Source organism: Paenibacillus sp. CB74, assembly GCF_055687625.1.
Window position 1 is genome coordinate 173015 of record NZ_CM146009.1, and the last position, 461373, is coordinate 634387.

The window sequence follows — 461373 nt, forward strand, 5'->3', positions numbered from 1 at the left end:
AGGATCTGAAATGATGAAATCAATAACACAGGAAATTACGGAAGAATTATTAATGGCAATGGATATGTACAAGAGAATTGCGCGGCAATTGATCGACCAACTGATATTGGAAACCGATCAGCCTGATCGCGAGGAAATCCTCGCAGGGGCGTATCATCTGCTGTCCAATGCGGATGTAATCCATGGTGAAGAAGAATTAACAGGAAATTGGTATTTTGATGTCCACGGCGAGCACTGTATGTTCAAGAATACCGAAACAGGCCAGACATTGGAGGTTTTCCTTGGTAGTCCAGCGGATGTGGGTAACATGGACCCCTACTTCTTTTACAATTTTATCAAAACAACGCCAGAGCTTGCCCACCTGACTTCGTATTTCGAGAATGCGTTTAAGGACATGTTGGATTTATTCGAACGTTTGGAAGCGGAGCATTTGTTAATTCATGTTCACGGGGTGGCATATAGAAAGGTTCTTTAATTGCTGTACATGTAATTAGAATTGAGGAGGAATGACATATGAGTTTAACGGAATGGTCCATAGATATACTTCAATATGATCTGTCAGATGAATATTCGATTCGCAGAGCTGATTTTGCCGAATGGGGATTATTTTGCACGGTTTATTATGATATGCGTTATGTCGGATTTTTCAGAGAAGAGGAGTTTAGTTCTTCCAAGATCAGTGCGTACTGGATTTACAAGGGGGAAAGCAAAATAGGTGGCGTGAGAATGGAGCCTAACCGGATGTATCATTTGTTTTTTATCCCGCCATTCCAGCAGTGCTTTGAGGTATTGAAACTGCTGAAGCATACATTAGTACAGTGGTCGGATCGCACGAAACGAATTCTGACCTTTGAGATTCTTCCAGACCAAGTCGATCTATACGCAAGAGCCGGATTCTGGCCAGTGGAGTTCAGATGTCGCTGGATGCAGCGGCCTACAGATCATTTTGACATCGAATGGGACAGCAGGGTAACGGTGAAGAGTCCAGAAATTATTGAAAGTGAAACCGGCACTAGAACATATGTGAATGAAGATGAAATTGCCCAATGTGACCTGGAGAGTTTTGCAGGAAGTCTTGAAGCTACACGAAGAAAACATACCACTCTTGCAGATTTTATCCCAAGCGATGACCCTAATTATACGAATGAGATCCTAACTCAGGCCTCTACACTTGTATACGATAAGGAGACGGGGCAGCTTATTGCCAACTGTCGTCTTTGTTTGCAGGATAATCAGGCTGCCGTATATAGTATAGGGGTTCGACCGGCGTATAGAGGCAGAGGGCTTGCTACACTGATGTTACAGAGAGCTTTGAATGAGCTTAAGGGTAAATATCCCGTGCTGCGATTGTATGTGATGCAAGGAAATGATGCGGAGTCCGTGTATCTGAATCTGGGGTTTATTCCTGGAGTACAGGAGATTCAGACGATGTACATTCCAGAGGAGGCATCACAATGAAGGTTGCCATCTTAACCGATATACATGGCAATGTTCCTGCGCTTCAAGCGGTATTGGCTGATATGGATTCTAGAGGAGGCATAGAGCATACATTTTGTTTGGGAGATATGATCGGCATTGGCCCTTACTCTAATGAAGTGATTGAGATGTTGTACAGCCGCAAAAATATGATAGCGATTTCAGGGGATCACGAAGAGGCCGTATTGAGTTTGCTCCAAAATAAGGGACCATTAGAAGAGCATAAAGGTATAGCCGAGCATCATCAATGGGTTGGTCAACATCTAAGTGAGGAATCGATCGAGAGAATACAAGCTCTACCCAAATTTGTTGAAAAAGAGGTCGAAGGACGTCAGTTCCTTTTGGCTCACTATCATATGAGCAATGACAAGCTGGATGCCATCGATAAAGAATCATCTGGAACCAAATTGGACGCGAAGTATCAGGGGACGGCCCATGATTTGGTTTGTTTTGGTCATCATCACATTCTTCATTATTACAAGACAGATCAACGAATCTATATGAACCCGGGAGCTTTAGGCTGTAATGATCTTGCCATTGCCAGATACGGAGTCGTGGATCTCCAAGAGGGGAAGATTGATGTGAAATTCATTGGCGTTCCATATGACAACAGGGAGTACCTGCGATCGTATGAACGGTTGAACGTTCCGGATCGAGCTTTTATTTTGAAGGCATTTCACGGGAATCAGTTGGAAAGAGAAAATATAGACGGTAGTCATCGTTCATAGCAATGTGCTGCTACTTTGGGAAGGAGAAATGCACATGGGAATGATCATTATGTTGGTAGTTTATCTGTTCCTCGGTATTTATGTTGTGAAAGTTGGAATGGATAATTCAAAAAATAGTCAGCACACAAAAGAAATATTATCAGAATTAAGAGAAATAAAGGACTTATTGAAAGAGCGAAGGTAAAGGAGGGGGATGTGTATGATTTATGATTTACAAGGGGAAGCCAATATGGCACCTGTTGTGGGGATGTTATTATCCGCTGTAACAGAAAATAGCCAACGACTTAAATCAATTACAGAAGGTATGTCGCAAGAAGAGGTAGATTATAGAGGGGAACACAACCAGTTTAATAGTACAGCTCAATTAATCCGACATATTACGTTCGTTGATATAAATTGGGTTTATAGAATAAAGGGAGCAGTCCTTCCTCAGCGTTTAATAGAGCAATATGGCCCTATGATCGATGCGAATAATAGACTCCCGCTGGTTCAAGGTGTGGCACGTGACACACTTATCTCTCAACATGAGAGTGTACTAACCCTTCTAAAAGAGACATGCGCACATTTAGCGGATGCTGATCTAGACCGAGTCGTTACTTTTGGACATCAGAACGAAAAGCAAGCTACGATCCGTTGGGGATTATGGCACATGGCTGACCATAACCGTTATCATCAAGCTCATATTAATCAATTGAGAAGGTGGTTCCAAACATAAACTGATACTAGTACGTTCTTTACCCATCCTCATCGACAGGTCATTCTTCTAATGTATTTGTGCAGAACCAAAGATCATCAAGTGAATCTTTCAGAAGAACATAGTGAATACAAGTGGGCAACCAGATCTGAATTATATCATTACCTGCCTTATGCAATTACTTCAGATCTGGAGAAATATAATGTTTTTGAGAAAATCAAGTTAATCGATTAGGTGAAAAAAATCAACCCAATACACGAATAACAATATCTTGATCGTGATTACCAAAACCGGCACCATAGATCGTTAATCCCCCAACGTTGGGGCTCTTCTCGTCAACTGTAAATCGAAGCGTCCAGAACGGCTCGTCCAGCTTAATATCTGCAAGTGTAATGTCAGACATCCGCTCTCCATCCATGTAAGTACCGGAGGTATCAATGCGGATGGTCTTCAATAATCCATACTGATTCACATTGCGATGCCACCATTCTGGCGTATACTTGCCGCGCGCTGCCCTGCCGAAGTCGGCAGGGCTCGTCCACGTTCCAAGCGCAACACCGTTAAAGGTGAATTGAATATCTGACAGCCAATGATCCCGTAATCCCGGGGCTTCAGATGCCAGTTCCATCGAGATCTCTATCGCATCTGTATTCTCGTCCGGAAGAACAAAATTAGATGTTTTATATTCAACATAACCTTTCCCAAACCACAAAATTGCAGCGTGTACCCGCTCAGGATCCAGGAAGTAGCGGGGATCGTCCCACACGCCAATCTCTTTCTCAAGTGTCCCTAGCCCACAAGTAGGCTGGATATCAAAAGCAGTATAGTGCCCGACGGATATCGTCTGCTCTCTGGTTCGTGAAGTCCGACTAGCGGATGGCAGCTCGATCTCAATCTGATTTTGCTTGAGGTAACATAACTTGTGTGTCCCTCCGTTGATCCGAACGCGTCTGCTCCCAATGAGCCCCGCATCCTCCAATTTACGAATGTGCATCGTGACAATGGAGGGGCTAAGCTCTAATGCTGCGGCAATATCCTTCACATTCATTTCACGATCTGCAATCATATCCATGATTCTCCATCTGACTTCGCTTGCCAGCGCCTCATATAAAGGAATGAACCGAGGCTCTCCATTTGCTTTGATCATCTGTACAACAACTCCCTACGCTCAATCTACTAAAATCACATATATATTAATTTAATGAAATTAGTCCGAAGATGCAATACAGATTCATTGCAAGTTAATCGCCAATAGTGTTTAATTTTTTTAGTTGCTACGAAGTTGAATTCTTATATTTGTGAATTTTAAATAAGAGATGGAGTGGAGTAATGAGATACAATAACCCTGTTGTAAAAGGTTTCTATCCAGACCCTAGTGTGATTAAGGTGCACGACACGTACTACATGGTGTGCAGTTCTTTTCAATACTTTCCGGGCGTACCGCTCTTTGAAAGCAAGGATTTGCTGAATTGGAAGCAGATTGGTCATTGCCTCACTCGTAAAAGCCAAATTCAGTTGGACACCGTGAACAGTTCCGGCGGGGTATTTGCCCCCACCATTAGGTACAATAACGGACGATTTTATATGGTGACAACTAACGATACGACGCATCAGAATTTTTATGTATGGACAGACGATATCTACGGAGAGTGGTCTGAACCTATCTATGTGGATCAAGGTGGAATTGATCCGGATTTGTATTTTGAAGATGAAAAGACCTTGTTTATGAGTAACGGGGTTGATGATCAAGGCGTTGGAGGAATTGTCCAGTGTGAGATTGAAATTGAAACTGGCCGGCAATTGACGCCAGGTCGGACCATCTGGAACGGAACAGGTGGACGATATCTGGAAAGTCCGCATCTGTATAAAATGAACGGCTACTATTATCTGCTTGCAGCCGAAGGTGGCACCGAATATGGGCATATGGTTACTTACGCTCGGGGCATTTCTTCTTCAGGTCCATTCGAGGCTTATGAGCACAATCCGGTTCTAACCAATCGCAATCTGGGCGGTTATGAGCTCCAGGGTGTGGGGCATGGTGATCTGGTTCAGGATGATCGGGGGAACTGGTGGCTCTTTCACCTGGGATTCCGACAGATTGGCAGATGGGCTACGTACCATCATCTGGGCCGAGAAGTATTTCTGACTCCAATTACGTTTGGTGAAGACGGATGGTTTACAGCCGGGAATGAAGGTACAACACTGACGAGTTTTGAGACTAAACGTATCCCGGACACAGTGATCCAGCAGGATAAGAAGCATTATACGTTTGAAAATACCGACTGGAATCTCGATTGGTGTTACCTTCGTCATCCGAATACAGAGCATTATCAGCTTGAATGTGACAAGCTTACGCTAACAGGAACCGATGTAACGCTGGACATTCCGGCATCTCCGACGTTCATCGGGTTACGCCAGAAAGACTTTAATGCCACGATTTCAGTCGATGTTAGTCTAACCAGTGGAGAAGCAGGTATCACCATTTATATGGATGAGAATCATCATTATGAAGTAGCAATTCGTGATGAGCAGGACGGCTATAAGGTGATCGAGCGTCTGAATATCGGGGATATCAAATCGATAGCACATGAAGTGGATCTGGAAAATAAACAGCATGCAACGCTGGTCATTCGCTCAAGCCATGACCGATATAGCTTCCTGTTTCAAGTAGAGGATGAAGAGATTCTGCTAGGCACGGCACAGACGAGATACCTATCCTCGGAAGTGGCTGGAGGTTTTACAGGCGTACTTATTGGATTGTACGCGACAGGTGAAGATGCTTCGGCTGAGTTTACCAATTTCAAGTGTGAATACCATTAAGAAGTGAAGAGGAGGGCCCTAGGGTCCTTCTCTTTTTTTTAATTTGTGTAAAAATCATATTATCTATATGGCATCACTAAATAATCTAACTGTAACAAAAAGTTGAAAGAACGTGTTATTTAATTATATAGCTTGATTGGATAACGAAGGAGGCGTTGTATGGAGGATCAATGGAGAATTGCAAAGTATGATCCGGCATGGCGTGATTTGTTTCTGGAAACGGGTTCGATATTAAGAGCAGCGTTAGGCGAAAAGGCTGTGCGGATTGATCATGTAGGGTCCACTTCAATTGTCGGGATAGACGCTAAACCCATTATCGATATACAGATATCTGTTTCCAATGTTGAAAATCTGTTGGACTACAAGCGTGAGATCGAAAGCGTCGGATTTGTATTCAGAGCAGAAAATTCGGATCAGACTAAACGTTACTTTCGTGAAGAACCTGGAAGCAGAAGGATACATGTACACGTTAGACAGGCAGGCAGTTTCTCCGAGCAAATGACCTTGCTGTTCAGAGACTATTTAAGGGAGCATCCAGAAGATTGTCTGGAATATGCGGAAGAAAAGCACAGACTCATGTCATTGTATAAAGATCAGCGTCCCAAGTATGTTGAAGGAAAAGCACCAACGGTGTGGAGCATATTACAGAGAGCGCATAATTGGTCTCAAGAAATTGGATGGCAACCGGCAAAATCTGATGCATAATGATATCCAATGAGCACATCCAATGAATCGAGATAACCCTATTGGAGTGATGAGATGAACATGGGAAGAAAGCTGTTAACAACCGTTCTAACCATCATTTGTTTTACTTTGGCTGCAAGCCTCATATCAATGAATGAATCCTACAGTTTTGATTTTTACATTATTATGTATCTGGTATACGCAACTCCACTGATCGTATTGATTGGGCTGCCTTTATCGATATTGCTGGACGATCTGCTCCGTCGAATACAATTCGTTAATCATATGTTGTATCTAAGTACGAGGATATTGGGTTATGCATGTGCTGGAGTTCTAGGGATGTATATCTATTATGTGCTCATGGGAGCAGGAGAAGAAATACTGAATTTCAAAGAGACATTAGTTCTGACCTTATTGGGTGTTTTTGCTGCTATTTTATTTGTAATGATTGATATGGGGTTGGAAGTTTGGTTACAGACGCGAAGCAGAAAGAGTTGAATTAAACTGATTCGTCAGGAGGAGAGATATTGACAATTAACAAAAGAATAATGAATCTATCAGCCTGGCTTGCTGTATTAGCCATCATATGTATTCCTGGAACTTTATATACAGATAATGGACCGCTCCGAACGGAGTATGGTTTTCCGATCCGATTCTTTACGGATTATCATGATGCTAACTCGGACGGAACAATCTGGTTTATATCTGGCATCTCTTTAAATGTACTTCTATATTTGTTCAATGTCCTGTTTATTTATGCAGGTATTCATGTAATCTTGTATATTAAAAAGAGATTAACTAGAACGTAAAGATGGGGTGATGACGATGAAACAACTTCCAGTAGAATGGAACTCAGACAGGCTCTTAATTTCAGATGTGAAAGAGTCCGACATTCCTGAACTTCAGTCGATTTATGATACCAGTCGATACATGCATCAATGGGATGGACGAGAGCATGATCTGGATTATGTGAAAAAATGTGTTCAAGAAGGCCACCTTCCTCCAGAAGGGAGAATGGAGAACTATCGAATTCAATCCATTCGTACGGCTGAGGATGATCGCAACATTGGTTTGTTAAGTGTGTACCACGGTTATCCTTCTGACGATTCGCTATATCTTGAGTTTCTGTATATTCAGAGTGAAATCCAGAAGCAGGGATATGGACAAGAATTAATTCAGGCACTGACTTTCCATTGTTCCGAGCTAAGTTACAAGGAAATTCGAATTAACGTCGCGCTCAAAAATTGGCCTGCTTTACGCTTCTGGATCAAATCCGGATTCAATCAGATCAGCGGAATTTATGGAGATTTTGAACATTCTAATGATACCTTTGCCAATACAGAATTGATCAAATCTCTCTGAAAACATAGCCGATAAAGGGGAATATACCAATGGAAACTTTCTTTCGTTACAACTGGATCGTGCGTGAGCAATGGTATGCCTGGTGTGAAGATGTACCGCTTGAAGAATTGCTTCGGCCTCGTACGGGCGGAGTAGGTAACATATTACAAACGTTGTTTCATATCATTGATGTAGAGTGGAGCTGGCTTCAGTTGCTTCAGGGTAAACCGGATGATGCCGAAAATTTTGCAAATTACCAGAACCTTGAGGCGGTAAGACAATTGGATCGCAGATTACGTCCGGATGTGGAGGCATTTGTTACAGCATGGGAGCCGAGTATGGAAAAAAGAGCTTATATTGATCATCGCTCAGGTGGCAATGTCGCTACAGATTCATGGGGAGAAGTCATGCGACATGTGATCGCCCATGAGATCCACCATATGGGACAGCTATCGGTATGGGCCCGAGAATTGGGCAAGCAGCCGGTATCCGCCAATGTCATTGGCAAAGGACTTATTCTACCTGACTAAATGAGAGATCGGAAGGACATGGCAGGGCATGGAAGGATGGAGGGTAACGATGATTACCGGACTCAGCCAGATAGATTGGATACAACTGCATGATCGTGTCCAGCAGGTGATTGAACAGGAAGTTCAGATCATTCCCTTGTCACCTGGACTGGAAGCGAGTGTAATGAGAATTGAAATGGGTGGTCAGCGGTACGTATTGAAGGTCTGGGACAAGGATTCCAAGCCGGATATCGCCAAACAATATCAATTATTATCCAAGCTTTATCATAGTGGAGTTGGTGTTTCCAAACCCTGCGGTTGGGGAGTAGAAGACCAACAGAATCAGGTGCTGTTAACAAGCTATGATGGAGAGCCTATTACCCAATTAACCCAAACCAAACTGACACGGTTGGCTGAGCGATTAATGGAGGTTCATCGTTATCCGGTGAATAGAGTGGGTGCTGGAGAAGATGAAGAATACATATCAAAGTATGATTTTGTTGAATACTTTTTTCCTCAGATTGAGTCGCATGGAGATATACAAGCTCTTCTAGCAAACCTGATTCAGCATGTCCAGATCAAACAGGAATGTCTGATTCATGGCGATTATAATCTGGGAAACATTCTTGAAATGGACGGTCATTACACCATCATCGATTGGACCAATGGGCAGTATGGTGATCCAAGGTACGATATGGCATGGTCTGTTTTTCTCATCACCATCTATAATGGGGGAAGTTACGGCGAGATGTATCGGGCTGCATTTGCATGTTCTGCAAGCTACAACACGTATACGCAGGAAGAGGGGCAGGTCTTTGAAGCCATGGCATGCCTGCGCTGGATTCTGTTAAAACGTGTTGGGGATGTACCCATGGGGCCGGATGTCATGCAAAGGGTTCACAGCATAGCTGTACATAATCCATATTTGAATGAACACCTGCTGTAATCCTAGTCACGGAATATCAACGACGACAGGATACGATTGAATGAGAGTAAGACCACATGTGTGTAAATAAAATAAACAGCCTGTCCTAAATTAGCGATCCTCGCATACCTATGTTAATAGAGGAGCGTGATCGATATGGAGCAGAAAGTTCAATCCTATTTTGAATTGAAGCAGCAGCAAAAAGATATTGAGCAACAGTTGTCTGTGCTACGAGACGAGATTGTTGCGTATTGTGCAGAACAAGGAGTCTATGAGACGCAGGTTGGTGGTTACACCGTGAAAACAGTGCTTCAGAACCGCAAAGAATATGATGATCAGAAGCTGTATGCTTCTCTTCCGGACCCTGACATCTGGCGATTGTTGTCCAAGGTAGACAGCCATAAGCTGAAAAGTCTCATCAAGCTGAACATTCTGTCCGAGGAGCAAATTAACCCGGCATGCACAGTGAAACAGGTGACCTTATTACAGGTGGACAAGCTGTAACATTTCATCCCCTCTTCGTACTGGAGTTGAATTAAACGGAACATCACGATCACATGGCACCTTCCACGAAATAGTTTTGTTGCTATAAGCAGCGGAACGAATGTGGAGGTGTTTTTGTTTTGCGAACAGGGCGCAAGATTCATAAATAGTTAAATATGAGGGGGAAGAAGTATAATTTGTTCATTGTAAGCGTATTCAAAAAAAGATATGATGGATAAAAATGGGTAGGGGGAATTGTAAATGTCGACGGAAATTCCATCATTACATGCTGCTTATGCCAACAAGTTCAAAATAGGTGCTGCTGTACATACAGGCATGTTGCAGTCCGAAGGGGAATTTATCGCGAAACACTTCAATAGCATCACGGCAGAGAATCAGATGAAATTCGGAGAAATTCACCCGGAAGAAAATCGTTATGTGTTCGATGCGGCAGATGCAATTGTTGATTTTGCTGTTGCTCAAGGAATGGGGGTTCGCGGACATACCCTTGTCTGGCACAATCAGACATCGAAATGGGTTTTCGAGGATAGCTCAGGTGCTCCCGTGTCCAGAGAACTATTATTATCTCGCTTGAAGCAACATATTGATACAGTGGTAGGACGGTATAAGGGGCAAATATATGCATGGGATGTCGTCAATGAAGCGATTGAAGATAAGACCGATCTCTTCATGCGGGACACAAAGTGGCTGCAACTCGTGGGAGAAGACTATCTGCAGCAAGCATTCAGCATGGCTCATGAAGCAGATCCCAATGCCCTTCTTTTCTATAATGACTACAATGAGACCGATCCGGTCAAACGGGAGAAAATATACAATTTGGTTCGGTCTTTGCTGGATAAGGGAGCGCCTGTACATGGAATCGGTATGCAGGGGCACTGGAATATTCATGGTCCTTCAATTGAGGAGATCCGAATGGCGATTGAGCGTTATGCTTCACTGGATGTACAGTTGCATGTTACGGAGCTGGATATGTCGGTGTTTCGTCATGAGGATCGTCGAACCGATCTTACTGCGCCCACTCCGGAAATGGCCGAGTTGCAGGAGCGTCGATATGAAGAAATCTTCGATCTGTTCCGAGAATATAAATCATCCATTACCTCAGTGACTTTCTGGGGAGTAGCGGACAATTACACCTGGTTGGATCATTTCCCGGTACGTGGACGTAAGAATTGGCCTTTTGTATTTGATCAACAGTTGCAGCCAAAGGAATCATTTTGGCGTATAATTAAAGATAACGAGAGTTAAAAAAATCAGAGTATGATTCAAATTTCTGATCGAAATGAGATGAGTGTATGGATTCCATCCGTAACTACCTGATGACATTTGCAGGGAACTTGGTGGTAGCCTATTATATTTTTGAAGAGGGCACACTGGCCAAGCCAATGATGTTTGCCACACTCATGATGTTACTGATCATGTTTATCGATTACGTGAAAAGCAGGAACACATATTCACTGGAGTAGCATATTCGATGAGCTTAAGCGATTCTGTGACACAGGGTCGTTTTTTTTTATGAAAAGAAAAATGAATGTTAGGCTGATAACAGGGAGGCCGTGATTTGTTACGGAAACAATTCAAACAATGGGTTGAACAACAGGCAGATGGCCTGAAGTCTCTTCACATATCCACGGAACAGAGAGAGCATTCCGTTCATGATGACCACATCATTCCCGATCCTTCTACCGGATTCGTACATGAATCGGGGTGTGCCATCGGTCAGGTAACGGTTTGGGAGTCCGGACAAATGGAATATGAGGTCATTCACATTGAGACGGAAATGCTGATATTGTGGAAGTACATTGAACGGATCGATGAGAAAGAACCTGATTTTGCTGAACTTCTTACAACTTATTTTCAAGTGGTACAGTCTGGACAAAAGCCTTGACCGGGTTTGGCTAGGTTCTCCCTGCAATGATTCGGACAACAGCTTCCATTTACATCAGGACCATTGTTCATTACACTTGATGAGTAAGACCTCATTAACTCAATTGAGATCATCAGGAGGATACCATTATGCATCAATCCGCACATATTCAGGAAGCAAGAGATTACATATTAAACCGAATCCATTCCAAACCTGCCATAGGCATGATTCTTGGTTCGGGGCTGGGAGCGCTCGCCGACGAGATTGAAAATGCGACGGTTATTCCCTACACAGAAATTCCTTACTTTGCGCAATCAGAGGCAATCGGTCATGCCAATGAATTGGTTATTGGGGAGCTGATGGGCAAAACGGTTGTAGCGATGAAAGGCCGCCTTCATTACTATGAAGGGTTTACATTGGACGAAGTGACATTCCCTGTTCGCATTATGAAAGCGCTGGGTGTCGAGCAGTTGCTTATCACCAATGCCTGCGGAGCCATCAACACAAGCTTTGAGCCGGGACAACTGATGCTGATTACAGATCATATTAACCTGGTGGGCAACAACCCGTTGATGGGACCGAATAATGCTGAACTGGGTGTGCGCTTCCCGGACGTATCACAGGTATATAATCGCGAACTGCGCAGCATTGCGCTTAAGGTTGCAGAAGAGCAAAACGTTGGCCTGCAGCAAGGTGTCTATGCATGGTGGAGTGGTCCGGCATATGAGACACCAGCAGAGATTCGCATGATTCGTACGATGGGTGCGGATGCGGTGGGTATGTCTACGGTACCTGAAGCTATTGTTGCCATCCATGGCGGTATGAAGGTACTGGGCATTTCCTGTCTGACCAATATGGCCTGTGGCATTTTGGATCAGCCGTTAAGTCATGACGAAGTGATTGAAGTGGCTGCCCAAGTGAAAACAACCTTTATTGGTTTGGTAAAAGGCATCTTGAAAGAAATCTAATCGCCAGATGATTTCTATTCTAGGCAGCGCTGGATAGGATAAAGTTCCCATACAGCCAGCCAAGTCGAAAACACAAAAAACGTATGCTTCACGAGTTGTTACTCGTGAGACATACGTTTTTTTATTTTGCCGAACCATGAACCATCTGAGAATGATCGGCCATGATTGCTGGCGTAGACTCCCTGATGATGGGTTTGGTCACAATATGTGAGACTTGATACGGCTGTGTCGGGCTATTAATCCGGGATAACAGCATCTCCGCAGCCTTAATCCCCATCTCATTGCTGTAAATATGAACGGTCGTTAATGCTGGCTCAATAATTCGGGATTGGGGTGCATTATCGAATCCGCATATCACAACATCCTGCGGAACGGAAACACCTCTGGCTTTCAAGGCACGGATCAGATCGACGGCAAGAAAATCATTAGCGCATACGTAAGCGGAAGGTAAGGAAGTCAGCTCTGCCACCCGCTGGTTCAACCATCCTGGCTTGGAGAAGCATAGGCGATCATTATCTAGAATGCAATGAGATAGGTCTACCTGCAACCCTGATTCAAGCATAGCCCGGTGATATCCAACCCATCGTTCATTAAAGCTCTTACAGTGATTGTAGTCTCCAACAAATCCGATACTTGTGTAGCCGCTCTCAATTAATTTGGTGGTGATCTGATAGATGCTGTGTTCATTCTCCATAAGGAGCAAATCTGCATGGAATTCGGGATAACATATGTCGGAAGCGCAATCGATAAAGATCGTAGGGATGCCCAGATCGGTAATCAGCTGAGTGTATTCCAGATCAAATAATTCAATGCAAATGATGCCGTCTACTTTGGCGATATCAAAATTGTTGGGAAGTGTAAGCGCGTCTTGATCTTCTTCACGCACGATATGAATCGAGAGATTGTATCCCTCCGCACTGATTCTTTTCTCCAAACCGCTGATTAACAACGAACCAAAGTGAGATGTATTAGGCAGGTTTTCAGTTAACAAGGCGATATTGCCCGGGGCCTTGGTTAAAACATGTTCATTTTCCATATAGGCAAACTGTTTATATTTAAGTTCAATTGCTTTTTTAATTACACGGTTTCTAGTCTCATCCGGGATGTTTCCGCTATCATTCAATGCTTTGGAAGCCGTATTCCTGGAGATCCCCAAAGCATCAGCGATGTCTTGTATCGTGACTTTTTCCTTTGCCATCTAATGCTTCACCTCTACTCATCAATAGTCATCCATATTCTTCTCTAAGTCAAATGTATAATAGAACGGCACAAATAGCAATCTTTACTTTACAAATGCACAATTCTGTTTACAATTAGGAACACAAATTTAATTTTCATAATTGTTCCAAAATTTTGGTTACAAGTGTAATGTGATTGGATGAATATCAGCGGTGACAAAGAAATATCTATGTTGATATCACCGTATTGGTGCTAATTATATGCAATTTCAGTGTGATTTATTTACATTTAGGCAAAGAAGAAATGATCAAATGCACAAATATTTTTTACAAAATGTATTGACTAAATTCATTGAAACCTGATAAATTGTAAATTATTAAATAGGCAATTGTAAATATTGAAAGCCCTTACCGAAAACAATTGTCAACTTCAAGAATGGAACGGGGGTATCGTGTTGGATAACATAGCCGACAGCAAAAAGGGCGAAGGAAGGGTACTGAAAGTGAGGACGACAAGCGGTCAGAGGTTGCAGCAGCTCAAAAAAAATTACTTTTTATATATGTTGCTCGCACCAGCCTTAATTTTGACTCTTATTTTCAAGTACATTCCGATGTACGGAGCCATCATTGCGTTTAAGGATTTCAGTCCGATCAAAGGCATTATGGGCAGTGATTGGGTAGGACTGAAGCATTTTGAGAAATTTATAGCTTCTCCCAATTTCGATATCATTTTAATGAATACGCTTAAACTCAGCTTTTTGGGATTGATATTCAGTTTCCCGGTGCCTATTTTACTTGCACTTATGCTGAATCAGGTACGTAAAGCTGGCGTGAAGAAAAATATCCAACTGTTTCTGTATGCACCCAATTTTATCTCGGTTGTTGTGGTGGTGGGTATGCTGTTCATCTTCCTCTCACCGACAGGGCCAATTAATCAATTAGCAACCTGGATTACAGGTCAGCCAATTATGTTCATGTCTGAACCGGAATATTTCCGATGGATCTACATTTTGTCCGATATCTGGACCGGAGCGGGGTGGGCTTCCATCATATACGTTGCGGCTTTGGCCAATGTTGATCCGGAGCTTCACAATGCGGCTAATCTGGATGGAGCCAATCTCCTTCAGCGTATTCGCCACATTGATCTTCCAACGATTCGTCCGATTATGGCCATCGTCTTTATTCTTGCAGCTGGTGGCATTATGTCCATTGGATTTGAGAAGGCCTATCTGATGCAGACGTCCATGAACCTGCCTTCCTCTGAGATTATTGCCACATATGTCTACAAGGTGGGGTTACAGTCTGGAGATTACGCTTATTCTGCGGCAGTGGGATTGTTTAACTCGGTTATCAATGTGATTTTGCTGGTGACAGTGAATCTGATTGTGAAGAAATTGAACGAAGGCGAAGGCCTCTATTAGGAAAGGAGTATGTTCCATGGTTGTTAAACACACGGGAATGGATCGATTGATCCTCACACTCAATGCCATCTTTCTCACCTGTGCTGTACTGGTTGTGGTCGTTCCCCTGATTTATATTGTTATCGCCTCATTTATGGACCCCACTGTGCTACTGAATCGTGGACTGTCCTTCAATGTATCGGATTGGAGTCTGGACGGTTATCAGATGATTCTGTCCAATCCAGCCATGATCCGAGGTTTTGCAAATGCGGTACTGTACTCGGTCTCCTTTGCACTGATCACCGTGACCGTATCCATATTTGCAGGTTATGCATTGTCGGATGAAAGGCTCGCGGGACGTGGATTTTTCATGATTATCTTTATCATTACGATGTTCTTCGGCGGGGGATTAATCCCGACCTATCTACTTATACGTAATCTCGGCATGCTGGATACGGTGTGGGCAATCATCATTCCTGGAGCCGTTAACGTCTGGAACATCATCCTGTCCAGAACCTTTTTCAAAGGAGTCCCTCGGGAACTGAAAGAAGCAGCGAATGTGGATGGCGCTTCCGAGATGAAGATTTTCTTCCAGATCGTCATTCCATTGTCGAAGCCCATCATATTTGTACTCGCCCTTTATGCGTTCGTTGGGCAATGGAATTCCTATTTTGATGCGATGATCTATCTGGACAATCCGAATCTCCATCCGTTACAGCTCGTCCTGCGCTCCATTCTGATTCAGAATCAGGCTGCACCAGGTATGATCAGTGACCAACTCGCGATGGCGGAACTGAAAAGGCTCTCCGAGATGATTAAATATTCAGCCATTGTCATTTCGAGTCTGCCACTGATCATCATGTACCCGTTCTTCCAGAAGTATTTCGAAAAAGGTGTCATGGTTGGTTCCCTCAAATAGTGAACAGCCTGCGATACTGTAAGTTGATCCAATCCAACTCATGGAGGTCATTATCATGAAAAAAGTGAACAAGAAGTCCAGAAAAGCCGTTACAACGGCATCCATTTCCATGTTATCTGCAATGCTCTTTCTAACCGCCTGTGGCGGGGGTGGAGGAGGCGCAGCAAGTGAGGCGCAATCACCTGATGGCAAGGTGACATTGAATTTTATCACACAGAGCTCTCCGCTGGCTCCCGCTGATCCGAACGACAAGCTGATTAACAAGCGACTTGAAGAGAAAACCAATGTTCATATCAACTGGAAGAACTATACGAGTGATGTGTTTGCGGAGAAAAGAAATCTGGCGGTAGCCAGCGGTGATTTGCCGGATGCCATATTTGATGCAGGTTATGGAGATTATGATCTCCTGAAACTGGCGAAGGACGGGGCGATCATTCCACTTGAGGACATGATTGAACAATATATGCCCAATCTGCAAAAGGTGCTGGAGGAAGCTCCTGAATACAAGAGCATGATCACGGCTCCGGACGGACATATCTATTCATTCCCATGGATTGAAGAACTCGGAAGTGGCAAACAACGGATTCAGGCAGTGGATAACTTGCCCTGGATTAATGTGGAATGGCTGAACAAGCTCGGACTGAAGATGCCAACGACAACCGAAGAGTTGAAAGAAGTGCTGATCGCGTTCAAAACCCAAGATCCCAACGGCAACGGCAAGGCCGACGAAATTCCATTGTCTTTTATTAACAAGCCAGGCGGAGAAGATCTGACATTTCTCTTTGCTGCATTTGGACTCGGGGAGAACTGGGATCATACCGTAGTAACGAATGAAGGGAAAGTCGTCTTCACAGCAGCCGATGCAGGTTACAAGGAAGCAGTTAAGTACATTCATGAACTGGTTCAGGAAGGTCTCATCGATGTTGAATCGTATCAGCAGGATTGGAACACGTATCTGGCAAAAGGCAAAGACAACAAGTACGGTATGTACTTCACATGGGATAAAGCCAACATTACAGGCATGAATGATACGTATGATGTTTTGCCTCCAATTGCCGGACCTGATGGAGAGATTAATGTCACAAGAACAAATGGCATCGGTCTTGATCGTGGTCGCATGGTCATTACCAGCAGCAATAAAAACCTCGAATCCACAGCAAAGTGGGTAGACCAATTGTACGATCCGCTCCAATCTGTGCAGAACAACTGGGGTACGTATGGAGACGAGAGTCAGCAAAATATATTTGAATTCGATGAAGCCAAGGGCATGTTGAAGCATCTTCCGCTGGAAGGCTCTGCACCTGTAGAACTCAGACAAAAGACAAGTATCGCGGGACCACTGGCCATTCTCGACAGTTATTATGACAAATACACCACCAAACCGGAAGATGCTGCATGGCGTATGGAACTGCTCGATAAATATATGGTTCCACACATGAAAGCAGATAACGTCTATCCAAGCGTGTTCTTCTCAATCGATGAGCTCGACCGCCTTTCCACCATTGAGACGGATCTGTTCGCCTATGTGCTGCGTCTGCGTACAGAATGGTATCAGAACGGGAAAGTAGATCAGGAATGGGATGCTTATCTGAAAGAGCTGGATCGCCTTGGATTGCAAGAATGGCTGCAGATTAAACAAGCAGGATATGACCGTAATAACCAATAAAGAAAAGTACGGAGGAGAAACCATAATGTCGACGATTCTACAACAAGATTACCGAAATAAATACCATTTTTCACCGAAAGAGAAGTGGATGAACGACCCGAACGGCATGGTGTTTTTCAATGGAGAGTATCACTTGTTCTATCAGTATCATCCGTTTGGTACGACATGGGGGCCGATGCATTGGGGGCACGCCGTAACCCGAGATCTCGTCACTTGGGAGGAGCTTCCTGTAGCTCTGGCACCGGATGAACATGGCATGATCTTCTCCGGCAGCGCGGTGGTGGACTGGAACAATACTTCCGGATTCTTCGAAGATGAGCCGGGGTTGGTTGCCATTTTCACACATCATCTGGAAGTGCCGAATGAGCATCCTGTTCAGCGTCAGAGTCTGGCGTATAGCAAAGACAGTGGCAGAACCTGGACCAAGTATGAGGGTAATCCGGTATTAAAGCATGAGTCCTTTGTTGATTTCCGTGATCCCAAAGTGTTCTGGCATGAGCAGACCAAGGAATGGATTATGATAATCGCATGTGGTCAAACGGTATGTCTGTATCGTTCTCCCAATCTGAAGGATTGGAAACTTGGAAGTGAATTTGGCGAAGGGATCGGTTCACACGATGGTGTGTGGGAATGTCCGGACCTGTTCCCACTTGCAGTGGATGGAGAAATTGGGCAGGAGAAGTGGGTAATGCTCGTCAGCATTGGTGCAGATCCTGCTTGTATAGAAGGCTCCAGAACGCAATATTTCACCGGGGATTTTGATGGAAGTACATTTGTCCCAGATGAGGCATCCCACATGATTCGTTGGATTGACCATGGCCGGGATAACTACGCGGGCGTGAGTTGGTCCGACATTCCGGCTGAAGATGGCAGACGCTTGTTCATGGGTTGGATGAGCAACTGGATGTATGCCAACCAGACGCCAACCGAAGATTACCGTGGAGCCATGACCATTGCCCGGGAGTTAACACTGGAGACAAGAGCGGGAGAAGTTATATTGATTCAACGTCCTGCACGTGAATTTGAGCAAGCCCGTACGCCAGTATTGTCCCTACAGGATGTTTCGATTGCGCAAGTGAGTGAGCAGTTGAATGCTTTGCAACTTGTGAATTATGAGATCGACGTGGAGTGGGCTTTGGATCAGTCGTTCCATTTTGCGCTAAGAAGCGGCGCAGATCACGAGACCGTCGTTGGTGTAGACTCCATCCGAGGTGAAGTATATGTTGACCGTAGTCGATCGGGCAGCGGCGAGTTTCATGAACATTTCCTGGGCCGCCATACAGCTGAGTTAAAAGCGGTGAGCGGGAATCACTGTTTACATATCTTTGTAGATCATTCATCTGTGGAGGTATTTGCAAATGATGGTCAGGCGGTTATTACGGATCTGATCTATCCCGATGTGGATTCCAAGGGCATCTCTGCTCATGCCGAAAATACGGAGCTGGTATTCTCTTCACTTCAACTCTATGAGATCTCACCGACCAAAGTTAAAGGTTAATTGTAATGAAAGAAAGGAGCCCAGAACGATGCGTATCGGAGCCATAGAAGCAGGTGGAACGAAGTTCATATGTGGTGTAGGGAATGAGCATGGACACATAGAAGATCGGATCAGCTTTCCAACAGAACACCCGGAGACAACTCTGGCCAAGGTAATCGACTATTTCAGGGATAAAGGTGTGGAAGCCATGGGGATTGGCTCCTTTGGTCCGATTGATATGCAACCGGATAGTCCCACCTATGGTTATATTACAACAACACCTAAGCCAGGGTGGGAGAACTGTAATGTGGTTGGAACCTTGAAGCATGAATTTCCGGTTCCTATCGGATGGGATACGGATGTGAATGCTGCCGCGCTGGGTGAAGTGACGTGGGGGGCGGCGCAAGGACTGGACAACTGTGTATATTACACGATTGGCACAGGCGTTGGTGTCGGAATTGTGGCAGGGGGCCAACGAGTACACGGATTGTTACACCCCGAGGGTGGACATATTCGCACAAGACGCCATCCGGACGATCACTTTGCCGGATTATGCCCGTATCATGGCGATTGCCTGGAGGGAATGGCGGCAGGGCCGGCCATTGAGGCACGCTGGCAGATCCCTGGCAGTGAACTGCCGGCAAATCATCCGGCGTGGGAGATCGAATCCTTTTACATTGCGGAGTCGATCACCACGGCCATCCTGCTTCATTCGCCGCAGAAGATCATCTTGGGTGGTGGTGTGATGCAGCAAGATCATCTGTTTCCACTGATCCGGGAGAGGGTTATCCGGAATCTCAATGGTTATGTGAATGCAGCCCAAATCACACAACATATGGACCAATATATCGTCCAGCCCGGATTAGGCCAACATGCAGGTCTATGTGGTGCGCTCGCATTGGGTCTGGAAGCAGGGCAACATGCGGCACAAGCTTCACATGTTTCGTAGTTTTATTAAATAATGTACATCCCGAAAGGGACGGTTGTTGATTTGCTTATTTTGTTAAGTTATACAAGTTGAACTAAAGATTATTTACACGGACACTACGATGACAGAATAACCTTCCAATCGCTGTTATCCCCAGATTTTTTGATCCCCTTTTCTTAAGGGGAAATCCGGTGATAAAGGCGAACGCTTCGCTTTTTCAGGTTTTTTCTGTCCTCTCCGTTATCGTGTAAATGATTAGTTCAACTTATATAGCCTTTACTGTCCTTTTACTTTTTGGATGAAGGATCTAGCTGGAAAAATATAATACATTCTAAAATCCGTTGTTGCTCAAGTCAGCTGCCAAAGGTATGATTTTGAGTGTCTATCCCTATCGTGCGATAGGACATTCAAAATTTAGCGTGTCTTCAATGGAAAGGAATCCAATCAATGAACCCAATAACGATACGTCAAGCTGTACAGGCAGACCAAGAGCAACTCGCTGATTTACGGGCGTTGGTATTATACGATGATCTAACCAGGTTGGGAAGGTACGATGATGTGAAAGTGCGTGAACGTTTCCGAAATACATTTGATCCTGTCCATACGCGGATTATTGAAGTGGAGGGATCAATGGTAGGTTGCGTAGCATTGAAGCCCAAGGATGAGGTATACCTATTGGAACATTTCTACATACATCCTGATTATCAAGGTCAGAGAATAGGAACTCAGGTGCTGAATATGTTGCTGGAACAGGATGAAGTTCAGGGGAAACGGATTACTTTAAATGTATTGCAGGGAAGCCCTGCTCGTCGATTGTATGAACGATTTGGATTTATGCTGGAAAGTGAAGATGAGGTTGATCTATTCATGTCGGTTCAAGTGCAGTAATAATATGATTACCATGCTTAATCAAGTTCACTTCATATGTACGCAATAATGGAGAGTATAGAAAAAAATCTTAAGAAGCGAAGAGTGGGCTTTTATCTCATAATTATCTATGTCAGGATACCGATCCCGCATGTTTGGAATGTGGAGGACAGATGTTGTATCATGGCATGTTTGAGGTAACTGCTATCGTTGTCACACATCAAAAGCGTCGTTCCAATAAAAAGGGACGGCGCTTTTAGTGTTATTAACTGCTTGTAGTATGAACTTTATTGGATGGCTTATGTAGTAGAGTATCGAGATCGCCATTCAAATCTTTCAGGTTCGGGAGAAATGAGGCAGCTATCGAACAGATGAAAGGAAGAAGACCTAAAGACAGAAATAGGAAGGGAAGACCATAGACTTCTGCAACCGCTGCACCTGCAAAAGCGCCTACGGGCTGTAATCCTCCACTAATCAGGAATCGTATTGAATTAACCCGGCCTTGTAGAGAACTAGGCACAAGCGTACCATGTAACGAAGAGCTTAGAGAACTGAAGAAAGGCCCTGCTGCTCCTGCGGCACATAAGGCAATAAGTGCAAATGGGTAACTCGGAAATAGCCCCAACAAAGCGTTAAACAGCCCAATCGCAGCTAAGCTGCACAGCATGACCATGCGTCGTCTCTTGATTTCACCCATCCAAGAGATAATAGCTAGTCCTGCTAGTGTACCAAATGCAGAAGCGGTGGTCAGAGTGCCCATGGCTGCGGCATCCCGGTTCAACACTTCGCGGACAAAAGGAATCATCATGGTCCAGATGGCTATAGAGGACATATTGCTGATCGAAACCATTACCATAATCGAGAACATGGCTGGGAATCGCCGATAAAAAGAGAAGCCCTCTCCAATATCTCGGATATAAGCTTTGCGAGAAAAAGATGCTTGAGCTGCTGGTTTCTGCATTGTGGGCAGATAGAGCAGTGCGGTGATGGCTGCAATGTAGCAAATAGCATTGATGCCAAGTGTCGGTAACGCTCCGGATGCAGCCGTTAGAGCTCCCGCAAAGGCTGGTCCCAGCAAAGCAGCGGCATTTCGACAGCCGTCGATCACTGCGAATGCCCGCAGCAGTTTGTGTTTACCAGCTACGCCAGGTACAACAGCCATGGCCGTTGGCATAAATAGGGAGGAGCAAGTTCCGCTAAGTGATGCAGCGAGAAATAGATGCCAAAGTTGTAATTGGCCCGCAATACCCATACTTAGTGGCAACAAAAGAGCCAGCAATCGTACTGTAGCCAGTCCAGCCATGAACCGTCCACGATGCAGTCGGTCGGACAGCGGTGATCCGAGTAGCCGGAAAGCTACCTCGGGAATGCTGAAGCTTATTGCCATAGCACCCATGGCTAGCTTAGAGGCAGTTAATTCATAAACAAGCCATTCCATGGCCAAAAGACCAAATACATCACCGAGAGAACTAAGAGTAACAGTAGCCAATAAACCGTAGTAACTTCGCTTCAGCATTATGATTCCTCCGTATGATAGAATAGTGCAATTTGTGGTGAAGGAAATGCATGAATTCAACCTTCAATATAAGCTCCAATCTGCAGTGGAAGGTTGTTCAGAGCTTCCAAGCGCAGGCTATATTCGGTGTTTTTGAAATCATAATGCACGATAATCAGTCCGGCTGCTCGCAAGGCTATTAGATGGTAATGCACCGTGCTCTTGGACAGTCCAACCTCACGGACAATTTCAGTGAAGGTCAGCTGTTTACCAGCCAGTAGTCGTAAGATGAACAGTCTGGTTTCATCGGACAGGGCCCGCGTTAGACGCAGTAACCCAGGGTCTGGTCGTCCCGGTTCTGTTGGCAGAATATCGCAAGAATAATTAGTAAAGATCATCTCGTCAAAGATCACTGAGGTGACAAATGGACGAGCATGATATTGAGGGATGAGGATTATTTGTTTTAGCATATCGTTGGGATATATCCTCATGCCCTGTGTAGCTTGTTCGTATACTTCTTGGTTATTCGTCCCGTTCAGACCGGAACGTCTCGATTCAGCTTCCAAAAAGAGTCCCTCCATAATTGCCGGATCAATCTGCCCAAAATACTGAGCATCCCATTCTCGTAGCACTTCGGATGTCCGACTGCGCAATTCGGGCAGATTGGAGGGGACAGATAACTTAAAGCGAGCGGCGATGTCATACAATTGGCCTGAGGACAAATCTTCAAGCCAATTCAAAAAGTGATTCACCGAACGTTCCCCTGAACAGCTCCATATATATGGCGCAAGGCTGAAATTGTCTGTTGCTTTCATCGTATCTCGCATTTGTTGAAGTTTGGCTGGTGAGAATTGATCCTGTACATCACGAACCCATCGCTTCCCGGCATCCAGGTTAGTATGATTTTGTTTACTTATAAAAGCGCTCAGGGTGCTTACGCATTCATAAATTGGTGCAAAATCAACTTCTACTGTGTAGTTCATAAGAGTTTAGTTCCTTCCTGTATTTAGTTCTATATTTATAGAACTAGTTATTTATTTTATATTATACGAACTGACTTGTTGTTTCAACATAAATTTCCCATGTTCGTACGAACTACCTTCATTCCACAAAAACGTTTCACCAGAAGGGGAAGTGAAAAACATACCACTTAACGAGAGGATTTTGTTTACGCCGATGATGTGAAAGTCCATGGGTGTTCCCGAAAATCCATACGAAACAAAGGAAGAGCCCATTCATTTAATTCTTGAATGGGTCTATTGAACTTTTCTATTATACTTTCCGATGACGTTACCCTAATATGGATAATAACCTACTTTTTATATAGGAATTATATAGTATGGAGAATGCCATGATGCCACAATGGAAGCGAAATCTGTATATTCTGTGGTTCGGCCTGTTTTTCAATCATATGGCGTACTCGCTGTCCGTTCCGTTCTTTCCTATATTCCTGCAAAATGATCTCGGTATCCAGAGCGGCCTGGAGGCTTGGTCCGGTATTTCGATCTCTATCAGCTTTCTGATCAGTGGATTATGCGCACCCTTTTGGGGATCACTGGCTGATAAATATGGTAGCAAACTGATGCTCGTCCGTTCAGGGGTTGGGCTAGGCATTGCACATCTGGCTAACTTCTTTGTTTACGATCCATATACGTTTATCGCGGTGAGGGTCTTTCAGGGACTCATGGCTGGTTTTCATCCCGCCTCGATTACACTGATCGGCACCAATACTCCGGAGAAACATGTGGGTTACGCACTTGGCGTGATTTCCACGGCCAGCGCTGCGGGCGGGATTCTTGGTCCTCTTGCCGGTGGTGTGTTGAGTCACTGGATCGGACTGCGAGGATGCTTCATTGCATCGGCTGTGATTACATTGATCGCGGCTCTAATGGTCCTGGGTGTTAAGGAGTCACGACAAGCTCGTACAATCGTTCCGACGAAGATCATAGGGGACTTGAAAAGAGCAGCTTCCACACCCGGGCTGATGCGGATCTACGGTTTGATTCTGCTGGTTTCAACGTCTGTACTCATCATTGAACCGGTGCTGACACTCTATGTCGTCCAGATTGGAGGAGATATCGGCAGTGCAACACTTAGTGCGGGCATTGTCTTCTCGGCGATTGGTGTAGCAACCGTCATTATGGGACCCCGTTGGGGCAAGATTGGTGGCAGGATCGGATACGAGAAAACACTGTTTATCGGTCTGATCGGCGGCGGAATTGGCAGTCTGCTGCAGATGACAGCTACGAATCTGATTTATTTTGGCAGCCTGCGATTTGTGTATGGTCTGTTCTTTGCCGCGGTCTATCCGGCGCTTAATGCGCTGATTATCAAGTATGCTGACCATGATTTTCGTGGGAGGGCTGTCAGCCTGAGTCAGACGGCGAGTCAATTCGGTATCGTGCTTGGACCGTTAATTGGTGGTTTCCTTGGTGGATGGATCGGCATTCCGTTTATTTTTCTATTTACTGGGATTGTATTGCTGGGAGCGGCTTGGACAGTCAGGGTTAGTGATGTGAAACAGGCGAGTAAACCCGGATTAAGCATGACAACAGCAGAAGCGGGCGGAAACAGCATAAAGAAATGACCAAACGACGAAACAACGAAACAACTCTATGAGATAAAAGGATATTCGAACGGAATGGTCATCACTACAACTTAGGGAGGAATATATATGTCGCAACGACAATTGAAATTGGGAGCTAATCTGAACGGAGTGGGTAACAGTATCTCCTTTTGGCGTCATCCGGATATTCCCATTAATGCGAGCGTTAGTCTGGAATTCTACAAGAAGCAGGTGCGTATCGCGGAAAAAGGGAAGTTCGATCTGCTCTTTATTGCAGATGGCCTCTTCATCAACGAGAAGTCCAATCCTCATTTTCTCAATCGCTTTGAACCTATGACACTTCTGTCCGCACTCGCCGGGGCCACTTCCCATATTGGGCTGGTTGCTACATTGTCTACTTCCTATAGTGAACCGTTCACGGTTGCGCGGCAATTTGCTTCGCTGGATCAATTGAGCGGCGGGAGGGCTGGATGGAACGTGGTTACTTCACCTCTGGAAGGATCGGCACAGAACTTTGGCAAAGGCGAACATCCAAACCATGCGCTGCGCTACGAAATTGCGGAAGAACATCTGAATGTGGTCAAAGGTCTCTGGGATTCCTGGGAGGACGATGCCTTTGTTGGGGACAAGGAACAGGGCGTATTCTTCGATCCTGCCAAGCTGCATACGCTGAATCACAAAGGAAAGCACTTCACCGTACAGGGCCCCCTGAATGTGGGGCGTTCGAAGCAGGGTCATCCGGTGATTTTCCAGGCGGGCTCATCCGAATCTGGTAAAGATCTGGCTGCCCGCTCGGCAGATGCCGTCTATACAGGACATGAGACGCTGGAGGAGGCAAGGGAGTTCTACCGGGATGTGAAGGCAAGAGCAGTGGCGTATGGACGTCAGGCAACGGATATCCTGATCTTCCCGGGCATCGGTCCCATTGTGGGTAGAACAGAGGAAGAAGCTGAGCAGAAGTATCAGGAAATTGCCGAACTGGTGAGTATGGATCAGGCGCTGAATTATCTGGGGCGTTACTTCGATCATTACGACTTCTCCCAGTTTCCGTTGGACGAACCTTTCCCCGAGATTGGGGAGATCGGCAGCAACAGCTTCCGCAGTACAACAGAAAAGATTAAGCAGCAGGCACGCGAACAGGAGCTGACCTTGCGTCAAGTAGCATTGCTGGCGTCTACCCCGCGTACATCGTTCATTGGTACACCGGATCAGATCGCAGATCAGATTCAGGAATGGTTTGAAGGCGAAGCGGCAGACGGATTCAATGTTCGTACCGTGGTGCCCAATGGCTTGGAAGATTTCGTGGAGCTAGTTGTTCCGGTTCTGCAAAAACGAGGGCTGTTCCGCACGGAGTATGAGCATGAGACGCTAAGGGAGAATCTGGGACTTGAGATTCCGCGTAACCGGTATACGTTAGAAAGTGTAAGATAGAAAAGATAGAGCGGTAATGACGTTAATTTAACGTGTTGCCGCTCTTTTTGATGGTTTCTTTTTGAGAGAGTACTGTTATTATAAAATGATAAACAAGCTGTAATTCCAGACGAGTCACAGGAGGAGATTGGCATGATTAGAGGGTTAACGAATGCGGGACTGGGCAACATCGAGTCTGATGAACAATATATCATAGAGGCGGCCAAGTATGGTTTCGGATCTGTCGATTTGAATCCGCTCTCATTGATTGAAACGTATGGTAAGGAGCGGGCGCAACAACTACTGGATAGCAATCAGGTCATTATCGGTTCATCGGGTCTAACGGTGGAGTGGCGGACAACAGATGAGCAATTTCGTGAGGGATTGCAATCTTTGGTTGCCATGGCTGAAGCTTCTGCTTCGCTGAATTGTTACAGCTGTTGTACGTATATTTTACCCTCAACGGATCAGCCAGCAGCGCAATTTATGGCGGCAGCTACGAAACGCTTGAGACTCTGCGCAGATATTCTGGACGCTTACGGGATTAAGTTAGGGCTAGAGTTTGTTGGTTGCCATCACTTGCGGACGCAATGGAAGAATCCGTTTATCTGGCGTGTGGAAGATACGCTGGATTGGATTGAAACCATTCATGCGCCTAACGTAGGTTTGCTCGTAGATTCCTATCACTGGCATACGAATGGTCTACCCATGGAAGATCTGTTGAAGCTGAAGAAAGAGCAGATTGTTCATGTGCATATCAACGATGCCTATGATTTGCCGATCGAGCAATTGAAGGATGGAGAACGCTTGTATCCTGGGGAAGGTGTAATAGATCTGAAAGGTTTTCTGAGAAATCTGAAGGTTATTGGCTACAACGGTGTCGTGGCTCAGGAGGTGTTGGCACCTGCATCGCATCTTGGTACGAATGAACTATTTGCCAAGTCGAAGGCTGGGTTCGATAAGGTGTTTGCAGATTTCTAATTCATGCTGAGGGAAAAGGAATGAAAGAGAACGACTGGATTAAACGGGCATCCGTTTGGTCTGGTCGTTTTTTGGTATGCCTGTATTCGATATCCAAACATGTTTCTGTTCAGTGATTGTTAAGAGCTACTTGTTATATTGATAATGAACATAATCAGAAGTTTTAAGGAGGAGACGGTTTGAGTCTACACACTAAAAGGGGTGCAAGAGTCAACAGAAAACGATGGAGTGTGCTTGCTCTTGTCATTACATTACTCATAAGCGTGGGTTTCCCATCTTCATCGGCCATGGCTGCAACAGAGCCCCTTTCTTTAAATCGACCTACAGATATTAAGTTGTACAAGACGGCTGATGGCGAAACAGAAATGTTGATCGCAGATAGCGGTAACAATCGGGTTATTCGCGCTACACCGGAAGGCGAAGTGCTGTCGACGATAGAGGTCAATCAGGTGACGGCCGTTACGATGGGGAACGATGGATTAATCTATGCAGCCGAATCAGGTGCAGCCTTACAGATCCATGTTTTTAACCCGGATGGTACAGAAAACGCGCCACCGATTGAATTAAAAAATAAACAATGGATGAGTTTGGGTCAAGTTGAAGGTCAGCAATGGTATATTCGCAATGTCATCAGATTTAAACAGTTCAACAAAGAAGCTATAGCTGTAATTTATAACCAGATCAGCGTGGCGAATGATGCTACACAGAAAAACACTAAATTTGCCTATGGTTACCTGGAAAACTCGGTAGGTGGAAATGTTGGTGCTTTAAATGAATATTCCAGTGCAATCTCCGGTATTAACGAGGCTGGACAAAATTATGGGTATACCCATAGTCATGGTATATTTATGCCCCCTTTACTTAGTATACAGAATACAACTGACAAGCTTGCAAATCTGACACTGGATTTGGTAAACAAACGTTTGTACGTTGTGAGCGAGAATAAAATTATGCGGACTGATTATGAAGGCCCTAATACTCCTATCCTGGGTAACTGGTTTAGCGGAACGGAGATGTACCCGATTGACATTAAAAACCAGATCAGTGTTGATCCGGAAGGCGAAGTGTATATGGCAGATACTGCGAGAGACCGGATTGTCGTATTCAGTGCAGACGGTACTTCTGCTCGTCCTCTAGTTCTGAGTCAGGATAATACCCCTAAACCGGTTGTAGGTACATTTGCCAAAACGGTTGTAAATGGGCTCCCAATCACTTTTACATCCACAGATTTTGACAGTAATTATGCAGATCCAGGGAACCTGCTTATAACGGATATTCGTATCACATCTCTGCCTGACAGCGGTAAATTACAGTTGAATGGCGTTGATGTGGTGGCTAATCAGATTATTCCTGTAGCTGAATTAAGTACGTTGAGTTTTATTCCACCTTCTACTTTTACTGGTTTTAAGACTTCATTTGGTTGGCAGGCCAAGAATGGAGTTGTTTTTTCTGATAGCGCGGATGTAACGATCATGCTTCGAATCAAAGGGGATGCCAATGGAGATGGCGTAATTACACCAGCCGATGCGTTATTGGTCAATAAATATATTAAAGGCTTAATTACATTAACACCTGGTCAGATTGAAGCGTTGGACATGAATGATGATGGTGTACTCGATGCGAAGGATTCAGCGCTGATTATGGGCGTTTACTTGGGAATTAATTCATAATATTAGAAGGGAGTGACTATCTTGCCAAACCAAAAGGGGTATTTAATTTCTGTAAAATCCAAACGATCCATGAAGGCGCTTCTGACTATGCTGCTCACGGTTTCCATGATCTTTTCGTGGCTTCCTCAGGCACAGGCCAGTGTAGATCCTGTCATTCATATCGGAGAAGTATCTGGCAAACCAGGAGATATCGTCGAAGTGCCTGTGTCTTATGATTCGAAAGGCTCAGCATTTGCTTTTTATCACTCTGAGCTGTCCTTTGCCTACGATTCAGCTGTGCTTGAACTCGTGGAAGGGGACGAGGTTGTAAACCAGCAGGCTTATGAAAAATATCAGGGATTAAATTTAACCAAAGATACCTCTGCTTCCGGTTACATTGAAGTGTCTATGATGACTCAACAATTCATCGATGAATCTACGGAGTTGTATTCCCTTCATTTTAAGATTAAGGAAAATGCGGTTATCGGTCCAAGCTTAGTAACCCTGCAAACGGGCGTATGGACAGGGGATATTGATCCGGTTCAAGTGACCGGGCAAGTTGGACAAGTCATTGTGCTTGAAGATGTAAAGCCAGTCGGGAATGGAACTGTTGGCATTGGATCAGCACAAGGAAAAGCAGGTGAAAAGGTAACGCTATCGGTCGATACGGTGTCACTTGATCAACCAATCGGCTCTTACGGGGTACGATTGAAGTTCACTCCCGCAGCCATGCAGGTTACTGATGTTACAGGCAACAGAACGGGAATACAGTATAACGTGAATAATGAAACAGGATCACTCATCGTAGGCTGGAGTGATGAGGATGGCGGGCTCAGTCCCATTCCGGCATCCGAGAGCCCGCAGGAGTTGTTTGACATCGAATTCACGATGGCTTCCGATGTTATTGCAGGAGAGTATCCGGTCCAGGTTGTCGACACGGCCCTGCCTGAACACTTTACGGTGACGGATGCTGATGCAATTGAGATGAACAAGCAGATTGTACCGGGCAAAATCACAGTCGTGGGCTCACCGGTTACGCCAACAACACCAACAACACCATCCAATCCGGGTTCGTCCGGTTCAGGAAGTTCATCCGGTGGTTCGGCAACATCATCACCGTCTGCAAGCACTTCCGAGAAGATCACCGTAAATGTGACCAATGAACGGAACACGAAAGCTGTTGTTTCAGAAACGATTATTGAAAGAACAACAGGGGCAGATGGACGCAAAAAGGACGAGGTGAATCTGACGGCCAAGCAGACTGCTCGTGCAATTGAAAGCCTGAAGAAGGCAGGTTCGACTATTGCCCGGATCATGATTCCGGATGAGAAGGACGAGGTATCTGAACTGAACGTGAAGCTGCCTGCCAAGTCTACTGCACTAATGGCAGACGAGAAGATGAATCTGTATATTGAAACGGATAACGCCTCTCTGCAACTTCCGGCGAAATCTTTGCAAGGACTGGAATCGGACGTGTTTTTCCACCTTGTTCCAATCAAGGATGCCGCTGGGCGTGAGGTAGTAGAGCAGCGTATTCAGAAGGATCCATTAATTGTAGAACAGCCAATCAATACCTCCGACTTCCGTTTAATAGGTCGTCCAATGACCATTGAGACAAATATGAGCAGTCGTCCGGTGACAGTAGTGCTACCGATCAGGGATACGAACCTGACACAGAAGGAACTGGACAAGCTGCAAGTATTTATTGAACATAGCGATGGGACCAAGGAACTCGTTAAGGGTAAACTTGTTAAGTTTAATGGAACAGACCAACCGGGAATTGAGTTTGAAGTCACCAAGTTCAGCACATTTTCCATTATTCTCATGAATGGCAGCCAATCCTCAGCGTACATTCAAGGTTATGCCGACGGTACATTCAGACCGAATCAGGCGGTTCAACGTGCTGAAATGGCTGCATTGCTATCTCGCGTATTACCGTCGGACAGCGATGAAGCAAGCACGGCATCCTATCGGGATATGCCAGTCGCCGAGTGGGCACGAGAAGCGATTACAACGGCGACAGCAGCAGGTTATATGCATGGTAATGCTGCCGGCGATTTCATGCCAGGGCGCTCTATCACACGTGCCGAGATGGCTGTCATCATCGAGCGAATTTTGACAATTCAAGAGTCAGCTACCGATGTCAATACAGAAACAACTGAAGCAACAGCAGCTTTGTCAAGCGAAGCCACGGATGTTACACTGCACTGGGCCCGAGAGGCGGTTCACCATGTATTGGCAACGGGAGTCATGCGTGTGTCGCAAGACGGAGCATTTCGTCCGAACGATGCTGTAACACGAGCAGAGGCCGTTACCTTGCTGAATCGTTTGGTGAAGATTGAGCCTGATCTGTCCGGTGCATCCAGATGGAAGGATGTATCTGCAGATCACTGGGCTTATGGCGCGATCCAGGCTGCATCCCAGAATTAAAAAGTAGATTGCTGATACTGCTCTTCCCTGTCTTCAGTTGGGGAAGAGCAGCATCAGATGAAATCCAGGAGGCATCTGCGGATGCCTTTTTTTCATCGTTATATGGTAGTTATCAAAAAGGATGGACAGCTTCAGGTGCGAGTGGGAAAATAACGCTATGTTGCAAGATAGACGTTACTGGAGAAAGAGAGATGACAGTCATCAGAACGGATCGATTTATGTTAGGGATCGGACTCATGACCCTGCTGATTGCGCTAGTGGTAACATGGCAGATCTCAGGTGGACACGAAAAGCCCGTGGCCAGACAGGGCACTCTGGACTTGGCAGGTATGAAGTGGACGAGCCAATCCGTCATTCCACTGGATGGAGAGTGGGAGTTCTATCCGGAACAGTTGCTCTCCCCACAGCAGATTCATAGTATGCATAATAAACCTGTCATGATGCAAGTGCCAGGTAATTGGGACGACGAGAGAAACAACCAGGGCTATCCGATGAAAGGCAAAAGTTATGGAACCTACCGCTTGATTGTGCAAAACGTGCCGCAAGGTGAACTGCTGGCCATTGCCAAACGTTATGTTCGTTTTGCAGATGCAATGTATGTGGATGGTAAGTTGATGAGTCGTTCCGGTCAGCCGGGAACCTCTGCCACATCGTACGTCCCGCGCAATGAACCTTATACGATCTATTTTCACCCTGAACGTACAGAGATTGAAGTTGTGCTGCAAGTAGCCAATTTTGATTTCCGCAGTGGTGGCATCTATAACTCAATGGATCTGGGACCAGGCAGTTACATGGAAACAAGAACGATCATTCAATCCGGACTTGAGCTATTGATTATAGGGATTGTGGTGATTTTTGGATTGTTGTTTCTGTATCTGTATGTCCGCCTGCATCGGGATGGAAATCAGCTGTTGTATGCGCTGTTCTTCATCGGTTTTGCATTGACGGTTGTGACCAACGGGGAGCGTTTGCTGTTACAGTTGCTGCCGGACATTCCTTTTGAGTTGGCGTATAAATTGAAATACATGTCGGTATACGGAGTGTCTGTGATTGTCAGCATGATTACCTGGAGACTTACTCCTGCTCTCGCGCCCGTGTTAAAAAGGTGGCTTCAGGTACCCAGCATGGTACTGACTGTCTATCTGGCATTTATTGCGCTGGCACCATTTCGTGTCTATTCCTATATTCAGGAGAGTATGTACGCTATTAATCTGTGTGCCTATGCATTGGCATTCATGGTTATTATACATCAGTATGTTCGGGCAAGGTACGGTAACCGGAGTCGCTCCCAGGCGCAATTGCTTATCATCTGCATCTGGCTTATGCTGATCAACTATGTGCTTGGAATCATTGTGACATGGTACCCGATCAGTCAGGTGCTGCTGAACTGTACAACGCTTGTGATTTTGTGTGCCTTTGCCATGTTACTGATCTATCAATACACGCAGGCATATGATTCGATGCAGCAACTTACCCATCAACTTCAACTGTCGGACAAAGCCAAGGATGAGTTCTTGCTTCTGACTTCGCATGAGTTAAATTCGCCGCTCCATAGCATTATTCATCTGTCCCGCTCCCTTCTCACAACGTCACTGAGACGCACTAATGAATTGGAAATTCAGGGCAAGCTTCAGCTTATTCGCAATACGGCGTACCGAATGTCCAATCTGGTCAATGATCTGATTGATATATCACGATTCAGGGATGGCAGCATAAAACTCTCCATGGGAAGCGTTGATCTGGTATCCTGCCTTTCACTGGTTACGGAAGTGCTGGGATTTTTGGCTTCTGGCAAAGGAATTGTTATGATTCGCAGACTGGAGCCTGAAGCACGCTATGTCATGGCGGATGAGAGTCGGCTGCTTCAAGTGCTGTATAACCTGGTCTACCACATGATGGGACAACATCATAATGGGAAGCTGGTACTGGCGTGCGAAAGGCATCTGGATCATGTGCGAATTACTCTTTATCTGGAAGCTGATTCGGATTGGAGTACTCTGCAAGGTCAGGGTGCAGACCCTGGTCTACAGCAAGGGGATGAGATTGCTGCGGGGGTTGCTGTTGCAGCGGAAATGGTCAGTGCAATGAGAGGGAAACTCGTGGTGAACGATGAAGCAGCATCAATCATGATTGAGCTTCCTCACGCAGTTAGCACCAACAAGCCCGATTTGGCCGAGGTAGCCGCAACGCAGGAGACTGATGTGAAGGAGGAGAAAAAGGTGGGAAGCGTGATTTCAGCCCACGTATTAATTGCGACATCTGATCTTGTGGATATGGAACAATTGAATACATTGCTTGCTACAGAAGGCTTTCATCTGAGCTTCGCTGACTCTGATGTCAAGGTTCGGACTGCTCTGGCTGGTGGGAAGTTGCCCGATCTTGTGATTGTCGACGCGATGTTGCCTGAGGTGACCGGGTATGAGCTGTGCAAGCAGGTACGGATGGAGTTCAGTCAGGTAGATTTACCAATTCTGTTTATTAACATGCGCAGTACACCAGCAGATATTGAGGCATGCATTCAGGCCGGCGGTAATGATTTTATAACCCGTCCACTGGATGCTGGCGAAATTCTTGTGCGGATACATACATTACTTGGCATGAAGCAACTCGTAAAAGAAGCAGCCAATAACGAGATGGCCTTTTTGCGTTCACAGATCAAGCCGCATTTTCTGTATAATGCGTTAGGCACCATTATGTCGTTATGTTTTACGGATGGGCCGAGAGCCGGAGAATTGCTAGGCAGTTTCAGTCGTTATCTGCGTATACTCTTCCATCTGGATAACACGGAGGAGTTGATTCCGCTTAGTAAAGAGATGGAGTTAATTCGAGCCTATGTGGAGATAGAGCAGGAGCGATTCGGTTCACGGCTTCAGGTTAAACTGGACGTGGACAGCTCGTTATATTCCTGTAAAGTCATGCCGCTCCTGATTGAACCGCTGGTGGAAAACGCCATTCGGCATGGCGTATCCAAGAAGATTGACGGCGGAACCGTTCGCTTGACCATTCGAAGATATGAGGATAGCGTTCAAGTGGTGGTTGAGGATGATGGTGTGGGCATGTCTGGTAAGCAGGTTGCCTTTATTATGAATAGAAGTCATACAGAACAAGGTATTGGCCTGCAAAATGTACAGAGACGATTGAAACATATGAACGGACAAGCACCTGTGATTCAGAGTGAACAAGGTCTGGGCACCAAGGTTACCATTAAATTTCCATATCAATAATACAGAGGGGGAGAGACCGTGTTGCAGGCCTATTTGGTGGACGATGAGCCGCATGCGCTGAATATGCTGGAGATGTTTCTAACTCGAACGGGAGAAGTCGCCATTGCTGGGCGTTCGGTGAATGGATTCGAGGCACTGGAGGCACTTCAGCATACACGACCGGATATCTGGTTCCTCGATATTGAGATGCCGGGCATGAGCGGATTGGAGCTTGCAGCGAATATCCATGAAGTCGAACCGGATGCCGTCATTGTATTTACAACGGCTTATGATCATTATGCTGTCTCTGCTTTTGAACATGAGGCTCTGGATTACCTGCTCAAACCGATTGAGATGGGCCGATTGTCCAAAACCATTGACAGACTGCTGAAGGATAAGGGAAATGCGGCTAAGTCAACTGCAGCGGAACCAGCACGGCAATCTTCGGGGAACAGCAATGAGTCAAATCAATTATTTGTACAAATGTTGGGGAATTTTCGTGTCACGCCTACGAATGGTGAAATGGTCATGTGGCGTACAGCGAAGGAGAAGGAACTGTTTGCATATTTGCTATTGCATGACCCGATCACCGGTGTTGTTCACCGGGATCGCATTATTGACCATCTGTGGCCTGATGAGCGTTACGAAAAGGCCAAAATCTATATGCATACCTGTGTGAGTCTGCTGAGGAAAAACCTGAAGAAGTTGGGAATGGAGCAGATGGTCAGCTACAGGAATGAACATTACATGCTGGACAAAAAGCGAATCCGTGCTGATGTATATGATGTACTGGAACTTGTACTTCGGATGCAACGCGAGGAGGATGTTCCACTGGCTCAAATGGAGCGGACTTTACATATGTATCAGGATGAACTGCTTCCGCAGGAAGATTATTTCTGGATGTCTGAACTTAGCCAGAAGATCGAGCGCGGTGCATTGGAACTGATGCTGAAGCTGTCCGAGAAGTACCTGGAACTGCATAACGACAAGAAGGCAGCAGAAGCAGCGGAACGTGCCATGCGGCATTCCCCTTATGAAGAAGAAGCGTATCGTTGTGCCATGCAAGCATATTTGTCCATGGGCAATCATGACCATGTCTTACGTATCTATCGCGATCTTGAAGAACGTTTAAGTGAGTTGCATATTCGTCCTTCTTCAGTGAGCACACGATTATATGAGCAGATTAAAGCTTGAAGTGTTAAGGAGTAGCTGCAATGATTCGACTCCTATAATTACAACGTAATAAGTCATTTTTACTATGAACGTGGAAGTTAAGGGGGATGAGGCAGACAAGCTCTCATATGGATGATACATGCAGCATATTAGACAACAGGCACGGCATGAATGACCGGATACCCGACACACGGATTGAGGGTAAAGTTGCCGTAGGAGGATCCGATATCTACAGTGGTGAAGTTCATGTGGAGACCCTTGGTAAGAAGATCGGCATGGTCTTCCAGCAACCGAACCTTTTTCCCAAATCCATCTATGATCACGTGACCTTTGGCCCCAAACAGCATGGATCCCCTCTCTACCTTCAAGATTGAGGAGCTGACGCACGAATTGAAGGAGCGCGTTATACCATTGCAGCAAGGCGCTCGATTATCCCAGCAGACCGTGTTCTTCCTAAATGGCGAAGTGGTGGAGTGTTCCGCTTCCCAAAGCATGTTCGCTGAGCCAGCGGATGTACGTACACAGGATTATATTAGTGGCCGGTTTGGTTGAATGTTTTATCGTTGAGAAGTGTGAAAGTCTTTCAGATCTGATCTGAAAGACTTTTTACTGTTTTTACAGACGTATGTATCCGGTTGAAACACGGAAAATGAACTAAGAATGATTTTTGTTATACTGTGATTCAATTGTTAGAATTCCATATTTTTGATATTATCAGTTACATTGGTCAACAGCATAATACGAAGTTTTTAGTAGATAAGGAGTACATAAGATGAAATTTTTATTTGAATTAATGTTATCCATGCTTCTGTTAACGAATGGCGCAAGTGGTGAACCGATTACCAAAGAAGAAATTCATAGTTATCTCAAAATGCATCATCTGAAATACGCAGAAATCAAAATCGTGAATGATCAATCGGCACTTTTGGTTAGTGTAAAAGGGGAAGAGGCCAAAGCGTCCGTACTTACCAAATCACCCAAGAACAAGCTTGTCATGCAACCAAATCAGTATGTATGGAAAGAAGATGAGGAAGGGATTTCAGTCCAGAAATTAGGGGATTATCTCTGTGTTGTTATTCACGATAGAGCAGTGCCTCATGATATGGATTTTGTGAATATTATATACACGGACGAAAATTGGATCGAGAGGAAGGACCGTTATTATTTTAATGGAAAGCAAGCGCTTGTTATTCCAATACCCATTCAACAAAAATACCTTGTTGTAGCCATCTATGGTAATGATGGTTTTATCCATGATATGAGCAAACACTTACCGTAGGCAATTTAATAATGGAAGTAGGTTCATCAATCACATCTTAAATCTTACAAATAACTTGCACCCAGTTCACAAAAGTAAAGATGTAAAGGCTGCAACAAAATCCCGCTCACCCAAAGTACCTGCGGCTTCAGGACATATCATGCCTGTGGTTCGTGGGTGCTTTTTCTATACTCGGCGTATGCGTAACCCTGATCTTTTTACAAAAACCACTATGTTCTCCGCTTGATGATTCCGCCTATGTCAATTCTCCTCCTAATGATGCACAGCAGTGGTGGAACTTTCCTGAATCGTGAACAATCTATGAATTGTTGTATCATCCTCTAATTGCCGCATTCTCCCCAGATTCACTCCCCCTATATGGAGCAGCGCAGAGCATGACTCTGTTAGAAAAAGCTTGAGAAACCTTTAACGGAATATGAAGGAATGCAGGTATATGTAAAATTTTAAATACATGCTTCTAGGCCGTTGACCCTGCCCCCATAAGTCTCTTATATTTACTCCCGACACAACAACTCAGAACGGGTGGTGGGACGATTTTGTTCACTAATAAAGGCAAGAAAATGCTCGCTATGCTTACACTTATACCCTTGGCGACTGGGATGGTCATGGGTGCTTTTCCTGCGGCTGTATCCTATGCAGATGCGGGTGATGGCTCGCCAGTCAACAACTCGGCAACAGGTTCTTGGCAAACGGGAGATTTGCACGTACATACATTTGAGTCCGATGATGCACAGGTTTCACTGGAGGACGTGCTTGATGCGGGTTTAACCAAATATGGGCTGGACTGGATCGCGCTTACGGATCACTTGCGGTTATCCAAGCGAGATCACAATGGGAACGACATTTCGGATGGACCAATACCCATGTCCCAAGGAATGAATGAATATCAGGTACCACAGATCAAGGCACTTCAGGATGCAGGCAAATACACAGGTAAAACGATCTTTTCCGGTTTCGAATGGGACATGCCTACACATGAACACGTTGGAGTGGGGATTCTTACGGATGAGCCGAACTCAACCGAAGCGCTGAACGCTGCCAAGGAATTCGAGTATCGTTTCACGAATCGCGCAGCGAACCTGTTTAATGCGGCAGACGTAGCGAATTGGGATCAGAACGGGGGGCGTGCCTACACGACTCATCAGGATGCCTTAACCGCCATCAATTGGCTCGCGACCAACTATCCAATGACAAGTTATGCGATGATCAACCACCCTTCACGGGGCAAAAACAAATATACCATCGCGGACTTCCGTGATTTCAACGATTTGGCTCCACAAGTGGTATTCGGTATCGAAGGCATGCTCGGCAATCAGATGGAACCGGATCGTGGTGGGTACAACACAAGCTACAATGTAGCTAATCCGACCGCTGATGATGGATACAAATACCGTACATACGGCGGCGTAGACTACATGGTCGCCAAGGTTGGCGGATTATGGGATGCATTGCTTGGAGAAGGACGTCATTTCTGGAACTATGGCAATTCGGACTACCATTTCAAGACGATTGGCACGAATTCCAGTGGTTATTTTCCGGGCGAATATGCCAAGACGTATTCCTGGGTTGAGGGTACAGGGATGCAGGCTGTTCTGGATGGACTGCGTTCGGGGAAATCATTTTCCGTATTCGGTGACCTGATCAATGCACTGGACTTCACGGCATCCGGAGCGGGTAATCAGGTTGAGATGGGCGGAGACCTTAATGTTACCCAAGGTGATGAAGTAGAGCTGAAGATTCGCTTCAAAAGTCCCGCGACGAGTAACAACTATGAAAATCCAATCAACAGTGGTGCGTCCGCCGGACAAGTACCCATTGTGGATCACGTTGATCTCATCGCCGGAGATGTTACAGCCAAGGCCGAGAAGGGTACAGCCGCATATACCAAAGACACCAATGACTCTACCAGAGTACTGGCTACTTTCACGTCCAACGATTGGACGACAGATGCCGAAGGCTATAATGTCATCACGTACAAGATCCAAGCTACAGACCAGGACAAGTATTTCCGCCTGCGCGGGACGAATCTGGGCATGAACGTGACAGGTGAGACTGTCAATGGCGAACCGCAGCTTGATCCGAAAAATACGACTGCGGATGCAACCACCCGTTTTAATCAAATTAATGATAGCAACTACCGCGACCTGTGGTTCTACTCCAACCCAATTTTCATGAGTGCCACACCTTATAGTGATGCACAGGCGGTAACCGATACAATTCAAGCAATCGATTTGGGTGATCTGAGCGCGGTCACTTCCGACCTTACCCTTCCTGATGAAGGAAAGCATGGTGCAACCATTAGTTGGTCCAGCTCCAACCCGGAACGAATGAATAACGAAGGCAAGCTGCTAACACAACCTGACAATAATGAGCGATTGGAACTGACGGCAACTGTGCAGCGTGGAACGGAATCTCAAAACAAAACGTTCACTGTCATTGTGGAAGGTACGAATAATCAGGCGCTGGTGTTGAAAAGCAACATGACTACCGCTGACGGTCAGCCATATTACACGGATACATGGACGAACCAGTCCGTAACCGTTAGTGTAACCGGCGCAGTATACGCACCTGCTACTTCTGCGATCATCGAGTTGTCTCGTGACGGAGGGCAGACATACGAACCATATGAAGAGAATACGCCTTTGGAGGTAACGGAGCCGGGAGAGCACAACCTTTTATTCCGGGCAACCGATGATCTGGAACAAACGTATACTTTACCTCAGGTCATTAAAATGGACCGTGAGATTCCCGTCATCAGCTTGCAAGGTAGCAGCCAGATGACGGTGAATGTGGGAGACACGTACAATGAGCCTGGAGCACAGGCTTCTGATAATGTCGGCATCCGTGGTTCCGTGCATGTGGATGGCACGGTGAACACACAAGCAGCAGGAATCTACACCCTTCGGTATAACGTGAAGGATATCGCTGGTAATGCAGCACAGGAAGTTATCCGTACCGTGACTGTACAAGCCCGCTCAGGCAATAGTGGCGGGGGTTCAGGTGGGGGAAATGGAGGCAACTCTGGTGGGAATTCAGGAGGAAGCATACCAAGTGTGCCAACAACGCCAACCGTTCCAACCACACCAACGAGCCCGGAAACGGGGGCAGATTCATCCACTGAAGTGAAGGTTGAGGTGGAAGCGAATCAGCCGGTCCAAACGGGTCTGAAAGACATCGTACAATTCAACGCTCCGGCGGGAGCCATCGGTTCCAAGGATACGTTGCAAGTGTCTGTGGTTGCCAAGAACAAGTTACAGAATACAGCTTCCCTGAATGTACTTGGACAAGCTGTACAGATTAGCCGCAGTGGCGGAAGAACATTGAACGATCAGGCCGTATTGAGCTTGAAAGTGGATTCGACAGAACTGCCGAATGGCACCCAACCTGCAATCTACTATTATAATGAAGCTCGTCAGAGCTGGGTATTCATCGGTGGCAAGACGAATGCAGCAGGAAGCATAACGGCCAATGTGAATCATCTGGGCACATTCGTTGTGTCAAGCTATGCACCCTTGAATCTGTCTGACCTGAGTGGACACTGGGCTGCCGACTACGCAGACCGTTTGCTGGGCATGAACGTGATTCAAGGTTACACAGATGGAACATTCCAACCTTCGAAGAAGATTACCCGGGCAGAGTTTGTTACGTTGCTCAGTAAGGCGCTGGCATTGAAGTCTGTCGAGTCGGATACAACGTTTGCAGATCAAGGTAATCTGCCCGACTGGGCGAAAAGAGACATAGCCGCAGCCATGCAAGCTGGAATCGTGAAAGGTTACGGCGATAATACATTCAAGCCCGATCGGACGATTACCCGTGCTGAGATGGCAGTCATGATGGCGAATGCACTAACAGCAAGTTCGGAGGCACAAGCCGGAATGTCTGGCAATACATCCGTTAAACCAAGTTTTAATGATGCATCGCAGACGCCGTCTTGGGCACAGGAAGCACTGGATGCAGCGGTGCAGGCGAAGATTGTTAGCGGATATACGGACCATACGGTTCGTGCAGGCAGTGAAACGACTCGAGCGGAAGCTGTGACGATGATCTACAAACTGCTTTTGGCGCTTCACGTGTAACTGCAAAGTATTTAATGAAAATAAACGAAGGTCATCCTGACAAGGATGGCCTTTGTTTATTTTGCATGTGGACAGGTTATGAAAAGTCTGCTCTCAGCGCAGCTTATTCTTCCTGTTCTATAATCTCCACATCGGTTTTATTGGAGGCTAGGAAAGAAGGAAGCAGACTGCCATCGGGCAGTGCAATGTTAAAATGTAATAACGCCTGATTAAGCAATCGACAGTGTTCAGGTATGCTGTGCACCAGCACATTAAATTGAATGTCTACCGTCCCTCCTGGGGCGATTGTCCCCAGTGAAAGTCCCTTCACAACGTCTCCATCGGGTAGAAGCTGTCCGTTAACCACCACGCTGCCAGCAATAAAGGTGGACTCCGCTTGGAGTACATCTTTCAGAATGACATCTATCGCTGGCAATGAGCTTGCGTTATGAATCAAAATTTTGTAACGGAGATGAGAATGGACTTCGACCTCAGATTTGTTTGCACTTTTGACAATGGTGAGCTGTGGCAAACGACTCGGAATAACCACTGTTTCGGATTGGAGTGACCCAACTGTTGCTTGACCCTGAGCTTGAAATTTGGCTGTAAACTGATTAAGGATACTTCCGTTTACGGGCTGGTTAATGACGATAACCTCAAACGTAATACTTGCGCTATGCGCCGGCTGAAGGGATGCAATGAAAATGCCCGCGGCTGGATGAGCTCCAGCAACCAGTTGTCCGTCCAATCTTACACTACCCTCAACGAATCGGGTTCCAGTCGGAATTGGGTCGGTAATCGTAACCTGAACGATTGGTTTTCCCGTATTGGTAACGACGATCTGGTATGTGATGGTGTCGCCCACAACAACTGAAGTTTTATCAGCTGTTTTTTGAAGGGTAATCTGTGTTGGCGAAGTGGAAGTTACGAGTACGTTGACGGGATTGGATTGGAGTGTGAAAATCGTCTGTCCCAACGTATAGCGAAGGTTCGCCTGATTTGTAATTAGTGAAAGCGTAGTGTTTGCGTTTACTCTGACTTGGAAGGACAACACGGCGGTGCCTCCTGGCGGAATAATGCCGAGATTGATTCCGGTCGCAGGGTTTCCCAACGGTGCCGCTACTCCGTTAACGACTACACTGCCCGTTACCAATGATGTTCCTTGAGGAACAGGATCGGTTAATACAACCGAACTTATGAGTGATCGGTTATTATTGCGTATAAGAATGCTATAGGTAATGATATCACCAGGTAAGGCATCAGGTCTGTCCGCCGTTTTGTTAATAGATACATTGGGATTGTTTACATAAAGGATAATGGAATTCGATTGTGAGTTGTCCGTTAGTGTTCGTCCGTCTGCGGTAAGGAAAGTAAAGCTTGCAGTCGCTTGATTTATAATCTCCAAACTTGGAGGTATGGAGGTAAGGGTCACCGAGAATGCGACTTCCATTTGCTGCCCCGGAGCAATCGTTCCCAATGGAATGCCAGTAACAGGGTTGGCTGAGGGTAAAGGGTTGCCATTGGATACGACACTTCCCTGCACAAAGGTCGTATTGGCTGACAATATATCGAACAAGGTCACTTGGGCTGGAACTGGACCTGAATTACGGACAGTAAACAGGTACTGAACCGTATCACCAATCTGTACATTTTGAGTGCTTGCCGCTTTGACTATGGTGATGATCGGGAGATCTACAGGTGTTGTCACTGCATTGGACTCCACGGTATCTGTGAAATCTCCTGTGGTGAATACGACTTGCGCCTGATTGGTTACAAGGACAGGCATAGGCTCGTTAATAACACTGTCATTAACTATGACTTGAAAAGTGACGGCTACTGAATCATTTTGCATGATCGAACTGATCGTTATGCCTGTAGACGGATTGGCGTCAGGGGTAACGTTGCCATCTACAGTAACACTTCCTGGAACAAATGTGGTACCGACCGGGATCGGATCCGTAAGCAAAACATCGGTAATGGGCGTCGATACATTATTTTCGATCAAAATCGTATAAGTGATTGTTTCCCCTATCTGAACATGCTGGGCAGGTGTTGATTTCAATACGGATATAATATTCTCAGCCGTAACCGGGATGGAGACGATATTGGATAATACGCTATCACTGAGAATGCGACCATCTGGCAGAATGGCAATATAGTCAGCTCTGGTTTGATTGTTCAGTACAGGCGGATCAGGAAGCGAAGTGACTGCAGCCTGAAATGTGACATTTACAGGGAATTCACGAGATATCGTGCCCAGAATAACGCCTGTCACTGGATTGGTCCCGCTCCATCGATTCCCGTTAATGAATATACTGTTCTGCACAAACGTCTCTCCCGGCGGGAGTGGGTCAAACAATATGACATCTGCATTCAGATTCCCCGTATTGGTGATGAGTAGAGAGTACGTAATGGTGTCTCCCACAACCGCAATTGATTCGGAGGCGGATTTCTCAATATTTATTATTGGACTATATACGGGGATGGTCACTATATTGGACAAGTTCTCAATAGTGGTTGTTCCAACAATAAATTGGATGGTTGCTTGGTCTGTCAAGTAAAAAGGATTGGGCAGAGGTACGGGTAGATCGGTAACGCTGACCTGGAAGGTAATGATAACCTGACTATTGCCAGGAATGCTGCCGACATTAATACCAGCAGAAGGATCGGCTCCCGGAATGACCGTCCCATTCAAGGTTACACTATCTGGAACAAGCTCGGAGCCGGCCGAGATCGAGTCCGTAAGGAGGATGTCATTAACCGTGAAGCTTTCAATATTATCGATAACGATGGTGTAAGTGATCACATCTCCGTCCACAGCATCAATAACATCAGCGCTTTTAGTTACAATCGGGTCAACAGTGGATATTGGTATGATGATTTCATTGGAAGGGGAACTTCCCGAAATGACACGTCCATCCGGTGGATTAAATGTATAGTCCGTCGTTGCCTGATTCGATAGTTGCTGATTGGCAGGCAGTGTATTCACGACAATCTGAAATGTAATAAACAGGGATTCCCCTGGAGCCAGCGTTCCTAAAGGAATACCTACATTTGGATCAGCCGCAGGCAATGGAATGCCATTGGATATCACGGTCCCCGGTACAAAGGCGGCATCTGGCGGGATTATATCCGTCAGTGTCGCGTCTGCAACGATATTGCCGGAATTCGTGACATTGAATTGGAACGTTAACGTTTGACCAACGGCTGCAAAGGTAGGATCGGAGCTTTTGGTTGTTGTAATGATAGGCTGATATACGGGTATGATTAAAGGATCCGAGAAAGATGCTTGCTCGAACGGGCCGCTCGTAAACGTAACCTGTGCCTGATCAGCAAGCTCGGGCGGATCGGGTAAAAAAATAACATTAGTGCTGAATGTGACGGTCACAGACACGCCGGGACCAATGGTTCCAAGGCTTACCCCTGTAACCGGATCTGCTGTGGGCTGAACGATTCCATCAATGGTTACACTGCCAGGAATAAATGCCGATCCGATTGGAATGGCATCTGCAAATACAACGTTGTCAATTGGATCAGTATCTGAATTGGTGATAACTACGGTGTAGGTTAGTGTATCTCCTATAACAGCATCAGTGGCACTGGCTGTTTTGGTGACACTGACCAGCGGAGTGGATACAGTCACGGTTACGATGTTGGAAACAGATGTGTCTGTGATCACACGCCCATCAGGCAGTTGGGAGGTATAGTTCACAGTCCCCTGATTCGTTAAGTCAAATCCCCGAAACAGCCCAGACACCAGTACCTGAAATGTGACAGTTACCGTATCACCAATGGCTACATTTCCAACGTTGATACCAGAAACGGGATCATCTGTCGGCTGTACAGTGCCATTAACCGTAACGCTCCCTGGTACAAAGGTGGAACCTTCCGGAATCGGGTCCGTTACGGTGCTGATGGCATCAATATTTCCGACATTTGTTACGACCAGTGTATATGTCACCGTGCTGCCAACTAGTGCATTGGCTGTATCTGCGCTTTTCTCAATCGTAATGTCCGGTTGAAAGACAGGGACAGTGACCGCATTGGACGGAGCCTCATTGGAGATGATGGGGCCATCCGGAACAGTAGGTGCTGTATAACCGACTTTTGCTTGGTCAAACAGACGAGGTGGTGTAGGCAATGAGGTTACCTGCACCTGAAATGTAATGATAACCGAGCTGCCGGCCGGAAGTGAGCCGACAAAAATTCCGGTTAGGGGCTCCGTTCCCGGCTGTGATACCTCATTAATGGTAACTGTGTCGGGTATAAAGGAGCTTCCCGCAGGAATGTTGTCGAACACCACCACATCCGTAGCGTCCGAAACGGAAGTATTTTCCACAAGCACCGAATACGTAATCGTATCTCCGACAATTGCATTCTGTTCACTCGCGGTCTTCGTGGCAGTAATCACAGGGGTATTAATATTGATCTGCAGGGCAAAGGAATCAACCAAGTATCCGTCGCCCGAAGTTGTTAAACGCAGTAAAGCGGAAGTTTGGGTGTTCACAAGTGTAGTACTGACATCCACGTTAGTAATGTCCCATCCTTGTCGTCCGCCCACAATATTCGTCCCAGGCGTCCCGTTGATCTGATTCCGGTTGCCGAAGGTGCCTGTGGTGTCCAATGCGCCGGTATCTCCGTTAATCTGGGAGGCGAAGAAATTCGTTGCGAAATTGTTCGGACCGGATAATGCCCTTAGATTGGATACGGTGGGACCAAACAAAGCCTGATCTCCCGTTTTGTTCGCATCTCCCTCTTGAGCTCCGAGTAAGGCTCTGCCAGCCAGAGGGCCAGAAAATGGTGTTGCAAAGCCCTCAATCGGTGTAGTAACCGGACCTGATGTCGAAAGAATAACCTCGGCACCTACCCGAATCGAAAGGTTCCGCAGGGGCAAGGCTGGATTGCGGTAAACCACGCCAAGTGTCCAGCCTGCATGATTCGACGTCGGATCAGGAATGGACAACGTCCCGACTACGCCACCTGTCACATATGTACCTGCCCCACTAGCTCGAATTAAATCCGTTACGTCCGATGATCTTACGTAAGCGAAGGTTCTTGGAAATCCAGATGCCGTCGAAAGTAGAACTTCTCTAGCTGTGGATGGATCGGGAGAGACGGTGGTTACACCGACGGGTGTGGTCAGAATGACGTCTTTGTTAATAAAAGCCGAATTGTTCTCCTGATTATCAATGAATGTTCCACCCCAGATTAGTTCCGCATAGAGAACAGTACTTCCCACAGGCAGATTGAGAACAGCAGCTGAGCTGTTGTTCTGAAATACGTTGGTGGTTCCAGGTGGATAGGAGCCGAACTGTACGTTGGTATCCGTGATGATGTACCCTCCAATACTGTCCACCGTACCGGGAACACCCACCGTATTGGACCGGCTTAGCCCCAGCGTATTTCCTGTAAAAGTTATAGCCCCGGTATCATTGATTACGTATCTTTCAATGAAAGCCACTGCATTTCACATCCTTTATCATAAATTCACTCTAATCAATATATTGGGGTCGAAAAAAATTATGAGGAAGTACGGGCTTAATGTTGAGCAGGAACGGAAATTTGTGATTTTTTGTGTTTTCGCTATCTTTAATTCTGCCAGTTCTCAGCAGAAGTCAAGAGGACAAGTTATTGTGATAGAATAAGTTATCTGGATGATGAAACCGTGGGGGCTTGGAACATGAACAAAACGGAGCGGCAGCTTGCAATTACGCTTGAATTGCAGCGAAGAAAGATGTTAAGAGCAGAAGATTTAGCGGCTCAATTCGAGACAAGTGTACGTACGATATATCGAGATATCCAGGCATTAAGTGAAGCTGGCGTTCCGATCATGGGAGCTCCGGGTCATGGGTATTCCTTGATGGAAGGATATTTTCTGCCCCCGGTAAGCTTCAGCGCAGAAGAAGCGGTATCCCTGCTTATGGGAGCTGATTTTATTGAACAGAGATTGGATACGGAATACGCGATGCAGGCTAAATCGGCTCAACGGAAAATTGAAGCCATCTTACCTGAATCCGTTCGTAACGAGTCCACACGTGTCCGGGAAACGATGCGAACGCTTCATACGCTTGAACCCTTAACTCGAGTGAGGGTGAAGACATACCTTAACCAGATTCGTAATGCCATTTTGGAGCAACGGAAGATCAGCTTTATGTACCTGAAGAAAATGCCGGGAGCGGATGGCACTCGCTATAACATGCGTGAGGTTTCCCCCTATGGACTCTCACTTGTCCAGGAGAATTGGGTATTGATCGCACGTTGTGATCTGCGGCAAGACATTCGTCATTTTCGTTTGTCGCGCATGACTGAACTTTCCGTGCTGGAGGATCAATTCCTTTTGCCGCCAGATTTTGATCTAAACAGTTATCGACCTCCTGACGACCGTAACGAACACGTATTCATTCGGGCTAAACCTGAGATTGCTGACAAAATTATGGAGGCCCTTCATTTCTATATGGATGCATTTGAGGAGGAAGAGGATGGTGTGAATTTTCATTTTCGTGTCCGCCATCCGGAGGAAATATTACATTATTTGCTTGGCTGGGGTGGGGATATCGAGGTCTTGGAGCCGGAGTCTTTACGCTTTCGAATGCAGGAAGTCGCCAAAAACATCTTAAAACACTACTGACATACACCTGTCAGTAGTGTTTTTTTATACTTTGATATATCACAGATCAAGAGGAATTGGAGTTGGTTGCGGGTGAGAAGCACTACGGAAGTATTGAAATCATTGGAAACGAGTGTAGAGAGATATTTGGCAGAACTGAACAACTTGGATATGGGTAGTTTACTTAAAAAACAGAGTGAGGAGGAATGGTCCATTGGACAGATGTATGTACATTTGATTCAATCAGCGCTTTTCATGCATCTTCATAATGTTGAGCAGTGTTTGAGCAGCAAGGATTCGGCGTTAAACTCGGATGAGGAAAAAACAGAACTGGGTAGGCAAGTGTTTGAATCTGGACACTTCCCTCCCGTTCCCGTTAAAGTACCTGCTTCCCCGCAGTACACCCCGCAACCACCCGAGAGTATGGATTCGTTGATCGATGGTCTTCACATGGTCGTGGAACGGATGAGGAGTATAGAACCTCTTGTAAACCAAGTATCGGTAAACAACAAAACACGCCATCCAAGGCTTGGCGCTCTAAACGCTAAGGAGTGGTTTTTATTAATAGAAATGCACTACAGACATCATTTTTTACAATTGGATCGATTGATATCGAATCTGTAAATGTAAACGAGAGAAGGGGATGGGATGTATCTATGAAACCAAATCAGGACAGTAGATATTGGATTGGTGTTGTATCTGCTTCTCATGTGAATGTAGCCGTAGAGGGAGGGTTTGCGCAGCTGTGCCATGGCAAGTCAGCGATGTTGCGGCAGATGTCCGCGGGTGATTGGATGATATACTATTCTCCTCGCACAGACATTTCAACAGGCAAGCCACTTCAAGCTTTTACCGCTATTGGTCAGATTATCGACGACAGGGTTTACCAATATCAGATGTCGGAATCCTTTGTACCCTTTCGCCGAGATCTCCGTTATCTTCCATGTCGAGAAGTCAAGATCGCAACCTTGTTAGACCAACTCAGTTTTACGCGCGGCAATCGCAATTGGGGGTTCCCATTTCGTAAAGGTCACTTTGAGATTGGGGCTGAAGACTTCATGATGATAGCTTCCTTCATGTTGGAAGGTGAGACACAATCACTACTGTATATTAGCTCAAGCCAGAAATGTTAACCAAACCAAAAGGCCCATAGATTGCCTATGGACCTTTTTGCTTTATGGATAATCATATCCCCCACTGTTGATATTACATTTACAAAGACGCTGGCCTTTGTTGTTATTAAGGTTTAAATTCAAGTGGAAAGGTCAATAAAAGCTCTGTAAGCAACGCTGTACAATCCACTGAAAACCAGTACAATTGAACCTATAAGAACATGAGATAAAGAGAGGTATTTCTCCATGACGGATACAAGTGGGAATCGCAAAGTTGACGGCTATCTAAAGAAACTCAAAACGTGGAAGGAAGAGTCCGCGAAGCTGAGAGAGATTATTCGAGATTTTGACCTGACAGAGGATATGAAATGGATGCATCCTTGTTATATGCTTGATGGAAAAAACATCGTTCTCATCCATGGATTCAAAGAGTACGTCGCCATTCTGTTCTTCAAAGGTGCTCTGCTGAAGGATACACACGGCATTTTGGTTCAGCAAACGGAGAATGTACAGGCAGAGCGCCAGCTTCGCTTCACCAGTCTGGAGCAGATTGTGGAGCAGGAGGCTATGATCAAAGCCTATATTCAGCAAGCGATTGAAGTGGAACAGGCCGGACTGCAAGTGGAGATGAAAAAGACTGCCGAATATAGCGTTCCTGAGGAACTTCAGCAGCAGTTCGATGAAAATCCTGCTTTCCGAGATGCATTTGAAGCACTCACACCCGGACGGCAGCGGGCCTATCTCTATTATTTCTCACAACCGAAGCAATCCAAAACAAAAGTGTCACGAATTGAGAAGTACATGCAGCCGATCCTGGAGGGCAAAGGATTGAATGATTAAGGTCTTTGCTTGATAAAGGTATCTACCATCCAATCAAAGAATCTTTGTTTCTCTTCATAATGTGGGTAATGAGCCGAGTTTTTATAGGCAATGAATTCCTTTTGATTTCCTTCAATCTGGTCAAAAAACATCTTGGCGGCATGGGATGAAGTCATTAAGTCGTAATCTCCCATGACAAAATAAAAGGGCAGGTTCAGCTTCGTGATCAAGGATGGCAAAGGACGGCTCAGGGCTTCACTTATCAGTATTTCTTGCGAATAATTGATCCCTTTATTAAAACGAATGGCATCCAGCATATTATATTCTTGGCTGAACGTCATTCCCAGAAAGCTGGTGTCAGGGCTGTCCATCAACCTTGATGTGCCTCCATAACGTTTAACAATATCTCGCGGCGTGAATGCCTGTCCTTGTTGGATCGGTTCATAGATCTGCTCCAACTGGTTTATGTCTTCATAATTATCAGCCAGTTGAGCTTGCTCCATAACGTAATTCCATCCGTCCATCTCGCTCTGTTGTGTATCTGCCATCTGACCGATCCCAATGTAGGCTTCATATTTATCGGGTGCTCGATGCGCAGCAAGAGTCCCTATGTATGTTCCGAACGAATGGCCCATCAGGATTCCCTTTTTCTTCCCCAGACGTTGAGTAATATAATCCGTGACAGCCAGTGCATCTTCAACTAGCACATCAGCTGAGAGATTGGAATAGTCCTCGAAAAAATGATAGGATTTGCCGCTTGCTCTCTGATCATAGTTCACAATCGTAAACTGAGATTCTAACAAATCTTGGACCTTTTTCGCGTACGGAAGTTCAGATGCCCCCGGTCCACCGTGTAAATACAGGATAACGGGGTTGTCCAGATCCTGTCCTCTGATCATGATTTCATGTCCGGTACCATTGATTTTAACTTGTTCCAATACATGAATAGGGTTTGTTGCTTTTATTTTTGGTGTCCATGTTGGAAAGTAAAGAACTGCGAGTGATAGGGTTAGAGTCGTGACACCAAGCCACAAACCTGTTTTCTTCATTTTGTTCATAGGTCATGTCTCCTCTGGTTCAATGTCTTGAAGTGATTATTTTTCATAAACTCATAACTCTATCTTACGTGATTCGTCATGGATTCAAATCGTACGCCAGATTGAATCTGTTCTCCGTCTCAGGTTGGACATAAAAGGCCCTCAGTCCTGATGAACAGGACCAAGGCCGCCAAGGGTACTTCCGCATAAAATGGAAAAACAATTGATCAGTATACCAAGCATGATTTCACTCCTGAATTCGCCAAACTGAGTTTAGAACATCGTCGACTTCTTGGATTCTTGTGACAGATGGTGTTTGAATTAGATTTCCTCTGACCATAACCATCGAGATGTCTGACAAGGCCTCAATATGTTCCAGCGGATTTTGCTCCATGATGATCAGATCGGCATGTTTCCCGATATCCACTGTCCCTGTAACATCATCAACACCCAGGATCTTTGCATTGGTTCGAGTCACCATGTCGATGACCTGTTTGTTGTTCAGGTTGGTCTGTCTCATGTAGTGGTCCATCTCCCTCCACATATCATAGTGAGTCACGTAAGGCATGGCGGCATCATTACCGATCCCGATGATGATGTCGTTTTCGATCGCTTGTTTTACACCTTTGAGCATGGAATCGTAGACGAGTCTGGAATTTTCTTTTACCGTTGCACTTACCTTCGTTACGCTAGTATCCAGTGAAGCGGATGGATAGGCGGCTTGCAGGGTGGGGATGAGTGCGGTGTAGCCATTCAGGGCATTGGGATTATTTTTGAACAAACCAATGATTTCGTCGTCCATCTCCGAACCGTGCTCGATCGTATCGACGCCACCTTGTAACGCAACACGTACACCTTCCATGCTTTCCACATGGGCTGCTACCCGCAGGCCAATCTTATGCGCTTCGTCACAGATCGCCGCAACTTCGTCCACTGTCATCTGTAAACGTCCAGCTTCGCCAACCATCTTTGCATCCGTCACGCCACCCGTCACACAGATTTTGATCAGATCTACACCGTGTTTTACATTGATGCGCACATTTTTTCTGGCTTCCCACGGAGAGTCTCCCACAAGAGCCAGGAATGGAGCGCCACGTCCGTCTGAGACACTTAGGAAAAACCCAGAGACAAGCAGATTAGGACCGACAAAGTCGCCGTTATTAATCTCATCCCGCAGCTGAACGTCGGTATAAAAGAATTCTCCCACACTACGCATCGTTGTCACACCCGCATGTAGAGCGGTCAGCGTGTTGCGTTTCATGCGTCTTTTCAAAACGTTCCGGCCAAACTTCGTGTTCAATATCCGATCATAGGCAAACTGCAACAATCCTTCACTGACCGAGAGACTGAACGGTTTATCATCTGCAAAGAGGTGCGCGTGAGCATTAATCAGGCCAGGCATACCATAGGAAACAATTCCTTAATAGTTAATGGCTGGTTCGTTATTAAAACAGCCCTTTTTGGAGGGGGCGTCAAGGGGGATTTCTTGATGAACTTCGACCTTATAGCGTTATTAGCTTTACCGAGATGACTTTGATAAAGGCTAACGCGATTTGAGTTGAAGGATATTACAAAAAGTGAGTAAATATATATATATTATTGATAGTAAGAATTGCAGCATGAAAAAATACCTAATTATAATATGAAAAATAATCTAATAAAAATGGTATTTTTTCATTTTACAAAAAGGTAATATGTTAAAAAGAATGGTGGAAATTGTAATAAATTGAGTTGTGTAACATTAACTGAAGTGGACGAGGTGTGATTTATGAGCATCATTGATGTAAACGGTATCACAAAGGTTTATCGGCAATACAAAAGATTTTCGGGATTGGTTGGCTCTCTGAGAAGTCTAGTTACTAGGCAGTATACGGAGGAAGTAGCGGTACGTGATATCACTTTTTCGATAAAGGAAGGAGAAGCAGTAGGTTATCTAGGTCCAAACGGTGCGGGCAAATCCACCATGATTAAGATGATGACGGGGATATTGGTTCCGACTTCTGGCCAGCTAAGGGTTCTTGGTTCGATCCCACATGAAGCAAGGCAGAGCAATTCTCAAAATATTGGCGTTGTGTTTGGACAAAGAAGTAATTTATGGTGGGATCTTCCGGTTCGTGATTCTTTTGATCTTCATAAATACATATATAAGCTCTCAGACTCCACATATCAAAAAAATCTGAACTACTATTCCGACCTCCTAGCGTTATCCTCATTTATTGAAAAGCCTGTTAGACAATTAAGTTTGGGTCAAAGAATGCGAGTGGAAATCGCAATGGCTTTACTGCATGATCCCAAAATTTTATTTCTAGACGAACCAACGATTGGTCTGGATGTCATTGCCAAAGAACAGATTAGGGAATTTCTAAGGATGATTAATCGTGAGAAGAAAGTCTCCATTGTTTTGACGACTCATGACATGAAGGATATTGAGGAAATTTGCCAACGAATGATTGTTGTGAACAAAGGCAATATGGTTTATGACGGATCTGTCGAACAACTTCGAACAACGTTGGGTGATCAGCGCCAGGTTATCATTTACTTCCGGGAAGAGCCAGGCGTGATTGATATACCCGGGATTAAACTAATAAAGGACGAAGGGTTAAGAAAAACGTACTTATTTGAAAAAAGCGACAGGACCGTATTTGATTGTGTGAATCAGATCGCTAGTGAACATGCAGTTGAAGATGCTTCTATTGAAAGCGCAGACATAGATTCGGTCATTCGGAAACTCTATAGAAAATTGGACGAAGAAGATAGAGCAAATGAGTTGTGAAAGGAGGGCCTGGGTTGAAAACGTATATTATGTTTGGTGTAAAAACATTCTCGAATCAACTTTCATATCGTTCTGAAGTTTGGCTAAGATTGCTCGGGAATTTTGTGGCTATTTTGATTCTGACTGAGATCTGGAGAGCAGTTCTAGGGAATGGAGAGATTGAAGGCATAGGTGTAGAGCAAATGATTACATATAGCATTATCAACACGTTGCTTGCTGCCCTGCTACTTACCGGAATTAGTGCAAAAGTGGATAACAGTCTAAAAACAGGTTCAATCGCTTCGGAACTTATTAAACCTCTTTCTTATCCTCTACATCTATTATCTGAGGGACTAGGGAATTCATTCTATCAGTTGGTGTTTACTTCTATTCCTTCTTTATTCATCGCATGGTTTTTCTTTGGTTTTCTTCCTCCAGCTTCGGCAATTCATTTTCTGTTTTTTTTGATTGCTTTAATCCTGGCATTGGCCATTTCGTTTTTGTTGGGGTACCTTATATCTTTATTGGCTTTTTGGCTCATGAATCACTTTGCATTAAATTGGATGTTGGGCGGATTCATCACGATTTTTTCAGGTTCCTTTTTACCCTTATGGTTTTTTCCGGATTCGTGGGTGACCATAACCAAAATGCTTCCTTTCCTGTACCTGGGATATCTTCCTGCTGCAATCTATTTGGGAGCGGTCACGATTCAGGAGATAGGAACTTTTATTATTACAGGTCTAGTATGGACTGCGGGGCTGACTCTTCTTGTGTGCTGGTTATGGAATAGGGCGATCAAGCGTCTGGTGGTCCAAGGTGGATAATGTAGCTGTAGAGAGGCTGATCTAAATGACATTGAAACTTTTTGGGAAATTAGTCTTTTTGTTAACTAAAGAAAGAATGGAATATCGCGGGGACTTCTTCCTTGCAGTTATTGCTCAAATCATTAATTATACCGGAGATTATATTATTATTTGGCTGTTTCTAAGAAAGTTTGATACTCTGGCCGGTTGGTCCTGGCCTGAAATTGCGTTGTTGTACAGTCTGGGGCTGTTCACTTACGCACTAGGAGCCTCTTTTTCATTTGTGCAAATGCGGGACCTTGAGAATCAAGTGAAGAATGGGACATTTGATTCAATATTGATCAAACCCGTGAATCCATACCTATACTTGGTATGCAGGGGATTCAACTTGGGATACCTTGCACATGTGGCGATATCAGGGTCTGTGCTGCTCTGGGCACTCTTTAAGTTAAACCTGAATTTATCCGGGGCTGAAGTGCTGTACCTTATTCTCTGTATCATTGGCGGGGCCATGATTCAGGCTGGATTCATGTCGGTAATCGGAGCCGTATCCTTTGTTTGGATTAGAACGAATTTTTTGTTCACCTTATTTTTCAAATTTAAGGAATTCATATCGTATCCACTCCCTGTATTCGGTACATTCATACAAGTACTTTTAACGTTTGTCATTCCATTTGCGTTCATCAATTTCTATCCTGCTGCATTCTTGCTTACCAAAGGCACCGCGCTGTTGTCATCATGGACGATGTGGATTGTACCTGTGATAGGTCCTCTGGTTTATTTGCTTGGTTACCGTCTGTGGATGCTCAGCGTGAATAAATATCAAGGTGCAGGAGGTTAAGTCTGTGGAACAAATAAAGGAAGCTATCTCGAATCTTTTACCTCAAACGGACAAAATGGGAGTCATCCAATTTGTCAGGCAACATCGATTAGAGAGTTTCGTTAGTGCTCGATTTGAGGGTGTTTATACAAAAGAGTTAGAGATTGATCTATATAACATCAAGAAGTTGAATGAGGATAAATTAGCTTTTTTGAATGGGCTTGGCCATTGTATAACAACCTATGCGACAAATGGAGACCCCATCCTTCCTTGAGGGCGAGCCGTTTATAGTCAGTGTCTTTGACGATATCAACGAAACTCTTGATTTTTATTGGAATACCTTAAATAGGGAAACCAAAGTAGCTGTTTTAGCCAAATATATTCATGTTGAGAACGGGAAAGTCACCATTAACTGCATTAATAAGCGTTCATACAATGGAATTACCCAATCAAATTATCGTAAAAAGTCGACAATTAAGTGTTGTCGACTTTTTATATGTTTCTGTGATAGTTTGTCTTAAGCTATAGACACGAATGAGTTAATTTTGTTCTTACATCTCATTCTCAACCCGAACTTAAGCATAAGAGATCGGGACAAATAAGGCAGGCAGTTGATTCAATACCTTGATCTTCGTAATCTTCAAAATATTTAACCTTGTACAAAGCGCCAAGATGCCGCCAATCATAGTAATATCATTCATGATGTTGGACAAGATGTTCTCAAAATTAATCAGTTGCCCAATGATACCGCCTATGGTGAGGAAAATGATAAACATAATCTGATATTGACTGTTGGATATGCTGTTCATGGTTGTACTCGTGCCTATGATGAGCGCGCTGATTCCAATCACTTGATTGAGTATGGACTTGTATCCGTCATTCATGAACTCTTGGAGAGGACCCCACGGGTACTTCCGCATATAATGAAAAACAATTGAAAATATACCATGCATGATTTCATTCCTGATCCTATTTTTAATTCTGAATTCACCAAACTGAGTTTAGAACATCGTCGACTTCTTTGATTCTTGTGAAAGATGGTGTTTGAATTAGATTTCCTTTGACCATGACCATAGAGATGTCTGACAAGGCTTCGATATGTTCCAGCGGATTTTGCTCCATGATAATCAGATCAGCATGTTTCCCGATATCCACCGTCCCTGTTACATCATCAACACCCAGGATCTTTGCATTGGTTCGAGTCACCATGTCGATGACCTGTTTGTTGTTCAGGTTGGCCTGTCTCATGTAGTGGTCCATCTCTCTCCACATATCATAGTGAGTTACGTAAGGCATGGCGGCATCGGTGCCAATCCCGATGGTAATGTCGTTTTCGATCGCTTGCTTCACGCCTTTGAGCATGGAATCGTAGACGAGTCTGGAATTCTCTTTTACCGTTGCACTTACCTTCGTTACGCTGGTATCCAGTGAAGCGGAGGGATAAGCGGCTTGCAGGGTGGGGATGAGTGCGGTGTAGCCATTTAGGGCATTGGGATTATTTTTGTACAAATGAATGATTTCGTCGTCCATCTCCGAACCGTGCTCGATGGTATCGACGCCACCTTGTAATGCAACCCGTACGCCTTCCGTGCTTTCCACATGGGCTGCTACCCGCAGGCCAATCTTATGCGCTTCGTCACAGATCGCCGCAACTTCGTCCACTGTCATCTGTAAACGTCCAGCTTCGCCAACCATCTTTGCATCCGTCACGCCACCCGTCACACAGATTTTGATCAGATCTACACCGTGTTTTACATTGATGCGCACATTTTTTCTGGCTTCCCACGGAGAGTCGCCCACAAGAGCCAGGAATGGAGCACCATGTCCGCCTGTGACACTTAGGAAAAACCCAGAGACAAGCAGATTAGGACCGACAAAGTCGCCGTTATTAATCTCATCCCGCAGCTGAACGTCGGTATAAAAGAATTCTCCCACACTACGCATCGTTGTCACACCCGCATGTAGAGCGGTCAGCGCGTTGCGTTTCATGCGTCTTTTCAAAACGTTCCGGCCAAACTTCGTGTTCAGGATTCGATCATAGGCAAACTGCAACAATCCTTCACTGACCGAGAGACTAAACGGTTTACCATCTGCAAATAGGTGCACGTGGGCGTTGATTAGTCCAGGCATTACGTATTTCCCTGAGAGTTCGATTGTTGTGTAGTGATTCGGGATAAGCAGCTCATGATCTCGGCCGATATCCTGAATGAGACCTTGCTCATTGACGAGAATCGTCATGTTTTTTTGCAGATTGCGGCTTGAGTCGCCGTGGATCAGATTGACGTTTTTCAAAGCATAAGCGGTGTTCATATTGTGTTCCTCCTTAGAATGGTGAGTGAAGCTATGTAAGTTGAATGATTGGGATGTACACTTATCACTCCGATGACAGAACAACCTTCGGATCGCTGTTATCCCCAGATTTTTTTATACCCTCTTATTAGGGGAAATCCGGTGATAAATGCGAGCGCTTCGCTTCCTCTAGTTATTTCTGTCCTCTCCGTTATCGTGTAAATGTAGGTTCAACTTAAATAGTTTGGTAAATGGTAAATATCCAACTTAAAAATGAATTATAAATTCATTTTTGGATCAAAAAAATAGAGCGACTTAATGTTAGATATTTTTTGTGTGCAAACCAAGTGAAAATGAACTGATCTGCACGCTTTGTCTACCCGGTAAAAGTGATGAGAAGAAGCGTTATTCGTTGAGGCTCTTCATGCCGTATAGTCTGTATACATACAACGCTTCGAATATTTGCTTCCGGCTGTCCTCACTCATATCTCGCTTCAATAGATCCAGGTTCATGTCGATCACATTGTGCGCGAGGATGTTCAGCAAGATCATGTTCTCCTCGGTGCCAATCTCATACCGTTTATATTGGTTCTTCAGATAGGCCTTCTTGGTTTCGATCATCAGCTCAACAAGTTCATTTTTGGCGTTGGTGTAGATGGTGCCTTTATTCTTTTCAAAGATGATGACAATCTGATTCCGGTATTTACGTAGCACATCCACCTGTTCCTGCAACAGCGCCGACTTTCGCTCGCTATCCGTTTCATCGAACAGGGTCTGATTATCAAAGTGAATCGTCTCCACCAGCACATTTTTCAGATAATCCACCAGATCCGGCGGCACGACAGCGTAGAATAGTTCTTTCTTGTTTTTAAAATAAGTATAGATATTGCCCACGGAAATATGGATCTCATCCGCGATATCGCTCATCTTGGCATCCACATAGCCTTTTTCAAAAAAGACCTTGAGCGCCGCGTATTCAATCTCTTTCCTGACTTCGTCTTTCTTGGCTTGCACCATCGGGAACGACTCCTTAATAGTGAATGATTGGTTCGTTATTAGGATAGACCTTTTTGAGGGGGGTGTCAAATCGGGGAGGAAATTCCAACAGTAATGTAACAAATATGCTACCTAAGTTGTAGCTAAGTGGATATTTTTTATATTGTCGGACTTGAATACAAGAAAAATTAAGCAGCCTTAGTTCAGTCGAATATTGAACCAAGGCTACTTAGGGAACTGTTTCAAAACATCTACTTTGTATAGAAGGGGATTGTTTAGATTGAATTATGAGATTCATTTATAAGTTATCAGAGCAAAATTAAAATACGACTAACTTCCGTTGATTGCTTCGGTTGCCCCAGCAATATCTCTACTGGTTGGAAAAGATGCTGTTGAAGTCGAATATCCATACATTAGCTTTCCTTGATTATTATCACTATAAAGATCATTTAATCCAATAGCATGACCGAGTTCATGTGTTAAGGCATGTGAATTTTGGGCAGCTGTTCTAGAAGACATAATTGATGTGTTCATTCCTAAAGTCCAAGCATATAAATGTCCGTTAACGTCAGAATAATAATTACCAAAGTAAGCAATGGTACTCGTGTTAGGATCAGTGTATTTAATAACTCTTCCGTTAGTAGACTCAGTATTAGTTTTTGTAATATTAACTACACCAGTAGTATTCCACCTTGAGGCTCCGTTACTGACATATCCAGCGTATGTTGAGTCAACATTTTGGAGATTATAAGTGAAACTTGAAGAACCTTGATGATTGTTACAATCAACAGAGTATCCAGAAGATTCTCCATTCGGGTGACAAGTATTAGGAGACTTATGTGCATATGCATTTATAGGAACAAGAGTTGATAAAAGAAGAGAAGTTATTGACAATTTTACTAGGAATTTTCTCATAATCTATACCCCATTTCTTTCTCTTTGTTAAATTATTTAGTTACTGATTCTATTTTCTTAATGAATTCTTCTTCGTTGAGCACTTGAGTGTTAGGCGTTTCATTGAGATTTAAAGTATGGTTGTTCTCAACATCATAAAGTTCTTTGTCAATATACCCTAATTTTTCAACAGTGTTATTTCTAATATTTTTATACATATTAGTCTCTTCACCCAGTATCCAATAAAGGTTTGGATATTCTTCTGCCACGGAACCAACAGCTTTTTTCAAGAATAGAATATATTCTTCATTTTCTTGGAATAACGGATTATCATTAAACAAGACTTCACTATTACCTTGTTGCATATACTAATAGTTTCTGATACTAGTGTAGGGTCACTTTTTTGTGTACTTAGAATTTGAGCATTAAATATACTTTTAGGCACGGGTTCGGTAAGTTCACCAAGGTTTTCACGTAATACTACTTTGACAATTAAATCTGCTTGTTTAACCCCATCCTCGAAGGGAAATACCTCTAGTTGACCTTTGAAGGTTTTCTTTTCATCCGTTTCTTGATTATTAATAGGTCCTGAAGTCTGAGCATCCCCATTAACGACTGACCCTGAATTCCTTTGATCAAGTGTACCTGAGTAAATCATTCCTCCTGCCATTAAAGAGAGTATGACTGTTGAAAAAACTAATTTTTTATTCATAAAGCTAACCTCCAATCTAAATTTATGTTCTTTCCAATAATTAGACGGTGGAACTTCTAGAAATGTTTAACATATTTATATAAAAAATTGAATTAATGATTTTTATGTTGGAAATCTATAATAATAATACTTCATAAAGCCGCATGTGTAGCAGGCAAAACTTAAAGATTACTATAAATTCATTCAGTCAAATAGATGATTACTGTTAATAAACAATGATGCGAATAGGAATACAATGGTACGTTCTCACGTACCACATCTTTACTAGTGATATGTTACCCTGTCCTTAACAAAGGAGTGGTGACATGCCAAGTACCAACAGCGAAGACTTCGCTTCGCACTACGCACAACTCGTAAAGCAAGAAGACGATTACATCGATCAACTGGTCACATGCAACAAACTCATCCTAGACGCTATGGACATCATCGCAAAGCAGGCAGGTGTGCTAGACATGGGTACCGTGAAACAAGCAGCATATCACCTTCATTCCATGGAACAGGATCTAAACCGAAAGTTATTTGAAGTCCGACTGGAGAAGAGCATCTTGGCAAATCAAATAAGCTAGTCTACATAAAGTCACCTTAACTAAAGGACAGTACAGGATCAGACAAGATGATCTTGAACTGTCTTTTTGCCTTCTTATCCAAACTTTTTTCGCTCTCAATTAAGCATTGACTTTCCTCCCAAATCCCCCTACACTTCAATTATTAAAATACTTTTAAAAACTTTCATTGAATAGTTCGAAATGATCGAAAGGAGGCATATAACTAACGATGTTACCCACATCACACAACACCCAACAGGTTAAGCGCATTAACGTTGAATTGGTAAAGAACACACTCAGATCCATGGGAGTTGGCACGAAAGCTTCCATTGCGAATTTGACGAAACTCAGCGTTGCGACATGCGGCACAATCCTGAATGAATTACTCCAAACAGGTGAAATTATCGATCTAGGTCCAGACGAATCGAGTGGGGGGAGACCTGCCAGTCGGTATCAATTCAATGCGGACTACGCCAGTGTGCTGTGTCTGATTATTCGGACAGAGGGCGGCATTCACTCGATTACACATACATATGCCAATCTGAACGGAGAGATGGCGGACGAACAGACGCTCATTTTGGAAGAGATTAATGTAACGGTGGTAGAGGATCTGATTGCAAACCTGATCGAACAACACCACAATGTGCAGGCGATTGGTATCGGGATACCTGGTGTGGCACACAACGGTGTGATTGGGATTTGCGATGTACCGGAGCTGATGTATCAGCCGCTTGGGCCAAGGCTTAAGGAACAATATGAAGATGTAGAAGTGGTCATTGGCAATGACATGAACCTGACGGTCTACGGACTATACAACCAGCAGCAGTTTGAGGAAGAGAAGAATTTCGCGGTGGTGACTTTTCCGGAGAATCATTTTCCGGGTGCAGGTTTTATCATTGATGGTCGTCCGCTGACCGGGAATACCCAATTTGGAGGCGAGGTGTCCTTTTTACCTTTTGGCGTGTCACGGGAAGAGCAGTTGCGAATGTTGAAAACGACGGAAGGGTTGCAGGAACTCGTCACAAAGACGCTGATCTCCATCATTGCGATTATTAACCCGGCAGCGATTGTTGTTACGGGCGATACAATGGACCCGGCTATGCGGGATGACCTGTTACAAGGCTGTCGGGATCACCGGATCCCACAGGAGCATATGCCTGAATTGATCATCCAGAGAGACACTAGGCGCGAATATGTGACGGGGCTAGTCGCTGTTACACTGGAGAGCCTGACCTACCGCATTCAGGTGGTTGAGAAGCAGTGGTAAAGGAACTGAACGTCGATTAGAAGGATGATTTCCTATCTGATCGAATAAAATTGTAGTAATCCTTTATATAAAATGAACTATTTCATTAAACAGGTAACGGAGAGGACAGAAAAAACCTGAAAAAGCGAAGCGGTCGCCTTTATCACCGGATTTTCCCTTTGAGAATAAGAAATCGAAAAAATATGGGGATAACAGCGATTGGAAGGTTAGTCTGTCATCGGAGTGTCCAAGTTAATGACCCTTGTTTCAACTTATATAGACACAATGGAGGAACTTATTTTGAATCAGCAAGCAGATACACAAGGCAACAAACGAAAGTTCAACAAGCTGTACGCCATGCAGCTGGCAACGATCTTTTTGGGATTTATCGTATTTGGGATATCGGAAAATATTAAGGGGCCGGCCATTCCGCGTATTCAATTCGACTTCAATCTGGATGAGAAACAGCTCGGCACGTTACTGTCCCTGAATGCACTGGGCTATCTGATCGCCTGCTCGTTCACGGCTATACTGGTTCGCAAATGGGGCATCAAGGCGGTTAGCATCATATCGTTTGCATCGATGATCCTCTCGGGTGTGTTCATTTACATGTCTCATAACTATCCGCTCTTTGCTTCATCATACTTCTTCATGTACATCGGTAACGGCATGCTGGAGATTGCTTTGGCGATTCTGGGTGCACGGATCTTTGTGAAAAATACAGGTACGATGATGAACCTGTCCCACTTTTTCTATGGGCTTAGTTCAACGGTAGCGCCATTGCTGGCGACAGGGGTGATGTCGTTGAGCGTGTTCGGACATGTACTGGACTGGCGCGGCATGTATCTGGTGATGTTATCACTCTGTCTGCTGCCGATCATTGCGGCGCTGCGCAGTAAATTTCCGGGGGATGATCTTCCTCATGAAGATCGGACCTCGCTCAAGACGTTAACACGTGATCCAGCCATCTGGCTGATGGTGCTCATTCTTTCTTTTGGCGTGGTATCGGAACTGGCGGTTGGGGGTTGGCTCGTTAACTTTCTGGAGAAAGCCTATACGTGGGACACGGTGAAAGCTTCGGGGTTACTGTCAGCATTCTTCCTTACGTTCTCGCTTGGACGTTTGCTGCTGGGTCCTCTAACGGACCGGATCGGATTTGTACTGTCGCTTATAATCTTCTCTGCGTTCTCGGCCATTTGTACGTTTATTGCGCTTGCCGGAGGAGAGGGTCTCGCCATCTTCTTTGCCATCTCGGGTGCGGGTATAGCGATGATCTATCCAACAGTCATGGCGTTTATCGCACGCAGATATCCAAACGGCAGTGACACGGCGATTACGTTCACAGTTACCCTGATGGGGGTCGGCAGTGTCATCGGTAACTATGTGATTGGCTGGGTCATTGAAGGTGTGAAGAATATATACGGTTCAACGACTCAGTTGGGACTGCTGCGCGGGCTTCAGGCGGGATATGGATTCATTGGATTATGTGCGGTGATCTGTGCGGCATCTGGTGTAGTGTTATATGTGTATTTGAGAAGAAGGCAGGAATTGATTTAGAAATCAATTGCAAAGATAAAAGCCCCACTGATCTCCATGATCGGTGGGGCTTTGCATATGAATATATGAGTAGATTAGTAACTCCTATGACTTGTTCAAAGCCGCTCTTCTTTTCCAACGTTTCAGAAGCACGTACAATCCAAAAGCGCCCAAGAAAACCACCGCTGCCGGAACGATATAAGGTTTAACAATCTCATCCACGTGCTCCCATTGAGAGCCTAATTTGAAGCCTAAGTAGATGTATAATGAGGTGATCGGAAGCATGGCCAGGAATGTAAAGAGACTGAATTTGAACACATTCATCTTCGCCATACCGCAAGGGATGGAGATCACGGTCCGAATGCCGGGAACAAAACGGCCATAGAAAGCGACCCCGCTGCCATATTTCTCGAAGAACGTATCGGAGGCGTCCAGATGATGAGGTTTAATCAAGAAATACTTGCCGTATTTTTCGACCATAGGTCTGCCGCCGTACCGTCCCAGGGCATATAACGTCAGAGGGCCAAACGTTCCACCTACGGTACCCGCCAGTATAGCCAGCCACAGTTTCATATCTCCAAGGTACACCCAATATCCCGCCATGGGCAGCACGAGTTCAGCAGGTACGAATTCAAACGACAAGGCAATAACGAGACCTGCGTACGACAAATCTTTGAAAAAAAGTATAAATTGCGTGATCCACTCCGTCATGCTTTCCCTCCACAAATCTATCTATTTTTTATAGTTTAGAGACACTCCTATACCAAGAGTAACAATAGCGAATAGAGCTTGTCAAAACTCACACGCATATCCGATTAAGCCCGTCACGGCGGGATATGTTAGGTCATACATAAGCGATATCTCATTCGACATGCGTTGAGCAGGCGGTCGGTCTTCGAACAAGATGAACTCCATATCACCCTGCCCCTAACACCAATATAACACTCTGAAAATGTTTCCAAATATAGCGTGATAAAACTATCACTAGCTTCTTCACCATCCTGTACATAAAGAGAAGGAGATCAGAACATGACCGAAACTTCGATTATCGACCAGATCTATATTATGGTTGAATACAATGTATCCTTTTATTGTTTCATGTATATCATATAGATATACAACTGTAGGGAGGTGAGGTATAATTGGAGCATCAATCAAACGAAAGGCGTGGGATTGCCATGACTACAGCCACACTTAGCAAATGGGGAAATAGCAGTGCAATTCGTATTCCTAATCAATTGCTTAAGCGTCTTAATCTGGAAGAAGGCTCGGAAATCGAGATTTTGGTGACAGAAGATAATGAATTGTTGTTGCGTCCAAAAACCAAGCCTGTAGAGTCCAATGAGGAACTACGTAACCATCTAAAGACTTTGCTCTCTAAAGTGAAACAGGATACAAGACATGAAGAAATAGACTTTGGCACTGAAGGGAACGAGTTACTTTGATTATTCCCAAGCGAGGCGATCTGATATGGCTTGACTTTGATCCTCAAGCGGGTCACGAGCAAGCCGGGAGACGACCGGCTATTGTTCTATCGGAACTTGAATTCAATGAAATAACGGGTTTTGCCGTTGTAAGTCCCATAACGAGCCAAGCCAAGGATTATCCTTTTGAAGTTACACTACCAGAAGACCTGCCATTTTCAGGTGTTGTTTTGACAGATCAGTTGAAGAGTCTTGATGTGCGGCAACGACGTATCCAAATTGCGGGACATGCCGAACCAACCTCTGAATTTATGAAATCAGTTCTACGCAATGTCCGTTCTATATTGGCATAATTGAAAATTAGTAGCTGATCATATTCCTAAATCCACGTCTAACTAAAAGACGTGGATTTTTTCTTTCATATCTAAGTAGCTTCATCCATCCTTGACGCTTCGAATAAGAGCTTCCGAAAGGCACTTATAAGTTGATAAGAAAGATTTTTAATCCTCTGAAAATGCTTCCAAATATAGTATGATAAGACTATCACTAGCTTCTTCACCATCCTGTACATAAAGAGAAGGAGATCCGAACATGACCGTAACTTCGATTATTGATCAAATTCACATTATTGAATACGATCCCTCTTACGCTGCCGCACTCGCGGATATGTGGAACCGCAGTAATGAGAGCTGGGGAGGTGGCACCAACCTTAGAACAGAGGAAACGGTTCGCCGCGAGATGGAGAGTTCGTCCAATCTTCACGCATTTCTAGCCGTTCATGGGAAAGAGGTGGTGGGCTTCTGCAGTTTTGCTCACTACCGCTATGACGAGAGAGCGTTATATGTACCGCTGCTTAACGTACGCCCCGACTATCACGGGTATAAGGTCGGACGCAACCTGATCCTGAATGCTGTGCGCAAGACCGTAGAGGCCGGATGGCCCCGTCTGGATCTGTTCACATGGGCAGGCAATACGAAGGCTGTACCAATGTACAAGAAATGCGGATTCTTCTGGGAGAAAAAAGATGAAAATGTGCATCTGATGAATTTCATTCCCACCATCTTGCAGACCGAAGCACTCGCTCCATATTTCGAGGAGCTGGATTGGTATGCAGACAGCACGCGTGAACTCGTCGTCGAGCCGGATGGCCGACGGGAGCGTGGGTTTGATTTCTTTGACTATACGTGGAAAAAGGGAGAGGTCTCCCTGCGGGCTGAATTTGAAAAGTCGGGTCGCGGGCTGACGGCCCTCGAAACACCGGATTACGAGATCGCTACAGAGGTCGATGATCATGATCTGGTTTTCGGTTCCAGCTACAAGGTTCGCTATCGCATCAAGAACACTTCTGCGTCCGATCTGGCGGTTGAGATCAAGGGTGAGGATAACAAAAATATTCGATTTGCGCTAGACGTTGCACGAACAGTGGCTCCGGGAGAAACCATTACCGTGGAAGGTGAGTTTCACCTTGATCCGATTACAGAGGAACAGAATAACAATAAGACCCATCCCGTTGTTGCCAGCACATGGCTGATCGGTGGTAAGAAAGCGGAGTTCAGGTTAGGTATTGCCCCGAAATTTCCGGCCAAGATCAAGACCGTTTTGCCCGTGAAGGAGCTCTATCCAGGTATCCCGGCGGAGTTAATTCTGAATGTGGAAAATAATGTGGATGCAGAAACAGAGTTCAGCCTGAACCTGCCTGAGGATGAATTCCTTGAATGGGCGGAGCGTTCGATACGCTTTACGGTGCCTGCCAAAGGCAAAGTGTCTGTGCCAGTACGCTTCACCTTGCGTTCATATGGTCTATATTTCCAAGAAGTAGAAGTGAAGGCTGTCCCCGTGGGGAACCATGCGATCTCTTTTACAAGCAAAATTTCTGTCCTGATGAAGGGAATCGAGGGCAAATATGGCGGGCAAATTGAGGATCAATGGGTGGCCGTCAATGGCGCATTCTCGCTCCATATGAACAAGCATGATAACGTCATGTGGATTGAATATCCCGGTTCCCGTCATTCATTCTGGTGGACTTATCCGAAGCTGGGTAAGCCGTTTGCTGAAGAGTTATCCAAGAAACAAGCCAAAGAAGTGAATATTTATCCCGAAGGGGAACGTCAGGTTCTCGAAGCACGGTATGACTCGGAGGACTTCCCGGGCTTACAGATTAAGTCCGTGGTCAAGCTGTCTGCGAATGGAATCGCCGAATTCCACCACGAAGTTGAAAATACACGAGATACTGCCTGGGAAGAGGATCTGTATCTAATGAATAACTTCGGGTTCTATGGTAACAGGTTGATCCTTCCTTATCAGGGGCGCTTCGTGGATATGGGCGATGATTATGCGGGTGATCCGAACCATTGGAATAGCTCACAGATTACGGAGAACTGGCTGTTCTGCAAAGAAGAGTATGGCGCGTGCGGCATCTATTGGGACCCTTCCCTGAAGCTTCTTCGTCCGGAATACACGCTGGGGTTGCAGCATGAACTGGGACGTTTGGAGGCAGGGGCTGTAGCACGAACCAAGGAAACGGTGTTTGCTCTGAACACGTTTGCCAAATGGCATGATTTCCGTGCATTTGCCAGGAAGCAGCGTAACCCGGTCATTCCTTTGCTAGACAGTCATCTGGATCTGACACTCAGTGAGGGGAATCCATTTGCCCCGGATGTGCTGCAAGCAACCTTGACTGAACATAAACTGGTTCCGCTTGCGGGCAACCTGGAGCTGTATGTACAGCAGGGTAGCGAACCGGAGGTTATGGTAAAAGCGAAGGAATTCAATCCGGAGCAGAATCTAAACTCCGCCAAACTGACATTTTCACCGGACGAAGTGGATCGCCAACAGCACGTGAGTGGTTGGAAAGTTCGTGGGCTATACCGGGGCGAAGATCGGATTCAGGTGCGAACGGCGCTTTGGTTCCCGCAGACCGGAACAGAGGTGAAGCAGAAGATTGAAGAAGGTTCTTCGGGACCTGTATACACTGTAGACAATGGCGTATTGTCGATCGCCGTTGCTCCAGAATTCGGCAGTGTCGTACACTCACTGAAAGTTGCAGGCGAAGAATGGCTGGACAGCTCGTACCCTGAACCGGCTCCACGCTCATGGTGGAATCCGTGGTACGGCGGGTTGGGAGTGGCGATCCCGGGCATGAATGGTTTCAGCCGCCAGTTGGAACAGAGAGTCGCTTCCTGGACAGAGCAGAAGGATCAATACGGCAACGTCTGGAAGGGCATTAAACTGACCACCCGGATTGAGAAGCATGAAGCGAATCGGGGAATCACAATTCACCAGCATTATCTGATGCTGCCGGGTGTTCCTGTGCTCTGCACGCTGCTTGCGGTGACAAACGAAAGTGGCCTGACGCTGACGGATTACTCGCTTGCGGAGGAACGTTTCCTCCAGCCTTCATCTGTATTTGCGGAAGGATGGATAGAGCAACCGGGCAAAGATCGATTCCCATTAGGCAAAGTAGATGTGGGCCTGCCACTGGAAGACCTTTTGCGAGTCGGATCGGTTTCGCGTAAAAACATGTTGCATGCGGTCCATCGTTACCCGAATCAGAGTGCATGGGCTTTTGCCAACAATCAGGTGACGGGTCTGCACGTGAATCATCATCTGACACTTCATCACGGGGAGACGGTCTGGACGGAGCCGACATATCTTGTCCTGGGACCCATCCCGCTGAGTTCAGCGGATGTGCATGACCTTCTGAAACTGAATTTTGCAACTTCTACCGATAAAAAGGAGGCTTCACATGCCGATCATTGATATTCATATTCATCTGTCGGACATCGAGAGCTTTCACCGAACAGCAATCGATCTGTCCAAAGTGGATTACTCAGCCGCAGGTCTTAAAGCGGAGTTTGATAAAAACGACGTCATTCTGGGCATTGGAATGGGGGTTACGGAGCAGACGAAGGGAGCATTCCCGGATTCCAGTTCCCCCAACCCGATGAGGCTTGATTTGGAGAAAAAGGTTCCGTCATTCCTCATGGAGTGCGTGGGCATTAATCCTAATGCGCTGGATGGAAAAAATGCTCAGGATGAGCTTGACCGGATTGAAGCTAGACTGCAATCCCCTGAGGTAGCCGGAATCAAACTCTATGCCGGTTACTATCATCACTATGTGTATGACAAAATCTATACCCCTGTCTATGAACTCGCAGCCAAGTACAACTTGCCTGTTGTGATTCATACAGGAGACACATACTCCATGAACGGGTTACTCAAGTATTCGCATCCACTGACGGTGGATGAATTAGCACTTCAGCAGCGCGGTGTGAACTTCATGATTTGTCATCTGGGCGATCCCTGGGTGATGGATGCGGCTGAAGTGGTGGCGAAGAATCCGAATGTGTATGCGGATCTGTCCGGTCTTGTGGTGGGGGATCGACCTCATTTTGAACGCTTCATGAACGAGCCTTTGTTCATGGATCATTTCCGTCGGGCCTTGGTCTATTCGGATCATTACGAGAAGATGCTGTTTGGCACGGACTGGCCGCTTGCCCCTATCGACCTGTATGCCGAGTTTGTCCGCCGACTTGTACCGGAACAGCATCATGATAAGGTGTTCTACGAGAATGCCTTTGGGTTGTTTCCACGTATTGGACAGCGGATTGCAGATCTGGGTTAAAAGGGAAGTAATGAAACTTTAATATTTGAGGGGATATCATCCGTGTATGTCATTCATGGAAGATGCGAGGTTCACGCTAAATCCCTGCCATGTAAGCTCCTGCCACTTTGCTGGCAGGAGCTTTTTGGGTTCAGGAAAACTGAATTTATTTCTGAGAGGCTCCATGTTCATCTGTTATCTCCTTTTTGGCTGTATTTGTTTTTACGAATAAAGAGAACTATAATGGTGGATGCACAAAATTTAAGACTTTTTTGGAGGAACATACGTAATGAGATCTTTTCAGTTTTATAATCTGACCCGGCTGATTTTTGGCAAAGGGCAGCTTCAAGCACTGCAAACCGAAGTTCCAAAATACGGAAAGCGTATTTTGCTTGTATATGGTGGTGGAAGTATCAAGCGCAGCGGCCTGTACGACCAGGTGATCGGCCAGTTGAAAGAGATTGGAGCAGAGGTGACGGAACTCGCTGGTGTAGAACCGAACCCCCGTCTATCTACAGTTCATAAGGGCGTAGAACTATGCAGAACACATCACATTGATCTGGTTCTTGCGGTTGGCGGCGGCAGTGTACTTGATTGCGCTAAGGCCATCGCCGTAGGGGCCAAATACGATGGAGACATGTGGGATGTTGTTGTGCGCGAAGCAACTCCGCAGGGCGGACTTCCACTGGGTACAATTCTGACGATGGCAGCGACAGGTTCCGAGATGAATAACGGTTCAGTGATTACGAATCAAGATACACAGGAGAAATGGGCATGGTTCAGCGAGTATTCATTCCCGGCATTCTCCATTCTTGATCCGGAGTACACATACACTGTACCGCTGGATCAGACTGTATACGGCATGGTGGACATGATGTCTCATGTGTTTGAACATTATTTCCATCTGGATACGAATACACCGGTTCAGCTTGGATTCTGTGAGACGATTCTTCGTACCGTTATTGATACGGCCCCTCGTCTGATTAAAGATCCAGAAAACTATGAACTGCGTGAAACCATTCTCTACTGCGGAACAATGGCGCTGAATGATGTACTGAATATGGGTCTTGCCGGAGACTGGGCATCTCACAATATTGAACATGCCGTGTCGGCTGTCTATGACATTCCGCATGGGGGAGGCCTTGCGATCCTCTTCCCGCACTGGATGAAGCATAATCTGGATGTGGATGTAGAGCGATTCAAACGTATGGCCGTTAATGTATTTAATATTAATCCTACTGGAAAGTCGGACAAACAAGTGGCTGAAGAAGGCATTGAAGCGCTGCGTACATTCTGGACTTCGATTGGTGCTCCTAGCCGTCTGGCTGACTATGACATCGACGACAGTCAGATTGACGCGATGGCTGATAAAGCAATGCGATTCGGCCCGTTCGGATTCTTCCAGAAATTGCAGCGTGAAGATGTCGTGCAAATCTATCAAGCCGCACTGTAATTGGAAATTCACTTATATAGTGAATGTAATAAACAAGGACCTTCCTGTACGACTGAGGAAAGTCCTTGTTTTTATTTTAACATCATCTATTGTACGTTCAACGGCATATTCCAGATCATATCTTGCGAGCACTTTAAGCTTGTTCAACCGTTTCATCATTCCCACCAGTATACATCCGTTTCAGATACAACTTGCTTGGACGGTGCAAGAGCACGATGAGCAGGGCGAAGAGATGAATCAGGATAAACAGGTTACTTTCATTGGGAATAGCAACAAGCAGCGCCAAACTTAGAAATGTCACGGTGAGCTTGAACTTTCTCTTGGTGATGAATATAACGGCGAGCAGGCTTGGTCCAATCATAAACAACATTCTGCCTACGATTACGCCAGAGGCGTAAGCCAGATTATCCCCTTTGCGTGAGAAAGCAAGATAAGCCTCCATGTTCTGGTTAAAATCGATGAGGAACACAATAAAGGACACCATCACGTAGATCAATTTTACACTTAATAAAATGCGCACGACATTTAAAAGTGTGGGTAAAGCTGTTTTTACCATATCACTTCTCCTCTTCTACTTCGAACCCATATGATGGATTGTACTCCTATTCCTATTCCCCTTCAATGAATCGTCCTTTTCTTTCACGATATGTATTTCATACATTAACCGATGATGGGGATGTCATATTTTGTATTAACCCAAAGTCTACATTTTCCAATCGTCAACACCGATCCTGTACCTACAGTTATCCGCTTCCAAAGAATAAGGAAAATATTTTTAAAAGCGTTTTCTATACTGGACGTTTATTTAATAACAACCGATATAAAGTTAACCCATATTATATGGGGCACAACAAGAATGAGGATGGATGGTGAATGTATTCATGTTATTTGCAAAAGCGAGGCAACGCTTGACCAGCATGTCTTTTCGGTTCAAATTGCCAATGATGATCAGTATTCTGGTCTGCATCGTACTGGCCGTGACGGCAGTACTGTGTTACAAAGTGGCAGAGGAGATCACACTGGACAAAAGCAAAGATGAGATCCAGTCGACTTCTGAACGGATTGGAGCAGGTTTATTTACTTCACTAAGTCTGCAGGAGCAGTCCACGTTTCTAATCACAACACATCGGACATTCCAAGACTTGCTGGAGATTCGAGATACAGCAGAACAGAGTGATGACGCGTTTTTTTCGGAAAATAGCGAACTGGTGAACAAGGCCAATGGCATATTGGCAGACAGCCTGACAGGAATGGAGGGCAGTAGCGTTCTAATTCTCCTGGATCGGGAAGGCGTTGTGGTTGCAGCAAACAATCCCGAAGTGGTCGGCGGGGAACGTGCCACACGCACGTATTTTCAGCAGGCACTTCAAGGGAAAAACTATGTCAGCGAAGGTGTGATCTCCGAATCTCTGGGAACGCTGGGGACCGTCTTTGCAATGCCGATCTACGGTGATAACAAGGAAGTGAAAGGCGTGCTTGCGACGACTGCCTCGACCTCATTTTTCGTCAACCAGTTACAGAACGTCAAGATTAACGAAGAAGGAAAAGTTATTATACTGGATCGTTTAGGTCTGGTTATTTTTAATTCAGCAGATGAGAAAATGATTGGTCAGAAGATGGATTCCTCTGAGTATCAGTCGCTGATTGATCTGCCTGCCAATGAGCAGTTGCAACAAGGGGAGGCGAGCACGGAGGAAAAAGTGGTGTTCTACTCCAAAATTCCGAAGTCTGATTGGACTGTCATTGTGGAGGATACGTATGAAGATGTGAAGAAGCCGCTGACAGGTATGGCGAATCAAATGTACATTGTTCTGTTCAGTGCTATTGTGGTGTCGATCATTGCAGGCATCCTGATCTCGCAACTGGTAACCAGACCGATTAGCCGAATTACACTGTTGTTCAAACAGTTGGCCGGCGGAGACCTGACTGTTCAGGCACAAGGCAAATATACCGGAGAGTTCAAAGAACTGGCAGACAGCTTTAACACGATGGCCGAAGGGAACAAACAGCTGATCTCCAGCATGAACCATTCCATCGGCATCCTGAATACAAGTACGACGGAGCTAGAAAATTCCACTCAGCAAACCTCGACCACGATTGCTGAAACAACAACAACAGCATTTGAGATTTCACGAGCTATGGAGTCCCAGGCGAACGATACGGAAGCCATAGTGGACAAATTCATGAATGTTGGTAACAAGATTGAGAACGTAAATGAGATGTCGCAGTCCGTTATGCTCAAGGCAGATGAAATTACGGATGCATTCAAAAATAATCATGAAGTTATCGATGCGCTCATTGCGGTGAACGGACAGAACGAGATTGAAGTTGGCAACATCTCCAAAATTACAGTGCAACTCGCTGAAAGCTCCTCGGGCATTCACCAGATCACAGGTACCATTACCGAAATTGCGAATCAGACGAAATTACTTGCGCTGAATGCTTCCATTGAGGCTGCAAGAGCGGGTGAGCAAGGGCGTGGCTTCGCCGTGGTTGCTTCCGAGATTCGCAAGCTGGCAGAGCAGACGACAGCGCAATCGGAGGATATCAATCGAATTGTCATGCAGACCATTAATCACGTGGAACAGAATAACCGAAGTGTTCAGGCCATTGAGGAGATTGCGGAACAGCATAAGAGCAGTGTAAGCCAGACCAAGGAGACATTCAATTTCGTCACCCAGAATATGAATGAGATGATGAGCCAGGTCCAGGCCATTGCCACGGAGATCCAATCCATTGAACGTGATAAGGATGACGTCATTGGAGCTGCACAGAATCTGTCCGCTTCCGGGGAAGAAGTATCCGCGTCTGTGGAAGAAGTCACTGCGACGATGCAGGAGCAGTCCGGTATGACAGAACATCTGGCAGAGATGGTGCAGAGAATTGATGGACTGACCAAACAACTTGCCGAAGAATCATCCCGCTTTAAAATAAAGTAGCATAGTAGCCTGCGTAGTGAGAAGCAGTATAGCTAGTCTGTGAGACACAGCGTAGAATTTCTTCAGTTTACACAGTTAAATGAATACGAAAGAAACCCGTTTCTCATAAGAGAACTGGGTTTCTCCGACAATGTGAGCATCTGTACCTATCGTAGGGTACAGGTGCTTTTGTGTGTGATGCGCTACTCTCCTCGAACGGATGGTGCATATGCTAGCACTTCCATCTCAATTAAATAAGGGCCTAACCCACTGAATACGGTCATGCGGGCGGGATAGGGCTGCTTAATCATTCGTGCATAGACTTCGTTGTATGCGGGCTGATCCTCCACTCGTGCCAGATGAGTCGTTACCTTCACGATATGATCCAGTGTAAGTCCGGCTTCTTGCAGGATCACTTCAATATTACGAATACATTGCTCAGTCTGCTCCTTAATACCGCCGATAGGCTCAAGGGTCTGTAGATCAACGCCTACCTGACCTGCAACGTAGACCATATCTCCTGCACGGACAGCGTGGGAGAAAGGAAGTGGGAACTTGGGTGCTGTACTCGCATGTATGATGGTAGACATAGAAGTTATCATTCCTTTCTTAGTGAGGGTGTATATTGGTTGTTAACTGATGCCAGTTTGTAGCCTGTTGATATTGATGGGCGATGCACAACAAGCGGTCTTCTCGCATGAGTGGACCAGCAAGCTGCATGCCGATTGGTAGTTGCTTCCCTAAGGAAGTATCAAATCCGATGGGAACGGTAATGGAAGGTAGTCCTGTATTAGTAAAAGGCCCGTTGAAAATCGGACTACCGGTCTTGTAGCCATAGGGGGCCACATACGGCGTTGATGGAGTCAATAACACATCTACTTCATCGAAAAGCATCATCATCTCGCTGCGGAATATCGTTCGAATGCGCTGTGCCTGCAAATAATCAACAGCACTCGTTTGGAAGCCGAGTTCAAGTTGCTCCCGCATCGTGTGACCGTAGCGATCGGAGGCTTCCGCGAAGCGTTCCTGATGGAAGGCAGCAGCTTCTGCCCGCATAACCGTACGATGAGCAGCAATGGTCTCTTCCATATACGAAGGCAGATCAACTTTCTTCCATTGCATGCCCAGCTTCTCAAGTACAGCGAGTGCCGACTCTACCGCTAACAAGATCGCCGGTTCATCGGTCTGGAAGAAGTTGCTTGGTAGGCCGATCACCATTCCTGAAACAGGATGCTCAAGAGCGCTTGTTAAGTCTGGCTTGCCGTGAGGCAGTGTGAAGGAGTCCATCTCATCCTGCCCGGCCATCGCTTCCAGAACGATTGCGTTATCTTGTGCGGATCGAGTGAAGGCGCCAATATGATCCAGGCTCCAACTTGCTGTGATGACACCGTTACGGCTAACCCTGCCGTAAGTCGGCTTCATACAGGTTAAGCCGTTGTATGCTGCGGGTCTGAGCAGAGATCCAAAGGTCTGCGTTCCGAGTGTGAAGGAGGCCATGCCAGCCGCTACAGCAGCGGCAGAGCCTGAACTGGAACCGCCTGGGGTGTGCGCCAGATTCCACGGGTTGCGTGTTGGGGGTTCTCCTCCCTGAAAGGCGTATTCCGTGGTTGTTGTCTTGCCGAGCAGGATAGCGCCCGCAGCCTGCAACTTATCAATGACAGTAGCATTCGTCTCTGGTATGAAGTCAGGGTAGGTACTAGATCCGGCCGAGGTGCGTATGCCAGCGGTATGGATAATGTCTTTCGCTCCGTAGGGAATGCCATGCAGAGGGCCGAGATATTCGCCATTCATCAGCTTGCGCTCAGACTCTCTTGCGGCCTGCAAAGCCTGTTCGGCGGTGACCGTAACGAAGGCTTGCACAGCAGGCTCTACGTGCTCAATGCGAGTCAAATAGGACTCTGTAAGCTCAACAGGAGATATCGTCTTGTTTTTAATCCATGTTGCAGCTTCCATAATCGTCAGCTCGTTCAGTGGTTTCGTAATCATCGCAGAGGCACCCTCCTATGCGGCGCATTGGGGCCGACTTCTTCTGACAACTTGAAACCTCGAATCAGCTCCAAGTCGGCTGTAAATAGAGCAAGCTCCTCGCTAGTAATAACTCCGTTTGCGTATTTCGCACTTTCCGTGCGGCGGTGTGTGAGATAGTCGTCTTGGTTCAGAGTAATCACCCTTTCTCTCTCTATTTGGTGAAGCTTGAATCGATAATGTCCTCGTAAGCGAGGTCTTCCTTCAGATTGCCGATGAAGCGCTGCATATCGATTGCGGTGTTAAAAGCTGATTCGTTGATGAGCCCCTCAGCAGGGTATACCTTGCTGTCAATCATACGTTGTACGGCTTGTTCCACGACTTCTTTGTCCAGATTGGGGAACTCTTTTACAGCGACTGCTTTGGCACCATCAGGATTGGTTTGAATATAGTCCAGGGCTTGCTCGATAGAGGTGACGAAGCGCTGGGTGAGATCAGGATTCTCCTCAATGAAGCTTGCGGTTGTATTCATCGTTGCAAAGGCGAAGTCAGGATAATCTTTCGTGAAATCATGGACAATGTGCAGCCCCTCAGCAACGCCTTGATCCAGTTGGGGTTCGTAAACGATAGCAATATCGGCTTTGCCGGCTAATACAGCACCAAGTTCGGAGCCATTCTGAACCTCGGTGATCGTCACATCTTTGTCGATATCGATGTTATTGTCGGCGAAAAGCTTCCGCAGTAAGCTGTTGGAGCTTGTAGGTGCCAAACCTACAACAATGGTTTTACCTTTGAAATCCGCTGTTGTGTCCACCGTTACTCCTTCTCGTGCAACCGCCCACACAGGAGCACTGCCGGACAGAAGGACCAATGAGCGAGCATCTCCACCCTTGGCATTAGCGAATGCGACATGCTCAGGACCGTGGAAGGAGAACGCTGACTCGCCTGAGATGACCGATGACAATGCTGTTGGTCCACTTCCTGCAGCACGGATGGAGGATAGCTCAATGCGATTCTCCTCTAAGAATCCTTGGTTATTCGCTACATAGAGCGCAAGGTAGAGCAAATTGTGATACACCTCGGACACCATGATTTTATCCACCTTCGCAGTATCTTGCCCCTCATTACTGGATGTACCTCCGCTACTCGCAGGTGTTGTAGCATTGGTTCCGCATGCGCTGAGCAGTGTGGTCAATATCATCGTCATCGTTGCCAGAATAGCTATCTTTTTGAATGTACGCATTAGTCACCAGGCCCCTTTAATGGTTGTAGTTAAGTTAGTCGTTGCGGGTCAGTTTAGACAGATGTGGTTTTGCTGCTGGTCTTGTTGTCGTTCCATGGAAGAAGTCGGGATTCGATATAACCGACACAGGTGTAGAGTAGCATGGCGACCAGCATAAGCATGAACACGCCAACCCATACAGCCGGAAGGTTGAATAGGTTACCTTCGACGAACACCATATGTCCGAGTCCTTTGTCAGAAGAGATGAATTCTCCACCTACGACAGACACCAATGCCAAACCGATATTGATCCGGAAGGCTGAGATAATCCATGGCAGAGAGGAGGGAACAATAATTTTGCGGAAAATCTGTGATTTCTTTGCACCGAAGGATTTCATCAGATTAATCTGGGATTCGTCGATTTGATGCGTCGCTTGGTAGGCGGATAATAGCGCTACGATAAACGTTGCGACAGAGGCAAGAGCAATCTTGGAGAAGATGCCTGAACCGAACCAGATGATAATCATGGGGGCGAGTGCGATCTTCGGAATACCGTTCATCGCTACAATGAACGGATCGAGCACACGGGCAACGGACTTGGAATACCACATGAGTAATCCTGCCAACGAGCCGATTAAGCTCCCTGCTACGAAGCCGATAACAGTGGCATTCACCGTTGCAAAAGCGTCTGTAAGCAGTTGCCCTGAGCTGGCCATCGTGATGGCGGCATCAAGAATGGCGCTTGGTGATCCCATGAGGAATCCGTTAACCAGTTTCAGACGAACGGCGGATTCCCAGATCACCAGGATGACCGCTACAATAATGAACCGCCACAGCATCGTTATGAGCCATTCTTTGGAGAAGGTGGACTGTCTGCGTTTGCTCTTCACAACTCCAGCAGGTTTTCCGGCAAGGGTAATTTCAGGTGATGTGCTCTTCATTAGCTGATCCTCCCCATTTGGATATCAAGCTCTGCCCAGATCGATTCAAAATACTGTTTAAACTTCTGGTCGGAGCGGGCTTTCAGTGCTGAACCGTATTGCGAGGCGAGACCAATCTCATACACCTGCTTCACGGTCGTTGGTCGTTTGCTCATGACAGCAATGCGGTCGGAGATGGCGATGGCTTCCTCAATGTCATGCGTGATAAGCACGCCTGTCTTGCCCTCGGATTTCAGGATAGACAAGATCTCATCTTCCAGAATGAGTCGGGTCTGATAATCAAGTGCGGAGAAGGGTTCGTCCAGTAATATAATATCGGGCTGGGTAACGAGGGTACGTATGAGGGCTACACGTTGGCGCATACCGCCTGATAGTGTGGAGGGATAGGCTTCTGCGAATGAAGCTAGGCCATAACGATCCAGATAATCCATGGCAATATCGCCGCGATCTTTTTTGGACATGCCCTTCACTTCCAAACCTAGCGTGACATTGTCCAAGATGCTTCTCCAAGGCAGCAGCAGATCCTTTTGCATCATATAGCCGACATGCCCGGTGGTCTGATCAATCTCTTCGCCACAGACGATAACCTTGCCATTCGTTGGTTTAAGCAGACCCGCGATAATATTGAAGATCGTACTCTTGCCACATCCGCTCGGTCCCACGATACTGAAGAACTCCTGCTTCTTGATTTGCATCGAAACCTCAGCGAGTACTTGAATATCTTCGCCGGTTGCACTGACAAATGACTTGGATACGCCTTGTATCTGTATAGCCATGATAGGTAGCCCCTTTCCTACAGCCTGATGGTTGTTCGGTTCTTGATGTGAATTGATGTTAATTAACGTGACATTCATGAATATATTCCTAATCATATAGACTGTGGGTTCTGTTGTCATTAGTTACTTTGAACATAAAAATACAATTAAATCAGTTAAAATGAACAATTGAAGATTGGATATGAAAAGAAAAACAAAAGAACGTGTCATTATATATGACACGTTCTGGGTTCAAGACGTATGATTAACTTCACTGGGAGGTGGATTAAGCTTCAGAAGGGACTCAAGTGCAAAGGCAAGTCGAAAGCGCAGGCTCTCCATCGGGTCCTTGATGTTTCGGCCGGTTAGTTTCTCGCATTTTTCCAACCGATAGATCACTGTATTGCGATGTACAAACAGTTCTTTCGCTGTATCGACGATCTGGCAATGATTCTCATAGAAAGAGGATAAGGTCTTCATAAGTTCGCTGCGCTCGTTTGGATCTCGGCCTTCGAAGGGTTTAAAGGTTTCTTGATGGAACTGCAACATTTCATCGTGGGGAATCATACGCAGCAGGCGACTTATATCCATCGTCTGATAGGAATGGGCGAAGCGGGTCTTTCGCATCTGATAGCCGGATTGAAGCGCCTTGACTGCTTCCTTATAGGAGAGTCCGATATCCAATACATTCGTATAGGGATTGCCTATTCCGAAGGATAAGCTGAGCTGCGACTCCGTATACAGATTGCTTGCGATTCGCTCAAGTTGCTGAGTAACGGTGTGTTCGTCCCAAGACGATTCGTTCAAAAAGACGAGTATACCAAACTGGTCGTTCTTGGTGAACATGACAAAAGAAAGATCCAGTTTGGTGAACTCCTGCTTAATCAGCTCGTAATTAGCATCTCGTTCCGAGATGAAACGCTCTTCTCCTGAGGGAGTGAGAATGCGATTAGGATTGTTCGGTAAAGGTTCATCCATCTTGGCGATGATGAGAACGGAACTTCCTTTTGCCTGCAGCCCGTATTTCTTGCCGCGGTGCAGTGCTTCTTGTTCCGAACGAATGAAGCCTTGAATGAGATCGGAGAAATATTCATTTTTGTAACGACGGGAACGCTCTTTGACCGCTTGCTTCTTGGTTAACTCCAGACCGATTACATTGACGGCTTGCTCCAGTGCCAGAGTGGAGAGTTTAGAACTTGCGGAACTATCGTATCGTGCGATCAAATAGCCCTCGTGCCGATCCGTGAAGATGGGATGAAGCTCGGCGTGTCGATATGTATCAGCAGTAAGCAGGCAGATCGAGATTGCGGTATGGAAGGAAGGGTGCTCATCTATAAATGACAGTAAGGGCCCTGCGAGAGACTGGTCATCCATCTGTTGTGCATAATGGGAGCTTGCCGTAATCTGTTTCTTGGAACCAAGCAGAAGAACGGGTGAAGAGAGTAACTGAGACAACGTATCTACGATGTTGGGTATACCTTTTCCTTGCATAATCATCGTGGAAAATTGTTTGTGAATAGATAAGGCGTAGTGAAGCTCATGGGTTTTGTTCTGAAGGATGGCGCTAATCGATTGTTGAAATATTTCACCGAGTGTATTGTCGATCTCCGACAGCTCGATGATTGGGAAGCCCAGCCTGTCGGCTGTCTCAAGCAGTTGCGGAGATAATTCAAGAGAGAAGCGCTGTGTCTTGACCGCAAGCGCTGCACAACCAATCGCATGCATGTCGGTAATGAATCCAAGATGAGCATCGGGGCGGTCTTTCAGAATATAACCGTTGGTCAGCAGCATATCTCCGGGTTTCAGGAATTGTACAATATCTGGGGCATCCATAATATTAATCGATTGCACCAAACGATCTAGTCCGCGATGTCCGGCAATTACCTTTGCTTTGGATAGAATGGGGATAGTCAATAACTGTTGCAGATCCATCTTCAACCCACTCGCTTTCGTTATTATATGTTATAAAATCTAACATTAAGTGAGGTGGGCGTAAAGAAAAGTTTGGATAAAGAGGCTAAATGATATTGATTTTTTAAGCAGATTGTACAAAATGCTGAGGTGGATTAGGTGTGTTTCTATTAAAATGCGTGAGGTAAAGTTATATAAGATAAGGAGGATCAGCAGTTGCCTGATTCGGTGATCATCGAATGATGTCGATAGCTTTCGGAAATCCAATGCAAACAAATTTCTCATAAATATAAAAACTTTCCAATAATTCAATGCGTTATACTAAATAGATATAAAGAAAATTTGATAACTATTAACAATTCTATCACTAAAAAGGAGTTCTCGATCCATGAAAGGAAAAGGATTAGTATCGCTTCTACTTGCCAGTGTTGTTGCTAGTTCTATTTTAGTTGCATCGACTACAACTGCGGAAAGAGTCATAGCCCAAACTCCGATGGAAGCCGCAACTGAGTACTTTGATGCTTACATTGCTAAGGATGTAGAGGGGATGATGTTCTATGCTAAAGATACAAATTATTTGGATGAGAAGAGTCGTGAAGAAGGATATGTAAAGGACTTGAAGACCAATCCAACTACAGGGTATGAGATTGTGGAGAGCAAACAAATCAATACGGATGAAGTTCAACTTTATGTCGTTCAAAAGTATGCAGGACAAGACTATGAACAGTCACCGCCACTCCCATATAAAATTTTCAAAAGCGGAAATGGATGGAAGGTTTTAGTAGAGCCACTAGAAATCAATACATGGACAGGTGAAGTCACGAAAGGTACACCGATTCACGCTATGCAGTATACAGATCATTAGTTGTTGTACCTGTCTTCTACCAAACATAGGCCCACTTGAACTAGAAGGCAATGGATATATGAATGCATACTATAGAAACGATTGAGGAGTGAGTGACATCCAATGAAAAAATTATTGGTTAGTACGGCATCGATAATGACTGTTTCGGCAGTGACTGCTTTAAGTATTTATGCGAGTAATTTTTATGATGATGCTACAGCGGATAACCCAAACTATCCAGATTTTGGTCCAGCAGTAACATTATCAGAAGAGGAAATAAATAGAGCTTTAGAAAATGTCAGTGGTATAACGACTTCTTTTGGAACATTTGAAAGGGTAACCGAGAAAGATCCCTACATTACCGAGAAGGAGACGGTTGATAACTTAGATCATTTAACGGCCGATACCAAACAAATTTTTTCTCATGGTAATTATTTTGTGAAAAGCGAATCAGAGGAATAAATTTGTCATAAAAGGAAGTTAGGAAAGGCGGTGTAAAAATGCCAGCTACTTGGACATTTAGTGCAAATAGGACAAGAGACATTCTCTCTTATAAGAAAATAATCTTATACTAGGAGATGTTCATACTATGAAAATTTCAGACCGACTATTAAGACAATATTTAGATCATGTTTATTGGATATGTGGAGGCCCTTGCGGCGGAAAAAGCACGATGACTAATTTGCTTTCTTCAAAATGGAATATGAATTATTATTCTTCAGATGACCACACGTTTGATTATCAAAAAAAGGCTAATCCGCAGGATCATCCCGCCATATTACGACATTTTATTGATTGGGAATGGTTCTTTTTAGGACGAGGGAATGATAGAAGTCACTGGTTAAATTCCGTGTTTGACGAGAGTGTGGAATTTATCATCTTGGATTTGTTACAGATGGGGAAAGAGAAGCCAATCGTAGTAGATACTTTTATGGAACCTGCTTATCTAAGGGAGATTGCTGACCCCAACCGAGTTATTTATATGTTTGCAGAAGATGACCTCATTCGTGCGGATTATTTAGATCGAGATCATCTGAGGGGCATGGAGGGTTTGTTTCCTAATTTATCAGATCCACAACGTGCACGGGACGAAACATTAAACACAGTGGTTAGAGCATCGAATCATTATCTGCAACAAGCAGAGCAGTATCAATTAAAATGGTTTATAAGAACATCTCAGTCCAATAAAGAGCAGATGTTATTAGAAGTTGAAAGGCATTTCGGTTTCAAATGATACTGAATTGTTAATGATATCAGTCCCAGTCGTCATTTGTTACACTAAGGGAATACGATAGCTCAATAAACCACAGAAAACAGCCGATTAACCTAATCGGCTGCTTTTGTTCAGGTGACGGGCAGGTTAACTCAATGTCATCTTGCGAATTACAAGTGTAACTTTTTGACTAATTAATAGCGTTGTTAGTCACAAGTGATTTTTTACAGGTTCAAGAATAACTAAATAAAAGAATATGAGGGATGAAGTATTGAAGAAAAAGAGACTATTTTATATTGTTGTAACATTAGCCTTAACAACAGTGGCCCTAACTGCCTGTGATTCAACAAGTCCAACTCAAGAGAATTTAGATACTCAAACATCTAGTGTGTTATCAAGTCAGTCCCAAAGTGCAACCCTTTCTAATTCTTTAAGCGAACAAGAGAGCAAACCCTCCCACTTTATTGCTTCTGGAGGCGCTACGGTGCAGCAACCCTTTTCCATTAATCCGGAATTTGTGCATATAAAACTGCTTATGAAGAACAATAGTAGCCATGAAGTCAATGTTAGTTTGACGCACTTTGATACAAGTAAAGTGTATTTCGCTAGAACGATTGCTCCCGGGGAATCTTTAGAGTGGATAAATGTTAAAGAAGGTTTCACACAGGGAATGAGTACTGGAGGCTACTTGCTTCAATGGAATGGTGGCGGTTATCGTGTTGATGGGGAAGTATGGGGATCATCCGAACGAAGTTGAAAGGTAATACATAAATCAATTAAGAATTGCTTGGACACTAATTGACTAAACCCTTTCTTATCTGATGAACTAGTAAAAATGCTACAGAAAGTGGGAACAACATCTATGATTCCATTAGTATATGACCAGATTAACCATTGGGGAAAAGACGACGAGTTTTTCCTTGCCTTATTAAATAAATTAAAAGTAGAGTCTATCGTTGACTTAGGCTGCGGAACAGGAAGATGGACGACTCATCTTGTTCAGTACGGTTATAAAATTACAGCTATTGATCCCCATGAAGAAGCAATTGAAGTAGCGAGAATTAAAGATAATGCAGGCAAAGTGAATTGGATTGTAGGAGATAGTTCAAATTTACAAACCAATACCAATGACGCGGTTATTATGACTGCCAATGTGGCACAGGTATTTCTAACTGATGATAGTTGGAAGAAAGTAATCTCAGACGTATTTCGATCCCTAAAAGTTGGCGGCCACTTTATTTTTGATATTAGAAACCCTTTGGTTAAAGTGTGGGAAGAGTGGGAGAAGGACGGGACGCCGGACTTAGCTAAAGATATGCGAAGTGGAGACCCTCTTGAAATCTCTACAGAATATGAAGGGTTTGAGGGAGATATCTATACTTTTTATGAAACTGTGAAAAATACAAAAACAGACGAAGTCCTAGTTCATGAAAAAATGCAGATCAGATTTCGAAATCAAGAAGAATTGGAAGAGTCGCTGAAACAAACAGGGTTTTCGAAAATTGAAACATATGGCGATTGGGAATTTAAACACGCAAATTCTAAAAGTCGATCCTTTATTTTTCACTGTGTAAAATAGAGACATTAGAATACAACATATTAGCACTCCTTAAATGTCAGAAAGCAGCTGATCCATGTGATCAGCTGTTTATTTTTATTTTTTTCAAATAAAGGGCGGGTTAATTCATATGGAATGCAAAGTTAACTTGACACAAAATGCAAAGTTAACTATGCTAAAAATGCAAAGTAAACATTGCAAGGACGTGATTACATGAAGACAAGAATTGCAGAACTGCGTAAGCAGCATAAACTGTCACAGGAAGAGTTGGGACAAATTGTAGGTGTTACCCGGCAAACCATCACTTCTCTAGAAAGGGGAAAATATACGGCTTCCCTCATTCTTGCTTACAAAATTTCTAATTTTTTTGGACTCGCTATTGAAGAAGTTTTTGATTTCAGCGAAGTGGAGGAGATATAAGTGGACAAGTTCAAGATTAAAGTAGAAACTCGCAAAAACGCACTGTCACTGGTAGCTGCTGCTACGATATTGATCTATGTAGGACTTATATTTTACAGAGGTGGACTGCCCGCTCTGCCTAGTTTTATAAAGGGATTTCATACAGGAGCTTTTATCGGGGTTGAAGTGGCCGTCACTTATTTTCTCGTCAGGTATATAAAAGCCAGCAAAAATGAAGCCGAGCTGAAGAAGCAGTTTATTGAGGAGAATGACGAGCGGAGTGTTACAATACTCCAGAATGCAGGCACACTTAGCGTAGCAATTATTCTTATTAGTCTGGGCATAGCCTCCATGATTGCCGGTTTCTTTAATCCCATGGTATTTTACACCTTACTAACTTGTTTATTATTTGTTTTAATCGTATTTTTGGCACTATGGATGTATTACACGAGAAAAATCTAAGAGGTAGGTTCGTGATAAAATAGAGTATTTTACTAAATTTGGGGGTGGTGGCGAGATGGCTGAAATTCTTGACAAAGGTCCTTTTTATCATGGGACACGAGCAGATTTGCAGATTGGTGACTTGCTCACAGCTGGCTTTCGCTCAAATTACAATCCGGATGTTGTGATGAATCACATTTATTTTACAGCTTTGCGTGATGGGGCTGGGTTAGCTGCGGAGTTGGCAAAAGGCGGTGGTGAACCGCGCGTGTATCTTGTTGAACCAACAGGGGAATGGGAGAATGACCCAAATGTGACGGATAAGAAATTCCCAGGTAATCCGACGCGATCATATCGCAGCAAAGCCCCACTAAAAGTTGTTGGCGAAGTGAAAGATTGGGTGCGACAAACGCCTGAACAACTCGCAGTTTGGCATAAACGCCTGGCGAAAATAGACAAAGGTGAGATTCTAAATTAGTCTAACTATTGAATGATCGGTAGACTTCTATTAAGTACTATATATGCTGATGTCCGGCATTGAACTAACGGGAAACGATAGCTAAGTAACACAAAAAAAGTAGCTCCGAGTAGGTAGCTAAAGGGTTACATGAAAAAAACGTATTCTAGTAATTCATCCCGTTTATGAGACAAGTACCTGTAACTTTGAACCGGGATGTTGTTAAGCCTAGGTTTATCGAAAGTCGCTTTTTTTGAATTTTCGCTAAACGATGTGATTATCCAAGAGTTACGATATAGGTACATGAGCAAAATTATATACTTGACTCTAAAGTGTAATAGTGGGTATTATTCCCATATATCGATGATTAAGAGAATGGTCTAACGCTATTCGCGCTTCCCATCCTGTGTTATGAACGCGCAGGACTTAGGTCTAGCGCGTTTTTTTATTTTTGTTCACAAGAAATGGAGGAATGTAAATGGCAATCATGACAGATTCAAGAGGTAACATTTTTTTGGAATTTTTTCGTATCGAGTACGATAAGGTCATTACAAGTAAACTGGATGCTCCACTAACACATGCTCTAATTGTGGTAAAGTGCCAAGGAAAGTATCTATTCATGCATAATAAGTGGAGAAAAAACTGGGAACTTCCAGGGGGATTATTGAAGCTGGAGAGCATGCGGAGCTATGTGTAATTAGAGAATTGTATGAGGAAACCAATCAAATTCTGGATACAGCTGAGTTCAAAGGGCTAATGAAGTTTAGACTCCAGCCAAGTTTTCATGGACCGGAAAGGACAGAGTATGGAGCTCTGTTCATGGGTGAACTGTGCCGACTTGATGATTTTGTTGAAAACGATGAAGCTTCTTCAATAATTCTTTGGGATGGCACATCCGAGATTGGTGATATCGCAGAAATAGATAGGAAATTAATCGAATTCGTGTGATACATGATTGAACTAAGAGTAAGCAATATTGCAGGGAAATCAATGAACGTATTGAGCAACCCTCTCCATATATCATTCGTTAGAGTATGAGAGGGGTGATTACTATTAATAAAATGAGTAATAGCATCTTAATGTTGGTCTCAGTGGTATTCATGATGTTATCCGGTTGTTCATCAACAGAGAAACTTGAAGATACAGTTACTAAACGTGTAGTCGCATCTGATTTTGTTCTCGAAGTCACAACACCAACTGTTATAGGCACGGGTGAGACAATGAAAGTAAAAGGGACTTTAGAATATACAGGTATCAAACCCGTTGAAGTTACCCATGGAAAACCAATCATTCGTTTTTTCTTTTCCGGTAGTGAGGAGGAACGCAGCTATGCGGATGTGGGGTACTATACTGAGTTTAAGACAGGTCAAGTGATTGAGGTCGAAGATGAATTCATGGTGAGCAAAAAAGGGAAACAAAATCTCTATGTGGATATGACCGGGGATATCTCTTTGAGCATGAATCCAATTGAAATTCTTGTGAAGTAATCGGCTTTATTTCAGACGAATCATCAACGTGTTTTGGTTTTGGGGATATCATGCTTATGATCTGCATGTTTGGAGCCAGGATGAATCTTAAACGACAAAAATTAATGACTGAATGAAGAGTTATAATATAAATGGGTTAATATACCTATTTTTTTAGATTGTGAAGTGGTAGAATGTTCTTATTATTTACAAGTTTGATGGGTATTTAGGATCTGTAGATCAATGCATAATAGAAAATTGCGATATGAATTTCATAATCAAAGTTAATTTCAAACATACATAGCTGAGGTATTTCAATACACGTGTAGAATTTGAATCATTTTTGGCCAGAGTGACCAAAGAAACAACGGAAACGAAGTAAGTTTATGTGTTTAAGGATTGCACCGGTAACTGGGGTCGGATATCGTTATCTTTTAGATTTATTAACGTAAATAACGATTTATATATCCTTATTTGTTAATTAGGATTTTAGAGATTGACATAAAGGGAGAAACTGGATTCCTGCTTTATGTGAACTTCTAACTAGAAGTTTTTAGGTTTACGCAAAACCATAAATGCGAAAATAGAAAAAAGGGGATACCAGCACTATGAGGAAAGCGAAATTCAGTAAGTTATTACCATTAGTTTTATCAGCAAGCATGTTAGTAGCAAGTGTACCATTCGGGGAAGGGAAGGTTAGCGCTGCGGACACGAATACTGTCACTTCTGAAGGGGTGCTGTTATCGAGCCCAGCTAACTTACAAGTAGCAACAACAGATCATGAGATCAATGCCACCTGGGATGCAGTAGAAGGGGCGGAACAATATATTATGACCATAGACGGAAACCGTGTTTATGAAGGTCAAGAAACCAGCTTCATTACATATATGCCTCCGAATAATTCCTATGAAATTGCAGTTTGGGCCATCGATCATGCCGGTACAGCAAGTGAAAAATCAATAGTGATTGCGAAAACTAAAGAGAAGTTAACACCTGAAGCTCCAAAGTTTAATGTCACTACAGATGAAACTTCCCTTACTGTAAGCTGGGAAGCTGCTGAAAGAGCAACCAGTTACGTAGTTCTCGTAGACAGAAGCGAAGTTTATCGTGGAACTGATCTATCATACACCCTTACAGGATTAATACCAAAAAAGAGTTATGTTGTAGATATATGGTCTGAAAATGAGCATGGAACTAGTGGTAAACAACATGATACTGTAACAACAAAAGATCCAGACAAACTACCCGCTCCCAAAGGGTTGAAGGTGGAGTCAACTTGGAATACAATCACACTTTCATGGGACCCTGTTGATGGTGCGAATACATACAGAGTAATTAAAAACAATACCTTCCTGTATGAAGGACCGAACACAACCTACACGATAACTGGTTTGGACCCGGATCACCCTTATTCCCTTTATGTGTACGGGTTAAAGAGATCCCCATCAAGTGTAACTATAGAGGGAGAGCAAGGCAGGATTATGGGGGTAACAAAGAAATTACCAGAACCGAATAATTTTGTAGCCATTCCTAAATCAACTTCAGTTAATCTATCTTGGGATGCTGTTGAAAAAGCAGACGTATACAAGGTCACGCGTGGAAAATTAATCATTTATGAAGGTCCTCTAACTACATTCGTAGATACGGGTTTAAATGAAGGTGAAACCTATAATTACTCTGTTTTAGCAATGGATTACTTTACCTCTGGTTTACCTGCTTATACAAGTGTAAAAACATTGGTCACACCTCAACTTCCGTATCCTGAAAACTTTCGAGTGACGGAATTACAATATAATAAAATTCGTGTGGAATGGGACGCTGTTGATGGAGCGGATGAATATGAGATCTCTCGTGACGGGATGACAATTGTTATTCCGATGGGTACATGGTGGACAGAGGATCTTGAAGACATCTGGTCTGGCTCAACTTACACCTACAGAGTCGCTGCTCTTAGAAAGGGTGTTAAAGGTAAAGTTGCGATAAAGGTCGTTACCATTCCGAATGAGCCAGTGCAAGGTCAAGCACCGAGTGGTGATCTGGATCTGAAAGCGAACAGAGTCTATCACGATCAGGTTGGATTGAGTTGGGCTACCGTTACAGGCGCGACGTATTACGATGTATTTCAAGATGACACAAACAAAGTATGGACCGGTTCAATAAACTCAATGACAGTGGGGAATGTGGGTCCGAAAGAAAGCCACACCTATAAAGTAGTTGCTGGAAATGATGATGGCACATTAGAATCCAACGTCATCGAAGTAACCACTCCAGCAGCACCGCAGCCTATTGTCATCACGCCTTCGCAACCGATGGAAGGAACGATTACTTTTAACTTTAATGCCATCGAGGGGGCTGTAACATATGTGGAGCGAAATCCACAAACCACGTACACACCACTAGGTGATGGGACCTATCACAAAACATTTTTTAACTCCGCTACTGGCGAAAGTCATGACGATGGAGTTGTTTTCCCAGTCAATGGAAAACTTAATTTCAGCGAGACAGGCATATATCCTGAAAAGTCATACAACTATGATATCGTTGCTGTTGTGAAGAATGCTGATGGAACAGAAACAGTTGTAGCTAAAGAAGAAATCTCTGTCATCGCACCGGCTGATGGTGGTGGGGCGACTGTTCCTGGAACGATTGTTGATCCGGGTACTGGCGGCGGTACAACACCAACCAACCCAGGTACTGGTAATGGCGGTGGCACCGCGCCAACTACTCCGACACCAGGAACTGGTGGAACGGTTTCGAACCCATCGTCCGGGGGGAGTACATCAAGTGATACCTCCATCAATGGAGGAGCAGAAGTTGATGGAACAGTTCCAGGACCCAAAGGTGAAAATGAAGTTGAAGAAGAAACAGAATCTAAAACCTATTCTGATATAGATGGCAGTTATGCAAAGGAAGCAATTCTTTCTCTAGCTTCAAAAGGAATTGTTAAAGGATACGCCGACGGAACTTTTGGGCTCAAGAAGCAAGTAACTAGAGCTGAATTTGCAATCATTTTAAATCGTGCTATGGGGTACACATCATCATCACCTTATGCTGGAACGTTTAAAGATATCGAACCAGAAGCTTGGTATGTATCAGAGCTTAATTCGGCCATTGAACATAAGATAACTAAAGGGTTCAATGACAATACCTATCGCCCGAATGAGGCTATTTCAAGAGAGCAAGCAGCCAGCATGCTTTCAAACGTGTTGTTGAAAAATGGGTCATCACTATCGACTGCTGCTCTATACAAAGATCAAGCGGACATTGCAAATTGGGCCAAGGAGAGTGTAGAACTTGTGACCCAAGAGTCTGTGATGAGCGGGTACCCTGGTAACAAATTCATGCCGAAACGTTCCTTGAGCCGAGAAGAAGCGGCACAAATGATCTATAATTTGATTAGAATCATGAACTAATAAAAAACCTCCCGTCCCACGGAGTATATGGGATTGGGAGGTTTTGATTATAGCGCTAATTCAACGTTTATCGTACAAACCATCCAGTGGGTTGAGGGGTTACGTCTGCGGTATCTCGTAAATCATGGACTTTGACGTTGCTGCCGTAGATCATGGAATCACTGCTCAGTCGGAACGAAGGGAAACTATGCTCGGATTGCAGACGCAGACAGGGTTCGAAGTAAATCTGCTGCTGTTTGTTGATGACAAATGGAAGCGAACCCGCTTCAACAGTAACATCATCGCTATCCGGTTCGTTTAAGATCAGAAGTACCGCAATTCCGTCACAACCGCATCCATCGGTATCATAAAACAATTTGAAATAGCCTGGTCGATCTCCCAGCCTTTCAGTAAGTCTTGCTTCTGCCAGCGGACTGACTTGAATGATCATGACGTCGTTCACACTCCTCTAATCCCCATTGAATTCGCTTACATTTTAATATATGGGCCATAAAAGCAGATTAGAAGGTGAATTAAAGAAAAGCAAACATGTCCTGTAAAAATAATGACGCTAAAGCGTAACGCATTCAACAACTCACACATAATGTCATATCCCGAACTGCTAATGGTCCAGTATAAAATCATTCGCCCCTCAATGGAACCCATTTCATCGCCATTCCTTATCTGGTATGATAAGCAGGGAAAATAGGGAAAATTAGAGAAAAAGGAAGGTTCCGCTATGACACCGATCACCATATACGACATCGCCAAGGAAGCAAACGTATCTGTAGCGACAGTCTCCCGAGTGCTGAATGATACGGCACCTGTGCGTGCAAGCACCCGAGAGAAGATTATGTCCATCATCGAAAAACACCAGTTTCAGCCCAATGCGCAAGCGCGCAGTCTGATCAAGAAAGAGACGGGTACCATCGCCATCATCCTGCCGGACATTACGAATCCCTTTTTCCCGGAAGTCTTCTGGGGCGCGGAGAATGAAGCTCGCGGGTTAGGGTACACGTTCTTTCTCTGCAATACCGCAGGCGACTACAACAGGGAATCTGAATATTTGTCCATCTTGCGAGAAAAGCGGGTAGACGGGATTATTTTTCTCGGCGGGCGAATCAACATGCAAGTCTGTCCGGATGACATGGCGCAGGAATTGATTGATATGGGCAAACGCATGCCGATCGTGCTGGTCAATGGCAATATTGCCAAAGGCGGGTTCCACCGGGTGTATACCGATGAAGGAGCAGGGGCGGCCCTTGCAGCTGAGCATTTGCTTGAACTGGGGCATCGTGATATCGCCTTTGTCGGCGGGCTGAAAGAGTTATCCACCACCATGGTCAAGGTCAGAGCGGTGCAGAAGAAACTTCGGGAGCATGGGCTCGAAATACCGAAAGAACGGCAGCTGCTCGGAAGTTTCTCCATCGACGATGGCAAAAGGGAAATGTCCAAACTGCTGGATCGAGACAATCCGCCAACTGCAGTCATATGTGTGAATGACAACACAGCCATTGGTGCGATCAAGTCGACGATTGAGCACGGGCTCTCCATTCCGAAGGATATATCCATTGTGGGTTTTGATGATACACCTCTCGCCAGTGCGGTTATACCGGAACTGACGACCGTATCCCAGAACACATATCAGCTTGGCAAACAGGCTGTGGACGTGCTGCATGAGCTGATTAACCAAGGCAAACCGAAGAAGCAGATTATTCTGCGACCGGAGCTAATAGTGCGTCAAAGTACAGGACCTGCTGCAAGATAAAGGGCCTGTAATTGGAAAAGAAAGCGTTGACATTTCCTCGAAGGGTGAAATATAATGAGTGCGTGAATGAAACCCCTTTCATAAAGTGGAACGGGTTTTATGTTTCAGCTTAATGAAACCCATTTCATGAAACGGGTTTCAGTGTGGTCATCCATTCATTAGTTCAAGGGGGCGTAACGTATGAGAAGAAGTCTAAAGGTCATTTCGTTATTGATGTTGGTCATGGTAATGGGTCTGACAGCCTGTAGCAGTAAAAGTGGTTCCTCCGGCGAGTCCGGTGGCAAGGTAGATTTGAGTATGACGATCTGGGGTTCGGAGGATGAGAAGAAAATTTATCAGGAACGACTCGATATTGTGAAGCAGACGTATCCCGATATTAATGTGAAACTCAACGTGGTTGCAGGAGATTATGACCAGAAGGTACAGACCATGATCGCCGGAGGAACGGCACCTGACATTATGATGATTGCCGAGAACTATCAGGCCTACGCCTCCAAGAATCAGATTATACCGCTGGATGACATGATCAAGGCGAACAATGTGAACATGTCAGAGCGTTATTCCGATGATATTGCGAACCTGATGAAGTATGATGGCAAGCAATTCGGTTTGCCGGATCGTGCAGGCGCGATGGTCCTCTTTTATAACAAAGATCTGTTTGACAAAGCCGGGGTGGAATACCCAACCAAAGATTGGACGCAGGACGATCTGATGGCAGCGGCTCAGAAGCTGACGGTGAAAGAGAATGGCAAAACAGTTCAGTGGGGCTACTATCCAGGTAGCTGGTGGCCACAATGGATGCAGCTCATCTACCAGAATGGTGGTTCGTTGTTTGATGAGAGTGGCAAACCAACTTTCGATACGGAGCCAGTGCGTAAAGCACTGCAATTCATGAATGATCTGACCTTCACCCACGGTGCAGGACCAACGCCAACTGAGATTGCCGACATGGGGAATATCGGAGCCGATCCGCTGTTTGCACAAGGCAAGATCGCCATGGAAACAACCGGTTTCTGGAACATTGGTTCACTCGCTAAGGTCGAAGGCATCAACTGGGATATCTCACCGGTATGGGGCGAAACGAACGCATTCTTCAACGGTTTAACGATTACCAACGCTTCCAAACACAAGGAAGAGGCATTCAAAGTCATTGAAGCACTGACGACACCAGAAGCACAGATGCCAATGGTCAAAGCCGGTCAGGATGCTCCCGCAACCAAAGCCGGTCTGTCCAGTGATGAATTCCTGAATGCTGAATATGGCGGCAAGAAAATCAACATGGCTGCGTTCAGTGAATCAACGATCTATGCAGAACCGTTCAATCCGCAATGGAACGAAATGATGAAGCTGATTAACGACAAGCTGGGTGTGTACTTCAACAACAAAGCTTCACTTGATGATACCGTTACTGAAATCCAAAGTGGACTGGAAAGACTCTACAAATAGAGGTTGTTCAAATAGCATCGACAGGAGGACAGGTGGAATTCGGCATGATTGCGGGTTCCATCTGCTCTCTGCGTCATGGGAGGGCTTAACGTGAGAAAAAAGGACGGGAAATGGTTCTACATCTTCATCTCGCCTTGGCTGATCGGGTTCCTGGGGCTGACCCTGGGTCCGATCCTGTTTTCCATCTATATGAGCTTCACAAATTGGGATCTGTTCCAGTCCCCTGAATTCATCGGTATCGACAATTACAAAACGTTGCTGACCGATGATCCGATCTTCTGGAAATCCGTCGGCAATACATTCTTCTATGCGCTGATATCCATTCCACTGGGCATGTCGATCTCGCTCTGGATTGCATATTACCTGAACAAGAAGATCAAAGGGATTACTTTCTTCCGGATTCTATTCTACCTGCCTTCCGTCGTTCCGGTGGTTGCAAGTTCATTACTCTTCATTCACTTGCTTGCACCGACGGAAGGATTGATCAACCAGGCACTCGCGATCTTTGGTATTGAGGGTCCTGCCTGGCTTCTTGATCCCAACTGGGTTAAGCCTGCATTGATTCTCATGTCCTTATGGGGTGTAGGGGGCGGCGTGGTATTGCTGCTTGCAGGGATGAAAGGCATTCCGCAGGAACTGTACGAGGCCGCAGCCATCGATGGTGCGAAAAGTACACAATCGTTCTTCCATATTACATTCCCCATGCTGACTCCCGTTATTTTCTTCAATCTCGTGACCGGCATGATCGGGGCGCTCCAGACCTTCGCGCAGGTCTTCATCGTCACTGCCGGGGGACCTGATAATTCAAGTCAGATGGTCGTTCCTTACCTGTTCCAGAATGCATTCCAGTTCTACAAAATGGGATATGCATCGGCTATTGCCTGGGTACTATTCATCATCATCATGGCGTTGACACTGGTTGTATTCCGTTCATCGGCGCTATGGGTGCACTACGAGGAGGGAAAAGCCAATGAGTAATCCATCGACTGTGGAGAAGACGATATCCTATATTTTTCTGATTCTGGTCGGGGTGCTGCTTGCTTCACCTTTCCTGTACATGATCTCCATTGCACTGGCAAGTGACGCAACAACCGTCAAATCAGCTTTTACCTTTGTTCCAATGGAGTTCCAGTGGTCGAACTTTTATACGATTTTCACGAATAACAATCTCGGAACGTATCTCAAAAACTCAGTCATTATTACCATCTTTACGATTGTTGGATCGGTATTGTCAGCTTCCATCGTGTCTTACGGCTTTGCCCGAATCAAAGCGAAAGGCAGCCGTTTCCTGTTTATCGTGTTGCTCAGTACGATGATGATTCCGGGTGAGGTGACGATGGTACCGCAGTTCATCATCTTCCGTCATCTGGACTGGATTAATACATTCTACCCGCTGATCGTACCGAGCTTCTTCGCCGGAGCGTTCAACGTATTCCTGATTCGGCAGTTTGTCATGAGTATCCCCAAATCACTGGATGAAGCCGCCATGATTGACGGCATGGGACATCCGGGGATCTATTGGAAGATTATTATGCCACTGACTTATCCGATTCTAGCGGCCATTGCGATCTTCTCATTCTCCTATAACTGGGGGAACTTCATGGGGCCGCTCATCTATATCAATGACCCGGAGAAAATGCCGCTTGCACTCGGTGTGCAGCTGTTGACTACAGTAGGTGGCGGACAGATGCCGCCATGGAACCTCGTGATGATTGCCTCCCTGTTCCTCACCATTCCGATGGTACTGGTGTATCTGTTCGGACAGCGTTATGTCTATGAAGCGAACATTAGCGGCGGAAGCAGCGGAATCAAGTAACAGAAGGTGTGTAGTGTGTATGCATTGAACCTGTTGTTCAAGGCGAATGAAATCATTAACGTACATGGAGAAAGGATTGTTTAGCCCATGGCGCATAAAGAACAACGCAGCAGGAGCAAACGGAGTTACATCCTCATGGGTGTGGCCCTGGTTGCCCTGCTGGCAGGAGGAGGAATTGTTATCAATCATTTTGCCAATGAATCATCCAAAACACTTGTATTCCAAGAGGAACCGGTACGTCTGAAGCTGGATCAGTCCTACGATCATTTTGAAGGCTGGGGCACATCACTTGCCTGGTGGGCCAACGATCTTGGCGGATGGAAGGATCAGGCGAAGGTTAGTGAAGTGATGGATCTGGTCTTTGACCCGGAGAAAGGATTAGGTCTGAACATCGTTCGTTACAATATTGGCGGTGAGGAAAATCCGGAGATGAAAGCCCTTCGTCCCGGTGGGGACGTACCCGGCTTCCAGCCTGAACCTGGAGAGTGGGACTGGGAGGCCGATGCAGGCCAGCGTGCTGTATTACAAGGCTCGATGGAGCGCGGGGTCAACATTGCCGAAGCATTCTCCAATTCACCACCCTACTGGATGACGATTAGTGGAACGGTCACTGGAGCCGTGGATGGCGGCAATAATCTGCGTGACGACCAGTATGATGCGTTTGCCGATTATCTGACCGAAGTTGTGAAGCATTATCGGGATGAGTGGGGGATTACTTTCCGCACCCTGAATCCGCTCAATGAACCTTCCTCCGACTGGTGGAAGAAAGGCAATATGCAGGAAGGCAGTCATTTTACCAATGAGAAGCAGGCCGAGATTATCAAGAAAGTCGCTGCATCGCTGAAGAGCAAAGGGTTGGATGGAACCGTCATTAGTGCCGCAGACGATAACAGCATTGATGAGACGGTGTTCAATTTCAATCTCTATGACCAGGACACACTGGACGTAATCCAGCAGATCAATACCCATTCTTATAATGGTAGCAAAATGGAAGAGCTGCGTACGCTGGCAGAAGGCCATGGCAAGAAGCTGTGGATGTCCGAGTACGGAACAGGCGGCAGCGAGCCGCACAGTCATGAGGACATGACCTCAGTGCAGGAACTCGCAGAGCGGATCATGTTCGATTTGAAAATCATGCAGCCATCCGCCTGGGTATACTGGCAGGCCGTTGAAGATGAAGGCGCCAATAATAACTGGGGCTTCATTCACGCCAATTTTAACGGAGAAGAGCAGTATGAGATGACGAAACAGTACTATGGCATGGCCCAGTTTACGAAGTTCATTCGTCCTGGCGCGACGATTATTCCAACGGATGGTGGGCGTACGCTGGCTGCCTTTGACGCAGAACGTCAACGACTGGTGCTGGTGATTCGTAATGAATTGTCGGCTGGAACAACGGCGTTTGAACTGGAAGGGTATGCGTATGGAAAATCATCCACCGCGCAGGTGTATCAGACTTCACCGGATCGGAACATGGAACAGCTTGAAGACATTCCGGTGTATGCCAACGGACTTGAAGTGCCTACGGCAGACAATTCCATTACAACCGTAGTACTGGAAGGCGTAACGTTGCAGGCGAAGTAATAACAGCGATCAGAAGGTTATTCTGTCATCGTAGTCCCAGTGTAAATGGTCATTTAGTTCAACGGATTTGTTTTGCCTTATATTTTTAAAAAAGTCATGGGACATATGAAACTATATAAATTGAATTAAACATTTACACCAAACGGAGAGGACAGAAAAAACCTGAAGAAGCGAAGCGCTCGCCTAGAAGCTTTCTGCAAGAAAGCTACATCGGAAGCATACGCTTTCCCCTGATTTTCCCCTTTGAGAAAAGAAAATCAAAAAATCTGGGGATAACAGCGATCGGAAGGTTATTCTGTCATCGAAGGGCGCAGTGTAAATAAGCTTTAGTTCAATTTATATAAATACAGAGAAGGAGGGGATATCTTTGACAGAGAACACATCCCTTTTGCTTGAGGAACAGGAGAAGAACATCGCCAGGGCTGAGAATGGTGTTCAATCCGAATTAACATATGATGCACGCAGTTTTTTCCTGAACGGAGAGCGTGTATTTCTGAACAGTGCCACGATCCATTATTTCCGCATGCCGAAGGAGGAATGGCGTGAGGTTCTGCTGAAGGCGAAGCTGGCAGGCATGAACTGTATCGACACCTATTTTGCGTGGAACGTGCATGAACCGGAAGAAGGACAGTGGTCCTTTGAAGGGGACAACGATTGTGGGGCTTTTCTGGATCTGTGCGCAGAACTGGGCATGTGGGTCATCGCGCGTCCGGGTCCGTTTATCTGTGCGGAATGGGATTTTGGCGGTTTTCCATACTGGCTGGGTACGAAGGACGGTGTGAAGTTCCGGGAGAATAATGAGACGTATCTGCACTATGTGAATTTGTATTTTGACCGGATTGTGCCGATCATTCGGGAGCGCCAGTTATCTGCCGGGGGCACGGTCATTCTCGTCCAAGTGGAGAATGAGTATGAGTACCTGATGGATGACGCCGCCGCAAGTGAACATATGATTACGCTGAGGGATGGATTGTTGCAACGTGGCATTGACGCTACGCTGATTACATGCGTTGGCGGGGCGGAAGGCACGATTGAAGGGGCTAATTTCTGGTCGGGTGCTGACGGGCATTATGAGAAACTTCGAGCCAAACAGCCGGACACCCCGAAGATGGTCACGGAATTCTGGACCGGATGGTTCGAGAATTGGGGAGGGCCTTCGGCTATTCAGAAGACGGCGCCTTTGCTGGAGCGACGCATCATGGAGATTCTGCGTGCCGGGTATACCGGAATCAGCTATTACATGTTCTACGGCGGCACGAACTTTGGTGGATATGGCGGAAGAACGATGGGTAGCAGTGACATTTTCATGATTACGTCTTATGACTATGATGCACCGCTAAACGAATATGGTCGGGTGACACCGAAATATGCGGTAACCAAAAATCTGTCTTACTTCGTCCATGCTTTCGGGGCCTTTCTGATGGAAACAGAGGAAATTCCAGAAGAACAGATCGTTGTACGTCATCCTGAAGGCTTATCTGTACGAGGCAGACAGGCGGACAACCAGAAGATTTGGTTCTTGGAGAGTCACAAGGATGAACGCGAGACGATGCACATTACGCTTGAAGAAGGGCGTACTCTTCCCGTATCGCTGAATCCGGGACAGATTGTTCCATTGCTGGATCGAGTACAGATTGCGGACCAGGTATACCTGACTGCGGGCACGATGATTACAGGCAATGAAATGATCAACGGAGAATTGAACCTGTTCATCGTGGCCCCAGCAGGGCAGCGTTCCATAGTTGAATTGGAAGCGGTGGACTTGAACGTCATGGACAGTTCGGTGCAAGTGCTGGTCGAGCATGATTCAGCAAGGAACGTACACCGCTTCGACCTGTTCCATTTCCAGGAGCCGGGAATGATCCAACTGGAAGCAAACGGCACACCGATCCGTTTCGTCATTCTGGATCAAGAGATGATGAATCGAACATGGCGATTGGAAGCAACCAATCAGAAGGGACTACGTTATGCAATCGGGTTCGATGACGTGGACGTGTTACCATCGGGTCAGGTGAAGGGCATGATCACGGATCCGGATCGCACGATTACGCTGCTTGGTGACTGGACAGATGGAGAACGGACATTAACAGGTCACGAATTCTTTGCCAGCGAGGAGTCTATTGCAGATATACAGCAGCAGCTTGCGTGGAGATCACCGAGTGCGCCGACGTTATCTGCTTCGCCTGAGCTGTCTCGTATTACGTTAACGGCGAAGCAACGCTCGGCGAGTGGACAACCGGAAGACTTTTCCCGGTATGGACAAGATTTTGGTTATCTATTGTACGAATGCGATTTCGAGAGTGCAACCGAAGGGATGACCAGTCTCATTTTGCCGGATATCCAGGATACTGCCAGAATCATCGTTAATGGTGTTCAGCAGACGTTAGTACGTCAGGTAGGGGCAGCGGGTGTGCCAATACAGATGGGCCAAGGGAAGAACACACTTCAGATTCTGGTGCAGCATATGGGCAGATTGAACTTCTCTCCGTATTTGGGTGAGAGCAAAGGTCTAGCTGGTGCTGTGTATCTGGATGGCCAGGTTCAGGATATTCGTCGGGATTGGCATACGGAGAGTAGACTTGTGCATCTCGATGAGGTGAACGCTATACATGGGGCGCCACTTCTGAGCAGAAGCTTTACGCTGGATGGTAGGGATCGGGCGATACTGGTGGGTGCCTTGAGTAAAGGCCTTCGTATCAATGGCATTGAAGTTCCGATGGAGGGATATCAGGATTGGTTTGCCTTCCAGACACTAGACATTTCCTTGTATATCAAGCCCGGAGAGACGAATACACTGGAAATGCCGTATAGCCGTTCCTCACTGAACCGACTGGAACTGATCACGTATCCAAGTCAGGGAGAACTGAAGGATTGGCGTATGGCAGGAACGGATGCTTTACTTCCGGAACAATGGGAGCGCACTGAAACAGGGCAAGAACTGGCTCAACGTAGCGTACAGGGGTCCATCCTGCGTACGGCACAGTCTGGTGTCGCCAAAAGTGGCAATGGGAATGCCAACCCGGTGACCTATACCTCAGACGGTGGAGGCTCAAGTGCTGCGGTGAGCGAGAAATCTCAGCCCACATCTAATGCTCCTCAAGCACAAGGCTTGCATGGTCAGCCTGTCTGGTACCGCTGGCATTTCACCAAGCCTGTAGTATCCGAGCATCATAAGGTGAACTTGATGCTTCGTCTGACCGGAATGAGCAAAGGAACCATTCACCTGAATGGACATCATCTGGGCCGTTACTGGCAGATTGGTCCACAAGAGGATTACAAGATCCCGGTAGCTTGGTTACAGGAAGAGAATGAATTGCTTTTGTTCGATGAAGAAGGCAGAACACCAACACATGTACGTTTCCTGCTAGATGCATTATCCCGTTATCCGTGGGTTGTCGTGAACTAGCTCATGTATTAGTCGGTAGATGTCTTACCCATATCCAACTATGGCGGGGAACGATAATTGAACCGGGAGAGTTCAAGTTGGAGCATTTTTTAGAGAAGTAAATTAGGTCGAGAAAGCAGCATCACATACCGCATAAGTTTACCTTTTTATCGCAACCATACCACCTCATTTTCTTAGCCCAATTTACCTGAGTTTGTGAGTCATCTGATTCAGTCCTCTGAGTGAATTAGGCTAAGGGAATCGGGGAACTATGTTTATCAGATTTTTACAATAAGCGAGATAAACATTGCAACTTTAATTTTGTAACCGTTTACATATAAAATGATTGTTCATCCATGATCTGTGAAGGGAGTGATGCTTCATGTAATTGGAATTTGAACAGTAGTCCGTAAGGTTGTTAAGTCTAATTCATTATTTCATTCGATCATGGATAAGGAGATGACCTGATGTTAACGAAGAGGAAAGACAGAGCAAGAGGACCTAGCGTTTTCAAGGCTGGAATGATCCTTCTGCTTGGAACATTACTTCTATTAACGATGTTATTCCCCAATACAGCGAGAGCGGCGACAAGTGTCTATACGATATCCGCCTTCACGAACACAAGTGAGTCCAATATGTATATCTACGAATCCTATAATGCAACACATTATGGTTTGCTAAAAGGGCCAGCCTATACACCTCCGGCCAATCTGATTCGCGATCCCAGCATCATGAAACACACCGATGGTCTGTATTACGTCGTCTACACCACGAATTGGTCGGGTAACACCATAGGCATCGCTTCCAGCCCCGACAAAGTGAACTGGACATTTGTTCGTAACATTACTTTATCCACACCTGCCACAATCGCACACACCTGGGCACCGGAATGGTTCAAAGACAGCAACGGCAGTCTGAACGTTATCGTGTCCCTCTCACCAGGCAACTATGAGAATTTCAAACCTTATGTCATTACCGCTTCAGGCAGCAATTTAGCATCTACCTCATGGTCTGCACCTACTGAACTGGCAGGCATTGCTCCTAATTATATCGACACTTTTATTGTGAAGACAGGTTCTACCTATCATGCTTTTACCAAAAATGAGACCACTAAATACATCGAATATGCGACTTCCACTTCGCTAAAGGGTCCTTATACTTTCAAAGGTACAGGAGATTGGGCAGGTTGGGGATCTTGGGTTGAAGGCCCCGCGCTTGTTCAGCTGGATAATGGCTCCTGGCGAATCTACTTTGACGGCTATGCGACACAAAAATATTACTACAGCGACTCTGCTGACAATTTCCAGACATGGAGTACCAAGCAAGAGATTGCGGGTCTTACCGGACTGGTCCGGCATATGACCGTATTGAAAGAGTCCGGACAGCCGGGTGATATCCGCAAGTTGGAGTCATTCAATGTACCGGGAAGCTTCATTCGTCATTACAACTATCAGGCGCGAATCGACGCCAATGTGAGTCCGGCGGAAGATGCACAATTCCGTATTGTTCCCGGGCTGGCGAATGCAACAGGCATTTCGTTTGAGTCCATGAATTATCCGGGTTATTTCCTGCGCAATACTAATGGCAACATTACACTCGTGAAAAATGACGGCAGCGCTACCTTCCGAAATGACGCCACGTTCAAACGTGTCAATGGACTTGCGAACACCAGTTGGACATCGTATGCCTCGTTTAGTAACCCGAACCTGTATCTGAGACATTACAACAATGTGCTGAAATTGGAAGCTGTCGTTACTGCCCTCGACAAGTCAGATGCGACCTTCCGAGAGGTTGCACCATAATGGGTGTTTGTTTTCTAAACAATCATAAGGAGTGAAGCGGATGAAGTGGTTAAAACGAATGAGCTCGCTGCTGCTGGCAGGAAGTCTACTAACAAGTAGTCTGGGACTGGGTTCAGAAGTGTCTGCTGCTGGAGCATACACGGCTGTTGCCGATCCATCGAAGCAATATCAGACGATGGAAGGATGGGGAACATCCCTCGCGTGGTGGGGCAAAGTGGTTGGAGAATATTCCAATCGGGATGAGTATGTAGAGAAAATGTTCAACGCGAATACCGGACTGGGGCTGAACATTCTGCGGTATAACATTGGAGGCGGGGATAATCCATCATCCAATGTCCTTGAATATCGCAAAGCCGTTCCTGGTTATCAGCCTTCTCCCGGCGTGTATGACTGGAATGCAGATGCAAACCAACGATATATGCTGCAGGCTGCCAAAGCGCAAGGCGTAAATATCATCGAAGCTTTTGCCAATTCCGCACCTTACTGGATGACGATCAGTGGCAATGTATCCGGTTCGGCGAATGGTGGGAACAACCTCAAGCCCGATTACTATGATGATTTTGCCGATTACTTAACCGAGGTTGTGAAGCATTTTCGGGATAACTGGGGGATCACATTTGATAGTGTAACTCCACTGAATGAACCGATCTCGACGTGGTGGAAGCAGGGCAACGACCAGGAGGGCATGCACTTTGACCGGGCGGATCAGAACACCATTCTGAGTCAGCTACAAGCTTCTTTGAATGCGAAGGGCCTGTCCACGAAGCTGAGCGCACCGGAAGAATACAGTATCGATGATACCAATGTGTCGTTCAACAGCTACAGCAATGCGGTTAAATCAGCGATTACTCAAATCAATACCCATACGTATGGTGGAAGCAATCGTACGGCTTTGCGCAACACAGCGACTTCTGCGGGCAAACATCTGTGGACCTCGGAATATGGCGATGGGGATGCAAGTGGACTTACGATGTCACGTACCATTCTCAAGGATATTCGCAATATGGGCGCAAGTGGATGGGTATATTGGCAAGCCGTGGATAGTGCCGACGGATGGGGATTCTTCAAGAACATGTTGAACAATACGCAAACGACCAGCTACACCGTGAACCAAAAATATTATGTCATGGGCAACTACAGCAAATTTATTCGTCCCGGATACAAGATTATCGGCATGAGTGATGCCAACACCCTTGCGGCTTATGATGCAGCTTCCGGCAAAGTCGTGTTGGTCACGACCAATTCGGAATCGACGGATACAACGGTAACCTATGATCTCAGTCGTTTTACGAACACAGGCACGTCTGCTCAGGTATATCGGACCTCTTCGACTGAGAAGTTGCAGCAACTGACCAATATTTCGGTGCAAAACAAAACCTTTACGGCTACGGCCAAGGCTAACTCGGTCACAACTTACGTCATTTCCAATGCATCTTATAATGGGGGTACAGGATATGAAGCCGGCGCCATCTACAAATTAATCAACCGCAACAGCGGACTTGCACTTGATGTAAACGGTGCTTCTACTACGGGTGGGGCAACGATCATTCAGTGGAATGATAACGGAGCAGTCAACCAACAATGGAAGCTGGAGTCAGCTGGTAATGGATATTACAACATCCGTAATGTAGGCAGCGGGCTCTTGTTAGACGTGAATTCGAGTTCCACACAAGGTGGAGCCGCTCTGATTCAGTGGCAGGATAACGGGGGCAACAATCAGCAATGGCTGCCCATTGATGTGGGAGGATATGTGGTGCTTGCGAATCGTAACAGCGGCCTGACGGTGGATATCAATCAAGGGTCTCTGACCGCAGGTGCCTCTACCATTCAGTGGGCCGACAATGGCGGAGCCAATCAGCAATGGAGACTCGTCAAAGTGAATTAGACTTGTGGTCATGAAATAACGTTCTTATGTATCCTTCTTTCTTGGAGGTGCAGTGTCCTAAGTAACACTGTATCCTCCAGGAAAGTAGCTAGTTTATACATATATATGTTCATTCACCTGACTTGTATTTAACGAAAGCGGGATAGGGCGAACCTGCTGATATCCTGATCCGTGTGCCCCGTTTGCACCAAATCGGATAATATTTGCCCAATGGCACTTGCGAACTTGAAGCCATGACCGGAGAAACCGCCGGCCAGCCACACATGTTCATGGGCAGGGTGTCGGTCGATTATAAAATCTTCATCCGAAGTGAATTCATACTTGCATACACTGCCACGCTTCAACTCCCCAGCTGCTTGCGGCATATGAAGCTCAAGCAATCTTCGAAGATCACCCTCATCCGTTTCTTCCGTACCAAAAGGTGCCATTGTACTTCCAGGTGTCCACACCTGACCCGTATCATGACGCCCCATCTTCAGTCCTGATCCGCCAATGCTTGGGAATCCATAATATATACCTTCTTTTCCTGCCAGTGTAAAACTGGGGAAGTGTGCTTCGCCATACAAGGCTTCAGGTGCATCAAACCATCCAACCGTTTTACGTACAGCCTGAATCGGGAGATCCACGAAGGGCTTCAACGTCTGGAACCAGGCACCAGCGCTTAGGATGATGTGATTTGCATGGTATGTCTCACCACTCGAAGTTTGAACTGCAACGGAATGTGGTCCGCATTCAATATGTTCTACGCGAGTATGAGTTAACAAGGTTGCACCATGAGCCTCGGCTGCCTTGCGAAAGGCACGAATACAAGATTCACTATACAGATAACCCGCATCAGGCTCATACATGCCCTCGTAATGTTCAGGTACGGTAATTCCTGGCCAGCGTTTCATCACCTCGGCTGCATGCAACGTTTCATACCGAATCCCAGCATCATCTGCATGGCTCAATCGGTTTTGAAAGGAATGAATCTCCGGATCAACCACATTCAGTACACCAGAAGGAACAAACAGTTGGTCGCCAGTCGTTTCCTCCAGCTCATGCCATAACTTCTGCGCAAGCAATGCCATAGCGATATAGTCAGGCCCACCACTATACACATGGCGCATCAGTCTTGTATCTCCGTGATGACTTCCTTCCGTATGCGGAGGATCAAAGGCATCTATTAATAGGGTTTTGCATCCACTGCGCGATAGATAGTATCCTGCACTCATGCCCATGGAACCGGCTCCAACGCTACAGTAATGCCTTAATAGAATATATTAATCGTAAAAGCTAGATGGTGGCAAGTGTAGTAAAATGGACTTCTACAATGGATGTTGCAAAGGAGACCAAGTATGAGTGAGCAATTCAGTTTTGATCTATTTCCATTAATTCAGACAGAACGATTCATCCTCCGGTCGGCAGAGGCTAGGGACAACCATGATCTGCTCGCGTTATATTCGGATGAAGCTGTGGTTCAATATATGCCATTTACTCCTTTTGAATCCTTGGAGGATGCACAGGGTGAGATGAAATGGTATATGAAGATTTTTAAGGAACACACGGGCTTACGTTGGATGATTGAAGACCGTGAAACTCGTAAAGTGATCGGAACCTGTTGGTTCCTGAACTATGAAGATGTACATAATCGTGCAGAGATCGGATACGACTTGTGTTCTTCTTTCTGGGGCCGGGGTGTGATGACAGAAGTAGCCCATGCCGTGTTACATTTTGGATTCACGCATATGCAACTCAATAAGATCGAAGCTAAGGTTGAACCGGAGAACGAGGCATCAATTCGCTTGCTACACAAGCTTGGTTTTCAGAAGGAAGGTTTGCTTCGGCAGCATGAGTTCGAGAAAGGCAGATATATTGACCTTGCGGTGTTCTCCAAGTTACGAAGCGAAATATAGGCAAGATAGCCCACAAGGATTCCAATGACACCATCTCATTCCAGATCCGTAAGGCTTGTCCCTCTGAATGAGCCCGTGCTATATTGGAGAGATGTGAGGAGATGAGGATATGAAGCTGGTGTCCTGGAATGTGAATGGTTTAAGGGCATGTGTGACCAAAGGATTTATGGATTATTATCAGGAGAGTCAGGCGGATATTTTCTGCCTTCAGGAGACCAAATTACAAGCCGGACAGATTGAGATGGACCTGGGGGAAGACGTTTATCAATATTGGAATTATGCGATCAAAAAAGGTTATTCCGGTACGGCCGTATTTAGCCGAATCAAGCCGATATCCGTTCGTTACGGGATGGAGGAGGACAGCGAGCCAGAAGGCCGGATGATTACGCTGGAGTACGATGAGTTTTATCTGGTGAACGTGTATACACCAAATGCCAAGCGGGATCTCACCCGGCTGCCCTACCGTCTGGAATGGGAGGACCGATTCCGGGGGTATATTCTGCAACTGGAGCAGATCAAACCGGTTATCGTCTGCGGTGACCTGAATGTGGCTCATCAGGAGATCGATCTGAAGAATCCGAAGCCCAATCTGGGCAATTCCGGCTTTACCCTTGAAGAGCGTGGCAAGATGACCGATTTGCTTGCTTCCGGGTATGTGGACAGCTTCCGGCATCTGTATCCGGAGCGTACGGATGTGTACAGTTGGTGGTCTTATATGCCGAAAGTCAGAGAACGGAACGTGGGCTGGCGCATTGATTATTTTCTCGTATCCAATCAATTGGCACCCAAGGTGGCGGATGCACATATCGACTGCCATGTGATGGGCAGTGATCATTGCCCCGTGGGTCTTACATTGCAACTATAGGTAAGAATTAGCGTGAGATGGATGAGGTATGAATTTTAGAATACAAGGTTAGATGACTGCAAGTTTCCTAGATGGGAGATTTGCAGTTTTTTTGGCGTTACGGGTAGGGGATTGAAACTGGACTTTGGTTGGGGAAAGGACTGGACTCTGGATTGTTTCAATCCTGCTATTTCTTGGGTACGATTGAAGCATACATATATAGATGAACCTTGGGAATAAGGGGTAGAGAAGATGAAGAAGGGGTTACGGAGAGGGTTAAAGGTGCTGGGAGGCATGATGTTTGCCACAGGACTTATACTGCTGGCAGGTACAGCGTATGAAGCGTATCAATCCACGCAGGATATGAAGTCTTATCCCCCGCCAGGCAAGTATTATGAAGTGAGTGGTCGCAACATGCATCTCTACACCGCTGGCAGAGGAGAAGTTACGGTGGTTTTTGCCTCAGGCTGGGGTACACCCAATCCGTACGTGGATTTCAGTCCGTTGTATGACAAGTTGAAATCCAAGGTGAAAATTGCGGTATACGATCGGTTTGGGTACGGATACAGCGACTATACGAATGAACCTCGTGATGTCGATACGATCTCGGAAGAGATCCACCAATTGCTGCGAACATCCGGACAACGTCCACCTTACATCATGGTAGGTCACTCTCTGGGTTCCTTGGAGACACTCCGGTTTGCGCAAAGATACCCTGATGAGGTGGCTGGCATGGTCATGATCGATGGAGGCAGTCCTGAATATTACAGTACGGTGGAGATGGATACGCCCGAATGGTATTTTGCTTCAGCTCGATTCCTGGTGAAAACAGGCGTAGCGCGTACACTGCTTCATTCGGATCGGATGATGGCAACGCTGGTCATTGACCCGAAGTTGGTTTCTACCCCAATGAAAAAAGCCGCCACCATTTCTACACTGAAGCATGCTTACAATGATAACGTCATGGATGAGATGCGTCACTCCAAGATCAATGCATCACGTGTCTTGGAGAACAAAAAGCAGTTTTCTTTTCCTCTGACAATCCTGACGGCCGGATCAGATCAACCAAGTAAGGGGAGCCGGGCATGGCAAGCAGATCAAGCAAAATTTGCTTCATGGTCCAAACAAGGAAACCAGCGGCTTGTTCCTGACGCCGAGCATTATATTCATAACAGTCAGCCGGATCTTGTCGCTGCCGAAATCATGAAATTAGTGACAACGTCCAGTGACCTATGAGTAACATGATTCCACAAATACATGAAGAACAGGATGAGGAGGAGGGCTGGATGAAAAAGTTTAAAGTGATCACCCGATTCCTGTCCATTCTCATAGCCAGTTGTCTGTTGTCTTTAAGTGTATTATCTGTATCTGTGATATGGGTCAAGAATAACGTTCATGCGGTACCTGTAATTGAGTCGTTTGAGCGGGATTAGCACATAAAACGAATAATAAGGAGTGGTATCGGGATGGTGAAGAGAAGGAAGTATATATTGGCCTGTGCGGCACTGGCGATGATGGTGGCCTTGAGCGCTTGCAGCAGCGCGGCAGACGAACCGACAGGTGACGCAGAGAAGGTGGACACCGAGGTTTCCTCCGGAACGGGTGAACAAGCGACCAATGAAGAAGTGAGCGAAGCAACAACAAGTGGAGTGACAGAGACGGAGGGTACAACTGAGCCAGCCGAATCGGATTCAGATAGCGGTGAGGAGGTCACTGCTGGAACGAATGAGTTGCCAGGGAATTTGCCAAGTGACTTCCCCCTGCCGGAAGATGTAACCATTCGTTTGGCCAATTCCGGTGAGGATGAAGGCAAGCAATCGGCCATGGTGATTTTCACCACGGAACAAGATATGAAGACCGTATCCAAGCTGTATAAAGACTACTTCGATGCCAAAAAGTTGACGGATGCAGGTCAGACGATTGATGACAAAAATATTATTATTCAGGGAACTGACCCGGAAACGCAGGATGTCTGGTCTTTAATTGGAGGGGCATTAGCGTCACAGGAAGGCGTTATTGAACTGACATTGACCTGGTCAGAATCATAGGTAGAATATAAGACTATTGTCCTCTTCTGCTTTTTTTCCTCCTATAATAACGAATCAACGCCAAAATACCTTGCATGCGGAGCCGCATTATTGCTGCACCGCTGCAAGGTATTTTTATTTCGAACTGGAAACCTGACAGGTTACATGGTATGTTATATCATTATAATAGATTAATAGACAACTATAGAAGAAGACAGGAGAGGATTGAACATGATTAGAGTGGGTATTGTTGGTTACGGTAACTTGGGTAAAGGGGTAGAGAAAGCCATTTCCCAGAATGAGGATCTTGAACTGATTGCTGTGTTTACACGTCGTAATCCGGAGCAGATGGTCGCTGAAAGTGCAGAAGTTCGCTTTGAGCATATCTCTGCAGCGGAGCAATACATAGGCAAGATCGATGTTATGATCCTCTGTGGTGGCTCGGCAACGGACCTTCCGGAGCAAACACCAGCCATCGCCAAGTTGTTCAATACAGTAGACAGCTTCGATACACATGCCAAGATTCCTGAATTCTACAAGGAAGTGAATGCTGCGGCAGAGCAAGGCGGTCATGTAAGCGTCATTTCCACAGGTTGGGACCCAGGCTTGTTCTCCATGAACCGTCTGCTTGCACAGTCCATCTTGCCAGAAGGAAAAGAGTATACGTTCTGGGGCAAAGGTGTTAGCCAAGGTCACTCGGATGCTATTCGTCGTGTTCCAGGTGTTAAGGCGGGTGTACAGTATACTGTACCTGTGGAAGATGTTATCAACCGTATTCGTGCAGGAGAGACACCAGAGCTGTCTACACGTGAGAAACATCTGCGTCAATGTTATGTGGTAGCTGAAGATGGCGCCAATCAGGATGAGATCCGTGAGACGATTGTATCGATGCCTAACTACTTTGCGGATTACGATACTACTGTAACGTTCATTACTGAAGAAGAATTAAAATCCGAGCATGAAGGTATGCCGCATGGTGGATTTGTAATTCGCAGTGGTGTTACAGGTGCCGGTCAAAAGCAAATTATTGAATTCGGTCTGAAACTCGACAGCAATCCTGAATTTACAGCGAGTGTACTTGTAGCGTATGCGAGAGCCGCACAACGTTTGAGCGTGGAAGGACATAAGGGAGCGAAAACGGTATTTGATATTCCGCTCGGTCACCTGTCCCCGAAATCGGCTGAAGATCTTCGCCGCGACTTGTTATAGTTCTGCTTCATTTCTGTAGTTTCAATAACAAACAGCTCGTCCCTAGATGTATAGGACGAGCTGTTTTTTGTTTTGTGCTATACCCAGTGTGAGGGAATGTTGAGATGATCAGGTAACTTGGTATTCACATTACCTTTGGCTGCATTAATCTGCGATTGCGTGAGGAAGATGCCACCTCTCAGGTCTGCACCGCCCAGATCCGTATCCCGTAAGTCCGCACCAATCCAATCGGCATTTCGTATATCTGCATTTTGGAGGTTGGCTGCGATCATTAAAGCCCCTCGGAAGCTTGCGCCCCGCAGGTCAGCCCCTTTTAAGTTGGCACCAAAAAAGTCACTTCCGGTACGTTTTTTATTCTTCTTCGACTTCCCTTGTCCATGAGCGGCGGCGGCTGGCACATTCGCACGTATCATTTCACTGGCCTGAACCAAGAGTTGATTCACCGAGGACCGATAATGAACGATGTCCAGACGCAGGAGGGCCGCAGGCTCCAGATTGCTCAAGCGCTCGATCTCCTCATATAACTCACCGAATGCCGAGTGAAGGGATGATGTCTCCGGTCTCATCATCATTTCCTTCATATAACTGAGCAACTCGTGAATTTGTCGCAAGGCAGGCAGACAATCAAACATCTCCTTTGCAGACTCCGGATGATCACGCCAATCCTTGCCCGCGTAAGTTACTTGAGACAGCTTCTGTCCAGCTCCGAAACAGTCATATACCGTACAGCCTTTGAACCCTTTCTGCCGAAGCTGGGTATGGATACCGCAGCGATTGTCCGTGCGCAGATTGGGACAGGGTGTGCCGCTGGCCTTTTCAAAAGCAAAATCAGATGACTTGCCATAGGGCAAGGCAACACAGCACAGGCCAAAACATTGCTCGCAGTCTGCACTCAGATGAGGACTCGCAGTACTGAAAAATGGTTGGTTAGACAATGTAAACACTTCCTTATACGAGTACAAATAAATGGAATTACGTCTGTACCACTTTACCATTGCCCTGCGATTAGAGCAATTAGAGACAACGAAAAAAAGGCGTTTACCCAAATAAGATGGGAACGCCTTTTAATCGTGGAGAATCAAAAATTAAACTACACCTTGAGCGATCATGGAATCAGCGACCTTGAGGAAACCGGCGATATTCGCTCCGGCTACGAGGTTGCCTTCACAGCCATACTCTTCAGCAGCTTCCACACAGCTGTTGTAGATGTTCTTCATGATGTCATGAAGCTTGGCGTCTACTTCTTCAAATGACCAGGACAACCGCATGCTGTTCTGTGACATTTCAAGAGCAGACACGGCTACACCACCAGCATTAGCCGCTTTGGCTGGACCAAACAGTACGCCCGCGCCGTGGAAGACATCAATGGCAGCTAGGGTGGAAGGCATATTTGCGCCTTCGCCAATGGCTTTCACGCCACCTTTAACCAGAAGGGCAGCAGCTTCTTCATCGATCTCATTTTGCGTCGCACACGGAAGAGCGATATCACAAGGAATAGACCAGATTCCTTCACAGCCTTCGGTATATGTAGCATGCGGATGTTCTTTGATGTATTCGCTGATGCGAAGACGATCAACCTCTTTCAGACGTTTCACGGTATCCAGGTTGATGCCTTGTGGATCGTATATGTAGCCACCTGAGTCACTGCATGCCACGACTTTGGCTCCAAGCTCTTGGGCTTTTTGAATAGCATAGATGGATACATTACCAGACCCAGAGACTACGACTGTGCTGTCTTGGAAGCTGAGGTCTTTGGATTGCAGCATCTCCTTCACGAAGTACACACATCCGAAGCCAGTGGCTTCCTTACGTGCCAAGCTTCCTCCGTACAGCAGACCTTTACCTGTCAATACGCCTGCTTCATGCCCACCATGGATACGTTTGTATTGGCCGAACATGTAACCGATTTCTCTTGCGCCTACACCAATGTCACCTGCCGGTACATCGGTATCTGAGCCGATATATTTGTACAGCTCTGTCATGAAGCTTTGCGTGAAACGCATAACTTCCAGATCCGATTTTCCTTTGGGATCGAAGTCAGAACCGCCTTTACCACCGCCGATAGGCAGACCGGTCAAGGCATTTTTGAAGATCTGTTCGAAGCCCAGGAACTTAATGATGCCCGAGTATACAGAAGGGTGGAAGCGAAGTCCGCCTTTGTAAGGACCAATGGCACTGTTGAATTGCACCCGGAATCCACGGTTAACCTGAACTTTGCCCTGATCATCTACCCATGGGACACGGAATGTGATTACACGTTCGGGCTCGACAAGCTGTTCCAGCAGACTATGGTTCCGATATTTCGGGTGTGCTTCAATAACTGGAATAAGGGAATCCAGAATTTCTTTGACAGCTTGATGGAACTCGTCTTCATGCGGATTTCTGGCGACAACCGACTCATAGACGGAATGAACATATTCTGCGGCAGTAACTTGAACGGACTCTGTAGTTTCTTTTGTTATCGTGGACACTTTTTCGATGCACTCCTTTATCGTGTTAAAGTCTTTAAATACCTATTTGCATAAATTGAATAAAAGTTTGTAGTTAAATATACAGTAAAGCAAATAAAAATACGAGATATAAATTCATAAAATGTTTTTTATGCAGTAATTAAAATGTTCTATGGATCTACCACATGATGTGAAGAATAAAGTTATTAAATGGAAGATATGACCACAAATGATAATATAAAAGCGAGTTAGACGAATATACTGGATTAAAATATTAGTTTTGGTAAGATGGTAAGAAGGTCTCGTATCCCGAGGCCTTTTAACAATCAGAAGGAGGACAACAAGATGATGAAGAGAAACATGCCAATCAACATGGAGAACAAGGCTTGTATAGGGGGTGAAATCTATTATGAACCATAGGACTTCCCGCCATAATTGCAGAGAGAAGCTGGTGAGCCAGCTATTTACATTCGGTGAAGAGAAAAGAACATTTCTCGACGCCTATTTCGACGTGCGTGATCCAGAGCGAATACAAATGGAAAAACAACTGCTGGCCTATACGGAATATGTGGAAAAACTGCTACTGGGCCCTGATGAAGATCTGGACTCGGCTGTATTGATCGGCAGTCATATTGATTTTGAATATATCGATTTTCATACGTCAGATTCATTCATGATTGTCATGCCAGAAGATACGGATCCGGATGAGGGTCGCATTTCCTTCCTCTCTCCAGTGGGGAGTCAATTGCTGCTTGGCCGCAAAGGGGAAGTTAGGTCTGTCCATACACCATCAGGTTCCATGAGAATACGCATCACAGGCATTGAGCTGCGGGGCGAAACCTTAAACGAGTCGGCCTTGGGAGGTGCAGATCATGCACTTTAAAGAGACAGACTTACCAGGGATTGGACGTAAATACTGGCTGCATACCCGTAGTGGTGAGCACTTGGTCATTGTGATTCATAATGACGAAAGGCGTGACCTGTTCCATATGGAGTCAGGGGATACACCTGAAGAGATGGGGGATATGGTATCTCTTGTCACCCTTGACGATGATGAAGCCCGGGCGGTAGCCGCCATCGTTGGGGGTATGACCTATAAACCGAAGTTTCAAGATGAGCGTGAAGTCATGCTTGAAGGGTTGTTAATCGAATGGCTACGAATTGAACCTCACGCATCAAGCGTAGGCATGACGATTGGTGAACTGGATATCCGTCAGGCTACGGGCGCTGTTATTCTTGCTGTGGTGACCAAGGATAAGGAGAAACATTTTAATCCAGGTCCGGATTATGCTTTTACCGCGGGAGCTACAGTTGTCGTTGCCGGTGAACGGAATCAGATTAAACACCTCAAACAATTGTTGACTGATGGACGGACTTAGCCTATGGATATGCTCATATTCGAAGTGGGAATTGCCGTTGCGCTGATTACACTTACTGGGCTGATATCTTCACGATTACGATTTTCAGTCATTCCTTTCTATATTCTGATTGGTATGGCTGTTGGACCACATGCACCACAGATCGGCATAGTGGATTTGCGTTTTATTGAAAGTTCGACCTTTATTGAATTTATGGGCAGGCTTGGCATTTTGTTTTTGCTATTTTACCTGGGTCTGGAGTTCTCTGTCTCCCGTCTATTAAAGTCTGGCAAAGCCATTCTGACCGGAGGCATGTTCTATGTAGGGCTTAATTTTGTCTCTGGATTACTGTTGGGGTGGTTCATGGATCTGCCCCTTCAGGAGACTCTCGTTGTCTGTGGGATCATGACGAGCTCTTCTACAGCCATTGTAGCCAAAGTGCTCGTTGATCTGAAACGCACGGCAAACCCCGAAACAGAGATTATTATGGGCATGATCATGTTCGATGACTTGTTCATCGCGATTCATATCTCCATCCTGACCGGGCTTGTGCTCAGCGGGGCAACTTCATTCTTAAGTGTTCTGCTGGTATCCCTGTCTGCCCTGCTGTTTATTGTGCTGTTCCTGATTATTGGCAGGAAAAGCATCAAATATATTGATAAGGCACTGAATATCAAGTCATCAGAGTTGTTCCTGCTTACCGTCATGACACTGCTCTTCCTGGTAGCTGGTTTCTCGGAAACATTGCATGTAGCGGAAGCCATTGGAGCATTGATGATGGGTCTTGTGCTGGGCGAATCAAGACATGTCAGTCGGATTGAGCACCAGATCATGCCTTTCAAAGATTTTTTTGGTGCCATTTTCTTCTTCAGTTTTGGTCTGACCATCGAGCCGTCTTCACTTGGCGGAGCAATTGGCATGACGATCATTGCCGTTATTCTGACGATCGCCAGTAACTATGGTGCAGGCATGATCGCTGGCAGATTGGCTGGAATGAGTCCTAAAGCCTCCTTGAATGTGGGCTTTACCCTGGTCTCCCGGGGCGAATTCTCCATTATCATGGCGAACATCGGCAAGGCCGGAGGGCTGATGGTATCCATTCAATCGTTTGCCGTATTGTATGTGTTAATTCTGGCTGTGCTGGGGCCTATCCTAACGAAAGAATCTCCGCGGATCTACGCACAGTATGAGCGACTAAGGAAGCGGGTGAAACGAAGGGAGACAGGATGAGGCGGTGTAGCTGTCCTTGGACAGTCAGAGAATTCTGACCGCAAGGCCTAATAAGCGTCACACGGTTGGAGTGAGAAATCACTCCAAGGTGTGGCGTTTTTTTATTAATAGAAATGGACCGAATATCGGCTTGAAATCATGCTTAACACACCAATTTATCGTATGTATCCATATCTTGTGCGTGGTCGTGAATGTTCAAATTCAGAGGCAGGACTTTGGATGTGATTTGGCAGAAATGGATTGAAAGTAAAAAGTTATTATGTAAAATAATGTTATATTTGATTCTAGCAGTTGAACGTACCATTTACACGAGAATTAGAGGGGGAATAGCTCATGAACAAGAAAAGTAGATTTCAGCGGTTAAAATGGGCCAGTACAGGGATTTTGCTCAGTTTCGTATTATTTGCTCTACCTGCATCTGCCGCGTGGAATGATACATATCAGGGTTATGCGACGTATACGGGCTCAGGTTACTCGGGAGGTGCGCTGTTGCTTGATCCCATCCCTTCGGACATGAAAATTACTGCACTTAATCCAATCCAGCTCAATTATAACGGTGTCAAAGCTGCTCTAGCGGGAGCCTACCTCGAAGTCCAAGGTCCGAAAGGCAAAACAACGGTCTATGTAACAGACCTCTATCCAGAGGGTGCCAGTGGAGCGCTCGATCTATCGCCAAATGCCTTTAACCTGATTGGTGACCCAAAGGCAGGCAAAATCAATATCAGCTGGAAAGTAGTCAAAGCTCCCACCCAAGGTAATGTCTCCTATCTGATCAAGGAAGGCAGCAGTCAGTGGTGGGCAGCCATTCAGGTCCGCAACCATAAGTATCCGGTGCTGAAGTTCGAAGTGAAACAGAAGGATGGTACGTGGCTCAATCTTGAAAAGCAGGACTATAATCATTTCCTCGGAACCGGACTGGGCAAAGAAAAACTAAACGTTCGTATGACCGATATTCGCGGTCAGGTAATAAATGACACGATCCCAGCTCTACCTAATGATGGATCGGGTGGTGCGTACATCGTACCGGGCAATGTCCAGTTTTCGGATTGACAGATATACGAAGGTGTTATAAAAAGAAGTATGTTCATTGACGTATTCTTAACGAAAAGTCGTACATAGTACGGCTTTTTTTGGGTACATGAAAAGAGGAGAATCAACCGTATGAAAAAAAGTTTGCCTTCATATCAGACAACACATCCCTATTGGAAGCAGTATCAGGCTTTTTTCCCGGAAGAAGTGAGGTTAGGGGAGCATACAGTTCCTGAAGAAGAATGGTGGGAGTCAAATGGGGTTCATCTGCATATGGATCGTTTACCTGCACCGGAGTCTCCAATCAAAATTCTGTTTATTCATGGTGCGGGAGGCAATGGCAGGTTGCTCGCTCCGTATGCCCGCATGTTGCAGCGACATGGATACGAGGTGGTATCGCCGGATCTTCCGCCATATGGGTTAAGTTACGCAATGTCTGGTACACGTATCAACTACGAACTATGGATAGAGCTACTTGTGTCACTCATCAAACGGGAATACATGAAAGATGGCAAGCCCATCGTTGTATTGGGAAGTAGCATCGGAGGGATGCTTGCCTATCACACCAGTGCACGTAGCAATCACGTTAAGGGTCTGATCGCAACTACCTTTGTAGACACGAGTAATCAGGAAATGCGTGATCAGCTTGCACCGAACCTTCTGGTGAGCCGTGTGGGGAAACGTATGATGGATATGTTCCCTGGTTTGCTGGACCATGTACGTATTTCGGTCAAGCAGGTATCCCGGATGCAACTGATTACGAATAACCAGGACTTAACCCGGCTTATTATGGATGATCCACAAGCGGCAGCTACACGCATTCCGTTGGAATTATTAAGAACATTCCTTGATAAAGAACCGGAAGTAAGCCCGGAACAGTTCAGCCAGTGTCCGGTCCTGGTGGTTCACCCCGAATTGGACCCCATGACACCTTTCAGGTTCAGCCAACCTTTTTTTGATCGTTTGGTGGTAGATAAGGAATGCATCATTTTGGAGGGTGCAGGCCATTTTCCTATAGAACAGCCAGGACTGAAGCAGTTGGAGGTAGCGGTGTTACGATTTTTACAAGAGATTCAATAATCCAATGATATAAGGTCATGATATGGCTTCAAAAATACATAGTTCTCATATCTTTAATATAGAAAACACCTCCCATTAAGGGAGGTGAATTTGAATGTTTTTGATATGAATTGCACGACCGCCAACCTGAATCTGTATAATTTCATTGGAGCTGTCCAAAGTTAATCTGGCTCGGATTTCGGAGGGGCGGTTCATGGTATACCCTTGTCTGAGCGTATACGTGTGATGATGAGGATCTGTAAGCTGGTTGTAATGGTGTAAATAACAGAGCATGGCACCATTGGAGGTACCCGTTGCACTCTCTTCCGGTATATCATACAGTGGTGCAAAATTACGACATTCGGTCAGAACGTCCATAACATCTGATTCGAGTGTAAACACTTGATAACCTATGGCATGATGAGTCTTGCTTATTTCCGTGATACGCTGGAAGTCAGGATCAATTTTGGTCAGAACATCAACATCTTTAACAGCTATCATGATATCAGGTAGCCCGGTAGACACAATCTGTACAGGAAGTTCGGAATGTAAATCCTCCGTAGAAATACGTAATGAATCGGCAATCTGCTGACGATCCACGATCTCCCCAAACTCCGGCAAAGTCTGTGCTAGGTAGACTTCTCCATTGTCTTCAATAACAACTTTAAGAATTCCGGCGAGTGTCTCCAGTGTATATGTACCAACATCAACGAGATGTTGTGTTTTCATTAGATAAAATAAAGCAATTGTGGCATGTCCGCAGAGATCAACTTCATCACTTGGAGTGAAGAAACGTACTTTGAAATCAGCCTGTCCCGATGGCATAACAAATGCAGTTTCTGAAAAACCGACTTGTCTGGCTATCTCCTGCATCTGGGATTCAGACAAATGCGCTGCTTGTAAAACAACACCTGCGGGGTTTCCGCCAAGAGCCTTGTCCGAAAATGCATGTAATGTACTTACTTCAACTTCCATATTGTTACCTCACTTGTTCAAGTATTGGATTAAGGACTAACATAATCGATAATCGACATTATATCATGATTGTTGAACTGGATAGTGAATCCCTTGATTGCTGTGATCTTTTGAATGAATAGGTCAAGTGACTGCTGGGAAAGGGTAATGAAGGGAGAGAGAGCATAAAGATAATCCAATGGAAAGGCTGGGATCTCTAATGAAAGCAATTGTGATTGAGGAATTTGGTGGAGCGGAACAATTGAAGGAACAAGAAGTAGCCAAACCAGCATGTGGAGTGAATCAGGTGCTGATCCGAACGCATGCCACGTCGGTCAATCCGGTGGATTTTAAGATTAGACAAGGCTATATGAAAGAAGCAGCGGATAATTTTCCGTTGATTCTGGGCGGAGATGTTGCGGGTACTGTGGCTGAAGTAGGCTCGAATGTCACAAGGTTCAGAGAAGGTGACAGGGTATTTGCACGTCCGCGCGAATTCGGAACCTATGCAGAATATGTTGCAGTTGATGCAGACATTATTGCCCGTATACCGGAGAATTTAAGCTTCGAGGAAGCGGCAGCGATCCCGCTGGCAGCGATGACGGCTTGGCAAGCTCTTTTAGATCATGGACGTCTAGGCAAAGGGCAGAAGGTACTCGTCCATGCTGGGTCAGGTGGTGTGGGAACGTATGCCATTCAGATTGCCAAGTCCCTCGGCGCTGAAGTGGCTTCTACGGCCAGTGATTCAAACGAAGCGTTACTTCGATCGCTGGGTGTGGATCATTTTATCAACTATAAAAAAGAAGATTTCTCGGAGATTCTCTCCGGTTATGATGTTGTACTGGACACCATGGGTGGTGATATTCAGCGCGACAGCTTCAAGGTGTTGAAGTCCGGCGGGCATCTGGTATCCTTGGTGGAACAACCGGATGAGAAGCTTGCCAAGGAAGCTGGAGTGACGGCCAACGTCTTCATGATGGAGCCCAAAGGGGATCAACTGGATCAGTTGGCTGAACTGGCTGCGGAAGGCAAACTCAAATCGGTTATTGATGGAACCTACCCGTTAACTGAGCAGGGATTAAGGGAAGCACACGAGAAAAGTGAATCCCATCATACGCGTGGAAAACTCGTTATTCAGGTGCAATAGAGTTCATTAACTCATAGAAGTATGTGGACTCTTGAGTCCGATTCAGATTGTACCAGGCCTGTAAAGTTTCTGGTGTGAAGACATCCAGCTTCTTCAGTACATGCATCGTAAATTCTAACGGAGCTATTCCAGATGCAGTAACTACATTTCCATCGGTTACTGCTGGCTCCGTTTGATAATAAGCTTCTCCGGTATAATCTGGACATATCATCTTCAGATATTGCAGATCATTGCTTGTATGCTGTATGGAGTCCAGTAACCCCATCTTTGCGAGTCTAACTGTGGCACCACAAATGGCCGCAACAACCGTACCTTTTTCTATAGCGTCAGTAACTTTTTTTAATAGGGGATCATGGATGGTGTCCATCCAAGTATTTCCTCCCGGAAGAATGATGACGTCGTTACCTTTCAACGTACATTCATCAATCGAAATATGGGGAAGGATGTTCAATCCGCCCATGGTCGTTACCGGATGTTGATCTGCACCTACGGTTACAACCTGTAAAGGCTCAATATCTTTCTTAAAATATCTTCCCGAGTTCAGTTCAGCACTTAAATAACCTACCTCCCAGTCTGACATCGTATTAAATACATAAAGATATATGTTCTTCTTTTGCATCATACACTCCCCTTTTGTTATTCATGATTGATTGGATTACTCTTGTATTATAAAAAAACTTCACTGACATTTACCGTCAGTAAAGTTTTCAAACTTGATAATGATCAATGAGATCATGCAGAACTTCAACCATCCTTTGCTTCAAACTTATAGGTTCAATGACCTGAACAGATCTGCCATAGGATAAAAGCAAGGTAGGAACATATTGAAGGATGTCTTCTTTGTCGAGTGAGAATGTTGCTTTTTCAGCAGTCCGTTCTTGGAGATGGTGTCCCAAAAACCAATGCAGGCATAGGCCATCCAGTGTGCTTGATTTACCTGTAAGCACCAGAGGAATAAATGATGTCGGATTTTGTGCTTCCGGAAGGAGGCTGCCTCTGAAAAATTTACTTGCCGAAAAATGAGGTGGTCGGTTGAACATCATTTCTGTCTGGTTAGCACAAATGATTCGATCCACTCTAAAACTGCGAATGTCATTCCGAAAATGACAAAAGGCTATAACATACCAATGATGATTCCAATAGATTATTCCATAGGGGTCCACGATTCTAAACTTGGATTGCTCTTCGTGACTGGTTAGGTAATCGATTTTTACAGACGACTTTTGGAGTACACTTTGCTCTAATGTCTTTAATATGATCTCAGTACTGGGCTCTATTCTTGGCTTCCCAAGGGAACCGATCACTTCAACCCCTTCAAATTGTTGCTTAATCATATTCTCCTGTTCTTGATTGGAGTGCATCATAAGCTTTGAAGTTGCGCTATCTAATGCCTCTCCTAAAAAATACCCAGCTTCTTTGGCGAATATGGCAGCATGAAGTAATGTCGTTTTCTCTCCTACATCCAAAAGAAGAGGACTTTTAATGAATTGATTCAAGAGAGTATACCCGCCATGATGACCCGTGTCAGATATTATCGGTACTCCACTGGCGCAAAGTGCATCCATATAACGGTAAACGGTTCGTATATTCATTTCTAATTTTTCAGATATTTGATGGGCTGTAATTTTTCGGCCTGAGTTAAGCAGCCATAGGATAGCCAACATATTATCCAGCTTAGACATTAATTTCACCTCAGAGATTAATCAATCATTTATTTTCTGGTGTAATAGGATATAATAGGGGAAATTTATTCCATTCTGTGCATGAGGTGATACGGATGTCCAACGAACTCATTCAAGCCATTCAATTGTTAAAAGAAAAGAAGTGGGTGGATCTGACCCATACATTTGGACCGAAATCCCCACATTTCTCAGCTTTTGAAGAAGCACAATTTGATACGCTGTTTAATCACGATCAAGGTTTCTTTGCTCAGAGCTTCAAGTTCCCTGGTCAGTATGGTACACATCTTGATGCCCCGATTCACTTTGTTCGGGATACCCGGTATCTGGATGAACTAGGTTTGAAGGAGCTTGTGCTCCCGCTTATCGTCATTGACCAGTCAGCCGAAGTGGCGAATAACCCGGATTTTACACTGGATGTAGAGCATATTCATGAATTTGAAAGAGAACATGGCATGATTGAAGCAGGAAGCTTCGTAGCTTTACGTACGGATTGGAGCAAACGTTGGCCGAGTCATGAAGCATTTGATAACAAGGATGATGAGGGCAACAGTCATGCACCTGGATGGTCGGTGAGTGCACTTATGTTCTTATTTGAGGAACGAAAAATAAAGGCCATTGGGCACGAAACCTTTGACACGGATTCAGCCGTAGATTATCAGAAGAATGGGGCACTCCTGGCAGAATATTATGTGCTTGCTCAGGATACATACCAGGTTGAGCTGTTAACGAATCTGGATCAGGTGCCAGCTAAAGGCGCGGTCATCTTCAATATTGTACCCAAGGCGGAGAAAGCCTCCGGCTTCCCGGTTCGATCCTTTGCTATTCTGCCGTGAAACGGGGTAGGTCCAAGCATCATTCCATCTTCTTGGTACTGAAAACCGACCATTTTGAACGCGCACTAATAGATCAATCAGGTATTAACTAGATTAACTGATCCACATATGTAAGTAGCATGGGAGGCGCAATACGCCTCCTTTTTTATGTTGTTACTTTTGATCCGAATGAGGATCTTGATTAAATCTTTGAGAGATTTTCTTCTCTGTTTTTTTACGCCGTATCCAGCGTTTGAGTACACCTTCTTCTTTGCGTTCTTGCAGTGTCTCCTTCAAGCCTTGAATCATAAATTCCGATCTTCGTCTGTCATCCCGACCAATCTCGCGTAATTCTTTAATAAATTTGTCGTCCATATCTGCCTCTCGCTTATTCAGGATAATTTCATTATACCGAACGTACGTTCTTTTATCAAGTTTTACCATTATGAATGATGTTCGAGATCAATATAGTGAAAAGAAGCACAGGAACAATGCACGGCATGTGTGAGAATGGCACTAGAGGGGGCGATCATCATCCTTCTAAGATTGACTGTATGAGGCTGAGAAACGAGAGGAAGAAAGGAGCAATTCATGATGAAGCAAAGTGAAGGTAGATCGTGGTTACTCATTTTGATGCATGGAATTCTGGGGGTTGGGGCGATCGTTGGAGGAAGCATGTTAATCATCAACCCAACTGGAAATATGGTGAATTTGCCTGAATCTTTGTTGCTGAATTCTCCGTTTTCCAGTTTTTTGTTTCCGGGAATCATCCTATTGCTGGTTCTTGGTGTGATGCCTATAATGATTGCTATTGCACTCATACGCTACACTCCTTGGGCGCCGGGTGAGAGGCTGAATCTCTATCCTGACCGCTACTGGGCCTGGACTTTTTCCTTATACACGGGGTTTGCCCTCATCATCTGGATTATGGCGCAGGTGTATTGGATTCAGGATGTCTCTATCATTCACTTGGTCTATTTTGCATGGGGAGTGGGTATTCAAGTTGTGACTTTATTACCTTCTGTACAGCGAACATATTCGAAATAAACTGCTTGTATATGGAACTAACGGCTGTCGAAAGAATCGTTGAATGATTCTTTCGCCGGCTATTTGTTATGGGCCTCGAGCGGAAACATGTTGTTGTAGTTGACAAAGAACGGATATCCTCGCATACTTACGTAATAAACTTTATAAAGTATATTTATTAATGAGGAATAAGCATATGTATGAATATCGCAAAATCATAATTTGCAGGAAACAGGGAGGTGTGCATGGATGGTATACGTTATTATGGCAATTATAATTTGGGCTGGTGCCTATGCAAATATGGTCTTGTCAAAACAGCCGATTGAAGTAAAACCTGTGAAGTCGATGGATGATTTGTTTGAGTGAACAGAGCAACTTTGGCGATTCCGATTATTGGCGAGCACGAAGGAACTCGTGGGTTCGAGTAAGGTATTACGTTGTGCTATGATATGGAGTGAAATGACATCCATACCATTGCTTTGGCTCCATTGAACCAGAGTGGAAACGAGAGGGTTATGAAAAAAGCCAATGCTACAATGATGAAATACATCAATTTGAATAATGTGCGTGAAGTCATGCAGCAGATCGAGACGGCAACCAAACCGCAATTAGCCTCATTAACCAATCTTAGTGTGGTTACGATCAATGCGCTGATCCAGGAATTATGTGATGGCGGAGAGTTGTTCCAGGATAAAGTGGTTCCCTCGAATGGCGGGCGTCCTGCTCAGGCATATCGATATAATTATAATTACAAGCTTGCTTTGGTTCTTTACATCAAAGAGATGAAAGGCCAGGAGTTGATTTCGGCAACGGTCATGAATCTGGAGAATAAGGTTGTGTTGAAGGAAGAGAGCATTCTGCCTGCTTTTGATAAACAACATTTGCTGCAACTTATTGCGCGTTTCGTTGCGGAGTACCCCTCCATTGATATGATTGGCATCGGAATTCCAGGACAAGCCGTGGACGGGGATATCACGGTGAGCAGTCATGAAGAGCTTATCCATTCCCATCTGATACGGGAGATCGAGAGCGAGTTCCAGCTGAACGTTCTCGTGGAGAATGATGTGAATGCAGCGATTAGCGGGTACTGTGCACAGCATGCTGATCTGAAAGAACAGAGTGTAGCAGGAATTTATTTTCCTAACCGATACCCGCCGGGTATGGGCATGATGTTGAATGGACAGATGATCCGCGGGAAAAACGGGATGTTTGGTGAGGTTAAGTATCTTCCTTATTCACCAGATTGGAGACGTGACATGAGTAAAAACGACTTTGTGGTGCAGGTATGTCATATTCTGCAAACGATCAATGCCGTCGTCGCCCCGCACCAGATTGTCATTTATCAGGAACGTGTGGAGAGAGAAGAACTGGATTTGGCGTGGAAACAGTACGGGGAGCAGAATCCCATGCCGGCATTGCCCGAGATCGTACATCAGGACTCGTTTCAACATGATTTTGATGCTGGGTTAAGGGGAATGGTTCTTAAGGCGTTGAAGAGGAGGATTCATCATGCGTGAAGAAGAGAGAATCATGAAGGGCATATTGTTTAGTCCAAGTGATCCGGAATTAAAGACTATCAAAAGGCGGGCCCATAATCTCAGTCAGCGTTACAGTCAGACATTTGAGGAACAGACGCAGGAAAGGGAACAAATATTGCAACAGCTATTGGGGCAGATCGGTAAAGGTGGATTCCTGCAAGGCCCCATCTTCTTTCATTATGGTGTGCATACCCGGATAGGCGATCACTTCTTCGGTAATTACAATCTGACGATACAAGATGATGCACCAGTGACGATCGGGGACTATACCAGTTTTGGTCCCAACGTTACGATTGTTACTCCCATTCATCCCATGATTGCCAGCGAGCGGAGACAGATGGTGGATCAGAACGGTGATGTGAAGTCGCTATGTTATGCCAAACCTGTCACGATTGGAAACGATGTATGGATCTCGGCGAACGTCACGGTGTGCGGAGGTGTAACCATTGGAGATGGATGTGTCATTGGAGCTGGGAGTGTCGTGACTCGTGATATTGCACCGCATTCATTTGCAGCAGGCGTTCCGTGTAAGGTGATTCGCAAAATTACTGAAGCAGACAGCATGCTCAATTACCCCGATGTTTTGGCAGATTGCCGTGTGCTGGAAGAATAAAAAAGCTGTCACCAGGATCGGTAGATGATCCAGTGACAGCTTTTTTGGTATACGTTTATTTGGAGGCGTTATAGTTGCTCAAGAATTCTTTTACTTTTGCAGGATCAGCTTTCAATTCATTCCCGGTCGGAACGAGCGGGCTTACTGTGGAGTATGCTTTGAGTTTGTTATTCTTGTAGAAGCTCAAAATTTCATCCTGATTAATGGAGTACAGTACGGCTTTTCTCAAATCACTGCTCTTGGCCACATCACGGTTGGCCGTGTTGAACAAGAGATAAGAAACAGCGTTGCTCGGAATGCTTTGCAGATGCAATTTGCTGTCATTTTTGATGATGTCATACTTGGTTTCAGGCACACCGTAGTATAGATGAATTTCACTGCTGCGAAGAGCAGAGAGGGCGCTGTCTGCATCCGCGATGAACCGGACATTGACCTGAGCAATTTTCGGTGCATATTCAGTGCCTTTGCGGTATCCCGGATTTTGCAAGAATACAGCTTCATAGTCATTTTTATATGACAAAATATAAGGTCCGCTCGTATACAGGGTGTTATTGTATGATGCGCCTTCAGTCACCGTGTTCTGATCACCGTAAGGAATATCTTTGTTGACGTCAAAAGAAGCTACATCATAAGTGTTGATGCTCTCCACCTGTTTTTTTGAGACGATCCCGGCTGATTGGTGAGCCAGGTAGTTCAGTACTTGTGGGAAAGGTTCCGTTGTTGTCAGTTTAACGACCTGATATTTTCCTGCGCTATTATCCGCTTTGGTTTTGTCAGTTACGAGTTCTGTAATTTTGCTGCCCAGTCCTTGTTCCAATGCTTCGAGGATTGTGCCGTTACCGCTGGATTGTTTAATGGATTGCAATGCACTCAGATCCGTTACAACCTCAGCTTCTTTGATATGTTCATGCAGACTGTATGTCCGGTGATCCGGAACGGAATCTTTGTTTTTCGCACGATCCAGGGAGAAGATGACATCATCTGCACCGACACGTTCTCCTGTATCTACAGCTTTTTTGTTATCAATCTTCGCAAAGTTGATATCGTCTCTGAGAATGAAGTAGTAATCTGAATTACCTTCAGCAATGCTAAAATTATGAGACAATGATCCTTCTGCTGTCAGTTGATCGTCATCTGTGAGGTTAACGAGACGTACATACATATTCGTATTCAACTGGTTGATGGAACCGTCATTTCCTTTGATCGGATCAAGGGAAGTCAGTACGGATGCGCTTTGCGTCAGAATCAGCGGATCTTTGGCATTTTTGGAGCTGTCCTTGAATTCAATCGGTTCCCAGGCCATCGCGCGGGATTTGGAGAGACGCACGGTTTCGACATTCAGAATGTCTTTGTTCACAGCCTGACTTTTCAGGGAAATGTACAGAGGAGCGATATAAGCCTGATCCGTTACCAAGCGATCTTCCAATTGTTTGTACGTATCTTTGTATTGGTCTGGTGTTTGGGTAGCTGCCTGATCGATAAGCTTATCAATCTCCCCATCTGCGAGGATACTGTAATCTCCACCTGTTTTGAAAAGAGAACGTACGGCATAATCGGGATTTCCCGTTACCGTTGTCCAGCTGGACAAGGCCATGTCATAATTCCCTGCATCCTGCTGGGATTTGAAGCTGCCGTAATCCGGTTGAAGGTTCAGCTTCACATTGAAGCCGTTTTTGGTCAGCTGGTCGCGGACAATGTTTACATCATTTTCGGAAGAACTCATGGCGAGTAGCTCAATGTCTGCCGGTTTTTGTGCAGTTTCGGTTGTTGTGTCCGCTGGTGCGGTCTCCGCCTGGGATTCGGTTTTTGTTTTTACACTGCAACCGGAAATCACAATGACGAGAATTAGTAGCAATGAGATCAGTGTCCGTTTTTTCATGGGATTACCCTCCATATTTATAATGTGTGATGTGTGAATTCTTTATATATCCTTCATTTCAACCAATCATTTAGGCCTTCTCCAGCTTGGGATCGAGCGCATCACGCAGACCATCACCGAGGAAGTTAAACGAAAGAACCAGCAGAATAATAGCCAAGCCTGGATAAATCGCCAGATAAGAGTGAGTCTCCAGGTATGTACTGCCTAGCTTCAGGATGTTACCCCATTCCGGAATATGCGGCTCCACGCCGAGTCCCAGATAACTCAGACTGCTGGTAGCAATAACGGCTCCACCAATCGTGAGTGTAGACTTGATAATCATGGGTGCAAGGGAGTTGGGAATAATGTGTTTGAAAATAATCGTACGATTGTTGTACCCCAGTGCACGTGCAGCTTCCACAAATTCAAATGTAGATACATAGAGTACACTGGCTCTCATCGTACGGGCGTACGTTGGAATGGAACCCAGACTAAGCGCCAGAATAAGATTGACCGTATTCGCTCCGAACGCCGCAATAATGGCAATGGCAAGCAGAATGCCCGGAATGGCATAGAGAATATCAAGCAGTCGCATGATGATGTTATCCGTATGCCTACCGTAGAAGCCAGAGAGCGCTCCAAGGACTCCACCGATTAACACAGGAATGATCGTCGACATGCAACCTACGATCAAGGAGATCCGGGCACCGAATACAATCCGGGAAAATAAACATCGTCCGAAGTCATCCGTTCCCAAGGGATACGCGAGGGAAGGCGATTGTAGCAGAGCGGAATAGTTATTTTCCACAGCCATGCTGTAGTCAAAGGTAAAGAAGCTGCAGATCGATATCGAGAACAGAAAAATGATAAAAAACAAACCGGACATGGCAGTCATATTCGGAGCAAGGCGCTCCCACAGATCGTTCCAGAAGTTTGATTTTTGTTTCCCCTGTCTGCGAATGCGTCCAATAATGGAAATGCCGAGCAATAGTGCGAATACATTACCTGTGATCGAGGTCAGCATCAGTACCACACTTACACCGATCATCCAGCGAGGGAGGATCGAGGTCGCGTTATAACGGGATACGATAATTAGAACGACCAGGTCGATGACCAGAATAAAGATCAGCACCGCCATGGCAGGCAGGAAGTTGTCAGCCACATAAGGTTTGAAGATATTTAATGCGGATACACCGATCACGAACAGTTGGGTTAACAACATGTACACCGCAAAGGTATACTCCACGTTCCTGGATTTTCGAATCAGATGAAAGGCTGCCGTTACGATAAATATATTGCCTGAAATGATAGCAAGTAGTTGAACCCAGGCAAGCCTGCGAGTCAGAGCAGAGACTGTACCGGTGCGGATCAAGTCTTTTCGAATCCGAAACGTGATGACAGTTTGCACTAGTGTGAAGAATACGTAGATCCCAAGGATCGTTAGCAGAAATGGTTTGAACGTCTGCTCGCTCCAGTCATAACTGTTGAACAACAGCAATGCAGTCAAGAGAAGAGACGTGACCCAGGCGAAGCTCGCCTGGCTGTATTCACGAGAAGACTTAAGCCGGAAACGCATTTCTTGTGTTAAAGACGAGTTTGTCATAGTACACCTGCTTTAAGAGGTAGTTCAAAAAGTTCACACATTAATATTGTTTCATCTTGGAGCGCACTCTTGGATCAATAAAAGCATACAGCAGATCAACCGCTACATTAATAATGGAGATTGTAATGGCTGTGTAGATTACTCCGCCCATGATACTCGGAATATCGGGGATGAATTGTTTATCCACAATGTAGCTGCCGAGACCGCTGATATTAAACACTTTCTCCGTTACCGCTGCTCCGCCCAACATGGCTCCGAATTGAAGTCCAACTACCGTTACGATGGGAATTAATGCATTGCGCACAGCATGTTTCAGCATGACTTGGCGTTCGCTTAATCCTTTGGCACGGGCGGTCATGACATAATCCTCATGAATGACTTCCAGTGTAGAAGAGCGGGTCATCCGAGCCACCGCGGCCGTGAGACCCGTACCCAGCACAATGGTCGGCATAATGATCGACAGCCAGTTCTGCGGGTTGAAGGTGGCGGGAAGCCACTGCATTTTGATCGAAAAGTTCAGAATGAAAATAAGCCCTTGCCAGAAATTCGGGATGGATAATCCAATCAGAGCAATAAACATGAAGGTGTAGTCGAACCACGAATTAGGCTTAATTGCTGAGATAATGCCAATGGGTAATGCAATGACAAGTGCTAACAGCAGGGAAATGACCGCAAGCGTCAAGGTAATGGGAAACTTCCTTGCAATCGTGGCTGTTACGTCTTCATTTCCTGCAAAAGATTTGCCAAGATCGAAGAAGGCGACGCCCTTGATATTGTTCCAAAGCTGTGTAAGATAAGGCTGATCCAAGCCATACACCTGATTGAACGCGGCAATCTGTTCCTGCGTTGCTGTTTCTCCCAGAATGTTAGCTGCCGGGTTGAACGGAGACAGATACAAAATTGTAAATACGAGTGTAGCTACGCCCAGAATGACAAATACCGTCATCAGTATTCTTTCAAATATGTACTTTAGATAAGGATTACCATACAAGAACAGGATGCTATACATGAGACAGCCTGGAATAATGGATATCGCCAAAAACCATGGTTTGTTGATCAGTGAGTGGAATGTATCGGCCATTGTAAGACGTTGATTTCCTTGTTGCTGAAGTATGCGGGATGTCCGCTCCTTCAATTCCGTCTGAACGCTCTCCTCCAACCATTCCTCGGTCTGACGTTTGAATTCTCCCTCACTGACCTGCTGCTGGAAAAAACGATGTTTGCGACGCAGTTGTTCTTCCACTTCCAACTTCAGTCTGTTCCGGTAGGAAGAAGCGAACAGTTCTTGCTCAGCGGCCTGTCTGGCAGCTACCCAGCCGTCATTTTTTCGATGTGAACGCCATATTAGAAACACGACTAAATTGATCGGTAATCCAAGAATGAACAGAACGTATCGATAGTAAGGATGAAGCAGCATTTTGCCATAAATAAAGCTTAAATTGTGTACCAACCGTGAGATTCTACTGCCATCTGCAAGATTCAAACCAAGTGTACCTCCTTTCATTCAGGTTTAAATTGCATTATTCCGATTGATATAGTATATATTATTTAGGGTCTAAACAATTGTCAAGGAATTAAATGGTATACATATGAGTGAATGAGAAAAACGGATGAGAGCTGGTGATTGCATGGAACCTTTACTGAAAGTTAATGAGTTATCTGTCTCTTTTCACTCCGGAGAGAGTGAGTTTCAGGCAGTGCGAGAAGTAAGTTTTGAAGTGCGAAAAGGGGAGACACTAGGCATTGTAGGCGAATCGGGAAGTGGAAAGAGTGTAACCGCACGTTCCATTATGAGACTGCTTGCATCGCCTCCTTCGCAGATGAAAAAGGGAGAAATTCTATTTAAGGGTGTCGACCTTGCCAATAAAACGCAGAAAGAGATGGAGAGCATCCGTGGGCGTGATATTGGTATGATCTTTCAAGATCCGATGAGTTCCCTTAATCCGACAATTAAAGTGGGGAAACAGATCTCTGAGAGTCTAATCAAACACCAGAAGGTGTCCAAAAGGGAAGCCAAGAAGCAGGCGATTGCCATGATGGAGCGGGTGGGGATAACTCGCAGCGAAATACGCTACAACCAGTATCCGCACGAATTCTCCGGAGGCATGCGTCAGCGGGTCATGATCGGTATTGCACTCGCTTGTCGTCCTGAATTACTCATTGCCGATGAACCGACAACCGCTCTGGACGTTACGATTCAGGCACAGATTTTGAATTTGATGAAAGATATGCAAGAGCAACTGGGCACATCGATTATCCTGATCACGCATGACTTGGGCGTAGTAGCGGGCATGTGTGATCGGGTTGTTGTGATGAAAGAAGGACAGATTGTGGAAACTGGGACGACGGCAGAGATTTTTGCTAATCCCAAACACCCGTATACGATCAGGCTTCTGAATGCATTACCACGTTTGGATCAGAAGAAAAAGCCAAAACGGGTATCCATGGTTCCGAGAGATCTGGAAGACGATCAGCCATTGCTTGAGGTGAAGTCGCTCAAACAACATTTTAATCTGGGCAAAGGCAACACTTTAAAGGCTGTGAATGATATCAGTTTCCATATTCGGCAAGGAGAGACACTCGGCGTTGTGGGAGAATCCGGCAGTGGTAAATCGACCACGGGGCGCGCCATTCTTCGATTGCATGAGCCAACAGGTGGGGATGTGCTGTTTAAGGGAGTTCCGCTCAATCGTCTGTCCGCTTCGGAGATGAAAACGATGCGCAGACATATGCAGATTATTTTCCAGGATCCCTATGCATCTCTGAATCCCAAAATGAGGATAATGGATATCATTGGAGAAGCGCTTGATATCCATCAACTTGCAGGCAATGCCGCTCAGCGGGAGAAACGGGTGGAGGAATTGCTGGAGATGGTGGGTCTTGATCCTGCCCATGCGCAGCGTTATCCACATGAATTCTCGGGAGGACAGCGACAGCGGATCGGTATAGCGCGAGCTCTGGCTGTGGAGCCGGAATTCATCGTATGTGACGAACCATTGTCTGCACTGGATGTATCGATCCAGGCTCAGATCGTACAATTGCTTGAAGAGTTGCAGCAGCGACTCGGATTGACGTATCTGTTCATCGCGCATGACTTGTCCATGGTTAAACATATCAGTGATCGAGTGGCTGTGATGTATAACGGGAAAATTGTGGAGCTGGCTGAGAGTGAAGAACTGTATTCCAACCCGCAACATGCCTACACCAAGGCATTGCTATCAGCTATTCCTGTGCCTGATCCGGCGATCGAAGCGAAGAAAAAGAGGCATGTTGTCAAAGAAACATCTGTTGAAGCAGAGGACCGTTATAATCTGGAACATTCCAAGTGGGTAGAAGTTAAGGAAGGCCACTGGGTAGCCATATCAAGCTAAAGTGATGTGACTCAATTTAGCTAAAAAGAACCCCGACAATGATCACTATAGATCGTTGTCGGGGTTGTGTTGGATGTACTTGATTTTATTAATATAATGGCAATACTCAAAAGCGATTATTTGAATTGAACGGATTTCTTGATGGTATCAATCTCTGCTTTGGTTGCATCATCCATGTAAGTGAAGATGAAGTTGAAAGCATATCCTTCAATAATCGTGCTGTAGTAGTCCTGAGTAATCGTTGAACCGTCACCTGCATCCATCGTAATTTGCATCAGATCCATCTCTTTACCACCGATGGTTTCGGTTGTCATCTCTTTATAATCATAAGGGAACTGGCTATCCACCATGAATTTTTTGGTTGCTTCCAGGTAGTCTTTACCTGTACGAATGCCTTGCAACAAGCTTACTTTCTCAGCAATGGCCATAGCGGAAGGACCAACTTGACCTCCGTCCAATGGATACTGTGAAGCCATAAGCAGATTCAATGTTTTGGTTTGAGACAGTTCAATTTGTTTTTTCTTCGTTTCATCATCACCAGCAATCGCTTCGGATGATGCGCTTGTCAGTTCATTCATACCCGCAGCATCCTGGAACTCCCAAGCTTCCGGGAATTTCAGAGATACGCCGAAATAGTCATTGGTGTAAGAGCCTTTTTGTGTAGTCCCCAGCTCAACGTCTTGGGAATTATCCGTTTCCTTGGACTCTTCGCTTGCAGGTTCAGTGTTCTCTGTTTCTTCTGTATTGGCTGTCTCAGAATCAGTGCCAGTCGTTGTTTCAGTTGCGGCAGGCTCTTTTGTTGCGGCTGTGTTATCTGCCTTGTCACCGCAAGCGGCTGCAACCAGCATAATCATCATGAGCATTGCGAATAAAGAAGCTTTCTTTGGAATTGTCATATTACCCTCCTGAAATGTGTGTGTGTGTGTTTTCTCTCTCTACATCTTGCTTGTTTCCTAAATTGTAGCACAAACGTTCCCATTTACTACCTATAGGAATCTATAGGGGTCCTTTATAAATAAGACAATCGGCTGGCAATTGAAACAGCTTCCGTGCTGGATTGCACACCTAATTTGTTGAAAATCACTTTTTTATGATGATTCACAGTGCATTCCTTGATTTTCAATTTCAAAGCAATAGCTTTCACAGTGAACCCTTTCGCGATCATTTCCAGAATGGTTAACTGACGCGCTGTGAACTCCACCGCTGGTTTGTCACAAGCTTCAGTAGCCTGCTGATTTTGGTAACTGTTCTGCATATATGCAGGAATCAGCTTGGCAATAGCAATAAGCTCGCCCTGCATATCCGCGTTAATGGTGGACACATCCAGATAACCGAAATGCTGCGATTCCATGGATAGAGGGGCAGCGTAGCAATGCCAGCTTTGAAAATAGGGGCTTTCATGCTGCTCGGGCAACAGAAGCACAGGTTCATTGCTGTCCATCGTTACAGAAATGGCGTTGACTCCACAGCTCTGTGCAGTGAAGATCATGCCCGGACGAATGGGTGAACCTTCTACTACCGTTTCCAGATCTGGACTATAATCCATGGAGAGAAGCACACCGTCCATATCTGTGAGTAGAAAAAGATAAGTGCCCGTTAAATTCTCTTTAATATGCGAGAGGCTGTTCTGGAATGCATGAATCAGGAAATGATTGCTTTTGCGAAGTCTGTCCAGTTGAGATTTAGGTAAATAATCGAACGGAGCCGTTTCTGTTAGATGCTTGCACATGGCGGACTCCTTGTGCCGTGAGGCAAGTGTAATGGCAGGCATGTTTGATTCCTCCTTCCTGCACAGTCGCTAGTAAGCGTAGGATCTGATTGAATCTGAGGTGCGTCATCCAATCGTTTTGATAACGTGCCCTTCCTGGTTTTTAATTTCTGTTTTAACAATCTGAACAAGCATATGATCCAATGAAGCGATCTCGAATGTTCCTTCAACCGGACGAAGATTCTGCACCAGCTCTTCAACAATCTGTGTGTTCACCGTCAGGGTAACTTGTTTGTCGGATTCCACGACTGCTGGAGCTTCTCCAGCTTCGAATAGAATATTGGTCTCAGGTCCGATCAAGGACAGAGATTCGCCTTTCGAAATTCGGCTACGAAGGATGGTTCCGACTAATACAGCCTGTTTGGCTCCAAGCTGGAGTTTGCCCGGAACAGTCTTTATCAGCATTTTTTTACGCGGGGACTCCCAGCCCAGTTGTTGTATGAATAAAAATGCTGTGCTCGATCCGTCCTGTTCCATTCCATGCTCAACCGCTTGTACAACAGAAGGAATATCTGCGTACGAATTTCTCATCAGATCGGTCACGTATTTGGGCATGAAATTGGAGCAGGCCGAGAGGAAGCCGCGCGCATTCCATGTTTGAATCATTTCCAGCTCCCGACCTGTAATCCCAACCATCTGAATAAACTGCACTGAACCGTTAGGCGTAGAGATCGCTGGTAGATCCGGATCTTCAATAAACGAGAGCGCAGTCAACAAAGTATCAGACTCCAGACAGATGGGTCCATTGGCGTCCATGTAATCTCCTGGCTGAAAGATATTTCCGCTAGTGAACACGTAACGTCCTACATTTTGAAGCAGATTCAGCGCCCAGGCTGGCGGAGAAGTCTCTCCTTCACTGCGTGTAAGGCGAAATGTGAGTTCAAAACCATACCCGCTTTTGGATGCATCCTGCATTTCTTTTCCATATAATTCAGAGAAACCATATGTGACAAAATGCCAGTGGGGCATGGGTGTATTCACTGCATAAACACTGATGCCATCGAGAGGGTCCGGACCTCCGAGCATGTAAGGAATGGATGTTCCATAATGGTGCGGCTCCTGTTCACCGTATAGCTCACCGATGGTTTTATCAATTGCATCCCAACCGGATGTGTTTTCTTCATAAGTCATTTGTTGAATCCTCCTGTACTAGTCTTTCCCCCTAAAAACATTTAAAATTAAGTCTACCTGTTACAGAAACGGATTCAAGCGGCTTAAGGATGAATTGTGTCAGATAGGACTTCGGTGTTATTAATAGCAATCCAGGGAGTGAATTTACATGAGTATGAAAGATATGTATTTCAGAGAGTTTAAGCAGGCAAGCTGGGACTCATTTTCCGAACTGTTTGAAGAATTTGAAAATAAACTGGACCCTGCGTGGGTAAAACGTGCGCGAATACATGGGATTCCGGCGGACATAAGTCGGGTACTTTTGTATGAAATGGGGGAGTACACTTTTGAATGGATCATGAAAGATATCCCGGCTTTAGGGGACCAAAGTCCTGCTACATATCTGGAAACCGAGGAGGGAGCGCAGGCATTAAGGGCAGCCATTATGCATATGCCGCGTTAATTTTTTGTTATGGAAAGAATGGGCGAACGATCCTATGATCCAGTGAAGTTGATTTTGCAAAATAGATATGTTACGCTTACATTACAAGAGCAAACACAACAGAATACGCAATAACATCTTTTGATGGATTGTAACTGTGAAGACAGGCAAAACCTAAACTGATGGTGAAATGAAGGCCCCTTTTTTTGGTGCTATTTTACCTTGAGTTTAGGTTTTTCTTGTTTTCTGCTCTAAATCACACCATTTTTCAGTTGGAAAAACCAAAATAAATTTCGAAAAGAGGTTGTTGTTCATGACCACGGCAAAAAAAGGATTCCCCGAAAACTTCCTATGGGGCGGCGCTACAGCTGCCAATCAATTGGAGGGTGCATTCGATAAGGACGGCAAAGGCCTCTCCACAGCGGACATGATTGCTCATGTTCCGAAAGAGAAGCGTACAGGCGGACATGCCATGGAAATTTCCTCTTCCCGAATTGAAGAGATTCTCTCCGGCAAAATTGAAGAACGTTTCCCGAAACGTTTTGGTATCGATTTTTACCATCACTTTAGAGAAGATATTGCATTGTTCGCTGAAATGGGCTTCAAAGTATTCCGCTTATCCATTCACTGGGCACGCATTTTCCCGAACGGTTATGATCAAGAGCCAAATGAAGCAGGTTTGAAATTCTACGATGAAGTATTCGACGAATTGTTGAAATATGGCATTGAGCCGCTCGTTACATTGTCTCACTACGAGACTCCGCTTGGCTTGACGCAAAAATATAATGGCTGGGCTGGTCGTGAAGTAATTCAGCACTATGTTAGATATGCTGAAACGGTATTTAACCGTTATAAAAATAAAGTGAAATACTGGCTGACGTTCAATGAGATTAACGTCATGCTATTCAGCCCATACACTGGCGGCGGCATTCTGATCGATAAAGTGGACAACAAGCTGCAAACGACGTATCAAGCGCTTCATCATCAATTTGTAGCAAGTGCCATGGTAACGAAGCTTGCACACGAAATTATCCCTGGTTCCCAAGTCGGCTGTATGCTTGCTCGTATGGAAACTTATGCAGCCACATGTAATCCGGTAGATGTTCGTTTGGCTCAGCATGAGAATCAGATTAACCTCTTCTTCACGGACATGCATGCTCGTGGTAAGTACCCGAACTATATGGCTCGTTATTTTGAAGAGAACAACATTGTCATTCAAAAAGAAGCGGGCGATGATGAAATTCTGCTCAACAATACAGTTGATTTCATCTCCTTCAGTTACTACATGTCCGTGACCAAATCGGCTTCTGCCAACGAAGCAGAGACATCCGGCAACTTGACTGGTGGCGTGAAAAACCCTTATCTGGAAGCGTCCGACTGGGGCTGGGAGATCGATCCGATCGGTCTGCGCGTAACCCTGAACAACTTCTGGGATCGTTACCAGAAACCATTGTTCATCGTGGAAAATGGTTTGGGTGCCTATGATAAAGTTGAAGAAGATGGTTCGATCCATGACTCCTATCGTGTGGATTACCTGAAAAAACACATCGAACAAATGAAAGAAGCCATCAAAGATGGTGTGGATCTGATTGGATTTACAGCATGGGGTCCGATTGACCTGGTGAGCATGTCCACTTCCGAAATGTCCAAACGTTATGGTTTCATCTACGTGGATCTGGACGACGAAGGTAACGGAACACTGAAACGTTCCAAGAAGGATTCATTCGACTGGTACAAAAACGTAATCTCCAGCAATGGTGAGCAACTGTAACTCGCTCGTTCACAGGATTGTTACCGCACAGGAAGCGGGCAAAACCTAACACGAAAGTTGGCAAGCAGGGAATCCAATGTCCCTGTCAGCCCTTTTGGTTGGAGATTGTCCGCTTTTTCCTGTCGGAAAAGGATAGAGGAAAGCATTTAAACAAAGAATGAAAATACCGTTACTTAGAGAGGAAGGATTGACATGACAACACCATTTCCGAAGGATTTCCTATGGGGCGGAGCTGTAGCAGCCAACCAACTTGAAGGAGCTTATAATACAGATGGCAAGGGCCTTTCTGTTCAAGACGTAATGCCGCACGGGATTACAACGCCCAGAACGGAAGGACCTACTGAGGATAACCTGAAACTGATCGGGATTGACTTTTATAACCGTTACAAAGAAGATGTTAAGCTGTTTGCTGAAATGGGCTTCAAAGTGTTCCGTACATCTATCGCCTGGTCCCGTATCTTTCCTAAAGGTGATGAATTGGAACCAAACGAGAAGGGTCTGCAATTCTATGATGATCTGTTCGATGAGTGCCATAAGTACGGCATTGAACCCCTCGTAACCATCTCTCACTATGAGACACCGCTACATTTGTCCAAAACATATGATGGATGGGTTAACCGTAAAATGATTGAGTTCTACGAGCGTTATGTAACGGTGCTCTTCAACCGTTTCAAAGGCAAAGTGAAATACTGGCTGACGTTCAACGAAATTAACTCCATTCTGGAGGAGCCATTCATGAGCGGCGGGATCTATACGCCAAAAGCAGAACTGTCCAAACAGGATCTGTATCAAGCAATCCATCATGAATTGGTAGCCAGTGCGTTAGCAGTGAAACTGGGACATGAAATTATGCCTGAAGCCAAAATTGGCTGTATGGTACTGAGCATGCCTACGTATCCGCTGACTCCGAATCCGGATGATGTGGTTGCAGCGATGCATGCTGAACAGCGCAATGATATCTTTGCTGATATCCATGCGCGTGGTTACTATCCGAAATACATTAATCGTTATTTCAAAGCAAATAATATCAATATCAAGTTTGAAGACGGCGACGCTGAAATTCTGAAGCACACCGTAGACTTTATCTCGTTCAGCTATTATGTAAGTATCTGTGAGACAGGTGATCCCCAGAAACGTATTGAAGGAAAAGGCAACTTGTTTGCAGGGGTACAAAACCCTTATCTCCAAGCGAGCGAGTGGGGCTGGCAGATCGATCCGCAAGGACTGCGCGTAACCTTGAACAAATACTGGGACCGATATCAAAAACCATTGTTTATTGTCGAAAATGGTCTGGGCGCAGTAGATGAGCTGATCACCGACGAAAATGGCAATAAAACGGTGAACGATGATTACCGTATTCAATACTTGAATGACCACTTGGTACAAGTGGGTGAAGCTCTTGAGGATGGCGTGGAAGTGATGGGTTATACGTCATGGGGCTGTATTGACCTGGTGAGTGCTTCAACAGCAGAGATGAAGAAACGATATGGTTTCATCTATGTCGATCGCAACAATGATGGTTCAGGAACACTGGATCGATACAAGAAAAAATCTTTCCACTGGTACAAAGAAGTTATTGGTACAAATGGCGCAAGTCTTAAACGTAACAATAAGTAAATAGTAGTTCTTAAGGCATGGTTGTTATGCACCTTCTTATGTCATATTAATGCACATTAACCGCTTTCACAAAAACATTGTCAGATGGATAATTATATGGTAAGATGGGCCTAAGGCTAATGAATACTGGATTGTTACTGTTCAATCAGGCAAAACCAGAGGCGGGGCATATTTCGTGACCTGCTTTGGTTTTGCCTTTTACTACTTTGACGGTGCAAGGTGATGTGAAGAAATGAAAATTGAGAAGGTGCTGAACAACAACGTAGTTACCGTAATTGATCCGGGAGGAAACGAGCTGGTCGTTATGGGGCGTGGAATTGCCTTCAAAAAGCATACTGGTGAATCGATAGACGAGAGTCTCGTCGAAAAAATATTCTCGCTTGAAAGTAAGGAAGTATCACAGAAACTTAAAACGCTTCTGTCAGATATCCCGGTTGAATATGTCGAGTGCTCGGATGAGATTATCCGTTATGCCGAGACGGTGTTGGGTGAGAAGCTGCATGAGAGCATCTACATTTCACTGACGGATCATATTCATTTTGCCATTGATCGACATCGTCAAGGATTGCAGATCCGTAACGCATTGTTCTGGGAGATCAAGCGCATGTACCGGAAGGAATATGCCATTGGACTTAAGGCGCTACAGATTATTGAGGAAACATTAGGTGTCCTGCTTCCCGAAGACGAATGCGCATTCATTGCGATGCATCTGGTCAATGCCCAGATGAACGGTGAGATGAGGGAAACGATCAGTATTACAAACATCGTTAAGGACATTCTTAATATCGTAAGACGCAGCTTTGTGATTGAACTTGATGAAGATTCATTGAGTTATTATCGATTTTTAACTCATCTGAAGTTCTTTGCCCAACGTGTATTGCAAGGGACGGCAATTGAAGATAAAGAAGAAGATAATCCGCTTCATGACTTGGTGAGCAAGCAGTATCCTGAAGCACATGCATGTGCAGTAAGGATCAGTGACTATACGCGTAAGATCTATAATCGGGTGTTGTCCAAGGAAGAAATACTGTATCTGACCATTCATATTGAACGAATTGTCAGAAATGAACAAACAATTGAATAAAATTAGGATTGTTACTGCTAAAAAGGCAAAACCTAAACGTTGAATAATGATAAGCTTTTCTGCTTTGTCATTATTCAGTGTTTAGGTTTTTTTTTAACCTTCATTACACATAAAAGGAGCAAAACACAATGGATAAACAACAATTGTCCAAGGATATTTTGAAGCTTGTTGGTGGCGAAGAGAATATCGATCAAGTCACTCACTGTATGACAAGACTCAGATTTAACCTGAATGACAACCAAAAAGCGGACAAAGCGACGCTAAAAAATACACCAGGCGTGATGGGCGTGATGGAGAACGGCGGACAGTTCCAGGTTATCATCGGTAACGATGTACCTGTCGTGTATAACGCACTTGTTGGCAACATGTCCAAATCACCAACCGCAGATAATGCATCATCAGCTGCTTCAACTGGAGAAAAGAAAAAGAGAAATCCAATAAGTGCGCTGTTCGACTTCATCTCAGGAGTATTTACTCCAATCCTGCCAGCCATTACGGGTGCAGGTATGATCAAAGGGATCGTAGCGATCCTTGTAGCCCTGGGCTGGTTGTCTGATACCAGCTCAACCTATATCATCTTGTCTGCAATCGGGGATGGTGCCTTCTACTTCCTGCCAATCATTCTAGCAATTAGTGCTGCACGTAAGCTGGGTAGTAATATGTATATTGCTGCAGCGCTCGCAGCGGGTATTATGCATCCGACGATTACAGCATTGCTTGCCAATGGTGATACCACATTTGTGGGAATTAAGGTTATAGCAGCGACATATTCTTCTACGGTAATTCCGATCATTCTCGCCATCTGGATTGCTTCTTATGTCGAGAAAGCTGTTGATCGTGTTACACATGCTTCATTGAAACTTCTGATTGTTCCGACGGTTACCCTGTTGATTATGGTTCCACTGACGTTGATGACTGTTGGACCATTGGGTACGGTTCTTGGTAATGGTTTGTCCGGTGGTATTTCATGGTTGTTCGACAATATGTCCATCTTCGCAAGTATTCTGATTGGTGGTACGATGTCACTGCTGATCATCACAGGTATGCACTATGCACTGTTGCCAATCATTGTCGGTTCAATGACAACACTGGGTTACGACTTTATTATTCCACTGATGTTTGCAGCTAACCTGGCACAAGGTGGTGCAGCATTTGGTGTAGGTCTCAGATCGAGAAATAGCAAAACCAAATCCCTTGCCTATTCCACAGGTCTTACGGCTATTATGGGGATTACGGAACCAGCGATGTATGGTATCAACATGAAGTTCAAAAAACCGTTTATTGCAGCTCTTATTGGTGGAGCTATCGCAGGCGGATTCATGGGGATCGTCAATGTTAAAGCATATGTACTTACAGGTCTAGTGGGTCTGCCAAGTATCGCAGCATTTATCAGTCCGGCAATTAGCACACTGCTCTATGCACTGGCTGGTGGTCTGATTGCTATCGTAGCTGCGGCAGTTCTAACGTATATTCTTGGATTCGAAGAAGAAAATGCATCGGAGCCAGCTGCACCAGTAGCTGAGCCTGCAACAGCAGCAGCAGCAACAACTTCTGCTATTGTAACTGAAGAAGCAAAAGCACAAGATGAGCAAGTATTCAGTCCAATCACGGGTGAAGTTAAACCGCTGAGCGAAGTGCCGGACCCTGCATTCTCTGAAGAGATTATGGGTAAAGGATTCGCGATTCAACCAACTGAAGGACGTGTGGTATCTCCAATCAACGGTACAGTATTCTCATTATCGAAGAGTGGACATGCCATTGGTCTGGTAAGTGATACTGGCGCTGAGATGTTGATTCATATCGGCATTGATACCGTGAAGCTGAAAGGTCAATTCTTCTCGCCTAAAGTACAAGCAGGTGCAAAGGTTAACGTAGGTGATGTGCTGATGGAGTTCGACCGGGAACAGATCGAAAAAGCCGGTTATACAACGATTACACCCGTTATTATTACAAACATGCATCAATATGAGTCTATTGAGTCTGCTGGTCGCACGACGATCAAGGAAAAAGACTTGTTGTTCACAGCGAAAGCTTAATCAAAAGAATAAAGCAGCAACTTTGCCGGATTCAAAGCCGGGGAAGTTGCTGCTTTTTTTTTGTTCTGTTTGTTCTATACCACAGGAAGCATACCCTGTACCAATTGCACAAAGTGTTGTGCAGGCTTGGACAGATAACGGTTCTGCAACCAGACCAGCGCTGATCCGACAGTTGAATGCTGATCCTGAAGGCGGTATACGTGGAAAGGGTGCTCTTGGTATAACTGAAGAACGGTATGGGGCACGATGGAACTGGCGAAGCCGAGTCGGACCAGCTCCAGCAACATATTAATGTCTGAGCACTCGCCCATGATGGAGGGGGTGACTTGATGCTCACGGAATTTATCCAAAATTAACTCGAACATACCGAGTCCCTCTGTACTTGGAAGTAATAGAGGAATTCCTGTGAGCTGCTCAAAACAAGTCCCCATCTCCGCTTCTGGTAGCATGTCTGTCGAGTTAACTAGAGGTGTTGCAGAGATATAGAAAAGGGGCTCCTGTGGCAGGTGCAGCACCTCATAGCGTGCGGTCTGGACAGGCATGCGTACACAGGCAAGCTCAACTTTGCCATCTTCCAGCAATCGGCATAATTGTGCCGATTCATTTTGCTGAATTTTATAGGTCACCTGTGGATGGGTAGTACGGAACTGCTGTAGTGCTTGCGGGATCAGGCGATCTGATATGGTATTGATGCCGATGGCGAGTTTACCCCGTATGCCGTGCTGGAAACTTTGCATCTCCATTACAGCTTCCTCCATATATTTGGTCAAGGTGACTGCATAATCGTAGAAGCTACGACCAGCCTGCGTTAGTTCCATCATGCGCCCTTTGCGTTCAAACAACATCACGCCTAGCTCTTCTTCCATTAACTTAAGCTGCTGGCTTAAGGGGGGCTGAGCCATGTGAAGTCTTCGGGCTGCTGCTGTAATCTGTTTCTCCTCAGCAATGGCAATGAAATAGCGACATTGTTTGATATCCAAGTGGTTGTCTCCTTTGCCTTCAAACTATATGTAATTCGTATGGAAAGCCAACAAAACATGTATTTTTAATATACTACGTTCTTATGTTAACATACATTAGATTTGCACACCTGACTAAAGTGCTTGGTTTTTCTATGAAAGTTACTGCATGAGAAGATGTTGAATTGGAGGATGAAATAACGTGGTTAGAACAATACATGACGCCGCTCAAGCAGGGCATACCGATGAGGTCATTCGGTTTATCACCCAGGGTAGCCAGTTGAATGAACGGGATGCATTGGGGCGAACACCTCTGATGGCTGCCGTGCACGGTAATAAGATAGACACGGCAAGAATGCTAGTGGACGCCGGAGCAGACATTAATCTCCAGGATAGACGATTGGATAATCCGCTGTTATACGCGAGTGCCGAGGGCATGTATGACATGGTTGAACTGGCCATTGAAGCAGGTGCAGATACAAGGTTAACAAATCGTTTTGGCGGTACCGCCCTTATTCCAGCAGCTGATCGGGGCCATGTGCACATTGTGGAGCTTCTGCTGACACGCAGTGATGTAGATGTGAACCATATCAACAATCTGGGATGGACAGCCTTGCTGGAAGCAGTCATTTTGGGAGATGGCGGTCCACGGCATCAGCAGATTGTTGCCTTGCTTTTGCAATATGGTGCAGATCCAAAGATCGCGGATCGGGACGGAATTACACCGCTCGTACATGCGCGTCAGCATCAATATGCGGAGATGGAACGGTTATTAACCGAAGTCTAAAAGCACTTATGTGTTTATGATACAGAAGAGTGAAAGGATATTGCTAACAAATGAATAGACATCAAGAGCATTTTTTACAAAAGAATATGAAAGACGTATCTTCAATGATTTTAGCGGGCATACAGTGGTTTTTCTTCCTGTTTACCAATACTGTTGTGGTTCCGCTATCTATCGGACATAATTTTCATCTGTCCCCGGATGCCATTGCTGCCTCCATGCAGCACGCATTTATCCTTACCGGAGCGGTGTGTATTCTTCAAGCAGTATTTGGTCACCGCTATGCAGTCATGGATGGTCCTTCAGGACTATGGTGGGGATTGACGCTGAGCTTGACTGTATCGGCTTCCTCAGCAGGTATGAGCCTGGAGCGCATTGGTGGTGGCCTGGCTGCAGGTTTTCTGTTAGCGGGTCTGACGATGATGATATTGGGCTGGCTAGGCGCGGCGCAAGTGCTGCAGAAGCTGTTTACACCGATGGTGAAGAGTGCCATGCTGTTTCTGATGACCATTCAATTAACCATGAACTTTTTTAAAGGTATGATTGGATATACGGAGTTTGGTCGCTTCGATCTGCCAGTTGCTGCGTTATCCGTTGTCATTGCATTTCTGGTGGCATGGATTCAATTAAAGGGTAAGGGGAAACTGGGGAACTACGCGATCTTAATTGGAATTGTGGCAGGCTGGATTGCCTATAGTCTATTGTTTCCGGGACAACATGGTGGACAGCCCAACCACATAGTAGGAGGCCTAACGCTGTTTCCATGGGGAGCACCAAGATGGGAACCGGGAATCGTCATTACTGCATTTTTTGTGGGACTGGTGAATATGACGAATTCGATTACCACATTAAGCACGGTCGAGAAACTTTATCAGGCAGAGACGACCCGTCAGCAGTACCGACGCTCATACGTGCTAACGGGTCTGTTCTCGATGTTGTCGGCCTGTGTAGGTGTGCTGCCGTTTGGTTTATTCGCATCATCAATCGGCTTCCTGGAGAGCACTCGCATCCTGCGTCGTGCTGCCTTTATTATTGGAGCGGGGTTGTTATGTATGATGGGGCTTACCCCTTCGGTTACTGCCTTTTTTGCACAAATACCACCAAGCGTAGGCAGTGCTGTTCTGTTTGTAGCCTATCTGCAGATGTTCGGTACAGCATTAAGAACACTTGAGGGCACGACGTTTAATTCTAAAACGATCTATCGTGTAGCTTTACCGGTACTCACTGGAGTTGCTGTAATGAATATTCCTGCTGAAGCCTTTCAAAACTTGCCCATGTATCTTGTTCCGATTATAAGCAATGGTCTCGTTATTGGTGTATTAGTATCATTACTTCTCGAAAAAACCGTGAACTGGTCCAAAATGGAACAACCAGTGACAGTCAGTAAAGCGGCATAATGTGTTTTATCTCGTAACAGTCCAATTTGATTGGGCTGTTTTTTGTTTTTTTTGTTTTGGTTACCAACCTATATGGCCACTCGCTATTTCACAATAATTTTGCCTTGTCCTGCAAGCATTCGCATCTCTCGGGAGAGTCGGTCCTGGTTACCGTCCTGCATTTCGAGTTGGACACCGTAGTGCCATGAGGTATTTTTTTCTTGACCCCAGCGGAGAGTGCCTTCCATATATAGAGGGTCTTCGAATAGCAGCATATTCATGCCAATCCGAATATCGTTATTCTCGACAGGAAGGGATAGTGGAAATGATAGCTGACAGCCGGACCGACTGATATCACATAACTCAGCTTGAATGGGTTTCGGTGGTGCAGTGACCCCGTTGATGCTGAGAATATAGATCTCAAAGTTGATTGGTTCCTTTAGTGTGTAGCGAAAGGGTTCTTTTCTATTATTCATTGACATGGCTTGGCTTCCTCCATCAAGTTCAAAAAAGTCAGTTATGCTTATATCGACCGTTTGGAGCGAGAAATGAAGAGTTGCTAAAGCAGAGATGGTCCAAGGGTTCCTTTTACACGTGTATCAGGCTTGATATAATGATGGAATATATTTCTGAGGTTGGTCTTAATCTCACAGAAGGGACGGGGAATATGAGAGGAACATTTCAAATGGTTACAGATACGGCAACATTGTGCCTGTATGATCTGGCAGCGTTAAAGCACCGTTTCGAGGATACTTCGGATTGGTGGTCCATACCGGAAGATGAGCTGAGTGAGGTGAATGCAGGCCATTGTCTGTTCCTGAATCTGGGTGCGGATGGAGTGTATGAGGTGGAGTGGAGCTTGGAGGATGCACAGGTGGAATCAGATTCAGATGACGTAGCGAAACGGGAAAAGGTATATCATCTGCAAGTTCCGTCTGGGCACGTCTATCTGGGAGCGGCTGATGATGTTACTGGCGGGGAACTGGAGCCGGATGAGACGTGTGAAGGGGTCATGTTTCAGCTAAATCCCGGAAACTATGCGTGTATCATCTCCAGAGAAGCCAGTCGGATCGCAATTGTCATGACTCCAAGTACTCAGGGGAAGAACACGTTGGCTGAATTAATCCGGATTTAGTGTACATAGGTGAACAGGAGGGATTCATATGCAGGTTTGGAACGAGACACCCTTATTGGACACAGATACCCTGCGTCAAAGGATGAGAATACTTGCCGCACTGGATATCATATTTTCGGAGGAAGACTGGCTGCGTGTACATCATTATGAAAAAGAACTTCAGCCAGGTGTGGCATGGGGAAGCATCGATAATGGCGCAGGTGATCATCTGCATGTATTATTTACGAATTCAGGCACGTTGATCAAGGGATTTGATCATGAGTCACCTTTAAGTCCGCATGCTCGTGAGGATGGAGAGATCTACCCGGGCATGTACGATGAAGCGCCGAAGACATTGATGACTGTTCTGCGGGATCATGAGGAGACATTGGATCTGGAGAATGTGACCTTTTGCCTATGGCAGGAAGGGAACGACTTGTCATGGAAGGTTGGTAACTGGATTCAGTTGGCGATGGCCGAGGAAGGTGAAGCAGACGCCAGAGGTGGTGCAGAATTTTTGCTGCAGTACTTGAATAAAGACTCGGAAGATTACGTGGATTGGGCCAAAGGGTACTATGATATGCCAGATCTACCGTTGGAAGCTGTAGCTGAGATATATGAAGAAAAACCGGTGACTGCCAGCCTGATTAAGCAGTTGTGTCCTGAACGAGATGTGGTAGCCGCACTGGATGAGTTGCAGCACCGCGGGTATGGCGTGGAACGAACGTGATGGAGTAGCAAAGGAGGTAGGTAGGCCGTGTACACTGAACAGTTAGAACGTATGCGTGAAAAGTTAATCAATCTCCGAAGTCTGGATTCGGATTTGGACTTGTTCGGCGCAGAGAGCCATGCATATGAGATGTCAGCTGTATGGACACAGGAGGATATTGCACAGTTCGAGCAGAAATGGCGAATTAAATTGCCGGAGGACTATAAGGTATGGCTTCTACATATGGGGACGAGTGGTGCAGGGCCTTATTATGGTCTGGAGAACCCGGATGACGGTGTATACGCTATGCTTGGTTATGATGATGAGCTGAATGCGATCTCGGACCCTTTTCAATTCACGGAAGCATGGAACTGGAACTATGACTGGTTCGATGACAGCAAGGAAGAAGAGGAATGGTATGCTCTGGAACACGAATATTTTGATCCAAAATGGTCGGCAGGCATGCTGCGCATCAGTGATTTTGGTTGTGGCATCTCCATGAATCTGATCGTTAAGGGAGCCTCCTACGGAGAGATCTGGGTTGATGACCGGGCTAACCGCAATGGAATTTATCCTGATCAGTATTGGGGCAATACGAATCGACTGCATTTTCTGGACTGGTACGAGTTGTGGTTGGATCGTTCGATCCAGCAAATGCACGAACAAAAGCAATCATCTGGAGCAAACGAAGTCTGAAGGAGGTTGTACATATGGGCTGGGAATATGGGATCAGAACAACGGAACCTGCGATTTTACCTGAAGTTGTGGAACGTCTGGCAAGTGCACTAACGTTTACCGAAGTATATAGTTTGGAACACCAAATCAACGGCTTTGTGTTGAAACGTGAAGATTCGTCCTGGCCTACAGCCCTTGAAGTGTGGATAGAAGAGGCTTCCGGGTTAGAAGAGGTTGCGGACGGGGATTCGTATATCTACTGTTTGTTTCATATGTGGGGCCAAGAGGCACGGAGCTGGATGCAACAGATGGAGCGAGAAACCAGGCAGGTAGATGGCGGTTTAACCTGGTTTGAACTCTGATTAGTAGTGAAATTGCATGAACAGACGTGATCTTATGGCTAAACAATCAAATAGAACGATTCCTGCGCTCATCTATCCGTATCGGGGTCCGCAGCGAAATGTGGGATTTGTATTATCCCCTTTATACATAATCGGTAATTTGTAAAAGAGTTAGTCTTGTTTGGATTGTTCATACGTGTACATCATTCGGTATTTAGACGTTGAAACTCTTATGTAAAAAGCTCCCTCAGGTGATGGCGGAGCTTTTTTTGATGAGCCAATAATAAAACCGTTTGCTTCACTCACCCGTCTTATACCATAGAAAGAGAGAGAAGGAGGGATGCGGGGTGGAAACAAAAGCAGAGCTGAACCAGAGGATCTATGTACAGACCGAAGATGAGACGGTATTTGTGCAATCCATTATGGAACATCAAGATACGCTCATTTCCATTGCCTACAGTTACCTGCGTAATCGGCAAGATGCGCTGGAAGCTGTGCAGGAGATGACGTGCCGGGCTTGGGTTAAACGTCGTACGCTGAACAATGAGAAGGCGTTCAAGTCGTGGATCATTCGGATACTGATCTATGTCTGCATCGATGAACAGAGGCGCCGCAAGCGGGCGACACCTCTCGCCAAGGAGGAACTGGAGGACAGCATTCCGGCCTCTTGGATGATCAGTGTTGATGATAATCGAATTGCGATGGAATCTCTTTTGCAAAAGGTGAAACCCAAATATCGCCATGTATTATTGCTGAAATATTATAACGACATGACACTAACAGACATTGCCTCCATCCTCGGCAAACCGGAAGGTACGATCAAGACCTGGCAGCACAAGGGACTCCAGCAGTTGCGCAAGTTGATGAAGAACAGGAGGGATTGGCATGACCACTAACCCGGAGGAGAAAGCACTTCTTGCAGACGCATATCAGGTGAAAAGAGAGAAACAGCACTGGAATTCGGCGGATACAACTGCGGCAATTCAACGTGGTCTCGCGAAGGCCAGAACCAGACGATCAGGTCGGAGCGTTCGTATCCAATGGATTACGGGAGCTCTGGTTACGGTCCTGGTAGCAGGATGGTTTCTTGTGGGGCCGCTTGGGAGTTATGGGCAAGAACAGGCAACATATACTGAGCCTATAGCCAACTGGGGCGTACTTGAACCCTTTCGTGGCCTGCTAAATTCGGATATGGACAGTGCTACGATTACTTCAACGCTCAATAACGGTTATGTGCAACTTGTAGATCAGACGGTTACATCGGGCATATATGCGTTTACTGTGAATGCAGTTATGGCAGATGAGAATCGAATAACGGTATTGTATACCGCCAGAACGGATGCTTCGCAGCAGATGTATTCGACTGTCAATATGAAGATGATGGACGCTTCGACAGGAGACTTGCTTGACAATGGCGGTGCAGGAGGTATTCATTTTTCCAAGGATAAGCATACCATTTATGGCCGGAATACAATTGAGCGAAGTCGAAATAAACCGCTGCCTGAGCAAGTAAATCTACAATTCCAGTTGTCCTCAGTTGTACCAGATGTGGTGAATCATGCAGAAAAAGGGGAGAAAGAACGAAAATATAAATTTTCCAAAAAGATGAATATTTCTTTCCCTCTGGATCCCAAGTTTTCTATCCCCAAAACGGAAGTCATTAACGTTAATCGGACTTTTACTCTCGGAGGTTATGAGGTCTTATTGTCGGAGGTGGAGGTGTCTCCGCTAGTAACTCGGGTCAAATTTGTCCATGCACCTGATCAAGAGATTGATTACAAAACGAAGTTGTCGCTCAATGAGATCGTTCATCCTATCGAAATCATATCGATCTCCAGGAATGGGAAGCAGACCAAGTTATCCATGGTAGGTGGGAGTGGAACGGAAGACGGAATGATGTATTCTTTCAGCAGCAATTTTCTGGATAATCCGGAGTCAATGGTTTTAAAAATTCGTGGCAAACCAGATAAGGTCTATGATGATTTACAGGAAGCCCAGAAGGATGAACTGGAGATCAAAATCAAATAAATAAAATAGGATCGATGGTTGAGATGAAGTCATGGCAATGGTTATGACTTCATCTCATTTTTTTGTTTTTTCACGATATCTGATCTGCTGTTGCATAAAAGTGAGAATTGTTGTCTTTTTGCAGTTTTTGTATTGTCACAGCCGAAGTTACACGATATAATCGATTTGTATTTGAGGATAATATTATAAAGGATGGTGAAATTTTGAAGAAATTTTCGATGCTGTTACTCGCTATAACTCTATTGTTGATAACTGTCTCCACAGCCCCGTCTACATATGGTGCGGCCAGTTATCCAAACACAGGTACAAACGGATTGACTGGTTTTGCAGGCAGTGCCAAGAATGAAAATGGTGTATCCAAGTCAGCTACGACAGGTGGTAAAAACGGTCAGGTGGTTTATGTTAGTAATCTTAATGACCTGAGAACACACATGGCGGGCTCTACGGCCAAAATTGTCGTCGTTGAACAGGATATTTCCTCCTCTACGTTGCAAAAGGTTGAGTTTGGAGCGAACAAGACACTGGTAGGTTCCTTTGGCAAACATACATTAACGAATATTCATTTCAGATCCACAAGCAGTTCAAGCAATGTAATTTTTCAGAATCTGACTTTTGAACACGCTTCCAATATTAATGCCAATGATGATATCCAGATGTATATCACTTCAGGCTCCAATTACTGGATCGATCATGTAACGTTTGCTGGTCACAGCTACAGCTCTGGCGGTAGTGATCTGGACAAACTGCTGTATATCGGTGACCGCGCCGATTATATTACGATTAGCAATTCCAAATTTGCAAACCATAAGTATGGCGTTATCCTCGGTCATCCGAATGATGGTAACAGCAGTTACAATGGCGTCCCTCATGTGACGATGTCCAACAATTACTTCGAAAACTTGTATGTACGTGGTCCTGGACTTTTAAGATACGGTTACTTCCATCTCAAAAACAACTATGCCAACAACTTTAATCAGGCCATTACTATTGGTGAAAAAGCACGGATTTATTCCGAAAACAACTACTTTGGTGCAGGCGCTGAAAAGGGCGGCATCCTGGATGACAAGGGAAATGGAGAGTTCACGGATAGCGGCAGTACGCCAGCCCTGACAAGTCCGATTTCTCCTAAAACGAACTGGAGACCAAGCTCCAATTACAGTTATCAGGTAGAGAGCGCCAGCTACGCGCGTGAGTTCGTCACCAAGTATGCAGGCTCCTCCAATACGACACTTGTGTTCGGTAAATAATTAATTATCTTGATAATTAATTAGCGATTGACTAAGAAGCCTTTCTTGTACGTAACAGCGTATAAGGGGGCTTTTTATGTTTTTTTTATACGGGAGCGTATTAAATAAAAGTTAATATTTAATTTTGTATTCGGAATACCGATATACATAATGTAGCGCTGCTTTCATATTTGTGAAGTAACATTGTACTATGGCGGTGGCCTGAGCGTTGCGTTGAAATATGCACGGAAGCAAACCATTAAGAGGCCGATGTGAGTGCGAGTATGCCCTACAATCGTAAACTTATTTTATCTAAAGGACGGGGTATGCATGAATCGTATTGACGAAATTATATGGAAACGGAACAAGATCATCAGCATCATTTTGTGGGTTGTGTTAATTGTAGGATTTTCAGTAGCTTTAATTGAGCCCAAATTATTTATTTCCAACGGTATTGTGATCTTGTATGGAATCTGGCTCGCTTACGCAAACGCCAAAAAGAAGCATATTCATCTCATTCCTTGGGTGAACACAGTGCTCATCTCGTTGTGCGGGGTATTCGCCGGATGGGGAAGCGTTGAACCGCTGCTTGCTATGCTTATCTCTTCAATCTTGCTTATTTATCCAAACAAAAAATGGTTTATCATCGGATTTTCGGTTATGCTCGCGAACAATATTCTTCAACTTTGGATTATTCCTACAACAACTCAGGATCAGTTCGTAACTAATGCAATTAATGTAGGACTATTCGCCGTTGCGGGTGGAATCTTGTTGATGGTGTCCTATCTGAACCAAAAGCTCTTTCATGAAAGTGAAAAAAGATGGAGCGAGGTCGAAGCGTCGCGGACCCGGGTGGAAACGATGCTTGAACGGGTCAAGGAGTCTGTTGGCGGTCTGTCTCGTTATACAGATCAATTGAAGCAAAAGGTGGATTCAACAGGTTCCATTACCCATGAAGTGACCCTGGGATTCAGTGAGGTTGCCAAGGGTGTGGAGTTCCAGGCGACCAGTGTGGCGGAAATTTCGGAATCCTTATCCGTATCGGATCAGCATATTAAGGATGTTGCGCTGTATTCCCAGCAGATGAAAGAGGTGTCTGCAAGTATGGCAACGAGCACGCAAACAGGAAGCGAACATCTGAACCAACTGAACAGTCAGATGCAAGACTTATATGAAACGATCAATACAACGGCGAGTGACATGCAAAAGTTCAATGAGGAAAGTGAATCCATGACGCTTATGCTCAACAGTATAGCGGATATCGCAACTCAGACCAACCTGCTTGCGCTCAATGCAGCCATTGAAGCGGCTCGTGCAGGCGAGCATGGACGCGGATTTGCGGTTGTATCCGAGGAAGTGCGCAAGCTGGCCGAGAGCTCGGGTCAATCCGCGAGTGATATTTCAACCATCCTGTCTCGGTTAAAAGGACAAACGCAGGCACTGACAGATCGCTTCGAACGTATTCGTCTATCCTTACAACAAGGAAGAGACAGCGTGCAGACGGCAGACGAAGTGTTCCGTACGATCAACAGCAACTCTCAGCATGTGTTGAATCAAGCGACAGATATTGAGACGAGTTCGGCAACAATGAAGGAATCTTCTACTAGAGTAGTGAATGAGGTTTCCGAGATTTCGAGTGTAACGGAGCAATCCAGTGCAGCGGCAGAAGAGATCCTGGCGAGCATGGAAGAACAGCGTAACTTAACACAGAAGATGGTGGAGAGCTTCGGAGAGCTGGAGCAGCTGATTGTGAACCTGAATGAGTTAGTCTCGGATCATCAGGCATCTTCCGTGGAGAATAAACTTTAATACCAGTTGTTGAAAGTTCGTCTGTACGTATTTATCGTGCTGGACGGGCTTTTTTCATCTGGAGTATAAGTTGATGCCGACAATTTTTTCCGATACAGTGTTGTGTAGAGTATGAAGAGGATGGTGGAGAACGAACTATGAATTGGGTGGAGATTAGCAAATCCAAAGATGTGGAGCAAGCCAGAGAAGCTGTCGGTGTCTTGGATATCAACGAACAGGATGATCGCGGGCGTACACCGCTGATGCTCTTTTTGACAAATCGTATGCCGATTGAAGCGATCCGTTGTCTTCTCGAAACAGGTCCTGACTTGGAACTAGAGGACAAACTTGGGGATACCGCGCTGAAAAAAGCGGTGAAGTTCAAGCAGCTTGAAGCCATTCCGTTATTGATTGAACATGGAGTCAAACTGGATGCTCCCCATGGAATTCAGGCTAGTGCCTGGAACGCAGCCAGACGTAACCCGGATATCGCAGACATGTTACTGGACACTCAAGGAGCAGTCAGACTCAAGCTGACCCAGGCGGAACAACATGTTGTCGATAAAATTTTGTACGAGGAGTCTTCAGACAAGGCGGCTGCCCAAATCCGTGCCCTGAATTCAGCTGTACTCCTTCATGCCATCGTGAACGGGTACAACTGGGACGACAGTCCTGAGCCGATGATTGCAGTGTGTGAACATTCCGAATGTGCAGAGATTACGCGGTTGGACATGGCAGAACTGCTGGATGCGGACTACTGGCTTAAGATGGATGAAGATGAAGTCAACGAGAGAGAAGATGGTCTGGCTTATCGTCAGCTGGCAGAGCGATTATCCCAAAGAGGATAGATGAGAAATTCCAAGGTTGAGTAGTGAATTCAATGGAGTAAAAGGTATGTAAGCCAGAGAGCCAGAGTGGATCAGTTGCAGGCTGGAAGTATCGAACATTTCTATATGATTGAGAGTGGGAAGCAGCTCTGTCGACCGAAAAGGAGTATGAATAGCTATATGGTTTGTATACAGATGATGTTACCTTATGGGGGAGTACAAGGTTGAAGAATAAAGCAGGGAACGACAGATCGGGTTGCGATGTACATACATATGAGGTTAGGAATGACAATTGCATCGAACGTGTGCGTCTTTATGATCAGCATTCGTTCAAAGACATGGACTGGCCCGATACGGAGGACGGCAGATATGCCAGAGCTTATCTGGAACCCATGATGCAGCAAGGGTCCCGGAGCTTTATGTCCAACGTGGAGACCACAGTGCTGCTCGCCCGGATCGACGATCTCGTTATTCCACTGACGGTGAATGATGCAGAGTATGATAATGCTTACGTCTGTTCGCCATATACGCATTACGTGAGTTACGCGAAGCAGGAATTAAGCATGTTGCAGAAACCCGTGTTGGAAAAAGGCCTTAGTGCGCTGCTCAGTCTAATCGGTTGGGGAATGAAGCAATCACAGATTAACAAAGTCGTGCATGTGAACAACTGGCTGTTGTCCACTAATCTCTATCCAGCCATGTCCGGTGAACAGGCAGAATGTTTACTTGCAGTGGTACAAGAGAGATACCCGGAGCACGTCATTGTATTTCGCTCCTTGTGTTCGGGACTTCATCCCGATCTGACGGCGAGGCTAACCGAAGTGGGGTGTCGACTGATTCCGAGCCGACAGATCTATCTGTACCAAGCGAATGATCCGAATTTTGGTAACTCAAAATCACGCTGGCTCTTGAAGAGGGATTACGAATTGTTGGCCAAGCACGAGTATGAATTTGTTTCCGAAGTAGAAATGACAGATGCAGATATTCCGCGAATCGTGGAGTTGTACAAGCGGTTATATCTCGAAAAATACTCCTATCACAATCCGCAGTTCACCGAACGTTTCATTGCTGCTGCGATGGCATCAGGAACACTCAGGCTGTATGGACTGCGAAAGGAGGGGCGCTTGGACGCGGTAATGGGTTATTTCTGCCGAAATGGAATCATGACAACACCGTTGTTCGGTTACGATACAGCGGTGTCCCAGTCCGTCGGACTATACCGCATGTTATCCGCCTGTCTGATCAGACAGGCTCGTGAGAACGGCCATCTGTTGCATGAGAGCGCGGGAGCAGCTCAGTTTAAGCGCAATCGGGGTGCTGTGGCGGATTTTGAGTATTCGGCTGTGTATGAGCGCCACCTTCCATGGGGCAGACGCTGGTGCTGGATGCTGCTTGATCGGTTGCTGAATCGCATAGGTGTGCCGCTGATGCGCCGCATGAAGCTGTAAACAGACACAATAACGTTTTACGCTCCCCTAGGAGGGGGGCATACAGGTTTGACTGCACACATGCACAAACAACTGGTTATCGTGATACGCAAACTCCTATCACAATCGCCTAAATTAGACATGCTCTGCAAGTTGTACCTCGAATCCGTCCGGATCTGTAATGTAAATAAACCGTAGATGCGGATGGGGCTGGATGGGGCCGCGTACAATCGGAATATTTAGCTCTGCCAGTCGTTCCATCGCTTCATCCAGCGAGTTCACCTCATACCCGATCGACACGCCAGCCTCTGGTTTAAGAACGGATTCACTGCCCTCAATCAGTTCCAGCTTGGTTTCATTCTCCATGCCGAGCATGGCAATCTGCCTTCCGCGGCTTTCGAATCTGCGCTGAACTGGAAGTCCGAGCATGTCGTGATAGAACCTGAGCGAAGATTCCAAACTACTGACCCTCAGCGTGATCCAGTTTAATTTGATCAACATGGGTGAATTTCTCCTTTTTCTTGCATGATATGTATTTTGGTTACGTTCATTATACGATAGGTGCTACCAGGAACCTACTCCTTATCAGCAAACAATAAAATAGCTGCCGAGATATTCGGCAGCCAAATCGTATAATCTCCGTTCGTTCCGTTGGTTCTATCAATTATTGAATGAGATCCACTGCACCTTGTGGTACAAATGCCTCTAAACCGTTATAGACAATGACACCTTCCAAAGCTGTCTTTTTGCCGTTCACCAGTGCAATATTTTTATAGATTTGAAGTTCCAGCTTGGTGTTGCCTTTGGTAACGAGGATCTTTGGAGTTTTGGCGTCAGTGAGATCCAGTTTGTATGTTGCGCCTTTGGCTGTAAATGCCTGTTTGGCAGGTACAAACAATTGTTTGTTCACGCTGTCCAGATCGAGATCCAGTACACGTGCCATATATTTGGCGACATCCGTGTTGTCGATTACCCCGAATGGACGGTCATTGTTGGGAGCATACGTGTAAAGTACGACATCTCCACCTGTATGACCACCGGTTGTCCAACCAATCCCTGCGCGTTTGCTGATCATTGGACCGATTGCATAGTTAAGACTACCCGGCTCAGCCGTTTTAATTGTGGCAATCTCCTCGGAAGTCAGATCGGTAATGCCATAGTATTGTTTCATCACTGCTTTGATGTTTGTACGCTTGGCATTCAGCTTCGCTTCAACACCCTCACCTGTCAGTTTGGCCTTTTTCAAAGGTCCGATAAATGTGGACAACGGCTCTTTATCATATGTGCCAGTTGTGGAGGTATTACCGATTGTGAGTCCACCGTTCTGGTGGTCAGTTACAGCCACAACCGCAGTCTCTCCATCCGTTTTGGCAAAATCCATGGCTACTTTTACGGCATCATCAAAAGCCAGCACATCACTGATAATACCAATCGGATCATTGGCATGAGCTGCCCAGTCTACTTTACTACCTTCAACCATCAGAAAGAAGCCGTCTTCGTCTTTGGACAGAACTTCAATCGCTTTGGATGTCATCTCAGCAAGACTTGGTTGCTTCGCTGGATCACGGTCCATATTGTAAGCCATGCCCGCTGGTGCGAACATACCCCACAGCTTGTTCGAATCGGATGCTTTCATTGCAGCCGGTGTAGTGACGTAATCGTAACCCAGTGCTTTGATGGACGAAACCAGATTCTCGCCGTCTTGGCGACCCGCAGGCTCAAGGTATTTGCTACCTCCGCCCAACACAACATCCATGCCATTATAGACTTGTTGTTTACTGAGGGCATCATAGTTTTTCCGATCCGGGTAGTGAGCAGAGAAGTCCGCGGGTGTGGCGTGCATAATCTCGGATGTGGATATAATACCGGTTGCTTTGCCAGCTAGTTTGGAGGCCTCCAGTACAGAAGCGACCGGTTTTCTTGCGTCTCCAGGCGCAATCGCCTTTTGCCCAGGCATCGTAGCCTTGTCCGGCAGTACACCGACGAATCCGGTATGCGATTTGTAGCCTGTTGCAAAAGCGGTTCCAGCAGGAGCCGAGTCCGCAATCGGCGCATCTGCAGAGTGGGTACGAACCATGCCGCTTGCCATGGAATCCAGCGTCAGGGACGAGCCCTTATACCAACGAGCCAGAGCAGTGGCATCGTTAGCTATGCCGTCGGGAATGAGAATAATCACATTTTTAATCGGTGATGCTGATGTCGTTGAGGTGGTGTCTTCCACAGCCCACGCTGCACTTCCTCCTCCGAGTGTAGCTGTAACAATTGTTGTCACCGCGAGCATCATTTTGGCTGCACGGACATTAAAACGGTTTAACATGAATGCATCCTCCTAGAATATATGTATAGTTTGTTTTGTATCCTGAGCCCAGTGTATACAACCAATGCTAAACCAATGTATGAAATGGATTAACTATATGTAAAATTTACGATTAAATGAAAAAAGATAGACTTTAACCGAACTGTAATCTGTTTTGTTATATCGTCGGTTCTGTATATAATTAAGACTTATAACCCACGGAACATTCGGAGCGATATGATCTATGTTGAATTGTGGCGTGAGAGAAGGAGGGGTGTAGATGTATCGAATCGGAATCGTAGGGCCGAGGCCATCCATTGAGCGAACCATGCGTGCGTTGCAGGGACACAATCTGGGGGCGAGCTACGAGCCATATGCCTATGAACATGCAAGAGAAACGGGAGACATCATTAGACGAAATCGGGAGAATGTACACGGATGGGTATTTACGGGGCCGATTCCTTATCTGAGTGCTCAGGCTGAACTTTCGGAAAAAGAACATGCGATATACTGCCCTCCTACTGGGGCCAGCTTGTATAAGGCGATGCTTCAGGCCATTTACACCTTGGACAGTCCGGTGAAAGATATCTCCATTGATATGACGGACAACGAGGGCTGGGGGTTGATGGACAGTCTGGAAGAGCTGAATATCTCACAGGAGCAATTACGTAAATACGTGTTTTCCATCGATTACGATGTGGAAGAAATGATCGAGTTCCACGTGCGGCATTGGCAAGAGGGGATTACCAAAGCAGCGATTACCTGTCTGTACGCGGTGTATGAAGGTCTGGTGGAACGCGGGGTACCCGTCTTCAAAATTGATTCAACCAAGCAGGAAACGGTTCAAGCCGTACGTATGTTAATAGAACAGATTCGCAGTTCAGCGTTCAAGGATAGCCAGATAGGTGTGCTCATGATTGAGATTGATCGATTGCATGAAGCGGGAGAACTGTCGACGGAGCGGTATCAGTTGCAGTATATGGAGCTGAAGATCAAGGGAGTGCTGCTGCGACACTGTGAACAAATTGATGGATCACTTCATCAGGACGGCACCGGAAGGTACCTGATGTATGGTTCGAGAGGTGTGATGGCCCGTAGTATGGATTCACTGCATTCGACCATGCAACAGTTGGAGCTGGATACAGACTTGCCTTCCTTCGGCGGGATTGGGTTCGGAGAGACGGCATTTGATGCCGAACGACATGCACGTAAAGCTATTCAGTACGCCAAGGATGATGAGGCTGGACGGATTATTATCTATGAGACCGATGGAACCATTGTCGAGGCGGCAGGAGAAGACCACGAATTATCCTACGAAACTTATTCAAGTGATATTGAATTGCTGGAACAATTGAACAAGGCAGGCGTCAGTATTCGTACATTCCAGAAAATAAAGGCCTACATACGCCGAATGGGCAAAGAAGAATTTACAGCCGGTGAGCTGGCTTCCGGGCTCTCCATGACCATCAGGCACGTACAACGTATTATGGGCAGTCTTACTGCTTTTGCACTGGCCGAAATTGCTGGCAATGAGCTGAATACAAGGCGCGGAAGGCCTAGTAACCGTTATCGTCTCTTGCGTTAGGTTAGCGAACATAGAACAAATTACTAGAACCGATGATGCAACCTTATGTCTCATGTCCGTGTGGAGAGGACAAGATGACAAGGCCGGCTCAGCGGTTTTTTTATTTCCAGTGTTAAAATACATAACACAGGTATTGAACTTTGTGCGGGGATAATTATATAATGTCCTAAAATTACGACATTTTCGTTAAATGTACGTTAATGATCTGCTAATGGGGACAAGACCTTCATCAGACTTGTTCAGTCTATCCAGAGGCAGTTCCAACACAGTCAGGGGGTTGTTTGCATGGTCAAAGCGGACAGACAGGAGAACACAGGACTTTTTGGTTGGGTAGAGAAAGTAGGGAACAAGCTTCCCAATCCGTTTTTATTGTTTATCTATCTCATTGTCGCCCTGATGGTTGCCACACTGGTGTTATCGCTCTTTAATGCGACGGCACATAACCCGATTGATGGGGAACAGGTACATGTTAAGAACTTGCTGAGCAGGGAGGGAATTCAGTGGCTGTTGCCGAATGTGGTCAAGAACTTTGCTGATTTCAAACCACTGGCTTCCATCCTGGCTCTGGTGCTGGGCATTGGTCTGGCGGAGAAGGTGGGTCTTCTCGAAGCGGTTATGCGTAAAATGGCTGTTCGGGTACCTGCGCGTTACGCCAGTTATCTCGTCATTTTCATCGCTTTTTTCAGCCATGTGTCCTCGGATGCGGCGCTTGTGATCATGCCTCCGCTTGGAGCGCTGATCTTTCTCGCGGTAGGCAGACATCCGGTTGCCGGATTGATTGCCGCCATTGCTGGGGTTGGCGCAGGTTTTACAGCCAATATGCTTATTGTGACCACCGATGTATTGCTGTCAGGCATTAGTACTGAGATTGCAACCTCTGTAGATCCCAATGTGGGCGTTACGGTTCTGGATAACTGGTACTTTATGTCCGCTTCGGTTATTGTGCTGACTCTCGTTGCCGGGTTCATGACGGACAGATTCCTTGAACCACGTCTGGGCCGTTACGAAGGGGAGCGAGTGTATAAGCTCGATGCACCGACACCTGAAGAAAACCGGGCATTACGTGCATCGGGGATTGCTGCATTGCTTTTTATCGCAGTCATTTCATTTATGGTGATCCCTTCGAATGGCGTTCTTCGTAACCCGGAAACGGGAAGTGTCATGGGTTCGCCTTTCCTGGCCGGGATTGTTCCTGTCATTTTACTGTTCTTCTTTACCGTAGCGCTGACTTACGGCATTAAACTGAAAGTGATCCAAAATCAGAACGATCTGCCAAAACTGCTCATTGAACCGATCAAAACGATGGCTGGTTTTATCGTGATGGTGTTCCCGTTGTCCCAATTCGTGGCGATGTTCAACTGGAGCAACATGGGCAAATTTCTGGCACTTACAATTACCGATTTGCTAGAAAAGACAGGCATTAACGGCATTCCGGTGGTGATTGGATTGATTTTCCTATCGGCATTGCTGACGATGTTCATCGCAAGTGGTTCAGCGATCTGGTCCATTCTTGCCCCGGTATTTATTCCAATGATGATGCTGCTTGGATTCCATCCGGCATTCACTCAGGTTATTTTTCGGGTATCGGATTCGGTCGTTATTCCATTGGCTCCGGTATCGCCTTTTGTACCGCTGTTCGTAGGATTTCTGCAGGAGTACCGTAAAGATGCGAAGCTGGGAACGTATTATTCACTGATTTTGCCATATTCGATTGCATTCTTCTCGGTGTGGGTGGTTATGGTCATTCTATGGTACGCCTTCAACTTGCCACTTGGTCCGGGAGTAAACGCAAGATTGTAGGGGATCAGCAGAGCAAGCTTAGTGACGTATAACGTTGAATGAGTCGTGTAGGTCTGAATACACGATCAAATAGATAGAGGTTGGAGAGAGGGGAAATAACATATGATGGATATTATCGCACTTCGCCGGGACCTGCATGCACATCCTGAACTGGGATTTACGGAATTTCGTACTGCGACCAAAGTGGTGCAAATCCTGACGGAACTGGGTTATAGCGTCACTTACGGAAAAGATGCAATTGATGACACATCACGGCGCGGGTTGCCGAAGCCCGAAGTCTTGGAAGATGCATATCAGCGTGCCCTCCGTGAAGGTGCAGATCCGGTGATCGTGGAACAGATGCGAGGAGGATTCACCGCCGTTGTTGCTGAAATTCAAGGGGAGCAGGAGGGGCCAACGACAGCGTTCCGCTTCGATATGGATGCATTGCCGATCCGTGAGAGCAAGTTGGAACAACATGCACCGCAAGCAGCACAATTTCGTTCCCGTCATGAAGGCATTATGCATGCCTGTGCACACGATGGGCATACAACGATCGGACTGGCGCTTGCAGAACGGTTGAGTAACCGGAAGTTTGCCGGCAAGATTCGGCTGTTATTCCAACCTGCCGAAGAAGGTGTGCGCGGAGCATATGCCATGGTTGAAAAAGGAATGCTGGAACAGGTGGATCGCCTGTTCTGTATGCACTTAGGTACCGGTGTGCCATCCGGTCATATTAGAGGTGCGTCTGCCGGATTCCTGGCAACGACCAAGCTGGAAGCACATTTCACCGGTGTATCTTCCCATGCAGGAGCTACACCGGAGGAAGGCCGGAACGCGCTGCTGGGCGCAGCGACCGCCATGCTCAACATTCATGCACTTCCCCGCTTCAGCTCAGCAGATACCCGGATTAATGTAGGCATTCTGGAAGGTGGAACAGGGGCTAATATTATTGCTGAGCATGCCCGCATGGTTATTGAGACACGTTCGACCAGTGAAGAAACGAATCGAGAGCTGGAGCGCCGCGTGCGGAACATCATTGAGCATAGCGCAGCCATGCACGAACTAACCGCTTCCGTTGAAGTGGTTGGAAGTGCCATCCCGATTCGATGTGATATGGAACTTGCAGAGCTTGCGGTTCAGCAAGCGGAAGGCATCGCTGGTTTCACCCATGCGGAGGCTATTTCGGATAGTGCTGCTCTCGGCAGCGAGGATGCCAGTTATATGATCCGGCGAGTCCAAGAGCAAGGTGGCAAAGCCACGTATATGATTGTTGGCAGCGAGTTACCTGCCCCGCATCATCATCCCGAATTTGATATTGATGAAGCGGTATTGGCCCCTGCGGTGGAACTGCTGGAGAAATTGGCACGTACCCTGCAAACAACAGATCTATAGGATGGTCGATATTCATGACTAGGAGTTAGCTGTCTGGATCATCAGGATGGAAGCTAAGTTCAGGCCCGCATGAAAAGTGCGGGTTTTTCTGGTTAGCCCTTGTATGGAGAATAAGAAGATGATAAAAAAGATATTGCGAACGCTTACATTATGTGCTAACATCACCATAACAACAGGATTGTAACCGTGTTAAGGGCAATACCTGTGTCAGTTCATTCGTTGGTTCTTTGTTCATCAGATGAATGATTGCGTTTACATTATCATATGGAATGAGCCTCATTCCTCAGGGTTGTTACTGATTGCAGGCAAAACCTGAATTGAGGGCAGCAGATCACGCTAAAGCGATGTCTGTTTGCCTTCGGTTCAGGTTTTTTTATACAAAAAATGCCTGAAGGCATGACCGCAAGCGCAGTTGCGGATATTTCGAGCAGAAAGGAGTGCGGCAGATTAAGTTTTCTGAAATAGAGAAATAGACTCATCCAGACATTGGAATACTGATTCAAAGATGCACATTTCCAATGCAATTATCCCATCACACACTATTTGACAGCGAGGAGATTGTTGACATGAAAAGCATTAAACGTTCGATTGCCATAGCAACCATTCTGGGTTTATGTGTATCCGGGTTACCGGCATATGCAGCAGGAAATACAGCAACCTCTTCTTCAGCAGCGATGGACAAGCTGATCGAATCGGAGCTTATTCGTGGCAGCGGTCAAGGTGTTAATGCGGCTTATTTGAATAAAAAAGCTACACGCATTCAAGCCGCAGTACTGTACTTGCGTTTGTCCGGATTGGAGAAAGAAGCACTCGCCTATCAGGGATCGGTAACGTATGACGATGCGGCTCAGGCAGGAAAAGTATTGCAACCGGTCGTTGGCTACTTGAAGCAGCATCCGTATGTGGCTGAGATCGTAACGGGAACGGAGAAATTTGAGCCTAATGCACCCCTTACAGCGGAAGGTTATGCCACAATGCTGTTGAAGGTGCTTGGATATGAAATAGGTACGGATTATGAGCAAGGGGCGGCTTCCACCTATGCGGCTGGGAAAGGAATCAAGGCACTTCAAGGGAAGGGAGCGAGTGAGCTTACCAATCGACTGATGGCCGAAGCAACTGCACAGGCTTTGCAAACACAGCTTAAGAACGGCAATGGAACCTTGGAGCAGAGCTGGTTGAAACATAAAGAAGCTGGCGCGTTCAAACCTCAAACGTTGCAACAGACCAAATATGGTGCGATTGATGGCAAAAAATATGAGCAATATAGCACGCTCGGCTGGCTCGGTGTTCCATACGCCGCACCTCCGGTAGGTGAACTGCGTTGGAAAGCCCCACAAGAACCTGAAGCTTGGGCAGGAACTAGATCGGCTAAGGAATTTGCAGCGAACAGCTTGCAGATCTCCGGCAAGAATACAGTAGGCAGTGAGGATTCACTGTACCTAAATATTTGGCGTCCTGACACAACCAGTTCTAAACTTCCGGTGATGGTGTTCCTGCACGGTGGCGGGAATATGACCGGATCAGGTAAAGATTTTCAGGGTGAACAGCTTGCGCGGAGCACCAACAGTATCATCATCTCCGTGAACTACCGTCTGGGGGCCCTCGGATTCTTCGAAAATGCAGCGCTGAAAACCGGCAATGCCCTGGATGACTCCGGTAACTATGGTCTGCTCGACGCATTCCGTGCACTGGAGTGGGTACAGGATAATATTGCAGGGTTTGGCGGAGATACAAGCAATGTTACATTAGCCGGACAATCTGCTGGTGCGCGTGATGTGCTGGCAACACTGATCTCTCCACTTAACAAAGGGCTGTATCAAAAAGCAGTTGCTTTCAGCGGAGGATTGACGACAGCATCACCGGAAGAAGGTGAGCAAAAATCCCAGGATGTACTCGTGAAACTGCTTGTACAAGAGGGGAAAGCGGCTAATGCAGAAGAGGCAAAAGCCTGGATAAGCAAGCAATCTCCGGCACAGCTGGAGAGCTACCTGCGTGCACTGCCGGCGGACAAGCTGGTCACAGCGTTTGGTGCAACCGCAATCCGTATGGAGCCATTCCCGCATCTGTTCCGGGACGGCACCGTGATTCCAAAAGAAGGCTTTGAAGCCATCCAGAACGGCAATTACACGAAAGTTCCTGTATTACTGGGCAGCCTGGAAACGGAGTTCTCCGGATTTGCCTTTGGTGATCCAAACTTCGCTCCAGCTATTGCGGATGGAACGCTGTTCACCGATGAAACCAAGGCGGAGCAATATGCTGCTGCTCTGAAATACGGTAGTGAAGCTTATGCAGGCTTTAATGCAGAGCGTGTCGCGGAGCAATTGACCAGTGAAGCCGGTCAGCCGCCGGTATATGCTTATCGTTTTGCTTGGGGTACACAACCTGGGGTCATCTCTGAGCGTTTGCTCACGTTACTGGGCGCACCACATGGTGCGGATATGGACTTCTATACAGGGCACGCCGATGGCATTGCTGCCTATTTCCCTGAGGGATACTTTAGCGAGACGAACAAACCAGGACGTGATGAGTTGTCCATCGCGATGGCAGCATACCTGAAGCAGTTCCTGTACACAGGCAATCCAGGTACGGGTGGTTCCCCTAATCTTGCGGCATGGACACCTTGGACGAAAGATGCACAAGCACCGATCATGCGTCTGGATGCAAGTAATACAACGGCAGAGATTGGCATGTCCACACAATATAATCAAGGAAAAGAAGCCGTAATGGCGAAGATGAAAAAAGAATTGTCTGAAGAAACATACAAACTGTTGACGGAAAAAGTGTTTGCAGGCCGTTTCTTCTGGGAATAAGGATCACCGGGTAGGAAGGGATATATAGATAAAAGGTATATAGATAAATTGAAAGCCAAGGGAGCCTATTCTCTTGGCTTTTTGTACTGTTCGTCATGCTTAAATATGGTATTGTTGTAAATATAAATTAATAACATCGAGAGGGGAGACGTGTACATTATGGATGGAGCTAGCTCTATAGGAATTGCTGGGATTATAACGCTATTAATTTTCTTTATCATGATGGGTCTTGTATTATATCTGATCTTCTATCTTGTGATGAAGCGGTCTGGCGTGAAAGAGGAAGTATCCGCATTAAGGATGGAAGTGCGAGTGTTACAAGAGGAAGTAGAGCGGAACAGGCGGGAATTGGAGAGTATAAAGTCTCGTTAACCGTCTGTACGTACTATATGTAGATACGTGGAATAGCGTGTTCAATAGTAAGAGAGGATAGGGGCTCTTTGCCCCTTCCTACTCAATACAGCCTGAAACTGTTTATTTCAGCCTTAGCGGGCCACGTATACGTCATCTATTTCTTGGCAAAAAAACTAAGTGTTCCGGTGCTTTCATCAGCACTCACAAACAGGCTGCGTCCGTTAACCCGATGAATGCCTTCTGGTGACTCTCCGGCTGTAGGAATCAGACCCAGATAGTTCGGATTGACCGGATCAGCAAGATCGAAGAACAGAATGGCATCTGCCCGTTCGGAAGCGACCGCTGCATACGTTGTGCCGTCCACCGTAGCCACGGTCAGATTCTCCACTTCGCTGCCTTTGTTGGGACTGCGATCATCCGGGTACAAGCCAACCATGGCGGTTGCCGTGTCAATGAGGTTTTGGCTATCGTACATCCGCTTGCCTTGCAGATCCCAGACAGCAATATTACGTCCGCCTGCTTTTACCCCATCCTCAAATTCATTCTTGCCCAAGTCTCCTTCATTCGCTGTCAGCAGGTATTTACCATCTGCTGAGAAAGCAATCCCATCCGGTTCATAACGAGCTGTCAATGTCTCTTTAAACTGAATCATGCCATCATCTTTCAGATCCGCTTGATGTGAGGTGGTACCGAGAGCGAAGATGGAGCTGATCTTTTTGGTCTCCAAATCTACGATGGCAACGACGTTGTTCTCCTGTAGCGTGATGGCTGCAGTTTTGCTATCCGGACTAATAGCAACATACTCCGGTTGTGGATCATGCGGATAGATGGCGCCTTTAACATGGTCCAGAGATACCGGCAAGTTCGTGATTTCACCTTCCAATACGTTCCCGCCAGCAAAAGATACAACCATAATGCTACCCGGACGTTTGGCGTTGGCATAGTCAATTTCATCGGCAGCTTTATTCAGCTCTTCGTCTTCTATGGCAATCACCGCATGCAGACCGTCAGGAGACAGGGCAATCGAGTCAGGACCAATACCGAGTTCATATGTTTTTACAGTTTTGTAGGTTGTCAGATCCACTATGGCAAGTAATCCTTTGTTTGCTTCACTGTCCGTATCCCCGGTACGAATAACAGCCAGACCGTATTTGCCGTCTTTGGACACGGTTACACTGGTGACTTCAGCTTTGGCAGAGAGCTCATGGAAGCTGACTGTTTTCAATACGCTGATATTTTTCAAGTCAGCAATGTCCAATACAGAAATGCTGCCATTGTCCGCTTCGGTTACGAGCAGGCGCTGTCCATCTGGCGTAGAGGCTGATATTTCTGCTTTGCCACCGGGCATCTGAAACGATGCGGTTCGTTCAAAACCGGTTTTATTTTGTTTCAGGATCAGTTGATCCGTAATTAATTTTAGCGTTTGGGAAGATACATACGTTGTACCTTTGGTGATGTAGCTTTTACTGTCCAAAGGCGTTTTTACCCCGTTAATGGTTGCTGAGAACGTTCCTATAGGAAGTTGGACTTTAGTATCTGCGATCTGGATATCAACACTGCGACTGTTTTCGTTCCAGGTGACCGTACCTTGCATATTTTGGATGGCTGTACGCAGTGCAACTTGATCGTTGGCAGGTTTAGTTGCATCAGCGGCATGAATCATGGATGTGTAGCTGGTTGCTCCTGCGCTAAGAATGGCGGTCATCGACAGAACGGCAAGCCATTGATTTCTCTTTTTCAATGTTCCAGATCCCCTTTATCGTTTCGTGTTGTGATGGTGTGTGCAATTGTTTTCAGACATGGCCTAGTATAGGGGTGAAATGTTAAAAAGAAATAAGAGAAGCCAGCAAGTTATGTAAAACATTTATATGCTATAGTCAGACAAAGTCAGAAAGTCAAAGAAGGTCAAAATAAAAGAAAAAAGGATCTATTTTATAATAATGAACCATGGTGAAAGAAGATCGGTTTTTTTCGTCTTTTACGGACTTTGAGCCTTGTTTGCACGAGTATTATAATAATCAATGTAAGCAACACCAATAAACCAACCACACAAAAGGAGCTGATTTTCATGTTTGATCTGATTCCGTTTCGTAAACGAAATGAAGACCCGTTCGGACACATGTTGAAATCCTTCAATGACATGGTTGAGAACTCATTTCTCTCGCCTTTTGGGACTGGCTCGCAGCCATTTCGTACTGACATTCGTGAGGATGAAGACAAATATTGGGTAGAAGCCGAGCTTCCGGGCATTGCCAAAGAGAATATAGACATTCAAGTTGAAGGTAAAGAATTGATTATTCGTGCCAAACGTAATGAGCTGGTGGAACAGAAGGATGACTCCAATCGGATCATTCGGCAGGAGCGTCGTTCAGGCGAATTTATCCGGCGTTTCTATGTAGATCATATTGATGAGGAGCATATCAAGGCCAGATTGGAAGATGGTGTGCTGAAGCTTGAGATTCCAAAACGCCCTGGTGATGATCCATCTCGCAGACGCATTCAAATTGACTAAACCATAGAGAATTGAAATCAATTGTTTCCTTATATGATGAAAAACATGCAGGAGACATCCATAAGGATGTTTTCTGCATGTTTTAATTTAGACTGAATTAGAAGAGGGATCGTTGAACATCAGATTGAATATCCATTTTGCTGATTCCTTTATTTCTCGGTCGCTGCCTGCATGAGCGCATATATCTTACGTGTGGTATTCACGTTTCTTACGGTCATATAAGCATAGACTTTGGAACCCACAAGCTTGTTCATGCCACTTTTGGATGCATCCTCTCTGCTGACTGAATACAAAATGGCACCGGGAACATACATCAGTGTGCCGATTTCGGGTTTGATGGGCAGTTGATCCAGCACGGAGGGCTCGTTGATCTCATCCCAGAGGAACATCACATCACTTTTGGCCGTGTCGTCATTAACCCATTCCGCTGGGAGCGCTTCGATAACGCTTTGGATTTCATCCATATTCCGCACCATCACCTTGATCTGTAAGCCGAAATCAGCGGCGATGGCCTGTTCCAACGTAAGGGATATCTCCCTATTCGCATCAGCACGTTCTTGATGATCAGCAAAAATAATATTGCCAGAGTTGATGTATGTAACGACATCCAGCATGCCAGCTTGTTCAAACGTTTCTTTTAGCTGTTTCATGTTCATTTTATTGTTCCCGCCTACATTAATACCTCGCAGCAAGGCTACATAGATCATAGGGATGCCCCTCCAATTTCTTCAATTCAACGGTTTAACAAAATGACAGATACTCGAAGAGATGAGCAGTATATTCTTCTCCCAACAGATCCTGCAATAAAGGCTCCACTTGTTCCAGAACCTCTGGCTTGGTCTCATAGGTTTCTTCATCTTTCAATTCTCCAGCATAGCTCCGTGCCGCTTCAATGAGAATGGCTAGTGCATTGAAAAAGTCAGACAGCGAATCGGCAACACGGTTTGGTTCTCCACCTGTAAAAGCGGCATATACGGGAGAGTGCGGTGCTTCCACATCCACAATTAAAGGATCATCGTTAAAGTTTGCGATGACGACATGATTTTTTGGCCAAGTGGAGGACTCCTCATAAGGTTCATTCATGCCAATCCAGCGGAACCCCAGTTGCTGACGAAGCAGATGTTCAGGTGCAACAAAGAAGATCAATGCGGCATCACCGATCTCGACGGCGGCATTTTTCATTTTGAGTGTACCTTCAGCGTCTGCATCCATCATTTCATAATGACTGTACAGGTATTGAAGTTCCGGTGAAAGCGGTATTCGTGTATCTACTTCCGGCTGGTGATGGTGTTTGCGCGGACGAAGATCATGATTTTTGAAAAGCCCGTAAGCTTCATTATATAAATCCTGCTGTTCCACAAAACGGCTTAAGGCCGCATCCAGTTGTTGCATGTTGTCTGATTCCTCCTACTTGTGTAGTTTCATCGTATCCATTGGTTAGCGCTGGATGCCTGACCAGAAGACATTCCAAGTGATCGCCAGCGCTTGTTCATAAGATTGCCGTGTCTCATATACGAGCTGTACGTCCAATCCATCCATCATGGTCACAAAGGCCACGGTGGCTTCTTCCGAACTGAGGCGTATATCCGGATGTTTGGTAAAGACGGCTGCTAACTCTTCCTTCAGTGTCCCGAGATACGTTCGATATTGGGCCAACACAAAATCATGTACCTCCAGTGGTGTGATGAACGACAGGATATACATAAAAGCCACGTTTGGATGGGTCAGGAAACGATTTTTGTGTTCATGCAAAAAGGCGTACAGCTGCTGATCCAGAGTTTGGGTAACAGACTCACTGAAAAATTGGCGTACAAACTGCTGTTCCTCCTGCACAACTTCCTCGTATAACTCCAGCAATAACGCTTTTTTGGATGAATAGTGATAGGCCAGAGATTGCTTGCGGATGCCTGCTTCTTCGGCAATCTGCGCCATCTTGGTCCCCTCATAACCCAGACGATTAAAATGTTGAATGGCAATTTCCTTGATTCGTTTTTTACTCAATGTCTACCTCCAGTTGGCGAGCGGTATACCTCTGCTGTTTTTGGGAGTATACCAAATATAACAAGATATATACCACAAAAATGCCTATAGCGATAGCGTACACCACTGTATAGGAAAATACAGAAGCCACCACGCCAAGGATCAACGAACCACCGCCAATCCCGAGGTCAAAAAAATTAAAGAAGGAAGCCATCGCATTTTCATGCTCATGTTCCTCCACAAGGTTCACACACCAGGTCTGAATCGCCGGGAATATGGCACCGAAGCCAAAGCCGTATAACGCGCCAGCGATCAGGAATTGCACATCATGTTGGGCGATAATTAGAACCAACAGTCCTGCGATTGCAAACACCGCAGAAGGCAACAACACGGAGCCTGGACCGTGTCGATCAAACATTTTCCCAGAGAACAACCGAACAGTGAAACTGGCGATAGCAACGATAAAGAAAAACCAGGCGACATTGTTGAATCCTCTCTCGGCGGCAAATAAAGCCACAAAGGACATGATGGAGCCGGCTGCAATGCCAACCAGCATGATCAGCAGCGAAGGGAACAGTACTTTCTTTTCGATCAACTTGACGGTTGCAGCTGGAAGTTTGACGTTTTCGTGATTAGGTAACCCCTTGGGCTTTCTGGAAACAAACACGGCCATCAGGAGAGCTAGCAGCAAAATGCACATGCCTCCCATAAACAGGCTCTGATAGTCACACTTAAACAACAGACTGGTACCAATCAAGGGACCGATGGATATGGCGACGGTCTCGCCTACGCCAAAATAGCCCATACCTTCTCCCCGACGATCTCTTGGTATGTTTTCAGTGGCAATCGTTGCAAAATATGTCGTTGCCAAACCAAATCCGAATCCGTGGATCACTCGAAATAGAAGAATCATCCAAATACCTGACGATAGGTAGTATGCACCTGTCATTAATGCACAGATAGTGATACCGATAATCAACAGATATTTTTTATCTATTCGAGCTGCCAAAACAGATGTGAAGGGGCGAATCAAGATGGCGGAAAACATAAATACGCCGGTAACAAGCCCAATTTGGGAGGCTTCGCCACCAAGACTTGAGACAAACAAAGGCAAGGTGGGGAGTAACATTTCAAAGGCCATAAACAATAGTGCGTTGGCTAACATGATGAAAATAAATGATCTTCCCCAGAGTTGCTGAGGTGTAGGGCTGGTAGTCGAAGTGCTCATAGGATCCTCCATGTATACTGATCTCTGTCGGCCGACATGTTGAAATGATTTTACCTGACGATGGTCAGATTGTAAAGTGCGTTTCGATATGCAAACATGATTTTTTTGGTGCAGGTGAGATTCAGCCTATATGGTAAGAAGTTAAGAGCTAGATTGTATCAAAAGAAACGAAAAGAAGCCTGTGCATATGGGGAAGTGATCCCACACAACACAGGCTTCTTTAATTGGTGTGAAAATAGGAGGGGCTAATTCCACTGGAATAGCATCAGATTAACGTTACCGCGGAGCAAGGTAGCCATACGACTTCGCTGGAGAATTCGCATGAAGGCGGAAATCTTCGCTCGGTTCATTCATAAATGCCGGATCCACATATATGGAGTGTGCATCGTTACCAGATCCCTTTAGGTAGGCGGCGATGCCGGAGTAGGCCTTATTTTTCCAAACCCACAGGGCATCTTCCTGCTCTCCTGGTGAGTAATAGACATTATAGTCAAACATATTGCCGGTATTGGTTGTATATTCATTGTATATCAGGACTTCCGAGCTGCCCGATACGAGAATATTGCGCATGAACGTATTGTTCTTCGTCCGTGACTGCATGAATAACTGTCCATTGCCTGCATTCAGGGTGTCATTCCCTACAAGCGTATTGTACATAATCTTGCTATCCTCGGTAGCTCCACGTTCATCGTCATAACCTCCCATGGCAATGCCCGTCAATCGGTTGGAATAGATCAGGTTATCCCGCACGGTAATGTTGCTGGTTGAACGCCCGGCATGCTCTGAGGCTATCTCAATTCCGATGTCGTTCCTGTATACCCGGTTCTGGTCGATGATATGATCTTTCCCGCCATCGACATAGATGCCACCAGCCGAGTTGCTATCATTGGGCAGGTCAGTTCCATAGGAGGGATTGTTATTGGACGTAATATCGTATACTTCGTTGCCTCGTACAATGCCGTTCCGAGCCTGATCGTACGTGTCGTCTTCGGACGTACCCTCATACCCGATCAGATCAATACCAATGTTGTCGGAATCATGGATGATATTGTTCTGTATGGCAAAGGTATCGACATTGCCGTTGACTGCAAGTGACTCACTGGAACCAAGGGTAAGATCATACAATTCATTATCCTTAATGATGATATCGCGTAATGCTTGAGGGTGCTCTGTACCATATAGGGCAATACCGTGGGCATCCCTGCCCCTCAAATTGGGACCCTCAGGAGGTGCGTAACTAGCGATCGCGTGTATGGTGTTACCCAACAACTGAATATGCTCACCTGCCCCGTGGACATAGATCCCGGTTGGAACCTGGCCCCCCAGAGTGGTCGTGAAGTTACGAATTTCGAGGTTTTGAATGGTGATATAACTGGCATTCTCAATTTCAATCAGTCCTTCGATGCCTCGAACAGCGAGGCCTTCTCCATCAATGACGACATTCTCTTGCGGATAGCTGGCAAATAGGGTCGGATTACCGGAGGAATGGCCGCTCCGGGTGATTTTGACTTTCTGATGATAGACACCTTCACGCAAATAGATCGTACTTCCTGGCGAAGCATGGTCGGCTGCGTGCTGTAACGTTTTCCACGGAGATTGAAGGGTTCCTTTATTCGCGTCGTTTCCATGGGGGGATATGTAATGGATGACCTGAGGATCCAACTTTTGAACAGAAACGGGTGTCTTCATGGACTGGGTGCGGTCCTGACAACCAGATGCGAATAACAGTAGAATCGGCATAATCAGCAAAACTGTACGAATCAAAGTTGTTCCTCCTTTGTATTTACCTGCGAAGCTAGATTATAGCAGATTTGAACGGGTTAATAAGCCATGATATGCTTTTTATCAAATCAGGGAGGAGACTGCTCATGAATACATTAACTGTAGCTGAATTAGTAGATCGGGAGAATCACGCATGGGAAGAACTCAAGGAACTTCTGGATAGCGGGCAAAATACATATGTGTATGTTCCAGCAAAGCAGGAGGCGGGAGAGGATACCCTCTATCGTCTGCAAATAAGTACGAAATCCTATTTGGGAGTTGTTGCTTATGAGACAGAAGGTATCGTACTTGACCATGGCTGGATCACGCTGCTTGGTGCGGGTGGTGACAGTACATATGGAAGCCTCACCAGTTGGAATGGTGTGAGTGAGCAACCTTGGGTAGATGTTCTGGAAGGTATGATGATCGTCGCATATGATGCGGCAGGTGGTTTCTTCGGACTGGATACAGGCAAGTATGGCCGTACGGGACATATCTATTATTTTGCACCGGATACACTTGAATGGGAATCGACAGAACTGACATATTCAGAGTTCATTAACTGGCTGGCGGATGGCGATCTGGGGCAGTTCTATCAGACGTTTCGCTGGAAAGGTTGCAGGAGGATATGGCACAGCTCCAGACGGGACAAGTATTTGCATATTATCCACCACTTTGGACCAAGGAAGGTGGCGGCGAGAGCAGTAGCAAATCCCCAATTAGCATCATGGAGGCCTGGAAGTCAGCCCTGGATGGGAAATAGTCGGCATGCTGCTTGAGAAGGATAAGGAGTGGTGGCTATTTCATGGAATGCATACTCATTTTTGAAACTGAAACCTCCTGTCCGAATTCGTAAAAAGGCTCGCGCTAAGGCGCGAGCCTTTCTCTGTTGAACAATTTAACTACCGGATGCAAGAGGTTCCATGCCAGAGCGTGAAGCTCTGCTATGCCAGACGGTCAGACCCAGTGAAACAACGCAGACGAGCAACAGACAAGCGTATACCACATGATAAGCTTCCTCTACTGATACTCCCGGAATGCTGTGCAACAGCAACCCGCATACCGCTACAGATACCGATCCACCGAAGAACTGAATCAATTGTAACATGCCCATTCCTGAACCAATCTGTGATTTGGGCAGCACACGTGAAGCTTCATTATTCAATGAAGCCATAGATGCCGAGAGTGCCGGTGAGAAAAAGAGATAACCACTGGTAATGATCAGGGCGGATTGATCCAGTCCGAGCATGAATAAGGCAAGTACCGCTGCGAGCAGGATGTGTCCGATGATCATAAACCGCATATTGCCATAACGGTCGATCCAGCGGCCGACGAAACGGGTGCAGAATGCTGCAACAATGGCTCCTGGAGCAATCAGCAAACCGATGGCGAGCGATGAGCGTCCATAGAGATCTGCGAGCACAAGCGGCATCAAGAACAGATTGCCCAGATTCACGACCAGCACGCAGAATCCTATAAGAATTAAGCGGGTGTATCCTGGTGTTCGAAACACTTGTGGATTCACAAACGGAAGACTCGCTTTCCGAATATACAGGAGGTGTGCTACAAGTGAAATAACGCCAATAGCTAACCATAACCAGGACTGCTGGGTGATCGCGACGAGAAGTGTAGTTGCATTAATGACGGTTAGTATGGCACCAATAACATCAAACGGCTGATCCGTTTTGACGGATTCAGGTGGTAGAAAATAGAGCAGGACAGGCAGGGCGAGCAGGACAAGCACGGTTATGGCAAAAAGTCCGTTCCAGCCCCAGTACTCACTAATAAGTCCGCCGACAATGGGGCCAAGTCCAAAAGCCATGGCGCTGCCTGATGAGATGAGTGCGATGGCAGCTCCACGCCGTTCCACCGGGATGTAACGACTCGCGATGACGAGACCCAGACCAGCCATCACCCCTGCACCTGCAGATTGCAGAATGCGTGTGAGCAACAGGATTGCGAAGTTATGTGCGAACAACCCCAGCAATGAAGATAACCCCAGGATCAGAAGCCCGACCGTGAGCAGTTTGCGTACCGGAATTCGGTCTGATAATCGACTGTATATCACCGTTGACAGGGCGTAACCAATGGAATAACTTGAGATGACCCAGGAACCCAGGTCTGAGGTAATCTGTAGATCATGAATAATGACGGGCAATGAAACATTGAACATGGTGGTGTTCATCACAACGATGAACAAGCAGCACGTCCAGAGTGGCATGACAATTTTATCTTTCACGTGACCATTCCTGTCTTATCTATGAATGTGAATTCGGATTGAGCATGGATGAAAATGTGATGAAAAGCAATATATCATTTTACACTTCATTTTATTATATGGCAATAATGTCATACTGAATATCAGTTGAATTTATGTAATGCAGAGTTTTAATTTATAGACTAGTTCCCTTAAATTGGGTAAAATGATGGTTGGAATACATAACTAGATTGATTATTTTATAAGGAGTTTACAGTATGGATCACTTACTATTAATGTCCCACAGAGTATTTCCGACGTTGGATATGAAGCGAACAGCACAATTTTATGAAAAAAAGATGGGCTTTCGTGTGGTCGAATATCTCAATGCAGCCGAACCTCATATCTGTCTTTATCGTGATCTTACCGAGATTATTTTAACCCAAAGCAATGGACAAAAGGTAATACCCAACAGAGAATTATATGGTTACGGATATGATGCCTATTTTATTACCAAGAATCAGGAAGAGCTTCAACAGGAATTGATCAACGCAGATGTGAAGATCGTACGTGCCCTCAATCATACAGACTATAATAACAAAGAGTTTGTGATCGAGGATATTGATGGACGATGGATCGCTTTTGGCATCAAACAGGGGTGAATTTGATACAGAAACAGGCGCTCCGATCACGGGCGCCTGTTTGTGCATACGTACGATATCTGAAGAGCTTATGCCGCAGTAACTTGTTTGCCGCGATTGCGAACCCACTTGATGACATCCATCAGAATGACGGCAACAAGAGCGAGTCCGCCTGCAATCAGGAACTCATTCCAACCGAATGTATCCGGGATAGCGAAGACGCCGCGAACACCTGGAATCAGTGTGATTGCATAGAGACAGAGACATACCAGAATGGAACCAAGCACAAATTTATTGGTCATGAAGCCCACCTGGAAGATGGTTTGTGTATTGGAACGTGCTGCAAAAGTTTGCAGACTGCGTGCCAGAATCAAGGTGGTGAAGGCCATAGCTACGCTGATTTCCTCCGAGATGCCAAGCCCGATATATTGAGATACGATTACAGCCGCACCAATCAGGACACCACGCGTAATGACCGCTTGCAGGGTTCCGCCTGCGAAGATGCCTTCGTTAATATCGCGTGGTTTACGCCGCATGACATCTGGCTCGGGCTTTTCTGTGCCCAAAGCGATGGCAGGCAGGGAGTCGTTCACCAGATTGATGAACAGCAGTTGAAGGGCCGTGAACGGATTCACCCAGCCAACCACCAGAGCAAACAAAATCGCGATAATAGCACCGAGATTACCCGCGAACAGGTAAGCGATCGCTTTTTTGATATTATCAAATACCATCCGCCCAACACTGACTGCATTCACAATGGAGACAAAGTTATCATCCGTCAGAATCATGGCAGCAGCATCCTTGGCGACATCCGTTCCGCTACCCATCGCTACGCCGATGTCGGCCTGTTTCAGCGCAGGTGCGTCATTGACTCCATCTCCGGTCATCGCTGCAACCTTGCCTTTGCGCTGCCATGCACGCACAATCCGGATTTTGTTCTCAGGTGATACTCTGGCGTATACCGAGATGTGTTCAAGTTGTTGATCCAGCTCTTCATCGGACATTTTGTCCAGTTCGGCGCCGGTAATGGCGAGATCATCCGGTTCGGCAAGGCCGATATCCACACCGATGGCCTGAGCCGTCGTTTTGTGATCTCCGGTGATCATGATGGTGCGAATGCCCGCTTTTTTGGACTCTTCAATCGACCCGTATACCGCTTCACGCGGCGGGTCAATCATCGCTGTCAGACCAACCAGTGTCAGATCATGCTCGTCATCAATGGTGACCTGGTTTTTGTCATCAAATTTTTTGTACGCATAGGCCAGTACGCGGAAGGCACGTTTGGAGAAGGCCTCATTTTTCTCTTCAAATTGTGTGCGAATCTCGGGTGTGAGGGGCTGAACTTCACCATTGATAAACACATGGCTACAGCGACTGAACAGTACATCTGGTCCACCTTTAGTTAGCAAAGCCGTCTGTCCCTCAAAGGTATGAACGGTACTCATGAGCTTTCGATCCGAGTCAAAAGGAAGCTCGGCTTCACGCGGGAACTGGTCACGGATTTCATTGTAATCCTTGTTCACCCGGTTGCTGAAGGCAATGAGTGCCACTTCGGTTGGATCTCCCAGTTCCTTGCCTTCCTGGTTAATATTCGAATCATTGCAGAGCACTGCAATATGTAACAGACGTCGTTCCTCCTCCGACCACTGATCGGGATCATCGGGGAATTCTTCCTTGGTGCCATGGGGAATGTAATAATCCACAACCGTCATCTTATTCTGAGTTAGTGTTCCTGTTTTATCCGTACAGATGATGCTGGCAGAACCGAGTGCTTCCACGGCAGGCAGTCTGCGAATGATCGCATGTTGTTTGGCCATCTTATTGGTTCCGAGTGACAATACGATCGTCACAATGGAGGAAAGTGCCTCTGGAATGGCAGCAACCGCAACAGCTACAGCAAACATCAGTGCATTTACGATGGATGGCCCGATATTCTCCGTACCTTCGGTCAACCATACACGACCGGCTTCTATGCCAAAGATGAGAATCGACAACCCCAGGATGAAAAAGCCCAGTTTTTTGCTGAATGATTCCAACTTGCGCTGTAACGGCGTGTTCTTGGCTTCGGCATTTTCGATCAGTTCGGCAATTTTACCAATTTCCGTCTTGAGAGCCGTACCTGTAATAACGAGCATGCCTCGTCCATATACGACCAGTGAACCACTGAAGGCCATATTACGACGATCTCCGATTGGAGCTTCATTCGGGATGGTGTCCGCGTGTTTTTCCGCAGCTTCGGATTCTCCGGTCAGCATACCCTCGTTGATTTTCAGACTTCCTGACTCCAGGATACGCCCGTCAGCCGGGACATAATCACCTGCATCCAACATAACAATATCACCGGGAACGAGTTCCCTCGCCGGAATGGTTTTTTTCTGCCCGTCACGAATGACTTTGGCTTCGGGCGCAGACATTTGTTTTAATGCGTCAAGCGAACTCTCGGCTTTTTTGGTCTGAACTACACTGATTACCGCGTTAAGCAAAATAACCAGGAATATGATCAACGATTCAATCAGGTGTCCAAGTACAACCTGTACCGCAGCTGCAATCAGCAGCACGATGACCATCGGATCTTTGAAATTTTCAAGGAACAATTTCCAGACAGGTGTTGCATCTTTCCCTTTTAATTCGTTATATCCTTCGGTTTCAAGTCTCTTTGCAGCTTCGGAGGTTGTGAGTCCCTTAGAGGAACTCTGTACATCCTGAAGGGTTTCCTCCGCACTGTGTCTATAATGTTGCAATTGACCAGCTCCTTGAATAGTAGATTTCTCTCTGTGTATTACCCTTACGGGCAAAATCTAGAATCGTTTCATTTCCGTATTTTTTTAAGATTATGGATGATATACGATTTTTAGCTGTACACAGTATTTTTCATAATGATCCGAGATATGCCTTTTTTCGAATATTATTATTTCCAGTGTGCATGATGGTCTACAAAAACAATATAGAGCTAGAGCAAAAACTGTGTGCACCATCACACTAGCGCATATTCGGGTCTGTTACGCTATTACATAACGAAGGGCGTTTTAATCTAAGTTTGGAGGGGAATCCATATGTTTTGTTATCAATGCGAACAGACGCCGAGTGGCGGGTGTACCGTGGTAGGGGTTTGCGGCAAAAACGAAACAATCGCGAGTTTGCAGGATACGATGATCTTTGCGTTAAAAGGAATCGCTGCTTATGCGACACACGCACGCCAGTTGGGATATTCTGATCCTGAGGTGGATCGAATTACACATGAGGCATTATATATGACATTAACGAACTCGAATTTTAATGTGCAGGAACATCTGGATATGGCGATGAAGGTAGGTAATGCAGCAATCCGCATTATGGACGTGCTGGATCGTGCGCATACGGACCGCTTTGGTGTACCGCAACCGATTACGGTTAGCCAGAACCAGATCGAAGGACAGTGTATCGTGGTGACGGGACATAATCTGTATGCATTGGAGGAGCTGCTTCGTCAAACCGAAGGGAAAGGAATCAACATCTATACCCACTCGGAAATGTTACCTGCGCACGGTTATCCGGCACTGAAGAAGTATGCACATCTGAAGGGCAATATCGGTAAAGCCTGGTACGATCAAAGAAGACTCTTTGAACAATTCCCGGGTGCTATTCTCGCAACGACCAACTGTGTCATGCCGATCAAAGGAACATATGCAGATCGCTTTTTCTCGTATGAAGTGGCGGGTCTGGAGGGTGTGGCCAAGATTATGGATGATGACTTCTCACCTCTGATTGAGCGTGCATTGTCACTGCCTGCGGCTGATGTACAGTCGGAGCAAGTCTTAACGACAGGATACCACCATGAAACCGTGATCGGGCTTGCGCCTGAGATCATTCAAGCGGTGAAAGACGGCCATATCCGTCGATTCTTTGTCATTGCAGGCTGTGATGCACCCGGTAAAGGGGGCAACTACTATCGTGAACTCGCGACATCATTACCGAATGATACTGTGATTCTGACCACGTCTTGTGGCAAGTTCCGCTTCAACGATGTGGATTACGGTACGGTTGGAGACACGGGTATCCCGCGTTATATCGATCTGGGTCAATGCAATAATTCCGGTTCTACGGTGAAAATTGCATTGGCTTTGGCGGATGCCTTTGGCTGTACCGTCAACGAATTACCGGTCAGCATCGTGCTGTCCTGGTTTGAGCAAAAAGCAGTTGCGATCCTGCTCGGCCTGTTCAGCCTCGGCATTCAGGATATTCGGATTGGACCGAAACCGCCTGAATTCATATCCGAAGGGGTCTTGGATGTACTCGTGGATATGTTTGGTCTGAAGTTAATTACAACGGCAGAAGAAGATATGAACGCGATGTTGGCATTATCATAAGTTAAGTTCATTGGAATATGAGGCGAGGGGTCTTAGTGGGCCTGGTAATGGATTATTTACCATGTAAAACTTGGAAAGGTGAAGAGGGCTACCCTACAAAGTCATAACATGACTTTATAGGGTAGCCCTCTGTTCTCGTTTAACGGATGTAGCAGGTCTATTAAGTGAACTACATAGGGCTGCTACGCTCCATCTTACCGTGCCTGGAATTTGTAGCCGATCCCTCGAACGGTGATAATGTAGCGATGGGTACTGGAGGTATCCTCAATTTTGCGTCTCAGGTGATGAAGGTGCACCATGACCGTGCGAACATCACTCCAGTTATCCAGCCCCCATATGCGTTCAAAAAGGTAGTCTGTACTAAAAACGTGCCCTGGACGACTTGCCATGAGGAACAGTAGTTGCAGTTCTTTAGCAGGTAAGCTAATCTCTTTGCCGTTGACCCGGACTTCAAAGCGGCCAAAATGCAGATCGAGCCAGCCGTCACGCCATACGTTCTCACCAGAGGCAACCATGTTTTCAGATGTGGAGGGTGCAGGTCGTAGTCTTTTTTTGACCCTGGCGACCATAATATCCGGATCGAACGGTTTGGTTATATAATCATCCCCCAGTTCCAGCCCTTGAACGATATCCTCGGTTTCCTGCCGGCTGCTGAGAAAAATGACAGGCAGATCAGCACTCTTCCGAAGCCCTCGTATCCAGTCGGTGCCTGTTCCGTCAGGCAGCATGATATCACACAAAATGAGATCAGGGCGTCGCTGTTCCAGCAGCTTCGTAGCTTCTTCAAGCGTATGCGCTACATGAGTTATGTAGTTCTGATTATGCAGATAGATCGTGACCAGATCTGCGATATCAATATCATCCTCCACAATTAGAATGCGTCGGCGCTCCTCAGTGTATGTCATCTTCCGGCAACCTTCCTCTCCAGGCGGGTAACCGAAAACAGAACTGACTGCCTGAACCTGGCTCACTGGTTACCCCAATCTCTCCATTGTGATAATACATAATTTCTTTGCAGATGGCGAGCCCCAGCCCTGAACCCCTGTGTTCAACTCCAATCTGCTGACTGGCTTGTTCAAAACGTTCAAAGATTCGTTCCTGCCACTCCGGCGGAATGCCCGTGCCCGTATCCTCAACACAGATGCAGGCGGTCCATCCTGTTTCTGTTAGGGGTGTTTCCTCAAGATGAAGACGCACACAGATCGTGCCGGACTGAGGCGTGAATCGCAGTGCATTCGAGATCAGATTGGACAGCACCTGTTCGATTCGAATGGGATCCAGTTTCACGATCCAACCACCGGAGTCCATGTCCCCGAAGTTTGATTCCACAGGCAGATTCAGATGGTAATGGATACCTTGCGTCTCTACGTCTGCTTCATATTTTTGGAACAATTCCTGCACGAATGAGAGCAAATGAAGGTCCTGCATCTGAAACTGCACCTGGTTGGTCTCCAGCTTCGTAAGCTCAATCAGATCATGGATCATTCGTTCGAGTAGGAGGGAACGTGTGTAAATCCGGTTCACATACTTAGGTGCTTCGGTCGTAATAATGCCATCTCGCAACGCTTTGGCGAAACCCTTAATGGATGTGATCGGTGTGCTCAGCTCATGAGAGATGTTAGACAGGAGCCGAACACGGAACAACTCGAATTCAGCCATCTTCTGGTTAGCTTCCTGAAGCTCTGCATTGCTTTGCCGCAATGAACGGGTTCGCTCCTCCACGGTTCGTTCCAGCCTTTGGTTCGTTCGTTGAAGCTGTAGGGACAGTTGTTCCTTTTGCCGTAATGCTCGCGAGAAGCGGGAAGACAGATTATACGCCTGGGTTAACAGAAAAATAAGCAACCCGATGGAGAGCATGTCCTCCGTGGGTAAATGGACCGTGTAGAAGAGCATATCATTCAGGGCAAAGGCCATGAAAAACACAAAACCGATCATACTGGTGCCAGCACCCTTTCTCCGTCTGAAGGCAGATCGGACATACATATAGAGTGTATAGATCAGTGAAGGAAACAGAACTCCCCATGTAAAAGGTGTCAGAATATAGGTATATACACGAGCCGGTGTGAGCAGGAATAACAGGATAAAAACCGGCAGAACAAGTCCGCCGACTTTAGACACCCAGGATACAGATTCCTTGGGATATTCCCTGTTAATAAACAAAATGAGCAATAATGCCGTCAGGGCGACGGATATGTATTCGGCTTTGACCGCCCACTCCCATGGGAGATCAGGCAGAAGATATAACGCTGTCGATTCACCAAGTACCACCGTACGTACACCCACGGACAGACAGAGCAGACTGTACAGCAGGGCAGAGAATTCTTTTCTGCGGTTTAGGTAGACCAGTCCGTAATATAATGCCATCACACCAAAAATCCCGACAATACCTGACTGTGCGGCGATATGAAGAATCCGTAGCCAGGAGATATTCTCTGCTGTTCCAAGCTCCATGCTCTGCCAGATGCCTGAATTTCGCTGCGAGAAGTTGGACACTTGAATGACAATTTCGTTCCATCCAGGATGCGATTCGAAATAGATGACTTTGGGATAACTTTTTGGACTCTCGGAGAAATGATCCGTGCCAACAGTACCATTGCCACCTTGCAGTTGACCATTAATCCAGATTCGGTAAGCTGAGGCGATGCTCTTGGAATAAAGGGCGAGTGTTGGACTGCTTGATCGCTCATCCGGCAGGAGAATTCGCAGTCTGTAGGTTGCATAGCCTTCATTGGGTAGAAATGAATCGTTGTCCTGTTGGTACGATATCCAGGGCTCGGGTACTTGTTCAAAGGCAGGTACAGGTGGGGCAGCAGCTTGAAAATCAATCGGTTCCAACAGTTGACGCCAGTAAAACTCCCATTCGCCATCCAAAGTCACATTGGGCAAGATGGAGTCAGAACGATCAGACATATCCAGGACTCCGTGTTCTGCGGAGATTAGCGCGTGGTCTGTAACTGCTGTTAATGGGGCTGTTTTTGATATATATATCATCAGAATTCCGGTAGCAATCACAAGCAGGAACAGGCTTCTCAGAAGAAAAGTTCGTTTGCGGATGAGACTGCGAGCCGATGGGATAAGCTTCATCTAGGGTGACCTCCGGCCAGGGTAAGATCGTATATTTTTTTATTATAGATGGTTCCCGGGTTTGCAGAAAGAAGATTTTTGACGAAATTTCCCGGACTTAAACAAAACTTAAACTAACGTGAGTACAATAGACCACATAACTTGTAGGGATAAAGACCCGGTAATAGAAAGGGAACGTACGTATGAGTCACTACTTTGCTAAATGTTCAACCTATATGTATCAGCATAGATATATGGACTTTCTACTGGCTCATTATCTTGAATTAAATCTGCCCTATTCCTTTTCGACGACACTCAGCTATATTTCCAGCCCACTGCTTATGGCTGGGGGGGCGATGTTATGCTTTGATGATGAGGATGAGGTGGCAGGTGCGTTTGGATATATTCATGGCACGGGAGAGCATGATTATGAGGATCGACATGTGATTCAGCTTCAGGTGGCTTTCATTGTACATGAGCAACGCCGAAGCAGGATTTTTATCGAGGGTCTTCAGTTCTTGGTGGAACACTTGGATGAATATGCGGATGAGGAACCTGTGCAGGAAATTAGGTTCTGGGCTCTCAGTGAAGAAGCCAACCACAGGTTATTCTCCAAAATTGCGAAGCAAGTTACAAGCATGATCGGTGAAGAAGGGGAGCTGAATGCTTACGTTGTGCAGCTTGCAGAGCTTCGTTCATACCTCGCTTCTTTTGAGCGAGACTCAAGGATGAAGGAGAAACATGGAAAGGTGGAGTCGTCTTGATGCTGCAACTCAAGGCCCACGATACGTTAAAGGACGAGGATTATGCCCGTTTTGCCCGGTTTTATCTGACAAACAGTGATGAGTTCGATGAGCAATATATGCTGCATGATGCTTTGCTCCATCTGATAAGTACGGTACAGCAAGCACATTTGCTTTTATTCGACGATGAGCAGGGGCAGTTGAGTGCATTCATTCAGTATCGATATACGGAAGACAGGCACACGGCATTCATTGATTCAGCCATCTTGGCTGAAAAATATCGCAGCAGCAGAGTGTTTTTTGCAGGACTTCGGGATGTGGTGTTATGGATCTGTGAGGAGAACCCATATATTCAAGCGCTACAGTTCCATGCCATTGCAGATAACCATTATATTAACAGGCTTTACAGCAAGTTCGCCAAACGGACGGATAGTCAGGTACGAAATGGAAGAACAGAGCATGTCTATACGGCGGAACTGGATACCCTTCTGTCTTATCTGAAAATAAAAACATTGGTGTAATTGAAATTGTGCAATCGATTTCGCAATCTTTCAACGGATGATCAGGAAAGGAGGTGAGCATGTCTATGATACCTGTGTACCCAGGCATATACGGATCCAAGAATGGCAACCGCATTTCGAAATTTGAAAATGTGCTGAAATTGAATGAACAATTGCGAGTGAACACCACCACCGCCGCGAAGTAATCCCCCTTTTCCGCAATCATTCTGTTTCCTGCTGAGGAACAAAAACAGACCATGAGAAGAAGTAAGCCGACCACACATGTGTGATGCGCTTGCTTCTTCTTTGTGTTTTGATGGTCCCCATCTTATGCTAGGAATGCAAAATGGTACAATGATAGAAAGTCAAATGAATGAAAGAACGTACAACGTTAGATAGCGCGTGGAAAGGATTAATCTTATGACGAACAATGTAGCATGGGTGGCGCAGTGGCTATCATCCGAACCTTTAACCCCAGTCTGGATGACTGCGGGCAGGGTGCATTATTTTTCGAGTCCCTCCTTTATCCTCCTTATGGATGGAAAAGCCATTTGGAAAATAAATGGGCATCCAGTTGAAGTTTCTTATGGACAACTTATTGCGGTAGAAGAAAATGTCGTGATTGAAGTGATGGAGGGAGGGCTTCAGGATCTGGCAGGGTGGCATATTCAATTCCATACGTACACAATGCATCAGAACCAACGAGAGATCGTGAAGCATTATTGGCATGTTCCTCACGACACTGGATACCAGAAGGTACAACTGACGGGTGGGAGCTTAGGCAGACTTAGCCAGCGGGTAAGCGGGGAGGTGTCTCAAAATCCACATGCAGTATGGGTTCGCAGACAACATCTGATTCATGAGTTGTTGGACCATCTGTACCAAGCTCAGCCGGACGAGATGCATACGACAGAAGAGAGCCTGCGTCGATCCGTTCATTACATGCAACAGCATCATGATCAGGTGATCACACGCAAGCAATTAGCCCAGATTTCAGGTATGAGCCCGTGGCATTATTCCCGCAAATTTAGTGAGCGATATGGTAAGCCACCTCTGGATTATCTGGCACATTACCGGATCTATCGCGCGCAGGAAGAGTTGTTATTAACTAGAGCAACCTCTCAGGATATTGCCAAGAAGTCTGGATTTGAAGATGCCCATTATTTCAGCCGGCGCTTCAAACAATTAACGGGCATATCTCCTAAAAAATATAGGCAGACGATGACGAAGCGAAAGATCGTGTCACTGTCTCCCATCTGTGGCGAAATCATGATTCATTTGGGTGTCATCCCCCATGCCGTAGTGGTCACTCCGATCCTGTTGTCCCCACATCATCGGGAACAATTTATAGCACATGGAGTGAAGATGCTGGAGGTTACACAGTATGAGGTGGAGATCGAACTTGTTCGGCAAGTCCAGCCGGAGATGTTGATTGGAAACATATTAACAGAGGATGTCAAAAGGGAGCTGCGCACAATTGCACCGATTCTAACCGGCCTTCATCAAGATGTCGAACCAATGCTCGATCAACTGGCAGGCTGGTTTCTCAAAGAAGAAGAGGCCCATAGACTGCATCTGCAGATGAAACACGAGGTCAGTGCAGCCAAGCGACAGTTGCACCCCATCATTCAATCCGCATCGACAGTCATGCTTCTAAGGGTTGAAGCATTTGGTTATCGATATCTGGGTGGGCATTCCCACGGGGTATCGAATTTGTTATATAAACAGCTTGGATTAGCACTGCCGCAAGCATTGGATTCAGGTGCAGCCTGGTTTAATCCTTGTTCACTTGAACTGCTCACGCAAGCCAATCCTGACTACCTCTTTGTGGAGAAACGGATGATGCAGCACTTTAGTGCTGAAGAGAATATGAGCAGACTATGGGAGAGTCCGCAATGGAATGACCTGCAGGCTGTAAAAAATAATCGTGTATTTTATGTGGATACCAACCTGTGGGTGGACGGCCACGGAATTACGGGACTTGCATTGATACTTAATCAGATCATTCGCCATCTTACGGAATCTCATCATGAGAGAGCACAATAATCCAACTGAATACGCACGATATGCTATGGAAGCAGCACTTCTTATTTGATACCATTTGATAATAATTATCATTATCATTATAGATAAGGGGCGAAGTATATCATGTCACGAAGATTCAAAGGATTGGCCATCTTGATGTTGGTGGTCTGTATGATGCTGGCCGCATGTTCCAATGGAACTGCTAAAGAAAACGCTGCAGCCGAAATAGCTGGTGCTACAACTGAAGGAGCAGCGAGTCCAACAGACGAAGCAGAGGATGCTAACGGAACTAAAGTGGTGCAGGATCAGTTTGGGGAAGTAACGATTCCTGCCCATCCTCAAAATTTAATTGTGTTTGATTCGATCTATGCCGAGTATCTGATTGAGATGGGGGTTACACCCCAAATGGTTTTGTTAACTCCCGAAGTTGAAGCGGAATATCGCCCTGCTTATTTTAAAGAACATGGTGTTCAGGTTATCGAAGTGGAGCAATACCAATATAACTATGAGCAGTTGCTGGCGTTGTCACCGGATATGATCCTTACAGCGGGCGAAGGCATGGAACAGGGTGTATATGACGAGTTATCCAAAATTGCTCCAACGGTGGCACTGGATGCCAACAGTGAAATGAAGCGTGCCATGCCGAAGTTGGCTGTCCTATTCGATAAGAATGAAGAATCTGCCAAAATACTGGCTGAATTCGACGAGAAAGCCTCACAAGCGAAAGAGAAGATTGCGGCAGCCCTGGGAGACAAGACTGTATTGGTTCTCCGGGTGGAGCACAATCGTTACCGGTTCATGGGACCCAAAGGAGGAAGCAGCAGTGTTTTCTTCTATGATATCTTGGATCTGAATAGCCCAGAGGCTATCAAAGATTCTACAGATTGGTTTAGTCAGTTCTCACTGGAATTCTTGCCTGAGATGAATCCGGATTATATTTTCCTGGAAGACAGAACCCTCGTGGGTTATGACACGAAGAAATCCATGGAAGATCTGAAAGCAAGCCAGGTATGGTCGAATCTGGAGGCTGTGAAGAATGATCATGTCTTCCCATTGAAGACAAGCCAATTCGTATCCGGTGTAGGTCCCATCGGTTCTGTAAAACTGATGGACTACGTTGTTGAAAAGTTGGTGCCATAGATGATGACGAAGGAGACACACATGGATATCTATGACATTACGATCATTGGTGGTGGGCCTGCTGGCATGTATGCCTCATTTTACAGTGGCATGAGAGCCATGCGTACCAAGATCATTGAGGCCAAGCAGGAACTGGGCGGATTCATGCGTACTTATCCGGAGAAGCTGATCTGGGATGTGGGCGGGGTTGATCCGATTCGCTGTGAGAAGTTGATTGATTCACTGGAAAGGCAAGCGAGGACATTCGATCCAACGATTGTGTTTGGACAGGAAATAGCCGAGCTTGAACGACGTGAGGATGGTGTATTTGAACTCATTTCCAAGACAGGAGAGCATCATTACACACGTACCATCCTATTATGTGCGGGCAGAGGCATGACTCAGGTGCAAAAGCTGGATATCGAGGGTGCCAATCGGTATGAACTGACGAATCTTCATTATACGATAACCGATCTGTCCCGTTTTGCCGGGAAGCGAGTTCTGATCTCGGGTGGCGGCGATTCCGCAGTCGACTGGGCGAATGAAATGGGCAAGATCGCAAGTGAAGTTACGGTAGTACACAGGCGCCATGAATTCAGCGGACATGAGTCACCTGTTGCCCAGATGAAAGCTCAATCCAAAGTCATGACACCCTATACCATCTCTCGCTTATACGGTACAGGTGATCAAATCGATCGTGTCGAGTTGGTCCATGTGGAGACCGGTGAGATCATGCCTGTTGAGGTGGATGAAGTCGTCGTAAGCCATGGGTATGATCGTGACTTTGGCAACCTCGTGCAATGGGGACTGGCGCGTGAAGACTACGGCGTCTCCGTTGATCAGCGTATGCGTACCAATATTCCAGGCATATTCGGAGCAGGTGATTTCATCACCTATGGAAGCAAAGTCAGGCTAATTGCAGGTGCTTTTAACGATGCGGTGCTTGCGGTCAACAGTGCCAAGATGTATCTGGAACCTGGTGCCTCGGATATGGCAGGTGTATCTTCTCACAATGCCAGGTTCTATGAAAAAAACAAAGCCCTCTCCAATATGTAGTTGGGTTAGTACGGATGGCAGTTAATCTGAAGAGCCCGGCACAATTTCGAGATTGCCTCAAAATTGCGTCGGGCTTTTTGCAATGAGAATGATACAGCAAGACAATGAAATACAAGTTGAAGAAATGATATAATCATATCAAAGAAATATGACAGATCACTATGGGAGGTAGCAGATGAAAAAAATGAACAAGTTTATATCTTCTCCTCTTGAGTTTGAGGTCTTGGAGCATGACCAGGTGATTGCCAAAGTGAAGTTGGATTATAACAATCAGACGGTTGATGTATGGCAAGATAAAAATGTATCGCCTGTTTTTCTCCCTTTTCCAAGTAAGTCCAAAGTGACCGTAGGAGATGTACTGGATTACTTTGAATCCAGATGTTTCCCTCGCACCAGACACCATGCCGATAAAATTTTGCAATCATTGGGTCTGAATGATTATGTAGCTTCGGAGATCGTAAAACAAACCCATGGTGTATTATATGATGATTATGTCTGGATTCGATTTTCTAATGAGGAGTTGTCTTGTTCTGATGTCCATCCCCGTTTTGCAGGTGAGCAAGGATTCTCGTAAGACTTTTGTCAGTAGCAGCAAGGGCGACCAATTAAAGTGGAAGATTGAGAACAAGTGGGGAAAAGCAAATAAATTTGGTTATGAAGGACTGGCGGAGTGGGTAGGGTTTGAGCTAATTAGTCGATCCAATATTCCATCAGGACTTATAGTTCCTTATACACAATGTATTCTAATCGAGGAAAACGTTGAATATCCGGGTTGTTATTCTGAAGATTTTCTGCAGCCGGGAGAGAGTATCATAACTTTGCATCGCATTTTAGAGAGTTATGGTGTCAAATTTGATGATTTACAGCAAGGACAGAGCACACGAGATTCCGTGCTTTTAGTTGTTGATTTTCTCAAAGATGTATTGAAATTAGATACGCTGGAGTACTTCTCAATCATGTTACCACTAGACGCTATTCTGCTAAATGAAGACCGACATTTGAATAATATCGCTTTTATACATGGTCCTGATGGATATAGGCTCTGCCCACTTTTTGATCACGGTCTAAGCCTTTTGTCAGATACAACAGATTATCCGTTGAGCATGCCAACAAGTATCGCATTGCGTAAGATTAAGGCAAAACCATTTAGCAGTGATTTTTCCAAACAAGCACGTGCGCTGGAAACAAATCTTCAATTCGATCGATCTTCAGTTATTCAATTCATTGAACAGCATGATCAAGATCTCGGGAGAGTTGCTCAAATTTTAAGATCCCAGATTCGAAAGTATGAACACTTATTTGTTTAACTAGATATAGTATTTCGGTTTAAGCTTATTGACGAAAGCGACATATTCAAACCAAATAAAACAGCGCCACCTGAATCATTCTGGTGTGCGCTGTTTGTTTACTCCTTTTTTGAACTGGATAAAAAGTCTTGAATCCCAGACTGCCAATCATGGCGAATGGATAGAAGATTACCTAAGGATGGATTGGTGATCCTCTAAGGAACCTCAGACACGTTATCTACCAAAATTCCCTGATAAACAGATTGAAAACAGCTCTTTTCTCGGATATAGCGTGTCTCAAGTTCTTTAGATTTTCGCAGTGGCTTCAAATCCTGGAATAAGACGCCTCAGATTCGTTAGCACGTAAACATGGCCGCACGGCTGAGTATCTTGATGCACCAAACTCATTATGCTCGCTCAATGTTTTGATCCAACCGGCGGCTGGCCTGGAGGACGATCCTGAATCTCGCCCAGAGTCTTGCCCGAAGCGTGGCTTTTCATTGGGAGGGGGAAATCTACTTTTACGACGCCTCCATCGCTTACTCTCACTTGAAGGGTGTGTTCTCACACATTCGGGATTCAGTACGCTTGACTGCTCCAGACAGACACGTTAAGTTTCAAAGGCTTTCCAGTGTTCGCATTCTTCGCTGGTTTTCAATAGATTATAGACTCCTCTAGTTCAGCTCCGTCTGTCCACTTGCGAGTCGATCTGCGATCTCTTCAGCTTGTAGAATGGAGGTATAGGGATCAGCGGTGAAATATTTATGGATATCCAGTTTGAAGATATGATTGTTCTGCACCGCAGGCAGGTTATCCCAGACATTAGGCAACAGGGAGTGATCCTTCGTGCCTTCTGTAACCATCATCAGCAGGTAATCACCCACGTACTCTCCAAATACCTCTGCGCTGGCTTCCAAGTTTTCTTTACCTTGGTCCAGAAGATCTGACTTCACCTTGGGTGCTGGAGTCAGTCCGAGCAATTCATAGGCTGCTCTTCCACCACGATTGGCACTGTTGCCGATAATGGCGGGATTTTTCAAGAAGTTGAAATCGGCAACCGTGAAGGTGGCTTCGTCCGGAATCACGCCTTTGATTTTGGCCTGAGCCGCTGCGATCCGTTGTTTAAACGATTCGTTCCACGCGATGGCTTCTGCTTCGCGATTCAGAATCTCGCCCATGGCGGTTACCTCGTCTTCCATGGAATCATACTGATCGGGCACGAATACGACAGTCGGAGCGATTTTGGAATAGGTCTGAAATTTCTCCTGATCCCATGTGATAATCAGATCCGGTTCCAACTCTACCATTTTCTCAAGTGAAACCTCACTATGGTTGCCCAAATCCGCGCTATCCACAAGTTTGTCACGCAGGAACATGCCATAATCCAGCAGGCTGCTCGGCACACCAACAGGTGTTACGCCGACAGCCAGAACATGTCCTATATTCCAGTCGACAACAACCCGCTCCGGGGTGAGGGGGACGGTAACGTCTCCCATCATCGTGGAAAGTGTTCTTGTCTGTGGTACGGTGTTTTCTGTTTCTGTCGCAGCTGGCTCCACTTTCCCGTTCTGGGCACAACCACTCATGAATATGGCCATAATCAGCAAAACAGGCAGGAGCATACGATACCAAGCTTTCGTAAACAACATGAAGAACCCTCTTTCTAATTGATAATGATTTTCATTTAATACAACTCTAGAGGGAAACTTGCGATTGCACAATAACCGATTCGGAAGTGAAAGCATACCCATTTCAGAACTCCGTCGCAGGTTGAGTTGAGAATGATTATCATATATGATGAGGCAAAGCTATGGATGTGGTAACGAGAAATAATAGAAAGGTCCATGACGATGAACATAGAAGAATACGGGGCATTATGGGAGCATATAACCATTCGATTACTGGATATTCAAATCATGACTGTTAACATCAGTGGAGACCCTGATACGTGGACGCTTCCCTCGAATGCTTTTTTATTGGTTACGAATGGCAAGGGGAAGATCTGGCTTGGGCAAGCGATGCATCAGATTAAAGGAGCTTATGTTCTGCACGCCTCCAAAGGAACGCATCTGAATTGTCTTGCTAAGAAGCAGATTGAAATATATATGTTGTCTTATTCGTCACCAAAGCCAGAGAGGGCCAATATGGGAAGTTCCCTAACCAGTTCCGGGTCAGATTCTCTGCAAGTAAGTTATGGATTTGAACCAAGGTATCCAATGCCTTTAATTGAGATTATGCAATGGATATACAGACAGTGGAATGAACTACAGTCAGCAGGCCGGATTCAAACCAAGGCATTATTCTACCAATGGCTCGCCGAGATGCTGAAACAATTGCAAGAGCAGAGGAAGAAACGTACGAAGCTGGACCGGGTAGATCAAGCAGTGCGATATCTGCACCGTCACTACGCGGAACCACTCAAGATGGAACAGGTAGCTGATATGCTGGATTGCAGTCCAAGGTATCTGAACCAGTTGTTTCAGCTTCAATTGAACACAAGTCCCGGTCGTGTGCTGTCACAGATTCGGATGGAACATGCAATGAAACTACTGGTAAGCACGAAAGGGACCTTGCAGGAAATCGCCGAGAGAGTAGGCTATGAGAACGGTTATACACTAAGTCGCTACTTCAAGAAACATTATGGGGTTTCTCCTGAATATTATAGGAAGCGTCGAGAAAGCAATGTTCCAGATCTAGCCCTGCAAACATTCCAACCACACGCCTCTCTGGAGAGTCATTATCCGGAATGGAGTGAGCGAAAGATACCCATACTTGAAGCTGACCAGACCATGTCAGAACAGGATATTATAGCTTTGAACGGAGTCCAAGTGAGGAAGTCCTCGACGCCCGTGATGCCAAGAGCCAGAGCTCGGATGTTTGCCACAAGCATGGGCGAGATTACGATACCGAACAAGCCTAGCCGTGTTGTTGTGGACTGGAATTTGGGAGAAGTACTGGCATTGGGAGTAACACCTCTCGGAGCGCCGCATTCACTCATTGAAAGCAACCAAATGCTGGAGCCTTATATCTGCGACCAAGTACAGGATATTGGCAATCATAATTTTATCTCCCTTGAAAAGGTGCTTGAACTGGAACCGGATCTCATTATCACGTGGAATCCTGCTGCCTATGCTTCCTATGCCCGGATTGCGCCTACAGTAGTCTATGGAGGGGGTGGATACGGCTCTGTCCCGGAGGGGATCCGTCAGATGGGGCGTATTCTGAACCGACATACAGAAGCTGAAGCATGGATTAAGGAATACATGCGGAGGGTACATACTTTGCAGCAAACGATCACGAGCAAGGTTTCTTCTGAGAAGACATTTACCCTCATCGATCCGAATTGGGGAGAACATATTACCCTTGTGGGAGATACGGGAACACGTGGAGGTAAGGCGGCCTACGGATTACTGAACTTGAAGCCGGCAGGCAAGGTTCGTCAGGAGTTGCTAGAGCCGGGTCTGGAATCTCTGGATATTGCGCGGAGTGCGGTAGATGGGTATCTGGAGGACTACCTGTTGGTGTTGGATAATGGTCCAAGACATGGTTCTGATGATCCATCTTCAGTCAAACTATGGCAGAAATCGATCGAGACAGAGCACTGCCGGATTATTAACCTTGATTGGAATAGATATTTTCTGTCCGACCCGTTGTCGGCGGTGCTGCAAGCCGAAGAAATGGCAGAGCGGATTATGAGGTAATCAACCAACCATATATGTGAATATCTGGTGAATTCCTCGCTGTATAGGTCCATGAAGGTATGTTCTCCATTATACTTAATGAAAACGGACGAGGAGATGGACTCCAGATGAAAAAACAAATGTGGATCATTGCAAGTGTTGCAATTGTCATTGTGATCGGAACATACCTGATCGCAAGTAATACGGGCAAGGAAGAGGCAGGTACAGCCAATGCGCCTAACATCAGAAAATTGGTGGAAGAGATCAGCACAGGAAAAGAGACGCCGGAATCAGCCTCCATTAATGCCAAACAGTTAATTGTCACCGATCAAGATAAACATACGACTACATATAATTTGCCTGAAAATGAATTTTTCCTTTCCATTGCACCCTATGTGGATCAGACCCATCCCTGTGCCATTCATAGCTTAACTGGTTGTCAGGGGGAAATGAGCAATAAGGAATTCAGTGTTACCATTCACGATTCCCAAGGCAACACGTTTATGAAAGACGAAGTGATCAAGTCTGGTGCGAACGGATTCATGGACTTTTGGGTGCCAAGAGACAGAACCTATCTGATTCGTATTGTTCAAGATGGAAAGGTTGCAGAAGCGCAATTGTCTACATACGAAAATGATAATACTTGTATCACTACGATGCAGTTGAGTTAACGCCAATAGACAAGCAATAGAAGGGGAAGGATGGCCGTTGAGCAATCCCTTTCCTTTTTTTTATTTTATAAAAGAGTTGGAATAAAGTACTTTTCATTGACAAAAATTCATTCCTACGGCATAATCCAATAGTGATAATGATAATTGTTATCATATAAATACATATAAACAGGGGAGATCAAGATATGAAAAAAGGGTTAAACGGACTGTTGATCATGCTGGCATTTGTGCTGATTTTGGCGGGTTGTGGTAAAACCACGACTACAACAGATACAAGTCAAGGTACTAATTCGGGCAGTGCTCCCGCTGAAGAGACAGCAGGTCCTGTTATGGTGAAGCATAAACGTGGAGAGCTTAAGTTGGACAAGCCAGCAGAACGTGTCGTTACACTTGAATGGACATATACGGAAGATGTTGTTGCCCTGGGGGTTCAGCCAGTAGGTAATGCAGATAACGCTAACTATAAAGTGTGGGTAACATCCGAAGCAGCACTGGATGACAGTGTAACGGATATCGGTACACGCGGTGAGCCGAACCTGGAAGCTATCGCTGCATTGAAGCCGGATCTGATCATTGCTAACGCAGATAACAATAATGCGGTCTACGATCAGCTTAATGCTATTGCACCAACCATTGAATTCGATCCGTATGATGGCGATGGCTATAATTATGACAAAATGACAGAAATCTTTAATACCATTGCAACAGCTCTCGGTAAAGAAGACAAAGCGAAGCAAGTTCTTAGTGATCTCGATCAGCACTATGTAGAAGCCAAAGAAAAACTGGCTGCTGCGGGTAAAGAAAATTTCAACTTTGCACTGACACAAGCATTCACGTATCAAAATGCAGTCAGCCTGCGTATGTTTACGGATAATTCGGTTGTTATCGGTACATTGGACAAAATTGGTCTGGTGAATGATTGGAAGCCGGAAAAACTGGAGAACTACGGTTTCTCGACAGTAGGCATTGAGTCGTTGACCGCTGTTAAGGACAGTAACTTCATTTACATCACTCAACCAGACGATGACGTTTTTGGCACAGCCATGAAAGATAACTCGGTTTGGAACGGACTGAACTTCGTGAAGGACAAACGCACCTATCAACTGGATAGCACCACATGGACTTTTGGTGGACCGATCTCCTCCAAAGTATTGGTTGACGGTGTTGTTGAGGCGATTACTAAATGAGTTCGGTTCAAAGATCCAAGCCAACGATGAATTGGCGCACAATAAGCATATATGGGGGCGGTTTAACCGCTCTCATCGTGCTTTTTTTTGTAAGTCTAATTTATGGAGAGGCATCCATTCCTTTGCATGTCGTTTGGGACTCGCTCACAGGCAGACAGGATTCATTAGAGCATAATATGGTCTGGGATTTGCGGATGCCACGTACGGTGATTGGTATTCTTGCAGGCGGTGCACTGGCTGTAGCAGGCGCTTTGCTTCAGACGATTACACGTAATCCACTGGCTGCTTCGGATACGCTGGGCATTAATGCAGGAGCGTACTTTGTGGTGGTGCTGGGAGCTATCGCTTTTCCGAGTTTGTTAAGTCAGTCTCCTTTTCTTTTCGCAGCTTTTGGTGGTTTACTGGCCGCTTTTGCAGCTTATTTCATGGGCGGCGGACGAACATCAAGTCCGGTTCGACTGGCATTGTCAGGTATGATTGTATCGATGGTGCTTGGTTCATTTACAAGTGCATTACATATATTTTTCTCCATGGAGACACAAGGGTTATTTCTTTGGGGCTCCGGAACACTTGTCCAGAATGACTGGAGTGGTGTGTCTTATGCGTGGCCTTGGGTGATTGGCATCACCCTTCTAGCGTTAATCATGTCCAGACAGTGGGATATGCTGGAGCTGGATGAATCAACGGCTTCTTCTTTGGGACAAAAGGTTGGATTGGCTCGTACGGGTGGTTTAATTCTCGCCGTATTGCTGGCTGCAGTTATTGTCAGTGTGATTGGACCGATTGGCTTCGTGGGATTGGTTGCACCCCATCTGGTACGATTGAGTGGGGTACGTTCAAACCGATTACTGTTACCCGGTGTGTTTATATGGGGAGCAGCGCTTCTGGTTGGGGCAGACGTCCTTGCCAAGATGGTGCATAACTCCAGTATGGAATTGCCAACAGGTGCTGTTATGGCGATCATTGGTGCACCGTGGCTCATCTGGCTTGTGCTCAAACGAATGAAGGCTGCGAATGGATCAGGCATGTCCACTTCCATGAGCACGGGAGCAACTTCACGTCGCTTTGCATTCGGCCCCGTGGCCGTCTTATTTTCAGTCATTACTGTCGGACTTATCTTACTCAGTACAATGTTTGGCGGGATGCGGATTCCACTGGCTGATCTGTTGCCGAGTCTGTTCCAGTCGGATGGACTGTTCTCCGCCTTGGTTCAGCTTCGGATTCCACGTACCCTTGTTGCCGCAGGTGCGGGTGCAGCACTGGCCATTAGCGGTGTGCTGATTCAAATGGCGGTTCGGAACCCGCTGGCGGATGCTTCAATTGTGGGTGTTTCCTCTGGTGCAGGTCTCGGAGCAATGATGGTTATTATTTTATGGCCAGGTCTTCCAAGTTACTTGCTGCCGATTGCAGCAATCATCGGTGCAGCCATTGCCGCAGTGGTTGTGTTCTCACTTGCCTGGAAGAAAGGGCTAACCCCATCTGCGGTGGTGTTGCTGGGGATTGCGATGTCTGCCATTGCTGGAGCAGGTATTCAAATCCTGATTGTACGAGGTGCGGTATACGGTAGCAGTGGATATATCTGGCTGACAGGCAGTACCTACGCTCGTACCTGGGATCAGGTAAAGGTTATCGGATTATTTTTGGTGATTCTGGTACCGGTGGCTTGGTGGCTGGCACGCAGATTCGAACTGCTGGTATTTGACGATAATAGTGCATCCGGACTTGGTCTGGGTGTACGTCGTACACGATTATTGGCCATGGCAGTTGGTGTTTTACTTGCAGCAGGGGCTGTTGCTTGTGTAGGAACCGTCGGTTTCATCGGTTTGATTGCACCCCATATGGTTCGGTTACTGACAGGAAATAAGTTAAGACGATCCATGTTCCTATCCGCATTAGCGGGTGCAGTCATGTTGGTGCTCGCCGATACTATCGGCAGAACCGTCATGGCACCGACAGAGATTCCATCAGGCATACTCATTGCGATCATTGGAACACCGTACTTCCTGTATCTCATGTATCGTTCTAACTGGCGAAAGTCTGTATAAATGATCGAAACCAAAAGCCTGCTCCCCGAGCAGGCTTTTGGCTATCCCTTGGCAACATTTAGCTGCCAGCTTAGAATCCCGTTGAACTGATAACTTATTTTCATCAATAATGGTTTGTCGGACCCTGGAAGGCACACACAGTAGCATCCATCCAATGAATGTCTGGTCCCGCACCAAATGACAAAATCCCCTCAGGTCTTCAAGAAGTTGAGATCACGTTATCAAACGTGAAGCTCATACTCTCTGTAGACCATGAGGGGATTGATGGTTGAGCACATGTTAACGATGTTCCTGTTAGCTGGATTTCAAAATCCCGCTGTGATTGACGGATTCCACAGCTTGCTGCAGTACTTCAACCTCCTGAACAAGCGCGAATCGAACATAACCTTCGCCTGAAGGACCAAAGGCACTGCCTGGGGTTGCAATGACACCCGCATGTGTGACCAGATCCATGGCAAATTGCTCTGAGCTGTCGTAGTGAGCCGGAATGCGACTCCAGACAAACATGGTTGCTTCCGGTTTGGCAATAGGCCAACCGAGTTGGCTGAAGCCTTCACAGAGGATGTCTCGGCGCTGTTCGTATATCGCTCTGACCCGTTCAACCTCGGATTGATCGCCGGTAATGGCAGCAATTGCTGCTTTTTGGATCGGCAGAAACATCCCGTAATCCATATTGGATTTTAGCTTTTTCAACATGGAAACCATGGTTGTATTGCCCACACAGAAGCCGATTCGAGCTCCGGCCAGGCCATAGGTCTTTGATAAGGAATTGAATTCCACACCAACGTCCATGGCGCCAGGGAACGCGAGGAAGCTTCCGCAAGACTTTCCATCAAATACGAGTTCACTGTAAGCATTATCGTGAAGCACGATAATATCATACTTTTTGGCGAAGGCAATCAGGTCCAGATAGAACTGATCCGGTGCCATTGCGGTTGTTGGGTTGTTAGGATAGGAGACCAGCATGAATTTCGCTCGATGGGCGATATCTTCCGGTATATCCTGAAGTTGAATAACATACCCGTTTTCTTCTTTTTGCGACATATAATACAGTTCAGCACCTGCCAGTAGCGGTCCATCCGCGAAGACGGGATAGCAGGGGTCAGGGACCAGCACCAGATCACCTTCATCTACAATGGAGAGGGATATATGTGCCAGCCCTTCCTGTGAACCGAGCAAGGAACAGATCTGTGATGCCGGGTCCAGCTCGACCTGATAGCGCTGCTTGTACCAATTGCTAGCAGCTTGCAGCAACTCACTCTGATCATTCACTGCATATATATAATTAGCCGGATCAGCTGCGGCCTCGCATAGTGCAGTTATAATATGCTGCGCAGGTGGGATATTTGGCGTGCCCACACTGAGATCAATAACCGGCTGTCCGTTCTCCAGTCTGCGGCGTTTGATCTCCAGTAGCCGTGTGAAAATTCCTTCGTTGAAATGATCCATTCGTCTGGCAAAGTTCATGATGATGATTCAGCCTCCAATCCTCTTCGTACACATATTCATTAATAATAAATGGACAGCGACGAAAAGAGAAGAGCAGGGGAACGCCTGTGGATCATGACTTCACTTTAAACTGGCTCAATTCCTCTTGCAGTTTGCCAGATAGCTGGTTCAACTGTTTCGACAGATCAGCTACCTGTTCAATACTATCCAGCTGCTCCTGCGTGCTGGCGCTTACTTCTTCCGTCGATGCCGAGTTCTCTTCTGTGGTGGAAGAAATAATCTCCAGTGCCTGGAATATCTCATCTTTGTGTTTGTGTACATTAGAGGTGTTGTTGGTAATCTGCATCATACGCTGCTGTAGATCTTTCAGGTCTTGGTTAATGCTGAAGAATACATGCTTGGTATCCTCGACGGATTTGGCATTTTCCTCCGCAATCTTCATACCGCGCATGGTATGTTCAACCGACAGGGTTGTTTTCTCTTCAATCATATTCACTTTTTTGTTAATTTCCTCTGTTGCCTGAGCGGTCTGTTCTGCAAGTTTGCGAACCTCTTCGGCAACAACGGCAAATCCTCTTCCATGTTCGCCAGCACGTGCGGCTTCAATGGAGGCATTCAAGGCGAGTAGGTTCGTCTGAGAGGCAATCTGTTTAACCGTATCTACAAAACTGGATATTTCATTCCGGCTCAGATCAATCTCCTGAATAATAGAGGATACCGCTTGGGTGGACTGATGATTTTCCTCCGACCATTTCGATAATTGCTCCACGACCGCAAGTCCTTGGCTGCTTTGATCGGCAGATGTCTGTACGACCGTCCCCATAGCCTGTGTATCGGTGGCAATTTCATCGATTTGGCTGGATAACGAGCCTGTTTTGCGTAAGATATTTTCCGTTTCAATGGACTGATAATTCGTGGCATTGGCAATCTCGTTAATCGCTGTCGATGTGTCATTCATGGTCACAGCCGTTCGTGAGGAGATGGCTTGCAGATCATTCGACGACTGGTTCAGAATTTGCGCTGAGCTGCCGACCATTTGCAGCATACCTTGAATTTTTTGTACCATGGAATTTAAACCTGTGGCGATCTGTCCAATTTCATTATTGGATTTGATATCCAGTATGACGGTGAGGTCACCTTGTTCAATCTGTTTGATCTTGGCCAGCAGTTGTGGTATGGAGCGTAACAGACGGCGAAGGGTAATATAACAGATAATCACAAGCAGAAGAGTGGCTGCAGCAAAACCGCCAAGCGTAATCCACGTGAACGTTTTTAATTCACCCAGTACTTCTTTCTCTGTTATCGTCAGACCAACGGACCATCCCGTATCCTTGCTGGTAGCGTAGCCGATATAGCGACGCTCCCCATTGTCATTCATAAGCTGTATGCCGTGTTCGCCGGCAAGCATTTTCTTGCCGATCTCCCCCATGTCCCCCGTACTGTCCAGGATGTTCTCCTTCAGCACCTTCTCTTGATCAGGATGGTACAGAATTTCCCCGCTCTTGGACAGCAGCATGGAATAGCCCGTGCTACCAAGCGAATAACTCTCCATGATGGCTGGAATATCCTTAAACGCAATATCCGCTGCAGCGAAGCCGATCATGTTATTGTTGTCGTCTTTGATGGGGTAAAAGATCCCCATAAGTACGTCGCCTGCTGCAACGTCAATGTACGGATCGGAGAAATAAAGCCCGTCTGCACCGGTAACAGGCTTGTAGTATGGACGTGACTGGATATCAAAGTCCGGTGCAGAGACGACACCATCATTTTGAATCCAAAAACCTTTTCCATCCAGACCCGCGACCCAAGCATCGGCAAATGAAGGCTCTGCCTTAACAATTTCAGCCAGTGTCGCCTGTGTTTCAGCAGCGTAGGTTGAACTTGCCGCATCTGCTGCAGATGCGGTTGTTTCTATGTATTGCTTAAATAATGTGTTGGTGGACATTTGTTTGACCAGCGCGCCCTTTTCTTTGAATAGTGCATCAAATTCACTAACAATAGCCTGTGTCTTGGTCTGGAGCATGGATTCCTGCTGCTTTACCAGAATGTTTCGTGTGCTTGCGAACATAAAAGTTCCCAGCACGGAAAAGACGACTACGATGATGACGAGCAGCACAATGGACAACGTATTTGCCATACTGGATGTCCGTGCTCCCTTTTTACCCCACTTATTCAACATGTTCGACATATTCCATCTCCCCAGATGAGTAATAAAAAGCTCAAAACGCCTAAGTTATATGTCGGCATGTCCTATAGTTTTATGTAGATTTCTGTCGATTAATATTGAAAGCAACAGGAAGGAAAGGGACTAGAAGATGAGGAAAATGAAAGGAAGGGTTGAAAAGAGAATAGGAATGAAAAACGGGGTTCAGTAGTGGTTCATCCAGGTAATGTTGTTTATAATGGAATGAATTGGAACTATAGGGGTGTAAAAAGGGGGATTATCTGTGAGTGAAGTATGGCACGCTTCGATACAAGGGGCTCCATGGAATGCCGAAAAGATGCACCAGGCGGTGCATCTGTTGCGCCGCAGAGCAACGGTTCATTTTCGCGTCGACGCGGATACATACGAGGACCTTGCCGAGCTAGATGCCAAAGTGTTCTTTGCCCGGCCGGATCTAATTCTACACATATCGCATGTGGACCCTAAAGGGGGATATTCATCAGGATTTTTGGGGCGACTTGCCCAATTAAAGCATGTGTCTGCCTTGCAGCTTGATCTTTCGCAGGCACAGGATTTGACGATTCTGGGTGCGATGGAGCAACTGCAGTTTCTAAGGTTGAATTCACCTGCAAAGGCAACCCGGCTCAATTTTATTGAACACTACAACCAACTAACCTTTCTTGAACTCCGCGGCAAATTCAAAGATTTTGCTTCCATTGCAACATGCCTAAGTCTCAACACCATCATTCTGAACTGCTCTATTGAATCACTCGATGTGTTGGCTGAACTGCCCATGCTTCAATATCTGTCCCTGGATCATGGCGAGTTAAAAGGTGGACTGGATGTATTGACAGAGTCAACTATCTCGATGTTGAAGCTAAGCTCTGTTCGCAAGCTGACGAGTGTTCAGGGAATCGAACAGATGCATGGGCTAGAGTATCTGCATCTGTCCTTGCCCAAGCTGGAGCAGTTATGCGACTTTTCCCAGATGACCTGCCTCAGACAGCTCGAACTGGACTATATGAAATCGTTGCGGGATACCGAACATCTATGGACAGCCGGCACTTTGGAATCTATTGAACTAAAGGAGATAAATACGGCGCTCAAGGCGAATTCTTTTGCTGGACTGACCGAGCTGGAGCACTTGCGCCAAATTGATTTTCGTTATATTGGTGTGAACAAAGGACGGATTGCCGCTATGCGTGATCACCTGGCCAAGGCAGGAAAGTCGAATTTGTTATATGAAAATATTCCTGAGCATGAACGCATGAATTCCATAGGCATTGCACACTTGTCGCATGTATTAATGTAGACGGTCTTCAGTCCAGCGTATGTATACATAGCGAACCCGCACTGAACGAACCGGTTGTGCGGGCAGATGTCATCGCTATCTAAGTGTTCATATCCGTTAATGCGGGTATGTTGATCTCTTTCACACAGGCCGCCTTGGATAAGCTGATAATACATCGAACGACGGCGACCATATCCTGTAAGGGAATACGGGTTCCGTCATACTCGGCGAGTGCACGTTCCATTCCGTCTTCATAAGGAATCGCTGCCGCCAGTTCTCCCGGGTTGATACATGTCACCGCGATGCGGTCCTCTCTCGTATGCTCTCTTAGAGCTTCCGTAACACCCCGTATGGCAAATTTGGAGGCGACAAATGAAACCTGGCTGTTGCCTGCATTGCTCAAACCGGCTGTTGAACCGATCAGGATGATCTTGCCTGCCTCTGACTGGCGAAGATGAGGCAGTAAAGCCTGTATACATACAATCGTTGAGGTCACATTCACATGAATAAGCTGACTGATATCTGCGGGTTCATCCCGATCAAACGTATAGTGCTCTTCAAATCCTTCCTTCTCCCAGATCCCCACATTATAAATAAGCACATCCAACGTCTCGCCTTGAAGCTGGTTGGCAATATGCTCCGCGGCCTGAAGTTCGGAAAGATCGGCCTGAATCCATATTCGCTGGACGCCATCCTCTACGTTCAGACTTTCCGGCTTGCTGCGGGAGACCACCCAGACTTTATCACCGGACTGTGGCACACCTCTAACGAATGCGTCACCCAATCCCTTGCTTGCACCAAAAACAATTATATTTTTCATACGGAACACTCCTTGTTGAATAGCATTTAGTGAATATACATTAATCTATATCTTACTATAGAGGTGATGTATGGAACATGAAGTTTGAATGAGGTATGCTTCATCCTTGGCATAGAAAAACCACCCCTGTCCCGCAAGAACGGGAGAGAGGTGGTTGAACAGATCGTGATGACATTAATGGTAAAGTTTTAACTCGGCAATGGACCACCACCACTCGGGAGTGTCCGCGGTCAAAACCATTTTGATGTATCGCGCCGTTTGTTTGGAGAACGTATGTGAAATGACGGGTTCTGTTCCCAGGACTTCCGTAACTCCATTCCAGTGCTCGCCATCATCAGAAGTGAATAACTGGAAACTGCGAGCATAATCGTTACTGCTGCTCCCCGAATCCATGGTCAAGCGGCTGAAGCTCTGCTTGCTTCCCAGATCAATCTGGACCCATTGATCGGCATGTTGACCAGATGAAGAGGTCCAGCGTGAATTCAGATCGTCGTCTAGCATCGCCACAACATCTCCAGAGGTGGAGGCAGTCGCTGTCCATGATGTTCGATCCAGTTCAGCAGGTAGCAGATCATCCTGTTCCCCGGATATCCAGGGTGTCTGATCAGCGGTATAGACCTCTAATTCAGCCACGGACCACCAATGAGAATCAGTACCCGTCTGTACGACCTTAATATAACGTGCTTCATGTGATGCAAAGGGGATAGAAAGCAGCGGATATGATCCTTCACCCGAAGCCAGGGCTTCCCCCCATTGCTCTCCATCCAGGGAAGTAAATACTTCATAACCGCGAGCAAAGTCTTCCCGGCTGTGCGCGCTGTCCAGCACAATCCGATTCACTGGCTGCGAGGCCCCCAGATCAATCTGAATCCATTCGCCGCCTGTTTGAGTCTGACCGGAGGTCCAGCGTGTTTGGTCCGAGCCGTCGAGTATAGCCGCTGCATCGTCTCCGGAGGAAGTGGTCACGGACCAGCCGTCTGGCAGCAACCGCTTTTGTTTGCCCGTTCCATTATGATGAATAAACAACTCGGAGATAGACCACCATTGATCGGAATTCCCGATCTGTACCACCTTCACATAACGTGCCTGCTGTTCAGGGAAGGTGATGGACATGCGTCCAGGCGTGCCTTCGCCGCCTGCAATGGACGTGCCCCAGTGTTCGCCGTCATCCGAGACATAGATCCGATACTGTCTCGGATAGTCGTCTTTCGCATGACCCGGGTCCAATTCTATGGCATCGAAAGAACTCTTTTGGCCAAGATCAATGGTAATCCATTGTCCTTCGATTTGTTTCCTCCCATTGGTCCATAGGGTATTTGAACTTCCGTCCAGCATATTGGCCGTCACATCTGCTCCTTGAGTAGAGGAGGCGGTTACGATCCATGAAGAGCGATCTGGAAGCGATACAGGCTGTGGGAGGTCCGGTGTTGCGTCAAGTTTACCAAATCGGGCAAGCTTGAGTTCAGAGATAGACCACCAGCTGTCCGCAGGGGAAGTCAATACAATCTTGACATAACGGGCGGTTTGCATGCCCAATTCCACGGACAGACTTGGAGATGTTCCAGCGCCCTCTGCGATAGGCTGGGCCCAGTTCTCGTTATCTTTGGATACGTAGATTTCGTACCCGTGAGCATAATCACCGCCGTTGTTGCCGGAGTTCATGAATACCGTATCCATAGACTGTTCGCTTCCCAGATCAATATGCAGCCAATCGCCGGGCTGCTGGATCTGTCCGGATGACCAGCGTGTTGTCAGATCACCGTCGACCATGCGCTCTACCGGCTCTGAACTGGAGGATGCCGTAATGGTCCATTGGCTCCGATCGAGATAGACTACACCCTGAGAGGCATCCGGCTGTTTAACAACGGAATGCTCCAGCGGGTTAACCTTTACTTGCGCTTTGGCATAAACGGTAGCCGAACCCAAAGCGCCATTGGCATTGTAGAAATGCACTGTTTTGACAGTGTCGGACGGATTCCAGATTTGCGCTGTATAGACGCCGTCTTTTTCGTACACGGTTGCTGCCGGATCATCTGCCCAGATTTCCATCGTGCGTGTTCCTGTAGAAGCCATGCTGTGCATGAACCAGTACGCGTTAAAGACTTCATTTTGCTGCATCTCGCTCGTATTCCATTTGGCTAGAGCACCTTGCGGGTCTCCAATGGACTGGAACGGCCAGATAATATGTTGCCATGTGCGCTCCTGCTGACCGCCCAGATCCTTGATGAGACCATTGTAGAGAGCCTTAGTATTCTGCGGATCACGTCCATAATAGGTCATCCATTCCGCTGGCGGCAGCCAGTGAATACCGTAAATGTGCTCGGCTTCATTCGAGAAGTACGTTCCATACAGGTAGGCACTGCCGTACACATGACCTACCGTAGCATGCTGGTAATCCTCCAGCCAGTTATCCCCGTCATAATTAAACCAGTATTGCTCGGCAGCCTTTTCTTCAGTTACGAAACCCCAGATTCCGGTGTCGCGGTAGGCTTTGTTGCCTGTCACCTCACCCCACATATATTGTCCGACCCAACTAAAGAGGGCTTCACCTGCCGCCTCCTGGTTATTCCCGCTGCGATTATCGGCGTAACCATCTGCCCAGGAGTGACCTGCGTACGCATCAAAATTGCGAAGCCTTGGAAACTGATCATCTGTCCGTGAAGGATTGGCATAGTCCCGAATCAGAAGGTCAACCATGTCGCCGTAATCTTGCAAAAATGCTTGGTCATATGTGGCCAGTACAGCCGATGCAAAAACGTAATAGCCGTAGGTAAAATGATGATCTGTCAATCCGGTATTAACACCAAATCCACTACCGTAAGGGAAAATGGTTCCCCACTCATCCGAATAATAAAAATAATACGAGTGCAAAGGTTCATCCGGCGAATAAGTATACCAATCTGTCAAAATGTTTCGAAGCTGGGACAGATAGTGGTCTCGCCTTACCGTATCTCCGATCTGGTCGCTGATGAGTACACCCAGCGCAAGCGGATGAAGCTTTTTCCCTTGCCAGTAAGGATCCTCGCTCATCAGATTGCCTGCCGTATCCGCGTCAAGCTGATCCAGATAGCTGATTAATTGTGCACGTGAGTAGGTCGGATCATCCGGCTCTACAAACTGCGGAATAATGCCATAGAATCGATCCTGTGTCGTAAACGTATTGCCTTCACTTACTTTCATCATGCCGCGAATGGAAGGGTAAGCAAGCTCCGTTAACGAAGTAGTCGCCAGTTTCCATTGGTGCGGGAACAAGGCCATGAGTGTCTCGGAGGAAAAGCCTGCCCGTTTCGTCTGGGTTACCGAGTTGAAGGTAGTCGTTACCAGTGAAGTGCTCTCGTTATAATTGTAGTCCACTTGTGTATCGGTAACAAAGGCGTAGGCGTGCTGGTAAAAATAAGGCAGCTCTGCCGCGGACGGCAGGGTAGCCAGAGAAAGATAGTTTTCGCTCTGGCCCAGCTTGATCTTGAGCGTGTTTCCAAGTTTCATAAATACGGTTCCTTCAGGTGCAAAGATCCCGTAATTTCTTTTAAAGGTCTGAGGCTTGGGAGCTCTATCCTGATTGGTTATTTCAACGCCGATATGATCGGCCGTCAGTGATTCTCCATCCTTCAGAACAATTTCACGGTTCTGATCATCGAAGAGACGTGTGATGTTGGGCGAACGAACAATAATGGTATCCGGGTTATCGAAGGTGTTGTACAGGAAAGGGGAACCCTTCACAAACGTGGTGTTCATTTTGGCCGTTTCATCATCACTCATGATGATCGTTGCGGAATAATCTCCATATCCCGCCACCTTGGTATTGACCTCCGCCGGATTCATATTACTGGTGGTCATGATCAGATCCGGTTCCCCGTCAGCGTCCATAGAACCGCCATCAGCTGAAACGTAACCAGCTCCGGGGTTCAGAAGTTGAAGTCCTTGTTTGGTATATCTGCTTTTGAGTGGGAGTGTGACCAGACTGTTGCCATCCCCCAGATCAGATACAAGAATAGACTGCCACCAGTCATTGGAAGGGAGAGGCGCCGTAATATCAGCCGTACGATTTTTCGGATTTTTCGGCTGCAGCATCGTGATGTCATTTACAGCGTAACTGCCGGAACCCATCTGTACGGATGACGGTTCAGGGATATTCGGAATGGTATGCACAGGTTTGGCATCACCTTCGATATACTCGTAGACATCAAATGCGTACAGGGAGTATCCGTTGGTTGTTCCTCTGCCAAGTCCGGCCAATTTCACATACCGTGCTTCGGCGTATACCGGAATTTCATCCCGTCCACCGTTGCTGTGCAATTCCCGGTACAATGTAGTCCATTGCTGTGCGTCATTGGATACTTGAATATCATATGCACGTCCGAAAGCGTTTTCCCATTGCAGGGATACGTTCCCGATTTCTCGGATCAGTCCAAGGTCTACAACAATCCATTCCTGATCCTTGTAGATGGAAGACCAGCGTGTATCTGGATTGCCATCCGTTACATTCCGAGCTTCGTAATTCTTTTTTTCCATTTTGGCTTTATCCTCGGCTGAACGACTGGGCTCATCAATTTCTTCCGAAGACGCTGTAACCGGTTGTCCAAGTGCAAGGTTCATGGCTGCTGGTTTGGGAGATGGATTTGCTCCGCCCGTCCCGTATACATTGAATTCGTATACAGAGATGCCATAGGCTTGCTGTGCTCTTTGATGGCTGAACAAGCGCACATATCGTGCCTCTGCTGTGACCTCAATTTCGTTCAGGCCGCCTTGTCCCTTTGTTGTGGAGTAAACAGACTGCCAATGGACTTCGTCGTTGGATACTTCCAGATCAAAGCTGGAAGCATACGCATTTTCCCACTCGATGGAGATGCCCGAGATGGAGGCCACCGCGCCTAAGTCAACATAGATCCACTGCGGATCTTGCTGCCATATGCTTTCCCAGCGGGTGTTTTTGTTGCCGTCAACCACATGGTCTGCCGTATTGCCGCCCAGAGATGAGGAACTGTACACCGGCCGGTTCAGGGATAACAGATGATGTTCCTCCTCTGCGGCGTGCACTTTTGAGATTGGCCACAGCGGGATGCTGCTAATCAATAACAGAACAGATAACATCAAGTTGATGTAGATGTGGCGTGTCTTTCCTTTTTGACTCGTTCTTACCTTCATATGACTCTCCTTCTCCTTTGTTAGCCCTTTCCATCTCACCAGATAGAGCTTATCTTTTTCCCTTACTCGCTACCGTATGTATCATTCTGTTCTCCCGTGTTGCATTTGTGAGATGTGAATCCAATGCTCAACACGGGATATTCAGGTGCCCCAATGTGTATATCGATCATTTGGTCTGGAATATAAAGGTTTTTTAATCGTTTTCGTGGAAAAGGAGACATATGTCCTACATAATGTATGGGGAATGTGCAACTGTGAAATCAAGACTCGGGCTGGTTGTTTTCCAATAATACAACGTCTTCGCCCCGCTGCTGTCTGAGAGCAATATTGTCCCTTCCCCAAGTACACATGACATCCACGATGGTATTGGCGGTAACGCCATACTCTGTAAGTCCATATTCCACTTTGGGAGGCATCTGCTGGTAGACATGTCTGGTGACAAGGCCGTCCCGTTCCAGCTCGCGCAATTGTTGAATTAACACTTTTTGCGAAATGCCGGGGATGCTTCGCTCTAATTCGCCCGTTCTCTTTACCCCGGACATCAACAAACAGATGATCAAGGCTTTCCACTTGCCGCCTATAATTTCGAGCGTTGCTTCAATGCCCAGATTGTATTGCTTCATCCTGATTCACCTCAGTTTAAGTTTTACGTGTTTTATAGGGTGTAACTATTTATTTTCTCACGGTTCTGACACGGAAGTCCATACACACTTTGAGGTAAGTACCTTACTTCATTGTGTGTATTTTCTTTTGACTGGATGTGGCCGATAATGGTCCATATTCAAGTATAGAAACCAACACCCTGGAAGGGAAGAGAGGAACTTATGATGAAAACACTTGTTATTCTGGCACATCCCGATATGAAAAGTTCGAGAGTCAATCGTCGCTGGAAGGAGGAGTTGCTGCAGTATACAGATGATATTGCTCTTCACGAATTATATATGACCTACCCCGATTGGAAGATTGATGTAGCCCGAGAACAAGAGTTGCTGGAGACGCATGATCTTATTATGTTGCAGTTCCCGTTATATTGGTACAGTTATCCACCGTTGCTGAAAAAATGGTTTGATGACGTGTTCACCCATGGATGGGCGTACGGATCGAGAGGGAATCGATTGAAGGGAAAGCGAATGGGACTAGCGATGTCCATAGGGGATAAGCAGGAGAATTATGCGAAAGATGGTTCTATTGGTTACAGCGTTGAGGAACTTGTGGCACCTTTCATAGCAAGCATGAATCATGTAGGGGCTCAGGCGGTGCCGCAATATGCAGTCTATGGTGCCTCATTCCAGGCTACCGATGAAGAGATTAACCGAAGTGCTGAAGGATACATGCGTTATATAAAACAGCACCGGACTTTTTGAATTTAAAAGGTGAATATTCTCATAAGAAATGTATTGAAAAGAACCTGGCTCCACACATGATGGAGTTCCAGGTCCTGATCGATAACTGAATAAAATCACATTTATTCTACGCGGAAATAATCGAAATCTGCATATCCTCCGGTAGACTTCGTTGCATAATTGAATAGTGCAAACCGATATCCCATAAAGTGTGGCAGTGTGTAAGACATTTGAAGTGTATTGCCAAGGGATATCCAGTTGTTGCCATCCAGACTATAAGCAAAGTAGGCTTTGTCTGTCTGGTTCGTAAAATCACAGATGACGCGGAGATAGATTCTGTTCTGGTTCAATGGCACCGTTGCTACTTCGGTCATGGTGCCGGAACTGGCATTGGCCATAACGATGGATTTGGTGCTGCCCGTCATCTTTACGCCGACAAAGCCGTATCTGGCCTGAAAAGCAGCAAGTCCAGCATAATCACCATCCTTCATGCCTGCTGTATCCAAAGCGGTAATGCCCGTGCTTTTTGGACCAAAGGTTCGTTGTGTCAGTGTGTTGCGGGCTTCCAACAGGTTTTTGCTGATTTTGCCTGCGGTTAGCCGCATGAAACCGGGTCGCTGGAGCAGGGACCAATTGGTAGCATCGGGGTTATGATTCCATTGCCAGTATGGAGCCAGACTGGATGTGCCGGTAGATGAATTGCTTGTCAGTGAGACGTCATCTACATAAAATGCCATCAGATCATTGGTCGGGTCCGGATTCGAGTTATACGGTGTTTCCACAAAAATAAAGCTTTGGGACAGGTCTGCGTTCGATGGAACAGTATACGTACCCTGAAGGGTGCCCCATTGTCCGCGGGTTAGCGTTGCACTGCCCATAATGCTAATTCCGGTATAACTTGCACCGTTCTGGATGCTAAGATTGAACGTTTTGGTTGCGGGACCAGCGGTGTATTTGATCTTAGCCGAAAAAGAGTACGTTTCCCCTGGTAACAGCTTACCTGTAACCATCTGTTTGGCACCGCCTGCTGTCTGCTGTCTGCCGCTGACGAGCAGGCTTTTGGTACCGCTAAACGCTTCGGCATTCGTTAAGCTGATGGTTGCTGTATTGTTGCTGGTCCACGGCTGAATGGTGCTGTCCTCAAAGCCGCCGTTCACTAACAGTTGCGTTACTGAGGGTGTACCTGATGTGGTTGCGTTGAACTCATCCGACCCGTAGATTTTGGCAGCAGGCTGACCTTCAACGGGCATATTCATGTTAAGAGGAACCTTGCCGTTCACCCCAAACACAGGCCAGTTATCCGACCATGTCACCGGCACGAGATAGGGAATACGTCCAACAGCCCCGCTATCTCTGAACAGCAAGCCGTACCATGCACCGGATGCGGTATCCACGATACCTCCTTGGGCAATGCCCGAGTCTCGTAGTACAACTTTACCTGTGTATGGCCCTGTCAATGTGTTTGCACGATAGGCAAGTTGAATGCGGCCATCACCCGAAGGCCAGGCAATCAGGAATACATAGTACATGCCGTTGATCTTCTGAATGTGCGCTCCTTCTGCCTTTACAATCATGTTAGAGCCAGCTATGCTGCTTGCGTTTAGAATTAGAACCTGACTCAGCCCTCCGGCCTTGACGGCCTTGGCATCAGGTGTCAGTTCAACGATACTGATGTTGTCACTGCCATGAACAAGAAAGGTTCGATTCCCGTCAAACAAAAGGGAGGGGTCATGGTAATAACTGTTCAAGGTGTAAGGAGTCCATGGCCCTGTTTCAATATTGCTGGTTTGGTAAATATACGTCTTGCCGGTGGAAAGGGAGCCAAAAGCCACATAATATACTCCGTTGTTGTACCGCAAGCTGCTGGCCCAGGAACCACGTCCATACTCGTTTTGTCCGTTGTTCAGATTCTGTATATCCCCGTTTCCAAGCGTATCATATACATAGTTTACGATGCTCCAGTTGACCAGATCATAAGACTTCATCACAGGTACACCCTGATTCATATGCATCGTTGTGCTGGTCATATAGAAGGCATTGCCCACCCGGATGACATCACTGTCAGGAACATCCGCATAAATGACCGGATTGCTGAACGTTGATGCGGAAGCGGTAGGACTTGTCGTTGACAGCGATGCCACAAGTAACGGAAGAGAGAGCAGAAGCGTACAGATTTTTTTCCACATAACTTGTCCTCCCAAGTCTATCTTGACCTTTGTGTTATTGTGAGTGTTCAAGATAATCAATATAAGCATCCCACGTGCCATTATCCGTTGTTACGACCAGCTTGACTTCCTGATTGCCTGTAGCATGTGTGATGTTCGACAGGGTCTGTACGGTCGGTTGTGTACCGGTAAAGTAGAATGAACCCGCCGTTACACCCCCGATGACAAGATCCACACGTGCCGTCTCATTGTTGTTGGAAGCACCGCGGACAGAGAAATGATGGGTTGGGAAAGCATAATATTGATTGTATGCTGCATAATCATTGTTGGCGTAGAGTGCTACTCCATTAAAAGGGGAGCTGATCACACCGGCATATTGACCGCCAAGTGTCATGCTTTCCGTTTCGATGCGAGTAACGGACGGGTTAGGATTGGGGTTGGGGTTGCCACCCGAACCGGATGTAAACTGCCAGTAATCCAGTTTGAACAGGTTTCCATTACCTGAGCCTGTAAACACCAGATACAAACGATGTACGCCCGTAGCGTTGGTTACATTGGTCTCCATCTCGCGCCACGTTTGCGCACCGCCGGTTGAGCTTACATTAAGTGTTCCAACCAGAGGACCTGTCGGACTGTCCAGTCGTACCTCGATGTTGCCATTTCCGGTAGAAGCGACATTAGCCTTGAATTTGGAGGCTCCAGCTGATCCAAAATCCACATTGCCGACCGCGATCCAATCTCCATTATGAATATTAGTGACATTCTGATTGGCTACAGGTCCACCGCTCGCTTGACTCGGCTCGGTGTTAATGCCTGCTTGCCAGCCAATGGTTTCCGCTTCCACCCGGACATACGGGTTGAGGTTGGTCGTTTGGGATACACCAGTCATGTTACCCTGCACTTCCTGGATGGTGCCATCCGCGTTGTGGGTCAGCTTGTTAATGTGGGTGGAACGGTACCCTTTGCCATCCCCGAGGAATGCCTTACTTACTGTTTGTGCATGGTATGCCACATACCATTCGTTGTTGAACTGGAATACGGCATGGTGGTTATTGCCGCCTACACCGAAGAACGTACCGGGATTTTTCAGAAAGTGGCCTTTATACGTAAAAGGGCCCATTGGGCTGTCGCTGACCATGTATCCGATCTCACCTTTTGGATATGCAGCGGGATGTGTTCCCGCGAAGTTGATGCAGTAGGAGTAGTAATATTTGCCGTTATACTTATGAATACCGGAATCTTCGAACATATAAGGAGAATCAATCGTAACGGCACTGCCCACCACGCTGATCATGTCGGCACCGAGACGAATGACCCGAGCTGTTTTGGGATTGGCAATGGAAGCAGCATTGGTATCGTTCGGAATACCCCCTCCAGCATACAGGTAAGCAGAGCCATCATCATCGACAAGTACAGCCGGATCAAAGAGCCAGGTTACACCTGACATACCTGGTGTTCCGTGCGTCAAGAGGGCACGTCCGATTGGGTCGGACCAAGGACCGATGGGGGAATCCGCTGTGAGTACCCCAATACCTCCGCCCGAGTTGGCAAAATACAGGAAAAATTTCTCTTTGCCAGCAATAGTTTTCTTCGCCATGGCAGGAGCCCAGGATTGGGTAGCCCATTTGGCAATACCTTGTCCATTATTGGCATTATTCGCACCCGCTACAGGGATGGAACCATGGTCTGTCCAGTTCACCATGTCAGCTGAAGAGATGACGTTAATTTTCCCGATGCTGCTGTACTGGTTCTCTCTGACAGAGCCGTCACTGTTGTACAGATATGCATCACCTGTCATGTAGACATAGACGCGATTGTTATGGACGAGCACATAAGGGTCAGCTCCAAGTTTGTGATCGATGAGAGGATTGGAATTTCCAGGAAGTTTGGCTACAGCTGCATTGGCTGCATGGCTTGATTCAACGGGTAGGGTGACAAAGATTAGCAGACACGCCAACAATAAAACTAGCGGTTTACGGATCATACATTTCGCCTCCATGAGATTGGATTAGTGGTGATCGAAAGTTAGAATAGCAGAGATGATGAAATGCTGAAAAAATGAAGAGATGTCCCTCATGTCACCCCCTTTTTGAATAGTTGTTAGGCTAGCTGTTAGGTTATGTCATGCTGTTATATATGGTTTAAGCCAAGCGACCTGTACACCGTGTGCGTGGTCACGGGGATAAGGGAATGGCTATAACCCAAAGTAAGCCTGCATCTGTGTGTGGGATTAGAAGTGCTATAATCTGTCAGGTTTCTTTTTGTAATCGCTTTCAATAAAATGGGTTAGAACTGGAATTTGGCGAAAAAATAGATTTGAACACATTTAAATGTAATTATTTTTCATATTTTCTTTTAAATGTTTATTAACTTGACGATATCATATCACAATTTTAAGATAATACAATCTTTTTCTATGTTGAAGTAGAGGATGAAGAAGAACATTACTCTCTCGCTAGAATTAAAACGGATGGATCAGCTTTAAATGAGTTCATAATCTCATGAAATAAACACAGATTATATAGACACGTCTTAAGCAGCGGCCGTTTCCCTGTCAATGAATGGGGAGTCGGTCGTTTTTTTGCTGGAATCGAGTTGGGTTATCAGACCAAAGACTCGCCCACTTGTTGCTCGACTTTTACGAGTATCAATCGTTTGCTGTTGTGCCTGTTCATTCATTGCATAGAATCACGGGTTGTACAGGGTTGTTGTTTATTGACAATGGTGAACTTGCCCCCTGTGTTTTGTCCACACCGTTGGTTTTGTTCTTGAATATTACTATCAAGTGAGCTTATGCCAAAACCTGCTAGAGTATGAGGTTCATAAAAAGGTGGGATGGGGAAAAATGTCTATTTTATCAACAGGTCCGATAGAAAACAACCCGGTTTCTGGACTTAGACCGACACAACGGGTAACGATTCAATTGGTAAGTCAGACTGATGTGGATTCTGTAACAGTATCCATTCAGGGTTATGTGCTAAGCACAACCAGAACACTGTATGTAAGTGAAGTGATTAGTGTAGCCCCTAACGAAGCAGTGACGAGAGATTATTTTGCAGATTTAGATGCGTTTGAGTTTGTTTTTGGAACGGATGTGGCAGGTGTGGAGGAAGTGGGGATTTCCGTGTGGGGCAAACAAGCTTCCGGACAATTGGTTGATGCACACCGGGTGGTGGAGCACGAGGAAATAGTTCAAAACACTTAGGAAAAAAGATATCCCAATCCCACCCAATCCCATGAAGAGGAGATGTAGCGATGAGCTTTTTATCAACAGGGCCGATAGAAAATAATGCGGTTAGTGGTGTAAGACCGACTCAGACAGTTACAGTCAAGATCGATAACCGCAGTAATGTGGCTACCTCAACCATACAAATACAAGGGTATTACATGAGTGGTGGAATGAGAGTTCTGTATATCAGTGAGACTTTTGACCTTGCACCCAATCAGGTAATAACTAACAACTACTTTGCCAATCTGGATGCCTTCGAGTTTACTTTTACAACAACAGCGACGATTAATGATCCTGTTCAAGTATCCGTATGGGGTAAGAGCAGCACAGGCTCTTTGGTAACAGCCCACCGTTTGGTTTCTTCCGAATTGCTAGGCGAAATCCCAAGCATAACTGGGGCCACAGGAGCAACAGGAGCAACGGGCACCGCAGGTGTAACCGGAGCAACCGGAGCGACAGGCACCTTAGGTGTAACCGGAGCCACAGGAGCAACAGGTACAGCAGGCGTAACCGGAGCTACCGGAGCAACAGGCACCGCAGGTACGACTGGAGCAACCGGAGCTGCAGGCACCGCAGGTACGACTGGAGCAACAGGAGCGACAGGCACCGCAGGTACGACTGGAGCTACTGGAGCGACAGGTACAGCAGGTACAACTGGAGCTACTGGAGCGACAGGCACCGTAGGTGTAACCGGAGCCACAGGAGCAACAGGTACAGCAGGCGTAACCGGAGCTACCGGAGCAACAGGCACCGCAGGTACGACTGGAGCAACCGGAGCGACAGGCACCGCAGGTACGACTGGAGCCACAGGAGCAACAGGTACAGCAGGCGTAACCGGAGCTACTGGAGTGACAGGTACCGCAGGTACAACCGGAGCTACTGGTGCAACGGGCACCGCAGGTGTAACCGGGGCTACCGGAGCAACAGGCACAGCAGGTACAACTGGAGCTACTGGTGCGACAGGTTCTGGAGCAATTATTCCTTATGCATCAGGACTTCCGGTTGCGTTGACTACGGTATTGGGCGGCCTTCTGAATACCTCCAGTTTAGTAGGTTTTGGCAACAGTACTACAGGCATCAGTGTTAGTGGCGGAGTTATTGATCTCACAGGCGCTGCTGGAACTTTGCTTAACTTCGCTTTCTCCGCATCACGTACAGGAACGATTACTTCACTGGCTGCATATTTCAGCACGACAGCCGGACTGAGCTTGGTTGGATCTACAGTAACCATAACTGCACAATTATTCCGCTCCACTACACCGAATAACTCCTTTACAGCTGTACCTGGTGCATTGGTCACTTTGGCTCCCCCACTCACCGGAATTCTGGCACTGGGCACAATATCCAGCGGATTGACTACAGGACTGAGCATTCCGGTGGCCGCAGGTGACCGCCTGCTTATGGTCTTCTCGGCATCAGTAACAGCCGGTCTTGATGTAGCTACAACCGTGGCCGGATATGCAAGCGGCGGTCTGACCATCACTTAACGGAAAATTATATATCAAGTTGTTAGACAGGGGCCCTTGCCAGTATGGCGAGAGGTCCCTGTTTATATGTGAGCACATCGGTAACAGGATAGCTATAAAATGCTATCATAGATTATTATGACCGCTTTTTAGGACAGGTTGAAAACAGTCCTTCACTCTTAACCTACCCCAAGGATACGTATATAAAATTGGGTTGGGTGGGAGAACAGATAAGTCTGATGAGCGCCGTGTTCATAGTCTTCCAAAGGTTACGATTAATGCCAGAACCATAAAAAGGATATTCACGCCAAGCTCCCGATACTCACTGCGCCGAATATGAAACAACATCCCAAGAAATGCGACCGCTGCCAGAGCCATTGCGGCGATCGGCGTAAGCAGCGGAGCTATGTTCAGCGCCCACGGCAAAACGAGGCCCAGCGCTCCGAGCAGCTCCGCGATTCCGATCAGCACAACCAGACTTTTTGGCACATCATCGACCCAGGCCCACATCTTTCTTGATGACTCGATACGAATAGTTTTCATCCATCCCGAATATACGAAACCTGCCGCTAATATGATTTGTACGATCCATAACGTTATATCCATCGTTTCTTTACCCCTCACTTGTTCAATTTTGATGTCTGCCTCTATACTAAAGTGAGAAAGTCCAATCAGGAAGTAGGCACTTAAACCTAACCAGGTAACCAAAAGTATACCCTCGTATGACTAGAAAGTGAGGAATTCAGATGACGGTGTATTGCAAATTTGGAACGGCGCTGGATATTCTTACGGGCAAATGGAAATCTTTAATTCTTCTACGCCTGCTAAGCAATAGCACAATGCGGTTCAGCGAATTACAAAAAGCCATTCCCGATATTTCGAAAAAGATGTTAGCCCAGCAGTTGAAAGAACTGGAGTATCATGATATTGTGCATCGCGAAGTGTATGCGCAGGTTCCTCCAAAGGTTGAATACTCGATTACGGAGTATGGACAGCTCATGAAACCTGTGCTTCAGACAATGAGCGACTGGGGAGTAGGGCATATGCAGCATATGGATAAGCTCTACGGTAAAGGAGCCGAGGCAGGGGCAAACGAATCCGATCTTCAAAAAGTCGATTCCTTGCAGTAAACGTCTCGGTTCCATACAAATCACACGCCAAAAAGCCCGCAAAGATTGCGGGCTTTTTCTTTCCAGTCAATCATCTATCTGTGAATCTCGCCAGCAGATTTGGCACCTTGATTCTCAAGCCAAGGGATCAGTTCAACCCATCTATGTCGTTTGGCTGTGTCCAGTGGAGTCATTCCATCCCAGGTGGCTATCCAGTTCAGTTCGGCGCCTCGGTTAAGCAAGTATTCGGCTGTTTCTCTACGACCTCCATGGCAAGCACACCAGAAGGCAACGGTTACTACATCGGGTGGGGAAGAGGAGGTGCTTGCTCCCCAAGGATAACGTTCCGAGAGTTGGACGCCTTTGAAATGATCTTGTATGGCGTGAATATTTCCAAGGGCTGCCGCATGCCAAAGGGCAAAGGTCGCCCCGCGCTCAACCAAGCGTAGTGCTGCATCCCATTGCGCGAATGCAATAGCATCGTCCAGCGGTGTACCACCGGCGATCACCGCGCCAGGCGCTTCAATGTCTGCGCCAGCATCCAGAAGGGCATCGAGCACTTGAACGTCATTGGAGCTTGCAGCCCAATGCAAAGGTGTCTCGATATGTGGACCGACAAAAGGAGCATTCAAGTTCGCTCCAAACTTGGTTAATAATCGCACCGTATCCGCTCCATGAGGGAAGTGCCCCGGCCAATCCGTAACCACGTGCAGCAGCGTTCGAGAGATACTAGAATCCGAGTCTATGTTGTTAGGCTTTCTTTCCAAGATTCTTATATTTTCCAATCCCGGATTCTCTGCCAGCAGTTGCTGTAACGATGGGATATCTCCAGTATGAATGGCCTGAATAACGCTCACGGCAAGTCGTTCATCTTCGTAAATAAATTCCATCCTCAGATCTCCTTCCAGAGTTATATCCATATTCCTGTGTATGGTTCTTATCACATAAGCATCTGAACTGCGCATCTGGCATGATACTCCGCGAGACCTCTAGCGAATTGCTGATCGGGGAACTGTCTATGAAGCAGTTTCAGTCCTCCTGATATCAGGGACAAATGATGGCAAAATCGGTAAAATGTCATCCGCTCCGGGTCGAGATCATTATTTTTCAAGTGCTGATAAAAGTCTCCAAATCGAAACTCCAGAAAACTATGCTCATGTTCGAGATCGAAGAATCCTGCGCCCTCAATATCAATAAGACATGGTTGCATCGCAGAATCTATCCATATATGATCCGGACCTAGCTCTCCATGAATGAAACTATAGAGGTCTCTGGGCTGAATTGCTGCTTCCAATTCGGATAGTTTCTCAAGCAGCCTTTCTTCATTTTTTCTAATATCGGTCATGTGCCTGGATGCATAGGATAAGGCTGTTTCCGCATCGAACCGCTTGACTTTGTAGCAAGGCTCAGCCTTTTTTTGGTTATCGTTGGCGTTTCCATAAACGTTTCTTTGAATGTTATGCATATGAGTCAACATATCCCTGATCCGTTGAAACAACGCATCCCGATCTTTGGGATTGTTATGCTGGAAATAGGCTTCGGCCTTCTGTCCATCCACATACTCAACAAGAGCAAAATCATAACCGTACCGGCCTCTATCGTTATTCAGATCATACAAGGCTGGCGTTCGAATTCCATGTTGAGCGAGAAAGCGAGTGTTCAAAGAAAAAAGTTCGCTGCCATAGGCACTATGGAACGTGGGTTCATTCAAGATCTCTTCCTGAAAATAGTTGCTGGAAATATCCCAAACGTACAACAGGCAAGTGAACCCATTCTTGAAGTCCATTTTGTAAATGACTTTTTGTGCGCCTCCATGAACTCTTGCACACTGCGTCAAGTGGTAACCGGTACCAAATACATTGTACACATAATCCTGTAATTCTTCATGAGTAAGATGGTTGTTGGACATCATTGATTTATACTCCGTTTCATCTGTAGTTGCCGGCCAGCAATCTAAATATATAGAACATTTTTCCAAAAATATAGACTGTTTCTTTTCGATCTGTTAAAGTGTTGCTTAAGGTCTGTATATTCATATTTCATATGTATATCAAAGCAAGGGGCAGGGCACTCATATTCATGAGTAACCCGGCCCCTATTTTGCATTTTGCATGCAAGTTAACACTGTATTGACATCAACTTAGACACTTCGAATGTAACCACCGATTCTATACACTAAGTCCACCATCTACAGGCAAAACGACCCCGGTAACAAAAGAGGAATAATCACTAAGCAACCAAGCGGCTGCGTTAGCAATCTCAATAGGTTCAGCCGGACGCCTAAGAGGTGTCTTAGTGCTAATTTGTTCAATAATGTCGGGGTTAATGGATACCCATTGCTGAATCATATCCGTCATTGTGGTTCCCGGAGCAATGGCATTGACACGGATACCCGCTGGCCCATATTCGACTGCAGCCGTTTGAGTCAGACTGTTTACCGCTCGTTTAGATGCCCCGTACGCTCCCAATCCCGGGTTCCCCTTCAGACTACCCACGCTGCTGGTGTTAACAATGGAACCTGAACCTGAAGTCTCCATCATGGCTTTAATCTGGGCTTTCATGCACAGCCAGACGCCTTTATAATTTACGGACTGAATCAGGTCAAAGTCTTCTTCTCTCTCATCCACCAGCGAGGATACCGTGACTCCGATGCCTGCATTATTAAAAGCAGCATCCAGACGGCCATATCGTTCCACTGTAGCCTTAACAGCTTCTTCAACATTGCTTACATCTGACAGATCGGCTGTAAAATATGCTGCATCTCCGCCCGACGTCTCAATTTCATCCCTGACTTTGCGCAACTCAGTCTCTGTTCTTGCGACGAGCATCACAGAAGCTCCTTGTTGTGCAAACAGCCTTGCTGCCTCAGCTCCAATGCCTCGCCCCGCACCTGTAATCATCACTATCTTGCTCGCCAACATTTGTCCTGTAATGGTTGTCATATTCATTCTCCTTGCCTGGTATTGTTGATCTCATCAACTGGCTTAAGTATACTTTGACTATTAAATGGTCACGAGAACCTGCTTGATGGTGGGTTTACGAGTGATAGGATAAGGGGGGAGCTTTTACTTGAACGACAGTGAGCGCCGGTTAGCGCTAGGTAATTTCTTAAGAGATTTACGCTCCTCTCTATCTCCCCTTGATGTCGGCCTTTTGCCTGGGAATCGTCGTCGAATACGAGGTTTGCGGCGAGAGGAAGTCGCCGGGATCGCGAACATAGGACTATCATGGTATACACGCCTTGAGCAAGGGCGTGATATCCGTCCGTCGGTAAGTGTACTGGAAAGCTTGGCTTCGGCACTCAAGCTGACACCCAATGAGCGAAGACATCTCTTTCTGCTTGCTGGAGAATCACTGCCTCCTCAATCGACTATTATTGAAGAGAAAATCAGCTCATCCATTCAGGACATGCTTAATGAATTGAATCCGAATCCGGCCTATGTCATCGGGAAAAAGTGGGATTTTCTTGCTTGGAATAAAGCGGCAGATGCTGTATTTACGATTAATAGGATATCACCTCCGCATGATTATAATTTGATATGGCGCCAATTTACGGATCCTGTGTGGAAAGAGGGATCGGAGGATTGGGAGTGTGTCTCGCAGAGAATGATTTCCGAGTTTAGAACGTCAAGAGCACGCTATCTTAACGATGATTCATTCGACAAGTTAATCGAAGATTTGAAGAGGACAAGTGCTGATTTTACGAGGATGTGGCAGTATCACGAGGTGCCAAGCTCCCTTGACGGTTACAAGAAGCTTTTGCACCCCACTTTTGGAGTTGTTGAGTTTGAGCATGTTACCCTACAATTTCCCAATGAACCAGATCAGCGAATCATGATTTATATGCCTCATCCAGAAACAAAATCTCGTTTAGAGCATTACTTCACGCACGAGTAGACAACCGTAAAGATTTAAAAGCACTTCATTTGGAAAGGATACATCACTCTTTGAACTATTATTTTCTGGAATCTCAATATCCACGTAGAGGGTTTATTAGTGGTGGAACGATTTTCACTCCTCAATTAGAGATGAATTATGTGGCGGTAGAGAATCCGTTGCCAGAGGGGACAACCACAGAGGTTGAGTTATTGTCTTCAGTGCGCAAGATGAATGTAGATTATTTTGAGACGATCACAGGAACGAGACATGTATCAGATCGTTTTAAAAAGCTGTTGGAGGAAGCCAATACAAACGCACAGTTTATTCCGACAACGGTATGTTATCACAACGGTCGTATGGTGGAAGGAACCTATTGGACTGCACATCAGCTGGATCGTTTGGATGTTTTCGATTATGAACGTTCCGAATATGGGCGCAAAGCAGTCATTGCTGCATCTGTAGAACAGCCTCCACGTAAGATCGTCAAAGTTGTATCTCGAATCTGCCTTCATGAAGAGCGAATTGGTGAGCATGAATTTTTTATGCTGGATTATATCCATATCTTCAAACCCATTGTTTCAAAAGGTTTTTACGAAGTATGCCGAAAACATAAGTTGAATCTAAACGTTACAGAAGTCGGAGAGGTAAGCTCCTGAAATGCATGGACATCAATGCATAGAAAGCACAAAGAAGCCCGCGTTAGACGCGGGTTCTTAATCTTTATTTTTCCCCGGTAGCCCCCGGATTCTCCTCATAACTTATTCAGCCGCTCCTGCTGCAGATTGGATTCTGCTGGGCTTTGGCAAGCTAACTTTACTCCCCGATCTATGTGTCATGCTTTCCTTCAACGGATAATCCAATGGATGTAGTCTTGTATCATTTCTTTGCTTCGTGTTCGATTGATTTTATCCGGCTCGAGATACAAATTGAGAGCCATCCCATTCATAAAGGCATACAGCTTTTCCTGTTCCTTCTCTTCATCGGTAGTGCGTAGAAGACCTTCATTTTTCAAGTACGTAATGCAGTTCCTTATTGCGCTTTGCAGGTCCTCATAGTTGGCATCGAACCCTTTTTGCGTTTTTCCATAGCTTACAAATGCAAACCAAACCTCCATTTCCAATAATGTCTGTTCATCAGTCGGCACTAGCTCAAGCAAGTATTCAACAATTCTTTCTTGAGGCGCCAGTTCTTTTGTATTCAGATTCTTTAGCCGAGCAAGTACCTTTTCTTTAACTAACTCCATTGCAAATGCTAGCAGGCTCTCTTGTTTGGAAAAATAATGTCTTAAGGCTCCTTGTGATAATCCGGCTTCCTTCGCAATTGTTCTTGACGTTGCATGATGAATGCCCTGCTCACTAATGATTTTCCAAGTTGCTTCAGCAATAATATTCTTCATTTTCTCATGGTTCACGATTTTTGGCATACACACAGAATATCATATTATTTAACTCAACTGAAATAAATAGACGAAGAAGATGGGATGTGCTAGATTTTATTTAACTCAACTGAATTAAAAAAAGGCAAAGCAACATACCACTCAAGGAGGGTAATTGGAATGAATCAGCAAATCAAAATAATGTTTCCAGGATGGGGAAAGGCAATCAGCCTATTGTGCATGATAATTATATTTGCTGCTGTATTGTGGTTGGTATGGACCGGAAACTTGAATATAAGGTACACAGCCGACCGTGAGGAAGTGATTCCAATATGGCATAGTATATTGCCGGCATTCTTTGGCATTTTCCTAATCCGTATGATTCCTTATGAAAGTCAAAGTCAAAATCCCTCGTCTTATCAACAAATGGAGAAAAATCACTTGGTCGTTCAATCGATTGTATTATTGCTGTCAGGCGTTTTATTTACAGTTTCTCTGATAACGATAGACCCGCAAGGATTACATTTTCAGCTATATTATTTGGCATTCAAGTTGACGACACTATTGTTCATTCCGTTGATTTTATTGCTGATTTATCGCAAAATAACTGGCGGGCAACAAGACATGATCTCGAAAAAGCCTCGCTCTCGCGGACACGTCATTGCACCACTGATCGTTATTGTGGTCTGGTGTTATCTAAAGTTCTATTCCCCGATTGCACAACCAGAAGGAGCAATCGAAGCAACCAATATGTCAGAATTACTTTTCTTAGTGTTGATCGGTTTTATGATCAATAGCGTATTGGAGGAAGTTTTTTATCGAGTGTGGTTGCAAACGAGGTTGGAGACTTTGCTTGGAAGATGGCCCGCCATATTACTAGTTTCAATACTATGGTCCATCTGGCATGTCGCCATTCAAGGAAGTGGTCAGTGGGATATGGATGTGGCAACTGTGATTGCAAATCATGGGGTTACGGGTCTCTTTCTTGGTTATCTATGGTCCCGCTATCGCAAAGTATGGGTGATTATCCTGATTCATGGACTCCTAAATGCATCCCCTTACTTTCTGTTGCAGATCTTGTTTCATTGAGCGGGAAATAAAGGTTCCCCTGAAATAAAGTGAACTACGATTGTTAGTGATCAGCAGCACACGAAGCCTCCCCCAGCGGAGGCTTTTGGTTTTAGCGGCTTGGTCCCGCCTTATGTTGAATAATCAGTGATTCGGCGTCAATTGTCACCGTAAGATCGAAAAAACGGTCACTGTACCCCTCTCTCTCCAGTCCTCAGGAACATCTTCGGAATAAAACCAGAAGCGAAGCAGTCGCCGCTCAGGATTTTGAAGGAATTCAACAGAAAACAAAATAAATCCAACCACCGCATTCCCTCATAACTGATCTAGTTGCTCCAACTTACTTCATTTTGTGTGTTCAGGTCTCTGAAGAATGTTCATCAACTTTAGGACATGTATTCACGTTTTATATGTTATATATTCTAACTCAAGCTTGTGTTTCTATAACTTTTTTTCTTGAATTCTAGCTTTCTTTGTTATTTTTGTTAACAAGAAAATATTGTTGTAAATACATTTATATGTTATCGTTTATGTATGTTATATAATATAACATTACGTTACATATCGTAGAGGGGGAGCGAGATGTTTATTAACCGAACGATTAGGAGATTGGGAGTTTCAGTAGGGATTCTGAGTATGTTTACATTTGCTCTACCTTCAGTGGGCTTTAGTATGCCGCTGCAACCAACAACCATCGATAAAGTTGAAGGTGATTATTATGTAACGTCTGCGATTGAGAACATTCGCTGGGGATCACTGCCTAATCGAGACAGCTCTCCGATTCTTACTGTACCATCAGGAAGTGCTGTAACATTTGACACGGTATCGCATGAGGGACTGATGGAGGATCAAGGGAGAAATCCAGTGGAGTACTTCGGCAAATTCGGTATCTCATCCGATGGAGTGTTGGATGATGCGAAGGCAATTACAGCTTCTGGCATTAAGCATGATTTTGTAAAAGACGGACCTCATATTATCACTGGGCCAGTAGCGGTTGAGGGAGCGGAGCCGGGTGACGTTCTTAAAGTAGAAGTGCTTTCCTTGCAAACTCGAGTTCCATATGGTGTCATTTCTAACCGCCATGGTAAAGGTGCCCTTCCTAACGAATTTCCAGAAAATACAGGCCCGCAAGAGGGAGCTAGCGCAACAAAACCGGAATTATATAATAATGTATCTATATTTACACCTATTGAAGAAATCAACGGCAATTGGTATGGTTTGTTACCAACAAAAGCTGGCAAGAAGGTACGGTTTCCAATTAACCCGTTTCTAGGTGTTATGGGGGTTGCGCCAAATACCAGCGAAGTTGTGAGTTCAATCCCACCGATTGAAACAGGAGGGAATATGGATATTAATGAGTTGGGTGTTGGTGCAACTATTTATTATCCGATCCAAGTTAAAGGCGGGCTATTTTACACTGGAGATCCGCACTTTGCTCAAGGAGATGGAGAAGTAGCGTTAACTGCATTGGAAGCTTCCTTGAGGGGAACAGTTCGGTTAACGGTGTTGAAGAAAGGTGATCCATCACTCCCACATAGTGGAGAATTCACGCAACCCTTTGCTGAGACAGAGGATTATTGGATTCCCATTGGACTGGACCCTGATTTGGATGAAGCGATGAAAGAATCAGTACGTGAATCGATTCAATTCTTATCCGATAAGCTTGATATGGATAGAAGTGTAGCTTATGCGTACCTGTCGGCCGCAACGGATTACGAAGTATCTCAGGTCGTGGACCGAACAAAAGGCGTTCATGGACTCATTCGAAAGACCGATTTCCTTGAATATGTTGACGTTGCCATGAATGTAGGTGGTACGACGATCAAACCGGTTGTTCATAATGATGAGTTCTATGTACCGATTCGAACCATTTCGGAGCTATTGGGCGGTACAGTAGAATGGGATCATAAGACGCGTACCACGCAAATTAATTTAGGCACGAAAAATATAAGTGCTCAAATTGGTTCAGATGTGTATTCAATCAACGATAAACTGGTGTTCAATAGTAAAGTACCAAAGCTTTTAAATGGCGAAACTGTCGTTCCGGTTGCTGTTATTAATGAAATACTAGGTGCTTATGTAAACTGGACGACGATCGACAAGACGTTAACAGCAAATGTATCGTTAAGTAAAAAGCAATAATAGATTTCATATTCAACCGTGGTGGACGGACGTCCATCACGGTTTTTTCTGTTATCATGAATCCAAACATAGAAAAATACATCGCCGGGGCAGATAAGCCACCTGGCGATGTATTCAACATCGATATACTGCTATACGTCTTTGTGCTCTTCCGCATTACCTATAGCCACCGGATTCTCCTCATCACTAATCCAGTCGCTCCAGCTCCCGGAATACAATTTCACATTTGAGAATCCCGCTTCCTCCAGAGCAATCACATTCGGGCAAGCCGAGACGCCAGAACCGCAGTACACGATAATCGCACCATCTTTGTCCAGCTTACTGAAACGCTCTTCTAACACCCCAGTATCTGTCCAACGTCCATCCCAATCCAACACATCTTTCCAAAAATAATTCAACGCCCCGGGAATATGTCCGGCCTTGGCATCGATCGGTTCCTCCAGACCTGCATAGCGGCGGGCATCGCGGGAGTCGATGAGCACGGCGCTACCGCTTGCCGAAGCTTGTTGCGCATCCTCAACACTTGCCAGCATCTGCGGCTGTACGTTCACCTCAAAGGAAGACGGGATCTGCACGGGCACATCCGTGGTCACCGGGAACTTGGCATTTTGCCAAGCGGAGAAACCTTCGTCCATGATGTATACCTGCTCATGTCCCATATAGCGAAGCAGCCACCATAACCGTGAAGCATTCATGCCGCCTTGATCATCATAGGCAACAATTCGACTATTGGAGCCAATCCCCGCTTTGGCGAGACGATTCGCGAGCACAGCCGGATCAGGAAGCGGGTGACGTCCTCCGTGTACAGAGACAGGAGATGACAGATCTTTTTCCAAATCGAGATAGACAGCTCCTGGAATATGCCCGGCTTCATAGGCTTGTCTTCCAGCCTCCGGCTGACCGAGCAAGAATCGGCAATCGGCAATGACCACATCCGGTTCATACATTCTGGCGAGCAGCCAGCGCATGGATACAATATTTTTCATTAAAATACACCGCCTTATGAGAGTGGTAGAGTCGTTTAAAACTACGCATTATGAACGAGCAAGTTTGTTATACCGTAGTAGGTTCAACAGGCCCTTTGCCAGCGATAGGAGCATCAGCAGGAATGGGTTGAGGTTTGGTTTTGCCATATCGAATGAAGATCCATACCCCGAATATAATGACGACCCCGGCAGACATCTGTAACGCACTGAGGGATTCACCGAGCAGCATCCAGGCCAGCAATGAAGAGAATACGGGTTCCCCAAGTACACCCATGGATACCGTCGTGGCATTCATATATTGAAGCAGCCAGTTGAAGAGATAATGTCCGAAGATCGTTGGCACAATGGCGAGCAACAGGAAGATCCCCCACTCTGATGCAGCGTAACCTCCGAACGGATGGCCCATGATCAGATTATATACCGCCAGTGTGCAGGCAGCCACGAAGAATACCCAGAAGTTATACGAGAATGCACTAAGCCCCGCTCGCAAAAATTGACCCAGCAGCATATGGACAGCGACTGCAATTGTGCCAAGCAAAGAGAGGATGTCACCTTGCAGGGCAGTACCTGCCAACTGGAAATCTCCTGCACCAATGACGATTGACCCAAACAGGGCGATGCCCATGCCGATGATCATCATGCGGTTAATTTTGGCTTTGAACAGCCATACCGAACCTGCAAGAATCAGTATAGGCTCCAGTGCGAGAATAACGGTGGAACTGGCGACACTGGTGAGTCGAAGCGACCCCATCCAGAGCAGAAAGTGAAGGGCCAGCATCACACCGGATGCAAGCAGCAAGCCCCACTGGCGTAAGCTCAGACGCATCATCTCGTGTCTGTATTTCCAGACAAACGGGAGCATTAACAGATTGGTCAGAAATAGACGGTACATGGCAATGACCGCAACATCTGCGTTAGACCAACGTACAAATATCGAAGAAAAAGAAATGGCGATAATGCCGACAAAGAATAACAGATAAATGAATCTGCCGGCACGGTTCAAGCTTGTCATGGGTGTAGCTCCTTCTTGAAGTCTGATGGCGTAAATCACTTCATTATACAGGAGAAGGTAACCGTAGGAAAGATCAAGAGAATAAAGAGATAAGTAGATTGTAACCGGGCTTGTAACTATTCTGTCATTCTCCCGAATCATTTTTCTATTAATCTTCTATATAGAGACATGAAACGAGATAATATACCAATAATCGGGAAAAAATGAAAGTAAGGAAGTGGCATGACAGTGAGAGTCCAACAAGAGAGAGCGGGAGAACGTGGCAGTATTCCGCACAACACAAGCCGCAAGAAAACACATAAAAGAAGAAAAATCCGGTATGGAAGGATCAGCATAGCTCTAATGCTCCTGGTACTGTTCGTTACCGGTGTAACATATATATTCCTTGGCATGACACATTGGATCAAAAGCGTTGTGGCACCGCCTCCGATGACTGTAATCGAACAGCCCGCCAAGCTCGGCATGATACAAATTACTCCAGATGCGAAGGAGGAGCCGGTACGGTTCCAGGGCCAGGTTCGCAAATTGGCATACATAACGTTTGATGATGGTCCGACGGAGTATACGGAACAACTGCTGGATATTTTGAAGCAGCATGAGGCGAAGGCTACCTTTTTCATGATCGGACGACAATTGAATCAGCATCCAGATGCAGTGAAACGGCTGTTGAAGGAAGGCAGTTACCCTGGACTCCACAGCATAACGCATAACTATAAAAAGCTGTATAAGAGCGGCAGCTCTGCAAACTTTGTGAAAGAGTTCAAAAAAGAACAGAAGATGGTGCAGGACCTGATTGGTTTTACGCCTCATCTTATTCGCGCGCCTTATGGCAGTAGTCCACAGATCGGTGAAAAATTCAGAGGTGACATTGCGGCGGCCGGGTTCAAAATGTGGGACTGGACGACAGATTCACTGGATTGGAATCTTCCCGGTCAGCCCGATAAGATTGTGGCCCGCGTGAGCAAAAGTGTACATCGGGATAAGGAAGTTATTCTGATGCATGAGCGAGAGCAAACGGTTCAGGCTTTGCCACGTATTCTGAAGTTGCTCGAAGATCGAGGTTACGAGTTCGAAGTATACGATCCGGATGCACATTGGATAGCGAATTTTAGCGGAGATACCCGCTTGTAAGAGAACAACAAGATGGTGCAAGAGAGGAAGGACTTAGGTGCTAACGAGTAAAAAAGTGGCGCTCGCAGCAGTTAGTGTATTGCTAATTCTGCTGGCGAGTGGTTGTGGAGATCCGCAGGAGCCTGCGGCAAATCAGGTGAACCAACTGGTGCTCAGTGGTCAGAAGATTGATCAGAGTTTGAACAATTTGACCAGTCACGAGCAGGAAGATATGAAGTTATACAAGTCCATTTTAGACAAAGGCAAGAACAAAAATAGTGATCTCGAAGCACTGCTGGATCAGGCGGCAGATCATATTGATAAACGAAGCACCTTGTTGAAAGAGGCGGAAGAGGCCATGAAACAGTCCAACGAGAGGGCGATAGCCCTGCGCAGTTCATTGAAAGAACTATCATTTGAAAATGAAGAAACGTTGGCACAGGCTGAAAAGGTGCTGGATCAGTATGAAGCAAGAGCGCGTGCATTGGAAAATTTTATTGCCTCGTATCAGCTAAGTCTGAGTGCCGATGAGCAGTTGTATGATCTGATGAGAGAAAGTGCAGAACCTAATCTGGTTAAGATCAAGCGAGCCATTCGGTCACGAAATAGCGAATATGCGAAGCTTGCTGAATTCCGCAAGCAATTTAACCTCCAGACCAAAGCATTTAACGTAGCCAATGCCAAACTGGTTCAGATGGATCAGGCCAGCTAGGCTGGGGTCCCTGATAATTGTTCAGATATTTTGCATGATTGAGCTGCCTTTCTCCCGTGTAAGTACTAGTATACAGCCAAGCCAATGGATGAGAAGCAACATGGACAAGCATCATTGCGTATAAGCTAACGGAGGTGTTCATATGCGAAAAGGAAATACAATGAAAGTCAGTGCATCACTCCTGGTTTTACTTATGGGATTCTCGCTTGTGGCCTGTGGGAACAGTAATCCTGCAGCACAGCCACCGGTGAATAATACGGAAGAACAGTCACCAACACCAGAGCAACAACCGAATGAAAGTGCTGTAATAGAAGCGGAAGGGATTCTCACCGGATGGGCTGATCCGCACACCGTCGAGATTCGTGTGAATGACAAACCGATGTCTTTCCAGGTGGGCGAAGACCTGCAGAAGTCTTTGGATGATATCGATGACGAAGATTCCGTTCGTTTCAAATATGTAGAGAAAACCATTGATGCAACAACGAAACAGCTTGTACTTACAGAGATTGCTAAGATTGAATCGAGTGATGATAATAATGGTTCCAATGGAGGTGGCACTGTAACCTCCGATCGTCCGAAGACAGCAGAGCTGGAAGTGACGGTAGAAGGCATGACCGAGAAGCGACCAGTGACACTGGCACAAGCAAAAGGTTATTCACTTTATGTGTTTGAACCGATGGCTTTTGACGCGGAAGATCAGGAATTGACCATGAAGATTGATCCCGACTATGAGGTAGAGATTGAAAAGCTGCCGGCGGATTACAATCTGGATGTGCTGAAGATGGACGCCAAGGAAGAGTTGTCCGAGACCGGAGAAGTGAAGCAATTGACGGCTGAACAACTCAGTAATGGGCCGATGAAGGATGCAAAATTGTACATGATGTCCCAGAATGATAAGAAAACAGAGTACTTTATTGTGAAAGAACTGGACGGTAATGGCTTCGTTTTCCATATTCATGCACCGATTGGGGAACCGTCTGAAGGTTTCCTGCCCATGGCATATGCATCCCTTAATTCCATCATGAATGAGTAGAAAAAAAGATTCCCTAAACAACGTGTTTCCTTGAGAGAGGAGATACGCTGTTTTTGTTGAGGGTCCCTACACTATAGAGTGTAGCGGGTATGCAAAGACAAAGAGCCGGAAGGAACGATGCCCATGCATAGGTTCCTCCCGGCTTCTTCACCGTATTAATATTCAGTTAGCAGAATCGAATCAATAGCCTGGATAGGACTGATAGGCATATTCAGGTTAATATAGTCGATTCCTTACGCCCTCTGAGTTCCTGATAGCTGGCGATTACATTCTGATGAACGGGATGTTCGTCGGGAATTCCCATGCGTTCACGGATGAAGGCGGAGACGCCATCTTCGCGAATCATGTGTTGTAGCTTCATGGCTTCCTCGTCGCGTTTGTCATTGAATAGCATTGCGGCCGCCATAGCAGAAGTTAAATGAGGAATTTTGATTCCGAATTCACTGGCCTGCATCGCTGGGCGAACAAGCCGATCATGTGGCGAGAGCTTGCGAAGGGGGGAACGTCCGACCCGAGTGACCTGATCTGTCAGGTTGGGGTTAGCAAAGCGTTCCAGTATGGTGTCGATATATTTGTTATGCTTCTGAGCGTTAAATCCGTGCTTCTGGATGAGCATCTCACCGGTCTCTTCCATAACCTGCCGTACCTTGGACCGCAGGGTGGAGTTGCTCATGACCTGCCGGATTGTCTTGAATCCTTCAAGATATCCGAAGTATGCGGCGACACAGTGGCCTGTATTCACCGTAAACATTTTACGTTCGATATAAGGTTCAAGGGAATCCACATAGTGAACACCGTCAATTTCTTTAAAACCATCCAGAAGTGCTGGACGATGAACGACCCATTCGTAAAAAGGTTCAACCGTGACCTGCAGCGGGTCTTTGTGGTTTTGGGCCGGAACAATCCGATCCACAGCTGCATTGGGGAAAGAAACATAACGTTCGGCTTTATTGCGAGTCTGTTCATCCAGGAATGGATAGATGCGTTTCTTCAGCCGGGTGCTGCCACCGATGGCATTCTCGCAAGCGATGATATGCAGTGGCGCCTGATTATTGTTTTTCATGCGAAGTTGAATGCCTTTGGCGATTGGCTCTGCGATATCTCCGAGTGCAGATACACCCACCGCAGTTGTAATCACATCAGCTGAAGCGATCTCTTCAGCAACCAGATTTTGCTCACTTACGTTGATCGCCGTCACATTGTTGACAATTGTTGTATCCTGTTCGCTATTGGCAAGTGTAATCGGGTATTCCTGTCTCTCTTGAAGCATGGAGATTTTCTTCGGGTTACGTGCGACAAAGCAGACTTCGTAATCGGAAGCGGACAACATATGACCGATAAAACCGCGGCCTATATTGCCCGCACCAAAATGTACAGCTTTCATGTGTGAACTCCCCCTTAAGGATTAAATTGCGAAATTCGTGCAGACCTTAGACGGTAGTGACGAGTGGCTTCGAAATCAAATCGTTAAATGCAAGGTCAGTCAAGCAAGAAAGCCGTTGGTGAGGCATATCGAATTCCAGTGTTCCGGTGATGGTATTCGAGATGACTACGCAGTGCATACCAGCCGCAGCAGCTGCACGCGCACCGTTAGGTGAATCCTCAATCGCTACGGCTTCGTCTGCAGTTACTCCAAGGGCTTCAAGCGCTTGATTGTAGAGTTCCGGGTCAGGCTTTACATTCGCTACATCATCTGCCGTACGAATGACTTCAAAATAATCTTTCAGTTTCAGTTGTTCCAGATGCTGTTCAACCCACTCCCGTTTGGAGCTGGAGGCTACAGCGAGTTTCAATCCGGCTTCACGTGCTTGTTCAAGATATTCCTGAATACCAGGACGTACCTTCTCCTTGTTCATCAATGCAGCGTGCTGCAACTGAACGGACTCCCTGAACGCTTCCCGATCGATCGGAAGATTCAAATCTGTGATGAGGTACTCATACGGATTAAATGTTTTCAGACTGGTCCCGATGCATTGTGAGTACATCTCGAGGGTTAGATCTACGCCGTGTTCCTTGTAAGCATCACGAAAAGCAATATACCATGCTGTCTCTGTATCAATAATCGTTCCGTCGAAATCAAACACCAGTGCCTTAATCATAAATTTGTTCCTCCTGTTTCAGAATTAGTTTGGGATAAAACAAAATGAAAGTTTTCTGCAAATTCATTTCCGTATATTCATTAACCTGCGGAATGTTATCTGACGCAGTTTATCGTTAATGGATATTAAATTGGGAAAAAATATGCGTTAAAAGCTAATAAAACCGTAACATAGGACAAACTTGGGGGTCAAGTGTGTTATGAATGTTTACATTGAAAATTTTCACATGAATGACGTATTTTCAGAAAGTGATGAACCTTGCAAACCGTTAAGCCCTTTACATGTAAGCGGTGTACTGAATAAACTGTTTTTTCAGCATAATAAAATAAAAGAATTTTTATGAAAATGGGCTTTTCTGATCCTTCAACAGCTTTCGACACTTTTATAATAGAAGAAATCGTGTTCCTGTTATCAGGAATATTAGCTTTACGCCGGATTAAACCCTGTGGGAAAATAGAAGAAAGATTCTGAAAGTATATGGAGTAAGGGAGGAAGACAAGCATGCTGCTAAGAGACCATTTCAATGGCTGCTTCATCGGGCTTGCAGTGGGCGATGCGCTCGGGACTACCGTGGAATTCAGCAGTCCGGGCACATTTGAACCTGTAACGGATATCGTGGGAGGCGGCGTATTCGGGCTGGAACCTGGACAGTGGACAGATGATACATCCATGGCTCTATGTTTGGCAGAAAGTCTGGTACGTAAGGCAAACTTCGATCCTGCGGATCAGATACGCAGATATACGAATTGGTACAGGGTCGGATATATGAGCAGCACAGGCGACTGCTTCGATATTGGCGGAGCCACGCGAAGTGCCCTGGAGAGGTTTGAGATCACTGGAGAAGCCTTCAGCGGATCAGCTGACCCGATGACGGCGGGCAACGGCTCTATTATGAGGCTTGCTCCTGTCGCGTTGGCCTACGCAAATCAACCAAACGAGGCAGTCCGCTATGCCGGGTTGAGTTCTCGCACAACACATGCCGCAGCGGAAAGCGTAGAGGCATGTGAGGTATTGGCTGCCATACTTGTTGCTGGACTGCATGGAGCGGACAAAGACGTCATGCTAATGCCGGAGACATGCCGACAGTGGAGGGAAGAGACTGTATTTTCACCTGCTATTGAAGAGGTTATTATGGGTTCCTATCAGAGTAAAGAGCCGCCCGACATTAAGGGTAGTGGTTATGTGGTTCGTTCACTTGAAGCAGCATTATGGGCGTTCCATAAGTCGGCAAGTTTTGAAGAAGGCGCATTGTTAGCTGTTAATCTGGGTGATGATGCGGACACTACGGGCGCGGTGTACGGACAGATCGCTGGTGCTTATTATGGACTGAGTGGTATTCCGGCACACTGGCGGGACAAGCTGGCTATGCGTGAAACGTTCGAACAACTAACAGAAGCCTTGTGGTTGAAGGCGACAGAAACTCGTTGATTAAGAGACAGGAGAAGAGAACATCTATGAGCACGACTGGACACAAAACAGAATTAGAGGCTTCGCAGTCTGGTAAACGAGGGGCATTTCCATTGTCCCTGTTATGTCTGACGATTGGAGCTTTTGCGATTGGTATGACTGAATTCATCATTATGGGCCTGCTGCCCAATGTGGCAACAGACTTGAATGTAAGCATTCCACAGGCAGGACAACTCATCACGGGATATGCGCTTGGTGTAGCGGTAGGTGCGCCGATCTTAACCGTGTTCACCCACAAGATTCCACAGAAGAAACTGCTGGTGTTGCTCATGTGCATTTTCATTATCGGGAACGCATTGTCTGTCATTGCCCCGACATACGGGTTGTTAATTTCAGCGCGGATATTAACGGCATTTGCCCATGGTACGTTCCTTGGTGTAGGTTCGATCATGGCAACGCGGCTTGTTGCACCCGAGAGAAGGGCAGGAGCGGTATCGGTTGTTCTCGCGGGGCTAACGATTGCCAATATCATTGGCGTTCCGTTTGGTACGTTTATCGGGCAACAGCTTGGATGGCGGTCATCTTTTGGAGCAATTACGATCTTGGGCATCATTTCGTTGATTGGCATCATTCGTTTCATTCCCGTTCTCCCGCAAGGCGCACCAGCAAACCTCGGGCAGCAATTTCGGAATCTGGTCCGTCCCCAAGTATTATTGGTTCTGCTCGTGGGAGCAATGGGCTGTGGAAGTCTGTTTGCCGTATTTACGTATATCACGCCGATGCTTGTGGACATTAGTGGTTTTGCCGAGCAAAGTGTGACCTGGATTCTGGTGCTGTTCGGATTCGGTGTTACGTTGGGCAACATGGTTGGCGGCCGTCTCGCGGATTGGAAGCTAATGCCTTCATTAATCGTCAACTTTGGCATCCTGGCGGTGCTTCTGGCTGCACTTACGCTTACGCTGGAGAATCCTTATCTTGCTGTAATCACGATATTCTTGTGGGGGGTTGCCGCTTTTGGTATTATGCCGGGATTACAGATTCGCATCATGAATATGACCCGCGAAGCGCCACTACTGGCGACGACATCAAGTCACTCTGCATTTAACCTGGGGAATGCAGGAGGTGCCTATCTGGGCGGGTATGCAATTACCCACACGGGTCTTATATCCGTTCCTTTATATGCAGCAGTTATTGCCGGATTGGGTTTGCTAGGACTGCTCTACAGTCTGTTCATGGAGCGTAAACATCATGGACCAGAGGTTGCTCAGGTCGCAGAAGCTGTGTCGGCAAGCTGAACATAAAATCCGTTCACCTCAATTCTTCCATTGAACATGGAGAATTGAGGTGGTTTTTTATGTCATGATGAATCCGGAGTTGGGAGTGAATAGACGGTCTGGTGGCGTGCAGAAGTATACTTTTTTAAGTAGAAGGTATAGATATTTAAGTTTTTTGATGATGTACAAGACATATAAGGTGATATAATGAAAATGTAATTGGAATTGTTTGTAAATTATGGATAGTGAATGTTGGCATCTGTATTAGGAAAGGTGAAGAACAGCAAGACGTATTCGTGCGTAGGAAGGAGGGACTTCACTCTAAAATGTAAGGGCTTTCAATTAGGGGTTGTATATCTGAAAGACCTGTTATGAGGTTCGTACACGATTTAAAATCATATTCCAAAGGAGATTGATACTGATGAAAAAAGGTCTGTCCAAGATTCTGAGTCTCTCCATCACAGCAGCACTCCTTGTACCTACAATGGCGTCTGCAGCCGATATGCAGGAAACCGCAGCCCCTCCCCCCATTCAGGCGGTGGTAGATCAGGGAACGACCGGGACCCTGGATAATTCCGGGCAAAATGCGCTGGCTAACACTCCGGTTGTGCCTGCACCGCCGGGTTATGATGCCTATCGCAACAATATTCCGCACGGCAATACCAATCTGATCTCCTATTATTCCACAACGGTAGGCAATACACGGAAAGCGACGGTGTATACACCGCCAGGATATTCTCCGAATAAAAAGTATAACGTTCTGTATCTCTTGCACGGCATCGGCGGGGATGAGTATGAGTGGGTTAACGCTATGAAACCGAAGAATATTCTGGATAACCTGTATTCCGAAGGCAAACTGTCAGATATGATCGTTGTTATGCCGAATGGCCGTGCCATGAAGGACGACCGTCCAGTGGGTGACATCTTTGCTCCGGACAAAGTGGCTGCGTTTGAACGGTTTGAACAAGACCTGCTCAAGGATCTGATTCCTCACATCGAGGCTAATTATCCGGTGTACAAAGACAAGAATAGTCGTGCGCTGGCCGGTCTGTCCATGGGTGGTGGGCAGTCACTTAACTTCGGATTGAAAAATCTGAATACCTTCGCTTGGGTAGGAGCCTTCTCGGCTGCACCGAATACGCAATCTGTATCGCAGCTGGTGTCCAACCCGGGACAAGTCGCTAGCCAACTGAAATTGTTGTGGATCTCCTGCGGATCGAGTGATGGTCTGTTATGGGTCAGCCAGAATTTCAAAAACGGCTTGAGCAGCATGAACATTCCGCATACGTTTTATCTGGATGTAGGTGGACACGAACCATCTGTTTGGAACAGCGGCTTGTATCAGTTCTCACAACGAATCTTCAAGTAATTAACCGGCACTCTTAGGGGTTTAGAGTTTAAAGGGTATGTACTAGGAATTATATTGGATGAACTGCAACCTCAGTTCTGTTTCATACAGAGCTGGGGTTTTTGTGTTTTTATGATGAATCAAAACATCTGAATGGAACATTTAGAGTATTATTAATTTTGTAGTTGGGGTTAATGAGAGTGTACGTATTGGTTTAATTTATTATTACATAGGTATAGGTACTGTGATGAAGGAGAGGGATATGATGTTTTATTACAAAGGTGCGTTCCGTGAAACGGACAATGTGATCTATTTTAAAAGCGATGTTTCATTAGCCCAGAATGATGTTGTCCTATTTGGTGAAAAGAAGTATTTTATCGAAAGTGTGGAGAAAGAATTTCTCCTGCTTCAGCGGGTGGGCTCCATTGTTTCTGTGAGCCTGTGAAATCTTCGTAAGGTCTTATAATCATTTATTTAGTGTCAGGTGGCCCTGGGGTGTCACCTTTTTTTAGTTTTCTTGAAGATACACATTTAGATTGAAGGGGGATCTATCCACTTGACATTAGTACTGATGAAATAAAAAAAGCCCAGTTAGGGCTTAGTTCATTAAAAACATGGCAAGCATTGTACCTATTATTAATAGAAGCATAAGAGCCAGTGGAATTGAGCTTATAGTAATTGCCGCAATAGCCAACCCTCTTCCCGATGTTGAACGTCGAGCACTCATGCCAAGAAAAAAACTAGTTGCGTTAATTAATAAAACCAATGCCATTGTGATCATTATTCCGTTTCCATTTGTATTGTAGCTTTTATTTGCTTCCATTGCCATATGGAATAAACCGAGGGAGGCTAATCCAATAAAACTAAATATAAAGGATACTACTGCTCTGCCAAGTCTGTCTACTTTCTTAATTTCCTTTTTCGCCTTCTGTTGTGATACGGTTCCCATAACATCCTCCTGAGTCTTATGTACTAATTCGTAGTCAAAAAGTAGCATTTTATTATGTTAGGATGTTTACATCTTTAATGGAATAAATTTCTTTTATCGTAACTTCATGAAGTTGATGCTTCATTAAGGAAGGAGAAAGGCGATATTAAAAGGTTGCATATGCTGCACACTCCATTTACATAAAATAATATTTTTTAAAGCTTTATAGCCCGTACCTATTTCCCCGTACATGCACTTCTGGGCCTCTGCCTACATACAATAAATCGACCCTGTTCCCACATGTGCTCAGGCCAGATCGTTGTAAAACTGCAGGAGGTGTCATCTGTGCCCGGATTGTTTACCGCAATTGCTCTATTCATTAAAGAGTTAACGTTACTCGTCTCGTATGTCAAAAATAATGCGTTCCCCCAGCCACTGGCTGAGGATGATGAAGCCAAACATTTACGCCTTATGGCTGAAGGCAATGCTCACTCTCGCAATCTGCTCATTGAACACAATCTGCGCCTCGTCGCGCATATCGTCAAGAAGTTTGACAACACGGGTGAAGATCAGGAAGACCTGATTTCCATCGGAACCATCGGTTTGATCAAAGCCATCGAAAGTTTTCAACAAGGCAAGGGCACGAAGCTTGCCACGTTTGCAGCAAGGTGTATTGAAAACGAGATACTTATGCATCTCCGTTCCCTGAAGAAAACACGCAAAGACGTATCCTTGCACGACCCCATTGGTACAGATAAAGAAGGCAATGAAATTACATTGATCGATATCCTTGGCACAGAAGCTGATGATGTCGTAGATCGGGTACAGCTCAAGATTGAGAAAAGCAAAATTTATCGCAATCTAGATATCCTGGATGATCGGGAGAAGGAAGTTGTCATCGGTCGATTTGGTCTGGAAGCAGGCGGGGAAGAACGAACTCAACGCGAAATTGCAAAGGAACTTGGCATCTCACGTTCTTATGTATCACGGATTGAGAAGCGGGCGTTAATGAAGCTGTATCATGAGTTTTATAAGCAAAAATAGTTTTTTAACAGACCAGAGGGCGCCTTTATCGGGGCCCTTTTTACTATGAAGATGCTTAAAATTGGATCTAAATTGTATTAATTATTTAGGATTATAACCTAAATAAAGGGATTTATATCTACGTTGAAGAATATCTTGTACATAGACCGATTTAATATATAAGGAGTACAACATAATGAAGCAGCTTTTTCTAAAAATTCCACTTTGGTTTTGGTTCGTCTGGGTCGTAGGGATGATTATGATCGTGTTCAACTCATTTCATTCTTATTCGAGTGTTATTAACTATCTTGCGTTATGGATGATTAATGTTGCTAATGCGATTCGAGTTTGGAAAAACGAACGACCACTAGCGATTACCTCTTTAATCGTTGCCGTTCTATGTGTGGTTTATATTTTAATATATTTCCTTAGGTATGTATGGTAAACATGTACATAATCAGGTACTGTCTCAAAAGGAATTCCGCCTCGCCCAACCGCTAACGAACCTACCGCACCTTAATTGGCAGATCATCAAAGGTTTCGATATTTAACGAACCTAAATAACGCTATTTCGTCACAAAAGGGCTTCCAAACCTTAAAAATCCAGTGAATCCACGAAATAGCGTCTTTGTGATTCGTTAGTTCTCAGATCTGGGCCAATGGGAGCAAATAACGTGTGTCAGGTTCATTAAAACAAAATAACACAGCAAAGAGCATACCCCCTATCATATCCATGACGTGTGGGACATGCTTTTTGCTGTGCAAAAAAAATATATAAAGAGGGATATGTATTCTGGGCAGATTATTATATGATGATTAATATTATTTTTCATCGTAGAGAGCATGTGCAGAAAGAGAGTGGTGGTTGATCATGCAGCAAGAAACGTTAACAAGGGGATTAAAGAACCGACATGTGCAATTGATGGCGATCGGAGGTGCGATCGGGACAGGTCTGTTTCTGGGAGCAGGCAAAACGATCCAACTGACAGGACCATCCATCTTGCTTGCCTACATTATTACGGGTGTTGTGTTGTTCCTGATCATGCGTGCATTGGGGGAGCTGCTCTTAAGCAACTTGCAGTATCATTCCTTTGTCGATTTTGTGCGTGATTACCTGGGAAATATGGCGGCATTTATTACAGGCTGGACCTATTGGTTCTGTTGGATTTCCATTGCCATGGCCGATATTACCGCTGTTGGTTTATATACGCAGTTTTGGTTTCCGAATGTACCGCAGTGGATGCCAGGGTTAATTGCGTTAGTCATTTTGCTAATCATGAACTTGGCAACGGTCAAGTTGTTTGGTGAGATGGAATTCTGGTTTGCCCTGATTAAAGTCGTAGCGATCTTGGCACTTATTGTGGTTGGTTTATATATGATTTTCAAAGGTTTTACAACGGATCAGGGTCCTGCAAGCTTCACCAATCTGTGGAGTCATGGGGGATGGTTCCCGAATGGACTGCATGGCTTCATCATATCGTTCCAGATGGTAGTTTTCGCCTTTGTAGGCATGGAACTGGTGGGACTCACAGCTGGAGAGACGGAGAACCCGGAGAAGGTTATTCCGAGAGCAATTAACCAGATCCCGATCCGGGTATTGCTTTTCTACGTTGGAGCATTGCTGATTATCATGAGTATCTACCCGTGGAACGCCATTGTGCCTACTGAAAGTCCGTTTGTACAGGTATTTGCCGCTGTGGGAATTGCGGCTGCCGCAGGCATTGTGAACTTCGTGGTACTGACTTCCGCAGCATCGGCTTGTAACAGCGCCATTTTCAGTACAAGCCGTATGGTGTTCTCCATGGCAAAGGATCGTAACGCACCCGAGTCATTTGCACGTCTGAATAACAGGAAGGTTCCTTCCAACGCGCTGTTTTTCTCCACGATTGTTATTTTGATCGCGATTGTTCTGAATTACATCATGCCAGAGGGCGTATTTACGCTGATTACAAGTGTGTCGACGGTATGCTTCATCTTTGTCTGGGGTATCATGGTGATCTGTCATCTCCGATATCGTCGTACTCAGCCGGAACTGGCGAGTCGCAGCCGCTTCAAACTGCCATTTTATCCGTTCTCGAACTACTTGATTTTGGCTTTTCTCGCGTTTGTGCTGGTGGTATTGGCATTGGCTGAAGACACGCGAGTGGCGTTATTTGTCACGCCGGTGTGGTTTATCCTGGTTGCAGGGATTTACCTTTTTAAAAAGAGAAACTTGAGCAGTGACAGATAGTAGGTCTTACCATTGTCGCCAAATAAAGCCGCCCAATGATATTGGGCGGTTATTCGTATTTAAATTCTTGCAGCCTCTTTGCTTTCACGAATGCCTGCGTAGATGGCATCACAGATATCGGTAGTATACTTTCCCGACATCCCTTCAAGTGCCGTATTGGTGAATGCGACAACACTAAGTTCTTCTTTTGGATCGACAAACCAGGAGTGACCGTAGGTTCCGCCCATCCGCCACGTTCCCGGGGATTCCGGTGTACCAGCTGCAACAGGGTCTTTAAGTATTGTAAATCCAAGGCCGAACCCTCTTCCTGGCCAATACGGCATGTCGAGTTCACCGATTTGATTCGTGGACATCTTAGAGGCAACAGTTTCGGTAAGAATGGGCTGTCCCCCTTGCCGCAATGTCTCAAGTAAAGTGAGAAAATCTCCGGTGCTTCCAACCATTCCCGCTCCGCCTGATGCATAAGCCGAAGGTTGATTTGCACGATTGGGGGCAAGCCGGAAACCGGCAGTACCTTCAATAAAAGGGACCTGCTCCAATTGATTATGGAGAAGACGCGGTTCTTCAGAACCATCAGCGTATGCAGCGGTCAACCGATCCGAATCCACCGCAACAAAATCAGTATCCTTCATGTGAAGTGGACGAGTAACCAGTAATTGAACAGCTTCTCTTAATGACATTCCGGTTACCTTTTCAATAACAGCTCCGAGTACATCTGTCGCGATGGAATACCTCCACATGTGTCCTGGCTCATATATAAGAGGAACAGAAGCAAGCCTTTGGAGATTCTCTTCCAGACTTAATTCAGATAAATCCATTCCATCCGAGATACCTGCACGTTCATAGGTTCCTTGCTCTTCTTGGAAAAACCGATAGGTCAAGCCGGCAGTGTGTGTCATCAATTGCTGAATGGTTATTTGGGTGTCCTGACCATTGGCAAGCTTGGGCCGGAATGCAGGTAGCCAGCGAGTCACCTGATCATGCAGACTCAGTTGTCCTTGTGAGACCAATGCCAGAGCTGCTGTGGACACAATGGGTTTGGTTACGGAAGCCAGTCGAAACAGAGCGTTTTCTGCCATGGTACGCTTTTGCTCCCTGTCTGCGAAACCAGCAGCCCGGCTGTAGATCAGTTCTCCTCCTAATGCAACTTGTACAACCGTTCCCACGATTCTGTTTTCGCTTATAGCACGGTCTATTGCCTCATCCACATAAGTATGCAATGTTGCCTTATTTTCTTTTTCCATTCCAAACTTCCTCTCTTCAGGTGATATGCTTGATTCATTATTGTGACTGTGCTTATTATATAAATGATTAATGTTGTATTACATGGATTACTAAAGGTATTATAGTGATTTATCGGATATACTTAAGGTTATTCCAGCCTATATCTTAGGTATTTAAAGGGGTGTATTACATGGACGAAATAGATCAGCATATTCTGTTTCACTTGGAGAATCAGGCGAGATTATCCATGACCGAATTAGGAAAATTAGTCGGATTATCTCAACCAGCTGTGACTGAACGCGTCAAACGAATGGAAGAAAAGGGGGTTATCGAGGAATATCGTACGGTGATCTCCCCATCCAAATTGGGCAAGCAGAGCACGGCATATGTTCTCTTTCGTACACGGGATTGTTATCCCTTCCTGGATTTCTGCCGTGCGTCACCTGAAGTCGTGGAATGTTATCGGATTAGCGGGGAGTATAACTACTTGCTGAAAATCCTTACAGACACGATCCAGGGACTTGAAGAGTTCCAGAACAAGTGTGACCCATACGGGACTTACATGACCTTGATTACGATGTCTTCTCCGATTGCACATAAAAATCTGATGCAAGGACCGAATTTGCTGGCACAGACAGAATAAGACCGCAGTCTATATAATCTATAAAATGAAATACAGAAGAGGAGTTCACATCAAGTGAACTCCTCTTTGGTTCTTTGTGTAACTCATGGTGTAACTCATGGTATCTCATGCAAAATGCCTTCCTGTTATTTAGCTTTGGGGAAGCCATATTTATAAGCCCTCATAGCTACGAGCAATGCAGGAATGAGCAAGATAAACAACGACCCGGCAAGGTATCCTGCTCCCAGTACTTCAAGAAGGATGCCCCCGATGATGCCTCCTCCGCCAATGGCCAGATTCCATGCTGTAACCAGCATCGATTGGGCGACATCTGTACTTTTTCCTCCGGCTTGAGCAATGGCAGTTTGCAGTAGCGTGGCAGCCCCGCCAAACGTAATTCCCCAGATTATGATGCCAAGGATAATCATCACAGGTTGATCAGTACCGATTCCCATCACAACAGAACCCAGAGCGAATGCTGCCAGACTGATAATCACTAATCTACGCAAAAATCGGTCAATAAGCATTCCGGTTAACCAGATTCCCACAATGGAAGTGATACCGAAAATGAGTAAAATCAAGTCTACTCTGTTTGCAAATACGGTCTGGGTAAGGTAGGGAGAAATATAGGTGTAAAGGATATTATGGGCAAGCATCCAGGCCAGAACAACAAACAGAATGGGTCTGACTCCCGGAATTACAAATACTTTATGCAGGGGAAGACGTTCCCCGGCCGGTTCTCCTGCAAAATCTGGCATTTTCCAGAGAACCCATGCGATTAAAGCTGCGGTCAGAAGCGATACAATCCCGAAGATGAGGCGCCAGCCGATATAAGAACTGAGAAAACTGCCGATGGGGACACCCAGGGCTAACGCCACCGGAGTGCCGACCATAGCCACGGCCATGGCCTTGCCTTTTAACGAATCGGAGACCATCCGACGAGCATAACCTGCTGTCATTCCCCATAACACACCCGCAGAGACCCCGGCCATAAAACGAGCAGCAAGTGTCAGGATATAATCTGAGGATAAGGCGGTAACGGTGTTAAAGACAAGAAAGCCGCCGATGCATACCAGCAGAAGAGGTCGGCGTCTCCATCCACGTGTGGCAGTAGTCAAGGGAATGGCAGCAATAAGTGATCCAATGGCATAAAGAGTCACCAACTGTCCAGTGAGGGATTCGGTGACCCCCAAGTCTTTTGCAATTTGCGGCAACAGTCCCGCAGGCAGACTTTCAGTGAGGATGCAAATGAATCCAGCCATGGCTAAAGCAAGTAGCCCCGCCCACGGAAGGCGTTCTGAAGATATGGAAGGCAACTCCCTTTGCTTGGGGAGGGTTGTGTGAATGGCCATGAATTAAAACCTCTTTTCTTATCATTTAATCCTATTCAGAACTATGCATATAAGCTTATCTAAAAAAAACAAACTTTTGCATACAGGATTAAAGGTAAGAAGGAGTTCTTAACATGGTATTTACTTTATTTTGTGAGTTTTTCCGTTAATTCAAAAGGATGCTGTCTGTTCATCCATTTAAGGATGAGTTCGACAGGTTCCAAGTACCGTTGGCCTACCAGCAAACCCGTATGGGTCGTATCCCACAGTCCGGCATATGCAGCGCCCAGCTGCTTGGCAGTTAATTGGCCTCTCTGATCTTCGTCTTCACAGGAAACAGCCTTGATCACCAAGCTGGGGCAATGGATCAGGTCGCCATTAATGGATATTCCATCGGCTCCACACAGGGCTGAAAAGGTAGCAAATGCCTTCGCAGACTCCGTTTGCAGATACTTACGCTGAAAAGCAATGTCTTCTGCCGTCTCATCTATACTGCTCAGTTCATCACGGACAGGTGCAGGCATGATGATGTCCGATACGGTCGCTCGATCTGTTTCAGGATAAGGTACGGCGTCATGGACCTCTTTGCTTATACTGGCATCAATGACAACCAGGCCTGCGAGAGTAGCGTTTTCTGCAATCTTTTGACTGAGAATCCCGCCCATGCTGAAGCCAATAAGAATGGGAGGTTCGTTGATCCCGGCTAACACTTCCCGAATATCCTCCAAGTAATCGTCAAACGTAATCTTAGTCATGTCCATGACCCGACTCATGTAATGACTTCTCAAGTTCATGACATAACAGGTCCAACCGTGCTGGACAAAATGGGGGATATATTTGCTCCACATCCAGCTGCCTGTGTAGGCACCGTGAAGGAACAGCAGAGGGGGCTTCTTGGTCACTGTTTCGGTATCATGAGGTAGGGCTCCTTCGAAAATCTCCAAGTGCAAATCATGTTCTCCGATCTTCTTGACCTCATGTTTCGGTAATAATTTTGTGTAATCTGTCATGCTAAAAACCTCCTCCAAGATATTGGTTTGATATCAAACTATTTCTCCAAAAAAAATTAGAAGTTGTCATGAATCTTCATTAAAATTCGCAGCAGTACTTTTTTTTCCGCTTCCGTAACGTCCGCATAAAACACGTCCAGCATGCGCTGCGATATCTCTTCAAAGGCCGGCTTTAATTCTTCGCCTTTCGCAGTCAAAGCCACATGAACAACGCGTGAATCGGTTGCATCACGTTCTTTGACGACGTATCCTGTCCGCACCAATTTGTCCACAAGTGCAGTTACCGTGGATTTATCCTTGCCAATTTTTTTGGCGATTTCAGCCATGGTCATCCTGTGATTGTTGTACAGGGCATAGATAATATCCCCATGGGACGTGGCGAGATCCTGGATTCCTTGCTCAGCCATCTCGGCCAGGATGAAGCGGTTGACCTTCTCTTTAATTTTGGATATGAGTGAAATAGCGTCTCTTGTTTTCATATGTGTAATATAGTTTGTTATCAAACTAATGTCAAGCTTTGATCATGTTGTATTACTTGCGGAGTATAGCAAAAGAGCAGTGAGAACTTCTTCTCCTGCTCCTTTGCTCCAGCGATTACTTGATTGGATTAGCTTTCATTTCCTGTCCCATTTTCTCAATACCATCCAGAATCTGATATCCATAACCCCAGAACTGGCTGAAATCTGTGACATAGATCTGTTTATTCTTGATTGCGTTCATACTTTGCAGGGCAGGGTTGGCATACAGATTTTCAATTAGCTTGTCGATATCCGGTGAACCGGCGTACGCGGACAAGAGCAGGTAGTCCGGGTTCGCTGTGATCAACTGTTCAACACTAACCTCACCTTGAACACCATCAAACGTGTTTTTCAGCTTCAACAGGCTCAGCGCATCAAGCTGATACGTATCGTTCTGCATGCTGCTTACCGTAATGGTGTCTTCCGTAGCAGGTACGATGTAGGCAAAAGAATGTTCAGGCTGATCGGCTACACTTGCCTTAATAGCTTCAACACGAGTCTTCAGACTTTCGGTGAATGTTGCGGCATTTTCTTGAACGTCGAAGATCTGCCCAAGTTGTGCGATATCGCTATAGAGGCTTTCGAGTGTGCCTTTGTGATTCGTCGTTTGCAGGAATGTGCGGATATTCATGTCATTCAATCCATCGACGGTACCCACACCCCAGTCTGCATCAGCGAACAGGTCACCCCGTCCGAGTACCAGATCCGGGCTTGCACCTACAACCAGCTCTTTACCTACGTAATCCTTGGACAATACCGGAATTTTGGCGAAATCATCAGCCACATCCGGTGTAACGGAACCGTATAGAGCAGCAACGCCGACCATTTTATCGGTCAGACCTAACTTGATGAGCATCTCTGCCGCAGATTGGGTATTCGCAACCACACGTTCCGGTGCTTTATCGAATACTTGCACTTTTGGTTTCCATTCACCACCCTCACCCGAGATCGTGAAATTCTCAATGGTGAGCGGGTAGGTCGTTTTATTTGTATTCTGAGCAGAAGTTGAAGTTTCTGTCGTGTTCGTGGTTGAAGTTGTTTCTTCGGTAGTGGAGGAAGTTGAAACATTCGAACAGGCTGCAAGCAGCAGCAACAGGAGACTTAGAGCAGCGATGCCAATCGTTCTGGATGTAAATTTCATGAAATGATGAACCCCTTTTCGATGTGTTTTAAATTGACAAAGATAATCATTCTCAATTATAATCCGAGAAAATGCTTTGTAAATAGCTAAATTTATGATGTTCTACAATTTACATGAATTGATGGGGGAAGAGATGGCACAGACGGTTCAGGTTCAGACGCAGCGTATGGGGAGAAGAGAGTCTCTGATTCAGAGTAAATCCGGGTTTGCTTTACTGATTGCAGTTTTAATCATGATTACAGTTATTTCTGTAGGTATTGCAGTTTCCATTGGACAGGTACACATTCCACTGGCGGAGTCATATCGTATTCTTTTGTACAAATTAACGGGATTTCAGTGGGGGACAACACCCATTGAGGCAGGTTCCTTTACCGATATCATCTGGCAGATTCGTTTCCCGCGTGTGCTGATGGCGATGTTTATTGGTGCAGGCTTGGCCTTGTGCGGTGCTGTTATGCAGGCTGCTGTGCAGAATCCGTTGGCAGATCCATACATACTGGGTATATCCTCAGGCGCTTCACTTGGAGCAACTTTTGCCATTCTCATTGGCTTTGGTGCGATTGGCTGGCTTGGTCAGACCGGAGTTGCTTTCTGGGCCTTTGCCGGAGCGATGGGTGCATCCTTACTGGTCCTGACTTTGGCAGGGATTCGGGGGAAAATGACATCGGTCAAGCTAGTGCTTGCCGGAATGGTAATTAACGCGCTGTGCAGCGCATTTTCGAACTTTATTATTTATTTTGCCAACAATGCTGAAGGCATCAAAACGGTGACATTCTGGACCATGGGCAGTCTGGCATCTTCCGGATGGAACAAGCTTCCACTCGTGGGTATCGTCGTGCTGGTGGCGATTCTATTCTTTCTTTTACAGTCCAGAGTTCTCAATACGATGTTATTGGGAGATGAAGCAGCCGTCACACTGGGCATTAATCTGAGTGTGTACCGCAGGGTGTATATGCTGTTAACCGCTTTGGTGACAGGTGTCATGGTGGCGAGCTGTGGCATGATTGGTTTCGTGGGACTAATCATTCCGCATATCGTCAGAGGTCTGGTGGGTTCCGACCATCGTAAAGTAATGCCTGTGTCCGTGCTGTTTGGAGCCATTTTCCTCATCTGGACGGATGTTATTGCACGATCCCTCATATCCAGCGTGGAGCTGCCAATCGGTATTATTACGGCCATGATTGGTGCACCCATGTTTATGTATATGCTGGTCAAAAAAGGCTACGGTTTTGGAGGAAATTAACATGAAGCTGAACGTAGAAAATGTATCCATCTCTGTGCTGAACACGGACATCATCAAGGACATTTCTTTACAGGTGGACGGCAAACAGTTCGTCGGACTGATCGGACCGAATGGTTGCGGCAAGTCAACGTTACTCAAGAGCATTTATAAAGTGATCAAACCGCAGCAAGGCAAGGTTTTTCTCGACCATACCGATATTCTCAAATCCAGCCCGAAGGTTGTATCCAGACATATGGGTGTTGTCGGCCAGTTTAATGAATTGAGCTTTGATTTTACGGTGCGCGAGATGGTCATGATGGGGCGTACCCCGCACAAAAAAATGCTGGAGACGGATAATGAACGTGACCATGAAATTGTGGAACAGGCTTTGGAAAAAGTACATCTGACTGGACATGCAGACCGCAATTATGTGTCATTGTCTGGTGGAGAGAAGCAGCGTGTCGTATTAGCACGTGTCCTGGCACAACAGCCTGAATTCCTGATCCTGGACGAGCCGACGAACCATCTGGACATCAAATACCAACTTCAGATTCTGAATATTGTCCGTGGACTCGGCATTGGCATATTGGCAGCGCTGCATGATCTCGAACTCGCCGCAGAATATTGCGATTATCTCTATGTGGTGAAGAAGGGCCAGATTGTCGTCCATGGCAAACCGGCTGATATTCTGACTCGCGAGATGATTGGTGAGGTGTTCGATGTAGACTGTGAAATCTATACAAATCCGGTGACGGGTGGTCTGGGTATTGCTTACCTGAGTACACGGTGATCCGGACGGCAAATTGGGCACCAAATCCTTGGGTTTTATGTGAGCCTTGGAGGTACCAATCCAAAGTGAAAATAGACCGTACCTGTTGGAGCGAAGTTGTTAATTGCTCGCGGGTAGGTCTTTTTTTGGTCAGGTCTAGGTGCGTCTATTGAAGCTTAGGATCAACGGGATGAGCATGAGCACCGTTGCTGACTTCTTGGAAAATATCTGTGGAGTTATTATTATGCGTTGAAGAGTTGCTGCTGTTGTTTTGTTGTTGTTTGGGTTCTGCCGTTGCTGAACTACTACCTGTCATTGCATAACTTCGCAGGATCTCCTCCAGATCTCCAATCGTCACAGGACGAGCATGTCGTTTTAGGACATAACCGAGTTGACCATTAGGTTCCACCGTTGCTGACTCCAGGTCATCTACACTCGTAATTCCGTTCTGCCGCATATGCATCTCGAGCTGGTCCATCGTATAACGCATACGTTTCAGATTCGGAATAATGACTTTCCCGTCCTCGACCACCATTTTGGAACTGCCACTCATTAACCGTTCAAAAATATTAAATTTCATTTGAAGTTGTTCCACCACAAGTAATGTCACAATGAATATTGATGCTGATCCAATCGCTTTGCCAAGCTCATGATTCGCGATGGGCTGCACAATCGTTGTTCCGATGGAGATCATGATGACCGTTGTGGCAACACTCATCTGCGAGATCGACTTGCGTCCTGCAATTCGCAGAAGAATCATGCCGATAAGTACAAGTAAAACCGATTTCCATATCCAGTCCATAAGTATATTCCTTTCTATTTCAATATGCTCTTTGCTTAGGCTGTTCTGGAGTTGGAGAAATTATGCAGTTGGCTGAATTCCATAGCTTTCATTCAACCCTCCCAATCGTTTACAATAGGATATTGATGAAGTAAACAAAGGAGCGGGTCAACGTGGCAAAACAGAAATACTATGTTGTCTGGGAAGGCAAGAAGCCAGGCGTGTACAGTACATGGGCAGAATGCAAAGCGCAGACAGATCAGTATACCGGAGCTAAATATAAATCATATGAATCCAAAGCGGCTGCAGAAGAAGCGTATCGTGCCGGGTGGAAAGGAAACTGGGGTTCAAGTGCCGGCGGAGCATCGAAGAAGAAGTCAACGGGTAGCGGAAGAAGCGCAGGCATGGAAACATCGGAGGAAGTGGATTACGACAGTATCTCTGTTGATGTGGGTACACGTGGTAACCCCGGACCTGTAGAATACAAAGGGGTAGACACCCGCACCGGTGAGACTATTTTCTCTGTCGGGCCGATCTCCAAAGGCACGAACAATCTGGGAGAGTTTTTGGCCATTGTACATGCCCTTGCTCATCTGAAAAAAGAAGGCAGTACCAAAACGGTATATACCGACTCGGTCAATGCCATGAAATGGCTGAAGCAGAAAAAAGTAGCCACGACGTTACCAAGAGACAACTCCACGGAAGAGATCTGGCTGATGATTGACCGTGCGGAACAGTGGCTCCAGACGAATACGTACAGCAATAAAGTGCTCAAATGGCAGACCAAACAGTGGGGCGAAATCAAGGCCGACTACGGCCGGAAGTAAGTATTCATACAAAGGATGCTTCCTTTATTTCTGGTCTATTAGAATCGTTATTTACAATTTCCAGTTTCCGCTCTATAATCATCTGAATATGATTAGTTAAACATATGGAGGAGCCTGTCATCTGCAGGCCCTCTTTATCTTTTTGGTCCATTGGTTAGCAAGTCCATTTGTTAGAATCAGTTATTTTGAGTATATATTGCAGGAGGCAGACATGAGTTCCATTTATAGAAGTGAAGAAGGCAAGAGCAGCATACTTGAAGAGTATGAGATTTATTTGAACGAGTTGGGTGAGGCGTTTACTCGGGAGTATGTGGAGACACGTTTTGGAAAGACACATGTTCTACTGACTGGCCCTCTGGATGGCAAGCCGTTATTTATTCTCCAGGGCGGTAATTGTGTGAACCCGATGACCTTGTCATGGTTCTCTTCTTTATTTAAAGAATACCGGATTATTGCTCCGGATACGATTGGTCACCCAGGTTATAGCGAGGAAGCGAGCATCTCGACACGATTTGATAGTTTGGCATTATGGGTGTCGGATCTGCTTGACCACTATGAGATTGAAAAGAGCGCGTTTATCGGCCCATCATTTGGAGGAGGCATCATTCTCAGATTGGCTACCTATATTCCCGAACGTATCTCGTGTGCCGTATTGGTTGCTCCTGCGGGTCTTGCGGTCAACTCCAAAATTAAAACAGCTCAGGATATCACGCTGCCGCTCGTCAAGTATCGTATGACGTCTTCACCATCTTCCTTGCAAAAAATTACGGACACCATGTCGTGCAACTGCATGAAAGAAATGGATAAAAACATTATCGGCAAACTTTTCAAATATGTCAGCATAGATCAGGATCTGCCCAAACTCACAGAGCGGGAAGAGCTCGTTAACTATACGTCTCCAACCCTGTTATTGGTGGGGGAGAAGGATGTCTTTTTCCCTGCGGATAAGTGTATTGAACGTGCTCAAAAGATTATTACGAATGTGCAAGCCATTAAGTATGATACCGGACATTTTCCTTCCCAGGACGTATTGGTTCAGATGAACGAGGAAATCGGGCAATTTTTACAGAAAAATTATTAAAAAAGTTGATAAAAATGGACTCAGGAATGTTTTTATCCAGTTTAATTAAGTAATTCCCCTTATCTGTCGATAGAGTATATAAGTGTGCTTTTCTTCAATAGAAGAATAAGAATCTCGATTAGGAACAAATTGTAGTAAGTTTGATATAAAAAAATAATTAACTATTTCGCGTGAAGGTGTTTCAAATTGCATCATTTGGTTTATATAATTGGTTGGCGATGAATTGATTACTGGTTGAACCAAATGATGCATTTACGCGGAAAGTCTTCCGATCGACAAGGTTGAAAAGAGGTCTGTTATGAGAAAAGACAATTGCAAAATGGCATTGCAGCGCAATGTGATTATAAATGATACATATCAGGTAAGACAGGTATTGGCCAGCAGTGAGTTGGCTATTGTATATGCAGGGCGGGATCGTGACACGGGTGCCAAAGTAGCCATTAAGGAATTCTTCCCGCAGAGAATGGCTGAACGTCAGGCAGACAAGCGCAAGGTGTTCTGCTCTTCACGAGGATACGGTGGGCAATATCAGGAGTTACTGGCTGCATTTATGCTCGAAGGTGAATTGTTATCGAAACTGGATCATCCTCATATTGTGTCGTATTTGGATCATTTTGAAGCGAATGATACAGGATATCTGGTTATGGAATACTGCACGGGAATCACATTGACCGAATATTTGAATGAACACAATCATGCGCTTGATGCTGCCTTCATAACGGAGACGCTGCTTCCACTGGTGGATACATTGGATTACATACATAAGCAAGGCATTCTTCACCGGGATGTGAAACCTTCCAACATTATGGTCATGGAGGATGGTACACCCAAGCTTCTGGACTTTGGCTCAGCTACCCGTTGGCCTATGCAATCCGGAGAGAAACAGGTGATATTTACATCGGCTGGTTATTCTCCGCTGGAATTCTATTCGGAGAAATCCAGTCAGGGGCCAATGTCGGACATCTATAGTTTGGCGGCTCTGCTCCATTATTGGACTTGCGGGCAACCCCCTATGGATGTGAAACAGCGGTTGTTCCAGGATGAATTGCCATCTGTTCGCTCACATAATGAGTATGTGAATCCTTGGCTCGCTCGTGTTATTCATTGGGGGCTGACGGTTCGTTCCGAGAAACGCTGTGCTTCCCTGGCCTGGGTCAGAAGTTCGCTGCGAGTTCAAGCCTGGGTGTGGAAAGTGCGCAAGCCAGGTACAGTGGAATGGTCTTTAGCCGAGAATGAACATACGCAGGTCTATGAAGTGGAGTCGAAAAAGCAACATGAAACGGCTTGAGTTATAACATAACATCTTTTTATAAATGGGAATGTTTAATGAGCATAGTTCTACATCTAATTAAACCAAGTCGACTTGTAAATGAGGAGATTTGGTTTTTTATGATGAATTTGAAAGGAACACCCTACCTCCGATACAATGTTCTCATAGAGTCTGAGAGAATGGATCAAATACAGTACAGAAATGGAGAAAACCAATATGACTGAATTTATCAACGCTGACGATATTAATGACGTAATTCTGGGTGCGGCGGCAAACGAGCTGGAGCAGATGGTGGACAAAATGTGTGAGCTGATGGGCACACCTTTGGAACAAACGAGTGAACTGGAGCGTCAGGTCATGGCTGCTTTTGGTTTTGGCGCAGTATATGGCATCACTCATCGGGATCAGCTGGCGGAGCCACAGGCCCATGCCTTGAGCATTCGAATGTTGATCAAACCGTTTAATTATAGTGAGCAACAGGCTGTTGATTTTGCCGATGATCTGATCCGGGTGGCTTCCGATCGTGAGGTTCATCCTGTGATGAATACCATTATCCAACGTGGGATTGATGGACACCGCCAGTTCAATCAGGAAGACGATGAAGGATTACAACGTAATATACAGGAGATTTTAACAGCGGTTCAATCGTAAAATAAACGGTTTGATTAGATGTGGGAGATGATCACAATGGATCTGATGAAATTAAGCAAGGAACTCTCATACGCGCTGCGACATGCACCATGGGAATATGAGTTGGAGCTGGACGAAGAGGGTTGGGTGGAAATCTCGCAATTGCTGGTGGCTTTACATGAAAGTCCGCAGTGGAAGGAAGTCACACAAGCCGATCTGGAGCAGATGATTCAAGCCTCGGAGAAAAAGAGACATGAAATCCATTCCGGCCGCATCCGGGCATTGTATGGACATTCGACGCCACATAAGATATCCAAGATCGCTGCTGAGCCACCGGAAACCCTTTATCATGGAACACCCGCACGTGCTGTGAATTCGATTATGGAACATGGCTTACAGCCGCGGCAAAGGCAATATGTACATCTGTCCGCAGATATCGATACGGCCAATCAAGTGGGTCGAAGACGTGATGATCAGCCTGTCATTTTGAGAATCGACGCTGCACAAGCGTCCATAGATGGAATCCACTTTTATCATGGAAACGAAAATATCTGGCTGGCCGATCATGTTCCCGCACGTTATATTCTTAAGCCATGATGTATGAAGAATGAGTGATGAACTGTTGTGAAACTCATAAACACCCACACCGAATTACAGCAGTCGCAGTGAATGGGTTGAGTGTGCAGTCATCCGTTCGTTCAAAGAGTATATCAGGGTATTGATCGTTAGCTACATCAAAAAGGGACGCATCCAACATTCGTTGGTGCGTCCCTTTCTCATATCCAAAACTTACTTGCCTACAATCGCTTTAATACCTTCGCTAAGAGGCTGAGCCGGACGGCCAAGCAATTTCTCTAATGTATCACTCTCTACCGCCAATGCACCTTCACGAATAGCACTTTGCATATCAACGAGCATGGATACGACAAAGTCTGGTAGACCTGCACCTTTCATGATGTCAGCGTAAGCGGCATCGTTCACGTTTTGCACGTTAATTTCTTGTCCAAGCACTTCACCTACAATGGCAGCCAGTTCAGCTTGTGTGCGCAGTTTGCCGGACAATTCATACACGGTATTTTCATGTCCTTCACCTGCGAGTACAGCTGCAGCAGCATGGGCATAGTCACTGCGCGTAGCCCAGCCGACTTGGCTGTCATTGGTGGCATGAACCCAAGGTGCGCCTTGCGTAGCGGCTTGCATACTGCCTGCTTCATTTTCCAGGTACCAGTTGTTGCGCAGGAAGGAATACGAAATGCCGGATTCACGAATCGCTTTTTCTGTAGCGCGGTGAACTTCCGCCAGAGAAAGGGTGTTTTGGTCTGCATTCACAACGCTTGTATAAGCGATGAATCCAACGCCTGCTTTCTTGGCAGCGTCCACGGCAGTCTGATGTTGGCGAATACGCGTTTCATTGTCACCATCAGTAGAGATAAGCAACAGACGGTCTACACCGGCAAAAGCTTTCTCCAACGTCTCCGGTTGATCGAAATCACCCTGACGCACGTCAACGCCTTGAGCGCGGAGTGCTTCCGCTTTTTCCGGATTACGTACACTTACAGCCAAATCCTTGGCAGAATCGTTTTTTAACAATGCCTCTACAACCAGTGAACCCAATTGACCTGTTGCGCCAGTAACCAAAATTTTCATCTTCTATTCCTCCTAGGGTATGTGTTTTGCCTGCATATGGATGTAACCAAAAATGTTATAACAGGTGTGATTACAACGAAAGGGTTAAAAAAAGCTCGCAATGAGCTTTTTTTATTCAGAGACATGAATCCGATCCATCATCTGCTGTATGGTTACACGATTCAAGCGCTGTTCCATGGCTGTCTGAGCCTCAATGAGTTCCGCACGCAAGGTGTGTTCAATCATGTTGCCGACCGGACATTTCGGATTCGGATGTTTGTGAAAGTTAAACAATTCCCCATCCTCCACCACATCAAGCGCTCGATATACATCGAGAAGGGTAATCTCCGCCGGATCTTTCAACAAGGAAGCACCGCCCACACCAGGTCTGACGTCGATCAGACCGGCCTGTTTCAGCTTGGACATGATCCGCCGAATAATCACGGGATTGGTATTCACACTCTGTGCGATCACATCTCCGGTGCATTCATTGGGCATAACAGCGATCAAGGACAGGGTATGAACCGCAATGGAGAAGCGACTGCTGATTTGTCTCATGGAATGATCACCACCGTTGTAACTATAATAGTTACAAAAGGATCTGTTGTCAACTATAACTTTTACCCCTTCACTGCCCCAGAAGTCAGTCCCCCTACTATATACTTTTGCCCAATCAGGAACACAATTAATACAGGCAATGACGTGAGCACAATATCGGCGCTGACCAGATTCCACTGGGCACTGAATTGCCCGAAGAAGTTATATACAGCAAGCGTCATCGGCCACATCTCGACCGTATTCAGCATATAGAGTGGAGCAGTAAACTCATTCCAGACACTTAGGAAATTAAGAACAAATACCGTTACAAGCACGGACGTGAGCAGAGGCACAATGATTCTCAGGAACAGCTTGATTCCGTTACAGCCGTCCATGATCGCGGCTTCATCCAGCTCTTTCGGGATGTTGGATACAAACGCATACGTAATGAACAACGAGATCGGAATGCCCATGGCCGTATACAGCAGAATCATGCCGAGATGTGAATTGATCATGCCCATCGACTTCATGACTTCCATAAGCGGAATGTAGTTGAGAGGCAGTGTAATGCCGAGAATCAGGAAGAAGTACAGAAACTTGCTGAGCTTTGAATGATTACGGGATAACGTGAAGGCCGAGAACGCCACAACAAATACCAGCAGCAGGGAAGAGGCCCCGGAGTGAAGCAAACTGTTGAAAAAGGAACCTCCCAAGTGTCCCTGTTCATAGACGATTTTGTAATTTTCGAAGATAAACTTCTCGGGCAGCGTCAGTTTAAGCACCTTGGCCTCGGCGTCCGACTTGAATGAATTCAGTACAATGACGACAAAAGGAATCAAGACCACCAGGCTAAGCAGCCAGGCGAGTACATTTAATCCGATGGAAGCGAGTCTTTTTCTCAATCGCATGTTAGTATTCCACCTTTCGGTTCATCAAACGGATGATGAAGAAGGAGATGATCGCCATGATGACAAACAGAATGGTAGATAGCGCACTTCCCAGTCCCCAATATCCTTTGGCAAAAGAGGAATAGACCGCCGTGTTAATGACATCTGTCGCGTTACCAGGGCCACCATTGGTTAACACGTATACAGCATCGAATACTCTCAACCCGTACGTAATATTTAGCACCGTAGCGATGGTAATGGTAGGCATCAGCATTGGAATAGTAATTCGGAACAGCTTCTGCCCGAAGCCTGCGCCATCAATGGATGCTGCTTCGTAGTAATCCCGTGGAATGGCGAGCAGTCCGGCGATGAACAGCACCATGATGTACCCCATGCCTTTCCACGTATCCACTGCCATGATGGATGGCATTGCCCAGGTCAAGGAGCCCAGCCAGTTCTGGGCCAGAACGTCCAGTCCCATGGAACGGAGGGTCACATTCACGAATCCGTTGTTGGGATCAAGTAGACTTTTGAACACAAGCCCAACAATGAGAAACGACAGCACCTGCGGGGAGAAAATGATCATCCGATGCAGATTGGCGGCCTTTACACCGCTGACCAGGAGCAGAGCCAGGAACAATCCCAGAACAGTCTTGGCGATGGACGTCACGAGGGTGAAGAGAACGGTATTTTTGATAAAAAGAAGATATGTCGGATCACCCGCCAGAATGGTACGGAAATGCTCCAGACCGATAAAGTTCTTCTCCGAACTATAACTGTTCCAGTCGGTGAAGGAATAATAGATGCCCAGCAGGGCGGGAGCAACGATGAACAGCAGATATAATACAATCGCTCCAGATGAGAAATACCAGGGATAGATTTTGTTCGCATTCATAACCGGTAACACCTTTCCTTCCTGCCAAAACAAAATACATGAGCGGGCAAATGCCCGCTGCATGTAACACTGTTCAGCATGTATGTTTATCTGCAATTTGTGCTATTACTGCCACTTCTCATCTTTCAGCACTTTGGCTTGTTCAGCACGGCGTTTATCAATGTTTTGCAGAATCTGATCCGGTGTCATGGCTCCGGCGAACATGCCCGACAAGTCTTTGCCAATATCCATCCATTGTGGATCTATATATTTCACAGCGGCCTGCATGACCGTACCTTTTTCATGATTTTTCTCATAATCAATGTAATCCTGTGTCAGCTTTGGTTCGATTTCCGGCCAGCAAATGGTCAGATTACCTTCACCTTCATCGAACACACGTTGCAGATGATCATGCTCGGTAATCCAGCGGAAGAATTTCAGCACTTCTTCGGGGTGTTTACTGTTTTTGTTACCGAACATCGCAGCAGAACCGCCCGGATTCACACCAATCGTCTGATTATCTCCCCACGGCATCACGAAGAACCCCATATTGTCTTTCATTGCCGGATACGCTTCGGAGACTTCCTTTTCAGTCCCTGGAACCCGCAGCAGCATCGCTGCTTTCTCCTGACCAAATGCTTCAATTCCCGCTTCTACCGTATTGGACAGGAAATCTTTGCCGAAATAGCCGAGATCCGCAAATTCCTTCAATTGTTCAATGACCGTCTTGAGTTGCGTCATATCAGCGACTTTCATCTCATTGTTGTTTAGTTTTTCGTAGGTTCCCGCTGTCGTTTGCTCATAGTTAGGCCCTGTTTCGAACAAAGGCAGAACCTGATACCACCCGCTGGCGGGTGCCTGATAGAACGGAATAATGTCTTTATCCTTAATTTTCTGGCTGATCTCCTTGAATTCGGCATAGGATGTAGGAGGCTCTATACCGAGCTCTTGGAAGATACGTTTGTTATAGTACACATACCAGATTTTCGTTGGCGCAAAAGAAACCCCGTACACCTTGTCATTGTGACTGACCGTTGGCAAAATCTCTTCGGACATCCGACCTGTGAATTCCTCATTGGTGAGGTCAATGGCATTTTCCTCCGGTCTTACGTTAGCCGGCATACTCAGTGGGTCCACATCGACATTGAAAATGTCAGGTGCTTCGCCAGAGGCCAGCTTCACCTTGATCAGGTCACGCCACTGTGCGTCAGGTACGACCTGAAAGTCAATTTTGACACCGGTCTCCTGCTCATATTCCTTGGCCATCGTCTGCATGATGCCTGTACGCGGAATACCGGATTGGCTGGTTCCAAACGTAAGTGTAACCTTACCCGAACCTTCCGTACTTTTACCTGAGTTGCACCCGGCAAGCAGCAGAGTGGAGAGCAGGAGCACACTTGCGAGCAAAAAAAGAAATCGTTTTCTCATCATTGAACCTCCCGAAATATAAAGAAAATTATTACTTGCCGAAACGCTTTATGTAAGCGTATTCTTATGTGGATAACTTTACTGTGAACAGCGAATACGCTCAATAGACAAAAGCGTTCTGTTGGGTGGACATTTTCGAATGGTGCGACAGATATCATCATAGGACGAGGTGTGTGAGGATTGCGGTATCGATTTGGAACGCTTCAGCAAAGTCTGTTTGCCTATTACTCTGCGGTATTTATTGTCTTTTCGCTCATTGTGGCAGGTCTCCTGTATGTTTTTCTTGCGAGTGACATCCGTCATCGAAGTGAAGAACAGCAGCGACAACTGGCGGTATCAATCGTCAGTAATCTGGATCAGGAAGTCGTGAAAATGAACAACTTTTCCATGAATATTGTGTACTCCAATCTGGTCAAAGAACACTTCAGCCACTACTTGGCACCAGCGGAAGACAGTGAGCAGACACTGACGAGTGATCCGGCATTGTATAAGGATACAACCACACTAATTGATGTCATTCTGGCGATTATCAGCAGCTCCAATACCGCCAAGCAGGCCAATATCTATGATGTGAACGGCAAGATGCTGGGAGCGGGGGCATTCAACGGTCAACTATCGGTGGACCTGACTCAGCGACCGTGGTACAAGGAAACCTGGGAGCGGAGTGGCTGGCGGGTGATCCAATTGTTACAGGGGGGAGCTTTGCCCATGCCAACAGGTCAGGGGAAGTCAGATCAACCGTACATTTCCCTTACCCGGGTATACAAAGATGGCAATTATGTTAGCCAGGGCGTCGTTGAGATTTTGCAGGATGCCGGAACCCTGTTCCAGCATTTGAATGATTTGCAGGCAAGTAACGAGAATCTTCGCATTTATGTGATAGATGAGCAAAATACACGGCTGTATCCACTTACTTCGGATGGTGATGATTCACAGGCAGCCCACTTCGATGATGTGGACTTGATTCAGAATCTTTCATTTCCACCGGATACGATGCAGGAGATCACTGACCCTTTGAATGATTCCAAACAGATGATGACGTATATGACGTCACAGGAGACAGGATGGACCGTTGTTGTCATGCAGTCCAAACAGTCCCTTTTTGCGAGTCTCAACCGGATGGCTGTGATGTTTATTGGTGCCACGTTAGCTACGTTGATGCTGATTCTGGTTCTCTCGTATCTGATTTCCAAAAGGGTCACTTTACCTTTGCATCGCTTGCAGCGCATTATTCAGAAAACGGGTGAGAACGATCTGATATCCGGTCAGGATTCGGCGCATTTGTTCAAGCTGGAGCATCCGGGTTCCATCCGGGAGATGGATGAGCTGAATGATACGTTTATTCGGTTGAATCAACAGCTTGTGCAATCTTTTCAGGACAGACTGGCAATGAAATCCCAAGAGACAGAGGCAAGATTACTCGCGCTTCAGTCCCAGATGAACCCGCATTTTCTCTACAACAACATCACGAATATCAGCATCATGGCGGAGGAAGGGATGAATGAGCAGATTGTCGCGTTCTGTGGTCATATCGCGTCCATGCTTCGTTATATCTCTACTCCTGGTAAAAACGGGGTTCCACTGTCTCAAGAACTGGATTATTGTGAGCGATACCTGGAGTGTATGAAGATTCGGTTTGAAGATGATCTGCACTACGAGTTTCATATTCCGGAAGAGATGCAGCATATTCAGGTTCCGATGCTGATGGTACAACCACTACTGGAAAATGCCATGAAATATGGACTGGGTGATACCCCTCCATGGCAACTGAATATTACTGGGGATATGGATGCAGTACAGCAGACCTGGCAGATCCATGTGGAAGACAACGGGCCTGGCATGGAACCTGAGGCACTTGCCAAGATCATGCAGTACATCGAACAGTCACAGGAGTGGGAGCGTATGCCGGAACTCGAAATTAACGGAATGGGACTTAAGAATATATGGGTCCGATTGAAATTATGGTATGGCCCGGCAGCCTACATGCAGATTACGAACAAGCCTTCCGGCGGTGTCCAGATTACAATAGGTGGTTCCATTGGAAAGGAGCATGGCTAACCATGACAATCAAATATAGAACGATTATTGTGGAAGATGAAGCCCTGATTCGCCGGAATGTCTCGCGCAAATTCAGAGAGCTGGACACCCGGTTCGAGGTGATTGGTGAAGCGAGGAATGGTCAGGAAGCTTTACAGCTCATTGAACATTCCGTACCTGATCTGGTTATAACGGATATACAGATGCCCGTGATGAATGGATTGGAACTCGCCAAACATCTGTACTTTGCTTATCCACATGTGAAAATAGTCATTCTGAGTGGATATCATGAGTTTGAATATGCCCGGCAGGCGATCAGCTACAAGGTGGAGGATTATCTCCTCAAGCCATTGTCCGAAGAACAACTTCGTTCACTGCTGGATGCGATGGAATTGAAGCTTGGGAGCGCTGTGGATTCGCTTGCCCATGTCAGTGCCGTGCTGGATGAGCAGGTGAAGCCGGAGGATATCGCAGAGGCTGTTAAGCTGTATTTGAAGCAGAATTATATGCATGAGATTACACTTCAGGACATGGCGGGACAGATGCATTTTAGTGTGGACTATCTAGGAAAGTGTTTTAAGAAAGTAACGGGGGAGACTCCGCTGAAATATATGACAGGTCTGCGAATCAATGAAGCGAAACGTATGCTTGTCACCCATGAGAATATGGATATCAAGACGATTGGTGGAGCGGTAGGGTATAGTGATTCCCATTATTTCAGCAGGATTTTCAAAAACAAAACTGGCATGTACCCTAGCGAGTACCGACTGCAATTGCAGGAACGAAAAAAAGCCCTGTCCATGGATGAAGAGAACCATGTTGACTTGAGCTGATTACTGAGCCAGAGCTTCTTCGGTTATTTTACGAATATCAAACGGGGAGCGAATACCTTCTTCAATCATGTCGGGGAGAATCAGTTTCAGGAAATATTGCACACAGTGGAGGTCGATATTTTTGATTTTGACCAAGGCATAACGGTACATGACGATAAATTCTTTCTCCGTATTGCCACGTTGGAGTTCGGCAAAAGCTTGATATACCTGATCCATCTTGTCTGCGACTTCCAGAATCAGTCCTTCGACCGATTGGTCTTTGCCCTCACGCAGCTGTCTGCGGAAAATAGGCTGGAACTCTTCAGGAATATTTTCATTGATAAAATGTTCAACCATGCCTTCTTCCACCTTTTGCAGCATCGAACGCAGCTCCAGTGAATAATGTTTGACGGGTGTTTTGATATCACCGATGAAGATTTCGCCATAATCATGACTGCTCGTAATTTCGTATAACTTCTTCCAATCCACGGTGACGCCATGCTGCTCCTCAATATCTGCAAGTGTTTTGGCGTATTGTACGACTTTCCAGGAATGAGCGGAGACGCTGTGTTCTTCGAATTTGAATTTGCCAGGTGTACGAATAATACGTTCAAGATCATTCAAAGACCTGAAGTACGTATGAATTCCCATATAAGCGATCATCCTTTGCTTGATTGAGTATAAGTGCGAGTATCCATCGACTATACACCAGTTATGTCAACTGTGGATTAAAGCGGATAGCGACGAAGGTAAAATGCAGTTTTAATTATTTTATAGAAGGACGAGAGCATGAAAGGGGAACCATACGAGAGAGTACGCAGCTTATGATAAACCTTAAAAGCCACGATGTGACTGAACGTAAGTTCGGCGTCCATCGTGGCAGTTGAATGAAGAATTATGATTTTTTACGTACCGGTGAAGTATACCAGTAAGCCATTCCGACAAAGAGGGCGCCGCCGATGATATTACCAAGCGTTACCGGAATCATGTTGTGGAACCAGCCTGCCAGTGTAATGGTATCCGGGTGGTTTGGCAACAGCCAGGACAGGGAAAGCAAAGTCATATTGGCCACACTGTGCTCATACCCACTTGCAATAAAGGCGTACAGACACCACCAGATAAGCGCAATTTTGGCGATATCCTCTTTGGTGCGAGCAGCCATCCAGATCGCCAGACAGACCAGCCAGTTACAGAGAATGCCGCGGAAGAACAACTCCGATACGGGAGCGGCCATCTTTTTGGCTGAAGCGACGAATAACAGATGTTCAGGTGCAGCCGTTTTGAACAGGCCGCTACCTACAATAAGCAGGCTGAGCAGGATCGCACCCAGTAAGTTGCCGAGGAAGACGAGTCCCCAGTTTTTCAGTGTATCTTTAACTGTGGTCCGGCCCGCGAGTGTGCTCATGGTGAAAAACATGTTGTTGCCTGTAAACAGTTCCGATCCGGCAAAGATGACCAGCGTGAGGGCGAGTCCGAAGGACATGCCCATCAACATGGTTTGCAGTGGTGACTGTGCTGCAAGGAGCGGAGCACCGATACTGAAGATCAGAACGATGCCAAGTCCTACATAGGCACCCGCCATTAAGGCGGCAACCATGTAGCGTGAAAGGTTGGAGTTCATCTGATCCCTTTTTTTAACTGCAGCTTCAATAATTCCCTCAACACTTGGTGTATACATCACGGTTTCCCCCATTATTTTGCATCAATCTATGAACGTTTCAATGGAACTATATCTCAATCCAGACCTGGCCGTTCTCTACCTTCACAGGATACATCTGCACTTGACCATTGTCCGGTGCTTGCACAACACCTGTAGTGAGGTCGATTTTCCAATCATACAGCGGATCGTACAGATAATGTCCTGACACGATGCCTTCTGCCAGTGGACCACCTTTGGGGTGGGGGTTGTGATTATCCGCAGCGAAGATGGTACCATCCGATGCACGAAAGACAGCAAGCTGACGGTTCTGAATCTCAACGACTCTTCCGATTCGCGGCAGGAATTCTTCAACTACTCCGGCAGGGAAGTAGGTGGCTGATTGTTTTGTCGTCATCTTAAACCACTCCTTTTATCTATTTAACGTTCTGATCGTGTTGATCATGCGGGATTGCTTATGGACGAGCCGATACTTCGATGCCGTGGAACATTTTGCTTTGGCCTTCCTCATTGCGAATCGCTTTTTGCCAAGGTTCTTCGACATGTTCAAGTGCGAATTCAATCCGCTCCATCAATGCTTTACGTTCTTCGAGATTATCGACGACAACCGAACGAATATGCTCCAGACCCATGCGTTCCACCCACTCCGAAGTCCGTTCCAGATAGTTACCTGTCTCGCGGTAATATTGCATGATAGCTCCGCACAGTTCAATCAACTCTTCATCTGTTTTCACTTTGCACAGGGAATCAGCAAGTCTTGCTTTAATACCGCCGTTACCACCGATGAATATTTCCCAGCCGCCGTCGTTACCAACGATACCGATATCTTTGGTACATGCCTCTGCACAGTTCCGTGGACAGCCATTGACAGCGTATTTGAACTTGGCAGGCAGATCCAGACGTTCGAATTTCCGTTCAATGCGAGCACCCATCGCCATGGAATCCTGTGTACCGAATCGGCAGAATTGGGAGCCGACACATGTTTTGACCGTGCGCAGCGATTTGGCGTATGCATAACCTGAAGGCATATCGAGTTCAGCCCAAACTTTGGTCAGATCTTCTTTTTTGACACCAATCAAGTCGAGGCGCTGGCCGCCGGTAACTTTGACTGCTTTCACATCATATTTGACTGAAACGTCAGCAATGCGTTTGAGATCCTCTGGTGTAGTCACCCCGCCATACATCCGAGGTACGACCGTATACGTTCCATCCTTTTGAATATTGGCGTTCATGCGTTCGTTGACAAAACGGGATTCCTTCTCATCTTCATGCGTGTCCGGTGCAATCATGCCAAGATAATAGTTGATTGCCGGGCGACATTTGGAACAACCCTCAGGCTGACTCCAGCCCAGTACATGCATGACCTCTTTGGTTGTTTGCAATCCCTTTGCACGAATCTCGGCTACAATCTCATCCCGTCCCATGGAAGTACATCCACATATGCCTTGTTTGGCTCCACTGCTGAAGTTATCACCAAGTACATATTGCAGAATCTGTTCCACAACCGGTTTACATCCACCGCAAGAGCGGGTTGCACCCGTACAGGCTTTGATTTCATCTACAGTAGTGAGGCCCTGGTTGGTAATGACATCAACAATCGTTCCTTTAGTGACCCCGTTACATCCGCAGACGATTTCGTCTTCCGGCATCGTTTCAACAGAGGTTGTTTTCTTATGACCGCCGCAACCTGTACCCATGAGTGAGCTATACAGTTCTTCAGTCATTTCAGTCTGATGTTTGATTAACTTCTGCAATTCGGCAGAATCCGTAATGTCACCGAATAGAACAGCACCAACCATTTTATTATCGCGGAGCAGAATTTTTTTGTAGGTCCGTTTCCAGTCGTCTTTATGCGAAATGACGGTGTGCTCCGGACTGTCGATGAATTCACCAGTTGAAAAGACGTCCACACCCGAAATTTTCAATTTCGTTGATACTACAGAGCCTTCATACGGAGCGGTCTCCACACCGCAGATATGTTTCGCGAGAATCATGCCTTGCTCGAACAATGGGGCAACGAGGCCGTAACATACCCCTCTGTGCTCTGTACATTCCCCAACCGAATAGACATTCTCAAGTGAAGTCTGCATGTAGTCATTCACAACAATACCCCGGTTCACTTCCATACCGCTTTCACGGGCTACAGCTGTATTCGGTTTGATCCCTACAGCCATGACCACGAAGTCAACATTCAGCACGGAATCATCGGCAAAACGAATGCCTTCAACCCGTTCACCGCCAAGCAGTTCGGAAGTCTGTGCGCCCATTTTGAACCGAATTCCTTGACGTTCCAGTTCGGCCTTCAACATGGCTGAAGCTTGCGGATCAAGCTGACGCTCCATCAGATCTTCCATCAGATGTACTACGGTAACCTCCATGCCAAGTTGTACCAGACCTTTTGCCGCTTCAAGACCCAGCAGTCCGCCCCCGATCACGGCCGCTCGTTTGTACTGTTTAGCAGCGTCGAGCATGACGTTACAATCGGCGATATCACGGAAACCAACGACACCTTCTTTGTCATGCCCCGGTACGGGGAGAATGAAGGAGTTGGAGCCTGTTGCAATGATAATTTTGTCATAAGGAAAGCGAGTTCCATCCTCCGTAATGACCTCAAGTGTATCCGAATCAATTCGGGCTACAGTTGTTCCAGTATGGAGTGTAATACCATAATCTTCATACCAGTGGAGATCATTCAGCACGATGTCATCCAGTGTTTTACTGCCTTCCAGTACATATGACAACATAATGCGGTTGTAGTTAGGATAGGGCTCTGTGCCAAAAACGGTAATATCAAATCGCGTAGTTAATTTCAAAATTTGTTCGACGGTACTGATTCCTGCCATACCGTTACCAATGATAACGAGTTTCTCTTTTTTTCCGTTCATGTGTGTATGCCTCCTTGAATAGACGCTGTACATTACCTGCAATTTTAGTGGTTTATATTTGAAATTATACAAGGTGTTGACGATAATTTATGTGATTTAATTCACTAATAAAGATAGAAGAGTCATAAATTTAATAGTGTGAGCCCCATCACAGAAAGTGATATTTATTTTTATATAAATAAGAAATACGAACTATTGTTCTTGTTTTGGTTTCGTTGTACTATCAAAAGTGGGCTATGTATGTTCCCCATTTCTTCGAAAGGACGTTTTTGCATCATGATGGGAAGATCCCACCTGATTATCGGGACAGGCGTTTCGCTATCTGTACTTCAGTTGGCTGGTATGCCGGTGACTGCACCCGCAGTTACGGTTGCTCTGATTGGTTCGTTATTGCCTGACATCGATGAGCCGAATTCGCTGCTGGTATCGAGAGCCTTGCCTAACAGTCTCATCAGGCTGTTACAGACCGTTCTTTTGCCGACAGCTGTGGTTGTGTACTTCTATGTTCATGCCAAACCATGGAACCTGCTGCTTGCGATTCTCATTGCGCTCGTGTCATTCCTGCCTTCGCGTTCTCTTCGTAAAGTGTTGATGTTCGCCATTGGACTCGGCCTGGTGTTCTACGGCCACGCATTTGCTCCGTGGAATCTGATTGCAGGCAGCCTGCTTATGCTGTGCACCACGCTAACGCATAGGGGATTAACGCATACCCTATACGGCACCGCGATATGGGCTGGTTTACTCTACAGTACAACCCAGCAGCAGGGACCAGAGATCTGGGTAGCGGGAGGCACAGCGTACGCGATGCACTTGTTGGCCGATTCATTAACCAATCGTGGCATTCGTCCGTTACCACCGCTCAAGTGGCGCATACGAGCCAATCTGATGAGTACAGGAACCAAACATGGAGCCGTTGTAGAGAATGTCTGCATTGTGCTTACCCTTATTTTGGCGTGGTTTGCGTTCTCGCCATTATTTCTGTAATGATACATAAAATGCCAGTCCGGTGAATCGGATTGGCATTTTGATGTGTTCATTTTCTCCAGATGAACTGGGATTTTTACTGTTAGGACTTACAATAAGATCAGGTTGAAGTAGGTGAGCCAGTGAGTGTTCCGATGTCAGTAGAGCCATAAACAAATAAAACAACAAGAATAAGCACAATTAACAGTTCGGCAAACCCGGTTCCGTCAAACTCGGACATGATGTCCACCTCATTTCTTGGCGATTAGGAATTGATCCTCTGTTGAAATGCCTGTATAACATCATTCAGCGTCATATCGCCGCCGGTTTCATCCAGGAATTGTACCAGTTTGTCTGAATTGGAGGGTGTGACCTTTTGAAGTGTTTTATATTGACCAACCAATTCCACAACCAATGTAGCCTCACGAAACAACGTGACAGCATCCACTCTCAACTTTCCGCTCACCAATAGCGCTGCTACAATCAATTCGAGATTTTTTCCCTTGAGGTTTCCATTAAGGAGGGTATTAGCAGCGTTTGGTTTTTTGTTAGAACCTTTATTCGATTTTCCGTTTCTTCCCACTGCCATAACAGGTCCCCCACTGGTTGGTGCTTGGTTATTGATCTTCCATTATCGTATATCTTATGTGGCATTCTCCATAATGTTCGACCTATTAATCTAGTTGATTAAAACCAAAAAAAGAGACATCCCGGTCTGACGGGACATCTCTTTCAGGCATAATTATTTAAGTGTTTTCCATGTAACTGAACTACGCGTTATCAATAATGGTATTCATCGTTGTCCGATCAAGACCTTTAACGAGTTTTACAATCAATTCTTTGGCCGCATCGTAGTCATCCGTATGAATGATGGAAGAAGAGGTATGGATATAACGTGCACAGATCCCAATCACTGTTGAGGGCACACCAATGCCGCTCAGGTGAACTTGGCCTGCATCAGTACCGCCTGGTGAGATGAAATACTGCATTTTGATCTGATTCGATGAAGCCGTATCTTGAACATATTCCACCATTCCGCGATGAGTGAACATACCCGGGTCAAAAATACGAAGTAATGCTCCTTCTCCGATATGTCCAAATGACTGTTTGTCACCTGTCATATCATTCGCCGCGCTACAGTCAAGCGCGAAGAAGATATCAGGCTGAATCAGATTGGCCGCCGTACGTGCGCCGCGAAGCCCCAGTTCTTCCTGAACCGTTGCACCAGCATAAAGTGTGTTTGGCAGTTTTTCCTTGTGTAACGCTTCAACCAGTTCAAGTGCAAGACCTACGCCGTAACGATTATCCCACGCTTTGGCCATGATTTTTTTCGGGTTCGCCATCGGCGTGAATTCACAGATTGGCACAATCTGCATCCCTGGATGAATGCCCCAGGATTCTGCTTCGGCACGGTTGTCTGCTCCAATATCGAGATACATGGAATTCAGATCAACAGGTTTGTTCCGCTGGGACTCGTCCAGCAAGTGTGTAGGTGTAGAACCAACAACTCCGGTAATCCGACGATCAGGTGTGATGATTTCCAATCGTTGAGAAAGTACAGCCTGACTCCACCATCCACCCAGTGGACGGAATTTGATCATACCTGTTTCGGTAATGCCCGTAGTCATGAAACCAACTTCGTCAAAGTGTCCGGCAACCATAACTTTAGGACCGGATTCCTCTCCCCGTAAAACACCAAATAGACTCCCTAGGCGATCCTGGACGAACTCATCCGTATAAGCGGAAAGCTGCTCTTTCATCCAGCCGCGAAGCTCACGTTCAAAACCGGATGCGGAGGGAAACTCCGTCAACGTGCGAAACATATCCATCGTTTTTTCATTCATGTGTCAACAACTCCTCTGTTGGTATGTATTTCAGGTCACAGTAGAACGGCTACCCGCCTGTTGTCCTTTTAGATGTAGTTCAAAATCAGACTTTTTTGAACACGCATCTGATTATGCGGAGGACTTGTTATTTAACCACTGGTCACATTACAGTATGAACCTTGCGCAAGTGATTGTCCATGTTTATGTCACGTATTTAAGGCATGTTTTGGGCGCTTGTCTTACCCATGTTTCATGGTTTTATCCGCGGTAGCCGCAGACCTGGAGCTACTTCAATGAATATGAATATACAGAGGGGATGTCATCATTTTGTGAAGTTTTTATACTCAATATTTCCTTGTCTCATATAGGAAGGAGCTAACTATCCAATGAAGCCTCCGGAAGAGGGCACGGAAAAAGTACTGTTCATCGTTCTTTTTATCTTGCTCGTGATTGTTCTTCTTTATTTATAGAACGGATCTATGAGCCTTCAAATCCGGCGGATCTCCAACCTGTTTCCACCGTATGATCTTGTTGGAAACATATGCTGTCTGTCGCCGGATACATAACCTTCCGATGATTAACAAACACTGAATATAAGATTATACACATTGGCATTCAGCCGTAGCTTTGAACCATTTTGACATAGAGGAGGTCTTGCATTTTGCCAGCTCAATCTGCATCTGGAAGCGAAAAAAAAACGTCGTCCCTGTCCATGGATGAAAAGGAGTACAAAAAAGTTGCGAAAAAACATGAGCCGCCTCGTCCAATCCTGAAGAACTGCCTCAAGGCATTTCTGGTTGGAGGTACCGTCTGCTTGATAGGACAGGCCATTCAAGAGGCTTTCATGGCCGGTTTCGACATGACACCGAAGGAAGCTTCCAATCCTACGGTGGCGGTCATGATTCTCATATCCGTTATTCTGACTTGTCTTGGGGTATACGATAAAATGGCTCAATGGGCAGGGGCAGGAACGGCTGTGCCGGTAACCGGATTTGCCAATTCCATGTGCTCTGCTGCACTTGAACATCGTGCTGAAGGGTTGGTACTTGGGGTTGGGGCCAACATGTTCAAACTTGCTGGTTCCGTTATTGTGTTTGGTGTCGTGGCAGCATTTGTTGTAGGCATCGTGTACGCCTTTTTGGGATTTGGAGGTGGACACCTGTGAAGCGATTGGGTCGCCAAACGTGGCAATTTGAGAATCGTCCGCGAATTATCGGCAAGGCGGCAGTAGTAGGACCAGATGAAGGCAAAGGTCCCTTGTCATCAGATTTTGATTACATCTATGACAACCTTGAGATCGGTGAGAAGACCTGGGAGAAGGGAGAACGCAAACTGCTCGAACAGGCCTCCCAACTCGCTTTGATTAATGCAAATATCACCAAGGAAGAGCTACACTTTTTTGTGGGTGGAGATCTGATGAATCAGATTATCAGCAGTTCATTTTCAGCGAGAAAATTGGGTGTGCCTTACCTTGGTGTCTTCGGAGCTTGTTCAACTTCTATGGAAACGTTGGCGCTGGCATCCATGATTGTGGACTCGGGAGCTGGCGATTATGTCCTTGCAGGTACGGTCAGTCACAACTGCACGGTTGAGAAGCAATTTCGTTATCCGACGGAGTATGGCTCTCAGAAGCCGCCTTATGCGCAATATACCGTTACGGGTTCAGGGTGTGGTGTGGTGTCCCGTACAGGTGATGGTCCAGTAGTGACCAAGGCTACCATTGGTAGGATCATGGATTTGGGAATCAAAGATCCCTTCAACATGGGTTCAGCGATGGCACCGGCAGCCGCCGACACCCTGATCTCTCATTTCAGGGATACAGGACTGGAGCCTGGTTATTACGATCTTATTGTGACCGGGGATCTGGCTTCTGTCGGTCTGCCGATTACCAAAGAGCTTTTGCAAAAAGAAGGTCTCCCCATGGAACAGACAGTGTTCAATGATTGCGGATTGATGATCTATGATCGGGAGAAACAGCCTTATGTTGTTGCAGGAGGAAGTGGCTGCGGATGTTCTGCCACGGTAACCTACGGTCACATTTTGAATCGGATGCAGAAGGGTGATCTCAAACGGGTACTCGTTGTGGCTACGGGTGCACTCTTGTCACCGCTCTCGTATCAGCAGGGTGAAACTATTCCTTGTATCGCACATGCCGTAGCTATAGAGAAGGAGGGTTAATGGAATGCAGTTCTTGTGGGCATTTATCGTTGGCGGTTTGATCTGTGTTGTAGGACAGCTTCTAATGGATGGTGTCAAACTTACACCGGCACATACCATGAGTACACTTGTTGTGGCAGGGGCGGTTGCGGATGCACTCGGTCTTTATGATCCGTTGGTTAAGTTTGCAGGTGCAGGTGCTTCTGTTCCTATAACAAGTTTCGGTAACTCCTTGGTACATGGAGCATTGACTGAACTTGAGAAAGAGGGTTGGATCGGAGTGATCACCGGGATCTTTGATCTGACAGCGGCGGGAATATCGTCAGCGATCATCTTTTCTTTTTTGGCGGCATTGGTGGTTCGTCCAAAAGGCTAACTTCATATGACAAATTCACTTGAACCTGATTTTGATTCACCAAAGGCTTCGGATTACTTCTATCCGGGCCTTTTTTGTCGTATTCATGCGTGAACTGCGGTGAATCTGACGGGTTGGAAACAAATTGTGAGTTCCTTCGAGTGTACTCACGCCCGTGGATCATGTACAATAAAAGGAAATCTGTATGCTTTTTTAGGAGGTTAGACCACATGCCTGTGCGCAAAGAGTCGATCCAAATCATATCCGCAGTTCGTTCTAATCTGGAATCCTGCATTATGGGGAAATCCTTTGAAATTCAACTTTTACTTACAGCTTTGCTTGCAGGCGGGCACGTTCTGATTGAAGACGTACCGGGAACTGGCAAAACACAGTTAATCAAGGCATTATCGAAATCCATGCGCGGAGAGTACCGACGCATTCAATGTAATCCTGATATTTTACCCAGTGATATTACGGGCGTATCCGTGTTCCATCCGAAGGATGAACGTTTTTATTTCCGTCCAGGTCCCGTGATGACCAACATCCTGCTGGCTGATGAAATTAACCGGGCCACAACGAAAACTCAGTCGGCGTTGCTTGAAGTCATGGAGGAGCGCAGTGTAACCGTGGATGGCGATACGTATGATCTGCCACATCCGTTCATGCTCTGTGCAACTCAGAATCCGATTGATTTTGAAGGCACATACACATTGCCGGAAGCACAATTAGACCGGTTTATGTTGAAAATAAGCCTTGGTTATCCGGATAAAGAAATCGAGAAAACTCTGCTGAAAACGCATCAGTCTGGCCAGCCTGTAGATCGTCTAGAATCCGTAACCCATATGGACCAGATCTCGGCAATCCAGCAGGAGATCAAGGAAGTCTTTATTGGTGATCCGGTCATGGACTATCTGCTGGATGTTGTTCGTCAAACCCGCTCCCATCCATCTGTATTGCTGGGCGCCAGCCCACGGGCAGCCATATCCTTCATGATGGCGGTAAAAGCCTTTGCTTTCTTGCAGGAACGTGATTATGTGCTCCCGGATGATGTGAAGACGATGGCCCCTTATGTGATCTCTCATCGTATTGTGCTTCGTCCCGAATCGAGACTGGACAGTATGAGTTCCGAAGCAGTTCTGAATGCCGTGCTGCAGCAAGTACGCGTGCCCGTCTCCATGGGGCAATAGTTCATGAAGCCGCTTTTGAGTACAGTCAATAGAGGGCTGCGCCACCCACGCGTATGGAGCATCGCAATGGTGTGGATGTGCTGTCTGGCTTATGTTTTGTTCCAGGGTGGGAAGACATCCCTAATGTTACTTTCGATGGTGACCCTGCTCTGTGTGTATCTTGCTATCGCTGGATTTAGCGGTGTACGACGTGCTCAGGGAGTGCGTAGGCTATCTTCTGGTCCGGACCATGAAGAACTGCTTCATGCAGGTGATCAGGTTCAAGTACAGTTGAGTCTGACCATTCCGGGATTCCTTCCGCTTCCCTATGTGGTTGTACGTGAAATGCTGCACCGGCATAATGGAGAATCGTGGTCGTTCAAGGAAAGTTTGATTCCCAATATGCGAGGTAATGGGGAGTTGTCATTCCAGACACCGCCACTTGAGCGGGGGAAGTACGTGTTCTCAGAAACGGAATGTGCCAGTGAGGACATATTCGGACTGATTGAACATCGAGGAAAGTTTAAGGCTAAAGGTGAGTTTCGCGTACTGCCAAGAACGGTATTTATTCCATATTGGCAGCTCTACGACCGCAAATCACGGTTATCTGGTCCTCAGACGGCCTTAACCCGTTCACGGAGAGAGACCACTCAGATCAATGGTGTACGTGACTACGTATACGGAGATCGACTTTCCCGCATTCACTGGAATGCTACGGCAAAGACAGGGAACTGGAAGTCCAAGGAGTTTGAACATGAGTCTGTGCCCAAAACCATCCTGGTTCTGGATGCGCTGGCATCAAGTTATGAACATGGGGATGCTTTTGAAATTGCCGTGTCCACAGCTGCCTCACTGCTGGAGTATGGTGCGAGGGAACGAATGGGGATGGGATTGTTGACATTGTCAGACGAGACATCCTTCATGGCCCCCAGTGAAAGTCAGCTGGAACGACAGAAGATGATGCATCATCTGGTAGACATTCAATACAACGGTCAGGACACTCATCTGTTGCCTGGAGTGGAAAGAATCGCACGTCAATTGCCTCAGGGAGCTTACTTTGTTGTGATTTCTCCCCAGAAGGATGAAAAGATATTGGAACTGTTGCGCTGGGCTGATACGCGGGGCATGACGCCATGTCATATTCTGATGGATACCAGTGAATCCCGCCGGAGTGCGGAGTGGAATGCCATGTTGCGTGGAAGAGGCACGAGGTCATTCACGGTTTCTCACTTGCAGGAGCTTCCAACGGTGATGGGGGGAGGTTCTGTATGAGTACAAAAGGAAATGAAAGTGTTGCAGGTAAACGATCTTGGTATCATGCAGCGTCATTGCTCTGGATTTTCCTGATTGGCATGCAGTGGATTTCATTTACGCAGGAATCGTGGTATACGGAGACAACGTCTCTCGTGTTATGGACACTTGTAGCGGTCAGTGTGCTGGAGGTCATTCTGCCCTTCAAAACGATGTATCGCGCGATGATCAAGGCGGTCGTCGTTGGTTACATTTTGCATAAAACGCTAATTGATTATACGGTGTACATCCCTTACGGTTCATTAACGGACCGAGCGGAGCAATTCATATTGCATATGACGCCTTACATCTGGTTCTCCCTATGTGCATGGGTGATGCTTGAAGCTGCGCTTCGACTTGTGACGACAACACGTCGCATTCTTGTTTTTCTGGGTGTTAATATCATTTCGATGGGGATTCTCGATTCTTTTACCCAGATTCCACTCTGGATTGAAATCGCATGGGTGATGTTTGCAGGGATGGGATGGCTCGTATGTCAGCATTTCCGTAACTATCAGCTCCAGTATCCACAAGGTTGGAAACGAATCATCCGTTATCCTTATAAAGTCCTGGCCAATATTGCCATTATTTTTTCTTTGATTATTGTAGCCAGCGTCAACATGCCAGAGATTCCGCCCACCTTGACGGACCCGTATACAGCGTGGAGGAACTATACCGGAACTTCCACAAGCCAGGCTGGTAACGGAAACCTTGATATTCCGGCAGCTACCGAATCGGGATACAGCAGGGAAGACAATCAGCTGGGTGGCGGATTCAACTTCGACTATACCCCTGTCATGTCTGTCACGACCAATGAACGTAGTTACTGGCGCGGTGAGACACGTGCAGAGTATACAGGCACAGGCTGGGATGACCGTGGACGGGGTGCAACAGAGAATGTTCAAGCAGGACAGCCTCTGGAGAACGATCAATCCGGAAATGTGAATACCAAACAAGTGATTCAGAACGTAACGATGCTAAACGATAATGTCTATCCAATTCTCTTTGGTGCTTATTCGATCTCGGAAGTGAGCTCGATTAATGGCGAGGACAGAACGGAACGGATGTTGTGGAATCCAGAACAGGCTGAACTGCATGTAGTGACAGACCGTCAGCAACCACAGTATCCCAAGACGTACACCATCGTATCTGAAGCCCCTGTGATTGTGGAAGATGAGCTTCGTACAAAGTCTTTTGAAGATCTGTATAACAGTAACCCTGCTGATGATATGTACTTGCAGTTACCATCCCGTTTCCCTGACCGGGTCTCGAATCTGGCAGCCGAGATAACGGCATCTGCGAATACGCCGTATGAAAAAGTGGCATTACTGCAAAACTATTTACAAACTAATTTTGAATACACGAACAATCCGGATTTATCTCGAAAAGTAAGCAGTGACTTTGTGGAAGGTTTCCTGTTTGATATAATGGAAGGCTACTGTGACTACTTCTCCACGGCGCTGGTGATGATGGCGCGCTCGGAGGGCATTCCTGCAAGGTGGGTTAAAGGTTATGCGCCTGGACAACTGTCCCTCAATTCGGACATGCAGGCTCCGCGTCAACCTGGCGCGGAGATTGAGACGACCTACACCGTTACCAATGCAGATGCACACTCCTGGGCTGAGGTCTACTTCGGTGAGTATGGCTGGATTCCTGTTGAAGCAACACCGGGCTTTGATATGCCACTGCTTACGGAACAGCCTGACGTACAGCCTGTAGATGAGCCTGAAGAACAGCCTGAAGAGGAGCCGGTACAAGAGGAAGAGCAGACCCCTGCACCTGAGCAGAACGCGTCTGCCATCCCGACTTTTGTCATCTGGGCTGCAGGAGCCGTTATCGTATTGTGGGTAGCATACATGTTCTGGCGTAATCGCTTCTCCATGCGATTCTTCCTGCTTCGTTTACGGACAGGTGGACCGCTCACTCCTGAACAGAAGGTGGTGGCGGAGACCGAGCGTTGGATTCATTATGTGAAACGCAAAGGACTGACCCGGAGCGGAGACGAGACTCTTCGTGAATCAGTAGCTCGCTGGAGCCAGGCCAAACCTGCTGCAGAAGCTACATTGTATGAGCTTCTCACGAAGTTTGAACAGACTCGTTACAGTCCGGCGTCCGTAACTGCCGACGACTGGAAGGGTGTCTATCAGACTGCCTTGAAGCTGAGAAAAGAATTGAAAGCGGAACGGGCTTAGTTGTTGCCCGTCCCGTTTTTCCTTTTTTCCTATGCGATCAGGCGCTGTATGCATTTTCAGGAAAGACGGATTTGTGATATAGTGTGTCGTATGAAACTGAGGTGACTTCTTTGTTTAAAATGTTAATGCCCAAGCTGCGTGTAGACACGGTTTTTGACATTAATCTGGAAGAGCTGTACGCTCAAGGCTACCGTGGAATTATAACTGATCTGGATAACACACTCGTTGGAGCCAAAGCCCCTGACGCTACACCCGAACTGATTGAATGGTTTGCGCGTGTGAAAGAGGCCGGTTTCAAGCTGATGATTGTGTCCAATAACAATTTGAATCGTGTATCCCTGTTTGCGACCCCGCTGGATATCCAGTTTGTGCATAGTGCACGCAAACCATCGAATGTACCGTTTCGTAGAGCAATGAAAATGATGGAGTTATCTCCTGAAAACACGATTGTTGTAGGCGATCAGATGCTTACGGACGTCTATGGAGGGAACCGGATGGGGTTATACACCGTTCTGGTACTGCCAATCTCCATTGGTGACGAAGGATTTATGACCCGCTTCAATCGGCGCGTGGAACGGATTGCTCTAACGAGTTTACGCAGGAAAGGCTTATGGCTTGAGGAGGAAAAGAAGAAATGACAGAACCGCATAACGGCAATCTTGCCGTAAGGTGCAGCGGATGCGGCGTGCATCTGCAAACAGAAAATCAGGAATTACCAGGGTTCATCCCCGAGAAGGCACTAGATCGTGAACCGGTTATATGCCAGCGCTGTTTCCGCATCAAAAATTACAATGAGTCATCATCCGTTACAGTGGATCAGGACGAATTCCTGGCGCTGCTTAGCAAAATCGGGGATAAGGATGCACTTGTCATCCATATCGTTGATTTGTTTGACTTTGATGGCAGTATTATCTCTGGTCTGCAACGTTTTGTAGGCAACAATCCGGTGTTGCTTGCTGTGAACAAAACGGACTTGCTTCCAAAAGTAACCAACTGGAACAAGGTTCGCAACTGGGTGCAGAAGCAAGCCAAAGAACAAGGTCTGCGTACCGTGGATGTCGTCTTGTGCAGTGCGAAGCAAAATCAGGGCTTTGACCGCCTGCTTGAGCTTGTGGGAACGTATCGCGAAGATCGTGACGTGTACGTGGTTGGCGGTACCAATGTGGGTAAATCCACATTGATTAACCGTCTGATCCGTGATTACAGCGATCTGGAGCAGGAACTGACCACATCTCGTTATCCGGGAACAACGCTGGATATGGTGAACATTCCGCTGGATGATGGGAAATATATTATAGATACGCCCGGAATCGTATATCCATGGCGTTTCAGCGAGATTGTTTCACGTAAAGATCTCGCTGCCATCATGCCGGAAAAACCGCTTAAACCGGCTGTCTATCAGTTGAATTCCGGTCAGACGCTGTTTTTCGGCGGCATGGCTCGATTTGACTTTGTGGAAGGTGATCGCCAGTCGTTCACGTGTTTTATCAGCACTGCGCTTGATATTCACCGGACGAAGCTGGAGCGTGCAGACGACCTGTACCGCGATCACCTGGGAGAATTGTTATCTCCGCCAACCCGTGAGAATGCAGCTGAGATGGCTGAATGGACCCGACATGAATTCCGCATCAAACGCGGCAGTCAATCGGATGTATTCATCTCTGGTCTGGGCTGGATTAAGGTCAATGGTGATATTGGAGCGCTGGTTGCTGTTCATGCTCCAAAAGGCATTCGTGTACAGATCCGTCCATCATTGATCTAACAAATTCTCAGAACCTGTACATCAGATGGATCGGAGGCTTACCTATGTCTGAGCAGAAAAAGTTCAACGCTTCACTTCCCGTGTTGCTTGGTGTCATGGGTGATCCTATTGCTCACTCCAAGTCTCCGGCAATGCATAATGCGGCTCTGCTGGCTGCAGGAGTGAATGGAATATATATGCCACTGCATGTTCTTCCGTATCAACTGGAAGCCGCAGTTCGGGGTATTGTGGCACTGGGCTATCGTGGTGTCAATGTCACGATCCCGCACAAAGAGCAGGTTATGCAGTATCTGGATGTGATCGATGAAAGTGCTCGACTCATTGGTGCGGTGAATACCATTGTCAATGAAGGTGGAACACTGACAGGGTATAATACGGATGGTATTGGCTATGTCCGATCTTTGAAGGAAGAGGCTGTACCTGAGCTTGCGGGCAAACGTATTGCGGTACTTGGAGCAGGTGGAGCAGCGCGGGGCGTCATATACGCCCTTGCACTGGAAAAGCCTGAGCATATCCATATTCTGAACCGTACAGCGGACAGGGCTATTGCACTTGCTTCGGATTTACGGGGCCATGGTCTGGGAGAAATCTCGGGCAGTGGCATGGAAGAAGTTGCGAATGTACTGGCTACGGCTGATATCGTGATTAACACAACGTCTGCCGGAATGCATCCGCATGTTGATGACGTACCGGTTGACCCTTCATTGATTCGTGAAGGAGCAGCGGTAAGTGATCTGATCTACAATCCGTTGGAGACCCGTCTCCTTCGGGAGTCACGGATGCGTGGATGTACGGTGCACGGTGGTCTGGGTATGTTTGTATACCAGGGCGCAGTGGCCTTTGAACATTGGCTCGGCATTCCGGCTCCTGTGGAGACGATGAGACGAGCGGTGTTAAACAGTTTTGAAGTGTGAAAATGATATTAAGAGTACAGGCAGACGACGAGTGCAGAACCAATCTCAAGAAACGGAGTGGTCGCTTAAAAGCTTTCTGCAAGAAAGCTGCTTCGGAAGCATAAGCTATAACCGGATTTTCCCTTTGTGAAAAGGGATCAAAAAAATCTGGGGATAACAGCGATCGGAAGATGGTACTGCAATCGGAGTCACCTTGTGTCTCAGTGATCATTTTCACCAGTGAAAAATAATAATTGAATGGTCAGGTCCGGACAGTTTTTGTGCTGTCGATCAGGGCCTGCTCAACATAAGGAGTATGGAGTATTCATGTTAAACGGTAAACAAAAGCGCTTTTTGCGGTCACAGGCACATCATCTGACCCCTGTATTTCAGATTGGTAAAGGTGGAACGAATGAACACCTGTTCCGTCACATCGAAGATGCGATTGAGAAGCGCGAATTGATGAAAGTGCAAGTGCTCAACAACAATGATGAGGACAGAAAAGAGATGGCTGAAGAAGTTGCCCGTGAAACGGGAAGTGAGCTTGTACAAGTCATCGGCAACACAATCATCCTGTACAAAGAATCGCGCGATAACAAACAAATCGAACTACCTAGATAAGGGAGTGTGACGCGGGTGAAGATCGGTATCATGGGTGGTACGTTTGATCCGATCCACATGGGACACCTCCTGGCAGCTGAAGCGGCAAGGGATTCGCATGCACTGGATGAGATCTGGTTCATGCCTTCCCATGTTCCACCTCACAAACGTGGCGCCGGAGCTTCGGGACAGCAACGTCTCGATATGACGGAAGCCGCTGTGAGGGGTGTTGAGCAATATGAGGTGCTGGATATCGAGATGGAACTTGGCGGAGTGTCTTATACAATCGATACGATGAAGGAACTGTGGCGTCGCCATCCTGAACATGAATTCTATTTCATTATCGGGGCGGATATGGTGAACTATCTTCCCAAATGGGAGCAGATTGAAGAACTTGCAGAACGCCTAACCTTTATCGGGGTTGGTCGACCAGGCTTCCAGTTACATCTGGATGATCTTCCAGACGAGTTACAGGATCGGGTCCTACTGGCCGAGATGCCTTTGGTGGATATTTCATCAACAGCCGTACGCAGACGTCTTGCCAAAGGACATTCGGTACGCTTCATGATTCCTGATGAAGTGCACCAATACATTGTAAGGAGCGGTTTATATGGCACTAAGCCGTGATGAACTTATTCAAGCCGTATCCGGACAAATGCCGGAGAAACGCTGGAAGCATACACTGGGTGTAATGGAATCGTCAGTGATGTTGGCTGAAAAATACGGTGCTGATCCTGTGAAAGCGGATCTGGCAGCGATATTGCATGATGTGGCGAAGTACTGGCCCGTAGCGGAGATGGAAGCGGTCATCCGTGATAACGGATTAAACCAGGAACTTCTGCAGCATGACAAACAGCTCTGGCATTCCGAAGTCGGTGCTTTTGTAGCCGAGCGTGATTACGGTGTAGAGGATTCCGAAGTTATTAATGCCATCCGGTGGCATACCTCGGGTCGGGTAGGCATGAGCCTGTTGGACAAAGTGGTATGTCTTGCCGATTATATTGAACCGGGACGAGATTTCCCTGGAGTGGATCACATTCGCGAACAGGCTGAACATAGTCTGGAGGAAGGATTAATTGCCGGATTCGATTCGACGATCAGCTTGCTGATTTCGCAGCGCCGTGTTATTTATCCGTTAACCGTGTTGTCACGCAATGACTTGATTACTCAATTATAGTTGTTCAAAAAGTTCACTTTTGATTATAAAGGATCTTTTTGAACACACAAATATAGATTATGGAGGTTGGTTCATGACAGTATCATCGAAAGAACTTATGAATATGGCGGTTGCTGCCGCTGACGACAAAAAGGCATCCAATATTGTAGCGTTGGATCTGATTAATGTTTCCCTGGTGGCCGATTATTTTGTTATTTGTCACGGGAATTCCGATACACAGGTACAGGCCATTGCCACTGAGATTCGCAAACAGGCTCATGCAGCTGGAGCGACGATCAAAGGTATCGAAGGTATGGATTCCGCACGTTGGGTACTGATGGACATGGGCGATGTAGTTGTTCATATCTTCCACCGCGACGAGCGTGAATACTACAACATTGAACGTTTATGGTCTGATGCCAAAGTGGTGGAAATGGTATGAGTTTGATTGCTGGAACAGTCGTCTCTTTGTCGGTGTCACGTGAAGTGTCTCCGTTTGGTTTCTTTTTGACGACAGGATCGGAAGATGTACTGCTTCACTACACCGAGCTAACACGGGATATTAAGATTGGTGAGACACTTGAGGTCTTTGTATTCTTTGATACGGAAGATCGTCTGGCTGTAACGATGAAGAAGCCTTATCTCATGCTTGGCGAAATGGCACGACTGGTTGTGGCTGATGTTCACCCACGACTGGGTTGTTTCCTGGAAATGGGACTTGGACGGCAATTGCTGCTTCCTATTCGTGAATTGCCTGAACTGGAAGAACTGCGTCCTCAAGTGGGGGATGAAGTCTTTGTCATCATGGAACATGATAAGCAAGGACGTCTGCGTGCCAAATTGGCCGGGGAACGTGAACTTTCACCATTGGCTTTCCATGCGCCAACTTCATGGTTAAACGAGTGGGTTGAAGCGACGGTATACAAGCCACTGCAGATGGGTACTTTTGTACTTGTAGAGGGCGGTGTACTTGGCTTTGGTGCAATTGGCATGATTCATTCATCTGAACGTAGTCATATGCTGCGTCTTGGTGAGAAAGTGAAGTGTCGAGTGACACTGGTACGTGAAGACGGACGTGTGAATCTGGCCATGACTCAGCTCAAACAAGTTGGACGTAACGAAGATGCAGACAAGCTTCTCGCCTTTATGAAAGAGCGTCCTATGGGCGGCATGCCATATTCGGATGCAACTCCACCGGATATCATCAAGCAGCGCTTTGGCATCAGTAAGTCTGCGTTCAAGCGTGCCTTGGGAAAATTGATGAAGGACGGATTGGTGGTCCAAAAGGAAAGCTGGACGTATCTGTCCGAATCTGCTCCTAAGGAACAGAATGAAAACAAATAATTTTTTTGATTGAATATTTCGTAATATGAAACTCGGAGAAGGCAGGGATAGGCTGGGTAAACACCGGATACCCCTGCTTTTTCTCTTGTTATATAAATTGAACCAAAATTACACGAAACGGAGAGGACAGAAAGAACCTGAAGAAGCGTAGCGTTCGCCTAAAAGCTTTCTGAAAGAAAGCTGCTTCGGAAGAATACGCTATCCCCGGATTTAATCCTTTATAAAAGGAATCAAAAAAATCTGGGGATAACAGTGATCGGAAGGTTGTTCTGTCATTGGAGTGCCCAGTGTAAATATTCTTTAGTTCAATTTATATAGATCAGGATTGAAAAATGAAATTGAAAGTGCGGTGCCTGACATGTCTTACCGGAAATTTGCCTATGTCTACGATGAATTAATGGAAGATATGCCTTATCCGGACTGGATAAGGTTTGCAAGAACAGCATGGGAACAGCATGGAATGCCCAAAAGTGTCGCTGAACTTGGCTGTGGAACGGGCTCTATTACAATCCCGCTCGTGAACTCCGGTTTCGAAGTTACAGGCATTGACCTGTCAGCAGATATGCTGTCGGTTGCGCGTAGCAAGATGGAGGCTACGCCTCAGGGTCATCGCTTGTATCGGGAAGGCAGCGTACGTTGGGTGCAGCAGGATATGCGAGACTGGCGAGTTCCGGAACCTGTGGATTCGGTGATATCATTCTGCGATTGCGTCAATTATCTGCTTGAACAAGAAGATGTCGTTCGAACATTCCAGCGGACATATGAGATGCTGAAGCCGGATGGAACGTTTTTGTTTGATGTGCATCATCCCAATACGCTTATCCGTTATGATGAGGAGCAGCCTTTTGTGCTTGATGAGCGCTCCGTATCTTATATTTGGACTTGTGATTTGGACCAGGATCGCTGTGAGATTGAGCATCATCTCAGTATTTTTTCACGTGTGGATGACGGCAGCAAGGATATGTATCAGCGGTTTGAAGAAGTTCATGTCCAACGTGCATATAACCCGGACTGGATGAAGCTGGAGTTATCCAAGGCAGGTTTTAGAGATGTGAAGGTATATGCAGATTTTGAATGGAAAGAGGCAGGAGACAGCGCACAGCGCTTGTTCTACGTTGCTGTGAAGTAGGTATAAAAGATAAAAACTGTTCCTTATGTTGTATGAGGGCAGTTTTTTTATTTCTCGTAAAGATGGATTGACATGTTTCTGTGATCGGGCGAAGAAATGCTTGGAAAGACCCAAGAGCGTGACAAAAAGTATTGCCAGCTAAAGTAAAGGAGGCGATAATAGTCGGATAGAAAGCGTTTTCTATGGAAACAAATAGTCGAGGTGAGGTGTGGAAGTGGAAAGTACATATAAAACAAGACTCTCGTCAGAACAAATAAATGCCATAATCGAACAGCATCTATCTGCAAGTATACAGGACTACAAGGAAATGGTGGATGGCTGGGCCAATCATGCATATCTCATTACATTGAGTGACCAACAGCAAGTGGTACTCAAAATTGCCCCTTCGGCTTCCACCAATCTGATGCGCTGTGAGCAGGATCTGATGATTGCTGAGGTCGAGGCACTGCGTCTCATCGGCGAGTTGAAGGATGTTCCCGTACCCAAAGTTCTGGTTTATGATGATTCGTTAACCATGGCTTCAGCGCGGTATTTTATCATGGAGTACATGTCTGGAACACCCTATAATCAGGTCAAGGATCAGTATTCTGCGGAAGAGCAGGAAGCCGTTGAACAACAACTGGGGCGTTACAATCGTCGAATAAATGAAATCAAGGGCGAGAAGTTCGGATATTTCTCGGAGCAAAAACAGCGTTATTCCACATGGAAAGAAGCCTTTATGAACCTGATGGAAGACGTTCTTGCCGATGGGGAAGAAGCCGGGATTACATTTTCGATGGATCACTCTGAATTGAGACGTTTGATTGAAGAGAAATCGGATGTGTTGGACGATGTAAAGGAACCTGCGCTTATCAGTTGGGATCTGTGGGATGGCAATGTTCTAGTAGACAAAGTTCGCATCACAGCAATTATTGATTTTGAACGTTCACTGTGGGCAGACCCTCTGATGGAGCATTATTTCAGTCATTTTAACTATACACCCGGTTTTGTGAAAGGTTATGGGCTTGCGATTACGACTGAAAGTGAGCTAAAAAGAAGAAGTCTGTATGACTTGTACTTTGATCTGGTGCTGCGCATTGAGTGCGCTTATCGGCAATATGACAATCAGGAACATGTGAATTGGACTATTCATAACCTGGAGGAAGGAATTGAGCGATTTCGGTTATCCTGAACAGCACCAGCGTTATGAAGGATACAAACTGTGATCTTCAAGAAGGCAATTATAAGGTGTAATATTGACTTTGGGCTTGCTTTTTTATATAATGGTCCCGATATTGTATACATATTTCGATGATAAGGATTAGTAGTGATTTCTGTACATCACAGAGAGCCGGCGGTTGGTGCAAGCCGGTTGACAGTAAATTGCGAACTCGCCTTGGAGAAATGCGGTGATTACACCATCCTGTCTAACCTGCTAAGTATAAGCTGGAATTCAGGAATGGAAATCCGCATCGGTTAACCGCCGTTACAGGTCCAAAGGGAGTGGATGACGAAGCACGTTCGTCCGCTAACTAGGGTGGTACCACGGGAATTCAACCTCTCGTCCCTAGCGCTGCAAACGCTACGGGATGCTGAGGTTTTTTTGTTGCAATTAAAGCTAAGCGAGTAACCTGAAGGAGGAACAATAGATGAGTGAGAATAACCAGCCGAAGCACGGCTATCAGCCACAAGTCATGGAAAAAAGTTGGCAGCAATACTGGGATGCCAATAAAACGTTTAAAACGGGTGAGGACCCTGCTAAACCGAAATTTTATGCACTGGATATGTTCCCTTATCCATCCGGTTCAGGTCTGCACGTAGGTCATCCGGAAGGATATACGGCAACGGATATCGTTTCCCGTTACAAACGTATGCGCGGTTACAATGTATTACATCCGATGGGGTGGGATGCTTTCGGTCTGCCTGCTGAGCAGCATGCATTGGATACAGGTGAACATCCACGGCATATTACATTCCGCAATATTGACAACTTCCGTCGCCAGATCAAATCACTCGGTTTCTCTTATGACTGGGATCGTGAGATCAGCACAACGGACCCTGAGTATTATAAATGGACACAATGGATCTTTATCCAGTTGTACAATAAGGGCCTCGCTTATGTGGACGAAGTCGCAGTAAACTGGTGCGAAGCACTTGGAACGGTACTGGCTAATGAAGAGGTTATTGATGGCAAGAGTGAACGCGGTGGACATCCGGTTGTACGTAAACCGATGCGTCAATGGGTATTGAAAATTACCGAGTATGCAGAGCGTCTGTTGGAAGACCTGGAAGAGCTGGATTGGTCTGAAAGCATCAAGGATATGCAGCGTAACTGGATCGGTAAATCGACAGGTGCAGAAGTTGTTTTTGCCATTGAAGGTCGCGAGGAAGTTATTAAGGTATTCACTACCCGTGCGGACACATTGTTCGGTGCGAGCTTTGCAGTACTTGCTCCGGAACATGAATTGGTAGAAGCGATTACAACGGATGACCAACGTGAAGCGATTCAGGCTTATCAGGAACAGGCTTCTCGTAAGAGTGATCTGGAACGTACGGATTTGGCCAAGGACAAAACAGGTGTATTCACTGGTGCTTATGCAATCAATCCCGTTAATGGTGCAAAATTGCCGATCTGGATTGCTGATTACGTTCTTGCAGGTTATGGTACAGGTGCGGTTATGGCTGTTCCAGGGCATGATGCGCGTGATTGGGAATTTGCGAAGCAGTTCGGTCTGGATATCATTGAGGTTATTCAAGGTGGAGACGTTACACAAGAGGCATATTCCGGTGATGGCGCACATGTGAATTCCGATTTCCTGAACGGACTGAACAATGAAGAAGCAGTTGCCAAGATGATTGCCTGGTTGGAAGAGAACGGTAAAGGACAAGGGAAAGTAACCTATCGTCTGCGTGATTGGCTGTTCAGCCGTCAGCGCTACTGGGGTGAGCCAATTCCGATTCTGCATCTGGAAGACGGAACGATGAAGACCGTACCGGAGGATCAACTTCCACTGCTGCTGCCTGATATCGATCAGATCAAACCTTCGGGTACTGGAGAATCACCACTGGCGAATGTTACGGAGTGGGTGAATACGGTAGATCCGGAAACGGGAATGAAGGCGCGTCGTGAGACCAACACCATGCCACAATGGGCGGGTAGCTGCTGGTATTACCTGCGCTTTATCGATCCGCACAATGACAAGGAACTGATCTCCAAGGAGAAACAGCAGCAGTGGCTGCCTGTTGATCTGTACATTGGCGGAGCGGAGCACGCGGTGCTTCACTTGCTGTATGCTCGTTTCTGGCATAAAGTGCTGTATGATCTGGGTGTTGTGGATACCAAAGAGCCGTTCCACAAACTGGTGAACCAAGGTATGATCCTAGGCACGAACAATGAGAAAATGAGTAAATCTCGTGGTAATGTCATTAACCCGGATGAAATTGTGAATGAATTCGGTGCGGATACATTGCGTCTGTACGAAATGTTTATGGGACCATTGGAAGCGACAAAACCGTGGAATGCAAACGGGGTTGAAGGCATGCACCGCTTCCTGTCACGTGTATGGCGTCTCTTTATTAACGAAGATACAGGAGCCATCAATGACAAGATTACGGTGGACGGTGGAACGGATGAGTTCAAGCGGACTGCTCACAAAACGATCAAAAAAGTGACGGAAGATCTGGAACATCTGCGCTTCAACACATCTATCAGCCAGCTGATGATCTTCATCAACGATGCATACAAAGCCGATACACTGCCTCGTGAAGCGATGGAGAACTTTGTGCAACTGCTGTCACCACTGGCACCGCATATGGCAGAAGAACTGTGGAGTCGTTTGGGTCATGAAGGTGGAATCTCTTACGTGGCTTGGCCGGAATATGACGAGTCCATGACAGTGGATGCGGAAGTAGAAATCGTTGTTCAGGTAAACGGTAAAATCGTAACTCGTGCGACGATCGCGAAGGACTTGGATGCACAGGGTATGCAGGACTTCACGATGGAGCTGGCACCTGTTAAGCAGGCGCTGGAAGGCAAGACCATTCGCAAGGTCATTGCCGTTCCAGGCAAACTCGTTAATATTGTTGCCGGTTAATCTCACCGGCTCGAAATAGTTCATCCAGCTTTAACAAATCTTCATCATATTTGTCATGTGTCGTGCGGATCAGGCTGTCGAAAACACCGTCGAGACTAACCTTCAGCAGTGCAAGTGCCTGAGCGGTAATACCGCCAGGTACAGCGACACGAGCTTGAAGCTCTTGCGGCGTGTATCCTCCTTCGGTAAGCAGCTTGCCTGTTCCCAGAAGCATTTCGCCAGCCAGAGCGCAGGCATCTGCTCTTTTGATGCCTGTCAGCTTCACGGCACTTTCGATCCATTGTTCCAAAAAGAACGATATGAATGCAGGTCCGCAACTGGAGAAGTCGGATGTGATTCGTGTACAGGCTTCGTCCACTTGGTACGGCCTGCCTATATGACTAAGCAGACTTTCCAACACAGCGCGGTCTTCATTAGTCATTCGTTCGCCGTGTATACACAGGGACGCGCCGCTGCCAACCTGGTGTGTGACGCTGGGAATAACCTTGGAGACTTTGCAAGGAAGTGAAGATTCCAGATGGCGCAGCTGCACGGGACTGGTGATCGAGACAATGATATGATTGGGATTCACGACAGGCAGGATGTCGTCAATGACATGTTTGAATTCAAGCGGCTTCACGCACAGGAAGATGATATTACTTCGGATCACCGTTTCCCGATTGCTCTGGGATTCATGCAGACCGGGGTAACGGAGGGATAACTGTCGTACTTTGGATGGGGTTCGATTGCTGGCCGCGATCTGCCGGGGCTCAAGTGCACCGGATTGAATTAGGGCATAGATCAGCAGGCTGCCCATGCTGCCGGTTCCGATAAATCCAACCTTCATTGTTCAGGCCTCCTTTCATGCTTTACGGTACTGGCGCAGTTCATTCCCTCTATTCTATGCGTGAGGACCTGTTTCACATGACATGAAAAATGCATAACTTGTTTCATCAGGGATGTTCAACGGTTCGGAAGCACCGCCCGTGTTCGAAATGAATGATTTTGAATTCAGGGAGAGGTGTGGAAGAAATGAGATGGAACAAAGGAATGACCATTGCTGCTGCGGTGGTTGGAAGTATACTCATATTATGGTCGGGCAAAAGTGAACAACCACCTAGTGGCTGGGAACCCTTGCAGCTCGGCACCGAGAAGCCGACGTTAGAGCAGGAACTTCCTGCTGTACAGTCGGCTACTTCGGTTCAGGGCAAACCAGGGGCATCTTCAGGAACGGATGCAAATGGGATGCATACTGGGAATGATGCAAAGGTAGGAGAGTCTAAAGAAAGCTTGATTGGTGCAGTCGAAGGTGATCCAGTAGCCCAAACTCCAACTCAGACGAACGATATTTCATTGGTTACTGCTGCTTCGACTGAACCGGTAGTGCAAGATACGAAATCCAATCCTTCGGTTACCTCCGAGACGGCATCAAGTAGTAATTCATCTATCGTTCGTGAGGAAGCAAGCGATAATGGCAAGATTGATGTGAATAGTGCACCTCTCTCCAAGCTTACAGAGCTCCCCGGAATCGGAGAGAAGAAAGCTCAGGCCATTGTGGACTATCGGAATGCACATGGTCCTTTCACAAAAGTTAGTGATCTGACAAAGGTCAAAGGAATCGGCATGAAGATGCTGGAGAAGATGGCACCATATGTGCAGATCCGGTAATATTAGAATAAAAAATGTGTTGAGCGGGAGGAAAGCAGCATGAGTACAGTAGAGGTACGCAAGGACTGGGATACGTATTTTATGGACATCGCGTATATGGTTTCCACCCGTTCCCGCTGTTCGCGTCGTCATGTAGGTGCCGTGCTAGTTCAGGGAAAGAAACTGCTGGGAACAGCCTATAATGGTGCACCCACTGGTGTTCCGGACTGTTCTGAAGCGGGTTGCATGATATCGGAAGAATATGAGTTGGTTGTGACTGATGGTCAGGAAGAAATGGTGAAAAAGCAACGCTGCATTCGCACAATCCATGCGGAGCAAAATTTGCTTTTATTCACAGATCGAATCGACCGCGAAGGCTCGTCTGTGTATGTGACCGACGAACCTTGCTGGACATGTGCCAATATGCTTGCGAACAGTGGTATTACAGAAATCGTGTTTCATCGCTCTTATCCTAAAGATACGCGTAAGGTTACGAATATGATGGAACAGAAGGGCATAACGTTCCGCAGGCTGGAGAATTACCAGCCCCCGCGGGAAACGATGATGACTGTGAGCAATTAATGTGAATATGGTCGAATATGCGAGGGAGAACCTCCGGCAAGCCTGAATTGGCTTTTCGGGGGTTTTTCTGCGTTCAACGCGTGACGTGAAGGAGGGAGACGCATGAAAGGCAGACCTTTGCTGACTTTTACGATGTGCTGGTTATGCGGTAGCGGGATGGCATGTGTGTTAACCGGTTGGACGTTAATCTGGGGAATGATTGGAGCGCTGGCGTGTCTGCCACTTCTGCTTCGTTTCATAGATGTACGTGGATGGTCCATTTTCTTTTTACTCGTTGCCCTTATTGGAGGTGCTACACATTGGGAATGGAATGACGCACGCAATCACAGTAGCCTGTCCGAGACTACTCATATCGCTACTAAAGAGCTTGACGGTTCGGTAGCCGAAATTCAGGGTGAGCTTGTGTCGGATGTACGTATTGATGGAGATCGGGCTGACTTTAAGATACAGATGTCTTCAATAATGCCCTTATCGGATTCATCAACAGATACAAGTCTGGCAACATCATCTGCATTCAAAATAGATGAACAATTGATGGTACAAGTCAGACTGTTGGAGGAAGAAGAACAACAAGTAGCAGCGGGCTGGAAGCGGGGTGATTTAATCACACTTGATGGTTCATTTGCCCTTCCGGGCGAAGCGAGGAACTTTGGTGGGTTTGATTATCGCAGTTATTTGCGAACCCTCCATATCCATTGGTTGTTCAAAGTGAAGGGAGTCGGCTCGGTCACAGCTACGCCTCCTGAGGGCATTGGACAATTTAACGTACTACGGTGGACGGATTGGACGAGGCATAGGTTGGGTTCGGCGATAGAGCAGTTATTTCCTGAGCCCCATGCAGGCTATATGAAGGGCTTGATCATCGGGATGGCTAATGATATTGATCCAGGAACTTATGGTCAGTTTTCACAACTGGGTCTAACGCATATCCTGGCGATCTCCGGAACTCATGTCGCTGTATATGTAGCTTCTCTTCTCCTTATTCTATCCTGGTTAAAGCTTACCAGAGAGACGGCACTCACGATTGTTCTGATCCTGGTGCCAGCTTATGTACTGTTATCCGGTGGTTCACCTTCAGTCATTCGGGCAGGGATTATGTCCATGATTGGTTTGTATATGGCACGCCGTGGTCTCGCCAGAGACGGTCTCCAGATGATTAGTGCAGCAGCTTTGCTGATGATGTGGTGGGACCCGTACTTTTTGCTAAGTGTGAGCTTCCAGTTATCCTTTCTCGTAACCGCAGGTTTGATGATCTACATGCCGTTGATTAGCCGACTGTTCGGCAGTTGGCCGAAATCTCTTGCTGCAACAGCATCGGTTACGGTGACCGCTCAGCTGATTTCTTTTCCAGTAACCATCTTGTATTTCAACCAATTCTCATTGCTCTCATTTGTGGCCAACTTTCTACTGGTTTCTCTGATTAGCGCCATTATATTACCTCTGGGGACGGTCGCCATGCTATTGTCATTCATATGGGTTCCCTTGGCGAGACCTCTCGCATGGATTGCGATTCAACTGAATCAGCTGACATTTGTAAGCGTAGAGTGGATGAACAGCCTGCCAGGTTTTGTGTTGATCTGGGCAACACCTTCCCTGTTGTGGATAGCCGCATATTATACCGTGTTGTATGCCTTACTCTACTTGTTGCATCGTGGCAATGGTGAACAGCGGGAAACGGCGTTTATTGAGGAGGATACAGCTCCTCTTGTGAGGCGACAACATATAGTTTCCATGGGGAATAGGGGCATTCGCTCTTCGATGTCTAACGTGGCACAGGATCAGGATCAAGGTAAGAAACGTATAGATGGAAAAGAAACTTCGTTAACCATATTAGGAGCCAGTATTGCCTGGCCGGAGTATACAAGTGCATTTACCGCACGAGGTGCAGGTTATTATGCACATGAACGAATGAGTAAAGCTCAGCAATGGTTGTGCGGTTTGCTCGCGCTCAGCTTTGTTGCTGGCTTGTGGTGGGCATATCAGACTCCCAAGCCTGCTGGAACCGGCATTGTGCAGTTTTTGGATATTGGACAAGGGGACGGTACGTTGATCACAACCCCGGAAGGCAAACACATTTTGGTGGATGGCGGGGGAACAGTTAACTTTGGGAACACCGAGCAATCGTGGAAAACAAGACGTGATCCGTATGAGGTCGGAGCCAAGGTGGTTGTTCCTTTATTGAAAAAGAGAGGCATCCACCAACTGGACGCTGTCATTGTAACACATGCCGATCAGGATCATGCCGGAGGGCTACAGGCTGTGCTGGAACAGATTCCGGTTAAACATTTCATGTTTAATGGAACGACCAGCGGTAAGGAGAACTTTGATAAGTTACTGAATACAGCCATGGAACGAAAAATTCCTCTGTACGCCATTCAGCAGGGTATGACTTATAAGGCTGATAAAGAGACAAGTTTACGTTTTATAGCTCCAGATCTGGCGCATATGGATGTACATGATCCAGGTAATATGCCTGTGTCGGAACACCAGAATCATGATTCAGTTGTCTTTTTGCTGGACATGGCTGGCACTTCCATGCTGTTCACCGGGGACATGGATGCAGCAGCCGAGCAGGACCTGCTCTATATGATTCAGGACGGCTCATTGGCTGCCCAGTTTGAACAGAAAGGTGCAGATATTGGAGTTACAAAGGGAGTTGTACAAAGGGGACTTACAGGCCTGTTGCCGGAAAATTCAAATATTGCTCCACCAGCATCTGTCTCCATAGACGTGTTAAAGGTCGCTCATCATGGGAGTAAAACGTCGTCAACCGAAGCCTGGCTCCAATACTGGAACGCCAAAACCGCCGTGATCTCTGCTGGTGTTAATAATACATATGGGCATCCCAATCCGGGAGTGATGGAACGTCTGGAAGCTACCGGGTCAGAGATTTATCGGACCGATCAGATGGGTGAGGTACAGATGAAAGTGAAGGATGGAAAGATTGATATCCGGTACAAGTTGGTTGCAGATGAGTGATGGATTTTATAAGAAGGTATAGGTGAGCAGGTTGAAGAGTTTATAAGAACGGATATTACAGCATGCACTCTATTTATCGGTGTGAAGATAAGTGAAAAAAGCTCCGATTTAATACCAACTGTAAGGCAAAAAAAACAAGAGAGCTTACAATAATGTGGATAGTCTGACCAGAAAAAGTAATGAAGTTAAGTGTAAATATCGAGTAGATAATTCCACCTATGAAGCCTAATAGACCATACGCCGCAATAGCAACAAGCAATCTCATATACGTATTATCTTTTCTTCTGTATAAAAGTAATCCATCCACCAATATGGAAAGTGGCATAATTAAGAAAAGTAAAATAGCGAGGTTAATCAATAATCCAACCGCAAATGTATATCCGAATGAATAATAGTGGGCATTCTCTATTCTTTCATCCAAGGGAACGTAGTGATATAACCCCATTACAAGTGAAATTACAATTGCAGTTAATATAGCTGCAAGTATTTTTCCACGAGGCCTATGGATTCTATGAGTTTTTGTCATTTCAAATATTGACCTCCATCTTAAAAAAACTATATTCAACAACGAGTAGACTTGAGATTTACTATATTTTAACATATACAGGCTGAGAAAGAAGACGTCCAGGCGCTATTAATTCATCACTTCATTTGATCGCGAGTTATAGCACAGCACACAAAAAAAGCCCGCTTTCCGTTACACTCCACGAAGGAGAATATCGGAAAACGGGCCATTTTTTCAAAATGTAGAAGAAATATAAGAACTACTCCACGCCATCCTTAAAGTGTTTGTTCCAATGTTTGTCACCCTTGTGCAACAGATCTTCTACCGTTTTTTCAAGAGTCATCAACAGCTGTGCTCTGACATCAAGTACGGTTTCTCTGTACAAGCGTTCTTCCGATCCAACGATTTTATCGCCGTATAATGCCTGTGCAGCTACATACTTACGATGTTCCTCAACCAGAGTATCAATGGACTCCAGTGCATGTTCCACAAAGTGGGAAATACTTTGGTATTCTTTGGGCATTTGTTCTTTTAAAGCTTGAATTTTCGCTAGAGCTGGCATGCTCATCACCTCGTGTTTTATGAATGTAAATTTACAATACACCATTTTCATGAAAATTGCATTAAAATCAGCTTAAATTTGGACAAATTTCGACTTTTTTTTATTTTCAGAACCAAAAAGTGCTTCGCTATAATGTATGCCATTGCATTTGAATTGAGTCGTGTAAGTAATGGAATCCCTTTTGGATACGTTTGGTGACTCGTTATGCAATTTCTGTTATTCTAAGAGAAGATTTCAGCGGCCCAAATACATACGCCGTTATTTTGTTATGGCAAATTAAAAAATACTTAACTTTGCAACAATTTTATTGATGATCACGTCTGTAAGGTTGCAGGGAGAGGGGGATCCTTTGTGGTAGAGCCGGAACTCATCAGAGCCGCTCAATCGGGCGATCGCGACGCTCTAATTACCCTATTGCGGGAGATTGAACAACATGTCTATCGGACCGCATATTACATTCTAAATAATGAACAGGACGCTTTGGATGCTGCTCAGGAAGCATTGATCCGAATTTACACCAAAATCAACTCATACGAAGAAAAAGCCCAATTTAAAACCTGGGTACAACGCATCGTCACGAACATCTGTATTGATAAATTCAGAAGAACCAAACCATCCGTCTCCATTGACGAACATGACATGGTTTTTCAGGATAATCAGGATGTGGAGTACGAGGTCATGTCTACATATGTGGCCCAAGACATTCAGGATGCGATCAACAAGCTTCCCGAGCATCATCGGACCGTTATTGTTCTAAGATATTTGCAGGACTTATCCTACAATGAAATTGCGGATTGTCTCGATCTTCCATTGAATACGGTGAAATCTTATTTATTTAGAGCCAGGCAGCAATTACAGAATCTACTACAGGAATATCAGAAAGGTGGTGTGACAGGATGAAATGCGAAGAGGTGGTGGAATGGATGCACCGCTATCTGGATCATGATCTGGGCGAGGCGGAAACCGCGCAGATGCTACAGCATGTGGCGAAGTGTCCGGAGTGTGCCGAGAATTTTAGTTTACTCAGAGCTCTTTCCAGAGAACTGGAAGAATTACCGCAAGTAAGCCCGAGATTCAGTCTGGTTGATGCGATTATGCCACAACTTGATGCCATTGACGAAGCGCGGAAGGAACAAAGCAGCACCATACAGGAAATGAATCCTGTCCCTGCTACATTTGAGAATTTACAACGTTCAAGTGAGCGGAAAACGAAGCAAAAATGGCTCAACTCGATGGCAGGACGTATGTCCATGGGGGCAGCGGCTGCGGCAGTTGTATTGGGATTTGCCATCTGGGGATATCAGCCTGAACAGATTGAGAATGCCGATTCCATGATGCTGAGCTCTGGAGCTTCTCAAGAGAGTGGCAATGTGGATGAGAATCCATTGAGCAAGAATATTGAGAATAATGATTCAGCAGCTTCTTCCACACCAAGCAGCAACGATGTATTTGTGGATAATTCGAATACTTCCTCAACGGAAGGGGATAACCTGGGAACAGAAACAACTCCCGAAGAGAATGGTGGAGAAAAGGTGCAGGAGCCTGAGGTTCGGTCAGATCCGACTCCTCAACAACCGACTACTGAATCAACGCCTTCTTCAAATAAAGGAACACAAGACAATTCGTCCAAAACACCTACGACCGATAATCAAAGGAATCAAGTTCAGAATCAAGATTCCGAGCAGAAAAATCCAGATTCAGGAAGTGCGCCCAGAACTCCTGCAGATGGGGAAGAGAACGGAGTAACTGAAACAGACAATGGAGATTCCTTCACTTCTCAGACAATCGTACCGAATGTAAATGAAGATGCTCCGGTAGAAGGTAATTCTGCTCCTGATTCCGCTGCATCCGCTGCAGGTACAGACGCCTCTGGAGGAAGCCAAGGATTCGCAGCAGGACCGGATCAGGAGATGAGTACAACGGCAGCACCAAAAGAATGGAAATCACCTGACGGCTCTTATGTAGTTATGCTTATTGGTGATCAAATCAGCATATACTCGAAACCTGTGGGCGAACCGGATGTTCTAAATTTGGTTGAACAACGCAGTATAGAGGGCACACTGAAGTCAGCGAGTTGGTCTAAGGATGGTACCCTATTTAATTACGAAACGGACAAGGACGGAACAACGGCGAAGAATTCGTTTAATGTACCTGCCGTTTCAGGTGGAGCTTCTGCGAAATAATTAAGATTGGGAAGTTCACTCCTCAAACGAAAGAACATTTTCAGTATGACAAGCATATAATGGAAGTAACAAAACGTCCTATCTCAGTTCAAACAACTGACGTCGTATGACCGCGCGCTGGCTTTTTCTAGAATGGCTGGTGTCTGCGTTTATATAGATGTAGGACAGGGGACCTTCATCCGCAACTGGATGTAAGGTCCCTTTGTTGTCTTGCGCTTTTTCTGGTAGGATAAGAGGGATAAGGAGGCGCCGTGAATGGATGTAAAAAGTGCAACAAAGGCAATACGTAATGGAGAAACGGCACCGATCTATGTGCTGTACGGAACGGAGAAGTACCAGATACAGCAATTTACGGATATGTTAAAAGAACAGGTTATTGAAGAAGAACATCGTGATTTTGCGATTATTCCATATGATTTGTCTGAGACGGCTGTGGAGGTCGTTATTGAAGAAGCAGAGACCGTACCTTTTCTCGTTCCACGCAAATTAATTATTGTAAGGGACGCGAGCCTGTTCACTGCAGGTAAAGAATCCAAGATTGAACATCAGGTTGATCGTCTGCTTACATATATGGAAAATCCGGCAGATTACAGTACGATTGTTTTCCTGGCCCAAGGGGATAAGCTGGATGAGCGCAAGAAACTGGTGAAGGCTGTCAAGAAACAGGCAGTCGTTCTTGCTTTTGCTCCACTTAGTGGAGATGAGCTGTTGAATTGGATCGTGAAACTGGCGAAGCAGCGGGATGTTTCCTTGGAGACAGGAGCGGCGGAAACATTAATCAACTATGCAGGAACAGGTCTTCAGACCCTGTCTGCTGAAGTAGACAAGTTATGTTTGTTTGCGGGTAATGGTGGGACTATTAAGCGTGCTGATATTGAATCGCTGGTTGCCCGCAGTACAGAGCAGAATGTATTTTCACTGGTGGAAGAACTGGCTAATTTGCGACTGGAGAAGGCATTGGCTCTGTTCTATGAGTTGCTGAAGCAGCGGGAAGAACCGATTAAAATTGCGGCTTTGATCGCTCGGCAGTTTCGGATTATGATTCAAGTTAAAGAGTTGGGCCAACAAAGCTACTCCCAACAGCAGATCGCCAGTCAGCTTGGCCTGCATCCATATGCCGTTAAGATTGCGGGAGAACAAGCTCGCAAATTTCAGGCGGATCGTCTGAGAATGATCTTGAGTCACCTCAGCGAACTGGATTACCAGATGAAAACAGGAGCGGTGGATAAAGTACTTGGTCTGGAGCTGTTCTTATTAAGACTTGGTGCGTAAAAAATAGGTACCGTAATAGATTACTAGTGTAAATAACAAACAAAGCGACCTTTGCTCCATGATGGTTAGATCATCGGAATAAAGGTCGCTTTGTCTGTGTCTTATACTTATCGAATCAGATACTAAAAAATCCTGAAAGCCTATGCTGTTCAGGATTTTTCCATTGGATCGTATAAGTAACGCTTCTTACGCTTGTGCGGAAAGAGCGTTCAGTTTTTTCGCCAAGCGAGACTTTTTGCGTGCTGCAGCATTTTTATGAACCAGACCTTTAGTTACAGCCTTGTCCAGCTTTTTGGAAGCAGCTTGAATCGCAGCTTTTGCAGTATCAACTTCGTTACTTACCAGAGCAGCATCAGCAGCTTTAACAGCTGTACGGAGTGCAGACTTCTGGGAAGCGTTGAGTGCGCGGCGCTTGTCGCTCGTTTTTACGCGTTTAACAGCGGATTTGATGTTTGGCATTACATTCACCTCCTGTAAGGCATTTGCATGAATACAAACGTTTCACAACTTAAAATATTCTATCACGCTAGCATGTAAAATGCAACAGATATTCCTACGATGTTCGACATGCTGCATAAAGAAACTCTTTTTCCCACACAATATGCTCAAATGCGGTAAGGGAGGCAGGGACAGAATGACACTGGATTTGCAAAACTATACAGTTCGTACCGATTTGGCCATCGACTCCAAGGAAATGGCGCAAGGTGGACAGAAACAGACGATTCCCGGATTACGGGAAGATGTGGAAAAAAAAGAGGGCATTACGATTACACGTATTGATGTACTTAATGATGAAGCAGCCACAGCCATTGGTCGGGTGAAAGGTCATTATGTCACGTTGGAAGTCCCCTCACTACGGAATGGGGATACGGATTTACAGGAACGTGTTGCTGCCGAGTTCACACGCGAGATGGAAGATTTTATGATCAAGGCCGGAATCAACAAAACATCCAAGGTCTTGATTGTTGGTCTGGGCAACTTGAATGTCACCCCGGATTCACTCGGTCCACTTGTTGTGGAAAATCTGATGGTAACCCGTCAGTATTTCGAATTGGTGCCCGATCAGGTTGCGCCAGGATATCGGGAGGTCAGCGCAATTGCTCCTGGTGTGTTAGGGACAACAGGCATTGAATCCAGTGACATCGTACAGGGGATTGTAGACCGGACCAAGCCAGATGCTATTATTGCAATTGATGCCCTGGCCTCCCGTTCTCTGGAACGTGTAAATACCACCATTCAGGTAGCCGATATTGGTATCCATCCTGGTTCCGGTATTGGAAACAAACGGCGTGGCCTGACTCGTGAGATATTAGGCGTGCCATGCATCGCCATCGGAGTGCCTACCGTATGTTATGCGTCCACCATTGTGAACAATGTGATTGAGATGATGCGCTCACACTTCCGCCAGGAAACGGATCAGACAAAACAGATCATGGGCATGCTGGACGACATTGGTGAGCAAGATCGCTTAAGTCTGGTCAAAGAGGTACTGGAGCCGCTGGGTCATGACCTCATTGTTACTCCGAAGGAAATCGATGAGTTTATTGAGGGCATTGCCAACGTCATCGCCACGGGACTTAATGCCGCACTCCATGATGCAGTGAATCCGGATAACGTAGCTGCTTATACACATTAAAACTTAAAACTGAGAAGAAGGTCCGAATCTATCGGACTTTCTTTTTTTGTTTCTTGAATCTTTCATTTTCCTGTTCTATCAGATTGGGCGGGCTCATAGAGTTGAAGTATAAGAGTTGTCCAGCAGGGAAGGAGACAGCAGAATGAACAAGATATTGGCCTGGAATATTGGAAAGTGGAAAAAACGATGTCTGCACGTGCTGGCCATGGGCCGTACGTTGTTGTTGCTTATGATCATATCTGCCTTGTTTTTTGTTGTACTTGGTCTTGGGGGTATGGCAGAGAAACGCTTGAATAATTCACCCGTTTCTTCAATGAAAGGATTTGCCAGTGCTGTATCAAGCCGCTTTTTCGTTGATATGCTCGGTATGGAGATGCCCCATCTCACCCAGAAAGAACAGACCTCTGCCATATCCGGTGAGAATCTCACTTCATTTGTTTTCCAATTACTAACGAATGTAAATCCTCAAGATCCCAAGAGCCTGATTGCTAGAGAAATGCCGGGTATGGGTTCCAACCAACCTGTTCTGCTCCGTCCTGGATCTGGTAACGAAAAGGCAGAGGCTCCAGAAGATTATCAGCCCGGTCCTGGTCTCACGGATACAGCTTCCGCAGGTGGAGGGAAACCCGGTAGTGAACTGCATGTTCCACCAGGTCAGGACAATACGGATCCGCCTGATTCGAGCGAGCCTGGGGATGGAGAAGGCAAGGCAGATCCCCCAGCGAAGAATGGAGAGAAAGATAATTCAGGCTCCCAGACAACAGGCAAAAAATCAATTCTTATCTATCATTCCCATCCACGGGAAGGATACAATCCATTGCTAGGTACGAAAAGTGATAATCCATCATCAGGCAAATCAACCGGCAATGTGTTTCAAGTGGGCACCTATCTCTCAGACAGTCTGGAGAAGCTGGGAATCGGCGTAGAGCACGCCAAGGATGATTACCCGACTAAAGTAAAGGATTATAACTGGAACTATTCCTATAAATATTCTCGTCAAACGGTAAAAGCGGCACTTGCTCAAAATGATGATCTGACGTACCTCATAGACATTCACCGCGATTCACAGCGTCATGGCAAAACAACAACGACAATTAATGACTTGGGCTACGCCAAAGTGTATTTCATTATTGGACATGAAAATCCAAATTGGCGGCAGAATGAAGCCTTTGCAGCGAAAATTCATAAGAAGTTGGAAGCCAAGTACCCGGGAGTATCCCGTGGTGTGTGGGGTAAGGATGGCGGAGGCGCCAACAATGGAGAGTATAACCAAACCCTTTCACCCAACAGTATTTTGATCGAGATAGGCGGCATTGACAATACAGGAGCTGAGTTACAACGGACATCAAAGATCCTCGCAGACATGATTGCCCAAGTGTATTGGGAAGATCAGAAGGTGGACAAAGCAAGTGCGGAAACCTCGTCGCAGGGTGGGTAGGGATTATATATGTAAGAAGATGAAAATAGTAGAGAGTGACAGGAGGTTAAGCATATGTCCAGATTCGGTAAAAGACTGTTATCCATGGCTGTATTAATGTTGCTGGGTGTTCTGTTTGGAATGCAGCTGGCTGGCGGCAACTTTCAGATTGGCAATCCATCAGGAGGCACGTCAACCGTGGTAACAACTGAGCCAACTTCCCCGGTTACCGAATCTGTTCCAGCTGCACCTGTGCAAAAGGAAATCAAAGAACCCCCATTTGTACCTGTTCAGTCGCCAAGCCAAGTGCTTGGGGCAGATCAGAATAAGGCTCCGGTCGATGTGTTGGCAGACAAAACGGCAGGACTACTGCAAAATCTCTCACATAGTGGAATCAAGTGGGTGGTCTCTCTTTTTAGCGGCGTTGCTGAATAAAATACCATGGATTAAAGGTACAATATAACCTCTAGGAGTATATGATCACACTTTATTGTAAAGTTGAGACATCACGGGATTGATGCACTGTGCTTCAACTGTTATAATGAAGTGATTGACACTAGGCTGTTTCTGGGGGTAAGGAATGACTGACATTCGGGCAAGACAACGTAAAATTCGTAACTTTTCTATTATTGCACATATAGATCACGGCAAATCAACACTTGCGGACCGGATCTTGGAGCACACAGGTGCGCTCACTTCGCGTGAAATGCAGGAACAGGTTCTGGATAAGATGGACCTTGAACGCGAACGTGGAATAACGATCAAGCTACAAGCAGTAGCTTTGACTTACAAAGCGGATGACGGTGAAGAGTATTTATTGAATCTGATTGATACACCAGGACACGTAGACTTCACATATGAAGTATCACGCAGTCTTGCTGCATGTGAAGGTGCTCTGCTGGTTGTGGATGCGGCTCAGGGAATTGAAGCCCAAACACTTGCCAATGTGTATCTGGCACTGGATAACAACCTTGAAATTCTACCAGTTATCAACAAAATTGACCTTCCAAGTGCTGATCCTGAACGGGTGAAGCAGGAAGTGGAAGATGTTATTGGTTTGGACACAAGTAATGCGGTTTTGGCTTCAGCCAAATCAGGCATCGGAATCAAAGAAATTTTGGAGCAAGTGGTGCAAAGTGTTCCTGCACCAATCGGTGATCCTGACCAACCTTTGAAAGCGCTGATTTTTGACTCGCACTATGACCCGTACAAAGGTGTAATCGTATATGTACGTGTTGTCGACGGCAAAATCAAATCCGGTTCCAAAATCAAAATGATGGCAACAGGTAAATCATTTGAAGTCATTGAAGTTGGTGCGTTCAAACCTCGCATGACCATCGTGGACGAGCTGAACGTGGGTGATGTTGGATTTATCGTTGCAGGTATTCGGCATGTTGGCGATACACAAGTCGGGGATACCGTAACGGATGCCAAAAATCCAACACCAGAGCCTTTGCCGGGTTATCGTAAAATTAACCCAATGGTGTATTGTGGTCTCTATCCGATCGAAACCTCCGACTATGTTGATCTGCGTGAAGCATTGGAGAAATTGCAGTTGAACGATGCGTCTCTGAGCTTTGAACCGGAAACATCCAGTGCACTCGGTTTTGGATTCCGTTGTGGATTCCTTGGACTGCTTCACATGGACGTTATTCAGGAGCGGATCGAGCGGGAGTTCAACATTCCGTTGATTACAACGGCACCAAGTGTAATCTACCACGTCACTTTAACGAATGGTGAAGTGATGAAAATCGACAACCCATCCAACTATCCTGAGGTGGGACGGATTGATTACGTCGAGGAACCATATGTTAAGGCAGATATCATCGTACCGAATGATTATGTAGGTACCATTATGGAACTGTGTCAGAATAAACGCGGTGAATATGTGAATATGGAATATCTGGACACGACCCGGGTTACCATTACCTATGAAATTCCGTTGTCCGAGATTGTATATGACTTCTTCGACCAGTTGAAATCCGGTACCAAAGGATATGCGTCTCTGGATTATGAGCTGTCCGGTTACCGTCAGTCCAATCTGGCGAAAATGGATATTGTACTTAATGGCGAGCAGGTTGATGCCCTGTCCTTCATCGTTCACCGTGACCGTGCCTATAACCGCGGACGCATTGTCTGTGAGAAGCTGCGCGAGCTGATTCCACGGCAAATGTTCGAGGTGCCGATTCAAGCATCTGTAGGTACCAAGGTCGTTGCCCGTGAAACGGTAAAAGCCATGCGTAAAAACGTACTTGCCAAGTGTTATGGTGGTGACATCTCGCGGAAACGGAAACTGCTTGAGAAGCAGAAGGAAGGTAAGAAGCGGATGAAGCAGGTTGGTAACGTTGAGGTGCCGCAAGAGGCATTTATGGCGGTACTGAAAATTGATGATTAAGACGTTTGCTTGCAAACGTCACGTGAATCCTTTCGGTACATCAATAATTTGTGTATGAAAGGATAAACGATATTTTTTCTCAGGTACAACACAGAATATTAAATAACGAAGCTGAAAGGGAAGCCGGATGGCTTTCCTTTTTTCAAATAGAGGGGGACTTGCCATGACATTGGCAGCACACAGCCGGAAGACAGGTGCGCCCCAAGCGGTGTATCTACACATTCCCTTTTGCACGAATAAGTGTTTTTATTGCGACTTTAACTCCTACGTTCTGAAAGATCAGCCCGTGATGCAATATCTCGAAGCGCTGGAACGGGAGATGGAACATACAGTTAAGGCAAATCCACCGGGTGAGATCAAGACCATATTTGTAGGTGGTGGTACGCCAACAGCTCTGAAACCGGATGAAATGGCCGTATTCCTTCGTTCAGTGAAGACGTATTTCCCCAATTGGGCCGACGATATTGAATTTTCGATGGAAGCGAACCCGGGGACAACCGATGCGGAGAAGCTCGCTGCAATGAAAGAAGGCGGCGTAAACCGTGTCAGCTTTGGCGTTCAGGCTTTTCAGAATGATCTGCTGACAGGCATTGGCCGTATTCATAATACGGATGATGTATATCGGAGTCTGGAGAACGCTCGAAAAGCGGGACTGACTAATCTGTCCATTGACCTGATGTTCGGATTGCCGAACCAGACTGTAGGGATGTTGAATGAGAGTATCGACAAAGCACTGGAACTGGATCTGCCGCATTACTCCATCTACAGCCTGAAAGTGGAAGAGAATACCCTTTTCCATACACTGTATCAGAAGAACCAACTCCCTCTTCCTCATGAAGATGATGAGCTTGAGATGTATCTTCTATTAATGAGACGTATGAAAGAAGCAGGCTATGGACAATACGAGATCAGTAATTTTGCCAAGCCAGGCTTCGAGAGTCGTCACAATATTACGTACTGGCGCAATGAGGACTACTACGGTCTGGGTGCAGGTGCACATGGATATGTAGGCCGCGAACGTCATATGAATATTAAAGGTATAAATCCTTATGTTGAAGCTTCACGAGCGGGATTGCCTCGTCTGGATCATTTTGAGATTGCTCGCCCGGAGGCTATGGAAGATTATCTGATGGTTGGACTGAGAATGCTGGAGGGGGCTTCAGCCTCACGGTTTAGCGAACAGTTTGGAGAGTCCATGGAAGAAGTGTTTGCGAAGCCTTTGGGTAAAATGTTGAACGCAGGGTTGCTTGAGCGTACGGCAGACGGCTTCCGACTGAGCGAGCAGGGTATCCTGTTCGGAAATGACGTTTTTGCGGAGTTTATCGGGTCCATATCGCTGAATTCGTAGCTTGAAATTCTATACGCTCTGTTGTATATTTATTCATATTGATTTTACAGAGCGTGTTAATTTAACAACTACGAAGTCAGCTTTCCTCTGGAAAGCTTGGTAATAGGAGGAGAGCAGGATGTCGGTAATATGCAGAAAAGCCGTGCCGGAAGATGTTGAACCACTGTATGAAATGATTAAGGGCTATGCAGAGCGTGGGATCATGCTTCCGCGATCACGGGAAATACTGCACCGGCAGCTGGAGCACTTTGTTGTAGCCGAAGTTGATGGTGAAGTGGTGGGTTGCGGATCGCTTTGTCGTCTGGGGAATGATCTGGTAGAAGTCAGATCACTCGGCATCTCGGAAGGGCACAAAGGGCTTGGTATTGGCTCCCGATTGTTGGATCGATTGGTAGAAGAGGCGGAGAAACAACAGATTCCCAAGGTGATGGCGTTGACATATGAAGTATCCTTCTTCCTCAAAAACGGCTTTGCCGTGGTGGAAAAAGAAATTTTCCCCGAGAAAGTATGGACGGACTGTGTTCATTGCAGCAAGCAGGATTGTTGTGACGAGATCGCGGTATTGAAAGAGCTTAACGTTTCAGCTTAACAATTGAATGGACTGCATGGATCGAGCCGAGTCAGCCTCTGCCCTACATGCAGTCTTTTTTTACTTCAAAGTATGTTCAATAAAGTTTGTTAGGACTCGTCGACATTGGTCTATACTATAAATAGATGAGCCCACTCATCAAACTCACTTGACAATGTTCACGTCAGTTTGGTATTTTTGTATTACCGCTTAGCACTCATCTAACCGGAGTGCTAACGACATGGGACAGTACAGTCAGAAGGAGGGAATACTCACCATGTTAACAGAGCGTCAACGAATGATTCTGAACGCTATAGTGGATGACTATATCCGTTCAGCTGAGCCCGTAGGGTCCCGGAGCATTTCCAAAAGGGGAGATGTTGGATACAGTCCGGCGACGATCCGTAATGAAATGGCGGATCTTGAAGATATGGGCTTTCTGGAACAGCCGCATACATCGGCTGGGCGCATTCCATCCCATAAAGGCTATCGATATTATGTCGATCATTTGGTTCCCTGGAATCAGGTGGAACCTCAGGAGTTGGATGATCTGAAGTCGTTCTTCGCTGAAAAGCTGAACGTCATGGAACAAGTTATTCAGCATGCATCCAATATTTTGTCACATATGACCAATTATACTTCAATCCTGCTTGGGCCTGAAGTATTCCATACGTCCCTGCGTCACTTCCAATTGCTTCCGCTGAACGAGAGTGAAGCTGTGGCAATCATTGTGACCAATACAGGTCAGGTGGAGAACAAGACCGTCCAGATTCCACCAGAAATCTCGGTTGCCGAGATGGAAAATGTGGTTCGTTTGTTAAATACCAAGCTTGTGGGCGTACCCATCTACAAATTAAAATCCCGTCTTTATACCGAACTTGGGCAAGAGATGGAGCGGCATATTACACGTTACGAGGAAGTTATGCAGGTGCTGAACAGTGCCTTTGACAATGAACATGATAATCGTCTGTTCCTCAGTGGTGCCACCAATATGTTGACTCAACCTGAATTTAAAGATATCGAAAAGGTAAAAGATATTCTTGACCTGCTGGAAGAGACACCAACACTCATGAAATTGATGATGCCCGTGCCGGGTGGATCTGGTATTCAAGTGCGAATCGGCACTGAGAATGATCATGAAGCCTTTGCCAACTGCAGCCTGATTACAGCCTCCTATTCATTGGACGGTGAGGCTTTGGGTTCGATTGGTATTCTGGGACCCACGCGAATGGATTATGCACGTGTCATTCATATTCTAAATACACTATCCCGTGACTTGACGGCGATGCTGACGCATCGGTTCAAATAAGATTCGGGAATGAACCATTTCATTCGTATAAGGAGGTGAACATCTTGAAAGAGGAGCAATCATTTACAGAAGAACAAGAGGTAACAACAGCTGAGCAGGAGCCTATTAATGAAGCTGGCGCTGCAGAAGCACAAGCTGAGGAGATCGCTGATCAGGAGCAGGATGAGCTTGCGCGTCTGAAGGCTGAAGCTGAAGAGCAACAGCAGCGTTATGTCCGTGCACAGGCTGATTTTGATAACTTCCGTCGTCGTACGCAGAAGGAAAAAGAAGAATTGGCTAAATATGCTTCGATGAAGCTGGTCACCGAACTGGTACCGGTTATTGATAACTTCGAGCGCGCCATGGCTACTGTACCGGAAGGAGCAGAGGTCGAATCTTTCTCCAAGGGCATGCAAATGATCTTCCGTCAATTGGAAACGGTGATGAATAACGAAGGTCTGACGGCTATGGAATCGGTAGGACAACCGTTCAATCCTGAATTCCACCAAGCGATTATGCAAGTGGAGAGCGACGAGTACGAAGAAGGTATCGTTGTTGAGGAAGTCCAAAAAGGCTACATGCTGAAAGATAAAGTGCTTCGTCCAGCTATGGTTAAAGTCAGCTCATAATTTCCTTATGGGGAGGTATGAGTCGGCTCCTTGGTTGAACAATGTGGGCGAAGTTTAATATAAAGGTTTGTACACATAGAGCACGATTAGCAACATGAACATCTAAATAAGGGTCAGATCAGACCCATTCATTTTAAATTGTTGAGGAGGAAATTTTCGGATGAGCAAAGTAATTGGTATTGACTTAGGAACAACAAACTCATGCGTAGCAGTAATGGAAGGCGGCGAGGCTGTCGTAATTCCAAATCCGGAGGGCGCACGCACAACTCCATCCGTAGTTGGTTTCAAAAAAGATGGGGAGCGCGTTGTCGGTGAAACAGCAAAACGTCAAGCGATTACCAATCCGGATCGTACGATCATGTCGATCAAACGTCACATGGGTACTTCCCACAAGGAAACAATCGATGGCAAAGACTACTCTGCACAAGAGATCTCTGCAATCATCCTGCAAAAATTGAAATCTGATGCTGAAGCTTATCTGGGTCAAACGGTAACTCAAGCCGTTATCACTGTACCAGCTTACTTCAACGACAGTCAGCGTCAAGCGACTAAAGATGCGGGTAAAATTGCAGGTTTGGAAGTTCTGCGTATCGTCAACGAGCCTACAGCAGCAGCTTTGGCATACGGTATGGAGAAATCCGAAGACCAAACGATTCTCGTATATGACCTGGGTGGTGGTACGTTCGACGTATCCATTCTTGAACTGGGTGACGGCTTCTTCGAAGTTAAAGCAACTAGCGGGGACAACCAACTGGGTGGCGATGACTTTGACCAAGTGATCATTGATTATCTCGTAAGTGAATTCAAAAAAGATCAAGGCATTGACTTGAGTAAAGATAAAGCGGCGGTTCAACGTTTGAAAGATGCAGCGGAAAAGGCGAAAAAAGAACTTTCCGGCGTATTGACTACAACGATCTCCTTGCCGTTCATCACGGTAGCTGATGGCGTTCCTCAGCATTTGGAGTTGAACCTGAGCCGTGCGAAATTCGAAGAAATCTCTGCAGGTCTGGTTGAGCGTACGCTTGAACCAACTCGTCGTGCATTGAGCGATGCGGGTATGACAGCTAACGATATCGACAAGATCGTATTGGTTGGTGGTTCCACACGTATTCCTGCAGTTCAAGAAGCAATCAAAAAACTGACGGGTAAAGAGCCTCACAAAGGCGTTAACCCGGATGAGGTTGTAGCCTTGGGTGCCGCTGTACAAGCGGGCGTACTGACAGGTGACGTGAAAGACGTTGTATTGCTCGACGTAACTCCATTGTCCCTAGGTATCGAAACAGCAGGCGGCGTGTTCACTAAAATGATCGAGCGTAACACAACGATCCCTACAAGCAAATCTCAAGTATTCTCCACGTATGCAGACAATCAACCAAGTGTTGAGATTCATGTTCTGCAAGGTGAGCGTGAGATGGCAGCGGGTAACAAATCACTTGGACGTTTCATGTTGGGTGATATTCCACCAGCTCCACGTGGCGTTCCACAGATCGAAGTTAGCTTCGATATTGATGCCAACGGTATCGTTAACGTATCTGCAACAGATAAAGGTACGAACAAAACTCAAAAAATCACAATCACTTCTTCCAGCGGTTTGAGCGATGAAGAAGTTGAGCAAATGATGAAAGATGCTGAGTTGCACGCTGAAGAAGATAAAAAACGCAGAGAACTCGTTGAAGCGAAAAACAGTGCAGATCAACTGATCTACTCTGTTGACAAAACGATCAAAGATCTTGGCGAAAAAGCAGATGCTGGCGAAGTTGAAAAAGCGAATGCTGCTAAAGAAAAACTGCAAGGTGTTCTGGCTTCCGACAACCTGGAAGATATCAAAGCGGCTACAGAAGAACTGACAGAGATCGTTCAACAACTGTCCGTGAAACTGTATGAGCAAGCTCAGGCGCAAGAGCAAGAAGCGCAAGGTGCTGAAGAGCAACAAGGTTCCGCTAAACGTGATAACGTCGTAGACGCTGATTACGAAGTTGTGGATGAAGATAAAAAACAAAACTAATTCGTAGTTCTACGCGAATTAAACATCGGTGACGTTCGAATTAGAGGGAAAGTCATAGCCGGGGCTCCCGCGCTTTGGCTTTCCTTTTGTCACGATGTGCGATATGGTGAATGATATGGGGGTGGAAGAGTGGCTGAAAAGCGTGATTATTATGAGGTGCTTGGCGTTAGTAAAACAGCTAACGACGATGAGATTAAAAAGGCTTACCGTAAGCTTGCCCGTCAGTATCACCCTGACGTAAACAAGGCTGCTGATGCGGAAGCTAAATTTAAAGAAGTCAAAGAAGCTTATGACGTAGTGAGTGATAGTCAGAAGCGTGCACAATATGATCAATATGGTCATGTCGATCCGAATCAGGGTGGATTCGGTGGTGGCGGTGATTTTGGCGGCGGCGGATTTGGCGACATCTTCGACATGTTCTTTGGCGGTGGTGGCGGTGGACGACGTGATCCAAATGCTCCGCAACGGGGGAATGATCTGCAGTACACCATGACAATTGAGTTCAAGGAAGCGGTATTCGGTAAAGAAACCGATATTACAATTCCGCGTACTGAAGGCTGTGATACCTGTCATGGTTCAGGTGCCAAACCTGGAACGAAACCGGAAACCTGCTCGGTCTGCCATGGTAGCGGTCAGCAGGAAGTTGTGCAAAATACACCGTTTGGTCGTATGGTGAATCGTCGTGCATGTTCGAACTGTAGCGGTTCGGGCCAAATTATCAAAGAAAAATGTACAACGTGCAGTGGCAGCGGGAAAGTCCGCAAGCAACGCAAAATTCATGTTCGCATTCCAGCGGGTGTGGATGACGGAGCGCAACTGCGTATGACAGGTGAGGGCGAGGGAGGCCTGCGTGGCGGACCAGCCGGAGATCTGTATATTGTCATTCGCGTGAAATCACATGATTTCTTCGAGCGTGAAGGCGACGATATTTATTGCGAAATCCCACTTACCTTTGCTCAGGCAGCTCTGGGAGATGAAGTTGAGATCCCGACGTTGACCGAGAAAGTGAAACTGAAAGTACCAGCGGGTACACAAACGGGTACGTATTTCCGTCTCAAAGGCAAGGGCGTACCACGCTTGCGCGGTATGGGGCAAGGGGATCAGCATGTGAAAGTGGTTGTGGTTACACCTAGTAAGCTGAATGACGAGCAGAAAGATCTGCTTCGCCAAATTGCTGCGCTGGATGGAGAGCAAACACATGAGCATGAACAATCTTTCTTTGATCGAGTGAAACGTGCATTTCGCGGCGACTGAGAATAAAATATAGCAAGTCCAAAAGGACACCACAGCGGTTTTTTACCGCAGGGTGTCCTTTTTTTGTACGCCTTTTTTTAGTGGTTCAGCCGTTTTGGCAAAATCCATGGATATATGCTATGAAGAGCAACAGCAATTTGTGGGAGCATTTCGGTATATTCTGCGCGAACTTGCGGAAAGATAGCATGGCGAGAATGATATGCATAGCTGATATGCGAGAAATTAGGGAAGCAGGTGAAGCGGATGACCGAGAAAAATATTTTGGCGTACTTTCACAGCCCGGAGCAGGCCCAAGGGGCGGCCAAAAAACTGGAGGCATTGCGAGTGGAGGACCTGTCCATTAATCGATTCAGCCGATATGCGGGTGTAGGACCAAGCGGGGCTTCCTACAAGCCGGGCGTTTCCGGCAGTTTTTCATCATGGGTGCCCGATTCGATGCAAACAAATGCCAGTGCTGGAATCATGGCTGCAGCAGACCCTTCTGCGAGCGGCATGAGTGATGGTGGACAAGGTGGACCTACAGGAAGGGATGTATTACTTACTGTCATCGTAGATGAATCGGTACATCACCGCGCCATGTCCATAATCGAACAAGCCGGTGGAATGATCTAGTTTCAAGAGATGTATAAAGATGAACAGTGAATTACACTTTAATGGAGAGTGTAGAACCAATCTGAAGAAGCGAAGCGTTCGCCTTTATCTCCGGATTTCTCCCTTTAAGAAGGAAGTTGAAGAAATCTGGGGATAACAGCGATCGGAGGTATGGTACTACAATCGGAGTGTTACAGTGTAACACTTCTTAGTTCATTTTAATTTAGAGGAGGAGCATTACAATGGCAGAACATGAACGTCCGGGCAAGATTCTAACAAAAACGGAAAAAATGAAACGTATGCAATCCGCAAAAAATGAGGACGTGGAATTCAGCGCTGAAGCTGCGGATCATGAAGATATAGAAGCACTACGCCGCAGTGAAGCGGCTGATCGACGTCAGGGACGGGAGCTTCATGACTGAAGATCGCTCGGCAGTGACCCTCGAAGCTGTTTTTACAAGCTGGACGGAGGCCGAGTCTGCACGTAGAGCCCTGGCATTGTTGCACCCGAACCAATTGAGTATCGAGAGCCTTAGCAATGAAACGTCTGCATTAGACTCACACGATGTTACGGGCTCTGATAATTCTCCTACAGCCATTGTCGGCGGATTCAGTGGTGAACTGAATGTACTTGCTCTGATTAGTGATGACACGGAAATGTTATCCAATGGTCAGGTGTATGATACGCCTGAAGAGGATTCGGTAAACAGGTTTAAACAAGAAATTTTGTTAACCGTGTCCGTATCGAACGATTCGCTCCCGCAAGCCGCAGAGATGATCACGCAGAATGGTGGACGCTTTTGCTAAATCAGATTAGAATGTTGCAACATGCTGAAGTAAATGAATCACATATGTATATTAGACGACAGGATATTCGAGCAGCCAGACTGCGGATATCCTGTTTTGTTTTTCTTTTACTGGTGCGGCTTTGTACTCCGGCTCGCTTGTGTAGTACAATAGTTGGGATGTTTGAAAAATGAGGAGGAAAAACCAAGTATGTTATGGCATGAACTAACAATACATACCACAGAAGAAGCTGTGGAGATGATTTCGAATTTTTTACATGAAGCGGGTGCTGGAGGGGTTTCGATAGAAGAGTCCGGTACTTTAAATAAAAAACGGGACACCACATATGGTGAGTTATACGATGTTCCTTTGAATGATATTCCTGAAGGCTTTGCGGTCATCAAAGGGTACTTCTCCGAAGGTACGGATATGGTTGCACTACAGTCAGAAGTTAATCCTAGAATTGAGGAACTCTCTGAATTCGGAATTGATACAGGTGAGGTTCGCTATGAGACGCGTACAGTGGATGAAAATGACTGGGCAACAGCCTGGAAGCAATATTTCAAGCCGGTACGTGTATCGGAACGTCTGACGATTAAACCAACGTGGGAAGAGTATACGCCAGAAAGTCCAGATGAGAAAATTATTGAGCTTGATCCCGGTATGGCTTTTGGTACAGGAACACACCCAACAACCTCTCTCTGCTTGCGCACACTGGAAACGGTTATTCAGGGCGGTGAGGAAGTCATTGACGTAGGTACAGGTTCTGGCATCTTGGCTATAGGCGCGATTAAACTCGGGGCAAAACATGTGCTGGCGCTCGATCTTGATCCGGTTGCGGTAATCAGCGCCAGGGAGAATGTGGATCTGAACGGGTTGGAGCAACAAATTACGGTTAAAGAAAGTGATCTGTTGTCCGTCCTTGGGAGTCAAGACCCTGCGCTTGGCGTGCAACTGCCAGTTAAGGTTGTTGTGGCGAACATTCTGGCTGAGATCATTTTGTTGTTCGTGGACGATGTGTACAATGCGCTTGAGTCGGGTGGCACCTATATTGTGTCGGGCATCTGGAAGAACAAAGAACAAGTGGTGCATGATGCGTTGGTAGCCTCCGGGTTTGAAGTGAGTGCGATCCATCGTGATGAGGATTGGCTGGCGTATGTAGCCAGAAAGGGGTAACGTATGGACTTTTGGAATTCGTTCTTTCGTTATCCGATTGATCAGCTTCCGTTTTTCCTGCTGACGATCCTGATCGCATTTACGGTGCATGAATTCTCGCATGCGTATTTTGCCAACAAATTTGGTGATCCGACAGCCAAGCTATTGGGTCGGGTCACACTGAATCCGGTTGTACATTTTGACTTGTTTGGGGTGCTGTTGCTCATTATTGCCGGCTTCGGTTGGGCTCGTCCGGTTCCGGTTAACCGGGCTAACTTCGACAAGCCAAGGTTGATGGGCATCATCGTATCCGCAGCAGGGCCTCTGAGTAATCTGTTGCTGGCGATCATCGGTACAATCATCTATGCGTCACTGGTTGGTTCGGGAGCACTCGGCGGTATAGATAATGAGCGGTTGCTGACAGCAATCACGACGTTCTTCGCTATTTTTAACTTAACCAACTTTTTCTTGTTCCTGTTTAACTTGATTCCGTTGCCACCTCTGGATGGTTATCGGATTCTAGAAGATGTACTGCCACCTTCACTCAGCCGCAAGCTGCAAGGGGTGGAGCAATGGTCCATTTTTATTTTCTTATTAATTCTTGTTATTCCTCCGTTGCAAAATGTGACGATTCAACCTTTGTATGAGTTTGCGCAAACAATGTATGTGGATCTGGCAAAGGTGATTATTGAATTATATCGCTAAAAGCGCATCTTGTATTGGACCGGAATACTGGTCAGAAACACGTAAAAGTTGTATGATCATCTGTGGCGATTGGATTCATGCCTGTCTTAAGGCGGGGTGAATTCCAGTCATAACAGGACAGAATGGGTGGATTGACTAATGCAGCGATATTTTGTATCTGCAGAACAGTTTAATGAACACGATGTGATCATCACAGGTGATGATGCACGCCATATTGGTAGGGTCATGCGTGGTAAACCTGGAGATAAACTGATTGTCAGTGACGGAAACTCCAGAGAAGCACTCGTCGAAATTGAGACCATTGAAGTTGGCCAAGTGACAGCGAATATTGTGGAACCTCTCGAGATGGACCGTGAAGCACGGATTCGAGTAACTGTGGCACAGAGTCTGCCCAAGGGCGACAAGATGGAAACAGTTATCCAGAGATGTACTGAGATCGGAGCGGTATCCTTTGTACCTTTCCTATCAGAACGTACAATTGTGCAATATGATGCCAAGAAAGAAGGCAAACGGTTGGAGCGGTGGCGAAAAATTGCCAAGGAAGCTGCCGAACAGAGTCATCGGAATCGCATTCCATCCGTCGAGCAGCCGCTTTCCTGGAAAGGGCTGTTATCTTCTTTTGAGGGCTATAGTCTGGTATGTTATTGTTATGAGAAAGAAAACGGTAAACAGCTGAGAGATGCATTGAAACCGTTTGTTGAGCAGCTTGCACCTGATGCAAGTGCAGAAGTACTGATCGTTGTTGGACCGGAAGGTGGATTTTCTGAGAAGGAGACGGCAGAGGCTGATCAGGCAGGTGCTGTATCTGTTGGACTGGGCAAACGCATTTTGCGTGCTGAGACAGCTGGAATGGCAGCACTAACTTGCGTGCTATATGAATCCGGAGAAATGGGAGGAATGTAATTATGCCATCCGTGGCGTTTTACACCTTAGGCTGCAAAGTTAATTTCTATGATACAGAGGCGATTTGGCAATTGTTCAAAAACGAAGGTTACGATCAAGTGGACTTTGATGAACAGACAGCGGACGTATACTTGATTAATACTTGTACAGTAACCAATACCGGCGACAAAAAGAGCCGTCAAATTATTCGTCGTGCCATTCGGCGCAACCCGGAGGCGATCGTGGCTGTTACAGGCTGCTATGCGCAGACTTCTCCGGCAGAGATTCTGGATATCCCTGGGGTGGATCTGGTTATCGGTACACAGGACCGTGACAAGATTTTGCCATATGTTAATGAAATTCAAGAGTCCCGTCAACCGGTTAACGCGGTGCGTAATATTATGAAAACCCGTGTGTTTGAAGAAATGGACGTACCGGATTTTGCTGACCGTACCCGCGCATTCCTGAAGATTCAGGATGGTTGCAATAACTTCTGTACATTCTGCATTATTCCATGGTCTCGGGGGCTTTCACGCAGCCGTGAGGCAAGCAGCATTATTCAACAGGCGCATCAACTCGTACACGCCGGATACAAGGAGATTGTTCTGACGGGTATTCATACAGGTGGTTATGGCGATGACATGGAGAATTATGATCTCACCGATCTGCTGTGGGATCTGGACAAGGTGGAAGGTTTGGAGCGTATTCGAATCAGCTCGATTGAAGCTAGTCAGATCGATGACCGCATGCTCGACGTGATCCAACGTTCGGATAAACTCGTTCGTCACTTCCATATTCCACTGCAAGCGGGGGATGATACGGTGTTGAAACGCATGCGCCGCAAATATACGACAGAAGAGTTTTACAATAAGATGCTTCGCATTCGGGAAGCGATGCCGGATGTAGCGATTACAACAGACATTATTGTTGGATTTCCAGGTGAGACCGATGAGATGTATCGGAATGGCTATGAGCTGATGCGGAAGATCGGTTTCTCCGAAATGCACGTATTCCCTTATTCCAAGCGTACGGGTACGCCAGCAGCACGAATGGAAGATCAGGTGGACGAAGAGGTCAAAAATGCACGTGTGCATGAACTGATTGAGTTGTCTGAGCAGATGCAGCTGGAATACGCTGAGCAGTTTGTTGGACAGGTACTTGATGTTATTCCCGAAGGTGAAGCCAAGGGTCGTGAGGGAAGTGGCAAGCTGCACGGTTATAGCGACAACTACATTCAACTGGTCTTTGACGGAACCATGGATATGGTCGGTAAAGTGTGCCGAGTCAAAGTCGTTGATGCTGGTGTCAACGAGAGTCAGGCTACGCTGGTACGGGTGTTGGAAGATAATCTGAAGTCCGCCGCGATGTGATCGAGGCGTCAGAAACAAGGATTTCATTTCCTTGGGGAGCTTACCCGGGGAGATGAGGTCCTTCTTTTGCAAAAAATAAGATATTGAAGTCGATGGGGGAGAGTACGATGAACAAAAAAGAAATTTCAGCAGGCGGAGTTGTGTATAGAAAAGGGGAAGACGGACGTCTTCAAATTCAGCTTATCGTAGATCGTTATGGTAAAACAACTCTCGCCAAGGGCAAAATGGAAGATGGAGAAACAATCGAACAGACGGCACTGCGCGAGATTTTGGAAGAGACAGGTATGGTGGGTCGTATTGTAGAGCCAGTTGATATCATTGCATATACGTACCAACATGCAGACTTTGGCCCGGTGGACAAGGAAGTTCATTATTATCTCGTAGAAGCCGAGAGTGGTGATCTACAGCCTCAGATTGAAGAAATCAAAGGTGTGGATTGGTATGCTCCGGAAGAAGCATGGTCCAGACAGCAGCAGAGCGGATATGATAATAACGATGACATCTTGCGTGTAGCACTGAACAAATTGGGCATTAATGTATAACTCACTATAGTTCTAGTCTTGGTTCAGTTAGCCGGGTGTTCTGTGGGTCTGGATAGGCAGATCATCAAGCCACAGGTGACTTCGCCGCGGGGGCGTGGACCGGTGGTTTTTTGTGCCAGATGGGCAAGTAACAGAATGGCAAAGCAAGCAGTGAACTGGTGATGTTAAAAAGGGTCTGGGCATGCGCAATCTGTGCCCCGTTGTCCGCTGACAGCCAGGCCGAAGCTGCATGCAGCTGGCCGATCAGCGGCATAAAGAGCAGCGCTCCCGCAATGTTTAATACAACATGGGAGGCTGCGACAAATTTGCCTGCGGATGCGCCGCCCGCGGCAGCGATCACAGCGGTGATGCAGGTCCCCACGTTGGACCCGATCACAATGGCGATGCCGATCTCCACAGGCAATACCCCTGTGGCTGCGAGCGTAATCGCCATGCTAATGACAGCTGCGCTGCTGTGAATGAGCGCGGTAAGACAGGCACCTGCCAGGAAGCCCCACCACAAGCTGTCGGCCGAGCGGTCGAGAAACCATTGAAATACACCCATGCTCCGCAAGGGTAAGGCAATGGATTGCATCACCTGTATGCCTGTCATGACAAGTGCAAATCCCGCAGCTGCCAGGAAGCTGTACTGGATGTTAAACAAAGTCCGGCGTGTGCGCTCAGGCGCGGCCAGATTGCGTTCACCAAGCACAACAAACATGGCCCAGCCCGTCAGCGACAGGACAAGCAATGGCAGGGAAGCGCGTCCGATCTGCAGTCCCACCAGCTCCGTCGTCAGACATGTCCCGATGTTGGTGCCGAGGATGATGCCGAGTGTGCGTCCATAGGTGATTAATCGGGCATTCGCCAGTCCAATGGTGAGTACGGTGACAGCCGTACTGCTCTGTAACAAGGCCGTTGCACCTGCACTGAAGGCCATGCCTTTCCATGGAGCAGAGGTGGCGCGATTGAGCCAACCTGCCAACATGGGACCTGCCATACGCTGCAAGGCCGTCTCCATCAGCTTCATGCCACCAAAAAAGATAATAAGCCCATAGAGTAGGGGCAATATCACATCTCTAAACATAGAACATCATTCCTTCCGTCCGGTTCCTTACCTCATCCTATGAGTAAATAGAGACAACCATGACAAGCCTAAAGGAAATCAGAGGGAAGCCAGCCTCCCACAATTCAAGTATTTCAATTGCTGCACCCCAATTCGAAAGATACGGTGATTCGTGCAAACGTAGCGAAGAAGACGAAATTGTTACCGAAGAAGCGAAGCGCTCGCCTTTATCCCCGGATTTCCCCTTTTAAAGAAAGGGAATCGAAAAATCTGGGGATAACAGCGATCAGGGGAACAATTCGTCGTCGCAGCGTCATCTAATTGCCGCACCCCAATTCAAAAGATACGGTGATTCGTGCAAGCGTAGTGGAGGGGACGAAATCGAATCTGAAGAAGCGAAGCGTGCGCCTTTGTCTCCGGATTTTCCCTTTAAAAAAGGGAATCAAAAAAATCTGGAGACAACAGTGATCAGAGGAACAATTCGTCGCCGTAGCGTCATCCAATTGCCGCACCCCAATTCGAAAGATACGGTGCTTTGTGCAAGTGTAGTGGAGGGGACGAAATCGAATCTGAAGAAGCGAAGCGTGCGCCTTTGTCTCGGATTTTCCCTTTAAAGAAGGGAATCAAAAAAATCTGGAGACAACAGCGATCGGAAGATCGATTCGTAACCGAAACGCCACCTACGCGCCGCACCAAACCTGTCTTTTGAACTATTAAATTAAAGGAAGTGGATCTACCTTGCCATCAGTTACACTCGAACGCAGTCGCAAAAAGCGGCTTGAACATGCACATCCATGGATATTTAACAATGAAATTGCCTCAGTTGACGGAAACCCGGAGCCGGGAGATCTGGTCAATGTATTGAATCATCAAGGTCGCTATCTGGCGACAGGTTATTACAATCCCGCATCTCAGATCACGGTAAGGGTTGTAGCTTATCAACCCCTGGAGTCCGAACAGATGGATACGGCGTTCTTTGTAGCGCGTTTTCGCGATTGCCTGCGTCATCGGGAACGTTTTATCCAGGATGGAGAGGCTTATCGTCTCGTTTATGGCGAAGCTGATTTTTTGCCAGGATTAATCGTTGACCGATTCGGCAGCATTCTCGTTGTACAGTTGCTCACACTTGGTATGGATCGTTGCCGTGAAGCTATCGTTCAGGCACTCATTGAAGTGATGCAGCCTGAAGGCATATATGAGCGCAGTGACGTCTCAATTCGTGAACTGGAAGGTTTGGAGCAGACCAAAGGTCCACTGTATGGAGAATGCCCAAGACATGTCACCGTTACCGAGAATGGACTACTCATTAAAGTCGATATCGTGGAAGGACAGAAGACAGGTTACTTCTTCGACCAACGTGAGAATCGTGCAGCGATTGAACCGCTTATGAAGGGTTGGGGCTATAAGAGTGGAATCACACTCCAAACGACTGAGCAGGACGGCACAGAGCAGCTCTTGCCTGTGAATAAAAGCGGTAAGGTAGTTACATTCCCTTATTGGGATGGTGCCACCGTACTGGAGTGCTTCTCACACACGGGCAGCTTCACGTTAAATGCTTGCAAATATGGAGCCAAGAAAGTGACTTGTCTTGATATATCGGAGCATGCCATTGAAAGTGCACGAACGAATGTCGAACTGAATGGTTTCACCGACCGTGTCGAATTCGTAGTTGCCGATGCATTCCAGTACTTGCGTGAACAAGTGAAAGGACTGGATGAACGTACTGCACGTGCGCGTGCTGGCGAACAAAAAGTAGATACTTCCAAAGCGCTTGCAGCTGGCGGTAAGACGTTTGATGTAGTGATCCTCGATCCCCCAGCGTTTGCCAAGACGAAATCAGCAGTCAAAGGCGCATGCCGTGGATATAAGGATATCAACCTGCAAGGAATGAAACTGGTTAATGAGGGCGGATATTTGGTAACAGCCAGCTGTTCGTATCACATGCGTCCTGACCTTTTCTTGGACACCATTGCCGATGCAGCGGAAGATGCTGGCAAAGTGCTTCGTCTGATCGACTGGAAGGCAGCCGGTAAGGACCACCCGCAAATTTTGGGCGTGGATGAAGGACATTACCTCAAATTTGCTATTTTCGAGGTGCGCAGCAAAAAGAATTAGAGGAGTCTCTTTTTACTTTTTTTAATCCTTCGTGAGATAAAGTGAAGTTTAAATGAATGATACTTTCGGTTAAAAGTCCACAGTGTGAACAGCTGCGGGCTTTTTGCCGTGTTAACGGAGAGAATCTCCGGTTTTACCGGATAGTGGCAAACGTATGTTCCGAACCAAGTCAGATATGTTATACTGGGAATTAAAATCTTGTACGTGTGGTTTGGAGGATTAGACATGTCCGTTCGTTTTCTTATTGGCCGGGCAGGCAGCGGCAAAAGCTCGCTGATTAGCCGGGAAATTACATCCTTGCTTCAAAAGGAGCCGCAAGGTAAACCTTTGATTTTACTCGTTCCCGAACAGAGTTCCTTTCGAACAGAGCAGGCATTGGTGTCTTCTGGAGCAATTAAAGGTACCATGCGTGCAGAAGTGCTCGGCTTTCGCCGATTAGCTTACCGCATAATGCAGGAAGCAGGCGGTTCTGCTCGTATTCCAATCGGAGCCGAAGGCAAAAAGATGCTGCTCTATAAGGTCATCCAGCGTCGTAAGGAAGAATTGAAGCTGTTTGGTGCATCTGGCAGCCAGCTGGGTTTTATAGGCGAATTAAATGACTTATATAGTGAGTTTAAACGTTATGAAGTTGATCCATCTTTGCTGGAAGAAGGGTTGTCTGGAGGGTATACCTCATCCTCTTCGCCAATTCTGGAGGACAAGTTGCATGACTTGAATCTGATCTATCGTGACTATGAACAGGAACTGACCAATTTATATATTGATGATGAAGATACGTTGACCGAACTGACAGAGCGCCTGTCTGAAAGTACATTGCTGCAGGATGCTCAGATCTGGATTGATGGTTTTCAGGGATTCACGCCACAGGAGATGAGTGTGATCGGTCGCCTGATGTTGCAGTGCTCTTCCGTGACGATTGCACTGACATTGGATCGTCCATATGATCACGGCGCACTGCCTGGAGAACTGGAACTGTTCTATCCAACGGCAAGTGCATATGCGCGTTTGAAAGGGATGGCTGAAGAACTGGGTGTACCGAGGGATATCACCGTGCTAGATTCGGAGATTCCACCTAGATACAAGGATCGTCCGGGACTTGCTCATCTGGAGGCTGGTTTTGACCGCCGAATTCGTTGGAAAGGTGATGGTACTGATTCAGGAATCCGCCTAGTTGCAGCGGAGAACCGACGAGCTGAGATGGAGGGAGCACTCCGTGAGATGCGGCGTCTGGCGCAAAACGAAGGTGCGCGTTATCGGGATATGGCAGTACTTGTTCGTCAGTTGGATACCTACGCTGATATAGCTGAACCGCTATTCAGGGACTATGGTGTACCTGTCTTTCTGGACCGCAGAAGAAATGAACTTCATCACCCATTATCCGAATTTATCCGTTCCGCACTGGATATTGTTCGGCGCCACTGGCGTTACGAGGATGTATTTCGCTGTGTCAAAACGGATCTGCTGCTTCCGCGTGATGGTTCCATCACTCGTGAAGATATGGACCAACTTGAGAATTATGTGCTGGCTTGTGGTATTCATGGGTATCGCTGGACTGACGGCAAGCCGTGGAAGTATGTACCCAGCCTGTCGCTGGAAGACAATGGTCAGGATGGCCGTAGTCGTGGACGAGACCAAATGCTTTCTTTAATGGAGCGTTGTCGAGCGGTCATTACAGATGCCTTGGGTGCTTTTGAGAAACGGATGAAAAAAGCAAAGACAGCCAAAGCTCAATGCGAGGCACTATACAGACTGCTGGAAGAGGCCGAGATTCCATGGAAGCTGGAACAGATGTCTGCTGAAGCTAAGACTCAAGGTGACCCAGAACGGTCGAGAGAACATCGGCAGATGTGGGGAGCTGTGCTGGATCTATTGGATCAGATGGTAGATATGATGGGCAATGAACGGTTGGATATCACTCTGTTTGCCGGGATGATTGAGACCGGATTAACGGAACTGAAGCTGGGTCTGGTACCACCCGCACTTGATCAGGTATTGGTTGGTTCCATGGACCGTACACGTCTTCAGGATATCAAATACGTATTTATCCTTGGTGCAGTTGATGGTGAATTGCCAGCTGTACCTCAGGATGATGGCGTATTAACGGAACTGGAGAGAGCGTTATTGACGGAAAGAGGTGTAGCGCTTGGACCAGGTGCAACGAGGCAAATGTTGGATGAACGTTTTCTGATCTATACGGCACTTACAGCGGCAAGCAACCAATTGTGGTTGAGTTACCCGGTTGCTGATGATGAGGGAAAAGCACTGCTTCCTTCCGAGATTGTCCGCCATGTACGGAAAATGTTTGGTCTACAAGAACAGCCATTGCTTGCCCAACCACCGGTTGTGAACTCGGAAGAATCCCATTGGTCGTATGTCACCCATCCGGGTCAGAGTCTGTCTGCGCTCATTGGACAATTGCGTAAATGGCGTCGCGGAGAAGACATCCCTGAAATGTGGTGGGCGGTCTACAATTGGCATGTATCTCAGGAGACAAGCAGACCTCAGCTGGAACGGTTGATGGGATCAATCTTTTATCATAATCGGGCATTGCCACTACGTACAGCCACCAGTCGCAGATTGTATGGCACAGAGGTAAGGACGAGTGTCTCGCGAATGGAGCGGTTCGTAGCTTGTCCGTTCTCCCATTTTGCTTCGCACGGGCTGCGTCTCAAAGAAAGGCAATTGTACCGCCTTCAGGCTCCTGATATCGGACAATTATTTCATGCTGCACTAAGTCAGCTGGCTATGCGTTTGCGTGAAGAAAATCGTAGTTGGGGCAGCTTGACCCCAGACCAATGTCGTCAGGAAGCCGAGCAAACTGTGGAGCAGATTGCACCACAGCTGCAAGGGGAGATTTTGCTAAGCACTAAGCGATACGGTTATATTTTCCGCAAATTGAAGGATATTGTTAGCCGGGCTTCCGTTATTCTGGGTGAACAGTCCAGACGTGGAAGTTTTGAACCGATTGGGCTGGAGCTTGATTTTGGACCGGATAAAACACTGCCGCCTCTGCGTTTTGAACTGGAGAACGGCTGTGTGATGGAGATTGTGGGTCGGATTGACCGTGTGGATGTGGCAGAAGGCGAGAATGGTCTGCTCCTCCGTGTCATTGACTATAAATCAAGCCAGACGGACCTCAAGCTGCATGAAGTGTACTATGGTCTGTCATTGCAGATGCTCACCTATCTGGAGGTGCTGCTTAGTGCTGCCGAGGAATGGCTTGGGGAAACGGCGATGCCGGGAGGAACATTGTATTTCCATGTGCATAACCCGCTGTTGCAATCCGCAAACGGTATGACATCGGAGCAAGCCGGACAAGAACTGCTGAAACGGTTCAAAATGAAAGGTCTGCTGCTGGCGGACCGGGATGCTATCGCGCAAATGGACAATACCCTGGATAAGGGATATTCGGCCATAATTCCGGTTGCTCTTAAAGCAGATGGCAGCTTTTATAGCAGCGCCGCTGTAGCTACGCCAGAGCAATGGGATACGCTGCTTGCTTCAGTTCGTAGTAACATCCGCGAGATTGGTACCCGGATTACGGATGGGGATGTGGCGATTGAGCCTTACCGTATTCAGCAGGAAGTGGCATGCACGTTCTGTCCATATAAGCCTGTTTGTCAGTTTGATGAGAATATAGAAGGAAATGAATATAATCTGCTTGCCAAACCGGGCAAACAGCAAATCTGGGATATGTTATCTCACACCAAGGGAGGGGAAACATCATGACGAATATGCCTAAACCGGAAGGAAGCTTCTGGAGTGACGATCAGTGGAGTGCGATCTCGGAAAGCGGAGAAGATATTCTGGTTGCTGCTGCGGCGGGATCGGGAAAAACAGCCGTATTGGTTGAACGTATTATTCGCAAGATCGCAGATCCCTCCCAAGGATTCAGTGTGGATCGTTTGCTTGTAGCTACGTTTACCAAAGCCGCCGCCGCCGAGATGAAACAACGGATTCGGGAAGCACTGGAACGTGCGCTTGAAGAACAGCCTGGAGAAGAACATCTGCGTAAGCAACTGTCCCTGCTTGGGCGGGCATCCATTACCACATTGCATTCATTCTGTATGGAAGTCATTCGCCGGTACTACCAGCAGATTCCGTTGAACCCGGCTTTCCGTATCCTGAATGAAAATGAAGCGGAAATCATGCGGCAGGAACTGCTGGAAGAACTCTTCGAGGAAAAGTATGGTGAAGAAGATGAAGGCAGTACATTCCGTGAATTGGTGGACTGGTTCAGTGGAGAGCGAAACGATGATGCCATGCATCGACTGGTGCAACGCTTGTATGATTTCTCCCGCAGCCATTCCTGGCCGGATCATTGGCTCTCAGAGATGGCATCCGCTTTTCAGGTGGAGAGTGTGGAGGAGCTGGGGCATTCAGCATGGGTTCAGAGTATTATGCGTGATGCTGCTCTTGCTTTAAGTGGTGCAGCAGGACTGCTCCGCCAAGGCATCCATATTTCCATGCAGCCGGAAGGCCCTGCACCGTATGCAGATACGTTAAAAGAAGATCTGGTGATGGTGGAGGAGCTGCTGTCTGCGATCCAGGTTATGCCGTGGGAAAGGTTGCCCGAAGTGTTTCAACCCGCTGCATTTGGCAAACTGAAACCCTGCAAAAAGGATCAAACGGACCCGGCTTTACAGGATCAAGTGAAGGAACTCCGAGAGGCTGCGAAAAAGGCAGTTTCCGACCTGAAAGGCTCATTGTTCGGAAGAAGTGCGTTTTCGTTCTGGCAGGAGCTGGAGCAGGCGGCACCACTCATGCAGGAGTTGTCGAGGTTGGTTAGTACATTTGGAGAACGTTATCGGCAGGCCAAACAGGAACGTGGGCAAGTGGACTTCAGTGATCTGGAGCATTATTGTCTTCACATTTTGCGACATGAGGATTCAACGCCTGAACTCTCGATGCCTTCCGATGCGGCTATGGAATATCGTTCGCGATTCGATGAGGTGTTGCTTGATGAATATCAGGATACCAATACAGTTCAGGAAGATATCGTGAAACTGATCTCCAGAGAAAACCCGGGTAACCGATTCATGGTAGGTGATGTCAAACAGAGTATCTACCGGTTCCGGTTGGCTGAGCCAGGTCTGTTTATGAACAAGTATCGTCAGTACGGAGCGAACACGCATGAGGACAGAAATGGTGAAGATCGCCCGAATCGTACAGGTCAACGTATTGATCTGGCACGTAATTTCCGCAGTCGTTCGGAAGTCGTGCATTCGGTCAATATGATATTCCGGCAACTCATGAACGAAGGTGTGGCAGAGATTGCTTACGATGAACGAGCACAACTGGCATATGGGGCAACGTTCCCGTCAGAAACGCTTGGCGATGAGGCGTATACACCTGAACTCATGCTGATTGATCGTCAGGGCGGCGGTCCTGATCTGACAGAGAGTACGGATGAGAACGGGGATGCAGCGGTCTCCGCAGAACTGGAAAGTGCCGAACTTGAGACAGCCCAGTTGGAAGCACGGGCAATCGCAAGGCGTATTCGTGAGATGGTTGGAGATACGGACCAACCTGCCCTCCATGTGTACGACAAAGCCCTGCAAACGATGCGCCCGGCACGTTACGGTGACATGGTCATCTTGCTGCGTTCAACCTTGATGTGGGCTCCGCTCATGATTGAGGAATTCAGACAGCAGGGAATTCCTGCTGGAGGAGAACAGAGCAAGGGGTACTTCCAGGCCACGGAAGTGGAAATCATGATGTCTATGCTTCAGCTTGTTGATAATCCAAGGCAGGATATTCCGCTCGCTTCCGTGCTTCGTTCCCCGATTGTTGGATTGGATGAAGAAGAACTGGCACAGATTCGGCTCGGTGACAAAAGACAGTCATTCTATGATGCAGTTATAACGGCTGCTGGGGAATGGGGCGATTCTTCCACTAATGACGTACAACAATCCCGGCAGGAAAATCATCCTGATTCCAATATCGTCCAGTTGCAGTGGCCGGAAGCCTGGTCAGAGATGGAACAAGGACAGCGGGAGACAGCCGCTTCTGTCGAAGCAGAGATTCTTGACCATGGATATGAATTCGATGTGCATACAGAAGGAATTCAAGATGCTGGTTTTACTGGACATGCAAGCGAGGATATGGGCGTTACGGAGATTTCAGGCTCGGCGTTGCAGCAAAAGTTAATTCTCTTTTTGCGTCAATTGCAGCAGTGGAGACTTGAGGCAAGACAAGGCAGTCTGAGTGAACTAATTTGGCGTATGTACCGAGAAACCGGGTATTTGGACTGGGTTGGTGGTCTTCCCGGAGGATTGCAACGTCAAAGTAATCTTAAGGCATTGTACGATCGCGCACGACAATATGAGGAATCAACTGCAAATCGCGGCTTGTTCCGTTTCCTGACCTATGTCTCAAGATTGCGGGAAAACGGAGGAGACCTGGGGACTGTAGCGGGTAGTTCCGGTGAGCAGGACAACGCTGTACGTATCATGACGATTCACCGGAGTAAGGGTCTGGAGTTTCCCATTGTCTTTGTCGGAGGCATATCCAAGATGTTCAATCAGCAGGATCTGAACGCACCGTTTCTCATGCATAAGGAACTGGGATTTGGTCCGAGGTTTGTGGATCGTGAGAACCGGGTTGCCTATCCTACACTAGCCAATCTGGCGATTCGTCGTCGCGCGCAATTTGAATTGCTTGCTGAAGAGATGCGTGTGTTGTACGTTGCGTTGACCCGTCCCAAAGAGAAAATGGTTTTGCTGGGTACTGTAAAAGATGCGGCGAAAAAAGCGTTGGCGTGGTCTCAGATCAAGGACAGTACTGAACTGGCATTGCCAGACTACCTGCTGGCTGCTGGACGGAGTTACTTGGACTGGATTGGACCATCCTTGATGAGGCATCCAGATGCGGCTGTGCTGCGTGAACTTGCTGGAAGCAATGATTCGTTCTCGTCCTGTCTTGCAGATGATCAATCACGATGGGCAATTTCTATTATTTCCGCCGATCAGGTATCCCGTGATCATGTGGTGGATCAGACTCAGGGAGAAGAAGATGGGATGACTGCGGTGCGGAAAGAACGAATTGCTGCGCTAAAAGCGGTTCAGCCCGTGAAATTGGTTACATCCTCAACTGTAGAAGAGCTCACGATGAATGCACAAGATACGACGAACCAAAACATTGCAGATACAGGTGCAGATACGGTAGCTCTTCAACAAGAGGAGACACGGCTGATGCACGAGGTTGATCAACGGCTTTCATGGACATATCCCTATGAGGCAGCAACTCAAGTGGCAGCCAGTACATCTGTCACGGAGTTGAAAATGTTGCTTTCGATGCAGGACATCCAGTCCGTAGAGGTAATGGAGGAATTGGGAGAACAATCGGAGACATTATTGGATCAAAACACCCCGGGAAACCATTACACCAACAATGAAGCAGGCCATGCACTACATGGTTTATCCAGTGAATTGAACGAGTATGGGACTGGGTTGGGGGCAGATTCGAGTGGTGCGGTGAATGTTTCGGATGCGGGATCTGCGGGAACGTCATTTAAATTACATCTGCGTCGTCCCAAATTTATGGGTGAGAACCAACTGACTGGAGCAGAGCGGGGGAACGTGTATCATACGTTGATGCAGCATCTTCCTGTGGATGGATCAACAACCATTGACTCACAGGTTGTTGAACAGACCATTGAGCGGTTGATTAAGCTTCAGATTCTGCTGCCCCATCATGTTGAGGCGATCGAACCTGAAGAACTGACCGGATTTTTCAATACAGAACCAGGGGAAGAATTATTGCGTGCAGAGTGGGTAAAACGGGAGATCCCGTTTGTATATGGACTTCCGGCACATCAGTCTCCTGTGGAATGGTTACATGAACGGGCATCGAACTCAGATATAAAGGCACTAAATATTGATAGCAAAATGAAAGCAACGATTGAGAATGAAACAGTGCTTGTACAGGGGATTATTGACTGTTTGTATGAGGTGGACGGCGAGCTTGTCTTGCTTGATTACAAGACTGATCGGGTGTTGGAGCATCGTGGTGGTCTGGATGAACTCACCAAAAATTATCGCTTCCAGCTGGATCTGTATGGACGGGCGATTGAAGATATATTAGGTCGGAAAGTTGACCGGAAATGGCTGTACTTTTTTGATGGTGGACATGCAGTTAAACTGTAAAAGAACTTGATCGGGATCAGAACCATGAATATCACATGGGAGAGGGGTGGAACGGACGATGCGTATTTTGCATACAGGGGATTGGCATTTGGGAAAAACGCTGGAAGGACGAAGCCGACTGCGTGAACAGGAGGATTTCGTTGATGAACTCGTCAGACTGGCGGATGAGCAGCAGGCGGATGCCATATTGATGGCTGGAGATGTGTATGATTCGGTGAATCCTCCCGCAGCGGCGGAGCAGCTTTTTTACGAAGCTGCAGCGCGTCTGACGGAGCATGGAAGACCTCTCGTGGTCATTGCAGGCAATCATGATCAGCCAGAGCGTGTAGCTTCTGTTACGCCACTTGTGAACAGGCAGGGCATTACACTCGTAGGTATGCCTACTTCAGAAGCAGTGACCATCCATGCCAAGCGTACCGGAGAGACTGGACAGATTGCGGCATTACCTTATCCTTCTGAAGCCAGATTGAATGAATTGCTGACAACGGATGGGGACGAAAATGTGCTTCGCCAGGCATATAGTCACCGAGTGGGTATGTTAATGCAGCGTCTGGCAGCTTCTTTTCGCCCGGATACCGTGAATATGGCCATGAGTCATATCTATGTGCTCGGAGGCCTTGAGAGTGATTCGGAACGTCCGATTCAGATTGGTGGGGCCTACACGGTGGACCCTTCATCTCTATCGACTGGAGCACAATACACGGCACTTGGACATCTTCATCGGGCACAGGCTGTCAAAGGAGACGGTGTGATTCGATATAGCGGTTCTCCTCTCGCCTACAGCTTCTCGGAAGCAGGACAGAGCAAGTCTGTCACGATGGTTGATCTCGCACCGGGCGGATCAGCACAGGTAGAAGAAGTTTTGTTGACGTCCGGGCGTCCGCTTGTTCGCTGGAAGGCACGTGGCGGTCTGGCAGAAGTATATCGCTGGCTGGAAGAGGGACGTGATCCGCAGGCTTTTATTGACATGGAAGTATGGCTGGACGAGGCAATGTCTCTGAAGGAGATTCAACAGCTGCGAAAATCACATGAAGGGATCATTCATATTCGCCCGGTGTATCCCGAGATGGCTGCAGCAGGACTTTTGGAGCAACGATCCGAGCTGCCGGTACATGAACTATTCCGTAAATTCTATCAGCGTCAGACAGGCGGCGCACAGCCGGAAGACAGCCTGGTACAGCTTTTCCTTGAACTTGTGGATGAAGACGAGCCGGGTCTGCGTGAGGAGGTCGAGGAAAGATGAAGCCAATTCTACTGAAAGTTGCCGGACTTCAAAGTTATCGGGAGATGCAGGAGATTGATTTTACCGTGCTGACGGAGATGGGTCTATTCGGTATTTTCGGTCCAACGGGCAGTGGTAAATCTTCCTTGCTTGATGCCATCACACTCGCCATGTATGGCAAAGTGGAACGTGCGGTGAATGGGACGCAGGGCATTATGAATCATGCAGAGGATTCGTTGTCGGTTGCTTTTACATTTGAATTGATGTCGACTGAAGGCACGCGAAGGTTCCGGGTAGAGCGACGTTTCAAACGAAATAATGAAGTGTCGGTAAGTAACACGATCAGCAAATTCATAGAGACGGTCAATGGCGAAGAGCAGGTACTTGCCGACAAATTGGCAGATGTGAATCGCTGTGTTGAAGATGTAATTGGCTTGAAGATGGATGATTTTACACGGGCAGTGGTGCTTCCGCAAGGGAAGTTTGCCGAGTTTTTGTCACTCAAAGGCAGTGAGCGTCGCCAGATGCTGCAACGATTATTCCATTTGGAGAAGTATGGGGACCAGTTGGCCATCAAATTAAGTCGGCGGGTCAAGGATAATGATATGGTTCACCAATCCCTTGCTGCGGAGCAACAGGGACTTGGCAATGCCAGCAAGGAAACATTGGATGAGACGAAACGTCTTCTTCAAGCTGCTGTTCAGCAGTCTGAATTGTCCCGCAAAGCGCTGGATGAAGCTGCAAAGGAAGCCGAACAACTGGGTAAAATTCGTGAGTTAAGTCACGAACGGCAGGCTCGTACAGATGAACAGCAGAAGCTGAAGGCTCTGGAGCCACAGGTTGAGGCGGGCGAACAACGGCTGAAACAATCCGTTGCGGCAGATGCCATACTGCCTGCGTTGCAGACGGTTCGAGATGCTACAGCTACACAGAAGCAGCGGCAGGATATTGCCGAGACGGCTCATCAGCAAGCTCTGGAACATGAGCGTGTGGCTATTCAGGAATCGGAGAAGGCCGAGACGTCACGTAAGCAATTGACTGAGGAAGAACCGAAACTTATGCTGCGCCTGGAGCAGCTCGAACAAGCGAAAGAGCTGCAACGGGAACGGGATGGGCTTCAAGCCGATTGCTCGCGCCTTGCTCAGTTTCTGGAACAGGGGCAGGGCGAACAGACCGCGCTGGGACAGCAACTTGAAAAGGAAAAGGAGCTGCAGCAGCGCGGGCGCAAACGACGTGAGGAACTACAGGAGAGCCTCAAGCCGAATGAAGTGAAGTCAGAGGAACGCAGGCTTCTTCAGGCGGCGCTTGAACTGAAGCATCGTGTGGATACTGCTGCGGAGCAATTGCAGCAAAACAAGGCTGACATGCAAGCCTATAAGCAGTCGGCAGAGCAGGGAGCCGACAAGCTGAAGGCGGCGGCTGAGGAAGAGAGACGCCTGAGTGATCAGCGTCAGCATCTCGTGGAACAGGCGTCAGCAGGTCTTGAGGCCTTGCTTGCCTGTGAGCAGGACCTCAGCCGCGAACAGAGCCTGCTGGCCCTTGCGGAGGAACAGCTGCGTGGCACGATGCGCGAGCAAGAGCTGCACCAGCTGTCCTCCGCCTTGCGCGCCGAGCTGCGCGATGGCGAGCCGTGCCCGGTGTGCGGCTCGCAGCATCACCCGCTCCCGGCTGCGCCGCCGGGAGAAGGTCCGCACGCAGGCGATGCGGACCTGGAACTGCTGCGCAGCCTGCACGCGGAGCTGCAGGAGCTGCGCTTTGGGCTGCGCCAGCAGCTGCACGAACGTCGCAGCCTGCTGACGCAGCTTGGCGCTGCGGCCGGCGAAGCTCCGGCCGCAGCCGAGGCCGCGCCTGCGGCAGCGGAGCCCGAGCCCGCCGGGTCGCCCGAATACGGGCGCTCCCCGGCAAGCTGGGCATCGCGTGCCGCTGCGCTGCGCGAAGCCGCGCAGGCGCTGGCTGCCGCAGCAGCGCCGCTCCAGGCCGAAGCCGCCGCGTTGCAGCAGGCGGCTGTGGGCGCGCAGCAGCGCCGCATGGAAGCGGCAGCTGCGCAAGAGGCCGGCCGTGCCGGGCTCGCCCAGGCGGAGCGCAAGCTGGCCGAGAGCGAGGCTGCAGCGGCTGCCTTGCAGGGCCGCTGGGCCGCGGAACTGCCGGGCATCGCTCAGGAGGAGGCCAAGGCCCTCTATCAGGCGATGCAGGAGCGCGATGCGCGCGCCGAAGACATCAAGGAACGTCTGAATAAAAGCGTGACCTTCCTTGAGGAGAAAGACCAGATCATTCAATCCCTCCAGCAGAAGCTGGTGGAATTGGACAAACAACTGATCCAGTGGCAAACGCAGTGGCAGGGCAATAAGAAACTTCTCGCTGAGAAGGAAGAACGCCTGCGCCAGTGGGTTGGGGAGCAGCGGGTAGAAGACCTGATTGCTGCGGCTCAGGCTCGTCTGGATGGACTGCGGAAAGAAGCTGCGGAGTCGGCACAACGCTTCAAAGAAGCGGATCATCTGAAGCAGGAATCAGCCAAGAAAGATGTCATGGCTCAGCAGGCTGCCGCCTCGGCAACAGAGCATCTTCAACAGGCACAGGAACGGTGGAATCAATTGCTGGAACAATCCCCGTTCGACTCGGATGATGCCGTTGTGTCCGCGGCGATGCCTTCCCAGGAAGCGGAACGACTGGCAGGCGAGATCCAGCAGCACCGTGAACGTGAGCGTGAACTGGCATCCCAGTTGCGTGAATTGAAACAAAAACTGGATGGAGCTGTCGTATCGGAGGAGCAGTGGTTAGCCTGCACTGAACGTTTGCAGCAGGTCCGGGCTCAGGATGAGGCTGCCCTTCGTGCGAAAGCACGTGCAGAACGTGATCTGGAGGATGTGGAGCAGCGGCATGTTCGCTGGACCGAACTGGAGAACAAGCGGTTGGAGGTCAGCCGTCAAGGCGAACTGCTCAGCAAACTTCAATCCGCGTTTAGAGGTAATGCTTTTGTTGAATATATTGCAGAGGAACAACTGATGCAGGTCAGTCATGCGGCATCTCAGCGTCTGCGCTTCCTAACCAAACAACGTTATTCACTGGAGGTGGATTCCGGTGGTGGTTTTGTGATCTGTGATGATGCCAACGGGGGAGTCAAACGACCAGTATCGACGTTATCCGGTGGCGAGACGTTTTTGACTTCGTTGTCACTGGCCTTAGCACTGTCGGCCCAGATTCAGCTGCGAGGTCAGTATCCCCTCCAATTCTTCTTCCTGGATGAAGGGTTCGGCACACTTGACCCGGAGCTGTTGGATACTGTCATTACGTCGCTGGAAAAACTGCATGACGACCGATTGGCTGTTGGTGTAATCAGTCACGTGCCTGAACTGCGTGCACGTTTGCCGCGCAAGCTTGTGGTGATTCCGGCAGGTGAGGCCGGAAACGGCTCACGGGTGGTCTTGGAGACCCTGTAGCGGGAAACGATGTAAGCAATATCACGGATAGAAGCGTTTCTTATAGCCCAAACCCCTGAATGTTGAGGTTGTTCCAAAAAGTCCGCTCTTGATTACGAAGGGTGTCTGGCGGCAGCATCATCCTCAACATCGAATATGAAGTATAGCCGAAATAAGTAGGGGCTTAGGTTGTTGCCTAGGGAAACACTGCAGTTGCTCAGGTAGCTTTTTTACGCTCGACATTTCTGGCTTTATCCCATCTTCTTGATGCTGAAAACGACCTTTTGAACACGCACTATTACCGAATATTATTTTTGTAAGAATATTTCTTTTCTTGCTTGTATGACATAGCGGAGTGAGTTTCATCACAGATACAGGTTCAGCCCGCTGTTATACTACAGTTAAGCCGACAAACCTTATTTAAGTACCCCGGCGGACATCTGATCAGGACGTATCCTGAATAGATGTCCGCGCAGCAGACTTCTAAGGAAGCCGCTCACGGGGTGCTTCTTTTTTTGTGTTTTCTCGTCGGTAGTGTCAATTCGCCCAGTTCTGAATACCATGAAAAGGTGATCAAGAGCAGAATCAGGGAGGCGTTGGCAAGTGGAAAAAGTGGAAGCGAAGAAATTATGCAAGGCACACATGCACCGTTATGTATGTGTACAGATGAATGACGGTATGCACTACGATGGCATCATGGAAAATGTGGATGACGAAATGATCTACCTGGCTGTTCCCGTTGGACCGGAAGCCATGATGAATCATGCGAACTGGGCTCCAAATGCCATGCCTGGAGGGAACTATCCAATAGGTCATACTCGCGGATTTTATCCAGGTTACGGCTACCCTACGCCTTATCCATATTATGGTTATGGCCGCAGACGTTTTAACCGTCTGGTGCTTCCGTTATTTGCGCTTACGGCGTTAACCCTTTTACCGTACTATTGAAATTAAGAAATAAAGGCATACGAACAGTGAGTCATTTTCATGTTCCTTAACGCCTTTGAAAAAGAACAGCTCAGGATGAATATGTTTCATTCGTGGAAAGAAACTACCATGCAGTATGAAATAGAGCGGTTTTATCACATACGGAGTCTCAGCCTGATGTATCGCGACCTGTCATTGCAATACAACTGGCAACATACCGAACATCCCAAAGGTCATGCTTTTGCAGAAGCGAACTTCTGTAAGGCATGACCTTTTTTTGGACCCTAATTAGGGAAAGGTCGATGATAAGTGGAATGGCATATACCGTGTAGTTAACCTGCTGAAAGCAGAAGCGAGCCTTCACGTGTTCGTAGCAGCAAACGGCGAATCGTATTCTGAATATGCGAAAAGCGAGAATGTACCCATGTGTGAGCAACAATCAAGACACCGCATGGCTTTAATTCTCTATTTAATACTCTATTCCGATAAGAAGCTTCGTTTCGGGTGAAATTGATGCTGTTCTCATGCCTTACGGTTGGAGGAGAAGAGCATGATGTGAGCACTAAAGAATCTGAGGCATCTTCTACAAGGTTTTGAAGCGTCAGCAGCAATCTAAAGAATCTGGGACACGCTATAACCGGATAAACAGCCATTTCCAGCATTGTTGTGAGGTTATTTTGGGAAATAACGTGTCTGATGTTCCTTATAATTTTGAAATGAGAGCCTGAGCCCCAATTAAGAGGTTCTGTGTTCCTTAGAAAATGGTCAATTTTCCATACGCGAGTATCAGCCCAGCATGGACCGCAGAACGCCCTTAACTTAATGCAAGTTTCAGATCCTCAAGTAAATCCTCAACAACCTCGATCCAAATGAGATACGAGTCAAACCTTCCGTGAGCCCCAATTCTTGCCGACATTTATAGGAGATGCAGAGTTGACATAGATCACCTGATTGTGTGACTGGACATTGGACGTGAGTTTGTACTTCTAGTATGATAGTAGGGAATACATACATTGGGATACAAAGGAGGGTATGAACTATGGATTGCTTATTTTGCAAAATTGTAGAGGGCACCATTCCCTCCAATAAAGTACTGGAGAATGACCATGTTATCGTGTTTCATGACATCCAGCCCGCTGCACCGACACATGTGCTTGTCATTCCGAAGAAACATATTGCTTCCATGAATGAGGTTACTGCAGAAGATCTGCCTTTGATCGGTGAGATTCATCTGGCTGCTCAAGAAGCAGCCAAGCGTCTTGGCGTGGAGGAAACAGGATATCGTTTAATCAACAATTGTGGTAAGGATGGAGAACAAACTGTTCATCATCTGCATTATCATTTGTTGGGTGGTACAAGACTTGGCGTGTTAACAAGCCTGTCGGATTCTCACCAATAACGAGCTAATGGGTACTACTATTGAGGATTTAGTCATATGCATGAAGTCCATGGATATGTGACCAAACGCTCATATAAATAAGTGATCATTACATTGAGGTTGACACCTTTATTACCTTTCGCCTATAATGAAAGATGATGAACCGTGTTATTGCTCTTGGACGGTCTGGTCGGAGGGAGGGAAAACTGGTGTCTGAAACTAAAGTTCGCAAAAACGAGACTATTGATGCTGCACTTCGTCGTTTTAAACGCTCCATCGCTAAAGATGGCGTATTGGCTGAGGTGAAGAAACGTAAGCATTATGAGAAGCCAAGCGTAAAGCGCAAGAAAAAGTCCGAGGCTGCTCGTAAGAGAAAGTTTTAGGAGGATTTTAACTACATGAATCTTAGCGAACGATTGAACGAAGATATGAAGCAAGCGATGAAGAGTAAGGACAAGTTCAGACTCTCCAACATTCGGTTGATTCGTTCGACGATCAAGAATCTTGAAATAGATTTGAAAAGAGATTTGGATGACAACGAAGTGCTTGATATTCTGAGTCGTGAAATCAAACAGCGCAAAGATGCCCTCCAAGAATTTGACAAAGCGGGCCGTGAAGACCTCGCGGCAAATGCAAAAGCGGAAATTGAAGTACTCATCCAGTACCTTCCCGCACAGCTTTCCGAAGAAGAAATTAAAGTTATTGTACAGCAGACCATCCAGGAAACCGGTGCTTCTTCGAAAGCCGAGATGGGGAAAGTTATGGCGGCCCTTATGCCGAAAGTTAAAGGCAAAGCGGACGGCAAACTGGTGAATCAAGCAGTTCAACAATTCCTGCAATAAAGCAAATCAATAAACACCTTCTGACTTGTCAGAAGGTGTTTTTTCCATTTATTCTAATTCAGGATGTTCTTAGGGAAGACAAATTTCTTTTTAATGGTTAATATATATGATTATGGTTTTATATTCTTGCAATTGATCAGGTTTTCAAATATAATTTTAAGATTTTGAAACGAAATGTTGCATTGCGCGTAATAAATACCATAAGCTGGACAGTATAACATTAATGGAAAAGGGGGGACTATTGTGAAGGGAAAGCGCCGGAAGAAGCTTACGGGGCCATTGATGCTCTTAATGCTGCTGACGCTGTTGCTTCCTGTCTGGATTGGATCACCGTCAGCGCATGCAGCTGAGAAGAGTGGCGCCGTATATATTATTCCGGTTGATAAACCAATCGAGCAGGGACTTGGCAAGTTCATGGAACGCGGGTTCAAGGAAGCGGAAAAGATGGACGCTGGCCTGATCGTTCTTGATATCAATACGCCAGGAGGTCGTGTAGACACTGCGGAAGCGTTGGGTATCCTGATCAAGGACAGTCCGATTGAGACTGTTGCATTTGTCCGTGGAGATGCTGCTTCAGCCGGAAGTTTTCTGGCCCTGAATGCAGATAAGATCGTAATGTCACCAGGCAGTATGATTGGTGCGGCAGCCATGGTGGACAGTACGGGTAAACATGTTGATGATCCAAAGCTTGTTGCATTCTGGAAAAGCAAGATGCAGGGAGCGGCTGAAATCAGTGGTCGTGATGGCAAGATTGCAGCTGGAATGACGGATGTTAACATCGTTGTTGAAATGCCAGAGATCAATAAAACCAAGCAAAAAGGTGAGATTATTGCGCTCTCGGCTGAAGAAGCGCTGAAAGTTGGTTATGCCGACCACATCAGCAACACACCGGAAGAAGCAGCAGCTTGGCTCGGTTACAGTCAGGATGATGTATTTAAGGTGGAACGAACGACAGCGGAGAATATATCATCTTTTCTGACCAATCCCGTTGTCATGACTGTACTTCTATTCCTCGGAATCGCAGGTGTGGCCATTGAATTGATCGTTCCTGGTTTTGGAGTTCCTGGTATTGTGGGTATCGTGTGTTTCGTGTTGTATTTCTCGGGTAATTACATTGCGGGATTTGCCGGAGCAGAGACATGGGTGCTATTTACTGTCGGACTCATCCTGATGATTCTAGAGATGTTCATCCCAAGCATGGGTATTCTTGGTATTCTGGGATCCATTGCACTAGTAGCAGGTGTTGTGAGGGCTGCTTATGATACAAGCGATGCATTTGTGTCATTGGGTATTGCTTTCGGAGCAGCAGTGGTAGTTATTGCTATTATTGCAGTGCTGTTTAAAGATCGAGGGATATGGAATCGATTTATCCTGAGTGACAGTCTCTCTGCGGAACGTGGATACTCATCTGCTACGGAACGCAAAGAGTTGATTGGACTGCAAGGAATCAGTCTGACACCGCTTCGCCCATCTGGAACAGCGATGTTTGAGGGCGAACGAATTGATGTTGTGACCGATGGTGACTTCATTCCAGTTGATACACCGATCATTGTGATTAAAGCGGAAGGTACCCGGATTGTCGTTCAACAAGCACTGCCGGTGTAACTCGCTTTGTTGTCGAAGTGTATTAACACTTCGGCAATGTACATAACCCACTTAAGCTGAAGCTGCCAGCAAGGTGGTGCAATGTTTTATTTTAGCAGCGCACTCATGAATGTCTTCTCTGACTGTCTTTATCAAATTCAAATTGCAAATGGAGGAAATTAAACAATGGACACATCTACGATTACGATTTTGCTCATTGCGGTGGTAGGTATTATCGTATTGAGCGTATTCTTCAGCTTTTTCCCGGTTATGCTCTGGGTTTCGGCGATTGCATCCGGCGTACGCGTAAGCATTATTACACTGGTAGCGATGAGACTGAGACGTGTAACGCCCAGCCGTATCGTTAATCCAATGATTAAAGCAACCAAAGCCGGTCTTAAACTCTCAATGAACCAACTGGAAAGCCACTTCTTGGCTGGTGGTAACGTTGACCGCGTTGTAAATGCTCTGATTGCTGCACAACGTGCGAACATTCCACTGGAATTTGAACGTGCTGCTGCCATTGACCTCGCAGGTCGTGACGTATTGCAAGCTGTACAAATGAGTGTAAATCCTCGAGTAATTGAAACGCCAGTCGTTTCCGCAGTAGCCAAAGATGGTATTGAAGTTAATGTTCGAGCAAGAATTACAGTTCGTGCTAATATTGACCGACTTGTCGGTGGTGCTGGTGAAGAGACAATTATCGCCCGTGTTGGTGAAGGTATCGTAAGTACGAACGGTTCGGCGGACTCTCATAAAGAAGTATTGGAAAATCCAGATCTGATCTCACGTACTGTTTTGTCTAAAGGGCTTGATTCCGGAACTGCATTTGAAATTCTGTCTATTGACATTGCGGACGTTGATGTAGGTAAGAACATTGGTGCCTTCTTGCAAACGGAGCAGGCAGAAGCAGACAAACGAATCGCTCAGGCTAAAGCGGAAGAGCGTCGTGCAATGGCCGTAGCACAAGAGCAAGAGATGAAAGCACGCGTTGTAGAAATGAGAGCACGCGTGGTTGAATCGGAATCCGCAGTACCACTTGCAATGGCAGAGGCTTTGCGTAGTGGGAAAATTGGTGTTATGGATTACATGAATCTAAAAAATATTGAAGCGGATACTCAAATGCGCAATACATTGGGAAAACCTGGTGAAGGTTCGAATTCCAACGATCAGGGTGATTCCAAAAACGGAAGATAGGCGGTGAATGCATATGGGCCTATTTGAATGGATTTTTAATAATCTGTACATTGTAGCTGTTATTGGTTTTGCACTCTTTTCCTTCTTGGGAAAAGCGGCTAAATCTGCTGATCCGAATAAAAAGCGTCCAGGCAATGGGATGCCAACGTTCGGAGGCAGCGGTGACTCGGAGCGTTCACCTGCTTCTCAGACCTCAACGCAGCAATCTTCACGGACTGAGTCTTCCCGTGAAATTCGATACGATGAACCGTATGAGAATCAGTATGATGAACCTTATGAAAACCAATATAATGAAGACCATTACGATCAGCCTAATGAAGGACATTCGAATTCTTCGCGACCTTCAGATGAGGTAGGTAGTCGAGATTTCAGTGGCGGGATGGAACGTTCGCTTGACCAACAAAAGAAAGAATTTGAGAGGCAACAACGTTTGATTCATGAAAGGCTAAATCGCTTTTCTCCTTCGAACAAACCAGTTGTGTCTGATTCTAGTTGGGATCAAGTTGACACAAGTGATTCGGGAAATTCCCAACTTCGTCCTGAAGATATTCGTAAGGGCGTCATATGGGCAGAAGTATTGGGTCCGCCCCGTTCCAAGCAACCGTTTGGTACAAGAGGGAAACTGTAAAGAAGTTAAACTGTTGGACGGAAATAGAGCCGTCTCTGGTGAGCATCAAGCCGCCGGAGACGGCTTTTTCTGTGTTCTCTCCATTTTTCTCAACATTCGTATCTAACACGCCCCGGAATTTTCATAAATTCATGAATCTGCGCATAAGTTGAACTGTAGAGGAAGGGGGAAGACCTTCGAATGACCCGGATCAGCCGCAAGCTGCGCAGATGGACCAGTGAAGTGTTGGATCTGCCGCAGGATGTGCTTTATGATATGCCACGGTTAACCCTGATCGGCAGTAAGCAACTGTATATAGAGAATCATCGCGGTGTCATCCATTTCACCCCGGATCGCATCGTGTTGGCTCTTTCCCAAGGCCAATTGGAGATCAAAGGAACTGCCTTGGTGATACGTAACATTTTGCCGGATGAAGTAGCTGTTGAAGGAACGATTCTGGATATTCATATGAATGGAGTGGAGGGGAACGGATGAAGCAGCCCAGTCTGTCTAAACTGCGGGGAGCAGTCCGAATCACGGTCACTGGGGGAGACATTGAAACATTGATCAACACGGTGGCAGAGCAGGGATTGGAAGTGTGGAACCTGCGTGCTCACGATGGACGCGTGGCAGAGATGAACATTCTGCTGCCGCATTTTTTCAGGCTGCGTCCTGTGTTGAAACGGACAGGCTGCAGGGTGAAAGTGACCCACCGCAGCGGTTTCCCCTTTTTTGCAGCCCGATTATTACGCAGGAAGTTCTTTCTTGGGGGAATGCTGTTTTTTGTAGCAGCTTTGTTTGTGTTGTCATCCATGGTATGGGATGTAGAGGTCAAGGGTAACGTTACCATTCCTACGGACGAGGTGCTCGCAGCAGCGAAGAAAGAGGGGATATATCCTTTCCAATGGGGGTTCCGCTTGCCAAGCCAAGACAAGCTCTCCAGACAGCTTGCACTCGCTCTTCCGGATGTAACCTGGATTGGCGTGAGCAAAGAGGGGACAACCATTACCATTCAGGTCGTGGAATCGGCGCAACCCAAGCGCGAGCCATTACTGAATCCCCGACATCTGATCAGCAAATCAGATGCTGTTGTCACTCAAATCTATGCGGAGCAGGGACGACCTGTTGTTCAGAAGGATATGCGTGTCAAAAAGGGCCAGGTATTAATATCGGGGATTCTCGGGGATGAGGAGAACACCAAAACCATCGTTGCCAAGGGCGAAGTTCGTGGCCTGGTATGGCGTGAGTATCAGGTAGAGGTCCCGTTGGTGCAAAAACATAACACAATGACAGGTGAGAGCAAAGAACGTTTTTACATGGTACTGGGAAAATGGGCGATCCAACTGTGGGGGTACGGAAGTACACCGTTCAGTTCATTTGATACCGAGAGTAGTCACAGACCATTGACGTGGCGATCCTTCACACTCCCGATGGGTTGGCTGACAGAGAAAGATCTGGAGACTCGAGAGCATGAGGAGCAGCAGACGATAGAATGGGCCAGAACGAAAGGATTAGAAGGAGCAAGGAACGATATTATTGCCAAAAACGGTAAAGGAACGAAAATTATAAGTGAAAAAATTTTGCATGAGAAGAAAGAGAATGGTAAAGTTTATATGAAAGTCTTATTTGAAGTAGAAGAAAGCATTGCGGAGGAACTTCCGCTAGTCCATAGTCAAGGAGAATGAGGATATTTGTCAGAGCAAACACGCAGCATACAAATCTCGCTCCAGAGTGCGGGAGAGGGTCAATCTCTTTTTGGACCCCAAGATACTTTTCTTAAACTGATTGAATCCGAGATTCCCGCCCAGATTGCATCCCGCGAAGCGGAAATTGTGATTTTTGGCAGCACACAGCAGGTGGAATCGCTTGAACAATTATTTGATGTGTTACTGCAATTGATACGCAACGGATATGTGTTAACTGAAAGAGATGTGAAGTATGCAATTGAACTTGCCAAGGATATGCGGGCAGACCAGCTACTGGACTTGTTCAAGGGCGAGATTACGACGACATACCGAGGTAAACCAATCCGTGTCAAAACCATTGGACAGAAGCACTATGTAACTACAATTAAAAAACGTGATATTGTATTTGGCATTGGTCCTGCCGGTACGGGTAAAACTTACCTTGCTGTTGTACTGGCTGTTGCCGCAATCAAAGAGGGCAGCGTCAAACGCATTGTACTTACACGGCCTGCGGTTGAAGCGGGCGAGAGTCTTGGGTTTTTGCCAGGTGATCTTCAGGAAAAGGTAGACCCGTATCTGCGACCACTGTACGATGCCCTGTATGACGTTATGGGACAAGAACAGACAGCGAAGGCACTGGAGCGTGGGTTAATCGAAATTGCACCACTCGCCTACATGCGGGGGCGTACCTTGGATGACTCGTTCATCATTCTCGATGAAGCACAGAACACAACGCCGGAACAGATGAAGATGTTTCTGACCCGTCTTGGTTTTGGATCCAAAATGGTTATTACCGGAGACGTGACACAGATTGATTTACCGCGTGGTAAGAAATCCGGGCTTGTGGAAGCGAATACGATCTTGAACGAAGTTGAAGAGATCGGATTTGTGCATTTTGCCGAGCAAGATGTTGTGCGGCATTCTCTCGTCCAGAAAATTATCGTGGCTTACAACCACGCCGCAGAAAATCAAGCATAGAAAGGGATTGTCTAAAGTGACCTCGAAGGAACCGTCAAAAGGCAAATCTTTTCAGAATAAGGCTACAGGATGGAAGTATAGCGTGTGGGCACGCTATCTTCTGTTTTTGTTTCTGGTGATTCTTTTCTACGTGAGTCTGGCTTCCAAGCTGCTCCCTGAGCGGTATGATATTCAGGAAGGTACACGGAGTGAAGTGGATATTGCTGCGCCCATGCAGATTCCGAACAACAAGGCTACACTCAAAGCGCAGGAAGAAGCTGCTGAACGCGTACAGCCGATATTTCAGATCGTGCAGATGCGAAACGAAAATCTGATGACAACCCTGCTTGATCGTGTAGATCGATTGAATCAGGATGATCAGATTTCAAGTCAGGACAAGATTGATATTTATCGGGATGAAATTCCGCAGCGTCATAAGGACTTTGTGACCAACTATATCAATAATAATCGGAAAGCCGGTACATACTCCGAGACTCTGTTGGAAGAGATCAGAAATGTGGTACAGGAGCAAAGTTACCGTATTCCCGAAGAAACCTACATTAAAATCTCGCGCCTGACATCGGATGATATCCAGGAGATGAAACCAGTTGCGAGGGATATTGTTTCCCGGTTAATGACGGATCAGATCAGCGATGCAACCACTGCCCGTGCCAAAGTAGCCGAAATGGTAAGTGTCAGCTCTCTTAGTAAGCGTACGCAACGTGAGGTAGTGCAAGAGCTTGCCCGCCTCGTAGTGACCGCTAACCGCTTCTACGATGAAGAGGGAACCAAGGAAGCGAAGGTTCAGGCACGTGAGAACACGCAAACCGTCTTTATCAAGCAAGGGGACACCTTAGTTGCCAAAGGTGAGATGATCACCCCGGAGATGTATACTTTGCTGGGTGAGAATGATTTGCTGAAAAACGAAGTCAACTACTGGCCACAGCTTGGTCTTCTTATGTTTTCCTGCCTGTTGTCGGCAGCAATTCTGATGTATATTCAGCAATGCAGTGGAACGCATTTCAAATATAATAATGCGCAGCTGTTGATGCTTGTTCTCATTTTTATTATTACGATAGTGGTTATGCATGTGACGGCGATTATTCAAACCAATGAGAGGTCGTATGTAGGCTTCCTTGCACCTGTTGCGGTAGGGGCAATGTTAATTGCACTGCTGCTGGATACGTCACTTGCCTTTGTATGTTCGATCTTGATCGGTATGTTATCCAGCATCATTTTGAACACCCATCAGGGTCAACTTTTTGACTTTGAATTAGGATTCTTCGCCGTGCTCGTGTCGTTTGTTGCGATTTTCGCTACCCATAAGGCCAGTCAGCGATCTACGATCCTGAAAGGGGCTATTATGGTCTGTCTGTTCGGGTCGATAGCCGTCTTCACCCTGGCTTTGATTGACTCGGGCGATTGGAACCGAACTACGACATTGTATGGCGTTGGGTTTGCATTTGCGGGGGGCGTTTTGACAGCCATACTGGTCATTGGGCTGATGCCATTTTTCGAAACATCGTTTGGTATCTTGTCAGCACTCAAACTGGTGGAACTGTCTAATCCGAACCATCCCCTTCTACGCAAGTTGCTTACGGAGACACCGGGTACCTATCATCACAGCGTTATGGTGGGGAATCTGTCCGAAGCTGCAGCAGAAGCCATTGGAGCTAACGGATTGCTGTGCCGAGTGGGTTCATATTATCATGATATTGGCAAGACGAAGCGTCCCATCTATTTTATTGAGAATCAGAACAATATGGAGAACCCGCATGATTCAATTGATCCAAAACTGAGCAAATCCATTATTGTTGCTCATGCACGCGATGGGGTGGAAATGCAGAAGGATTACAAGCTGCCTAAACCTATTCGGGATATTGCGGAACAGCATCACGGAACGACCTTTCTCCACTTTTTCTATCACAAAGCACTGCGTCAGGCGGAAGAAGCGGGAGTTGAACCTGATTTTACGGAAGAAGATTTCCGTTACCCTGGGCCGAAGGCTCAGTCCAAGGAATCTGCTATTGTTGGCATTGCCGATAGTGTGGAGGCTGCTGTGAGATCTTTGCGTAAACCGACTGTGGAGCAAGTGGAATCCATGATTGAGAAGATTATTAAAGGACGATTGGACGATCATCAATTCAATGATTGTGATCTTACGATGCGCGAACTGGATATCGTCGCCAGAACATTGAAGGAAACGGTGATGGGTATCTTCCACTCCAGGATAGAATATCCGGAGGAGATTAAGAAACCAAAGCCGACTTCACCCGAAGCGGGTTGATTTCACTTTTTGAAGAACCTCTAATATTGAGCAGACAGGAGTTATGAAAGAATGAGTCTTAATCTGGCATGGAATAATGAACAACAGGATAAAGAAATTACAGAACCGATGATTGCGATGCTGGAACAGTTGCTGAATCTCGCCGGAGAAGCGGAAGGTGTTGCAGACGGGGAAGTGGCTCTGACTTTTGTGAACGATGAACAGATCCATGAGTTGAACCGTGATTATCGCGGTATTGACCGTCCTACGGATGTATTGTCTTTTGCGATGAACGAAACGGTGGATGAAGAGCTTGATATTATCTATGAGCTTGACGAAGATGAAGAAATGGAAGAAATGCCGGATGTTCTTGGAGACATCATCATTTCCGTACCACGGACCATCCTGCAAAGCGAGGAGTATGGACACTCTTTTGAACGTGAACTTGGTTTTCTGTTTGTCCATGGTTTTTTACACCTTCTCGGATATGACCATCAGGATGAGGCAAGTGAGGCTGAAATGATGAGTAAACAAGAAGCGGTATTGGCCCAGGCCGGGTTGACACGATAATGAAAAGGCGCTCCTGGGGTCTGGTATTCCGCAATGCTGCGGAAGGAATCGCATATGGGTTGCGGACTCAGCGTAATGTGAGAGTTCACACGGGAGTGGCTATTTTGATGTGTGTAGCCGGCTTTTTTTTCAGAATCTCAAGAACGGATTGGATGTTTGTGCTGACCGCTGTCTTTTTGGTCCTGGTGACTGAATTGATGAATACGGCTGTAGAGGCTGCAGTTGATTTGGCACATCCCCATATCCATCCGCTGGCAAAAGCGGCGAAGGATACCGCGGCCGGGGCAGTTCTGCTGGCTGCGGTATTCGCCGTCATCATCGGTTGTATCGTTTTTATTAAGCCGGTGATGAGCTGGCTGGGTATGTATTGATTTTGTATTAACATTGTTTTAATTCGTTTCAATTTGATTTTAATACTACACACTAATATAAAGTTGGATCTTTTTTAAGTTGAACTTGTAGACATTACACGATAACGAAGAGGACAGAAATAACGTGTAGAAGCGTAGCGTTCGCCTAAAAGCTTTCTGAAAGAAAGCTACATCGGAAGCATATGCCTATCCCCGGATTTTCACTTTAAAAAAGTGAATCAAAAAATCTGGGGATAACAGCGATCGAAGGGTTATTCTGGACGCGGAGTGGCTAGTGTAAATTTGGCTTTGGTTGAACTTAATTCCTAGGTAGTAACTTTATATTGCACCCTAAGGGAGAGAATATTAATGGATAATGATTTGCTCATGCAGGAGGCAATTAAGGCGCGTACGAAGGCATATACGCCTTACTCCCATTTTGGTGTAGGTGCAGCTTTGCTTGACAGTGAAGGACATGTGCATCATGGTTGTAATATTGAGAATGCTGCGTATACTCCAGGCAACTGTGCTGAACGTACAGCGATGTTCAGTGCCATCGCAGGTGGGCAGAAACCTCGCAGCTTCAAAGCGATTGCCATTGTGGGAGATACGGATGGTCCGATTGCTCCATGTGGTGTATGTCGTCAGGTGATGTACGAGCTGTGTGAACCCGATATGAAAGTCATCTTGGGGAATATGAAAGGTGATCTGCAAGAGACCACCGTTGCTGAACTGTTACCTTGGGCTTTTGGGCCTTCTGATCTAAATTCTGCCAAAAAATAAACCAATATTCCAGGCCTAGGCGCCTGAGGAGGAACATATGAAAAAACAAGCATTTAAATCCGGTTTTGTAGCTATTATTGGACGTCCGAACGTAGGTAAATCCACACTGATGAACCAGGTGATCGGTCAGAAAATTGCGATCATGTCGGACAAGCCGCAAACCACTCGTAATAAAATTCATGGTGTGTACACATCTGAACATCAGCAAATCGTATTCCTCGATACCCCGGGGATTCACAAACGTCAATCCAAACTGGGCGATTACATGAACCAGACTGCTCTGAACACGCTTGGAGAAGTGGAAGCAGCACTATTCCTGATTGACGCTTCGGAAGGTATGGGTGGCGGTGACCGTTATATTGCGGAACAGTTGAAAAATATCCGTACACCGGTCATTCTTGTCATGAATAAAATTGACAAAATCGAGCCGGAAGCGCTGCTTCCTCTTATCGAGGAGTATCGCAAGTTACATGATTTCGCTGAAATCGTGCCTGTTTCTGCCATGCTCGGCAGTAATGTAAGCACCTTATTGGAACAGCTCGGCAAGTATTTGCCAGAAGGTCCACAGTACTATCCGGATGACCAGGTTACTGACCATCCAGAGCAGTTTGTATGTGCGGAATTGATTCGTGAGAAAATTTTGCAGATGACTCGCGAAGAAGTACCACACTCCATCGCGGTAACGATTGAGGATATGAAAGTACAAGATAACGGTGTCGTTTATATCTCAGCCGTCATTTTTGTGGAACGGGATTCGCAAAAAGGAATCATCATCGGGAAGCAGGGTGCCCTTTTGAAAGAAGTGGGTAAACGAGCTCGTCATGATATCCAAAATCTGCTCGGCTCCAAAATTTTCATGGATCTGTGGGTTAAAGTGAAAAAAGACTGGAGAAATCAGGATCGAGTTCTGCGTGATCTTGGCTTTGGCCGCGAATAATCACCGGATTTGTATCCAGTAATTGCAACACATAGTTTACCTTGCAAGACTCCATCCTATTTGGTAGATGCAGACGTCATTTCCGAAGAGAGGATGAAATTCCGATGCGAGATTTTTCGTGGAAGGTTTTTGCGATGACGGGGGATGTAGAGTCCTATTTGTTATATACCGAGGCGTGTAACTCGTTAGGACAGGAGTCGGATCATGCAAGGGAAGTGATTGAAGATGAAGAAGCCGAAGGATAATTGGCTGATTCGGGAATGGTTAGGTGACGAGGCATGCTATACAGGGTGGAAGGGATTGTCATCCGCAGCATGGACTACGGCGAAGGGAACAAAATCATTACGCTTTGCACCGAAAGCGGCGGGAAAGTAGGGGTACTCGTCCGCGGTGCCAAAAAGCCCAAGAGCCGACATGCTGCACTGGTGCAGCCGTTTACGTATGGTCAATATGTATATTTTCGCAATACAGGTCTAGGCACACTGAACGCTGGAGAAATTGTTGAATCCTATCATGAGTTGCGTGAAGATCTGGTCAAGGCCTCTTATGCTTCTTATGCGTGTGAACTATTGGATCGTGTACTTCAGGATGAAGAGACAGGTGCTTTTTGGTTCAAGCAGTTGAAGGCGTGCTTGCAAGCGTTGAAGGAGGAGAAAGATCCGATTGTCATAACAAGTCTGTACGAAATGAAGATATTACAGGCAGCCGGTTATGGTCCGCAGTTTGACGAGTGCATCTCCTGCAATCAGGAGCGACCGGATGAGCAGTTGTTTGTAAGTCCAAGACTTGGTGGTGTCCTGTGTCGTGCATGCAAACATTTCGATCCTCCAGCGATGTCAGTCAGTCCAAAGGCTCTGAAATTGTTACGTTTGTTCGCACAGTTGGATCTGCAGCGTTTGGGAAATATATCAGTGAGTGAATCTACCCGTGATGAGATCAAAAAGCTGATGCGTGCTTTTATGGATCATCAGCTTGGTCTGAATCTTAAATCCCGTTCTTTCCTCGATCAGATGGAGAAGTACGGGATTTGAGGCGTTTTTGTGGAAGTGAAACTATATCTTGACTTCATACTAGATTTTATATATTATGAAATATAATTTCTCTTTATGAGACATGCATTGAACGAGAGAGTAGAAGTCTGGATTTATTGCATTTATGGAGACAAGTCGTTGTATGACACTTGCAATCATGAATGAGCGAGCCGGGGATGGTGGAAGCCTGGCTGAATCGGTCTTTGAAACGGCACTCGGGAGCATGAATGGACACGGAAAAGTGGGCTGGAACGAACAGGATCATCTTGTTTGATCCAAGCCAAGTAGGGTGGAACCGCGGGAATAGCTCTCGTCCCTACGTCTGTACAACAGGCGTAGGACGGGGGCTATTTATTGTTGTCTGCACCGTTCTAAGCTTGCCAACAAACCATCGAAAAGGAGCATGATTATGAATTTTCAGCAGATGATTCTAACGCTGCAACAATTCTGGGCCGAGCATAACTGTATTATTGTCCAGCCATACGATACGGAAAAAGGGGCAGGTACGATGAACCCGATGACCTTTTTGCGTTCGCTTGGACCCGAACCTTGGAAAGTGGCCTATGTGGAGCCTTCCCGTCGTCCTTCGGACGGACGTTATGGCGAGAACCCTAACCGGCTGTACCAGCATCACCAGTTCCAGGTAATCATCAAGCCTTCTCCAGACAATATTCAGGAAATTTACTTGGAAAGTCTGAAACGCCTGGGTATTGATCCGCTCAAACATGATATTCGGTTTGTCGAAGATAACTGGGAGAATCCTTCCCTTGGTTGTGCAGGTCTTGGTTGGGAAGTTTGGTTGGACGGAATGGAAATTACGCAATTTACGTATTTCCAACAGGTTGGTGGAATTGAGACAAATCCGGTAGCTGTTGAAATTACGTATGGTATGGAGCGTTTGGCTTCTTACATTCAGGATAAAGAAAATGTGTTTGATCTGGAGTGGGTGGAAGGTATCACTTATGGTGATGTATTCCGTCAGCCAGAATTCGAACACTCTAAATATACGTTTGAAGTATCTGATGTCAAAATGCTGTTTACACTCTTCAACATGCATGAAGAAGAAGCAAACAAGGCTATGGCACAGCATCTGGTGTTCCCGGCATATGACTATGTGTTGAAATGTTCCCACACATTCAACCTGTTGGATGCACGTGGAGCCATCAGTGTAACGGAACGTACGGGTTACATCACACGTGTCCGTAATCTGGCTCGCCAAGTCGCTGCAACATATATGGAAGAGCGTGAGAAGCTAGGCTTCCCGCTGATCAAGAAAGGGGGAGCCGAGCATGTCTAAGGATCTGTTGTTTGAAATCGGACTGGAAGAAGTACCTGCACGTTTCATGCGCGCAGCGATTGCGCAGCTGCAAGAGCGTGTCGTGAAATGGCTTGATGCATCCCGCATTGCTTATGGTGAAGTGAATGCGTATGCTACACCTCGCCGACTGGCTGTTTTGATCCAGAATGTGGCTGATAAGCAGGAAGATATAGAGGAAGAAGTAAAAGGTCCTTCACGCAAAATTGCCCTGGACGACAGTGGCAATTGGAGCAAGGCTGCACTCGGTTTCGCGCGCAGTCAAGGTGTTGAACCGGACCAGTTCACATTCAAAGAACTGAACGGTGTCGAATATATCTATGCAATGAAGTCCAGTAAAGGTGTGGAGACGGCTTCTGTGATTGGCGAAGGATTGCTTTCTGTATTGCATGCCATGACGTTCCCGAAATTCATGCGTTGGGCTTCCTATGATTTCAAATTTGTACGTCCAATCCGCTGGATTGTGGCTATGCTGGGCAGTGATGTCATCGATCTGGAAGTGACAGGTGTGAAGTCGGGTAATGTAACTCGCGGACATCGTTTCCTCGGTAAGGAGGCCGTGATCTCCACTCCGTCTTCATACGTTGAAGTGCTGCGTTCAGAGCATGTCATTGCAGATATTCAGGAACGTGAACAGATGATTGTATCCCAGATTCAAGCACTGGCTAGTGAGAAGAAATGGGATATTGCGATTAAGGAAGATTTGTTAGAGGAAGTCCTGTTCCTGGTGGAAACACCTACCGTATTGTTCGGGACATTCGATTCTTCATTCTTGAATATTCCGCAAGAAGTATTGATTACTTCCATGCGTGAGCATCAGCGTTATTTCCCTGTACTGGACAATGAAGGACAATTGTTGCCATTCTTCGTGACAGTACGTAACGGTGGAAGTGATTCACTGGATGTTATTGCAAAAGGGAATGAGAAAGTACTGCGTGCACGTCTGTCTGATGCCAAGTTCTTCTATGAGGAAGACCAGAAGTTACAGATTAAGGATGCATTGTCGAAGCTGGAAAGTATCGTCTTCCAGGAAGAGCTGGGAACGGTTGGAGATAAAGTGCGCCGTATTCGCAAAATTGCTGATGGGATTGCTGCTAAATTGCAAGTATCCGCTGATGTTGCCGAGTCGGTCAGCCGCTCAGCAGATATCTGCAAATTCGATCTGGTGACACTGATGGTGGGTGAATTCCCGGAACTGCAAGGTGTGATGGGTGAGGATTACGCTCGTAAATCCGGTGAAAAAGAAGAAGTGGCCAAAGCGGTATTTGAACACTATCAGCCACGTTTCGCTGGAGATCAATCCCCTGCGTCTCTTGTCGGTGCCATTGTGAGTGCTGCGGACAAAATGGATACAATCGTGGGTTGTTTCTCCATTAACATCATTCCAACGGGATCTCAAGATCCGTATGCACTGCGCCGTCAGGCTGCAGGTATTGTACAGATTTTGCTGGATCACAAGCTTCCGCTGACATTGTCAGACGTATTCGGAGTAGCACTTCAAGTACATGCACAGATGAACCTGTTGAAACGTGCAGATGAAGAGGTGCGTAAAGACTTGCAAGACTTCTTTGGTCTTCGTGTGAAAAAATTGTTGTCTGAAACCGTTCGTTACGACGTAGTGGATGCCGTAATCTCTTCCGGATTCGATGATATTAGTGCTGTAGTTCCAAAAGGTGAAGCGTTGATGGCTGCGGTTCTGACAGGAGACGCATTCAAAACAACGGTTGAATCGTTCAACCGTGTGGGTAACCTGGCTGCCAAAGCATCCACTGCTTCTGTACATCCAGAACTGTTCACAGAAGATGGAGAGCGTCAGCTACACGAGTCATGGAGTAGAACGAATGCAGAATATCGTCAGGCATTGACTCAGCATGATGCTGCTGAAGCACTGGCTATTGCATCAGCTTGGAAAGATGGGATTACCTCATTCTTCGATTCGGTCATGGTTATGGCTGAAGATGAGGCTGTCCGTGCGAATCGACTTGCCTTGCTTGCGGCTATTGATCGCGACTTGAAAGGATTTGCTGATTTTTCCAAGTTGGTTTGGTAATTGGGCGTATTTCATGAGTCCTTTTCCACAGACTTGGAGCAAAGCTAAAATTCAGTATTAAAGAAGGATATATGAGGGTATAAATATACGGAACGGGTTGTGAAATGTATTTTTGACAACCGCTCCGTATTTTAGCCTTTGATTTCCCTTGTTGTGGCAGAAGGATTTTGCCTGGCCGGGGTCGTATATTACAATATGCAGCTATTTTATGAAACCGGGTGGTCTGAGTTTGAGTGAGTTGAATGTACGTCATATTGTTGTGGATGGTGATGCTTGCCCGGTCAAAACCGAGATTGCGCAAACCGCTCGCCTTTTCAACATCCCTGTACTGTTAGTCTCTTCATTTGATCATTTGCTTCAAGGGGGAGAAGGGGTGCGTACCGTGCAAGTGGATCGCAGTGATCAGAGCGCAGATCTCTATATTGCTAATCATATTAAGCCATATGATGTGGTTATCACTCAGGACTATGGACTTGCGGCACTTGCGCTCGGCAAACGTTGTTATGTTTTATCCTTTCGTGGTCGTGAGTTTAACGACCGTGACATTGATTTCATGTTGGATTCTCGTCATACTGCGGCCAAAGCACGAAAAAGAGGCCACTACGGGAAAGGCCCAAAGCCTTTCACAGAGCAGGATCGTGAAATTTTTCAACATAAACTGACAAAACTTTTAAAAGATTTGCAGGAGAATGTGTAAGTTTATCGAATTATATTTACGTGTTGAAGAGATGAAGGTGGCCAGAGATGAGTACCGGACAAGGCGGTATACCCGAAAGTATTATTGAATCGGTGTTGCAGCAGAATGATATTGTCGATACGGTGAGCCGATTTGTGCATCTGACCAAGCAGGGGAAGTATATGAAAGGCCTCTGTCCTTTTCATTCCGAGAAGACGCCTTCGTTCACCGTTACACCTGAGAAACAAATTTTCTACTGCTACGGTTGCGGCACGGGTGGAAATGCCATCAAATTCAGGATGGAAATCGAAGGGTTATCCTTTCCCGAGGCTGTCAAAACGATGGCGGAAGAAAGTCACATCTCTATGGGGGACTGGCAAGGGCGTGAATCTGCTCATGTGAATCCGGAGACTGAACGTCTGTTGGAGGCTTATGAGCTTACCGCGAAGCTGTATCATTTTTTGTTGAAAAATACAGAGCACGGCAAGTCAGCCATGGAATATTTACGCTCCAGAGGTTTTGGCGACAAGTTGATTGACCAGTTCCAGATTGGTTTCGCACCAAATCGTTGGGACACACTGGTACAATTTCTTGAAAAACGTAATTATCCGCTCGAAGAAATGGAAAAGGGTGGACTTCTATCTCCGCGAAATGAAGGTCAGGGATATGTGGACCGATTCCGAGACCGGATCATGTTCCCGATTAATGGCAGGAGCGGTAAGCCAATTGCATTTGCAGGACGCATATTGGGAGATGGGCAACCGAAATATCTAAATTCACCGGAAACCCGGTTATTTAACAAAAGCCGTGTTCTCTATAATCTGCATCAGGCCAAAAATGCAATTCGCAAACAAAGACAAGCCATTTTGTTCGAGGGATATGGTGATGTCATCTCCGCATGGGATCAGGACATCCAGAATGGTGTAGCTGCAATGGGTACTGCGCTAACCGAGAATCAGGCACTGATGCTCAAAGGCATGTGCGACGAAGTCATCATATGTTATGACGGCGACAAAGCAGGACAGGCTGCTGCACTGAAAAACTTCCCCATTCTTGAGGAAGCCGGATTGCAGGTCAAAGTGGCTCTCATACCCGAGGGACTTGACCCGGATGACTTTATCCGGAAGCATGGTGGTGAACGGTTCCGAAACCAGATTGTGGACGGTGCCGTGACAACTACAAAATTTAAACTTATAAACTTAAAAAAAAGCCATATACTGCTAGAGGGTGGCGGACAAATCGCCTATTCGAAAGAAGCAGTAAAATTGATTGCCCCCTTGCCTTCTCCAACAGAGAGGGAAGTGTATCTTCGTGAACTGGCTGCAGAAGTGGACGTATCGTTCGAAACATTGAAGCAGGAGTGTAATGAAGAACGGGAGGCGATGAAAAATAACCTACAGTATGGGGATAATAACCCGAAAAGGTGGAATAATGGTAGGCAACAAAATAGGCAGGTGCCTACACCTAATCTGTTGCCGGCTTATCACGCTGCTGAACGCAAACTGATTGCCTGGATGTTACAGGATGATGAGGCTGCCCAGTACGTGAATGAGCATCTTGGTGAAGCTTTTAACTTGGATGATCATGCAGCTATTGCTGCTTATCTATATGCCTACTATGCGCAAGGCAAACCGTCGGATACAAGTCGTTTTATGTCTTCACTGCATGACGATCGTTTGGAAAAAACGGTCAGTTCAATCTCGATGATGGATGGTCCAGGTGAATGGAGTATTCAAATGCTCGATGATTGCATCAGGGAAGTGCTGAAGTATCCACGTAAGAAAGAGTACGATTTGAAAAAAGAAGAAATGATTGCTGCAGAGCGGGCAGGTGATTCTGTACGCGCGGCACAGATCGCAATTGAAATGATTGCCCTAGAGAGACAGTGAACGTCTGATGATTAGATGTTTCTAGGGAGGAGGGAGTCGAGTTATGGCGAATGATCAGCATACTGAACTAGAAACAGAATTGACACTGGATCAGGTTAAAGATCAATTGATTGAATCAGGTAAGAAAAGAGCTTCGCTGAATTACAAGGAAATTATAGAGAAACTCTCTCCTTTTGAGCAGGATGCAGAGCAAATGGATGAGTTCTACGAGCAACTGAGCGATCTGGGTATTGATGTAGTGAATGAAAACGATGAAGAGGTTACACTTCGTCCTAGTGAAGATTCCGAAAACAACACCAGAGAGGGAGAGGACGAATTCCACTTTGATGATGATCTGAGCTTGCCGCCAGGAATCAAAATCAATGACCCTGTCCGTATGTATCTCAAGGAAATTGGTCGTGTGCCATTGTTGTCGGCAGATGACGAAGTACAACTGGCTAAACGGATTGAGAACGGGGATGAAGAAGCCAAGCGTCGTCTGGCTGAAGCGAACCTTCGACTCGTAGTCAGTATCGCCAAGCGTTACGTTGGACGTGGAATGTTATTCCTTGATTTGATCCAGGAAGGTAATATGGGCCTGATCAAAGCGGTTGAGAAGTTCGACCACAAAAAAGGATATAAGTTCAGTACGTATGCCACATGGTGGATCCGTCAAGCCATTACTCGTGCTATTGCTGACCAGGCGCGTACCATTCGTATCCCTGTGCATATGGTGGAGACGATTAATAAGCTGATCCGGGTATCCCGTCAGCTGTTGCAGGAACTTGGGCGTGAACCGACACCGGAAGAAATCGCTGCTGAGATGGATCTGAGTGTGGAGAAAGTTCGTGAAATTACGAAGATTGCACAGGAACCGGTTTCTCTGGAAACACCGATCGGTGAGGAAGATGATTCCCATCTGGGTGACTTCATTGAGGATCAGGAAGCACTTGCTCCGGCGGATGCTGCTGCGTATGAGTTGCTGAAAGAACAGCTCGAAGATGTGTTGGATACACTGACTGAACGTGAAGAGAACGTGCTTCGTCTACGTTTTGGTCTGGACGATGGACGGACGAGAACACTGGAGGAAGTCGGCAAGGTGTTTGGTGTTACGCGTGAGCGTATCCGTCAGATCGAAGCCAAGGCTCTTCGTAAATTGCGTCACCCGAGTCGTAGTAAACGACTCAAGGATTTCCTCGAATAATTGAACTACGGGAGACTTTCCGCAAGACGCATTAGCGGCGGCGGGGTCTCCTTTATTTTTAATTTGAACGTCTTGATTTCTTGGTTTTGGAAATTCATCCTTGAAATGTTTGATTGGATTTTATTTTATCGCTTTTCCTTGTTCAATGCAAATCAATAAATTAAATGAATGGTGTAGGTGCTTCATGAAACTTTCGAATCGATTACAGCGAATACATGATCAAATTCCCGATGGTAGCCGCATGGCTGATATCGGTTCAGACCACGCGCTGCTGCCAGTAGCCGCAATCCGCAGTGGGAAAGCCGCGAGTGCAGTAGCCGGGGAAGTTAATCCTGGCCCTTATGATGCTGCATGCAAACAAGTCAGTGATGCTGGCCTGAAAGAAAAAATAACGGTACGCCGTGGAGACGGATTGGATGTGATCTCTGCGGGAGAAGTGGATGTCATCACCATTGCAGGTATGGGTGGTGCTCTCATTGCCTCCATTTTGGACCGAGGTTTATCCAAACTGGATGGAGTGCAGTTACTTATTTTGCAACCGAATGTGGGAGAGGATATTCTCAGACGCTGGTTGCTGGAGCATCACTGGGTGGTTGTAGCAGAACAGTTGCTCGAAGAAGATGGCAAGATCTACGAGATTATAACGGCGATGCCACAATCCGTAAGCCCGATTGCAAATGAAGAAGTGTATCGTGCACGTCCGCTTCAAGGCGGGGCAGAATTGACGGAAGATTTGCTGCTGCGGATGGGACCCTATTTGGTGGATCGTCCAACGGATGTATTTTTTGCGAAATGGGAAAGTGAGATCATCAAATTGCAAGGGGTTGTAAACTCCATCTCCAAATCCGATCAGGATTCTTCTCGGGACAAGGCGGCTGAGGTAGAGCGTCTTATCGCAAACTTGAAGGAGGTTTTGGCATGTTTGCCAAAGGTCAAACTGTAATTCAACTGATGGAGCAGCTCGCTCCCAAACATCTGGCTGTACCGGATGACCGGATTGGTCTACAGCTCGGCAGTTTGCAAAAAGAAATCAGCCATGTGTTAGTTGCATTGGATGTAACGAATGAAGTAGTGGATGAAGCGATTCGCATCGGTGCCAACCTGATTATCGCGCATCACGCCATCATTTTCAGACCAGTTAAGTCACTGAGTACAGATACACCTATGGGTAAATTGTATGAAAAGCTGATTAAGCATGATATTGCTGTTTATATCAGTCATACGAACCTGGATGTGGCCGAGGGTGGTATGAATGACTGGATGGCCGAGGCACTTGGCATCGACAGTAAAGAATCGTTGGAAGATGTACACACAGATCATCTGTACAAGCTGGCTGTATTTGTCCCACGTACGCATCATGAACAGGTGCTTCAAGCGGTTCTTGAAGCCGGAGCGGGGAGTATCGGCCAATACAACAAGTGCAGCTTCAACACGGAAGGTACAGGAACGTTTGTACCTGGTGAAGGGACTGAGCCGTTTATCGGAACCCAAGGGCAGATGGAACGTGTGGAAGAAATGCGGATTGAGACCATCGTACCCCAAAGTCTGAGAAGTAAGGTCGTTCAGGCGATGCTTAAGGCTCATCCGTATGAGGAAGTGGCCTACGATCTCTATGCAATGGATTTAAAGGGCCGTACGCTTGGTCTGGGGCGCTTGGGACCCCTTAGGGAGCCTAAGACATTAGGTGAGCTTGTGGAGGTCGTGAAGACCGAATTCAATGTGCCTCATGTACGTGTTGTCGGAGATCTGAACAAGCAGATCAAAAAAGCAGCGGTTCTTGGCGGTTCGGGCAGCCGTTACGCGCTCACTGCCCGCTTCAAAGGTGCGGATGTTATTGTGACCGGAGATATTGATTATCACACGGCTCATGATGCGTTAATGGCAGGCATGTGTATCATCGACCCAGGTCATAATTCCGAGAAGATTATGAAACCAAAAACGGCTGATTGGCTTCGTTCCCGTTTGGAAGAGAAACGATATGATACGCAAGTTACAGCTTCAGAGGTCAATACGGAGGTATTCCAGTTTATCTAAAAAGACAGTTGCTGTGTGATTCCCAGTAATATTAAGCTTGTCTGGGAACCCAAATGCCTGTATACTATGTAATGTTGTTCGGAAAGCTTGACAGACAATCGCTGGTGGCCCTTTGTTGCCACGAGAGGAAAGTCCGGGCTCCACAGGGCAGGATGCTGGATAACGTCCAGTCAGCGCGAGTTGAAGGATAGTGCCACAGAAATGGACCGCCGATGGCCGGATTTTCCGGCACAGGCAAGGATGGAACCGAGGTGTAAGAGACCCCGAGGAACGCTGGTGACTTCGTTCCTGGTAAACCCCATCTGGAGCAAGACCTAATGGGACACAGTCGCCTCTTCGGAGGAGGCAGCCTTAGCCCGAGGTGTGTCTAGGTTGGTCGCTTGAGCTGTGCAGCAATGTATGGCCTAGATAGATGATTGTCGCTTCTGGTGGGAGGGTAGTTCCCGTATGAACCACGAAGAGCACAGAACCCGGCTTACGGTAAGCTTTCCTAACTGCAACAACAGTATTACAGTGTAGTCCACCTATCAGTCGAGGACAATCCGTGTGATTCACCGATGGCCTGACTGATCAGAAGGACCCATGCATATCTGGATAAACATAATTCCTGTTGATGACAGGTTCTATACTATAAAAAAAGGTGGCAGTTCCGATATTCTCGGGCCTGCCGCCTTTTTTTTGTTGCTCATATCAAGTTTTGGACGTGCCTGGTGTTTTCAGACACGTCCTAATCAATGTCATACGCAAAATATAGGGCAACGTTTATGACAGTTCATTACAGTGTAACAACACTGTCCGATGTTAACGAAGCGTGCCAGCGTTGGATGGCGCGATCCATTCTTTCCACGGCTTCAGGAAGAAGCTCAGGGTCTGTATGAGTAAAGTTGATTCGCATGCGGTTTAACTCTGGTGTACCTGCATAGAAGGAATCACCCGGAACAATGCACACTTTCTCCTGGATACCGTAAGTGAATAGATTGCTTGCCAGCATGCCTTCTGGTAGTTGCAGCCACAAGAACATGCCACCTTGTGGTGAATTCCATGAGATGCCTTCCCATGACTTGGCTGCCATGAGAGTGGTCAGTGTTTTCATCCGTTGTTCATAATCCTTTGAAATATGACGAATATGCGCATCCAGATCGAAAGATTCAAGCAGCGCATGAAGCGCTCTTTGGTCAATGCTGCTGGAATGCAAGTCGGCGCCTTGTTTGGCGCGTGCTGCCATTTTAACAATATCGGGAGCAGCCAGTATCCAGCCCGTACGAAGGCCGGGTGCTACCGTTTTGGAGAATGTACTTGTGTAGATAACATTGGAAGGGCCATCATAGGATACGGCATCCAGTTCTGCGAGAGCAGGGACATCCAATTGCTCTGGATTGAACCGGATTTCACCATAGGGGTCATCTTCCAAAATAAGTACGCCGTACTTGCGGCACAGATCCACAGCCTGCTTTCTTCTTTCTCGAGACCATACTTTTCCCGTAGGATTGGAGAACGTGGGGTTAATATAGACCAGTTTTGGACGATGCAACTGGAGCTGTTCCTCCAGAGACTCAGGCAACATGCCGTGATCATCACAGGCTACGCCGTGAGATTCAGCTTGATAGGAATGGATGACTTGCAGAGCAGCGAGGTAGGTTGGTGATTCAACTAATACGCGGTCACCCGGGTCAAGAAGGATGCGGCAGACCAAGTCAATAGATTGCTGTGAACCCGTAGTGAGAAGCATATGATCAGGTGAAGCGGGAATGCCCTTGGATTCGAGACGTTCGGCGATTTTGGCGCGAAGAGGACGGTAGCCCTCAGTCTCTGCATATTGAAGAGCGGCTGCTCCGCTCATAAATACTTTTTCATACGCAACACGAATGGCTTCCAGCGGAAAAGAAGTCTGGGCTGGTAATCCACCGGCTAGCGAGATCATTCCAGGTGCCTGAGCGGCCTGGAGCATGTCGCGAACGACAGAGGACGGGGTATTTTGTGCCATTTTGGACCATGGGATACTCATGTTATTCTCATCTCCTGTTATTCACTGTTATACTGATATTATAAACTATAATAGACGGACTGCACTATAACAGTAAAATGAAGATCATAACAGTTGGGGGGCGCAACCATGCATATTGAATTAAAGCGGGGAAGCAGTACCAAATTGTACGTGCAGATTGCACTAACAATTGCCGATCGTATCAGATCAGGACTCATTGAACCCGGAACCCGACTTCCTTCTGTTCGCAAAATGACCACAGATTTGGGTGTTAGCCTGGTCACTGTATCCAAAGCGTATGCTGAACTCGAAGCGATTCAACTGATCACCTGCTCTCAGGGGAAAGGTTGTTATGTAAGAGGTACTCTAAACGCGGATTCGATGGAGGATGTGGATCGAGCCAAGCGTAATCATCTTAACAGTGAATCCGGTACGTCATGGAATTGGCAGATGGCACTTGTGGATTATTTACCCCGAGCGCAGCTCTGGAGACATTTCGATACGTCCCCTCAAGTACGGTATGAACTACATATGTCAGCGATTCAGCCTGAACTGCTGCCTACACGCGAGATTATTGACAGTGCCTACCGGCTCTCCTCTGACCATGCAGAGCGTATGGCGGCGTACGGATCTTTTCAGGGAGATCGGGAGCTCAGACAGATCTTCGCCGAACATTTTGCCGAACGTGGACTACAGGTAGTACCTGAACGCATGCTAATCACAAGTGGTGCTCAGCAGGGGATTGATCTTGTGGCCCGGACTTTTATTGGACCTGGGGATGTTGTATATATGGAGGCGCCAAGCTATACCGGAGCCATTGATGTATTTACGAGTAGAGGTGCGAAGATCATTACGGTCCCGATGGATGACGAAGGCATGCGTATCGATCTGTTGACCCGATTATGTGATACCTATCCGCCCAAACTCATCTATACGATCCCGACTTATCATAATCCAACAGGTATTACGATGAGTGCGAGAAGGCGGGCACAGCTTCTGAATCTCGCGCAAAGCTACCACTGCCTCATCCTGGAGGATGATCCATTTGCAGATCTTTATTTTCGGGACCCTCCGCCAGCTTCCATTAAATCGATGGATGGGTCAGGCCATGTCGTATATATCAAAAGCTTCAGCAAGGTGCTCTCTCCCGGTTGCCGCATAGCCTGTGCTATCGCTGATGGAAGTGTACTGACCCGGCTTGTGGCTGCGAAGTCAACGGCGGATCTGGGTAGTCCGTTGCTTACACAAAAGGCATTGCAATCTTTCATTCAGAATCAGTACGGTGCCTATGTATCCCGATTGAGGGATGAATTGTATTCTCGTTTGCGTGCCGCATCTGAAGTGCTGGAAGAGCATGCTCCTATGGGAATGCAATGGCGTTTGCCAGAGGGAGGACTCAATCTGTGGCTCCAACTTCCGAGCAACCTGGATATGCGTGAGCTGCATCATCAGTCCTTGGCTGCAGGGGTCTCTTTCCTGCCGGGTTCCGCCTGTTATGTAGGGGAGATGGATACACCAAGTCTGCGCATCTGCTTCACGGTTACGAGTGTGGAGCTTTTGTGTGAGGGTCTTCGTGTACTGTGCGGAGTCATTGCTAGTGTGACACCTGGGCAGGGTGGGGCAGTGGCGGACAGGCTACCGCTCATATAATTTTTCGGAGTATGGACATACATCCAATCCACTTTCGACCTGCTGCAATAGGTTATAGTATCACCAGAAAGGGAGTTGGTTTTGAAATGAACCATTACTGTCCACCGCTTTGCCCGATTGTCTGTGACCCAATCCAGGTTGTTGAGGATTACTACATCCCACAAATCGTGCCTGTAATCCACCCGATCGAAGTAATCAAAAAACATCACTGTGTTCCGATTCATCACCACATGTATCCTGTTGTTGTCAAAGAAGAAGATCCTTGCTATGTATCCAGTCACAATGCGAAGAAAAAATCCGTGAAAAAATCAAGTAAAGCCCGCACATCTTCACGCAAGCGCTAATTGCAGCGGGTGCCCCGGGGAATTGAATATAAATCAAAGAGCAGCGTACGCCCCGGGGCGCAGCTGCTTTTGTTTTTTACTGATTAGTGTTATTACGGTTAATGGGTATACTTCTTCATTGTATTATCCATTTGTTGTCTGACATGTTGCGGCCAGAACTGCAAAGGAGCGCTGTTGCCTGATGCGGCTTGCAATGCCTTATAGACATCGATTTGCCCATATCCAAAATACTTATCGTGACCCGGATCACCGAGGTCAATAACACTTTGACGCATCAAATCCATCACTTCTGTGTTGGTCAAATCCGGGTTTAACGAACGAATCAAACCTGCAAGTGCGGCTACATGGGGGCTAGCCATGGACGTTCCGGACAAGGCCGCATACTGATTGTTTGGATAGGTACTGGCGATACTCGAACCCGGAGCCATCACATCCACATAATCCCCATAGTTGGAGTAGGAAGCTTTGCTCATATCCGGGTCGGTAGCTGATACGGCAAATACTTCCGGATAAGCAGCAGGGTATCCTGGACGTTCTGTATTATCATTTCCCGTGGCTGCAATCAGGACGATATCCCGATCAAAAGCATATTTAACGGCATCATGAAGAAATTGTGCATCAGCATAATTGCCCAGACTCATGTTGATCACTTTGGCTCCATGATCGGCTGCCCAGATGATACCTTCGGCAACGGCATACGTGGTACCTGAACCCGAGTTGTCGAGTACTTTAACCGGTAGTACCTTGTTATACCAGCTCATGCCTGCCACGCCTTCATTATTGTTGACAATAGCACCGATAATGCCTGCGACATGTGTGCCATGTCCCACATCATCCATCGGTTTGCTTCCCGGCTCGACCACATTATAACCTTCGAGGAGTTTGCCCTTTAGGTCAGGGTGATTCATATCAACCCCCGTGTCAACGACTGCAACGATGACATCTTTGTTTCCCCTGGTAATATTCCAACCTCTGTTTGTCTCAATCGCAGGCAGGTTCCACTGATAATCGGAGAACAAAATGTCATTGGGTATCGTAACATCGGTTTGTTCAGTTACGGTATCATTGGTTAAATACATGTAGTGGGGTTCCATATAAAGTGGATTCCATTTGCTTTCGAAATAGCTATGCAATTGCTTGTAACTCATGTCTTCTGACCGAAAAACATACGTGTATCCCAGCTTGCGCGCAGATTGCATTCTTAGATCAGATTTAATGATACGCATATCCCGTTCACTGGGATCCTGGCGGAATCGGATAACGATTTCATTTTCGTAAAAATGACTGGCATTGGCGTTATCATGTCCGGTTTTCACTGTGATTTCGTTAAGTGTATCCGGGTGAACAGACTCAATCTTGAATTTACCCTCACGCGGATAAGGGATCATACGCAGATTTTTGCGTTGATGTTGTTCAACTGCATTTAATACATTCTGGCTGAACAAGGCAACTACAGCTCGTTTGCCATCTTTGGAGGGTTGCCCCATAACAAAATATTTTTCTTTTCCCAAAGGAAAAGAAGAGGATTCGAAACTTTGACGTTTGTTTACCGCTTTTTTGGCAAGGTTCAGTGCATGTTGAAGCTTCTGTTGTTCCAGCTTGCTTCCTAGTGTGGAAGCCTTATCTAACGGTTTGTCAAAAGAGCCATTGATATTCATGAGATGAATGGATCTGATATGTTCATGTGAGCCTTGGAGATCATTCACATATCGATTCACCTGCGCGGCATTCATTGTGGCGGTTTTCTCCAACATGATACTGAGATGTTGCTTAGCATCCATGCGGGTCAGAAGATCGGTTGCTTTGACATCCTGCACTTTCAGACGCTGTTTACTCGTGTGCTCTTCATGAGCAGAATCGGACAGGGCACTAGGTTTGGGCTCGGTACGATTTGATGTTGGAAGCAAAAGTGTAAGGGCGAGTGCTCCCGCACCAGCTGCAAGGGCCCAGTTAATCCATTTCGGTCTGGCCATGGCGGATGGATCCTCCTTCGTTCATTTTTGGACAGTCATTAACAGTGCTTCATCGTTGTCACTGGTTATATCTATCGTTAGAAAAAGTGGAACGTTTTATGCAAACAAGTTCGAGTCTAACTGCGTATAATAGGCATGTTCAATGGCAGAAACGGAAAGCATGATTAAGGGATACCGCTCGTCAACTTTTTATGGTAGGATTATAGCTGAGAATTCAAAGGTCAGGGGAAAACCACCGTTGGCCGACCTATATGTAAGGACTTATTTAAGGGGGAGCTACCTTTATGTCAGCAGCCAATGTACAGAAAACATGTGAGTCAACTAGGGAAAAGTTAAAACCGGCTATCGATCGGATTGAAAAATTTTTGAATGAGAATGCTTTGCCTGAACTGGATCAGAATCAGACGGAAGAATCAACAGTCTTCTACAAAGGATTTCTTTCAGATCTCCGTCATTTACTCGTTTTTTCTGAAGTTTCTTACGAAAAACTTGGCGTTGTGCTGCGTCGTGCCAACTTTGATGTCGATTTTGCCGAAAAGGCTCTTTATAATACGTATCACCAATGCGTAAACAGCTTTTTCTATCCCAAAAATGAATGTTATTCGGAAGACGGAAGATACGCTTACACAGGACAAGATGCCATTCGTTTTCGTGACAAGCCAATTCGTTCAGTGCGGGATGTCATTCTTGAGGTTTCCAAAACGTACGAAGAATTGCGCGATGATCTGGCATACTACGAAAGTGATTACCTGACTCAACGCCGTATGCAAAATCAACGGAATCACGCTTAACTAACGTTTGAATTTTAATATGATATTGGACGAAACCGCCCTTGTGGCGGTTTTTTTGTGTTTTCAGTCAGAAATTAACGGGGAGGGATCATGTCATCATCTGGCATTTTAGCGGAGAATATCGGGTTTGTGGCGGGGAGACAATAGTAGTCGAGGTGATAAAAAAATGAGCCAAGACAAACCAATTGTCAAATGCAGCGTCTCCAACTGTAACTTTTGGGGAGAGAACAACTTCTGCCAGGCTGATGCTATCATGATTGACATCGACCAACACGCCACCCGTCGTCTGCATGAGGAGTTTGCCGGTGAGACATTCGACTCGGATCATCATGATCATGCGCGTACATCCTCTGCAACCTGCTGTCACACGTTCAAACCCAAGTGAGCAGTCATCCCTATTCATAATGGAGGTGCTTCCAAATGAAAAATGACGATAACAACATTCGTTCTATTGATCGCCCTGAAAACAAAGGTGAGGTTGAAAAACAGCGTATGCGTGTGGATTATCCAAGGAGAGTACATCGGGAAGAGTACGGGGCTGAGGTGGCTCCTCCAACTGTTGTAAGAACTGGAGGCACCGAACATTCAGAACCTGTAGTTGAGAAGCATGAGGCAGACCGTGTCATGGAGTCAACAGGCAAGGTCGCAGGTTATATGGGGCTGGCCTTCGGTATTGCGTCCTTGTTCATGTGGTCAATCGTACTTGGACCAGCGGCAGCTGTTCTGGGTTACTATGCTTATGTAAATGGTCGGAAAACGGCGGGAGCTTGGTCCATTGGACTGGGTATTGTAGCTACGCTGAGTTATTTTTTCATGATCCCATTTGCGCGCTAGGTGTAAAATATGCTTCACCAAGCCTTCTGTTTGCACCCATGTGTGGTGACTTACAGGAGGTTTTTTTTTCGTATATACGCAGGTTAGACCGTGGGATTCAACTATTTTTTTAAAAACAATGGAACCTTGCTGTAAAACGATGTAGAATAAGGTCATATTACGCTTAATACTACGGGAGTGGGTATAAGTCATGCAGATAGATCCGAGTGGATCGCGGCAGTTGTTGGAACTGCAACTATCCAATGTGAATAACCAAACCAGTGGGTCACAACCAGATGCTGGTTCAACAGTGGATTTCGCCAATGTGATGGACGGGCTGTTAGGCACGGGTGCCAATTCGACGAGCAATACGGATTCCACCGCTACGGTCTCCAAAAGATCCAGTGAAGGTTTGTTGTGGTTGCAACTCGGAAGCACGTACAATCCGGATATAAATACGGCAGGATCGTCCTCTGTCTCCAATAACATCGTTGAGTCTTTATTATCTTCATCCAATACAGGAATCGTGGATTCCGGTGCATCCGTACCTACGGATTTTGAATCATTGATTGCGGAAGCAAGTGCAAAATATGGTGTGCCTGAATCATTGATTAAGGCCGTCATTGACACAGAGTCCAATTTTAACCCAAATGTTGTTTCCTCCGCCGGTGCCAAAGGGCTTATGCAATTAATGGATGGGACAGCTGCAGGGCTGGGTGTAAATAATTCATTTGATCCTGCCCAGAACATTGATGCCGGGACGAAATATCTTTCTCTTCAGCTCCAGCGTTTCGGTGGAGAAGTGAAGATGGCGCTTGCTGCATATAATGCAGGACCGGGTCGTGTTTCACGTCTGGGCGTGTCGAGTGATAGCGAACTGATGAGTGTACTTAACCGTCTGCCTTCAGAAACACAGAATTATATCTCCAAGGTGGAAAAGGCACAGTCTAAATATGTGATTTAAACTCACAGTAACATTTGCGATAACACATGATAGGCAGGATGAGATCAAATGTGGGGACAGCAGCGCTTGAAACGCCTGTTCCCGGTTGGTCTTTTTGTGTTGTATGGGTATCGTGTTACAATGCTCACTGTAGGTTCATGAACGAAGAGATAAGGGAGGTCTAACCTCATTTGAAATATTTTGATTATGCTGCTACCACGCCTCCCCATCCGGATGTAGTTCGTACGATGGCCGAGATTATGGAGACACAATTCGGTAATCCGTCCTCTATTCATGGATATGGAGAGCGTGCTCATCAATTGTTGCGTCGTGCACGCTCCGGCTGTGCTGCGGTGATAGGCGTTAAGCCTGAGGAGATTGTATTTACTTCCGGTGCGACCGAGAGCAATAATCTTGCGATAAAAGGTGCTGCATTACGTTATCAGTCACGAGGAAGACATATTGTCACAACGGCTACCGAGCATGCCTCGGTGTATGAAAGTTTTATGCAATTGCAACAGTGGGGATGGGATGTAACGCTAATTCCTGTCAATTCCGCTGGTGTTGTGAATGCTCAGCAGGTTATAGATGCAATCAGACAGGATACAGTGCTAGTAAGTCTGATGCATGTAAACAATGAAACAGGAGCTATCCATCCGATTGCAGAGATTGGCAAAGAGCTCAAAAAGAAAGCACCCCGAGTGCTTTTTCATGTGGATGGTGTTCAGGGGTTTGGAAAAATGGAGGCTTCACCTGCCGCTTGGGGCGCAGATCTGTACAGTTTGTCTGCTCACAAGATCCGTGGACCGAAGGGAGCAGGTCTCTTGTATGTGCGAAGTGGAGTGGAACTTACGCCACTCATGTCAGGGGGATCACAGGAGCAGGGTCTAAGAGCTGGCACGGAGAACGTGGCCTTGCTAGTAGGTATGGCAAAGGCCATGCGGATGGCAGCAGAAAACCAGGTTGATTATGCCCGTCGTACCCAGGTACTGCGTGATCGATTGATGGAAACGATACGTGATATTCCTGAATTTGAATTGAACAGTCGCACAGAGGGTGCACCTCATATTGTGCACTTCTCCTATCCCGGGATGAAGGCAGAAGTGGCGCTGCACACTTTGGAGCAACTTGGCGTAACCATCTCCACCCAATCTGCCTGCTCTTCGCGTTCGGCTGAACCGAGTCGGGCTCTACTTGCGATGGGCAGAGATGCAGCTTGTGCTGCTGGCGGATTGCGTATTAGTCTTGGAGATGAACATACAGAAGAAGATGTAGCCTTGCTTGAACGGGCTTTACATCAGATGGTGGCGCAGTTGCGACCCCTTGAAAGGCGGATGTGAATGGATATGAAATATGATATGCTGCTTCTCCGTTTCGGAGAGTTTATGTTAAAAGGAAAAAATCGTGCGCGATTCGAGAAAACGATCATTACACAGGTGAAAGCCTTACTTAAACCCTATCCAGGAGCAAGTCTTCGCAAAGAATATGGCCGTGTCTATGTGGATCTTGGCGGTGAATCACATACTGAACTGATTAAGGTGTTAAAGCGGGTATTCGGTGTGATGTCGATTAGTCCGGTTAAAGTTACTCCATCCGAGCTTGATGAGATTGTGAAAACCGCAGTTGCTTTTATGGACGAAAGGGAAGACGAATTTAAGGAAGGCACCACATTCAAGGTAAATGTAAGGCGGGTATGGAAGGAGTTCCCGAACTCTTCACATGAAATGAATCATCTGGTTGGTTCCCCGATCCTTCGGAAGTTCCAGCAATTGAGTGTTGATGTTCGTCAGCCTGATATTGAACTGCGAGTGGAAATTCGGGATCAAGGCACTTATATTTTCAATGAAACCATTCCTGCAGTGGGTGGGTTTCCGCTGGGGACGAATGGCAAAGCAATGGTACTGCTATCAGGTGGGATAGATAGCCCTGTTGCTGCCTGGTCTTCCATGCGTCGTGGACTCGAAGTGGAATGTGTACATTTTTACAGTTATCCGTTCACAAGCCAGCGGGCCAAAGAAAAAGTCATTGATTTGGCGCGTGCCCTTGCTGATCATGCAGGAACAATCAAGCTGCATCTGGTTCCATTTACGGAGATCCAAACGGCATTCACCCAACTGGGTCAGGACAATCTGATTATTACCCTAATGAGACGTTCAATGCTGCGAATTGCATCCAAACTTGCCGAGCGGGAGCGTGCACTAGCACTGATCACCGGGGATAGCCTGGGCCAAGTAGCGAGTCAGACTCTTCCGAGTATGAATGTCATTGGCCGTGCGACGGATCTACCACTGTTGCGACCACTGGTTATGATGGATAAACAGGAGATCATCACCCTGTCCAAACAAATTGGAACGTATGACATATCGATTTTGCCATATGAGGATTGCTGTACTCTCTTTGTGCCAAAGTCACCTTCTACCAATCCCAATCTTCGGATTGTGGATAAAATTGAATCAACCATGAGCCATCTGCCAGAATGGGTCGATCAAGCGGTAGAATTAACAGAAACCATCACGCTGCACGCCGGTGAAACTTCTGTGGTAACGAATCAGTCAGGCGATCAAGGCATGAAGGATGACTGGTTCTAAACTCAATAAAAATGAGCATGGCTGACATAATAAGGGCTATGTTAACTGCAAAAAAGGACTGTCCGATAAAATATCGTTCAGTCCTTTGCTGTGTTCAGGAGCAATTATAAATTAAATAGCCTACGAATAGGAGCGTTGCTGTTCCCCGCCAGATCCCTTGTGACTCGAACTGCTGGAGCGTTTGCGATAACCTGCAAAGACTACGCCTGCGATAACCACAACGATGAAGAGAATTCGCAATGCCGGATGTTCAGTAAAGTAAGGCGAGAGTCGCTGCTCCTCGGTAATCATATTGGATGCCGTATACCCGAGAACGATGGCTCCGACATAGATGATCCAGGGAAAGTGATTAATGAGCTTGATAAACAGAGTGCTGCCCCAGACGATAATAGGTACACTGATCAGGAGTCCGAGAATGACAAGCACAAGATGCTGCTGCGCAGCTCCGGCAACGGCAATCACGTTATCGAGTCCCATGGCTGCATCTGCGATCACGATGGTACGAACAGCAGTCCATAAGGAAGTCCCCGCCTGAATATCATTGTGTTCATCTCCCTGATCCGCCAATAATTTATAGGCAATCCAGATCAGCAGTATGCCTCCCACCAGCAAGAGCCAAGGCACTTTAAGCAACCATAAAACAACAACGGTTGCCAAGATTCGAATCAGAAGTGCGCCGCCCGTTCCATATAGAATTGCCTTTTTCTGCACGGAAGGGTGCAAATTTCGAGCTGCAAGGCCAATGACGATGGCATTATCTCCAGCCAGAATGAGATCAATAAAGACAACGTTCAGCAAAGCCAGCCAGAAAGCGGGGCTAAATAGCTCCATGTATTATGTCACTCCTTATATACGGTTCAATCATTAAGAATAGCATGGACAACTCTGACATACAAGTTAATGTGGGGGGATGAGGACATGGATACACTCTGGCTGTTGACTGAGATTTTAATGATCAATCTGGTATTGAGTGGAGATAATGCGGTTGTTATTGCGCTTGCTAGCAAGGATCTGCCACCGATACAACGCAAAAAAGCGGTATGGTGGGGAGCTTTTGGGGCGGTGCTGCTACGCTGTGTGTTAACCTTCGTCGCAGTGTTATTACTCGGGATTCCCTTTATCCAAGCGGCAGGTGGACTGTTGCTACTCTGGATTGCAGTGAAGCTACTGCTTCAAAATGAGGATGAAGTACATATTCGGGAAGCTTCTACGACGTGGAAAGCCATTCAAACCATTCTGATTGCCGATTTTGTAATGAGCCTGGATAACGTTTTGGCTATAGCGGCTTTGGCAGATGGAGATTTGGCTTTGATCGTCATCGGGATTGCAATAAGTATCCCCATTGTCGTATGGGGCAGTGGGCTAATTGTTGGTTTGCTCAAGCGATTTCCGATTCTGGTATTCGCCGGATCAGGCATTCTGGCTTTTACAGCTGGTGAGATGGTGATGAAAGACCCCAAGTTAGGAGAATGGTTGGGAGGAATGGCATCAGAGGTACACACGCTGTTGCCCGCAGCAATGGCTTGTCTTGTAATAGCGGTTGGAGGAGCCCATAAATTTGTGAGGAAGAACGCATAGTTTGACTATGGATAAAAGCTTGAACACAGGACCACCCGAACCCTCAGGTTTAGGCGGTCCTGTGTTGAGCGAATACTCTTGCCATTAGAAGTTCCATTGGGCTAGTCATAAGTTGCACATTTTAGGGTAATACAGGTAAAGGGCACTTGCAAAGTGCGACATAAAGTATAGTTTTTTGCCGAAACATCAGATACACTAGAAGCAGGATAACAGGTTAGGAAATTCAACAGTCAGCATGGATTGTAAATTGTTTATCAAAGAAATAAAGTACATAGCCATGGTATAAGAGGTGATTGCAGATGAGGATGAGAAATGAAAAAGCAATTGGCATATTTATTGTAGCTGCTGGAATTATTATTCTGCTCGGTAAGTTTGGCGTGTTTGGATTTATTGGTCGTAACTTCTGGCCTTTGCTGATCTTGCTGCCAGGCATAGCCCTTCATGCGTTATATTATGCACGTATTTCACCGTCGTGGTCACTTGTTCCAGCCGGCATACTAACGGTGTATGGTGTGTTATTCAGTATAACCAATACATGGGGTGCTGGACTGATGAGCAGGCTCTGGCCAGCAATTTTGCTTGGGATCGCCATAGGGCTGCTCGAATATGGAATTGCTGAGCGTCGAAGACCGGAATATGTATTACCTGCAGCTTTGATCCTTGGTGCGGTATCCATCATATTATTCGGATTTACCTTGCTGCAAACGGGAATAATCTATGTCCTTGCTGTTCTTTTGATCCTGGGCGGAGTCTGGTTATTGCTTGGACGAGGACGGCAAGGGAGAGGCTGGTAACATTCCCAATGGTCTTTTCGTGCGAAATATCTTGATTTTTACCTATAATAAACTATAATATAAGGGATATAGACATGCGTCGGGATATCACCGACGCTTATTTTGTGAGTAACCTGCGAAATTGCGGGAAGTTTAGTAGATAAGAATTGAAATTGGAAAGGATATGGATACAAACCATGCATTCAAGAGAACACATTCGCAATATTGCGATTATTGCCCACGTCGACCACGGGAAAACTACGCTCGTCGACAAGTTGCTCCAGCAATCCGGTACTTTCCGTGATCACGAAACGGTACAGGAGCGCGCAATGGACTCCAACGATTTGGAGCGTGAACGCGGTATTACGATTTTGGCCAAAAACACGGCTATAACTTATAAAGATTATCTGATCAACATTGTGGATACACCAGGACACGCCGATTTCGGTGGCGAAGTGGAACGTATCATGAAAATGGTTGACGGCGTATTGCTCGTTGTTGATGCTTATGAGGGCTGTATGCCACAAACGAAGTTTGTACTTCGTAAAGCACTGGAGCACAACCTGACACCTATCGTTGTTGTAAACAAAATTGACCGTCCAGCGGCTCGTCCGGCTGAGGTAATTGATGAAGTATTGGACCTGTTCATTGAACTGGGTGCCAACGATCAACAGCTTGAATTCCCTGTTGTATATGCTTCCGCATTGAACGGAACATCCAGCATGGAAAGTGATCCTGCTAAACAGGATGACAACATGGTGGCGATCTACAATACGATCGTTAGTCATATCCCACACCCTACCGAAAATGTTGAAGAACCACTTCAATTCCTCGTTACTTTGATGGACTACAATGAATACCTTGGCCGTATTGCCATTGGTCGTGTTAACCGCGGTGTGATCCGTCAAGGACAATCGGTAACGGTTATTATGCGTGATGGCAAGAGCAAAACTGCACGTATCGAGAAACTGTTCGGTTTCCAGGGTCTCAAACGTATTGAGACGGAAGAAGCAGGAGCAGGCGACATCGTTGCCATTGCAGGGATCAAGGACATCAACATTGGTGAAACCATTGCCGACCCGAACAATCCAGAAGCACTTCCAGTTTTGAAAATCGATGAGCCTACACTACAAATGACGTTCCTCGTGAACAACAGTCCATTCGCAGGTCGTGAAGGTAAATGGGTAACTTCCCGTAAACTTCGTGAGCGTTTGTTGAAAGAACTGGAAACTGACGTTTCCCTTCGTGTTGATGAAACGGACAGCCCGGATGCATTTGTCGTTTCCGGACGCGGTGAGCTTCACTTGGGTATCCTGATTGAGAACATGCGTCGTGAAGGATATGAGCTTCAAGTATCCAAACCAGAAGTTATCGTTAAAGAAGTTGACGGTAAGAAAATGGAACCTGTTGAGCGCTTGTTGATTGATATCCCTGAAGAGAGCATGGGTTCCGTAATGGAGAGCCTGGGTGCGCGTAAAGCAGAGATGGTTAACATGGTTAACACAGGTAGTGGTCAAGTTCGTCTGGAGTTCCTGATTCCAGCACGTGGTTTGATTGGATATAGCACAAACTTCCTGACATTGACTCGTGGTTACGGTGTTATGAACCATGCATTTGACAGCTACGCTCCAGTAGTATCCGGTCAAGTGGGTGGACGTCACCAAGGAGTGCTGATCTCAACTGAAACGGGTACATCTACGTTCTACGGAATGATGGGTGTTGAGGATCGCGGAACGCTCTTCTTGGAGCCGGGTACTGAGATCTACGAAGGTATGATTGTTGGTGAACACACACGTGATAATGATATCGTTGTTAACATCTGCAAAGAAAAACAACTGACTAACGTTCGTTCTTCTGGTAAAGATGATACAGTTAAAATTAAAACTCCGATTATCTTCTCATTGGAACAGGCGCTTGAGTACCTGAATGAAGATGAATATTGTGAGATCACACCGAAATCCATTCGTCTTCGTAAGAAGATCCTGAATAAATCCGAGCGTGAACGTGCAGAAAAACAACGCAAAATGGCTTCCAAAGCCTAATAACAACAAAATAATTTATATAAGTTAGCATTTGATGGGCCCGGCTAGTAACGAGAGCTTGTACAGCTAACGTAGTGTAGGGAACAGAATCGATTCTGAAGAAGCGATGCGTTCGCCTTTATCCCCGGATTTTACCATTGAAAATGAATCAAAAAAATCTGGGGATAACAGCGATCGGAAGAACGAGCTGAGACCGAAACGGTCACGATGCACGTACTGGCTCTCTAAGTTGCTAAAGGGAGTTTCATCAACCAGTTAACTTATACTCTAGCATGAACACGAAAGGAGCTGGCTGTGCATGCAAGCATGGTTCGCATCACACCCGATCGTAGCCTACATCGTCATCTTTGTATTGATTACTTACGTATATAACAAGGTGTTTCGGGTACGTCAGAAATTGCCACTTGGTAAGGAAATCGTTCTCTATATATTGATGGCGATGGGCACATTCATGCTTCTTATTTTCCAGATCGACAAGCTTCCCATCATTCAATGTTTGTTGGTTGCGGTTGGTTTGATGTTGTTAGTGAGAGTGCGTTATTTTATCGAAGGCCGTCAAAAGAAAAAAGCGGAAGCTACCGCTCGAAATTCATAAATCCTGTCTTGTACAGACCATCCGTTTTCCTTAGGGAAAGCGGTTGTCTTTTATTTAGACAAAAAACAGATGTGATAAAGGTGTTGAAGATATGAACTCAAATTCGAACGGACTGCCTCCACGGAGACAGGCACCAACGCAATCCGGTGCTTCTGGATCGAAGAATGGCAAGGGCAAGCAGCCTAAGAAGAAAAAGAGAATGAATGCTTTTGGCAGAATCTTTTTAAGTCTATTGGTTATTGCCATTCTGGTAGGCGGTGGATATGCGTACTGGGTATACAATCAAGTCGTGGATACAGGCATCGATAAACCGGTACCTCCCGGCATGTCAGCCACAACCAAACCGATCACGATGCTGTTATTAGGCACAGATAACCGTCCTGAAACGGGCACATATCTCTCGGATGTCGTAATGGTGGCTTCGTTGAATCCGGAGACCAAGACGGCAACCATTGTATCTTTGCCACGAGACACGCGTATTCAATTGGATGGGTACAAATCCAACAAGTTGAATTCCTATTATCCGAGGTTTAAAGCACAGGAAAAAACCACTGGCAAAAATGCAGAGGATCAGATGAAAGAAATGATGAGTAAGTATTTGGATGTAAATATTAATTATACAACCGTACTGAATTTCCAGGCTTTCCGTGACGCTGTTAATGCCGTGGGTGGCGTGGATGTGACTGTGGATAAAAATATGTGTTATAGAGATACAGCCGATGGGACAGATATCAATCTGGTCGCAGGCGCACAACATCTTGATGGTAAAGCGGCACTGGATTTTGTGCGTTACCGCAAATCCAATTGTAATCCGAAGACTGCTGAATCCAATGACTTTGACCGTAACAAACGTCAAAACCAAGTATTGAACTCCATGTTGGATCAGATGAAATCTCTTGGGGGAATTACGAAGATTAGCAAAGTGATTGGTGCAGTTGACAAGAACATGACGACAGATGTGGAATCGGAACAAATGAAAAACTTTATCTCGACGTATTGGAACATCTCCACCTCGGATGTACATTATACTCCGGTAACCGGAGAGTGGAGAAGTCCTTATGTGTATATTAATGAAACGGAACTCGCCAATGCGAAGCAGGCATTACAAGATACCCTTTCAGGTAAGGTAACCACTTCAACTTCGAGTGAATAACCTTCATTCTTTTGGGATTGGAAGCACATTAATTCGTATGCTATAATAATATAAACCAAGTTTAAGAATTGCATAAAGAAGGTTAGGGGGCTGGTTGAATGTCCGAAGCCGTCACACAATTAACTGAATCTCTTTTACAGCAATTCAAGAATGAGACCTTTGTGCTGCTGAGCACAGTGGATGTAGAATCCGGAGGTCCGACTTCAACAGCCATCTCCTGGATTTATGCGGAGAATGCTTCTACTTTTCGTTTAGCGATCGATCATCGTTCGCGCTTAGTGAATAACATGATGACTAACCCGCTCATTACGATTACTGTCTTTGGAGAAGAGACAGTGTACGCAGTGAACGGACGTGCTGCGGTACGACAAGATCCGCTGCAGGATGTTCCATTTAATATGTGCTGTTTCGACATTACGATTGAAGCGGTGAGGAATGCTCTGTTTTACGGCGCTCAACTGTCCTCCGTGCCTCAATATGTCAAAGTATATGATCAGCGTGCTGCTGAAAAATTAGATGGGCAGGTTTTTGCTGCCATGAAAAAAGCCTAGTGAGAGATCACTGGGCTTTTTGTTGTCTTTTGTCTGATGAATGCAGCTGCTGCATTTGTTGTTTTTGATTCACGTGTTCATCCGGATTTTGACGGACTTTGACGTCTTTCGGGAGTTGAGGGATAATTCGTCCCACCATGTCAGCGAGTTCTGAAGCAAAACCGGATATGGGGTGCCCTTGACGGATATGTTCACCAATCTCTTTAATTCGTTCAGTGACATCGGCATCAGCAGTAACAATGGAATCTACACCTTCGGGATCTTTACGAAGCGCTTCGGCAACAGCGTATTTGATGGTACCTACCCGAGCACGTTCCAGTTCACCATCAACATCAATACCGACGACAGCCGTATTACCGAGTATGACGCAGTTCGCATCTTTAACACCTTCCACTTGCTTGGCAAGTGCTTTAAGGTGATTGATCCGTTTTTCATTTGGCATCCGGCCACTCTTTGCATCATCCGCAATGTTGGTATCGTGGACTTCACCTGTATTTTCATTAAGACGGTCCAAACGTGAAGGATTCAACCGATCTTCCTGTGCATCGAGCATGTGAGATCCTTTCCTTTGATCTTGCTGAGTTGTAATATTTCCTCCGTAGCTTCTTGGATGTGACGTATGCGGTTCCTGAGAAGCGTTACGAGTGGTACTATTGCAACCTGTAAGTATAAAGATCAGAAGCAGCGTGCAAACCCATATTTTCATAAATGTTCATCCTTTCTTGGAGTTTTTCAGAATGGTTGACAATTATTTTGCCCTAGTCGAATACATTTATGTATGGGATCATGATTGTCCATGCCGCTGCTGAAAGATCACACTATCCATGCCTTTAACGACGCCGCTTTGGAGGGGATTGAATGAAAAAGATTTTTGTATTGGATACCAACGTGCTTCTGCATGACCCCAATGCCATATTTGCCTTTGAGGAACATGAGGTAATCATTCCCGCGGTTGTATTGGAGGAGATCGACTCCAAAAAAAGAAATGCCGATGAAATTGGGCGTAATGCCCGTAATGTATCCAGACTGTTGGATGGATTACGTGAGCTGGGTCACCTGCACAGTGGGGTACCTTTGGCTAATGGAGGTAACCTGAAAGTAGAGCTGAATCATCGGAGTTTCGTAAAAGTTCAGGAAATGTTTGGTGAAGTATCCAACGATAATCGAATTCTGGCTGTCGCACTAAATTATCAGATCGAAGAGAATGAAAAGGAAGTAGTCGAACGTCAGGTCGTGCTTGTCAGTAAAGATGTACTTGTTCGTATCAAAGCGGATGTACTTGGTCTGTTTACACAGGATTACTTATCAGATCGGACGGCAGGACTCAGCGAGTTATATCCAGGTTATACGGCCCTAAAAGTTCATCCGTCAGTGATTGATGAGTTTTACACATATCGTTTTTTACCAATCAAACCGCTACAGTTGTCTTACTCGTTGTATCCGAATGAATTCGTCATTCTCAAGGATGAGATGGGAACCAATAAATCGGCTTTACTTAAAGTGAATACAGAGGGAACAAAGCTGGAGCCGCTTTTCCTCAGTAATGATAATGTCTGGGGCATTAGCGCACGTAACGCACAACAACGCATGGCACTGGAACTGCTTTTAAATGACGACATCCCGCTTGTTACCATTACCGGTAAAGCTGGAACAGGGAAAACCTTGCTGGCACTTGCAGCAGGTCTGCTTAAGGTAGAGGATGATCATAAATACAAAAAACTGTTGATCGCTCGTCCTGTCGTTCCGATGGGGAAAGATATCGGTTACTTGCCTGGTGAGAAGGAAGAAAAACTTCGTCCATGGATGCAGCCGATTTATGATAATCTGGAGTTTTTGTTTGACACCAAAAAAGCCGGGGATATCGATAAAATTCTAATGGGGCTTGGCAGTATTCAGGTGGAGGCATTAACGTATATTCGTGGAAGATCGATACCTGGACAGTTTATCATCATTGATGAGGCTCAGAATCTGTCCCGCCATGAAGTGAAGACCATTGTATCCAGGGTCGGTGAAGGCAGTAAAATTATTTTGATGGGTGACCCCGAACAGATCGACCATCCGTATCTTGATTCGGCCAGTAACGGTCTGACGTATATCGTGGAACGGTTTAAGCAAGAGGGAATCAGCGGACACATTATGCTCGAAAAAGGTGAGCGGTCCAAGCTGGCACAACTTGCGGCTGATTTATTGTAAAATTCAGGGGATTTATTTCCCGGAAAATGTTGTTATTGAAGCCGGCTCTTGGAGCCGGCTTTTTTGCTGAAAAAATAAGAAAGCGTTATTGCACAGAACTCGATATGCTCGTAGTATGCAAAAATCCGAAAAAGTGTTTTTCGGCAGGGTAGGACAAGAGTACTACTTATTTGTTACAATAATTGCTGCAGGAAAAAACTAGGTGAACAAGGAGGGAAGTTAATGAAGCGTAAACATCAGGTTGTTTTGTTCGCGGTATTGCTGCTTTCGTTAACGATCTTGTCACCGAGTTTTGACTTTAGAGGTTCGCAGCTCAATCAGGAACAAGAGAAGGAGAAGGATGCTTTTCCGGGTAATTCGTCACGTAATGAAGATGCTCAATCTCCACTGGAGATTGTGGTTGCCATGTCGGATGAAGAGTTCCAAGCCTTTCAAAAGTTAGCCAAAGAAGTTGCTGCTTCCCAGCTGGTAGAGATTAATCTTCGGAATGAGAAGCCGGATACATATAAGCGTGTTTTGGATCTTGAATTTTCACTAGGAGAGAACGGCGATGTGGTTCTGCTTGATAGTGAAGAAGTGCAATACTATGCCCAAAAAGGGTACCTGTATCCTTTAAATGGAACAACATTATCGAAGTCTCTCGGTGATACAGTAGTTGGATTACGGGGAATGACAGAGTGGAATGGTTATCAATGGGGAATGCCTTTTGATTTTGATCCGTACATTCTGGCTGCACAATCTTCATTTCTGAAGAGAGCTGGAATGGAGTCATTACCTCACAATAAAGATCAGTGGGTCAAACTTACTCAACAAGCCAATGCCGAAGGAATCCCTTTAATTACAATGAACATCAATGATATGTACGGGACAAATGCGTGGTTAAATCATCTTGAACCGAGAATGGCACCTGATCAAGTTCATCAAACGCCATTAGATTCGCAACCGGGAGACCTCCAGCAGGGGATTCAATTGATGAATCACATTCAACCTCATATAATGGTCCAGTCTACCTATCCGATGTTCTCATCAACTGCTGACGAGACTAACATACCAATGGTTGTATCCTTGTTATCTCAATTATTAAGTGCAGATCAAGCGAGTACCGTTCATAAAGATTCTTTGGAGCGCATTTCTTTTGAATCCTTGGAAACAGTAAGCTCCAGAAGCCTTGTCATTACTTCGGGTTCGGTTGAGGCTGAGGAGGCCAGTAGATGGATTGAAGGCATGACGTCCGCTCCTTCACAGTTAAAATGGTACCAACAGGTCAACCGTTTGCCTGCAAAGCAACAGGAACTGGATTTGGAGTCCGAGAAACTTACTGGACGTTATGAAATGACAAAGAGACATTCCTGGTTCTCAACAACCCAAGATGCCCCTGCGTCAACGACAGAAAGTCTTGCTCTAATCACTCGTTTTCATAAAAAGGTACAACAATTCTTAAAGGGAGAGATTACAGCGAATCAATACGTAAATAGCATTAGAACAAGCTCTTTAAAATGATATAGCTAGTTTAACTTCCAGTATGCCTTCACTTGTTGAAACATCCGTTGCTTTGACAAAAGACAGGATTTTCTGTGGGTAGAATCCAAGGTCGAATTCTCTTTCCAGCATTCGGCGGGTGGTGTCGGGCAATTCAAGCTGATTAAATACTAGTTTGTCTACATGAAAACGAATGGAGTTCTGAGGTTCATTTTCTACCGTATAATGTCCTTCAATGCTTAATTGCAACTGATCCCGCTGACCGGATGCGATAATCTTATCCTGATTAAACTGAAAGGCAAAGTCTTCAAAGATAGGATTTTGCGAACGTAAAAATGCGTTAAGCTCATCCTGCCCAATACGAATCGTATACGTTGTTCCAGTTGTGGATATGCCTCCGTTTTGTTTTTGTATAAAATCAGGCAGGTTCTGCATGGCAGATGCCAATGCTTTGAAATATCGTTTCACCTCATAGATGCCGATATTCTCCCAATAGAGAGTTAATTCATCCATTAGTTTCTGAATCGCCGCCGCATCTCCGCTGGTGGCTATTTGGGCATCTACTTCTTTTTGCAAGGCGACTACACGTTCCCGCTGGTTTTGAAGATTAGTCTTCATTTCGGTTAGTTCTGCTGTAGTCTGACGAATCTGAGTGGAAGTCTGTTGCAGGTTGCGATACCGGTCCTGATACTTGTCCAGCACAGCCTGATCCCGTCCAATAATAATCTGATAATAATCATACAGTACAAACAGGTCTTTGAATGACCGGGCCCCCAGGACCGTCATAAGAAGACTGTCACGTTCTCCAGTATAGTAGGACCTCACTACAGCTCCGGCCCGATCTTGCTGAATATGTATCTGTTCTTCCTGATCCTGAAGTTGGACGGATAATCTCTCGTATTGTTGAGCCAGCTGCTTCTGTCTGCCTGCGATACGTTCAATTTCATGATCGATTTCGACGATGGATAGACTTTTTTGCAATATTTCACGTGTATCCTCAGATGAAGGCTCTCCATAGGCATAGTTTGAGGGTAGTTGCAGAAATACAATGATGCATAATATAAATGCGGCAATGCCGTTATGACGTCTCAACGATCATTCTCCTTTCCACTTCTTCAATGACAATAGTACAGGCTAGTTGTCTTCCAGACAATATATGAAACAAATACGTGAATTATCCTTAGAGGTTAAATAACACCATGAACAACCATTTAATCTGAACACAACAAAAAAGTAACCCGACAGATATCGGATTACTTTGATGCTGCAGGTGGATTATAGCGGCAAACCCATTTGGAATACGGTCCAGTAGCTGAACCCCGTGAATGTGACGATCATATAACCCCAGAAGAGCAATATGTACGTTCTTTCAGTAAATTTCAAGTATCCCAAAATGACAAAAAACGCAGTCTGCAGGAAAAAAAGCAAAGCCATTTCGACCAGATCTCCCGCAAAAGCCATCAGGCCAATCGCAAGCGTGAAGAACCCGAGTACCCGAAACATGCGTGCCACGGTAAATCCTCCTCTCTAAGTACGATCATAGATTGTCTACACAACATTATACCGGGAAAGGAAAAACGTGTAAACAAATTTGGATATGAAAGCGAATTCTTTTTTTGCTCAAATGAAGTATAAAGAGAGAAGTTTTACTTGTGTCACGTATGAGCAAGCCTGAATGTGGAAATACATTTTAGTATGAAATCAATTCTATGAACTCTATGAGAGGCATAAGAATGAATGAAGCAGCTTTTATACCTAATTCACATACCGGGCTTCCGGTAATGCGGACGGTTATTTTAGGATGTTGTTAGGAGGGTATTATAGCATGACTGCAGTGAGACAGGATGCTTGGAGTACAGAGGACGATTTGATATTAGCTGAGGTTACTTTGCGTCATATTCGGGAAGGCAGTACACAATTGGCCGCTTTTGAAGAGGTAGGCGAAAAAATAGGCAGAACATCTGCCGCATGCGGTTTTCGCTGGAACAGTTGTGTACGTAAAAAGTATGAGTCTGCCATCAGTAACGCCAAGGCACAACGGCAAAAACGAAGTTATCTCAGAAAGCAGCCAACGATGCTCGGACCACAGGTTGCTGCATTGTCTACACTGGACACTGAAGAACATCTGTACAAATCAGATGGGATCTCGGACGATTCATTATCGATGGATGCAGTCATTCGCTTCCTGCGACAATGGAAGGGAACCGTGCAGGAGAGTAATCGTCAACTCAAGATGCTGGAGAAGGAGCTTCGGGAGAAAGAAGATGAATTGCTTGAACTGCGTCTTGAGAATGACCGCCTCTCCAAGGAAGTGAATGAAGTACAAACGGATTACCGCGTGGTGAACGACGACTACAAAGCTTTGATTCAGATTATGGATCGTGCTCGCAGACTTGCATTTTTGTCCGAAGAAGAAGAAGAACTCAAGACACGTTTCAAGATGGATGCCAACGGGAATCTGGAACGAATTGAATAGCAAGTACAGACGTCTGATTTGTGAGAGTCAGGTATGAACCCGTCACACCTCCGTTACATAACGGCAGGTATGACGGGTTTTTAGTTTAGTGTTTTTGTTCTATTATAGATAAGGGAAGTGTAACTACTGAAGCGGATAGGAGTGCATGATATGATCATTGACATCGTTGGAGCGGGGGCGCTGGGTCTATTATATGGCGGGAAACTGCTGTTGACAGGTAACCAGGTCAGATTCTGGACTAGAACAACGGCTCAGGCAGACCTTCTCAGTCAAGATGGAGTAACCCTTGTGGAACGAGGCAAGGAGATACATATTCTACCGGATCAAATACATGTGAAACCCATAAGTGAGCTGACTGACACATGGAAGAACACGCCAGGAGAATGGTTACTACTCATGGTTAAGCAGACAGGCATTGATGATTTTATTCATGAGATTAGTCCATTGCAAGATCATATGCTGAATATCGCTTGTTTTCAAAATGGGATGGGCCATCTGGAAAAACTTCATGCTGCTATGCCAAATTCGCTTCTCTGTAGTGCGGTTACAACAGAAGGTGCGAAGCGTTCACAGCGTCAGGTGACTCGTGCAGGGGCGGGTGAAACCAGGTTGGGAAATCATAATACACATATAGAAGCTTCTATCTCTATAGAGGAAAAAGGAATATTTACTCTTTCAAGAGTCCTGGAGCAGGCAGGATTTGACTGTACAGTGTCGAATGAAATCGATAAGCTGATATACAGGAAACTATTAATTAACACAGTCATTAACCCGCTTACAGCGTTATGGCGAATCCCGAACGGAGAATTGATCACCACGGAAGAACGCAAGAGGCTAATGCGGCAGTTATATGAAGAAGTATTGTTAGTCTACTCTGAACGCGGAATATGTTTGGATCAGGATATGTGGGATCAATTGATATTAGTCTGTCGTTCGACTGCAACGAACACTTCTTCCATGCTTGCAGATGTTCTCGCTGGACGTGGTACAGAAGTCGGATCAATTAACGGACATATTGTAAGGATGGCACAAAAGTCGGGCCTTACTGCACCTACACATGAACTACTGCTTCATCTGATTGAAGGAATGCAACCGGAAGGAGTGAATTAATGGGACTTTTTATCGTGCTGAGTATATTACCTTTTTTTCCGTTCTTTCTCGTCTATTGGGGCATGTACTTATGGAAAAAAGACAAGCGCACAGCATTGCGGACGGCAATGGATGTAACCACCTTTTTCCTTGTATTTTCAGTATCGGCGTTATTCAACTTAACATTTGATTCGAATTTTGGTTTTTATCTGACATTATTACTCATACTACTAGCACTTGGATTCATCGGGGGAGCGCAAAATCGACTAAAGGGGAAGGTGGATGGGGGTAGAATGTTCCGGGCCGTTTGGCGCATGGCTTTTGTAATCATGAGTTTCGGATACATTTTATTTACTTTATTTGGATTATTTAGATACTTCATGCAACAGATGTAAGGATACATAACGCAAAAGAGCTGAAAAATGTGTCGATTTTGTCGAAAACTGAAAAAAACATTACTTTCTGAAAAAGTAATGTAGATTTTTTTGACCGGTGGTTGTATAATCTATAAACATATAAACCATATCAATTTAGGGGGAACGTGTTAGATGAAAAGGAAAAGTCTATTAGTCCTTTTGACGCTGATTCTGGCGTTCGGTACCGTACTTGCAGCGTGCGGATCGAAAAACGAAGGCACAGGTAACACCGATACTGGTTCTGCAAGCGAAGGAAATGGTCTTGCTAAAGATCAAATCCTGAAAATTAACCTGTCAGCTGAACCTCCTACGTTGGACCCGGCTCAAGCAAAAGACAGCCAAACCAACACAGTTCTGAAGTTCTTGTACGAAGGTCTTGTACGCATCGATGCTGACGGTAAAGAACAAGCGGGCGTAGCTAAAGATTGGACAATCTCCGAAGATGGTTTGAAATATGTTTTCAACCTGAACCCGGATGCTAAATGGAGCAATGGTGATGCAATCACTGCCGAAGACTTTGTTCGTTCTTGGGAACGCGCTTTGAAACCGGAAACAGCTTCTCCATATGCATACCAATTGTACTACATCAAAGGTGCTGAAGGTTACAACCTGAGCAAAGACGAAACATATAAAGGTACTAAAGTTACAGACTTCTCTCAAGTAGGTGTTAAAGCTACTGATGAGCACACGCTTGAAGTAACGTTGGAAAACCCAACACCTTACTTCTTGGGTCTGACAGCATTCTACACGTACTACCCAGTACATGCATCTGCTGATACAAATGACAAATTCTTCACAGACTACAAAAACATGATCGTTAACGGACCATTTGTAATGGATCAATACTCTAAAGGTCAAAAAATTGTTGTGAAGAAAAACGATGGTTACCATGCAGCTGCTGACATTAAACTGGCTGAAATCGATATGTCTCTGACAAACAGCAGTGCTTCCGAACTGCAAGCTTACAAATCAGGACAATTGGACTACACTGGTGCACCTAACGGTGAAATCCCATCCGACCAAATTCCTTCTGTAAAAGCGGAATTGCCGGACGAGTTCAAAGCTACTGGTATTGCAAGTACGTACTACTACCAGTTCAACGTAAATGAAGCACCATTCAACAACGTTAAAATCCGTAAAGCATTTGCAATGGCAATTCAACGTCAACTGATTGTTGACAAAGTAACACAAGGTGGACAAATTCCAGCATTCGGCTTTGTACCTCCAGGTATCCGTGGTGAAAACGGCGAATTCCGTGATGAGCACAAAGACGATTACTTCACAGAAAATGTGGATGAAGCTAAAAAATTGCTTGCTGAAGGTATGAAAGAAGAAGGTTACACTACATTGCCAGCTGTTACTTTGATCTACAACACAAGTGATGGTCACGCGAAAATCGCTTTGGCAATTGCTGATATGTGGAAACAAAATCTTGGTGTTGATGTGAAAACAGAAAACCAAGAGTGGGGCGTATTCCTTGAGAACCGTCAAAACCAAAACTTCCAAGTAGCTCGTGCAGGTTGGTCTGCTGACTACAACGATCCATACAACTTCTTGGAAATGTGGACTACTGGAAACACAAACAATGATTCCAAATTCAGCAACGAACAGTATGACAAAGATGTTAAAGAAACTGTAAAATCCGCTGATCCAGCTGCACGTATGGCTGCATTTGCTGACGCTGAGAAAATCCTGATTCAAGATGAAATGGGCGTTATGCCGATCTATTACTACACTAACGTATCTTTGACTAAGCCTTACCTGAAAGGCGTACAACTTGATTTCAGTGGAGCTATTGACTTCACTCGTGCATATCTGGAAGAGAAATAAGTTGTTCTGAAGTCTAATATGATTACTTCGGGATATATATGTGGAATTCCATATATATCCCGATTTTTTTGTATGTGCACCGATTTTCCTTATAATTCTTGAAATTTCCGATAAATGGATTGGACTTTATTTCTGTCTAATTCTACAATCGATTTGTATACAAAATATTGTTTGTGGAGGTGTGCAAGGGTTGGTTAAGTATGTGTTGAAAAAACTACTATTTATGCTGCTATCGCTTTTCATACTCGCATCTGCAACCTTCTTCCTGATGAAGGCTATTCCGGGTGACCCTTTTACATCCGAGAAGAAAGTATCGCCTGAAATTCGGGTCTTGCTGGAACAGAAGTATGGATTGGACAAACCGATGTATGAACAATACCTGAAGTATATGGGTGGAATCCTTAAGGGAGATTTCGGAGTCTCAATGAAATATCTCAATCGAGATGTAGCCGGAATGATCGGCGAAACATTCACCGCTTCGCTGAAGCTTGGAGTGTTTGCAATTGTTATCTCCATTATCGTAGGTGTTTTGCTGGGCCTTATTGCTGCAGTATACCACCGTAAACTCATTGATGATATCACAATGGTCCTCGCTGTCATAGGTATAGCTGTACCGAGCTTCTTGCTTGCGTCACTATTGCAGTATCTCTTTGCTACTAAATTAGGCTGGTTTAACGTTATGGGCTTTGATGGTCCATTGGATTACGTTCTTCCGGTTGCAGCGCTATCTGCATCTCCGATTGCTTTTATCGCTCGTTTGACGCGTTCGAGCATGCTTGAAGTTTTACATGCAGATTATATCAAAACAGCTAAAGCCAAAGGTTTAAAATGGCCTGCAATTATGTTTAAACACGTTGTAAGAAACGGTATTCTACCGGTAGTAACTTATGTTGGTCCAATGACAGCGAATATCATCACAGGTTCCGTTGTAATTGAACAGATCTTTAACATCGGGGGAATTGGTAAAGTATTCGTAGAGAGTATCACAAACCGTGATTACACGATGATCATGGGGATTACGATTTTCTATGGTATCCTCCTGATGTTGGCTCGTTTCTTTACGGATATCGCTTACGTGCTGATTGATCCTAGAATTAAGCTGGAAAGCCGGAAGGGGGCATAACGTTGTCTGGCACGAATAATAAAAAGAATGAAACGGCGAACACGAACCTGACTAGTCAGGCAGCGGTTAAACCGCAAGAAAGTGTATCCCTTTTTAAAGATGCCATGTACAGACTTGCAACCAATAAGGCTGCTATGATAAGTCTGGGTGTATTGGTTCTTGTCGTGATTTTCTCTTTGATTGGTCCAACATCTTTGTTTACAAGTTATAATTATTATTCCAATGATTTGTTGAATGCCAATGCAGCGCCGAGTGCGGAGCACTGGTTCGGTACGGACGAGCTTGGTCGTGACGTGTGGGTAAGAACTTGGGTAGGAGCACGTGTATCCCTTACTGTAGGTTTGGCCGCAGCCTTGATTGACCTTGTTATCGGGGTTATTTATGGAGCGATCATGGGTTTCTACGGTGGACGTGTAGATGGAATTATGAACAAGTTTTCCGAAATTCTCTATTCCCTGCCGTACATGCTCGTTGTTATCTTGTTGCTGGTTGTATTGGAACCAAGTCTGACAACGATTATCATTGCCCTCACCATCACAGGCTGGATCAGCATGTCATGGATTGTGCGTGGTGAGATTATGCAACTTAAAAACAGAGACTTTATTCTTGCTGCAAGGTCCATGGGAGCAAGCACAGGGCGTCAATTGTTCCGTCATTTGTTGCCAAATGCAATAGGACCGATTCTTGTAACATTGACGTTGTCTATTCCAAATGCAATCTTTGCCGAAGCGTTCCTGAGCTTCCTTGGATTGGGTGTATCAGCACCAAGATCTTCACTTGGTTCTATGATCAATGATGCACTTACAGGCTGGACGCTATTCCCGTGGCGGATGTGGTTCCCAGCAGGTCTGATGGTTCTTACAATGCTTGCATTTAACTTGCTCGGAGACGGTCTGCGTGACGCACTCGATCCGAAATTACGTAAATAGAAACAGGAGGTGGGATTATGGAGCCGATTTTAACTGTCAAAGACCTGAGTGTGTCGTTCTCAACACGTTCTGGTGAATTTGATGCCGTTAAACATGTGAGTTTTGAACTTGGCAAAGGAGAGACGCTGGGGATCGTAGGTGAATCGGGCAGTGGTAAGAGTGTTACCGCCCAAACCATCATGAAATTGATTCCCTCCCCGCCTTCGAAGGTCAAAAGCGGAGAAATTACTTTTCACGGGCAAGACCTGCTGAATAAGACAGACAAACAAATGGAAGCGATTCGTGGTAAAGATATTGGTATGATCTTCCAAGATCCAATGACTTCTTTGAATCCTACCATTAAAGTTGGTAAACAAATTACTGAAGTATTGCGCAAGCATCAGAACATGTCCAAACAAGCTGCGAATAAAGCTGCTTTGGAGATGCTGGAACTTGTAGGTATTAAAAATGCGGCTATTCGCATGAATCATTATCCTCACCAATTCTCTGGTGGTATGCGTCAGCGTGCCATGATTGCGATCGCGCTTGCATGTCGTCCATCCCTTCTGATTGCGGATGAGCCGACAACTGCACTTGACGTTACCATTCAGGCTCAAATTCTGGATGTCATGAAAGACATGCAGCAAAAGCTGGGAACATCGATCATGCTGATCACGCATGACCTTGGTGTCGTAGCGGGTATGTGTGACCGTGTTGTTGTTATGAAGGAAGGCGAAGTTGTTGAAACAGGAACAACTGCTGAAATCTTTAGTAACCCTCAACATCCATACACCATTAAATTGCTGAATGCTTTGCCTCGTCTAGACGAGCCCAAAAAGGAAAAACCAGCTCCAGCTGGTATTATCAAAGGTAGCAATAAGCCTCTGGTACAAGTGAAAAACTTGAAACAGTACTTTAATTTGGGTAAAGGTAACATTCTCAAAGCGGTCAATGACGTAAGCTTTGATATCTTTGAAGGTGAAACGCTTGGCGTTGTAGGCGAGTCCGGCTGTGGTAAATCCACAACAGGTCGTACCATTCTGCGTCTTTATGAGCCAACTGGCGGAAATGTTAACTTCAACGGAACGGATATCTACAAGTTGTCCCCGCGCAAAATGAAAGAAATGCGTAAAGATATGCAGATGATTTTCCAAGATCCATATGCATCTCTTAACCCGCGTTTCAACGTTATGGATATTATCGGGGAGTCCCTGGATATTCATGGCCTGGCTTCCAGCTCCAAAGAGCGCAAGAGAAGAGTGGAAGAGCTGCTTGATCTGGTAGGTCTGAATCCAAGTCATGCACTTCGTTATCCACATGAATTCTCCGGTGGTCAAAGACAACGGATCGGGATTGCGCGTGCACTTGCTGTAGACCCTAAATTCATCATCTGTGATGAGCCATTGTCTGCACTGGATGTATCCATTCAGGCGCAGGTCGTTAAATTGCTTGAAGAACTTCAGCAACGTCTCGGTTTGACATACCTGTTCATTGCGCATGACTTGTCAATGGTTAAACATATCAGTGACCGTGTTGCCGTAATGTACATGGGTAAAGTGGTTGAACTCGCTGAAAGTGAAGAACTGTATGCGAACCCTGTCCATCCTTACACCAAAACGTTGCTCTCAGCGATCCCTGTACCTGATCCGGAAGTGGAAGCGAACAAACGTCGCATCTTGCTGCCGGAAGAGCATATGAGCCCGATTCAGAATGGATCTGGTGGTCCTGCGAATGACCCGTACAATCTGGAAAATGCTCAATTGATTGAAGTTTCCAAAGGTCACTGGGTTGCAGAGCCTTACGTATAATAGGAATATTAAAGCGATATGCTATTATTGATGTATTAAGTGCCGCCGACTCGTTCGGCGGTTTTTTTCGTATTTTTATCACTTTCTTTTGACGAAGCGGCCTTGAATTCGGTACAATCAAGAAAGGCTCTTTGAAGCAGAATAGGAGGCAGACCTCATGAACGGTATTACCGAGGCACTCCGCAGCGGATCAAGACTTGCAGAAGATTATATCTGTTCAAGAGATGCTGCGCGTGGCCTTTACGAGTATGACATTCGCTGGGAATCAGGACTTCAGGCGCGTGCCGAATGGCTGGATCAATCGGAGAACACACGTATTGATCGTCGTGATCTGGCAGAGTATTTACGTATATATAATAAGCGGGTGAACGACCATGAAGAGGTTCATGCGTCCATTACACGTCTTGCAGAACAAGATGCACTGGTGGTTACAGGAGGACAGCAGAGCGGTCTGCTCACCGGACCACTGTTCGTCATATACAAAGCCGCCAGTGTAGTGGCAGCTGCGCGTGAAGCGGAAGATAAACTTCAACGTCCGGTAGTCCCCGTATTTTGGATTGCCGGTGAAGACCATGACTGGGATGAAGTTAATCATACGTATCTACCTGATCATCAGGGAGATATGAAGAAGATCAAGTTACAAGGACGGTTCGCAGGAAGGGATTCTGTGAGTAATGTTCATGTGGATACGCAGCAATGGATGAATGTACTCGAACAGGTGGAGCATCTGTTACCTGATACGATACATAAACCAGGATTGATGAAAAGTATCACGGAGATCCATCAATCCAGTTCAAATCTGAGTGATGCATTTGCCCGTATGATATCTGCCTTGTTTGCCAGCAGTGGACTTGTTCTAATGGATGCAGCCGATCCAGAGTTACGCAGGTTGGAACAGCCCGTGTTTGAGCGGATGATACGCAAAAATGAAGTGCTGCGCAACGCATATGCACAAGGAGCTTCGCTGGTACAACAAGCGGGTTATGCTATGCCTGCCGAAGTAGCAGAGGATGGAGCGAATCTGTTCTACATTCACGAAGGTACGCGTCTGCTCCTGTTGTTGAAGGACGGTTTGTATAGTGATCGCAAAGGTTTGGTTTCTTTCACGGAGGAGCGTTTGCTTCAGGAACTGGAAGAACATCCGGAGCGCTTCAGTAACAACGTATTGACGCGACCTTTAATGCAGGATTCCGTGCTGCCTGTAGCCGCTGTGATTTTGGGGCAAGGTGAAATTGCATATTGGGGTTTGACTCGGGAAGCATTTTGTCAGTTCGGACTGCAAATGCCCATTCTGTTGCCGCGGTTGTCCTTCACCATTATGGAAGATATTCATCACAAACATATGAAACAATATGGACTTTCTTTCCAGGATGTACAATATCATCTGGAAGAAAAGAAGGAGCAGTGGCTCGCACAACAGGAGACGTTCCAGGTAGATGAGCAGTTTGACAAGGTTCAGGAAGCGTTTCTTGATCTGTATGGACCATTGCTAGATGAGATCGCGGAGATTCATCCAGGGCTGGAACGAATTGGCGACACCAATTTGAGTAAAATCAACGAGCAAATGCAGTATCTGAAACAGCAGACTCACAAAGCCATTGAAGATAAACACAATGTGAGCCTAAGGCACTGGAACGGCATTCAAAACTCCTTATTTCCAACGGGCAAACCACAGGAACGAGTACATAATGCACTCTTTTACCTGAATCGTTATGGCTCCGAGTGGATCGAAGAACTGATTAAGGCCTCAAGCGAATTCCTTGGAGAGCACAAGGTTATTGAACTATAGAGCCCTTTATAATAGAAGAAACACATAAACAAGGAGGATATGGAATGACTACACCTGCGTTGCAAAACAGTATTGTTAAAGATATGGGACTCGCTTCAGAGGGTCATCTGAAAATAGACTGGGTAGAGGCACATATGCCGGTATTAAACCGCATTCGTCGCCAGTTCGAACAGGATCTGCCTTTCAAAGGTTTGAAGGTTGCGATATGTCTTCATCTGGAGGCAAAAACAGCTTACTTGGCAAAAGTGATCCAAGCGGGTGGGGCGGAAGTAACGATTACGCACAGTAACCCATTGTCTACACAAGATGATGTCTGCGCAGCATTAGTGGAAGACGGTGTTACCGTATATGCGAAATACAATCCGGAACCTGCGGAATTCAAATCTCTGCAACTGCGTGCGCTTGAAGTGAAGCCTGATCTCATTATTGATGATGGCGGAGACTTTGCAACCATTATTGCATCCGAGCGCCCTGACCTCGCAGCAACAATTCGCGGCGGAGCAGAAGAAACGACAACGGGTATTATTCGTTTGAAAGCATTGGCGAAAGAAGGCCAATTGAAGTTTCCAATGGTTGCAGTTAATGACGCATACTGCAAGTATCTGTTCGATAATCGCTACGGTACAGGACAATCTGCATTCGATGGAATTATTCGTACAACCAACTTGGTTGTCGCTGGCAAAAACGTAGTGGTAGCAGGTTATGGCTGGTGTGGTAAAGGTGTAGCGATGCGCGCCAAAGGTCTTGGAGCGAATGTGATCGTAACCGAGATTGATCCAATCAAAGCGGTAGAAGCACATATGGACGGGTTCCGTGTCATGACGATGGTGGAAGCAGCCAAATTGGGTGATTTCTTTATCGCAGTTACAGGCAATAAGGATGTTATCACGGGCGAGCATTACGATGTGATGAAGGACGGAGCAATCCTGAGTAATGCAGGTCACTTTGATGTTGAAGTGAACAAACCTGAACTGGCTAAACGTTCGGAATCGATTCGCACAGTTCGCCGTAACATTGAGGAATATCGTTTCAAAGACGGTCGCAAAATGTACCTTCTTGCAGAAGGTCGTCTCGTGAATCTAGGTGCAGCAGATGGTCACCCTGCCGAAATCATGGATACGACGTTTGCTCTGCAGGCTCTGGGCCTGCGTTATGTGAGTGAGAACTATGCGGAGTTAGGTAAAAACGTTGTTAATGTACCTTATGATATTGACCAACAGGTTGCCAGCTATAAACTGGAAAGTTTGAATATTGGTATCGACTCTTTGTCGGCTGAGCAAGAAAAATACCTGGATAGCTGGAAATTTTAAGTTTTATCCAATAATTACAAGCTGATGAATTGATTCAAAGGGTATAGAATGGTTTATTGATGATATGGCTCATGTGCGTGTAGACATACGATTGCCCGTTTACGGGAAACGTCTTTTATCCTGAGTGACAGGATCAAAGACGTTTTTTTATGCTGAAAAATTAAAAAATCAAGTATTGCAAGAAGGGTTTTGATTTTTTTGTGCGAATCTATTATGCTTAGGTGGTGGAAAGTGGGGCAAAGTGGGAGAAACGGGTGAGGAGTGAGTGGGCCAATGTTTATGGGGGAGTTCCAACATAGCATTGATGATAAGGGTCGGGTTATCATTCCGGCCAAATTCCGCGAATCTCTTGGACCGTCTTTCGTTGTCACACGGGGTTTGGACCAGTGTCTTTTCGTGTACCCCATGGAGGAGTGGGGGGTCATGGAACAGAAGCTCAAAGCACTGCCATTGATGAAATCTGACGCACGTGCGTTTACCCGGTTTTTTTTCTCGGGTGCAACCGAATGTGAACTGGACAAACAGGGCAGGGTAAATCTGCCGGGCAATCTAAGAGAGTATGCCAAGCTGGACAAGGATTGTGTTGTCCTTGGCGTGTCGAACCGGGTGGAGATTTGGAGCAAAGGCATATGGGAGAGTTATTTCAATCAATCCGAAGAAGCATTCAACGACATTGCCGAAAAGCTGGTCGATTTTAATTTTGATTTATAAAGTCAGGAGGGGTGCAGGTTGTTTCACCACATAACCGTACTCAAAGAAGAGGCAACAGAGGGATTAAACATCAAGCAGGACGGTATATACGTGGACTGCACTTTAGGCGGTGGCGGACACAGCTCCGTGATTGCGTCCAAGCTCGGTCCAGGGGGACGTCTGATCGCACTAGATCAGGATGATTGGGCTTTGGATAATGCGCGCGAGAAGCTCGCTGCCTATGGAGATCGTGTAACATTGGTGAAAACCAATTTTCGAGATCTGGAACAGGTACTTAAGGATCTGGATGTGCCAATGAAGGATGGTGCACCACAGGTCGACGGTATTTTGTACGACTTGGGTGTGTCATCTCCGCAATTTGATGAAGGAGAACGTGGATTCAGCTACAATCACGATGCTCCGCTCGATATGCGAATGGACCAGGATGCAATGCTGACGGCCAAAGAGATTGTGAATGAGTGGCCAGAAGAAGAGATTGCTCGAATTTTGTATCGCTATGGTGAAGAGAAGTTTTCGAGAAGAATTGCCCGTGTTATCGTCGCAAAACGAGCGCAGTCCACCATTGAGACGACAGGTGAACTCGTGGAACTAATTAAGGAAGGCATCCCGGCGGCAGCTCGCCGTACGGGTGGACATCCTGCCAAACGCAGCTTCCAGGCTTTGCGTATTGCCGTTAACGATGAGTTGGGTGCGTTTGAAGAAGGCTTGCATCAGGCTGTTCGTTGTCTGGCACCAGGAGGACGTGTATCTGTTATTACCTTCCACTCCCTTGAGGATCGGATATGTAAACAAATTTTCAGCAGTTATCTGGAAAAATGTACATGTCCACCCGATTTTCCGTTGTGTGTATGCGGCGGCAAGGGTACCCTGCGTTTAGTTAACAGAAAACCGCTAATTCCAACGGAAACGGAATTGGCCGAAAATTCACGTGCACGTTCAGCCAAGCTGCGCGTTGCCGAGAAATTGTAGATCAAGAGTGGAGGAGAGAATCGGAGTATGGCATATACACGTGGTAATCTCGCTGTAAAAGAAAAAGCGTCCCAGGAACGTGTGACCCAGCAACGATACAAAGAAACCACCAAAGTGGTGACCCGTCGTACGGGTCTTCCGGCACGCGAGAAGATTTTGTATCTGATTACCCTGGTTGCAGTTATCCTTGTTGGTGGAGCTTTAATGTCTCGTTATGCTCATATCTATGATCTGAACAAACAGGCCCAGGCTACTATTACGGATATCAAGGGGTATGAGAAGACAATTGCAGACCTGCAGGTGGAAAAAGAAACCTTAAATAATCAGGTCATCGAAAATGCAAAACAACTTGGTTACGTTGAAGCTTCCGGTAAGGATGTCATTTTTGTACCACGCTCAACAAGTACGAAATCAACAGGTACTGAATCGTCTTCGAATACAGCAAGCAGTAAGTAAAGAGGTGTTCCGATGATAAAAAGAATAAAGATGCGCACGTTGCTTATAGGGGGATGTATTACCCTCTTTTTTCTTGTACTCGTAACCCGAATCTTCTTCATTCAAGTAGTAAATGGTGGTGTATGGCAGGAAAGGGCGGCCGGTTTGGTAGAGCGGGAACAGACGATTAAGGCCGCACGTGGGACGATTACGGACCGCAATGGTAACGTTCTGGCTACTGATGCGCCTGCATACACGGTTTCCGTGAATCCTCTGTTAATTAATGAACTTGGGATTCAGGATGTAGTGACGGAAAAGCTCTCAGCCCTTCTTGGTAAAAATGAGAGTGAGATGCGTGCTCTGGTCACAGCCAAAAAGGAAGATGGCAAGTTCTATCAGCAGCGTGAAGTACGCAGTGAAGGGTATAAGATAAGTCCTGAGCTTGCGGAAAAAGTCAACGAACTGCGTGAGGAATTACAAGAAGAATACAAGGCTCGTAATGCCATTGTCATGGCTCAAGAGTCGAAGCGTTTTTACCCTGAAGAAACACTTGCTTCTCACCTCTTGGGATATATGAGCCGTGACGGGAAAGCTGTCAATGGACTTGAAGTCTCATATGATGAAGCACTGACTGGTACAGACGGATATTTGAATTATCAGAAGGATGCCAAGGGCATCAAACTTCCGGATTCACAGGATAACTATCTGCCGCCTCAGAACGGGAAAAACCTTACGCTAACCATCGATGACACGATCCAGTTTTACATTGAGGATGCAATGAAAGAAGCCGTTGCCAAATATAATCCACTGAGTATGACGGTCATTGCAGCAGATCCGAGCACGATGGAGATTCTAGGCATGGCGAATTGGCCAACCTTTAACCCTAATTCGTATGGGAGTACACCTGATCAAAAGAATTTTATCAATCATGCCACTCAATCCATCTATGAGCCAGGTAGTACATTCAAAATAGTTACGCTGGCAGGAGCTGTGGAAGAAAAACTCTTTGATCCCAATGCTAGTTTCGAATCCAAACGCATATATATCGGTGGTTTCCCAATTAGTGATAATGGACATGCCTATGGTTGGATATCTTATCTTGAAGGTGTCAAACGGTCGAGTAACATTGCCTTTGTTAACTTGGGTTATAACATGCTTGGTGGTGAACGTCTGCGTCATTACATAGACGAATTCGGTTTTGGTAAAAAGACAGGTATTGATCTGCCGAATGAGTCAGCGTCACCGATCAAGCCACTTATATACAAATCCGAGATTGCCACGGCAGCCTACGGTCATGGTCTTGTACAGGTAACACCAATTCAACAGGTCGCAGCTATCTCTGCGATTGCCAACGGCGGCAAATTGCTGGAGCCACATCTGGTGAAGGAGATCAAGAACCCGAATGATGGGACCACGGAAGTGATCAAACCTAAAGTGGTTCGTCAGGTGATTTCCAAGGAATCTTCCAAGCTGGTGAGCGGTTATCTGGAACAAGTGGTTGCAGATCAAACGATTGGTACCGGTCGTAATGCCTATATTGAAGGTTACCGTGTAGCTGGTAAGACGGGTACGGCAAGAAAGGTAGTTAACGGAGAATACAGCAAGTCCAAAGACGTTGTATCGTTTATTGGATTTGCACCAGTGAATAATCCGAAGATTGCCATACTTGTTGTCATTGACCAACCGGATGGAACCAACATCGGTGGAGGAACCGCGGCTGCTCCGGTATTCAAAAAGATTGTCAGCCAGACTCTTCAATACATGGGAATACCGAAGGACACTGCCAAAACTCCTGACAAAAAGTCAAAAGAAGTCTCTGTCGTGCAAGCGAAGGCGCCTGACCTGAGTGGCAAGACAGCCAAACAGGCCAGAAGCCAACTTCTAAGCACAGGTATTGCTTATGTTACTCTTGGTCAAGGGGATAATGTAATTCGGCAGTATCCGGTTGCTGGCGCCTCTATGAATCCAGGCCAACGAATCTATCTGCTAACGGAAGAAAGCAGCAAGATGAAGATTCCAGATCTAACAGGTGAATCTCTTCGTGATGCCCTTGAAGTACTTTCACTCATGAAAGTGGGGGTAACGGTCGAAGGTGAGGGCTATGTCGTGAAGCAAACCGAGCAGGTCGCAGGTGAGCAGAGAACCGTGAAGTTGAACTTGCAAACTGCCAAAGCGGCAGTGACAGGTATAGCCGATGAGGCTCCGATCTCTTCTGATCCGTCGTCAGATTCTGAAGTGAAAGAACAAGAGGCTTCGGGCGGAGAAGGTAAAAAAGACGAAACAGATAACAGCAAGGCTCCTGCCAATGAATCCAAATCCTCTGATGATCCAGCAACAGACGGGGCTTCGCTACCATAGGGAGCTCTGACAGCTTGTTCTAACCCCCGGTTGTCCTGAATATTCATGAAGGGAACGAATGTCATGATTTTGGGACGAGTGGGGGGATCTTTTCGTGAAGGGATCAAGTGTAAATCTGCGGCGCAGGTTGCTATGGAGTTTAATGATTTTAGTTTTGTTATTTTCGGCCCTGATGATCAGGCTTGCTTATGTACAACTCGGGAAAGGCCCGGAGTTGTCAGCAAAAGCAGAAGAATCTTGGCGGCGTAATATTCCTTATTCAGCCAAGCGAGGTGAGATCCTGGATCGCAATGGAACCTCTCTGGCCTATAATGTGACAACACCGACCATTATGGCCATTCCGGCTCAGGTCAAAGAAGCTGAAACGACAGCTAAAGCACTGGCACCATTGCTTGGAATGACGGAAGAAAAAGTGCTGGCAACCATCAAGAAACGAGAACTGATTGTACGACTACAACCCGGCGGCCGCAAAATTACGATGGAGAAAGCTCAGCGCATCCGTGATTTGAAGCTTCCGGGTATCGTTGTTGCTGAGGACAATAAACGTTTTTATCCCTATGATGATTTGGCTGCCCATATTCTTGGTTTTACGGGTATTGATAATCAGGGTTTAACGGGTGTCGAGAAGAAATATGATGATAAGCTGAATGGTCTGAATGGCAGTGTGTCCTACTTGTCCGATGCGGCCGGAAGGCTAATGCCGGGCTCATCCGAGAAGTATGTGGAACCGAAGGACGGCCTTAACCTCAAGCTGACCATTGATAAATCCATTCAGTCCATCATGGAGAGAGAACTGGATCAGGCCATGGTGAAGTTCCAGGCGAACTCAGCATTGGCCATAGCGATGAATCCCAAAACAGGTGAAATTTTGGGCATGTCCAGCAGGCCTGGATACGAACCTGCCGATTATCAGCAATATCCCGCAGAGATCTACAATCGGAATTTACCAATCTGGATGACCTACGAGCCAGGCTCCACCTTTAAGATCATTACGTTGGCAGCAGCGCTTGAAGAGAAAAAAGTCAATCTGCAACAGGATCAATTTTTTGATCCCGGATATGTTGAGGTGGGTGGAGCCCGCCTGCGTTGCTGGAAAAAGGGAGGACACGGAAGTCAGACCTTCTTGCAAGTGGTGGAGAACTCATGTAACCCTGGATTTGTGGCCCTCGGGCAAAGGCTGGGGAAAGAGTCACTCTTCTCCTATATTAAAGACTTTGGCTTCGGCACCAAGACAGGGATCGACCTCAGCGGAGAAGCCAGTGGAATTTTGTTCAAACTGTCCAGAGTTGGCCCTGTTGAGCTTGCAACGACCGCTTTTGGTCAAGGTGTATCGGTAACACCCATTCAGCAAGTAGCAGCTGTGTCAGCGGCCATCAATGGGGGTAAACTTTACAAGCCATATGTTACGAAAGCGTGGGTCCATCCGGTTACGGGAGAAGTCATGGAAGAAGCCAAACCGGAACTGGTTCGTCAGGTGATCTCGGAGAATACGTCCAAGCAAGTTCGTGAAGCACTCGAGAGTGTTGTCGCCAAAGGTACAGGGCGTCCAGCATTCATTGATGGATACCGGGTCGGTGGCAAAACAGGTACAGCCCAGAAGGTCATCAACGGACGTTATTCCTCAACCGAGCATATCGTATCCTTTATCGGATTTGCACCAGCAGATGACCCTCAGATTGTGGTCTATACCGCAGTGGATAATCCCAAAGGAATTCAGTTCGGAGGCGTGGTTGCCGCCCCGATTGTACAGAACATCCTTGAAGATGCGTTGCATTATATGAATGTCCCTGTTCGGAAGGATCAGGTCGCCAAAGAATACAAGTACGGCGAAACCAAAATCGTGACAGTTCCAGACCTGACAGGAGCTACTGTCGAAGATCTGTACGAAGACCTGAACATGAATTTTATGCTGGCCAAGTCTGGCAGTGGTAAATACGTAATCAATCAGGCACCCAAGCCCGGGGCAAGGGTAGATCAGGGATCCACCATCCGCATTTATATGGGGAATGTACTGAACGATGCGCACGATCACACGAAGGATGAATAACTTGTGCATTGGAGCAGTTTCGGCTTCAAGCGCAACAAAGTTCATCCAAGTGCGTTTCATTATTTGGCTGTATTGACGATATTAATAAATACAGACATATGCTAAAACAGAAGTATAATTGGAAAAGTGAGGTTATTCATGTGCTTTTAAAACAATTTGCATCGATGCTGACCACCGCCCGTCTCGTGGGCGAACCAAATACAGAATGCCAAAACCTTCAGACAGATTCCCGGCAGGTAAAACCGGGTGATCTGTTTATCTGTCTTCCGGGACATACGGTAGATGGTCATGATTATGCAGAAAAAGCGGTTAATTCCGGTGCAGTCGCATTGGTGGTTGAACGGCAACTGGATCTGTCTGTACCACAATTGCTGGTGAAGGACAGCCGGTTTGCAATGGCTGTTCTAGCAGATTTCTTTTTTGACTCGCCAAGCCAGAAGATGAATATGATTGGTGTTACGGGAACGAACGGAAAAACAACAACCACGTATTTGATTGAAAAAATCATGAGTGATTATGGACGCAAGACAGGATTGATCGGTACCATTCAAATGCGGTATGACGGTCGGACCTACCCGATGTCAGGAACGACACCAGAAGCGCTTGATCTGCAGCGCAGTCTACATGATATGGTTCAGAAGGGTACGGACTGCTGTGTCATGGAAGTTTCTTCTCACGCATTGGAACAAGGACGAGTAAAGGGAACCAACTTCCGTACTGCGGTATTCACTAACCTGACGCAGGATCATCTGGACTACCACCATTCCATGGAGGAATATCGTGGGGCAAAAGGATTGTTCTTTGCACGGCTGGGTAACGGCTATACGCAAGATGCTTCGCAGCGTAAGTTCGCGGTCATCAATGCAGATGATGCAGCTGCGGATTATTTCATCTCTGTGACGGCTGCTGAAGTGATTACATATGGCATGGGTGAAGAGGCCGATGTACGTGCATCCCAAATCTCAATCACTTCTCAAGGAACTTCTTTCCACGTGGATACATTTGCGGGCAGCACGGATATTCGCTTGCGCATGGTAGGGAAATTCAATGTGTACAATGCCATGGCAGCAATCTCTGCAGCACTGGTGGAAGGTATTCCGCTGGAAGAGATCAAGCGCAGTCTGGAGACGGTTCCAGGCGTGGATGGACGTGTTGAAGGAGTGGACGAAGGACAGCCATTTGCTGTTATTGTCGATTATGCCCATACACCGGATGGACTGGAGAATGTGTTACGGACGGTGAAGGAGTTTGCCGAAGGACGTGTAATCTGCGTGTTTGGCTGTGGTGGTGACAGGGACCGTACCAAACGCCCTCTCATGGGGAAAATTGCTGTGAAGTATAGTGATTATGTGCTGGTTACTTCCGATAATCCACGCACAGAAGATCCGGATCTGATTCTCAAAGACATTGAACAGGGCCTGATTGAAGAATCTGTTCCTGCTGAACGTTATACGATGATTGTGGATCGGCGCCAGGCGATTCATGAAGCTATTGAAATGGCAAGCCCAGCCGATGTAGTATTGATTGCGGGCAAGGGTCATGAGACCTATCAGATTATCGGCACAACCAAAACCGATTTTGATGACCGAATCATAGCCAAAGAAGCGATAAGGGGCAAATCCAATTGATAAAAAGAACATTGGCACAATTGGCCGAGATGTGTGGAGGAACATTAAGTGACGCTGCTGCTCATGGCCATGTAACGGTTGAAGGGGTGTTTACCGATTCGCGTAAACCCTTGGAAGGCAGTTTGTTTATCCCGCTAGTGGGTGAAAGGTTTGACGGACATGAGTTTGTGCAAGATTGTTTAGAGAAGGGTGCCGCAGGGGCGATCTGGCAAAAGGATCATGGTATTCCACCACAAGGAGCTGTCATTGTGGTGGATGACACACTTGTCGCACTGCAAGCACTCGCATCGGCTTATCTAACGGAGAATAAAGCAGCTGTTGTTGGCATTACAGGCAGCAACGGCAAGACAACAACGAAGGACATCGTGGATGCGATTCTCTCAACTACATTCAAAGTGCATAAGACACAAGGCAACTTCAATAATCACATTGGTCTACCACTGACCGTATTAAGTATGGCCCCGGATACGGAGATTATCATTTTGGAAATGGGTATGAGTGGTCGCGGGGAAATTAACGATCTGTCGGTTATTGCTCAGCCTGATGTAGCGATCATTACCAATATTGGTGAATCTCATCTGCTTCAGCTAGGGTCCAGACTGGAGATTGCCAGAGCCAAAGCTGAGATTGCCGCGGGACTGAAGCCTGGCGGATTACTGATCTACAACGGAGACGAGCCTTTAATTGCACAAGTTCTTGAAGAGCCCGCAACGAAACAACCCGATGGTTTGCAGCGGTTTACATTTGGTCTGCAAACCGATAATGATGATTATCCTACCGGACTTATGAATGCGCAGAGCGGAGTCGTTTTCACCACCAAACAGTCTGGAGAACATGCATTTACGCTCCCTCTTCTGGGAACGCATAATGTCGTTAACTGTCTGGCTGCTTTGGCTGTAGCCCGTCATTTTGGAGTGACAACGGAGCAGATTTCCGCTGGGTTGTCTCGCTTGAAATTGACAGGCATGCGTATTGAGGTTACTCAAGGTGTTAGTGGTCTAACCCTGCTGAATGATGCATACAATGCAAGTCCTACCTCCATGAAGGCCGCAATCGATGTACTAGAAGGTCTGAAAGGATACCGCATGAAAGTGGCTGTGCTTGGTGATATGCTTGAACTTGGTCCTCAGGAGCAGGACCATCATTTTGGAATTGGAGAGTATATTACATCTGCCAAAATGGACATGGTGCTCGTATACGGCCCGCTATCAGCGCATATTGCCGAAGGAGCAAGAAAGCATATGCCGGCAGAGGCTGTGCATGCTTTTATAGATAAAAAAGAAATGACCCGTTATCTACTGGAGAAACTACATCCCAGAGACGTTGTCTTGTTCAAAGCCTCAAGGGGCATGAAGCTGGAGGACGTGGTCGAAGCACTACAAATGGCAACATTACAGAATCGAGTAGACTAGAGGGGTGAACCCATGGATTTTCAGGTATTACTGTTAACAATCGGCGTTTCATTTATTCTGGCGGTGATTGCCGCACCGCTCCTGATTCCGCTGTTACGACGCATGAAATTCGGACAGCAAGTTAGGGAAGATGGGCCTCAGAGCCATTTGAAAAAAAGCGGAACACCTACAATGGGTGGAGTCGTCATTTTAGTTGCGTTCACATTGGCCTTTTTGAAATTTTCGGCTGTCAAGAATACAGACTTTTATGTCTTGCTTGTGGCTACGCTGGGATTCGGGCTGATTGGCTTCCTGGATGATTACATCAAAATTGTGTTCAAACGTTCCCTTGGACTGACGGCCAGACAAAAAATGCTGGGCCAGTTGTTCTTCAGTGCAGTGATGTGTTTCTTGCTGATTCAGAATGGACACAGTACAGCCATTTCTATTCCGGGTACGTCATTCTCGTTTGACTGGACTGGATGGTTCTATTATCCGTTTGTCGTATTCATGATGCTTGCCATTACCAATGCGGTTAACTTTACCGATGGTCTGGATGGGTTGCTGTCAGGGGTAAGTGCGATTGCCTTTGGCGCATTTGCCATTGTGGCGATGCAAGCCACGTCGATGCCGGCGGCAGTGTGTGCAGCAGCGATGATTGGAGCCGTGCTCGGTTTCCTGGTATACAATGCACATCCAGCCAAAGTGTTTATGGGCGATACAGGTTCTCTGGGCATTGGCGGTGCCATAGGTGCGGTAGCGATAGTAACTAAAACAGAGCTTTTATTTGTCATCATTGGCGGTATTTTTGTCATCGAGATCCTGTCTGTTATTATTCAAGTGGTATCATTCAAGACTCGTGGCAAACGTGTATTCAAAATGAGCCCCATTCATCATCACTTTGAATTAAGTGGTTGGTCGGAATGGCGGGTTGTTATTACCTTCTGGGCGGTAGGCGCAATTTTGGCCGCTCTTGGACTTTATCTCAACAAGGGGTTGTAGATCATGAACCATCCTGAATCATATCGCGGACAACAAGTAGTCGTGCTCGGATTGGCCAAAAGCGGCGTACAGGTCGCCAAAGTGCTAGATCGCGCCGGAGCGAAAGTTACAGTTAATGACAAAAAAGAGAGAGATCAATGTCCCGAAGCTTCCGAATTGGAGGCTTTGGGAATTTCTGTTGTATGCGGAGGACATCCGGACGACTTGATTCACAGTGATGTGAAGCTGGTCGTCAAAAATCCGGGTATCCCATACCGTGCAGCTCCTGTGCAGCAAGCCTTGGCATTGGGCATTGAAGTGGTGACCGAAGTCGAGGTTGCTTATCATCTATGTGCTGCACCCATGATCGGGATTACGGGCTCCAACGGCAAGACCACAACGACCACTTGGGTGGGCAAAATGCTGGAACATGCCGGTCTCAAGCCAATTGTTGCCGGTAATATTGGGACACCTCTCTCTGAAGCGGCAGAGCAAGCTTCTCCAGATGACTGGATGGTTGTCGAACTGAGCAGTTTCCAGCTCAAAGGAACGGTTGATTTCCGTCCTCGTATTGCGTGCTTGCTTAACGTTACAGAGACGCATCTGGACTATCATGGGGATCTGGATGATTATGTGGCCTCCAAAGCCAAACTGTTCGCCAATCAGCAGCCTGACGACGTAGCCATTCTGAATTGGGATGATGCGGTATGTCGTGGTCTGGTTCCTTACATCAAAAGCAGATTGCTTCCCTTCTCTATGATTGAGAAATTGGATACAGGTGTGTATGCAGATCCTCCTTATGTGGATGGAGAAGAGGATGATGTGAAGCGCCAGATTATCTACGCGGATGAAAACGGAGATCAGCACATGATCATCGATATTGAGGATATTGGCATAGCTGGACGATTTAATGTGGAGAATGCAATGGCTGCTGTGGCTATTGCCGTAGCTGCAGGAGCTGATCCAGCGGTACTGGCTGCGCCGCTTGCAGACTTCAAGGCGGTTGAGCACCGACTTGAATATGTACTAGATCATAATGGCGCTGCCTATTACAACAATTCCAAAGCGACCAATTCGAAGGCTACGGTCATGGCTCTGAACTCGTTCAAGGAGCCGGTTGTATTAATTGCTGGAGGGTTGGATCGCGGGTCAGACATGATGGAGTTGTTACCCTTGTTCCAGGAACGGGTAAAAGCTGTCGTTGCGCTTGGAGAAACACGGATGAAAATTGCCAAAGTCGCGGAACTTGCCGGATTAAAGCAAATTAAGGTCGTCGATAATGAAGAGGACGCTGCCCGGACGTTAACTGTTGCTGTGCAGGAAGCTTCAAAGCTTGCCAGTGCCGGTGATGTCGTTTTGTTATCTCCGGCATGTGCAAGTTGGGACATGTTTGCTTCCTATGAAGAGCGGGGACGCATTTTTAAAGAGGCGGCGCATAACTTGTAAGTAGGGGGGTGGAAAAGCCCCTACTTCCATGCAAGGGGTGGCCTCCTGATGAAACAGACGCGACCGGCACCAGATATTTGGTTGCTGATTAGTATTTTGGCATTGCTTGCCATCGGCATCGTAATGGTATACAGTGCGGGCTCGGTGCTTGCCTTTCATGACTATGGCGATTCTTTTTATTTTGTTAAAAGACAGGCTCTGTTTGCGGTGCTTGGGCTTATGGCCATGTTCGTCACCGCTAACGTAGACTACCGGGTGTGGAGGAAATATGCCAAGCCGATATTGATTGCCTGTTTTATTATGCTCATTGCGGTGCTCATTCCTGGGATCGGTGTGGTTCGCGGCGGTGCACGAAGTTGGTTGGGCATAGGCTCGTTCGGTATCCAGCCTTCAGAATTCATGAAGCTGGGCATGATTCTGTTTCTCGCTCACTGGCTGAGCAAGGAACCGGGCAAAATCAAGACCTTCACAACGGGGCTTCTGCCACCGCTGGGATTGATTGGTTTGGCTTTTGGTATTATTATGCTGCAGCCTGATTTGGGGACAGGCACGGTGATGATGGGTGCATCAATGCTTATTATTTTCACAGCCGGAGCACGAATGAAACATCTGGGATTGCTTGCTCTTGGTGGTGTAGCCGGATTTGCAGCATTGATCGCGGCAGCTCCCTATCGGTTACAGCGTATCACAGCGTTTTTGGACCCGTGGTCCGATCCCTTGGGTGCCGGATATCAGATCATTCAATCCTTATACGCGATTGGTCCTGGTGGACTGGCGGGATTGGGACTGGGTATGAGCCGGCAGAAGTACAGTTATGTACCTGAACCGCAAACGGACTTTATTTTTAGTATTTTGGCCGAAGAACTCGGCTTTATCGGTGGAATGATTGTATTATTGTTGTTTCTGGTGCTGGTGTGGAGAGGAATGCGTGTAGCCATGACCGTTCCGGATGCCTTCGGCAGTCTGCTGGGTGTAGGTATCGTAGGTATGGTCGCCGTACAGGTCATTATTAACATTGGTGTTGTCATTGGCATGATGCCTGTAACGGGTATTACCTTGCCTTTGATCAGCTACGGCGGATCATCATTGACCCTCATGCTCACAGCACTGGGCATTTTAGTGAATTTATCCCGTTATGCGAGGTGACTATGCGATGCGAGTCGTTCTAAGCGGTGGCGGTACGGGTGGACATATCTATCCGGCCGTTGCCATAGCAAGACAATGCGAGGCGGAGAACCCGGACTCGACATTTCTATACATTGGAGGAACCAGAGGGTTGGAAAGCAAGCTGGTTCCCCAGGAAAATATCCCTTTTAAATCCATTGATATTACCGGCTTTCGACGGAAACTGTCCATCGACAACCTGAAAACGGTCATGCGTTTCATTCAAGGTGTACGCAAGTCCAAAAAAATGCTGAAGGAATTCAAACCGGATGTTGTGATAGGTACAGGTGGATATGTGTGTGGACCTGTGGTATATGCAGCAACAAAACTGGGAATTCCGAGTATAATTCATGAACAGAACGCCATCCCGGGTCTGACGAACAAATTTTTGATGCGGTATGTGGACACGGTTGCAGTTAGCTTTGAAGGTTCTGAAAAATCGTTTTCCGGCGCGAAAAAGGTGATCTACACCGGTAATCCACGGGCGACTACGGTAGCCCAGGCTAGCCGTGATCGTGGTTTTGCCACGTTAGGTGTACCGATGAACAGCCGTGTTGTTCTTGTGGTTGGTGGCAGTCGAGGGGCAAAAGCAATCAATCAGGCCATGGTGGACATGGCGCCAATGCTAGAACAACTGGACGATGTACATGTGGTTTATGTGACAGGGGATACCTATTTTGATGAAACGCGTGAAGCCATTCGCAGCTCATTGGGTACAATGCCAAACCATCTGCATGTCTTGCCTTACGTGCATAATATGCCTGAGGTGCTTGCCTGTACATCCTTGATTGTAAACCGCGCAGGTGCATCATTCCTTGCGGAGATTACGTCACTGGGCATTCCTTCCATTCTAATTCCTTCGCCTAACGTGACTAACAATCATCAGGAAGCCAATGCACGTACGCTTGAAGGTGGGGGCGCATCACTCACGATGCTGGAGAAGGATCTTACAGGCCAAGTTCTGTATGAAGCCATCGCCAAAATTATGAATGATGAATTGGGACGAAAACGAATGGCTGAGGCCTCCCGGAAATTGGGTAAACCCGATGCTGCTGAAGTGCTTGTTCATGAAATTCAGCGTCTTGCTGCACGCCGGTAAAGTGCGTTTGTGGGCGATTGTCACACACAAGACGGGGCTGACATAAGATACCGTATAAATCGTGACCATCGTTCCATGGCGCCAGAGCACGTTCTTTAGCAACAACAGAATACCGTGCTCATCGGTTTGGAAGCAAAGGAGGAAGCAAACATGCAGCAGTGGATGTCGTTACTATCCCAGAATAATGTTGGCAGAGTTCTTGAAAACGAATCGCTAGCCAAATACACCACATGGAAGATCGGCGGTCCTGCGGATGCACTGGTCATTCCCGAGAATAAAGAGCAGATGATGAATCTCGTTCAATTGCTTCACAAGTTTCAGATTCCGTGGATGCAACTTGGACGGGGCTCAAACATGCTGGTGTCAGACAAAGGAATACGTGGTGTTGTTGTGAAACCAGGCGATGGCTTTGATTATGCCGAATTTCACGAAGGTGGTGTAACTGCCGGAGCAGCACATTCTTTTGTTAAACTCAGTGTGGTTGCTGCCAAAAAGGAATGGACCGGTCTGGAATTCGGCAGCGGTATCCCCGGCACTGTCGGTGGAGCCGTATACATGAATGCAGGTGCTCATGGATCGGATGTGTCACGGATATTCAAATTCGCTGAGATTGTACTGGAGACAGGGGAATTGGTACGTTACAGCAAGGAGGACATGGATTTTGCTTACCGCCACTCTGTTCTGCATGATCGGAGAGGCATCGTGCTGGAAGCTACATTTGAACTCCAGCATGGAGAACGCAAAGTCATTTCGGAAACCATGGCAGCTTACAAAGATCGCCGACGACGCACACAGCCACTGCAGATGGCATGTGCAGGCAGTGTATTCCGAAATCCACCGGGTGACCATGCAGCCCGTCTGATTGAAGCAGCAGGGCTCAAGGGCATGACTCAGGGAGGCGCACAGGTATCCACCATGCATGCCAATTTCATTGTCAATACAGGCCAAGCAACAGCAGAGGACGTTATCACCCTAATGCAGCAGATTCAGAGCACTATATCATCTCAAAACGGTATTAACCTGGTACCGGAAGTCTTCGTAGTGGGTGAACGGTAAACCCCGGAGGTGATACATTGGACAAATTGGTGATTGAAGGCGGGAAACCCCTCTCAGGATCCATACGCATCCATGGAGCAAAAAATGCCGCTTTACCGATTATGGCCGCAAGTTTGTTGGCAGATGGAGAAGTTACACTGCATAACGTTCCACACTTGCTGGACATTGAAGTGATGCTGTATATCCTGGAACGGCTTGGATGCACGTGTCGGCATGAACAGGGAACAGTGACCATTAATACCTCGCAGATTCGGTCATATGATGTGCCAGAAGATCTAATGAAGCAGATGCGCTCTTCCATTTTTTTGATGGGACCATTGCTGGCTAAGTTTGGGCATGTGTCAGTGTATCAGCCAGGAGGCTGTGCCATCGGAGAACGCAAAATTGATCTTCACCTCCGGGGCCTGGAAGCGCTCGGAGCTTTGATTGAAGAGCAGGACCAACAGATTATCTGCCATGGCCGCAATCTGGTGGGTACAGATATTCTTTTGGATTTCCCGAGTGTGGGAGCAACCGAGAATATCATGATGGCAGCCGTTCTGGCTAAAGGGACGACAACCATTTGCAACGCGGCAAGAGAACCTGAAATACAGGATCTGCAAAACTTTCTGAATGCTATGGGTGCAAGTATCATTGGTGCAGGAACGGATACGATTACGATCAATGGTGTTGAGAAATTGAAGCCTTGTTCCTATGAGATTATACCGGATCGAATCGTTGCCGGAACTGTGATGATTGCAGCAGCAGCAACACGTGGCAATGTTACGCTTACACACTGCAATCCTGCTCATCTTACTTCACTTATACATGTATTGAAGCGCACTGGTGTTCAAATCACAGTCTGCAATGATATAATGACGGTGAGCTGTATGAGCCGTCCCAAATCAGTAGACCGTATTGTGACTTCTCCGTATCCTTCATTTCCGACAGATTTGCAATCGCAAATCATGGTGCTGCTCAGTCTGGCAGACGGATTCAGTGTGATGAAGGAAACGGTATTCGAGGGCCGGTTCAAACATGTGGATGAACTGAATGTGATGGGGGCTGATATTTCAGTCGATCTGAACGCAGCATTTATCCGTGGTGTTCCCCGTCTGTACGGGGCTACAGTAGAAGCAACCGATCTTCGTGCAGGTGCAGCTCTGGTCATTGCTGGTCTGGCTGCTCAAGGCAAAACGGTTGTGGAGCAAGTGCATCATATTGACCGGGGCTACGATCAGATCGAGAAGTTATTCCAAAGTCTTGGAGCATCGGTTGAGCGACAGTCACCCGTTTCAAAACAGTTGGATTTTGCCAATTAACGTCCTTGGAGTCCCCTTCTTGAAGGGAGGGGACCTGAGGCTTTGTGGAGCGCTACTTATGCCTAAAAGTCAAATTCCGGTTCTGAAGAAGAATCGGCCAAAAGGAAACACAAGCCGTAGAATTGTAATTATTCTCTTATTACTATTTATTGTATTGCTCGCTGTATTATTCTTTCGTTCTTCCATGAGTCGGATTTCGGCAATAGAAATTACGGGTAATGTATATACAGCGACTTCAGAGCTACTGGAGAAAAGTGGTCTGAAAGAAGGCGATCAATTTTTTGGGACAAGTACTGCCGAGGTGATTGAGCGTCTCAAGACCAACAAGGCCATTTCAACTGTTACCGTGGACAAGCAATTTCCGGGTATTATCCATATCAAGGTTCAGGAATATGACACCGTTGCGTATGAGCTTGGTTCTGACGGTACACTTAAAGCGATTTTGGCCAGTGGGACAAGCTTGACGGTTCCGGCTACAATTGGTGTTGCTGTGGAGAAGCCTATATTGACTCAATGGAAGGCTGATGATCCACTCAAAGCCAAACTGAGTCAGACACTGGCTAAAATCCCGAATGAATTGACGACGGATATTTCGGAAATTATTCCGAACCCAACGCCTTCATTTCCGGATCAGATTCGGATGTATACCAAATCACAGTTTGAAGTGATTACGACCGTCTCTCTTTTATCGGATAAAGTGGAATATCTAAATCAGGTGATAGAGACCGAACGGCCTGGGAAAATCACCATGCTTGAGGCAGATACCTATGTCCCGTTCATCCCGGATGACCCGGAAGATGATGCTGAGCCAGGAGCAAGCCCTTGACCTTTGCCATGATGAGGCTGTACTGAATATGAAAGCCTAGGCTGGTCGGGGGTTGGGCCCCGTCAGAGCAATGAAACTTGTTCTTTCTGAGATGAAGAAAAAATGATACACTTGAACTTATGGCACATGAGTTGCCTCCTTCTTTTTTCTTCAAGGTTTTATGTCTCGCAACCAGATTTTGACACCCAAAAACATTGTAGAAAAAAGAGGGAAAGCCTGAAGTGTGTTGAATATGTTTTAAGAGTGTTTAAATTCGAACGTAATTTACTATTGGAGTCAGGAGGTGCCACAGACTTGAGCAACAATGACATCATTGTTAGTTTGGACATCGGTACATCCAAAATTCGCGCTATTATTGGGGAAATGAATAATGGAACCTTTAATATTATAGGAGTTGGATCTGCCGACTCGGAGGGAATTCGCAAAGGTGTAATCGTAGATATCGATCAGACGGTGCAGTCGATCCGCAACGCAGTGGATCATGCAGAACGTATGGTGGGTATTCAAATATCCGAAGTGTATGTTGGAATCTCGGGAAATCATATCGGACTGATGAGCAGTCACGGTGTCGTGGCTGTTTCTAACGAGGATCGTGAAATCGGAGAAGAAGACATGGAACGGGTGTTGAAAGCAGCCGAAGTAATTGCAGTTCCGCCGGAACGGGAAATTATTGATGTTGTCGCCAAGCAATATGTTGTAGATGGCTTGGAGGGCATACAGGACCCCCGTGGAATGATTGGTGTTCGTCTGGAAGTTGAAGCAACGATCATTACGGGTGCAAAAACCGCGATACATAATCTTTTGCGCTGCGTGGAAAAAGCGGGTCTGAAAGTAAGCGATCTGGTTCTCATGTCGCTCGGAGCGGGTCAACTGGCTTTGTCCAAAGATGAAAAAACGATGGGTTCAGTGCTTGTGGATATTGGAGCAGGTGCAACAACCATCGCCATTTTTGAAGAGGACAGTCTTGTTGCAACATCAACATTGCCTATTGGTGGGGAATTCGTAACGAATGATATCGCCTATGGCTTACGCACGTTGACGGATCAGGCGGAGAAGGTGAAATTGAAATACGGATGCGCCTGGTTGGATGATGCTGCTGCGGATGTGATGTTCAAAGTAACCCGAATCGGCAGTAATGTAGACAAGGAATTTTCACAGGAGGATCTGGCGGCTATTATTGAACCTAGGGTTCAGGAAATATTCCAGATGATCTCTCAAGAAGTGAAGCGTCTTGGTTACAATGAGCTTCCTGGAGGTTATATACTAACGGGAGGTACGGTCTCTATGCCTGGGGTTCTGCAGGTCGCTCAGCATGAGCTTGCGGCTTCAGTACGAGTTGCAGTTCCGGATTACATTGGTGTGCGTGACCCTGGCTACACAAGCGGAGTCGGCATATTGCACAGTGTAATTCGCAGTTTGCGCATTCGTCCCTCGATCAATAACGGCGGTGGAAATAACAACAATAACAATAATAATAATAAGAAACCGACCAACCGTCCGAAGCCAAATACGGCACAGGAATCGGAGCAAAAACCTGGTCTGTTCGAACGGCTGAAGAATATGTTCAGTGAATTTATATAACAGGTTGGATCCATTTCATACATTCTTGAAGCCGTCTGAATGCGCTGGTACTAACATAAACGCTTTCGTTCGTCGATATATGAAATTGATTCGGTTCAAAGCAAAAATTGGACGGGCCATCCATGCACATTGAGGGGGAGATGGAATAATATGTTGGAATTTGATTTCGAGATGGAGAGCTTGGCTCAAATTAAAGTCATCGGTGTAGGCGGCGGCGGAAGCAATGCAGTCAACCGTATGATTGAAAATGGTGTACAAGGTGTTGAATTTATTACGGTGAACACGGATGCTCAGGCATTACACCTGGCGAAATCCGAGCATAAATTGCAAATCGGTGATAAATTGACTCGTGGTCTTGGCGCTGGCGCCAACCCGGATGTAGGTAAAAAAGCAGCGGAAGAGTCCCGCGATCTGATCATGAACACGTTGAAAGGTGCAGACATGGTATTTGTTACAGCCGGTATGGGCGGTGGTACAGGTACAGGTGCGGCTCCGGTTATTGCTGAAATCGCTAAAGAGTGCGGTGCACTAACAGTGGGTGTCGTAACTCGCCCATTTACATTTGAAGGACGTAAACGTTCCAGCCATGCAGAGCAAGGTATTGAAGCTCTCAAGGAAAAAGTGGACACGCTGATCGTTATTCCGAATGATCGGTTGCTCGAAATTGTAGACAAAAAGACACCGATGCTTGAAGCATTCCGTCAAGCGGATAATGTACTTCGTCAAGCGGTACAAGGTATCTCGGATTTGATCGCTGTACCGGGTCTAATCAACCTTGACTTTGCTGACGTCAAAACGATTATGCATGAACGTGGATCTGCTCTTATGGGGATTGGTGAATCAACAGGTGAGAATCGTGCGGCAGAAGCAGCACGCAAAGCCATTATGAGTCCTTTGCTTGAAACATCCATTGAAGGTGCTCGCGGCGTAATCATGAACATTACGGGTGGCGTTAATCTGTCCCTGTATGAAGTGAACGAAGCGGCAGAGATCGTAACTTCTGCTTCCGATCCGGAAGTGAACATGATCTTTGGTGCCATCATCGATGAAGACCTGAAAGAGGAGATCAAGGTTACAGTTATCGCAACTGGTTTCGAAGACAAACCTGCTCCACCTCCACAAGGACGTAAGCCAGCTCCGGCAACAACGGAGACAACCGATACACGTTCGCCGAATCTGCGTCCGTTCGGAAATCAGCCGAGCAATGATCAGCTGGATATTCCGACATTTTTACGCAATCGTTCACGCAATAATAATAACGATTAATACCCAAATCAAATTATGGATAACCCGGTACTCCTTATGGAGCGACCGGGTTTTTCTGTTTTTTTAAATATCATAGCATACAGCATTGAACAAATTCTGAACAAAAGGGCTGAGCAATTCCGACAAAAAAAGTTGGAAACACACCCCCATGATTAGACAGACTTTGAACAGGGGTCTCCGTATACTTGTGAATATGCTCATGAATATCAGGATATCGGGATACCGGTATTTCGATATGTTGCGCGCAGGCAGGTGAAGAGTTTGGTTGTGTATGTGGATCTTATTTTTTTGACAAACCTGTGTATTGACGGTGCACTCATCGGCATGACCGCCTGGATGCGAAAAACGAAGCTGGTTTGGTGGCGATGGTTGCTGTCAGCCATTGTGGGCGCGTTATACGTGGTTATGATGTTTGTACCGGAGTTTGATTTTATGTTCACTTTTTTGATCAAGTTCGGGTTCTCGCTGGTCATGCTTACAATTGCTTTTGGTTTTAAGGGTCTGCAGGCTTTTACGAGGACGCTGGGTACCTTCTATGTGATTAATTTTGTCGCTGCCGGAGGTATTCTGGGTGTGCATTACATGCTTCAGAGCTCCGGTGAGCTGTTTAACGGCATTTGGTTCACGGCTTCTGGCGGGATGTCATTTGATCTGAAGATTGCCTTCTGGTTCACGTTTATCGTATTCTTTGCTGTCCTGTTTGTATTCAAAGCTGTGCAGAGCTCAAAACGGAAAACAGATCGCATGACGACCTATTTGGGTAAAGTTGAGGTCTGCATCGATGAGGTAGTCATTTCTTGTACAGGCCTTCTGGATACGGGCAATCAACTTACAGATCCCTTATCGCGTATGCCAGTCATGGTGATGGAGGTTTCGTTGTGGCAAGACATGTTACCGGCTTCGTGGAAGGGTAGACTTAAGGACGAGGCGCCGGACAACCTTATTATGGAGCTTGATCAGGAAAGTTTTCAGTGGCAGGATCGACTGCGGCTAGTGCCCTATCGAGGCATTAACAAAGGCACTGCGTTTATGCTGGCAATGAAGCCGGACCGGGTGAAGGTGACGATGGGGGAAACATGTTATGAGACGACAAGGGTACTCATTGGGCTGGATGGAGGTGTTTTGTCGTCGGATGGGAAATACAAGGCCGTGATTCATCCTGAACTTGTGCAAGACGCTGCTTCTGCGCAGTCTACGGCTCTCTCTGCGGGAGCAACAGAAAAGCCGCTGAATGTGGTATAGGAGGAACGTACATGCTTGTGAAATGGAAACTGGTGGCGCAGCTGCAATATTACCGTCTGTTATTTTTGTTGGGACTCAAAAGTGAAGAGATCTATTATATCGGGGGAAGTGAGGCACTTCCGCCGCCTTTGACAAGGGAAGAAGAAGAATTTTTACTGCAAAAATTATCTTCGGGAGACTCGGCCATTCGCGCGATGCTCATTGAGCGCAATCTGCGTCTGGTGGTATACATCGCACGCAAGTTTGAGAACACAGGAATCAATATTGAAGATCTGGTCTCCATTGGAGCCATCGGACTGATTAAGGCAGTTAATACATTCGACCCGGAAAAGAAAATCAAACTGGCAACCTATGCTTCACGGTGTATCGAAAATGAAATTTTGATGTACCTGAGACGTAATAGTAAGATCCGAACTGAAGTTTCTTTTGATGAACCCCTTAACATTGATTGGGATGGAAATGAACTATTATTATCGGATGTACTGGGTACAGAGAACGATACAATCTATCGGAATATTGAAGAGCAGGTAGACCGAAAACTTTTGCACAAGGCACTGGAAAAATTAACGGAGCGTGAGCGAATGATTATGGAGCTTCGTTTTGGCTTGACGGATGGGGAAGAAAAGACACAAAAGGACGTAGCAGATCTACTTGGAATCTCCCAATCCTACATCTCTCGTCTCGAAAAAAGAATCATTAAAAGACTTCGCAAGGAGTTCAATAAAATGGTCTGAAAACCATCAATGCTCAGAATGGGTATTACTGGCAAGGGTGCCAAGTACGAATAAAAAAGCCTGCCCCGGAGATAATGTACATTAATGTTTCTCCTTGGGAGGTAAATCACGATGACCCGAAACAAAGTCGAGATTTGTGGCGTGGACACCGCAAAATTGCCTGTCCTCACCAACACTGAAATGAGGGAATTGTTTCATTCCCTTCAGCAACACCATGATCGCTCAGCAAGAGAGAAATTAGTGAATGGCAACTTGCGTCTGGTACTCAGTGTCATTCAGCGTTTTAACAATCGGGGGGAGTTTGTCGATGATCTGTTCCAGGTTGGTTGCATCGGCCTGATGAAAGCCATTGATAATTTTGATTTATCCCAGAATGTCAAATTTTCAACCTACGCGGTGCCGATGATTATCGGTGAAATCCGTCGATACCTGCGTGATAATAACCCAATTCGGGTATCTCGCTCCTTGAGGGATATTGCTTACAAAGCACTTCAGGTCCGTGACAGCCTGACGAATAAAAATTCCCGGGAACCGACGATATTCGAAATTGCGGAAGTACTGAATGTGCCGAAGGAAGATGTTGTTTTTGCATTGGACGCCATTCAGGACCCGGTTTCGCTCTTTGAACCGATTTATCATGATGGTGGAGATCCGATCTATGTTATGGATCAGATCAGTGATGACCGAAACAAGGATGTGTCGTGGATCGAGGAAATTGCGCTCCGCGAAGCGATGCATCGTCTCGGCCAACGGGAAAAAATGATTTTGTCCATGCGGTTTTTCGAAGGGAAGACCCAGATGGAAGTAGCTGATGAAATTGGCATTTCCCAGGCACAGGTATCACGTCTGGAGAAATCAGCGATACAACAGATGCAAAAACATGTAAAGTCGTAACACAATGTAAGGGCAGGAGGACGATCAATCGGGGCTATGTATACCGTTGGTCGTCTTTTTGTGTTAAGCCGTCCCACATTCAATGAAAAACAGGACATTTTTCGCCCCTGAAACATATATTGTATAGAAGCGTGTGGAACGGAAAGAAGAGGAACAACAGGGGGCGGGAATGAATGAAAGTAAATACGAGCGAAGTGGCGGCACGAGGCATGAAAATCTCGGATTTTCAGACTAAGGATGTCATTAACATTACGGATGGTAAGCGCCTAGGTCAGATCAGTGACTTGGAGCTGGATCTGAAGCAGGGACGAATTGAAGCGATTGTTGTGCCGGGGTACAGCCGGTTTATGGGACTTTTTGGCGGGGGAACGGATCTGGTGATTCCCTGGAGAAATATCGTAAAGATTGGTTCGGATGTGATTCTTGTGAAGATGGATGAGGTGAAGGAAACCACGTATGACGAGCGTGATCGGGAAGCGCGCCTGTATGACGAACAGCAGCATCTCCGCACGGAGCGTGTGGAACGCATTGAACGATCAGACCGTAATCAGCGTCGAACGATATAAAGGAGACAGAATGTGGCTCATTTGGTACACTGGAAGTGGTGAGGTGAGAGAATGGAACCCTTTGTATTGAATAAGGAATTACTTGAACGGACAGAGAACCCTAATTCAGATTTCGGTTCTGACCCGTTATTATTATATGTTGAGCCCTGGAGACAGCGGTTTGAACAGTTATCGGTCGGATTTACGACAAGACATGGGGGAGTCGGAAGTGTACCCTATGCTACGCTTAACTGCGCTTATCATGTGGGGGATGATCCTGAAGTTGTGCTTAACAACCGCAGGCTTGTAACCGGGAAGCTTGGCTATGAATCGGAGGCCTGGACCTGTGGAGAACAGGTACATGGCAAACATGTGGCTGTAATTAAAGCTGAAGATCGGAGCAGAGGATTACTTGATCGTCAGTCGGCGTTGCAGGATACGGATGGATTGGTTACAAATGTGCCGGGTGTGCTGTTGACTTCTTTCTATGCAGACTGTGTCCCGCTTTATTTCTATGACCCTGTGCAACAGGCCGTTGGTCTTGCTCATGCCGGTTGGAAAGGAACAGTCGCAGGTATCGCTGTATCCATGATGGAGACGATGGAACGGGAGTACGGAAGTCGCAGACAGGACATTCGAGCTGCAATCGGTCCGTCCATTGGAGATTGCTGTTATGAAGTGGATGAGGCGGTTATGCAGCATGTACGGGTTTGGTTTGATGATTCCCCGGTTAATGATGAATACAAGGATTCTGCTTCTAAAAAAGCATATCAATCCGTAGATAACGGTAAAACGATGTTAAACTTGAAAGAATGTAATCGACACATTATGATGAAAGCAGGAATATTGCCGGATCATATCGAATGTACAACATGGTGTACAAGTTGTCATCCCGAATTATTTTTCTCCTATCGGAAGGAAAATGGTGTTACAGGGCGGATGGCGAGCTGGATTGGGCTGGAAGAGAGGTGACCCTCTGTGTCATTGGAGGAGCGTATACAACAGGTAAATCAGAAGATCGAGGATGCATGTCGGCGCAGTAACCGTCATCGTGATGATGTGAATGTGATTGCAGTCACGAAATATGTCTCACTGGAAACAACGGGATCGGTGCTGAATCATGGTCTTGAGCATATTGGAGAAAATCGGTGGCAGGATGCACAGGCCAAATGGGAAGCTTTTGGTCAACAGGGTACCTGGCATTTTATCGGTCATTTGCAGACGAACAAGGTGAAAGACGTGATCGGGAAGTTTCGTTACATACATTCACTCGATCGTTTGTCGTTGGCGAAGGAGTTGGATAAAAAAGCAGCTTCACTTGGCATGCAAGTGGAAACGTTTTTGCAGGTGAATATTTCGGGTGAAGAGAGCAAGTATGGCTTACAGCCTGAACAGGCAAGTTCTTTTTTGCGTGATATTCGTTCGTTCAACAATCTCAAGGTCGTTGGCCTGATGACGATGGCACCTCATGAGGAAGATCCGGAGCTGACGCGTCCTGTATTTCGTGGATTGCGTGAGCTGAGAGATCAATTGAATGGACAGGCCCTTACAGCAGAGCCATTAACTGAGCTGTCGATGGGGATGTCCAATGATTTTGAAGTGGCCATTGAAGAAGGGGCAACCTGGGTACGGCTGGGATCGATTCTCGTAGGAAAAGAGGAGGGTTCACGATGGGCGTAATGAATAAATTTATGAATTTCCTCGGACTTCAGGAAGAGGAAGAGATTGTGGAACGTGAACGGATGGCTTCGCAGGAGGAAAATGAGGCTGAACAGCAGGAAGCTGAAACCTCCAGTCTCGATAAACGTAGAAACCAAAGGGGGAATAATGTGGTGAGCATTCATTCCCAGAAAAATGTTAAAGTTGTCCTGTATGAACCGCGTTCTTATGACGAGGCTCAGGAGATTGCCGACCATCTGCGTTCGCATCGTACCGTTGTGGTAAACCTGCAGCGGATACGTCAGGACCAAGCGCTGCGTGTTATAGATTTTTTGAGTGGCACGGTATACGCATTGGGTGGCGGTATTTCCAAAATCGGCGGAAACATTTTTCTCTGCACGCCAGATACGGTTGAAATTCAGGGATCAATTACGGAAATACTGGCTGACAGCGAGCAAGATTATAACAGAATGAGGTGAGCCACTTTTGTATCAGATTGAAAGCGTGCTGTACACGTTATACCAGATTTACTTTTACATGGTCATCGTCTACATATTGATGTCTTGGCTTCCCAATGCGCGGGAAAGCTTCATTGGTGAATGGCTAGGCAAGTTTGTGGAGCCATATCTAAGACCATTCCGTCGATTTATCCCACCTTTGTTCGGTGTACTGGATATTTCCCCGATTGTGGCGCTGATCGTTCTGCAACTTGCGCTTAATGGATTGATCTCCATACTTCGGTATTTTGTATATTAGAGGTTGTTCAAAAAGTCCGCTTTTGATTACGAAGGATGCCTAGTGGCATCGTCAGCATCGAATATGGAATTCAGCCGAAATAAGTGGGAGGCTTACGAAGAATGTTTCCTTCGGAAACATTGTGGTTGCTCACGTAGTTTTCTTTACGCTCCGCTACTCCATTTCTAGCTTTATCCCATCTCGGTACTGAAAACCGGTCTTTTTGAACACGGACTATTAGGGTAGGGTGACATAGATGAGCGGTGAAATTTACGAACATTTTAGCCATGATGAGCGAGATTTCGTAGATAAGGCTTCAGATTGGGTTGAGGGTGCAGGCAAGTATCATGAGATGAAGCTAACTGACTTTCTTGACCCAAGACAGGTGTTTATCTTACAAACTCTTGTCAATCGTCGTAATGACGTGCAGATTCGTCTGGATGGTGGTTACGAGGCTGCTGAGCGAAAGCGTGCGCTGGTTGCACCTGATTACATGTATCTGGATGATGAGGATATGGGTATGCAGGTGCTCAGCATCACGTCTGATGATCAGAAAATCTCAGAGCTGGAGCACGGGGACTATATGGGTTCCCTGCTCGGACTTGGGATGAAACGTGGAAAGATCGGGGATATCCAAGTGCTGGAGGACGGTTGCCATACAGTGGTGGCGGCGGAAACCGGCGCTTTTTTATCGCTTCAACTGAATCAGGTGCATCGGTTACATGTGTTCACAGAGTTACTTCCTTTGGAACAGATGCGGTGGTCAGAGAACAAACTGGAGACGATGGACATTACAGTCGCTTCGCTTCGTTTGGATGGAATCTGTGCAGATGTATACCGGCTTAGTCGCAGTAAAGTGTTGGTGCCAATCAAAGCTGGGCGCTGTCGTGTAAACTGGAAGGTTGAGGAAGATCCGTCCAAATCGCTAAAAGCGGGTGATGTCGTATCCATTCAGGGATTTGGCCGCTTCAAGGTCATTGAACAGGATGGGATGACCAAAAAAGGACGATGCCGAGTGAAAATCGGCAAATTTGCCTGAGTCTGTTGCAGGAAAATCCGCTTTCTTGTCGAAATGTTTATCATAAAGGTGTAGAAAATACGCGGTGTATCCGATATACATTAAGTCAAAGATTTATGCTGCAAACCTTCTCTGGACGGGAAGGAACTTTTACAGGAGGTGGACAGCATGCCATTAACGCCGCTGGACATACACAACAAGGAATTTTCCCGACGTTTGCGCGGGTATGACGAGGATGAAGTCAATGAATTCCTGGATCAAGTCATCAAAGATTACGAAGGCGTCATTCGCGAGAACAAAGAGCTGAGCAATCAGTTGCTGTCCGTTCAGGAAAAGCTGGATCATTTTGCAACGATTGAAGAAACGCTCAGCAAAACAATCATTATTGCGCAGGAAGCTGCTGATGATGTGAAGAATAATGCGAAGAAAGAAGCGCAGTTGATCGTGAAGGAAGCAGAGAAAAATGCAGACCGGATCGTGAACGAAGCGTTGGGTAAATCACGAAAGATTGCTTTGGAAGTAGAGGAACTGAAAAAGCAGGCATCGATCTATCGTGCCCGTTTCCGCACGCTTGTTGAAGCGCAGCTTGAACTGTTGACTCAGGATGGTTGGGAAGTGCTGGAGAGCCGGGAGCAGGAAGTGCGTGACCGTGAGCGGGAGATGAAAGAAATTTATTAGTCTGTCGCCTGGTTGACTTTTGTCTGCAAAGAGGCTATAACTATATTCATAATGAATAGTGATTCCATGACGGGTTCAGTACGTTATGATCTCATCCCTCAGAGAGTTGGTGGTTGGTGCAAACCAATGGATGAGTTATAGCCGAATATCTCCCCGGAGAAGTGACGCTGAAGCGGTGATCGTGATTGCCGTGTGTAAGCCGAACCGTAAGCCGTACGTTATAACGGCACCCTGCGGTAGTTTAGCGGGGCATAAGCGCTGTTGATGACAGAGCATACCCAGGCTTGCCTGGATGTGGTTTGTGATGAACAGAATTAGGGTGGTAACGCGAGTATAGCCTCGTCCCTTTCCAGGGATGGGGCTTTTTTGTGTCCAAAAAAGGCGAACGTCCATGAGGCCCGCAGGGACCTCAGGTAGAGAGCCGCCCGCCGGGGGAGCGAAGCACCCGGCACACAGGGTTCGCTAAGGCGAACGTCCATGAGGCCCGAAGGTGCCTCAAGGAGAGAGCCGCCCGCCGGGAGAGCGAAGCACCCGGCACACGGGGTTCGCTAAGGCGAACGTCCATGAGGCCCGAAGGTGCCTCAAGGAGAGAGCCGCCCGCCGGGGGAGCGAAGCGCCCGGCACACGGGGTTCGCTAAGGCGAACGTTCATGAGGCCCGAAGGTGCCCCAAGGAGAGAGCCGCCCGCCGGGGGAGCGAAGCACCCGGCACACAGGGTTCGCTAAGGCGAACGTCCATGAGGCCCGAAGGTGCCTCAAGGAGAGAGCCGCCCGCCGGGAGAGCGAAGCACCCGGCAACACCCGCCTCGCGGTAAGGCCATGCGGCGTTCACGCAGGGAACAAGCCGCAAAATGGCCGCCACCACGCACATAAACCCTCGCCCACAAGCGGCGCAACTGTCCCCCAATCGACAAGCCATCCCGGGTGTCCAGAGGGCGGAGCGCCTATGGGGTCCCCCTTGGCAAGGGGGATTTAGGGGGATTGAAACGCTTTTTGTGGACGGTCCACAATCTTAACCAAAGAAAGGGAAGATGATCACCATGCAACGAGTTGACGTCAAAGAGAAGGCACGTGCCAGAGAATTACGCGTGTTGGATAAATGGAAAACGGAGAATACATTTAGAAGATCCATCGAAAACCGCGAGGGCAAGCCAAACTTTGTATTTTATGAAGGGCCGCCTACAGCGAACGGAAAACCGCATATCGGTCACGTACTGGGACGCGTAATCAAGGATTTCGTTGGTCGTTATAACACGATGAAGGGTTACCGTGTTGTTCGTAAAGCGGGTTGGGATACACACGGCCTGCCCGTAGAACTGGGTGTACAGAAGAAGCTTGGCATCTCCCACAAGTGGGAAATCGAAGATTACGGTGTTGAGAAATTCATTAACGAATGTAAAGCGAGTGTATTCGAGTACGAGCAACAATGGCGTGATCTGACAGAGGGTATCGGATATTGGACGGATATGGATAACCCATATATCACCCTTGATAACAACTACATTGAGAGTGTATGGAACATCCTCGCGACAATCCATGAGAAAGGCCTGCTGTATCGGGGCCATCGTGTGAGCCCGTATTGCCCATCTTGCCAGACGACACTGAGTTCCCATGAGGTTGCACAAGGGTACAAAGACGTCAAAGACCTGAGCGCTACAGCAAAATTCAAGCTGAATGACAGCGGAGAATTCGTGCTTGCTTGGACAACGACACCTTGGACACTGCCTTCACACGTCGCACTTGCCGTGAATCCGGATATGGACTACTCCCGTGTTCGTCAAGGTGATGAAGTGTACATCATGGCAACGAATTTGGTAGAGAAAGTAATGAAAGATACCAAGGGTGAGTATGAGATCATTGGTGCACTGAAAGGTGCCGATCTGGTTGGCAAAACGTATGATCCTCCGTTCAACTACGTTCAGGCTGAGAAAGCCAACATCATTCTGGGCGCAGGCTTTGTAACGGATGCAAGTGGTACGGGTATCGTACACATGGCTCCTGCCCATGGTGAAGATGACTACCGTGTGTGCCGTGAGAATGGAATCAGCTTTGTGAACATGGTGGACCTGGAAGGTAAATTTGTCGCTGAGGTTACTGACTTTGCCGGACGTTTCGTGAAGGATTGTGATATTGATATCGTGCGATATCTGTCTGAGAATGGACGTTTGTTCAGCAAAGAAAAATATGAGCACAGCTATCCATTCTGCTGGCGTTGTGATACACCGCTTCTGTACTATGCAATGGACAGTTGGTTTATCCAAACAACAGCCATCAAGGACCAATTGATTGCCAACAACAGTGAAGTGGATTGGTACCCGGGTCACGTTCGTGAAGGTCGCTTCGGTAAATTCCTTGAGGATCTGGTGGATTGGAACATCAGCCGTGATCGTTATTGGGGAACTCCGCTGAACATCTGGGTGTGCGAGGAGACTGGTGAACAATTTGCTCCACACAGCATTGCAGAATTACGTGCCCGTGCGGTAGGGGATGTGCCTGAGAATCTTGAATTGCATAAACCATATGTGGATGACGTTAAAGTCATGAGCTCTTGTGGCAAATATGAGATGAAACGTACACCGGAAGTGATCGATGTCTGGTTCGACAGCGGCTCCATGCCGTTTGCCCAGCAGCACTATCCATTTGAAAATAAAGAAGTATTCGAACAGCAGTATCCTGCTGATATGATCTGTGAAGGGATTGACCAGACACGTGGCTGGTTCTACAGCTTGCTGGCGGTTTCCACCCTTTTGACAGGCAAAGCGCCTTACAAAGCAGTTATGGCTACAGGACACGTTCTTGATGAGAACGGACAGAAGATGTCCAAATCCAAAGGTAACGTGATCGATCCTTGGGAAGTAATTGAAGAATACGGTACCGATGCATTCCGCTGGGCTTTGTTGTCTGACAGTGCACCGTGGAACAGTAAACGTTTCTCCAAAGGGATCGTAGGCGAAGCAAAATCCAAAATGGTGGATACACTGGTTAACACCCATGCATTCCTGACGCTATATGCTACCATCGATGGATTTGATCCACAGGAGCATCCGTTCCAACTGTCCGCACACAAGCTGGATCGCTGGATTCTGTCGAGGCTGAACAGTCTGATTCTGGTTGTAGAAAAAGCGTTGTTGGTTAACGACTACCTGAACTCCTCCAAAGCGATTGAAGCATTTGTCGATGAGCTGAGTAACTGGTATATCCGTCGTTCCCGTGACCGGTTCTGGGGAAGTGGCCTGACAGAGGATAAACTGGATGCTTACCGCACATTGACTGAGGTATTGGTGACTACTGCAAAACTGGTTGCTCCGTTTACACCGATGCTCGCAGAGGATATCTATCTGAACCTTGCAACAGGCGAGAGTGTGCACATGGAAGATTATCCGGTAGCCAATGAATCTCTAATTGATGCAGGACTGGAACAGGATATGGAGACGGCTCGCCGTGTGGTTGAACTTGCCCGTAACGTTCGTAACGAAACCGGCATCAAGACACGTCAGCCGCTGTCCGAATTGATTGTTTCCCTGGATAAAGGCTTTGACCTGGCAAGTTATGAAGAGATCATCAAGGAAGAGATCAATGTAAAAGGAATCCGTACGGAGCATAACGATGCGGAATTCGTTGACTTTACATTGAAGCTGAATCTGAAAGTTGCAGGTAAGAAATACGGTAAAAACGTAGGATTCCTGCAAAACTTCTTCAAGGGAATGTCGGCCGATGAGACACGTAAAGTGGTTTCGGAAGGTGTGCTGAACATCGTTTCTCCGGAAGGCGAAGAGCTGCAAGTGACGAGCGAAGAATTATTGGTTGATAAACAGGCCAAATCTGGTTTTGCTTCGGCATCAGGTTACGGTCTGACGGTTGCGCTCAATACCGAAATCACAGCAGCACTGGAACAAGAAGGCTGGGTTCGTGAAGTGGTTCGTGCTGTGCAGGATACCCGGAAACGACTGGACTTGCCGATCGAGAAAAGAGTACGTTTGACATTGGATGTGGATGCATCCCTTCAGGAAGCTATTCAAGCATTTGATGATGTGTTGCGTGAGAATGTTCTCGTAACCGAAGTGACATTTGGCTCGAAAGAGTCCATGGAACGTGTTGAAGCCGGAGGCAAATCGATCGGTATTTACATCGAAGCATAATTCGAAGCATTTCCCATTCAACAGGGAGAGCATATAGAGCATAAATAAACGAGCCGCAGAGGAAGGGACATTTTCCCTGATTCTGGGCTCGTTTGTTTTTTAGGCAAAAAGGAAATGATTCTATAGTGCAGTCAATCTATATTGATCAAAGGAACTGACCAAAACATGAGCGAACATGACAAGCAAACAGCAACGGCGGCTACACCATCAACATCAGATCATCTGAATCCACAAGACAAAATTGAAGAGCTGCATACCCTGACTAACCGTCTGGCGAATGAACTGGAACGTTCACGGATTGCGCAATACACAGAATTGCTGAACAGACCATGGAAATTAATCGGGCTTAACTTGCTGTCTGGAGCCGCACGAGGTGTGGGGATCGCCATTGGTTTTACCTTTTTCGCAGCAACAATTATTTACGTTTTACAGCTACTCGGGGCGCTCAATCTTCCCATTGTTGGAGACTACATCGCTGATATTGTGCGTATTGTCCAGCGTCAGCTTGATATGAACACCTATTAAGCAATTAAGGTGAATGATATTAAGTTACAGTTAGTAAATGTCATCGGTCTCCATATCCGGTTCTAACAGACCCTCGCCCTCACGGTTCTCCAGATACTGGCGATATTGCCGATTGCGCACGATGGATACGTCATGACCATAGATGTCTGTTGCAACGAAGCTTTCGTACGCTTCAACGCAGCCCTCCACTTCATCGGTGGCTTCAATGGCCATAACATCATAGCTGTCGATATCGCGTCCTTCAGCCATGGCTGGTGAGTTCGATGTGCCCCAGCTTTCAACAATCTGCCAGGTGTCCTCACCATCGAAGCCGTTTTGGTCATCACGCTCGTCCAGACTGGTTCGACCGAATGCCGGGGCGAGGAACTCTTCCTCTACAGAGCGGTTTTCGGAGACAACGGTTTCCGGTTGATGTTTTTTGCAGTATTTCGTATAAGGAACAGCTTCCATGCGTTCATAAGGAATGGGTTGCTGGCAGACTGCACATGTACCATAATGTTCTTCTTCGATGGAGTGCAGTGCAGAATCGATTCGCTCCAATTGGAATTCATCATGTTCCAACAGGGAAATATCCTTTTCGCGCTCATACACTTCCGTGGCTAAGTCGCCAGGATGGTTATCAATCGGTGATAGTTCACCTGTCTGTAGTTTAAGGGAGTCTCCAAGGCCATAATGCTCGTTTTCCGACAGTCTATGTTCAATATCGCGCTTATCGGACATCAGTTGGGAACGTAAAAAATGCAGTTGTTCGGCAGTAAAATGTGACATGATTTTCCCCTTTCTGATTTCATGCTGGAATCCGGATGTTGACTCTATTGTAGGATGTGCCATTATGGGCAAGATTACAGAAGGGAAATGTTATCGTTTTTGCCATAAGCATTGTGATCCGCGTCGTGGACGATTTCCAAACAGCTGTGCTACAATAAACAAGTCTGGCGTAAGCCTGGTATCGTTTGGAAAAGACAAGAACGGAGTGACAAACAAACGTGGTGTATTATATCCTCGCTTTTATCGTATTTTTATTGGATCAGGGAACCAAGTATCTGATTGCAACCCGGATGGAACTCAGAGAAGAAATTCCGGTAATCGGCAATTTCTTTGTCATCACATCACATCGTAACTCAGGAGCAGCTTTTGGCATTCTGCAGGACCAGCGTTGGTTCTTTATCGTGGTTACGTTGATTGTGGTCGTTGCCTTGATTTGGTATTTGCAAAAAGTAAAAGATACCCCGCACAAATTGCTGCCTGTGGCGCTTAGTTTGGTGCTTGGTGGAGCAATTGGCAACTTCCTTGACCGGGCATTGACCGGAGAAGTTGTGGATTTTGTACAACTTAATTTTGGAAGTTATACGTTTCCCATTTTTAACATCGCAGACTCTGCAATCTGCATCGGTGTAGCGTTGATCATTGTGGAGACGTTACTTGAAGGACGGCGCGAAAAAGCTGCCGCGAAGATTGAAGGGAATGAACATCATGAGTAATCCGAATAAGGAACAGATTAACGACGAAGAACTAATGAATGGCAATGAACGTATGGAATGGACCGTTGCCGCTGAACATAAAAAAGAACGAATTGACAAATATATTACGGAAGCGGTAGATAACGTATCTCGCTCCCAAGTTCAATTGTGGATCGGAGACGGAATGGTTACGGTCAATGGTGCTGTGGTTAAAGCCAATGCCAAGTTATCCGAAGGGGATCTGGTCGAGTTACAGATTCCAGAACCAACAGCTGTGGAGATCGTTGCCGAAGATATTCCACTGGAAGTGGTATATGAAGATAGCGACTTGATCGTGATTAACAAACAGCGTGGTCTTGTGGTGCATCCAGCACCAGGACATACGTCCGGTACCCTCGTTAATGCACTCATGTATCACTGCAATGACCTCTCGGGTATTAATGGGGAGTTGCGCCCTGGTATTGTGCATCGTATCGATAAGGATACATCCGGCCTGATCATGGCTGCCAAGAACGATCGTGCTCATGCATCACTGGCTGCTCAGTTGAAAGACCATACGGTGAATAGACGTTATATTGCGCTCGTGCATGGTCATCTTAACCATGATCAAGGGACCATTGATGCACCAATTGGACGAGATACCAATGACCGCAAAATGTATACGGTCACGGATCGTAACAGTAAACATGCCGTTACGCATTTTACCGTTACAGAGCGCATTAAAGATTACACCTTACTTGAACTGAAACTGGAGACAGGACGTACTCACCAGATTCGGGTTCACATGAAATTTATTGGTCACCCGCTTGTAGGAGATCCAACGTACGGACGGAATAAAGGCATCAAAATGCAAGGACAGGCACTTCATGCGGCCATTCTTGGATTTGTGCATCCAACAACGGGAGAATATCTTGAATTCTCAGCTCCGCTTCCTCAGGATATAGAAGACGTTCTGGCCTCACTACGCAGTCGTTAACCGTTCCAAGAAAGTACAAATGTTCGGATACTTTGTCCATGGCTTTGATCACGCAAATGCTTCATATTAAAGTGTAGAAATTTGCGTCAAATGAGGAGATGAACAACGTTATGAGTATCGATAAATACCAAGAAACTTACATTCAGACTAATTTTGCCGACCGTATCGGTGGCTCCAACTATGGTAAAGACACGAACATTTATAAATTCGAGAAAATCAAACGTGCCAAAGCTTCGGCCAAAAAAGATTTTCCCGATGTGGAACTGATTGACCTTGGTGTAGGTGAACCGGATGAAATGGCAGATGCAGGCATTGTAGCTGCACTTGCTGAAGAAGCTTCCAGACCTGAGAACCGTGGTTATGCCGACAATGGTATTCCTGAATTCAAGGCTGCTGCTGCTTCTTACCTGAAAAACGTATTTAACGTAGAAGGTATCGATGCTGATACTGAAATCGTGCACTCCATTGGTTCCAAACCGGCTTTGGCGATGATGCCTTCATGCTTCATCAATCCGGGTGATGTGACAATCATGACCGTTCCAGGTTACCCGGTTATGGGTACACACACTAAATATCTGGGTGGAGAAGTGTTCAACATTCAATTGACGAAAGAGAACAACTTCCTGCCTGATCTGACGGCTATTCCGGAAGACATCGCAAAGCGTGCGAAGTTGCTCTACCTGAACTACCCGAACAACCCAACAGGCGCAAGCGCAACGGTGGAGTTCTTCACTGAAGTTGTTGAGTGGGCTAAGAAATATAACGTAGTGGTTGTACATGATGCGCCATACGCAGCATTGACGTATGATGGCAAAAAACCGTTCAGCTTCCTGTCCGTACCTGGAGCGAAGGATGTCGGCGTAGAGCTGCACTCTCTATCCAAGTCCTACAACATGACGGGTTGGAGAATCGGATTCGTAGCGGGTAACCCGCTTGTAGTCAAAGCATTCAGCGACGTGAAGGACAACAATGACTCCGGTCAGTTCATTGCGATTCAAAAGGCTGCTGCTTATGGATTGAATCATCCAGAAATTACGGAGAAAATTGCAGAGAAATATTCCCGTCGTCACGACATGCTCGTTGCCGCATTGAACGAACTGGGCTTCCAGGCTGAAAAACCTAAAGGTTCATTCTTCCTGTATGTGGAAGCACCAAAAGGTGTGGTTGGCGGACGTCGCTTTGAATCCGGTGAAGATTTCTCCCAATTCCTGATCCGTGAGAAATTGATCTCATCCGTACCTTGGGATGATGCTGGTAACTTTGTTCGTTTCTCCGTAACCTTTGAAGCTAAAGGTGAAGAAGAAGAGAAACGCGTTATTGCTGAGATCAAACGTCGTCTGAGCGACGTGCAATTCGAATTTTAATTGTAGTACCCTATAGATTAATCATGTGTGAGAACAAAGAGACCGGTAACGGTCTCTTTTTTTATGTTTATATTAGATTTTTTTCATTTACTCCCTTTACAAAATTATACAAGCAACATATGATTAGATCTTTACGTTATTTCTTATATACAGAAGTTGTTTTTGAAGGGAGTTATTACAATTGTTATCATCACGAACGAGTACGGTATCCTCACCGGCTACAGGAACAGGAAGTACAGTGTCAGGATTATTCAGATTGTTAAGACCCAAACAGTGGACTAAAAATCTGCTGTTATTTGCTGCGTTACTATTCTCTTTTGAGGAGATTCGGGCTGAAACCATTCTTGCGACTTTGCTTGGTTTTATTCTATTTAGCTTCGTTGCAGGCTGTGTTTATATTTTAAATGACTTTGTAGATCGGGACAGGGATCGACAGCATCCGGTGAAAAAGTATCGTCCGATGGCTTCTGGGCAGGTAAATCCGAGTCATGCTTTATTGTTTGGTATTATTCTGTTAATCCTTTCCGTCGGAACGGCCTTCATGATGAACCCTCTATTCGGCGTGTTATGTATTGTTTATTTCCTATTGAATGTATCATATTCATTTGTGCTGAAACATCTCGTTATCCTGGATATGATGACCATTGCAGCCGGCTTTGTACTTCGTGCCATTGCAGGTGGTGTGCTGATCCATGTACCATTCACACCGTGGTTTTTGATCTGTACCATGCTGTTGTCATTGTTTTTGGCCATTGGCAAACGCAGAAATGAACTTACGCTGCTTGAGGGGAATACGGGATCGCACCGTAAGGTTTTAGACAACTACTCCATTACGTTGCTGGATCAATTCAATACGATTGTGACGACAGCTACGATTATCAGCTACTCTCTATTCACATTCACTTCAGACCGGACCATCCATCTCATGTGGACCATTCCACTGGTCATTTACGGCATGTTCCGTTATCTGTATCTGATCCACATGAAGAACCAGGGAGGCTCGCCCGATCGTGTACTGTTTGAGGACAAGCCCATATTAATTACGGTGATTTTGTATGTGATCAGTGTTGTTACCATTTTTACTATCTTTGAATAAAGGCTGAGGGGGATCAGGGTGAAAAGCACGAAAGTCGCAATTTTTGATATTGATAAAACAATTATACGCAGTGATTCCATGTTTCAATTTGTGCACTACGGTGTTCGCCGTTACCCGTGGCAGGTATGGAGATTACCTGTCATCGCATTACATACTGTTTTATTCAAGGCAGGCTTCATGACTGTTGAACAAGTCAAACGATCCTACTTTCAAGAAATTGAGCGTATGTCTGAAAAAGATCTGGAACATTTCTTTGATACTCGCTTGCGTACGTCCATATTTGCCGAGGCCAGTGTAGAGATGCAGCATCGCAAAGAAGCAGGATATCATGTCTTGCTGGTCACTGCATCTCCGCATGCCTATATGAAATACTTTAAAAACTTCCCCTGGGTGGATCATGTCATCGGAACTGAACTTGTCCGTCATGCGAATGGTTACACATGCAGGATTGATGGCAGCAATTGCAAAGGGGAAGAGAAGGTACGCCGAATTCAGGCTTATCTGAGGGAGAAGGATATGGTCATTGACTATGACCAGTCATGTTCCTACTCGGACTCCTTATCCGATCTTCCAGTCATGCAGCTAGTGAGTCAACGATACTTTATTAACAAGCGTGTTCCGGACATGGAGGCATTAACGTGGGGGAAATAAAATCGCGTCATACCGGTAAATGGTTGATGCTCGTCTCCGCATTTCTGACAGCAACGGGTCAATTGTTCTGGAAATGGGGACTAACCGAGTGGATTTACCTTGGTGTTGGTTTTCTGTGTTATGGACTTGGAGCGATTTTGATGATTAAAGCTTTTGCTCTGGAAAAACTCTCTGTTGCTTATCCTCTGATGTGTGCCAGCTACGTATTTGCCTTAATCTATGGATATTTTTTGCTTGGGGAAGAAATTACGGTGCAGAAGCTGGCAGCAGTTGTGTTGCTTGGAATCGGGGTGACATTAACCAGTGTTGATCGATAGCTGGATGGTTGCCGTTTTAGTTGTCATGACATTGTGTGGTGCACTGGGCGGGGCTGGACTGAAGGCTTATGCATCTAGTCGCAATCGTCTGCATGTACTCATGGGACTCGGATTCTACGGAACCGGTGCGTTGCTGAATATTGTATTGTTGAAGTTTCTCCCATTAACCGTAGTACTGCCTGCCAACGCATTAACCTATGTTTGGACTCTGATCATTGCGATGCTGGTATTTAAAGAGGCAGTAGGGCCTTTACGCTGGATTGGCGTGGCGTGTATTATGGGGGGCCTATGTTTATTGGTGCTCTAATTTGAACCATCCATTATATACACGAACACTGCGATGACAGAATGACCTTCCAATCGCTCAAATTATGATGGTTTTTTATAAAATTTATTGGATGTGAATGATAGCATGAAATTTTTGGACTACTTATTTTATAATCGCAGAGCCAACTGGACAGCCTTTTACCTGTTTGCAGGATTTGCTCTATTTTATGGTTTAATGAACGGCTCGTACGTTCTGTACATTGAAAATAATGCGGAATTGCTTGGGAAGTATAGCCCTTTTAATACGACGCTGTTTCCACTCAATATATTCAACTTTGATCCTTCAATGTATTATGGGGACAACAGTTCTTCTGTTATTCATCCGCTGATTTCCTTTTTGGCAGTCACCGTTGCGGCTGTAGCGAAGCTGCTGGGAGGCAACTGGTTCTTTCTAATTTTGCAATCGCTGGTGAATGCAGGTTCGGTAGTGCTGGCGTATCTCTTCCTGAGTCAAAAAGAAGATAGACCGACGATTATACCTTTGCTGTTCGCCTTACTGTTTGGTTTCAGTTCCTACCTCATGTATACTGCGTTGATCCCGGACTCGTATCCTTATGTACAGTTCGTTATTCTGTTCTCCGTGGTTTACATGCAGTATACGCGTGAGCGTCAGGACGTACGATATGTACCCAATGCATTGCTTGCATCGATTAACTTCGGATTAACCTCAACCAATATCGTACCGTTTGCTGGTGCCAATTTCTTCAATATGCATGCATGGCGTGATAAGGCGAATTTGAAAAAATACATCGGCATCATGGCACTGGCAGTTCTGATGATTGCCGTATTAACAGGTGTTCAATATGTTGCATTTGGAGGTCGCAGCTGGGTTAGTAACTGGCTATTGGGCATTCAAAATGGTGGAACTAGCTATGCAACACCATTCCAGTTCGCCATTCACTGGAAAGCATTGAACATGTTAACCATCAATCCGATGATGACACCGAAGATGCATTTACTGGACCCGGGCATGGCTGCCTTTGTTACGGATCTATCCCGTTCCAATCCAATCGTTGTACAGATTACAGGTATCTTTATTTTATTACTGGCACTCATGGGCTTCATCAAGGGCATTCGTGAACGTGAAGTGTGGACACTTGTGCCATATATTCTGTTTGCCTTTTTGCTTCATGTAGTCGTGGGCTTTGGTCTGGCAGTATTTCAATATGATATGTACCTGTATGCGGGACACTATCTGTTTGCGTTCTTCCTGTTGGGTGGAGGTTTCGTCATCAGCCTGCGTCCGGGATTGGGGAAAAAAGCGATTATAGGCTTAATCATGTTATGTGTTATCGTTACGGCAAGTAACAACATCTATCGCCACGTAGAAACATTAACAACAATCAAGCAATCCTATGATCAATTGGAACAGGACCGGTCAGTGAAATAATCAAGATGCAGCGATTCTCATAATGAAATAAGATAAGGCCATGGGATGGAAAGTCCTATGGCCTTATCTTTATTTGTGTCAAGCTAATGAGTTAAGCAATAATTTTGGTCTTCTTGGCATTCTCGGCTGAACGTTTGGTGAGACTGCTGAGTGGGCGTTTCAAAGCGAGAGCAACAATGAGACTCAGCGCGATGAACAAACACAACCACAGAATATCCTTGATGGCAGTAGACCACAATATACCGCCGACCGACTCACGCAGCAGACTGATCGCATACGTGAAGGGCATGAACGGATTCAATGCCTGGAAAAAGGGGGATGTCATGCTGATTGGGAACGTACCGCCAGAGCTGGAGAACTGGAACACCATAAAGATGATGGCGATCCCTTTTCCGATATTTCCAAAAACGGACAGCAGGGTGTACGTGATGGTGACAAATACGGCACTCACCAACATGGCAAACAGGACAAACCACAGTTTATCGGCGACATAGGTACCCAGGATTAAGATATCTCCCAGGGTGACGCATATCGCCTGAAGCAACCCAATGGTCAGAAAAGTAGCGAGGCGTCCAAGATATAACTCATATCCCCGGAACTTGCCCTCTGGATTCTCAGCTTCGGCACGAAGCAGAGAAATCAGCAGTGTCGAGCCGACCCACAAGGACAGCACGCCATAAAATGGTGACATGGCCGATCCATAATTCGGAATCGGGTAAAGCTGCTGTTCCTTGATTTGCACTGGGCTTGCAAGGAAAGCACTCTCTTCTTCGATATCGCCGCGCAGAAGTTTGGCGAGCTCGGCAAACTGGTTATTACCTTCGACTTCTCTAAGTTTGTCTGCCGCTTTGCTGATGGCACTTTCCAATGCTGGCAGATCATCACGTACCAGTGTGGCAACACGATGGACTCCTTTTTCGACCTCCGGAAGCTGGTTCTGAACAAAATCGGATGCCTTGCCTATTTGTTTCTCGGCATTAGGCAGATCATGACGAACAAAATCAGCCGCTTCGTTCAGTTTGGTTCCCAATTTGGGCAGATCGGTCCGGATTAAGGAAGAGACGGTGTTCAAAGCTTGAATAAAACCTTCACTTTTGCTTGCGAGTGTCTCTGATATCTCATGGATCTTGGATTGGATTTGAGGCAGGTCGCTCTGGATTTTCGTCAACTCGGTCTGTCCAAACGTAATCCCTTCTTTGGCAGATGCAAGAATGTCCGCAATATCCGGAATTCGATCTCTTGCTCCTTGCATTGCACTTGAAGAAGTGGAGAGGATGGACCGCAATTTATCCACGCCAGCCGATAGAGCCGGTGATATGTCACTTTCATACGTAGTCAAGAGATTGCCAATGCCGCTGCTAATGTCTTTGGAGAGCAAATTTAACTGAGCGACGACGTCTGCGGGTAGCGTTGTATTGCGGCGCATGGCATCACTGATGATGCCAGCCAGCCGGATTTGCAACTGCAGTTTATCTGAAACGGAGTTCAAATGCTGAATTTGTTCGGTAAGTGGGTGGCTTGGAAGTAAATTGTCTATTTTGCCCAGCAGTTCTGCCATACTGTCGACAAGTTTTACCGCATTCCCCAAACGTGCAGCAATCCGGTCCAGATCTTCTGCTGTGGGCAGGTTATCAAGATCCGAATCCTGCAATTGGGAAAATACTTCTCCAGCAGCGTTGGTAATCTGCTGCACTAGCAGCAGATTCTGGCGGATCGTTGGGCCAATAGCCTGGAACGCTTCTTCACTTGAATCTACAAATTGATTCAAGCCTTCAGCCAGCTCAATCCCGTTGCCAGCGATTTGGGATACCTTGTACAGATCTTGTTCTGCGGCCGTTACGATAGAGAGAGCCTTGTCGGTTTTATCCAGGGCTGTTTGAATGACAACTGATACCTGACCAAAGTTTTCATCCACTTCTCGAATGCGTTCTACCGCTTTTTGTATATCCGGTATCCGCCCTTGAATAGCCAGCACTTCCGAAGCCGCATCATTAATTTGTGGCCAATACTCCTGCACCTTGAGCACATACTTTGCCGCTTCATTGATTTCAGGTAGTTTTTTTTCGATTTCGACGATCTTTTGAGCATCTTTTACAATCTCAGGCATGGCTTTTTCCACTTCCAGTACCTTTTGACCCGCGGCTTGGATGGCCGGAAGATTTTTCTCCAGGGTGAAAATGCCATTCTCCATCTTGCGCAAAGTTGGAAGCTGGGTGTTAATTTCAACCCCGGCTTCCTTCAACTTGGTAAGAACGGCCTCACTGACGGCTTCAGTGAAATTTTCATTGATTTGTGTTGTTATGGCAGATACACCAGAGCCTGTGATTTTGGGAGCAATGGCATTCACCTTCTCATTAACAGTATAGATTACCTCTGGACGCTCCAGCTTTCCGTCAACAATACCTGTAATTTTGGACGAAAAGTCTCCGGGAATGAGCAGGCTTGCATAGTACTCTCCAGTTTGTACACCTCGACTGGCCTCAGCCCGATCTACAAAAGTCCAGCCCAGCTTTTCGTTGTGTTTGAGGCTGGATACCAGTTCGTCTCCGATATTGACATTGGTTCCTGCAACAGTTGCACCCTCGTCTTCAGTTGTCACTGCAATTTTGATCCCCTGGGTGTTACTGTACGGGTCCCATACGGACTTCACGTTGACCCAGTCATACACCCCGGGCAGTAAGATGATAGCCACAATTAGAAATATACCTGTGGGAACCTTCAGAATATGCAACCAGTCTGTTTTGTAAACGTGCCAAATGTGACGCATGACTTCCTCCTAAATGTACATAAATGTAGGGCGTATCTTAATTCCATGTCGCATAGCTGCGAATCTTATGTATATCGGCATTACAGCAGCATCTATGAATGGGTTTATGTTTATAAACTGTACCCATTTCAGTGGGTACTAATGCAGAGCCTACATATATTACGTAAGATGAAACTGACTGCTTGTTCCAAAAAGAAGTGTTTTGTGTCTACTTAAGCATAGGCAGAGGTTTATTTTGGTTATATCAAATTTCTCATTTGCCTATGGATAAATATGCAGAAATGTTGTATAATTATGAATAACCAATGAGATGAATTGTGCATGGATGTTTTTCAGGCTAACTGCTGATTCTAACAAGAACGTAGCAGAGGGTTTTCACCTGCGATGGTGAGGTGTTGACAGGGGGTTGTCTTTCTGTCATAATTCATGAAGACAAACGGACATATTGATTACAGAACCCTGTGAGGTCCTGCAATATGAACGACATGAATAGCACCTTTAAATCAGTCCCGTGAGACTGGCAAGGTAACGTGAACGATACATCGTTTTTTGCTGCGGCAAATGAAGCGATGCATCCCCGAGAGTAAACTTTCTTCAGAGCGGTCTGAAGTTCGGAGACTCCTTGCCAATAAACACGGCAAGGAGTCTTTTTTGTTCTCCTCGTCACGGGGCCATGATCTGAAGGGAAATCCTGAGGAGGCTGAACGCATGAGCACAGAGACACATGTCATTATGGATGAGACGGCGATCCGCCGCGCATTAACACGGATTGCCCATGAGATATTGGAGAAAAACAAAGGAATCGATGATTGTGTGCTAGTCGGTATCCGTACACGCGGGGTTTACCTCGCAGAACGGATTGCCGCGAAGATTGAAGAAATCGAAGGCGCCAAAGTCCCCTGGGGAGAACTAGATGTGACTCCTTACCGCGATGATCGCTTTGACGAAAACAAGGCGAATCGCAAGGAAATGTTGATTATGACACCTGAATCACTTTCGATCCATAACAAAAAAGTGATCTTGTTCGATGATGTGCTCTATACCGGACGTACGATTCGCGCAGCGATGGATGCCCTGATGGACTGTGGAAGACCGCAGAATATTCAGCTGGCGGTACTCGCAGACCGTGGACACCGGGAACTTCCGATTCGACCTGATTTTATCGGCAAGAATGTGCCGACTTCCAAATCAGAAGAGATCGAAGTTGCACTCATGGAAACGGACGGACAGGACGAAGTCAAAATCACTCAGAACCGGGGGGAGCAAGCATGATGATTACACAGACAGCATTGAGAGACCGGAGCTTGCTTGGACTGAAGGAACTTAGCCGAGGAGAGATCGAGTCCATTCTGAACAGGGCGGCTCACTGGGAAGCGCAGAAAGAGAAACTGGTTCCTGTACTTGAATCACGCTTCGTTGCGAACATGTTCTTCGAAAACAGCACCCGCACCCGCTTCTCCTTCGAAATGGCAGAGAAACGCCTGGGCGCACAAGTGCTGAACTTCACGGCAGCCGCATCCAGTGTGGAAAAAGGAGAGTCCATCTACGATACGGTGCGAACACTTGAGTCGATGGGCATTGATGCAGGCGTGATCCGGTTGAAACCGGCAGGCGTTCTGCAACAGCTGGCTAAGAAAGTGAGTGTTCCGCTCGTGAACGCCGGAGACGGCAACAATGAGCATCCCACACAGGCGTTGCTGGACCTCTACACGATGCGGAAAGCATTTGGCGAACTGAAAGGCTTGCGTGTTTCCATCATAGGTGACATTCTGCATAGCCGCGTAGCACGCTCCAACCTGTGGGCACTGCAAAAGTTCGGCGCAGATGTACGCTTCTGTGCACCGCAAACGATGCAGGCACCGGAACTCGCAGAGCATGCTCCTTATGTTGGTTTTGAAGAAGCGCTGGATGCAGATGTAGTCATGATGCTCCGTGTTCAACTGGAACGTCATCAACATGGCTTAATTACTTCAGCTGAGGATTATCGCGAACACTACGGATTGACGGAAGAACGGGCGTCACGCCTAAAACCAAGCACCATTATCATGCACCCTGCTCCAGTGAACCGCAACGTCGAGGTAGATGACGCGGTTGTGGAGAGTGAAGCATCGCGGATCTTCCCGCAGATGGCAAACGGCGTTCCCATCCGCATGGCGGTTATGGAACGTGCGATGAAACTGTAACAGGGTCTGGCTGTGGGTCATAGGCTGACGAAGATGGCAGTTCTTATAGAGCAATAAGAGAGTAAACGATAAAGAAAATCATCCGGTTTACCTGGTAAGCCGGACAGAACCGAAGCGGAGGGCAATTATGCTACAGATTATAAAGAATGCGAACATCTTGAACCAACAAGGGGAACTTGAACGGAAAACCATCATTATAGATGAAGGTAAAATTAAAAAGATCGCTGGCCTGGAAGATCAAGCCGTATTGGATGCCGAAAAGTCAGCGCATCATGTGACAGACGCATCAGGCAAACTGGTCATTCCGGGATTGATCGATATGCACGTGCATCTGCGTGAACCTGGATTCGAACACAAAGAGACGATCGAGACAGGTGCCCGTTCAGCAGCACAAGGTGGTTTTACAACGATTGCCTGCATGCCGAACACAAGACCGGTTACAGACACAGCGGAAGTTGTGAAACTGGTACTGGATAAAGCCAAAGAAGCCGATCTGGTAAAAGTGTTGCCTTATGCAGCCATTACCAAAAACGAACTGGGTCGTGAACTTACCGATTTTGCCGCCTTGAAAGAAGCAGGGGCTATCGGATTCACGGATGACGGTGTCGGCGTACAAAACGCTCAAATGATGAAAGATGCCATGAGCCTTGCGGCAAGCATGGATATGCCAGTGATCGCACACTGTGAAGATGACTCACTGGTTGTCGGTGGATATGTGACGGAAGGCGAGTTTTCCAAACGTCATGGTATTAAAGGCATTCCTAATGAATCCGAGGCTATCCACGTAGGCCGGGATATTCTGCTCGCAGAAGCAACGGGAGTTCATTACCACGTCTGCCACGTAAGCACAGAGCAATCGGTTCGCCTGATTCGTCTGGCGAAATCCATCGGTATTAAAGTAACTGCTGAGGTGTGTCCGCACCATCTGGTGTTGTCGGATGAAGATATCCCGGGCATGGACGCCAACTGGAAGATGAACCCGCCGCTACGCTCACCACGTGATGTGCAGGCGTGTATCGAAGGTTTGCTGGACGGCACGCTGGACATGATCGTAACCGATCACGCGCCACACAGTGAAGAAGAGAAAGCCAAAGGCATGGAGCTGGCACCTTTCGGTATCGTAGGATTCGAAACAGCCTTCCCACTGCTGTACACGAAGTTTGTGGAAACTGGACTTTGGAGCTTGGACTTCCTGGTAAAACGCATGACAGCTGATCCGGCACGTGTATTCCGACTGGATACAGGCAAACTGGAAGAAGGAGCACCAGCGGATATCACGATGATTGATCTGAACGAGGAAAAAGCAGTTGATCCTGCAACGTTTGCAACCAAAGGAAGAAACACCCCATTCACAGGCTGGAAGCTGAAAGGCTGGGCTCTACAAACATGGGTGGATGGCAAAAGCGTGTGGAGCAACACTGTACAACAATAAAACGGTAATTTAGTAAATTGATAAATTACTAACTCTATATCTTTAAATCAGTAACAGTAATTCTAAAACTTAATCTACAACTTTTACACCAGTAACATCTTTTCAACTAACTCGAGGCAAATCATGCCGAGAGTCTAACATACGAAACAAGCAAAGTTGAATGTCATGATTTTGAACTTGGACACCAACGTAACTGCGGAGCGGACAGAAAAGACCCGAAGAAGCAAAGCGTTCGCCTTTATCACCGGATTACATCATTTGAAAAATGATAAAAAGTAATCCGGGGATAACAGCGATCAAAGGGTTTTCTGTACGCGGAGCCGCACAATCGTAACGTCCCCCATGTTCAACCCAAATGCCATTCAACGTTGATAAACACAGAGGAGTGAAATGGGATGCAGGCACAGGCAAGATTATTGTTGGAAGACGGCACACTGTTCACCGGGAAAGCATTCGGTGCTGAAGGTGAAACGACAGGTGAGGTCGTTTTTAATACGGGAATTACAGGCTATCAAGAGGTGCTTTCGGATCCTTCCTATTGCGGTCAAATCGTAACCATGACGTATCCGCTGATCGGAAACTACGGTATTACGCGTGATGACTTTGAGTCGATTCGTCCATACGTACACGGTTTCGTTGTACGTCGTCATGAGCCAACGCCGAGCAACTGGCGTGCGGAATATAGCGTAGACAATCTGCTCAAGGAATACGGTATCGTAGGAATCAGCGAAATTGATACACGCATGTTGACTCGCCGGATTCGTCACCACGGCACAATGAAGGGAATTCTCACAACAGGATCGAAGCCTGTGGAAGAACTGCTGGAGATGATGGGAGACACCACCATCGCCGAGCTGCGTAACCAGGTGCCTATGACTTCTACAGAGCATGTCTACAACAGCCCGGGAACGGCTGAACGTATTGTGCTCGTGGATTATGGTGCCAAAACAGGAATCTTGCGCGAACTCAGCAAACGTAACTGTGACGTTGTCGTTGTTCCGCACGATGTAACAGCAGACGAGATTCGTCGCCTGAACCCGGACGGTATTCAACTATCCAACGGCCCTGGGGACCCGAAAGATGTACCTCACGCAGTTAAAATGATCAGTGAACTGCTTGGCGAATACCCGATCTTCGGCATCTGCCTGGGTCACCAATTGTTCGCACTTGCGGCAGGAGCAGATACCGAAAAACTCAAGTTTGGACATCGCGGAGGAAACCACCCGGTGAAAGAGCTGGAGAGCGGACGTTGCTTCATCACATCCCAGAACCATGGTTTTACCGTAAACGAGGAGTCTGTGAAGAGCACGGACCTGGAAGTTACACATATCAACAATAACGATAAGACTATTGAAGGTCTGAAACATAAATCCTTCCCGGCATTCTCGGTTCAGTATCACCCAGAAGCAGCCCCGGGTCCTTACGACAACAGCTATCTGTTTGACCGCTTCATCGAGATGATTCGCGAGCACAAAATCACTAACCCGCAAAAGCCGCGTCAAGCCGTATTGGCAGCCGCAGTGAAAGGAGCACAATAACATGCCGATTAACAAAGATCTCAAAAAAATCCTGGTGATTGGTTCCGGTCCAATCGTCATCGGTCAAGCGGCCGAGTTCGACTATGCCGGTACACAAGCTTGCCAGGCTCTGAAAGAAGAAGGCGTGGAAGTTGTACTTATCAACAGCAACCCGGCGACCATTATGACCGATACTAACATGGCTGACAAAGTCTACATTGAGCCAATCACACTGGATTTTGTAACCCAAATCATTCGTCAGGAGCGTCCAGACGGCTTGTTGCCAACACTGGGTGGTCAGACAGGTCTGAACATGGCTGTGGAACTGGCACGTGCAGGCGTGTTGGAACGTGAAAATGTAAAATTGCTCGGAACGCAGCTGACATCCATCGAGAAAGCGGAAGATCGTGATCTGTTCCGTGACCTGATGCGTGAACTGGAACAGCCTGTACCTGAGAGTGTGATCGTAACGACACTCGAAGAATCACTTGAATTTGCAGCTGAGATTGGCTATCCAATCATCGTTCGTCCAGCCTATACGCTGGGCGGAACAGGCGGCGGAATCTGTGCGAACGAAGAAGAACTGCGCGAAACTGTGGCAGCGGGAATTCGTTACAGCCCAATTGGGCAATGTCTGGTCGAGAAGAGCATTGCAGGCATGAAAGAAGTCGAGTATGAAGTTATGCGGGACAAAAACGATAACTGTATCGTTGTCTGCAACATGGAAAACTTTGACCCGGTAGGTGTTCATACAGGCGACAGTATCGTTGTAGCACCAAGCCAAACCCTGTCGGATCGTGAATATCAAATGCTGCGTTCAGCTTCACTGAAGATCATCCGTGCCTTGAACATCGAGGGTGGATGTAACGTACAGTTCGCACTGGACCCACACAGCTTCCAATACTATGTTATCGAAGTTAACCCACGGGTAAGCCGTTCATCGGCGCTGGCTTCCAAAGCAACGGGTTATCCGATTGCGAAAATGGCTGCCAAAATTGCCATGGGTTACACACTGGACGAAATCGTGAACCCGGTAACAGGCCAAACATATGCTTGCTTCGAGCCAACATTGGATTATATCGTGAGCAAAATCCCACGCTGGCCGTTCGACAAGTTCATCTCGGCGAACCGTAAACTCGGAACTCAGATGAAAGCAACAGGCGAAGTAATGGCCATTGGCCGGACATTCGAAGAGTCGATTCACAAAGCCGTGCGCTCCCTGGAGATTGGTGTACACCGCCTTTACCTGAAGGATGCCGAAACGCTGGATGAAGATACGCTGAACGAGCGTCTGATCAAAGCGGATGATGAACGTATCTTCCTGATTGCCGAAGCATTCCGCAGAGGATATACGCTGCAACAACTGCAAGACCTGACCAAGATTGACTGGTGGTTCCTGGACAAAATCGAGGGTCTGATCGCATTCGAAGATCGTATTCGCGAAGAATCCGAATTGTCTTCCGATGTTCTGTATCAAGCGAAACGCCTTGGATTCACGGACCGCGCCATTGCCGAACTGCGTGCGCAAGGTCAACCTGGTGGCACATTAACGACGGAAGCGGAAGTTAGAACTCGTCGGGAAGAAGAGAACCTGCGCCCAGTGTACAAAATGGTAGATACGTGTGCAGCCGAGTTCGAAGCAACAACGCCATATTACTACTCAACATACGAGACTGAGAACGAAGTGATCCCTTCCGACAAGCAAAAAGTTGTGGTACTGGGTTCAGGACCAATCCGGATCGGTCAAGGTATCGAGTTTGACTACTCTACTGTACACGCTGTATGGGCTTTGCAAAAAGCAGGATATGAAGCAGTCATTATCAATAATAACCCGGAGACGGTGTCGACGGACTTTAATACATCAGATCGTCTGTACTTTGAACCACTCTTCTTCGAAGATGTCATGAACGTGATTGAACAGGAGAAGCCAGTAGGCGTTATCGTGCAGTTCGGTGGTCAAACGGCCATCAACCTGGCAGCACCACTGCGTAATGCAGGTGTAACGATTCTCGGAACGGATCTGGAAAGCATCGATGAGGCGGAGGACCGCAAGAAGTTTGAGCGTCTGCTCTCCCGTCTGGAGATTGCACAGCCGAAAGGTAAAACGGTCATTTCCGTTGATGATGCTGTAGAAACAGCTCAAAGTCTGGGCTACCCGGTACTGGTTCGTCCTTCCTATGTACTCGGCGGTCGTGCGATGGAGATTGTATACTCTGATGCAGAATTGCTCACGTACATGGAGCAGGCGGTTAAAATCAATCCGGAGCATCCGGTACTGATCGACCGTTACATGATGGGTAAAGAAGTTGAGGTTGACGCCATCTGTGATGGTGAAACGGTATTGATTCCGGGCATTATGGAACATATCGAGCGTGCAGGAGTTCACTCTGGTGACTCCATCGCGGTATATCCTCCTCAACACCTGTCCCAGGACATGAAAGAGAAAATTGTAGAGATTACAATCAAAATTGCGAAAGAACTGAAAACGGTAGGTTTGGTCAACATCCAGTTTGTTATCCATGATGGCCAAGTGTACATTATCGAGGTAAACCCGCGCTCATCCCGTACCGTACCATTCTTGAGCAAAGTAACCAACATTCCGATGGCGAACCTGGCAACACAAGCCATTCTGGGTGTAAAACTGAAAGATCTTGGTTATGTTGACGGGCTATGGCCTGAGTCGGACCATGTATCTGTCAAAGTTCCGGTCTTCTCCTTCGCGAAGCTGCGTCGTGTAGAACCAACCCTCGGACCTGAGATGAAATCCACAGGTGAGGTTATGGGTCGTGACCCGAATTACGCTAAAGCGTTGTTCAAAGGTCTCATCGGGGCAGGAATGAAAATTCCGGCAACCGGAGCCATTGTCGTGACTGTAGCAGACAAAGACAAGGACGAAGCTGTACCATTGCTCGAAGGTTTCTACAGACTGGGATACAAACTCATGGCTACCGGCGGAACTGCAGCTGCGCTTGAAGCAGCGAACATTCCGGTAACGACGGTGAACAAATTAAGCGAAGGTTCGCCGAACATTCTGGATATGATTCGCAGCGGCGAAGCGAACTTTGTCTTCAACACACTCACCAAAGGCAAAACACCACAGCGTGACGGATTCCGTATTCGTCGTGAAGCGGTAGAGAATGGTATTGTATGTATGACTTCACTGGATACGATTCGTGCGCTGCTGATCATGCTGCAAACAATCAACTTCTCTTCAGAAGCAATGCCTGCCTTTGTAAAATAAATATTCACTGATGAAGGACATCAGTCAGCCTGCGGGCTGGCGAGATGTCCTTTATATCGGGCAAAAACGGAAAAAATGAGCAAGTGGAGGGGAGCGCTGGTGATGAATCACGCGAGTTTCAATGAAATGGCTGGCCGTCTGATGGTGGCACTCGATTATCCTGGAGCGGAAGAAGCGAAAGCATTGGTACAAGCTCTTGAAGGCATTCCCTGTTATCTCAAGGTGGGAATGCAGCTGTTCTACGCAGCAGGACCGGACTTCATTCGGGAGCTGAAATCTAAAGGGTATTCCGTTTTTCTGGATGTGAAAATGCATGACATTCCCAACACCGTTCGTGGCGGTGCTGAGAGTATCACGCGTCTTGGGGTAGACATGTTTAATGTGCATGCCGCGGGTGGAACGATCATGATGCGTGCTGCACGTGAAGGTGCTGAGGCAGCTATAGCCGCCGATCCTTCCTTACACAGACCCGAGATTATTGCGGTCACCCAACTGACCAGTACAAGTCTGGAAACGATGAACAACGAGATTGGCATCCTGGGCAGCGTGGAAGCTGCTGTGGTCCGTTATGCAGGACTGGCCCAAGAGGCCGGATTGGATGGGGTTGTTGCTTCTCCGCTGGAAGTGCCCGCAATTCGGGCAGCGTGTGGCAGTGCTTTTCACACCGTTACACCAGGAATTCGTCCAGCAGGTAGTGGTCTGGGAGATCAGACACGTGTCTTGACGCCAGGTGAAGCGATCGCCAGAGGAAGCCATTACATTGTTGTAGGCAGACCGATTACAGGCGCTCCCAATCCGCGAGAAGCGGCAGAAACCATTTTGAAGGAGATGTTGAACGCATGATCGAACTGAATGAGATTCCGAACCATATTGCTTCCCAACTGTTGAAAATTAAAGCCGTGGCATTGCGTCCGCAGCAGCCATTTACATGGACTTCCGGTATCAAATCACCAATATACTGCGATAACCGCTTAACGATGTCCTATCCCGAGATTCGCAACGATATTGCTGAAGCCTTCGCAACGATTATTCGTAACCAATACCCGGAAGCAGAAGTCATTGCGGGTACGGCAACCGCAGGGATCCCGCATGCTGCCTGGGTGGCTCAGAAGCTGAATCTGCCGATGGCCTACATTCGTGATAAAGCGAAAGGACACGGTAAGGAGAACCTGATTGAAGGTCTGATTACCGAAGGACAAAAAGTAGTTGTCATTGAAGATCTGATCTCTACAGGTGGCAGTTCCATCAAAGCAGCAGAAGCTGTACGCGTAGCAGGTGCAACGCCGCTCGCAGTGCTTGCCATCTTCAGCTACCAGCTCGATAAGGGTGTTAAAGCCTTCGAAGATGCTGGAATTCCGCTTCAGACGCTGTCCAATTACACGGCGCTGATGGATGTGGCTCTGGCTCAGGGAACGATTCAGGAGAGTGACTTTGAGTTGCTGAAATCCTGGCGTGAAGATCCTTCTTCATTTGGAAAATAATATCATTGCATAATGCAATATGTGTTCAATGTTAAACGGTATCAAAATTGTAATGATTGCCGTCACAGCGGCAAAACCATCGAATATGCAAGAGGCATCCCATACATTGGGGTGCTTTTTTCGTTTGTTCATCAAAATATTAACTTTTTCCCTCTACCGTTGTAAAAAGCTTGTAACTTTTAGTTGTGATCGGTCGTTTATAATTCAGTGTAGGTTGGAACAGATTTCTAATTTTAGGTTTTTTGAAGAAGTGAACGGGATATGAAGAAAGGATGAGCGTGATTGCTGGCATGAAGAATTTATTTCTCAGAAAAAGACCTGCCAAGAGCCAGTCAGGCGATGAAAATCAACAGGGGGAAGCAGAGCTGGAGGCACCGACGGTTTCGGGAGAACATACATACAACAATGAACACGATCATCCGTCGAGTGAACCTCTGGTACCTGAAAGTGAAATCGCTTCAGATGAAGTGGCTGCAACTGCTGTCACTTCCGTTGATAACCCCCCGAAGAAGATCAAACCGAAGAAGGATATATTGCCTCCATATGATGGACCTGTACTGGAGGTGCGTAACGTGCATCGCAGTTTCCAGACAGGCAGTCGTATCATCCATGTGCTCAAAGGCATTGATATGGAAGTGAATCCGCAACAACTGGTCATGCTGAAGGGGCGATCTGGCTCAGGCAAAACAACGCTGCTGAATATGCTCGGTGGATTGGATCAGCCTTCAAGTGGAGACATTCTGTTCTCCGGCCAGCCTCTTCAGGATTGGGGAGACCGGCGGCGGACCGCTTTGCGGCGCAAAGAGATCGGTTTTATTTTTCAGGCGTATGCACTCATGCCCTTATTGTCTGCTTGGGAAAATGTAGAACTGTCGCTGCGAATGGCGGATGTTCCGCGAGCGGAGTGGAAGGACAGGGTTGGTCACTGTCTGGACCTGGTTGGACTATCCAAACGGGTGAAGCATCGACCTTTCGAGATGTCCGGGGGAGAGCAACAGCGGGTAGCTATAGCCAAGGCTATTGCCCACAGACCCAGATTGTTGCTTGCGGATGAGCCTACAGCGGAACTGGATTCCAAGATGGGCGCTCAGGTCATGGCCGTATTCCGCAATATTATTGAAGTAGAACAAGTAACGATATGTATGACTACACACGATCCTACAATTTTGGAGGTTGCGGACCATGTTTATGAAATGGCGGACGGCAGATTTATCAAGTAAAGGGGCCGCTCCGAAGAGGGGGAAACGCGCAGCGCTTATTGTACTTGGTGCGATAATGGTTGCAACGATGTCTGGCTGCTCATTGCTGCCGTCAGAAACAGAGGAAGAAGTGCTTCCGCCAATTACACCACCAACGATCTCTAAGAAACCGGAATATGAAGTCCGGACTGAAACGTTGGAGAAAAGAGTAAGTGGAAGTGGCAAGATGATGAGTCAGCGGGAAGAGAAGGTGTACTTCACGCTTGATGGCATGCATGTCAAAGAGTTAAATGTTAAACCAGGAGATAAAGTGAAAAAGGGTCAACTTCTAGCCGTGCTCGATGTGGAAAGTGTGGAGAAGGAGATCCGTGGCAAGAAACTGGCTATTCGCAAATCCGAAGTTCAAATGAAGGAAACACTCCGCAAAAAAGATGAGATGGACCCTGTAGAGTTCGAAGAGGCGACCATTGCGTTTGAAGAACTACGCCAGGAACTCGCCGATCTGGAAGCGCAACTGGGCAAAGCTACGTTGACTGCTCCGTTCGGTGGTACCGTAATTGCTGTGCAGGTTGAGAAGGGCGCAGCCGTGAAAGCGTATGACCCGATTGCTACGATTGCGGATACATCGAATCTGGTTGTGGCAGCTACCTTTGCAAAGGAAGATCTGGAGAAGTTCTCAGCCGGTATGAAGGCAGAAGTGGACATTAATGGAGCCGGTAAAGTCGCTGGCAAAATTAAAGTCATGCCTCTGGCTGAAGCATCGGGAAGCGGCAGTGGCGAAGGAACGGGGGAAGGCGGGACGCCTCCAACGAAGGAAACGCTGGATAAGTATGTAATCGTTACACTTGCAAAAATGCCAAAAGGCGTGGAACGTGGCACACCTCTATCGGTCTCTATTGTGACGCAGCGTACCGAGAACGCGATTGTGATTCCTGTATCCGCTTTACGCTCCATCGGTTCAAGAACGTATGTACAAGTCGTGGAGAGTGATGGTAGCAAGCGTGAAGTGGACGTTGAAGTGGGCCAGCAGACATCGACAGATGTTGAGATTCTGAAAGGTCTGACCGTAGGCGAGAAAGTAGTGGGACGCTAATGGGGCTGCCATTGCTTCGACTGCTGTTCCGCAAAATGTGGAACACGCGCTGGATGACCTTCAGCACATTAATCGGATTAATTGTGGCGGTTGCGTTCACCGTCAGTATTCCCATGTATGCCGATGGTGCACTGAAACGGGTCGTCGCGCAGACGTTACAGGATAATAGTGAAGGATTGCCAGCGGGTTCGTTGCTCATGAGTTATCAGGCACCTGGTGGTGTGAAGACAGACACAAGGGGTCTGGATGAAGTAGATCGATATATTCGTGAGGATGTTCCTCGCGAGATCGGTTTCCCATTCCATACGTATGTGAATGCCAGATCCATTCGCAGCACCGAGGTGAGTCCAGAGGATCCAACCAAAGTGGACGCCAGCCGGGTGCGCAGTATGAGTATGGGCACGATGAGTGGACTGGATGCACAGGTGAATTACTCAGCCGGAGTGAAACCTGGCAATCAGGTCAAGGACGATATTATCGAGGCAGTCATGTTGGAAGAAGGCATGTATCGTAACGATCTGCATATCGGTGATATTCTGGAATATCCGGTATACAGCGGTCTTGATATTACGTTGCGTGTGAAGATTACGGGGTCTTTCAAAGCAGATGATCCAAACAGTCCTTACTGGGTACAGGGATTTGACGGTATGATGAATGGACTTTATGTGGATGAATCGGTTTTTAATGATGTTTTACTGAAAGAAAAAGGCATCCCACTTCAAAACTCACGTTGGTACTATGCCTTCGATCTGAAGGAAATTCAAACCAGCCAGCTATCAGGTCTGACTTCCATGCTGGAAAGGCTGGATATCGATCTGTATCAGCGGCTGAAAGATACAAAAGTGGACATTACCTTCGGTGATCTGCTCAAGCAGTTCCGCAGTCAGAGTCTGCAATTGCAGACGATGTTGTTTACCTTGGCAGCACCGATGATTGCGATGGTCTTTTATTTTATTGCTATGAATGCCAGACAGTCATTACAGAAGCAAGAGAGTGATATTGCGGTATTGCGCAGCCGTGGAGCTTCCGCTCGGCAGATCTTCTCTCTCTACCTGCTTGAAGGTATATTTTTGGGCGCTATTGCGCTAATTATCGGGCCGTTGCTCGGTTATTTTATGGCCAAGAGTATTGGTTCAGCGAGTGGATTTCTATCCTTTGTTGATCGAAAGTCGATTCCGATTGGCGTATCCAAAGAAGCCATTCTTTTAGGTGTAGCAGCAGTGCTTGTTGCCATTATTGCCTCCCTGATCCCTGCGATAACCTATGCACGGGCAACCATTGTATCAGCCAAACGGCGGCAAGCACGTACAGACCGTGCTCCAGTATGGCAACGCTGGTTCCTGGATGTTGTGTTACTGGGTCTGGCTGGATATGGATACTACCTGTTCTATGAACGCCAGATGTTGACTTTCCAGACGGGAATGACAACCGATCAGTTACAGGTACAGCCGTTTCTGTTCTTTGTACCCGCACTCGCGATCTTTGCGCTCGGACTATTCTTCCTGCGTTTGTTCCCGTGGATATTGAAGCTGATTCAGCTGATTGGTCGCAAGTTGCTCCCGGTCCCGTTGTATCTGACATTAACGCAGCTATCGCGTTCATCTTCGTCTTATTATCCGCTGATGATCCTCCTTGTACTGACATTGGGACTTGGGGTGTACAACTCGGCTGCGGCTCGGACGATTGATCTGAATTCCACTGAGCGCACCTTGTACCGTTATGGTTCTGATGTGATTATGCAGACGGTGTGGGAAGGAACACCTGAGGTTAAACCCGGCGGTTCCGGGCAGAATGGCGGCACGGGTGGAGGTCAACAAGGCGGTGGTGGTACGGGTGGTGGCGCTCCCGGCGGAGGAAATGGCGGTGGTGGCGCTCCCGGCGGAGGAAATGGCGGTGGAGGTGCTCCAGGTGGTGGCGGCGGTTCTTCGCAGCCATCCAAAGTCATCTACTCCGAACCTCCTTTTGAAGTGTTCCGCAGATTAGATGGTGTCGAACATGCAGCAAGAGTACTGCAGACCAAAGGCAATATAATCGTCTCTGGTAAATCGGGCGGGCAGGGGATGCTGGTCGGGATTGATAATGTGGATTTCGCTCAAGTGGCTTGGTTCCGCAATGATCTGTTCCCGGCACATCCCTACAAGTACCTTGACTTGCTCGGCAAATATGAAGGGGCTGTATTGATCTCTTCCAAATTTGCTGACAAATTCAAGCTGAAAACCGGAGACCTCGTCTCCATGGGTATACAGGGACAGGCGATTGAATTCGTAGTCTTCGGAATCATTCCTTACTGGCCATCCCAGTATCCGGATCAGATGCCATTCTTCGTGGCTAATCTGGATTATATCTATGACCAAGTGCCTCTAATTCCTTATGAGGTCTGGCTGAAAATGGAACCGGATGCCAAAGTGGCTCCATTAATGGAGAAACTTGCAGCAGAAGGGATTGAGTTATCTTCTGTGCGTGACGTACGCACCGAATTGGTATCTCAGGGTAAACACCCATCACGAGGTGGCGTATTCGGAATTCTGAGCCTTGGTTTCCTGGTATCGGTGATTATCTCGTTGATTGGATACGTGCTGTACTGGTTCTTCAACCTGTCCGGACGTGTTGTGCAGTTCGGTGTATTACGTGCCATGGGATTGTCTCGTGCACAACTGAGCGGCATGCTGCTGCTGGAGCAGGTATTCACAGCGGGGCTATCGATCCTGTTAGGTATTGGTATTGGTCAGGTATCCAGTCGTTTATTCCTGCCATTCCTGCAAACGACGGATAATGTATCTGCTCAGGTACCTCCGTTCCGGATTGTCTTTGAGCAGCAGGATATGTTGCAACTGTATGGGGTTACTGTGGTGATGCTGGTCATTGGTGCAACGATGTTGCTCTGGCAGATTCGCAGACTGCGTGTTCACCAGGCGGTCAAAATGGGAGAGGAGAGGTAAACGTGATCCAATGCGAAGGACTTGTCAAAATTTTTAAATCCAGCGATGTGGAAGTCGTTGCCCTTCAGGGTCTCAACCTGACTGTCAATCAAGGTGAAATGATGGCCATCATTGGTAACAGCGGTAGCGGTAAATCCACACTGCTGAATATTCTGGGTGGACTTGATCGTCCTACGGCGGGTACGGCTGTTGTGGGAGACTGGGATTTGCTGAAGATGACAGATGCCCAATTGGTTGAATACAAACGTCATACGGTAGGTTTTATCTGGCAAAATAACGGTCGTAACTTGCTGCCTTATCTCACGGCATTGGAAAATGTGGAGACGCCCATGATTCTGGGAGGCAAGCGTGATCGTGCTTACGCGAAACAATTGCTCGAATGGGTAGGGCTTAAGGATCGGATGAATAACAAATTGCATCAATTGTCAGGAGGAGAGCAGCAACGGGTAGCGATTGCGATCTCCTTATCCAATCGTCCCAAAATTCTGCTTGCAGACGAACCAACGGGTTCGGTCGATTCCGAGACATGTGATACAATCATGGGCATTTTCCGAAAAATGAACAAGGAACTCGGCGTTACGATTGTCATCGTTACCCATGACTTGACGTTAGCTGGCAAGGTAGACCGGATCGTTGCGATCCGGGACGGCTTGACCAGTACCGAGTTTGTGAAGCGCAACCCGAATTTGGACGATGAGCATAGCTTATCCGAGACGGGTATGCCGGACATTCATGAAGCATTTGTCATTATTGACCGTGCTGGGCGGCTTCAGGTGCCAAAAGAGTATCTGGAGGCCTTAGCCATCGATAACCGGGCTACATTGGAATTTGACGGTGAACGCATTGTCATTACACCGCCAAGATAATTAATGAGGGGGAATTGGGAGATGAAGAACAGGTTGTGGGGAAAACGTGTGCTGGCTGTCATGGCTACTGCGACGCTTGCATTGCCGCTGATTGCAGGATGTACGGCAAGTGAGGCGAAGGATACAGAGCAACGTGTATTACGTGTGGCTACTATGTGGGGAGGACAAGACGACAGTTATTTCCGTCAACAATTTACCGATGCTTTTGAGTTGACCCATCCCAATGTAACCATTGAGATTGTAGCTGCCGTTGATCAGAGCAGCATGTATGGGTATGGCAACACCGAAGAACAGCAGGAAGTTCCGGATACGATGGAAAGTCTGAAGAAGATAATGACTGGCGATAATCCGGTTGACGTCATCGTGGCAGATACCTCTACAGTCAAATCATTAATTCAGGAGAATCTGGTGAAACAGCTGGATCCATTAATGCAAGAAGACAAGTTTGATACGACAGACATTGTTCCTAGTGTGCTGGAGGGTATCAAAGATCTGGGGGATCAGAGCATTTATGCATTGACACCAACGTTCTCCTCTTCCGCTTTGTTCTATAACAAGGGCATGTTTGAAAAAGCAGGCGTGGAACCGCCAACGGACAATATGACTTGGGACGATATCTTCAATCTGGGTACCCGACTTACAAAAGGCGAGGGTAAAGATCACGTATTTGGTTTCACCTTCACGACATATCAGGGTGGTTCGCCTTACTACTCCATGCAGCAGTACTATAGCGCGTTGCAACTGAAGACGTTCGATGACAAAGCAGAGAAGATGACCGTAGATTCTCCTCAATGGGAGAAAGTGTGGAGTACCATCAGCAAACTTGCCATTGACAAAGTCATCCCTAAAGGAGACGAACCGCAGGATCAGAATCCTAGCGGACGTTATGATCCAATACAGGGTGACCTGTTCCTGAGCGGCAAGGCAGCCATGGCTATTGGTGATTACAGCTATATTAATCAATTAATTGATGCCAATAAAAATGCAGATAAAATGAAAGACTTTACGAAAGTGGATTGGGATGTAGTTACACCTCCAGTTCACCCGGAAGCTCCTGAAATTGGAGGTAGCATCTACCTGAGCAATCTCATGGCGATCAATAGTGCGGCTCAGAACCCGGATGATGCGTGGGAACTGATCAAGTACATGAACAGTGAAGATTGGGCTAAAATCAAGGCGCGTAGCAGCTATGAGATGGTGTCCCGGAAGAGCTTCATCAAGCCAAAAGATGGCTTGGATTACAACATACAAGCTTTCTATTCTTTGAAGCCGATTCCGCCAACGAATACCAACCTGGATAAAATGTATCAAAAATCCCCAGGTCTATGGCAAGTGAACGAAAAAGGCATGGAATATTTCAATCAGGTTCTCGAGAACAAAAAGACACCAAAAGAAGCACTTGGTGAGTGGGCAGCTAAAGGAAACGAGATGCTGGAAAAATTGAAAAAGGATCCTAAAGCTACGTTTCAATGAGAAATGAGAGTTGATTGAGTAGTTTTATTATAAGGATAGCCGCTGAAGATTTTATCTTTGGCGGCTATTTTTATGAAAATGGGGTATTCTACAAAAAGCAGGAATAAATGACGACTCTGGAAAGGACGAGCGGTATGCACTGGGTATATTTCAGCAAGTTGTATGCAACCAAATTTCAGGCAGGATGTCTGGCCAAGCGTATGGAACAGGATGGATGGATATATGGTCATAATGAACCGGCGGAAGTGGAAGTTTATCGATCACGCAAGGGTCGTTACGGTGTGCGATTTATTCCCTGACATTACCCCTTGACTTATAGGGTAACAATAGTGTATATTAATTAAGTCGCTGTTTTAATATTTCTTACTGACGCGGGGTGGAGCAGCCCGGTAGCTCGTCGGGCTCATAACCCGAAGGCCGCAGGTTCAAATCCTGCCCCCGCAATTTAGTTTCACTTGGATGATTTACAGCCATCATCTGCACGTTATACATTATGTCTAGGGCCCTTAGCTCAGTTGGTTAGAGCGGTCGGCTCATAACCGATTGGTCACAGGTTCGAGTCCTGTAGGGCCCATACTCTTGAAACCCTTGCCTAGCAAGGGTTTTTTTCTGTCTGCAATCAGCTGCTAGAGGAAATGCGTAACTTTGTTGTTGGTATCTTTCTAATATGCCCTTTTTTGTGAAAGTCAATGTATGTCCATGCCATATCTCAAATCTCGCATATACTACCTTATCCCAACCCATAGGAGGTAGATTTCATGAGTCAATTTATTGATGCAAGAACTTCGCAGAATGCGAGCTTGGCGAACTCGATCGCAATACCAATCCTTGTTATTAACACGCCACAATTATTTGGCCAGATCGGTCTAATCACAGGAGGCAGTATTGGAGCTAACCCGCGGGTGCAATTTACGGGAACGGTATCTGTGCAACTGCCACTGGCACTCGTGGGTATAACGATTACGATTGTCAGAGGAACTTTGTCAACAGACCCAGTTATATATTCGGCAACTTCAACTTTCAATTTAAGTGTATTGGCACCTCAGGTAATTACGTTCTCGGCAAGTGACTTCGATCCGCCAGTAACCCCTCAATTGACGTACACGGCATTTATCAGCTCCAACTTGCTTGGTACGATCCGTGTAGGACCTGAAAACTTTGAGGGAGCTTTGTATTCGGACTAATGTTACCATCCTTGTTTTAAAAATATATTAATAGTCTTCTTAATGAAAAGACTCACAGACCTGCCCTCAAAAGCAGGTTTTTTTCGTGTTTAAGAGGGGAAACTGATCTTCATCGAGTAGGCAGGGTTCTATGATATAATGCATGTACAGAGATTGATTGGCATTGAAAATAAGTAGTGTCTAGAACATCCGAGAATCTTATGAAATTAGTGATAGAAAGCAGGTTTCCATTTTAATGACGTCAAATGAAAGTCAACGTTTTCGTTACAGTGAAGCTCCGGTCTGGGATTGGCAGAGAGCCTATTATGAACAGAAGGGCTTGCAAGCTTGGACAGAGAATCAAGTCCCACAATATATTACCAGTAATCCGATGATTGCCACGGCGTATGCAGAGATGATTTTTGGATTTCTTCAGGATCTCGCGAACAAGGGACAGATCACCGAGACCGTCACCATTCTGGAACTTGGGGCAGGAGTCGGGCGTTTGGCGCATCAAATTCTCTTGAAGCTGCTGGAACTCAAACAATTTGCGGGAATACAGTTACCACCTTTCAGATATGTAATGACCGATCTTGTAGCGGAGAATGTGCTCGGTTGGCAAGAGCATCCATCCATGCAATCCTTTATTCAACAAGGCATAGTGGATTTTGCACGTTTTGACGCTGTAAAGGATACAGAATTAAATCTGGTCGTCGCAGGCACGGTTATACGGCCCGGTGATCTGAAACAACCGTTGTTGCTGATTGCCAATTACTTTTTTGACAGCATTCCGCAGGAACTAATCTATATTGGGTCTGGCGAGATATATGAGTGTGATCTGCTCGTTCAGTCTCCTGATCGTCGTCATGATCTGGATCCCGCTGAGATGTTGAAGAACATGACGCTCAGTTATGAGTATCGCCGGGCGCCTGAATACAGTGCAGATAACTATCCATACAAGAGCCTTATCACATTGTACAAAGAGGAGCTGGAGGACTCGCACATCCTTTTTCCCGCAATTGGCTTGTCCTGTCTTGAACGGTTAAACAAGCTGTCGCAGTCAGGTTATGTGTTGATTACTGCTGATAAAGGGGATCATCGTCTGGATAACTGGAAGTTCGCAGAGCCACCTGAATTCGTTCTTCATGGAAGTTTTTCTTTGACAGCCAACTACCATGCGATTCAATATGTTTTGGAACAACAGGGAGCACATACTCGATTCACAACACATCATTATAAAGATCTGAATGTCGGGTGCATGTTGATGGTGGATGAACCAATCAGTTTCGTGAACACACGTCTGGCCTATCATCGATTTGTGGAACGTTTCGGACCGGATGACTTTTTTAGCATGAAACAATGGGTAGACTCTCAAATAGAGACTATGGAGTTGAAGCATATATTGCCGTTCTGGCGTCTGGGTGGATATGACGCTGAGTTCTTAATCCATAGTGCGACGCACATCTCCAGTCTTCTTCCTGATGCAAGTGATGAGGAAATGCTCGATATTCAGTCTGGTATTCATACGATGTGGTCGTCCTATTATGTGATGGAACAGCAAGGGGGGCTTGCATTTCTGGCAGGGCAGCTATTATATGAAATGTATATGTATGAGGATGCGAAACGGTTTCTGGAGATATCATTGGTTGCAGATCCAAGTAACCATAATCCAGCCGTCTTGTACGACTTGGCCGTGTGCTGTTATGAACTTGAACTGGAAGAAGAAACACTTTCCTATACCCATCAAGTGCTCGCTCTGGAACCGCAACATGAAGAGGCGGCAGCGTTGCTCCAGAGTTTTGAGTTAATCTGAACGGAGCATTGTAGTCTTGTCTCCTATATGTATAGAAATAGGGATGGTTGTATATAAAATTGAAACCTAATTGGGTTTTAATCGTATTAATGGGATATTAAACCAATCAACTATTTCAACAGAAAAGGAGACAACGGTATGAAAAAAGCCTTATCCGTTGCATTATATCCATTAATGTGGATTGTGGGTGCGTTTAGCGTGCTGTCTGTTAATGCGAATAGTGCCGCAGGCAGCGCCCTCTTTGTGAAAGACATCGGTACAGATCGAAGCTATGATGGGCAGGCTATATATGATAGTATTGAACGTAGAAATGCCTAACTACATAGCACTGAACTGTAAAGGTAATTGATTTATCGAACAATAACATGAGAATCAATTACTCTTGAAGCAAATACGATGCGCATGAATACTGCTCGTACAACCTTTAAGCCGGTTTCGTACCTTATTCAGGTATGAACCGGTTTTTATTATTGAACGGGGGATACCGAATGAAAATTATCATTGGACAACCCAGGCTGGAACAGCATCTGCTGCAGCTTGAAGCCGAACTTAAGCAACACCCAGATGCGGATATAATATTCTATCCTGAAGGTTATCTCAACCAGAATGTCGAAGACGCTTGCCGCTTGGCGGCTGAATACGGAACCATGATTGTATCAGGTCATCGCAGGTTGCAAGAACGTCCGAAGGACCGATCGATCATCATCAGTAAAGCTGGAGAGATTGTATTGGAGAAAGCTAAATATACACCTGCTGAGACGATCGTGGAACAGGGGTGGAAAATAAGCACGTTGTTGTGTGATGAGCTTGTCCTGCAAGGATTTTCCAACGAGAGTATAGGAAATGTGGATATTGTGATGCATTCCATTGGTGTGGGGATGTTCAGTGAAGAGCAGTACAGTGAGTGGGTTGAAGAGGCGAGTAAGATCGCCATGCAGCAGCATTGTATTGTCATGGGGACAAGCCATGCGGATGGTTCCTACCGCGACAGCGAGATCTCCATTCCAATTTCCTATTGTATAACACCTGATGGCGAGGTTGTTCTGGCATCCCGAAGTGATACACGTACTCGTACAATCCTTCTAGACAGAGGAATTACGGAGCCTTCATCTAAGGAATCAGAAGAAAAACAATTGAAAATCTCCATCGCCCCATCCAGTTAAAATAACGGGTATGAATCCAAGATGAATGGGCTGTTGAACTTGCCGATTCGCCCGGTCACTTGCACAGAATACGCATATGTTATGGCATACCTTGAAATTCAAAGGAGGCCAATCAAATGAGTCAAGTTGGATACGGTTGTGGCAATGTTGGTGGATTCGGTGGATGGACTTCTACAAGTGCGATTCTCGTGCTTTTCATCCTGCTCGTGATCATCACAAAATCTTTCTGGCTGTAAGTCACGTATAGTAACGTGTAAACAGTGGCTCCGCTGAGACTTCAGCGGGGCTTTTCCTATAAATAAGAAACAACATATGTCATCCATGACATTTGACAACTGAAAACAATGTGCTTAAAATCACATAAGAGACTATTAACAGAGATTGAAGGGATAGCAATGCCGTTTATTCGCTTTAAAGGATTTACAGGTCCTCAACTAGAGGAAGTTGTACCGCAAATTACAGAGCAGATGGCCCTTATTACTCATATTCCACGGGAGAGAATGAAGGCAGAGCGTCATGATGTACAAGCGCTAACACCTTCTCCGGCTTCTATAGAGATTTTGATGTTTCAACGTGATCAGGAGGTCCATAACCGGATTGCATCGTCGTTGCAGGCTATTCTGGAAGAAGCGTACATGCCGGATGTACATATTTTCTTCAACATATTGTCACCCACCTTGTACTATAAACAAGGCAAGCCGCTGACAGATTATCGATTGGATTGAGATTGTATGGGACGAGCAGAGGATGCTCGTCTTTTTGATTTACATATTTTTCGTATGTTTAGCAATGGGCTGGCTCCTGTGAACCGTGCCGAGTAATAATGAGCATATTGCAGACGCGAGGAATAAGGCTCCACCAATGAGGTACACCCATTGAACGCCCAGCTGATCAGCGGCTAGACCAAAGATAACTATGGACACACTCGTAACCGTGGAGATCAGGACGCCATGTGTGGCGTATACCTGGGTTAGAGATTCGACAGGGACACTGTTCTGAAGCGCTGTCTGCTGAGCCAGATTACGAATCTGATGAACTGGACCCATGATAATGCATAACACCAGAGCGAGCCATGGCAGGTTGTTTATACCATAAACGATGGTCAGCATGCTCAAGAGAAGAGAACACATGGTCATGCTAGCGATTAAATGCTTCCTAATCCGTTTGGCCAGTGCAAGAGCCAGCATACCTCCAAGCATGGTTCCAACAGCGTAACTCGAGTTCATAAGTCCCCACCAGCCTTCTCCTCGTGCCAGAACTTCTTTTGCAAAGGCCAGCGTTATAGCTCCAATCCAGATCGAACCCGCAAGTGCCTGGGCAATGTCCATAAGCGTGATCAGTCGTAATGTTGGATTCTTCCGGAGCATACTCCAGCCTTCCCTCCATTCGTGACGCGGTACATCAGATTCCTGGGATTGTTCTATACCGCGTGTGAGCGAGCCAAGGGCAATTTGGAAAATTAGAACGGCCCAGGACAGGCTTGTAGCTGCCCAGAAAGTCTGTGACGCCCCCCAGTTCATCACGGCGAATCCCGTCATGGCGTAACCGACAATGGTTACAGTCTGGTTGGAGAAAATGAGGAGGCTATTGGCTTTTGCAAGATCTTCTCCCTGAACCAATTGTGGTGTCAAAGCATTCAGTAACAGAGATTCCCATCCATTCAAAAAGGATAGTACGGCCATGCCGATCAATAGAAGCGGTAGCTGTGAAATTAAGTGACTCAATGAAATGGCTACACAGGTCATGATGAATGTTTTGGCTATGGAAATGCGGATCAATAGTTTGGAGAATGGGAAATGGTTCACAAGTAATGACAAAGTGAAACCTGCTGTTATATGTGTAATGATCTGAATTAGTGGAAACATTGCAGCATAGAGTACCGATCCAGTGTGACTGTAAATCAACGTAGTAATGACCATGATATATATGACATTAATAAGCGAGAGCAGCGTTTTGGCGGCCCAATACGGATAAAATGCGATGTTCATGCCAGTGATGTCCTTTCCGAAACGATATATCTATATTACGGGCATTGTCATCATTACACCACAAACAAAGTTATCATTTTCCCGTCATTTCAGCACAAAAAAAGAAACTGCCCAACAGGGCAGTCATCTTCTAATGGTTAACGTTCATGCCATAGTGAGTGTGAAGGCGATAAGTAACATCAGCAGGCTGGTCGTTCTTACCATCGTCATATAAGGCCTGCTGGGTTCGGCCTCACCGCGGAAAATCCAGCCATAGCGCAGATACCAGCCGAATTTTGGGAAACAGAAATTGATGATACAGAGTACCATGAATATAAAAAAGAGGGTTCTCATACCCATCTTCCTTTCTTACTTACATACATAACAATCTCATCTTAACGTTTACGTCTGGTAAAAAAGACTACGATCAAAATAATAATGATGATGATTAACAGAAATTTCATGCGTATTCCTCCTGATGACAGATAGGTTAATGTCGAATGTTAGTTATCAACTATTACCCATAAACCACACGACTTGAATAACTGTGTTACAATTAAAATATATTGTTCCAATATCAACACATACCATTTGGTTAGTTGTATCTCCATATAATGTACGAATACAGACTATATAAACATTAACGTGTGTGAGATGAAGGAGGAAGGCATGAGCCAACATAATCAACTCCCATTACAGTGGGAATTTATCATCTCGAAAGTGAAATCCTCCGTGACCGTGGTCGATGCTACCTTGCCTGAGCTTCCGCTCATGTATGTAAACGAACACTTTACTCGGCTGACAGGATACACGTATGAAGAGTCTGTAGGACAGAATTGCCGATTCTTGCAAGGACAGGACACAGACCCCGAAACAGTAATGCAGATTCGTGACGCATTAAAGAAACAGCAGTCCATTAAGATTGATATCTTAAATTATACAAAAAGTGGCCAGAAGTTCTGGAACGAACTGAATATTGATCCGATCTTTAATGAATCTGGAGAGTGTTTATATTTTGTAGGCATTCAATATGATATCTCAGAACGGAAGTATGCCGAACAACAGTTAAAATTCGCAACTTCCATGGCTGAGATGAACAGCAGAGGGCAATTGGAATTCATCGGAAAGCTGAATCACGAGCTTCGTACCCCGCTCAACGGCATTATGGGAATGATCGAACTTGCCAGTATGGGTGAAATTACGGATGAGCAGAGAGAATATCTGGAGCTTGCACGTCAATCGAGTGAGGCGTTGCTTAACATCGTTAACAATAGCCTGGATATGGCGAAACTGGGCAGAGGCAAAATGGATGTCGAAAACATTGAGTTTCAACCGCTGAAGCTGATTCAACAGATTGTAAAGACACATGAGCCTGCAGCGCGGAATAAACACATACGTTTGCTCTGTCATGCTGATCTGAATGTTCCCGATGTGCTTATCGGCGACCCGCTAAGACTTCGGCAGGTACTGGATAATTTGCTGAGTAATGCGATCAAGTTCACGGAACAAGGTGAAGTGCAGTTACAGGTGGATGTGAGGAAACAAATCATGGATACCATAGTTTTGGTATTCTCTGTGCGTGATACGGGAATTGGCATTCCTCAGCATCAGATCGAACAATTGTTTGATGCATTTACCCAGACGGACATCTCCCATGCGCGTCGATTTGGCGGAAGCGGGCTGGGGCTGACCATCTGCAAAGAACTGCTGGAACTGATGAATGGCCAGATTACAGTAGAGAGTACCGAGGGAATAGGTACACAGTTTGAGGTGACACTGCCTTTACTGCGCCAACAGGCCATTCCCAATGTAGGATAATCAAACAAGCAGGACAGCCGGGAGGTCTCGGCTGTTTTTTTTATTTTTTTTATTGTTTTGCGAACGGGCGTTCTGTTATAATGCTAATGTTGAATGGGGGAGACACAGCATGAGTAAGAGACGCACTGGACGAAAACGAAAAGGTAAACAAGGCTTCAAAAAGCAGTTACTGACACTGGTAGCGATGCTGCTGGTAGCCCTCTACGCCTGGGCGGGGGGAGAATGGCCGGAGGAGATACCTAACCCATTCGGAGGAACGAATAAGAGTGTAGACCATACCATTACGTTTCCTTCTGAGCGCTATCCCGAAACAGCCAATCATATTAAAGCTGCCATTAAGGCAGGGCATTCGGATGTATGCACCATTGATCGTAGTGGAGCTGAGGCCAATCGGGATCTATCACTCAAGGGTGTTCCGGTCAAAAAAGGTAAGGATCGTGACGAGTGGCCTATGGCGATGTGCGCTGAGGGTGGGACAGGTGCAGATATCCAATACATTACCCCGAAGGATAATCGTGGTGCAGGTTCATGGGTAGGGAATCAGTTAAGTACATATCCGGATGGAACGCGAGTGAAGTTTGTAGTGAAGTAACAAAAAGAGAAAAACCAGACGTGCATGCGTCTGGTTTTTTGGTATGATGTGCTGGCATAAATAGATTTAATTAACGTATCTATACGGGAACTAAGTTTCTAGGATTACAGAACCGACTATACGAGTTGCATTCCACTTAAATGATGAGACCGGATGCTTAACAGACGTGTAACATGTTCAACCTCATCAAACGGTATCCACAGACTTCCGTGAACGGTACGTAAGGAGAGAATCGATGTATCAGCGGTTCGCTCGGGATAACCGGTTACCGTCTGACCGCTTGTATTGCGAACCATGATCTGTTGTTTGCGCCGGATGGCAATTTCTACCTCTTTTTTCATAAGTCATTGCTCCTGATTATGAGATGTTAAATCCATATGTCAATGTTTTCAATGGTTAATTTGTCTTCTTTATCTAGTCTATCAGAACTAGGTATAGATTTCCAGAAGAGAAATCAACATTCTTCTAGGTGATTTGTCTTAGCTGTGGATGATCCGTTTTTGAATGGGGATTACGGGGTTATATTAGGGTAAAAGGAGGGGAACGGAATGACACAATTGATTATTGGGCTGGCCCGTACCGAGAACGAGGCTATAATCATGCTGAATAAGGCTAAAGAGGAAGGCATCAAGGATAAATATCTGGGAGCCGTGGCGAAGGAACAGCTTAATCTCGAGCTGGTGAGCGAGAAGACGGGGCTGCCCAAACCATTAAAAGGTGCAGGAACGGATGGTGCCTTTGGCGCGCTAAAAGGGATATTGGCTGGTCTGGGGAAACGGATGGATCAGACGATGTCGATCGGAAAAGCAGTACGCAGGCTCGCTGGTAATGAGATTGGGAGTGAGACCGATGATTTGGTGCTTACACTGACTGAAGCGGGGATCTCGGAAGAAGACGCACGGTATTATGAAGATTGGTTGTTAAAGGACCATATCTTGGTTATCGTGGAGTGCAGTGAGGAAGAGGCGGCCCGTGTTCGACCGATTTTACTTTTTTAGTTTAATTTAAGGCTGATTTTAGGTTTCTTTAATGTTGGGGAGGTATTCTTATCTCACACCTCCCTTAATATAGATTGGTTTACCGGAAGTCCGGGACCGCAACTCGGACTTTCTAGGCACTGTGAGCTGACGCTTACAGTGCCTGTTTCATTTTTTTATTATTTTTAATAAAAGTGTTGCAAAGTTGATTAGTTCATGGTAAGATATTTCTTGTCGCCAAGAAATACATAATTCTGCCGGGGTGGCGGAATTGGCAGACGCACAGGACTTAAAATCCTGCGGTAGGTGACTACCGTACCGGTTCGATCCCGGTCCTCGGCATACATTAAGAAAAGGAAACTCCTTGATACATAAGGAGTTTTCTTTTTTTATAGTTTGGATTGAAATTGCCCGAGTCACAGGGATTGAGCGAGTGGACCAGGTGATAAAGTTGCTGGAAGACTACAAACCGCAATATGTTGAACTTTTGAAACAGGCGTTTGTCGAGAAGAAGAGCTGGCAAGAGATAAAAATCATAACACGCGTATCAAAGGCCTAGTTCTATCGAAGACGTGAGAAGGCTATGCGGATATATTTGAAATTGGAAAAATAATTCGGGGACTCATAGTCTTAATTGCCGTGTTAAAATGCTATTGTGGTGAAAAGTAAAGAGTCACGTTCGTGCAAGCTAGTGCCTGCATATGACGTGACTCTTTTTATATCGGTCAGTTTCTATTTATTAAATTTCTCAACGAAATCCAAACCTTCGTAACTTAAACGAGGATTTGATTTGGAGATCATAACAGATCCGCCCGCACCAAGTCTTGCACTGACGCCAAGGAGATAGCCAAAATTCACAGCTTTTTCAAGAGCATCATATGCGTCGAGATCTTCAAGATCCAAATTAGCAAAGAAATCAGTATCTCCATTTTGAACGTTTTTCAAAATTGTGTAGATTGCTTGATTAAATTCTATTGTAGATTGGAACATAACATAACACCTCCTTCTGTCCTAGTTTTTTCGACACCAAAAGAGGTGAATCCTTCTATCCGTCGAAATGATACAAGAATCGACGGGAGGAGGTGTGTAAATGGAAGTGGTGGTTGAATTCGAGTTTATTTCGGGTGATCAAGAGACCATAGATTTTGTTTGGGAAGATGAGCAGAGCTTAGCTAAGCTGCTGACTGAATCCGACTGGTTTAACTTTGCTGGACGACACATTAACATAAAAAATGTTAAGGCATTTAGAGTTGTCTCCAGAGAGCAGAAAACTGAAGAAGATGCTAAAGAACAAGCAGAGCATGCTGATCATGTGAATAAAATATTAGGGTTGAACTTTTAAGCATCCTTCGGGGTGCTTTTAATATTTTTCCGTAGTCTAGATTCACGAATTTTTTTGCTTTCTTTTTTTCTTAATTCTTCGAGCTGTAATTCTTTTTCTTTTTCATGGATAACTATTCGAATTACGATTAAATGACGATCCATTAAATTAGCGTTATAAGTTTTAGTTGTTAGATCTGCCATAAAATAGGCAGCAAGTGTGACAACGAGGATACCTGTAAAAATAACTAGATATATTGTTTGATCGGAATTTATTATGCTTGAGATCGTTGCGAATGCAGCAATAACTAGGCTGAAAACAGTTACCAAGGAAATGAAATAACTAGAAAGTTGGTTGTTTTCCATATACCTAGGACTTTTTAACAATATTTCTTTTTCGAAGTTTCGTAATGATTCTAGTTCGTACTGATGATAATACTTGAAAAAATCAGAGTTTATTTTGGACAATTTGTATTCTTCATGTGTTAAAGGAATTCCTTTAACGAATTTTTTAGAGGGCCTTCGTAATTTTAGATGAACCCATTTAAAGTTCGAGAGATCAATTAGTGTGAAAATAAGGAAAATTATGATGGGTGGCCCGAAAAATATAAATGATGACACTGAATCATCTCCTTTTTGTTTTATTACAATGTTATACGAAGTGATATTGTTTTTAGGTTCAAGTTAATGATCCTATAAGACAGCTAGTATTGTTAATAAACACTTTAACTGAAATTTCTTTTA

The 461373-nt window shown here is 46.3% G+C and carries 410 protein-coding genes, 3 tRNA genes, 1 other RNA gene, 1 pseudogene and 2 other annotated features; of the genes and pseudogenes, 312 read left to right on the top strand and 103 right to left on the bottom strand.

All coding sequences use genetic code 11. The annotated features are described in order from the left end of the window. Positions 1 to 10 precede the first annotated feature (10 nt). Genes ACX9NY_RS00775 through ACX9NY_RS00795 form a run of 5 tightly spaced genes read left to right on the top strand, consistent with a single transcriptional unit; the run spans position 11 to position 2919 of the window. The gene (locus ACX9NY_RS00775; RefSeq protein WP_472476705.1) at positions 11 to 475 is read left to right on the top strand and encodes a DUF6896 domain-containing protein; all 465 of its coding nucleotides are present in this window, start codon (positions 11 to 13) and stop codon (positions 473 to 475) included. A 38-nt stretch (positions 476 to 513) separates the two neighbouring features. Then, the gene (locus ACX9NY_RS00780) at positions 514 to 1458 is read left to right on the top strand and encodes a GNAT family N-acetyltransferase (protein ID WP_472476706.1); all 945 of its coding nucleotides are present in this window, start codon (positions 514 to 516) and stop codon (positions 1456 to 1458) included. After that, on the top strand, positions 1455 to 2204 hold the full coding sequence (locus ACX9NY_RS00785) for a metallophosphoesterase family protein (RefSeq protein WP_472476707.1): 750 nt from the start codon (positions 1455 to 1457) through the stop codon (positions 2202 to 2204). Before ACX9NY_RS00780 ends, ACX9NY_RS00785 begins: the two co-directional genes overlap by 4 nt. A 34-nt stretch (positions 2205 to 2238) precedes the next feature. After that, positions 2239 to 2388 carry a hypothetical protein gene (locus ACX9NY_RS00790; protein WP_339236771.1) on the top strand — a complete coding sequence of 50 codons (150 nt, stop codon included), beginning with the start codon at positions 2239 to 2241 and terminating at the stop codon, positions 2386 to 2388. A gap of 15 nt (positions 2389 to 2403) precedes the next feature. Next, a complete protein-coding gene (locus ACX9NY_RS00795) occupies positions 2404 to 2919 on the top strand; it encodes a DinB family protein (RefSeq protein WP_339236769.1) in 516 nt (171 codons plus the stop codon). A gap of 223 nt (positions 2920 to 3142) precedes the next feature. Here ACX9NY_RS00795 and ACX9NY_RS00800 read toward each other — a convergent pair whose 3' ends face one another. Then, complete coding sequence (locus tag ACX9NY_RS00800) at positions 3143 to 4045, bottom strand: ArsR/SmtB family transcription factor (RefSeq protein ID WP_342570821.1); 903 nt, start codon at positions 4043 to 4045, stop codon at positions 3143 to 3145. Positions 4046 to 4227: 182 nt separating this feature from the next. Here ACX9NY_RS00800 and ACX9NY_RS00805 point away from each other — a divergent pair, with 182 nt between their 5' ends. The 12 genes from ACX9NY_RS00805 (at position 4228) to ACX9NY_RS00860 (ending at position 12513) form a co-directional block, all read left to right on the top strand. After that, a complete protein-coding gene (locus tag ACX9NY_RS00805) occupies positions 4228 to 5718 on the top strand; it encodes a glycoside hydrolase family 43 protein (RefSeq protein ID WP_472476708.1) in 1491 nt (496 codons plus the stop codon). A 159-nt stretch (positions 5719 to 5877) separates the two neighbouring features. After that, entirely contained in the window at positions 5878 to 6423 is a 546-nt protein-coding gene (locus ACX9NY_RS00810) for a GrpB family protein (RefSeq protein ID WP_472476709.1), read from the top strand. A 54-nt stretch (positions 6424 to 6477) separates the two neighbouring features. Then, positions 6478 to 6900, top strand: a complete 423-nt coding sequence (locus ACX9NY_RS00815) for a hypothetical protein (protein ID WP_472476710.1) — start codon at positions 6478 to 6480, stop codon at positions 6898 to 6900. A gap of 29 nt (positions 6901 to 6929) precedes the next feature. Then, the gene (locus tag ACX9NY_RS00820) at positions 6930 to 7211 is read left to right on the top strand and encodes a hypothetical protein (protein WP_472476711.1); all 282 of its coding nucleotides are present in this window, start codon (positions 6930 to 6932) and stop codon (positions 7209 to 7211) included. 16 nt (positions 7212 to 7227) lie between these two features. Further along, positions 7228 to 7764: a GNAT family N-acetyltransferase gene (locus ACX9NY_RS00825; protein ID WP_472476712.1), complete on the top strand. Its 537-nt coding sequence runs from the start codon at positions 7228 to 7230 to the stop codon at positions 7762 to 7764. A gap of 29 nt (positions 7765 to 7793) precedes the next feature. Further along, positions 7794 to 8273: a DinB family protein gene (locus ACX9NY_RS00830; RefSeq protein WP_472476713.1), complete on the top strand. Its 480-nt coding sequence runs from the start codon at positions 7794 to 7796 to the stop codon at positions 8271 to 8273. A 49-nt stretch (positions 8274 to 8322) separates the two neighbouring features. Then, positions 8323 to 9198, top strand: a complete 876-nt coding sequence (locus ACX9NY_RS00835; RefSeq protein ID WP_472476714.1) for an aminoglycoside phosphotransferase family protein — start codon at positions 8323 to 8325, stop codon at positions 9196 to 9198. Between the two features lie 135 nt (positions 9199 to 9333). After that, entirely contained in the window at positions 9334 to 9681 is a 348-nt protein-coding gene (locus tag ACX9NY_RS00840) for a hypothetical protein (RefSeq protein WP_339256841.1), read from the top strand. Positions 9682 to 9921: 240 nt separating this feature from the next. After that, complete coding sequence (locus tag ACX9NY_RS00845; RefSeq protein ID WP_339236749.1) at positions 9922 to 10926, top strand: endo-1,4-beta-xylanase; 1005 nt, start codon at positions 9922 to 9924, stop codon at positions 10924 to 10926. Positions 10927 to 10973: 47 nt separating this feature from the next. Further along, positions 10974 to 11144, top strand: a complete 171-nt coding sequence (locus tag ACX9NY_RS00850) for a hypothetical protein (protein WP_472476715.1) — start codon at positions 10974 to 10976, stop codon at positions 11142 to 11144. Between the two features lie 95 nt (positions 11145 to 11239). Continuing rightward, positions 11240 to 11566 carry an immunity protein TriTu family protein gene (locus tag ACX9NY_RS00855; RefSeq protein WP_472476716.1) on the top strand — a complete coding sequence of 109 codons (327 nt, stop codon included), beginning with the start codon at positions 11240 to 11242 and terminating at the stop codon, positions 11564 to 11566. A gap of 128 nt (positions 11567 to 11694) precedes the next feature. Then, entirely contained in the window at positions 11695 to 12513 is an 819-nt protein-coding gene (locus tag ACX9NY_RS00860) for a purine-nucleoside phosphorylase (protein WP_472476717.1), read from the top strand. Positions 12514 to 12634: 121 nt separating this feature from the next. On the opposite strand, the gene ACX9NY_RS00865 is transcribed toward ACX9NY_RS00860, so the two are convergent. Beyond that, positions 12635 to 13711, bottom strand: coding sequence for a LacI family DNA-binding transcriptional regulator (locus ACX9NY_RS00865; RefSeq protein ID WP_339256832.1), 1077 nt, complete (start codon positions 13709 to 13711; stop codon positions 12635 to 12637). A gap of 540 nt (positions 13712 to 14251) precedes the next feature. Between ACX9NY_RS00865 and ACX9NY_RS00870 the strand changes: the two genes are divergently transcribed. The 6 genes from ACX9NY_RS00870 to ACX9NY_RS00895 all read left to right on the top strand — a co-directional run bounded on the left by ACX9NY_RS00870 (position 14252) and on the right by ACX9NY_RS00895 (position 20969). After that, positions 14252 to 15112: an ABC transporter permease gene (locus tag ACX9NY_RS00870; protein ID WP_339243173.1), complete on the top strand. Its 861-nt coding sequence runs from the start codon at positions 14252 to 14254 to the stop codon at positions 15110 to 15112. 16 nt (positions 15113 to 15128) lie between these two features. Then, complete coding sequence (locus ACX9NY_RS00875; RefSeq protein WP_215076232.1) at positions 15129 to 16010, top strand: carbohydrate ABC transporter permease; 882 nt, start codon at positions 15129 to 15131, stop codon at positions 16008 to 16010. A gap of 55 nt (positions 16011 to 16065) precedes the next feature. Further along, a complete protein-coding gene (locus ACX9NY_RS00880; protein ID WP_472476718.1) occupies positions 16066 to 17676 on the top strand; it encodes an ABC transporter substrate-binding protein in 1611 nt (536 codons plus the stop codon). 25 nt (positions 17677 to 17701) lie between these two features. Beyond that, complete coding sequence (locus ACX9NY_RS00885) at positions 17702 to 19174, top strand: glycoside hydrolase family 32 protein (RefSeq protein WP_472476719.1); 1473 nt, start codon at positions 17702 to 17704, stop codon at positions 19172 to 19174. Between the two features lie 28 nt (positions 19175 to 19202). Further along, positions 19203 to 20102 carry an ROK family protein gene (locus tag ACX9NY_RS00890; protein ID WP_472476720.1) on the top strand — a complete coding sequence of 300 codons (900 nt, stop codon included), beginning with the start codon at positions 19203 to 19205 and terminating at the stop codon, positions 20100 to 20102. Positions 20103 to 20528: 426 nt separating this feature from the next. Then, positions 20529 to 20969: a GNAT family N-acetyltransferase gene (locus ACX9NY_RS00895; RefSeq protein ID WP_342570804.1), complete on the top strand. Its 441-nt coding sequence runs from the start codon at positions 20529 to 20531 to the stop codon at positions 20967 to 20969. A 244-nt stretch (positions 20970 to 21213) separates the two neighbouring features. Here ACX9NY_RS00895 and ACX9NY_RS00900 read toward each other — a convergent pair whose 3' ends face one another. Beyond that, positions 21214 to 22464, bottom strand: coding sequence for an MFS transporter (locus tag ACX9NY_RS00900; protein ID WP_342570803.1), 1251 nt, complete (start codon positions 22462 to 22464; stop codon positions 21214 to 21216). 56 nt (positions 22465 to 22520) lie between these two features. After that, complete coding sequence (locus tag ACX9NY_RS00905; protein WP_342570802.1) at positions 22521 to 23426, bottom strand: ArsR/SmtB family transcription factor; 906 nt, start codon at positions 23424 to 23426, stop codon at positions 22521 to 22523. A gap of 368 nt (positions 23427 to 23794) precedes the next feature. Here ACX9NY_RS00905 and ACX9NY_RS00910 point away from each other — a divergent pair, with 368 nt between their 5' ends. From ACX9NY_RS00910 to ACX9NY_RS00940, 7 genes are all read left to right on the top strand, one after another. Continuing rightward, complete coding sequence (locus tag ACX9NY_RS00910) at positions 23795 to 25030, top strand: MFS transporter (protein WP_342570801.1); 1236 nt, start codon at positions 23795 to 23797, stop codon at positions 25028 to 25030. An 87-nt stretch (positions 25031 to 25117) separates the two neighbouring features. Beyond that, entirely contained in the window at positions 25118 to 26440 is a 1323-nt protein-coding gene (locus ACX9NY_RS00915) for an LLM class flavin-dependent oxidoreductase (protein ID WP_472476721.1), read from the top strand. Positions 26441 to 26572: 132 nt separating this feature from the next. Further along, positions 26573 to 27400, top strand: a complete 828-nt coding sequence (locus tag ACX9NY_RS00920) for a sugar phosphate isomerase/epimerase family protein (protein ID WP_472476722.1) — start codon at positions 26573 to 26575, stop codon at positions 27398 to 27400. A gap of 179 nt (positions 27401 to 27579) precedes the next feature. Next, positions 27580 to 29070, top strand: coding sequence for a dockerin type I domain-containing protein (locus ACX9NY_RS00925; protein WP_339236716.1), 1491 nt, complete (start codon positions 27580 to 27582; stop codon positions 29068 to 29070). Between the two features lie 21 nt (positions 29071 to 29091). Next, the gene (locus tag ACX9NY_RS00930) at positions 29092 to 31479 is read left to right on the top strand and encodes an S-layer homology domain-containing protein (RefSeq protein ID WP_472476723.1); all 2388 of its coding nucleotides are present in this window, start codon (positions 29092 to 29094) and stop codon (positions 31477 to 31479) included. Positions 31480 to 31670: 191 nt separating this feature from the next. Continuing rightward, on the top strand, positions 31671 to 34703 hold the full coding sequence (locus ACX9NY_RS00935; RefSeq protein WP_472476724.1) for a hybrid sensor histidine kinase/response regulator: 3033 nt from the start codon (positions 31671 to 31673) through the stop codon (positions 34701 to 34703). Positions 34704 to 34721: 18 nt separating this feature from the next. Next, complete coding sequence (locus ACX9NY_RS00940) at positions 34722 to 35876, top strand: response regulator (protein WP_339236709.1); 1155 nt, start codon at positions 34722 to 34724, stop codon at positions 35874 to 35876. Positions 35877 to 36004: 128 nt separating this feature from the next. Here ACX9NY_RS00940 and ACX9NY_RS00945 read toward each other — a convergent pair whose 3' ends face one another. Further along, positions 36005 to 36202, bottom strand: coding sequence for a hypothetical protein (locus tag ACX9NY_RS00945; protein WP_472476725.1), 198 nt, complete (start codon positions 36200 to 36202; stop codon positions 36005 to 36007). A gap of 43 nt (positions 36203 to 36245) precedes the next feature. Here ACX9NY_RS00945 and ACX9NY_RS00950 point away from each other — a divergent pair, with 43 nt between their 5' ends. The 3 genes from ACX9NY_RS00950 to ACX9NY_RS00960 all read left to right on the top strand — a co-directional run bounded on the left by ACX9NY_RS00950 (position 36246) and on the right by ACX9NY_RS00960 (position 41210). Further along, positions 36246 to 36407, top strand: a complete 162-nt coding sequence (locus ACX9NY_RS00950) for a phosphatidate cytidylyltransferase (protein WP_472476726.1) — start codon at positions 36246 to 36248, stop codon at positions 36405 to 36407. A 220-nt stretch (positions 36408 to 36627) separates the two neighbouring features. Further along, the gene (locus tag ACX9NY_RS00955) at positions 36628 to 37134 is read left to right on the top strand and encodes a hypothetical protein (RefSeq protein ID WP_339236707.1); all 507 of its coding nucleotides are present in this window, start codon (positions 36628 to 36630) and stop codon (positions 37132 to 37134) included. Between the two features lie 536 nt (positions 37135 to 37670). Further along, a complete protein-coding gene (locus ACX9NY_RS00960; protein ID WP_342570796.1) occupies positions 37671 to 41210 on the top strand; it encodes an S-layer homology domain-containing protein in 3540 nt (1179 codons plus the stop codon). A gap of 103 nt (positions 41211 to 41313) precedes the next feature. Here ACX9NY_RS00960 and ACX9NY_RS00965 read toward each other — a convergent pair whose 3' ends face one another. After that, positions 41314 to 46650 (bottom strand): DUF7507 domain-containing protein, encoded by a 5337-nt coding sequence (locus tag ACX9NY_RS00965; RefSeq protein WP_472476727.1) that lies wholly within the window; start codon positions 46648 to 46650, stop codon positions 41314 to 41316. A gap of 219 nt (positions 46651 to 46869) precedes the next feature. Between ACX9NY_RS00965 and ACX9NY_RS00970 the strand changes: the two genes are divergently transcribed. The 4 genes from ACX9NY_RS00970 (at position 46870) to ACX9NY_RS00985 (ending at position 49748) form a co-directional block, all read left to right on the top strand. Next, a complete protein-coding gene (locus tag ACX9NY_RS00970; RefSeq protein ID WP_472476728.1) occupies positions 46870 to 47817 on the top strand; it encodes a helix-turn-helix transcriptional regulator in 948 nt (315 codons plus the stop codon). 72 nt (positions 47818 to 47889) lie between these two features. Further along, positions 47890 to 48420 (top strand): DinB family protein, encoded by a 531-nt coding sequence (locus tag ACX9NY_RS00975; protein ID WP_472476729.1) that lies wholly within the window; start codon positions 47890 to 47892, stop codon positions 48418 to 48420. Between the two features lie 32 nt (positions 48421 to 48452). Beyond that, complete coding sequence (locus ACX9NY_RS00980) at positions 48453 to 48929, top strand: EVE domain-containing protein (RefSeq protein ID WP_472476730.1); 477 nt, start codon at positions 48453 to 48455, stop codon at positions 48927 to 48929. 225 nt (positions 48930 to 49154) lie between these two features. Beyond that, entirely contained in the window at positions 49155 to 49748 is a 594-nt protein-coding gene (locus ACX9NY_RS00985; protein ID WP_339297702.1) for a YdeI/OmpD-associated family protein, read from the top strand. Here ACX9NY_RS00985 and ACX9NY_RS00990 read toward each other — a convergent pair. Both ACX9NY_RS00990 and ACX9NY_RS00995 read right to left on the bottom strand, forming a co-directional pair. Further along, on the bottom strand, positions 49745 to 50785 hold the full coding sequence (locus ACX9NY_RS00990; protein WP_472476731.1) for an alpha/beta fold hydrolase: 1041 nt from the start codon (positions 50783 to 50785) through the stop codon (positions 49745 to 49747). The two genes, ACX9NY_RS00985 and ACX9NY_RS00990, sit on opposite strands and share 4 nt — an antisense overlap. Positions 50786 to 51011: 226 nt before the next feature. Further along, complete coding sequence (locus ACX9NY_RS00995) at positions 51012 to 52166, bottom strand: metal-dependent hydrolase family protein (protein WP_472476732.1); 1155 nt, start codon at positions 52164 to 52166, stop codon at positions 51012 to 51014. 366 nt (positions 52167 to 52532) lie between these two features. Here ACX9NY_RS00995 and ACX9NY_RS01000 point away from each other — a divergent pair, with 366 nt between their 5' ends. Genes ACX9NY_RS01000 through ACX9NY_RS01015 form a run of 4 tightly spaced genes read left to right on the top strand, consistent with a single transcriptional unit; the run spans position 52533 to position 55413 of the window. Beyond that, a complete protein-coding gene (locus ACX9NY_RS01000) occupies positions 52533 to 53537 on the top strand; it encodes an ABC transporter ATP-binding protein (protein ID WP_124115777.1) in 1005 nt (334 codons plus the stop codon). 14 nt (positions 53538 to 53551) lie between these two features. Next, positions 53552 to 54340 (top strand): ABC transporter permease, encoded by a 789-nt coding sequence (locus tag ACX9NY_RS01005; RefSeq protein ID WP_124115778.1) that lies wholly within the window; start codon positions 53552 to 53554, stop codon positions 54338 to 54340. Positions 54341 to 54365: 25 nt separating this feature from the next. After that, entirely contained in the window at positions 54366 to 55160 is a 795-nt protein-coding gene (locus ACX9NY_RS01010) for an ABC transporter permease (protein WP_150365926.1), read from the top strand. A gap of 4 nt (positions 55161 to 55164) precedes the next feature. Continuing rightward, positions 55165 to 55413 (top strand): hypothetical protein, encoded by a 249-nt coding sequence (locus tag ACX9NY_RS01015; protein WP_472476733.1) that lies wholly within the window; start codon positions 55165 to 55167, stop codon positions 55411 to 55413. Between the two features lie 301 nt (positions 55414 to 55714). Here ACX9NY_RS01015 and ACX9NY_RS01020 read toward each other — a convergent pair whose 3' ends face one another. The 6 genes from ACX9NY_RS01020 to ACX9NY_RS01045 all read right to left on the bottom strand — a co-directional run bounded on the left by ACX9NY_RS01020 (position 55715) and on the right by ACX9NY_RS01045 (position 60030). Beyond that, positions 55715 to 56092 (bottom strand): DUF554 family protein, encoded by a 378-nt coding sequence (locus ACX9NY_RS01020; protein WP_472476734.1) that lies wholly within the window; start codon positions 56090 to 56092, stop codon positions 55715 to 55717. 34 nt (positions 56093 to 56126) lie between these two features. Further along, positions 56127 to 57449, bottom strand: a complete 1323-nt coding sequence (locus tag ACX9NY_RS01025; RefSeq protein WP_472476735.1) for an amidohydrolase family protein — start codon at positions 57447 to 57449, stop codon at positions 56127 to 56129. 384 nt (positions 57450 to 57833) lie between these two features. Continuing rightward, positions 57834 to 58445 (bottom strand): TetR/AcrR family transcriptional regulator, encoded by a 612-nt coding sequence (locus ACX9NY_RS01030; RefSeq protein WP_472476736.1) that lies wholly within the window; start codon positions 58443 to 58445, stop codon positions 57834 to 57836. Between the two features lie 309 nt (positions 58446 to 58754). Further along, the gene (locus ACX9NY_RS01035) at positions 58755 to 59339 is read right to left on the bottom strand and encodes a zinc metalloprotease (protein ID WP_339256779.1); all 585 of its coding nucleotides are present in this window, start codon (positions 59337 to 59339) and stop codon (positions 58755 to 58757) included. Positions 59340 to 59371: 32 nt separating this feature from the next. After that, positions 59372 to 59608, bottom strand: coding sequence for a hypothetical protein (locus ACX9NY_RS01040; protein WP_472476737.1), 237 nt, complete (start codon positions 59606 to 59608; stop codon positions 59372 to 59374). Beyond that, on the bottom strand, positions 59605 to 60030 hold the full coding sequence (locus ACX9NY_RS01045) for a hypothetical protein (RefSeq protein WP_472476738.1): 426 nt from the start codon (positions 60028 to 60030) through the stop codon (positions 59605 to 59607). The genes ACX9NY_RS01040 and ACX9NY_RS01045 overlap by 4 nt, the downstream gene beginning before the upstream one ends. Before the next feature lie 305 nt (positions 60031 to 60335). Here ACX9NY_RS01045 and ACX9NY_RS01050 point away from each other — a divergent pair, with 305 nt between their 5' ends. The 3 genes from ACX9NY_RS01050 (at position 60336) to ACX9NY_RS01060 (ending at position 63378) form a co-directional block, all read left to right on the top strand. Next, entirely contained in the window at positions 60336 to 60596 is a 261-nt protein-coding gene (locus ACX9NY_RS01050) for a hypothetical protein (RefSeq protein ID WP_472476739.1), read from the top strand. A 208-nt stretch (positions 60597 to 60804) separates the two neighbouring features. Continuing rightward, on the top strand, positions 60805 to 61842 hold the full coding sequence (locus tag ACX9NY_RS01055) for an ROK family protein (RefSeq protein WP_472476740.1): 1038 nt from the start codon (positions 60805 to 60807) through the stop codon (positions 61840 to 61842). Positions 61843 to 62178: 336 nt separating this feature from the next. Continuing rightward, positions 62179 to 63378 (top strand): MFS transporter, encoded by a 1200-nt coding sequence (locus ACX9NY_RS01060; protein ID WP_472479179.1) that lies wholly within the window; start codon positions 62179 to 62181, stop codon positions 63376 to 63378. An 84-nt stretch (positions 63379 to 63462) separates the two neighbouring features. On the opposite strand, the gene ACX9NY_RS01065 is transcribed toward ACX9NY_RS01060, so the two are convergent. Continuing rightward, the gene (locus tag ACX9NY_RS01065) at positions 63463 to 64068 is read right to left on the bottom strand and encodes a DedA family protein (protein WP_192133401.1); all 606 of its coding nucleotides are present in this window, start codon (positions 64066 to 64068) and stop codon (positions 63463 to 63465) included. A 431-nt stretch (positions 64069 to 64499) separates the two neighbouring features. Between ACX9NY_RS01065 and ACX9NY_RS01070 the strand changes: the two genes are divergently transcribed. From ACX9NY_RS01070 to ACX9NY_RS01090, 5 genes are all read left to right on the top strand, one after another. After that, positions 64500 to 64802: an AbrB/MazE/SpoVT family DNA-binding domain-containing protein gene (locus tag ACX9NY_RS01070; protein ID WP_017687001.1), complete on the top strand. Its 303-nt coding sequence runs from the start codon at positions 64500 to 64502 to the stop codon at positions 64800 to 64802. Further along, complete coding sequence (locus ACX9NY_RS01075; protein WP_339256770.1) at positions 64799 to 65134, top strand: type II toxin-antitoxin system PemK/MazF family toxin; 336 nt, start codon at positions 64799 to 64801, stop codon at positions 65132 to 65134. Before ACX9NY_RS01070 ends, ACX9NY_RS01075 begins: the two co-directional genes overlap by 4 nt. Before the next feature lie 238 nt (positions 65135 to 65372). Next, the gene (locus ACX9NY_RS01080) at positions 65373 to 68540 is read left to right on the top strand and encodes a GNAT family N-acetyltransferase (protein ID WP_472476741.1); all 3168 of its coding nucleotides are present in this window, start codon (positions 65373 to 65375) and stop codon (positions 68538 to 68540) included. Then, the gene (locus ACX9NY_RS01085; RefSeq protein ID WP_472476742.1) at positions 68527 to 69405 is read left to right on the top strand and encodes an amidohydrolase family protein; all 879 of its coding nucleotides are present in this window, start codon (positions 68527 to 68529) and stop codon (positions 69403 to 69405) included. The genes ACX9NY_RS01080 and ACX9NY_RS01085 overlap by 14 nt, the downstream gene beginning before the upstream one ends. A gap of 268 nt (positions 69406 to 69673) precedes the next feature. Continuing rightward, the gene (locus ACX9NY_RS01090; RefSeq protein ID WP_472476743.1) at positions 69674 to 70837 is read left to right on the top strand and encodes an iron-containing alcohol dehydrogenase; all 1164 of its coding nucleotides are present in this window, start codon (positions 69674 to 69676) and stop codon (positions 70835 to 70837) included. Between the two features lie 133 nt (positions 70838 to 70970). On the opposite strand, the gene ACX9NY_RS01095 is transcribed toward ACX9NY_RS01090, so the two are convergent. Continuing rightward, positions 70971 to 71393 carry a hypothetical protein gene (locus ACX9NY_RS01095; protein ID WP_472476744.1) on the bottom strand — a complete coding sequence of 141 codons (423 nt, stop codon included), beginning with the start codon at positions 71391 to 71393 and terminating at the stop codon, positions 70971 to 70973. Positions 71394 to 71718: 325 nt separating this feature from the next. Here ACX9NY_RS01095 and ACX9NY_RS01100 point away from each other — a divergent pair, with 325 nt between their 5' ends. Beyond that, on the top strand, positions 71719 to 73776 hold the full coding sequence (locus ACX9NY_RS01100; protein ID WP_472476745.1) for a methyl-accepting chemotaxis protein: 2058 nt from the start codon (positions 71719 to 71721) through the stop codon (positions 73774 to 73776). A gap of 182 nt (positions 73777 to 73958) precedes the next feature. Here ACX9NY_RS01100 and ACX9NY_RS01105 read toward each other — a convergent pair whose 3' ends face one another. From ACX9NY_RS01105 to ACX9NY_RS01130, 6 genes are all read right to left on the bottom strand, one after another. Then, complete coding sequence (locus ACX9NY_RS01105; RefSeq protein ID WP_472476746.1) at positions 73959 to 74345, bottom strand: RidA family protein; 387 nt, start codon at positions 74343 to 74345, stop codon at positions 73959 to 73961. A gap of 19 nt (positions 74346 to 74364) precedes the next feature. After that, positions 74365 to 75741, bottom strand: coding sequence for an amidase (locus tag ACX9NY_RS01110; protein ID WP_472476747.1), 1377 nt, complete (start codon positions 75739 to 75741; stop codon positions 74365 to 74367). Between the two features lie 193 nt (positions 75742 to 75934). Continuing rightward, positions 75935 to 76963: an ABC transporter substrate-binding protein gene (locus ACX9NY_RS01115; RefSeq protein ID WP_472476748.1), complete on the bottom strand. Its 1029-nt coding sequence runs from the start codon at positions 76961 to 76963 to the stop codon at positions 75935 to 75937. Between the two features lie 53 nt (positions 76964 to 77016). Further along, positions 77017 to 77883 carry an ABC transporter permease gene (locus ACX9NY_RS01120; RefSeq protein WP_339236631.1) on the bottom strand — a complete coding sequence of 289 codons (867 nt, stop codon included), beginning with the start codon at positions 77881 to 77883 and terminating at the stop codon, positions 77017 to 77019. Continuing rightward, positions 77883 to 78659, bottom strand: a complete 777-nt coding sequence (locus ACX9NY_RS01125; RefSeq protein ID WP_339236628.1) for an ABC transporter ATP-binding protein — start codon at positions 78657 to 78659, stop codon at positions 77883 to 77885. The genes ACX9NY_RS01120 and ACX9NY_RS01125 overlap by 1 nt, the downstream gene beginning before the upstream one ends. Before the next feature lie 231 nt (positions 78660 to 78890). Further along, positions 78891 to 80570 carry a PucR family transcriptional regulator gene (locus tag ACX9NY_RS01130; RefSeq protein ID WP_472476749.1) on the bottom strand — a complete coding sequence of 560 codons (1680 nt, stop codon included), beginning with the start codon at positions 80568 to 80570 and terminating at the stop codon, positions 78891 to 78893. 367 nt (positions 80571 to 80937) lie between these two features. Here ACX9NY_RS01130 and ACX9NY_RS01135 point away from each other — a divergent pair, with 367 nt between their 5' ends. The 11 genes from ACX9NY_RS01135 to ACX9NY_RS01185 all read left to right on the top strand — a co-directional run bounded on the left by ACX9NY_RS01135 (position 80938) and on the right by ACX9NY_RS01185 (position 90340). Further along, positions 80938 to 81414: a hypothetical protein gene (locus ACX9NY_RS01135; RefSeq protein WP_091013459.1), complete on the top strand. Its 477-nt coding sequence runs from the start codon at positions 80938 to 80940 to the stop codon at positions 81412 to 81414. A 102-nt stretch (positions 81415 to 81516) separates the two neighbouring features. Then, the gene (locus ACX9NY_RS01140) at positions 81517 to 81855 is read left to right on the top strand and encodes a hypothetical protein (RefSeq protein ID WP_472476750.1); all 339 of its coding nucleotides are present in this window, start codon (positions 81517 to 81519) and stop codon (positions 81853 to 81855) included. A gap of 127 nt (positions 81856 to 81982) precedes the next feature. Then, positions 81983 to 82627, top strand: coding sequence for a hypothetical protein (locus ACX9NY_RS01145; protein WP_472476751.1), 645 nt, complete (start codon positions 81983 to 81985; stop codon positions 82625 to 82627). A gap of 250 nt (positions 82628 to 82877) precedes the next feature. After that, complete coding sequence (locus ACX9NY_RS01150; protein ID WP_472476752.1) at positions 82878 to 83363, top strand: hypothetical protein; 486 nt, start codon at positions 82878 to 82880, stop codon at positions 83361 to 83363. 105 nt (positions 83364 to 83468) lie between these two features. Continuing rightward, positions 83469 to 84185 carry a class I SAM-dependent methyltransferase gene (locus ACX9NY_RS01155; RefSeq protein ID WP_472476753.1) on the top strand — a complete coding sequence of 239 codons (717 nt, stop codon included), beginning with the start codon at positions 83469 to 83471 and terminating at the stop codon, positions 84183 to 84185. A 192-nt stretch (positions 84186 to 84377) separates the two neighbouring features. After that, positions 84378 to 84584 (top strand): helix-turn-helix transcriptional regulator, encoded by a 207-nt coding sequence (locus ACX9NY_RS01160; protein WP_339236614.1) that lies wholly within the window; start codon positions 84378 to 84380, stop codon positions 84582 to 84584. Next, positions 84585 to 85025: a DUF2178 domain-containing protein gene (locus tag ACX9NY_RS01165; protein ID WP_339256743.1), complete on the top strand. Its 441-nt coding sequence runs from the start codon at positions 84585 to 84587 to the stop codon at positions 85023 to 85025. 55 nt (positions 85026 to 85080) lie between these two features. Continuing rightward, the gene (gene arr, locus ACX9NY_RS01170) at positions 85081 to 85482 is read left to right on the top strand and encodes an NAD(+)--rifampin ADP-ribosyltransferase (protein WP_339236610.1); all 402 of its coding nucleotides are present in this window, start codon (positions 85081 to 85083) and stop codon (positions 85480 to 85482) included. A gap of 609 nt (positions 85483 to 86091) precedes the next feature. Next, positions 86092 to 86409, top strand: a complete 318-nt coding sequence (locus tag ACX9NY_RS01175) for an NUDIX domain-containing protein (RefSeq protein WP_472476754.1) — start codon at positions 86092 to 86094, stop codon at positions 86407 to 86409. 95 nt (positions 86410 to 86504) lie between these two features. Then, positions 86505 to 86948, top strand: coding sequence for a hypothetical protein (locus tag ACX9NY_RS01180; protein ID WP_472476755.1), 444 nt, complete (start codon positions 86505 to 86507; stop codon positions 86946 to 86948). 587 nt (positions 86949 to 87535) lie between these two features. Next, entirely contained in the window at positions 87536 to 90340 is a 2805-nt protein-coding gene (locus tag ACX9NY_RS01185; RefSeq protein WP_472476756.1) for an S-layer homology domain-containing protein, read from the top strand. 67 nt (positions 90341 to 90407) lie between these two features. On the opposite strand, the gene ACX9NY_RS01190 is transcribed toward ACX9NY_RS01185, so the two are convergent. Then, positions 90408 to 90770 (bottom strand): iron-sulfur cluster biosynthesis family protein, encoded by a 363-nt coding sequence (locus tag ACX9NY_RS01190; protein ID WP_472476757.1) that lies wholly within the window; start codon positions 90768 to 90770, stop codon positions 90408 to 90410. A 288-nt stretch (positions 90771 to 91058) separates the two neighbouring features. On the opposite strand from ACX9NY_RS01190, the gene ACX9NY_RS01195 reads away from it, so the two are divergent. From ACX9NY_RS01195 to ACX9NY_RS01230, 8 genes are all read left to right on the top strand, one after another. Next, the gene (locus ACX9NY_RS01195) at positions 91059 to 92087 is read left to right on the top strand and encodes a LacI family DNA-binding transcriptional regulator (protein ID WP_339256731.1); all 1029 of its coding nucleotides are present in this window, start codon (positions 91059 to 91061) and stop codon (positions 92085 to 92087) included. Between the two features lie 180 nt (positions 92088 to 92267). Then, on the top strand, positions 92268 to 93533 hold the full coding sequence (locus ACX9NY_RS01200; RefSeq protein ID WP_339236598.1) for an ABC transporter substrate-binding protein: 1266 nt from the start codon (positions 92268 to 92270) through the stop codon (positions 93531 to 93533). A 90-nt stretch (positions 93534 to 93623) separates the two neighbouring features. Continuing rightward, entirely contained in the window at positions 93624 to 94511 is an 888-nt protein-coding gene (locus tag ACX9NY_RS01205) for a carbohydrate ABC transporter permease (protein WP_307542940.1), read from the top strand. Then, positions 94504 to 95349: a carbohydrate ABC transporter permease gene (locus ACX9NY_RS01210; RefSeq protein ID WP_036617294.1), complete on the top strand. Its 846-nt coding sequence runs from the start codon at positions 94504 to 94506 to the stop codon at positions 95347 to 95349. The genes ACX9NY_RS01205 and ACX9NY_RS01210 overlap by 8 nt, the downstream gene beginning before the upstream one ends. 87 nt (positions 95350 to 95436) lie before the next feature. Then, positions 95437 to 96933: a glycoside hydrolase family 30 protein gene (locus ACX9NY_RS01215; protein ID WP_472476758.1), complete on the top strand. Its 1497-nt coding sequence runs from the start codon at positions 95437 to 95439 to the stop codon at positions 96931 to 96933. A 367-nt stretch (positions 96934 to 97300) separates the two neighbouring features. After that, positions 97301 to 100339: a beta-galactosidase gene (locus tag ACX9NY_RS01220; RefSeq protein WP_472476759.1), complete on the top strand. Its 3039-nt coding sequence runs from the start codon at positions 97301 to 97303 to the stop codon at positions 100337 to 100339. A 446-nt stretch (positions 100340 to 100785) separates the two neighbouring features. Further along, complete coding sequence (locus ACX9NY_RS01225; RefSeq protein WP_472476760.1) at positions 100786 to 102120, top strand: AbfB domain-containing protein; 1335 nt, start codon at positions 100786 to 100788, stop codon at positions 102118 to 102120. 40 nt (positions 102121 to 102160) lie between these two features. Next, on the top strand, positions 102161 to 104005 hold the full coding sequence (locus ACX9NY_RS01230) for an RICIN domain-containing protein (protein ID WP_472476761.1): 1845 nt from the start codon (positions 102161 to 102163) through the stop codon (positions 104003 to 104005). A gap of 128 nt (positions 104006 to 104133) precedes the next feature. Here the strand turns inward: ACX9NY_RS01230 and solA are convergent, their stop codons facing one another. After that, positions 104134 to 105264 carry an N-methyl-L-tryptophan oxidase gene (gene solA, locus ACX9NY_RS01235; RefSeq protein ID WP_472479181.1) on the bottom strand — a complete coding sequence of 377 codons (1131 nt, stop codon included), beginning with the start codon at positions 105262 to 105264 and terminating at the stop codon, positions 104134 to 104136. Positions 105265 to 105342: 78 nt separating this feature from the next. On the opposite strand from solA, the gene ACX9NY_RS01240 reads away from it, so the two are divergent. From ACX9NY_RS01240 to ACX9NY_RS01265, 6 genes are all read left to right on the top strand, one after another. Continuing rightward, positions 105343 to 105900, top strand: a complete 558-nt coding sequence (locus ACX9NY_RS01240; RefSeq protein ID WP_472476762.1) for a GNAT family N-acetyltransferase — start codon at positions 105343 to 105345, stop codon at positions 105898 to 105900. Positions 105901 to 106009: 109 nt separating this feature from the next. Continuing rightward, the gene (locus tag ACX9NY_RS01245) at positions 106010 to 106765 is read left to right on the top strand and encodes an exodeoxyribonuclease III (protein WP_472476763.1); all 756 of its coding nucleotides are present in this window, start codon (positions 106010 to 106012) and stop codon (positions 106763 to 106765) included. A 231-nt stretch (positions 106766 to 106996) separates the two neighbouring features. Beyond that, complete coding sequence (locus tag ACX9NY_RS01250; protein ID WP_472476764.1) at positions 106997 to 107980, top strand: alpha/beta hydrolase; 984 nt, start codon at positions 106997 to 106999, stop codon at positions 107978 to 107980. 50 nt (positions 107981 to 108030) lie between these two features. Further along, complete coding sequence (locus tag ACX9NY_RS01255; RefSeq protein WP_339236578.1) at positions 108031 to 108177, top strand: hypothetical protein; 147 nt, start codon at positions 108031 to 108033, stop codon at positions 108175 to 108177. A 33-nt stretch (positions 108178 to 108210) separates the two neighbouring features. After that, complete coding sequence (locus ACX9NY_RS01260; protein WP_472476765.1) at positions 108211 to 108792, top strand: hypothetical protein; 582 nt, start codon at positions 108211 to 108213, stop codon at positions 108790 to 108792. A 210-nt stretch (positions 108793 to 109002) separates the two neighbouring features. After that, the gene (locus ACX9NY_RS01265; protein ID WP_472476766.1) at positions 109003 to 109980 is read left to right on the top strand and encodes a diaminopimelate dehydrogenase; all 978 of its coding nucleotides are present in this window, start codon (positions 109003 to 109005) and stop codon (positions 109978 to 109980) included. Between the two features lie 77 nt (positions 109981 to 110057). On the opposite strand, the gene ACX9NY_RS01270 is transcribed toward ACX9NY_RS01265, so the two are convergent. After that, positions 110058 to 110915: a pentapeptide repeat-containing protein gene (locus ACX9NY_RS01270; protein WP_472476767.1), complete on the bottom strand. Its 858-nt coding sequence runs from the start codon at positions 110913 to 110915 to the stop codon at positions 110058 to 110060. A 150-nt stretch (positions 110916 to 111065) separates the two neighbouring features. Beyond that, complete coding sequence (gene gdhA / locus ACX9NY_RS01275) at positions 111066 to 112451, bottom strand: NADP-specific glutamate dehydrogenase (protein ID WP_339236569.1); 1386 nt, start codon at positions 112449 to 112451, stop codon at positions 111066 to 111068. A gap of 388 nt (positions 112452 to 112839) precedes the next feature. On the opposite strand from gdhA, the gene ACX9NY_RS01280 reads away from it, so the two are divergent. From ACX9NY_RS01280 to ACX9NY_RS01300, 5 genes are all read left to right on the top strand, one after another. After that, a complete protein-coding gene (locus ACX9NY_RS01280) occupies positions 112840 to 113313 on the top strand; it encodes a GreA/GreB family elongation factor (protein ID WP_339236567.1) in 474 nt (157 codons plus the stop codon). Further along, entirely contained in the window at positions 113303 to 113809 is a 507-nt protein-coding gene (locus tag ACX9NY_RS01285; RefSeq protein ID WP_339236564.1) for a cation:proton antiporter regulatory subunit, read from the top strand. Before ACX9NY_RS01280 ends, ACX9NY_RS01285 begins: the two co-directional genes overlap by 11 nt. Positions 113810 to 113812: 3 nt before the next feature. Continuing rightward, on the top strand, positions 113813 to 115018 hold the full coding sequence (locus ACX9NY_RS01290; protein ID WP_339236562.1) for a cation:proton antiporter: 1206 nt from the start codon (positions 113813 to 113815) through the stop codon (positions 115016 to 115018). Between the two features lie 333 nt (positions 115019 to 115351). Next, a complete protein-coding gene (gene exlX, locus ACX9NY_RS01295; protein ID WP_472476768.1) occupies positions 115352 to 116068 on the top strand; it encodes an expansin ExlX in 717 nt (238 codons plus the stop codon). A 111-nt stretch (positions 116069 to 116179) separates the two neighbouring features. Then, the gene (locus ACX9NY_RS01300) at positions 116180 to 117127 is read left to right on the top strand and encodes an alpha/beta hydrolase (protein ID WP_472476769.1); all 948 of its coding nucleotides are present in this window, start codon (positions 116180 to 116182) and stop codon (positions 117125 to 117127) included. A 75-nt stretch (positions 117128 to 117202) separates the two neighbouring features. Here ACX9NY_RS01300 and ACX9NY_RS01305 read toward each other — a convergent pair whose 3' ends face one another. Further along, positions 117203 to 118081 (bottom strand): PhzF family phenazine biosynthesis protein, encoded by an 879-nt coding sequence (locus ACX9NY_RS01305; RefSeq protein WP_472476770.1) that lies wholly within the window; start codon positions 118079 to 118081, stop codon positions 117203 to 117205. 199 nt (positions 118082 to 118280) lie between these two features. On the opposite strand from ACX9NY_RS01305, the gene ACX9NY_RS01310 reads away from it, so the two are divergent. Then, the gene (locus tag ACX9NY_RS01310) at positions 118281 to 119207 is read left to right on the top strand and encodes an NADP-dependent oxidoreductase (RefSeq protein WP_472476771.1); all 927 of its coding nucleotides are present in this window, start codon (positions 118281 to 118283) and stop codon (positions 119205 to 119207) included. Here the strand turns inward: ACX9NY_RS01310 and ACX9NY_RS01315 are convergent. Next, entirely contained in the window at positions 119191 to 119826 is a 636-nt protein-coding gene (locus ACX9NY_RS01315; RefSeq protein WP_472479183.1) for a type 1 glutamine amidotransferase family protein, read from the bottom strand. The two genes, ACX9NY_RS01310 and ACX9NY_RS01315, sit on opposite strands and share 17 nt — an antisense overlap. Before the next feature lie 88 nt (positions 119827 to 119914). Beyond that, the gene (locus ACX9NY_RS01320) at positions 119915 to 120889 is read right to left on the bottom strand and encodes a helix-turn-helix transcriptional regulator (RefSeq protein ID WP_472476772.1); all 975 of its coding nucleotides are present in this window, start codon (positions 120887 to 120889) and stop codon (positions 119915 to 119917) included. A 95-nt stretch (positions 120890 to 120984) separates the two neighbouring features. Here ACX9NY_RS01320 and ACX9NY_RS01325 point away from each other — a divergent pair, with 95 nt between their 5' ends. Continuing rightward, positions 120985 to 121722: a cyclase family protein gene (locus tag ACX9NY_RS01325; RefSeq protein WP_339236548.1), complete on the top strand. Its 738-nt coding sequence runs from the start codon at positions 120985 to 120987 to the stop codon at positions 121720 to 121722. Between the two features lie 153 nt (positions 121723 to 121875). On the opposite strand, the gene ACX9NY_RS01330 is transcribed toward ACX9NY_RS01325, so the two are convergent. Further along, positions 121876 to 122076: a hypothetical protein gene (locus ACX9NY_RS01330; RefSeq protein WP_339236546.1), complete on the bottom strand. Its 201-nt coding sequence runs from the start codon at positions 122074 to 122076 to the stop codon at positions 121876 to 121878. Between the two features lie 216 nt (positions 122077 to 122292). On the opposite strand from ACX9NY_RS01330, the gene ACX9NY_RS01335 reads away from it, so the two are divergent. From ACX9NY_RS01335 to ACX9NY_RS01345, 3 genes are all read left to right on the top strand, one after another. Then, the gene (locus tag ACX9NY_RS01335) at positions 122293 to 122748 is read left to right on the top strand and encodes a hypothetical protein (RefSeq protein WP_472476773.1); all 456 of its coding nucleotides are present in this window, start codon (positions 122293 to 122295) and stop codon (positions 122746 to 122748) included. A gap of 494 nt (positions 122749 to 123242) precedes the next feature. Continuing rightward, positions 123243 to 124244 (top strand): ROK family protein, encoded by a 1002-nt coding sequence (locus ACX9NY_RS01340; protein ID WP_472476774.1) that lies wholly within the window; start codon positions 123243 to 123245, stop codon positions 124242 to 124244. Continuing rightward, positions 124237 to 124878 (top strand): sugar O-acetyltransferase, encoded by a 642-nt coding sequence (locus ACX9NY_RS01345; RefSeq protein ID WP_339236540.1) that lies wholly within the window; start codon positions 124237 to 124239, stop codon positions 124876 to 124878. The genes ACX9NY_RS01340 and ACX9NY_RS01345 overlap by 8 nt, the downstream gene beginning before the upstream one ends. Before the next feature lie 55 nt (positions 124879 to 124933). Here ACX9NY_RS01345 and ACX9NY_RS01350 read toward each other — a convergent pair whose 3' ends face one another. The 3 genes from ACX9NY_RS01350 to ACX9NY_RS01360 all read right to left on the bottom strand — a co-directional run bounded on the left by ACX9NY_RS01350 (position 124934) and on the right by ACX9NY_RS01360 (position 129822). Then, positions 124934 to 126757: an ABC transporter substrate-binding protein gene (locus ACX9NY_RS01350; protein ID WP_472476775.1), complete on the bottom strand. Its 1824-nt coding sequence runs from the start codon at positions 126755 to 126757 to the stop codon at positions 124934 to 124936. 70 nt (positions 126758 to 126827) lie between these two features. Next, complete coding sequence (locus ACX9NY_RS01355; RefSeq protein ID WP_472476776.1) at positions 126828 to 128339, bottom strand: ABC transporter permease; 1512 nt, start codon at positions 128337 to 128339, stop codon at positions 126828 to 126830. A gap of 40 nt (positions 128340 to 128379) precedes the next feature. Then, positions 128380 to 129822 (bottom strand): ABC transporter permease, encoded by a 1443-nt coding sequence (locus tag ACX9NY_RS01360; RefSeq protein WP_472476777.1) that lies wholly within the window; start codon positions 129820 to 129822, stop codon positions 128380 to 128382. Between the two features lie 145 nt (positions 129823 to 129967). Here ACX9NY_RS01360 and ACX9NY_RS01365 point away from each other — a divergent pair, with 145 nt between their 5' ends. Next, positions 129968 to 131710, top strand: coding sequence for an ABC transporter ATP-binding protein (locus ACX9NY_RS01365; protein ID WP_472476778.1), 1743 nt, complete (start codon positions 129968 to 129970; stop codon positions 131708 to 131710). Between the two features lie 116 nt (positions 131711 to 131826). Here ACX9NY_RS01365 and ACX9NY_RS01370 read toward each other — a convergent pair whose 3' ends face one another. From ACX9NY_RS01370 to ACX9NY_RS01380, 3 genes are all read right to left on the bottom strand, one after another. Further along, entirely contained in the window at positions 131827 to 132606 is a 780-nt protein-coding gene (locus tag ACX9NY_RS01370; RefSeq protein ID WP_339256683.1) for a hypothetical protein, read from the bottom strand. A gap of 113 nt (positions 132607 to 132719) precedes the next feature. Then, positions 132720 to 133481 carry a helix-turn-helix domain-containing protein gene (locus ACX9NY_RS01375; RefSeq protein ID WP_472476779.1) on the bottom strand — a complete coding sequence of 254 codons (762 nt, stop codon included), beginning with the start codon at positions 133479 to 133481 and terminating at the stop codon, positions 132720 to 132722. Between the two features lie 63 nt (positions 133482 to 133544). Beyond that, positions 133545 to 134609, bottom strand: coding sequence for a suppressor of fused domain protein (locus ACX9NY_RS01380; RefSeq protein WP_472476780.1), 1065 nt, complete (start codon positions 134607 to 134609; stop codon positions 133545 to 133547). A 148-nt stretch (positions 134610 to 134757) separates the two neighbouring features. Between ACX9NY_RS01380 and ACX9NY_RS01385 the strand changes: the two genes are divergently transcribed. The 5 genes from ACX9NY_RS01385 to ACX9NY_RS01405 all read left to right on the top strand — a co-directional run bounded on the left by ACX9NY_RS01385 (position 134758) and on the right by ACX9NY_RS01405 (position 141538). Then, a complete protein-coding gene (locus tag ACX9NY_RS01385) occupies positions 134758 to 135051 on the top strand; it encodes a hypothetical protein (RefSeq protein WP_339236520.1) in 294 nt (97 codons plus the stop codon). Positions 135052 to 135343: 292 nt separating this feature from the next. Next, positions 135344 to 136801 carry a glycoside hydrolase family 1 protein gene (locus ACX9NY_RS01390; protein ID WP_339256678.1) on the top strand — a complete coding sequence of 486 codons (1458 nt, stop codon included), beginning with the start codon at positions 135344 to 135346 and terminating at the stop codon, positions 136799 to 136801. A 192-nt stretch (positions 136802 to 136993) separates the two neighbouring features. After that, positions 136994 to 138418 (top strand): glycoside hydrolase family 1 protein, encoded by a 1425-nt coding sequence (locus ACX9NY_RS01395; RefSeq protein ID WP_445252914.1) that lies wholly within the window; start codon positions 136994 to 136996, stop codon positions 138416 to 138418. Positions 138419 to 138650: 232 nt separating this feature from the next. Beyond that, positions 138651 to 139502 (top strand): BglG family transcription antiterminator LicT, encoded by an 852-nt coding sequence (gene licT / locus ACX9NY_RS01400; protein ID WP_253439676.1) that lies wholly within the window; start codon positions 138651 to 138653, stop codon positions 139500 to 139502. 128 nt (positions 139503 to 139630) lie between these two features. Continuing rightward, complete coding sequence (locus ACX9NY_RS01405; protein ID WP_472476781.1) at positions 139631 to 141538, top strand: beta-glucoside-specific PTS transporter subunit IIABC; 1908 nt, start codon at positions 139631 to 139633, stop codon at positions 141536 to 141538. 74 nt (positions 141539 to 141612) lie between these two features. On the opposite strand, the gene ACX9NY_RS01410 is transcribed toward ACX9NY_RS01405, so the two are convergent. Further along, positions 141613 to 142518: a LysR family transcriptional regulator gene (locus ACX9NY_RS01410; protein WP_472476782.1), complete on the bottom strand. Its 906-nt coding sequence runs from the start codon at positions 142516 to 142518 to the stop codon at positions 141613 to 141615. A gap of 181 nt (positions 142519 to 142699) precedes the next feature. Between ACX9NY_RS01410 and ACX9NY_RS01415 the strand changes: the two genes are divergently transcribed. Together ACX9NY_RS01415 and ACX9NY_RS01420 are read left to right on the top strand one after the other, a co-directional pair. Continuing rightward, positions 142700 to 143284 (top strand): ankyrin repeat domain-containing protein, encoded by a 585-nt coding sequence (locus ACX9NY_RS01415; protein WP_339236509.1) that lies wholly within the window; start codon positions 142700 to 142702, stop codon positions 143282 to 143284. A 50-nt stretch (positions 143285 to 143334) separates the two neighbouring features. After that, positions 143335 to 144678, top strand: coding sequence for a uracil/xanthine transporter (locus ACX9NY_RS01420; protein WP_339236507.1), 1344 nt, complete (start codon positions 143335 to 143337; stop codon positions 144676 to 144678). Between the two features lie 83 nt (positions 144679 to 144761). Here the strand turns inward: ACX9NY_RS01420 and ACX9NY_RS01425 are convergent, their stop codons facing one another. Beyond that, positions 144762 to 145139 (bottom strand): PilZ domain-containing protein, encoded by a 378-nt coding sequence (locus tag ACX9NY_RS01425; RefSeq protein ID WP_339236504.1) that lies wholly within the window; start codon positions 145137 to 145139, stop codon positions 144762 to 144764. Positions 145140 to 145324: 185 nt separating this feature from the next. Between ACX9NY_RS01425 and ACX9NY_RS01430 the strand changes: the two genes are divergently transcribed. The 10 genes from ACX9NY_RS01430 to ACX9NY_RS01475 all read left to right on the top strand — a co-directional run bounded on the left by ACX9NY_RS01430 (position 145325) and on the right by ACX9NY_RS01475 (position 154813). Continuing rightward, positions 145325 to 145792, top strand: a complete 468-nt coding sequence (locus ACX9NY_RS01430; protein ID WP_472476783.1) for a DUF6386 family protein — start codon at positions 145325 to 145327, stop codon at positions 145790 to 145792. Between the two features lie 28 nt (positions 145793 to 145820). Then, positions 145821 to 146501, top strand: coding sequence for a hypothetical protein (locus ACX9NY_RS01435; protein WP_472476784.1), 681 nt, complete (start codon positions 145821 to 145823; stop codon positions 146499 to 146501). Positions 146502 to 146528: 27 nt separating this feature from the next. Further along, positions 146529 to 147176: an SMI1/KNR4 family protein gene (locus ACX9NY_RS01440; RefSeq protein ID WP_339256665.1), complete on the top strand. Its 648-nt coding sequence runs from the start codon at positions 146529 to 146531 to the stop codon at positions 147174 to 147176. A gap of 14 nt (positions 147177 to 147190) precedes the next feature. Next, positions 147191 to 147517 (top strand): hypothetical protein, encoded by a 327-nt coding sequence (locus ACX9NY_RS01445; RefSeq protein ID WP_472476785.1) that lies wholly within the window; start codon positions 147191 to 147193, stop codon positions 147515 to 147517. A 401-nt stretch (positions 147518 to 147918) separates the two neighbouring features. Beyond that, the gene (locus tag ACX9NY_RS01450) at positions 147919 to 148392 is read left to right on the top strand and encodes a sigma-70 family RNA polymerase sigma factor (RefSeq protein ID WP_445252982.1); all 474 of its coding nucleotides are present in this window, start codon (positions 147919 to 147921) and stop codon (positions 148390 to 148392) included. Further along, positions 148382 to 149524, top strand: coding sequence for a DUF4179 domain-containing protein (locus ACX9NY_RS01455; RefSeq protein ID WP_472476786.1), 1143 nt, complete (start codon positions 148382 to 148384; stop codon positions 149522 to 149524). The genes ACX9NY_RS01450 and ACX9NY_RS01455 overlap by 11 nt, the downstream gene beginning before the upstream one ends. A gap of 203 nt (positions 149525 to 149727) precedes the next feature. Further along, the gene (locus tag ACX9NY_RS01460; RefSeq protein ID WP_472476787.1) at positions 149728 to 150771 is read left to right on the top strand and encodes a pectate lyase family protein; all 1044 of its coding nucleotides are present in this window, start codon (positions 149728 to 149730) and stop codon (positions 150769 to 150771) included. 309 nt (positions 150772 to 151080) lie between these two features. Next, positions 151081 to 152559 carry a methyl-accepting chemotaxis protein gene (locus tag ACX9NY_RS01465; RefSeq protein WP_339236484.1) on the top strand — a complete coding sequence of 493 codons (1479 nt, stop codon included), beginning with the start codon at positions 151081 to 151083 and terminating at the stop codon, positions 152557 to 152559. A 137-nt stretch (positions 152560 to 152696) separates the two neighbouring features. After that, the gene (locus tag ACX9NY_RS01470; RefSeq protein WP_472476788.1) at positions 152697 to 153386 is read left to right on the top strand and encodes a DUF4274 domain-containing protein; all 690 of its coding nucleotides are present in this window, start codon (positions 152697 to 152699) and stop codon (positions 153384 to 153386) included. Between the two features lie 203 nt (positions 153387 to 153589). After that, complete coding sequence (locus ACX9NY_RS01475) at positions 153590 to 154813, top strand: GNAT family N-acetyltransferase (protein WP_472476789.1); 1224 nt, start codon at positions 153590 to 153592, stop codon at positions 154811 to 154813. A gap of 114 nt (positions 154814 to 154927) precedes the next feature. On the opposite strand, the gene ACX9NY_RS01480 is transcribed toward ACX9NY_RS01475, so the two are convergent. Both ACX9NY_RS01480 and ACX9NY_RS01485 read right to left on the bottom strand, forming a co-directional pair. Continuing rightward, positions 154928 to 155293 (bottom strand): VOC family protein, encoded by a 366-nt coding sequence (locus ACX9NY_RS01480; protein ID WP_472476790.1) that lies wholly within the window; start codon positions 155291 to 155293, stop codon positions 154928 to 154930. A gap of 163 nt (positions 155294 to 155456) precedes the next feature. After that, complete coding sequence (locus tag ACX9NY_RS01485) at positions 155457 to 157109, bottom strand: alkaline phosphatase (protein ID WP_472476791.1); 1653 nt, start codon at positions 157107 to 157109, stop codon at positions 155457 to 155459. A gap of 259 nt (positions 157110 to 157368) precedes the next feature. On the opposite strand from ACX9NY_RS01485, the gene ACX9NY_RS01490 reads away from it, so the two are divergent. The 5 genes from ACX9NY_RS01490 to ACX9NY_RS01510 all read left to right on the top strand — a co-directional run bounded on the left by ACX9NY_RS01490 (position 157369) and on the right by ACX9NY_RS01510 (position 165029). Continuing rightward, a complete protein-coding gene (locus ACX9NY_RS01490; RefSeq protein WP_472476792.1) occupies positions 157369 to 158673 on the top strand; it encodes a hypothetical protein in 1305 nt (434 codons plus the stop codon). A gap of 285 nt (positions 158674 to 158958) precedes the next feature. Continuing rightward, positions 158959 to 160473, top strand: a complete 1515-nt coding sequence (locus ACX9NY_RS01495) for an AbgT family transporter (RefSeq protein WP_472476793.1) — start codon at positions 158959 to 158961, stop codon at positions 160471 to 160473. Positions 160474 to 160575: 102 nt separating this feature from the next. Then, positions 160576 to 161847 (top strand): amidohydrolase, encoded by a 1272-nt coding sequence (locus ACX9NY_RS01500; protein WP_339236468.1) that lies wholly within the window; start codon positions 160576 to 160578, stop codon positions 161845 to 161847. 566 nt (positions 161848 to 162413) lie between these two features. Further along, positions 162414 to 164657, top strand: coding sequence for a carboxylesterase/lipase family protein (locus ACX9NY_RS01505; protein WP_472476794.1), 2244 nt, complete (start codon positions 162414 to 162416; stop codon positions 164655 to 164657). A gap of 159 nt (positions 164658 to 164816) precedes the next feature. Beyond that, a complete protein-coding gene (locus ACX9NY_RS01510; RefSeq protein WP_339236462.1) occupies positions 164817 to 165029 on the top strand; it encodes a hypothetical protein in 213 nt (70 codons plus the stop codon). 136 nt (positions 165030 to 165165) lie between these two features. Here the strand turns inward: ACX9NY_RS01510 and ACX9NY_RS01515 are convergent, their stop codons facing one another. Further along, positions 165166 to 166752 carry a choice-of-anchor I domain-containing protein gene (locus tag ACX9NY_RS01515; protein ID WP_472476795.1) on the bottom strand — a complete coding sequence of 529 codons (1587 nt, stop codon included), beginning with the start codon at positions 166750 to 166752 and terminating at the stop codon, positions 165166 to 165168. A 327-nt stretch (positions 166753 to 167079) separates the two neighbouring features. Between ACX9NY_RS01515 and ACX9NY_RS01520 the strand changes: the two genes are divergently transcribed. Further along, a complete protein-coding gene (locus ACX9NY_RS01520; protein ID WP_339236458.1) occupies positions 167080 to 167523 on the top strand; it encodes an Hsp20/alpha crystallin family protein in 444 nt (147 codons plus the stop codon). Positions 167524 to 167672: 149 nt separating this feature from the next. Here ACX9NY_RS01520 and ACX9NY_RS01525 read toward each other — a convergent pair whose 3' ends face one another. From ACX9NY_RS01525 to ACX9NY_RS01545, 5 genes are all read right to left on the bottom strand, one after another. After that, entirely contained in the window at positions 167673 to 168230 is a 558-nt protein-coding gene (locus tag ACX9NY_RS01525; protein WP_339256643.1) for a DUF1697 domain-containing protein, read from the bottom strand. A gap of 34 nt (positions 168231 to 168264) precedes the next feature. Then, positions 168265 to 168915, bottom strand: coding sequence for a hypothetical protein (locus ACX9NY_RS01530; protein ID WP_339236454.1), 651 nt, complete (start codon positions 168913 to 168915; stop codon positions 168265 to 168267). Between the two features lie 45 nt (positions 168916 to 168960). Then, positions 168961 to 169524, bottom strand: a complete 564-nt coding sequence (locus ACX9NY_RS01535; RefSeq protein ID WP_339236452.1) for a TetR/AcrR family transcriptional regulator — start codon at positions 169522 to 169524, stop codon at positions 168961 to 168963. Beyond that, positions 169517 to 170731: an MFS transporter gene (locus ACX9NY_RS01540; protein ID WP_472476796.1), complete on the bottom strand. Its 1215-nt coding sequence runs from the start codon at positions 170729 to 170731 to the stop codon at positions 169517 to 169519. Before ACX9NY_RS01540 ends, ACX9NY_RS01535 begins: the two co-directional genes overlap by 8 nt. Before the next feature lie 276 nt (positions 170732 to 171007). Then, positions 171008 to 172495, bottom strand: coding sequence for a right-handed parallel beta-helix repeat-containing protein (locus tag ACX9NY_RS01545; protein ID WP_472476797.1), 1488 nt, complete (start codon positions 172493 to 172495; stop codon positions 171008 to 171010). A 104-nt stretch (positions 172496 to 172599) separates the two neighbouring features. On the opposite strand from ACX9NY_RS01545, the pseudogene ACX9NY_RS01550 reads away from it, so the two are divergent. Then, positions 172600 to 173255, top strand: a pseudogene (locus ACX9NY_RS01550) (DUF2625 family protein). Between the two features lie 135 nt (positions 173256 to 173390). On the opposite strand, the gene ACX9NY_RS01555 reads toward ACX9NY_RS01550, so the two are convergent. Next, complete coding sequence (locus tag ACX9NY_RS01555; RefSeq protein WP_472476798.1) at positions 173391 to 174731, bottom strand: MFS transporter; 1341 nt, start codon at positions 174729 to 174731, stop codon at positions 173391 to 173393. 236 nt (positions 174732 to 174967) lie between these two features. On the opposite strand from ACX9NY_RS01555, the gene ACX9NY_RS01560 reads away from it, so the two are divergent. Continuing rightward, positions 174968 to 175351, top strand: coding sequence for a VOC family protein (locus tag ACX9NY_RS01560; protein WP_472476799.1), 384 nt, complete (start codon positions 174968 to 174970; stop codon positions 175349 to 175351). 68 nt (positions 175352 to 175419) lie between these two features. Here ACX9NY_RS01560 and ACX9NY_RS01565 read toward each other — a convergent pair whose 3' ends face one another. Beyond that, positions 175420 to 178071 (bottom strand): cation-translocating P-type ATPase, encoded by a 2652-nt coding sequence (locus ACX9NY_RS01565; protein WP_472476800.1) that lies wholly within the window; start codon positions 178069 to 178071, stop codon positions 175420 to 175422. A 312-nt stretch (positions 178072 to 178383) separates the two neighbouring features. Between ACX9NY_RS01565 and hcp the strand changes: the two genes are divergently transcribed. Further along, entirely contained in the window at positions 178384 to 179676 is a 1293-nt protein-coding gene (hcp, locus tag ACX9NY_RS01570) for a hydroxylamine reductase (protein ID WP_339236436.1), read from the top strand. A gap of 194 nt (positions 179677 to 179870) precedes the next feature. Here hcp and ACX9NY_RS01575 read toward each other — a convergent pair whose 3' ends face one another. Beyond that, positions 179871 to 180581, bottom strand: coding sequence for a response regulator transcription factor (locus tag ACX9NY_RS01575; protein ID WP_339236433.1), 711 nt, complete (start codon positions 180579 to 180581; stop codon positions 179871 to 179873). Further along, positions 180568 to 182760, bottom strand: coding sequence for a sensor histidine kinase (locus ACX9NY_RS01580; RefSeq protein WP_472476801.1), 2193 nt, complete (start codon positions 182758 to 182760; stop codon positions 180568 to 180570). Before ACX9NY_RS01580 ends, ACX9NY_RS01575 begins: the two co-directional genes overlap by 14 nt. Before the next feature lie 182 nt (positions 182761 to 182942). On the opposite strand from ACX9NY_RS01580, the gene ACX9NY_RS01585 reads away from it, so the two are divergent. The 8 genes from ACX9NY_RS01585 to ACX9NY_RS01620 all read left to right on the top strand — a co-directional run bounded on the left by ACX9NY_RS01585 (position 182943) and on the right by ACX9NY_RS01620 (position 189489). Next, the gene (locus ACX9NY_RS01585; protein WP_472476802.1) at positions 182943 to 183503 is read left to right on the top strand and encodes a hypothetical protein; all 561 of its coding nucleotides are present in this window, start codon (positions 182943 to 182945) and stop codon (positions 183501 to 183503) included. Next, the gene (locus ACX9NY_RS01590) at positions 183503 to 184003 is read left to right on the top strand and encodes a hypothetical protein (protein ID WP_472476803.1); all 501 of its coding nucleotides are present in this window, start codon (positions 183503 to 183505) and stop codon (positions 184001 to 184003) included. The genes ACX9NY_RS01585 and ACX9NY_RS01590 overlap by 1 nt, the downstream gene beginning before the upstream one ends. A gap of 59 nt (positions 184004 to 184062) precedes the next feature. Beyond that, complete coding sequence (locus tag ACX9NY_RS01595; RefSeq protein WP_339256624.1) at positions 184063 to 184188, top strand: hypothetical protein; 126 nt, start codon at positions 184063 to 184065, stop codon at positions 184186 to 184188. Positions 184189 to 184402: 214 nt separating this feature from the next. Continuing rightward, the gene (locus ACX9NY_RS01600) at positions 184403 to 186028 is read left to right on the top strand and encodes a helix-turn-helix domain-containing protein (protein WP_472476804.1); all 1626 of its coding nucleotides are present in this window, start codon (positions 184403 to 184405) and stop codon (positions 186026 to 186028) included. Positions 186029 to 186130: 102 nt separating this feature from the next. Continuing rightward, positions 186131 to 187147: an ABC transporter substrate-binding protein gene (locus ACX9NY_RS01605; RefSeq protein ID WP_472476805.1), complete on the top strand. Its 1017-nt coding sequence runs from the start codon at positions 186131 to 186133 to the stop codon at positions 187145 to 187147. A 3-nt stretch (positions 187148 to 187150) separates the two neighbouring features. Continuing rightward, positions 187151 to 188182 (top strand): NAD(P)/FAD-dependent oxidoreductase, encoded by a 1032-nt coding sequence (locus ACX9NY_RS01610; protein WP_472479185.1) that lies wholly within the window; start codon positions 187151 to 187153, stop codon positions 188180 to 188182. A gap of 175 nt (positions 188183 to 188357) precedes the next feature. After that, a complete protein-coding gene (locus ACX9NY_RS01615; RefSeq protein WP_472476806.1) occupies positions 188358 to 188756 on the top strand; it encodes a hypothetical protein in 399 nt (132 codons plus the stop codon). Continuing rightward, a complete protein-coding gene (locus tag ACX9NY_RS01620) occupies positions 188716 to 189489 on the top strand; it encodes a hypothetical protein (RefSeq protein ID WP_472476807.1) in 774 nt (257 codons plus the stop codon). Before ACX9NY_RS01615 ends, ACX9NY_RS01620 begins: the two co-directional genes overlap by 41 nt. Before the next feature lie 653 nt (positions 189490 to 190142). On the opposite strand, the gene ACX9NY_RS01625 is transcribed toward ACX9NY_RS01620, so the two are convergent. Then, a complete protein-coding gene (locus tag ACX9NY_RS01625; RefSeq protein WP_472476808.1) occupies positions 190143 to 191117 on the bottom strand; it encodes an ABC transporter substrate-binding protein in 975 nt (324 codons plus the stop codon). A gap of 201 nt (positions 191118 to 191318) precedes the next feature. On the opposite strand from ACX9NY_RS01625, the gene ACX9NY_RS01630 reads away from it, so the two are divergent. The 4 genes from ACX9NY_RS01630 to ACX9NY_RS01645 all read left to right on the top strand — a co-directional run bounded on the left by ACX9NY_RS01630 (position 191319) and on the right by ACX9NY_RS01645 (position 197051). Next, positions 191319 to 193169: a helix-turn-helix domain-containing protein gene (locus ACX9NY_RS01630; RefSeq protein WP_472476809.1), complete on the top strand. Its 1851-nt coding sequence runs from the start codon at positions 191319 to 191321 to the stop codon at positions 193167 to 193169. A 107-nt stretch (positions 193170 to 193276) separates the two neighbouring features. Then, positions 193277 to 193819, top strand: coding sequence for a CueP family metal-binding protein (locus tag ACX9NY_RS01635; protein ID WP_339236409.1), 543 nt, complete (start codon positions 193277 to 193279; stop codon positions 193817 to 193819). A 185-nt stretch (positions 193820 to 194004) separates the two neighbouring features. Next, positions 194005 to 195006, top strand: coding sequence for an ABC transporter substrate-binding protein (locus ACX9NY_RS01640; protein WP_472476810.1), 1002 nt, complete (start codon positions 194005 to 194007; stop codon positions 195004 to 195006). Further along, positions 195003 to 197051, top strand: a complete 2049-nt coding sequence (locus tag ACX9NY_RS01645; RefSeq protein ID WP_472476811.1) for an iron ABC transporter permease — start codon at positions 195003 to 195005, stop codon at positions 197049 to 197051. The genes ACX9NY_RS01640 and ACX9NY_RS01645 overlap by 4 nt, the downstream gene beginning before the upstream one ends. Before the next feature lie 294 nt (positions 197052 to 197345). Here ACX9NY_RS01645 and ACX9NY_RS01650 read toward each other — a convergent pair whose 3' ends face one another. Both ACX9NY_RS01650 and ACX9NY_RS01655 read right to left on the bottom strand, forming a co-directional pair. Then, entirely contained in the window at positions 197346 to 198518 is a 1173-nt protein-coding gene (locus ACX9NY_RS01650) for an aminotransferase class I/II-fold pyridoxal phosphate-dependent enzyme (RefSeq protein WP_472476812.1), read from the bottom strand. Positions 198519 to 198612: 94 nt separating this feature from the next. Then, on the bottom strand, positions 198613 to 200688 hold the full coding sequence (locus ACX9NY_RS01655) for a methyl-accepting chemotaxis protein (protein WP_472476813.1): 2076 nt from the start codon (positions 200686 to 200688) through the stop codon (positions 198613 to 198615). A 259-nt stretch (positions 200689 to 200947) separates the two neighbouring features. On the opposite strand from ACX9NY_RS01655, the gene ACX9NY_RS01660 reads away from it, so the two are divergent. Beyond that, positions 200948 to 201976 (top strand): leucine-rich repeat domain-containing protein, encoded by a 1029-nt coding sequence (locus ACX9NY_RS01660; RefSeq protein WP_472476814.1) that lies wholly within the window; start codon positions 200948 to 200950, stop codon positions 201974 to 201976. Positions 201977 to 202055: 79 nt separating this feature from the next. Here the strand turns inward: ACX9NY_RS01660 and ACX9NY_RS01665 are convergent, their stop codons facing one another. From ACX9NY_RS01665 to ACX9NY_RS01675, 3 genes are all read right to left on the bottom strand, one after another. Beyond that, on the bottom strand, positions 202056 to 202775 hold the full coding sequence (locus tag ACX9NY_RS01665) for an SDR family NAD(P)-dependent oxidoreductase (protein WP_339236393.1): 720 nt from the start codon (positions 202773 to 202775) through the stop codon (positions 202056 to 202058). Between the two features lie 174 nt (positions 202776 to 202949). Further along, positions 202950 to 207920, bottom strand: a complete 4971-nt coding sequence (locus ACX9NY_RS01670; RefSeq protein ID WP_472476815.1) for a discoidin domain-containing protein — start codon at positions 207918 to 207920, stop codon at positions 202950 to 202952. A 260-nt stretch (positions 207921 to 208180) separates the two neighbouring features. Further along, positions 208181 to 208543, bottom strand: coding sequence for a winged helix-turn-helix transcriptional regulator (locus ACX9NY_RS01675; protein WP_091013671.1), 363 nt, complete (start codon positions 208541 to 208543; stop codon positions 208181 to 208183). Positions 208544 to 208747: 204 nt separating this feature from the next. Here ACX9NY_RS01675 and ACX9NY_RS01680 point away from each other — a divergent pair, with 204 nt between their 5' ends. Next, on the top strand, positions 208748 to 209284 hold the full coding sequence (locus ACX9NY_RS01680; protein ID WP_472479187.1) for an NAD(P)H-dependent oxidoreductase: 537 nt from the start codon (positions 208748 to 208750) through the stop codon (positions 209282 to 209284). Positions 209285 to 209385: 101 nt separating this feature from the next. On the opposite strand, the gene ACX9NY_RS01685 is transcribed toward ACX9NY_RS01680, so the two are convergent. Together ACX9NY_RS01685 and ACX9NY_RS01690 are read right to left on the bottom strand one after the other, a co-directional pair. Then, a complete protein-coding gene (locus ACX9NY_RS01685; RefSeq protein ID WP_472476816.1) occupies positions 209386 to 211449 on the bottom strand; it encodes a beta-xylosidase family glycoside hydrolase in 2064 nt (687 codons plus the stop codon). A gap of 34 nt (positions 211450 to 211483) precedes the next feature. After that, positions 211484 to 213412, bottom strand: coding sequence for a carbohydrate-binding protein (locus tag ACX9NY_RS01690; RefSeq protein ID WP_472476817.1), 1929 nt, complete (start codon positions 213410 to 213412; stop codon positions 211484 to 211486). 861 nt (positions 213413 to 214273) lie between these two features. Between ACX9NY_RS01690 and ACX9NY_RS01695 the strand changes: the two genes are divergently transcribed. Continuing rightward, on the top strand, positions 214274 to 214633 hold the full coding sequence (locus ACX9NY_RS01695) for a hypothetical protein (RefSeq protein WP_472476818.1): 360 nt from the start codon (positions 214274 to 214276) through the stop codon (positions 214631 to 214633). 50 nt (positions 214634 to 214683) lie between these two features. Next, positions 214684 to 216144 carry an exosporium glycoprotein BclB-related protein gene (locus tag ACX9NY_RS01700; RefSeq protein ID WP_472476819.1) on the top strand — a complete coding sequence of 487 codons (1461 nt, stop codon included), beginning with the start codon at positions 214684 to 214686 and terminating at the stop codon, positions 216142 to 216144. 231 nt (positions 216145 to 216375) lie between these two features. Here ACX9NY_RS01700 and ACX9NY_RS01705 read toward each other — a convergent pair whose 3' ends face one another. Beyond that, positions 216376 to 216831 (bottom strand): DoxX family protein, encoded by a 456-nt coding sequence (locus ACX9NY_RS01705; protein ID WP_339236377.1) that lies wholly within the window; start codon positions 216829 to 216831, stop codon positions 216376 to 216378. 38 nt (positions 216832 to 216869) lie between these two features. On the opposite strand from ACX9NY_RS01705, the gene ACX9NY_RS01710 reads away from it, so the two are divergent. After that, positions 216870 to 217253 carry a winged helix-turn-helix transcriptional regulator gene (locus ACX9NY_RS01710; protein ID WP_339236375.1) on the top strand — a complete coding sequence of 128 codons (384 nt, stop codon included), beginning with the start codon at positions 216870 to 216872 and terminating at the stop codon, positions 217251 to 217253. 74 nt (positions 217254 to 217327) lie between these two features. Here ACX9NY_RS01710 and ACX9NY_RS01715 read toward each other — a convergent pair whose 3' ends face one another. The 3 genes from ACX9NY_RS01715 to ACX9NY_RS01725 form a co-directional block, all read right to left on the bottom strand. Next, on the bottom strand, positions 217328 to 218122 hold the full coding sequence (locus tag ACX9NY_RS01715; RefSeq protein ID WP_339236374.1) for an ankyrin repeat domain-containing protein: 795 nt from the start codon (positions 218120 to 218122) through the stop codon (positions 217328 to 217330). A gap of 50 nt (positions 218123 to 218172) precedes the next feature. Further along, complete coding sequence (locus ACX9NY_RS01720) at positions 218173 to 219144, bottom strand: aminoglycoside phosphotransferase family protein (RefSeq protein ID WP_472476820.1); 972 nt, start codon at positions 219142 to 219144, stop codon at positions 218173 to 218175. Positions 219145 to 219400: 256 nt separating this feature from the next. Beyond that, positions 219401 to 220174 (bottom strand): SDR family NAD(P)-dependent oxidoreductase, encoded by a 774-nt coding sequence (locus ACX9NY_RS01725; RefSeq protein ID WP_472476821.1) that lies wholly within the window; start codon positions 220172 to 220174, stop codon positions 219401 to 219403. Positions 220175 to 220301: 127 nt separating this feature from the next. On the opposite strand from ACX9NY_RS01725, the gene ACX9NY_RS01730 reads away from it, so the two are divergent. Together ACX9NY_RS01730 and ACX9NY_RS01735 are read left to right on the top strand one after the other, a co-directional pair. Further along, positions 220302 to 221129, top strand: coding sequence for a helix-turn-helix transcriptional regulator (locus tag ACX9NY_RS01730; protein WP_472476822.1), 828 nt, complete (start codon positions 220302 to 220304; stop codon positions 221127 to 221129). A 50-nt stretch (positions 221130 to 221179) separates the two neighbouring features. Then, positions 221180 to 221767, top strand: coding sequence for an imm11 family protein (locus ACX9NY_RS01735; RefSeq protein ID WP_472476823.1), 588 nt, complete (start codon positions 221180 to 221182; stop codon positions 221765 to 221767). Between the two features lie 188 nt (positions 221768 to 221955). Here ACX9NY_RS01735 and ACX9NY_RS01740 read toward each other — a convergent pair whose 3' ends face one another. Beyond that, a complete protein-coding gene (locus ACX9NY_RS01740) occupies positions 221956 to 222534 on the bottom strand; it encodes a TetR/AcrR family transcriptional regulator (RefSeq protein ID WP_472476824.1) in 579 nt (192 codons plus the stop codon). A 132-nt stretch (positions 222535 to 222666) separates the two neighbouring features. Between ACX9NY_RS01740 and ACX9NY_RS01745 the strand changes: the two genes are divergently transcribed. Beyond that, positions 222667 to 223575 carry a lysostaphin resistance A-like protein gene (locus tag ACX9NY_RS01745; protein WP_472476825.1) on the top strand — a complete coding sequence of 303 codons (909 nt, stop codon included), beginning with the start codon at positions 222667 to 222669 and terminating at the stop codon, positions 223573 to 223575. Positions 223576 to 224136: 561 nt separating this feature from the next. Next, entirely contained in the window at positions 224137 to 225696 is a 1560-nt protein-coding gene (locus tag ACX9NY_RS01750) for an acetamidase/formamidase family protein (RefSeq protein ID WP_472476826.1), read from the top strand. A gap of 131 nt (positions 225697 to 225827) precedes the next feature. Here the strand turns inward: ACX9NY_RS01750 and ACX9NY_RS01755 are convergent, their stop codons facing one another. Beyond that, entirely contained in the window at positions 225828 to 226682 is an 855-nt protein-coding gene (locus ACX9NY_RS01755; protein WP_472476827.1) for a sulfurtransferase, read from the bottom strand. A 67-nt stretch (positions 226683 to 226749) separates the two neighbouring features. Then, positions 226750 to 227694, bottom strand: a complete 945-nt coding sequence (locus ACX9NY_RS01760) for a DMT family transporter (RefSeq protein ID WP_339236334.1) — start codon at positions 227692 to 227694, stop codon at positions 226750 to 226752. A gap of 222 nt (positions 227695 to 227916) precedes the next feature. Here ACX9NY_RS01760 and ACX9NY_RS01765 point away from each other — a divergent pair, with 222 nt between their 5' ends. The 3 genes from ACX9NY_RS01765 (at position 227917) to ACX9NY_RS01775 (ending at position 230549) form a co-directional block, all read left to right on the top strand. After that, positions 227917 to 228825 (top strand): polysaccharide deacetylase family protein, encoded by a 909-nt coding sequence (locus tag ACX9NY_RS01765; protein WP_342570730.1) that lies wholly within the window; start codon positions 227917 to 227919, stop codon positions 228823 to 228825. 37 nt (positions 228826 to 228862) lie between these two features. Beyond that, positions 228863 to 229516 (top strand): YkyA family protein, encoded by a 654-nt coding sequence (locus tag ACX9NY_RS01770; protein WP_472476828.1) that lies wholly within the window; start codon positions 228863 to 228865, stop codon positions 229514 to 229516. A gap of 142 nt (positions 229517 to 229658) precedes the next feature. Further along, entirely contained in the window at positions 229659 to 230549 is an 891-nt protein-coding gene (locus ACX9NY_RS01775; protein WP_472476830.1) for a hypothetical protein, read from the top strand. Between the two features lie 211 nt (positions 230550 to 230760). On the opposite strand, the gene ACX9NY_RS01780 is transcribed toward ACX9NY_RS01775, so the two are convergent. Continuing rightward, the gene (locus tag ACX9NY_RS01780) at positions 230761 to 231933 is read right to left on the bottom strand and encodes a mannitol-1-phosphate 5-dehydrogenase (protein WP_339256568.1); all 1173 of its coding nucleotides are present in this window, start codon (positions 231931 to 231933) and stop codon (positions 230761 to 230763) included. Positions 231934 to 231979: 46 nt separating this feature from the next. Continuing rightward, entirely contained in the window at positions 231980 to 232648 is a 669-nt protein-coding gene (locus ACX9NY_RS01785; protein WP_253439552.1) for an HAD family hydrolase, read from the bottom strand. 501 nt (positions 232649 to 233149) lie between these two features. Here ACX9NY_RS01785 and ACX9NY_RS01790 point away from each other — a divergent pair. From ACX9NY_RS01790 to ACX9NY_RS01805, 4 genes are all read left to right on the top strand, one after another. After that, positions 233150 to 234076 carry an ADP-ribosylglycohydrolase family protein gene (locus tag ACX9NY_RS01790; RefSeq protein ID WP_472476832.1) on the top strand — a complete coding sequence of 309 codons (927 nt, stop codon included), beginning with the start codon at positions 233150 to 233152 and terminating at the stop codon, positions 234074 to 234076. A 26-nt stretch (positions 234077 to 234102) separates the two neighbouring features. Further along, positions 234103 to 235350, top strand: a complete 1248-nt coding sequence (locus ACX9NY_RS01795; protein WP_472476834.1) for an MFS transporter — start codon at positions 234103 to 234105, stop codon at positions 235348 to 235350. A 400-nt stretch (positions 235351 to 235750) separates the two neighbouring features. Then, complete coding sequence (locus ACX9NY_RS01800) at positions 235751 to 236698, top strand: alpha/beta hydrolase (RefSeq protein WP_472476836.1); 948 nt, start codon at positions 235751 to 235753, stop codon at positions 236696 to 236698. Positions 236699 to 236939: 241 nt separating this feature from the next. Beyond that, complete coding sequence (locus tag ACX9NY_RS01805; protein WP_249912092.1) at positions 236940 to 237122, top strand: hypothetical protein; 183 nt, start codon at positions 236940 to 236942, stop codon at positions 237120 to 237122. A gap of 153 nt (positions 237123 to 237275) precedes the next feature. On the opposite strand, the gene ACX9NY_RS01810 is transcribed toward ACX9NY_RS01805, so the two are convergent. After that, positions 237276 to 237626, bottom strand: coding sequence for a hypothetical protein (locus ACX9NY_RS01810; protein ID WP_339236315.1), 351 nt, complete (start codon positions 237624 to 237626; stop codon positions 237276 to 237278). 324 nt (positions 237627 to 237950) lie between these two features. Here ACX9NY_RS01810 and sigK point away from each other — a divergent pair, with 324 nt between their 5' ends. Continuing rightward, on the top strand, positions 237951 to 238649 hold the full coding sequence (gene sigK, locus ACX9NY_RS01815) for an RNA polymerase sporulation sigma factor SigK (protein WP_090915017.1): 699 nt from the start codon (positions 237951 to 237953) through the stop codon (positions 238647 to 238649). Positions 238650 to 239499: 850 nt separating this feature from the next. Next, a complete protein-coding gene (locus ACX9NY_RS01820) occupies positions 239500 to 240858 on the top strand; it encodes an amino acid permease (RefSeq protein ID WP_472476838.1) in 1359 nt (452 codons plus the stop codon). A 59-nt stretch (positions 240859 to 240917) separates the two neighbouring features. Here the strand turns inward: ACX9NY_RS01820 and ACX9NY_RS01825 are convergent, their stop codons facing one another. Continuing rightward, entirely contained in the window at positions 240918 to 242102 is a 1185-nt protein-coding gene (locus ACX9NY_RS01825; RefSeq protein ID WP_472476840.1) for a serine hydrolase domain-containing protein, read from the bottom strand. A 170-nt stretch (positions 242103 to 242272) separates the two neighbouring features. Between ACX9NY_RS01825 and ACX9NY_RS01830 the strand changes: the two genes are divergently transcribed. Continuing rightward, on the top strand, positions 242273 to 242725 hold the full coding sequence (locus tag ACX9NY_RS01830) for an Lrp/AsnC family transcriptional regulator (protein ID WP_339236197.1): 453 nt from the start codon (positions 242273 to 242275) through the stop codon (positions 242723 to 242725). Positions 242726 to 242850: 125 nt separating this feature from the next. Here the strand turns inward: ACX9NY_RS01830 and ACX9NY_RS01835 are convergent, their stop codons facing one another. From ACX9NY_RS01835 to ACX9NY_RS01850, 4 genes are all read right to left on the bottom strand, one after another. Beyond that, on the bottom strand, positions 242851 to 244056 hold the full coding sequence (locus ACX9NY_RS01835; protein ID WP_472476842.1) for an MFS transporter: 1206 nt from the start codon (positions 244054 to 244056) through the stop codon (positions 242851 to 242853). 125 nt (positions 244057 to 244181) lie between these two features. After that, positions 244182 to 245045, bottom strand: a complete 864-nt coding sequence (locus ACX9NY_RS01840; RefSeq protein WP_472476844.1) for an alpha/beta fold hydrolase — start codon at positions 245043 to 245045, stop codon at positions 244182 to 244184. Between the two features lie 56 nt (positions 245046 to 245101). Continuing rightward, positions 245102 to 245548, bottom strand: coding sequence for a MarR family winged helix-turn-helix transcriptional regulator (locus tag ACX9NY_RS01845; protein ID WP_472476846.1), 447 nt, complete (start codon positions 245546 to 245548; stop codon positions 245102 to 245104). Positions 245549 to 245639: 91 nt separating this feature from the next. Beyond that, entirely contained in the window at positions 245640 to 246704 is a 1065-nt protein-coding gene (locus ACX9NY_RS01850) for an ABC transporter substrate-binding protein (protein ID WP_472476848.1), read from the bottom strand. A 166-nt stretch (positions 246705 to 246870) separates the two neighbouring features. Here ACX9NY_RS01850 and ACX9NY_RS01855 point away from each other — a divergent pair, with 166 nt between their 5' ends. Further along, positions 246871 to 247947: a FecCD family ABC transporter permease gene (locus tag ACX9NY_RS01855; protein ID WP_472479189.1), complete on the top strand. Its 1077-nt coding sequence runs from the start codon at positions 246871 to 246873 to the stop codon at positions 247945 to 247947. Between the two features lies 1 nt (position 247948). Further along, on the top strand, positions 247949 to 248716 hold the full coding sequence (locus ACX9NY_RS01860) for an ABC transporter ATP-binding protein (protein WP_339256546.1): 768 nt from the start codon (positions 247949 to 247951) through the stop codon (positions 248714 to 248716). Between the two features lie 145 nt (positions 248717 to 248861). On the opposite strand, the gene ACX9NY_RS01865 is transcribed toward ACX9NY_RS01860, so the two are convergent. Beyond that, entirely contained in the window at positions 248862 to 249497 is a 636-nt protein-coding gene (locus ACX9NY_RS01865) for a DUF421 domain-containing protein (RefSeq protein ID WP_472476850.1), read from the bottom strand. A 152-nt stretch (positions 249498 to 249649) separates the two neighbouring features. On the opposite strand from ACX9NY_RS01865, the gene rnhA reads away from it, so the two are divergent. The 5 genes from rnhA (at position 249650) to ACX9NY_RS01890 (ending at position 253881) form a co-directional block, all read left to right on the top strand. Then, on the top strand, positions 249650 to 250303 hold the full coding sequence (gene rnhA / locus ACX9NY_RS01870; RefSeq protein WP_472476852.1) for a ribonuclease H: 654 nt from the start codon (positions 249650 to 249652) through the stop codon (positions 250301 to 250303). Between the two features lie 211 nt (positions 250304 to 250514). Further along, entirely contained in the window at positions 250515 to 251384 is an 870-nt protein-coding gene (locus ACX9NY_RS01875; protein WP_342570716.1) for an alpha/beta fold hydrolase, read from the top strand. 298 nt (positions 251385 to 251682) lie between these two features. Further along, entirely contained in the window at positions 251683 to 252672 is a 990-nt protein-coding gene (locus tag ACX9NY_RS01880) for a serine/threonine protein kinase (protein WP_472476854.1), read from the top strand. Between the two features lie 198 nt (positions 252673 to 252870). Beyond that, entirely contained in the window at positions 252871 to 253305 is a 435-nt protein-coding gene (gene imm48, locus ACX9NY_RS01885; RefSeq protein WP_472476856.1) for an Imm48 family immunity protein, read from the top strand. 36 nt (positions 253306 to 253341) lie between these two features. After that, positions 253342 to 253881, top strand: a complete 540-nt coding sequence (locus ACX9NY_RS01890) for an RNA 2'-phosphotransferase (RefSeq protein WP_472476858.1) — start codon at positions 253342 to 253344, stop codon at positions 253879 to 253881. 192 nt (positions 253882 to 254073) lie between these two features. On the opposite strand, the gene ACX9NY_RS01895 is transcribed toward ACX9NY_RS01890, so the two are convergent. The 5 genes from ACX9NY_RS01895 to ACX9NY_RS01915 all read right to left on the bottom strand — a co-directional run bounded on the left by ACX9NY_RS01895 (position 254074) and on the right by ACX9NY_RS01915 (position 258639). Further along, positions 254074 to 254931 (bottom strand): SDR family oxidoreductase, encoded by an 858-nt coding sequence (locus ACX9NY_RS01895; protein WP_339256536.1) that lies wholly within the window; start codon positions 254929 to 254931, stop codon positions 254074 to 254076. 111 nt (positions 254932 to 255042) lie between these two features. Continuing rightward, positions 255043 to 255468 (bottom strand): Rrf2 family transcriptional regulator, encoded by a 426-nt coding sequence (locus tag ACX9NY_RS01900; protein WP_472476860.1) that lies wholly within the window; start codon positions 255466 to 255468, stop codon positions 255043 to 255045. Between the two features lie 62 nt (positions 255469 to 255530). Then, the gene (locus tag ACX9NY_RS01905) at positions 255531 to 256355 is read right to left on the bottom strand and encodes a carbohydrate ABC transporter permease (protein WP_339236162.1); all 825 of its coding nucleotides are present in this window, start codon (positions 256353 to 256355) and stop codon (positions 255531 to 255533) included. A gap of 1 nt (position 256356) precedes the next feature. Then, positions 256357 to 257229, bottom strand: coding sequence for a carbohydrate ABC transporter permease (locus tag ACX9NY_RS01910; RefSeq protein WP_017687164.1), 873 nt, complete (start codon positions 257227 to 257229; stop codon positions 256357 to 256359). Positions 257230 to 257334: 105 nt separating this feature from the next. Then, complete coding sequence (locus ACX9NY_RS01915; RefSeq protein ID WP_472476863.1) at positions 257335 to 258639, bottom strand: ABC transporter substrate-binding protein; 1305 nt, start codon at positions 258637 to 258639, stop codon at positions 257335 to 257337. A gap of 177 nt (positions 258640 to 258816) precedes the next feature. Between ACX9NY_RS01915 and ACX9NY_RS01920 the strand changes: the two genes are divergently transcribed. Together ACX9NY_RS01920 and ACX9NY_RS01925 are read left to right on the top strand one after the other, a co-directional pair. Then, positions 258817 to 260694, top strand: coding sequence for a cache domain-containing sensor histidine kinase (locus ACX9NY_RS01920; RefSeq protein WP_472476865.1), 1878 nt, complete (start codon positions 258817 to 258819; stop codon positions 260692 to 260694). A gap of 2 nt (positions 260695 to 260696) precedes the next feature. Further along, positions 260697 to 261506: a response regulator transcription factor gene (locus ACX9NY_RS01925; RefSeq protein ID WP_339256528.1), complete on the top strand. Its 810-nt coding sequence runs from the start codon at positions 260697 to 260699 to the stop codon at positions 261504 to 261506. Here ACX9NY_RS01925 and ACX9NY_RS01930 read toward each other — a convergent pair whose 3' ends face one another. The 4 genes from ACX9NY_RS01930 to nirB all read right to left on the bottom strand — a co-directional run bounded on the left by ACX9NY_RS01930 (position 261507) and on the right by nirB (position 266027). Continuing rightward, entirely contained in the window at positions 261507 to 262136 is a 630-nt protein-coding gene (locus ACX9NY_RS01930; RefSeq protein ID WP_472476867.1) for a YfbR-like 5'-deoxynucleotidase, read from the bottom strand. It lies immediately after the preceding gene. Positions 262137 to 262380: 244 nt separating this feature from the next. Further along, complete coding sequence (locus tag ACX9NY_RS01935) at positions 262381 to 263163, bottom strand: formate/nitrite transporter family protein (RefSeq protein ID WP_338588039.1); 783 nt, start codon at positions 263161 to 263163, stop codon at positions 262381 to 262383. Between the two features lie 49 nt (positions 263164 to 263212). After that, positions 263213 to 263539, bottom strand: a complete 327-nt coding sequence (gene nirD / locus ACX9NY_RS01940; RefSeq protein ID WP_339236145.1) for a nitrite reductase small subunit NirD — start codon at positions 263537 to 263539, stop codon at positions 263213 to 263215. A gap of 58 nt (positions 263540 to 263597) precedes the next feature. Beyond that, complete coding sequence (nirB, locus tag ACX9NY_RS01945) at positions 263598 to 266027, bottom strand: nitrite reductase large subunit NirB (protein WP_472476869.1); 2430 nt, start codon at positions 266025 to 266027, stop codon at positions 263598 to 263600. Positions 266028 to 266303: 276 nt separating this feature from the next. Between nirB and ACX9NY_RS01950 the strand changes: the two genes are divergently transcribed. Beyond that, on the top strand, positions 266304 to 267011 hold the full coding sequence (locus ACX9NY_RS01950) for a metal-dependent hydrolase (RefSeq protein WP_472476871.1): 708 nt from the start codon (positions 266304 to 266306) through the stop codon (positions 267009 to 267011). Positions 267012 to 267255: 244 nt separating this feature from the next. Here ACX9NY_RS01950 and ACX9NY_RS01955 read toward each other — a convergent pair whose 3' ends face one another. Both ACX9NY_RS01955 and ACX9NY_RS01960 read right to left on the bottom strand, forming a co-directional pair. Then, a complete protein-coding gene (locus ACX9NY_RS01955) occupies positions 267256 to 267579 on the bottom strand; it encodes a hypothetical protein (protein ID WP_339236139.1) in 324 nt (107 codons plus the stop codon). Between the two features lie 181 nt (positions 267580 to 267760). Further along, on the bottom strand, positions 267761 to 268834 hold the full coding sequence (locus tag ACX9NY_RS01960) for a M42 family metallopeptidase (RefSeq protein ID WP_339236137.1): 1074 nt from the start codon (positions 268832 to 268834) through the stop codon (positions 267761 to 267763). 643 nt (positions 268835 to 269477) lie between these two features. Here ACX9NY_RS01960 and spoVAC point away from each other — a divergent pair. The 17 genes from spoVAC (at position 269478) to leuS (ending at position 286933) form a co-directional block, all read left to right on the top strand. Next, positions 269478 to 269981, top strand: a complete 504-nt coding sequence (spoVAC, locus tag ACX9NY_RS01965; protein WP_472476873.1) for a stage V sporulation protein AC — start codon at positions 269478 to 269480, stop codon at positions 269979 to 269981. After that, entirely contained in the window at positions 269978 to 270994 is a 1017-nt protein-coding gene (gene spoVAD, locus ACX9NY_RS01970; RefSeq protein WP_339236134.1) for a stage V sporulation protein AD, read from the top strand. The genes spoVAC and spoVAD overlap by 4 nt, the downstream gene beginning before the upstream one ends. A 4-nt stretch (positions 270995 to 270998) precedes the next feature. Next, positions 270999 to 271349: a stage V sporulation protein AE gene (spoVAE, locus tag ACX9NY_RS01975; protein ID WP_091028336.1), complete on the top strand. Its 351-nt coding sequence runs from the start codon at positions 270999 to 271001 to the stop codon at positions 271347 to 271349. Between the two features lie 209 nt (positions 271350 to 271558). After that, positions 271559 to 272515, top strand: a complete 957-nt coding sequence (locus tag ACX9NY_RS01980) for an AAA family ATPase (RefSeq protein ID WP_253439472.1) — start codon at positions 271559 to 271561, stop codon at positions 272513 to 272515. Positions 272516 to 272518: 3 nt separating this feature from the next. Then, the gene (locus ACX9NY_RS01985; RefSeq protein WP_472476876.1) at positions 272519 to 273766 is read left to right on the top strand and encodes a DUF58 domain-containing protein; all 1248 of its coding nucleotides are present in this window, start codon (positions 272519 to 272521) and stop codon (positions 273764 to 273766) included. Beyond that, positions 273763 to 275976, top strand: coding sequence for a DUF4129 domain-containing transglutaminase family protein (locus ACX9NY_RS01990; protein ID WP_472476878.1), 2214 nt, complete (start codon positions 273763 to 273765; stop codon positions 275974 to 275976). Before ACX9NY_RS01985 ends, ACX9NY_RS01990 begins: the two co-directional genes overlap by 4 nt. 110 nt (positions 275977 to 276086) lie before the next feature. After that, positions 276087 to 276614 carry a YqeG family HAD IIIA-type phosphatase gene (locus ACX9NY_RS01995; protein ID WP_036615148.1) on the top strand — a complete coding sequence of 176 codons (528 nt, stop codon included), beginning with the start codon at positions 276087 to 276089 and terminating at the stop codon, positions 276612 to 276614. Next, the gene (gene yqeH, locus ACX9NY_RS02000) at positions 276611 to 277738 is read left to right on the top strand and encodes a ribosome biogenesis GTPase YqeH (RefSeq protein WP_472476880.1); all 1128 of its coding nucleotides are present in this window, start codon (positions 276611 to 276613) and stop codon (positions 277736 to 277738) included. Before ACX9NY_RS01995 ends, yqeH begins: the two co-directional genes overlap by 4 nt. Positions 277739 to 277782: 44 nt before the next feature. After that, the gene (gene aroE, locus ACX9NY_RS02005; RefSeq protein ID WP_472476881.1) at positions 277783 to 278652 is read left to right on the top strand and encodes a shikimate dehydrogenase; all 870 of its coding nucleotides are present in this window, start codon (positions 277783 to 277785) and stop codon (positions 278650 to 278652) included. Positions 278653 to 278958: 306 nt separating this feature from the next. Continuing rightward, a complete protein-coding gene (yhbY, locus tag ACX9NY_RS02010) occupies positions 278959 to 279252 on the top strand; it encodes a ribosome assembly RNA-binding protein YhbY (RefSeq protein WP_063567269.1) in 294 nt (97 codons plus the stop codon). A 15-nt stretch (positions 279253 to 279267) separates the two neighbouring features. Then, the gene (locus ACX9NY_RS02015; protein ID WP_339256515.1) at positions 279268 to 279858 is read left to right on the top strand and encodes a nicotinate-nucleotide adenylyltransferase; all 591 of its coding nucleotides are present in this window, start codon (positions 279268 to 279270) and stop codon (positions 279856 to 279858) included. Next, positions 279842 to 280408 (top strand): bis(5'-nucleosyl)-tetraphosphatase (symmetrical) YqeK, encoded by a 567-nt coding sequence (gene yqeK / locus ACX9NY_RS02020; RefSeq protein WP_339236117.1) that lies wholly within the window; start codon positions 279842 to 279844, stop codon positions 280406 to 280408. The genes ACX9NY_RS02015 and yqeK overlap by 17 nt, the downstream gene beginning before the upstream one ends. 73 nt (positions 280409 to 280481) lie before the next feature. Further along, on the top strand, positions 280482 to 280829 hold the full coding sequence (gene rsfS, locus ACX9NY_RS02025) for a ribosome silencing factor (RefSeq protein ID WP_253439462.1): 348 nt from the start codon (positions 280482 to 280484) through the stop codon (positions 280827 to 280829). Beyond that, positions 280826 to 281731: a CvfB family protein gene (locus ACX9NY_RS02030; RefSeq protein WP_472476884.1), complete on the top strand. Its 906-nt coding sequence runs from the start codon at positions 280826 to 280828 to the stop codon at positions 281729 to 281731. The genes rsfS and ACX9NY_RS02030 overlap by 4 nt, the downstream gene beginning before the upstream one ends. Before the next feature lie 358 nt (positions 281732 to 282089). Next, positions 282090 to 282860, top strand: a complete 771-nt coding sequence (locus tag ACX9NY_RS02035; protein ID WP_339236110.1) for a class I SAM-dependent DNA methyltransferase — start codon at positions 282090 to 282092, stop codon at positions 282858 to 282860. A 214-nt stretch (positions 282861 to 283074) separates the two neighbouring features. Further along, positions 283075 to 284031, top strand: a complete 957-nt coding sequence (locus ACX9NY_RS02040; RefSeq protein WP_472476887.1) for a phosphotransferase family protein — start codon at positions 283075 to 283077, stop codon at positions 284029 to 284031. A gap of 110 nt (positions 284032 to 284141) precedes the next feature. Continuing rightward, positions 284142 to 284411 (top strand) — a binding site (T-box leader). Between the two features lie 77 nt (positions 284412 to 284488). Then, on the top strand, positions 284489 to 286933 hold the full coding sequence (gene leuS, locus ACX9NY_RS02045) for a leucine--tRNA ligase (protein ID WP_339236105.1): 2445 nt from the start codon (positions 284489 to 284491) through the stop codon (positions 286931 to 286933). On the opposite strand, the gene comER is transcribed toward leuS, so the two are convergent. Further along, a complete protein-coding gene (gene comER, locus ACX9NY_RS02050; protein ID WP_339236103.1) occupies positions 286914 to 287759 on the bottom strand; it encodes a late competence protein ComER in 846 nt (281 codons plus the stop codon). The genes leuS and comER overlap by 20 nt on opposite strands. Before the next feature lie 185 nt (positions 287760 to 287944). On the opposite strand from comER, the gene ACX9NY_RS02055 reads away from it, so the two are divergent. The 3 genes from ACX9NY_RS02055 to ACX9NY_RS02065 all read left to right on the top strand — a co-directional run bounded on the left by ACX9NY_RS02055 (position 287945) and on the right by ACX9NY_RS02065 (position 292120). Further along, the gene (locus ACX9NY_RS02055; protein WP_339256507.1) at positions 287945 to 288580 is read left to right on the top strand and encodes a ComEA family DNA-binding protein; all 636 of its coding nucleotides are present in this window, start codon (positions 287945 to 287947) and stop codon (positions 288578 to 288580) included. 39 nt (positions 288581 to 288619) lie between these two features. Continuing rightward, positions 288620 to 289141: a deoxycytidylate deaminase gene (locus tag ACX9NY_RS02060; RefSeq protein WP_339236098.1), complete on the top strand. Its 522-nt coding sequence runs from the start codon at positions 288620 to 288622 to the stop codon at positions 289139 to 289141. A 102-nt stretch (positions 289142 to 289243) separates the two neighbouring features. Next, positions 289244 to 292120, top strand: coding sequence for a ComEC/Rec2 family competence protein (locus tag ACX9NY_RS02065; protein ID WP_472476890.1), 2877 nt, complete (start codon positions 289244 to 289246; stop codon positions 292118 to 292120). 73 nt (positions 292121 to 292193) lie between these two features. Here ACX9NY_RS02065 and ACX9NY_RS02070 read toward each other — a convergent pair whose 3' ends face one another. Next, on the bottom strand, positions 292194 to 292646 hold the full coding sequence (locus ACX9NY_RS02070) for a hypothetical protein (protein WP_472476892.1): 453 nt from the start codon (positions 292644 to 292646) through the stop codon (positions 292194 to 292196). A 238-nt stretch (positions 292647 to 292884) separates the two neighbouring features. Next, on the bottom strand, positions 292885 to 293187 hold the full coding sequence (locus ACX9NY_RS02075) for a hypothetical protein (RefSeq protein ID WP_062835531.1): 303 nt from the start codon (positions 293185 to 293187) through the stop codon (positions 292885 to 292887). A 351-nt stretch (positions 293188 to 293538) separates the two neighbouring features. On the opposite strand from ACX9NY_RS02075, the gene ACX9NY_RS02080 reads away from it, so the two are divergent. The 3 genes from ACX9NY_RS02080 to holA all read left to right on the top strand — a co-directional run bounded on the left by ACX9NY_RS02080 (position 293539) and on the right by holA (position 296642). After that, complete coding sequence (locus tag ACX9NY_RS02080; RefSeq protein WP_017687205.1) at positions 293539 to 294087, top strand: RNA polymerase sigma factor; 549 nt, start codon at positions 293539 to 293541, stop codon at positions 294085 to 294087. Continuing rightward, entirely contained in the window at positions 294084 to 295370 is a 1287-nt protein-coding gene (locus ACX9NY_RS02085) for an anti-sigma factor family protein (RefSeq protein WP_472476894.1), read from the top strand. Before ACX9NY_RS02080 ends, ACX9NY_RS02085 begins: the two co-directional genes overlap by 4 nt. 255 nt (positions 295371 to 295625) lie before the next feature. Then, the gene (gene holA / locus ACX9NY_RS02090; RefSeq protein WP_339236086.1) at positions 295626 to 296642 is read left to right on the top strand and encodes a DNA polymerase III subunit delta; all 1017 of its coding nucleotides are present in this window, start codon (positions 295626 to 295628) and stop codon (positions 296640 to 296642) included. A gap of 186 nt (positions 296643 to 296828) precedes the next feature. Here the strand turns inward: holA and rpsT are convergent, their stop codons facing one another. Next, positions 296829 to 297101: a 30S ribosomal protein S20 gene (gene rpsT, locus ACX9NY_RS02095; RefSeq protein ID WP_024628504.1), complete on the bottom strand. Its 273-nt coding sequence runs from the start codon at positions 297099 to 297101 to the stop codon at positions 296829 to 296831. Between the two features lie 175 nt (positions 297102 to 297276). On the opposite strand from rpsT, the gene gpr reads away from it, so the two are divergent. The 18 genes from gpr (at position 297277) to ACX9NY_RS02185 (ending at position 315213) form a co-directional block, all read left to right on the top strand. Then, positions 297277 to 298278, top strand: a complete 1002-nt coding sequence (gene gpr / locus ACX9NY_RS02100; RefSeq protein ID WP_253439436.1) for a GPR endopeptidase — start codon at positions 297277 to 297279, stop codon at positions 298276 to 298278. Between the two features lie 142 nt (positions 298279 to 298420). Beyond that, complete coding sequence (locus ACX9NY_RS02105; RefSeq protein ID WP_472476897.1) at positions 298421 to 299716, top strand: stage II sporulation protein P; 1296 nt, start codon at positions 298421 to 298423, stop codon at positions 299714 to 299716. A gap of 54 nt (positions 299717 to 299770) precedes the next feature. Continuing rightward, on the top strand, positions 299771 to 300130 hold the full coding sequence (locus ACX9NY_RS02110; protein ID WP_472476899.1) for a hypothetical protein: 360 nt from the start codon (positions 299771 to 299773) through the stop codon (positions 300128 to 300130). A gap of 145 nt (positions 300131 to 300275) precedes the next feature. Further along, complete coding sequence (gene lepA / locus ACX9NY_RS02115; RefSeq protein WP_472476901.1) at positions 300276 to 302090, top strand: translation elongation factor 4; 1815 nt, start codon at positions 300276 to 300278, stop codon at positions 302088 to 302090. A 163-nt stretch (positions 302091 to 302253) separates the two neighbouring features. Further along, positions 302254 to 303438 carry a radical SAM family heme chaperone HemW gene (hemW, locus tag ACX9NY_RS02120; protein ID WP_472476903.1) on the top strand — a complete coding sequence of 395 codons (1185 nt, stop codon included), beginning with the start codon at positions 302254 to 302256 and terminating at the stop codon, positions 303436 to 303438. A gap of 118 nt (positions 303439 to 303556) precedes the next feature. Then, positions 303557 to 304027: an N-acetyltransferase gene (locus ACX9NY_RS02125; protein WP_017687214.1), complete on the top strand. Its 471-nt coding sequence runs from the start codon at positions 303557 to 303559 to the stop codon at positions 304025 to 304027. A gap of 256 nt (positions 304028 to 304283) precedes the next feature. Next, positions 304284 to 305315 carry a heat-inducible transcriptional repressor HrcA gene (hrcA, locus tag ACX9NY_RS02130; protein ID WP_036615092.1) on the top strand — a complete coding sequence of 344 codons (1032 nt, stop codon included), beginning with the start codon at positions 304284 to 304286 and terminating at the stop codon, positions 305313 to 305315. 44 nt (positions 305316 to 305359) lie between these two features. Beyond that, positions 305360 to 305923, top strand: a complete 564-nt coding sequence (grpE, locus tag ACX9NY_RS02135) for a nucleotide exchange factor GrpE (RefSeq protein ID WP_278298856.1) — start codon at positions 305360 to 305362, stop codon at positions 305921 to 305923. A gap of 160 nt (positions 305924 to 306083) precedes the next feature. Further along, the gene (gene dnaK / locus ACX9NY_RS02140; protein WP_278298857.1) at positions 306084 to 307928 is read left to right on the top strand and encodes a molecular chaperone DnaK; all 1845 of its coding nucleotides are present in this window, start codon (positions 306084 to 306086) and stop codon (positions 307926 to 307928) included. A gap of 129 nt (positions 307929 to 308057) precedes the next feature. Then, complete coding sequence (dnaJ, locus tag ACX9NY_RS02145) at positions 308058 to 309182, top strand: molecular chaperone DnaJ (RefSeq protein ID WP_339236068.1); 1125 nt, start codon at positions 308058 to 308060, stop codon at positions 309180 to 309182. A 243-nt stretch (positions 309183 to 309425) separates the two neighbouring features. Next, on the top strand, positions 309426 to 309794 hold the full coding sequence (locus ACX9NY_RS02150) for a hypothetical protein (RefSeq protein WP_017687219.1): 369 nt from the start codon (positions 309426 to 309428) through the stop codon (positions 309792 to 309794). A 221-nt stretch (positions 309795 to 310015) separates the two neighbouring features. Then, positions 310016 to 310195: a YfhD family protein gene (locus tag ACX9NY_RS02155; RefSeq protein WP_017687220.1), complete on the top strand. Its 180-nt coding sequence runs from the start codon at positions 310016 to 310018 to the stop codon at positions 310193 to 310195. Further along, positions 310188 to 310580 (top strand): hypothetical protein, encoded by a 393-nt coding sequence (locus ACX9NY_RS02160; RefSeq protein WP_472476906.1) that lies wholly within the window; start codon positions 310188 to 310190, stop codon positions 310578 to 310580. The genes ACX9NY_RS02155 and ACX9NY_RS02160 overlap by 8 nt, the downstream gene beginning before the upstream one ends. Positions 310581 to 310769: 189 nt before the next feature. Then, complete coding sequence (prmA, locus tag ACX9NY_RS02165; protein ID WP_472476908.1) at positions 310770 to 311735, top strand: 50S ribosomal protein L11 methyltransferase; 966 nt, start codon at positions 310770 to 310772, stop codon at positions 311733 to 311735. 3 nt (positions 311736 to 311738) lie between these two features. Beyond that, entirely contained in the window at positions 311739 to 312419 is a 681-nt protein-coding gene (locus tag ACX9NY_RS02170; protein WP_339236061.1) for a site-2 protease family protein, read from the top strand. Between the two features lie 138 nt (positions 312420 to 312557). Continuing rightward, positions 312558 to 313322 carry a 16S rRNA (uracil(1498)-N(3))-methyltransferase gene (locus ACX9NY_RS02175; protein ID WP_339236059.1) on the top strand — a complete coding sequence of 255 codons (765 nt, stop codon included), beginning with the start codon at positions 312558 to 312560 and terminating at the stop codon, positions 313320 to 313322. A gap of 2 nt (positions 313323 to 313324) precedes the next feature. After that, a complete protein-coding gene (gene mtaB, locus ACX9NY_RS02180) occupies positions 313325 to 314671 on the top strand; it encodes a tRNA (N(6)-L-threonylcarbamoyladenosine(37)-C(2))-methylthiotransferase MtaB (RefSeq protein WP_472476910.1) in 1347 nt (448 codons plus the stop codon). Between the two features lie 107 nt (positions 314672 to 314778). After that, the gene (locus ACX9NY_RS02185) at positions 314779 to 315213 is read left to right on the top strand and encodes an NUDIX hydrolase (RefSeq protein WP_339236053.1); all 435 of its coding nucleotides are present in this window, start codon (positions 314779 to 314781) and stop codon (positions 315211 to 315213) included. A 64-nt stretch (positions 315214 to 315277) separates the two neighbouring features. On the opposite strand, the gene ACX9NY_RS02190 is transcribed toward ACX9NY_RS02185, so the two are convergent. After that, on the bottom strand, positions 315278 to 316279 hold the full coding sequence (locus ACX9NY_RS02190; RefSeq protein ID WP_315937168.1) for a Na/Pi cotransporter family protein: 1002 nt from the start codon (positions 316277 to 316279) through the stop codon (positions 315278 to 315280). 717 nt (positions 316280 to 316996) lie between these two features. Between ACX9NY_RS02190 and ACX9NY_RS02195 the strand changes: the two genes are divergently transcribed. The 31 genes from ACX9NY_RS02195 (at position 316997) to rnpB (ending at position 355912) form a co-directional block, all read left to right on the top strand. Beyond that, entirely contained in the window at positions 316997 to 318373 is a 1377-nt protein-coding gene (locus ACX9NY_RS02195) for a class I SAM-dependent rRNA methyltransferase (protein WP_339236047.1), read from the top strand. Positions 318374 to 318598: 225 nt separating this feature from the next. Continuing rightward, positions 318599 to 322102: a helicase-exonuclease AddAB subunit AddB gene (addB, locus tag ACX9NY_RS02200; protein WP_472476913.1), complete on the top strand. Its 3504-nt coding sequence runs from the start codon at positions 318599 to 318601 to the stop codon at positions 322100 to 322102. After that, positions 322099 to 326520 (top strand): helicase-exonuclease AddAB subunit AddA, encoded by a 4422-nt coding sequence (addA, locus tag ACX9NY_RS02205; protein WP_472476915.1) that lies wholly within the window; start codon positions 322099 to 322101, stop codon positions 326518 to 326520. The genes addB and addA overlap by 4 nt, the downstream gene beginning before the upstream one ends. Positions 326521 to 326578: 58 nt before the next feature. Continuing rightward, on the top strand, positions 326579 to 327763 hold the full coding sequence (locus tag ACX9NY_RS02210; RefSeq protein ID WP_472476917.1) for an exonuclease SbcCD subunit D: 1185 nt from the start codon (positions 326579 to 326581) through the stop codon (positions 327761 to 327763). Continuing rightward, complete coding sequence (locus tag ACX9NY_RS02215; protein WP_472476919.1) at positions 327760 to 331179, top strand: AAA family ATPase; 3420 nt, start codon at positions 327760 to 327762, stop codon at positions 331177 to 331179. Before ACX9NY_RS02210 ends, ACX9NY_RS02215 begins: the two co-directional genes overlap by 4 nt. A 582-nt stretch (positions 331180 to 331761) precedes the next feature. Next, entirely contained in the window at positions 331762 to 332106 is a 345-nt protein-coding gene (locus ACX9NY_RS02220; protein WP_445252749.1) for a hypothetical protein, read from the top strand. A gap of 1018 nt (positions 332107 to 333124) precedes the next feature. Then, positions 333125 to 333484, top strand: coding sequence for a histidine triad nucleotide-binding protein (locus tag ACX9NY_RS02225; protein WP_472476921.1), 360 nt, complete (start codon positions 333125 to 333127; stop codon positions 333482 to 333484). Positions 333485 to 333672: 188 nt separating this feature from the next. Further along, complete coding sequence (rpsU, locus tag ACX9NY_RS02230) at positions 333673 to 333846, top strand: 30S ribosomal protein S21 (RefSeq protein WP_005547957.1); 174 nt, start codon at positions 333673 to 333675, stop codon at positions 333844 to 333846. A 15-nt stretch (positions 333847 to 333861) separates the two neighbouring features. Next, positions 333862 to 334305 (top strand): GatB/YqeY domain-containing protein, encoded by a 444-nt coding sequence (locus tag ACX9NY_RS02235; RefSeq protein ID WP_062835503.1) that lies wholly within the window; start codon positions 333862 to 333864, stop codon positions 334303 to 334305. A 282-nt stretch (positions 334306 to 334587) separates the two neighbouring features. Further along, positions 334588 to 335910 (top strand): NfeD family protein, encoded by a 1323-nt coding sequence (locus ACX9NY_RS02240; protein ID WP_472479191.1) that lies wholly within the window; start codon positions 334588 to 334590, stop codon positions 335908 to 335910. A gap of 165 nt (positions 335911 to 336075) precedes the next feature. Further along, positions 336076 to 337086: a flotillin-like protein FloA gene (gene floA, locus ACX9NY_RS02245; protein ID WP_472476923.1), complete on the top strand. Its 1011-nt coding sequence runs from the start codon at positions 336076 to 336078 to the stop codon at positions 337084 to 337086. Positions 337087 to 337099: 13 nt separating this feature from the next. Further along, positions 337100 to 337714 carry a hypothetical protein gene (locus ACX9NY_RS02250; RefSeq protein ID WP_472476925.1) on the top strand — a complete coding sequence of 205 codons (615 nt, stop codon included), beginning with the start codon at positions 337100 to 337102 and terminating at the stop codon, positions 337712 to 337714. Between the two features lie 180 nt (positions 337715 to 337894). Further along, complete coding sequence (gene yqfC, locus ACX9NY_RS02255) at positions 337895 to 338188, top strand: sporulation protein YqfC (RefSeq protein WP_017687241.1); 294 nt, start codon at positions 337895 to 337897, stop codon at positions 338186 to 338188. Beyond that, positions 338185 to 339378 carry a sporulation protein YqfD gene (yqfD, locus tag ACX9NY_RS02260; RefSeq protein ID WP_339236027.1) on the top strand — a complete coding sequence of 398 codons (1194 nt, stop codon included), beginning with the start codon at positions 338185 to 338187 and terminating at the stop codon, positions 339376 to 339378. Before yqfC ends, yqfD begins: the two co-directional genes overlap by 4 nt. Positions 339379 to 339384: 6 nt before the next feature. After that, positions 339385 to 340356 (top strand): PhoH family protein, encoded by a 972-nt coding sequence (locus tag ACX9NY_RS02265; protein WP_339236024.1) that lies wholly within the window; start codon positions 339385 to 339387, stop codon positions 340354 to 340356. A gap of 16 nt (positions 340357 to 340372) precedes the next feature. Next, positions 340373 to 342622 (top strand): HD family phosphohydrolase, encoded by a 2250-nt coding sequence (locus ACX9NY_RS02270; protein WP_339236022.1) that lies wholly within the window; start codon positions 340373 to 340375, stop codon positions 342620 to 342622. Between the two features lie 51 nt (positions 342623 to 342673). Next, positions 342674 to 343171: an rRNA maturation RNase YbeY gene (ybeY, locus tag ACX9NY_RS02275; protein ID WP_472476928.1), complete on the top strand. Its 498-nt coding sequence runs from the start codon at positions 342674 to 342676 to the stop codon at positions 343169 to 343171. Further along, the gene (locus tag ACX9NY_RS02280) at positions 343171 to 343542 is read left to right on the top strand and encodes a diacylglycerol kinase family protein (RefSeq protein ID WP_472476930.1); all 372 of its coding nucleotides are present in this window, start codon (positions 343171 to 343173) and stop codon (positions 343540 to 343542) included. The genes ybeY and ACX9NY_RS02280 overlap by 1 nt, the downstream gene beginning before the upstream one ends. A gap of 348 nt (positions 343543 to 343890) precedes the next feature. Next, the gene (locus ACX9NY_RS02285; protein ID WP_339236019.1) at positions 343891 to 344304 is read left to right on the top strand and encodes a cytidine deaminase; all 414 of its coding nucleotides are present in this window, start codon (positions 343891 to 343893) and stop codon (positions 344302 to 344304) included. Positions 344305 to 344341: 37 nt separating this feature from the next. After that, positions 344342 to 345241, top strand: coding sequence for a GTPase Era (gene era / locus ACX9NY_RS02290; protein ID WP_145151051.1), 900 nt, complete (start codon positions 344342 to 344344; stop codon positions 345239 to 345241). A gap of 104 nt (positions 345242 to 345345) precedes the next feature. After that, positions 345346 to 345486, top strand: a complete 141-nt coding sequence (locus tag ACX9NY_RS02295) for a YqzL family protein (RefSeq protein WP_091013993.1) — start codon at positions 345346 to 345348, stop codon at positions 345484 to 345486. A 33-nt stretch (positions 345487 to 345519) separates the two neighbouring features. Next, the gene (gene recO / locus ACX9NY_RS02300; protein WP_339236016.1) at positions 345520 to 346272 is read left to right on the top strand and encodes a DNA repair protein RecO; all 753 of its coding nucleotides are present in this window, start codon (positions 345520 to 345522) and stop codon (positions 346270 to 346272) included. Positions 346273 to 346414: 142 nt separating this feature from the next. Continuing rightward, the gene (locus tag ACX9NY_RS02305; RefSeq protein WP_472476933.1) at positions 346415 to 346546 is read left to right on the top strand and encodes a hypothetical protein; all 132 of its coding nucleotides are present in this window, start codon (positions 346415 to 346417) and stop codon (positions 346544 to 346546) included. A gap of 135 nt (positions 346547 to 346681) precedes the next feature. Further along, positions 346682 to 347569, top strand: a complete 888-nt coding sequence (gene glyQ / locus ACX9NY_RS02310) for a glycine--tRNA ligase subunit alpha (RefSeq protein WP_017687252.1) — start codon at positions 346682 to 346684, stop codon at positions 347567 to 347569. Continuing rightward, positions 347562 to 349637, top strand: a complete 2076-nt coding sequence (glyS, locus tag ACX9NY_RS02315) for a glycine--tRNA ligase subunit beta (protein ID WP_342570686.1) — start codon at positions 347562 to 347564, stop codon at positions 349635 to 349637. The genes glyQ and glyS overlap by 8 nt, the downstream gene beginning before the upstream one ends. A 208-nt stretch (positions 349638 to 349845) precedes the next feature. After that, a complete protein-coding gene (locus ACX9NY_RS02320; protein WP_339236009.1) occupies positions 349846 to 350334 on the top strand; it encodes a YaiI/YqxD family protein in 489 nt (162 codons plus the stop codon). Positions 350335 to 350381: 47 nt separating this feature from the next. After that, positions 350382 to 352202, top strand: a complete 1821-nt coding sequence (gene dnaG, locus ACX9NY_RS02325; RefSeq protein ID WP_339236006.1) for a DNA primase — start codon at positions 350382 to 350384, stop codon at positions 352200 to 352202. A gap of 43 nt (positions 352203 to 352245) precedes the next feature. After that, positions 352246 to 353385 (top strand): RNA polymerase sigma factor RpoD, encoded by a 1140-nt coding sequence (rpoD, locus tag ACX9NY_RS02330; protein WP_062835490.1) that lies wholly within the window; start codon positions 352246 to 352248, stop codon positions 353383 to 353385. A gap of 184 nt (positions 353386 to 353569) precedes the next feature. After that, on the top strand, positions 353570 to 354328 hold the full coding sequence (locus tag ACX9NY_RS02335; protein WP_339236004.1) for a tRNA (adenine(22)-N(1))-methyltransferase: 759 nt from the start codon (positions 353570 to 353572) through the stop codon (positions 354326 to 354328). After that, a complete protein-coding gene (locus ACX9NY_RS02340; RefSeq protein WP_472476936.1) occupies positions 354304 to 355419 on the top strand; it encodes a Nif3-like dinuclear metal center hexameric protein in 1116 nt (371 codons plus the stop codon). The genes ACX9NY_RS02335 and ACX9NY_RS02340 overlap by 25 nt, the downstream gene beginning before the upstream one ends. An 82-nt stretch (positions 355420 to 355501) precedes the next feature. Beyond that, positions 355502 to 355912: RNase P RNA component class A (gene rnpB, locus ACX9NY_RS02345), an RNA gene on the top strand. 282 nt (positions 355913 to 356194) lie between these two features. Here rnpB and ACX9NY_RS02350 read toward each other — a convergent pair. Then, positions 356195 to 357424 carry an aminotransferase-like domain-containing protein gene (locus ACX9NY_RS02350; RefSeq protein WP_339235999.1) on the bottom strand — a complete coding sequence of 410 codons (1230 nt, stop codon included), beginning with the start codon at positions 357422 to 357424 and terminating at the stop codon, positions 356195 to 356197. 108 nt (positions 357425 to 357532) lie between these two features. Here ACX9NY_RS02350 and pdxR point away from each other — a divergent pair, with 108 nt between their 5' ends. Then, on the top strand, positions 357533 to 359053 hold the full coding sequence (gene pdxR, locus ACX9NY_RS02355) for a MocR-like pyridoxine biosynthesis transcription factor PdxR (RefSeq protein WP_342570685.1): 1521 nt from the start codon (positions 357533 to 357535) through the stop codon (positions 359051 to 359053). A gap of 86 nt (positions 359054 to 359139) precedes the next feature. Then, positions 359140 to 359397, top strand: coding sequence for a hypothetical protein (locus ACX9NY_RS02360; protein WP_339235994.1), 258 nt, complete (start codon positions 359140 to 359142; stop codon positions 359395 to 359397). 98 nt (positions 359398 to 359495) lie between these two features. Here ACX9NY_RS02360 and ACX9NY_RS02365 read toward each other — a convergent pair whose 3' ends face one another. Further along, positions 359496 to 361370 (bottom strand): S8 family peptidase, encoded by a 1875-nt coding sequence (locus tag ACX9NY_RS02365; protein WP_339256461.1) that lies wholly within the window; start codon positions 361368 to 361370, stop codon positions 359496 to 359498. Positions 361371 to 361654: 284 nt separating this feature from the next. Between ACX9NY_RS02365 and ACX9NY_RS02370 the strand changes: the two genes are divergently transcribed. From ACX9NY_RS02370 to thiI, 6 genes are all read left to right on the top strand, one after another. Continuing rightward, a complete protein-coding gene (locus ACX9NY_RS02370) occupies positions 361655 to 362161 on the top strand; it encodes a YpuI family protein (RefSeq protein ID WP_105410364.1) in 507 nt (168 codons plus the stop codon). Between the two features lie 166 nt (positions 362162 to 362327). Then, positions 362328 to 362546, top strand: a complete 219-nt coding sequence (locus tag ACX9NY_RS02375; protein ID WP_076211597.1) for a DUF1540 domain-containing protein — start codon at positions 362328 to 362330, stop codon at positions 362544 to 362546. 35 nt (positions 362547 to 362581) lie between these two features. After that, positions 362582 to 362995, top strand: coding sequence for a hypothetical protein (locus ACX9NY_RS02380; RefSeq protein WP_472476939.1), 414 nt, complete (start codon positions 362582 to 362584; stop codon positions 362993 to 362995). Between the two features lie 190 nt (positions 362996 to 363185). Next, a complete protein-coding gene (locus tag ACX9NY_RS02385) occupies positions 363186 to 363938 on the top strand; it encodes a lytic transglycosylase domain-containing protein (protein ID WP_472476941.1) in 753 nt (250 codons plus the stop codon). A gap of 170 nt (positions 363939 to 364108) precedes the next feature. Continuing rightward, positions 364109 to 365257, top strand: coding sequence for a cysteine desulfurase family protein (locus ACX9NY_RS02390; protein WP_472476943.1), 1149 nt, complete (start codon positions 364109 to 364111; stop codon positions 365255 to 365257). Positions 365258 to 365263: 6 nt separating this feature from the next. After that, complete coding sequence (thiI, locus tag ACX9NY_RS02395; protein WP_339243148.1) at positions 365264 to 366505, top strand: tRNA uracil 4-sulfurtransferase ThiI; 1242 nt, start codon at positions 365264 to 365266, stop codon at positions 366503 to 366505. Positions 366506 to 366625: 120 nt separating this feature from the next. Here the strand turns inward: thiI and ACX9NY_RS02400 are convergent, their stop codons facing one another. Further along, positions 366626 to 367336 (bottom strand): TerC family protein, encoded by a 711-nt coding sequence (locus ACX9NY_RS02400; protein ID WP_339235981.1) that lies wholly within the window; start codon positions 367334 to 367336, stop codon positions 366626 to 366628. Positions 367337 to 367423: 87 nt separating this feature from the next. On the opposite strand from ACX9NY_RS02400, the gene ACX9NY_RS02405 reads away from it, so the two are divergent. The 6 genes from ACX9NY_RS02405 to ACX9NY_RS02430 all read left to right on the top strand — a co-directional run bounded on the left by ACX9NY_RS02405 (position 367424) and on the right by ACX9NY_RS02430 (position 373197). Further along, positions 367424 to 368083: a TerC family protein gene (locus ACX9NY_RS02405; RefSeq protein WP_339256454.1), complete on the top strand. Its 660-nt coding sequence runs from the start codon at positions 367424 to 367426 to the stop codon at positions 368081 to 368083. Between the two features lie 299 nt (positions 368084 to 368382). After that, positions 368383 to 368877 (top strand): hypothetical protein, encoded by a 495-nt coding sequence (locus ACX9NY_RS02410; RefSeq protein WP_472476945.1) that lies wholly within the window; start codon positions 368383 to 368385, stop codon positions 368875 to 368877. 176 nt (positions 368878 to 369053) lie between these two features. Continuing rightward, positions 369054 to 370898 carry a translational GTPase TypA gene (gene typA, locus ACX9NY_RS02415; RefSeq protein WP_339235973.1) on the top strand — a complete coding sequence of 615 codons (1845 nt, stop codon included), beginning with the start codon at positions 369054 to 369056 and terminating at the stop codon, positions 370896 to 370898. Between the two features lie 298 nt (positions 370899 to 371196). Then, positions 371197 to 371493, top strand: a complete 297-nt coding sequence (locus ACX9NY_RS02420; protein WP_339235971.1) for a YlaH-like family protein — start codon at positions 371197 to 371199, stop codon at positions 371491 to 371493. 91 nt (positions 371494 to 371584) lie between these two features. Continuing rightward, positions 371585 to 372646 (top strand): LCP family protein, encoded by a 1062-nt coding sequence (locus ACX9NY_RS02425; protein ID WP_472476947.1) that lies wholly within the window; start codon positions 371585 to 371587, stop codon positions 372644 to 372646. A gap of 98 nt (positions 372647 to 372744) precedes the next feature. Further along, on the top strand, positions 372745 to 373197 hold the full coding sequence (locus ACX9NY_RS02430; RefSeq protein ID WP_124116004.1) for a pyridoxamine 5'-phosphate oxidase family protein: 453 nt from the start codon (positions 372745 to 372747) through the stop codon (positions 373195 to 373197). A 7-nt stretch (positions 373198 to 373204) separates the two neighbouring features. Here ACX9NY_RS02430 and ACX9NY_RS02435 read toward each other — a convergent pair whose 3' ends face one another. Beyond that, positions 373205 to 373903, bottom strand: coding sequence for a YhcN/YlaJ family sporulation lipoprotein (locus ACX9NY_RS02435; RefSeq protein ID WP_339235965.1), 699 nt, complete (start codon positions 373901 to 373903; stop codon positions 373205 to 373207). 152 nt (positions 373904 to 374055) lie between these two features. Between ACX9NY_RS02435 and ACX9NY_RS02440 the strand changes: the two genes are divergently transcribed. Both ACX9NY_RS02440 and ACX9NY_RS02445 read left to right on the top strand, forming a co-directional pair. Continuing rightward, on the top strand, positions 374056 to 375390 hold the full coding sequence (locus ACX9NY_RS02440) for a PhoH family protein (RefSeq protein ID WP_024628438.1): 1335 nt from the start codon (positions 374056 to 374058) through the stop codon (positions 375388 to 375390). Between the two features lie 222 nt (positions 375391 to 375612). Then, positions 375613 to 376890 (top strand): extracellular solute-binding protein, encoded by a 1278-nt coding sequence (locus ACX9NY_RS02445; protein ID WP_472476950.1) that lies wholly within the window; start codon positions 375613 to 375615, stop codon positions 376888 to 376890. On the opposite strand, the gene ACX9NY_RS02450 is transcribed toward ACX9NY_RS02445, so the two are convergent. Next, entirely contained in the window at positions 376882 to 377961 is a 1080-nt protein-coding gene (locus tag ACX9NY_RS02450) for a hypothetical protein (RefSeq protein ID WP_339235958.1), read from the bottom strand. The genes ACX9NY_RS02445 and ACX9NY_RS02450 overlap by 9 nt on opposite strands. Before the next feature lie 183 nt (positions 377962 to 378144). Beyond that, on the bottom strand, positions 378145 to 378381 hold the full coding sequence (locus ACX9NY_RS02455) for a DUF2626 domain-containing protein (RefSeq protein ID WP_076332330.1): 237 nt from the start codon (positions 378379 to 378381) through the stop codon (positions 378145 to 378147). Positions 378382 to 378694: 313 nt separating this feature from the next. Between ACX9NY_RS02455 and ACX9NY_RS02460 the strand changes: the two genes are divergently transcribed. From ACX9NY_RS02460 to ACX9NY_RS02640, 37 genes are all read left to right on the top strand, one after another. Next, the gene (locus ACX9NY_RS02460) at positions 378695 to 379345 is read left to right on the top strand and encodes an RsfA family transcriptional regulator (protein WP_339235955.1); all 651 of its coding nucleotides are present in this window, start codon (positions 378695 to 378697) and stop codon (positions 379343 to 379345) included. Positions 379346 to 379495: 150 nt separating this feature from the next. Then, positions 379496 to 380455: a ketopantoate reductase family protein gene (locus tag ACX9NY_RS02465; protein WP_472476953.1), complete on the top strand. Its 960-nt coding sequence runs from the start codon at positions 379496 to 379498 to the stop codon at positions 380453 to 380455. Beyond that, positions 380455 to 380829, top strand: a complete 375-nt coding sequence (locus ACX9NY_RS02470) for a DUF3397 domain-containing protein (protein ID WP_339235950.1) — start codon at positions 380455 to 380457, stop codon at positions 380827 to 380829. Before ACX9NY_RS02465 ends, ACX9NY_RS02470 begins: the two co-directional genes overlap by 1 nt. A gap of 153 nt (positions 380830 to 380982) precedes the next feature. Next, positions 380983 to 382680, top strand: a complete 1698-nt coding sequence (locus tag ACX9NY_RS02475; RefSeq protein ID WP_339235947.1) for a peptide ABC transporter substrate-binding protein — start codon at positions 380983 to 380985, stop codon at positions 382678 to 382680. 190 nt (positions 382681 to 382870) lie between these two features. Continuing rightward, a complete protein-coding gene (locus ACX9NY_RS02480; protein ID WP_339235945.1) occupies positions 382871 to 383803 on the top strand; it encodes an ABC transporter permease in 933 nt (310 codons plus the stop codon). 47 nt (positions 383804 to 383850) lie between these two features. After that, positions 383851 to 384732 (top strand): ABC transporter permease, encoded by an 882-nt coding sequence (locus ACX9NY_RS02485; protein ID WP_371129057.1) that lies wholly within the window; start codon positions 383851 to 383853, stop codon positions 384730 to 384732. Positions 384733 to 384749: 17 nt separating this feature from the next. Beyond that, entirely contained in the window at positions 384750 to 386519 is a 1770-nt protein-coding gene (locus ACX9NY_RS02490; protein WP_339235942.1) for an ABC transporter ATP-binding protein, read from the top strand. Positions 386520 to 386676: 157 nt separating this feature from the next. Beyond that, on the top strand, positions 386677 to 388308 hold the full coding sequence (gene bshC / locus ACX9NY_RS02495) for a bacillithiol biosynthesis cysteine-adding enzyme BshC (protein ID WP_339306742.1): 1632 nt from the start codon (positions 386677 to 386679) through the stop codon (positions 388306 to 388308). Positions 388309 to 388352: 44 nt separating this feature from the next. Continuing rightward, positions 388353 to 389618 (top strand): adenosylhomocysteinase, encoded by a 1266-nt coding sequence (locus tag ACX9NY_RS02500; protein ID WP_278298908.1) that lies wholly within the window; start codon positions 388353 to 388355, stop codon positions 389616 to 389618. Positions 389619 to 389891: 273 nt separating this feature from the next. Next, a complete protein-coding gene (gene mraZ, locus ACX9NY_RS02505; protein ID WP_017687291.1) occupies positions 389892 to 390329 on the top strand; it encodes a division/cell wall cluster transcriptional repressor MraZ in 438 nt (145 codons plus the stop codon). 18 nt (positions 390330 to 390347) lie between these two features. Further along, on the top strand, positions 390348 to 391298 hold the full coding sequence (gene rsmH, locus ACX9NY_RS02510; protein ID WP_339256432.1) for a 16S rRNA (cytosine(1402)-N(4))-methyltransferase RsmH: 951 nt from the start codon (positions 390348 to 390350) through the stop codon (positions 391296 to 391298). A gap of 27 nt (positions 391299 to 391325) precedes the next feature. Further along, positions 391326 to 391754, top strand: coding sequence for a hypothetical protein (locus tag ACX9NY_RS02515; protein WP_339235933.1), 429 nt, complete (start codon positions 391326 to 391328; stop codon positions 391752 to 391754). A 12-nt stretch (positions 391755 to 391766) separates the two neighbouring features. After that, positions 391767 to 394091 (top strand): penicillin-binding transpeptidase domain-containing protein, encoded by a 2325-nt coding sequence (locus tag ACX9NY_RS02520; RefSeq protein WP_472476958.1) that lies wholly within the window; start codon positions 391767 to 391769, stop codon positions 394089 to 394091. A gap of 94 nt (positions 394092 to 394185) precedes the next feature. Continuing rightward, positions 394186 to 396138 carry a stage V sporulation protein D gene (locus tag ACX9NY_RS02525; RefSeq protein WP_339256429.1) on the top strand — a complete coding sequence of 651 codons (1953 nt, stop codon included), beginning with the start codon at positions 394186 to 394188 and terminating at the stop codon, positions 396136 to 396138. Between the two features lie 140 nt (positions 396139 to 396278). Next, on the top strand, positions 396279 to 397766 hold the full coding sequence (locus ACX9NY_RS02530; RefSeq protein WP_472476960.1) for a UDP-N-acetylmuramoyl-L-alanyl-D-glutamate--2,6-diaminopimelate ligase: 1488 nt from the start codon (positions 396279 to 396281) through the stop codon (positions 397764 to 397766). Then, positions 397766 to 399178: a UDP-N-acetylmuramoyl-tripeptide--D-alanyl-D-alanine ligase gene (locus ACX9NY_RS02535; RefSeq protein ID WP_472479194.1), complete on the top strand. Its 1413-nt coding sequence runs from the start codon at positions 397766 to 397768 to the stop codon at positions 399176 to 399178. Before ACX9NY_RS02530 ends, ACX9NY_RS02535 begins: the two co-directional genes overlap by 1 nt. Positions 399179 to 399190: 12 nt before the next feature. After that, on the top strand, positions 399191 to 400159 hold the full coding sequence (gene mraY, locus ACX9NY_RS02540; RefSeq protein WP_047843751.1) for a phospho-N-acetylmuramoyl-pentapeptide-transferase: 969 nt from the start codon (positions 399191 to 399193) through the stop codon (positions 400157 to 400159). Between the two features lie 3 nt (positions 400160 to 400162). Continuing rightward, entirely contained in the window at positions 400163 to 401584 is a 1422-nt protein-coding gene (gene murD / locus ACX9NY_RS02545) for a UDP-N-acetylmuramoyl-L-alanine--D-glutamate ligase (RefSeq protein WP_472476962.1), read from the top strand. 48 nt (positions 401585 to 401632) lie between these two features. Continuing rightward, positions 401633 to 402730 carry a stage V sporulation protein E gene (gene spoVE / locus ACX9NY_RS02550; protein ID WP_253439323.1) on the top strand — a complete coding sequence of 366 codons (1098 nt, stop codon included), beginning with the start codon at positions 401633 to 401635 and terminating at the stop codon, positions 402728 to 402730. A gap of 7 nt (positions 402731 to 402737) precedes the next feature. Further along, entirely contained in the window at positions 402738 to 403847 is a 1110-nt protein-coding gene (murG, locus tag ACX9NY_RS02555) for an undecaprenyldiphospho-muramoylpentapeptide beta-N-acetylglucosaminyltransferase (protein WP_339235919.1), read from the top strand. Between the two features lie 150 nt (positions 403848 to 403997). Further along, positions 403998 to 404903: a UDP-N-acetylmuramate dehydrogenase gene (gene murB, locus ACX9NY_RS02560; protein WP_472476964.1), complete on the top strand. Its 906-nt coding sequence runs from the start codon at positions 403998 to 404000 to the stop codon at positions 404901 to 404903. Between the two features lie 17 nt (positions 404904 to 404920). Further along, entirely contained in the window at positions 404921 to 406204 is a 1284-nt protein-coding gene (murA, locus tag ACX9NY_RS02565; RefSeq protein ID WP_339235916.1) for a UDP-N-acetylglucosamine 1-carboxyvinyltransferase, read from the top strand. A gap of 58 nt (positions 406205 to 406262) precedes the next feature. Next, positions 406263 to 407030 carry a cell division protein FtsQ/DivIB gene (locus ACX9NY_RS02570; protein WP_339235914.1) on the top strand — a complete coding sequence of 256 codons (768 nt, stop codon included), beginning with the start codon at positions 406263 to 406265 and terminating at the stop codon, positions 407028 to 407030. 294 nt (positions 407031 to 407324) lie between these two features. Continuing rightward, a complete protein-coding gene (gene ftsA / locus ACX9NY_RS02575; RefSeq protein WP_339235912.1) occupies positions 407325 to 408611 on the top strand; it encodes a cell division protein FtsA in 1287 nt (428 codons plus the stop codon). A gap of 150 nt (positions 408612 to 408761) precedes the next feature. After that, positions 408762 to 409877: a cell division protein FtsZ gene (gene ftsZ / locus ACX9NY_RS02580; RefSeq protein WP_253439311.1), complete on the top strand. Its 1116-nt coding sequence runs from the start codon at positions 408762 to 408764 to the stop codon at positions 409875 to 409877. A 261-nt stretch (positions 409878 to 410138) separates the two neighbouring features. Beyond that, the gene (gene spoIIGA / locus ACX9NY_RS02585) at positions 410139 to 411119 is read left to right on the top strand and encodes a sigma-E processing peptidase SpoIIGA (protein WP_472476967.1); all 981 of its coding nucleotides are present in this window, start codon (positions 410139 to 410141) and stop codon (positions 411117 to 411119) included. 11 nt (positions 411120 to 411130) lie between these two features. Then, the gene (sigE, locus tag ACX9NY_RS02590) at positions 411131 to 411853 is read left to right on the top strand and encodes an RNA polymerase sporulation sigma factor SigE (RefSeq protein ID WP_017687308.1); all 723 of its coding nucleotides are present in this window, start codon (positions 411131 to 411133) and stop codon (positions 411851 to 411853) included. Positions 411854 to 411964: 111 nt separating this feature from the next. After that, entirely contained in the window at positions 411965 to 412747 is a 783-nt protein-coding gene (gene sigG, locus ACX9NY_RS02595; protein ID WP_017687309.1) for an RNA polymerase sporulation sigma factor SigG, read from the top strand. Positions 412748 to 412920: 173 nt separating this feature from the next. Further along, positions 412921 to 413313 (top strand): YlmC/YmxH family sporulation protein, encoded by a 393-nt coding sequence (locus ACX9NY_RS02600; RefSeq protein ID WP_339235908.1) that lies wholly within the window; start codon positions 412921 to 412923, stop codon positions 413311 to 413313. Positions 413314 to 413364: 51 nt separating this feature from the next. Then, positions 413365 to 414264 carry a peptidoglycan editing factor PgeF gene (gene pgeF, locus ACX9NY_RS02605; protein ID WP_472476970.1) on the top strand — a complete coding sequence of 300 codons (900 nt, stop codon included), beginning with the start codon at positions 413365 to 413367 and terminating at the stop codon, positions 414262 to 414264. Between the two features lie 6 nt (positions 414265 to 414270). Further along, on the top strand, positions 414271 to 414972 hold the full coding sequence (locus ACX9NY_RS02610) for a YggS family pyridoxal phosphate-dependent enzyme (protein ID WP_339235904.1): 702 nt from the start codon (positions 414271 to 414273) through the stop codon (positions 414970 to 414972). After that, positions 414963 to 415430, top strand: coding sequence for a cell division protein SepF (locus ACX9NY_RS02615; protein ID WP_253439303.1), 468 nt, complete (start codon positions 414963 to 414965; stop codon positions 415428 to 415430). The genes ACX9NY_RS02610 and ACX9NY_RS02615 overlap by 10 nt, the downstream gene beginning before the upstream one ends. Before the next feature lie 7 nt (positions 415431 to 415437). After that, positions 415438 to 415707 (top strand): YggT family protein, encoded by a 270-nt coding sequence (locus ACX9NY_RS02620; RefSeq protein ID WP_301290087.1) that lies wholly within the window; start codon positions 415438 to 415440, stop codon positions 415705 to 415707. Between the two features lie 235 nt (positions 415708 to 415942). Beyond that, on the top strand, positions 415943 to 416725 hold the full coding sequence (locus ACX9NY_RS02625) for a YlmH family RNA-binding protein (protein WP_339256407.1): 783 nt from the start codon (positions 415943 to 415945) through the stop codon (positions 416723 to 416725). A 147-nt stretch (positions 416726 to 416872) separates the two neighbouring features. Then, positions 416873 to 417382 (top strand): DivIVA domain-containing protein, encoded by a 510-nt coding sequence (locus ACX9NY_RS02630; protein ID WP_339235898.1) that lies wholly within the window; start codon positions 416873 to 416875, stop codon positions 417380 to 417382. 57 nt (positions 417383 to 417439) lie between these two features. Continuing rightward, positions 417440 to 417732, top strand: a binding site (T-box leader). A 688-nt stretch (positions 417733 to 418420) separates the two neighbouring features. Continuing rightward, positions 418421 to 421519, top strand: a complete 3099-nt coding sequence (gene ileS / locus ACX9NY_RS02635; protein ID WP_472476973.1) for an isoleucine--tRNA ligase — start codon at positions 418421 to 418423, stop codon at positions 421517 to 421519. 165 nt (positions 421520 to 421684) lie between these two features. Beyond that, positions 421685 to 422044 (top strand): DUF5665 domain-containing protein, encoded by a 360-nt coding sequence (locus tag ACX9NY_RS02640; protein WP_472476975.1) that lies wholly within the window; start codon positions 421685 to 421687, stop codon positions 422042 to 422044. A gap of 30 nt (positions 422045 to 422074) precedes the next feature. On the opposite strand, the gene ACX9NY_RS02645 is transcribed toward ACX9NY_RS02640, so the two are convergent. Beyond that, positions 422075 to 422812 (bottom strand): TraR/DksA C4-type zinc finger protein, encoded by a 738-nt coding sequence (locus ACX9NY_RS02645; protein ID WP_472476977.1) that lies wholly within the window; start codon positions 422810 to 422812, stop codon positions 422075 to 422077. 218 nt (positions 422813 to 423030) lie between these two features. On the opposite strand from ACX9NY_RS02645, the gene lspA reads away from it, so the two are divergent. The 8 genes from lspA (at position 423031) to ACX9NY_RS02685 (ending at position 429625) form a co-directional block, all read left to right on the top strand. Then, complete coding sequence (lspA, locus tag ACX9NY_RS02650) at positions 423031 to 423525, top strand: signal peptidase II (RefSeq protein ID WP_091028497.1); 495 nt, start codon at positions 423031 to 423033, stop codon at positions 423523 to 423525. Next, positions 423518 to 424480 carry an RluA family pseudouridine synthase gene (locus tag ACX9NY_RS02655; RefSeq protein ID WP_445252911.1) on the top strand — a complete coding sequence of 321 codons (963 nt, stop codon included), beginning with the start codon at positions 423518 to 423520 and terminating at the stop codon, positions 424478 to 424480. The genes lspA and ACX9NY_RS02655 overlap by 8 nt, the downstream gene beginning before the upstream one ends. Before the next feature lie 110 nt (positions 424481 to 424590). Then, entirely contained in the window at positions 424591 to 425844 is a 1254-nt protein-coding gene (locus tag ACX9NY_RS02660) for an LL-diaminopimelate aminotransferase (protein ID WP_036674844.1), read from the top strand. A 181-nt stretch (positions 425845 to 426025) separates the two neighbouring features. Then, positions 426026 to 426940, top strand: coding sequence for a decaprenyl-phosphate phosphoribosyltransferase (locus ACX9NY_RS02665; protein ID WP_339256403.1), 915 nt, complete (start codon positions 426026 to 426028; stop codon positions 426938 to 426940). An 18-nt stretch (positions 426941 to 426958) separates the two neighbouring features. Continuing rightward, positions 426959 to 427591 carry an HAD family hydrolase gene (locus tag ACX9NY_RS02670; RefSeq protein ID WP_339256401.1) on the top strand — a complete coding sequence of 211 codons (633 nt, stop codon included), beginning with the start codon at positions 426959 to 426961 and terminating at the stop codon, positions 427589 to 427591. Positions 427592 to 427617: 26 nt separating this feature from the next. After that, positions 427618 to 427908, top strand: a complete 291-nt coding sequence (locus ACX9NY_RS02675; protein ID WP_197997836.1) for an EamA family transporter — start codon at positions 427618 to 427620, stop codon at positions 427906 to 427908. After that, positions 427895 to 428215 (top strand): EamA family transporter, encoded by a 321-nt coding sequence (locus tag ACX9NY_RS02680; protein WP_339256399.1) that lies wholly within the window; start codon positions 427895 to 427897, stop codon positions 428213 to 428215. The genes ACX9NY_RS02675 and ACX9NY_RS02680 overlap by 14 nt, the downstream gene beginning before the upstream one ends. Positions 428216 to 428320: 105 nt before the next feature. After that, positions 428321 to 429625 carry a DUF6080 domain-containing protein gene (locus ACX9NY_RS02685; RefSeq protein ID WP_339256397.1) on the top strand — a complete coding sequence of 435 codons (1305 nt, stop codon included), beginning with the start codon at positions 428321 to 428323 and terminating at the stop codon, positions 429623 to 429625. 91 nt (positions 429626 to 429716) lie between these two features. On the opposite strand, the gene ACX9NY_RS02690 is transcribed toward ACX9NY_RS02685, so the two are convergent. Further along, entirely contained in the window at positions 429717 to 432392 is a 2676-nt protein-coding gene (locus ACX9NY_RS02690; RefSeq protein ID WP_472476981.1) for a YhgE/Pip family protein, read from the bottom strand. Positions 432393 to 433100: 708 nt separating this feature from the next. Here ACX9NY_RS02690 and pyrR point away from each other — a divergent pair. The 21 genes from pyrR to ACX9NY_RS02795 all read left to right on the top strand — a co-directional run bounded on the left by pyrR (position 433101) and on the right by ACX9NY_RS02795 (position 454680). After that, positions 433101 to 433664, top strand: a complete 564-nt coding sequence (gene pyrR, locus ACX9NY_RS02695) for a bifunctional pyr operon transcriptional regulator/uracil phosphoribosyltransferase PyrR (protein WP_339256394.1) — start codon at positions 433101 to 433103, stop codon at positions 433662 to 433664. Beyond that, positions 433664 to 434575 carry an aspartate carbamoyltransferase catalytic subunit gene (locus tag ACX9NY_RS02700; protein WP_445252978.1) on the top strand — a complete coding sequence of 304 codons (912 nt, stop codon included), beginning with the start codon at positions 433664 to 433666 and terminating at the stop codon, positions 434573 to 434575. The genes pyrR and ACX9NY_RS02700 overlap by 1 nt, the downstream gene beginning before the upstream one ends. A gap of 127 nt (positions 434576 to 434702) precedes the next feature. Then, complete coding sequence (locus ACX9NY_RS02705; protein WP_339256392.1) at positions 434703 to 436007, top strand: dihydroorotase; 1305 nt, start codon at positions 434703 to 434705, stop codon at positions 436005 to 436007. 395 nt (positions 436008 to 436402) lie between these two features. Beyond that, positions 436403 to 437545 (top strand): glutamine-hydrolyzing carbamoyl-phosphate synthase small subunit, encoded by a 1143-nt coding sequence (carA, locus tag ACX9NY_RS02710; protein WP_062835434.1) that lies wholly within the window; start codon positions 436403 to 436405, stop codon positions 437543 to 437545. Position 437546: 1 nt separating this feature from the next. After that, on the top strand, positions 437547 to 440765 hold the full coding sequence (carB, locus tag ACX9NY_RS02715) for a carbamoyl-phosphate synthase large subunit (RefSeq protein ID WP_339235868.1): 3219 nt from the start codon (positions 437547 to 437549) through the stop codon (positions 440763 to 440765). A 102-nt stretch (positions 440766 to 440867) separates the two neighbouring features. Continuing rightward, positions 440868 to 441608: an orotidine-5'-phosphate decarboxylase gene (gene pyrF / locus ACX9NY_RS02720; RefSeq protein WP_339256390.1), complete on the top strand. Its 741-nt coding sequence runs from the start codon at positions 440868 to 440870 to the stop codon at positions 441606 to 441608. Further along, positions 441605 to 442246, top strand: coding sequence for an orotate phosphoribosyltransferase (pyrE, locus tag ACX9NY_RS02725; RefSeq protein WP_339235861.1), 642 nt, complete (start codon positions 441605 to 441607; stop codon positions 442244 to 442246). The genes pyrF and pyrE overlap by 4 nt, the downstream gene beginning before the upstream one ends. A gap of 272 nt (positions 442247 to 442518) precedes the next feature. Continuing rightward, positions 442519 to 443466, top strand: a complete 948-nt coding sequence (locus ACX9NY_RS02730) for an ABC transporter ATP-binding protein (protein WP_339256388.1) — start codon at positions 442519 to 442521, stop codon at positions 443464 to 443466. Next, complete coding sequence (locus tag ACX9NY_RS02735; RefSeq protein WP_339235857.1) at positions 443429 to 444538, top strand: efflux RND transporter periplasmic adaptor subunit; 1110 nt, start codon at positions 443429 to 443431, stop codon at positions 444536 to 444538. Before ACX9NY_RS02730 ends, ACX9NY_RS02735 begins: the two co-directional genes overlap by 38 nt. Continuing rightward, complete coding sequence (locus ACX9NY_RS02740; RefSeq protein WP_472476985.1) at positions 444538 to 447477, top strand: ABC transporter permease; 2940 nt, start codon at positions 444538 to 444540, stop codon at positions 447475 to 447477. The genes ACX9NY_RS02735 and ACX9NY_RS02740 overlap by 1 nt, the downstream gene beginning before the upstream one ends. Positions 447478 to 447479: 2 nt before the next feature. Further along, positions 447480 to 448343 (top strand): ABC transporter ATP-binding protein, encoded by an 864-nt coding sequence (locus ACX9NY_RS02745; protein WP_339235853.1) that lies wholly within the window; start codon positions 447480 to 447482, stop codon positions 448341 to 448343. Between the two features lie 21 nt (positions 448344 to 448364). Continuing rightward, positions 448365 to 449816 (top strand): ABC transporter substrate-binding protein, encoded by a 1452-nt coding sequence (locus ACX9NY_RS02750; RefSeq protein WP_339235850.1) that lies wholly within the window; start codon positions 448365 to 448367, stop codon positions 449814 to 449816. A gap of 107 nt (positions 449817 to 449923) precedes the next feature. Next, on the top strand, positions 449924 to 450115 hold the full coding sequence (locus tag ACX9NY_RS02755; protein WP_339261571.1) for a hypothetical protein: 192 nt from the start codon (positions 449924 to 449926) through the stop codon (positions 450113 to 450115). A 71-nt stretch (positions 450116 to 450186) separates the two neighbouring features. Further along, positions 450187 to 450260, top strand: a tRNA-Met gene (locus ACX9NY_RS02760). Positions 450261 to 450316: 56 nt separating this feature from the next. Next, positions 450317 to 450390: transfer RNA gene (locus ACX9NY_RS02765), tRNA-Ile, on the top strand. A 184-nt stretch (positions 450391 to 450574) separates the two neighbouring features. After that, positions 450575 to 451000: a hypothetical protein gene (locus tag ACX9NY_RS02770; protein ID WP_339235847.1), complete on the top strand. Its 426-nt coding sequence runs from the start codon at positions 450575 to 450577 to the stop codon at positions 450998 to 451000. Positions 451001 to 451235: 235 nt separating this feature from the next. Continuing rightward, positions 451236 to 452792: a tetratricopeptide repeat protein gene (locus tag ACX9NY_RS02775; protein WP_339235844.1), complete on the top strand. Its 1557-nt coding sequence runs from the start codon at positions 451236 to 451238 to the stop codon at positions 452790 to 452792. A gap of 138 nt (positions 452793 to 452930) precedes the next feature. Beyond that, complete coding sequence (locus ACX9NY_RS02780; protein ID WP_339235841.1) at positions 452931 to 453110, top strand: hypothetical protein; 180 nt, start codon at positions 452931 to 452933, stop codon at positions 453108 to 453110. A 170-nt stretch (positions 453111 to 453280) separates the two neighbouring features. Then, positions 453281 to 453955: a hypothetical protein gene (locus ACX9NY_RS02785; RefSeq protein ID WP_339235839.1), complete on the top strand. Its 675-nt coding sequence runs from the start codon at positions 453281 to 453283 to the stop codon at positions 453953 to 453955. A gap of 116 nt (positions 453956 to 454071) precedes the next feature. Next, a complete protein-coding gene (locus ACX9NY_RS02790) occupies positions 454072 to 454191 on the top strand; it encodes a YjcZ family sporulation protein (RefSeq protein WP_253439256.1) in 120 nt (39 codons plus the stop codon). A gap of 159 nt (positions 454192 to 454350) precedes the next feature. Next, entirely contained in the window at positions 454351 to 454680 is a 330-nt protein-coding gene (locus ACX9NY_RS02795) for a DUF1904 family protein (RefSeq protein ID WP_339235837.1), read from the top strand. Between the two features lie 39 nt (positions 454681 to 454719). Here the strand turns inward: ACX9NY_RS02795 and ACX9NY_RS02800 are convergent, their stop codons facing one another. Together ACX9NY_RS02800 and ACX9NY_RS02805 are read right to left on the bottom strand one after the other, a co-directional pair. Continuing rightward, complete coding sequence (locus ACX9NY_RS02800; protein ID WP_339256385.1) at positions 454720 to 455943, bottom strand: MFS transporter; 1224 nt, start codon at positions 455941 to 455943, stop codon at positions 454720 to 454722. A 144-nt stretch (positions 455944 to 456087) separates the two neighbouring features. Next, positions 456088 to 456282 carry a DUF6199 family natural product biosynthesis protein gene (locus ACX9NY_RS02805; protein WP_223868844.1) on the bottom strand — a complete coding sequence of 65 codons (195 nt, stop codon included), beginning with the start codon at positions 456280 to 456282 and terminating at the stop codon, positions 456088 to 456090. 309 nt (positions 456283 to 456591) lie between these two features. Here ACX9NY_RS02805 and ACX9NY_RS02810 point away from each other — a divergent pair, with 309 nt between their 5' ends. Both ACX9NY_RS02810 and ACX9NY_RS02815 read left to right on the top strand, forming a co-directional pair. Continuing rightward, a complete protein-coding gene (locus ACX9NY_RS02810) occupies positions 456592 to 457740 on the top strand; it encodes a sensor histidine kinase (RefSeq protein ID WP_339235832.1) in 1149 nt (382 codons plus the stop codon). Positions 457741 to 457849: 109 nt separating this feature from the next. After that, positions 457850 to 458332: a NucA/NucB deoxyribonuclease domain-containing protein gene (locus ACX9NY_RS02815; RefSeq protein ID WP_339256383.1), complete on the top strand. Its 483-nt coding sequence runs from the start codon at positions 457850 to 457852 to the stop codon at positions 458330 to 458332. A 116-nt stretch (positions 458333 to 458448) separates the two neighbouring features. On the opposite strand, the gene ACX9NY_RS02820 is transcribed toward ACX9NY_RS02815, so the two are convergent. Beyond that, a complete protein-coding gene (locus tag ACX9NY_RS02820; RefSeq protein ID WP_339256381.1) occupies positions 458449 to 458673 on the bottom strand; it encodes a hypothetical protein in 225 nt (74 codons plus the stop codon). A 207-nt stretch (positions 458674 to 458880) separates the two neighbouring features. Between ACX9NY_RS02820 and ACX9NY_RS02825 the strand changes: the two genes are divergently transcribed. After that, positions 458881 to 459330 (top strand): hypothetical protein, encoded by a 450-nt coding sequence (locus ACX9NY_RS02825; protein ID WP_339256380.1) that lies wholly within the window; start codon positions 458881 to 458883, stop codon positions 459328 to 459330. Between the two features lie 235 nt (positions 459331 to 459565). Further along, positions 459566 to 459651, top strand: a tRNA-Leu gene (locus ACX9NY_RS02830). Between the two features lie 390 nt (positions 459652 to 460041). On the opposite strand, the gene ACX9NY_RS02835 is transcribed toward ACX9NY_RS02830, so the two are convergent. Continuing rightward, complete coding sequence (locus ACX9NY_RS02835) at positions 460042 to 460299, bottom strand: hypothetical protein (RefSeq protein WP_342570661.1); 258 nt, start codon at positions 460297 to 460299, stop codon at positions 460042 to 460044. 100 nt (positions 460300 to 460399) lie between these two features. Between ACX9NY_RS02835 and ACX9NY_RS02840 the strand changes: the two genes are divergently transcribed. Beyond that, a complete protein-coding gene (locus ACX9NY_RS02840; protein WP_342570660.1) occupies positions 460400 to 460651 on the top strand; it encodes a hypothetical protein in 252 nt (83 codons plus the stop codon). On the opposite strand, the gene ACX9NY_RS02845 is transcribed toward ACX9NY_RS02840, so the two are convergent. Continuing rightward, positions 460648 to 460995 carry a hypothetical protein gene (locus tag ACX9NY_RS02845; protein ID WP_342570659.1) on the bottom strand — a complete coding sequence of 116 codons (348 nt, stop codon included), beginning with the start codon at positions 460993 to 460995 and terminating at the stop codon, positions 460648 to 460650. The genes ACX9NY_RS02840 and ACX9NY_RS02845 overlap by 4 nt on opposite strands. Between the last annotated feature and the right edge of the window lie 378 nt (positions 460996 to 461373).

Bases quoted from the DNA above. Each gene is read 5' to 3' on its own strand.
- ACX9NY_RS02150 (WP_017687219.1), top strand. From the start codon at position 309,426: ATGACCGAGAAAAATATTTTGGCGTACTTTCACAGCCCGGAGCAGGCC.
- ACX9NY_RS00980 (WP_472476730.1), top strand. From the start codon at position 48,453: ATGAAACCAAATCAGGACAGTAGATATTGGATTGGTGTTGTATCTGCT.
- ACX9NY_RS01185 (WP_472476756.1), top strand. From the start codon at position 87,536: ATGAGGAAAGCGAAATTCAGTAAGTTATTACCATTAGTTTTATCAGCA.
- ACX9NY_RS00920 (WP_472476722.1), top strand. From the start codon at position 26,573: ATGATTAGAGGGTTAACGAATGCGGGACTGGGCAACATCGAGTCTGAT.
- gpr (WP_253439436.1), top strand. From the start codon at position 297,277: ATGACACTGGATTTGCAAAACTATACAGTTCGTACCGATTTGGCCATC.
- ACX9NY_RS01155 (WP_472476753.1), top strand. From the start codon at position 83,469: ATGATTCCATTAGTATATGACCAGATTAACCATTGGGGAAAAGACGAC.
- ACX9NY_RS01425 (WP_339236504.1), bottom strand. From the start codon at position 145,139: ATGTCAATGAATAATAGAAAAGAACCCTTTCGCTACACACTAAAGGAA.
- ACX9NY_RS02470 (WP_339235950.1), top strand. From the start codon at position 380,455: ATGGGACTTTTTATCGTGCTGAGTATATTACCTTTTTTTCCGTTCTTT.
- ACX9NY_RS00860 (WP_472476717.1), top strand. From the start codon at position 11,695: ATGCATCAATCCGCACATATTCAGGAAGCAAGAGATTACATATTAAAC.
- ACX9NY_RS01610 (WP_472479185.1), top strand. From the start codon at position 187,151: ATGACGAAGGAGACACACATGGATATCTATGACATTACGATCATTGGT.
- ACX9NY_RS02295 (WP_091013993.1), top strand. From the start codon at position 345,346: ATGCGAGATTTTTCGTGGAAGGTTTTTGCGATGACGGGGGATGTAGAG.
- ACX9NY_RS01315 (WP_472479183.1), bottom strand. From the start codon at position 119,826: ATGCAAAAGAAGAACATATATCTTTATGTATTTAATACGATGTCAGAC.
- rpoD (WP_062835490.1), top strand. From the start codon at position 352,246: ATGGCGAATGATCAGCATACTGAACTAGAAACAGAATTGACACTGGAT.
- ACX9NY_RS01925 (WP_339256528.1), top strand. From the start codon at position 260,697: ATGACAATCAAATATAGAACGATTATTGTGGAAGATGAAGCCCTGATT.
- ACX9NY_RS01330 (WP_339236546.1), bottom strand. From the start codon at position 122,076: ATGGACGACAAATTTATTAAAGAATTACGCGAGATTGGTCGGGATGAC.
- ACX9NY_RS01780 (WP_339256568.1), bottom strand. From the start codon at position 231,933: ATGAAAGCTGTACATTTTGGTGCGGGCAATATAGGCCGCGGTTTTATC.
- ACX9NY_RS01370 (WP_339256683.1), bottom strand. From the start codon at position 132,606: ATGACAATTCCAAAGAAAGCTTCTTTATTCGCAATGCTCATGATGATT.
- ACX9NY_RS01725 (WP_472476821.1), bottom strand. From the start codon at position 220,174: ATGACAACCATTACAGGACAAATGTTGGCGAGCAAGATAGTGATGATT.
- ACX9NY_RS00905 (WP_342570802.1), bottom strand. From the start codon at position 23,426: ATGAACTACACAGTAGAAGTTGATTTTGCACCAATTTATGAATGCGTA.
- yqfC (WP_017687241.1), top strand. From the start codon at position 337,895: ATGACCCGGATCAGCCGCAAGCTGCGCAGATGGACCAGTGAAGTGTTG.
- typA (WP_339235973.1), top strand. From the start codon at position 369,054: ATGCATTCAAGAGAACACATTCGCAATATTGCGATTATTGCCCACGTC.
- ACX9NY_RS01100 (WP_472476745.1), top strand. From the start codon at position 71,719: ATGTTATTTGCAAAAGCGAGGCAACGCTTGACCAGCATGTCTTTTCGG.
- ACX9NY_RS02730 (WP_339256388.1), top strand. From the start codon at position 442,519: ATGAGCGTGATTGCTGGCATGAAGAATTTATTTCTCAGAAAAAGACCT.
- ACX9NY_RS02400 (WP_339235981.1), bottom strand. From the start codon at position 367,336: ATGGAGCTATTTAGCCCCGCTTTCTGGCTGGCTTTGCTGAACGTTGTC.
- ACX9NY_RS01355 (WP_472476776.1), bottom strand. From the start codon at position 128,339: ATGACAAACTCGTCTTTAACACAAGAAATGCGTTTCCGGCTTAAGTCT.
- ACX9NY_RS02460 (WP_339235955.1), top strand. From the start codon at position 378,695: ATGACTGCAGTGAGACAGGATGCTTGGAGTACAGAGGACGATTTGATA.
- yhbY (WP_063567269.1), top strand. From the start codon at position 278,959: ATGTTAAACGGTAAACAAAAGCGCTTTTTGCGGTCACAGGCACATCAT.
- ACX9NY_RS01785 (WP_253439552.1), bottom strand. From the start codon at position 232,648: ATGATTAAGGCACTGGTGTTTGATTTCGACGGAACGATTATTGATACA.
- glyS (WP_342570686.1), top strand. From the start codon at position 347,562: ATGTCTAAGGATCTGTTGTTTGAAATCGGACTGGAAGAAGTACCTGCA.
- ACX9NY_RS02740 (WP_472476985.1), top strand. From the start codon at position 444,538: ATGGGGCTGCCATTGCTTCGACTGCTGTTCCGCAAAATGTGGAACACG.
- ACX9NY_RS01115 (WP_472476748.1), bottom strand. From the start codon at position 76,963: ATGCGTACATTCAAAAAGATAGCTATTCTGGCAACGATGACGATGATA.
- ACX9NY_RS00805 (WP_472476708.1), top strand. From the start codon at position 4,228: ATGAGATACAATAACCCTGTTGTAAAAGGTTTCTATCCAGACCCTAGT.
- ACX9NY_RS02175 (WP_339236059.1), top strand. From the start codon at position 312,558: ATGCAGCGATATTTTGTATCTGCAGAACAGTTTAATGAACACGATGTG.
- ACX9NY_RS01025 (WP_472476735.1), bottom strand. From the start codon at position 57,449: ATGAACACCGCTTATGCTTTGAAAAACGTCAATCTGATCCACGGCGAC.
- ACX9NY_RS01380 (WP_472476780.1), bottom strand. From the start codon at position 134,609: ATGACTTATGAAGAAAACACATCCGGTTGGGATGCAATTGATAAAACC.
- ACX9NY_RS02675 (WP_197997836.1), top strand. From the start codon at position 427,618: ATGCTCGTCTCCGCATTTCTGACAGCAACGGGTCAATTGTTCTGGAAA.
- ACX9NY_RS00795 (WP_339236769.1), top strand. From the start codon at position 2,404: ATGATTTATGATTTACAAGGGGAAGCCAATATGGCACCTGTTGTGGGG.
- ACX9NY_RS01620 (WP_472476807.1), top strand. From the start codon at position 188,716: ATGTCCATCCCCGTTTTGCAGGTGAGCAAGGATTCTCGTAAGACTTTT.
- ACX9NY_RS00800 (WP_342570821.1), bottom strand. From the start codon at position 4,045: ATGATCAAAGCAAATGGAGAGCCTCGGTTCATTCCTTTATATGAGGCG.
- ACX9NY_RS02840 (WP_342570660.1), top strand. From the start codon at position 460,400: ATGGAAGTGGTGGTTGAATTCGAGTTTATTTCGGGTGATCAAGAGACC.
- mraY (WP_047843751.1), top strand. From the start codon at position 399,191: ATGGATTTTCAGGTATTACTGTTAACAATCGGCGTTTCATTTATTCTG.
- sigG (WP_017687309.1), top strand. From the start codon at position 411,965: ATGACCCGAAACAAAGTCGAGATTTGTGGCGTGGACACCGCAAAATTG.
- ACX9NY_RS00970 (WP_472476728.1), top strand. From the start codon at position 46,870: ATGAACAAAACGGAGCGGCAGCTTGCAATTACGCTTGAATTGCAGCGA.
- ACX9NY_RS01130 (WP_472476749.1), bottom strand. From the start codon at position 80,570: ATGGATCTGCAACAGTTATTGACTATCCCCATTCTATCCAAAGCAAAG.
- ACX9NY_RS02125 (WP_017687214.1), top strand. From the start codon at position 303,557: ATGTCGGTAATATGCAGAAAAGCCGTGCCGGAAGATGTTGAACCACTG.
- ACX9NY_RS01000 (WP_124115777.1), top strand. From the start codon at position 52,533: ATGAGCATCATTGATGTAAACGGTATCACAAAGGTTTATCGGCAATAC.
- ACX9NY_RS02305 (WP_472476933.1), top strand. From the start codon at position 346,415: ATGACACTTGCAATCATGAATGAGCGAGCCGGGGATGGTGGAAGCCTG.
- ACX9NY_RS01605 (WP_472476805.1), top strand. From the start codon at position 186,131: ATGTCACGAAGATTCAAAGGATTGGCCATCTTGATGTTGGTGGTCTGT.
- ACX9NY_RS00880 (WP_472476718.1), top strand. From the start codon at position 16,066: ATGAAAAAAGTGAACAAGAAGTCCAGAAAAGCCGTTACAACGGCATCC.
- ACX9NY_RS02775 (WP_339235844.1), top strand. From the start codon at position 451,236: ATGACGTCAAATGAAAGTCAACGTTTTCGTTACAGTGAAGCTCCGGTC.
- ACX9NY_RS01580 (WP_472476801.1), bottom strand. From the start codon at position 182,760: ATGAAGCTTATCCCATCGGCTCGCAGTCTCATCCGCAAACGAACTTTT.
- ACX9NY_RS01560 (WP_472476799.1), top strand. From the start codon at position 174,968: ATGGATCACTTACTATTAATGTCCCACAGAGTATTTCCGACGTTGGAT.
- ACX9NY_RS01435 (WP_472476784.1), top strand. From the start codon at position 145,821: ATGCAGGTTTGGAACGAGACACCCTTATTGGACACAGATACCCTGCGT.
- ACX9NY_RS02070 (WP_472476892.1), bottom strand. From the start codon at position 292,646: ATGACAAAAACTCATAGAATCCATAGGCCTCGTGGAAAAATACTTGCA.
- ACX9NY_RS01365 (WP_472476778.1), top strand. From the start codon at position 129,968: ATGGAACCTTTACTGAAAGTTAATGAGTTATCTGTCTCTTTTCACTCC.
- ACX9NY_RS01670 (WP_472476815.1), bottom strand. From the start codon at position 207,920: ATGAAGGTAAGAACGAGTCAAAAAGGAAAGACACGCCACATCTACATC.
- ACX9NY_RS01125 (WP_339236628.1), bottom strand. From the start codon at position 78,659: ATGGCTATACAGATACAAGGCGTATCCAAGTCATTTGTCAGTGCAACC.
- ACX9NY_RS01140 (WP_472476750.1), top strand. From the start codon at position 81,517: ATGAAAAAATTATTGGTTAGTACGGCATCGATAATGACTGTTTCGGCA.
- ACX9NY_RS01430 (WP_472476783.1), top strand. From the start codon at position 145,325: ATGAGAGGAACATTTCAAATGGTTACAGATACGGCAACATTGTGCCTG.
- ACX9NY_RS02600 (WP_339235908.1), top strand. From the start codon at position 412,921: ATGAAAGTAAATACGAGCGAAGTGGCGGCACGAGGCATGAAAATCTCG.
- ACX9NY_RS02835 (WP_342570661.1), bottom strand. From the start codon at position 460,299: ATGTTCCAATCTACAATAGAATTTAATCAAGCAATCTACACAATTTTG.
- ACX9NY_RS02335 (WP_339236004.1), top strand. From the start codon at position 353,570: ATGAAACTTTCGAATCGATTACAGCGAATACATGATCAAATTCCCGAT.
- ACX9NY_RS01320 (WP_472476772.1), bottom strand. From the start codon at position 120,889: ATGTCTAAGCTGGATAATATGTTGGCTATCCTATGGCTGCTTAACTCA.
- ACX9NY_RS02055 (WP_339256507.1), top strand. From the start codon at position 287,945: ATGAGATGGAACAAAGGAATGACCATTGCTGCTGCGGTGGTTGGAAGT.
- yqeH (WP_472476880.1), top strand. From the start codon at position 276,611: ATGACAGAACCGCATAACGGCAATCTTGCCGTAAGGTGCAGCGGATGC.
- ACX9NY_RS02660 (WP_036674844.1), top strand. From the start codon at position 424,591: ATGAGTATCGATAAATACCAAGAAACTTACATTCAGACTAATTTTGCC.
- ACX9NY_RS02805 (WP_223868844.1), bottom strand. From the start codon at position 456,282: ATGGGTATGAGAACCCTCTTTTTTATATTCATGGTACTCTGTATCATC.
- ACX9NY_RS02285 (WP_339236019.1), top strand. From the start codon at position 343,891: ATGGATAATGATTTGCTCATGCAGGAGGCAATTAAGGCGCGTACGAAG.
- ACX9NY_RS01500 (WP_339236468.1), top strand. From the start codon at position 160,576: ATGATGGATATTATCGCACTTCGCCGGGACCTGCATGCACATCCTGAA.
- ACX9NY_RS02190 (WP_315937168.1), bottom strand. From the start codon at position 316,279: ATGTTTAGAGATGTGATATTGCCCCTACTCTATGGGCTTATTATCTTT.
- ACX9NY_RS00790 (WP_339236771.1), top strand. From the start codon at position 2,239: ATGGGAATGATCATTATGTTGGTAGTTTATCTGTTCCTCGGTATTTAT.
- ACX9NY_RS02065 (WP_472476890.1), top strand. From the start codon at position 289,244: ATGAAAGGCAGACCTTTGCTGACTTTTACGATGTGCTGGTTATGCGGT.
- ACX9NY_RS00995 (WP_472476732.1), bottom strand. From the start codon at position 52,166: ATGCCTGGCCTGATTAATGCTCACGCGCACCTCTTTGCAGATGATAAA.
- ACX9NY_RS02685 (WP_339256397.1), top strand. From the start codon at position 428,321: ATGAAATTTTTGGACTACTTATTTTATAATCGCAGAGCCAACTGGACA.
- era (WP_145151051.1), top strand. From the start codon at position 344,342: ATGAAAAAACAAGCATTTAAATCCGGTTTTGTAGCTATTATTGGACGT.
- ACX9NY_RS02185 (WP_339236053.1), top strand. From the start codon at position 314,779: ATGAACAAAAAAGAAATTTCAGCAGGCGGAGTTGTGTATAGAAAAGGG.
- ACX9NY_RS01285 (WP_339236564.1), top strand. From the start codon at position 113,303: ATGCACTTTAAAGAGACAGACTTACCAGGGATTGGACGTAAATACTGG.
- ACX9NY_RS02690 (WP_472476981.1), bottom strand. From the start codon at position 432,392: ATGCGTCACATTTGGCACGTTTACAAAACAGACTGGTTGCATATTCTG.
- ACX9NY_RS02375 (WP_076211597.1), top strand. From the start codon at position 362,328: ATGAGCCAAGACAAACCAATTGTCAAATGCAGCGTCTCCAACTGTAAC.
- ACX9NY_RS01530 (WP_339236454.1), bottom strand. From the start codon at position 168,915: ATGCAACAACTGGATGCGGCCTTAAGCCGTTTTGTGGAACAGCAGGAT.
- ACX9NY_RS01305 (WP_472476770.1), bottom strand. From the start codon at position 118,081: ATGGAAGTTGAAGTAAGTACATTACATGCATTTTCGGACAAGGCTCTT.
- hrcA (WP_036615092.1), top strand. From the start codon at position 304,284: ATGTTAACAGAGCGTCAACGAATGATTCTGAACGCTATAGTGGATGAC.
- ACX9NY_RS02825 (WP_339256380.1), top strand. From the start codon at position 458,881: ATGACACAATTGATTATTGGGCTGGCCCGTACCGAGAACGAGGCTATA.
- ACX9NY_RS01910 (WP_017687164.1), bottom strand. From the start codon at position 257,229: ATGAATGCGAACAAAATCTATCCCTGGTATTTCTCATCTGGAGCGATT.
- ACX9NY_RS01335 (WP_472476773.1), top strand. From the start codon at position 122,293: ATGATGAAGCAAAGTGAAGGTAGATCGTGGTTACTCATTTTGATGCAT.
- ACX9NY_RS02360 (WP_339235994.1), top strand. From the start codon at position 359,140: ATGAACCATTACTGTCCACCGCTTTGCCCGATTGTCTGTGACCCAATC.
- ACX9NY_RS02060 (WP_339236098.1), top strand. From the start codon at position 288,620: ATGAGTACAGTAGAGGTACGCAAGGACTGGGATACGTATTTTATGGAC.
- ACX9NY_RS01490 (WP_472476792.1), top strand. From the start codon at position 157,369: ATGTATCGAATCGGAATCGTAGGGCCGAGGCCATCCATTGAGCGAACC.
- ACX9NY_RS02655 (WP_445252911.1), top strand. From the start codon at position 423,518: ATGAGTAATCCGAATAAGGAACAGATTAACGACGAAGAACTAATGAAT.
- ACX9NY_RS01055 (WP_472476740.1), top strand. From the start codon at position 60,805: ATGTTACCCACATCACACAACACCCAACAGGTTAAGCGCATTAACGTT.
- ACX9NY_RS00830 (WP_472476713.1), top strand. From the start codon at position 7,794: ATGGAAACTTTCTTTCGTTACAACTGGATCGTGCGTGAGCAATGGTAT.
- ACX9NY_RS01290 (WP_339236562.1), top strand. From the start codon at position 113,813: ATGGATATGCTCATATTCGAAGTGGGAATTGCCGTTGCGCTGATTACA.
- ACX9NY_RS02500 (WP_278298908.1), top strand. From the start codon at position 388,353: ATGACTACACCTGCGTTGCAAAACAGTATTGTTAAAGATATGGGACTC.
- ACX9NY_RS01805 (WP_249912092.1), top strand. From the start codon at position 236,940: ATGATGTTTTATTACAAAGGTGCGTTCCGTGAAACGGACAATGTGATC.
- ACX9NY_RS01485 (WP_472476791.1), bottom strand. From the start codon at position 157,109: ATGTTAAACCGTTTTAATGTCCGTGCAGCCAAAATGATGCTCGCGGTG.
- ACX9NY_RS01575 (WP_339236433.1), bottom strand. From the start codon at position 180,581: ATGACATACACTGAGGAGCGCCGACGCATTCTAATTGTGGAGGATGAT.
- ACX9NY_RS01985 (WP_472476876.1), top strand. From the start codon at position 272,519: ATGAAGCCGCTTTTGAGTACAGTCAATAGAGGGCTGCGCCACCCACGC.
- ACX9NY_RS02170 (WP_339236061.1), top strand. From the start codon at position 311,739: ATGGACTTTTGGAATTCGTTCTTTCGTTATCCGATTGATCAGCTTCCG.
- ACX9NY_RS01085 (WP_472476742.1), top strand. From the start codon at position 68,527: ATGCCGATCATTGATATTCATATTCATCTGTCGGACATCGAGAGCTTT.
- ACX9NY_RS01230 (WP_472476761.1), top strand. From the start codon at position 102,161: ATGAAGTGGTTAAAACGAATGAGCTCGCTGCTGCTGGCAGGAAGTCTA.
- ACX9NY_RS02515 (WP_339235933.1), top strand. From the start codon at position 391,326: ATGGCATATACACGTGGTAATCTCGCTGTAAAAGAAAAAGCGTCCCAG.
- ACX9NY_RS00815 (WP_472476710.1), top strand. From the start codon at position 6,478: ATGAACATGGGAAGAAAGCTGTTAACAACCGTTCTAACCATCATTTGT.
- ACX9NY_RS01465 (WP_339236484.1), top strand. From the start codon at position 151,081: ATGAATCGTATTGACGAAATTATATGGAAACGGAACAAGATCATCAGC.
- ACX9NY_RS01855 (WP_472479189.1), top strand. From the start codon at position 246,871: ATGGGGAGAAGAGAGTCTCTGATTCAGAGTAAATCCGGGTTTGCTTTA.
- ACX9NY_RS02085 (WP_472476894.1), top strand. From the start codon at position 294,084: ATGAAATGCGAAGAGGTGGTGGAATGGATGCACCGCTATCTGGATCAT.
- ACX9NY_RS01890 (WP_472476858.1), top strand. From the start codon at position 253,342: ATGGATCTGATGAAATTAAGCAAGGAACTCTCATACGCGCTGCGACAT.
- ACX9NY_RS01710 (WP_339236375.1), top strand. From the start codon at position 216,870: ATGACGGTGTATTGCAAATTTGGAACGGCGCTGGATATTCTTACGGGC.
- ACX9NY_RS01645 (WP_472476811.1), top strand. From the start codon at position 195,003: ATGAGTTCGGTTCAAAGATCCAAGCCAACGATGAATTGGCGCACAATA.
- ACX9NY_RS01345 (WP_339236540.1), top strand. From the start codon at position 124,237: ATGCGTGAAGAAGAGAGAATCATGAAGGGCATATTGTTTAGTCCAAGT.
- ACX9NY_RS00910 (WP_342570801.1), top strand. From the start codon at position 23,795: ATGATGCCACAATGGAAGCGAAATCTGTATATTCTGTGGTTCGGCCTG.
- bshC (WP_339306742.1), top strand. From the start codon at position 386,677: ATGAACGGTATTACCGAGGCACTCCGCAGCGGATCAAGACTTGCAGAA.
- ACX9NY_RS01510 (WP_339236462.1), top strand. From the start codon at position 164,817: ATGGATGGAGCTAGCTCTATAGGAATTGCTGGGATTATAACGCTATTA.
- ACX9NY_RS02815 (WP_339256383.1), top strand. From the start codon at position 457,850: ATGAGTAAGAGACGCACTGGACGAAAACGAAAAGGTAAACAAGGCTTC.
- ACX9NY_RS01790 (WP_472476832.1), top strand. From the start codon at position 233,150: ATGCTGCTAAGAGACCATTTCAATGGCTGCTTCATCGGGCTTGCAGTG.
- ACX9NY_RS01695 (WP_472476818.1), top strand. From the start codon at position 214,274: ATGTCTATTTTATCAACAGGTCCGATAGAAAACAACCCGGTTTCTGGA.
- ACX9NY_RS01720 (WP_472476820.1), bottom strand. From the start codon at position 219,144: ATGATGTCCAACAACCATCTTACTCATGAAGAATTACAGGATTATGTG.
- ACX9NY_RS01210 (WP_036617294.1), top strand. From the start codon at position 94,504: ATGAGTAATCCATCGACTGTGGAGAAGACGATATCCTATATTTTTCTG.
- ACX9NY_RS01835 (WP_472476842.1), bottom strand. From the start codon at position 244,056: ATGGCCATTCACACAACCCTCCCCAAGCAAAGGGAGTTGCCTTCCATA.
- ACX9NY_RS01585 (WP_472476802.1), top strand. From the start codon at position 182,943: ATGAGTCACTACTTTGCTAAATGTTCAACCTATATGTATCAGCATAGA.
- ACX9NY_RS02430 (WP_124116004.1), top strand. From the start codon at position 372,745: ATGTCCGAAGCCGTCACACAATTAACTGAATCTCTTTTACAGCAATTC.
- ACX9NY_RS01265 (WP_472476766.1), top strand. From the start codon at position 109,003: ATGATTAGAGTGGGTATTGTTGGTTACGGTAACTTGGGTAAAGGGGTA.
- ACX9NY_RS01825 (WP_472476840.1), bottom strand. From the start codon at position 242,102: ATGGAAAAAGAAAATAAGGCAACATTGCATACTTATGTGGATGAGGCA.
- ACX9NY_RS01095 (WP_472476744.1), bottom strand. From the start codon at position 71,393: ATGGTAAAAACAGCTTTACCCACACTTTTAAATGTCGTGCGCATTTTA.
- ACX9NY_RS01255 (WP_339236578.1), top strand. From the start codon at position 108,031: ATGAAAAAGTTTAAAGTGATCACCCGATTCCTGTCCATTCTCATAGCC.
- ACX9NY_RS02380 (WP_472476939.1), top strand. From the start codon at position 362,582: ATGAAAAATGACGATAACAACATTCGTTCTATTGATCGCCCTGAAAAC.
- pdxR (WP_342570685.1), top strand. From the start codon at position 357,533: ATGCATATTGAATTAAAGCGGGGAAGCAGTACCAAATTGTACGTGCAG.
- ACX9NY_RS01905 (WP_339236162.1), bottom strand. From the start codon at position 256,355: ATGCGATTGAGAAAAAGACTCGCTTCCATCGGATTAAATGTACTCGCC.
- ACX9NY_RS02280 (WP_472476930.1), top strand. From the start codon at position 343,171: ATGAAAAGGCGCTCCTGGGGTCTGGTATTCCGCAATGCTGCGGAAGGA.
- spoVE (WP_253439323.1), top strand. From the start codon at position 401,633: ATGAAACAGACGCGACCGGCACCAGATATTTGGTTGCTGATTAGTATT.
- ACX9NY_RS01750 (WP_472476826.1), top strand. From the start codon at position 224,137: ATGTTTATTAACCGAACGATTAGGAGATTGGGAGTTTCAGTAGGGATT.
- ACX9NY_RS00775 (WP_472476705.1), top strand. From the start codon at position 11: ATGATGAAATCAATAACACAGGAAATTACGGAAGAATTATTAATGGCA.
- ACX9NY_RS01900 (WP_472476860.1), bottom strand. From the start codon at position 255,468: ATGAGACAAATCAGCAGTCGCTTCTCCATTGCGGTTCATACCCTGTCC.
- ACX9NY_RS02735 (WP_339235857.1), top strand. From the start codon at position 443,429: ATGTTTATGAAATGGCGGACGGCAGATTTATCAAGTAAAGGGGCCGCT.
- ACX9NY_RS01840 (WP_472476844.1), bottom strand. From the start codon at position 245,045: ATGACAGATTACACAAAATTATTACCGAAACATGAGGTCAAGAAGATC.
- ACX9NY_RS02630 (WP_339235898.1), top strand. From the start codon at position 416,873: ATGCCATTAACGCCGCTGGACATACACAACAAGGAATTTTCCCGACGT.
- ACX9NY_RS01225 (WP_472476760.1), top strand. From the start codon at position 100,786: ATGTTAACGAAGAGGAAAGACAGAGCAAGAGGACCTAGCGTTTTCAAG.
- sigE (WP_017687308.1), top strand. From the start codon at position 411,131: ATGCTTGTGAAATGGAAACTGGTGGCGCAGCTGCAATATTACCGTCTG.
- spoVAE (WP_091028336.1), top strand. From the start codon at position 270,999: ATGCAGTTCTTGTGGGCATTTATCGTTGGCGGTTTGATCTGTGTTGTA.
- nirD (WP_339236145.1), bottom strand. From the start codon at position 263,539: ATGACGACAAAACAATCAGCCACCTACTTCCCTGCCGGAGTAGTTGAA.
- ACX9NY_RS02615 (WP_253439303.1), top strand. From the start codon at position 414,963: ATGGGCGTAATGAATAAATTTATGAATTTCCTCGGACTTCAGGAAGAG.
- ACX9NY_RS01865 (WP_472476850.1), bottom strand. From the start codon at position 249,497: ATGGACTGGATATGGAAATCGGTTTTACTTGTACTTATCGGCATGATT.
- ACX9NY_RS01830 (WP_339236197.1), top strand. From the start codon at position 242,273: ATGGACGAAATAGATCAGCATATTCTGTTTCACTTGGAGAATCAGGCG.
- ACX9NY_RS02240 (WP_472479191.1), top strand. From the start codon at position 334,588: ATGCTCTTAATGCTGCTGACGCTGTTGCTTCCTGTCTGGATTGGATCA.
- ACX9NY_RS02435 (WP_339235965.1), bottom strand. From the start codon at position 373,903: ATGAAAATATGGGTTTGCACGCTGCTTCTGATCTTTATACTTACAGGT.
- ACX9NY_RS02210 (WP_472476917.1), top strand. From the start codon at position 326,579: ATGCGTATTTTGCATACAGGGGATTGGCATTTGGGAAAAACGCTGGAA.
- ACX9NY_RS01640 (WP_472476810.1), top strand. From the start codon at position 194,005: ATGAAAAAAGGGTTAAACGGACTGTTGATCATGCTGGCATTTGTGCTG.
- pyrE (WP_339235861.1), top strand. From the start codon at position 441,605: ATGATCGAACTGAATGAGATTCCGAACCATATTGCTTCCCAACTGTTG.
- ACX9NY_RS01240 (WP_472476762.1), top strand. From the start codon at position 105,343: ATGAGTGAGCAATTCAGTTTTGATCTATTTCCATTAATTCAGACAGAA.
- ACX9NY_RS01420 (WP_339236507.1), top strand. From the start codon at position 143,335: ATGAATAGACATCAAGAGCATTTTTTACAAAAGAATATGAAAGACGTA.
- ACX9NY_RS02445 (WP_472476950.1), top strand. From the start codon at position 375,613: ATGAAGCGTAAACATCAGGTTGTTTTGTTCGCGGTATTGCTGCTTTCG.
- ACX9NY_RS00845 (WP_339236749.1), top strand. From the start codon at position 9,922: ATGTCGACGGAAATTCCATCATTACATGCTGCTTATGCCAACAAGTTC.
- addB (WP_472476913.1), top strand. From the start codon at position 318,599: ATGTCCGTTCGTTTTCTTATTGGCCGGGCAGGCAGCGGCAAAAGCTCG.
- ACX9NY_RS01520 (WP_339236458.1), top strand. From the start codon at position 167,080: ATGTTTGATCTGATTCCGTTTCGTAAACGAAATGAAGACCCGTTCGGA.
- ACX9NY_RS00780 (WP_472476706.1), top strand. From the start codon at position 514: ATGAGTTTAACGGAATGGTCCATAGATATACTTCAATATGATCTGTCA.
- ACX9NY_RS01625 (WP_472476808.1), bottom strand. From the start codon at position 191,117: ATGTTGTTTACGAAAGCTTGGTATCGTATGCTCCTGCCTGTTTTGCTG.
- ACX9NY_RS02785 (WP_339235839.1), top strand. From the start codon at position 453,281: ATGAAAATTATCATTGGACAACCCAGGCTGGAACAGCATCTGCTGCAG.
- ACX9NY_RS01775 (WP_472476830.1), top strand. From the start codon at position 229,659: ATGCGAAAAGGAAATACAATGAAAGTCAGTGCATCACTCCTGGTTTTA.
- ACX9NY_RS01950 (WP_472476871.1), top strand. From the start codon at position 266,304: ATGATGGGAAGATCCCACCTGATTATCGGGACAGGCGTTTCGCTATCT.
- ACX9NY_RS02225 (WP_472476921.1), top strand. From the start codon at position 333,125: ATGGATTGCTTATTTTGCAAAATTGTAGAGGGCACCATTCCCTCCAAT.
- ACX9NY_RS02490 (WP_339235942.1), top strand. From the start codon at position 384,750: ATGGAGCCGATTTTAACTGTCAAAGACCTGAGTGTGTCGTTCTCAACA.
- murG (WP_339235919.1), top strand. From the start codon at position 402,738: ATGCGAGTCGTTCTAAGCGGTGGCGGTACGGGTGGACATATCTATCCG.
- licT (WP_253439676.1), top strand. From the start codon at position 138,651: ATGAAAATTGAGAAGGTGCTGAACAACAACGTAGTTACCGTAATTGAT.
- ACX9NY_RS01760 (WP_339236334.1), bottom strand. From the start codon at position 227,694: ATGACAAGCTTGAACCGTGCCGGCAGATTCATTTATCTGTTATTCTTT.
- ACX9NY_RS02705 (WP_339256392.1), top strand. From the start codon at position 434,703: ATGCTACAGATTATAAAGAATGCGAACATCTTGAACCAACAAGGGGAA.
- thiI (WP_339243148.1), top strand. From the start codon at position 365,264: ATGAAATATGATATGCTGCTTCTCCGTTTCGGAGAGTTTATGTTAAAA.
- ACX9NY_RS02770 (WP_339235847.1), top strand. From the start codon at position 450,575: ATGAGTCAATTTATTGATGCAAGAACTTCGCAGAATGCGAGCTTGGCG.
- ACX9NY_RS01600 (WP_472476804.1), top strand. From the start codon at position 184,403: ATGACGAACAATGTAGCATGGGTGGCGCAGTGGCTATCATCCGAACCT.
- pyrF (WP_339256390.1), top strand. From the start codon at position 440,868: ATGAATCACGCGAGTTTCAATGAAATGGCTGGCCGTCTGATGGTGGCA.
- ACX9NY_RS02160 (WP_472476906.1), top strand. From the start codon at position 310,188: ATGACTGAAGATCGCTCGGCAGTGACCCTCGAAGCTGTTTTTACAAGC.
- ACX9NY_RS00935 (WP_472476724.1), top strand. From the start codon at position 31,671: ATGACAGTCATCAGAACGGATCGATTTATGTTAGGGATCGGACTCATG.
- ACX9NY_RS01820 (WP_472476838.1), top strand. From the start codon at position 239,500: ATGCAGCAAGAAACGTTAACAAGGGGATTAAAGAACCGACATGTGCAA.
- floA (WP_472476923.1), top strand. From the start codon at position 336,076: ATGGACACATCTACGATTACGATTTTGCTCATTGCGGTGGTAGGTATT.
- ACX9NY_RS01215 (WP_472476758.1), top strand. From the start codon at position 95,437: ATGGCGCATAAAGAACAACGCAGCAGGAGCAAACGGAGTTACATCCTC.
- ACX9NY_RS01455 (WP_472476786.1), top strand. From the start codon at position 148,382: ATGACCACTAACCCGGAGGAGAAAGCACTTCTTGCAGACGCATATCAG.
- ACX9NY_RS01700 (WP_472476819.1), top strand. From the start codon at position 214,684: ATGAGCTTTTTATCAACAGGGCCGATAGAAAATAATGCGGTTAGTGGT.
- ACX9NY_RS01350 (WP_472476775.1), bottom strand. From the start codon at position 126,757: ATGAAAAAACGGACACTGATCTCATTGCTACTAATTCTCGTCATTGTG.
- ACX9NY_RS00955 (WP_339236707.1), top strand. From the start codon at position 36,628: ATGAAATTTTTATTTGAATTAATGTTATCCATGCTTCTGTTAACGAAT.
- ACX9NY_RS01960 (WP_339236137.1), bottom strand. From the start codon at position 268,834: ATGAATGAAAAAACGATGGATATGTTTCGCACGTTGACGGAGTTTCCC.
- ACX9NY_RS01050 (WP_472476739.1), top strand. From the start codon at position 60,336: ATGCCAAGTACCAACAGCGAAGACTTCGCTTCGCACTACGCACAACTC.
- ACX9NY_RS02800 (WP_339256385.1), bottom strand. From the start codon at position 455,943: ATGAACATCGCATTTTATCCGTATTGGGCCGCCAAAACGCTGCTCTCG.
- addA (WP_472476915.1), top strand. From the start codon at position 322,099: ATGACGAATATGCCTAAACCGGAAGGAAGCTTCTGGAGTGACGATCAG.
- ACX9NY_RS02790 (WP_253439256.1), top strand. From the start codon at position 454,072: ATGAGTCAAGTTGGATACGGTTGTGGCAATGTTGGTGGATTCGGTGGA.
- ACX9NY_RS01680 (WP_472479187.1), top strand. From the start codon at position 208,748: ATGAAAACACTTGTTATTCTGGCACATCCCGATATGAAAAGTTCGAGA.
- ACX9NY_RS01385 (WP_339236520.1), top strand. From the start codon at position 134,758: ATGAGTATGAAAGATATGTATTTCAGAGAGTTTAAGCAGGCAAGCTGG.
- ACX9NY_RS02215 (WP_472476919.1), top strand. From the start codon at position 327,760: ATGAAGCCAATTCTACTGAAAGTTGCCGGACTTCAAAGTTATCGGGAG.
- ACX9NY_RS01195 (WP_339256731.1), top strand. From the start codon at position 91,059: ATGACACCGATCACCATATACGACATCGCCAAGGAAGCAAACGTATCT.
- pgeF (WP_472476970.1), top strand. From the start codon at position 413,365: ATGGAACCCTTTGTATTGAATAAGGAATTACTTGAACGGACAGAGAAC.
- ACX9NY_RS00825 (WP_472476712.1), top strand. From the start codon at position 7,228: ATGAAACAACTTCCAGTAGAATGGAACTCAGACAGGCTCTTAATTTCA.
- ACX9NY_RS01470 (WP_472476788.1), top strand. From the start codon at position 152,697: ATGAATTGGGTGGAGATTAGCAAATCCAAAGATGTGGAGCAAGCCAGA.
- ACX9NY_RS02370 (WP_105410364.1), top strand. From the start codon at position 361,655: ATGTCAGCAGCCAATGTACAGAAAACATGTGAGTCAACTAGGGAAAAG.
- ACX9NY_RS01065 (WP_192133401.1), bottom strand. From the start codon at position 64,068: ATGACGGAGTGGATCACGCAATTTATACTTTTTTTCAAAGATTTGTCG.
- ACX9NY_RS01745 (WP_472476825.1), top strand. From the start codon at position 222,667: ATGAATCAGCAAATCAAAATAATGTTTCCAGGATGGGGAAAGGCAATC.
- ACX9NY_RS01450 (WP_445252982.1), top strand. From the start codon at position 147,919: ATGGAACATCAAGATACGCTCATTTCCATTGCCTACAGTTACCTGCGT.
- ACX9NY_RS01765 (WP_342570730.1), top strand. From the start codon at position 227,917: ATGACAGTGAGAGTCCAACAAGAGAGAGCGGGAGAACGTGGCAGTATT.
- ACX9NY_RS01090 (WP_472476743.1), top strand. From the start codon at position 69,674: ATGAGATCTTTTCAGTTTTATAATCTGACCCGGCTGATTTTTGGCAAA.
- ACX9NY_RS01615 (WP_472476806.1), top strand. From the start codon at position 188,358: ATGAAAAAAATGAACAAGTTTATATCTTCTCCTCTTGAGTTTGAGGTC.
- pyrR (WP_339256394.1), top strand. From the start codon at position 433,101: ATGAGCACAGAGACACATGTCATTATGGATGAGACGGCGATCCGCCGC.
- ACX9NY_RS02520 (WP_472476958.1), top strand. From the start codon at position 391,767: ATGATAAAAAGAATAAAGATGCGCACGTTGCTTATAGGGGGATGTATT.
- ACX9NY_RS02235 (WP_062835503.1), top strand. From the start codon at position 333,862: ATGAATCTTAGCGAACGATTGAACGAAGATATGAAGCAAGCGATGAAG.
- ACX9NY_RS00900 (WP_342570803.1), bottom strand. From the start codon at position 22,464: ATGCTGAAGCGAAGTTACTACGGTTTATTGGCTACTGTTACTCTTAGT.
- ACX9NY_RS01105 (WP_472476746.1), bottom strand. From the start codon at position 74,345: ATGTCTACCATCATACATGCGAGTACAGCACCCAAGTTCCCACTTCCT.
- ACX9NY_RS01650 (WP_472476812.1), bottom strand. From the start codon at position 198,518: ATGAACTTTGCCAGACGAATGGATCATTTCAACGAAGGAATTTTCACA.
- ACX9NY_RS00990 (WP_472476731.1), bottom strand. From the start codon at position 50,785: ATGAACAAAATGAAGAAAACAGGTTTGTGGCTTGGTGTCACGACTCTA.
- yqfD (WP_339236027.1), top strand. From the start codon at position 338,185: ATGAAGCAGCCCAGTCTGTCTAAACTGCGGGGAGCAGTCCGAATCACG.
- ACX9NY_RS01260 (WP_472476765.1), top strand. From the start codon at position 108,211: ATGGTGAAGAGAAGGAAGTATATATTGGCCTGTGCGGCACTGGCGATG.
- murB (WP_472476964.1), top strand. From the start codon at position 403,998: ATGCAGCAGTGGATGTCGTTACTATCCCAGAATAATGTTGGCAGAGTT.
- ACX9NY_RS02845 (WP_342570659.1), bottom strand. From the start codon at position 460,995: ATGGAAAACAACCAACTTTCTAGTTATTTCATTTCCTTGGTAACTGTT.
- mtaB (WP_472476910.1), top strand. From the start codon at position 313,325: ATGCCATCCGTGGCGTTTTACACCTTAGGCTGCAAAGTTAATTTCTAT.
- ACX9NY_RS02035 (WP_339236110.1), top strand. From the start codon at position 282,090: ATGTCTTACCGGAAATTTGCCTATGTCTACGATGAATTAATGGAAGAT.
- ACX9NY_RS00865 (WP_339256832.1), bottom strand. From the start codon at position 13,711: ATGGCAAAGGAAAAAGTCACGATACAAGACATCGCTGATGCTTTGGGG.
- ACX9NY_RS02795 (WP_339235837.1), top strand. From the start codon at position 454,351: ATGCCGTTTATTCGCTTTAAAGGATTTACAGGTCCTCAACTAGAGGAA.
- ACX9NY_RS01850 (WP_472476848.1), bottom strand. From the start codon at position 246,704: ATGAAATTTACATCCAGAACGATTGGCATCGCTGCTCTAAGTCTCCTG.
- ACX9NY_RS00785 (WP_472476707.1), top strand. From the start codon at position 1,455: ATGAAGGTTGCCATCTTAACCGATATACATGGCAATGTTCCTGCGCTT.
- ACX9NY_RS02810 (WP_339235832.1), top strand. From the start codon at position 456,592: ATGAGCCAACATAATCAACTCCCATTACAGTGGGAATTTATCATCTCG.
- ACX9NY_RS02155 (WP_017687220.1), top strand. From the start codon at position 310,016: ATGGCAGAACATGAACGTCCGGGCAAGATTCTAACAAAAACGGAAAAA.
- ACX9NY_RS01895 (WP_339256536.1), bottom strand. From the start codon at position 254,931: ATGAAAATTTTGGTTACTGGCGCAACAGGTCAATTGGGTTCACTGGTT.
- murD (WP_472476962.1), top strand. From the start codon at position 400,163: ATGAACCATCCTGAATCATATCGCGGACAACAAGTAGTCGTGCTCGGA.
- ACX9NY_RS01110 (WP_472476747.1), bottom strand. From the start codon at position 75,741: ATGATTACGAAACCACTGAACGAGCTGACGATTATGGAAGCTGCAACA.
- ACX9NY_RS00890 (WP_472476720.1), top strand. From the start codon at position 19,203: ATGCGTATCGGAGCCATAGAAGCAGGTGGAACGAAGTTCATATGTGGT.
- ACX9NY_RS01810 (WP_339236315.1), bottom strand. From the start codon at position 237,626: ATGGGAACCGTATCACAACAGAAGGCGAAAAAGGAAATTAAGAAAGTA.
- ACX9NY_RS01190 (WP_472476757.1), bottom strand. From the start codon at position 90,770: ATGATCATTCAAGTCAGTCCGCTGGCAGAAGCAAGACTTACTGAAAGG.
- recO (WP_339236016.1), top strand. From the start codon at position 345,520: ATGCTATACAGGGTGGAAGGGATTGTCATCCGCAGCATGGACTACGGC.
- ACX9NY_RS01480 (WP_472476790.1), bottom strand. From the start codon at position 155,293: ATGTTGATCAAATTAAACTGGATCACGCTGAGGGTCAGTAGTTTGGAA.
- ACX9NY_RS01395 (WP_445252914.1), top strand. From the start codon at position 136,994: ATGACAACACCATTTCCGAAGGATTTCCTATGGGGCGGAGCTGTAGCA.
- carB (WP_339235868.1), top strand. From the start codon at position 437,547: ATGCCGATTAACAAAGATCTCAAAAAAATCCTGGTGATTGGTTCCGGT.
- ftsZ (WP_253439311.1), top strand. From the start codon at position 408,762: ATGTTGGAATTTGATTTCGAGATGGAGAGCTTGGCTCAAATTAAAGTC.
- ACX9NY_RS01590 (WP_472476803.1), top strand. From the start codon at position 183,503: ATGCTGCAACTCAAGGCCCACGATACGTTAAAGGACGAGGATTATGCC.
- ACX9NY_RS01800 (WP_472476836.1), top strand. From the start codon at position 235,751: ATGAAAAAAGGTCTGTCCAAGATTCTGAGTCTCTCCATCACAGCAGCA.
- ACX9NY_RS01860 (WP_339256546.1), top strand. From the start codon at position 247,949: ATGAAGCTGAACGTAGAAAATGTATCCATCTCTGTGCTGAACACGGAC.
- ACX9NY_RS01495 (WP_472476793.1), top strand. From the start codon at position 158,959: ATGGTCAAAGCGGACAGACAGGAGAACACAGGACTTTTTGGTTGGGTA.
- ACX9NY_RS02250 (WP_472476925.1), top strand. From the start codon at position 337,100: ATGGGCCTATTTGAATGGATTTTTAATAATCTGTACATTGTAGCTGTT.
- ACX9NY_RS02640 (WP_472476975.1), top strand. From the start codon at position 421,685: ATGAGCGAACATGACAAGCAAACAGCAACGGCGGCTACACCATCAACA.
- lepA (WP_472476901.1), top strand. From the start codon at position 300,276: ATGACTGACATTCGGGCAAGACAACGTAAAATTCGTAACTTTTCTATT.
- ACX9NY_RS02645 (WP_472476977.1), bottom strand. From the start codon at position 422,812: ATGTCACATTTTACTGCCGAACAACTGCATTTTTTACGTTCCCAACTG.
- arr (WP_339236610.1), top strand. From the start codon at position 85,081: ATGGCTGAAATTCTTGACAAAGGTCCTTTTTATCATGGGACACGAGCA.
- ACX9NY_RS01595 (WP_339256624.1), top strand. From the start codon at position 184,063: ATGTCTATGATACCTGTGTACCCAGGCATATACGGATCCAAGAATGGC.
- ACX9NY_RS00885 (WP_472476719.1), top strand. From the start codon at position 17,702: ATGTCGACGATTCTACAACAAGATTACCGAAATAAATACCATTTTTCA.
- ybeY (WP_472476928.1), top strand. From the start codon at position 342,674: ATGAGTCTTAATCTGGCATGGAATAATGAACAACAGGATAAAGAAATT.
- leuS (WP_339236105.1), top strand. From the start codon at position 284,489: ATGAGTGAGAATAACCAGCCGAAGCACGGCTATCAGCCACAAGTCATG.
- ACX9NY_RS01325 (WP_339236548.1), top strand. From the start codon at position 120,985: ATGTCCAACGAACTCATTCAAGCCATTCAATTGTTAAAAGAAAAGAAG.
- ACX9NY_RS00895 (WP_342570804.1), top strand. From the start codon at position 20,529: ATGAACCCAATAACGATACGTCAAGCTGTACAGGCAGACCAAGAGCAA.
- ACX9NY_RS01250 (WP_472476764.1), top strand. From the start codon at position 106,997: ATGAAGAAGGGGTTACGGAGAGGGTTAAAGGTGCTGGGAGGCATGATG.
- ACX9NY_RS01980 (WP_253439472.1), top strand. From the start codon at position 271,559: ATGCCTGTGCGCAAAGAGTCGATCCAAATCATATCCGCAGTTCGTTCT.
- ACX9NY_RS02320 (WP_339236009.1), top strand. From the start codon at position 349,846: ATGAAACCGGGTGGTCTGAGTTTGAGTGAGTTGAATGTACGTCATATT.
- ACX9NY_RS01505 (WP_472476794.1), top strand. From the start codon at position 162,414: ATGAAAAGCATTAAACGTTCGATTGCCATAGCAACCATTCTGGGTTTA.
- ACX9NY_RS02465 (WP_472476953.1), top strand. From the start codon at position 379,496: ATGATCATTGACATCGTTGGAGCGGGGGCGCTGGGTCTATTATATGGC.
- ACX9NY_RS02365 (WP_339256461.1), bottom strand. From the start codon at position 361,370: ATGGCCAGACCGAAATGGATTAACTGGGCCCTTGCAGCTGGTGCGGGA.
- ACX9NY_RS01010 (WP_150365926.1), top strand. From the start codon at position 54,366: ATGACATTGAAACTTTTTGGGAAATTAGTCTTTTTGTTAACTAAAGAA.
- ACX9NY_RS00945 (WP_472476725.1), bottom strand. From the start codon at position 36,202: ATGCTGTTTGGGGCCAAAGGTCACGTGATCATAGATGGATTTGGGAAA.
- ACX9NY_RS01375 (WP_472476779.1), bottom strand. From the start codon at position 133,481: ATGCCTGCCATTACACTTGCCTCACGGCACAAGGAGTCCGCCATGTGC.
- ACX9NY_RS02405 (WP_339256454.1), top strand. From the start codon at position 367,424: ATGGATACACTCTGGCTGTTGACTGAGATTTTAATGATCAATCTGGTA.
- ACX9NY_RS01045 (WP_472476738.1), bottom strand. From the start codon at position 60,030: ATGAATAAAAAATTAGTTTTTTCAACAGTCATACTCTCTTTAATGGCA.
- ACX9NY_RS01915 (WP_472476863.1), bottom strand. From the start codon at position 258,639: ATGATGAGAAAACGATTTCTTTTTTTGCTCGCAAGTGTGCTCCTGCTC.
- aroE (WP_472476881.1), top strand. From the start codon at position 277,783: ATGTCTGAGCAGAAAAAGTTCAACGCTTCACTTCCCGTGTTGCTTGGT.
- ACX9NY_RS01445 (WP_472476785.1), top strand. From the start codon at position 147,191: ATGGGCTGGGAATATGGGATCAGAACAACGGAACCTGCGATTTTACCT.
- ACX9NY_RS01200 (WP_339236598.1), top strand. From the start codon at position 92,268: ATGAGAAGAAGTCTAAAGGTCATTTCGTTATTGATGTTGGTCATGGTA.
- ACX9NY_RS00875 (WP_215076232.1), top strand. From the start codon at position 15,129: ATGGTTGTTAAACACACGGGAATGGATCGATTGATCCTCACACTCAAT.
- mraZ (WP_017687291.1), top strand. From the start codon at position 389,892: ATGTTTATGGGGGAGTTCCAACATAGCATTGATGATAAGGGTCGGGTT.
- ACX9NY_RS02425 (WP_472476947.1), top strand. From the start codon at position 371,585: ATGAACTCAAATTCGAACGGACTGCCTCCACGGAGACAGGCACCAACG.
- ACX9NY_RS01665 (WP_339236393.1), bottom strand. From the start codon at position 202,775: ATGAAAAATATAATTGTTTTTGGTGCAAGCAAGGGATTGGGTGACGCA.
- nirB (WP_472476869.1), bottom strand. From the start codon at position 266,027: ATGAACGGAAAAAAAGAGAAACTCGTTATCATTGGTAACGGTATGGCA.
- exlX (WP_472476768.1), top strand. From the start codon at position 115,352: ATGAACAAGAAAAGTAGATTTCAGCGGTTAAAATGGGCCAGTACAGGG.
- ACX9NY_RS01135 (WP_091013459.1), top strand. From the start codon at position 80,938: ATGAAAGGAAAAGGATTAGTATCGCTTCTACTTGCCAGTGTTGTTGCT.
- ACX9NY_RS02750 (WP_339235850.1), top strand. From the start codon at position 448,365: ATGAAGAACAGGTTGTGGGGAAAACGTGTGCTGGCTGTCATGGCTACT.
- ACX9NY_RS01675 (WP_091013671.1), bottom strand. From the start codon at position 208,543: ATGAAGCAATACAATCTGGGCATTGAAGCAACGCTCGAAATTATAGGC.
- ACX9NY_RS02110 (WP_472476899.1), top strand. From the start codon at position 299,771: ATGTCCAGATTCGGTAAAAGACTGTTATCCATGGCTGTATTAATGTTG.
- ACX9NY_RS02625 (WP_339256407.1), top strand. From the start codon at position 415,943: ATGAGCGGTGAAATTTACGAACATTTTAGCCATGATGAGCGAGATTTC.
- ACX9NY_RS01685 (WP_472476816.1), bottom strand. From the start codon at position 211,449: ATGTGGAAAAAAATCTGTACGCTTCTGCTCTCTCTTCCGTTACTTGTG.
- ACX9NY_RS02030 (WP_472476884.1), top strand. From the start codon at position 280,826: ATGAGTTTGATTGCTGGAACAGTCGTCTCTTTGTCGGTGTCACGTGAA.
- rsfS (WP_253439462.1), top strand. From the start codon at position 280,482: ATGACAGTATCATCGAAAGAACTTATGAATATGGCGGTTGCTGCCGCT.
- ACX9NY_RS01795 (WP_472476834.1), top strand. From the start codon at position 234,103: ATGAGCACGACTGGACACAAAACAGAATTAGAGGCTTCGCAGTCTGGT.
- ACX9NY_RS01245 (WP_472476763.1), top strand. From the start codon at position 106,010: ATGAAGCTGGTGTCCTGGAATGTGAATGGTTTAAGGGCATGTGTGACC.
- ileS (WP_472476973.1), top strand. From the start codon at position 418,421: ATGCAACGAGTTGACGTCAAAGAGAAGGCACGTGCCAGAGAATTACGC.
- ACX9NY_RS02780 (WP_339235841.1), top strand. From the start codon at position 452,931: ATGAAAAAAGCCTTATCCGTTGCATTATATCCATTAATGTGGATTGTG.
- ACX9NY_RS01390 (WP_339256678.1), top strand. From the start codon at position 135,344: ATGACCACGGCAAAAAAAGGATTCCCCGAAAACTTCCTATGGGGCGGC.
- ACX9NY_RS01280 (WP_339236567.1), top strand. From the start codon at position 112,840: ATGAACCATAGGACTTCCCGCCATAATTGCAGAGAGAAGCTGGTGAGC.
- comER (WP_339236103.1), bottom strand. From the start codon at position 287,759: ATGAAGGTTGGATTTATCGGAACCGGCAGCATGGGCAGCCTGCTGATC.
- ACX9NY_RS01540 (WP_472476796.1), bottom strand. From the start codon at position 170,731: ATGAGCACTTCGACTACCAGCCCTACACCTCAGCAACTCTGGGGAAGA.
- ACX9NY_RS01740 (WP_472476824.1), bottom strand. From the start codon at position 222,534: ATGCCAAAAATCGTGAACCATGAGAAAATGAAGAATATTATTGCTGAA.
- ACX9NY_RS01655 (WP_472476813.1), bottom strand. From the start codon at position 200,688: ATGTCGAACATGTTGAATAAGTGGGGTAAAAAGGGAGCACGGACATCC.
- ACX9NY_RS02755 (WP_339261571.1), top strand. From the start codon at position 449,924: ATGACGACTCTGGAAAGGACGAGCGGTATGCACTGGGTATATTTCAGC.
- ACX9NY_RS02350 (WP_339235999.1), bottom strand. From the start codon at position 357,424: ATGAGTATCCCATGGTCCAAAATGGCACAAAATACCCCGTCCTCTGTC.
- ACX9NY_RS02475 (WP_339235947.1), top strand. From the start codon at position 380,983: ATGAAAAGGAAAAGTCTATTAGTCCTTTTGACGCTGATTCTGGCGTTC.
- ACX9NY_RS01405 (WP_472476781.1), top strand. From the start codon at position 139,631: ATGGATAAACAACAATTGTCCAAGGATATTTTGAAGCTTGTTGGTGGC.
- ACX9NY_RS02340 (WP_472476936.1), top strand. From the start codon at position 354,304: ATGTTTGCCAAAGGTCAAACTGTAATTCAACTGATGGAGCAGCTCGCT.
- holA (WP_339236086.1), top strand. From the start codon at position 295,626: ATGGATGTAAAAAGTGCAACAAAGGCAATACGTAATGGAGAAACGGCA.
- ACX9NY_RS02570 (WP_339235914.1), top strand. From the start codon at position 406,263: ATGCCTAAAAGTCAAATTCCGGTTCTGAAGAAGAATCGGCCAAAAGGA.
- ACX9NY_RS01755 (WP_472476827.1), bottom strand. From the start codon at position 226,682: ATGAAAAATATTGTATCCATGCGCTGGCTGCTCGCCAGAATGTATGAA.
- ACX9NY_RS01715 (WP_339236374.1), bottom strand. From the start codon at position 218,122: ATGGAATTTATTTACGAAGATGAACGACTTGCCGTGAGCGTTATTCAG.
- ACX9NY_RS01060 (WP_472479179.1), top strand. From the start codon at position 62,179: ATGCAGCTGGCAACGATCTTTTTGGGATTTATCGTATTTGGGATATCG.
- ACX9NY_RS01930 (WP_472476867.1), bottom strand. From the start codon at position 262,136: ATGGGAATTCATACGTACTTCAGGTCTTTGAATGATCTTGAACGTATT.
- ACX9NY_RS01635 (WP_339236409.1), top strand. From the start codon at position 193,277: ATGAAAAAACAAATGTGGATCATTGCAAGTGTTGCAATTGTCATTGTG.
- ACX9NY_RS01630 (WP_472476809.1), top strand. From the start codon at position 191,319: ATGAACATAGAAGAATACGGGGCATTATGGGAGCATATAACCATTCGA.
- ACX9NY_RS02420 (WP_339235971.1), top strand. From the start codon at position 371,197: ATGCAAGCATGGTTCGCATCACACCCGATCGTAGCCTACATCGTCATC.
- ACX9NY_RS02075 (WP_062835531.1), bottom strand. From the start codon at position 293,187: ATGCCAGCTCTAGCGAAAATTCAAGCTTTAAAAGAACAAATGCCCAAA.
- ACX9NY_RS01875 (WP_342570716.1), top strand. From the start codon at position 250,515: ATGAGTTCCATTTATAGAAGTGAAGAAGGCAAGAGCAGCATACTTGAA.
- ACX9NY_RS01880 (WP_472476854.1), top strand. From the start codon at position 251,683: ATGAGAAAAGACAATTGCAAAATGGCATTGCAGCGCAATGTGATTATA.
- ACX9NY_RS00840 (WP_339256841.1), top strand. From the start codon at position 9,334: ATGGAGCAGAAAGTTCAATCCTATTTTGAATTGAAGCAGCAGCAAAAA.
- yqeK (WP_339236117.1), top strand. From the start codon at position 279,842: ATGGCACTAAGCCGTGATGAACTTATTCAAGCCGTATCCGGACAAATG.
- prmA (WP_472476908.1), top strand. From the start codon at position 310,770: ATGTTATGGCATGAACTAACAATACATACCACAGAAGAAGCTGTGGAG.
- dnaG (WP_339236006.1), top strand. From the start codon at position 350,382: ATGAGTACCGGACAAGGCGGTATACCCGAAAGTATTATTGAATCGGTG.
- ACX9NY_RS01310 (WP_472476771.1), top strand. From the start codon at position 118,281: ATGAAAGCAATTGTGATTGAGGAATTTGGTGGAGCGGAACAATTGAAG.
- ACX9NY_RS02105 (WP_472476897.1), top strand. From the start codon at position 298,421: ATGAACAAGATATTGGCCTGGAATATTGGAAAGTGGAAAAAACGATGT.
- ACX9NY_RS01300 (WP_472476769.1), top strand. From the start codon at position 116,180: ATGAAAAAAAGTTTGCCTTCATATCAGACAACACATCCCTATTGGAAG.
- ACX9NY_RS01145 (WP_472476751.1), top strand. From the start codon at position 81,983: ATGAAAATTTCAGACCGACTATTAAGACAATATTTAGATCATGTTTAT.
- carA (WP_062835434.1), top strand. From the start codon at position 436,403: ATGCAGGCACAGGCAAGATTATTGTTGGAAGACGGCACACTGTTCACC.
- ACX9NY_RS00850 (WP_472476715.1), top strand. From the start codon at position 10,974: ATGGATTCCATCCGTAACTACCTGATGACATTTGCAGGGAACTTGGTG.
- ACX9NY_RS01525 (WP_339256643.1), bottom strand. From the start codon at position 168,230: ATGATCTATGTAGCCTTGCTGCGAGGTATTAATGTAGGCGGGAACAAT.
- ACX9NY_RS02385 (WP_472476941.1), top strand. From the start codon at position 363,186: ATGCAGATAGATCCGAGTGGATCGCGGCAGTTGTTGGAACTGCAACTA.
- ACX9NY_RS02700 (WP_445252978.1), top strand. From the start codon at position 433,664: ATGATTACACAGACAGCATTGAGAGACCGGAGCTTGCTTGGACTGAAG.
- ACX9NY_RS00870 (WP_339243173.1), top strand. From the start codon at position 14,252: ATGTTGCTCGCACCAGCCTTAATTTTGACTCTTATTTTCAAGTACATT.
- ACX9NY_RS01160 (WP_339236614.1), top strand. From the start codon at position 84,378: ATGAAGACAAGAATTGCAGAACTGCGTAAGCAGCATAAACTGTCACAG.
- ACX9NY_RS02820 (WP_339256381.1), bottom strand. From the start codon at position 458,673: ATGAAAAAAGAGGTAGAAATTGCCATCCGGCGCAAACAACAGATCATG.
- ACX9NY_RS01020 (WP_472476734.1), bottom strand. From the start codon at position 56,092: ATGCATGGTATATTTTCAATTGTTTTTCATTATATGCGGAAGTACCCG.
- ACX9NY_RS01120 (WP_339236631.1), bottom strand. From the start codon at position 77,883: ATGAAGAGCACATCACCTGAAATTACCCTTGCCGGAAAACCTGCTGGA.
- ACX9NY_RS01340 (WP_472476774.1), top strand. From the start codon at position 123,243: ATGAAAAAAGCCAATGCTACAATGATGAAATACATCAATTTGAATAAT.
- ACX9NY_RS02440 (WP_024628438.1), top strand. From the start codon at position 374,056: ATGAAAAAGATTTTTGTATTGGATACCAACGTGCTTCTGCATGACCCC.
- imm48 (WP_472476856.1), top strand. From the start codon at position 252,871: ATGACTGAATTTATCAACGCTGACGATATTAATGACGTAATTCTGGGT.
- rpsT (WP_024628504.1), bottom strand. From the start codon at position 297,101: ATGCCAAACATCAAATCCGCTGTTAAACGCGTAAAAACGAGCGACAAG.
- ACX9NY_RS00915 (WP_472476721.1), top strand. From the start codon at position 25,118: ATGTCGCAACGACAATTGAAATTGGGAGCTAATCTGAACGGAGTGGGT.
- glyQ (WP_017687252.1), top strand. From the start codon at position 346,682: ATGAATTTTCAGCAGATGATTCTAACGCTGCAACAATTCTGGGCCGAG.
- ACX9NY_RS01955 (WP_339236139.1), bottom strand. From the start codon at position 267,579: ATGGCAGTGGGAAGAAACGGAAAATCGAATAAAGGTTCTAACAAAAAA.
- hemW (WP_472476903.1), top strand. From the start codon at position 302,254: ATGACATTGGCAGCACACAGCCGGAAGACAGGTGCGCCCCAAGCGGTG.
- ACX9NY_RS01690 (WP_472476817.1), bottom strand. From the start codon at position 213,412: ATGATCCGTAAACCGCTAGTTTTATTGTTGGCGTGTCTGCTAATCTTT.
- ACX9NY_RS00810 (WP_472476709.1), top strand. From the start codon at position 5,878: ATGGAGGATCAATGGAGAATTGCAAAGTATGATCCGGCATGGCGTGAT.
- ACX9NY_RS01935 (WP_338588039.1), bottom strand. From the start codon at position 263,163: ATGTATACACCAAGTGTTGAGGGAATTATTGAAGCTGCAGTTAAAAAA.
- ACX9NY_RS01990 (WP_472476878.1), top strand. From the start codon at position 273,763: ATGAGTACAAAAGGAAATGAAAGTGTTGCAGGTAAACGATCTTGGTAT.
- ACX9NY_RS01080 (WP_472476741.1), top strand. From the start codon at position 65,373: ATGACCGTAACTTCGATTATTGATCAAATTCACATTATTGAATACGAT.
- ACX9NY_RS01030 (WP_472476736.1), bottom strand. From the start codon at position 58,445: ATGGTGCAAGCCAAGAAAGACGAAGTCAGGAAAGAGATTGAATACGCG.
- dnaK (WP_278298857.1), top strand. From the start codon at position 306,084: ATGAGCAAAGTAATTGGTATTGACTTAGGAACAACAAACTCATGCGTA.
- ACX9NY_RS00985 (WP_339297702.1), top strand. From the start codon at position 49,155: ATGACGGATACAAGTGGGAATCGCAAAGTTGACGGCTATCTAAAGAAA.
- ACX9NY_RS01035 (WP_339256779.1), bottom strand. From the start codon at position 59,339: ATGAGAAAATTCCTAGTAAAATTGTCAATAACTTCTCTTCTTTTATCA.
- hcp (WP_339236436.1), top strand. From the start codon at position 178,384: ATGTTTTGTTATCAATGCGAACAGACGCCGAGTGGCGGGTGTACCGTG.
- ACX9NY_RS00835 (WP_472476714.1), top strand. From the start codon at position 8,323: ATGATTACCGGACTCAGCCAGATAGATTGGATACAACTGCATGATCGT.
- ACX9NY_RS02410 (WP_472476945.1), top strand. From the start codon at position 368,383: ATGAGGATGAGAAATGAAAAAGCAATTGGCATATTTATTGTAGCTGCT.